Source organism: Halobaculum magnesiiphilum (assembly GCF_019823105.1).
GTDB lineage: Archaea > Halobacteriota > Halobacteria > Halobacteriales > Haloferacaceae > Halobaculum > Halobaculum magnesiiphilum.
The window spans coordinates 1,953,464-2,395,487 of sequence record NZ_CP081958.1; the positions used below are offsets into that span (position 1 = coordinate 1,953,464).

Consider the following 442,024-nt stretch of genomic DNA (forward strand, 5'->3'; position numbering starts at 1 on the left):
CTCGCTACGCTCGCTCCCTCACGCCTCGCCGTCCTCGAACGTAAACGTCCCGTCCCGCTGAACGACCTCGCCGTCCAGCTCGATCACGGAGTCCTCGCTCATGTCGACGATCATGTCCACGTGCTCGGCGGACTCGTTGACCTCGTTGCCCTCGCCGACGGTGTCGGGGTACGCCGACCCGACGGCCATGTGGACGGTGTCGCCCATCTTCTCGTCGAACAGCATGTTGTACGTGAAGCGGTCGATGGCGCGGTTCATCCCGATGCCGAGTTCCCCGAGGTAGCGCGCGTTCTCGTCGGTGTTGAACACGCCCTCCAGCACCTCCTCGTTGCGCTCGGCGGAGAATTCTTCGACGCGGCCGTCCTCGAAGGTGAGCCGCACGCCCTCGATCTCGCGACCCTGGCGGTACAGCGGCAGGTCGAAGTACACCTCGCCCTCGACGCTGTCCTTGACCGGCGCGGTGAACACCTCGCCGCCCGGGAGGTTCGCCTTCCCGTCGTCGTTGAGCGCGGTGTTGCCCGCCACCGACATCGTGAGGTCGGTCTCCTCGCCGGACTTGATCCGGACCTCCTCGGCGTCGTCGATCAACTCGACCATCTGCCGTTGGAACTCCGCCTGCGCCTCCCAGTCGAGACTGACGGCGTCGTACACGAAGTTCTCGTACTCCTCGGTGCTCATGCCCGCGAGCTGGGCGTGCCCGCTCGTCGGGAACTGCGTGAGACACCACGTCTTCGAGAGGCGCTCCCTCTGGACCGGCCGGCGCGCGCGGTTGTACTCGGCGGTCGTCTCGGGGTCCACGTCGGCCTTCTCGGAGACGTTGCCGCCGCTGCGGGCGATGACGAACGCGTCGGCCTCCTCGTAGAGGGCCAGCTCGTGCTCGGGCAGCTCGAAGTCGTCCTCGCGGGCGCGGAGGTACGCGCGGGCGGCGCGCTGGGAGTTGTTCAGGTAGACGGGGTTCGCGCCGATGTCGCCGGCGTACTCGTGGAGGGCGACCGCCAGGTCCTCCGCCTCGGCGGGGAGCTGGATGACGAGATCGTCGCCCGCCTCCAGTTCGATGGAGTGGTCGACGATAGTCTCGGCGTGCTCGCGGATTCGCGGGTCCATGTACGGCGCTTGCCGGCCGCCCGAGTAGGGGTTTCGGTCCCGGCGCGACGCCGACGGCCCGCCCCGGTCGGCTTACCCGTCGCGTCGGACCGACTCACCCGTCGGGTTCGACCCGTTCCAACACGACGCCGTCGGCGAACGCCCCGCGTTCGGCCGCCTTCTCGCGGCGGAGTCGCTCGATCCGGTCGCGGTCGCGACGCCCGACCAGCGCGTCCAGCACCGCCGACAGGTCCGCGAGTTCGGCGTCGACGGACTCCTCGGGGTCCTCGGCCGCCTCGCGTGCTTCGGTCGCCTCCTCGACGAGCTTGTCGAGGAGGTAGCGGTCCAGTTCCGCCCCGTCGACCGTCCGCGTGACGGGCCGCTCGCCGTCCGCGCGGATCACGTCGGGGATGTCGTCGCGGACGAGCTTGTCGTACTCGACCGTGCTCGCGTCGTCGTTCACGGGCACACGAACGGCGAGAACGGGTGAAAGTCGGTTCGGTCGCGGGGCCGGGGTCGCCGGGGAGCCGGAGCGCTACGGCCCGCCGTAGCCCTGCTCGGTCGCCCACTCGCGAAGCTCGGCGTACACGTCCTCGCGGTCGTCGCGGTCGCCCGAGGCCAGCACGCGATACCGCTCGCGCTCGCGGTCCTCGACGACGGCGACCGACTTCGCCTCGGTCGTGATCAGCATCGCCGGCACCACCTCGGTCCCGGAGCGTTGCGCGATCACCTCGTGGTGGGCCTCGACGATCCGGTCGGACTCCGTCAGCCCGCGGACCTGCGCGGCGCCCATCGGGTACGGGAGCGAGTTGATCAGCGACATCGGGGACGAGGGGTCACGCCTCCAGCTTCTGCCGGAGGATCTCCGCGGCCGAGTCGAGCGCGTCGTCGAGCGCGTCCACGTCGGGACCGCCGCCCTGCGCGAAGTCCGGCGGGCCGCCCCCGCCGCCGCCGACGCGGCCGGCGAGCTCGCCGACGACCTCGCCGGCGTTGACGCCGACGCCGTCGGGAACGCCGACGACGAACGTCGCGGCGCCGCCGGCGCCGGAGCCGAGCACGGCGATCCGGCCGTCCTCGACGTGGGCGTTGGCGGTGGCGCGAAGCTCGTCGGTGTCGGCGTCCATCCGCTGGACGACCGCGACGGCGTCGCCGACCTCGACCTCCTCGCCGCCCGCGGCGGCGCGAAGCTCCGCCAGCTCCTCCTTCAGGCGGTCGATCGTCTTGCCGCGCTGCTTCCACTCGGTGAAGAACCGCTCGGCGGTCTCGGGAACCTCCTGCGGGTCGACCGAGAGCACGTCGGCGGCGTCGTACAGCGCGTCCTCGGTGCGGTGGGTCGCGTCGAGGGCGGCCTCGCCGGCGGCGAACACGAGGCGCTCGACGCCGTCCTGCACGGGCTCGGTCTTCAGCAGCTTGATCGCGCCGATGTCGCCCGTCCGGGCGACGTGGGTGCCGCCGCAGGCCTGCACGTCGTCGCCGACGCGGATGAGCCGGATCTGTTCGCCCGGCGGGATCCCGCCCTGATACAGGTCGAAGCCGTGCTCGGACTCCGCCTCGTGGCGGTCGGGCCACTCCTGCTTGACGGGGACGTTCCGGCGCACCAGGTCGTTCGCGACCTCCTCGATCGCCTTCACCTGATCGCGCGTGACGCGGTCGTAGTGGGTCACGTCGAGCCGCGAGGACTGGAGCCCCTTCTGGGCGCCCGCCTGGCGGAGGTGCTCGCCGAGCACCTGCCGGGCGGCGTAGCCGACGATGTGGGTCGCGGTGTGGTGGCGCATCAGCCGGCGGCGACGCTCGCCGTCGACCTGGCCGGTGACGAACTCGCCCTTGCCGGGGTCCTCGTCGGTGCGGTGGAGCACCACGTCGCCGCGGATCTGTACGTCCTCCACCTCGACGGTGGCGTCGTCGGTCGAGAGCGTCCCGCGGTCGGCGGGCTGGCCGCCGCCCTCGGGGTAGAACATCGTCTGGTCCAGCACCACGTCGTAGCCGTCCTCGCGCTCGAACACGTCGAGGACGACGGCCTCGAACTCCGTGCGCTCCTGGTCGTCGTAATAGAGCCGTTCGGTCGCCGGCAGGTCCGCGAGGCGATCGTCGGCGTCGTCCTCGCGGTCGAACGCCTGCGCGGAGTCGTGGCGGGAGGCGACGAGCCCGTAGAAGTCGTCGGGCACCTCGACGGTCGCGCCGCGCTCGGCGGCGATCTCCTCGACCATGTCCGGCTGGATCCCGTGGGAGTCGTACAGCTCGATCAGTTCCTCGACGGGGATCGGCTCGCCGGTGCCGGCGTACTCGTCGGCCAGCGTCTCCACCTTGCGGCCCCCGCGTTCGAGCGTCTCGCGGTACTTCTCGACCTCGGTGCGCACCATGTCGCGGATCGTGCCGCGGTTCTCGTAGCCGAGGCGGTCGGCCTGCATGTCGACCAGCTCGTCGAGCGGCGCGTCGACGCCGACCTCGTCGACGAGGCGCTTCGTCCGGCGCAGGACCATCCGCGCGAGATAGCCCGTCCCGACGTTCGAGGGGACGATCTCGTCGCCGAACATGTACGCGAGCGTCCGGCAGTGGTCGGCGATGGCGTAGATGTTCTCCAGCGGCTCCAGCAGGGCGGTCAGCTCGTCGGTGTCGACGCCGAGCTTGTCGGCGATGTTGTCGCGGGCGGCCTCGATGTCCTCGGCCTCGTCGATGTCGAGGTGGCCCGCCAGCGTGGAGGCGCGGCGAACCAGCTCCTCCTCCTCGTCGCTCAGGTCGATCCCGGCGTTGTCCTTCAGGAACTCGATGGCGTCGGGGTAGATGGCCTCGTAGACGGTCGGGGTGCCCTGGCTCATCCAGGTCCACCGCTCCAGCCCGTACCCGGTGTCCACGATGTACGTGTCCATCTCGGAGTACGTGTTGCCGTCCTTCAGCTCGTACTCGCCCTCGGGGTCCTGCTCCAGCGACATGAAGACGAGCGTCGCCAGCTCGGCGCCCTTGTAGATGACCTCGATGGCGGGGCCGGCGTTGCCGCCGCCGACCCACGGATCTTCGATGTAGGTGATCTCCGACAGGTCCGCCCCCATCTTCTCGAACAGGCCGTCACACAGGCGGACGGTCTCGTCCTTCCAATAGACCTCCCCGGAATAGGCGTATTTGTCGCCGACTTCCTCCTTCGCGTTGAACGCGTGGTGGGCCATCATCTCGAAGGCCATCGTGTGGCGGCCGGTCTTGCCCACGTTGTCGATGTCCTGCATCCGGATGCACGGCTGACTGACGGTGAGGGGATTCGCCGGCGGCGGGGTCTGTCCGGAGGTGACCAGCGGCTGGAAGTCGTAGATGGACGCCTGCGTGAGCAGCACGTCGTCGCGCCAGCGGTTCGCCGCGACCGGGTACGGCTCGATCCGCTCGTGGTCGTGGGCCTCGAAGTACGAGAGGAACGCCTCGCGCATCTCCTCGAGGGTGTACGCCTCGTCGAAGCCGGGATCGCCGATGAACGAGTAGTCCTCGCAGGGCGGCTCGCCGCACAGCTCCCGCTCGTCGTCGCGGGTCCAGAAGTGGTCCCCGCAGGAGGAACACTCCCGTCGGGAGAACCCCTCCTCCTCGAAGTAGTCGAGGCGGTACTCCGCGGTAAGGTCGCTCATTACCAGGTTGTGCCCCGTCGCCGCGCAAAAGGGTTCCGGGCCGCGTTCGCCGTCGGTCCGATCCCCGTTACTGTTAAATGAAGAACCGACAACATCGGGTAACTATGCCGGGATCCGTCGCGGAGTCGTCGATCGCCGTCCTCGTCGTGACGGCGGCCGACGCGACGGTTCCCGACGGGTTCGTCGACGCACTCGCGGACGCCGTCGACGGCGAGGTCGAAATCGTCGAGACGGACGCGCTCGCGGAGCGACTCCGCGGGGGTCGGTGTCCGAAGGCGATCGTGTTCGTCGGCGATCCGTCGCTCTCGGAGGGTGTTCGGGACGCGCTGTCGACGACGGCCGCGGCCGTCGTCGTGTACGCCGAACGCGAACCGGACGCGGAGTCGACCCACGTCGACGGCTACGTCGAACGCGCCGCCGACATCGACCGCCTCCTCACGGAGATCGGCCGCGCACGCGAGGGCGAGACGCGCAGACAGCTGCGTGCGGCGCGGCGACGGATGACGGAGCTGCACGCCGGAACCGCCGACATCGCCGCCGCCGAGCGCGTCGAGGAACTGTTCGAGCGGACCATTTCGGTCGCGAACCGAGTCCTCTCGTTCGATCACTGTGCGATCGCGGTCCACGACGAGGGCGAGATGGACATCGTGGCGCGCTCCGAGAACGCCGACTGGCTCCCCGAGCGCGTCGGCGTCGACGAGTCGATCGGCGGGAGGGCCTACCGCCGGGGCGAGACGGTCCACGTCGATCAGGTTTCCACCGAGCAGACGCACGACCCTGACGCGGCCGGATCGTGCATCTCCGTCCCGTTCGGCGGGGACGCGGTGTTTCAGGCGATCGCCCTGGAGGAGTACGCCTTCGACGACACCGACCGCGAACTGGCCGAACTGCTCGCGGTCCACGTCGGGCAGGCGTACGAGCGCCTGCGGACACAGGCGGACCTGACGCGCCGCGAGCGGGTGATGACGGAGCTGCACGAGGCGGCCCCCCGGATCGTCGACGCGGAAACGGAGGATGAGCTGTACGATCTGACCGTCGAGATCGCACGGCGCGTGCTTCAGTTCGACCACTCGTGCGTGTACGTCGTCGACGACGACGGGTTCCGAATGCGTGCGACGACGGACCCGTCGCTGCCGGCGACGTTCGACCGCGGGTTCGGCGCGCTGGAGCACAGCTACGCCGAGGGCGAGTCGCTCGTCGTCGACGACACCGTCGAACACGAGATCGCGACCTCACGCGACGGGGAGCCCCGATCGGTCATCTCCGTCCCGTTCGCCGACGGCGCGGTCTTTCAGGCGGTCGCCGACGAGACGGGGTCCTTCGACGAGCGGGACCTGGAGTTCGCGGAACTGCTCGTCTCGTATGCGACGGTGACCCACGAGCGGATCCGTTCGGAGGCGGCGCTGCGGGACGCACGGGAGACGACCGAGCGGCTCCACGTCGCCGCGACCGAACTGTCCGCGGCCGAGTCCGAGGACGCCCTGATCCGGCGGGCGATCGAGGCCGCGAGCGACGTCCTCTCGTTCGACAAGTCGACGCTGTCGCTGCGTCGTGGGGACACGCTCGTGCCGGTGGGCGCCGACGGGACCCGGCCGGACGGTGCGCGTCCGATGGACCTCGACGAGGGCGTCGCCGGGAGGACGTATCGATCCGGCGAGTCCGTTCTCATCCACGACGTGGACGACCACGGCGACGCCGAGCCGGTCAGGCGGGAGTACCGATCGGCGATCTCGATCCCCGTCGGCGATCTCGGGGTGTTCCAGGCGGTCGCCACCGAGCCGAGCGCGTTCGACCGCGACGACCTGAGCCACGCGGAACTGCTGATGGCGCACGTCGCCGTCTCGCTCGCTCGGACCCGCACGCAGGCGGACCTGCGCGCCGAGCGCGACCGGCTGTCGGCGCTGTTCGAAAACGTCCCGGACGCGGCGCTGTCGTTCGAGTTGGTCGACGGCGAGCCGATCGTCAAGGCGGTCAACAGCGCCTTCGAGGACACGTTCGGGTTCGGCGAGGAGATCGTCGGCGAACCGATCGACGACCACATCGTCCCCGAGGAAGCCGAGTCCGAGGCCGGAACGTTCAACGAGCGCCTCGCGAACGGCGAGAGCATCCGCGACGAGGTCCGTCGCATGACGGCCGACGGCATGCGCGACTTCCTGCTGTACGTCGTTCCGCTCGAACTCGACGCCGAGAACGTCGGCGGCTACGCCATCTACTCGGACATCTCCGAGCGAAAGGAGCGCGAGCGGGCGCTCCGTCGGCAGAACGAGCGGCTCGACGAGTTCGCGAGCGTCGTCTCACACGACCTCCGTAACCCGCTGTCGGTGGCGGAGGGATACCTCGAACTCGCCCGGGAGACCGGCGACGTGGAGCATCTCGCCACCGTCTCCGACGCCGTCGAGCGCATGCGCGCGCTGGTCGACGACCTGCTTCGGCTCGCGCGCGAAGGACGCGTCGTCGGCGACACGGAGCCGGTCGACGTGGCGGTCGCCGCCCGGGCGGCGTGGGGGAGCGTCGACACCGGCGACGCGACGCTCGAAGTCGAAGACGGGCTCGTCGTGGAGGCCGACGAGGACCGCCTGCGCGAGCTGTTCGAGAACCTGTTCCGCAACAGCATCGAGCACGGCGGGAGCGCGCCGACCGTCCGCGTGGAGGCGACGCCGACCGGCTTCGCGGTCGCCGACGACGGGCCGGGGATCCCGGCGGACCGTCGCGAGGAGGTGTTCGAGGTGGGCGTCTCCACGGTCGAGGACGGCACCGGCTTCGGGCTCGCGATCGTCCGCCGCATCGCCGAGGCGCACGGCTGGTCCGTGACCGCTACTGCCGGCGAGGACGGCGGCGCGCGCTTCGAGTTCGACGAGGTCGAGTGAACGAAGTGAACGAGGCCCCGGACGGCCGCAGGGCGGTCACGGCCACTCCGCCCGCCGCCTCAGTTCAGTACGAGGAATCGATAGTTCAGCATCGCGGCGAAACAGACCCACGCGAGATACGGGACGAGCAGCGCCGCCGCCCGGCGGTCGACGCGGGCGAACGCGGCGATCGTGCCCGCGAGCAGGACCGCGAGCGCGACGACGATCGCCAGCGCCGCCGCGATCTCCTGGAGCGCGAAGAACGTCGGCGTCCACGCGACGTTGAGGCCGAACTGGAGAACGAACGCCCCGAACGCGAGGCTCCGCGCGCACGAGCAGCCACAGCGCCGCGCCCGACAGGGTGAACAGCGCCGTCCAGACGCCGCCGAACAGCCACCCCGGCGGATAGATCTCGGGCTTCGTCAGCGCCGCGAACCACGCGGAGTCGGGGCCGCCCAGGAAGGCCGGGACCGCGCCGACGACGTTGACCGCGAGGACCAGCGCGGCGAGGCCGACGAGCCCGTCGAGTCGGTCGTCGAGCCCCGAGATCGGGCCGGCGCGGTCGATCGCGGACGCGGAGTCGGTCATCCCGAGCCGATACGCGCCCGGACGGGATAAATCGGGTCGCCGGTTCCGGGAGCCGACTCAGGCCTCTGCGACGACCGACTCGATGCTGTCGAGCGCCTCTTCCACGTCGTCGCCGTCGACGTCGAGGTGGGTACACAGCCGGCAGGTGTACTCGCCGAAGGCGCTGAAGGAGACGCCGGCGTCCTTGCAGGCGGTCGACAGCTCCTCGCCGGTCAGGCCGGCGCCCTCGCTGTCGACCATCACGATGTTGGTGTCCGGCTCCGGCGCCGACAGGCCGTCGATCCCGTTCAGTCCCTCGGCGAGGCGGGCGGCGTTGGCGTGGTCCTCGGCGAGCCGGTCCACGTTCTCCAGCGCGAGCAGGCCCGGCGCGGCGATCATCCCGGCCTGCCGCATCGCGCCGCCGAACAGCTTCCGGGTGCGGCGGGCGCGCTGAATGAACTCGGCGTCGCCGGCGAGCACCGACCCGACCGGGGCGCCCAGCCCCTTCGAGAGACAGAACATCACCGAGTCGACGTGCTCGGTCATCGCCGCTGGCTCGGTGTCGAGCGCGACGCAGGCGTTCAGGAAGCGCGCGCCGTCGAGGTGGACCGAAACGCCGAGGTCGTGGGCGGCCGCGGCCGCCTCGTCGACGTGCGCCTTCGGGACGGCGACGCCGCCGCGGGAGTTGTGCGTGTTTTCGAGGCACAGCAGCCCCGTGCCGGGGCGGTGGAGGTCCTCCGCGACGTACCCCTCGCGAACCTGTTCGGGCGTCGGGACGCAGCGGTCGCCGCAGTCGAGGATGCGCGGCTGGACCCCCGAGAGCTGCGGGATGCCGCCAAGCTCCCACTTGTAGACGTGCGCCTGCTCGTCGCACAGCAGCTCCTGCCCGCGGTCGGTGTGCGTGCGGACGGCGATCTGGTTGCCCATCGTCCCGGAGGGGACGTACAGGGCGGCCTCGAAGCCGGCGAGGTCGGCCGCGCGCGCCTCCAACTCGTTGACCGTCGGGTCGTCGGCGTACACGTCGTCGCCGACGGCGGCGTCGCGCGCGGCCTCGCGCATCTCGTCGCCGGGGCGGGTCACCGTGTCCGAACGGAAGTCGATCATACCTGAGGGTCCGCGCGACGGCGGAAATATCGAGCGGTCCGACCGTCGATCCGAGGCGAGGTGAGACTGGACCGTTGGGGTGGCACGACCGCGATTCCCGCGGCGCCGACTGCGATTACCGCAGCGACGACCGCGACTCCCATGGGGACGACCGCGAACGCCCCCGCCGGATCGCGGCCTGCACCTCGCCGCGCTCCTCGCCTCGGTCGCTCCGCTCCCTCGGCTGTGGTGCTCGCGTCGGTTCGGCTCGCGATCCGGCGGGGGCGTTCAGTCCCACCCGAGGCCCGGACGGGCGTCGTCGCGGCCGGGACTACCCGTGTATCGCGGCGGGTAGTCGGGGATCGTCGCGTTCGCGTAAACCGGTCGTCGCGTCCGCGGGAACCCGGTCGTGGTGACGACGGAGGGCGAAGCCACGTCCGAGGGATTCACGGCGCGGCATCGCGAACGTCCACCCAGTGCCGTACGCATCGAACGGGGACGTGGGTCTGTACTACGAGGTCGACGGCGAGGGCGACGACGACCGCGACGTGGACGCCGTCGCGTTCTGCGGCGAGATCGGCTACGGCCCCTGGCAGTGGGGGTGGCAACACGCCGCGATCGCCGGGCCGTACCGCGCCGTGGTGCCGGCGACCCGCGGCACCGGCGACTCGGACGCCCCGCCGGGCCCGTACACGGTCGGCCAACTCGCCGCGGATCTGGACGCCGTGCTCGCGGACGCCGGAGTCCGCGCGGCCCACGTCGTCGGCGTCGGCCTCGGCGGGATGGTCGCGCTGCACGCCGCGTTACACTCGGGGCGCGTGCGCAAGCTCGCGCTCGTCGGGACGCCCGCCTACGGCGACGGGATGAACCCCGATCCCTTGTGGGGCGACCCGGGCGACCCCGCGGCGCTGGAGTCGTCGCTCCGGGCGGCCGTCACCGACGAGTTCCTCGACGCGGTGCCCGACGCGGTCGCCCGGATCGTCGAGTGGCGGGCGGCGGAGGACGCCGGCCGCGACGCGTGGGACGCCGCGCGGGCCGCCGTCCGCGGGTTCGACCTGTCCGACCGGCTGTACGAGGTGTCGAACGAGGCGCTCGTGCTCCACGGGAGCGAGGACGCGGTGTGCCCGCCGACGAAGGGCGAGGAGCTGGCCGAGGGGCTGCCCCGCGGGGAGTTCGTCGAGATCGACGGCGCCGGCCACCTCGCCACCGTGGAGGCGAGCCGCGAGGTGAACGACCGGGTCCTCGGCTTTCTCGACGCGGAGGCGTGAGCAGAGGGGCCGCACGGCTCGGGGGACCCCACCGCGGCGTCGGCGACGCCGGCGGAACTCGGCGGTGGCGCAAACCCTTTGCCCGAGAACGACCCAGAACCGCCAATGACACGTCTCCGGCTCGCGCTGCTCAACGCGGCCCACGACGGCGCGAACACCGCCCGGAACTTCCGGCGGGAGCTCGACGCCGACCTCGCGGAGTTCGACGCGAACGCACGCCAGCTCCCGGACCACTTCGACTTCGACGGCGTGGTCGTCACCGGCTCGCGCTCGTCGGTCTACTGGGACGAGGAGTGGATCCCGCCGCTGATCGAGTGGACCGCCGAGGCCGCCGAGCGCGGCCTACCGATCCTCGGCGTCTGTTACGGGCATCAGGTGCTCGCGGAGGCGCTGGGGGGTCGCGTCGGCGGCATGGACGACTTCGAGATCGGGTACAACGAGATCACCCACCGCGGCGACGACGAGCTGTTCGCGGGCATCGACGAGGAGTTCACCGTCTTCACGACCCACGGCGACGCGGTCGTCGAGCTCCCGCCGGGCGCCGAGCTGCTCGCGGAAAACCAGTTCGGCGTGCACGCGTTCCGCAAGGGGAGCTGCTGGGGCGTGCAGTTCCACCCCGAGTACGACGTCGAGACCGCCGAGACCGTCACCGAGGGGAAGCGCGACCGCATCGGCGACGAGCGGGTCGACGAGGTGCTCGCGGAGATCACCCCCGAGCGGTACGACGCCGCCTGCGAGGCGAAGGCGCTGTTCGACAACTTCGCCGCCCACTGCCGCCGCGTGCGCGACGCGGACTCGAACGCCGAGATCGAGACGTAAGCCCGGTTCGATCGTTCCTCCGGACGCACCTCTCCCGTCGTCGTCCGCCCTGTCGAAACCCCTATGGCCCGCACCGCCGCATCGGCGGACATGGCAGTTGTCGACACGCTGATCGACGCCGTCGCGGCGAACCCCGGGTTGACGATCATCCTCGTGGTGTTGCTCGCGCTGGTGTTCGGCGCGTACCTGTTCATCCGGCGGATCGTCGTCAGCGCCGCCGAGGGCTACGATCAGGGGCGGCGGTGACCGGCGGCTACGGACGCGGTCGCGGCCGACGGCGCGGTCGGGCCGGACCGTGGCTCCGACATCGCGGACGGGACCGACCCCGGACCCAACAAGGACTTATCCGCGGGGCCTGACGCCCGGGTATGGTCGCAGCCGGCACCCTCGCTACGCTTCTGGTCGCCGCGCTCGCGTCGCTGTTCATGGCGTGGGCCATCGGCGCCGGCTCGTCCGGGTCGACGCCGTTCGCCCCCGCCGTCGGCGCCAACGCCATCTCGGTGATGCGCGCCGGCCTGATCGTCGGCGTGCTCGGCTTCCTCGGCGCGGTGCTGCAGGGCGCCAACGTCACGGAGGCCGTCGGGAACGATCTCATCGTCGGCGCCCCGATCACCGCGACGGCCGCCATCGTCGGGCTGATCACCGCCGCCGTGCTCGTCGCGATCGGCGTGTTCGCCGGCTACCCCATCGCCACCGCGTTCACCGTCACCGGCGCGGTCGTCGGCGTCGGCCTCGCGCTCGGGGGCGACCCGGCGTGGGGGAAGTATCGCGAGATCGTGGCGCTGTGGGTCGCGACCCCGTTCGTCGGCGGCTCCATCGCGTACGGTACGGCGCGGCTCCTCCGGGCCGAGCGCGTCCCCGAGCGGGTCGCCGTGCCGACGCTCGCGGGGCTCGTCGCCGCCCTCGTCGCCAACATCGGCTTCACCGTGCTCGGCCCGCCGGGCGTGCAGCGCTCGATGGCGGGCGCCGTCGCCGCCGCGCTGCCCGCCGTCGGGGTCGCGGGCGTCGATCTCGGCTGGGTCGCCGTCACGGTCGCGTTCGCGGTCATCGTCGCGCTCGCGCTGTTTCGCGACATGACGCTCGACGAGGCGCGCGGGCAACGTCGCTTCCTCCTCGTGCTCGGTGGACTCGTCGCCTTCTCCGCCGGCGGATCGCAGGTCGGGCTCGCGATCGGCCCGCTCGTTCCGCTCCTCGGAGGGGAGGGGGCGGACGTGCAGATCCCCCTCATCGCCGTGCTCGTCGGCGGGGGGCTCGGCCTGCTCGCCGGCTCGTGGACGGGCGCCCCGCGGATGATCAAGGCGCTCGCGCAGGACTACTCCTCGCTTGGGCCGCGCCGCTCGATCGCCGCGCTCATCCCCAGCTTCGCCATCGCCCAGACCGCCGTCGCGTTCGGCATCCCCGTCTCGTTCAACGAGATCATCGTGAGCGCGATCATCGGATCGGGGTACGCTGCGGGGGGTGCGGGGGTGAGCACGCGGAAGATGGCCTACACCGTGCTCGCGTGGATCGGGTCGCTGGCGCTGGCGCTCGGGCTGGGGTACGGGGCGTTCGTCGCGGTGGATGCAGTGGTGTGAGTAGTACGACCGAGGCACAGCGGAGCGAACGGCCCCGCCGATTCCGAAGTCGGGCTGCGGTCGCTACTCAGCAGCGGACGGGAGGACATTACAAGCGAGAGTCAGCGGCTCTCAGGCGACGCAGATCGATTCGGTGTGCCACCTCCGGTCAGTTCTCGATTTCCGCTTCGTCGCCCTCCTCGTCGTCGACCGCGTAGTACTCCTCGGTGACGGTGACGCGGGCGCGCATGATCCGCGTGTTGTCGACCTCCTCGATGCGGATCTTCACGCCCTCGTATTCGATCTCCTCGCCCTCCTCGACGAGGCGGCCGGCGCGGTTGAACACGAAGCCGGCGAGCGTCTCGAACTCCTGACCCTCGGGGAGGTCGATCTCTAAGACCTCGTTCACCTCGTCGATGTTGACCTCGCCGCGCACGAGGACGGTGTTGTCGTCGACGAACTCGAAGGGGACCTCCTCGTCGCCCTCGAGGATCTCGCCGACGATCTCCTCGACCATGTCCTCCAGGGTGAGGATCCCCTCGGTGGTGCCGAACTCGTCGATGACGACGACCATCTGCATCCGGGTGTCCTGCATCTCCTCGAGCAGCTCGTCGGCGTTCTTCGACTCGGGGACGTGCAGCGTCGGCTGGACGACGCCCGCGAGGTCGGTCTCGCCCTCGCCGTAGTAGCGCGCGCGGACCAGATCGCGGATGTTCACGACGCCGATGATGTTGTCGAGGTTCCCCTCGTAGACGGGGACGCGCTCGTGGTCGGCCTGCACGCACGTCTCGATGGCCTCGTCGATGGAGGCGTCCTTCGGCACCGCGTTCACGTCGAGCCGGGGGGTCATCACCTCCTTGGCGATCGTCTGGTTGAACCGGAAGATGCGGTCGAGCATCTCCCGCTCCTCCTCCTCGATGACCCCCTCGCGCTCCCCGGTCTGGATCATGTTCTGGATCTCGTCGCGGGTGACGTAGGAGGTCTCGATGGCCGAGCGACCGCCGGTGACCTTGTTGATAACGCGGGTGAGGTAGTCGAAGACGACGATGAGCGGGAAGAGGACGTACTCGGAGAGCTTCAGCGGACGGGCGACCCGAAGCGCCCACGACTCGGTGTTCTCGACGGCGTAGCTCTTGGGCGCCGACTCACCGAACAGGAGCACGAGCGCGGTGATACCGAACGTCGCCGCGATGACGGCCTCCCCCTGGCTCATGTAGATGGCGAACAGCCCCGTCGCGATGGAGGACATCGCGATGTTGACGATGTTGTTCCCGACGAGGATCGTCACCAGCAGCCGGTGCGGGTCGTTCTTCAGCTCCTTGACCGTCTCGGCACCGAGGCGACCGTCCTCGACGAGCTGCTCGACCCGGTGGCCCGCCAGCGAGAACATGGCGATCTCCGAGGAGGAGAAGAACGCGGAGAGCATGATGAGCACGACGATCGCGACGGCCCCGCCGACGGTGATCGTGGTGTCGTTGATCGGCACGACGTTCGCGAGCCCGCCGAACTGCGCGGGTGTACCTACTGGAGCGTGTACCGGCGACAAACCCATGTGATACGGGGATTTGATTGCCCCCCGGATTAAGCGTTGTCCTCGGACGGCCTGGGGCATCGTCCGCTCTCCCCACGCCGCCGTCGCCGGTGCCGTCGCCGCCGCGGCAGCCAACGGACGGCGGGAGGCGGCCGCCGCACGGACGCGCCGAGTTCCGCGGGCGAAGGGATTACCAGATCCGGCGTCGTAGCCCCGGCCATGACAACGTCCGACATCACGCTGTATCGGCTCCAGGCGTGTCCCTACTGCGAGCGCGTCGTTCGCACGCTCAAGCAGTACGGCCTGGAGTACGAGTCGCGGTTCGTCGAGCCGATGCACTCCGACCGGAACGCGGTCGCCCGGCTTACCGGCAAGCGGTCGGTGCCCGCTATCCGGGACCAGAACACCGGCGTGACGATGTCGGAATCGGGCAATATCGTGGAGTACCTCGACAACACCTACGGCGACGGCGCCGCGGGGGGTGCCTGAATGGTCGACTTCGACGTCGTCGAGCTTCCGGAAGCGGACCACGTCGCCGTCGGCGAGGAGGCGCCCGACTTCACCCGGCCGCTCGTCGGCGACGAGTACTGGACGGACACCGCGCTGTCGGCCCTCGACGGGCCGGTCGCGCTCGTGTTCTTCCCGATGGACGGCGCGTTCCCCGCGACGTACGTCTGGAACGAGATCCGCGACCGCGGGTGGGGCCACGGCGACACCGACGACGTGACCGTGGCCGGCGTCTCCATCTCCACCCCGTACGAACACAAGACGTTCATCGACGAACGCGGGATGGACTACGAGCTGTTCTCGGACCCCTCGGCCGAGGTCGGCGAGCGCTACGGCGCCGTCCAGGACCTCGACGGGATGGCGGGGATCCGCGAGCACCGCCCCGCCGTGTTCCTCCTGGACGAGGACCACGTCGTCGAGTACGCGTGGGTCGCCGCCGAGTGGCCCGACTTCCCCGACTACGACGAGGTCGAAACGCACCTCGAACGCCTGTAAGCAGCGCCCATGAACGCCGACGGATCGAACCACGAGCCGGACAACGAACCGACCGACGCGACCGACCCGAGTGACTCGACCGACGCGATCGATTCGACCGACTCGACTGACGCAACCGACTCGAGCGACGTGACCGACGCCGACATCGAGCACGCGGCCGAAGCGATCCGCGCCGGCCAGGCGGTCGTCTACCCGACCGAGACGGTGTACGGCCTCGGCGCCGACGCGACCGACCCGGCCGCCGTCGAGCGCGTGTACGAGCTGAAGGACCGCCCGCGGGACAAGCCGTTGTCGGTCGCGTTCGGGAGCGTCGAGGCGGCGCTGTCGCTGGTGCCCGCGAGCGACCGCGCCGCCCGCTTCGCCCGGGCGTTCCTCCCGGGACCGGTGACCGTCGTCGTCGACCGCGGCGACGCGCTCCCGGGCGAACTCACCGACGGCGAACCCCGCGTCGGGATCCGGGTACCGGATCACGGGACGGCGCGGTCGCTCGCCGACGCCGCCGGGCCGATCACGGCGACGAGCGCGAACCGCTCGGGCGCCGGGAGCGTCCGCCGGGTCGAGGGCCTGGACTCGCGAGTCCGCGACGGCGCCGCCGCGGTCCTCGACGGCGGCGAGACGCCCGGCGGCGAGAGCACCGTCGTCGACCCCGACCGCGGTGTCATCCACCGAGCCGGCCCGCTGGCCGACGAGATCCGCGAGTGGCTGGCGAGCGAGCCCTGAGCGCGAGGCGGAGACGACTTACAGCCCGATCAGGCTCCGCAGGCTCCGCGTTTTCACCCCGCAGTTCGCCCGGTGACGGCACTCCCGACACTTCTCGCTGCCCGACAGCCGCGCCGGCGGGCCGTCCAACTCGCGCACCGACCGGAGCACCCGGCGGTAGGTACCCGATCGTCGGACCGACAGGGAGACCTCACGGACGACGCCGTGGGCGGGGTATTCCACGAGTGCGCGCCGGATCCGTCTCCCCTCCTGCCACGAGAGCGCGTGCATCGCGGCGACCGCCCGGACCGACTGCGGCTCCCACACGCCCCGATCGGGCGGGTCGCCGGGTGAGACGATCACTGGAACGGGCGGATCGCCGCTCGGTTTTCCGCCCTCGTCGCGCGGCGCGTCCGCGCCGGTGGCGCCGAGCACCTTGTGCGCGACGCCGCGGGCGTCCTTCCCGTCCAGGAGTACCCGGGTGTTCGTCGGCGCCGACAGCGCCGTCCAGTCCGACCGCTCGGCCAGTCGGTCGAGCGCCGCGCGGTACTCGCCGGGTGGCCGATCGATCGGCTCGGCGGCGAGTGCAGCGTCGTCCAGTTCGCGCAACTCGGGGTACCGAAAGGCGAGGTCGATCCGGGCGGTCGCCGCCGGCGGGGGATCGCGGTCGTCCTCGCGGCGGTCGTAGTACAGTTGGCGTGGGCAGTACGTCGCCGTCGCGAGGTCCGTGAAGGTCGGTTTCTCCCGGGGCACGTGGGTGGTGGTGCCGGGTTCGTATTTGAACGTTCGCCGCGTCGCGGTCGCGGTGCCGGGCGGACGCGGTGCGGTCGCGGAGGCGGGGGTGGTGCGGTCGCGGAGTCACCAGTGGTTGTACCGCGAGCGAGCCGGCCTTCGGCCGGCGAGCGAGCGGCTCTTTTGTCATGAACGGGTTTTGGCCGCCGGGTTCCCCGCAGCGAGCGGCTCCGCCGCTCGCGAGGAAACCCGGCGGTGAAAAGCGGTTCGTCAGAAGGAAACGTTCGTCTCGATGTCCTCGGCGGCCTCCCGGAGCCCGTCCTCGCGGGCGTCCTCGGTGTGGCCCCCCTTGAGGTCCTGTTCCGCGAGCAGCTCGGCGAACTCGTCGCGGAAGCGGTCGTTCGCCCGCGTCGACCGGGCGTCGGCGGCGACGACCTCGGAGTAGCGGGCGACCGTTTCCTCCTCGGCGTCCAACTCGGCCGCCCGCTCGTCGAGCGGGACGTCGTCGACATACAGCGATCGGAGGCGCGACAGATCGAACGGCGCCTCGCGGTCCGACTCCCGCACGAGATGGAGGTCCATCCGCGCCGTGAACACCGCGTCCGGGGGGACGCCCAGCGCGTCGGCGATCGCGTCGTCGTCGGTCCCGTCGAAGTACAGCCGAACGAGGCGGACGAGGTCCTCGTCGGCGAGGTCCGAGGCGAACTCGTAGCGCTCGCGCATCCGCCCGACGAGTTCCGCGAGGCGCCCCTCCACGTCCGGATCGGACGCCAGCGAGCCGTGCCCCTCCTCTTGTCGTTCCGTTACCGTGTCACCCCCCGTCGTGTCGAGGAAGATGTCGCGGAGTTCCTCGGTTTTCTCGTCCATAGAATGGAAACTAGGCCGGCGCCGGCAAAAAACGTGTTGGGGCCGAGGGAACCGTTCACGGCGTCGACCGAACGCGGCGAACCGCCCGCAGGCGGCGGTGCCGCGGCGATCGTTCACGCACGATGGTGTGAGAAGATTTAATCGGAGGCGGAGACGCGATAGGCACATGCAAGCCGACGTGACGCGCGAGACCTTCTGGACGATCGGTCCCGTCGGGAAGGCCGCGTTCTACTACCTCGCGGCGGTCGCGATCGCGGTGTTCCTCTACGGGACGTACGCGCGGTTCGCGCGCTACGCCGCCGGCGAGGACGACTGGTTCGACCGCCTCGACGACCTGCCGGGGCGGGTGCTGCGGGCGGCGCGGATCGTGGCGTCGAACCGGGGACAGTTCGACCGCGACCTGTACGCGGGCGTGATGCACGCGTTCATCCTCTGGGGCTTTCTCACCCTCCTCATCGGGACGACCATCCTCGGCATCGATCTGGACTTCTGGCGTCCCGTCACCGGCGAGTCGTTCTTCGTCGGCGACTTCTACCTCTCGTACTCGTTCGTCATGGACGCGATGGGGCTGCTGTTCGTCGTCGGGGTGGGGATGGCCATCTACCGGCGCTACACCGAGCGCGAGGGTCGTCTGTGGGGTAAGCACACCTCCCTGGAGGACGACGCGTTCGTCTGGACGCTGCTGGCGCTCGGCGTCGGCGGCTACGTGCTGGAGGCGTTCCGCATCATCGGCTCGGCCGAGTTCGTCGCCTACGAGCAGGTATCGTTCGTCGGCTTCTTCCTCGCCGGCCTGTTCGCGGAGGCGGGCGTCACCGTCGGGATGGCCGAGACGCTGTACCACTGGACGTGGTGGAGCCACGCCCTGCTGGCGTTCGCGTTCATCGCGCTGATCCCGTACGCCAAGCCGTTCCACATGATCTCCTCGTTCGCGAACGTCGTCACCCGTGACGAGAAGGCGGGCGTGCGCCTGCCCGGGGTTCCGGAGGACGCCGGTCCCGACGAGATCGGCTACGGCTCCATCGAGGACTTCTCCTGGCGCCACATCCTCGATCAGGACGCCTGCACCAAGTGCGGCCGCTGTTCCTCGGTGTGTCCGGCCAACGCCTCCGGCCGGAACCTCGACCCCCGCGACGTGATCCTCGACCTCAAGAGCTACCGCGAGTCGCTGGACGCCGGCGAGACCGAGGAGGTCGAGATCGTCGCGGACGGCGGCGACTCGATCATCGCCGCCGAGTCGATGGAGTCGTGCATGTCCTGCATGGCCTGCATGGACGCCTGTCCCGTCGACATCGAGCACGTCTCCGAGTTCACCCAGATGAACCGACGGCTCACCGAGACGGGCCAGATGGACGAGATGGTGCAGGACGCGATGATGAACGTGTTCCAGAACGGCAACACGTTCGGCGACCCCGCCCGCAAGCGCCCCGAGTGGACCGAGGACCTGGACTTCGAGGTACCCGACGCCCGCGAGGAGGACGTGGAGTTCCTCTGGTACGTCGGCGAGTATCCGAGCTACGACGAGCGCAACCGGCGCGTCGCCCGGTCGCTTGCGACGCTGTTCGAGCGCGCGAACGTCTCCTACGGCATCCTCTACGAGGACGAGCAGCACGACGGCAACGACGTGCGCCGCGTCGGCGAGGAGGGACTGTTCGAGATGCTCGTCGAGGATAACGTCGAGGCGTTCGAGTCGGCGACCTTCGAGAAGGTGGTCACGACCGACCCGCACTCGATGAACACCTTCCGCAACGAGTACCCCGAGGTGTCGGAGTTCGACGACCCCGTCTTCCACTACACCGAGGTCGTCGAGAACCTCGTCCGGCAGGGTCGCCTCGGGCTGGACGGCACGGAACTCGACTACACCGCGACGTACCACGACCCGTGTCACCTCGGCCGGATGAACGACGTGTACGAGGCGCCCCGGGACCTCATCCGCGCCACGGGCGTGGACCTCTACGAGATGCCGCGCAACCGCTCTGACTCGTTCTGCTGTGGGGGCGGCGGCGGCGGCCTCTGGATGGACCACGAGGAAGAGTCCAAGCCCAGCGAGGAGCGTCTGCGCGAGGCGCTGGAGGACACCGACGCCGGGGGCGAGGTCGAGAAGTTCGTCGTCGCCTGTCCGATGTGCGGGACGATGTACGAGGACGGCCGCAAGACGGGGAACTTCGAGGACGACATCGAGATCGTCGACATCGCCGAGTTGCTGTGTGAGGCGCTGGCGGCGAAAGAGGGCGTCGCCGTCGAGGCTCCCGCCGACGCGGACGCCGACGGGGACGCGTCGCCGACGACGGCCGACTGACGGAAGAGAGCCCGAACTACTCCACGATCTCCAACTTGCGGAAAAGAATCAAGTTCGTGGAACTCATAGCCGATCCATGCGCGTCGACGCCGCCGACGGACGGATCTATCTCCCGAAATCGCTACGTGAGGAGTTCGGCGACCGGTTCGAGTTGGTCGAGCGCGAGGATCGGTTGCTGTTGATCCCTGTCGCGGACGACCCCCTCGCCGCGCTCCGGGAGGAGTTCCGAGACGTGGAGGGGTCCGCCGACGAACTCGCTGCGGCGGCCGAGGAAGAAGCGATCGAGGAGGCCCGTCGGTGAGGTACGCCGAGACCGACTTCTTGCTCGCGCTGATCAAAGAGGACGACTGGCTGTCGGCGCCCGCCGAGGAGTACTACCGGAAACACGGCGAGGAACTTTGGACGTCGCCACACACGCTGGTGGAGCTGATGCTCGTTGCGTACCGGGAGGAGCGGAACGTCGAACGCGTCGTCGCGAACGCCGCCGCGCTCGTCGACGTCCGCGGGGAGACCGACCCGGTTCTGGCCGCGGCCAACGTCGTCGAGGAGGACGGGTTGACTCCGTTCGACGCACTTCACCTCGTTGCCGCGGACGGCGATCCCATCGTCTCCTCCGACGGGAGCTACGACGACGTAACCGACCGGGTCGCGTTGGAGGACCTCACGGAGTAGGGTAGGGAGGGTGTGTCCGTCATCTCCCTACGACCGCGAGGCGTCCACGTCGATCGCGTCGACCGGACAGATGTCGACACAGAGCATACAGTCGATGCACTGGTCCTCGCGGGTCGGCTCGACCTTCTTTTCGCTTTCGGGGTGGTCGGGCGTGTCGACCCAGTCGAACACGTCGACCGGACAGTTCTCCAGGCACGCCCCGTCGGCGATGCAGATGTCGTAGTCGACGGCGACGTGGGCGCCGTGGATGCCGAGCTTCTCCGGCGGGTCGACGGGCCCCCACACGTCGAGGCCGTTCTCCTCGCCGACGTGCTCGCGGTTCTCGTCGAAGTTCGGATCGATTCCCATTGCCGACGCTTACCGCGACACGTACAAAAACGCCGGCATCCGTGGGATGCGGAAGCGTCGCCGGCGCGGTCGCGGCGGGTTACGGCGGTCGCGGCAGTTACCGGCGGTCGCGGTCGCGACAGGTGAGGCAGGCACGGTCGCCACGGGCGACACGGTTACGGTCGACGTGAACGACCCCTCTGCGTGAACCGCGTCAACGCCGACGATCTCGACTGGGAGGAGACCGACCGCGGCGAGGGGGTGGGGTGGCGCCGCAAGCGACTCGCCGCCGGCGGCGGCGGCGACGACCTCGGGTGCAGCCTCTATGAACTCCCGGCGGGCAAGCGCGCGTGGCCGTTCCACTACCACGCGGGCAACGCCGAGGCGCTGTACGTCCTGTCGGGCGAGGGGACGTTGCGCCACGCGGACGGGACGACCCCGCTCCGATCCGGCGATTACGTCGCGCTCCCGTCCGGCGAGGACGGCGCACACCGGGTGATCAACGACTCCGACGGGGCGCTGCGGTACCTGATGGTCTCGACGATGCGCGACCCGGAGGTGCTCGTGTACCCCGACTCCGACAAGGTGGGCGCGATGGCCGGTGCGGCGCCCGGAGGCGAGGGGGAGCGCGACGTGGACGCGTACTTCCGCCGCGGCGACGCGGTCGACTACTGGGACGGCGAGGAGGGGTAGCGGGACGGGATCGAGTCGCCCGAAACCACATATCGGCCGAGCCCGTAGATCGACGTATGTCCGTCCCCCGCCTCGTGTACGACGACGACTGCGGCTTCTGCACGTTCGTCGTCTCGCACGCGCTGGAGCTGGGCGAGTTCGAGGCCGTCGGCTTCTCCGAGCTGGCCGACGACGAGCTGCGCGCGCGACTGCCCGACGACTACGAGGAGTGCATGCACCTCGTCACCGACGCCGCGGTGTACTCCTGCGGCGAGGCGCTCGAAGCCGTCGCCAAGCGCACCGGCGCCGCGGGCTGGTGGCTCACCGCGGCCGCGAAGGGACTGCCGAAGTACCCGCAGGCCCGCGAGAAACTCTACCGGTGGGCGGCCGACCGCCGGGACCTGTGGGGGAAGCTCGCGCGGCGCGACTCGCCGTCGAACGGCAACGCCTCGTCGTAGTCGCCGTCGCGTCCGGCGTCTCAGGCGTCCGGGATCTCGGGGGCGTCGGTCCGCCGTAGCGCCGCCCGCCCGGGGGCCAGGTCCCGCGGCGGCGCGCCCGGGAGGTACGCCTCCAGCGCCCCGCGGATCACGTCCACCTCCGCGGGATCGAAGCGCTCGCGGCCGTCCTCGATCGCCGCCAACGCGTCGAGCTCCGGGAACCCCTCCGTCGCGTCCCCGGCCTCGACCGCCGTTCGAACCCCGTCGAGGAGCGCGGCGTGGACCACCCACGCCTCCTCACGGGAGAACGCGAGCGTCCGCCATCCGCCCTCGACCGGTTTTGCCATCTCGGTTGGCGCCTCAGAGTCCACCTACTTAGCTATGATCATGGTTCTCACACGGATCGCACGGCGGGTACGGGGCAGATTCCCGTCGACGGCCCCGCGCCGTCGCGACCCCGTCTGTGTCGATCGCCCGACGTGACTGGTAAGCCGGTGACTACCGACGCGTGACGCAGGCAGATCGGTCACGAGAAGGACGGGATCCCGGTCGCTGACCGGGCTGTCGACGCGACTCGCGCCGCTATCGCCTCACGAGAAGGCCGACAGCCCGGTCAGATCCTCCCCGAGGATGAGCGAGTGGATGTCGTGGGTGCCCTCGTAGGTGTACACCGTCTCCAGGTTGCTCATGTGACGCATCGGCGAGTAGTCGGTCGTGATCCCGTTGCCGCCGAGCATCTCGCGGGCGACGCGCGCCTGATCGCGGGCCATCCGGACGTTGTTGCGCTTGGCCATCGACACCTGCTGGGGGCGCAGGTTGCCGCGCTCCTTCAGATCCGCGAGCCGGTACGCGAGCAGCTGCGCGAGGGTGATCTGCGTCGCCATCTCCGCGAGCTTCTCCTGTTGGATCTGGAAGCGGGCGATGGGGCCGCCGAACTGGTCGCGCTCGGTCTGGTACTCGCGGGCCGTCTCGAAGCAGTCGCGGGCGGCGCCGACGGCGCCCCAGGCGATGCCGTACCGGGCCTGCGTGAGACACGACAGCGGCCCCTTCATCCCCGTCACGTCGGGGAGAACGTTCTCCTCGGGGACGCGCACGTCGTCGAGGACGATCCCGCCCGTGACCGACGCGCGCATCGAGAGCTTCTCCTCGATCTTCGGCGTCTCGACGCCCTCGCGGTCGGTCTCGACGAGGAACCCCCGCACGGGCGATCCGTCGTCGTCGGTCAATTTCGCCCACACGACCGCCACGTCCGCGATGGGCGAGTTGGTGATCCACGTCTTCTCGCCGTTGAGGACGAACCCGTCGGCGTCGCGCTCGGCGCGCGTCTCCATCCCCGAGGGGTTCGAGCCGTGCTCGGGCTCCGTCAGGCCGAAACAGCCGACGGCCTCGCCCCGCCCGAGCGCGGGGAGCCACTCCTCCTTCTGGGCGTCGCTGCCGAACGCGTGGATCGGGTACATCACGAGCGCGCCCTGGACGCTCGCCATCGAGCGCAGTCCGGAGTCGCACGCCTCCAGTTCCTGCATCAGCAGGCCGTACGCGCGCTCGGAGACGTTCGGGGAGCCGTACCCCTCCAGGTTCGGCGCGTAGAAGCCGAGATCGCCCATATCGGGGATGAGGTCCGTGGGGAAGGTCCCCGCCTCGTAGTGGTCGGCGATGTCGGGGGCGACCTCCTCGGCGACGAACTCCCGGGCCGTATCGCGGATCAGCTTCTCCTCGGCCGAGAGATCCGCCTCCAGACCGACGTAATCGAGCATACGAGGACTCGGTGACACGTCGACAAAGGGATGTCGGGATCTGCCGGATCCTTCGTGAGGAACGCGGTCGGTCGACCGGGGTCATCGGGTGGGACCGGCGTCGCGAACCCACTCCCGTGCCGCGTCGCACGGAAGGCTTACCAACTCCACCGCGAAAGAGGAACGACGAATGGCCGACATGCCCTCCTCCATCCCGGGGATCGGCGGGCCGTGGTCCCGTGGCGACGACGGGGACCGCGACCCGCGCGTCATCGGCGTCGACGGCGACGACGCAGACGCCGTCCTCGCGGCGCTGTCCTCGGACACCGCGCGCGCGATCCTCTCCGCCCTCCACGACAGCCCCGGCCCCGCCAGCGACGTGGCCGACCGCGTCGACACGTCGCTGCAGAACACGCAGTACCACCTGAAGCGCCTGCGCGAGGCGGGCGTCGTCGAGGTGGTCGACACCGTCTACTCCCAGAAGGGTCGCGAGATGGACGTGTACGCCCCCGCCGACGGGCCGCTCGTGCTCGTCGCCGGCCCCGAGTCCGAGGCCTCGGGGATCCGCGCGACGCTCAGCCGACTGCTCGGCGGGATCGGCGCCGTCGGCCTCGGCGCCGTCGTCGTCGAGACCGCTCTCGGGGGCCCGTTCGCGCCCACCATTGGGTTCGGCTCGGCGGGCGGGGCCGACGGCGGCGCGGCCGGCGACGGCGCCGACGTGAGCGTCGAGTCGACGAACGCGACCGCCACGGAGGCCCCCGCGGACGACGCCGCGACGGCGACGGCGACGCCGACGGAAACCGCCGGCGACGGCGGGATGGGGATCCAGGAGGCGACCGAGACCGCGGCGGAGACGGCGACGCCCGCGCCGACCTCGACGCCCGCGGCGACGCCCACCCCCGACCCGACCGCGACCGAACTGGCCCGCGACACGACGTACGCCGTCGCCGCCGACGCCGGGCCGACGCTGGTCGACCTGCTCGCCGCCTCGCCGGGGTTCCTGTTCCTGTGTGGCGGCCTGCTCGCGCTCGCGGTCGTCGCGCTGGTCGCCCGGCGCCGCGGCGGGGCGTGAGCCGGCGGTGCGGTCGTCAGCCGGCGCGACCCACCGACTCGACCTGACCCGACCCGACCCGATCTGATGTCGCCGATCGCGTCGCCGTCGCGGTGACTAAAAACGGTGTTTGACCATAGAGAAAGTACTTGACACGAGCGCCGTTACGTGTTGGTACCGGTTCCCGGTGGCGCGCCGGCCCTCCGTTCGCGGTTCCCGCATCGGCCCTCCGACCGCCGCGCCCGAGTCACACACCTGCCACCGTCTCCCCGACATCCGCCGACCGGGTGCGCGGACGGCCGGCGACCCGGGAACCCGGTCCCCGTTGACGCGACCCGCGCGTTCGCACACGGCGAGACGATCGGCACACGCGCCGTCAGTCACACGCGTACGTCCCCCACCGAGCGGTCTCACGGCCTCCGTACGGGCACGGAGAACCGCTCGAACACCTCGCCGTCGGGCGTCACGAGTTCCCCCGAGAGCCCGTCGTCGGTCCGCGTCACCTCGGCGTGTGCCGGCCGGTTCCCCCGAGGTTGTGCGTAACTGCCCGGATTGAGCAGCGGCACCGCCCCCGAATCGTCGAACTCGGGGCGGTGGCTGTGGCCGAAGACGACGAGGTCGGCGTCGCGCTCGTGCCCGAACATGACGAGCCCGGTGGCGCCGCTTCTGCTGCGGTGACGCACCGCGATCGCCGCGCCCTCGTAGCCGACGACGCGCTCGCGCGGGAGTCGGTCGCGCAGCGCCGCGTCGTCGTTGTTGCCGGTGACGCCGTACACCGTCGCCGCCTCGCGCTGCAGGTCGTCGAGCACCGGCTCCCGGTAGAAGTCGCCGGCGTGGATCACGGCGTCGGCCTCCCTGACCGCATCGAGGGTCCGTCCGCGGAGGCGGTGGTCGTCCGTCGCGTGGGTGTCGGAGATGACGACGAGCATACCGACGGGAGGGGACGGGCGGTCCTAACGGTTCGGGAGGTCGGCGTCCGCGGCTCCCCGGGGTTGATTACGGTCGGCGGCGACGTGCCGACAATGGCTGGAGGAAGCAGGTCCGTCGTTATCGCCGCGCTGATCGCCAACGGCTCCATCGCGGTCATGAAGTTCTTCGGCTTCCTGCTCACCGGGTCGCCGTCGATGCTCTCGGAGACGTACCACTCCATCTCCGACACCGGGAACCAGGTGTTCCTCCTGATCGGGATCCGCTACTCGAGCAGGGAGGCGAACCGGTCGCACCCGTTCGGCTACGGCAAGGCGCAGTTCTTCTACGCCTTTCTCGTCTCCGTGCTCCTGTTCGGCATCGCCGGCTGGGAGTCGCTAAAACACGGGTACGAGGCGCTGATGCACACCGGACATGGCGGCGAGCGGGCCGACGTGATCCTCGCGGGGATCAACTTCACCGAGCTGGTGCCGGTCGACCCGTTCTGGATCAATGTCGTCGTCCTCCTGGGCGCCATCGTGTTCGAGGTCTACGCGCTCGCGAAGGCGAACGCGGAGCTCCAGCGGCAGATCGAGACGTACGGCTGGTCGGGGGTCCGCGAGGCGTTCTCGAAGACCAGCGACGTGACGACGCTCACCGCCTTCACCGAGGACGCCATCGCGCTTGCGGGCGCCGCCGTCGCGCTCGTCGGCATCACGCTGGCGCGGTACCTCGACATGCCGGTGTTCGACGCGATCGCCTCGCTCGTCATCGGCGGGCTGTTGATGGGCTTCGCCGTCGCGCTCGCCTGGGAGAACAAGCGGCTGATCCTCGGAGAGTCGCTTCCCGCGGACGTGGAGGAGACGCTCCGGTCGGCGATCGCCGACCACGAGGGCGTCGTCCACGTCGACGGCTTCCGGACGGTGTTCGTCGGCCCCGGGGAGGCGCTGGTCACCGCGGACGTGAGCTTCGACGGCGACGCGGCGGCCCGCGGCGTCGACGAGGACATCACCCAGATCGAGGCAACGCTTCGGGATCTCGACGACCGTGTCCGGATCGTCTACATCGAGCCGGAAGTGTGAGTTGCACGGCGGAGGCTTGAGGCGCCCGGAGGAGAGGACGCGGTCCCGGTCGCCTACTCGTTCGCCAGCGCCAGCGACGCCAACAGCGCCTCCAGCTGTACCTGCTCGTTGGCGCCCTCGGTGATCCGGAAGTCGGCGTCGCCGATGCGCTCCATCAGCCGCACCGCCTCGCGATCGGAGAGGTCGAACTCCCAGACCGAGCGGTGGAGCTGGTCGATGATGTCGCCGCCGGCCATCCCCGTCTCGGTGAGCAGCGTGTCGAGCGTCGCCCGCGACTTCGAGAAGTCGCCGGCGAGCGCGTCCTCGACCATCGCCTCGATCTCCTCGGGGCGCGCCGTCGCGGTGATCTCGTAGACGGTCTCCTCGTCGACGACCTCCCCGGTCGTCGCGGCCGCCTGCAGGGAGTTGATAGCGCGGCGCATGTCGCCGTCGGCGGCATACACCAGCGCGTCGAGCCCCTCGTCGGTGATCTCGATGTCCTGGTCGGCGGCGATGTCGCGCACCTGCGCCGCCACCGCCTCGTCCGACAGCGGCGAGAAGCGGAAGACGGCACACCGCGACTGGATCGGGTCGATGATCTTCGAGGAGTAGTTACACGAGAGGATGAAGCGCGTGTTGTCGGAGAACTGCTCCATCGTCCGCCGGAGCGCCGACTGCGCGTCGTCGGTGAGTGAGTCGGCCTCGTCGAGGAAGATGACCCGGTAGTCGTACCCGCCGAACGACGAGCGCGCGAAGTTCTTGATCCGGTCGCGCACCACGTCGATCCCGCGCTGGTCGGAGGCGTTGAGCTCCAGGAAGTTCGTCCGCCAGTCGTCGCCGTAGATCGTCTTGGCGATGGCGACCGCCGAGGTCGTCTTCCCGACGCCGGCCGGGCCCGCAAAGAGGAGGTGCGGCAGGTCGTCCTGCTCGATGTAGCTTTGCAGCCGGGAGACGATCTGCTCGTGTCCGTACACGTCCTCCAGCGTCTCCGGGCGGTACTTCTCGATCCAGACCTCCCGCCCGGGCGCGGGGCCGGCGTCGTCCCCGTCGCCGGCCTCGGTCGCCTCCGCGTCGTCGGCCTCGCTCATGGACGGTGGTCGGCGGCCCGGGGGGATAAACGCCCCGAGATACCGCCCCCGGCACCCTGGACCGGCGCACGCCCGTCCCCCGTCGCCCGCGGTCGGGGGCGCCCGAGGGCACGCGACGACAACGCTGAAAGCCGCGCGGCGGCGACTGCGGACATGGACGTGACCTGCGAGGTCGTCGGCGAGGGGACCGAAACGCTCGCGCTCGACGACGACGCGACCTACGCCGACGTGTGCCGGGCGGTCGGCTACTCCCCTCACGAGGTGACCGTGCTCGTGGACGGAAGCCCGGTCCCGGAGGACGCCCCCGTCGAGGCGAGCGATCTGAAGGTGCTCCGGCTCATCAAGGGCGGATGACCGGCGACGACGCCGACAGCACCGTCGATAGTACCGCCGACGGCTCCGCCGACAACGCCGGCGACAGCGCCGCTGCCGCGTCGATCCGGCCCGCCCGCGGCGACGACGCCGACGCGGTCCGCCGACTCCTCGACGCCGCGATGCTCTCGGTTCCGGACGACCTCGCCGACCGCGTCGCCGCCGGCGACGCGCTGGTCGCCGTCGACGCCGACACCGCAGGCGAGACCGACGACCCTGCCGTGATCGGGGCGCTCGTGCTCGCCGACAGTCACATCGACGCGATCGCGGTACGAAAGCGCCGGCGGGCCGACGGCGTCGGCACCGCCCTCGTCGCGGCGGCCGCCGAGCGAACCGACGGGTCGCTGACGGCGACGTTCCGGCCGGGGGTGCGGCCGTTCTACGAGTCGCTGGGGTTCGAGATCGAGGCGCGCGAGGGGCGCTTGTTCGGAACGTTCGCGGACGCCGAGGACGACGCGGCCGACACCGACGCGTCGGAGTGATCGTCCGCGATCAGACTACGTCCGACAGCGGCGCGGCCGCGAACGGGGTCAACATCTCCTCGGGCGTCAGCCCGCCGTGCCAGCCGACGTAGCCGAGCTTCCCCGGCTCGTCACCCCGCCAGGCGGCCTTCCGTCGGTGGACGAACACGACGTCGCCGCAGCGGCGACGCAGGCGGTCGGAGACCTCCCGGTTTCCGAACAGTCCGCGGTCGAGGGCCTCCTCGCGGGTGAACGCCCGCCCGTCGAACGTCCGATCGAGGTAGTCGATCACCTCCTCGGTCGTCCCCGGCCGGAGGTGGAGGTGGACGTTGCGCGCGCCGCCGACCGGCGGGAGCGGGTCGCCGGCGCCGGCGTCGTCGTCGCCGTCGTCGTCGCCGTCCCAGCTGTCTCCCCCGTCGCCTCGCGCCAGCGGATACTCGGTCGGGGCGCCGGTCTCATAGCGACGCATGCGTTCCGTGAGGAAGTCGTGCTCCCAGAGGTCGACGTTGGTCTCGGGGTCGGTGTCGACGTGGCCGTGGTCGGCGGTGAGCACGAGCAGCGTCGACTCGGCGACCTCCTCGGGAACGCCCGACAGCGCCGTTTCGACGGCCTCCGAGACGGCTGCGAGCGTCTCGCGGTAGCGGTCGGAGTCGGTGCCGGCCTCGTGGGCCGCGCCGTCCACGTCCGAGAGGTACGCGTAGCAGTAGGTGTCCGGATCCGACTCGGAGAGCGCCTCGGTCAATAGCGATCGGAAGCCGTCGAGATCCTCGTAGCCGTGGGAGTCGGCGCCGGCGAGCGCGTGCGCCGAGTACGCGCCCGTCGCGGCCTTCGTGGGCTGGACGGTCACGGAGTCGACGCCCGCGGCCGCCAGGGTCTCGTAGATCGACCCGCCCGCGAAGAGGTCGCCGGCGTCGACGCCGGACGCCTCGTCGGCCGGCTCGCCGGATTTGGTCGTGAACGGGAGCGTCTGGACGACGCGGTCGGCGTCCTGGTGGTACACGTCCCAGCCGATCACGCCGTGCTCGGCGGGCGTGCGGCCGGTGTGGGCGGTCGTGATCGCCGCCGCGGTCTCGGAGGGGTAGACGGACGTGAGCGGCGTCACCCGGGCGGTCTCCGCGAGGTCGGCGAGCCACCCCGGCGCACGGTCAGCGGCGACCTCGCAATGCCACTGCTCGTAGCCGAAGCCGTCGACGAGCACGTGACAGACGCGGTCGTAGTCGGCGTCGTCGCCGGGGGCGGTGCCGGCGAGGCCGGGCACGTCGGCGACGGCGCCGTCCGGGAGCGGGTCGCCGGGGAGGTCGACGCCGAGCACCCCGCCGAGGGTCGCGGGGACGCCGGCGAAGCAGTACCGGCCGTAGTCGGGGAACAGGTAGCCGTCGCGCTCGCGGTCGTCGCGGATGCGGGCGGCGACCTCGTCGTCGAACATACCGGCCGTAGCGACGACCCCGCCGTCAAACCCGGGGATCCGGGGATCGGCCGCGGAACCGAGGAGGGGACGGCTCAATCGGTCGACGGGCCCACCGCCTCAGACCAGCGGCTCGACCAGCTCGTGGCCGTCGGCGAGGATCGCTTTCGTGTTCTTCTCGGAGCCGGATTCGGCGTACACGCGCATCTTCGGCTCGGTGCCCGAGGGGCGCACGAGCAGCCACGAGCCGTCGGCCAGGAGGAGCTTGAACCCGTCCACCGTCACCACGTCCGCGACCGCCTCGCCGGCGACCTCGTCGGGGATGTGGTCGGCGAGGTCGTCGATGACGCGGGCCTTCTCGCTGTCGGGGCAGTCGACGCTCACCTTGTCGGCGACGATGCGGCCGTGCTCGGCCTCCAGTCGGTCGACGCGGTCGTCGTACGACTCCTCGCTCTCGGCGGCGGCCGCGAGCAGCGCCATCAACACGCCGTCCTTCTCGCGGACGTGTCCGCGCACGGAGAAGCCGCCGGACTCCTCGCCGCCGATCAACGCGTCGTGCTCGCCCATCGCCTGTGCGACCCACTTGAAGCCGACCGCGGTCTCGAACACCTCCTCGCCGTGCGCCTCGGCGATCCGGTCGATGAGGAAGGTGGTCGAGACCGTCCGGATCGCGGGCCCGGAGTCGCCCTCCAGGAGGCGGTCGTACGTCGCCGCGAAGAAGAGGTTCTCGTCGAGGTGGCCGCGCTCGGGCGTGACGATCGCCAGCCGGTCGGCGTCGCCGTCGTTGGCGATCCCCAGGTCCGCGTCGCCCTCGACGACGCGCTCGGCGAGCGCCGTCAGGTTCTCGGCCGAGGGCTCCGGCGACCCGCCGCCGAACTCGGGGTCGCGCTCGCACCGGAGGCGCTCGACCTGGGCGCCGGCGGACTCCAGCAGGGCGTCGGTAACGCCGCGGCCGCTGCCGTGCATCGCGTCGTACGCGACCGTCAGCCCCGACAGATCGAGCGCCCCACCGTCGGCGACGAGGTCGTGGGCGTGTTCGGCGTGGGGGGTCCGGAGGTCGACGCGGCGGACCTCGCCCTCGTCGGCGGTGCCGGCGGCGTCGAGGGTCGGCTCGCGGAGGTTCGCCTCGATGCGCTCGGTGACCTCCGGGAGGGCGGGGGCGCCGTCGTCGGGGATGAACTTCACGCCGTTGTACTCGGGCGGGTTGTGCGAGGCCGTGACCATCATCGCGCCCGCGGCGTCGCGCTCGACGATACCGTACGCCACGAGCGGGGTGGGGCAGTCGCGCTCTGGGAGCAGCACGTCGAAGCCGTTGCCAGCGAGCACCGCCGCGAGCGACTCGGCGAAGCCCTCGGAGGTGGGCCGGGCGTCGTAGCCGACGATCACCGGGCGCTCGGAGCCGTCGGGCTCCGACTCGGCGAGGGTGTCGGCGACGGCCTGGCCGACGATCCGGACGCGGCGGTCGGTGAACGTGTCGAGGGTGGCGCGCCACCCGTCGGTTCCGAAGGAGATCCGGTCCATGCCCGAGGCGTCGGCACGCGGCGGCAAAAACCCGGGTGCCCGCGGCCGGACCGGACGAGCGCCGCATCCGGCGCCGGCCGCCGTCAGATCCCGACGGGCTTTTGCGCGCCCCCGGGAACTCTCTGGCATGTCGGAGACGCCGACCGTCGTCGCCGTGAACGGCTCGCGGCGCGACGGAAGCTACGGCCGGGCGACGCTGCGGTACGCCCTCGACGCCGCCGTCGAGGCCGGCGCCGAGCCGGACTTCATCGATCTGGGTGATCCCGAACTCGACGTGCCGCTGTATCACCCGGACATCGACGCCGCCGACGCCGGCGACGTGCCGGACCTGCTCGCGCGCATGCGCCGCGCCGACGGCGTGCTCCTGTGCACGCCGGTGTACCACGACTCGTACTCGTCGGCGTTCCGGAGCTTCCACGACTGGTGCAGCTTCGACGAGTACGAGGACACCGTCGTCGGGCTGTTCGCCGTCGCCGGCGGCGGCTCCTACGGCGGGACGCTCGAACACATGCGCGCGACGATCCGCGGCGTCCACGGCTGGGTCGCCCCGCTTCAGGTCGGGATCCGCAACGCGCGCAATCGCTTCGAGCCGTGGGACGAGGGCGACCGGCCGCCCGAGGGCGCGATCGGCGCGGACGCGCGCTACGAGTTCGTCGACGACGCGTTGCGCGAGCGCACGATGAAACTCGGCCGTCGGATCGCCCACTACGCCGGCCACAAGGACGAGTTCCTTGACGTTCCGGAGTAACTGGTCGGACGGGCGACCCCTCAACCGATCGACCGCTCCTACCCGATCAGCCGCTCCTTCTCCCGTCGCGACCGCTGTTTGATCGCGTACTCCCGGCTCATCGCCGCCGACTTCGAGTCGAACGCCTCGACGTGGACCAACTCGACGGGCGCCCGTCCGCGGGTGTACTTCGCGCCGTCGCCGGCGTCGTGCTCGGCGACGCGGCGGACCACGTCGGTCGTGTAGCCCGTGTATAACGACCCGTCGGCACACTCCAGCACGTACACGTAGTGATCGGCCGCCGGGACGGCGACGCCGTCGACCCGTTCGGGCTCGTCGCCGCCGGCGGCGTCGGTCGAGTCGCTGTCGCTCACGTGGGCGGTGTTCGACGCGCGGACGATAAACTGACGCGGTGCGGCACGGAGCCGCCGGCCCCGAGTCCCGCGGGGGAACGGGGGACGGATGGGTGGTGGCCGTCGCGGCGCGGTGAGGTGGTCGCAGAGCGGTTCAGTCGTCTGCGCGGGTCCGATCCCGTGCCGCTTCGGCGATGCCCGCGTTCGCAGAGCAGGACGGGCACGCGTTCAGGTTCCCGCGTTCGTCGCTGAACACGCGGGCGAAGCGGTCGGATACGTGCGACCCGCAGTGGTCGCAGCGTGGCATGTGGTCGACCGGCATCCACCGCTGCCGGTAACACGCGTAGGGGTGCATGACACATATACTCTTTCACGGCGCACGGGCCGTGCAGCGGCGGAAAACGGCGTCGAACCGGTCGGTCAGTCGTCCCCTTCATCGCGGGAGCCGTCGACGCCGATCGCGATCAGTCCGGCCTGCGTCCCGGCGACGAAGCCGGCGTCGACGTTCACCACCGAGAGGACGGTACACGACTGGAGCAGGCCGAGCAGCGCCGCCTTCCCGTCGCCGCCGACGCCGTACCCAGTCGACGTGGGGAGGCCGATCACGGGCGCGCCGACCAGGCCGGCGACGACGGGCGGCAGGGCGGCCTCCCGCCCCGCGACCGCGACGACGACGTCCGCCCCGCGAAGGGCGTCCAGCTCGTCGAGCACGCGCGTGAGGTTGGCGACGCCCACGTCCTCGATCGTCTCGACGCGCGGGCCGGCCTCGCCGGCGACGACGGCCGCCTCCCGGGCCGCGGGCGCGTCAGCGGTGCCGCCGGAGACGACGACCACGTCGGCGTCGACGGCCGGCGGCTCGTAGTTGTCGGCGTGGACGACGACGGTTCTCGCGCGCGCGTCGCGCTCGACGGTCGCCTCGGGATGCTCCTGGTCCATGTAGGCCCGCACCTGCTCGGCCGTCTCGTCATCGGCGCGCGTGACGAGCGCCCGCCCGGTCGAGTCGACGGCGGCGTCGGCCATCGCCGCCACCTCCGCGGGCGTCTTCCCCTCCGCGAGGATCCCCTCGGGGATCCCGCGGCGATGCTCCCGGGCGGCGTCGAACCGTCCGGCCTCCGTGGTCGCGTAGCCGCGCAACCGCGCCTCCGCCTGTGCGGGCGTCAGGTCGCCGGCGGCGACCGCCTCCAGCGTTTCGCGCATGGACGACCCTCGGGGGCGGACCGACTCGAAGCCTCCGACCGGGAACGGTATATAAACCCGAAGTCGGAAACACCCGTGAACGGCCGCGAGGGGCCCCGCCTCGCGGGATAACTTGGGAAATCTTATAAGGAGGCGTCGGGAAAACCAGATTGCATGGCAGACCTCATCGTCAAGGCAGCCGTCAAGGAGTACCTCGAGGAGAAGAACGTCGCGTCCGATTTCTACGACGCACTCGACGGGGAAGTCGAGGAGCTGCTCGAGGACGCCGCCCGCCGCGCCGAGGAGAACGATCGGAAGACGGTCCAGCCGCGCGACCTGTAAACTCGGCCACCTTCCTCCACTTCTTTCACCGACCGCGTAGCCGCGGCGCCGCCGATCGCCCGTGCTCGACGAGCTGGACGCCGGCGCTGAGGCCTACGGCTCCGTCCGCCGCACGTCGCCGTCGTCGTCGCCGACGAACACCGCGTCGGCCATCCCGACGAACAGGCCGTGCTCGACGACGCCAGCAACGCCCGACAGTTCCCGCGCCAGCGACGCCGGCTCCGAGACGGTGCCGAAGTCGCAATCGAGCACGAGGTTCCCGTTGTCGGTGATCACGGGCCCGTCCTTGCGCTCGGCGTCCCGAAGCGTCGGGTCGCCGCCGGCGTCGCGCACCGCACGCTCGACGCGGGCGAGCGCGTCGGGGAGCACCTCGACGGGGACCGGGTGTTCGAGCCGATCCGCGAGCTTCGAGTCGTCGGCGACGACGAGGAACTCGTCGGCCGCCGACGCGACCACCTTCTCGCGGGCGTGTGCGGCGCCGCCGCCCTTCACGAGCGCGTTCTCGTCGAGGGCGACCTGGTCGGCGCCGTCGATCGCGAGGTCGACGCGGGCCACGTCCGACAGCGACAACAGGGGGATCCCGACCTCCCTCGCGAGCGCCCGCGACTGGTAGGAGGTGGCGACGCCCTCGATGTCGAGCCCCTCGGCGACGCGCTCGCCGAGGTCGCGGATCGCGTGCGCCGCCGTCGAGCCGGTGCCGAGCCCGACCACGTCGCCGTCGGTCGCCTCGGCGGCGGCCGCCTCGCCGGCCGCCCGCTTCGCCGCCTCCGTCCCCGCGGTGTTCTTCATGCTCGGGTGCTCCGTCGGGGGGCGCAAAACGCTTGCCCGTCGAGGCGGCCGAAGGTACTTACGCCAGAGCGACACAGACCCCGCCGTGTCCCTGGCTACCCTCTCTCCCCGTGTCCTCCGTCTCGTCGCCATCGCCCTCGTGGCGTCGGCGCTCGTCGCCGCAGCAGTCCCGGCCGACGGCGCCGCCCGTGCGCCGCCGGAGCCCGCCTGCGGCGTCTGCGTCGACGGCGCGCTCGCCGACGCCGCCGACCGCCACGGCGTCGCCGTCGCGGTCGAACGCGCCACCCTCGACGTGCGCGTGTCCGACGACGGATCGACCCGCTGGACCGCCCGCCTCGACCTGTCCGACGGGGCCGAGGCGCTCCGGAACGACTCGCTGCGGGCCGCGATCGTCGCCGACGCGACGGCCTCGGACGGCGGCGACCGGACGAGTCGGATGGACGGCGACACGCTGGTCGTCGAGCACAGCCGCGGCGACGCCGCCGAGCGCGAGGCCGGCGCGGTCCTGTTCACCGCCTTCGACGCCCGCGACCCCGTGCTGCCGTTCGTCATGGGCGGCGAGGGGACCGTCTATCCCGGCGCGGACGCGCTCGTCGTCCACGCGCCGGAGGGCCACGTCGTCGCCGGCGGCGTCGGCGACGGGACGGTCGAGGGACGGACCGTCGTCTGGCGCGGCGCAGAGGGCGGGGACGACGGGATCGACCGCGACGCGGTGCCGACGTTCCTCCCCGAGGGCGCGGCGGCGCCGGGCGTCCGGGGCGTCCTCGCCAGGCTGCTCGCGGGGTACTGAGGCCGTCCCACCGTGGCGCCCTCGGGAGGTCTTCGGAACCGATCCGACGGCGCCGAACCGGCAGCGCCGGCGACCGGGACGAAGACGGTATTAGCCGCCGCGACCACGGTCTGGGTATGCACGTCGAGTTCGACCGTGACACCTGCGTCGGGATGTACCAGTGCGTGGCCGAGTGGGACGCCTTCGAGAAGGACATGGACGCCGGGAAGGCGACGCTCGTCGGCGGCGAGGAGACCGACGAGGACACCTTCTCGCTGGAGGTGCCCGACGGCGACGAGCTGGACGCGAAGTTCGCCGCCCGCACCTGCCCGGTCGACGCCATCCGCCTGTACGACGACGACGGCGAACAGCTGATCTGAGCGGGCGGGCGCCCGACAGGCGCCCGAGAGGCGTCCGGCGAGCGTCGAACCGGGACCGTCGAGGAGGGTCACAATGAAGCGGTCGTCCGCGCCCGAGCGAGCGGGAACGCGAGAAACGGTTATCACGGATCCTCGTGTTGGGCCGACCGATGCCAGCATCCGAGCGCTGTCACATCACGGAGTGGGCCGCGCTCCTCGACGAGTCCGTCCCAGAGACGGCCTGCGACGAACGCCGGTTCGAGTTCCGGCCGCGCGAGGAGCGCTGAACCGGTCGTTCGAGCCGTGAGGCGTCCGGATTCACTTTCGCCACGGTTCGCGAAGGTTTACCCCGTGTGAGGCGAAAGATCCGACGATGGCCGAGGCCGCCGCGGAGGACGAGTACGTCGAGCACCCGCTGCTCGTTCCGGAGTTCATCGAGAACCGTCGCTACCAGACGGACCTGGCGGTGACCGCCCGTGAGGGACACACGCTCGTGTGCCTCCCGACCGGCCTCGGGAAGACGACCGTCTCGCTGCTTGTGACCGCCCACCGGCTGTACGAGACCGGCGGGAAGGCGCTGTTTCTCGCGCCGACGAAGCCGCTGGTCCAGCAGCACGCCGACTTCTACCGCGAGGCGCTGGACATCGCCGACGAGGAGATCGTCGTGTTCACCGGGGAGGTGCGCCCCGACGACCGCGCCGAGCTGTGGGAGAGCGCGAGCATCGTCATCGCGACGCCGCAGGTCGTCGAGAACGACCTCGTCGGCAACCGGGTCTCGCTGGCGGACGTGACACACCTGACGTTCGACGAGTGCCACCGCGCCAGCGGCGACTACGCGTACGTCTACATCGCCGAGCGTTACCACGCCGACGCCGAAAACCCGCTCGTCACCGGGATGTCGGCCTCGCCGGGGGGCGACCGCGAGGAGATCACGGCCGTCTGTGAGAACCTCGGCATCGACCAGGTGGAGGTGATGACCGAGGACGACGCCGACGTGGGCGAGTACACCCACGACACCGACGTGCAGTGGGAGCGGATCGACCTCCCCGAGCCGATCATCGAGATCCGCGACGCGCTCAACGAGGTGATCACGGACCGGCTGGAGAGCCTGAAGCAACTGGGCGTCACGAACACGACTCAACCGGACGTCTCCCAGAAGGACCTCAACAAGATGCGCGGGGAGCTCCAGCGCATGATGGACGGGGGAGACTCGGACGCCTACACCGGGATGTCCGTGCACGCGGAGGTGATGAAGCTCCGACGCGCCGTCGAGCTCGTCGAGACGCAAAGCGTCGAGGCGCTGCGGCGGTACTTCGAGCGCCAGCGCAACGCGGCCCGCTCGTCGGGCGCCTCGAAGGCGAGCCAGCGGCTCGTCTCCGAGCCCAAGGTGCGCGAGGCGATCCGCAAGGCCGAGAACTTCGACGACCTCCACCCGAAGTTCCGGCGCACCAGAGTTCTGCTCGCGCAGACGCTCGGCATCGGCGGCGGCGAGCGCGTCATCGTGTTCACGGAGTCCCGGGACACCGCCGAGGCGCTGACAGAGTTCCTCTCGGCCTCCTTCGACACCCGACGGTTCGTCGGCCAGGGCGACAAGGAGGGCTCCGACGGCATGACCCAGAAGCAACAGCAGGAGACGCTGGACGCCTTCCGCGCCGGCGAGTTCGAGGTACTCGTCTCCACCAGCGTCGCCGAGGAGGGGCTGGACGTGCCGGAGGTCGATCTGGTGCTGTTCTTCGAGCCGGTGCCGACCGCCATTCGCTCCATCCAGCGCAAGGGGCGGACCGGCCGGCAGGCCGAGGGGGAGGTGGTCGTCCTCCTCGCCAACGACACGCGCGACGAGGCGTTCTTCTGGATCTCGCGGCGGCGCGAGAAGGAGATGGAAAACGAGCTGCGCGAGCTGAAGGGGGTCGCCGACGAGTTGACCGACGAACTCGACGACGGCCAGACGGGACTGACCGAGTTCGACGGCGAGGCCGACGACGAACGCGAGAACAGCGAGGGCGACGACGCGGCAGTCGCCGACGCCTCGGCCGAGTCCCCGCCCGACTCGACGGCGGCGTCGACCGCCGACGGGTCACAGCCCGGGCTGACCGACTTCGACCCCGAGTCGACGGGCGACGACGAGACGACGAAGGACGGCAGCGAAACGGCTGACGACGGCGGTGTGAGTGGCGACACGACCGTCGACGGCGGCGACGGCGACGCTGACGACGAGACCGACGCCGGCAGTGACGCGGACGACGGCGTCGTCGCCACCGCCGGGAGCGACGAGGGAACCGAGATCGTCATCGACCAGCGCGAGCTGGAGTCGACCATCGCGCGCGACCTCTCGACGCGCGAGGGGATCACCACCCGGCTGGAGACGCTGGCGGTCGGCGACTACGTCCTCTCGGACCGCGTCGCCGTCGAGCGCAAGTCGGTCGCGGACTTCCTCGACACGCTCGTGGGCGGCGACCGCTCGATGTTCGAGCAGGTGAAGGACACCGCCCGCGCGTACGCCCGGCCCGTCGTGATCATCGAGGGCGAGGACCTGTACGGCGAGCGCAACGTCCACCCGAACGCGGTCCGCGGGGCGCTGTCGTCGCTGGCGATCGACTTCGACGCGAGCGTCCTCCGCACCGAGGACGAGGCCGACACCGCCGACCTGCTGGAGACGATCGCCCGGCGCGAGCAGGAGACGAACGACCGCGAGGTGTCCGCACACGGCGAGAAGGGGGCGAAGACGCTCGCCGAGCAACAGGAGTACGTCGTCTCGTCGATCGCGGACATCGGTCCAGTCACCTCGCGGGCGCTGCTGGAGCACTTCGGCACCGTCGAGGGGGTGATGACCGCCCGCGAGGAGGACCTGCTGGAGGTCTCGGGCGTCGGGCAGGTGACGGCCGAACGCATTCGCGAGGTCGTCGGAAGCGACTACCCGGAGTAGCCGCGAAACACCCGTTCTCCGCCGTGTACGGTTCGGTTCTCAGCGACGCAGCGCCGAGAGCGCCTCGGCAGCCTCCCGAGCCGCCGCGAGGTGGTCGGCGGCGACACGGGGGTCGGACGCCTCGGCTGCTGCCTCGGCGTGGCGCCGCAGCGTGCTCGCGAGTGCGTCGCGGCCGGCCGCGAGGTCGTCGCCGGCGGCTCCCGCGTTCGCGTCGCCGGCGGGCCGTGTCGATGCCGGGGAGGTATCACGTCCGGCCGCCACGTCGACGCTCGCGTCCACGTGGCCCGTTGTCTCCGGTGTTGCCGTCCCGGCCGCCTCCGCGGCGTCAACCCCGGCCCCGTCCACGTCCGCGGACGCGGACGCGCCCCCCGGTGAGGACGCCGCCGGCTCCGTCGGGCTCGGGGACGGGCTCTCGTTCGGCGTCGCGCCGGGCGCCGCGTCCTCGTTCGCCACAGCGGCGTTCGTCGAGTCCGGATTCGCCGCGTCCGGGTCCACCGCGTCCGGGTCCGCCGCGTCCGCGTTCGCCGGCTCGTCCGGCGCCGCCCCGTTCGAGCCCTCCACGTCGCACTCGGGGCAGAACTCCTGCCCGTTCTGTCGGAAGATCGGCGAGCCGCAGGCGTCGCAGTGGTCGTTCGTCATCGTCGCGCCCTTGAGCAGGAGTTCGCTCATCCGGCGCGTGGACTCGCGCTTCTCCTCGTCGCGGGCGAACTTCTCGCGGAGCTTCTCGCGTTCGGCCTCCTTGTCGAACTCCGGGTCGTCGCCGTCGGGCGCCTCGTCGGACGCGTGTTCGCTCATGCTCGGGGAATGGTCGTCGCGAGCGAAAAAGTCAGCGGCGTCGAGGGGAGCTCACAGCGAGCGAAGCGACGGAAGCGCAGCGCCGAGCACCGCCCCGTACAGCACGTGGGCCGCGAGACTGAGGGTGTCGAGGTTCGGGAGCGGCGGGGTCGCGGGCGAGCCGACCGCCGCGAGCCACGCCGGCATCACGAGGGCCGCGAGGACCGCCCAGAGCGCGACGCCGTAGCCGACCCCGAGCAGCGTCGAGCGTGTCGGGTCGACGACGCCGAGGGCGTTCGCGAGCGCGACGAACCCCACGCCGAGGACCGCGCCGTGGCTCACGTGGACGATCCAGCCGGCGAGCCCGCCGGAGAGTCCGTACAGCGAGGGGATCGCGACCTCCAGCGCCGCCGGCGCGAACAGCGAGAACGCCGCGCCCATCGCGATCCCGGCGAGCGCGCCCGCCGCGACGCCGCCGCGCCAGCCGGTCCCGACCGTCTCGATCTCCGGTTCCGCCGTCGTCGCCGTTCGTGTCTGTGTCGCCATAGCGTCACGTATGGACGCGTGCTCCGGGGATAGCCGTACGTACACGATGCGGCCCCGACAGGTCGGGCACCCTCCCCGGCGACCCGGAGCACCGTCGTCGCCCGGTCCGTCGGCCGACTCGGCCGGCGTCCACGCGACCGCCACGGCACCCGTAACTTCAAAGCTCAAGAGGCGAAAGTACGATCGTGTCGACGACGGACGGTCACCTGCGCTTCTTCCCGTACGACGAGCCGTACCCGAACCAGGAGGAGGCGATGGACCGGATCGCCAACTCGCTGGAGCGCGGGCAGGACGTGCTGTTCGAGGGCGCGCCGGGGACCGGCAAGACGCTCTCGGCGCTGGTGCCCGCGCTGGAGCACGCCCGCGAGCACGACCGCACCGTCGTCATCACGACGAACGTCCACCAGCAGATGCGCCAGTTCGTCGAGGACGCCCGCGCCATCCACGAGACCGAGCGTATCCGCGCGACCGTGTTCAAGGGGAAGTCGTCGATGTGCCACATCGACGTGGACTACCAGGAGTGTCAGACGCTGCGCGACACCACGCGCTCGCTCGTCGAGGACCGGTCCGACAAGGAGCAGCTGGAACAACGGCTCGATGACCTCACCGACGAGATGCGCGAGGGCGCCGACAGTGCGGGCGGCGGCTCCGGCGGCGACCCCGGGAGCGCCGCCGAAGCCAGACAGGCCGTACAGGAGGAGCTGGATCGTCTCGACGAGGAGATCGACGACGAGGCCGCCAACACCTGCGACTACTACCTCCAGAACCTCACCGGCGACACCGGCGAGTTCTTCTCGTGGCTGTTCGACGACGTGCGCACCCCCGACGAGGTGTACGAGTACGCCGGCAGCCGGGGCTTCTGCGGCTACGAGCTGCTGAAGGAGGGGATGGAGGATGTCGAACTCGTCGTCTGCAACTACCACCACCTGCTCGACCCGCAGATACGCGAGCAGTTCTTCCGGTGGCTCGATCGCGACCCGCAGGACGTGATCACCGTCTTCGACGAGGCGCACAACGTCGAGGACGCCGCCCGCGACCACGCCTCGAAGACGCTCACCGAGAACACCCTGGAGTCGGCGCTCAACGAGCTGGAGGAGACCGACGACTCCCGCGCCGAACCCGCCGAGAACGTCCTCCGGGCGTTCACCGAGGCGCTGCGGGACACATACGACGACAAGCTCGGCTTCGGCGCCCGCGAGCAGATCGGCGAGAACTGGGACGACGTGAGCATCGCCAACGACGACCGCCGCGACGACCTGACGCTCGCGTTCCTCGACCGCTACGAGGGACAGGGGATCCGCGCGGAGTGCGACCTCGCGCTCCAGCTCGGCAAGCGCCTCGACGAGGAGTACGAGGAGGCGTACCGCGACGGCGAGACGACGACCCGGCGGGAGTGTCAGACCCTGCAAGCGGCCGCGTTCGTCTCGGCGTGGATGGACGACGGCGGCGAGCTCGGCCAGCACCCGGTCGTCTCCGTCCGGCGCGACGCCGGTACCGACGAGGTGTACGGCCGCGCGGAGCTGTACACCTGCATCCCGCGGGAGGTGACCGCGGAGCTGTTCGACGAGGTGTACGCGAGCGTCCTCATGTCCGCCACCCTCCGCCCGTTCGACGTGACAGAGGACGTGCTCGGGCTGTCGGACCCGGCGACGCTCGCGTACGGGATGGAGTACCCCGAGGAGAACCGCCGAACCTTCTCGGTCGCCACGCCGGCGCTGTTCGCCTCCGAGCGCGACGACCCCGCGACACAGGAGACGATCGCCGCGACGCTGTCGGATGTCGTGCGGTTCACGCCCGGCAACAGCCTCCTGTTTTTCCCGTCCTACGCGGAGGCCGAGCGCTACCACGAACTGCTCTCGGGCGACCCGAACCTGGGTACCCTCCTGCTCGACGGTTCCGAGCCCGACACGGAGCAACTCCGTCGCCGCCTCGTCGACAGCGGTGACGCGACGCTGTTCACGTCGCTGTGGGGCACCCTCGCCGAGGGCGTGAGCTTCGACGGCGACGACGCCCGGACGGTCGCGGTCGTGGGCGTGCCGTACCCGCACCTCTCCGAGCGAATGGAGGCGGTACAGGAGGCCTACGACCGCGCGTTCGCCGAGCGCTCGCGGGACGCCGGCTGGGAGTACGCCGTCGAGATCCCGACCGTCCGCAAGACCCGGCAGGCGCTCGGCCGCGTGATCCGCTCGCCCGAGGACTTCGCCGTTCGCGCGCTGCTGGACAAGCGCTACACCTCCGCGGACATGGGCAAGTACTCCGTGCGGGGCGCGTTCCCCGTGGAGGAGCGCGAGGAGCTGATCGACATCGGCCCCGGGAAACTGAAGTTCGCGATGTTGAACTTCTTCACCGACCACGCGGCCTACGACGGGGAGCCGCCGGAGCCGTAGCGAGGTGAGAGTGCAGTACGGAGGCGACTACTCCAACAGCTCCACGAGCAGTCCCTTCTGCGCGTGCATCCGGTTTTCCGCCTGAACCACGACCGCTTTTCACGGGGTCCTCCTCGCTCGTGGTTCGAGACGGCAAAGCCGTCTCGTCATCACGAAAGGCGCTTCGCGCCTTTAGAACGACTTCGCTTGCTCGTCGAACCCCGCCAAACCCCGTCGATGCTGTCAGAGCGCAACGCGCTCTGACTGCCAACCAGACGCCAAAGGCGTCTGGTGATGACAAAAACGCTCGCTTCGCTCGCGTCGGCTACTCCAGCAGCTCCACGAGCAGCCCCTTCTGCGCGTGCATCCGGTTTTCCGCCTGCTCCCACACGAGCGAGCGGTCCGACTCCAGCACGGCGTCGGTCACCTCCTCGCCGCGGTGGGCGGGCAGACAGTGCATGAACGCGGCGTCCGTGTCGGCGAGCAGGTCCTCGTTGACCTGGTAGCCGTCGAAGGCCGGGAGCTTCTCCTCGCGTTCCGCCTCCTCGCCCATGCTCACCCACACGTCGGTGTAGACGACGTCCGCGTCGGCGACCGCCTCCTCGGGGGAGTCGACGGCGGTCGGCTCGGTCCCGAGATCGGCGCAGCGGTCGTACACGTCGTCGCCGAGGCCGTAGCCGTCGGGCGTCGCGACCGCCAGATCGAGCCCCGCGAGCGCGGCGCCGACGGCGAACGAGCGGCCGACGTTGTTGCCGTCGCCGACCCACGCCGCCGACACCTCCGAGAGGTCGCCGACCTCCTCGCGGATCGTGAGGAGATCCGCGAGCGTCTGGCACGGGTGGGCGTCGTCGGTGAGGCCGTTGATCACCGGAACGCCGGCGTACTCCGCGAGGGTCTCGGCGTTCTCGTGGGCGAACGTCCGCACCATGATCGCGTCGGCGTAGCCGCCGAGCGCGCGGGCGGTGTCCTTCAGCGGCTCGCCGTGGCCCAACTGGATCGCGTCGGGCCCGAGGAACATCGCGTGACCGCCCAGCTGAGTCATCCCCGTCTCGAAGCTCGCGCGCGTCCGGGTCGAGGGCTTCTCGAACAGCATCGCCAGCGTCGTCCGCGGGAGCTGCGTGAGGTCCTTCCCGGCCTTCAGGTCGGAAGCGCGCGCGAGGACCTGCGCCAGTTGGTCGGTCGTCAGGTCGTCGATGTCGAGGAAGTCGCTCGGGAACTCGTCGGTCTCGTCCGGCATCGTCGATGTCGTGTGGGTGCTCATCGTGATCGTGGGTCGTGGGATGTGTCGCGTGTGGTGTGGTGAGTCGGTGGTCGTGTGTAGTGCGCAGAACGGGGCGGGCGACGGTCGGAGCCGCCGGGGCCGCCGTAGATCAGCCGTCGGTTCGGCCTCGCAATCGTCGCGAGGCGTCGGTCAACACGTCGACCGAGCGGTCGAACTCCCGCAGGGGGAGCCGTTCGTCGGGCGCGTGATCCAGCGCGGAGTCGCCGGGGCCGTACGTCGCCATCGGCACGTCCCAGGCGCCGGCGAACAGGTTCACGTCGGCGGTGCCGGTCTTGCGGAGCAGACGCGGGTCGCCCCCCGCCTTCCGGATCCCGCCCCGCAGCGCCGTCGCCACGGGGTCGCGCGGGCTCCCCATCACCGGCGGGATCGGCTCGTTCCAGTGGACCGTCCCGACGTCGAGTTCGGCGTCGGCGCGCTCGCGAACGTCCTCGGGGTCGAGCGACGGCGGCACGCGGAACTGCACGTCCATCGTCGCCTCCATCGAGAGGCCGTCCTCCGAGAGGCCGCCGTCGACGGCGACGGGTTTGGTCGTCACCTGCTCGAAGACGGCGCCGTAGTCGTAGTAGTCGAACGCGCCCTCGACGCGCTGCCACCAGTGGATCGCGTGCTCGACGGCGTTGGGGTCCGGCCGGGAGGTGTGTCCCGACTCGCTGGTCGCGACGTAGGTGCCGGAGATCAGCCCGCGGTAGCCGAGCGTCACGGCGTCCCAGCCGGACGGCTCGCCGTTGATCACGGCCTCCGGCGCGTCGCGGGTCTCGACGAGGTGGCGCGCGCCCCGGGAGTCGGTCTCCTCGCCGGTGACGCCGACGAACGAGACGCCGGTCTCGACGGCCGCGACGGCCATCGCCGCCAGCGGCCCCGTGGCGTCGACGCTGCCGCGGCCCCACAGCACGGGGCCCTCGACGCCCAGTTCCTCGTCGCCGTCGGCGACGTCGACCGGCACCTCGCCGGGCACCGTGTCGACGTGGGAGGTGAGCAGCAGGGAGTCGTCGGCCGGCGCGCGGACGTTGCCCACCTCGTCGACGAACGCCTCGCGGCCGTGCGCCTCGAGGAACTCGACGAGCACCGCCGCCGCGTCGGCCTCCTCGCCGGAGACGGACGGCGTCGACACGAGGTCGTACAGCAACTGGCGACCCTCCGTGTCGAGCGCGTCGTCCGGGTCGACGGGGTTGGGAACGGCCAGCATCTACAGCACCTCCGTCAGCGCGTCGACGACCTCGCGGGCGTGGCCCTCGTTGATCACGAGCGGCGGCAGCAGGCGCACGACCGAGCGACCGGCCGGTAGCGCGAGGATCTGGTGTTCCATGGCGAGGTCGCGGAGGTAGCGGTTCGCCCCCCGCTTCACCTCGACGCCGATCATCAGCCCCTCGCCGCGCACGTCGCGGACGGGGAGGTCGTGTTCCTCGACGGCCTCCGCCAGTTGGGTCGTGAGGTACTCGCCCACTTTCGCCGCGTTGCCGGGCACGTCGTTGGCGACGAGCTCCTCCAGCGTCGCGTTGGCCGCGGCGGCGACGACCGGGTTGCCCGAGAACGTCGACCCGTGGCTGGCGGCGCCGTCGGCGATCCAGTCGGCACACAGCGTCGCGCCCAGCGGGAGGCCGGAGGCGACGCCCTTCGCCGTCGTCAGGATATCGGGCTGGACGCCCGCGCCCTCGCAGGCCCACAGGTCGCCGGTGCGGCCCATCCCGGTCTGGATCTCGTCGAACACGAGCGCCGCGCCCGCGTCCGCCGTCAGATCGCGAGCCGACTGCAGGTACCCGTCGCCGGCGGGGTTGATCCCGCCCTCGCCCTGCACGGGTTCGAGGAAGACGGCTGCGGTCTCGTCGCCGACCGCCTCCGCGAGCGCCTCCTCGTCGCCGTAATCGACGAACTCGACGCCGCCGGCGACGGGCTCGAAGGGGGCGCGGTACTTCTTCTTCCACGTCATCGCCAGCGCGCCCAGCGTGCGGCCGTGGAAGCCGCGCTTCGTGGCGACGACCTTCTCGCGACCCGTCGCCGAGCGCGCGAACTTCATCGCCGCCTCGTTGGCCTCCGTGCCGGAGTTACAGAGCCACACCTTCGAGAGGTCGCCGGGGGCGACCGCGCCGAGGCGTTCGTACAGTTCCGTGCGAGCGCTGTTCGGGTACGACGCCTGCACGTACAGCAACTCGGCCGCCTGTTCTTGCACCGCGTCGACCACGGCCGGCGGGCAGTGCCCGAGCGGGGTGCAGGCGTAGCTCGCGCCGAAATCGAGGTACTCGGTGCCGTCGCTGGCGGTGAGGTGGACGCCCTCTCCGGACTCCAGTTGGATCGGCTTCTCGGAGAAGACGAACCCCTCGCCCGCGTCGCTGGGGTCCTCGAAGGCGCTCATCCGTCCACCTCCGCGTCGGCGGCGTCGCCTCCGGCGTGGGCTTCGCCGCCGTCGATCAGGGCCGAGCGCTCGATACGCGTCCCGGCGCCGTCGAGCGCGGCGACGATGGGGTCGCGGACGTTCGCGTCGGCGACGGTCACCGCCGTCGCGCCGGATTCGAGCGCCTCGGTCGCCGCCATCACCTTCCGGGTCATGAACCCCTCGGCGGCGTCGGTGAGCGCGTCGTACTCGTCGCCCGTGGCGACCGACTCGATGAGCGTGTCGGGGTCGTCCGGGTCGGCGTACACGCCGGCCACGTCCGTGAGGACCACCAGCTCCGCGCCGAGCGCGCCCGCGACGGCCGCGGCCGCGCGGTCGGCGTCGGTGTTCACCGGGGTGCCCTCGCTCTCGGACTCCATGCCGAACATCGGCGGCGACACGACGGGCGTGTAGCCGTCAGCGAGCAGGGTCGACAGGAGACCCTCGTTGACCTGCTTGGGCGTGCCGGAGTGGTCGCCGCGCTTGATCTTCTTCTTGCCGTCCTCGACGACGCGGACGGCCGATTTCCGGGGGCCGGTCAGGAGGCCGCCGTCGACGCCCGAGAGGCCGACGGCGTCGACGCCGGCGTTCTTCATCGCGGTGACGAGGTCGGTGTTCACCTGCCCCGCCATCGCCATCGTGAACGCCTCCATCGTCTCGGCGTCGGTGAAGCGGCCGGTGACACCCGAGGGCGTCTCGACGTACTCCGACTCGATGCCGAGGCGGTCCAGCAGGTCGTCGACGGCGGTCGAGCCGCCGTGGACGACGACCACGTCGCGGCCGTTCGCGACGAGGTGAGCCACGTCGCCGACGGCGCCCGCGGGGTCGACGGCGCGCGCGCCGCCGAGCTTCACGACGACGGGCGGGCCGTCGCCGCCGTCGGGCAGGACCTCGCCGTCCGCGACCGCGGCGGCGCCGGGCCAGCTCACGGCGATCCCACGGGGTGGAGCCCCTGGAAGTCGAGGCCGGCCGTCTCCTCCAGCCCGAGCGCGACGTTGGCGGCGTGGACCGCCTGCCCCGCCGCGCCCTTCATCACGTTGTCGATGGCCGAGAAGGCGACCACGCGGCCGTTCTCGGGGTCGAGCTCGAAGCCGACCTCGGCGTAGTTCGTCCCGGCCACGGCCTTCGGCTCGGGGTAGCGGTACACGCCGCCGCCGCCGGCGACGAGGCGGACGAACGGCTCGTCGTCGTACGCCTCGCGGTAGGCGCCCCACAGGTCGCCCGTGGTGACGCGCTCGCTCGGGAAGGCGTGGCACGTCGCCGCCGCCCCGCGGGTCATGTCGACCGCGTGGACGGTGAACGACAGCGAGAGGCCGAGTTCCTGCTGGATCTCCGCCTCGTGGCGGTGGCCCGTCGGCGCGTACGGGCGCACGACGCCCGAGCGCTCCGGGTGGCTGGAGGCGGCGCCGCCGCCGGCGCCGCCCTCCGAGGAGCCGACCTTCAGGTCCGCGACGACGCGGTCGTCGGGCGTGATTACACCGGAATCGACCAGCGGCTTCAGCGCCAGCATCGTCGCCGTCGCGTTGCAGCCGCCGGAGGCGATGAGGTCCGCGCCCTCCAGCTTCTCGCGGCCCAACTCGGGGAGCGCGTACGTGGCGTCCGCGAGGTGTTCGGGCGCGACGTGGCCGTCGTACCACTCGTCGTAGTCGGCCGCCTCGTTCAGCCGGAAGTCCGCCGAGAGGTCAACCACGGTGCCCGCGGCGTCGCGGAAGGCGTCGATGTGCTCCATCGAGACGCCGTGCGGGGTGGAGGCGAACAGCACGTCCACCGACTCCAGATCCTCCGGCGAGGAGAAGCGCAGGTCGACCCCGCGCAGGTTCGGGTGGGCGTAGCCGAGCGTCTTGTTCTCGTACTCGCGGCTCGTCGCCTGCGCGAGTTCGAAGTCGGGATGGCCCGTCAGCAGGCGACACAGTTCCCCGCCCGCGAAGCCGGAGGCGCCGACGACGGAGGCGGTGAGTTGCTCGGTACCGCCGTCGGCGACGGCGACTCGCGGGTCGCTCCGCTCCCCGCTCGTTGTCGAGGACTCGCTGCGCTCGTCCTCGCTCATGCCGTCGCCACCGCCTCCTCGGCCACTTCCGCCTTCAGTTCGAGCCAGTCGACGACCGCCGCGGGCACGTCGACCGCGCTCGCCTCGTTCAGCGCCTTGAACTCGACGGTGTGGTTCACCTCGTGAACCGTGTACTCGCCGTCCTTCGTCTCCATCAGGTCGACGCCGAGCAGGCCGCCGCCGACCGCGTCGCTCGCGGTCGCAACGAGTTCTTTCGCCTCGTCGTCGAGGTCGAAGGTGGCCGTCTCGCCGCCCTTCGCGGCGTTGGTGAGCCAGTGGTCGGAGGAGCGCGTCATGGCGGCGACGGGTTCTCCGTCGCAGGCCAGCACGCGGATGTCGCGGCCGGGCTTGTCGACGTACTCCTGCACGTAGAACACCTTGTGCTCGTAGTGCCCGAGGGTCGCCTTGTGCTCCAGGATCGCCTCGGCGGCGGTCTCGGAGTCGATCTTCGCCATCAGCCTGCCCCACGAGCCGACGACCGGCTTGACCACGCAGGGGTAGCCGAAGTCCTCGATGGCCTCCATCGCGGCCTCCTTCGTGAACGCGACCTCCGTCGCCGGCGTCGGCACGCCCGCCGCCTCCAGCGCGAGGCTGTTCTTCACCTTGTCCGCACAGACCGCGGCGGTCTCGGGACTGTTGATCACCGGCACGCCGTACGCCGACAGGAACCGCGTCGCGTACAGCGACCGGGAGGTGGCGAGACAGCGGTCGATCACCAGATCGCAGTCGGTCACGTCGGCGCTCGTCGAAGCGAGGCCGAACCGCTGCTTGCGCACGTCGATCTTCGCGACCTCGTGGCCGCGCTCGCGAAGCTCCGACAGGAGGAGCTTCTCGTCCTTTCGGATCCGGGAGTAGAGCAGGCCGATCTTCATCTTACTCCCCCCAGTCCTCTTCGAGCTCCGGGGCTCGATCGAGGACCGGCGGGGAGACGTCGACGACCTCCAGTTCGGCGCCGCACGTTTCACAGTCGACGATCTCTCCGATCTCCAGGTCGTCGTGCAGGGCCACCGTGCCCCCGCACTCGACGCATTCGGCTTCGGTCATGGTGTACTCACCAGTACCTCGCTATCGGACTTTAATCCGTCGATTCTGTCAGCGAAAATTAATGGCGGAGTCGTCGCTACGCGGCGTGAGCGGACGGGTCGGCGCGGATCTCGAATCCGGTGTTCGAAATCTGAGTAGTGTAGGCCCCGAGGGGGGCCGGCGGGGCCACCGCCGCCGGCGGGCGCGGGACGGCGGCCGGGACCGGACGCGGCGACGGTCGCGGTCGGACGCCCCCTCGCGGTCGTCGTCGCGGCCGTCGCGGAAGTCGCGGACGGCGGCCGCCCGATGGGGCCGTCGCTCGCGGTCGAGCGAGCGGTCGGGGACGTCGCAGGCGGGTCATGGTCGTGGTGTCGGTGTGGGTCGCGGTGTCGCGCTCAGGCGTACTCGTCGACGGCCTCGGACAAGTCCGTTTCGGCGGCCGCCAGCGCGTCGCGGCGGACCGCGAGTTCGGCCTCGTGGTCGTCGACCGTCTCGGTCATGCGCGCGAGGGAGTCGGCGACGGCGTCGGGCGCCGGGCCGCCGCGGGAGTCGCGTGCGGCGACGCTCCCGGCGGGGTCGAGCGCGGTCGACAGGTCCTCGCGGCTCACGTACGCGTAGAGGGACTCCCCAAGTACCTCTTGTGCGGCCGTGTCAAGATTTGCGGCGAGGGTCTCCGGATCCGCGTCGTCGGGGGCGGTCGCGGCGGCCTCGGCCACGACCTCGTGGGCCGTGCGGAACGGGATCCCCGCCGACGCCAGCGCGTCGGCGACGCCCGTGGCCGTCGAGAAGCCCGCGCCCGCGTCCGCGGCGCACGCCTCCGGGTCCCAGTCGCCGGTCGCGACCGCGCCGGCGACGACCTCGGTCGCCTCGGTCGCGTCGTCGACGGCGTCCCAGGCGTGGGGCGTCGCGCGCTGGAGGTCGCGGTTGTACGCGCGCGGCAGTCCCTTCAGCGTGGTGAGCAGCCCGGTCAGGTCGCCCGACACGTCGCCCGCGACCGCGCGGGCAAGTTCGAGCGTGTCGGGGTTCACCTTCTGGGGCATGATCGACGAGGTGGACGCGTAGTCGTCCGAGGGCACGAAGTAGCCGTCCTTCGCGTGCTCGATGAGGTCCGCGGCGAGCCCCGACAGCGTCGCCGTCAGGTTCGCGAGCGCGGCGGTCCCCTCGACGAGGAAGTCGCGCGCGGAGGCGGCGTCCGTCGAGTTCTCGACGACGCCGTCGAAGCCGAGCAGGTCGGCCGTGCGCTCGCGGTCGATGTCGAAGGTGGTGCCGCCGAAGGCCGCCCCGCCCAGCGGCGACTCGTTCGTCCGGTCGAACGCCGCGAGCAGCCGGGCGGTGTCGCGCGCGACCGCGCCCGCGTACGACGACAGGAAGTGCCCGACTGTGACGGGCTGGGCGTACTGCCGGTGGGTGAACCCCGGCATGACGGTGTCGGCGTAGTCGGCCGCGGTATCGAGGAGGGCCTCCCGGAGCGCGAGCGTCGCCTCGGCGGCGTCGAGCAGGTCCGCGCGGTAGCGGTAGCGGATGCAGGCGGCGACCTCGTCGTTGCGCGAGCGGGCGGTGTGCATCTTCCCGCCCACGTCGCCGACGCGGTCGACGACGGCCGACTCGATCGCCTCGTGGACATCCTCGCCGTCCGGGAGCGCGCCGTGTCCGGCCGACTCGACGGCGTCGAGCCCCGAGAGGATCTCGGCGGCCTCGTCGTCGGCAACGATCCCCTGCTCGGCGAGCATCACCGTGTGGGCGCGGTCGACGGCGAGGTCGGCGGCGAAGATGCGCTCGTCGGCCGCGAGGCTCGACATGAAGCCGCGGGCCGGGCCGCCCGCGAAGCGGTCGCGGCGGACGACCGTCTCGGTGTCCGCGTCCGTATCATCCACGTCGCCGCCGGCGCCACCGTCGTCGGTCATCTACTCGTCGTCCTCGTTTCCACCGTCGGCCGCCAGCGTCTCGCCGTCCTCGCCGGCCTTCACGTCCTTCAGCACGCGGTTCGCGAGGCGCTCCTGGAAGCCGTGGTACTTGGCGACGCCCGTGGCGTCGGCCTGCTCGATGCCGTCGACGGTCTCGGTGTTGAACGAGGCGGCCGACTCGGAGTAGACGCCGTACTCGGAGTCGCGGGCGACGGGGCGGCACTGCCCGCCCTGCAGCTTGACCGTGACCGTGCCGGTGACCTTCTCCTGACCGGCGTCGAGGTACCCCTCGAGGGAGTTGACGAGCGGGGAGTTCACGAGGCCCTTGTACCCCTGCTGGGCCCACTGCTCGTCGACCTGCCCCTTGAAGTCGCGCTCGCTCTTCGTGAACACGAGCTGTTCGAGCGCCTCGTGGGCGGTGAGGAGGACGGTCGCCGCGGGGTGCTCGTAGTTCTCGCGCACCTTCAGCCCGAGCATGCGGTCCTCCATCATATCGGTGCGGCCGACACCGTACTGGCCCGCGATCTCGTTCAGGTCCTCGATGAGCGCGACCGGGTCCAGCGCCTCGCCGTCGAGGGTGACGGGGTAGCCCATCTCGAAGCCGATCTCGACGAGCTCCTCGCCGTCGACCTCGCCGGGCGTCGTCGTCCAGTCGTAGATGTCCTCCGGCGGGACGTAGGTGGGGTCCTCGAGGTCGTCGCCCTCGACCGAGCGCGACCAGAGGTTCGTGTCGATCGACCACGCGCCCTCGTTGCCGCCCTCGACGGGCAGGTCCTTCTCGTCGGCGTACTCGATCTCCCACTCGCGCGTGAGGCCGAGTTCGCGCACCGGCGCGATGACCTCCTTGTCGGAGGCGCGCCAGACGGTCTCGAAGCGGAGCTGGTCGTTGCCCTTCCCCGTGCAGCCGTGGGCGAGGGCGTCGCAGTCGTGCTCCTCGGCGACCCCCAGGATCGCCTCCGCGATCACGGGGCGCGCGAGCGCCGTCCCGAGCGGGTACCCCTGATACGTCGCGTTCGCGCGCACGGAGTCGAAACACAGCTCCGCGAACTCCGCCTTCGCGTCGACGACGTAGTGCTCCAGGTCGAGCGCCTCGGCGGTCTCCTCGGCCTCGTCGAACTCCTCTGCGGGCTGGCCCACGTCGACGGTGACGCCGACGACCTCGTCGTAGCCGTACTCCTCCTCGAGGAGCGGGACGCACACCGTGGTGTCGAGTCCGCCGCTGAATGCGAGTGCAACGCGTTTTGTCATACTCAACGCTCGAACGTCGACACCCATAAATTCGGCGTTTGCAAGTTATGAAAATTAATCGCGGACTGCACGCTACCCGGAGGAAGGCGAGCGGATCGGGACGAGGGGTGAGGGGTGAGGTGGGGCCTACCGGCCCGGTCGTCGCGGCGCGGAGACTCGGCTCCGGGCCGCGGCACCGCGGACGCGTCGCTCGAAGGAGGCGCGAACGTGAGCGACGGCGTCCGCTGTCATGGTCGATGGTTGTCCCTCGATCGATAAAAACGGTACCGGTCCGGCGAAGGTTGCGACGCGGCCGACGGCGGAGCGACCGTGGGACGGTGCACCGTCCCGCCGTGTTGGCGAAGCGAACCCGTTTTCCCCGGTCGCGCCGGAGTTTCGGGTATGACAACCGGGACGCTGCGGCTCGCAACCCGCGGCTCCGACCTCGCGCACCGACAGGCGGCGGGCGTCCGAGACGAGATCTCGACGCGCCGCCGCGACGTGGAGCTGGTGGAGGTGGAGACCCGCGGCGACCGACTCGACGAGGACCTCATCACCGAACTCGGCCGCACCGGCGCGTTCGTGCGCGCGCTCGACGAGCGCGTGATCGCGGGCGAGGTCGACGCCGCGGTCCACTCGCTGAAGGACATGCCCACCGACATGCCCGACGACCTCGTCGTCGCGGCCGTCGGCGAGCGCGCCCCCGCCGGCGACGCGCTCGTCACCCGCGACGGCGGCGACCTCGCGGACCTCCCGCGCGGCTCGGTCGTCGGCACCTCCTCGCTGCGACGCAAGGCGCAGGTGCTCGCCGAGCGCCCGGACCTGGAGGTCCGTCCCCTCCGCGGCAACGTCGACACGCGGATCCGGAAGCTCATCGCGCCCGAGTTGCAGGCCGAACACGAGCGCCGCGTCGAGGCCGACGCCGACCACAAGGGCGATCCCGAGGCTCGCGAGGACGACCGCGAGTACGAGCGAACAGTCGAGGAGTGGTTCGACGACCTCACCGAGTTCCAGCGCGGCGCGCTCGAACACGAACTCGACCACGAGTACGACGCGATCGTCCTCGCGGAGGCGGGCCTCCGGCGCTCGGACCTGTTCTACCGCGACGAGTACGAGGTCGAGCGCCTCGACCGCGCCGACCACGTCCCCGCCCCCGGCCAGGGCGCCGTCGCAGTCACCGCGAGCGACCCGGACGTGATCGAGACGATCCGGTCGGCGATGGACCACGAGCCGACCCGCGTCGCCACCGGCGTCGAGCGCACCGTGCTCGCCGAGCTGGGCGGCGGCTGTATCGCGCCGATCGGCGTCAACGCGCTCGTGCAGGGCGAACACGTCAGCGCCCGCGTCCGGGTGCTGTCGGCCGACGGCGACACCGAGGTGAAGGCGAACCGCGACCTCCCGCTGCGCTCGTATCGCGAGGCCGCCGCCGACTTCGCCGACTCGCTGCGTGAGCAGGGCGCCGCCGACCTCATCGAGGCCGCGAAGCGCGCTGCCGATACCGATACCGCCAAACGCGCCGAGGAGGGTGACGAGTAGATGAGCGACGAGCGCGACGCGGCCGGCGAACGCGGCGGCGACGGGATCGACCGCGACGGCGGCTTCGTCTCGTTGGTCGGCTCCGGCCCCGGCGATCCCGAACTCCTCACCGTGAAGGCCCGCAGACTCCTGGACGAGGCCGACGTGGTGCTGCACGACAAGCTGCCCGGCCCCGAGATCCTCGGCTCGATCCCCGAGGAGAAACGCGAGGACGTGGGCAAGCGCGCCGGCGGCGAGCGCACCAGCCAGGAGTACACGAACGACCGGCTGGTCGAACTCGCCGAGGCGGGCGAGCACGTCGTGCGCCTGAAGGGCGGCGACCCGTTCGTCTTCGGCCGCGGCGGCGAGGAGGCCGAACACCTCGCCGAGCACGGCGTCCCCTTCGAGGTCGTCCCCGGCGTCACCTCGCCCATCGCCGCCCCGGGCGTCGCCGGCATCCCGGTGACCCACCGCGATCACGCCTCCTCCGTCTCGTTCGTCACGGGCCACGAGGACCCGACGAAGGACGAATCGGCCGTGGACTGGGACGCGCTGGCGGCGACCGGCGGCACCATCGTCGTGCTGATGGGCGTCGGGAAGCTCCCGCTGTATACCGGCGAACTGCTCGACGCCGGGATGGACCCCGGGACGCCCGTCGCGCTCGTCGAGCGCGGCACCTGGCCGGACATGCGCGTCGCCACGGGCACGCTCGCGGACATCGTCGACGTGCGCGACGACGCCGGGATCGAGCCGCCCGCGATCACCGTGATCGGCGAGGTCGCCGGCGCGCGCGATCGGGTGGTCGAGTTCCTGCGCGGCCGCGGCGACGCGGGTGCGGCCGCGACCGCGGGCGTCGACAGTGGCGACGAACGCGCCGGCGGCGCGGACGGAGCCGCCGCCGACACCGGGGGTGAGGACGCATGAGCGACGGAACCGACGGAGACGACGGAGGCGACACCGACAACGGCGCCGACGAGGGCGCCGACCGTCCGCGCGTCGCGGTGTTCCGCCCCGACGACGAACGCACGACCGAGGCGGTCGAGACGCTCGACGCGCTCGGCGTCGACGCGCTCGCGGACCCGATGCTGGCGGTCCGACCGACCGGCGCGGTGCCGGAGGGCCCCGACTGGATCGTGTTCACCTCGAAGACGGGCGTCGAGTTGGTCGACGAGGCGGGGTGGTCGCCCGCCGTCGCCGCCGGCGACGACACCGATCGCGGCGGCGACGCCGGCAGCGACGGCTCGGACGATGATCCCCTGCGCCGTGGAGACGGTCCCGCGATCGCGTGCATCGGCCCGGCGACGGCCGACGCCGCACGCGAGGCCGGGTGGCCGATCGAGCTGATCCCCGAGGAGTACTCCTCGACCGGCATCGTCGCGGCGTTCGACGCCCTCGGCGTCGAGGGCGTCCGCATCGAGGTCGCCCGGTCGGACCACGGGAGCCAGGTGCTGCTCGACGGGCTCCGCGACGCCGGCGCGACCGTCCGCGAGACGGTCCTGTACGAGCTCGTCCGACCGGAGGGCAGCGGCGAGTCCGCGGCGGCGGCGGCCGCCGGCGACCTCGACGGGGCGTGTTTCACCTCCTCGCTCACGGTCGAGCACTTCCTCGACGCCGCCGACGAGCGCGGCGTCCGCGAGGAGGCGCTTGTGGGCCTGGAGGACGCCGTCGTGGGCTGCATCGGCCATCCGACGCGCGAGACTGCCGAGTCACACGGCGTCGCCGTCGACGTGGTGCCCGCGGAGGCGACGTTCGAGGCGCTCGCCGAATCCGTCGCCGCCGAGTTGGACGAGTTCGGGTTGGACGACTGATCGGCGCTCGTCGCCGACCTGATCGGATCGATCCGACGAACCGCCGTTTTTCACACCGATCCGGGGAGCGCGCGCGAGTGATATCGCCCGTGTCCGGGGGATCCTCGCCTCATATCTCTATGAGTTGTCACTATATCCGTCAACTCCGAGTGCAACAATTGCCACACATGCGACGATGTTACATCCTTATATGACCTATATTCACCTGAAGATCAGACGCCCGTGTGAATACGACACTCAAAATCTGTGTTTTTCAACTCCAACCTTTATGTGTATCCGGATCAGGCTGTCTGACGTCGAGATGTACCAGAACGACACGGAATTCACGGCACTGCTGAACAGTTGTGGACCAAATGAGGTGGCACAGTGACGCTCTTGCAGGTCGACCCCGCGGTCCTGGCGGAGGGGGTCAACATGATGTGGGTGCTGGTGGTCACCTTCCTCATCTTCTTCATGCACGCCGGCTTCGCGATGCTGGAGGCCGGGCAGGTACGGTCGAAGAACGTCGCCAACCAGCTGACGAAGAACCTCCTGACGTGGAGCGTCGGCGTCGTCGCGTTCTTCCTCGTCGGCGCCGGGGTCTCCGCGCTCGTCGGCGGGATCACCGCCGGCGGGAGCTACTCCATCGCCGAGGCGTTCGGCGTATTGACGACCAGCAACCCCGCCGACTGGGTCAGCTGGCTCTTCGGCGCCGTCTTCGCGATGACGGCGGCGACCATCGTCTCCGGCGCCGTCGCCGGCCGCATGAAGCTGCGCGCGTACGTCAGCTACACCGTCCTGCTGGCGGCGGTCATCTACCCCGTCGTCACGGGGCTGACGTGGGGCGGCGGCCTGCTCGCCTCGCTCGGCTTCGCTGACTTCGCGGGCGGAATGATCGTCCACGGCATGGGCGGCATCGCCGGCCTGACGGCGGCGTACGTCGTCGGCCCGCGCCTGGGTCGCTACAACGAGGACGGCTCGGTGAACGTCATTCCCGGCCACTCGATGACGTTCGCGGTGCTCGGAACGCTCGTGCTCGCGTTCGGCTGGTACGGGTTCAACGTCGGCACGGCAGCCTCGGTGTTCGCCGTCGAGAACGGCGAACTCACGCTCGGGGCGTTCTCCTACGTGGGTCGCGTCGCGCTGACGACGACGCTCGGCATGGCCGCCGGCGCCATCGGCGCGAGCGCGCTCTCGCTGTTCAAGACCGGAAAGGTCGACACGCTGTACGTCGCGAACGGGCTTCTGGCGGGGCTCGTCGGCGTCACCTCGAACACCAACGCGATCACGTGGGTCGGCGGGATCGTCATCGGCCTGCTCGCGGGCGCCCAGCTGCCCATCGTCTTCGAGTTCGTCGAGAAGCGCCTGAAGATCGACGACGTGTGTGCGGTGTTCCCCGTCCACGGGAGCGCCGGCGTGCTCGGCGCGGTGCTGCTGCCGTTCTTCGCGGTCGACGGCTTCACCGTCGGCGCGCTCGTCTCGCAGGTCGTCGGCGTCGTCGTCATCGCCGCCTGGACCATCGCGGCGACGGCCATCGTCTTCGGCGTCATCAAGGCGCTGGGCGAGATCCGCGTCACCCGCGACCACGAGCTCGAGGGGCTCGACTCCTCCGAGCACGGCGTCGACACGTACCCCGAGTTCGGCCGTCCCGACACGGCCGCCGACGGCGGCTTCGTGGAGGACGAGAGCGGTATCATTCGCGCGGACGGCGGCGAGGCGAACGACGGCGGCATCAAGATGGTGACCGCCTTCATCCGCCCGGACAAGCTCTCGGCGGTCAAGACCGGTCTCGCGGAGATCGGCGCGCCGTCGCTGACGGTGACGAACGTCTCCGGTCGCGGCAGCCAGCCCGCGAAGAAGGGCCAGTGGCGCGGCGAGGAGTACACGGTCGACCTCCACCAGAAGGTGAAGATCGAGTGCGTCGTCGCCGACATCCCGGCCGAGGACGTGGCCGAGGCGATCAGCGAGGCCGCACAGACCGGCGAGAAGGGCGACGGGAAGGTGTTCGTCCTGCCCGTCGAGAACGCCTACCAGATCCGGACGGGCGAGGTGGGCCGCGAGGCGGTGTAAGCGCGGCCGACCCGGTCGGCCACGAGCCGACCGATCCTCTTCGACTCGACTGAACGGTCCGCTGCCGACGCCCGTCGGCAGCCGAACCGCCGGACGCCCGCTTCGCATGCGGCGCGGACGCGGCCGCCGGGGGCACGCGACGGAGGACCCCACTGGTACTGGTGCTCACCTCCTCGCGCCCGCCACCGTGCCACGTTCCGTGTCACCGCCCCCGCGGCCGCCGCAGCTGTCTGCCGGGTGATGCGTCCGGCTACGCCCGCGACGGGCCGCCACCCCGTCGCGGGTCGTCACCCGACTTCTGTCCCGAACACGACGCCGATAGCGGCGGCGACGACCGCGACCCAGTAACTACTTTCGGGGTCACACTCCAAGGGCGGCGTATGAACCACGACCGCTCGCGGGAGCTGTACGACCGCGCGCTCTCGGTGCTCGCCGGCGGGGTGAACTCCTCGGTCCGCGCGACGCGACCGTACCCGTTCGTGATCGAGCGCGGCGACGGCGCCCACGTGATCGACGCCGACGGCAACCGCTACCTCGACTACGTGATGGGGTACGGCCCGCTGCTGTACGGCCACGACGCCCCCGATCAGGTGCAGTCGGCGATCCAGCGCCACGCCAGCCAGGGACCGATGTACGGCGGGCCGACCGAGATCGAGGTCGACCACGCTGAGTTCGTCGCCAGGCACGTCCCCAGCGTCGAGATGCTGCGGTTCGTCAACTCCGGCACGGAGGCGACCGTCTCGGCGGTCCGCCTCGCCCGCGCGTACACCGGCCGTGACAAGATCGTGATCATGCAGGGCGGCTACCACGGCGCCCAGGAGTCCACCCTCGTCGAGGCCGGCGACGACCCCTATCACACGCACCCCTCCTCGCCGGGGATCCCCGAGGAGTTCGCCGAGCACACCATCGCCGTCCCGTTCAACGACGAGGCGGCGATCCGGGAGGTCTTCGAGGAGCGGGGCGACGAGATCGCGGCCGTGCTGACCGAGCCGATCCTCGCGAACTACGGCATCGTGATGCCCGTCGACGGCTACCACGAAGCCCTCCGGGATCTCTGTGACGACCACGGCTCGCTGTTGATCTTCGACGAGGTGATCACCGGCTTCCGCGTCGGCGGCCTCCAGTGTGCACAGGGGAAGTTCGGCGTCACGCCCGACCTCACCACGTTCGGAAAGATCATCGGCGGCGGTTTCCCGGTCGGCGCCATCGGCGGCCCCGCGGAGATAATCGAGCACTTCACGCCCAGCGGGGAGGTGTTCCAGTCGGGCACCTTCTCGGGCCACCCCGTCACGATGGCCGCCGGCCACGAATACCTCCGCTACGCCGCCGAACACGACGTGTACGACCACGTGAACGCTCTCGGGGATCGCCTCCGGTCCGGGATCCAGGACATCTGCGAGGACCAGGCGCCCGAGTACACCGTCGTCGGAACCGACTCGATGTTCAAGACGGTGTTCACCCGCGAGGCGCCCGAGACGTTCGAGGGACACTGCGAGGGCGGGTGTCGCCAGCGCGAGTCGTGTCCCAGATACGAGACCTGTCCGAAGACCGGCGCCGACACCGCGGCGGCGGCGACCGAGCGGTGGGAGCGCGTGTTCTGGCAGGAGATGAAAGAGCGGGGGATCTGGCTCACCGCCAACCAGTTCGAGTCGCAGTTCGTCTCCTACGTCCACACCGACGCGGACATCGAGGAGACGCTGGAGGCGTACAAGGAGGCGCTATAGATAGTTCTATCCGAGGAGCTTCTCGCGGAGCGTGCCGACGAGCCGGGTGACGTACCCACGCTGGGAGCGGCGATCGGGCAGTTCGTCCCACAGCGCGAACGCCGACACCACGTCGGCCTCCTGGCTCGCGACCGCGGCCTCGCGCTCGGGCGCGACAACGCCGAGGTTGATCTCGTAGTGGCCGAAGTAGCCGTACTTCAGGAGCTCCCGCTCGCGGAAGTCGACGACGAACTCCCGGACGTCCTCGGGGATCTCCGGGACGACGAGGACGAACGAGAGGTCGGTCCCGTAGTGCTCCTCGTCGCCCTCGACGCGCTCGTCGGCGAGCGCGTGGCCCAGATCGACGATCCGCTCCAACTCCCCGACGGTCACCGACGACTGCCGGCGCGCGAACAGGTACTCGTCGCTGTGGTGGTCGCCGTACCCCAGCGCCGGGTGGAATAACTGCTTCTGTGACTCGATGCGCATCAGCCCGTAGAGGTCGAAGCGCTCCCCGCGAACGCGGTAGTCGCGTTCGAGGTCGTAGTTGAACATGAGCCGGTCGCTCACGCGGTCGAGGTACTCGTCGTCCCAGACGGGCACGTCCTCGTAGGCGGCGCCGTCGAGGATCCGTCCGTGCTCGTCGGTCCGCGGCTCCTCTCCGTCGACGAGGACGTCGTCGTCGGCCGTCCCCGGGTCGACGCCGCCGCCGGAGCCGTCGGCCTCGACTCGCGTCTCCGGGTCGTCCTCGGCCATGGTTACGCCTCCGGCTCGTACGGGTGAACGTCGTCGACGGCGGGCGCGCCCACCGCCAGCAGCGTCACCGAGTCGTCGGCGCCCTCGGGGTTGTGTGCGCGCTGGGGGCTGTCCGGCTCGACGGCGAACAGCGAGCCCTCGGGCACCTCGTAGGTCGTCTCCGGGGTTTCGACGTGGAGCGTCCCCTCGATCACGTAGAACAGCTCCTCCTGATCGTCGTGGTAGTGGTACGCGAGCGGGACGTCCTCGCCGGGGGCCGCGCGAAACCAGTTGGCGGCCATTCGCTCGAACCCCGCCGCCTCGCTCACGCGACGAAGCTCGCAGGGGCGGTCCGGAACGGCCGTCAGTTCGTCCGGATCGATGACGTGGTAACCCATACCTCGCGGGAGGCTCACGGGGATGAAAAGCCCGTCGTCCGACGGCGACGCCGCCGGAGACCCTCGGGGCCGAGGATTTATGACCGCCGTCCCCCATATTGATATCCAATACCATGGGATTCGGCGATCGCGAAACGTGCGGCCGGTGTTCGATGACGACCGTCGTGGACGCGACCGAGGACGGCGAGGGCGCCGCCGACCGCGACCCGTTCGGCGACGACCGGATCGAACTCGACGACGCGGAGCTTCGGCGGACCTCGCCGACCGCGTGGCTCAGCGGCGTCGTCTCGGCGCTCGACGACATCGGGAACCGTCTCACGTACGGCCGGCGCTGAGCCGACCCGATCGCCCGCGAGCCCGGGGCGGGCGTGCCGCAGGAGGGACCCTTATACCGCTCCGGGGCGTACGCGGCTGCTAATCGCATGGAAGAGAGCATCTCCGGCTTCAAGCTGCGCGGGGAATGGGGGGACGCCGTCGAGCACGGCGAACGCATCACCCGCGCGCTTCAGGACGCCGGTGCTTCCGAGGAGTATCCCGAGGCGTTCGAGGCGTGGGACGAGTGGCGACCGAAAGCCCACGAGCGCCTCGGCGAGGACGTGAACGAGAAGACCGCCGAACAGGCGAGCGTCGCCGAGGGGAAAGGCGAGCAGGAGGGGAAAAGTCCCGAGGACGACCTCCAGACCGCCGGCGAGAAGCTCTCGGAGTCGTACGAGCACGTCGAGAACGGCGACAACGACGGCGCGCTCGACTCGTGGAGGGACTCCATCGACCACGTCGCGCGCGCGGCCGACTCGGCCGGGCGCAAGGCGGTTCGGAAGCTGGAGAACACGGTGTACCAGCGCGTGATGACACAGATCGCGCCGTACTACTTCGACAACGAGCTCGTCTCCGCGAACATCCAGAAGTCCACCCGCGGCGAGGGTGGCCCGGAGTTCGTCTTCGAGGTGAACGTCAACGACGACCGGCTGAAGTCCGCGGTGTCCGAGCGCCTCTCGTCGTACGAGGACGAGGTCGACCGCTGGCACGTCGACACCCCGAAGACCGTCGAGGCGTCCGAGGCAGCCGAGGGCGCGGAGGCGCCCGTCGAGACGGTCGAGGACGGAAACGACGGGGAGTCGAACCCGACGACGAACTGAGGCCGCTCCGTCGGCCGCTCCCTTCGTCGTCGGTCCGATCCGCCGGTGTCGACGCAGCGACGCGCCTACTCCACCGGCTCCTTCAGCTCCACCCGATAGCCGAACGGGTCGCGGACGTACACCGCGCCCGCCTCGCCCGTCGCCCCCAGCGGACTGTCGAGTTCCCGTTCGACCGCCACCCCCGCGTCCGCGAGGGTTTCCGTCACCGACTCGATGTCCTCGTCGACGACGAGCGCGACGTGGTCGTAGTTCGTCGCCCCGGGGGCGTCGAATTCGTCGGTCGGCCACAGGTGGATCACGTGTTCGGGCGCGAGTCGCACGTCGAAGAAGGGCTTCTCGCCGGCCTCGAAGCGATCGACGCCCTCCAGTTCGAAGCCGAGCGCGTCGGCGTAGAAGGCGCGGGCGTCGGCCAGGCCGTCGGCGGGGATCCGGAGGGTGACGTGATCGATGGTGCGGACGTGCACGTCCGGGCGTCGCGGCCGGGAGACAAGAAACATTACGCCGCATCGCGCATCCCTGCCCATGACACCGCTCGAAGTCGACGCCGGCGAGCTCACCGCCGAGGAGATCCTCGACGCGCTCCGGGAGGGCCGGCCGGTCGTCGTCACCGCCGATCTGTTCGGGAGCGAGCAGACGCTCACCCTCCGGCACGACGGCGAGACGTTCTACTGCGACACGCCGACGCGGCTGCACAAACACGACGACGAGGCGGGCATGCTCACCTGTATCGAGAAGATGGGCTACGCGAAACAGGACGACGAGGCCTGAGCCGGACGACAGCCGGCGGCCGGCGGCCGCGGGGGCGACTGCCGGGCGCCGCGGGACCGCGACGGGCTCCGCGGAACCGTCGCGCCGCCGCCGCGACCGCCGGGGTTTATTCGCGACGCGGCCGTCGGATCACTCGACATGAGCGACGCGCCGGACATGGAGGACCTCATCGACACGAACGATCCTAGCTTCGGACACGTGATGGCGTGCGTGTTCGGGATCCAGGAGCACGAGAGCCGGACGTACCTCCGCCTGCTCGACAACCCCGGGAGCACCGTCGAGGAGCTCGCCGGCGTGCTGGAGCGCGACCGCTCGAACGTGAACCGCTCGCTCACGACGCTGCTGGAGAAGGGCCTCGCCGAGCGCGAGCGACGCCTGCTCGACCCCGGCGGCTACGTGTACCAGTACACCGCGACGCCGCTGCCGGAGGCGAAGGAGCTGCTCCACGAGGCGCTCGACGAGTGGGCCGAGACCGTCCACGAGGTCATCGAGACGTTCGACGAACAGCGCGGCGTCGACGACGAGTAGGCGGCCGGGTTCGGCCGAGGCGACGCCACGGAACCGAGGCGGGCGTGTCGCACGCGCGGTCTCGTTGCGCTCACGGGTCGCTGCGTTCCCCGATCGCATCGAGGGCTCACTTCTGTTCGCCCTCGTTTCCCTCACGTAATGGGCGGCTCGGCACGGAGACCTCGCCGCTCACGAGACTGGCGGTCTCGTGAGCGCACAAATCGCTCCGCGATTTGTGAACGCCGTTTGCATCGAGGTCTCGCTTCGGTCGACCTCGCCCCGCTCACGGCTCCCTTCAGTCGCCGTTCGCGTTTTTCGAGGCGTTCGCTCGCGCCGCTCGCTCACGCCTCGCTTACCACGTCTGTACACGCCCCTCCCGCACGTCCTCGGCACACCCATCACAGTCCGGGTGACCGGCCTCGAAACACGCCGGCTCGCCGTCGGCGTTCACCGCGACCCGACGCTTCTCGGCGTACCGGCGACAGACGATCCGCGCGCGGTCCTCGTCGTCGGTCGGGAGGTCGAACTCGTCGGCGTGGTTCTCCCCCCACTCGCGCCCCTCGTGGTAGGCACGCTTGCTGCGCGCGTACTCGCGGCCGGCCTTGCGCGCCTGCTGGCGCAGCACCCGCCGGAGCCTGTCGCCCAGTCCCATGGATCATCCTCCGGCCGCCCAGACTATCAGTCCGTTGCCGGCGAGCGCGCCGATCGTGACCTGAACGACATCGACACGCCGCGCGCGGTCGCGGACCGCCGCGCAGCCGCTCGTCCGACGGTCGCCCGCAGTCGAGCGCTTTCACTTTCACCGCGGCGACGGAATACTAAATAGGATCCCGAACCAACCGTCGTACGCCTCCCACCGAACACATACCCGGAGGCAGGAGAACCATGGCAGACCTGCAAACCCACGCGGAAGAGATACACGAGCAGTTTTCAGACCACTTGGACCTCACTACCGAGGAGATCGAGGAGCGCCTCGCCTCGCTGGTGAACGAGTACAGCGTCCCCGTCGACGAGGCGCGCCGCAGCGTCGTCAACTCCTACCTCGACGAGGCGGGGCTGGAGCGCGACGAGATCGGCTCCGGCGGCGCCGAACAGGCGCTCGTCGGCGACATCGACGAGGACGAGCAGTGGGTCGACCTTCGCGTGACGGTGGCCGACCTGTGGGACCCCAACCACGATTCCATCGCGCAGGTGGGCCTGCTCGGCGACGAGTCGGGCACGATCAAGTTCGTCTCGTTCTCGACGAGCGAACTGGAGGAACTGGAGGAGGGCAAGAGCTACGCCCTCTCGAACGTCGTCACCGACGAGTACCAGGGCAACTACTCGGTGAAGCTCAACCGGACGACGACGATCACCGAACTCGACGAGGAGATCGAGGTCGGCGACGACAGCGACGAGGTCGAGGGCGCCCTCGTCGACATCCAGTCCGGCTCCGGGCTCATCAAGCGCTGTCCCGAGGACGACTGCACGCGCGTGCTCCAGAACGGCCGCTGCAGCGAGCACGGCCAGGTCGACGGCGAGTTCGACCTCCGGATCAAGGCCGTCCTCGACGACGGCGACGCCGTCCAGGAGGTCATCTTCAACGAGGAGGCCACCGCCGAGCTGACCGGCATCGGCCTCGAGGAGGCCAAGGAGATGGCCCAGGACGCCCTCGACACGACCGTCGTGGGCGAGGAGATGGCCGACCGCATCGTCGGGCGATACTACCGCGTTCGCGGCCCCACGCTGGGCCGGTACGTGCTCGCCGACGACTTCGAGGAACTGTCCGGCGCCGACGAGACGGTCGACGCCGAATCGCTGCTGATCCGCGCGAGGTCCCTGTAATGAGCCAGTCCGTTCCCACCCGAGAGGTCGCACGCCGCGTGTTCGCGAGCGAGTACAACGACGCCAGCTACACCTTCAAGGAGTCCGACGACGAGCGGGCGCCGCTGTACCTCCTGCTCCCGACGGGCGAGCGCGCCAACCGCGTGTTCATCGTCGGCACCCTCACCGAGAAGGAGGACGTCGGCGAGGACAGCGAGTACTGGCGCGGGCGCATCGTCGACCCGACGGGGACGTTCTTCACCTACGCCGGGCAGTACCAGCCCGAGGCCGCGAGCGCGCTCCGCGAGCTGGAGCCGCCCGCGTACGTCGCCGTCGTCGGCAAGCCGCGCACCTACGAGACCGACGACGGCAGCGTGAACGTCTCCGTGCGCCCCGAGTCCATCACGACCGTCGACGCCGCCACGCGCGACCGCTGGGTCGCCGAGACCGCGGCGCGCACGCTGGACCGCATCGAGGCGTTCGACGACGAGGGCAACGAGTACGCGCGGATGGCCCGCGAGCAGTACGACCTCCCCGTCGAGGAGTACCGCGACGCCGCCGTCGCCGCGCTGCAGTCGCTCGACGACGCCGACGAGCTCGAAGGCGAAGCCCCCGCGTAAGTCGGCCGTCGACACCGATTTTGCCGTTCAATCGCCCCGCTCGCCGTGCGAACGTCTGACGAACGGTTAAGTGACAGCGCGAGCGAGTACCCGGCAATGGGGAGCAAGAACAAGACGGTCTCGTTCCGCGTCAACGAGGACGCGTTCGAGGCGCTGCGCGAGATCGCCGACGAGCGCGACCTGTCGCTGTCGGCGGTGTTCCGCGACTACGTGGACACCCTCGTCGCCCATGACGGGCAGGTGGAGGTCGTCCCCGAGAACCGCGTCGAGGAGGCAGACGCCGACGGGGAGTCGTTCCCGCCGACGGTGGAGGTGCCCAAGAGCTTCGTGCGCGAACACGAGCGGTTGGAGCTGGAGGCCGAACACCTCCGCGAACAGCTGGACGAGTACAAGGCGTTCGTCACGTACCTGCAGGACAAGTTGGCTGAGGCCGACGACGGCGAGGAGGTGGTGTTCCTGGAGGAACTCGACGGGGACCGCGAACGCGACGACGACGAGCCGTACCAGCTCGGGTGAGTCGCGCCGGCCGCTCTCGGCGGCCCCTCCGCGCGCGAGCGTCGCAGCGGCCACAGTCTGCGCCGGCTACCCGTCCCCGTCCGACACCGTCACCGTGCCGTCGCCGCCGACGGTCACGCGGTAGCCGTTGAAGCGGAACGCCACGGTCAGGTCCGGCGAGCCGTGATCGACGATCCGATCGATCGCCTCGGGGTCGACGACGTCGTAGAGCCGTGCGTCGATATCGGCCGGGTCCGTCCCCTCCGCGGCGGCGATCGACTCGACGACGCGACCGCTCGCCCCCCGATCGCACCGCGACGGCCCGTCGCCGCGCCCGCTCCCCCCGGTGTCGCTGTCGCCCATGGCATCGAGTACGCATTCCTCCGAAATAAAATGCAGCTATAGGCCCAATAAATCAATCAGACGATCGACACGGATGGAAGCCGCTGTCGGGTGGTTCTACCGGGCCAGCGCGTCCCGTGCCTTCCGCGCCCGTTCTCTCGCCTCCTCGTCGCCCTCGACGGCCGCGAGCGACTCCGTCGCCTCCAGCGTGCGCACGGCGTCGTCGAGGAAGGAGAGCACGTCGCCGGGGTAGGCGTACAGCATGTAGTCGTCGCCCATCACGTCGACGATGGCGTCGGGGCCGAGCCCCTGTGCGCGCAGCTCCAGGAGATAGCGGACGAACTTCCGCTCGGGGTGTCCACAGTACGGGGCGTCGTCGCAGCCGCAGTCGAGGAAGTCCTCGGCGAACTCCAGCACCCGGTCGCGGGTCGTCTCGTCGAGTTCGGAGAGCCCCTCTCCCGAGAACACCAGATCCAGCGTCGCCCCGGCGAACGCGCTCTTGGGGATGTTGGCGTCGAGCTGGGAGGCGATCTGCCGGTGGTTCTTCAGGTAGATCTTGTCCGTGATAGCCACTGCTACCCGAACGTAGTCGAGCGGGCGAGAAAAGCGCGACGGTCACTCGCCGCGGGAGCGGTCGCGTTTCCCGCATTCCCCCCTGCTCCGTGTCGCCGCGGGCGTCGGGCGCGGTCCCCCCGTGTACGGCGACCCCGTGCGTGTGCATCGCATGCAGGCGCACCCGCGGAGTCGTAACGTATTTGAGTCATACCCGGCTACCTACGGGTGCGTGTCCGGGTTGGGGTAGTGGACTATCCTTCAGCCTTGTGGAGGCTGAGACGCGGGTTCAATTCTCGCACCTGGACTCCTCTGGCTGCGAACGAACGTGAGCAGCCGATGGTCCGCGAACGGCCGAGGGTCAATTCTCGCACCCGGTCCGGTTTCGACACTCGACAGCGGCCGCGACGTGTCGGATCGGTATTCTTTGGTGAACTCGGCTCGTGGTGCGCGTGATGACCTCCCCCGGTGCGACGGAGCCGCTGCGGGTCCTCCACGCCGAGGACGACGACGCCCTCGCCGACGTCGTCGCGCTCGCGCTCGAACGCGAGGCGTGGGTCGATTCGGTCGTCCGGGTCCCCGACGCGGAGGCGGCGCTGGCGGCGCTCGATCGCGAGCCGTACGACTGTCTGCTCAGCGACCTGGAGATGCCGGGGCTGTCCGGACTGGAGCTGTACGAACGGGTCCGCGAGACGCACCCGTCGCTTCCGTTCGTCCTGTTCACGGGGCGCCCGCGGGCCGTGCGGCGGGGCGACGCGCCGCCGACGTACGAGAAGGGCGGCGCGGACGCGCTCGGGTCGCTTTCGCGCGGGCTGTACCGGCTGTGCGTCGCCCGCGGTGCCGCGCTCGCGGCGCCGACGCCCGGGGATCCCTCCGCGCCCGCCCGCCCGGACGCGATGTTCTATCGGTGCCGGCGGGCCCCGGGATGGCCCGCCGAGGTCGTCGGTCCGGGCGTGACCGTGTTGCTGGGCTACGAGCCCGAGGCCTTCGAGCGGGGGGAGCTGACGTACGCCGAGGACGTGGTTCACCCCGAGGACCGCCAGTGGACCCACGACGCGATGGAGGCGTCGCTGTCGGCAGGCGACCCGTTCGAGTTCACCTACCGCGCTCGCCGGGCCGACGGCGACGTCATCCGGGTGTGGGAGCGCGGCCGGGGCGTTCCCGGCGGCGACGCGGCCGACGGGGACGCGTTCGTCGAGGGGTTCGTGCTGCCGCTCGGCGGCGACGAGTGACCACTCGGCAGACGGCGGACGCGGTCGGCGTCGGTGCGACGGTGTCGGCGGGTCGGTGCCTGTGTCCCGATGCCGCCGTCAGAGCCCCTGTCCTCCGACATCCGGAAGCGGTCCCGTCTCTCGGCCGATGCCGAGCGACTCCCGGCCCCCCCGCTGGATGATGTTGAACGCGGTCATGAGGTCGGTCCGCGAGATGAGCCCCACGAGCTCGCCGTCGGCGTCGACGACCGCGAGGCGGCCGACGCCGCGCTGTTGCATGGTCTCCAGTGCGGTCAGGGCGTCGGCCCCAGGGGTGACGCTGGCGATGTCGGTCTCCATCACGTCCTCGACGGTGTAGGCGTCGCGCTCCACCTCGCGAACACCCTGGGCGTCCTCCAGGGTGACCATCCCGACGAGGTTCGCGTCCTTCAGAACCGGGTAGCCGGTGTGGCGCTCGCGGAACATGCGCTCCATCAGTTCGGCGACGCTCGTCCGGGGCTCGACGGTGTGGAGCTCCTCGCGCGGCGTCATGATGTCGTCGACGGCGACGCCCTCGAAGGCGGCGCGCATCGTCGTCTGCTGGGCCTCGCTGGAGGCGGCGATGTAGATGAAGAAGGCGAGCCCGACGGTGAGCCAGTTGCCGCCGAACAGCCCGACCAGCCCCAGCAGGAACGCGAACACCTTCCCGACCTCTGCGGCGATCTGGGTCGCCCGCGCGTGCGGACGGTTCCGAGCGAGGAGGGCGCGCAGCACGCGACCGCCGTCCATCGGGAAGCCGGGGAGCATGTTGAACGCGGCGAGCACGAGGTTCATCAGCGCGAGGTAGCCGACGACGAACGCGACCGTCGGGGGGAGCGCGACGCCGACGAGCGCGGCGTAGGCGGCGAGTCCCAGCACGACCGACACCACCGGACCCATGATCGAGATGGTGAACTCCTGTTTCCAGTCCTCGGGCATCTCCTCGAACTGGGCGACGCCGCCGAACAGCCACAGCGTGATGGCCTTGATCTCGTAGCCGTAGTGCATCGCGGTCAACGAGTGGCCGAACTCGTGGAGGAGAACGGAGACGAACAGCCCGACGGCGGCGGCGGTGCCGAGCACCCACGGGAGCGCGCCGGCGGTGAGCGCCTCCGCCGGGATGGCGACGCCGAACGTGTCGGCGACGATGCCGGAGAACTCCCCCACCTGACTCCCGATGAGATACGCGAACAGCGGGAGGATCAGGAGGAACGTCCAGTTCAGCTGGATCGGGATACCGGCGACCCGCCCGACACGGATTCCTCGCATGTCTCGGAGTTGTCCCTCATCGCGTATAAACCCGGTCGCCGAGATTTATCTCCTATCGCGCGAAAGCGACGGTCATGGCCGAGACCGACGCGACGACGGACGGGCCGGCGACCGACGGATCGACGACGGAGCCGGTGGTACAGCGGGGCGGCGAGCTCGCGATGAGCGAGGTCGACGCCGGCGGGGGGATGTCGAAGGGCGTGCTCATCGACGACGCCGACGGTGCGCCCCACTTCGCGATGCGACGGTTCGAACTCGCGGCCGGCGCTCACGTCCCGAACCACACCAACGAGGTCGAACACGAGCAGTACGTGCTCGCGGGCGAATACACGGTGGGGCTCGACGGCGAGGAGCACACCGTGAGCGCGGGCGACGCGCTGCTCATCCCCGCGGGCGTGCCACACTGGTACCGCAACGACGGCGACGAGGCGGCGGCGTTCATCTGCGTGGTCCCCCACGGCGACGACACGATACGTGTACTGGACGAGGAGTAGCGTTTCCTGGGTGCCGGCGGCGTCTGCGGTGGCGCGCGCCGCCGCGGCTCCGTCCGCGGCGGACGCGCGCGAGGGATGAGGGAGTCCGTGAGCGAAGCGAACGGACGACCGAATCGGCTGGGGTGGACGTGGTGGCGGTGCGGTGCTGTCGGGTGGGACTGAAAGGGGCTCCCAGTCTCGTGAGCCGAGACACCGCAAGCACCGCAGGCGAGCGGAACGAAGTGACGCGAGCCGAGGAGCGCGGCGTGTGTCGCAGGCCACGAGACTGGGAGGGGCTTTCGCGGTCGTCCAGTTCCTCGCAACAATAACGACGAGAACAGCAACGACCACAACGACGACAGCACCAGCCGAACCGATCCCGATGCAGATCACGTCACACACTCACACACTGAAGCCGAATCCCTGAAATACCGCATCCGCCTACCACGACCCAAGCGATCACCGTGTCCGAGCAACTCCCGCAGGTCGAGACCCTGTTCCTCCATGAACGCAGCGACGACGACGAGTTCACCGTCGTCGTCGAGCGCGACGGCTCCCGGGTCCTCCACGGCGTCCTCGAACTCAAGGAGGCCGACGCCGGCCCGCGGCCGCGTCGCTTCCGCGTCAAGCGCAAGGGCGGCGAGGAGCCGCGCCAGCCCGACCAGTTCGTCGAGCTCGCGCGCAACGCACGACGCATCCGCATCTCCGAGCAGACCGAAGCACGCGCCCGCGACCGGCTCGTCGAGATGCTCGACGCCTACCAGCTCGACGCCAAGCAGGTGCGAACCTGTCGCTACTGCGCCAACGCGGGGCGCTACTCGCCGGTCACCGCCGACACCGCGGTGAAGGCCGACCGCGACTGGATCTGCCCTGACTGCGCGAAGCGCGAGCTCGAACGCGAGCTCTCCTACAAGGGGCAGTTCACCGGCAACGCCCAGGAGCGTCTGGAGGACCTCCTGTTCGAGGTGCAGGATCTGGAACGCATCACGAACCTCCTGCAGGGGAACCTCGACCCCGACCTCACGAAGTTCGACACCATCTCCGCGACGACCGACGAGATCGACCCCGTCACCACCGACTCCCTCTCGTTGCACCCCGCGCTGCAGGAGCGCGTCGAGGGCCGGTTCGACGAGCTGCTGCCGGTGCAGAGCCTCTCGGTCGAGAACGGGCTGTTCGACGGCGACGACCAGCTCGTCGTGAGCGCGACGGCGACGGGGAAGACGCTCATCGGGGAGCTGGCGGGCGTGAACAACGCGCTCAACGGGAAGGGGAAGATGCTGTTTCTCGTCCCGCTGGTCGCGCTCGCCAACCAGAAACACGAGGACTTCGAGGACCGCTACGGCGACGTGCTCGACGTGACGATCCGCGTCGGCGCCTCCCGGATCAACGACGACGGCAACCGTTTCGACCCGAACGCGGACGTGATCGTCGGCACCTACGAGGGGATCGACCACGCGCTCCGGACGGGCAAGGACATGGGCGACATCGGTACGGTCGTCATCGACGAGGTCCACACCCTGAAGGAGGAGGGACGCGGCCACCGCCTCGACGGGATGATCTCCCGGCTCAAGCACTACTCCGAGCACCGCGGCTCCTCGGCGCAGTGGGTGTACCTCTCGGCGACCGTCGGCAACCCCGAGTTCCTCGGAAAGCGCCTCGGCGCGAGGCTCATCGAGTTCGAGGAACGTCCGGTTCCCATCGAGCGCCACGTCACCTTCGCGAGCGAACGCGAGAAGGTCGACATCGAGAAGAAGCTCGTCAAACGCGAGTTCGACACGAAGTCCTCGAAGGGGTACCGCGGCCAGACGATCATCTTCACCAACTCCCGCAGACGCTGTCACGAGATCTCCCGGAAGCTGGAGTACGACTCCGCGCCGTATCACGCCGGGCTCGACTACAAGCGCCGCAAGACCGTCGAGCGCAAGTTCGGCGATCAGGAGCTTGCGGCCGTCGTCACCACCGCCGCGCTCGCGGCCGGCGTCGACTTCCCCGCCTCGCAGGTGATCTTCGACACCCTCGCGATGGGGATCGAGTGGCTCTCCGTCCAGGAGTTCGAGCAGATGCTCGGCCGCGCGGGCCGGCCCGATTACCACGACGAGGGGAAGGTGTACGTGCTCGTCGAACCCGACGCGAGCTACCACTCCTCGATGGAGGGCACGGAGGACGAGACCGCGTTCAAGCTCCTGAAGGGTGAGATGGAGGACGTGACGACGGTGTACGACACCGGCTCCGCCGCCGAGGAGACGCTCGCGAACGTCGTCGTCGCGGGCAAGCGCGCCAAGCGGCTCAACGACCGCATGATCGGCGAGGTGCCGACGACCCACGCGATCGGCAAGCTGCTGGAGTGGGAGTTCATCGACGGCTTCGACCCGACGCCGCTGGGTCGCGCCGTCGCCGAGCACTTCCTCGCGCCCGACGACGCGTTCCGAATCCTCGACGGGATCCGGAAGGACCACCACCCGTACGGGATCATCGCGGACATGGAGCTGGCGGAGGAGGAACTGTAGCGAGCGCGGCCGCGTTCGGACGCGCCGGAGACCGTACCAAGGTTGATTGCCGTCGCGTCCGTCCTCCCAGCATGGACGACACATCCGCTCGCCGACAACTCGTTAGCGAGGTCCGATCCCAGCTCGACGGGTGGACGGACCGCGCCCGCGTCGAGGCGTACGCCGAGCTGTTCGAGGGCGACGACCCGATCCTCTCCGAGGAGGAGCTCCGACTGCTCCACGCGGTCGACTCGCGTCTGGAACTGCACGGCGGCGACGGCGTCTGGGGGACCGACCAGTACGGCATCCACGCGGCCGACGGCGGGCGGTCGACCGACGCGCTCAGCGTCGTCTGCGTGTATCACCCGCAGGTGACGAGCGACTCGGTCCTCCGCGGGCTCGACGACCTCGACGACGAGACCGAAGAACGGATCAACGCGGCGCTGTGGACGTACGCCGAGCGCGTCACGGAGCACATCGAGGACGCGCTCGACGAGTATCTCGACCGGGACTGACCCTCGATCGCGGAGGCGGACACGGGCGCGGCGTCGGACTTCGTCACACGGGACGAGACGCCCCCATCAGACGCCGAGCCACTCGTCGTTTCGAACCTCGTACCCGTTCGCCCGGCAGTACTCGGCCGCTCGTCGCCTGACCGACCGGGAGCCGGGAAGCTCGCCGTTCTCGCGGATCCGTTCGACCATCCAGTCGGCGACGACCGGGATCCCCTCGTTCTCGTCGATCGGGTCGATGTTCACGAGCTCCCGAAACGTTCGTTCGTAGCCGTCGCGCTGTGTGTCGGTGAGCTCGGCGTCCGCAAGCCCCTCAGTGGCCTCGACGATCCGCTTCATCGCCGCGGCGACCGTCGGCCGCTGTATCCGGACTCGGACGGCCGCGGGGGAGTCGAACGTCTCCTCGTCGGTGTCGGGGAGGAGCGCCTCGACGGCGTACGTCCCGGCGTCGGTCGGGACCTCGCGCTCGCCGATCGCGTCGACGACCGCGGCGCCGGTCGCGGGGAACGCCACCGACGCGAGATCCCGTTCGATATCCGCGAGGACGTCCGCGTCGACCGGCGGCTCCGCCTCGTCGTACCGCTCCCGCTCCGTGGCGATGTCGCGCTCCTGCCGGCGCTTCGCGGCGTCGTGTGCCTGCTTGTCGCGTCCGCGTTTGTCGTCTGCCATCCCTCCGTGTTGGCTCTCGTTCCGGATAACCCCGAGTCAGATTGTCGGACCGTGCGAAATTCGTTCGGGGGCGGTACGACGCGGACCGCCGACGCGGACGGTGCCCCTCGCCCCGTCGCCCTGTCGCCCGGTCGCTCCGGTCCCGCACCCTTTTTGCCCGCAGCCGGTGTCGAATCCGTCGTGCTCGCGCCCGAGATCCTGTTCGTCTTCGCGGTGATCCTCGCGGCGCTCGTGCTGTTCGTCACCGAACCCGTGCCGGTCGACATCACCGCGATCGGCATTCTCGTCGCGCTGTTGCTCTCGGGTCCGGCATCGCTCGCGCTCGCGAACGTCGGGCTGCTCGCCGAGCCGTTCGAACTCGTCTCCGTCGAGGAGGGCCTGTCGGGCTTCGCGAACCCGGCGACGCTGACGGTGCTCGCGATGTTCGTCCTCTCGGAGGGGGTGCGGATGACCGGCATCGTCCAGCGGCTCGGCGCGTTCATCGCCCGACTCACCAAAGGCGACGAGACGAAGCAGTTGGGCGCGACGATCGGCGTCGTCGGCCCGATCTCCGGGCTGATCAACAACACCGCCGCCGTCGCGATCCTCCTCCCGATGGTGATCGACCTGGCCGAGCGCGGGAAGACCTCGCCGTCGAAGCTGCTGCTCCCGTTGAGCTACGCGTCGATGTTCGGCGGGACCCTGACGCTCATCGGCACCTCCACGAACATCCTCGCGTCGGACCTGTACGCGACGCTCGCGCCGGCCGACGTGGCACGGCAGTTCCGGATGTTCGAGTTCCTCCCGCTGGGCGCGGTGCTGCTGGTCGTCGGCTCGATCTACCTGCTCACCGTCGGTCGGTGGCTCACGCCCGCCCGGATCGCGCCGCGCGCGGACCTCACCGAGGAGTTCCAGATGGCCGACTACCTCACCGAGGTCGTCGTCCGCGAGGACTCCCCGCTGGTGGGCCAGCGCGTCGAGACGGCGCTCTCGGAGACGGAGTTCGACGTCGACCTCGTCCAGCTCGTCCGCGGCAACCGGACGTTCCTCGAACCGTTCGGGCAAAAGGAGATCCGCGCGGGCGACGTGTTCGCCGTGCGAACCGACCGGGCGACGCTGGTCGACCTGCTCGACGTGGAGGGCCTCGATCTCATCCCCGAGGTGGTCGACGAGGCGGAGCTGGAGGCCGCCGAGGAGGCACAGAACCTCGTCGAGGTCGTCGTCGCGCCCGGGTCGTCGCTGGTGGGCGAGTCGCTCGCCTCCGCCAGCTTCCGGCAACGCTACGACGCGACCGTGCTGGCGCTGCGGCGCGGCGGCGAGCTGGTTCGACAGCGCATGGATCACATTCCCCTGCGCGTCGGCGACACACTCCTCGTGCAGGCGAGCGAGCCCTCGATCGAACGGCTCGACGCCAACCGGAACTTTATCCTCGCGCGCGAGATCGAGACGCACGACTACCGCCGGTCGAGGACGGTCGTCGCCGCCGGGATCGTCGCGCTCGTGATCGGGCTCGCGGCCGCGAACGTGCTGCCGATCGTCGTCTCGGCGCTCGCGGGGGCGCTCGCGATGGTCCTCACGGGCTGTCTGAAGCCCGGCGAGGTGTACGAGGCCGTCGAGTGGGACGTGGTCTTCCTGCTCGCGGGCGTCATCCCGCTGGGGATCGCGATGCAGACCTCCGGGACCGCGGGGCTGCTGGCGGACGCGATCGTCGCGAGCGCGGACGTGCTCCCGCCGCTGGTGCTGTTGGGTTCGTTCTACGTGGTGACGGCGCTGCTCACGAACGTCATCTCGAACAACGCCAGCGTCGTGCTCATGATCCCCGTCGCCCTGCAGGTCGCGGCGACCCTCGGCGCGAACCCGCTCGCGTTCGCCATGGCGGTGACGTTCGCCGCGTCGACGGCGTTCATGACGCCCGTCGGCTACCAGACGAACCTGTTCGTGTACGGTCCCGGCGGGTACCGCTTCACCGACTACGTGCGCGTTGGCGCGCCGTTGCAGGCGCTGTTCGCGGTGGTGACGACGCTGGGGATCCCGGTCGTGTTCGGACTGGGGCTGTGAGTCCGTCTCGGCGACGAAGCGAACGGAACGGTTTAGTTCGGCCGGGGGCGATGGCGAGGTACGGGACCGTGGGGTAGTGGTATCCTCTGGCGTTTGGGACGCTTGGACCCGAGTTCGACTCTCGGCGGTCCCATCCGAGTTCTTCTCGCGGCGAGCGTTCAAACACGATAGCGGACCAACGAGCGTATGCGTTCGCTAGACGAGATGCCGAGCCATCGGAAGGGGAACTACACGGAGTCCGTCGTCATCGCGGAGCTACAGCGACGTGGCATCGCCGTATCGAGACCGATCGGTGACAACGAACGATACGACATCGTGATCGAATCCGCGGAGGGGTTCCGATCCGTACAGATCAAAACCGGTCCGGTGTTGAACGGCTGCGTGTACGTTCGTGGGAAGTCACAGCACACGAACTCCACCGGACACGTGTACAAGAGCTACGGCGGTGAGGTCGATTTGTTCATCGTGTACTGCCACGATCTGGAGACGATGTATCTCGTTCCGGGCGACCGTGTCGGGACCGCGATGCACCTCCGAGTTGAGGAGCCAAAGCAGCGTGACTCGTCGATAAACTGGGCCGAGGAGTACGAGTTCGACGAGCGCTGGCCCGACGACATCGCGAACTGACCGCTCCTGCCGGACCACTTCCACCGAGAGGCGACAGTTCTTACCCGATGAGGTGGCTACCTCTGTGCAATGAGTCAGGTCTCCGAGGGGCAGGACGTCGACGCGTTCCTCAGTTTCTACCGGACCTATTACAGCGACGACATCGCCCGCCTCGCCCAGAACTACCCGAAGGAACAGCGGTCGCTGTACGTCGAGTACGACGACCTGTACACGTTCGACCCCGACCTCGCCGAGCGCTACCTCAACCGCCCGGGAGAGATGCAGGAGATCGCCGAGGAGGCGCTGCGCACGTACGACCTCCCGGTCGACATCTCGTTGGGACAAGCCCACGTCCGCATGCGCGGGCTCCCGCGCGAGAACACGATCGACATCCGCGCCATCCGGGTCAGCAACGACCACATCGGATCGATGGTCGCGGTGCAGGGGATCGTCCGCAAGGCGACGGACGTGCGCCCAAAGATCACCGAGGCGGCCTTCGAGTGCCAGCGCTGCGGGACGATGACGTACATCCCGCAGAACGACTCCGGCTTCCAGGAGCCCCACGAGTGCCAGGGCTGCGAGCGCCAGGGCCCCTTCCGCGTCAACAACAACGAGTCGAAGTTCATCGACTCCCAGCAGCTCCGCGTTCAGGAGTCGCCCGAGGGCCTCCGCGGCGGCGAGACGCCCCAGAGCATCGACGTGAACCTCGAGGACGACGTGTGCGGGCAGGTGACCCCCGGCGACCACGTCACCGTGGTCGGCCGCCTGGAGATGGAGCAGGTGACCTCCGGCCAGGAGAAGACGACCGTCTTCGACCCGTACATGGAGGGGGTCTCGCTCGTCATCGAGGACGAGGAGTTCGAGGACATGGATATCACCGACGAGGACAAACAGGAGATCCTCGAACTCTCGAACCACGACGACATCTACGAGGAGATGGTCGCCTCGGTCGCGCCGTCGATCTACGGCTACGACCAGGAGAAGCTCTCGATGATCCTCCAGCTGTTCTCGGGGGTCACGAAGCACCTTCCGGACGGGTCGCGGATCCGTGGCGACCTGCATATGCTTCTGATAGGAGACCCGGGTACGGGGAAGTGCGTCGACGGGGATACCCGAGTGACGCTCGCGGACGGTCGTGACATTCCGATCCGGGAGCTCGTCGAGTCGAACCTCGACGAACCGAAGCCGGTCGACGACGGTGTGTGGGACGAGGCGGGATTCGAGGTCCCGTCGCTTGGGTCGAACGGGGAGATCGAGTCGCGGCGGGCGACGAAGGTGTGGAAGCGGGAGGCGCCCGACGAGATGCTCCGGATCCTGACGAGCAGCGGTCGGGAGCTGGAGGTGACGCCGTCGCACCCGCTGTTCGTTCGCGCGGGTGAGGGACACCACGCAGTTCGTGCGGACGAACTCTCCGAAGGGGCGACGATCGCTGCCGTATCGGAACCGCGAACCGACGGCGGAACGGCTACTGTCCGCCCGTCGGAGCCTGAATTCCGTCAGACATCGATGACCCGTACGTGGGAACGGATCGTGACCATCGAACACGTTCAACCCGATGACGACTGGGTGTACGACCTCGAAGTAGCGGGGACTCACAGCTACATCTCGAACGGGATCGTCTCGCACAACTCCCAGATGCTGTCGTACGTTCAGAATATCGCTCCGCGGTCGGTCTACACGTCAGGGAAGGGCAGCTCAGCGGCAGGGCTTACTGCCGCAGCTGTTCGCGACGACTTCGGCGACGGCCAGCAGTGGACGCTGGAGGCCGGAGCACTCGTACTCGCCGACAAGGGGATCGCCGCCGTCGACGAGCTGGATAAGATGGATTCGAACGACAGGTCGGCAATGCACGAAGCGCTCGAACAGCAGTCGTATCACCCGGAATCCGAGGTGTTCCTCGCGGATGGCCGACGCGTTCGGATCGGCGAGTTCGTGGACGAGCGAATGGCTGCACGCTCGGACGACGTGGTAGAGGGTGTCGACTGTGAGATCCTCCCGATCGAGGACGCCGGCGTTCACTCCGTCGACTTCGAGACGAACGAGACGACGAAGCTCCCGATCGATCGGGTGAGCAGACACGAGGCGCCCGAGGAGTTCGTTCGTGTGACGTTCTCGAACGGCCGCGACGTGCTCGTGACCCCGGAGCATCCGATGTTCGTCGATGACGGCGGTGTGACCGGAACGATCGAAGCGGAGAACATCGACGAGGGGGCGTTCGTGCCGGCACCCCGGAAACTCCCCAACTCCGCGAGCCCGGTCAGTCTGACGGACGAACCCCACGTCGGGAAAGAACGCGATGTTACCCTCCCGGACGAACTGAGCGGTGACCTCGCCGAGATCCTCGGCTTCCTCACGGCCGAGGGCCACTCGTACGCGGGATCGGCACACGAGATCGGGTTCTCGAACCAGGACGAACGGCTTCTCGCGCGGATGGACGAGTTGATGTCCCGCGTGTTCGGGTTTATGAGTACCGACACGACGAACGCTGCGGGAACAGTAACTCAGCGATGGGTGTCGACCAAGCTCTACCGTTGGTTCGAGGAGAACTTCCCCGAATTCATGCACACCGCTCGCGAGAAACGGGTTCCCGCCCGGGTCCTCGGTGCGTCCGAGGAACAGATCAGACGGTTCCTCGTCGGAGCGTTCGCGGGCGACGGCGGCGTCGAGAGCGAGGCGATGTCCTTTTCTACGGCCTCGGAGGGATTGGCGCGCGACTACGCCGACGCGCTCGCGAAGCTCGGGATCGCCTCCCGGATCCACCACGACACCGCGGAGGACGCCTGGAAGACGTACGTGATGGGTGATTCGACCGACCGATTCGTCGACGCTGTCGTCGACCCGGCAGACGAGCGTCACGAACAGGCGGAGGAGTTCGTCGACCGAAGCGAACGGACTCCGCGTCATCACGACGTACTGCCGACGAGCGCTGCCCGAGAGATCCGGGAACTGCGAACGCTTACCGGACTCGGGAAGACGGGGCGGTTCCGCGAGAACCTGGACGAAGGGTACGGGGTTCGCGTCGAAACCGTCACCGGGGAGGTTGAGACGCTTCACGAACGGATCGGGACCGTCCGCGACGCGATCGACCGTGCGGACGATCTGGGATCGATCCGGTCGGCGGTCGGTTGGTCGGGACGGCAACTCGCGGAACAGCTGAACGGCGTCACAACGAGCCGAATCCACTACGCCGAGAAAGGCGGATACGACTCCGAGACGCGTGAGAACCTGACCGAACGCGCAACGACGGCGGTTCGCGAGGCCATGGACGAGGCAGAACGCCGGACTGAGGCGCTTGCCGACCGATGTGACCTACGGTACTACCGTGTAACCGACGTCGAGACCGTCGCGAACGACGGCGAATACGAAACCGACTGGGTGTACGACATCACCGTCGAGCCGACGAACACGTTCGTCAGTTCGGGGGTAGCGCTCCACAACTCGATCTCGATCTCCAAGGCCGGGATCAACGCGACGCTGAAGTCCCGTTGTTCGCTCCTCGGCGCGGCCAACCCGAAGTACGGCCGCTTCGACCAGTACGAGCCCATCGGCGAGCAGATCGACCTCGAACCGGCGCTCATCTCGCGGTTCGACCTCATCTTCACCGTCACGGACAGCCCCGACCCGGACCACGACGCGAAGCTCGCGGACCACATCCTGACGACGAACTACGCGGGCGAGTTGAACACCCAGCGCACGGAGATGGCGGCCTCGAACTTCACCCAGGAGGAGGTCGACGAGGTGACCCAGGAGGTGGCGCCGGTCATCGACGCCGAGCTCCTGCGCAAGTACATCGCGTACGCCAAGCGCAACTGCTACCCCACGATGACCGACGAGGCGAAGGCGGCGATCCGCGAGTTCTACGTCGACCTCCGGGCGAAGGGGGCCGACGAGGACGCCCCCGTGCCCGTCACCGCCCGGAAGCTGGAGGCGCTCGTCCGGCTCTCGGAGGCCAGTGCGCGGGTCCGCCTGTCGGACACCGTCGAGGAGGAGGACGCGACGCGGGTGATCGAGATCGTCCGCTCGTGTCTCCAGGACATCGGCGTCGACCCCGAGACCGGACAGTTCGACGCCGACGTGGTCGAGACCGGGACCAGCAAGAGCCAGCGCGACCGGATCAAGAACATCAAGGAGCTGATCGGCACCATCGCCGAGGAGTACGAGGACGAGCCCGGCGCGCCCGTCGACACGATCCTGGAGCGGGCCGACGAGGTCGGGATGGACGCCGGCAAGGCCGAGAAGGAACTGGAGAAGCTCCGGACGCGCGGGGAAATTTACGAGCCGCAGTCCGGCTACGTGCGGACGACGTAACCGCCGATGGATAGAATCTCCGCGCTCCGGAACGTCGAGGACGCCATCCGCGCGTTCGAGGACGGCGAGGCCGACCTCGCCGACACCGAGCGTCGCGTCGCCACCGTGCTGCGGACGTACGCCACCGAGTTCGAAGTGGATGACCGCCGGGCGTATCGCGCCGTCGACGGCCCCGGCGAGGGGCGCGTCGTCGTCGCCGGCGACCCCGCGGAGGCCCGCGAGCGGATCGCCTCGCTCGCCGCCGTCGACGACGGGATGGATCCCGAGGACGTGACGGTCGAACCGCTGTAGGGCACGGCGGTCTCGACTTCGATACGCGATTCAGTACGTTTATATTGGAAACCGAACCTGTGAGCGTATGCTACTCGTCGTGACGTACTCGCGCGGGGCGCGGACGACGCTTCGCAACGTCTGTCGCAGCCACGACGACACCGTCGTCCGTCGGTTCGGTCGGGCGGCGCTGTTCGCCGAGACGGAGTTGGGCGCCTTCCTCGCGTGTCGCCTCCGTGCGAAACACGGGACCGACGTGCAAGTCGAGCAGACGGAGCCGTTCAACGAGTTCGCGGCGGTGCGACCGGCGGTCCGGGAAGCGGCCGTCGCCTACGAGGACCGAGACGCGCCGAGCACGCCGTACACGAAGTTCGCCGTCGGCGCCGACCACCCCGATCCGGCGGCGATGCGCGACGCCGAGCTGTGACCCGGCGGTTCGCCGATCGTGTCGCTCCGGCGGAGTCGGGGGAGCTCCGACGCGCCGCGGCCGCGGGAACCGTCGACGGCGCGTGCGCCGCGCTCGAACTCGATCCGGATGACCCGCTGGCGACGCTGACGGATCGGCCGCCGTCGCTGTGGCGCGCGCTCGCCGCCGCCGCCCGCGAGCGCGGTCTTGAGCACCCCGCCGACGACGAGCGTCGTCGGCTCCGAACCGCCCTCGACGAATCGGCCGAGGAGATAGGGGCCGCCGACGGCGACGACGCCGCGGACGCCGCGAGCGACGCGTTGGCCGCCGCACGGCGTCGAGCGGCGGCCGCCGGCACCGACGTGGATCGGCTTCGTGAGCGGGCGGCCACGCTCCGCGGGCGGCTCGCGGAGGCGCGCGAACGGACGACCCACGACGCGAGCGACGATGCGGACACGAGCGCCACCGCGGACGCGGACGCGACGACGGTCGACTCGCTGCGGGCGGAGTTCGAGGCGGCGACGCGGGCGCTGAGCGAGGCCGAGACCGAGCGCGTCGCCGCCGACCAGGCGCTTGCCCGCGCCGCCGAGCGTTCGCGGTCGGTTCGCGACGCCCGCGAGCGACGCCTCCGGTTGCGCGACGCGCTCGCCAACCGCCGGCGGGAGGCGCGACGCGACCTCGCCCGCGAGGTGTATCCGGCCTTCGCGAACGCGGTCGCGGCGTTTCACTCCGAAGTCGATCCAGTCGACGGCAGGGCCGCGGACGCCGAGGTCGGCGACGACCCCGGCGACTTCGACGGCGACGCGGTCGTCGCCCACGCGGCCGCGATCCGCATCGCCGAGCGTTCCGACCCGGTCGTCGTGGGAGTCGACCGCTTCGTCGACGCGACCGCGGCACGCGACTGGCTGTGCACGCCGGTCGTCCTCGTCGGAGCCGAGTGAGAGCCACGACCCACGCCCACGGTGTCCGCGGTGACGCCGGGTCGCGTGCGGACGTTTATCGCCGATACCGGGACCAGCACGCCCATGCCGGTCACGCTCGACTCGACGGTCACGACCGCCGGCGGCGTCGCGCTCGTCGCCGTCCGTGTCCGCAACACGGAGCCGGTCGCCTGCCGCGTTCGCATCGAGAACCGCCTTCACGGCCCGGTGCTCCCGCCGCGGCGACACGGCACGCCCGAACCGGGCTGGTCGGACGACGGATACGACGGGGTCGTCGCCGCCGACTCCGAGCTCGCGCTCGGGTACGCCTGTCGGGTCGCCGTCGACGAACGCGGTCGGTCCGACGAACACCCATCGAGCGACGACGCGCCCGTCGAGCTCGTCGCCGTCGGGGACCCGTCGGCCGCGGAGGCCGACCCGATGGACACCGTTATCGGCGACTTGGGGGACCACAGACCGCCACCAGACGCGGTTTCGGTCGCCGCCGGCGACGAGGCTTCCGCCGCCCCCGCCGCGACCCCTGACCGCCCGAGCGACCCATCCGGAACGGCGGCCACTCCCGACCGATGCGGGGAGTCGAAGTCGCCGCCGGAGGCGACGGCGGCGCCGACGGACGTTCCCCCGGCGGTCGCGCGATATCTCGACACCGTCGAGGGTCGGATCTCGCGGGCGGAAACGTTCGCGGACGGGTCGGTCGCGGACGCGACGGAACTGCTCGAGGCGGACATCGATCCCGACGGTCTGGCCGAACTCGTCGCGCTGGACGCGACCGCGTTGGAGGGGCTCGCCGCCCGCGCCGACTCGCTGGCGACCCGGGCGGTGACCGTCGACGTGCCGACCGACGCGCTGGAGCGCCTCGCGTGATCGTCGCCGTCGCCGGCGGGAAGGGCGGTGTCGGAAAGTCGACGCTGGCGTACAACCTGGCGGGCGCGCTTGACGGGCTCGTCGTCGACGCCGACCTCACGATGGCGGACCTGCCGGGCGGTCGCGAGCGCGGGCCGGATCTCCACGACGTGCTCGCGGACCGGGCGACGCCCGCGGAGGCCGTTCGGCCGGGGGCGGTGGACGTGCTCCCGTGCGGTCGGACGCTCGCGGGGGCGCGACTGGCGGACGTGCGCCGACTCCGGGAGGCGGTCGCCGTCGGCGGCTACGAGTACGTCGTGGTGGACTCGCCGGCCGGCCTGCGGGTCGACGCGGGCGCGCCGTTGGCCGTCGCCGACGCCTGTCTCCTCGTCGCGTCGCCGACGCGGTGGGCGCTGGCGGACGCGATCGCGGCCCGCGAGCTTGCCCGCGAACTCGACTGCGGGCTCGCGGCCGTCGCGCTCAACCGCACCGTCGAGGACCCGCCCACGGAGGCGGTCGGACGCGCGCTCGGGGCGCCCGCCACCGCGGTGCCTGCGGACCCGCGGCTCGCGCGTTCGCTCGCGACCGAGACGCCGGTGGTGGAAACGGACGCCGAGTCGGCGGCCGCGCGGGCGGTCGATGAACTCGCCGCGGCCGTTCGGCGGTGTGCGGTCGCGTAAGGAGAGAATCGGCTCAAGTCGTCTCCGGCGGTTTTATTCCATCTCCGTCACCCGGTCCCCGTCACTCCTCACGTAGCTCGATGTACGACGAGCGGAGCGTAACGGGAGTCACGTCCGCAACGTCGGCCGCGGCCGCCTGCGTGCAGTCGGCGTCCGCGTCGCGCGCGGCGGCGTACAGACACGCCGCGGCGACGCCGCAGGGGTTCCGTCCGTTCGTGAGCCCCTCGTCGCGGGCGACATCGAGGTACTCGCGGGCGGCGCGTTCGACCGCGGCATCGAGCCCGAGTTCCGTGGCGAACCGGGGAAGATACTCGACGGGATCGATGGGTCCGACGGGGAGGCCGAGCTCGCGGTTCATCGCGTCGAAGGCGGCGCGGAGCTCGTCGGCGTCGGCCTTCGCCTCGGCGACGAGCTCGCCGCGGGTGCGCGAGACGCCGGCGACCCGGCAGGCGACGTACACCGCCGCGGCGGCGAACCCCTCCAGCGAGCGTCCGCGAAGCAGGTCGGCGTCCTGGGCCGACTCGAACAGCGAACACGCCTGATCGCGCAGCGACTCGGGAAGCCCGGCCGCCGAAACGATCCGCCGGATCTCGGTGAACCCGTACACCTTGTTTCGGTCTCGCTTCGAGGAGATCCGCGCCCGCGTGTGCTGTCTGCGCATCCGGGCCCACTGCCGGCGCTTGCGCCCCTTCACGCGCGTGTGTCCGATCTCCGTCGAGAGGCCGCGGTCGTGGCGCGAGCGCGTGAGCGGTGCCCCGGTCCGCCTCGGATCGCAGTCGTCGTCCGCGAAGCTGCGCCACTCGGGGCCGCGGTCGATGCGGTCCGCCGAGACGACGAGCCCGCACTCGCTACACACCGCCTCGTCGCCGTCCGCGTGCACTCGACCCTCGCATTCCGGACACGCCGTCGTGCTCGTTGCCATACTCGAACGTCGGTCCCGAACCCATACTTATGTGTGGGGGGATCCGCCGCTCCCGACCCGCTCGAGCGCGCTCGAACGTACCGATAACCGGTACGTTACTCACAACAGTCACGTTATCGTATCGACTCTGACGATCGAATTTATATCGGATGGCGACCGAGCGTGACCATGGCGCTCCCCGACATCGCCGCCGGGATCGAGGTGACCGCACGTCAGGAGACGCGCGGCGTCGCCTCGGTCGACGACACCGGCGGCGACCTCGCCTCCCGGCTCGCCCCCCACGCCGACGCGCTGGCGTGTACGCCCGAGGCGGCCGCGGTGGTGCTCGATCACCACGCCCGCGGCCACAGCGTGGGCGCGAGCGCACGCGAGGCCGGCGTCGCCGCCGTGACGGCCGCGAAGGTCCTCCACCGCTGCGGCGTGCAGGGCGTCTCCCCGCTGGCGCCGACCGCCCGACGCGTGGTTCGCGACTGGCTCGCCGGCGAGATCCCGCGTGCGGACGCGCTCGAACTCAGCGGCGGCGAAGAGGCGGCGTTCGCGCTCGCGAGCTACGTCGAGTCACACGAGCCGGTGCCGGAGCTGGCCGACGTCGCCCGCGGCGCGTTGGCCGACGGCGGGAACGCGAGCGTGGAGAAGCGCGACGCCCTCGGGGAGACGATGAGTTCCGTCTCGGACCTGCGCTGACTCCGTTCAGCGCATCGGTTCGGGACGGAACTCACGGACTGCCGCCGTCGACCTGCGCTGACTCCGTTCAGCGCGTCGGTTCGGGACTGTGTCGACTACGGCGTCGATCTCGCCCGGCGCCGCCCGTTTCTCACTATTCGCTGCGCACGCGGTCGACACCCGCGCCGAGCCGCCCGATCACCCCGCGGTCCTCGAACTCGACCCCCAGTTCCGTCTCGAACAGCGTTTCCGTCGCGGCGACGACGCCGGCGGCGAACGCGTCCGTGCCGAGACACGCCGGCGCGGCGGCGAACTCGCTCGGCCCGCGAGGGATCGTCGCGTCCGCGTCGGCCTCGGCGCTTCCGGACTCGTCGCTTGACCCGGCGGACCCGGGAGCGGCGACGGCGACGCTCGCGGGGTCGCCGTCGGGCGCGTCGATGTCGCGGAGCAGGTCCCGCTGTCGTCGCCGGCCGTCGGCGCCGTGGTCGGTGTCGGGGGCGACGATCGCGACGCGGTCGACGGCGTGGACCGCGGCGATCGCCGGGTTGGCGGCGACCGGCGGAACGTCGACGATCACGTGGTCGGCGCGGGCGACGGCCTCCGCTGCTCGGTCGGCGAGTACCTGCGCGGCGTCGTCGTCGGTCGCGCGGGCGAGGCGCTCGAAGGGCGCGTGTGCCGGCGCGAGTTCGATGCGGCCGTCAACGGCCGCATCGAGGTCGTACAGCCCGTCGGCGAGCGGTCGGTCGGGATCGAGACACAGCGCCGTCACGTCGGGATCGATGCGGCCCGAAACGAACTCGCCGAGCCCCTGCGTCGCGTAGGCGGCGTCGAGAACGACGACCTCGCGGCCGTCACGCGCGAGCGCGGCGGCACACTCGACGGCCGTTCGGGTCGTGCCCGCGCCGCCGACGGCGCCGACGAACGCGAGCGATCGGATGCTGGCCATGCGGCTCCTGTGCCCGCATCCGCTATATAGTTACGTGTCTCTGGTCGCGGAACAAGATCGGGAACGGGACGGCGCTCGGCGACCGCGAGGGGGACGGTGACTACGCTCCGATCGCGTCGGCGATCTCGTCCAACTCGTCGTCGTCCAGGTCCGGCCGCTCGCCGGCGGCGACGTGGATGGGTCCGCCGCCGTCGCCGTCGAAGCGCGGGATGACGTGGACATGCGCGTGGGGGACCTCCTGGCCGGCGTCGGGGCCGTCGTTGACGCCGATCGTGTGGGCGTCGGCGTCGATCGCGTCCTCGATCCTGGGTGCGAGGTCGTGTACGAGGTCGAAGACGGCGCGCGACTCCTCACGAGAGAGGTCGGCGACGCGCCGGTGGTGCGCCTTGGGGATCACGAGGGTGTGGCCGCGGGCCATCGGGTTCGCGTCGAGGAACGCGAGCGCGTCGTCGGTCTCGGCGACCACGCGGGCGGGGATGTCGCCCGCGACGATCGAACAGAAGATGCAGTCGTCGCTCATGGACGATCGGTGTGTCGGCATCACGCTTCAAGATAGGGGCCGCTTGCCCCGACGACCGCGCCCGACACCCGGGAGACGAGAGCGCCGTCGGACACGGCGTTCGTCGACGGACGCCGGCGCACGGGGCAGATCGTGCCCCTACGTCGAGATGAACTCGGCGATGGACTCGGCCACGGCCACGATGTCGGGCCTGTTGGGTTCCAACTCGAACTCGGTCGAGTTGATCTCGACCACCGTCCCGCCGACGACGAGGGACAGACTGTACCGGAACCGGTCCTCGGTCTTCGTCCGAATGATCCCGTACGTCGTGGTGTTCCAGACGCCGTTGTGCCCGACGGCGTCGATCGAACCGAACGGAACCGACCACGAGTACCCCTCCTCGGAGACGATGTCGATACGGGACCCCGAGATCACGCACATCCCGTTTTGCGAGTATCGGTGCGTCACCACGTCCGTCTTGAACGACGTCCGGGTTCCGTCGTGTGCTTCGTACGGGATCCCCGCGCCGGCTCCGCCGACCACGAACTCGACCTCGGAGACGGCGAACAGCTCCTCGACCTCGTCGGTGTCGTAGCGGTCGGAGACGTCGAAGAATCCCTCGGTGTTCCCGTTGAGTCGGTTGACGATGTAGGGGTCGGCGGCGGGCATGAGCGAAGTGCTCTGAAGCCCTAGTTATCTGTTGCTATCCCATTCGTTCGTGATCGAGGGGGCGACCATCGTTGACCTCCCCGACCCGCCCGTTACGGCAGGTGCACCGCGATCCGCTCCCGGTACTCCTCGGCGCTCAGCCCCAAGCGCGAGAGCCACACCTCCCGGTAGCTCGGATGGAGGATCGGCAGACACGTCACGCCGAGCGTCGGGCACTCGATCGGCTCGCACACCGAGTCGAGGAAGCCGTCCAGCTCGATCCCCTCGAACGCGAGCAGCGTCGCCGTCGCGTGTTTCCCCGTCGTGACGACGACTGCCGGGTCGACGATCCCCAACTCGGTTTCGAGGTGGCCGCGGCAGTTCGACAGCTCCGCGTCGGTCGGGTCGCGGTTGTCCTCGGGGTGGCACTTCGCCGCGTTCGTGAAGAAGCAGTCGTCGCCGTAGCCGAGTTCGCGCATGAGCCGACGCACGCGACGGCCGGAGTGGCGGGACGTGTACGCGCAACCGGTGTGGTTGCCGCCCTTCCACGTGTCCGCGTCGGGGTCGCCGGCTCCGGGTGCCTCGCCGACGACGAGAACGCTCGCGTCCCGGGGACCGGTGCCCCACGAGATGCGGGTTCGCGACTCGACCAGCGCCGGACACCGCGAGCAGTCCGGCTCGATCACGAGCCGATCGTCGGGATCCGGGTGCCGGATCGGGTCCTCGGTGTCGGTCACGGTGTCGAGTTCGGGGCCGCGGCGATTGGCGGTTTCGCTCCGACCGCGATCAGGGCTCCCCGAGCACCTGATGGCGCCGATAGAGGTAGGCCGCGCCAGCGGCGATGTTGAGGAACCAGATCGCCGAGAGGATCACCCAGACCGCGACGTTCGGGTCCCATTCGGAGTTCGCGCGGACGTACTGGCTGTCGAAGTACACCGACAGCGGCAGCCCCGCCCACCCGATCAGGACGAGTATCCCGCCGCCGGCGCCCAGATCGCCACCCAGGGCCGACGCGAGCACGAGCAGCACCCAGATGCCGGTTCCCGCGGCGACGCCGTACCACCAGGTGTCGGACACCGAGGTTTCGTACTGCGCGGGGTCGTGGACGCCGCCCCGACCGCCGCCGCTACTGGCGGGGCTGTAGTTGTCGTTTCGGACCCCGCAGTTGGGGCACAGCTCCGACGCCTGCTTGATCGCCGCCCCACAGGAGCGACAGAACACCTCGTCGGCCGCCTTCCGTTTGGTCATGGCTGTGATCCGCGATCGGCGGTCCCGGGGCTTGGATGGATGGCGTGCATCGAAAAATGGCGGGTATCGCTACGTCAGGCGTACTGCTGCTGGAACTCGTCCTCGGACTTCGTGAGGTAGATGATCCCCTCGATGAGCCCGACGAGGAGCGGGATGAACGTCCACGAGAAGACGAGGTAGATGATCCCGCGACCGGTGTTCCCGAGGTAGAAGTGGTGGGCGCCGAGCCCGCCCAGGAAAATGGCGAGGAGGGCGGCGCTCGTCTTGTCCTTCGAGCCCGAGGAGGACCCGCCCGACTGGCGCACGCCACATTCGGTGCAGATCTCCGCTTCCTTCTTGATCACTTCGCCGCAACTGCTGCAGAACTGCTCGTCGGCGCCGGGAGTTGCATTGCTCATCTTCGTGTCAAACCTTTCATCAACTACAATAAGTATACTGGTTGAATATCGATCACGATAGACGAAATATACTGCACGTACCCGATCGCCGGACGGACCCGACTTTCCACCGAGTCAGCGGGCGCTGTCGACCGGTGCGACAGTTGCGGTGAACCGGCCGTCGGGATCCGTATCAGCGTCCGGACAGGACTGCGCTACTCCGTCAGCGGCAGCGCGACGCCGAACACGAACACCGAGAGGAACGCGCCGACGACGGCGAACAGTTCGAGGTCGACCAGCAGCGCGTGCTCCCACGGCGGGAGGGCCGTCCCCGTGACCGCGGCGCCGACCTCGACGGCGACCGCGAGCAGGAACACGGCGACACAGCCGAGCAGCGCGCGCCTGGTGAGCGTCGGGTAATCGAGGTTCCCGTACCTGCCTGACATACGAGCGACTTTCCGATCCGGTCGATTAGCGCTTTCGGTCCGACCGAAAGGGTTTCCCTCGCCGACGGCGGCCCTGGGGGTATGTCGGGACTGTTCGACGCCGCGTGGGTCGCGGCGGAGTATCTCTTCGTACTGCTCGCGTCGGTCGTGCTCACCGGGATCGGGATCCACTTCGAGCGGGCGGCGGCCGCGACGATGGCGACCGCGCCCGAGGTCGCGGCGGTCGACGCCGTGATCGGGGCGCTCGCGCTGTTCTGGGGCGTCTACCTCGTCGGCTACAGGCAGGCGCTCCCCCGGATGCGGCACGTCCTCGCCTCCCGGTGAGCGGGCGGCGACGGCGCGTCTGTCGAGCGGTTACAGCGCGTCGGCCACGAGCGGCGCCACCGACACGTCGCTTTCGGCGCGTTCGAGGGTGTCGCTCGCGATCACCCGCGTCACGCCGGCGGCGGCGAGCTTCGTGCGGGCGTTGCTCGCGAGCATCCCGTGGACGCACGCCGTGTACACGTCGCCGCAGTCGCGGTCGCGAAGGGCGGCGACCGCCTCGCTCATCGTCGACCCGGTCGCGATGATGTCGTCGACGACGACCACGTCGCGGTCGGCCACGTCCGCGTCGCTGGGGCTGACGGTCACCTCGCCGGTGTCGTAGTCGCGAACCTTCTCGAAGAAGTCGGTCTCGCCGCCGCCGTAGGCGTCGCACACGGCGACCGCGAGCCCCTCGGCGGAGGCGTCGGGGCCGAGAAACAGTGGCTCCGAGAGGTCGGCGGGCAGCGGCTCCGCGAGCAGCGGCGCCGCCTCCAGCACCTCGACGGGCACGTCGAAGTAGTCGGCCACGTCGGCCTCGTGGGGCGTCACGAGGAGCACGCGGTCGGTGCCGGTCGAGACGGCGCGGGCGACCGCCCGCGCGGAGACGGGCTCGCCGTGCTCGAACGCCCGGTCCTGGCGGGCGTAGCCCATGTACGGGATGACGGTCGTGACGGTTTCGGCGCCGGCCTCGCGGACCGCGTCCTGGAGCTGGAGCAGCTCGACGAGCGCGTCGTTGGAGTCGGTCGCGGCGACGACGACGGCCTCCTCGCCCGCGAACTCGGGCACGGCGGCGCACTCCTCGCCGTCCGGGAACCAGCGGTACTCCGGCGTGGCGAGCGGGCGGCCGGTGTGCTCGGCGAGGGCGGCCGCGAGCGCCTGCGACGCGGACCCGGGTACGATCATACACGTCGTTCCCGCCGCCGGATACAAACGCGTTCCTACTCGGGCGACGCGTGCGGCGGCATCACAGCCCGCGGCGACCCGATCGAGGACGGGACGGCGGCGCCACTACTCGGCCGTCGTCGTCACTACTCGCCCTGCGGCGCCGCTACTCGCCCGGCACCGCGACCGCCCGCACGTCGGGCAGCCCGAGCGTCCGGCCGCGCCATCCCCCGTCGGCGTACACCCGGGCCTCGCCGCCGTCGGTGACCGCGACGAGGTGTCGGCCCGCGAACGCGGCGTCGACGACGCCCGACTCGTCGTGGCGGACCCACTCGGTCGCGGTCGCGTCGGGGCGCTCGAACACCGCCGCGTCGGTGGCGGCGACCGCGCGTTCGCCGTCCGCGTCGGCGACGACACAGCGGAACGCTCCGCCCTCCGTGAGGGTTCCGGGGTCACCGCCGTCGCCGCCGGCGTCGAGGTCGCGCATCCAGCCGTTGCCGAGGGTGTACAGCGCGTCGCCGGTCACCGCCAGCGGGACCCCGCGGTCGCTCACGTCCCTGGCGTCGTCGAGGCCGGCGTACTCCAGTTCGCCGTCGGTCAGGCGGTGGACGCCGTCGCCGGCGGCGACGAGTCGGCCGTCCAGCCGGCGGGGGTCGTCGACGGCGCCGACGGCGGTCCACGCGCTGTCGTGCTCGTCGTTGTCGCCGTCGGCAGCGTCGCCGCCGAGCAGCGAGACGGTGCCGTCGGGCGCCGCCGCGAGCACGCCGTCGCCGGCGACGCTCACCGCGACCGCGGGGCCGTGTCCCGTCGGCTCGAAGTCGCCGACGAGCACGTCCTCCGCGGTGGCGACGGCGACGGCGTCGCCGCGGGCGGCCACGTCCCGGGCGTCACAGCGGTGTTCGAACCCGAACTCGCCCACGAGGTCGCCCGACAGCGAGACGCCCACGACGCCCATCGAGGAGGCCGCGAGCGCCCGCACCACGTCGTCGCGCTTCGTGAACACGCGCTTCTCGGCGATGGTCGGCATACGCGGGGGTGCGGCGGCCGGGCGAATAAGCCCCGCGGAGCGCTCGTCGAGGGCGTCCCGTCCGCGACGAGGCCGTTCGCGTCGCTCGGGAAGGGAGATAGGGATAAGGCTGTAGAGAAAAGATACCGCTAGCCATGGTAGCAGATGACACTGAACCGAACCGGCGCGACGTACTGAGGCTGTCCGGGGCCGCGGGGCTCGCGGGACTGGCCGGGCTCGCCGGCTGTAGCACGACCGACGACCCGGCGACCGACACCGCGACCGAGGAACCGAACGGCGGCGGTGGCGGCGACGGCGACGACGAGGAGACCACCGCCGACGACGGCGGGGACGGAGACGACGGCGGGGACACCGGGCCGTACACCATCGGCATGGTCGACTCGCTCACCGGATCGCTGTCGGCGTTCGGCCAGCGCAACCAGCGCGGGAAGGACCTCGCGCTCGCCGACGTGAACGAGGTCGGCATCGGCGGACGCGACCTGGAGATCATCGTCGAGGACTCCGAGAGCCAGTCGCAGGCCGGCGTCTCGGCGGCCCAGAAGCTCGTCAACCAGGACGGCGTCCCGTTCGTCATCGGCGCCGTCGGCTCGGGCGTCTCGCTGGCGATCTACGAGTCGGTGATCCAGGGGACCGACGTGGTGCAGTTGAGCCAGAACTCCACCAGCCCGGACCTGACGGACTTCCCCGGACTGCTCCGGATGTCGCCGACGGGGAGCACCCAGTCGACGGCGCTGGCGAACATCATCGGCGAGGACGGCTACGACTCGGTCGCGCTCGCGTGGGTGAACAACGACTACGGGCAGGGGCTCGCCGAGACGTTCCGCGAGGAGTGGGACGGCGAGATCGCCTACGACCAGCCCCACGACCAGGGGCAGTCGTCGTACTCCTCGACGGTGTCCGGGATGGCGAACTCCGGCGCGGATGCGTGGCTGTTCATCACCTACCAGCCGGAGTTCACCTCGATGGCCCAGGAGGCGTACTCCAACGGCTACGAGGCACAGTTCTACGGCGCCGACTCCGTCCAGGGGTCGGACGTGCTCGACAACACGCCCGAGGGGAGCCTCGACGGCATGACGATCGTCGTCCCCTCCGCGGCGGTCGATCAGGACAACTACCAGGCGTTCGCCTCGGAGTTCGAGTCCGAGTACGGCGAGTCGCCGACCTCGTGGTCGGCGTTCGCCTACGACTGCGTGGTCACGGCGGCGCTGTCGATCGCGACCGCCGACGAGTTCACCGGCGCGGCCCTCCAGGAGACCGTCCGCGACGTGACCCGGCCGGAGGGCGAGGAGGTGTTCACGTTCGCGGAGGCGATGGAGGTGCTCGGCGAGGACGGCTCGCCCGACGACATCGACTACCAGGGCGTCTCCGGCCCGATCGACTTCGACGAGAACGGCGATCCGGTCGGGTTCCTGCAGATCCTCACCGTGGAGGACCACGAGTACGTCTCCTCGGGCACGATCGAGGGCTAACCCTCGATGTCGGTTCTCGAATATCTGGCGAACGGGCTCGTGTTCAGCAGCATCATCGTGTTGTCCAGCATCGGGCTCTCGCTGGTGTACTCGATCGCGAACTTCGCCAACTTCGCCCACGGCGACACGATGACCGTCGGCGCCTACACCGCGCTGGTGACGTTCGGCTTCGTGGGCTCGCTCGGGGCGGAGGTGCTCGGGCTGCCGCTGGGCTTCTTCCTCGCGCTGGTCGTCGGCGTCGCGGTCGCCGCGGCGGTCGCGGTGCTCACCCACAAGATCGTCTACGAACCGCTCGATGTCGGCTCGATCGGCCTGCTCATCACGTCTATCGGGGTCGCGTTCGTGTATCGCGCGATCGTCCAGCTCGGGTTCGGCACCGGGTTCCTCGAGTTCCAGATCCCGCTGTTGCGACCGATCGACGCGCTGCTCCCGTTCGGGATCCGCATGACGCTGCACGACGTGGCGATCGTCGCCAGCGCCGTCGTGCTGGTGGCCGGCCTGCACGCCCTGCTCCAGTACACTGACCTCGGCCGGAAGATGCGCGCGACGGCGGACAACCCCTCGCTCGCGCGGGTCTCGGGGATCCGGACCGACCGGATCGAGATCTGGACGTGGGTCATCGGCGCGGGCCTCGCGGGCGCCGGCGGCGTCTTCCTCGGCCTCTACAGCAACATCTCGCCGCGGATGGGGTTCAACATCCTCCTGGTCGTGTTCGCGGCCGTCATCCTCGGCGGGATCGGATCCGTGTACGGGGCGATGGCCGGCGGCTTCCTCATCGGGATGATCAACCAGCTGACGCCGATCCTCCCGCGACTCGGGCAGGAGATCCCGTTCCTTCCCGAGCGCTTCGGCATCCCCATCGGCATCGAGTACGCGAACGCCATCGCGTTCCTGATCATGGTCGCCGTGCTGCTCGTGCGACCGTCCGGCATCGCCGGGGAGGAGGCGGTGTGAACGTCGTCGACGGGGTCCGCGGGTGGTTCGGGGAGCTCACCCGCGCGGAACGGGGCGTGACCGGCTTCGTGGTCGTGCTGGCGGCGCTGCTACTGGTCGGCCTCGTCACTGGCGGGCTGGCGCCGACGTACTTCCTGTACCTCGTCGGCCTCGTCGGGATGTACGTCCTGCTGTCGTTCGGGCTGAACGTGCAGTGGGGCTACACCGGGCTGATCAACTTCTCGGTCGCGGCGTTCTTCGGGATCGGCGCCTACGGGACGGCGCTGCTCACCGCCGGCAACTCGCCGGTCGGGGCCGACGGATGGCGACTCAGCCTCGCCGGCGTGGAGCTGGTGTGGGTCTCGGGAGCGCGGCTCTACGGCCTCCTCCCGCTCACCGTCCTCGGCCTGCTGCTCGCGGTGGCGCTCGCGGCCGCGGTCGCCGTCGCCATCGGCATCCCGACGCTGCGGCTGCGCGCCGACTACCTCGCGATCGCGTCGCTCGGGCTCGCGGAGGTCGTCCGCCTGCTGTTCCTCAACCAGCGCGGCGTGACGAACGGGAGCGCCGGCCTCCGCGGGCTCCCCGGTTTCTTCGACGGCTGGCCGGTGTTGGGCACGCTCCCGCAGACGCTGCCCGGGGTCCGCGTTCACGAGCTGGCGGTCGGGCTCCCGGGGGTGTTCACGACGCGACTCCTCGGGTTCACGCTCGGGGCGCCGTTCTGGCAGGCGCTGTTGAACGTCGCGCTCGTGCTCGCGATGGTCACCGCGGTGTACGCGGTGTTGCGCCGCGTCCACCGTTCGCCGTGGGGGCGCGTGCTCGCGACGATCCGCTCGGACGAGGATCTGGCGGAGGCGCTGGGGAAGGACACCTACGCGTTCAAGATGCAGTCGTTCGTGCTCGGGAGCGTGATCATGGCGCTGGCGGGCGTGTTCTACGCGCACCTGAACCTCTTCGTCAGCCCGGGCGACCTGGCGCCGATCAACACGTTCTACGTGTGGATCGCGGTGATCCTCGGCGGGAGCGGGTCGAACCGCGGGGCGATCTTCGGCGGCTTCGTCGTCATCGCCATCCGCGAGGGGACCCGCTTCCTCGGGGAGGTGCTGCCGGCGTCGTTCCCGGTCGACCTGCCGCTCGTGACGAGCACGTACGCGACGGTCGTGAACAACTTCGCGTCGACGCGGCTGCTCGCGGTCGGCGTGCTCATCATCCTCGTGATGCGGTTCCGCCCGCAGGGCGTGCTTCCGCCGCAGCGAGAGCTCATCTGGCCGTCGTCGGTCGCCGCCTCGGCGGGGCCGGGCGAGACGAACCCCCGCGAGACGATCGAGGAGGACGCCGCCGCGGGCGCACACGGGACGGACGCCGGTCCCGACGGGGAGCCGGACGAGCCCGCGGTCCGAAACGGGGGTGAGACCGATGAGTGAGAGCGAGGGGAGGCCGGCGCTGTACGATGGCCCGAACCTCGACAAGGAGGACGCCGTGTTGCGCGTCGACGGCCTCCACAAGGCGTTCGGCGGCCTCGTCGCCGTCGACGACGCCTCCTTCGCCGTCGAGCGGGGGAGCATTACGGGGCTCATCGGCCCCAACGGCGCCGGGAAGTCGACGATCTTCAACCTCGTGTCGGGCTTCTACGAGCCCGACGCGGGCACCGTCACGGTCAACGGGACCGACGTGACGGGCGCCGAACCCCACGAGGTCGCCGACGAGGGGCTCATCCGGACGTTCCAGACGCCCCGCAAGCTGGAGGGGATGACCGTCCGCGAGGCGATGCTCGTGGGGCCACAGCGCCAGCCCGGCGAGTCGTTCGTGAAGCTGTTCACCAGCCCCGACGAGGTCGAGGCCGCGGAGACGCGCAACATCGAGGACGCCCAGCGGATGCTGGAGCAGTTCGAGATCGACCACCTCGCCACCCAGCCGGCGACCGACCTCTCGGGCGGCCAGCTGAAGCTGGTCGAGCTCGCGCGGGCGATGCTCGCCGAGCCCGAGGTGCTCCTGCTGGACGAGCCGGTCGCGGGGGTCAACCCGACGCTCGCGAACGCGCTCCGCGAGCACATCGCCCGCCTCAACGAGGAGGGCGTCACGCTGTGCATCATCGAACACGACATGGAGTTCATCATGAACCTCGCCGACCCGATCGTCGTCCTGGACCGGGGCAGCGTCCTCGTGGAGGGGACGCCCGAGGAAGTCAGAACCGACCAGCGCGTCGTCGACGCCTACCTCGGAGGGCCGGGCGAATGAGCGACCGAGGGCACCAGTCGGCAGCAGACGCCGGAGACTCCGGGGACGCCGGAGACGCCGCCGCCAACGACGCTGCCGCCAACGACGCCGCCGCCGAGGACGGGGCCCGCGAGGACACCGCCGCCGAGGAGCCCGTCCTCTCGGTGGAGCACGTCGACAGCGGCTACGGCGACGTGCAGGTGCTCGACGACCTCTCGCTGTCGCTGTCGGACGGCGAGATCGCGTGTCTCATCGGCCCGAACGGCGCCGGGAAGTCGACGGTGCTGAAGACGGTGTTCGGGCTGTTGACGCCGTGGTCGGGGCACGTCCGCTACCGCGGCGACGACATCGGCGGGCTGGCCCCCGAGGAGGTCGTCCGCGAGGGGATCGGCTACGTGCCCCAGACCGAGAACGTGTTCGGGAGCCTCACGATCGAGGAGAACCTCCGCATGGGCGGGGTCGCCCGCGACGACGACCTCGGACCGGTGATCGACGAGCTGTACGACCGGTTCCCGATCCTCACCGAGAAGCGCGAGGCGAAGGCTCGGACGCTCTCGGGCGGCCAGCGGCAGGTGCTCGCGTTCGCCCGCGCGCTCGTGATGGAGCCGGACGTCCTGCTCATCGACGAGCCCTCGGCCGGGCTGGCGCCCAACACGGCCGACGAGGTGTTCGACGACGTGCTGGCGGTCAACGACCTCGGAACGGCGATCCTGATGGTCGAGCAGAACGCCCGCAAGGGGCTGTCCATCTCCGACTCGGGGTACGTGCTCGACCAGGGAACCGTCGCGTATGCCGACGAGGCGGACGCGCTGCTCGACAACCCCGAGGTGTCGCGGCTGTACCTCGGCGGGTAGTCGTCGCCACGTCGGCGTCGCCCGCCGTCGGGGGCGCCGCGTCGTCGGATCGCCGCGCCGTTCGGAGACGCGAGGCATCGAAACCCTTAGTGTACGAACCCGCCAAGCCGGGCGCATGAAGAAGCTCATCGTCCACGGCGACCCCGGACTGCGCAAGGACGGGATCATCGACTACGACGGCGAGGAGATGCGCGTCTTCTCCATTCAGCGGCAGGGCGACTACCACGGTCCCGACGAGCCGCAGTTGTGGTGCACCATCGGCAGCGACGACGAGCGCGAGGACTTCGAGCGGCGGACGTACGTCCCCCACTGGCTGGAGGTCGACACGATCGACGCCGAGGCCCTGGATGTCGTGAAGTCCGGCGGCGACCTCAACGTCTGAGCGCCCGACGACTTCGCCCCCGGTTTTCTCGCCGTCAGTTATCCTCGTCCCGCAGCGCCGGCGCCGGCGGGAGCTCCGACTCCGTCACCCGGAACACCATCACCGACGCCGTCGACGCCTCCTCGACGGTCTCGACCCCGTCGATTGAGGCGAAGTCGATCATGCCGCGGCCGTCGTAGCGCTCGCGCTCGGCGGGGCCGACCCAGACGTAGCGCACGTCGTACGCGCGGAAGACCTCGACGGCGGCCGCCCGCGAGGTGTACGCGTCGTCGACCTGCCGAACCCGCGAGAAGTACGCCTCGGGACCGCGATAGCCGACCTCGTGGTGCCAGCCGGCGACGGTCGGCAGGCCGGTGAGGCTCGCAGCGGGGTTCGCGTTCCAGGTGTACATCCCCGGCGAGTGGCCGTAGCGGCTGTCAGCGCCGGGGTACACGCCGGTCGCGGGCGCCGAGAGGATCACGGGTTGGCCCTCGCGGGCGTCCAGCCAGTCGATGGGGCGCTCCTCGCTGGGGTGGAACGCGCCGACGAAGTGGGTGCCGTCGAGCGTCGGCTCGTCGGGATACCCCTCGTTCACGTGCGCCGGGACGGCGAAGGCGGCGTACATCCCCGTCGACACGAGCAAGGCGGCGACGAACACCGCCGCCGCCACGTCGCGCGTGCCGGAACTCGGCCACGGCACCGGGGCGTCCGGGCGCGGCACGGCCTTCAGGAACCCCGCGAGGACGACGCCCGCGGCGGCGGCCCACAGCGGCCACACCTGCGCGTACGTCTTGAACACGGTGTTCATCCGGCCGGGGCCTGCCTGCTCCTTCAGGAAGACGAGTTCCACGATCAGCGCCAGCCCCGCCCCGCCGACGATCAACACCGTCTCGAAGCCCGCGCGGTCGGTCCGCAGCGCGACCCACCCCGCGATCAGCAGGACGCCGAAGAGGCCGAGCGCGGGCAGCCCGACGGCCACGCCGGCGACCGCCAGCGCGACGCCGCCGGCGATCACCGTGACGGGACGCTCCCGGCCGACCGCCCCGAGCAGGCCCGCGAGAAACGTCACGAGGAAGGCGCCGTGAACGACGAGCAGCTCGCCCAGCGACGAGCGCATCTCGACGGGGAGCACCGCGAGTTCGCGCTCGCTGCCGCCGCCGGCGACGGCGACGAGCAGGAACGGGGCGGCGACGGCGACCGCGAGCGCCCCGGCGGCGGCGACGACCGCGGCCGCGACGACGGGGCGGCCGAGTTCCTCGGGGAGACGGCTGTCGCCGGCGCCCTCGCCGAGGCGCGCGTCGAGGGGACGCCGAATCGCCGCGGGCAACAGCGTCCGCGGCGCCGCCGACGCGGTCGCGACCGCCAACCACGTGAGCCCGAACACGCTCGGGAAGCTCCAGGTGTCGAGCACGACCTGAAAGCCGCCCACGAGCGGGACGGCGCCGAACAGCAGGAGTCGCCGGCGACGGGGTTCCGATTCGGGCGTGCGATACAGCGCGAACGCGAGCGCCGCCCCCAGCAGCAGGAACGGCGTCATCGTCATGTGGGCGTGGAGGTCGCCGTTGAGCCACGCGAACAGCGGGAACTCGTTGATCGTGCCGGGGATGACCCGGCTGGCGGTCCAGTAGGAGAAGTCGCGGGCGACGACCTCCCCGGCGTCGAACCCGAGGGATCCGGCGACGGACTCTCGGATGCCGGGCGGGAGCGCCCGGAGGAACACCCAGCCCGCCGTGTGGAGGTTCCCCGCGACGCCGACGAGGAACGCCCCGAGCAGGCCCGCGGTCCGGCGCGACCGGCCGCGGCTCGCGGCGACCGACCCCGCGAGATCGTAGACGGCGGCGACGAGCATCCCGAAGAAGCCCGCGAGCGCGAGGTTGTAGCCGAACCGCGCCGGCGTCGCCGCCAGCGTCGTGAACAGCGCCGCGAGGAGGTGGCCGCCGTAGTAGTACCGGACGGGCTCGCCGGCGAACCACATGTCCTCCGGCGGGAGCGCGCCCGCCCGCAGCAGCGACTTGAGGATGCCGTAATCCAGGAACTTCTCGCCGGCGATCGGGTCGACGGCGGGGTCGAACGCGCGGATCAGCACGACGAACAGGAACGCGACCGCGAACACCGCGGCCGTCTCGGCGACGACGGTTCGGTCGGGCAGCCGGCCGACCGCGTCGTCGTCGAACGCGACGGCTCCGTCGCGGAGCGCGTCGCGGTCGAGCAGCGCGACCGCCGCGAGCGCGAGCAGGACCAGCAGGCCGACGCCGAGCGCGATCGGTCCGAACGCGACGCGGCCGACCCAGAAGGCGACGAGCCCGAGCGTCAGCGCCGAGACGGGGAGGGCGAACCCCGCGCCCCGCGTCGCCGACCGCGGGAACAGCCGGGCCGAAAGCGGGAGGCCGACGGCGCCGAGCGCGAGGAGGACCACGAGCCAGCGGACGACGAGACCGTACTCCATCGGTTTTCACGGGTCGCCGGCGGGGTAAGTTCCTTTCCCTCCGTCGCGGTGCCGTCGCGCGTGTGCCGGGACAATGCGTCGGTTTCACACCGTTTTTATCCCGCGACGGGGAAGCCAGCGGTATGCAGCCGACCGTCGGCGTCGTCGTCCCCGCCTACCACCCGGACCCCGGTCGGCTCCGGACCTACCTCCGCGCGATCCGCGAGACGATCAACCCCGACGAGCTCCGCGTCGAACTCGACCTTCCCGACGCTGCCGGCGGTGCGAGCGGCGACTCCGATGCCGCCGCCGACGCCGCCTCCGATTCGGCAGTGCCCTTCGACCTCCCGGACGACGTGGACTGCCGCGTCGTCCGTCGCCGTCGCGGGAAGGGGGCGGCCGTCACCGCCGGCTTCGAGGCGCTCTCGACGGACGTGTACGCCTTCGCCGACGCCGACGGCGCGACGCCGGCGCCGTCGCTGGCGGACGTGATCGCCACCGTCCGCGGCGGCGACGCGGACCTCGCGGCGGGGTCGCGGCGCCACCCGGACGCCGACGTGCGCTCCCATCAGACGTTCGCCCGGCGGTTCCTCGGCGACGGGTTCGCGTGGATCGCCCGCCGCCTGCTCGACGCGGAGCTGTACGACTACCAGTGCGGCGCGAAGGCGATCACGGCGACGGCGTGGGAGCGCGCCCGCGACCACCTCTACGAACCGGGGTTCGCGTGGGACATCGAGCTCGTCGCCGTCGCGGCGGCGCTTGACTACCGGATCGTGGAGGTGCCGGTCACGTGGGAGGACCAGCCGGGCTCGACCGTCTCGCCCGTGGGCGACACGCTCGACATGGGGCGCGGGCTGTTGGTGGCACGCCACCGCGCGCGTCTCATCCGGAACGACCGGCTCCACCGCCTGATCGATCGCGAGGAGGGCGTCGCGCTGATCGACCGACCCGACGACCGCGGCGCCGTGAGCGACGGGGGCGCCGCGCCGGGGCGACCCGACGACCGCAAGGGCGAGGGCGCCGGCGACTCCGCCGGCGACGACACTGCCGGCGAGGGGACCGAGTCGCGATGAACGAGGAGGGCGCGCTCGCGGCGCTGGCCTCGGGGACCCGGATCGGCCAGTTCGTCTCAGTCGGCGTCGTCGGCTTCGCGTTCGACATCACCACCTCGACGGCGCTGCGCGAACTCGGCGTCTTCCCCGAACTCGCCGCCTTCATCGGGATCGAGGTGGCGGTGGTCGTGATGTTCCTGCTCAACGACCGCGTGACGTTCGCCGACGAGGGACTCGGCGGGCTCGCCCCGACGCTCCGGCGACTGGCGAAGTCGAACGTCGTCCGCGCCGGGGGCATCGCGGTCCAACTGCTCGTGTTCACGGCGCTGTTCCGCGTGGTCGCGCTCCCGCTGTCGGTCGCCGGGATCGACCTCTGGTTCGTGGTCTCCCGGGCCGGCGGCATCGGCGTCGGGATGGTCGTCAACTACGTCGCCGAGAGCGTGTTCACCTGGCGCGTGCTGGAGTGACCGACGGCGCCGCCGCGTCGGGACGCGGCGACGGATCGTGGTGGAAACTCCCACACGGCGGCGGGATGTGAAACACAACCCTTACAAGTGCAGGTCGAATTGTATCCTGTAGCGGGATGGGATAGCCAGGAGATTCCGCCGGGCTCATAACCCGGAGATCGGTAGTTCAAATCTACCTCCCGCTAGTTTTCGTTCGTTGACAACACGAATATGTGTTGAGCAATGAGCCGCTGTATTGGGTCTTTGTCCGTTTCTCTTCGTGGTCACTACCTACCGACTCGGCGTTCACTTTCACTGTGGTTAGAGGGTGTCATAGAAGAGTTCTCACACCGTGATGATCGTACTTCCTGGATTGTCTCCGCGTTCGTAGTTGGTGATAGCGACGACGAGGCGAAGGCACAGGGCAAGAAACACCTGCGCCCGTGCGTGGACGCGGCCTCGGGCGTGCGTTCGCCCGAGGCCGCAGTCCTTCACTGAGTCGTTGGTTCGTTCGACTCCAGTACGGCGGTTGTACGTCTCATCCAACGTGGACTGCTTCAGCTGAACGTCCTCGCTGTGTTGTTCGATCCGGTCTTCGACCCTGTATTCGATGTCTTTTGGGTCGTCGGTGTTTCGTGCGTTGTACGGAGCGACTGGCACGACCCCTGCGGCCAGCAGGTGGTCGTGCCAGTCGAGCGTGTCGTAGGCGCTGTCACCGACCATCCAGATCGGCTTGGCGACGGCGAGCGCGTCACGTGTGACGCGTATCGCCGTCTCCTCTGGTGCTTGCTTACTCTCTGTGAACTCGGCTGCGATCGGGATCTTTTGCCCGGTCGAGACGATCGTGCAACCGTAGCCGTAGTAGTACTCGTCGTCGGTTGGATCGTAGCACTTCGATGCATCTTGATCGGCGGGCATCGTCCTCACGTCAGTTGAATCGATACAGTAGGTCAAATCGAGCAGGCCGCGGCGGGCGGCCTGCTCGACGAGGTGGTCGAACACCTCCTCACCGACGTGTTCGAGGTCGGTGAGAAAGCGATCGACCGTGTCTCTCGACGGCGGTCGATCGAAGCCACAGCTCAGCCAGACGACTGTGTTTCGAAGCTCTCGTTCAACGGGACGAATGCCGTAGATGTCCTTGTAGTAGCAGTGGAGAAAGCCACGCATCATCTCTGGTGGTTCGTGGTCTCGTGTTCGCCCCGTCTTCGCCGGGGCGAACACATCGAATTCTTCGAGAAACTCGAAGGAAAGGTGCTCAAACAACGCTAGCGTCTCGGTCTCCACGACATTGAAGAACGAGTCTACCGAAGGATCATCTTGCAGGGTCGCTGAACTCATTCCACCTCAGCGTTCACCCTGCTCTTTGGTGTGTTACTCGTTCTATGACACCCTCTGTGGTTAGACTAAATACATACACACCGCCGACCTACTGGGTATCGCGGTGATGGAATCACAGGCACTCGTCAAAACGCTGGACTTCCAGCTCGATATCGAGAGCGACAACGAGGGTCTGTTACACGATGCTACTCACGAGTCGCGAACAGCGTACAACGAGACTATTCGACTCGCAAAAGCCGGTATCGATCGGAGAGAGATCCCGGATCGGGTTGCCGATGGTGTCGATCTTGTAAAGAACACTACACAGCGTATCGTCGCAAAAGCGCTCACCGCGATGGATAGCTTCCACGAGCACGACGACATCGGTCTCCCGAGCCACACCAAATCTGGTCCATATCCGCTCCGTGCCAACTACGGCGAGGGATACACTCTCTCAACGACTGGCACAGGAGACGTTGCATTTCGGATCAGCGCGAAACCGTACAAACACGTCATCGGTTTCCTCGACGGTAGCGAGGTGCACCTCGATATACTGAAAACCGCACTCTCAGACGACTGTTGGAGCATCGGGACAGCGGAAGCGATGTTCCACGACGGTACCCCGGAACTACACGTTACCGTCACCAACACGGAACAGCAAGTTCGGGACAAGCAGAGCTCACGAACCGTCGTTGGAGTCGACGTGAACGAAGACAATGTCGCTCTCACGGCTGTCTCGAAAAACGGTGTTGATGACACGGTGATCATCGACTTCCCCGAGATCAAATTCGAGCGTCACCGCTACTTCACCATGCGCAAGCGAATCCAGAAAGCGGGGAAGTGGAGTATGCACGACACATTGACGGGACGTGAGGAACGGTTCGTCCGGGACCGACTCCACAAGATCAGCCGATCTGTCGTCGAGTGGGCCACCCGATTGGAAAATCCGTGCATCGTCTTTGAAGACCTCAAAGAGATGCCCGACCGGATCGATTACGGAGCGCGCATGAATCGTCGCCTGCATCGACTACCGTTCCGTGCGTTGCAGTCCTTCATGTCGTACAAGGCGGCGTTCAAAAATATACCGACAGTCTGGATCGATCCGGCGTACACGAGTCAGCGGTGTGCATTGTGTGGTCACATCGAACGTACGAACCGTAACAGGAAGCGGTTCAAGTGTCGCTCGTGTGGACGACAGGATCACGCCGATCGGAATGCAAGCGTCAATATCGCGTTGAAAGAAGTCAAACAAGGCCAATCTTGGAATGTGCCCGCTCTCAACAGCCTTCCACAGGTTCGGAAGGTGCGACGGCCGGCATCGGGGGCCGTGGACGCCCCGTCCGTGACCCACCCTCTCGCCCGAGGTCATCAGACCGACGGTAGCGTGGGAGTTTCAGACTAATCCACGGGAAGCTTCGGGCGTCAGCCCGGGGCAGTTCACCTCCCGCTATGTTCGACCGACCGCTATCTCGAGTCCCGAGGAACCCAGACGGCTCCGGGATACATCGGTCGATCGCACCGACGGAAACCTGACTGACACGATTTCCGACCAACCGACGTTGTTTTCACACACCTGCCGCAACCCGGTGCCATGACTGGGGGTGACGAGGTCGTCTCGTTCGACGTCGACGCCGCGACGGCTGCGATTCGGAACGCGCTCGGCGACGGCTCCGACCTCCACGTCGTCGCGGCGTTCACACCGGACGCGTACGAGATCGCCTACTGCGACGAGTTCACGCGGTCGTTCTACGCCGACGACGAGGAGATGGCGGGGCACTTCGACCGGATCCACCGCTACGCGGGGATCGACTTCTCGGAGATCGGGCTGTTCGTCGACGAACTGTTCCCCGTCGCCGGCGGCGTCGAGTACGTCGCGACCGGGATGGATCACCTCACGGTCGTCCGCGTGTACACCGACAGCGAGGGCCTGCTGCTCACGCTCGATCCCGACGCCGACGTGACGGCGGCCGTCGAGGCGGTCCGCGACGCGATCGGTCCGGATCTGGGCGCCACGGGCGACGCGCTCTCGTCGTCGGACGGCTGAGGAGGTCGTTCGCCCGCTCCGGGCGACGGATCAGTTCCCGGTGAAGTCGATCCGGCTGTCGCCGCCGTCGCCCCCGTCGACGCCGCTGGGCCCGAGGTGCTCGAGGGCGTACTCCTCGTCATTGAGGTACATACCGCCGTCGGCGACGGTCACGTCCACCGACTCCATCACCGAGCCCTCGCAGGGGCCGAAGTCGCAGACGCCGGTGTCGAGCTGGAACGTGGCACCGTGTTTCCGACACCACACCTCGCCGTTCGTGACGCGGGCGCCGTCGCCCTTGTCGAGGCGCACGTCCGTCCAGTGCTGGCAGTAATTGCGATACGCGACGACCGTCCCGTCCGACAGGCGGGTGCAGAACGCCTCCGCGAGTTCCCCGTCGGCGTCGCGGACGGTGAACAACAACGTCTCGCCCTCGTGCACGTCGCCGGCGTCGGCGACGCGCGCGTCCTCGTCCATGCCCGCCGGGAGGACGGGCGGACTTGTATGCCTCCCTATTCCGGCGCGTGGTCCGCGTCGCCGCCGCCGCTGTCGCCGTCGATGTCGCCGCCGCCGTGGCCGCCGATGTCGGCTCCGTCAACACCGGGGTCGTCCTCCGGGTCGTCCCCGTAACACTCCGCCTCCACGCGTTCGTCGTACAGTCTCGACAGCAGCGTCGTCACCGGTCCTCCGAGGGACGAGGTCACTCGTGCCTCCGAATCTACCGATTCGGAGACGCCGCCGATATCCACGCCGTCGTACGTTCCGACCGGGCGGATCTCGCGGATCGAGGAGGCGATGAACGCCTCGTCGGCGCCGCGAACGTCGTCGGGTGTGTACGCGCCCTCCTCGATCGGGAACCCTTCCTCGCGGGCGATGTCGAGTACCTCCGCGCGGGTGACGCCGGGGAGCACCGGCCCGTCCAGCGAGGGAGTGCGGATCGCGTCGTCGGCGACGAAGAAGAGGTTCGCCGTCGCACATTCGGCGACGCGACCGTCGTCGTCGAGCATGACGGCCTCGTCGGCGCCGGTGACGCGCGTCTCGACGCGGGCGAGGACGTTGTTGAGGTAGTTGTGCGTCTTCGCCTCGCTGGGGATCGCCCGGTCGGACACCCGTCTGGTCTTCACCGTCTGGAGCGTCGCCGGACCGTCCCAGACGGACTCGCCGCCTGCGTCGGGGCTGCCGCCCCGCGGAAGCGGCTTCACCAGGACGACGACCGTGGGATCCGTCCGGTCGGCCGCGGGCGGCGCGAACCCCGCGGCCTCCCCGCGCGTCACCGACAGACGAACGTACGCGTCCGCGAGGTCGTTCGCGCGGAGGGTGTCCCGAACGCGGGCCTCCAGATCCAGCGCCGACAGCCCCATCTCGTCGGCCGGCATCCCCAGCGCGTCGAGGCTGTCGAACAGGCGCTCGACGTGGGCGTCCCACCGCCAGAGCGTCCCGCCGTACGCCCGGACCGTCTCGAAGGCCGCGTCGCCGTACTGGAACCCGCGGTCCGTCACCGACACCGACGCCTCGTTCGCGGGCACGAGGTCGCCGGCGACGTGGTAGACGAGGTCGTCGTGGTCGTCGCGGTCGTTGTCGCCGCCGTTGCCGCCGGCCGCCGCGTCGGCATCGCGGTCGCCCGCGTCCGCGCCGGTCGGCGCCGGTCCGTCGTCGCTCATTCGATCCCACCTCGGTCGCAGATCCCGAGGAAGTTGCGGATCATCGCCTTCCCGTCGGGCGTGAGGATGCTCTCGGGGTGGAACTGCACGCCGACGTGGGGCCGGTCCGCGTGGCGCACGCCCATCACCACCTCGCGCTCGTCGTCCGTCCAGGCGGTCTCGACCAGCTCCGGCGGGATCGCGTCGTGTTCGACGCACAGCGAGTGGTACCTGCCGACCGCGACGCGGTCGGGGAGGTCGCCGAACACGCCGCGGCCGTCGTGGCGCACGTCCGAGGGCTTCCCGTGGACGACCTCGGGGGCGAGCGTGACCGCGGCGCCGTTGGCGGCACACAGCGCCTGGTGGCCCAGACAGACGCCCAGCGTCGGGTACGCGAGCTCACGGAACACCGGGATCGAGACGCCGGCCTCCTCGGGGGTTCCGGGGCCTGGGGAGACGACGATCCCGTCCGGGTCGAGGGCGCGAATGTCGCCGACGCCGACGCGGTCGTTGCGCCGGACGAGCACCTCGTCGGCCAGCTCGCCGACGTACTGGACGAGGTTGTACGCGAACGAGTCGTAGTTGTCGACGACGAGGACGCGGGTCATTCGTCCACCCCCGTGCCCGGTTCGTCCGCGCTGCGCCCTCCCTCGCTCGCCCCGTCACTCTCTCCCTCGACCGTCATGTCCGCATCGAGCGCGTCGTCCACGGACCTGACGAGCGCGCGGGCCTTCGCCAGCGTTTCCTCGTACTCGGCCTCGGGGTCGGAATCGTGGACGATGCCCGCGCCCACCCGGAGGTGATACCGGTCGGCAGTGCGCACGAGCGTCCGGATGACGATGTTGGCGACGAGGCGGCCGTCGAAGCCGGCGGCGAACATCGCCCCCGTGTACGGTCCCCGGCGGGTGCCCTCCAGCGCGTCGATGATCGCCATCGTCTTCGGCTTCGGCGCGCCGGTGATGGTGCCGCCGGGGAACACCGCCGCGAGCGTGTCCGCCAGCGAGCGGTCGGCGCGCTCTGTCCCCTCGACCAGCGAGACGAGGTGCATCACCTCCGAGTAGCGGTCGACCCGGCGGTACTCCGGCACCGAGACGCTGCCGTACTCGCTGACCTTCCCGAGGTCGTTGCGCTCGAGGTCGACCAGCATCGCGTGTTCCGCGCGCTCCTTCTCGTCGCCCGCGAGTTCGGCCTCCAGCGCGTCGTCGGCCTCCGGGTCGTCGCCGCGGGGCCGGGTGCCGGCGATGGGCTCCGTTTCGAGTCGAGCCCCCCCGGCGCCCCCGTCGTCACTGCTGTCTCCGACAGGGTCGTCGTCGGCCGGCTCCCGGCGGAGGAGGAGTTCGGGGCTGGCGCTCACGAGGTCGACGCCGGGGAACTCCACCAATCCGGAGTAGGGGGCTGGGTTGCGCGCCCGCAGCGCCGCGTAGGCGGTGACGGGGTGCACCGCCGCCGGCGCCGCCAGGCGCTGGCTCACGTTCGCCTGGAAGGTGTCGCCCGCGCGGATCGACTCCCTGACCCGGCGGACGCAGTCGGCGTACGCCGCGCGGCCGCAGTCGCTCTCGAAGGTCGCCGACGCCGATGCCCGCGCGGCGTCGTCGCCGTCGGGCGGCCCGGACTCGTCGCCGTCGGGGGCCGCGGCACCGTCGTCGTCGGTGGCGGGCGCGGAGCCGACCTCTGGGTCGCCGTCGCGTATCCGGCCGATCAGGTCGCCGCCGGCGGCGACGCCGGCGTCGTAGGCTGCGTCGGCGTCCGCGTGCTCCGCGAGTCGGGGACAGGACGTGACCCGGAGTGTCGTCTCCCCGTCCCCCCGCGGCTCCTCCCACGACGCGAGGGTCCCGTACACGGCCGCCTGGAGGCGGGGCAGGCCGCGGTCGTCGACCGCGCCGTCCTCGGGGAACGACTCCAACTCGCGGGCGACGTCGTACGAGAGCCAGCCGAAGGCGCCACACGGGTACGGCACCTCGCAGTCGCCGCGGACGAGCCTCCCGGCGTCGAGCAGCCCCGAGAGCGCCGACAGCGTCGGCGACGGGGCGGCGTAGTCGCCGTGGCCCGGGTGGTCGGGGTCGCGGACGACCGCCTCGGGACCGACCGTCAGCGTCTCCGCGGGGTCGACGCCGAAGTGTCCCCAACCGGATTGGCCGCCCGTCGTCTCGTAGAATATCCCGGGCCGGCCGCCGCGTCGCGCGCGGCGGTAGGCGTCGAAGGGGTCCGCGACCGCGACCCGGCACTCGACGGGGATCCGGGCGTCGGCGGGGGCGTCGGCCGCGAGCCGTCGGAACCGCTCGCGGTCCGTGACCGTCTCCATGGGTGACCGTGTCGCGGCAGCGAAAAAGCGGGTTCGGTTCGGCCCGGCACGATCGCCGGGGTTCGCGCGGGTCGCTACGCCTCGAACTCGGCCGCGCGGTCGATCCAGCGCCCGACGCGCTTCTCGGAAACGCTGGTCCGGTCCGCGACCGCCTCGGCGTCGGCGGCCGCCAGGTCCGCCACCGTCTCGATCCCGATCTCTTCGAGGCGTTCAGCGTACGCGGGACCGATCCCCTTGACCTGGTCGACCGGAACGTCGGCGGTATCGGCGGCGGCTCCGTCGTCCTCGTCGCCGGCGTCGGTCGCTTCGTCGTCGGCGTCGGGCTCGATATCGTCCACGTCGGTCGTAACGTCCTCGGATTCGGGGCCGGCGGCCTCGGCGGGCTCGGCCTTCGCGGCCGCCTCGTCCGTGGCCTCCGCCTCGTCGACCAGCGAGTCCGTGGAGGCGGCGGCGTCGGTGTCCGTGGCGACGGGTTCGTCGTCGTCCTCGCCCGTCTCGTCCGCCTCCGCGACGTCGTCGTCATCCTCGTCGACTTCCTCGCCGGCGTCTCCGTCGACTTCCTCGTCGACCGACTCCGTGGCGGGGCTCGCGGCGGCCTCCGCGGGTTCGGCGGCGCCCTCGTCGTCGGCGTCGACGGTCGACCCGGTCGAGGCGGCGGCGTCCGCGTCCTCGTCGACTTCGCTGCCGTCGACGCCCCCAGCGTCGTCGTCCTCGTCGGTCCCTTTGACGGCGTCCTCGCTCGTCGTCTCCGGCTCGTCGCGCTCGCGTTCCACCGTCACCGACGTCTCGGTCGCCCGACCGCCCGACTGATCGCCTCCGATGCCAAGCAGTCGCTTGATCTGCTGAAGGAGTCCCATTTGGCGGACCCACGCCGTCCCTTTTTAAAAATCCAGCGCCGATCGCCGGGAAAACACCGGGCAGGAGCGGTGACGACGCGGTGTCACCGCAGTTCCGCACGCAGCGCCTCGTTCATCACGTCCACCGGCGCCTCCTCGCCGGTCCAGCGCTCGAACGCCTCGACCCCCTGGTACAGCAGCATCCACGCGCCGTCGACCGTCGTCGCGCCGGCGTCGGCCGCCTCCCGCAACAGGCGCGTCTCCAGGGGGGCGTACACCGCATCGAGCACGGCCAGCCCGTCGTGCAAGTACGTGGCGGGAACGGGGGTCACGTCGGACTCCATCCCGACGGTCGTCGCGTTCACCAGCAGGTCCGCGTCCGGAACGCGCTCGGCCAGCGAGTCGAGCCCGCCCGCGGAGACGGCCGTCGGCGTGTCCGGGTCGTCCGCAAGCGCCGAACGAACCTCCGCCGCGAGCGACTCCGCGCGTTCGGCGGTGCGGTTCGCGATGTGGAGCGACGCTGCTCCCTCGGCGAGCGCGAACGCGGCCGCCCGTCCGGCGCCGCCGGCCCCGACGACGACGGCGGCGGCGCCGTCGCGCTCGACGCCGTGGTGGTCGAACGCCCGGCGGACGCCGGCCACGTCGGTGTTGTACCCACGCGGCGGGTCGCTCCGGAAGTCGACCGTGTTCACCGCGCCGACCTCGGCCGCGAGGTCGTCCGGCTCGACCGCCTCCAGCACGTCCCGCTTGAACGGCACCGTCACGTTCAGTCCCGCGACATCGAGCGTCGCCGCCGCGTCGACGGCGGCGGCGCCGTCGTCGGCGTCCGGCTCGAAGGTGACGTAGCGGGCGTCCATCCCGAGCGCGTCGTACGCCGCCTCGTGCATCGGCGGCGACAGCGAGTGCCCGACCGGGTTCCCGATGAGTCCGTACACGTCCATACCGACCCCTCCCGGAGCGGCCGGAAAAGCGTCCCGACGGCGAGGCGACGGGACGACGGGGCAACGCGGGAGCGTCACCGAGCCGTGTCCGGGACTCAGTTGTGATACGCGGGCCCCCTGTGTTCAAGTGAGGAACGTCGAACTGCCAGCACGATGGTGTTACAGCTCGCTGACGTACTCTTGACCGAACACGGTCTCTTTCTGCTCTTGGGGGTGGTGCTGTTGTATCTGGGCGCGGAGGTGCTCGTGAAGGGGGCGGCCGGGCTCGCGCTCGGCGTCGGTCTCCACGCTGCACTCGTCGGGGTGACGGTGGTGGCGTTCGCCACCACGGCGCCGGAGCTGTTCATCGGCGTCATCTCCGGGATCGAGGGGGACGCACAGCTCGGGCTCGGCGCGATCCTCGGGTCGAACATCGCCAACATCGGGCTCGTGCTCGGCGTCTCGGCGCTGATCCGGCCGCTGTCGGTGTCGCGTGAGGTCGTCCGCAAGCACGTCCCGTTCATGGCGCTGGCGGCGGTGCTCGTGGTCCTCTTCGGGCTGGACGGCACGATCGGCCGCGTCGAGGGCGGCGTGTTCCTCCTCGTGCTCGCGGCGTTCACGGTCGTGCTCTACCGCGGGGCGGTCGCCGAGGACGCCGGCGTCGACGAGTCCGGCGCGGTCGCCGACGGCGGGGCCGTCGTCGAGGAGATGCCCGACGTCGACCCCGGCGGGCTCTCGTTCCGCCACGTCGCCTACCTGGTGGTCGGGCTCGCGCTGCTGTTCTTCGGCTCCCGGTGGCTCATCGACAGCGGCCGGTCGATGCTGTACCAGTTCGGGTTCACCCAGCGACTCATCGGGCTGACGGTGCTGGCGTTCGGGACCTCGCTGCCGGAGTTCGCCGCGAGCGTCGTCGCCGCCGTCCGCGGCGAGGCCGACTTCTCGGTCGGCAACGTCGTCGGATCGAACATCTACAACGTCCTCGCCGTGCTGGGGCTGCTCGCGGTCATCGTCCCGGTGTTCGTCTCCTCGGGCGTCTCCTCGTTCGACTTCCCGGCGCTTATCGCCTTCACCGTCGCCGCGGTCGTCGTGATGCTGCGCGGCGGCGAGGTCGGTCGCCTCGACGGCGCCGTCTTGCTCGGCGGGTATCTCGTGTTCTTCTACCTGCTGATACCCTGACGGTGTCGCCTTCGGCGGGGCAGCCGTCGCCGGCGACGCGGGATCGACACCCGCGCCGGCACCTGCACCGACGACGCCGGATCGGTACCCCCGCCGGCGACACGGGATCGGCACCCCGCCGGCGACACGGGATCGGCACCCCGCCGGCGACGATTCCTCTCGTCGCGATCGTCGCGAAACGCAAGAGTAAGGGGTAGCCCCCGGCTCCGTGGCAGTAATGAGTTCACGCCTTCGGAGCCCGCTCATCGCGCTGTTCGGTGGGCTGGCGTTGACCCTCCCGTGGATCGTCTCGTGGGCGACCGGGCGAGCCGCGGCGTTCTCGACGATCGGAACGGTCGCCGTGAGCGGCGTCGCGGTGCTGGGCGCGTCGTTCCTGCTCGCGTGGGGCGCGGAGACCGCCGAGAAGGACGTGCCGCGCGCGTTCGCGATCGCCGTGCTCGCGGTGCTGGCGGTCGCGCCCGAGTACGCCGTCGACGCGCTGTACGCCTGGCAGGCGGGCCAGGGCGACGTGCAGGCGGCGAACCTCGCGGTCGCGAACATGACCGGCGCGAACCGGATCCTCATCGGCATCGGCTGGTCCGGCATCGCGCTGTTCTCCATCTATCAGGCGTACACCCGCGGCGACGATCCCAACGTCGTCACGACCGACCGGGCGTTCGGCGACTACGTCTCGCTCGACCGCGACATCGCCCTCGAGATCGCGTTCCTGTTCGCCGCGACCGTCTACGCGTTCACCGTGCCGCTGGGCGGCGGCATCGGCGGGATCGACACGCTGGTGCTCGTCGGGCTGTACGCCGCGTACATCCTCGTCGTCATCCGCGGCGACGTGGAGGAGATCGAAGACCAGGTCGGCGTCCCCGCGTACCTCCAGTCGAAACCGTTCCCCGTCCGCGCGACCGCCGTCCTCGGGCTGTTCGGCTACTCCGGGCTGCTGATCTTCACCGCCGTCGAGCCGTTCGCCCACGGGCTGGAGGGGCTCGGCCTCCAGTACGGGATCCCCGAGTTCTTCATGATCCAGTGGATCGCGCCGTTGGCCTCCGAGAGCCCGGAGCTCATCGTCACCGCGTACCTCGTCAACAAGGCGCGCGCGACGGCGGCGTTCAACGCGCTCATCTCCTCGAAGTTGAACCAGTGGACGCTGCTCATCGGGACGCTCGCGGTCGTCTACAGCATCTCGCTGGGTCAGTACGGCGTGCTCATGTTCGACGGAAAGCAGGCCGCCGAGATCTGGATCACCGCCGCACAGAGCTTCTTCGCGCTCGCCATCCTGATCAACTTCCGGATCTCGGTGGGCGAGGCGCTGGTGTTGCTCGTGTTGTTCCTCTCGCAGGTGCTGATCGAGTTCTACTTCATCCGGACGATGACCGAGGCGGCGGCGGAGGCCAACTCGATCCTCCTCCTGCAGGCGTACACCGTCCTCTACATCGTGCTCACGGTCGGACTCCTCGCGACCCGCCGCGACGAGATCCGCGACGTCGCGTCGCTCACGGGAACGACCATCCGCGACGCGGTCGGCCGGGACGCCGAACAGCCGGCCGACTAACCGCCGTCGGGAACTGATCACCCACGCTCCAGTTCCCGTCGGAAACCGACGCGTATTCGGCCGCCGGGCCGCTACCCCCGAGCAGTGATCGGCATCGTCGTCTCCCGCGCGGACCGCGCCTCGACTCACATCGCCGAGCGACTGCTCGCGCGCGCCGAGTGGACCGAACGGACGGACCCGGCCCGCGACGACGCCGACGGCGGCGGGACGTACCACACGCTCGACGCCGACGCAGTCGCCGCCGACGCGGTCGGCCGACGCGACGAACACTCTGCCGGCGACGTGCCCACACGGTTCGAACTCCGAAGCTTCGACGACCTCCACATCCGTCTCGACGACCCGACGCCCGCCTTCTCCGAACCTCCGGACTATCTGGTGTTCGTCTCCCGGCACTCCGGCGACACCGGGCCGCTGCTCACGTGCCACTTCACGGGCAACTTCGGGGACGCGGAGTACGGCGGCGAGCCCGGATCGTTCGCGCCCGCCTGCCCGGGCGTCCAGCGCGCGCTCGTCGACGGCTTCGACGAGCACGCCCCCGAGGGGTACGGCGTCGCCATCGAGGGGACCCACCACGGCCCCACCGACCTCGCGACGCCCGCGGTGTTCGCGGAACTCGGCAGCGACGACGAGCAGTGGGACGACCCGGACGGCGCCGACGCCGTCGCCCGGGCGGTGCTGGAGCTGCCGGCCCGCGAGGCGAGCGTCGCCGTCGGCGACCCCGACCGCCCGCGCCACGTCGTCGGCTTCGGGGGCGGCCACTACGCCCCGAAGTTCGAGCGCGTGATCCGCGGGACGACGTGGGGCGTGGGACACATCGCCTCCGACTGGCAGTTGGAGGAGTTGGGTCATCCCGAGGAACACGGCGACGTGCTCGATGCGGCGATCCGCGCCAGCGACGCCGCGTTCGCGCTCGTCGAGGGCGACCGCCCCGTGCTCCGGGGGGCGCTCGCCGACCGGGACGTGCGGGTCGTGAGCGAGACGTGGCTCCGCGCGGTCGACGACCGCCCGCTCGACCTCGTCGCGTCGCTGGAGGCCGACCTCCGCCCGGTCGACGACGGGCTCCGGTTCGGCGACCGCGTCGGCGACATCGAAGCTGAGGGCGCCGACTTCGCCGAACACGCCGACGCTTACCGCGTCGTCGATCTCCCCGCCGACCTGCTCGCGGAGGCGCAGGGGATCGACGCCGACGCGGCCCGCGCCGCCGTCGAGCGCCACGCCGTCGCCTTCGAGACCGAGCAGGCAGGGACGCGCGCGGCCGGCTGGGTCGCGCTCCCCGTCGACCCCGAACCCGGCCACGTTGACCCCGCGGACGCTGTAGACGCCGTTGACGACGCGGACGCCGACGACGGCGCCGCCGATCTCGCCGCCGACCCGTACGACGCGCTCGTCGACGACCTCGCAGCCGTGCTCGCCGAGAAGTACGACGAGGTCACGCGCGAGGACGGCGACGTCGTCGCCCGCGTCGAGTCGTTCGACCCCGGGCGGGCGGCGACGCTCGGGATCCCCGAGGGGCCCAAGTTCGGCGCGCTCTCGGCCGGCGAGCCGGTCGAGGTCGACGGCGAGACGATCCGTCCGGAGACGGTCGCTCGCGAGCGCGAGGAAGTGTTTTCTGTCTGACTGAAGGGTGCCCAGAGACCGGTCGGACGGTGATCGGCCGGTCTTCGGAGGGGCCGATGTCGGCGCAGTCTCCGCCTTCCGGGCGCACGTCGACAGACGGGAGGGCGTCTGACGGAGGCAAGACGCGAGGGGGAAGGATAATAACTCTCCGTCGGCAACGGCTGCCCATACCTATGGACTCCATCGTTGAGGACGCGATCAACGAGGCCGAGGAGGCCGGGGAAGCGGGGGAGAACGGTGCCTCCGCGGACCCGGCGTCCGGCGAGGCCGGCGCCGACGCCGCGGCGGACTCGTCCGGATCGGGGGACGACGCTCCGCGCACGGGGAAGATGACCGACGAGGAGCTTCAGGACGTCCTGAAGGACCTCCAGACGAACATCACCGTCGTCGGCTGCGGCGGCGCCGGCGGCAACACGGTGAACCGGATGGCCGAGGAGGGGATCCACGGCGCGGATCTGGTCGCGGCCAACACCGACGTGCAACACCTCGTCAACATCGAGGCCGACACGAAGATCCTGATGGGCCAGGAGAAGACCCAGGGCCGCGGCGCCGGATCGCTCCCGCAGGTCGGCGAGGAGGCGGCCATCGAGTCGCAGTCGGAGATCGCCGAGTCGCTCGAGGGCTCTGACATGGTGTTCGTCACCGCCGGGCTGGGCGGCGGCACCGGCACCGGCTCGGCGCCCGTCGTCGCGAAGGCCGCCCGCGAGATCGGCGCGCTCACCATCGCCATCGTCACGACGCCGTTCACGGCCGAGGGCGAGGTGCGACGGACGAACGCCGAGGCGGGGCTCGAACGCCTCCGCGACGTGGCCGACACCGTGATCGTCGTCCCCAACGACCGCCTGCTCGACGCCGTCGGGAAGCTCCCCGTCCGGCAGGCGTTCAAGATCTCCGACGAGGTGCTGATGCGCAGCGTCAAGGGCATCACCGAGCTCATCACCAAGCCCGGCCTCGTCAACCTCGACTTCGCCGACGTCCGCACCGTGATGGAGAAAGGCGGCGTCGCGATGATCGGCTTGGGCGAGTCCGACTCCGACACGAAGGCCCAGGAGTCGGTCCAGTCGGCGCTCCGCTCGCCGCTGCTCGACGTGGACATCTCCGGCGCCAACTCGGCGCTGGTGAACGTCACCGGCGGCTCGGACATGTCCATCGAGGAGGCCGAGGGCGTCGTGGAGGAGATCTACGACCGGATCGACCCCGACGCGCGGATCATCTGGGGTACCTCGATCGACGAGGAGCTCGACGGTCAGATGCGCACGATGATCGTCGTTACCGGCGTCGACTCCCCGCAGATCTACGGCCGCAACGAGGCCGCGCAGGTCGCCGCCGGCGACAACCTCGAGGACATCGACTACGTCGAATAATCCGATCGTTCGTCGCCGACGCCGGAGTCCCGCGGCGGCGACTCCCCGCCCTCGGCGCCCTCCGCGATCCGTTTTCCCGCATATCACGCGGCCCGCGCAGCCCGGTCTCCACGGCCCGCGCAGCCCATTCACCGCGGCCCGCGCAGGCACTCAACCACAGCGCGCGCAGCCTATCCTCCCCGGCGCGTGCGTCGCCGTGACGGCCGGTTCGGGGGCAGAGCAACAGATATAGAAGGTGCGGCGAAGTACGCCCGATAACCATGGATGTCAAGTACGACCTGACAAGCTACGTCAGGGTGCTCAAGCTGGCGAGCACGCCCTCCTGGGAGGAGTTCTCCCAGATCTCCAAGATCGCCGGTGCAGGCATCTTCCTCGTCGGGTTCCTCGGATTCGTCATCTTCGCGGTCATGTCGGTCCTCACCGGGGGGATCTGACGGTGCCGATCTACTCGGTGAAGACGACGGCCAGCCAGGAGCGCACCGTCGCGGACATGATCGCGAGCAAGGAGATGGCCGAGATCCACGCCGTCCTCGCGCCCGATCAGCTCACGAGCTACGTGATGGTCGAGGCCGACAACGACGCGATCATCCGGCGCGTGCTGGAGGAGGTGCCCCACGCACGCGGGCTCGTCGAGGGCCCCGGCGGCGAGGCGGGCCAGTCGTCGATGTCGGAGGTCGAGCACTTCCTCTCGCCCACCCCCGACGTGGAGGGGATCGCCGAGGGCGACATCGTCGAGCTCATCGCCGGCCCGTTCAAGGGCGAGAAGGCGCAGGTGCAACGCATCGACGAGGGCAAGGACCAGGTGACCGTCGAGCTGTACGAGGCGACCGTCCCGATCCCCGTGACGGTCCGCGGCGACCAGATCCGGGTGCTGGATAGCGACGAGCGATAGCTCGTCGTACCATGCGAACGGGCCTCCGGCCCGTGAGCAGCCTCCGACGAACGGTAGGACCTCGACTCACGCGACCGATAGTTCAACCCCGCGAACCGCGCCGTCCGACTTCTCCGCGCCGCTCTCAGTCGTCCGAAGCCATATCTTCCGGTTCGACCGCTACGGCTTCCGGGTCGATCTCGATCCCGTGTTCCGGCGCGACGCTCACACCGCGCCGTCGACGCGCTCGACGATCCGGTCCAGGTCCGCGATATCCTCGATGTCGGCTTTGATCCGCTCGCGCTCGCGGACGTCGTCGGAGTCGGCGTCGTACGCGCGGACGAACTCGGCGCGTGTGTGCTCGTCGAAGGCGTGCCGGATGGCGAAGTACCCGTCCGGGACGACGGCGCCACACACCTGACACTCGTGTCGGTCGTGTGCGGTCGTCTGGTGGACGACGGCGTCCTCGACCGCGTCGAACGCCGCGTCGCACCCCTCGAGGCCACAGGCCCACCGGGACATACCAGGATGCAGACGACAGGCTCGCTTAAACGTTCCCGTGGGATCCCGTCCCCGTCCCCGTCCCCGTTCCCGTCTCCGTTCCCGTCCCCGTTCGCGGTGGTCGGCCCCCACGCCCGCGCTCTATCCCAAAGCGGAATCACTAACCTCGGTCCGACGTACCTCCGCGTGTGACCGGAGGACGGACGCGGGTCGACCCCCACGTGAAGGTGCTCGACGAGCGCGTCGTCGAGCGGGCGCGGGAGTCGGGCGTCGACACGCTCGTGTACGCGCCGCACTTCACGCGCCTGCCCGAGATCCGCGAGCGCGCCGAGCGCTTCTCGACGGACGACCTCACCGTGGTGCCGGCGCGGGAGGTGTTCACCGGCGACTGGGGGAACCGCCGTCACCTCCTCGCGATCGGCCTCTCCGATCCGGTCCCCGATTTCATCTCCTTCGAGGCGGCGCTCGCGGAGTTCGAGCGGCAGGGCGCGGCGGTGCTCGTCCCACACCCGGAGTTCATGAACGTGAGCCTCACCCGCGCCGAGGTCGGCGCCTACCGCGACCGGATCGACGGCGTCGAGACGTACAACGCGAAGCTGTTCGGGGGACAAAACGACCGCGGCCGTCGGATCGCCGAGGCGTTCGACCTGCCGACGTTCGGCTCCTCGTACGCGCACGTCCACGGGACGGTCGGCGCCGCCTGGACCGAGTTCGATGGCGACGTTCGCGGGGAGGACGCGCTCGTGTCGGCACTGAAGGACGGCGTCCCCCGCTCGGTGGTCAAACGGAGCGATCCGGCGACGAGACTCCGCCGGCTGGTGGAGTTCGCCCATCTCGGGTACGAGAACTCGTGGGGGAAGCTCGACCGTCTGCTCCTCTCGGGCATGGAGGCGACGCACCCGCGACACATCGCCTACGACGGGCGGTTCGACGACGTTTCCGTGTACTGATCGGCGGTCGCGGCGCGCTCGACCCCGGTCCGGAGTCCGTCGCCGGCGTGCGCCTCACACAGGCAGCCCGGCGAGGGCGGTCGCGACCGCCTCCCGCGGCGTCCCCGTGTTCAGGTCGACGAGGAAGTACTGGACCGCGGCGAGCGCGGCGAGTTCGAGGAGCGTGATGACGACGGTGAGCGTGTCGGCCCACTTGCTGGAGGTGGGGACCCCGACCGGAAGCCCGTACTCGGTACTCGAGAGCGGGTAAAACAGGGCGATGCCGCGCTTGCTCCCGACCACGTCGAGGAGGTAGTGCGTGGCGACGCCGATCCAGACGAACTGGAGGTTCCCGAAGTAGATCGGATACGCGAGGATCACGCCGAGGACGAGGAGGTTGTGGAGCGTCTTGCGGTGCTTGCCGAAGGCGGTGTCCACGTCGGGAAACAGCGCGCCGAGCACGAGCGGGACGAACAGCTCGGCGATGGTGCGGAACGTCTCCAGATCGCCCGACGGCTGCAAGACATAGCCCAAGCCGATCGCGAGGAGGATCGCGTTCAGCACGTGGCCCTTCTTGTTCACGTCTCCCCGTGCCGCCGCGAGCGACCAAACCGTTTCGGCTCCCGGCTCGCTCCGATCGGGTCGCGGTCGCGCGGTACTGGCGGGTTCCCGGCTACTTCGACTCGGTTACCCGCTACTCCGACTCGCGTTCTTCCACGGCCGCCAGCAGGTCCGAAAGCGCCCGTCGCGCGATCCGCGCTTTGATCTCCGTCCGGGTTCCGTCGAACTCGTAGCGCTCGACGGTCGCGCCGCTCTCGCCGGTTCCCCACGCGCCGGCGTACGCGACGCCGACGAAGACCGTCCCGACCGGCTTCTCGTCGCTGCCGCCCTCCGGGCCGGCAATGCCGGTCGTCGAGACGCCCCAGTCGACGCCCGCGGTGTCGCGGACGCCCCGGGCCATCGCGCGGGCGACGGGCTCGGAGACGGCCCCCTCCGCGTCGAGGTGCTCCCGCGGCACCGCCAGCTCCTCCAGCTTCGCGTCGTAGCTGTAGGTAACGACCGAGCGGTCGAAGTAGTCGCTGGAGCCGGGCACGTCCGTCAGCAGCGACCCGATCAGGCCGCCGGTGCACGACTCGGCGGTCGCGACGGTCCCGTCCGCGTCCCGGAGCGCGTCGCCGACGCGCTCCTCGATCCGGGGACCGGGTTCGGGCTCGCGTGTCTCGGATTCACGCATACCGGACGGTCTCTCGGCGGCGGCTTAAGACCGCGGTCGGCGGCTTAAGACCGCGGGAGTGAAGGAGCGACGGCTCGCAGTACCGCCGACAAGCCGTGCACTACGAGCGCCCGCAGTTCTTTCACGTGATGCAGTACGCCGCGTCCGCCGACCGCGACGTGGTGGACATGGTGTCGGGCAACCCCGACTGGGAGCCGCCCGCCGCGCTGCGCGACGGGCTCCGCGAGTACGCGGACGCCGACCCCGACGAGTTCCAGTACCCGCCCAGCGAGGGGCTTCGCGACCTCCGCGAGGAGATCGCCGCCCGCCGGAACGTCGACCCCGACCGGATCGTCGTCACCAACGGCACCGGCGAGGCGAACTACCTCGCGATGGCCGCGGCGCTCGATCGCGACGCCGGCTCGGAAGTCCTCCTGACCGACCCGGTCTACCCGTACTACCCGGGAAAGACCGAGCTGCTCGACGCGGACGCGACGCTCGTCCCCGCGGAACGGGACGGCTCGCTCGACCCCGAGCGGTTCCGCGAGGCCGCAAGCGAGGAGACGAGCCTGATCCTGGTGAACACGCCGAACAACCCCACCGGCGCGGTGTACTCCCGGGAGACGATGCGGGACCTCGCGGACCTCGCCGAGGAGGTGGACGCGACGCTCGTCGCCGACGAGGTGTACGACCACTTCGACTTCACGGGCGCGTTCGAGTCGGCGCTGACGCTCGACAGCGATCGCGTGATCGTGACGACCGGCTACTCGAAGTCGATGGCGATCACCGGCTTCCGCGTCGGCTACGCGGTGTTCCCGAAACACCTCGTCGACGCCGCCAAGACCCGGCACATGCTCGTCAACGTCACGACCTCGCGTCCCCCGCAGGCCGCGGTGCTGCGGGCGCTGCGCGAGACTGACGCCGAGTACTACGCCGACGTTCGCGCGATGCTGCGCGAGCGCGCCGCGACGTTCACCGACGCGCTCGACGCCGCAGGCGCCGAGTACACCTCCCCCGACGGCGCCTTCTACGTCCTCGCGCGCTTCGAGGACGTCCCAGGCACGATGGAGAACGCGAAGCGCCTGATCGACGAGGGCGGCGTCGCGGGGATGCCGGGCGAGACCTTCGGCTCGGCGCGCGACGAGTGGCTCCGGTTCGCCCTGGTGACGCCGCACGTCGAGGAGGCGGCCGCACGGCTCACCGACTACTTCGGCTGACCGCCGTCGACGGACGGCTGTCGCTTCCGTTGCTCGGCCCCGGGCGCTCCGGCGGTACGCGAGGGGCGACGCGGACTGTGGGTCGGCGCCGACGACCCCGAACGTCCGAGACGGGGTGGTGCCGTCATCGTCTTTCAACCGTCGCGCGTTCCGACGGCCGCGTGTTCGGTCGTCCCGAATGTTCGGTCGTTCCACGACCAACGGATAGACAAGTTCCCGTCTCCTCCACCCCGGCAATGAGCGACATCGACGTGGAGCCGGTCGACGAGATCGACGACCCCGAAGATCCGGACGATCCCACGAGCGCAGACGAGGCTGACGCCGGCGCCGGCGGCGACGACGCGGCGCCGTCGCGGATGGGCGCTGAGATCGACGTGCGCGGTGCGGCCGGACTCGATAGCCCGGACGCCCCGGAGTACGTCCTCTACGGCGGAAAGGGAGGCGTCGGCAAGACGACGTGCGCGGCGGCGACCGCCCTCGCAAGCGCCCACGACGGCGTCGCGACGCTCGTCGTCTCGACGGACCCGGCCCACTCGCTGTCGGACACGCTCGACACCGACATCCCCGCCCACCCGTCGCGTATTCGCGAGGACGTGCCGCTGTACGCCGCGGAGATCGACCCCGACGCCGCGATGGAGGAGGGGATGTTCGGCGCGGGGATGGCGACCGGCGGCGAGGGGGACGGCTCCGGGGCTGCGGCCGGCGGCGACGCGCGCGGGACCGCCGGCGAGAGCCCCCTCGGCGGCCTCGGCGGGATGGGCGAGGCGATGGCCGACTCGCCGATGGGCGGAATGTTCGGCGGAACGATGCCCGGCGCCGACGAGGCGGCAGCGATGCGCCAACTGCTCGAACACCTCGACGACCCGCGCTTCGACCGCGTCGTCGTCGACACCGCGCCGACGGGGCACACGCTCCGCCTGCTCCAACTGCCCGAGATGCTCGACTCGATGGTCGGGCGAATGATGAAGCTCAAACAGCAGTTCTCCGGGATGATGGAGGGGATGAAGGGGATGTTCGGAATGGGCGACGGCGCCGCCGGGGAGCCGGACCTCGACGAGCTGAAGGAGCGTATCACCCGCCTGCGCGAGACGTTACAGGACCCCACAAAGACGGACTTTCGCGTCGTGATGGTGCCAGAGGAGATGAGCGTCGTCGAGTCCGAGCGGCTCGTCAAGCGACTGGACGAGTTCTCCATCCCGGTGAACACGCTCGTTGTCAACCGCGTGATGGAGGACCCGCGCGAGGTCGCGTCGTTCGGCGACGCCGTCGACCCCTCGTGGATCGTCACCCCGAACCTGGAGGACTGTGAGTTCTGCCAGCGTCGCTGGGAGGTGCAGCAGAACAGCCTCGCGAAGGCGACCGACCTCTACCGCGGCCGCGACGTGAAGCGCGTCCCCCTGCTGGCCGACGAAGTGCGCGGGGAGGACGCCCTGCGCGTCGTCGCCGCCTGCCTGGCCTGACCGCCTGTCCGGCCTGAGCGGGACGGTTACGCCGGGTCGTCGTCGCCGGCGAGTTCCCGGGCGATCTCCAGCGCCGCGGCGACGTGTTCATCGGCGGTCTCGTCCTCGGTGTCGCCGGCCTCGCGGAGCAGCCTGACGACGTGGCCCGCGCGCTCGCGAACGGTCTCCGGCTCGGCGGGTCGCTCCGCGAGGTCGCGCGCGACGGCCTCGGCCTCCCCGAGGTGGGCGCTCGCGGCCCGCGCGACCGGCCGCTCGGCGGTCGCGGCGAGGTGCTCGTGGAGGGCGTCGAGCCGGTCGTCCGTCTCTCCGTCGTCGGTGTCGCTCACGGGCTCACGACAGCTTCGACGCGAACGACCACAGCGAGTCGGCGATCCGGGTCGGGACGAGCCGGCCGACCTCCGCGACCGTCGCGAGCGGGCCGACGGGGTAGCGAGCGGGCGGCTTCGTCGAGCTCGCGGCGTCGACGACGTCCTCGGCGACGCGCTCGGGCTCGACTGCCCCGAACCCGCCGCCGCCGATGGCGTCGTAGTCCTCGACGAGATCGTAGAAGGACTCGTAGGCGCCCGAGCGGTCGAGGCCGTCGATCTCGGACTCGACGCGCTCCTCGAACCCGGTCTCGACGGGCCCGGGCTCGATCAGCGAGACGGTGATCCCGTACTCGCGGACCTCGTTGCGGAGGGCGTCGCTCATCGCCTCCAGCGCGTGCTTCGAGCCGCAGTAGACGCCGCCGCCGGGGAACGAGACCCGGCCGGCCGCCGAGGAGACGTTCACGATGGCGCCGTCCTCGCGGCGGCGCATCGCGGGCAGCACCTCGCGGATCAGCCGGTGGGGGCCGTACACGTTCACCTCGAACTGGTCGCGGACGGTGTCGGTCGGCACGTCCTCGATCGGTCCGAACTGGCCGTAGCCGGCGTTGTTTACGAGCGCGTCGATGCGCCCCTCCTCGTCGAGGATCCGGTCGACGACGCGCTCGATGTCCTCCCCGTCGGTCACGTCGAGCGTCGCGATCCTGCAGTCGTCGTGGTCGCCGAGCGTCTGGATGTCGGCCGGGTTTCGCGCGGTCGCGTACACCGTCCACTCCTCCTCGAGGAACGCCTCGGCGCTCGCCCGCCCGATGCCGGACGAGCACCCCGTGATGAGCACGGTCCTGGTCATGTCAGCGCCCTCGGGGGCCCCGAAGTTAACTCCCGCCGTCTCGTCGCCGGATCGTATCGGCCGACCGCGTCGCCGGCGACGCACCCCCCGCTCCGCACGGTCACTCGCCGTCGGCGACCTCGCGCTTCGCCTCGTCGGCGTACGCGTCCGCCAGCCTCGTGGGCTCGGGCAGCTTGTAGCCGTCACACAGCGCCGCGACGAGATCGACCGCGGTCCCGGCGCTCACGCGGTGGCCGGGACTCACGTACAGCGGGTTGATCACCGGGGAGGAGTCGTACTGCCGGGACTGGTAGGCGTGGCCGATCGTCGTCCCCGCCGGCGCGTCGACCGAGTCGTCGGCGCGGACCGGCGTCCGCCAGCCCGCGGGCCGGCCGTCGACCGGGTCGTCGGGCGTCCCGCACAGGAGGCTCTTGGCGACGCCGACGGCCGGCGCGTCGAACAGGACGCCGACGTGGGTGGCGATGCCGGCCTGCCGGAAGTGGACGCGGCCGCTCCCGTCGAGGACGTACAGGTCCGGGTCGGACTCCATGGTCGCCAGCGCATCGACGATCGGACCGCCCTCCCGGAACGCCAGCAACCCGGGGATGTAGGGGATCGACAGCTCTGTCACCGCGTACGTGCGTTCGATCACCTCGTCGCCGCGGAGCACGACGACGGCCGAGACGGCGCGGTCGTCGAGGAACGCCTGGTCGACGCCGGCGACGAGGGGCGGGTCACCGGCCGGGTCGCCGTCGCGCTGGTCGCGCTCGGCCGGAGGAGCCTCGGCGTCGCCGTCGGTCGCGTCGCCGCCGAAGTCGTCGAGGTCGACGGTGTCGTCGCGGTCGCCGCAGACATCGACGCTCGCGGGGTCGAACGGGAGGCCGTCGACGAACTCGGCGGCGTCGGCGATGTCGCGCTGGAGCGCCTCCATCGCCTCGCGGTCGAGTTCCGGGTCCGGGAGGAACTCCGGACGGACGGGCTCGGGCATCGGGTCAGAACCGCCGCCGGCCGCCGCCGAGTCCGCCGCCGCCGCTGCCGATCTGGTTCGGGACGCCGTGTCGGCCGTCGGCGACGGTCGCGTAAATGACTCCGAGCACGAGCCCCGAGAGGTGAGCTGCGTGGGCGATGCCGACGATGTCGCCCCCAGCGAGTACACCGAACACCGATAGCCCGGCGTACAGGAGCGTGATCGTCCGGATCTTCAGCGGGATCGGCGGGATGAGCAGCATCACCTTCAGGTTCGGGTTTACGACCGAGAGGAATCCCATGACGGCCATGATCGCGCCCGAGGCGCCGTACACTCCGGCCTCCAGGGGACCGCCAAGGAGAAGTCCGGTGCCGATCTGTGCGAGCCCCGCGACGATCCCGGTGACGAGGAACATGACCGTGAATCGCTTCGATCCGAGGTATCGCTCCACGAGCGGGCCGAAAAAGTACAGCGCGATGGAGTTGCCCGCGATATGGAAGAAACCAAACGGGGAGTGAGCGAACACCGAGGTCACCACCGTCCAGAGATACCCGTCGACCAGATTCTGTCCGCTGAGAACGAACAGGTCGTCGAACAGCACTTCGCCGGCGGTGAACAGTACGGCGAACTCCGCGGCGAACGTGACCCACATCGCCGCGAGGAACACGTACGTCATGTTCCCGCGGAACGCGCCCATGATTCCCCCGGTGCTCGTCTCGCGATCGATCCTGGACTTCACCCGGGACCCGACGCCGCCGGAGTCGCCCTCCTCGACGCCGTCGTCGAAGCCGGAGTCGAAGACGCCGCCGGGATCGTTCCACTCCCCGAGCCCCGCGCAGTCGTGGTTCTCCGGAAGCCGGTGCTCCGAGCAGAAGGTCTGTCCGCAGCGTCTGCACTGGTACGGGAGGTTCTCGTACTCGCCGCACTCCGCGCACTTCGCCATTACCCGCCCTAGCCCCGGGCGGGGTATATGTCTGCCCCCTTCCGTGTCCGAACGCACACACGCGCCGACGACCGACGGGCCGATACCGACGGGTGGCCCGTCGATCTACCGGCGAACGGCCTATCGATCCGGTCCGGTCGGGAGTCGGATCAGGCGTCGTCGCCGGCGCGGTCGTGGTCGTCGTCGGCGGCAGCGACACCGTCCCCGTCGGCGTCGTCCGCGTCGCTGTCGGCGGTCGAACTGTCGTCGTCGCGGGCGGCGTTCGTCGGGACGACGGTCACGTGGTCGATGCCGACGGTGGGCTGTTTCGCGGCCATGTTCGGGTATTCCTTGCCGGTTGTGCCACAAAAGATTACCCATGCTCATAACGTATGCGCTCGGGCGGGGCCATGCTCACGGCTAATCCGGGGGTCGAGCGCGGCGAAAAACGGGGCGGTTCGCCGCCTACGCGAACTGCTCGTCGTAGAGGTCCTGGGCGTGCTCGATCGCGTCCATCGCGGCCTGCTTGTCCTCCCAGCCCAGCGTCTCGACCTCCTTGCCCTCCTCGAGGTTCTTGTAGGTCTCGAAGAACTCGTCGATCTCGTCGAGCTGCTGTTGCGGGATGTCCTCCAGGTCCTCGATGTGGTCGTACCGCGGGTCCTCGCTCGGGACGGCGATGACCTTGTCGTCCTGCTCGCCGTCGTCGTCCATCTTCATGAGCGCGACCGGACGCGCCTCGATGACGCAGCCGGGGAACGTCCGGTCCTCGACGAGCACCAGCACGTCGAAGGGGTCCTCGTCGTCGTAGTACGACTGCGGGATGAAGCCGTAGTCCGAGGGGTAGTGAACGTTCGAGTGGAGGACGCGGTCGAGCATCACGCCGGGGATGTCCTTGTCGTACTCGTACTTGTTCCGCTCTCCCTTCAGACACTCCACGACGGCGTAGATCTCCTCGGGCGCGTTCGGCCCCGTCTCGAGATCTTCCCAGAGGTTCGTCATGCGCCTGGCGGTTCCGCCAACGCGAGCAAAGACCTTTCGGCATGCGGTGAAATCAGCGAACGAAGCGTTGCCGCCGGCGACCGCGGGGACGGACCGTCGCGGTCCGATCGACGGCGATACTCCTCGGGGATGACGTGGGCCCGACCACCCGAATATAGACGGCCGAGGCCTTATCCCTTTCACGCATCTCTTTGGAAAACGAGCAGTCGACAATCCGGGGGGATGGGAGATCGCGAATCGTTCGAATAGTCGTTTCTGAGGGGCTCTACCCGCCGAATCGTTCTTTCTGGTTGGTAACAATTAAATACTCCCGTGACCTCTCACCGGCTGACCATGTCAGAGGCACAATCGAAAACCGAAGTGGTCGACATCGCGCGCGATCTCACCGCGTTCCAGCAGAACATCCTCGTCATCCTCTCGGAGGAGGCGATGTACGGGCTCGCGATCAAGCGAGAGCTCGAGAGCTACTACGACGCCGAGGTCAACCACGGGCGACTCTACCCCAACCTCGACGACCTCGTCGAGCTCGACCTGGTGGAGAAGAGCGAACTCGACAAGCGGACGAACCAGTACGAGCTGACCGAGACCGGCCGCAAGGCCGTGCTCGACCGCCTGGACTGGGTCGTCGGCAAGTATGTCACCGACGAGTCGCGCGCGGGCGACATCCGTGCGCTCGTCGACGACACGCTCGACGCGTAACCGCACAACCGCACAGAACCGCCCGCGGGGCGTCGCCGCCGGACGAGTTCACAGGGGAGTCCGCTCGTCCGCGGCCTCGAAGACGTACCGCACCGACGCCCGCACGGCGTCGCGCTGTTCTTCCGACGGCCACGCGTTGCGTGGGAAGTACTCGTCGAGGAACTCCTGCACCTCGTCGGCGTCGGCCGAGTCCATCGGCCGCGCGTAGTGATTCCCCATGAAGTCGGCGAACGCGCGGGCGTTCGCGGCGTGGGTCTCGTCGTGTTCCTCGGCGACCCGCTCCACGAGCGCCGCGTTGTACTCCTCGATCTCGCTCCAATCGTCCGGGTCGCCCGGCCCCGAGAGCGACACCTCGACGGCGCGGTCGGTGTCCTCGATGCGGTCGATCTGCACCGTTCCGTCCTCCATCCACTCGTCCGGATAGCACACGAGCGTGTCGTCGTCCTCGCGAACGCGGGCGGTGAAGCCGTGCTTGGCGAGCCGGTCGGCCCGGTCCTCGCGGTAGGCCTCGGCTTCCGCCTCGTCGACGACCTCGCGGGCCAGTCGGGTGAGTCGCTCGGCGGCGTCGACGGTCGGCTTCGGGAGTTCCTCGTCCCAGCCGTCGACGCCCGGGTCGGCCTCGTCGGTGTCGGCCTCCCCCTGGTTCTCGTCGGTCGATGCCGCTCGCGTCGCGTCGGTGGTGTCCTCTGTGGGTTCCATCTCAGCCCTCGAACGCCTCGTTCGCCAACTCGTCGGCGCGTTCGTTTATCTCCCTCGGGACGTGCTCGATGCTCCAGCGGTCGAACCGATCCAACAGCTCCAGCGCGCGAACGCGCTTCTCGCGGAGTCCGGGGTCGTTCACGTTCCACTCGCCGCGGATCTGCTTGACGATCAACTGGGAGTCGCCGCGGACGTCCGCCTCGTCGAGCCCGTAGTCGACGGCCGCCTCCAGCGCCCGGATCAGCGCCTCGTACTCGGCCTTGTTGTTGGTCGTGTCCGCGATCCGTTCGCCCCCCTCGGCGACGATGCCGTCGCCGGTGACGATCGCCCAGCCGATCGCCGCCGGCCCGGGATTCCCGCGCGAGGCGCCGTCGAAGTAGACGTGGCCGCGCCCGCCGCCCTCGCGGATCAGCGCCGCGAGGCGCTGCGGGTCGCCCCCTTGGACGACGACCTTGTCGTCGTACGCCACCGCGACGGCGCCGTCGCGCTCGGCGCGCCAGCGTTCGTGGTCGGTGTTGCCCGCGCTCACCTCGACACCCGCGTTCGTCACCCGCTCGCGGGCCGCCTCGGGGTCGCAGTCGATGACCGGCATGTCAGTCGATGGCCGCCGACGCGGAGAAAGCGTTGCCATCGGGACCAACCCTTAACTGTCTCCACGGCGACACCTTGTAAACACGATGACAGGGCCCACCCGGCAGCGTGACGAGCGCGAGCGACGGCAGTGGACCGGGGACGACCGAGGCGACGGATCGGCGACGAAGACGGCGGAAGCGGACGAGGAAACGGAGGAGGACATCGACCCGGAGGAGTTCGATGAGGAGGACCTCGTGCGCACGGCCGACGGCGAGTTGATGCACGAACCCACGGGACTGATCGTCGAGGAGGATCACGTGGACCGCGGGCCGGAGTGGCGGGCGTTCAACCACTCCGAACGCCAGGAGAAGTCGCGGGTTGGCGCGCCCGTGACGGAGACGATGCACGACAAGGGGCTGACGACGACTATCGACTGGAAGGACAAGGACGCCTACGGTCGCTCGTTGAGCTCCGAGAAGCGGTCGCAGATGCACCGCCTGCGTAAGTGGCAGGAGCGCATCCGCACCAAGGACGCCGGCGAGCGCAACCTCCAGTTCGCGCTCTCGGAGATCGACCGCATGGCGAGCGCGCTGGGCGTTCCGCGGTCGGTACGGGAGGTCGCCTCCGTCATCTATCGACGGGCGCTCAAGGAGGACCTCATCCGCGGCCGCTCCATCGAGGGCGTCGCTACGGCGACGCTGTACGCCGCCTGTCGCAAGGAGGGCATCCCCCGTTCCCTGGAGGAGATATCGGAGGTCTCGCGGGTCGAGCGCAAGGAGATCGGCCGGACCTACCGCTACGTCTCCCAGGAGCTCGGGCTGGAGATGAAGCCGGTCGACCCCAAGCAGTACGTTCCCCGCTTCAGTTCCGAACTCGACCTCAGCGAGGAGGTCAAATCGAAGGCCAACGAGATCATCGAGACGACCGCCGAGCAGGGACTGCTCTCGGGGAAGTCGCCGACGGGATTCGCCGCCGCCGCCATCTACGCGGCCTCCCTGCTGTGTAACGAGAAGAAAACCCAGCGCGAGGTCGCCGACGTAGCACAGGTCACCGAAGTCACCATCCGCAACCGCTACCAGGAACAGATCGAGGCGATGGGGATCCACGGATAGGCGAGGACGGACTCGAAAGCGACGTTCTCCCGCGTTCGCCTCCGCGACGCCGCGAACGTTTTTGTCGGATACCGGGACCACGCTCGCCGTGTCCTGACAGTCGTCGCGCGACGGTCAGCGGGTGTGAGGCCGCTCAGGCCTCGGCGCGGACGGCGCGAGCCGTGTGCGCGTGCGGTCAGCCGTCGCGTGTCGCGTCCCTGCCGGCCCCGCGCGGGCCGTCCCGGCGACGCACCGACCGCCTGTCAGCCATCTCCTGAGCGTCGCGACCGCCGACATCGACGAACGCGCGGGGAACGTTCTTGTCCGCGGAGCGGCTACGTCGAACCGACCGTGAAGCTGGACGACTACGTCGAGTTCGAGGCGAACGAGCGGGCCGAGCGCCGACGGCTCGCACAGGAGAAGTCCTACGAGCTGATGGACCACCTCGAGTCGTTCCAGCACCGCTTCGACGAGGCCACCGACGGCGACTCGGTGTTCGGGTCCGTCTCGCCGTCGATCTTCGTCGGCTCCTCGAACTACCCGAACCTCTCGACGGGCCTGCTGTCGCCGGTCGGCCACGAGGACGACGCAGCGACCTACGAGACGAGCGGCGCGTGGTACGAGGAGGACGTCTCCATCTCGGACGTGTTCGAGCGGCGCACCTCGCTGCTCAACTCGAACAAGGGGGTCGACGCGCGCGAGGCCGCGAGCGTCCACGACGCCTGGGACGGCTTCCTCGGCGTCCAGCGCGAGGTCGCCATCGCCGACCGCCCGGTCGACGTGGAGGTGTTCCTCGACGACGGCCCGGCCATCGACTACGACGTGTCGCCCGACGACATCGCGACGCCGACGGGACCGCGCGCCCGCGCCGCCGACGCGGACCTGACGGAGAACCCGCACGTCCCGCGGCCGGTGAAGAAGACGCTGGAGGACGACGACTGGCGCGCGGAGGGGGCGATGAACTACCTCTATCGCCGCGGGTTCGACGTGTACGACATCAACACCGTCCTCTCGGCGGGCGCGCTCGGCCGCGACGACCAGCGACGGCTGGTGCCGACGCGGTGGTCCATCACCGCCGTCGACGACACGATCGGGAAGTACCTCCGGGGGACGATCCGCGACCGCCGGAGCGTCGACACCGTCCAGGTGTGGCGCAACGAGTACCTCGGCAACGCCTTCTGGGTGATCCTCGCGCCCGGCGACTGGGAGTTCGAGTTGGTCGAGATGAAGTCGCCGGGGAGCATCTGGCACCCCGACCCCGAGGGAGACACGTACCTCTCGTCGGCCCACGAGAACCGCGAGGGACGGACGCAGTACGTCGACGAGACGGCGGGCGCGTACTACGCCTCCCGGTTCGGCGTGCTCGAACACCTCTCCGAGCGCGGCCGACAGGCGAAAGTACTCGTCCTCAGACACGTCTCCGACGACTACTGGGGGCCGGTCGGCGTCTGGCAGGTGCGCGAGAGCGTCCGCAACGCCTTCGAGGGCGAACACGGCGAGGCCGAGACGTTCGAGGAGGCCGTCCGCGGCGTGAGCGAGCAGCTGCCGGTGTCGCTCGCGCGGCTCCGGGGGAAGTCGACGATGGTCGCGGGGTTACAGTCGAGCCTCGCGGACTGGACGACGTAGCCCGAGCCCGTCTGCTCGCTCCCGTCGGTCGGGTTTCGGGAGCCGTGCTGTCTCCGTACAGCCCCGCCGTCAGAGTTACTCGATCGGGCACCGACACCCCGGTATGGCCCTCCCGATCGGACAGATCCCCGGCGGTCCGGAACTGCTGATCGTCCTCCTCGTGCTCCTGCTCCTGTTCGGCGGATCTGCGCTGGCGGCGATCGTGATCTTCGGGGGAGTGAAGCTCCTCGGCGGCGACGGTGACGACGACCGGATCGCGTCGCTCGAACGCGAACTGGCGGAGACTCGCACGGAACTACGTGCGCTCCGCGAGGAGACGGGGGCGGCCGAGAGGGAGACCGCCGACGCCGCCGGCGACACCGCGGGCGATGCAGACGACGGCGACGCTGCGGACGACGCCGCCGGCGACACCGCGGGCGATGCCGGTCGTGACACCGCGGGCGGCGCCGACCGCGATACCGCAGGCGACGCCGACGGCGACACCGCGGACACTCCCGTCGACGGCGACGATCCCGACTACGAGGAGTCGAGGTCGGCGTAGGCGGCGTCGACCATCTCGCCGGTCTCCTCGATGATACGGTCCATCTCCTCGGCGTCGGTGTCGAGTCCGAGTAGCCGCGCGATCCGCATGATCGAGACGTGGTACACGGCCTGGACGCCCGGTTCCTCCTCCCAGATCACGACGTTGCAGGCGAACAACCCGCCGATGCGGCCGTCGGTCGCGTCGAGCGCGCGGTCGGCCATCCGCGGGTTACACGCGCCGAGCACGTAGTACGGGTCGCGGCCGGCCTCGACCTTCTCGTTGAGCAGCTCCGACGGCGAGAACTCGACCGGGACGCCGAAGCCGTGGGCGGTGAACGTCTCGCGGACGTGTTCGACCGCGTCCGCGTGATCCATCTCCAGGGTCGCGCGCTTCTCGCCGTAGTCGTCGCCGCGGATCGCTTCGGGATCGATGGGGAGCTGCATGGCTCGCGGTTCGACGGGCGGCGTCGAAAAGCTGGCGCCGATGCACGCCTCGCGCCCGGCCGCCGTGTGCGGGTTCGCTCCGGCTACTCCGCCGTCTTGACGGGGCCGCGGCCGATCACGTCCTCGACGGCGTCGACGAACGTCTGGCGGCGGTCGAAGTAGGTGATCTCGACCTCGCTCAGCACGTCTTCGAGGTCGCGGGGGCCGTCCGGTGTCCGGACGGTGGCGTCGCCCTCCTTGTCGAGCACCTTCGATTTCTCCTGGGGCCACGTGAGCCGGGAGGCGACACGCGCCAGCGGCGCCCCCTCGATCGTCGGACCCTCGCCGAGCTCGACGGCGGGCTCCTCCTCCTCGGGTTCGTCGTCGTCAGCCATGTCCCCGAGTTCGCCCACGGTCCGCCTAATCCTTTCGGAGCGCCGCTACGGGTCGGCTTCCCCGTCGCGGCGGGCGAGCACGGATCCCTCCCTGCCGATCGCGGCGGAACCGGCGGACCGTGGGGACGTGCGTCATGCCGACGTCTGACGTATCGTTTTAAGTGATGATGGTATAACACCGGTGTATGAGCAGCCTCGCCGAGGTGTACGAAGGCCAAGTCGGCGAGTACGCCAGCCTTCGGCGACTGTACCTGGGCGTCGGGTCGTTCTCGCTGGGTGCACTCCTCGTCGTCGCGGGCATCGTCATCGCGGCGACGGATCTGACGACGGCCATGCTCGGCTGGAACCTCGGCCAGGCGCGCGAGACCGCCGGGATCCTCGCCGGGCTCGGCATCCCCGCGACGTTCCTCGGCGTGCTGGCGGTGATGCCGACGAGCCGCCGAACGCAGGCGGCCGCGGTCGTCGGCGCGGGCGTCGCGGTCCTCGGCGTGGCGCTGTTCGCCCACGCGTACCCGTGTCACTGGTCGGGCGCGCGCTGTGCCGGACAGTACGCCGATCTCACCCTCCCGACGACGGGCGTGTACTTCCTCGGGGCGTTCACGACGTTCTGGTGTCTGTTCACCGGCGTCGCGAACTTCAAGGCGCGCAACAGCCCCGGCGGAACGGTGAGCCTGGAGATCACTCGCGAGGGGGAGACGAAGGTGATCGAGGTACCGAAATCGACCGCGGAGGAGATCCGCGGCGCCAAGGGGTCCACCGGAAGCGTCGGGGGCGTCGGCCTGCTGGGCACCACCCCGGACGGGAGCGTTGAGACGCAGACGAACCGCCCCGAGTCCGGCCGGAACCGGGAACGGAAGCCCCAGTCCGCGTCGACCGCCGGCGGTTCCGGCGCCGGACCCGTCGGGGGCGCCGGTCCGGGCGGCGACCCGACCGCGGGCGCGGCGAGCGACGGCGGGGCGTCGTCGTCCGACATCACTCCGCTCGCGGAACGGCAACAGCCCGAGTCGTCGCCGGGGATCGACCGAATCGGTCCGTCGGCCGAGGGCCCCGCAGTCGAGTCGTCGGCGGCGTCGGAGCGAGGAACGGCCCGATCCCAGTCGCCCGGCGACTCCTACTGCGGTTCCTGCGGGCACTTCCAGTACGTCCGTACCGACCAGGGCATGCAGCCCTACTGTGGCCTCCACGACGACCTGATGGAGGACATGGAGGCGTGCGACGACTGGAGCCCGCGCTGAACACCCGCTCGTACCTCGGGCACAGCAGTCGACGTTCGGTACTCTCGCCGGCTCCCCGTCCGTGAGTCACAGCGACGCGAGCGTCTCCGCCACGTCGTCCCAGTGGCTCCCCGTCCAGAAGTGCTGGTCGCAGACGAGACACCGCCAGATCGGTCCCTCGTCGGGCGCGTACTCGGGTCGTTCTTCGTTTTCGTCCTCGTCCACATCGACGCGCTCGACGGGGCCGTTGCACGCGCCACAGCGCGACGGCTGCGCTTCGATCTCCAGCGCAACGCCCGCCTCGTGCAGCTCGCGGAGCTGGTCGGTCGTCTCGCGCTCGGTCAGGAGAACCGCGCCAGGGGTCGACGCCGCGAGGCTCCGGTCGCGGGTGATCAGCCTCCGGCCCTCGGCGGCCGCAAGCGACCGGATCGCGGTGTCGTCCTCGACCCCCCGATCCGGCGCGTAGGCGGCGTCGTAGCCGCACATTCGGAGGTAGCTCGCGAGGTTTCCGAGCATGGCGTCCAACAGGAGGGCGTCGCGGTCGGGCGCGATCGCGCTCGGGTGGGTCGCGTCGCCGTGGGTGTCCTCGCCCCCGTGCCCGCCCATCCCGCCGTCCTCGTTCATCCGTCGAGGAACGCGCGCAGCCCGTCGGCGTCGCGCGCGTTCAACACGTCCGTCGCCTCCGCCCAGCCGCGACGTGCGGTGTGGACACCGTAGCGGACGTTGCCGAACTCTGCCGGGGAGTGGGCGTCCGTGTCGATCGCGACCGTCGCGCCTGCCTCGACGGCCGCCCGGACCGCGTCGCCGTGGAGGTCGAGGCGCGCGGGGTTCGCGTTCACCTCCAGCGCGGTGTCGGCGTCGGCGGCCGCCTCCGCGAGCCGCTCGAAGTCGATCTCCAGCCCGGGGCGCTGGTTGATCAGCCGGCCGGTGGGATGCCCGAGGATGTCGACGTGTGGATGCTTGACGGCGCGGATCAGCCGGTCGGTCGCGTCCCCCTGATCGAGCGCGGCGTGGGGGGAGGCGACGACGATGTCGAGGTCCGCGAGCAGGTCGTCGCTCGTGGTCACGTCGCCGTCGGCGTCGACGTTCGCCTCGACGCCGTGGAACACCTCGATATCGACGTCCTCGCGGACCGCCGCGACCGCCTCGGCCTGTTCGCGCACCTCCTCGTCCGTCAGCCCGGTGTCGCCGAAGACGCCCGGTCCCTCGGCGTGGTCGGTGACGCAGTGGTAGTCGTAGCCGTAGTCGGCCGCCGCCTGCACCATCTCGGCGACCGTGCTCGCGCCGTCGGACCACTCGGTGTGGGTGTGGAGGTCGCCGCGGATCTCCCCCTCCGTGAGGAGGTCCGGGAGGTCGCCCTCGACGGCCGCCTCGATCTCGCCGGTGTCCTCGCGCAACTCCGGCGGGATGACGGGCAGGTCGAGCGCGCCGTACATCTCCGACTCCGCCGCGCCGCCGAGACGTTCGCCGACGCGCTGTCCTGCGTCCGGGTCGTCCACGTCGCTCACATCGTCGGACGCGTCCGCGTCCGACTGGCCGTCCGAGCGTAGCTCGGAGACATCGAAGACGCCGTACTCGTTGAGCTTCAGTCCGCGATCGATCGCGAGGTTCCGGAGGGTGACGTTGTGGGCTTTCGAGCCGGTGAAGTACTGGAGCGCCGACCCGAACTCCTCGGGGACGACGACGCGGAGGTCGACACGGATCCCGTCGACGCTGACGCTCGCCTTCTGCTCGCCCGCCTCGATGACCTCGTCGGCGTCGGGCCAGTCGGTGAACAGGTCGACGACCGCCTCGCCGTCCTCGCTGCCGACGAGCACGTCCACGTCGCCGATGGTGTCCTTCCAGCGTCGGATGGAGCCGGCCACGTCGAGGCGTTCGACGGCCGCCTCGCCGTCTAGGTGGCCCATCACCTCCTCCGCGAGCGGGCGCGCGTCGCCGAGGCGCTGGCGCTGGCCCGCCTCCCTCGCGAACGCGACGTTGTCGAGGATGTTCTGCTCGGTCTTCGCGCCGAAGCCCTTGATCTCCTGGATCTTCCCCGCCTCGGCGGCCGCCTCCAGCTCGTCGAGCGTCGTGATCTCGAGCTCCTCGTACAGCGTGCCGACGGTCTTCGGGCCGACGCCCTCCACCCGCGTCAGGGCGGCCATGTCGACGGGGAGGTCCTCGCGCAGTTCCTCCAGTTCCGCGATCTCGCCGGTCTCCAGGTACTCAACGATCTTCGCGGCGATCGCGTCGCCGACGCGGTCGATCTCGGCGACGGCGTCCTCGCCGCCCTCGCTCGCGAGGTCCTCGATCGCGCGCGGGTGGTCGCGGACGTTGTCGGCGGCGCGGCGATAGGCGTTCGGCTTGTACTCGACGCCCTGCGCCTCCAGCAGGTCCGCGAACTCCTCCAACAGGCCGGCGACCTCGGCGTTGCGCATGCTACGTGCCCATCCGGGTGGATGTGACTTAGAACGACGGGCCGGGATCGGCTTCGATGTCGGCGGTCCCGGTGCGGTCACCCAGCCCCCGCACCGGCGGTTGTCGTCCCAACTGTCGGACCATACACCCCCCGTGATCCCCTCCAGGAGCTCGATCGTTGATGTGGCGAAGTCGTGATATTTGACGGTAGAGGGCGTAGAGGGAGGAATCTACGCTGATATTTTCACCGATCGGGTTAAATCGGCCTTGTCATTGATCCGGATATGGTACTCGACCTGGGTGCACTGGACGCGAAGGAACTGGTACTCGTCGCCGTGGCGATCGCGGGGCTTGTTCCCGTGCTCACGCAGCGTACTGACGGTTCGCGGCTGTTCACCGTCGGCTACGTGTTGCTGTGCTTCGGCGCGGTGGCGACGAACGCCGAACACCTCCTGCTGGGGGAGGTGCTCGGACTGCTCGAACACGTCGTCGGCATCGGGGCCGCGGGCGTCGTGTTCCTCGTCGCCGCGCGCAGTCGCCGTCGGCGGATCGTTGACGGCGAGGAGATCGGTTCGAACGACCTCGATTCGGACGCGGTCGACGGCGGGCAGCCGCCGATCGACGCGGTCGGGGCCGACGGCGGGGAGGCGGCCTGATGGTCGAACTCACCGCGGTGTTCGACCTCGCCGGCTTCCTCGGCTTCCTCGGTGCCGCGCTCTATGCCGCACTCAACTACCGGGACGCCGAGGTGGAGTCGGGGTTCTGGGCGAACTACTTTCTCGCGAGCGTCCTGGGCGGCGCGTGGACGGGCGTGGTGCTCGCGGAACACGCCGGCGTGCAGTGGGCTGTCCTCGACACGCTGAGCGTCTCGCTGCTCACGGCGACGGTGGCGGCGTACGCCGTCGGCACCTCCGGCACGCTGTCGGTCGTCGAGGAGTCGAAGACGTCGATGCTGCTGGCCGAGCGGGAGGCCGAGAGCGCTCGGGAGGCGCGCGCGGAGGCGGAAGCCGCGAGCGAGGAGTCAGAGCGCGCCCGGATGGAGGTGCGCGAGCTCCACGACTCGCTGACCGACCGCGCGGAGGCGTTCGGGTCGTCGATGCGTCGGGCGGCCGAGGGCGATCTGACCGTCCGGCTCGACGACGGGGGCCACGACGACGCGCTCGCGGTCGTGGCCCGGTCGTTCAACGAGATGATCGACGACCTCGAGAAACTCGTCGCCGAGGCCGGCGAGACGGCCGGATCCGTCGCCGTGAGCGCGGAGGACGTCGCCACGGGCGCCGAACAGATCCGGTCGGCCAGCGAGCGCGTCAGCGAGGACGTCGAGTCAGTGTCCGAGTCGACAGTCGACCAGGGCGACCTCCTCCGTGAGGCGGCCGACGAGATGAGCCAACTGTCGGCGACCGTCGAGGAGGTGGCGTCCTCGGCAGACGACGTGGCTATCCTGTCGCGACGGGCGGCCGAACGCGGCGAAGCCGGCAGCGAGTTCGCGAGCGACGCGCTCTCGGAGATGGACGCCGTCGAGGAGCGGACGACCCGCGCGGTGGAGCAGGTGGAGCGCCTCGAGCGCGAAGTGGCCGAGGTGGGAGAGATCGTCGAGACGATCTCGGGGATCGCCGACGAGACGAACCTGCTCGCGCTCAACGCCTCCATCGAGGCCGCCCGCGCCGGCGAGGAGGGCGAGGGGTTCGCGGTCGTCGCCAGCGAGGTGAAGACGCTCGCCGAGGAGGCGTCCGTCGCCGCTGGCGACATCGAGCGGTTGGTGGACGACATTCGCTCGGCGACCGATGACACGGCCGAGAACATGCGCGCCACCGGCGAGCAGGTGCGGAAGGGGCGCGAGACCGTCGATGACGCGCTCCTCGCGCTGGAGGACGTGAGCGACGAGATCGAGTCGGCGGACGACGGCGTCCAGGAGATCAACCGTGCGACCGACTCACAGGCCGCCTCCACCGAGGAGGTCGTGGCGATCGTCGAGGAGGCCGCGGCCGCCGGCGAGCGCAGCGCCGCGACGGTCGACGGCGTCGCCACCGCCGCAGAGGAGGCCGCCACTTCGACCACGCAGATATCAGAGCGTGCCGAGGGACTGTCGGCCCTCTCCGACCGACTCACCGCCCGGCTCGAACAGTTCGAGACGGGGACCGCGGCGGCTCCGGCGGCAGCCGGGACGCCCGCCGACAGTTCCGTTACCGCCGCCGACGGCGGCAGGACTCCGGAGCGGAACGACTGACACACCGCCCGCACGAGGCGACCGCGGGGCCGCGCATCGTCCACGGGATCGACGGCGGGAGTCGCCGGGGATCCGTCGGACGGGTCCCCGCTCGTCGACGCGCGGCGCGGTCGGTCAATACCCGCCGCGCTTGCTCCCGCTGGCGTCCTCACGCCCCAGCGCCTTCTTGAGGAAACTCATCCAGCGCTTCTTGTCCATCGCCTCCTGGCGTCGCGCCTCGCTTTCCACGTCCGCGGGCCGGAGGTTGTCGAGGGCCTCGAGCGCGCGGTCGATGCCGATGATCGACGCCGCCAGCTCCTCGCCCGTCTCGAAGTCGACGCGGTTCTCCTCGATCTCCTCCAGCCGTTCCAGCCGCTCGCGCCGGAGGTTGCGCTTCGCCCGCTCGACGCGCTCGCGTTCGCCCTCGGGGATCGTCTCGCGGCGCTTGATCTCGAAGACGAACGTCCGGAGGTCGAACTCCTCGCCCTGCACCTCGATGCGGTCGGGGATGTCAGCGCCGATGGTCGCGCTCTCCTTGGTCACGCGTTCGAGGAGCTGTTTGCGCTGGTACTCCTGCACGGTCTGTCGTCGGCGGTTGGGCCGCCAGCGTGTTTCGTGTTTCGCTCGGACGACCCGGATCGGGGCGGGTCGGGACGAACGGTACCAGGTCGAGACGGATCGGTGCCGGGTCGGGGCGGATCGCGAGGATCCCCGCCACCCGAATCGTTAATGGTCCTTCCGGCAGTTGTTGCGTCCATGTACGACGACGACGACCTCGCGGAGATACGCGATTCCCGCGAGGAGTGGGAGGAGGAGACCCGTGACCCCGTTCTGGACGCACACGGCGAGCGCAAGGACCGATTCGCGACGGTCTCGAACCTGGAGATCCAGGACCTCTACGGCCCGAACGACGTAGCCGACATCGACTACGAGGAGGACATCGGATTCCCAGGCGAGGAGCCGTACACTCGCGGCCCATACCCGACGATGTACCGCGGCCGGACGTGGACGATGCGCCAGTTCGCGGGCTTCGGCACCGCCGAGGAGACGAACGAGCGCTTCCACTACCTCATCGAGAACGGCCAGACGGGCCTCTCGACGGCGTTCGACATGCCCAGCCTGATGGGGAAGGACTCCGACGACCCGCTCTCTGACGGCGAGGTCGGCAAGGAGGGCGTCGCCGTCGACACCCTGCGCGACATGGAGATCCTCTTCGACGGCATCGACATCGGCGAGGTGTCGACCTCCTTCACGATCAACCCCAGCGCGCCGGTGGTCTTCGCGATGTACGTCGCGCTCGCCGACCGGAAGGGCGTCCCGCGCGAGGAGCTTCGGGGCACCTTCCAGAACGACATGCTCAAGGAGTTCATCGCCCAGAAGGAGTGGGTGATCCCCCCCGAGCCCTCTCTCGACCTCGTCACCGACACCGTCGAGTTCGCGATCGACGAGACGCCCGGGATCTACCCCATCTCTGTCTCGGGGTACCACATCCGCGAGGCCGGGTCGACGGCGGTCCAGGAGCTGGCGTTCACGCTCGCCGACGGCTTCGCGTACGTCGAGGACGCCGCCGAGCGCGGGCTGGATGTCGACGACGTGGCCCCGCAGCTGTCCTTCTTCTTCAACTCGCACAACTCCATCTTCGAGGAAGTGGCGAAGTTCAGGGCGGGACGACGCATCTACAGCCGGATCATGGACGAGTGGTACGACGCCGAGGACGAGGCGTCCAAGCGCCTGAAGTTCCACACGCAGACCGCGGGCCAGTCGCTCACCGCCCAGCAGCCCCTCAACAACATCGTCCGCGTCACCATTCAGGCGCTTGCGGGCGTGCTCGGCGGGACGCAGTCGCTGCACACCAACTCCTTCGACGAGGCGCTGGCGCTGCCCTCCGAGCAGGCCGTCCGCGTCGCCCTCCGGACCCAGCAAATCATCGCCGAGGAGTCGGGTGCGGCCGACTCGGCGGACCCGCTCGCGGGCTCGTTCATGGTCGAGAGCCTCACCGACGAGGTCGAGGAGAAGACGATGGCGTACCTCGAGGAGCTGCGGGAGATGGGCGACGGCTCCGTTCGCGACGGCGTCCTCGAGGGGATCGAGCAGGGGTACTTCCACCGCGAGATCCAGGAGGCCAGCTACGAGTACCAGGAGCGCGTCGACGACGGCGAGGAGGTCGTCGTCGGCGTCAACAAGTACACCGTCGAGGACGACCCCGAGCCCGACCTGCTCCACGTCGACGAGGAGGTCCAGGACCGACAGCTGGAGCGGCTCGCCGAGGTGAAGGCCGAGCGCGACGACGACGCCGTCGAAGAGGCGCTCGCGGCGCTGGATGCGGCCATCGAGAACGACGAGAACGTGATGCCGTACGTCGTCGACGCGGTGAAGACGTACGCGACGATGGGCGAGATCATGGACGTGTTCGAGAAACACCACGGCGCCTACCGCGAGACGATCGGGCTCGCGTCGTAGACGGGGGCCGGCCCGACCGAGCGCGCCACCCCTGGGCGCGTTGACATATGACTGTCACCGGTTTTTCGGCGTCGAAACCGCGCGACGACACGTGGATGTTGACGGAGTGAGGCAGTTTTATCACGGTCGATTCCGACGTATCGCGTGACTATGTCAGACGATGACGTGGAACTGGAGGCCCGGCTCGAGGAGCAGGAGGTGTTCGAGCCGTCCGAGGAGTTCGTCGAGCAGGCGAACGTCTCGGACGCCGCCATCTACGACGAGTTCGAGGAGAACTGGCCGGAGTGTTGGGAGCAGGCCGCGGACCTCCTCGACTGGGAGGAATCGTACGACCAGGTGCTCGACGACTCGAACCCGCCGTTCTACGAGTGGTTCACCGACGGCAGCCTGAACGCCTCGACGAACTGTCTCGACCGGCACCTCGACGAGCGCGGCGACGAGGCCGCCATCGAGTGGGTCGGCGAGCCGGTCGACGAGGACAACGTCACGCTCACGTACAACGACCTCCACGAGAAGGTGAACGAGGCGGCCGCGGCGCTGCGGGACCTGGGCGTCGGCGAGGACGACGTCGTGACGATGTACATGCCGATGATCCCGGAGCTGCCGATCGCCATGCTGGCGTGCGCCCGCATCGGCGCGCCGCACTCGGTCGTGTTCGCGGGCTTCTCGGCGGACGCGCTGGCGACCCGGATGAACGCCGCAGACTCCGAGTACCTCGTCACCTGCGACGGCTACTACCGCCGCGGCGACCCGCTCGACCACCTCGACAAGGCCAACGAGGGCCTGTCCGGCGTCGAGCACGACACCGACACGGTCGTCGTCGACCGGCTCGGTCCCAACGGCGACGACTTCGGCCACGACCTCGCCGCGAACCAGCACGACTGGGGCGAGCTGATGGCCGCCAACGAGGGCGCCGAGGTGGAGCCGGTCGACCGCGACGCCGAGGACATGCTGTTCCTCATGTACACCTCCGGCACCACCGGGCAGCCGAAGGGTGTGAAACACACCACCGGCGGCTACCTCGCGTGGACCGCGTGGACCTCCCAGGCGGTGCTCGACATCAAGCCCGAGGACACGTACTTCTGCTCGGCCGACATCGGCTGGATCACGGGCCACTCGTACATCGTGTACGGGCCGCTCGCGCTCGGGACGACGACGATGATGTACGAGGGGACGCCCGACCATCCCGACCGCGACCGCCTGTGGGAGATCATCGAGGACTACGGGGCGAACCAGCTGTACACCGCGCCCACCGCCATCCGCGCGTTCATGAAGTGGGGTCCCGAGTACCCCGAGCGCCACGACCTCTCCAGCCTCCGGCTGCTTGGGACGGTCGGCGAGCCGATCAACCCACGCGCGTGGAAGTGGTACTACAAGCACATCGGGAACGAGGAGTGCCCCGTCGTCGACACGTGGTGGCAGACCGAGACCGGCGGCATGATGGTGACGACGCTGCCGGGCGTGAAGGACATGAAGCCCGGCTCCGCGGGGCCGCCGCTGCCGGGGCTCGACGTGCAGATCGTCGACACCAACGGCGAGGAGATCGATCCCGGCCGCGCGGGCTATCTCACGGTGAACAAGCCGTGGCCCGGGATGCTCCGCACGCTGTACCGTAACGACGAGCGCTTCATCGAGGAGTACTGGGCCGAGTACTCCGACACCGACTCCTCCGACTCCGAGGACTGGGTGTACTTCCCCGAGGACGGCGCGAAGATCGACGACGACGGCTACATCACCGTGCTCGGGCGCGTCGACGACGTGATCAACGTCTCCGGCCACCGGCTCGGGACGATGGAGATCGAGTCGGCCATCGTCGGCGTCGAGGGCGTCGCCGAGGCGGCCGTCGTCGGCGGCGACCACGAGGTGAAAGGCGAGGCCGTCTACGCGTACGTCATCACCGAGGAGGGGCAGGCCGAGACCGAGGAGTTCCGCGCGGAGATCGTCGAGGCCGTCGAGGACGCGATCGGGCCGATCGCCCGCCCCGAACAGGTGATCTTCACGCCCGAGCTCCCGAAGACCCGTTCCGGCAAGATCATGCGCCGGCTGCTGGAGGATATCGCCAACGAGGACGAGCTCGGCGACACCTCCACGCTGCGCAACCCCGACATCGTCGAGGACATCCGTCAGGTCGTTCAGGGAGACTGAGCGCGTCGGACTCACGGCCGTACCGTCGTACTGCCACACCGGCGACCCGATCCACGATTTTTCCGCTCCTCGCCCGCCAGCCACGCCGCCACGCGCCGCCCGGCTCGGCGGTACCGGCCCTCGTCGCCGTCGAACGCTGCGAACCGACGATGCGACCGTCCGGAGACGTGAACTCCCCCCGTGTCGCCCGTTACCGCCCCCGCAACGATTATCACGAACGTGCCTGAAGTTCCGCTGGCTATGGAAAAACCGCTGTTAGTGACCGACTTCCTCGACCGCGCCCGCCGCAACTACGGGAGCCACGAGGCGGTCCTCGGGGTGGACGGCGACCGCTTCACGTACGACGAGTTGGGCGAGCGCGCCGACGGGTTCGCGGCGGCGCTTCAGGCGCGCGGCATCGAGAAGGGCGACCGCGTCGCGGTCCTGGACCCGAACACGCACTACCACCTGGCGGCCGCCTATGGGAGCTTCCAGGTCGGCGCGGTCCACACGCCACTGAACTACCGGCTCGTCGAGTCGGACTTCGAGTACATCCTGAACGACGCCGGCGTCGACGCGATCTACGCCGACCACGCGTACGCCGACAAGATCGAGGCGATCCGCGACGACATCCCCACCGAGACGTTCATCACGAACGACGCCGACGCCGTCGAGGGCGACTGGGAGGCGTTCGACGAGCTGATCGCCGAGTCGACCGACTACGACCGGCCGGAGATGAGCGAGGACGAGGTGATCACGATCAACTACACCTCCGGGACCACCGGCGACCCGAAGGGCGTCTGCCGGACCCACCGGACGGAGACGGTCCACGCCTACCAGATCGCGATCCACCAGGAGATCCGCGACGACGACACGTACCTGTGGACGCTCCCGATGTTCCACGTGAACGGCTGGGGGCACATCTACGCGGTCACCGGGATGGGCGCCCGGCACGTCTGCACCCGCGGCGTCGACGAGGAGTACGTCTTCGACAAGCTGCGCACCGAGGACGTGTCGTACTTCTGTGCGGCGCCGACGGTGCTGAAGATGCTCGGCGACCACATCGACGAGCACGGCGGCGAGCCCGACGCCGGGCAGGACGTGCGCGTCGCCACCGCGGGCGCCGCCCCGCCCGAGGCGGTCATCCGGACCGTCGAGAACGAGTTCGGGTGGTACCTCAAGCACGTGTACGGCGCGACCGAGACGGGGCCGCTCATCACCTCCAGCGACGCCCGGCGCTACTTCGACGACGACTCCGACGACCGTTTCGCGGTGAAGAAGACCCAGGGGATCGGCTACCTCGGCACGGAGATCCGCGTCGTCGACGAGGACGGCAACGACGTGCCGCAGGATAGCGAGACCATCGGCGAGGTCGTCGTCCGCGGCAACTCGGTGATGGACCGCTACTGGAACAAGCCCGAGGCGACCGAGGAGGCGTTCTCCGAGCGTCTCGAAGGGTACTACCACATGGGCGACCTCGCGGTCGTCGACGACAACGGGATGATCTCGATCCAGGACCGCAAGAAGGACATCATCATCTCCGGCGGGGAGAACATCTCCTCGATCGAGGTCGAGGACACCCTCTTCAGCCACGATCAGGTCGACGACGTGGCGGTCATCCCCTCGCCGCACGACGACTGGGGCGAGACGCCGAAGGCGTTCGTGGTCCCGACCGGCGGCGACCCGAGCGACCCCGGCGTCACCGCCGACGAGCTCATCCAGTACGCCCGCGACAACATGGCCCACTACAAGGCGCCCACGAGGATCGAGTTCGTGAAGCAGCTCCCCAAGACCTCCACGGGGAAGGTCCAGAAGTACGAACTCCGCCAGGAGGAGTGGGAGGAGGAAGAGCGGATGGTCGGGGAGGGATAGTCCGTCCCCGCACGCCTGTCGCCCGCCCGCCGGCAGCCCACCTGCCGCCTGCGGGCCGCTATCCCCCGCCTGCCGCCTGCCGCCTGCCGGCCGCCGCATCGATCCTCGACCGACGACACGCCGTCACCCGTTTTTCGACGCCGACGCTCAGTACCCGAGCGCCGACAGCGTCGCTGTCAGCCGAACGGGTTCGTGAAGCCGTCGTCGCGGCCGTCGCGACCCCCGTGACCGCCCTCGCCGCCGTCGGCGAACGCGTCCGTTCCGTCGTCGCCGTCGCCGAAGCGGAAGCCGCCGGCGTTCGTCGTCACCGTCATCCCGAGCATGTCGGGGCGCTTGCGCAGCGCGGCGGCGACCTCGCGGTAGGCGTCGGCGGCGTCGCTGTGCGGGCGGTAGGAGACGGCCGGCTGGCCGGCGTCCTGTGCCTTCGGGATCGACTCGTCGTGGGGGACGTGCCCGAGGAGTTCGGTGTCGAGGAAGCTCGCGATCCGGTCGGCGGGTGGCGAGCGACCCGTCCCGGACTTCGTGAGCACGACGCCGCCGACGGGGGCGTCGGCGCGCTCGGCGACGGTGATCGTCTTGTCCGCGTCGCGGATGGACGCGACCCGCGGCGTCGACACGAGCACCGAGGCGTCAGCGCCCGACATGGGCACGACCGTCTCGCTGCTGACGCCGGCGGCGGTGTCGACGAGCACGGCGTCGTAGCGGGCCTTCAGCGCGTCCATCGCGGCCGGGAAGCGGTCGAGATCGGAGTCGACGAAGCCGTCGAGGGTGACGCCGCTGGGCACCACGTCGAACCCGCCCGGCGCGGGGTAGGTGGCGTCGGTGACGCCGGCGCCGCCCGCGAGCACGTCGTGGAGGGTCCGGCCGCCGTTGACGCGGATGTCGAGGAAGTCGACGGCGTTCGCCATCGCCAGGTCCGCCTCGACGACCGCGACGGCGCGCCCGTCCTCCGCGAGCGCGGCCGCGAGGTTGAGGCTCGTCGTCGTCTTGCCGACGCCCCCCTTCGCGCCGACGACGGCGAGCACGCGTCCGTCCATGCCCGGGGTTCGTCGTGCTCCCGACTTAACTGCCGCCCCCGAAGTATCGCGCGTGAGACTTCCGGGGCCGGGTCCGGCCCCGTCGCGGTCGGCCGCCGCGCGCGACCGCGGGGCGGGCTTCGGGTTCACCGAGCCGACCTACGGGTCCGCCGAGTCGGTCTAGAGGTACGCCGCGTCCCACCGGCTCGCCTTCCGTTTGTTCCCGCACTCGCTACACTCGACGCGGTCCATGGTGTCGACGTTCACCGCGAAGCCGCCGCAGTTGCCGCAGACGTACCCCTCCCGCTCGGTGCGCTCGCGGTCGGCGTACGTCGCGTAGAAGGGAGCCTTCGACGCGCGCTCGGCCTCGTCGTAGGCGACGTACACCTGATCGCCGTCGTCGGTCACGCGCGCCTCCGTGAGCACCTGCTCGCCGTCGCCGCTGGGGAAGCGCGCGAACACGCGCTCGCGGAACTGCTGGTCCCCGATCTCGACGGTTCGATCGCCGATCTCGGCGAACCCCTCGCGCTCGTAGAACTCGCCGCCCGCCTCGTTGGCCGCGAGCACGCGTCCCTCGAGGCGCTCGGCGCCCAACTCCAGCAGCTCCGTCTCCGCCCGGCGCAGCAGGTCGTCGCCGACCCCCTTCCCGCGGTGATCCGGGTGTACGTGGAGCCAGTCCAGCTCCCCGACCGGCTCGCGGCGCTCGACGAGCTGACTCTGGACGAACCCCACGATATCGCCGTCCTCGACGGCGACGACGAACACCGCGTCCTCGTCGGCGAGCGCGTCGGTGACCGTCTCGGCGTCGTACCACGACTCGACGGCGTCGTCGATGAGGTCCGCCGAGAGCGCGTGGCCGTAGGAGGCCGACAGCGATGCGCGCGCGGTCTCGCTGATGTCGTCAACGTCCTCGGTCGTCGCGTCCCTGAGGTCCATGTGGGTCGGTAGCACGGTCAGTCACTTAATCACGCGGGCACTTACCCCGGCGCCGATCCGGTACGACCCGCTTACCACCCGCCGTGGACGAAGGTCCGGCGCGGCGGTGCGGCTCCCCGTCGTCACCGTCACGAACCGCCGCCTCCCGTGGTACTATCACGCACGATGCGTATCGGTGAGGTATGCCCGAGACGCTCTGTTTCGACATGTACGGGACGCTGTGTGACACGAGCAGCGTGACGAGCACGCTCGCCGACGAACTCGGTGCGCCCGACGCGCTCGTGTCGGAGTTGGACGCCACATGGCGAGCGAAGCAGCTCCAGTACTCCTACCAGTCGGCCCTGATGGAGGAGTACCGGCCGTTCTGGGACGTGACCGCCGACGCGCTCGCGTACGCGCTGAACCAGTGGGGCGTCGAGGCCGACGACCCGACCCGCGAGCGGATCCTCGCCGCCTACGAGCACCTCGACCCGTATCCGGACGCGATCGAGACGCTGACCCGGCTCTCGGAGGCGGGCCACACGGTGACGGTGCTGTCGAACGGCAACCCCGAGATGCTGGAGACGCTCGCCGACAACGCGGGGCTCGCGCCGCACCTCGACGACGTGATCAGCGCCGACGAGGTGTCGACGTTCAAGCCGAACCCCGCGGTGTACGAGAACGCGGCCGACCGCACCGACACGCCGATCGACGGCTGTCGGCTCGTCTCCGGCAACGCCTGGGACGTCGCGGGCGCGGGGAGCGCGGGGATGGCGACCGCGTGGGTGAACCGGGCGAGCGACCCGTTCGAGGAGATCGGCGTCGGCCCCTCCCTCGAGGTGCGTTCCCTCTCGGAGGTCGCGGACGAACTCGCCTGACCGCCACGCTCGGGGAAACCCGTGTCGCCGTCGGGACGAAGTTTATTGCTTGATCGACCGACTGAAACGGCCTACGAGTGATAACCATTATCATGGGGGATCTCGGCTTTCCATATTACCAATATTAACACGATTTAAGGGGATATGGGCGGAACGTTCATTAAGGTTGCTTCCCGCGGTTGGGTCATGGCACGGGATACCACCGCACTCAGCAGACGTGATGTGCTCAAGGCGTCCGGCGCAGCCGGCGCCGCAGGATTGACAGGACTGGCCGGTTGTGCCGGCATCGGCGGCGGCGGCAGCTCGGAGTACCCGGCGCTCGGGAACTATCCGGTCGAGGGCGACGAGGTCGTCTTCGGGTTCAACGTCCCCCAGTCGGGGTCGTACTCCCAGGAGGGCGCCGACGAACTCCGCGGATACAACCTCGCGAAGGAACACTTGAACAACGGCGGCGGCTGGGTCGACGACTGGGACGGCCTCACCGGGGACGGCGTCCTCGGGAAGACCGTCGCGTCCGTGGAAGGTGACACGGCGACCGACCCCGACACGGCGCGCCAGTCAGCGACGCGGATGATCAACCGCGACAACGCGATCATGATCACCGGCGGGTCGTCCTCCGGTGTCGCCATCGCGGTTCAGGAGCTGTGTCAGGAGGAGAAGGTCCAGTTCCAGTGTTGTATCACCCACTCCAACGACACCACCGGGGGCTCGTGTGTCCGCTACTCCTTCCGGGAGATGTTCAACGCGTACATGACCGGGCAGGCGCTCGCGCCCGTCCTGGCCGAGGAGTACGGGGAGGGCCTGAACTTCTACCAGCTGTACGCCGACTACTCGTGGGGGCAGACCCAGCAGGCGTCGATGGAGCAGTTCTTCACCGAGGTCGGCAACTGGAGCCAGATCGAGTCGGTGCCGACGCCGCTCGGTACCTCCGACTACTCGTCGTACCTCTCGGACGTGCCGCGCGACGAGACGGACGTGCTCGTGCTCAACCACTACGGGCTGGACGCGGCGAACTCCCTCCCGCAGGCGATCGAGGCCGGCCTCGATCAGGACATGGAGATCGTCGTCCCGCTGTACAACCGGCTGATGGCCGAGGCCGCCAGCGACTCCATCGGCGGCATCTTCGGCACGGCCGACTGGAACTGGCAGCTGGAGGACGACGCCTCCCAGTCGTTCGTCGAGTTCTACCGCGAGGAGCACAACCGCGCGCCCAGCTACGGGGCCCGCATCGCGTACACGCAGACACTGCAGTACGCCGCGGCCGTCGAGCGGGCCGAGACGTTCTACGCGCCGGAGGTCATCCGCGAGCTGGAGGGCCACGAGTACAGCGGCGCGGGTCTCGGCAACGAGACCATGCGTGGCTGCGACCACCAGGCGCAGCGCGACGTCCTCGTCATGCAGGGCGCCGACCCCTCCGAACAGACGGAGGACCTGCTGCTCAACATCGTCAGCCAGACCCCGCGGGACGACCTGGGGTACGCGTGCGACGCCGGCCCGGCCGCCGAGTGTGAGCTGGGCGACTACGGCGACGAGTGACCGACGGCTAGGTCCTCCAACTCCGTACCGGCACGTTCTTATCGACTCACCTGAACCACGTCAACGAATGTCAACACCGACAACTACTACCAAGCGGACCACACCGCACCTACACGAACGATAATGTTGCTCCTACAGTCCGAGATCGCATCGATACTCCTCAACGGCCTCCAGCAGGGCGCGATCTACGCGCTGTTGGGTATCGGCCTCACTATCATCCTGGGGACGATGGAGTTCCTGAACCTCGCGCACGGGGCGCTCTATCTCGTCGGCGCGTACACGGGACTGATCGTCTTTCAGGAAACCGCCCTCTCGAACGGGCTGTTGTACAGTTCCGGGATAACGACCCTCGGCTTCGAGGGAGGGTTTCTCGCCGCGCTGATCGTCGTCCCGATCGTCGGGTTCGGCATCGGGCTCCTCATGGAGCGGTTCGTCGCCGAGCCGTTCTACGACCGGCCCGAGACGGACCAACTGCTCGTGACGTTCGGCCTCGCGCTGATCGTCGAGGAGACCGTCAAGAACGTCATCGGCGGAAACACGTTCCAGTCGATCGCCCCCTCGACGATCTTCGGCGTCAACGTCTCCCAGCCGATCAGCCTGCCGCTCGTCGGCCTGTTCCCGTCGTGGCGGCTGCTGATCATCGCTATCGCGTTCGTCGTCATCGGTCTGACGTACCTCGCGATCGAGCGGACCGACTTCGGGCTGGTCGTCCAGGCGGGCACCCACGACTCCGAGATGGTCCGGATCTTGGGCATCCCGATCAACCGCTCGTACAGTCTGGTGTTCGCGGTCGGGGCTGCGCTCGCGGCCTTCGCGGGCCTCATCGGCGCGTCGATCCAGACGGTCAGCCCCCAGATCGGCACTGAACGAGCCCTGATACCAGCGTTCCTCACCATCGTCGTCGGCGGCGCCGGCTCCGTTCGCGGGGCCATCGCCGGCGGCTTGGTGCTGGGCGTCATCATCTCGGCGATGACCCAGACGTACAGCCAGTGGGCGCAGATCGTTCTCTACCTGTTCGTCGCGCTCATGCTCATCGTCAAGCCCGAGGGCCTGTTCGGCTCCGCGGAGGTGGGCGAATGAGCGGCGACCGCTCGGGCGACACGAACGAGGCGGTCCCCGACGGCGGCACCGTGACCGAGGAGGCCGCCGGCGGCTCCGGCGGCTCCGCGCTGGCGGGGCTGCGCGAGCGCGACGACTTCGTCGTCATCGCGACGGCGGCGGCGCTGGTCGTGTTCCCGTTCCTGCTGATCGACGTCCTCGGGGTGGTCGGGGAGGTGATCGGCATCTCCATCGGCGGCTACACCGGTCTGCCGTCGTTGGTGCTCATCTACGGCATCATCGTCATCGGCTTCAACCTCCTGCTCGGCTACACCGGCCTACTGTCGTTCGGACACGCCGCCTTCTTCGGCTCTGCGGCGTACTCCGCGGCGCTGTTCAGTCAGGTCGTCCCGAGCCCGATCCTCATGGTGATCGCCGGCACGATCGTCGCGACGCTTCTCGCGTGGCCGATCGGGTTCGTCTCGATCCGCCGGTCGGGCGTGTACTTCGCGGTCCTGACCCTGACGTTCGGGCAGGCGCTGTACTTCTGGGCGCTCGGCCCGGGAGCGTGGCTCACCGGCGGCGACAACGGCTTCTCGGGGATCGAGGCACACGGGCTGTTCGTCGGGGTGATCCCGCTGGACGCCCAGCTGATCCCCGTGTTCGACTCGTACACGGTGATGTACGCGTTCACGTCGGTCGTGATGCTCGCCGCCCTCTGGGTCGGCAACCGGATCATCAACTCGCCGTACGGTCTCATCTTCGAGGCGCTCGGCGAGAACGAGGAGCGTGTCGAGTTCGTCGGGCTCAACGTGTTCCGCTACAAGCTGATGGCGTTCATCATCTCCGCCGTGTTCGCCGGCGTGGGCGGCGCGATGTTCGTCATTCACGAGCAGTACATCCACCCGACGACGGGGCTGTACTGGATCCAGTCGGGCGACTTCGTCATCATGACGGTCCTCGGCGGCACCGGCAGCCTCATCGGGCCGGTGTTCGGCGCGCTCGTGTTCGAGTACGTCGCGAACGTCATCTCCGGCGTCAGTCTGCCGATGATCGGCTCCATCGGCTCGCTGTGGCGGTTCGTGCTCGGTGCGGTGTTCGTGTTCATCGTGTGGGTGTTCCCGCGCGGCATCTACGGCGCGTTCGCGGACCTCGCGGCGATGGTGAACGGCCGGGGCGGCGGCGACGGCGACAAGCCGGCCGCGGCCGACGGGGGTGAGCGCGAATGAGCCTCCTGCACACGGACGGCCTGACGAAGGAGTTCGGCGGGCTGGTCGCCGTCGACGACGTGACCTTCGAGGTCGAGTCCGGCGAGACGCGGGCGGTTATCGGCCCGAACGGGGCCGGCAAGTCGACGCTCATCAACTGCATCACCGGCGCGCTCGAGCCGACCGCCGGCACCGTCGAGTTCGACGGACAGGACATCACGAACCTGGAGCCGCACGAGACTGTGCAGGCGGGGATCTCGAAGTCGTTCCAGACGGCGTCGATCTTCCCGGAGATGACCGTCCGGCAGAACGTCGAGATCGCTGCACTGGCGGCCGAACACGGCTCGTTCCAGGTCAACTTCCTCAAGCGACTCGCCGGGTTCGACGCGGTGCACGACACGGCCGACCGGATGCTCGAGGCGGTCGATCTGCTCGGGGACGCCGACGTGGAGGCGGCGAGCCTCCCGTACGGCGACAAGCGCCGCCTGGAGATCGCGATCGCGTTGGCCTCCGAGCCGGACCTGCTGTTGATGGACGAACCGACCGCCGGCATGTCGCCGGACGAGACGGCCGAAACCGTGGACCTCGTGGAGGAACTCCAGGAGGACCTCGGGCTCACGATACTCATCGTGGAACACGACATGGAGATCATCTTCCGAATCGCCGACCGGATCCTCGTGTTGAACCGCGGGCAGGTCATCGCAGACGGCACGCCCGAGGAGGTCCAACAGAGCGAACAGGTGCAGGAGGCGTACCTCGGGGGGGTGGAGCTGTGAGCTCCGACGCCCCCGACTCCGCCGCGGACACGACCGACGAGGAAGCGGCCGAGGAGGCCGCCGCCGAGAAGGCCGACTCTCACGCCGCGCGGGCGACCGCCGCGGCCGCCGAGGGCGACCACCTCCTCTCGGTCGAGGACGCCGACGCCTACTACGGGCAGAGTCACATCCTCCGCGACCTCTCGATACACGTCGAGGAGGGCGAGGTGTGTGCGCTGCTGGGACGCAACGGCGCGGGCAAGACGACGACGTTGCGGTCGATCGCGGGCGCTCGCCCGCCGGACGTCCGCGACGGCGTGATCCGGTTCAAGGGGTCCGACATCACCGACTACTCGACGGAGGACGTCTCCTCGCTGGGTATCTCGCTGGTGCCGGAGGAACGTCGCGTGTTCCCCAACCTCTCGGTGGAGGAGAACCTCCACCTGTCGGACGTCGCGCGCAACTGGTCGAACACGTTCGGGCGCGAGGTGTCGATGGAGCACGCGGGGATGTCCGACGAGGAGGTGTACGAGGTGTTCCCGCGGCTCGAGGAGCGTCGCTCACAGAAGGCGGGGACGCTCTCGGGCGGCGAACAGCAGATGCTGGCGATCGCCCGGTCGCTGAAGCAGGACACGGACCTGCTGATGCTCGACGAGCCCTACGAGGGGCTCGCCCCGCAGATCATCGAGACGGTCGAGGCGGCGATCGAGCAGATCGCCGACGCCGGGACGACGATCCTGCTCGTCGAGCAGAACGCCGTCGCCGCGATGAACATCGCCGACCGCGCGTACGTGATCGACCAGGGCGAGGTCGTCTTCGCCGGCGACTCCGAGGAGCTCCGGGCCGACGAGCAAACTCGCGAGAAGTACCTGGGTGTCTGAGATGGCGGCCGATCCCACCCCCGGAAACGCGTCCGACCCCCCGGACCCGGAGGCCATGCTCGACCGGCTGATCGAGGTCGGCGCGATCCGCGAGGACGAGGACGGCACGCTCCGGATCTCCGCGGCGCTGGACGACATCATCGACCTGTACGAGCAGAGCTACGGCGACCTCCCCGACCAGGAGTTCACCGAGGCCGTCGCCGACGCGTTCGGCCTCGACTACTCGGAGGCCGTCCGCCGCATCGACGAGGAGGGCGTCACCCGCGAGGAGTTCGTCGCGTACCTCTCGCTTCGCTCGCACTTCGAGGACGAGGACGAGCCGGTGCCGGACCCGCTCGAACGGGCGACGATGGCGTCCATCGTCGTCGACGTGGCGCCGGCGACGCCCGTCCCGCAGGGGATGCGCGAACTCGCGGACGACGAGGTCGAGGCGTTCCTCGACGCCAACGAGCGCGCGGTCGTGTTCGTCTGGCGGCTCCGGTGTGACCCCTGCGAGTCGATGAAGGACGAACTCGCGGAGACGCTCGATCTCCTCCCCGACGACGTGGCGTTCGCCGGCGTCGACGGCGAGGCCACGCCGACCGTTCGCGAGCAGTTCGACGTCGACGTGGCGCCGGCGGTGGTGTGCGTCGCCGACGGCCGGCAGGCGGGGGTCGAGACCGGGTACCAGTCGCCGTCGGCCGTCGCCGAACTGGTGGCCGACGCCTTCGGCGACGACTAACCGGTCGACCGGTTCCCGACGCCTTCACTCGCGTCGCTTTCGCTTACTCTTCTGACGCGCTTTCTCGCGTCGCTTCCGCTCGACTCTCTCACCCGCGTCGACCCACCTCCGGAGCCGTCCCGCCGAACTCGGCCGCTCGGGGGTATGTTTCGTCCCGCGTACTCCGCGTACTCTGTGCCTTACTAAGCAGAACCGGCGTGATATGCCGCTATGTCTCAGATCAGCGATGCGGTCACGTATCCGACCGAACACGACGACTGGGTGAAGACGGTCCTCATCGGCGGGGTCCTCTCGGCGTTCGGGTTCCTGTTGCTCCCCCTGCTCCCGGTGTACGGCTACGTCGTTCGCGTCATCCGGCACTCGCTGGAGGGCGACCCGCGTCCGCCGACGTTCGGCGACTGGGAGGAACTCGTCGTCGACGGCGCGAAGGCGTTCCTCGTCGGGGCGGCCTACATGCTCGTCCCCGCGATCGTGGGTGCGGTGACCGTCGGCGGGTCGATCGTCGCCATCGCGACCGGGACGCGGGGCGGCGCCGCCACGGGCATCGCCGGCCTCGTCGTCGGCGGGCTGCTCACCGCCGTCCTCTCGATCGTCTTCGGCTACGTGGCCGTGGCCGCGGTCGTCGCCTTCGCCGACGAACGGCGCCTCGGCGCGGCGTTCGACCTGGGTATCCTCAAGCCGGTCCTCCTCAGCGGGGCGTACGCGACCGCGTGGGCGTTCTCGCTCGTCGTCTTCCTCGCGGCGAGCGTGCTCGTCGGCGTGTTGAACGGCATCCCCGTCCTCGGGGCGGTCATCGGGGCGTTCGTCTTCTTCTACGCCCAGGTCGTCGCCGCGCGCCTGTGGGCCGACGGGTACGGCGACGCCCGCACGGAGGCCGAGGAAACGAGCCGACCCGAAGTCGGGGGATCGACGGCCTGAGGTCGAGGCCGACGGGTCGTGCCGGTCACTCGGATGCCCGCCCGTCGTGTCGCTCCCGCCCCTCGTTCCGCCCGCGATCGTCGTCCGCGTCGGCCGGTCGGTCGCGGTCGGTCGCGTCGTTCGGGGGGCCGGCGTCCTCACGGGCGGGGCGGTCGCGGCCCGACTCGATCCGTTCGGCGGCGGCGACGCTGCCGGCCGCCAGCGCGATCCCCGCGACCACGTCGGTCGCCCAGTGGATGCCGAGATACATCGTCGAGACGACGATCGACGTCGCGAGCACGAGCGCGACCGGGGTCCACCGCCGCCACGAGCGCTCCCGCCAGGTCACGAGTGCGACCGTCGCCGCCAGCGACGTGTGGAGCGACGGGAAGACGTTGGTGTTCTCGTTCACCTGGCTTGTGAGCAGCTGGGACCGCGGCCAGCTCTCGAACAACAGCGAGTCGACCAGTTCGGGCATGAGGTTCCGGGGGCCGTACGCGACGAACAGGACGTAACAGACCAGGCCGATCCCGTAGTTGAGCCCGTAGGCTATCAGCAGCCTCCGCAGCCCGTCGCCCTCGCCCCGCAGCGCGTACGCGATCGGCGGGAACGTGAGGAGGTACACGTACCCGAACACGTAGACGAACGCGAAGTACGCCGTCAGGGTCGGGGTCGCGTACGACTGGACGGTCGCCACGAACGTGCCCTCCAGCGCGTAGATCGCGCCGGTGACGTTCGCCCCGACCACCCACGACAGCTCGACGCCGATCCGCCGGACGACGCCGTTGAGGGCCAACACCGACAGCAGCACGATCAGCGGACCCCTCGCGTCGAGCACCGTCGACCGGACCGTTCGTGAGGCCCCCACGAGCCGGTCGCGGCCGACGAACACCAGGACCGACGCGAGGTGAAGCCCGCCGACGACCGCGACGACCTCGAGGACGACATCGAGCAGACTCATCGTGGTCAGTCCGTCCGGACGAGGCGCCCGTCGTCGTAGCTGTACCCCGCCGTCTCGAACGCCTCCATCGCGCTCGCGGGATCGACCTCGCCGTCGCTGCCTAAGAACGGCGTCACCGGGTCGACGCCGTCCCACTCGAGCTCCTCGGGCACCCAGTCGGTGCCCGCGAGCGGGGTCACCGACGCCCGCGCGTAACCGTCGAACACGTCGTCGACGAGCGTCGGGCGGTCGATCAGCCGCGCGAGCGTGTGGCGGAACTGCGGGTTGGACAGCGGCGCCCCGAGGGCGTTGTAGCCGACGACGTACGGCGGCGTCCGGCCGTCGACGATCAGGTCGGTGTCGTCCGAGCGTCCGATCTGCGGCACCGTCCCGGCGCCGACGGGCGTGCCGGTCACGTCGGCGTCGCCGTCGGTGACAACGCCGACGGCGCTCACGCCGGATCCGACGACCCGGAGAGCGAACCGGTCGAAGGCGGGCGGGCCGTCGACACCCTCCGGGAGCGTCTCGGGTGCCGCGTCGACGAGGAAGTGGTCGTCGAACCGTTCGAGCGTGAGCGACTCGCGCGGGGTGTTCCCGACGAACCGGAGCGGGCCGCTCCCCACCGGCGGGATGTTGTTCGTCACCAGCGCGTCGGTCACCGATCCGATCTCGATCCCCGCCAACGCGGCCGTGTCGGTCCGCTCGCTCCAGACGTGCTCCGGGAGGACAGGGACCGTGAGCGCGCGCACGGCGATCCCGGGGGTACACTCGACGAACCGGACCTCGACGTGCCGGTCGTCGACCGCGCGAGCCTCCTCGACGAGGCTGATCCGGCCCTGGAACCGCGGCGACGGGACCTCCTCGTCGTCCGGGAGCCCGTCGTCGCCGTCGCCGCCCGATCCGTCTCCGCCGTCGCCGCCCGACCCGTCGCCGCTCGCGTCCTCGTCGCCGTCGGAGCCGAGCGAGGTGTCCGAGAGGAGATCGTAGGTGAACGCCACGTCCTCGGCCGTGATCGGCTCCCCGTCGTGCCACGTCTCGCCCGCACGCAGCCGCACCCGCGCGACCGGCGCCTCCCCGTCGGCGTCGACCTCCCACGACTCGGCGAGCCAGGGCTCGACGGTCCCGTCCTCGGAGACGTAGCCCATGGAGTCGTACAGGAGGCCGGTCAACACGCCGTTGCGCCGGAACTCGACGGCGAGCGGGTTGAGGTTCGACGTGCCGCGTCGGTCGGTCACGGCCACCCGCAGCGTCGACGCCGACCGGTCGCCGTCCGCCGGGGTCGACTCCGTGGCGGTCGTCCGCGGGCCGTCCTCTGATCCGTCCCGGCCCGTCCGTTCGAGCGAGAGATAGCCGTTCGGCGACCGAAGGTCCGCACCCCGCCAGCCGTCGAACCCGTCGGTGCGCGCGGCGCGGATGTCGTCGGGGAACGCGACGACGGTGAACGGCTGGGTTCGCGCGATCGCATGCTGCAGCCGTGCGATCGCCTCCTCGCGCTCGCGGCCGGTCGTCCGGCGCTGTGTCTCCAGGAGCTCGTTGGCGTCGAGGTCGCTGTACCCGAACGGGTTCTGCCAGCCGGGCGTCTCGACGAACCGGGAGTGCAACAGCGAGTAGAGGCTGTCCGGTCGCTCGAACCGCGTCGGCGTCTGCGCGACGAACAGGTCGAACTCCCGGTTCAACAGGACCTGTCTGAACAGCTCCTGTTCGGACACCGGCGTGACCTGTGCGTCGATCCCGGCCGCGCGGTACCACTCGACGACCTGTCGTCCCACGCGGAGGGCGTACGGGTCCTCGTCGGCCGGGGCGGCCTTGATGTCGAGCGTCACCTGGCTCCGCGGCTCCCACCCCGACATCGTGCGGATCCGTCCGACGCAGCCGCTCGCGGCGACGGCCGCGCCGCTCGCGAGTGTCGCGAGCGCACGCCGGCGCGAGGGTCCGGACGACGGACGGGGGTCCATTTCCTGCGTACTTTGGGCACCTGGTTGAATATGCCTTTGGAGTTTCCCGGTTCGAGGAACGGGCGGACGCCCGACCCCTCGGGGGAAGTCGCCCTGCGCCATGGTGGATCTTTTGTGCGGGCGAGGCGGAGCGTGGGACATGCCCCCGGGACCGTCGACGCCGTCACCCCGCCTCCTCCTCGTCGCGGTCGTCCTCGTCGCCTCCGCCACGCTCGCCGTTGGCTACGTCGAGGCCCAGCGCGCGAGCGAGGACGTCACCGGCGACCCGGCCGTCGAGCAGGCGTTGCGCACCGGAGATGACGCCGCGGTCGTCGGGGAACGCGACGACATCACCGTCGTCGCGACCGACTCGAACGCGTTCGTCGCCGACGAGAACGACGGTCCGCGCGCGCGGGCCGAACTGGTCGCGTTCGCCCCCGACGGGAGCATCTACTACAACCAGAACGAGCACACCCGATACTGGGACGTCGACCCCGTCGAGGGAACCGACGCGACCGTCGAGTTCGTGTACGCCGACCACCTCGACGCCGACGAGTGCGGCGGGAGCGTCTGCACGCGCAACGGCGTCGAGCGCGTCAACCTCACCACCGGCGAGTCGACGGACGTGTTCAGCCGGATCACGCCCGGGAAACACTCCACCCGCTGGCACGACGCCGACCGGATCGACGACGAACGCCTGCTCGTGGCCGACATCCACCGCGACCGCGCGTTCGTCGTGAACACGACGACCGGGCTGACCGAGTGGGAGTGGGACGCCCAGTCCGACTTCGATCCCACCGCAAGCGGCGGGCCGTTCCCCGAGGACTGGACTCACATCAACGACGTGGAGTACGTCGAGATCGACGGTCGCGAGACGGTCATGGTGAGCGTCCGCAACCACGACCAGGTCGTGTTCGTCGACATGGAACGGGGCCTGCGAGAGGACTGGACGCTCGGCAGCGACGGCGACCACGACACCCTCTACGAGCAGCACAACCCCGACTATATCCCGCCAGAGGAGGGCGGCCCCGCTCTCCTCGTGGCCGACTCCGAGAACGGCCGCGTGGTCGAGTACCAGCGCGAGGACGGCGAGTGGGAGCGCTCGTGGACCTGGAGCGACGACCGCGTGCAGTGGCCCCGCGACGCCGACCGCCTGCCGAACGGCCACACGCTGATAACCGACTCCAACGGCGACCGCGTCGTCGAGGTCGACGCCGACGGGGAGGTCGTCTGGTCGGCCGACATCGGCTTCCCCTACGAGTCCGAGCGCCTCGGCACCGGCGACGAGAGCGCGGGCGGGGAGTCGGCCGCGTCGCTGGGGCTAGAGTCGCGGACGTTCGACCCCGCGGAGGGCTCCGCACTCGACCGGGTCGCCGCCGCGGCACCGCCGACGATCGTCAACGCCATCGCGTACGTCCGTCCGCGCTGGGTCGGGCTCACAGAGGGCGCGGCGGTCCTCGCGCTGCTCGTGTCGCTTCCCGCGCTCGCGTGGACCGAGTACAGACGCCGCGGCGTCTCCGCGTCGCTGCGGTGGCCCGTCCGGTTCGAGCGAAAATGACGGGGGAACGCGACCTCGACGACGCGCTCGACGCGCTCCCGGTCGACGCCCGCGACCGGCCGTGGCTGGCGCTGTCGCTGGTGCCCGCCTGCGTCGCCGTCGCGGTCTACCTCGCGACGAATCCGTCCCCCGCCTACGGCGCCGGCCTCTACGCCCAGATCGCCGCCGAGATCGCGGCCAACGGCTACCTGCCGCCGGCGACGATCCCCGGCTACACCGCCGATGGCGTCCCGTTCGCGTACCCGCCGCTGCAGTTCTACGCCTACGCGGTCCTGCTGGATCTCGGCGCCGACCCGGTCGCGGTCGCCCGTTTCCTCCCCAGCGTCGCGGTCGTGGCCGTCGCCGTCCCCGTCTACCTGCTCGGGCGCGACATCGCCGGGTCGCGGGCGGGCGGCGCCGCGGCGGCGACGCTCGTCGCCGTGAACCCGCAGATCCTGGAGTGGCACGTCTCCGCCGGCGGCGTCGTCCGCGCGTTCGCGTTCCTGTACGCGATGTCGTCGATCTACGCCGGCTACCGCGCGTACATCACGGGATCGCGACGGGGGCTCGTCGCCGGCGCGGTCCTGTTCGGGCTGACCGCGCTGTCGCACCCGACGTACGCGCTGTTCGTCGTCGCGAGCTACGTCGTCCTGTGGGCGACGCTCGACCGGTCGCCGGCGGGACTGCTCCGCGGGCTGGCCGTCGGGCTCGGCGGCACCGCGGTCGCCTCGCCGTGGCTGGCGTGGGCGGTCGCCACCCACGGCCCCGGCGTGTTCGGCGCCGCCGCGGGCACCCACGGGGGCGTCGGCGGCGGCGCGGCCCTGTTGGCCGGCGAGCTGTCGCCGTTCACGCTGGTGCCCCTCGCGGCGGCCGCGTACCTCCTCGCGCGCGGCGACCGGCTGCTCCCGGCGTGGGTCGTCGTCGCCGAGCTGTTGTTCAAACAGCCGCGCTTCGCCTACACGGTCGGCGCGGTCGCGCTCGCGACCGTCGCCGTCGACCTCGCCGGCCGGGTGCCCGACGAGGGGATCGCGGGCGCGACCGACCGCCTCACACACCTCGATCCGTCGTCCCCGGTGCCGTCCGCGTCCGGCCGGCCGGACGCCCGCGCCGTGCTCGCGGCGCTCGCGATCCTCGTCGCGACGGCGGTCGGCGGTGCCGCCCTCGGCTACGAGATGACGCTCGCGAGCGACCCCTCCACCCCGGAGTTCGTCGACGGCGACGACCGCGAGGCGATGGCGTGGATCGCCGGCGAGACGCCCCCCGACGCGACGTTCGTCGTCGTCGGCGACGCCGCCGAGTGGCTCCCCGCGCTGACGGGCCGGACGCTGCTCGTCGGGCCGTGGGGGGTGGAGTGGCGCGAGCCCGGCGAGTACGAGCGACAGTTCGAGGCGTTCGAGACTTTGTCGGCGTGTCACAGCGCGGAGTGCGTCGAGTCGGCCGCCGCGACCGTCGGCGCCGACCCGGGGTACGTCTACCTCCCGAAGGGGCGATACACCGTCCGCGGGGAGTCGAGGGTCACCTTCGGCACGCTGAACCGCTCGTTCGCGCACGCCGACGGCTGGACGCACGTCTACGAGAACGACGGCGTCGTCGTCTACCGCTCGACGGGGACGACGGAGGAGTGAGGCTCGCGGCGGCTACCCGGCCCCGTCGGCGGTCCGGTCGGCTCCGCCGCTCACACGTAGCCCGAGAGCGGTCCCGCGAGCGCGAGCAGCCACGCGAGCGCGCCCGCCCCGGCGATCCGTCGGTCGCCGCGGGCGATGCCGAGCGCGAACAGCCCGAGCGCACAACACAGCGCGAACCGGTGCAGCGCCAGCCGGACCGGCACCTCCCGGACGCCGACGCCGAGGAGATCGAGGACGACGCCGGTCCCGAGCCCGCCGCCCGCGACCGCCGCCGTCCGTTCGGGCGGGCGGTCGCTCGCGAGCCACACCACGAGCGCCGGCGGCCCGAAGGCGATCACCGGGTACAGCCCGGCGGCGAAGATCCGCGGGTCGGCCGCGGGGACGGCGCTCTCGACGGCCAACCCTAGCGACCGGACGCCGAGCAACACGCCCGCGAGCGCGACCGGGAGGGCGACGTCGGCGGGCGACCAGCGGCCGCCGAGCCAGTCGCGCCTGTGGCCGACGGCGACGGCGCCGACGAGCGCGAGCGGGGCGGCGAACTCGATGGTCGTCGTCCACCCGTCGCTTCCGCCGCCGTGGTAGCCGTGGTACTCGCGGGCGACGCGGTCGACGAACGGCTCGTCGCGGAGGTCGCGCTCGATGAACTGGGCCCCGGGTCGGATCCCGGTCACGGTGTGACGCAGCCGGAACCAGTCCCAGTACTCGGCGTGCGCCTGGATCGCGTTCCAGTCGCTCCCTGGAGCCGGATACACCCGGATATGGATCCGGCGGCCGAGGTACGCGCCGGTCCCGAGTTGGTACTCCGCGCGGACCCACGTCCCCGCGGCGTTCCGGTCGGGCGCGACGTACGTGTACCGCGCGGCGCCGCGCGCCGGTCGCCACGGCGAGGCGCCGATCCCGACGGCGTCGTCGTCCCCTACCGCCCCGGCGTCGTCGCCCCCTACCGCCCCGGCGTCGTCGCCCTCGACCTCGGTCCAGTTCCCGTCCGAGCGGTCGACGAGCGCCGTCCTGAGCTCCTCGGGATCGGCCCGGACGACGACGTTGATCGCGAGCGTCCGGCCCTCGATCGACCGCGTGCGGCTGGTGTACGGCCAGAGGTGGCTCCCGGTCTCCTCGGGAGAATACAGGCGCTCGGGAGCCGGGTTCTCGCCCGTCCCGGGCGTCGACGGGTCGACCGCGACGCTGGCCAACAGCGCGAGCAGGACGACGCCGACGAGCGCGATCAGCCTGATCCGCATCCCACGGCAGTCGCTACCGTGTGCAGGAGTATACGTGTACGGGCCGGCAGCGACCCTCGCCGACCGCGATCGGTCTCGGAGGTCGCCCCGCGACCGTTCGAAAAAGTCGATCCGCGACGGAACCGGGGATCGGCCCTCGGCCGTGCAGCGACGTTACTCGTCGTCGACGACGCCGGTGACCATCACCGGGCGGCCGCCGTTGAGAATGACCGTCTGGGTCACCGAGCCGAACAGCGCCTTCCCCGCCGGCGAGCGCTTGCGGCCGCCGACGACGATGAGGTCCGCGTCCGCCTCCTCGCCGACCTCGATGATCGCGTCGGCGGGGTCGCCGCTGGACTCGGTCACGTCGACCGTGATGCCGGCCTCCTCCAGCAGTTCCTGGGCCTCGCGGACCGACGCGACCTGCGTCGCGGAGGCGCCGCTGGGGTTGTCCTGGAAGACGTGCACGATGGTGACCTCGGTGTCGCTCCCGTCGCCCGGGAGGTTCACGATCTCCTTGGCGGCGGCGCGCGCGTGTTCCTCGTCCTCGTCGACGCCGAGTACTACGTGGTACATACGGCGAACCACTCCCGCACGGGGATTAGTCCTTTCGCCGCCGGCGACGCTGCGCCCCCCGAAACTCGCTGTCGCCCGGGTGCCCCCCGACTCATTCGTCGATCGCGTTCGGGTCGTCGATCCGCCGTGAGACGTACACCACCAGCGCGAGCGGGATCCCCAGCACCGTCGCGATCGTGACCGCGCCGTAGACCCCGAACCCCAGCGGGGTCGCCGGCAGCGGGATCACCGCATACAGCGCGGGCGCGCTCAGGTCGTCGACGAACGTGGCGACGAGCACCCCGGCGGTCCCGCCGACGGCCGTGAGGAGCAGGTACAGCGCGATGACCACGCGTCGGCCGCCGAACCGCCTGTCCCCGCTCCGGTCGCTCCCGTCCGCGTCGGCTCGCGACGCGCTCACTGTAACACGAGGATCAGGCCGGTCGCGAACATGAGCAGGGCGATGCCGCCGAGCACGAGTCCGAGGAGGTCCTTGTCGCTCATACCCCCGCTCGGGGCCGCGCGAACAAAAGCCCGGCCGTCCGCGACGGCACGGCCGCGCGGCTCGTCGTGAACGGAACCGCGAAGAATTCCGAAAACCCCGAAAACCCCAAAAACCGCAGAACTGACGCGTTACTCGGCCGTGTCGTCGTTGCCGTCGATCTCCTGACCGCCGTCCGTCTCGACTTCCTCCCCACCGTCAGTGGCGGCGATCGAGGTCTCGCGCTTGGCCTCGAACCAGTCCCACTCGGCGGTGTTCAGGTTCGTCTCCTCGAGGCGCCACGGGTCGCCCGACTGGACGTGCGGCCCCTCCATCCACGAGACGACGATGTTGTACACCCAGATGATGCCGCCCACGAACAACAGGAACGCCCCGAGCGAGGCGATCTGGTGCAGCGTCGCGAACTGCGGGAGGTACGTCGCGTACCGGCGCGGCATGCCGCCGTAGCCGAGCAGCACCATCGCGAAGAACGTGATGTTGGTGCCGATCATCCACAGCCAGAAGTGCGCCTTCGCGAGGCGGCGCTGGTACCACCGGCCGGTGACGAGCGGGAACCAGTAGTAGATGCCCGCCATCCCGGCGAAGGTGATGGCACCCATCACGATGTAGTGGAAGTGCCCGACGACGTAGTAGGTGTCGTGGAGCACGAGGTCGACGGGGATGGAGGCGAGGAACACGCCGGTGACGCCGCCGATGATGAAGTTGCTCACGAAGCCGATACAGAACAGCATCGGCGTCGTGAGCCGGAGCTTCCCGTTCCACATCGTCGTGATCCAGTTGAACGTCTTCACCGCGGATGGTATCGCGATAGCCAACGAGACTGCCATGAACGAGGCGCGCAGGCGGGGGTCGATGCCGGTCGCGAACATGTGGTGGGCCCACACGCCGAAGGAGAGCACGCCGATCGCGAGCGTGGAGTAGACGACGAACTTGAAGCCGAACAGCTTCCGGCCGGAGAACCGCGGGAGCACGTAGCTGACGATGCCCATCGGCGGAAGCACGAGGATGTAGACTTCGGGGTGGCCGAAGAACCAGAACAGGTGTTGCCAGAGGATGGGGCCGCCGCCGTCGACGGCGAAGAACGTCGTCGCGAAGTTGCGGTCGAGCAGCAGCATGACCAGCGCCGAACCCAGCAGCGGGAACGCGAACAGGATGAGCCCCGACTGGGTGAGGATGGTCCACGAGAAGATGTCGAGGTTGGCCCAGGTGACCTCCTCGGCGCGCTCGGTGAAGATGGTCGCGATGAAGTTGATCGCCCCCATCGTCGCCGAGACGCCGGTGAGGTGCAGGCCGAGCAGCATCAGGTCGACCCCGACGTTCATCTGGTTGCCGTTGCCGACGCCCGCCGACAGCGGCGTGTACATCGTCCAGGCGGTCTGGGCGGGGATGACGTCCGGGATGGGGAAGAAGCCCGCCCAGATGAGCAGCGCGCCCGGCGGCAGCAGCCAGAACGCGATGGCGTTGATGCGCGGGAACGCCATGTCGTCGGCGCCGATGACCAGCGGGATGAGGTAGTTCGAGAACGCCGCGATGATCGGCGTCCCGAACAGGAACAGCATCGTGATCCCGTGGCTGGTGAGCAGGGAGTTGTAGAACGTCGCCGAGCCGAGCACCGCCGTGTCCGGGGTGGTGAGCTCCGCGCGCATCAGCATCACCATCAGCCCGCCGACGACGAACGCGACCGTCGCGTACGCGCCGTACAGTAGCCCGATGTCCTTGTGATCGACCGTCGTGAACCAGCGGATGAGTCCGGCGGGCTTCTCGGCGTGCCCGTGTCCGGTCTCACCGACAGCGCCGCCGCCGGCGCCCAGGGGCGAGTACGACCGCCAGTCCTCGACCCGCGCGAGGAAGGCCGCCACGCCCAGGAGGAACGCCCCCATGAGCACCGTCAGCAGTAGTTGGCCGGTAGTCTCCATGGGCACGCCTCAGCGGCGAATACACAAGAAAGATTCGGGTCGCGCCCGGCCGCGGGCCGTCGGTTCTGGGGTCGTTCGGAGGTCGGAACCGCCGATCCTACTCGTCGCCGTCAGCGTCGCCGTCGGCCTCGTCGTCCGGCTCGGCCTCGCCGGTCGCCTCGGCCTCGATCTCTGCCTCCACCTCGTGTTTGGTCTTGGCGTCCTCCATCGTCGCCTGGCCCTGGAAGAACACCTCCGAGCGCTTCTCGTCGCCCGCGATCGCCTTCCCCGAGACGTACGTCAGGATGGCGAGCGCGACGAACGGGAACGCCAGCAGCCCCATCTGGAGCACGCGGCCGTAGAAATCCAGTCCGCCGAACGGGTCGATGAGGACGAACGCAGCGACGAAAAACAGGATGATGCCCAGCGGGATGACGTTGACCGTCAGATCCAGCAGGGTGTCCCTGTCGAAGATCTCTGCCATGCGCGGAACGTACACCGTCGCGACCTAATACCTTGCCCATTTCGGCGGTCGGGGGTCGCCGGTCGTCGTCGCCCGAGCGTTCACTAGACGCCATTACGACGCGCGAACGGCATCGGGACCCGAACTCGTTCGCCCACGAGCCCGGGCGTGTTCAGATACCGATGTCGGCGTCGCGCGCGAACAGGTCGCCGCCGACTCCGGCGACGAGCATCAACACGCCGGTGCCGATCATCGAGTACGCGCGGATCAGCAGGTCCGAGGCGGTCGCGCCGTCGGCGTACCACAGCGCCAGCCCCCCGGCGACGACGGGCACCGACAGCACGGCGAGTCCCCGCCACGTCGAGGACACGTACTCGTTCTCGCGGAGGATCCCGGCGATCGACCCGCAAAACAGGAACAGCCCACCCACGGCCAGCGGGACCAGCCCGAACAGGATCCCGATCTCGGCGATCGGGAGCCCGAGCGCGACGAACAGCGGCCACGGGCTGACCATCCGGTACTCCTCGCTCACCCCCGGATTCTCGTCCATGCCCCCATCGAGGGGCCTGCTCGTCCAAAGCCTGTCGGTCGCGCTCGGCGGCGACGCGCCCCGCTCAGGGGATCGTGACGCCGTGGCGGGCGAGGAACTCCGACACGGCCTTGATCTCGACGGGACTGCCGATGATCCGGCACTGTTCGCCCGTCGTGAACACCGAGACGGTGAACTCCGACTCGAGCGTCGACCGGATCCCGTCCAGCTCCCGCTTCGGGAGAACGATCTGCGTGCTGTCTCGGAGGCGGGAGGGATCCGGCATGCCGTCCTTGAAACCGCATGAGCCACGCCGAGGTATAGTGGTATCGAAGTCCGAAGCACGGGAGCGACAGGCACGCACGGACGGATACAGTCGACCGGGGCAATGGGATACCGCTGCTCGACGGCCACGCGGACCCCGCGATGCCGTGACTCCGCCGGAACGTCCACGGGAGATGGCCCGTCCCGTCGAAGGGAAGCGTTTAGGCGCGCGGACGGCCCACCGGCTAGTGATGGGACTCGAGGACGAGATCGAGGAACTCCGCGAGGAGATCGCCGAAACCCCGTACAACAAGTCCACGGAGGCCCACATCGGTCGGCTGAAGGCGAAACTCGCCGAGAAGAAGGAGAAGCTGGAGAACCAGTCCTCCGCCGGCGGCGGCCAGGGGTACGCCGTCGAGAAGACCGGCGACGCGACGGTCGCGCTCGTCGGCTTCCCCTCGGTCGGCAAGTCCACGCTGATCAACGCGCTCACCAACGCCGACAGCGAGATCGGCGAGTACGAGTTCACCACGCTGAACGTCAACCCGGGAATGCTGAAGTACCGCGGCGCGAACATCCAGATCCTCGACGTGCCGGGGCTGATCGAGGGCGCCGCCGGCGGCCGCGGCGGCGGCAAGGAGGTGCTGTCGGTCGTGCGGACCGCGGACCTCGTGGTGTTCATGCTCTCGGTGTTCGAGATCGACCAGTACGAGCGCCTCCGTCACGAACTGTACGAGAACAAGGTCCGCCTCGACACCGAGCCGCCGAACATCTCCGTTCGCAAGACCCACAAGGACGGCATCCAGGTGACGATGCGCGACGACGTCTCCCTCGACGAGGAGACGGTGAAGGACGTCCTCCGCGCGCACGGCTTCGTCAACGCCGACGTGACCATCCCGCACGACCTCACGATCGACGAGCTCATCGACGGCGTGATGGACAACCGCGAGTACCTCCCCTCCATCGTCGCCGTGAACAAGGCGGACCTCATCGACGAGGACTACCTCCCCACGGTCAACGAGGACCTCCGCGAGCACGGCATCGATCCCGACGACGCGATCTTCATCTCCGCCGAGGAGGAGAAGGGGCTCGACGTCCTGAAGGAGCGTATCTTCGACGCGCTCGGGCTCATCCGGATCTACATGGACAAGCCGGGCCGCGGCGTCGACTACGACGAGCCGCTCGTGCTCCGCGAGGGCGACACCGTCGGCGACGCCTGCGCGAAGCTCGGCGGCAGCTTCGACGAGCGCTTCAAGTTCGCGCGCGTCTCGGGCCCCTCCGCGAAACACGACGAACAGCAGGTCGGCCAGGGGCACGAACTCGCCGACGAGGACGTGCTCCGGATCGTCGCCAGGAAGTAGCGTGGTCGGCGTGTGGGCGCGCCTCCCGCGGGCGACTCCCCGGCGGGTGCTGGCCGCCGTCCTGCTGTGCGGGCTCGTTCCGTGGTCGGTGCAGCTGTTCTCCGCGAGCACCATCCCGTTCCTCCGGTTCGTCTGGGGCGGGCTCTCGTTCACGCCCGTGATCTACGCGCGAACGCTCCCCGAGTACCTCGCGCTGTCGGGGTCGCCGCTGCTGGTCCCGTGGGTCGTCGCCGCCGCGTGTTGGCTCCTCGCGGTCGCCTCCGCGTCGCTGGCGCTCGTCGACCGCGAGGACCCGCGGGTCACCGCCGGGCTGCTCGTACTCGCGGGCGCGGTGAACGCCTCCGTCGCCCTCCGGTTCGGGATACAGCCGTCGCGGACCGGCTACCCCGTCGGGACGCTCGCGCTGTGGGCGGTCGCGGCGTGGCGCTACCGCGCGTGGACGCGGCAGTAACGTGCCGTCCGCTCAGCTCTCGCCGCGGCTCACGAGATGCTCACTTCGAACGGTGTGACGTGCGTGAGCAGGAAGTCCGTCTCGGCGAGTGCCCGCCGCGCCGGATCGTCGAGGTCGGAGATGTCCGCCTCGACGGGGTCGAGATTCGACGCCCAGTCCCCGAGCAGGTCGTCGACGACGCGAGCGGCCGCCGAGGGGAGCGGGTCGAGGTGCAGGGTCGGCGCGTCGGTCGCGGATCCGTCGGCCGCCGCCTCCTCGGTCGGTGTCACGGTCCCGACGTACCACACCGTCGTCGAGAAGAACGCGGCGTCGGTCTGTTGGCGCTCGCGACCGCGGTACACCGTGCCGTCGTAGCGGACGTAGCCGCCGACGAACTCTGTGCGCGCCCACGTCCCCAGCGGTGTGTGCGGCTCGACGGTCGCCCGGCCGCCCTCGATGGCCTCGACCGCCAGCGACCGGCGCTCGTCCGAGAGGTCGTCCACCGCGACGATGTCGGCGTCCGCCGGCGGGTCCTCCACCGCCGTCGCGCCGAGGAGCCATTCGTACAGGAGCCCGCCGTCGATGTCGAGCGCGTATGCGCCGTCGTCGACCTCGTCGCCGACGAGTCGAACCGTCCGCTCGCCCGGCAAGAACGGCGGCTTTCCGGTCAACACGGTCGCGCCCGTCGCTCGAACCGGCCCGTCGGTCGCGGCGCCGCGTTCGAGGAACTCCGCGAGCGGACGCGGATGGACGCTGACGGGGCTGTCGGTCGGAAGGTCGTCGGCGTTGGCGAGGCGGAGGGTGTCACCGTCGGGGGCGCCGCCCTCCGGGTCGGCGTTCGGGTCCGATTCTGTCGCGTCGGCCGCGTCGGTCGCCGAACCCCCCGGCGAGTCGGTCGGAGCGTCCCCGAGACAGCCCGCGGCGGCGGCCGCACCGAGGGTCGCGAGGAGGGATCTGCGTCGCGTGGAGACCATATCACGGGTTTCTCGGATCCGGTGGAATGTGCTTTGTGGGCACGCCGGGTGCGACCGGCTCACGGCCCCGACGGGTCGTCGTCGCCCGCGACGCGCCGAACGTTCTCGTGGTACCGATCCTGGCGCCACACGTCCCAGATCAGGTCGGTGAGGACGTGGACGTACAGCACCACTGCCGTCGCCAGCGCGGCCGCGGTCGCGGTCACGCCGAGGCCGGCGACCGCGAGCGCGTTGCCGACGGCCCACGCCGCGGCCACGGCGACCGGGGCGAGCACCGCGTGACTGAGGAGCCGGTGTAACGGCCACAGGTCGCCCGGGTCGAACAGCTCCGACTGGTCGAGAAGGGCGGCGCGGGGATCCGTGATGGCTCGGCGCGCGTTCGCCCAGTCGCCGCGGACGAGCCGCGCCATCGCGAAGTGATCGAGGTCGATCGCGACGCCGACGGCGGTGAGCAGCGCCCACGCGCCGGCCGCGGCCGCAGGTGTCGCGCCCAGCGGTAGCCAGAGGACCAGTCCGGCCGCGACGACCGCGGAGATCGCCGCGTGGTGTCGGGAGTACACGGTCGATGGGGACGCATCGGGACCACAAAACAACCGGGTTCCGCCGGTCCGGGTATCCGGGGCCGGCTACGTCTCGCCGTTCGGGAGGGAGGACAGGTCGTAGAGGTAGGCGTCGCTCGCGTCGTCGAACACGGGCGCGCCGACGAGCGCGGCGTCGCCGGCGAGGGCCACGTCGGCCCCGAACTCGGCGTCCGGGTCGACGTCGGCGGCGAGGCGGACGGGGTCGGACCAGTCGTCGCCACGGACGGCGTACGCCCGGCCCCCCTCGACGGCGTCGGGCGCTGCCACGACGGCGGTTCCGTCCGCCGTCGCGACCACGTCCCCGAACCCGCCCTCGGCGTCGCCGCCCGGCGCGGGAAGTCTGGTTTGTTGTGTCCACTCGCGTCCCTCCCGCTCGTAGACGACCGCGCTCCCGTCGCCGTCGCCGGGGGCGCCGACGACGGCCCGATCCCCGTCGAGGGCGACCGACTGACCGACGTGTTCTCCCCCGTCGAACTCCGCGGGCGACAGCGCCGCACGCCGGTTCCACTCGCCGTCCGTGAACTCGTACGCGTAGACCGCCCCGGTCGTCCGGTCGTCATCGGGGTCCGCGTACGGGGCGCCGACGAGGAGAACGTCGCCGTCGACGGCGACGGCGGTCCCGAACAGGTCGGACGCGTCGGTCCCGAGCGACGCCTCGCGACGCCACTCCCCGTCGGCGATCGCGAACACCTCGACGCCGCCGGTCCACGGCACCATCGTGGTGGGCCTGTGCACGTCGCCGACGACGATCCGCGAGCCGTCGAACGCGACCGACCGACCGAACTCGTCGGTGTCGTCGTCGCCGGCGGACCCGAACCGTCGCTGCTGAACCCACTCGCCGTCGTTGCGCTCGAAGAGGTACACCGCCCCGCCGTTCGGGTCCGGCCCCGCGGACGGCCCGCCGATCACCGCCCTCGTGTCGACCATCGCGGCGGAGACGCCGTGGCCGCCGAACCCCTCGTCGTCCGTCCCCGCGGGCGACAGCAACGTCGGTTCCTCCCACCCGTCGGCCGCGTCGAACGCGTAGGCGCCGTGCCCCTCGGCGACGACGATCGCCGCCGCCTCCGAGAGCGCGACGGCGCGGCCGAACCCGTCGACGCCCGCCCCGAGCTCGCGTTCGGAGGCCACGCCGGCGGTCGGCGTCGCTGGCGTGTTCGGCGTCGACGTCGCCGTCGCGCTCCGCGGTTCGGGGGTCCGCGTCGCGGTCAGCGTCGCGGTCGGTGTCGCCGTCGCGGTCGGCGTCGCGTCGGTAGCCGTTGGCTCCGCCGACCGTCCGTCCGTCGGTTCCGCGGGATCGCCGTCGTCGGTCAACCCGGCGCACCCGGCGAGTGCGCCGACGGTCGACACGGCGACAGCTCGGAGGAGGACTCGTCTGGGGACCATCTCGTTCGCGGCTGTCCGTCCACAACTATGACCTTTGGGGGCAGACGATCGCCACACATCCGAAAATCGATCCCGATATTCAGCGCCGAAGCGTTATGGCCGCGGCCCCGGCTTCCTCGGATCGATGGACTCCGACGCGCTCGTGTGTTTCCAACAGACTCGTCGCGGCACCGGCGAGCGATGGTACAAGGTGTACCGCGTCGGCGTCGACTCCCACGACGGCTTCGCCGACCGCATGGGGGAGTACGTCCGCCGGACGCACTTCGACGGCCCGGTCACGGCGCCCCACTGGTTCGACACCGCCGACGGTCCCACGATGAAGTGCCGGCTCGCGGAGCTGGGAGAGAAGCTCGTTCCGTTCTCGACGACCGACGTGTTCGTCGTCACGCACAGGGGGGTCCGCCCGCTGCTCGCCGTGCCGATGGCGATCGAGATCGTGCCGGTGCTCGCCGAGGGGATCCGTACCCGCGAGTACGACGCGAGCGATTGCGACACGGGTGGCGACGCCGACGATAGCACCGCCGCCGGCGACGGGCCGACGCTGGCTCCGGGGCCGGACGCGACGCCGACGCGCGTCGTCGACGCCGACGCGTTCGACCCGCCGCTGTCGGGGAAGGCGGCATCCGGCGGCCGGATCGAGTGGTTCCACCTGTTCGCGCTGCGGGCCGCCTACCGGCTGGCGGTCGGTCCGCGAACCGGCGTCGTGGAGATGGACGGCGACCACCCGACGATGCGCGTCCGCGACGGCGACGGGGTGTTGTGTCTGGATCTGCTCGACACCGGCGCGCTGAAGCGTATCGACCGCGATCTGCTGTTTCTCGACTACGCGCCCGACGAGGACGAGGACCGGTCGCTGGACGAGGCGCTCACGCTCGCGTTGCGCGACACGGCGCGACTGCGGTGGCGGTACGCGAGCCACCTCTGGCACGTACGCCACGGCGAGACGGACCGACGGTTCGCCTCTATCGCGCGCAACAAGACCGAGCCGACCTACGCCGACGAGCGGGCGGCGACCCGCGGGGAGTTCCTCGAGGCGCTGTGTGCGGAGTACGGCTCGTCGCTGACGCCGTTTTCGGGCGGCGTCGCGGGCGCCGCGCTCCGGTGGGAGACGGGCACGCGGGCGGACACCTTCTCGCTGAACGAGGAGCCGTCGTTCACCCACGACTCGGCCGCCGAGGTCATGGGCCGGGTCGACCCGAGCTACGTCCCGGAGAAACGGAAGAAGCGGTTCTGACCGAACGGACGGGGACTCGATTCTCGCCCCGCTTCCGATCCGCGCACCGCTTTCGCTTCCCCGTTCGGTACGCTTTTCGACGGCGCGGCCGGTGTTTCGAACATGGCGTACACGCTCGACCACGTGATGATGCGGATCGAGGACGAGGAGGAGTCGCTCGACTGGTACACCGAGCATCTCGACTACGAGATCAAGGGTGAGATGGAGGGCGGCGACTTCACGAACTACTACCTCGGGCCCGAGGACGTGCACGACGAGGGCGCGCTCCTGGAGCTCACCTACAACCACGGCGACCACACCTACGAGCTGGGCGACGCGTGGGGCCACATCGCCGTCCGCGTCGAGGACGTCGAGGAGGCGTACTACGAGCTGATGGACGAGGGCGTCGAGGACTACCGCCCGCCCGAGGAGAACCCCGGCTACGCGTTCGTCAAGGACCCCGACGGCCACGAGATCGAGATCGTCGAGCGCGACCACGGCGCCCGCTGGTCGATCGACCACACGATGATCCGCGTCGAGGACGCCACCGAGGCGCTCGGCTACTGGACCAGGACGTTCGAATACGAACACACCGGCCGCTGGGAGGCCGACTCCTTCGCGAACTACTTCATGAAGCCCGAGGGGGCGGCCGAGGAGGCGATGGCGATGGAGCTCACGTACAACTACGACGGCCGCGAGTACACGATGGGCGACGCGTGGGGTCACGTGTGCGTGCGCGCGGACGACCTCGAAGACGACTGGGAGACCCTGATGACGCGGGAGTCGGCCGACTACCGCGACCCCGAGTCGTGCGACTACACCTACGCGTTCACGACGGACCCCGACGGCCACGAGATCGAGCTGCTGGAGCGGTAACGAGTTCGACCATCGGTGATTCCGGGAGTACGAACGCGGACGATTCAGCCGCTACGGTTCCGCCGACTCGTCCGTCCCGTTCGACTCCGTTGACCCGTCGGTTCCTTTCGACTTCTCTGCGGGATTCTCGCCCGATCGGACGACCTCCACGTCGTCGCCGAGACGGATATCCCGGTCTCGCACGCCGACCGTGAGCGAGCCGGCGCCGCTATTCGTGGGAGGCGGCGCCGATCGAAACTGACCGCAACGGTCGCCCGTGTCGCCGCCGGCACCGTTTCAGTCCGTTACATGTCTCGTGGCTGCCGGAAACGGACCGGGACCGTCGCTCGGTATTAAGCGTGGATCTATCCTGTCGGTATCCGGGATGGGACTGCTACCGGACCTGGGGAGAGACCGGATCGATCACTACGAGTGCAGGCACTGTGGGTTGAACGTCGACGAGCGGGCCAGCGCGTGCCCGGTCTGCGGTCGCCCGATCGCACACTACGCGATCGAGAGGACATCGTGAGAACGCGATCCACTCGGGACGTTCACGGCCGCTGTCGCGAAAGGCTTCCCTACCGTTCGTTCTCGTGCCACTAAGCACCGTATAACTATCCGCCCGTCGCCTCTCCGCTCCGAGGAATGGAGCGAGCCCCCGCCGAGTCGCATCTTCACGTTCTCAGTAGAGCTACAGGGGCGCTCTCGACGGTATGACCCGGACACGAGTTGTCCCGGTGCTGATCGCCGTGGTGGCGATCGCCGCGCTGGGCGTCACGGCGACCTCCCTGGAGAGCACGCTGACGACGGATCCCGACGAGGAGATCAACCCGGATTGGGATCGCCTGCCGATCGGCGAGGGCGACGCGGCCAGCATCAAACAGGAGATAGCCGACGGCGACGGGGAGCGCGAAGCTGACCGAGCGGCGGCGGACGCAGACGGTGAGGGGGCTGAAGACATGGGAGAGGGGGACGATACGATCGAGGAGTCGAGCGCAGGTGATGGACCGGCGGAGTCGTCGAACGCCGCGGCCGACCAGTCGAACGCCGAACCCGACGACGGCGACGCGGGACTCGATTCGGCGACGGCTCCCGTGGCCGGCGAGGTGTCGCTCCTCGACCGCCTGCTGGCCCTACTCGCGACAGTACTGCGACTCCTCTGGCCACTCGTCGCGCTGCTCGCGGTCGGAGCGATCTGCTATCGCTACCGCGGGAAGCTTCTCGGACTCTTCGGCGGCGGATCGGGGGCGGGGTCGACGAGCGAGTCCGCTTCCGAGGTCGAGGCGTGGCCCGGGGCCACCCCGTCGAACGTCGTCGATCGGGCGTGGGTAACGTTGGTGCAGCGGGTGAACCCCGACCGGCCGGAAACGATCACGACCGCCGAGTGCGCGAGGCTCGCTCGCGAGCGAAACCTGGACACCGGCGCCGTCGAGTCGATCGCGACGGCGTTCGAACGCGTCCACTACGGCGGCGCCTCCGTCGCCGAGGAGGAAGATCGCGCCAGAGAGGGGCTCCGGCGACTCGCCGGGTCGGACGGCGCGGACGGTGAGAACGGATGACCGACCGCGGGGTCGACGACGGGACCGAACGCGCCGACGGGCGTCGGTGGCGAGTCCTCGCCGTACGCCTGATCCGTGGCGTGCTCCTCCTGGCGGGACTCGCGGTGTCGGGTGTCGGCGTCGCCGTCGTGTTCGATCCCGAGGCGGAACGACTGATCCCGGTCGAGGCGGCGATCACGACGCTCGGAAGCGACTACGTGGTCGTCGCGGTCGTCGGGCTGCTGGCAGTCGGACTCTCGGTGCTCGTCGTCGCCGCTCGCGCCGTTCGGGGCGTCGACGAGGCGGATCCACCCCTTGTCGAGGCGGTGCAGTCGGCCACCTACCCCGGCGAGCGACTGGATCGGTCCACCGGGGGGTCCGAGCACCGCCGAGCCGGGGATCCCCCGAGCGACGACCGCCGCGAGCGACTCAGCGAAGCTGCGGTTCGCGCGACGATGCGTGCGGACGGCTGCTCGCGGAGCGTCGCCGAACGACGGGTCGCCGAGGGGAGTTGGACGACCGATCCCGTTGCGGTCCGCTCGCTGTCCGACGCTCGCGACGGCGGTGGATGGGGATGGAGGGGCCGCAACGGGAGTCTGGACGCGCAGGCGGTCCGGCGAACCGTCGACGCGATCGTCCGGTTGACCGACGAGAGGGGCACAGACCGCGAAGACGAGCGTGATTCTGGGGTGAGTGAGTAGCCCCGTGACCGGGCCCTTCGGGACGTTCAGCCGACCGTTCGCCTCTTCCCGTTCCGCTCCGAGCATCGACGCCGAGCGGACGAACGGGGCCGAGGACGGAGCCGGCGAGAACGGACAAGTCGCGAACGGCCGGACCGCGGGTGGGCAAGCCGCGGGCAGGCAGATCTCGGACGGCCGAGCAACGGAGGAGCGGACGCCGACGGTTCGGTCGACCGGTCGGTGGCGTGGCATCGTGGCCGTCGCGCTGCTCGCGGTGGCCGTCGGCGTCCTGGCGAAGCGACCCTCGCTCCTGCTGGTCGGGGCTGTCGGCGTCGCCTTCGCCGCCTACCCGCTCGTCACGGCGCCCCCCGATCCCGACCTCTCGGTGAGCCGTGTCGTCGACCCCGAGTCGCCGGCGGACGGAGACGCCGTCCACGTGCGGACGACGGTTCGCAACGAGGGGGACGGGACGCTGTTCGATCTCCGCGTCGTCGACGGGACGCCGGCGATGCTCTCAGTTTGCGGGGGATCCCCCCGCTGTGCGACGATGCTCCGGCCGGGCGAGGAGGTGACCGTCGAGTACCGGGTGCGCGCCCGGCCGGGTCGCCACCGGTTCCAGCCGACGACGCTGCTGTGTCGCGACGCCGGCGGATCGGTCGAAGTCGAGACCGCAGTCGCCGCCGAGACGACGATCGAGTGTTCGGCCCGGGTCCCCACGGCCCCGTTGCGCGCCCGGAGCCGCCCGCGGAGCGGTCCGCTCGTCACCGACGAGGCGGGCGAGGGGATCGAGTTCCACTCCGTCACGGAGTACGAACGGGGTGACCCCGCGAGACGCATCGACTGGCGGCGGTTCGCGCGGACGGGCGAGCTCACGTCGGTGGCGTTCCGAACCGAGCGGCTCGCGGACGTGGTGATCTGCGTGGACGCACGACCCGAAGCCTACCGCGCGAGCGACTCGTCCGAACCCCACGCGGTCGCACACGCCGTGGACGCCGCCGGACGCCTCGGCGACGTGCTCTTGGACGCGAATCACCGGGTGGGCCTGGCGGCGTTTGGCCGGGCGAGTTGTCTGCTCGCTCCCGGGAACGGCGTCGATCACGCCGACCGGTTCCGTCGATACCTGGCGTCGGATCCGGCGTTCTCACTGACCCCACCGCCGTCGGTCCGCGCGAGGCGAACGCAGCCCGGCACGGACGCCGGCGACCCGCGGGCGACCGACGGCGTCATCCTGGACCGCCAGCTCTCCGAACTTCGCGCACACGTCGGGACGAACACTCAGGTGATCCTGTTGACCCCGCTGTGTGACGACGAGGCCCATCGAATCGCCCAGCGCATCGAGAGCGACGGCCCCGCGGTGACCGTCGTCAGCCCCGATGTCACGACCGGACGAACCCCCGGCGGCCGGCTCGCCCGGCTGGAGCGCGATCACCGCCTGACGACGCTCCGGAACGCCGGCATCCCCGCCGTCGACTGGGACCCGGACGAGCCGCTGGGGGCGGCGCTGGCGACCGTCGAACGGGGGATCCGGTGACGGCCGCCACGTCGCCAGCGGACCGATTCCTCCGGCATCCGACCGTCGTGAGCGGCGTCATCGCCGTCGCCGTCGGCGCCGTCGCGGTGGGATTGATCGCCGAGACGGCGCTCCAGCGGCGGATCCTGCTGGCGGCGCTCGTCGGCGTGGCCTCCTTCGGCCTCGGCGGCCGGCTGTGGCACCGGGGCCGCGGTGTCGCCGGCGTCGGCTTGGCGGCGTGCGGGTGCCTGGTCGTCGTCGCCGCGGCGGGCTACGCCGTCACGGAACCCCCACGGATCACTCAACGGCTCGAACTGCTGCCCGGGATACTGGGGCTGTGGGTGCTCGCCGCGGCGCTCGTGCCGATGCGGTTCCGCCGGAGTCGGCTCCTTGTCGATGTCGGGTCCGGACTGTTGTTCGTCGCGGTGCTCACGAGCGGCGTCGTCCGCGGGGCGTCCACGACGGCGCTCGTGGTCGCGGCGGGGGCGACGATCCTCGCGTGGGACGCCGCCGAGAACGCCGTGTCGCTCGGGGGGCAGATCGGTTCCCACCCTGAGACGGCCACCGTCCGGGCGGAACTCGCACACGTGCTGCTCAGCGGCGGGCTCGCCGTCGCCGCCGTCGTGGCCGTCCTCGGGGTGACCCGTCTCGGCGTCGACAGCCTCCCGCTCGCGGCCCTCGTCGCACTGCTCGTCGCCGCCGTCGCGTTGCTGCTGGCCTCCCACCGGTGACCGTCGTCTCCGGTTTCGCGTCGGTGGATACGGCCCCGTGGACGGGGCGCCGTTCCGGAAGCGAACGACCGTCGTTCGGCCAGGCGGTGGGTCTCGATTCAGCCGTCCAGCTGCGGGACGGGCACGTCCGAGAGGATCTCCGAGACGATGTTCGTCGTCTCGACGCCGTCGACGCGAGCGTCGGGGGTGACGACGAGCCGGTGGGAGAGGACCGGCCGCGCCATCGTCTTGACGTCGTCGGGCGTCGCGTAGTCTCGTCCTTCGAGGGCGGCGTGGGCGCGGATCGTCTCGAAGAACTTCTGGACGCCCCGCGGCGAGACGCCCGTCCGGATGCGTTCGTGTTCCCGGGTCGCGCGGGCGATGTCGACGAGGTACTCGCGGACGGCCTGCTCCACGCGGACCGTCTCGGGCGCCTCCCGCAGTCGGTCGAGCCGTTCCGGGGTGCAGACCCGTTCGACCGACGCCGACTTCGACCGCCGCGACGCCCGGCGGTCGATCAGTTCGAGTTCGCCCGACCGGTCGGGGTACCCCAGGGTGGTCTTGACCATGAACCGGTCCTTCTGGGCGACCGGGAGTTCGAACGTGCCGTCCATCTCGACGGGGTTCTGCGTCGCGATGACGACGAACGGGTCGGGGAGCGCGTACGCGTCGCCGTCGACGGTGACCTGTCCCTCCTCCATCGCCTCCAGCAGCGCCGCCTGCGTCTTCGGCGGGGCGCGGTTGATCTCGTCACCCAGCATGACGTTCGCGAAGACGGGCCCGGGGCGGAACTCGAACTCCCGCGTCGCCTCGTCGAAGACGTTCGAGCCGACGACGTCCGAGGGAAGGAGGTCGGGCGTGAACTGCACGCGCGAGAACGACACGCCGAGCGCGTCCGCGAACGACCGCGCGGTGAGCGTCTTTCCCGTCCCCGGGACGTCCTCGAGCAGGACGTGCCCGTCCGCGAGGATCCCGACGAGGATGGTCCGCAGCGTCGACCGCTCGGTGACGACGGCGCCGGCGATCTGATCGAGGAGTTCCTCACACTGTCGCCGTACGGCCTCCGGTTCCATGGCCTGTGGTGGGCCATCGACGGGATTGTTATCCCCTCGATACGCGAAATAGGGAGACCCGATCCAGAGTGCGACGTGCCGGGGAACGCGGTCGAGTGTTCAGTTCCGGATGATTTATTCGAGACACGTGAGCGGATCTACACATGAACGAGAAGCGTCTCGTCGTCGCGCTGTTCGGGCTCGCGGTCGCGGTCGTCATCGGAGCGCTCGCGTACCGCTTCATCGCGGCGTTCACCGTCTCGGTGTTCCTCTACTACTCGACGAGACGGTATCACCGCTTCCTGGCGCGGTTCCGGCTCCCGCCCCGCGTCCGGGCCGGGATCGTGCTCGCGTCGCTGGCGATCCCGTTGATCCTGCTCATCAGCTACGCGGGGGTCCTGCTGGTCGTCGAGGCGAGACAGTTCGTCGCCGACACCGCGCTGGTGAGCGCGGCGGCCTCGAACATCGCGTGGTTCGCCGCGATCGAGCGCATCCCCGAGTTCACCGTCCAGGGGATCTACGAGGCGTACCGGTCTGGCGATCTGGAGCCGTTCGTCGAGTTCGCGACCGACAACGCCACCTTCCTCACCCAGGTCGTCTCGGAGTTCGTGCTCAACCTGTTCGTCGTCACCATCGTCACCTACTACCTGCTCGTCGACGGCGACCGCATCAGCGACTGGCTGCTCCGGTTCGACGACGACGCGATCGTCCGCGAGTACCTGGAGGCCGTGGACCGCGAGCTGGAGGCGGTGTTGTTCGGCAACCTCCTGAACGTGGTCGCCATCTCGCTCATCGCGATCGCGACGTTCAGCGCGTACAACGCCCTCGTCCCGGTGGGCGTCCGCGTGCCGTACCCGGCGCTTGCTGGCGCGCTCACGGGGATCGCGAGCCTCGTCCCCATCGTCGGCATGAAGATCGTCTACCTCCCGGTGACGGCGGCGATGGCGGTCCCGCCGCTGCTCGACGGGTCGTTCTCGGAGCTGGGGTACGTGTTCGCCTTCCTCGTCGTCGCGGTGGTCGTCGTCGACACGATCCCGGACCTCGTGCTCCGGCCGCTGTTGAGCGGCGACGAGACCCACGTCGGCCTGCTGATGCTCGCGTACACCCTCGGCCCGGTGGTACTCGGCTTCTACGGGCTGTTCTTCGCGCCGATCGTGCTCGTGATCGGGCTGACGTTCGCGAACACCGCCCTCCCGCGGCTGCTCGGCGCCGACGACGCCCAGACGACGCTGACCGATTCCGACGCCGAGGACGGGGGCGACCCCGAGGACGACGACCGCGGGCGCGACGACGATTCGAGCCCGGGTATCGACGGGGACGCCGGCGCGGGTGTCGACGAGGGTGCCGACGCGGGCGTCGACCCCGATCCGACCGGGTGAGTTCCACCGGCCGTCATCGGGGCGGGGGAGCCGGAAGCTGTCGAAGAACAAGACACTTGTCGCGCTCGCGTGCACGTCCGTCCGATGGTCTCCTCCGAACTCACTCGACGACGAACCCTCCTCGGCGCCGCCGGGGCGCTCGCCGCGCTCGCGGGCTGTAGCGGGAGCGGCAGCGCCGGCGACGACGTGACGCCGACCGAGCCGGCACGCGACCCGTTCGACCCCGACTCGGTGCCGGCGCATCGGCGCCTCCGCGGGGCGACCGACGGGCCGCTGGTGTGGATCCCCGACGAGACGCGGACCCGGACGGACGGCGAGCCTCGGCGCCGACTACCGACGTTCGTCACGTCCCGCGAGGAGGTCGACCGGCTGCGGTTCGCCGACGTGGACGGCGTCGAGGCCGCGCGGTCGTTCCTCGCGGAGACGACGTTCGACACGGAAACGATCTACCTCGAAGAGTTCTCCGTCCGTCGCTGCTACGAGCTTCAGCTGTGCGACGTGTCGTGGTCGGAGACCGACATCGACACGCAGTTCGGCCGGGTGCTCCGCGACGCGGACGTGGCGTGCGAGCCAGACGCCCGCGACGCGACGGCGTGGCTCGTCCGGCTCCCCGAGGCGCTCGACCCCGACCGGATCACGAGCTACGGCTCGGGCGTGAGCGGGAGCTCGTGTGGCGAGCGGAGGCGCCGGCCCGAGCGCGGGCAACCGATCACCGCCGACGCGGTCCCGGCGTCGAACGCGACCGCGGAGGGCGACGATGCGTGAGTCGCCCGGGCGGACGCGCCGCGCGGTCCTCGCGGGCGCGGGAGCCGCGGTCACGGCGTCGCTCGCGGGCTGTTCGGGGCTCCCGTTCGGCGAGTCACGGACGACGGTCACGGGCGAGCAGGTCTCCGCGATCCTCGCCGAGGAGCCGCCGTCGATCCCCGACCGACTCCCGGTCGCGTTCGCGGCGTCGTACCTCGACGGGACCGAATCCGACCTGGAGTCGGCGCTTGCGTCGGTTCCGGCGCCGTTCGACGCCGCCGCGGTCCCCAACGGCGCGATGCGCGACCACCTCAACCGGAGCGCGGCGGCCGCACGCGAGGCGCTCGCGGGCGCCGACGAGGAACCGACGCCCACGGAACGCGCCGGGAGCCTCCGGCACGCCCGCCGGGAGATCGGATACGTCGCCGGCGGCTGGGCGGCGATCGACGGCGACCGAACGATCCCCGACGTGCGGGACGACGGGGAAGCGCTTCGCGAGGAGCTGGGCGCGTTCCGGGACCGGTGGGCGCACCTCGGCGCGGACGCGATCGAGGCGGCCGTCGTCAACGACGCGATCGCGGGGCTCGTCCGGTCGTGTATCGGCGACCTGAACCGCGTGCTGACGACCGAGGAGCGCGACACGACGACCGCGCTCGACGTGGCCGAGGCGGACGAGCACCTGGCGTCCGCCCGCGGGGAACTCCGTGACGCGGCTCACCTCCTCGACCGCCTCCGCGGAGGCGACGGGGTACGGGACCGTCGGGACGCGCTCGCAAGCGCGGCCGACGCGCTCGTCGACCACGTGGGCGAGCGCCGCATCGACGCCGGGCTCGACGAGGGGCCCTTCACTGCGGAGGCCGACCGGGAGGCGCCGCCCGCCGAGCGGGCGCTGCGCGACCTTCGGGATGACGTTCGCCGCGGCGATCTCGGGGAGACGCTGGAATCCGGAGCGTTCCCACAGACGATCGTCGGGGCACACGGAACGCTCGCGCAGATCGGCGCCGTCGAGACGCTCCGGTCGCGGGTCGATTCGGGGGAGGCGATCGACCCCGCGTCGGCGGCGGACGTCGACACGATGCGTACCCGTGCCAGGGAGGCGGTCGTGACGGTTCACGAGGAAGGGGAGTACCCGCGGCTCGACCGGCTGCAGACCCACCGGCTCGCGGCCGTGCTGCGGTACGTCGACGAGCGGCTGGCGCGCGTCGACGCCGACGACGAGGTCGCGCTCTCGCGGCTGGACTGGGAGCTGCGCGACCTCGTCCGGGCCGAGGCGGTCGCGCGGTCGGTCGGCGACGCCAGCGTCGCGGTGGCACGGGCGCTCGGCGAGGCCGACTAGCGCGGGAACGTCGCCCCGTCGGTCGGCCGTCGGCGCGAGGTATTACGACTCGCGTTCGGTGTCCTGTGTGACGATCAGGTCGAACGGGGTGTCGGCGGGTTCGTCGTCGGGCGTGAGATATCTGCGGCGAACCCCCTCCCCGTCGAGGGACCGATCTGTGGCGCCTGTCTCGTCCCCGCGACGGTCAGCAGGTGGCGGAGTTCAGGACGGCACGGCTTGTACCGATCCCGGGCCGTAGCCGGTGAATAGTTATTTGCTATCACAACTCAATGGTTGTTTTCGTGTCAGAATCTCCACCGAACGTCCGTCCGCCGACTACCGAAGAGATCCGAGAACTCGCCGAACAGCATCACATGTCGCTGTCGGACGACGAGGTCGCCGACTTCGCGGCGATCATCGAGGGGATGTTGGACGGGTACGAGCGGATCGACGAACTGTCGGCGCCGACGCCGGAGGTGAAGTACCACACCCGCGATCCGGGCTACGAGCCCGACGCCGAGGAAGACCCGCTCAACGCGTTCGTCCGGAAGTGTGAGGTACAGGGCGCGGACGGGGGACCACTCGCCGGCTACGAGGTCGGGCTCAAAGACTCCGTGTCGCTCGCGGGCGTCGAGATGACGCTCGGCTCGAAACTGTTCGAGGGGTACGTGCCGTCCACGGACGCGACGATCGTCACACGACTGCTCGATGCCGGCGCGACGATCACGGGGAAGCTCAACATGGAGGACATGGCGCTGTCCGGGAGCGGCGAGCTCTCGGCGACCGGTCCCGTGCTCAATCCCCGCGATGACGACTACATCGCAGGCGGATCCTCCAGCGGGAGTGCGGCCGCGGTCGCGACGGGGGACGTCGACGTCGCCATCGGCGGCGACCAGGGCGGGTCGATCCGGATCCCTGCTTCGTGGAGCGGGATCGTCGGCCACAAACCCACACACAGCCTCGTTCCCTACACCGGCGTCGCCGGACTCGGTCGCTCGTTCGACCACGTCGGCCCGATGTGCTCGACGGTCGAGGACTGTGCGCTCATGCTCGACGTGCTCGCGGGCGCCGACGGGCTCGATCCGCGACAGGGTGCCGTCCCCACCCAGCACTACAGCGAGGCGCTCGGGGTAACTCCGAGCGAGATCACCGTCGGGGTGCTACAGGAGGGCTTCGGCCACGAGCAGAGCGAACCGGGCGTCGACGAGACGGTCCGTACCGCGCTCGATGCGTTCGAAGCGGCCGGCGCGGAGGTGGTCGACGTCTCGGTGCCGATGCATCTCGACGGCCTGCCGATCTGGAACGCGATCGGCCTCGAAGAGATCACTGCGACGGTCAACGCCGAGTGTGTCGGCCACTACGGGAAGGGCTTCTACGACACGCAGTTCGCGGACGCGTTCGGTCGTGCTCGCCGATCTCAGGCGGACGATTACCTCACGACGATGAAGCTCACGCTGATCGCCGGACAGTACCTGTCAAACGAGTACCGGGGGCACTACCACGCCAAGGGACAGAACCTCGCTCGCAAGCTCACCGACGCCTACGACCAGGCGCTCGAGGACGTCGACGTGCTCGCGATGCCGACGACACCGCAGACTGCTCACGAGGTCGATCGCGACATCTCGCGGGTCGAAGCGATCGACCGAGCGCTCGACATGCTCTCGAACACGGCGCCGTTCGACAACACCGGCCACCCGGCGATCAGTGTGCCCGCAGGGCAGTCGGATGGCCTTCCGGTCGGCGTGATGTTCGTCGGCGACAGCTTCGACGACGCGACCGCGCTGGCGAGTGCGCACGCCTTCGAGCAGCACGTCGAGGTAACGTTGTAGCGGTCGCACTTCGCCACCGGCGCGAGAGACGGCGATCGGCTGATCCGGAGGGCGATCGCGAGGCCGGACGACTTCTACTGATCGAAGAGATCGTCGAGGTTGGCCGCAAGCGAGCAGCAAGGTGAACTCGAAGTATTTCTATTCCGTTGAAAGTGGGTCCTCTCCCACGGCAATCGGATATATTCGTCTTTACCTGGCTACAAAGAATTAACCCTGTCCGATCGATGTACTGGGTACCCCTATCAGATGACGCTCTCGCGTATTCCTCGCAACCGGCACAGGAACTGCGTCGAGATCCGGACGAATCGCGGTGAAACCACGTCGCAGTACGACTTCGATAGCTCATGACAGACCCAACTCTCAGAACCCGTGCATTGCTCTTGGCCGCGGTGGTGGTGTTCAGCGTCTTCGCTGGCACTGCCGCCGCGGGAACTGCAGCCGGGGCTCCCACCGCTTCAGCGGGAACCCTCAGTGACGTACCTCCCGTCCGAGACCCCGGATCGACGGGCGCGTCCGTTCAGGTGAGTACGCACACCGACAGCCCGCATCGGCCCACAACGCTCGTCCAAAGCGACGGCGACAGCGAGGTCAACCTCTCGGAGGGTTCCATCGAGGTTCCACGAGGCGGGATCGCGACGTTCACCGTGCGGCTGAACGACTCCGGTAGCTCCGCGACGGTCGTCATCGGCAACGAGAGCGAGGACGGCTATCAGGCCAACGTCTCGGTCACCGACGCCAACGACGACGGGGAAGTTACCTTCGCGTTCAACACCTACACGGCGGGCAACACCTCGGCCGGTACCGTCGTCCGGTTGGTCGGCGACAGCGAATCCGACCGGATCACGTTCGACAGCACTGAGAGCCAGACCGGGTTGAATTCCCTCCTCGACACCGGCGACTACCTCGTCGCGGTCGGGACGAACGACGACCCCGCCGCCGTTCTCGAAACGCCGGACTTCGTCGGGGCGCTGTTCGTCGCTGAGCGTTCGGACCCGTCACAAACGCTCTGGCGGACGACGCAGGACACGCTCTCGGACGTTCGGGAGGCTAGCGACAACGAGACCCGCTCTGCGGTGACGAGCGTCGGCGACGCCATCGTGAACGAACGACTGACGCGGACCGACACGCTGGCGTTCACACCCAACGATTCGAACAGCGACGTGCTCGTCACCGAGCTCTCCGTGCCAGGGCTGTCCGGAATGCTCGGCACAGTCAGCGGCGGTGAGGTCACGGACGAGTTCACTGCAGCCATCCGGTCGAACAACTCCTCCGATGCCCCGTTTCGTGTCGTCCTTGCGGAGCAGAATCCGGGGCTGAACCGGGAGCCCGTTACGCTCGACCTCGGCGAGACGCTCTCTGCAGGGACGGGGATCGACGACGCGCTCACGGTCGTCTACGCCGGCGGGGACACGTTCTACGTGTTCGTGGACTACGACGCCGTGGCCGCCAGCACGGTCGACGGAACGGATTCCGCCTTCGAGGACGGCGACGAGATCGCCGTCAACGGTACCTTGCAGGACGCGCGCCTGCTCGACATCGATCCGAACGAGACGGATGCCTCGGAGGGTGCATCCCGGTATCCGACCGCTTCGGCGACCTTCACGCTCGAAGCGGCCGACGGTGAGTTCGATGTCAACGAGGACGACCTCGTGACGACGACGGCCGGCGAGAACGCGACGATCACCGGAACGACGAACGTCGCGCCGGGGACGGAGTTGACGGTCGTCATTCGCTCGGGCGAAGAAGTTCAAGCGGCGTTCCTCGAGAGCCAGACAGTCACCGTCGGTAGTGACGGGACGTTCACGGCATCGTTCAATTTGAGCGCGCAAGCTCCCGGAGATACGTTCGAAGCGGAGGTCACGCAGGGACCCTTCACGACGGCGTCCGAGGGGGTGATCGTCGAGGAGAACGCGACGGAGGCATCGTAACAGCAATCAACCTGATTACGTGAGGACCTACTCACAGGCTCTCGTTGACGTGGCGCGATCGAGATGCTGAAACTGCGCACTACTTAGAGAATGTCTCGCACTCGCGTACGTGGATTTGTTCGCTTGGAGGCATCTTCGAGAGGCGAACCGTTCTCGACGGACGTGAGCGATACTTGGCTCGATACGATCCGCCTTCGTCCGGGACGCGCGCGAGCCGAACCCGACCCAAATCCTCCGCGGCGCCGTGGCACCTCCGCCCACGATCCTCCACAAAGTACTTATTCGCGGTTCGGGCGAGAACCCCCGACACGCCCGAATTCTGGTGTGTGAAGCGTTGACGCGCCCCCGGATTTACCACAAGACATTTATAAGGTCCGATGTTGGTAACGACCGTACCCCTACCCATGGTGACAGCAGATAGTATCCCTCGCCGAGTCCGCTTCGCGGGCGTTCTGGAGCAGGCGTGGGCGAACGGTGTTGTCGCCGCTTGCAGTGCGACTACAGCAAACCATGACAGAAACTAACAACAAGATCCGCGCGCTGTTCCTGACAGCGCTGATGGTGTTCAGCGTCTTCGCTGGCACTGTCGCGTTTACAGGGACGGCTGCTGCGGCTAATGCTACACTCTCGGGCGTTGATTCGAGTGTGCAAGCAGGCAACGACATTACGTTCGATGCTTCAGCCGCGAATGCGGACAACATTACGGTATGGATCGATGAAAATGAGGACAATGCCCTGAACTCGTCGGAGGTCAACGACACGTTCACTGGGGCATCCGTAACTGACGGCACCCTGACTGTTCCGTCGGACCTTCCTGAGGGAGACTACGTTCTCGCCGCGGCTGAGAACACTAGCTCCCCCACCACGGCCGACGATACATTCACGTTCACGGTAGACAACTCGGGGCCGTCGGTCAACAGCGTTGTCCACTACGACAATGACACGTCCTCCGGCGAGGACGGCGAGCTTGAGATCGCGTTCAGCGAGAATATCAGCTCGGGCACCATCACGCTCTACGATGAGGATGGTTCCGTCGTTGACACCCCCTACTCCGTCAGCGGCAACATGAACAACGGCCAGTTCCTCGTCGATGTTGCTGGCGATGTCAACCCGCGTGTTGATGTCGTCAACATCGACGTTGAGGACTCCGCCGGTAACGCGATCTCTGACAACTTCAGTGTCACGTTCGCGTCCACGACGATCAAGAACGTCACCAACAACGACGCGACCGCGTTCGAGGGTTCGACCGTCGCTGTCGTCGACAGCACCGGTCTCGACAGCTCCGTTGAAGTCACGGGTCCCAACGACTTCTTCTTCAGCGGAACGACCGGCACCAACAGCCAGGTCTACACCTTCGACACGGGCGACCGTGACCTGGGTGACTACAACGTTACCTTCTCGTCCGGCCCTGACCAGATCCTGACGCTGCGGAACCTCGGTCTGGACGCCTCGGTTGACGAGGAGAACATCACGGTCGAGGAGGCCCTGACGGGCGAGATCAGCGCCAACAACGGCAACCGCGACGTTGACGTTGATGTCCTCGACTCCGACGACGATGTCGTCGCCGAGGACACCGTCACGCTCGACGGCTCCGGTAACGGCGCCTTCGACGCCGGTACGCTCGAAGACACGGGCGATTACACGGTCGAGGTCACGGACGTTGCGACTGGCGTCACCGTGACGGCCGGTAACGTCACCGTCAACGAGGCTGAGGAAGGCGAGGCCGCGCTCAGCGAGGGCACGGTCACTGTCACGCAGGGTGACAACGCCCAGTTCACCGTCGAGTTCTCCGGTGGCGCCACCGAGGGCACGGTCCTCATCGGCGACATCGAAGAGGACGGATACCAGGCCAACGTCACCGTCACTGAGGACAGTGACGACGACCAGGTCACCTTCACGTTCAACACCTACACTGCCGGCGGTGCCGGGACGACCGTGTCCCTTGCTGGCGACAGCGTGGGCACTGACGACGAGGTTACCCTGACCAACGACGGTGACGCAGACTACGAGCAGCTCTCGGATATCCTCGACACTGGCGACTACATCGTCAGTACGAGCACGGGCGACGCGGTCGCGACGGCCGACAGCCCCGACGAGGTCGGTACGCTCATCATCGAGCAGCGTGAGGCGCCGAGCCAGCAGCTCTGGCGCACGAGCGACACCACGCTCGAAGCTGTCGCTGATGCAATCGACGACGAGGACGAGGACGAGGTTGCGGCCATCACCTCGGCCGTCGAGAACGACCAGGTCACGCAGACTGACACGGTCGCCATCGACCCCGACGGCTCGATGGACGACATCTTGGTCCACCAGGTCACTGCGCCCGGTCTCGAGGGTCTCCTCGACGATGTGAGCGCGGACGGCGACTCCACGACGGAGGCGCTGTACCAGGCTACGCAGGAGACCAACGACTACGGCCAGCCCGCGGTTGAGATCCTCTTCGAGGAGACCAACCCCGGCTCGAACGCCGAAGCGACCTCGCTCAACGTGAGCACGCTCACCGCGAGCGAGGCCACCAGCGCACTGACGGTCGTGTACGACGACAGCTCGTCGAACTACTACGTCTTCGTTGACACGGCCGCCCTCGAGGATGCTGGCTTCGAGGACGGTGACAACGTTGAGACCGACATCAACGTCCAGAGCGACCGCCTGCTCGACATCGACGATGATGTCGACGCAGAGGGAGCTGAAGACGAGTACCAGACCGCTGCGGCCAACTTCAGCGTCGAAGAGGCCGACGGTAGCTTCGACGTGAACGAGGACGACGAGGTTGAGGCAGTTGCCGGCAACGCGTCCATCACGGGTACGACGAACGTCGCGCCCGGGACGGAGTTCACGGTGCGTGTCCAGTCGACCGAGGAGACGCAGCCGCGCTTCATCGAGACGCAGACCGTGACCGTCCAGGCGGACGGCACGTTCGAGGCGACCTTCAACCTGAACGACAACGCTGCCGGTGACACCTTCACCGCTAGCGTCCGTCAGGCTGGCTTCTCCGCGTCGGCTGACGGTGTCCTCGTCGAGAGCGTCTCGACGCCGACGGCCACGCCGGACGACGGCACGCCGACGGACACCGCGACACCGGACGACGGTACGCCGACGGCCACCGCGACGCCTGACGAGGGCACGCCGACGGCCACCGCGACGCCTGACGAGGGCACGCCGACGGCGACCCAGACGTCCACGTCGACGCCCGGCTTCGGTGCCGTGCTGGCAGTCATCGCCCTCATCGGCGCTGCGCTGCTGGCGGTCCGCCGCGACAACTAACTAACCACGACTGACCGGGCGTAACCCGGTCACCTTCCGCTTCACGCGGACCCTTTCTTTCGACGCGCTCATGTCGGCCAGCGGCGGCGCCGTCGATCGGACCGACACCGACACAGATGAGCGACCGGCTTCCATGTGCCGCAACATGTATGAGACGGTGACCCGTATCGCTACTCATGGCGACCGACGGCTCCCCGGAAGAAACGACCGTCAGCGATACGGGAATGGTAACCATCCCGGCATCACTTCGGCGACGGCTCGACATCGAGGCGGGGGATAAACTCCGGTGGAACGTCGACGAGGAGGGGCAGCTCTCGATCGAGGTCGTTCGACAACGCTACGGCGCGTTTGAGGACGACGACCGGAAGGCCGACATGGGCGGTGACAGTCTGGAAACGCACGACGCCTCCGGATACGAGGTGGACTCCGCGTTCGCGGAGGACGCCTGATGCCCCACGCAGTCGTCGATTCCAACGTTCTCATCGACTACAAGGACACGAGTGCGGACGACCGCCACGAGCGTGCCGAAGCGATCGTCCTCGGTATCGATCGAGGCGAACTCCCGACTACTCGGGTGACGAACTACGTCCTGTTGGAGTCGCTGAACTGGATTCACGAACGGCGACGACACGATATCGCGGTCGACCTCCGGAACCGACTCTCCGCTTCGGCGGGATTCGAATTGGTTCATTCCGCACAGGCGGATTTCCACCGGGCAGTCGAGTTGTTCGAGACATACGACGGGATCGCGTTCGGTGATGCGACGCTCGTCGCGTACATGGAGCGGGTGGACATCGACTACCTGTATTCGTTCGACGATGACTTCGACGCGATCGAGTGGATCACTCGACTGGACACACCGAACGACCCACGCCAGTAGCTGCGCCTCGGCACCCACGACACACGAGACGACAAGGGCTTTACCCGACAGCGCCGATCCACGAACGAATGGCGAGCATCTACACCGACCTGCTGGGGTGGGTGGTGATCGCGACGTTCCTCGCGGGCGCGGGCGTCGAGTACGTCCGACGCAACCGCGTCGGCGACGACGCGGGCGCGCTGGCGACCCTCCGACGCCGCCTCGACGCCTCCGAGACCCCGCCCGAGCGCACGCTCGCGACCGCGGGGTGGGTGCTGTTCGCCGCCTTCTGGCTCGCGCTGTTCCCGCACTTCGCGTTCACGCAGAAGAGCTACGTCGAGGGGGTGCTCTCGCTGCTCGCGGTCCCCGCGTGTCTGTACGCCGGGTGGCTGCTGTGGAACGGCCGCGACTCGCTGCTGGTGCTCTCGCGGGCGGTAGCCGCGATGGGAGTCGTCTACTTCCCGTTCGAGTCGATCGAGGTGCTCAAGCGGACGCTGATCCTCGTCGTCACCGGACAGACCGGCTGGGCGATGGCGCAGTTCGGCTACGAGCCCGCGCTGGTCGAGGGGCCGATCCTGGGGTATCAGAATGCGTATCGGTTCGTCACGGCCGACGGACACGGCCTCCTGTTCGAGGTCGTCCTCGCGTGCACCGGGCTGGGGAGCATGGCGATCTTCGCGGGGCTCATCGCCGCGGTGCGTGCCCCCCTCGGCCGGAAGCTGCGCGCGCTGGCCGTCTCCATCCCGATCATCTGGCTGCTCAACATCGCCCGGACCACGTTCATCGGGATCACCTTCGGCAACCAGTATCTCCAGCTGTTCGTCGACGAGGTGCTGTTCCTGTTCGGCTCCTCGGACCCGTACATGGTGTCGTTTTTCCTCTCAGACCGGGTGATATCGCAGGTGCTCGCCGTCGTCGCGCTCGTCGGGATCACCTACCTCGTCGTTCGCGAACTCCCCGAACTCGTCACCGTGATCGAGGACGTGCTGTACATGATCACGAAGGAGGAGTACGACCTGCTGGAGTCGCTGGACCTGCCGCGAGAGCCAGTTCGGGCGGATGGCGGTCGAGACGTTGACGATCGGTAGCGCCCGTTCTTCCGGTGGAAACGTTTACCGCGTAGAGCCCTCTACTGGGAGGTATGTCCACGTCTGTAAAGGTCGATGACGAGACGAAATCACGGCTCGAACGCCTCCAAGCGGAAGTTCGCCTGCAGACCGGACGGAACGTGACGCAGCAAGAACTGCTCGCACGACTCGTCGACGGCGCCGTCGAATCCAAGGCGGAGCTCATCGAGTCGTTCCGTCCCGAGCACGTTCCGTTGTCCGACGACGACCGAGCGGCCTTCCACGACGGAATGATCGCTTCGGGTGTGACAACGACCGAGGAGGACATCGACGAGGTACTGTACGAGTGAGCGTGTTCGTCGATACCGGTGTGCTGTACGCCCACCACGACGTGGACGCCGAGCGGCACGACCGCGCGGTCGAGTTGATTGATGCGGTCCTCGATGGCACCTACGGAACGGCGTACACGAGTGACTACGTGCTCGACGAGACTGTAACGTTGACCAGGCGGCGTACCGGATCCACGGAGGCGGCTGTGACCGTCGGCCGTCGTGTTCTCGGTGAGGACCCGTTCCCGGAGGTGTTCGAACTCATCACGCTCGAGAGGGACGCGCTCGCCGACGGGTGGGCGACCTTCAGGGAGTTTTCTGACCACGACCTCAGCTTCACCGACGCCGTCTCGCTCTCGCAGTGTGACTCGCACGGAATCGACTCGATCATGAGCTTCGATTCCGATTTCGACGGATTGATCGACCGAACCCATCTCCCTCCGTAGCCTCGATCGGTTACTCGACCGCCGGCAACACGTCCCGCGGACACCCGGCCAACGCCGCGAGCGCCTCCGCCTCCAGGTGGTGCAACTCCCCCGGGATCACGAGCATGTGCAGCGGGTCGCCGAAGTCGCGCTCGCCGAGCGCCGCCAGCGTGTCGGCGGCGACGACCGGCTCGGGACTGCCCGCCCGTGCGACTGCCACCCCGACGGCGTCCTCGTTCCAGTCGCGTGCCAGCGCCGCGGCGGCGTGGTCGGCGGTCATGTACTCGTCGGGTTCGCCCTCGGCGGGTCCGGCGGGAGACGACCCCGCGACCTTGATGTCGAGATACGCTAGCGTGTGGAGCCCGCGCTCGCGGTTCGCCTCGATCCCGTCGATGACGCTTTGGGGGGTCCCCTCGGCCCCGTGGGCGTATTCGAACGGGAGCGTCACGGCCTTGCCGAAGCGGTAGTTCTGTAGCCCCGTCAGCGAGGAGGCGGCCGACTGGGCGGTGATGCCGTGGATCACCCGGGTGTCGATGCCGCGCTCGGCCGCCCGGACCCGGAGGTCGACGTGCGTCGTCGAGATCATCGTGTCGCCGGCGGTGAGAAACGCCACGTCCCCCTCGGCAGCGGCGTCGAGGATCGGGGTCGGGTCCTGCTCGACGCCGGCGCGGTCGCGGACCTCGATGTCGACGCCGTGGTGATCCGCCAGCGCCTCGACGGTGGTACCCGCGAGGCGACTGGTGTAGAACTCCGCGAACACGCGGTCGGCCGCCCGCAGCGCCTCGCGTCCCTCGACGGTGACCGAGCGCTCGTCCCAGAGGCCGAGGCCGATGAAGGTGAGCATATCGGGAGCACGCCCGCCCGTCGCTTCCCGGTTTCGCTCCGGCGCTTCAGTCACGAGTGGATCCTCGCGCACGGCCGGTCGACGCCGACGGGACGTCGCCGCCGGACTCGGTACCGGTTCGAAATGGACTCCCTACCGGCCCAACGAGCGACGAGCCCGCGGAGTCGACGTCCACACCCCCGCGCGGTCGGCGAGATCGGCGCCCGCCACCTGCGAGGAGTAACCCTGGCTTGCCGACGTCGTCCTCGTACGGCGAGGTGGCTAACAAAGCGGTCGGCGACGTTCGTATAGGGAGTCATGTTCATCGACACTGGCGGTGCGGTCGTCGCCCAGATCGGGGTTCCCGAGTTCCTGCAGACGGCAGTCGCACAGACGCTCGCGTTCGTACCGCGGTTGATCGGCGCGGTCGTTATCCTCCTCATCGGCTGGCTGGTCGGAACCGGCGCCGCGCGGGTGATCCGTGTGCTCGCCGACCGCGTCGAGGTCGATCGTGCGGTGCTGGCGACGCCGTTGGGGACGATCCTCGGCGGAACCGAGTCGGCCGTCTCGAAGGCGTTCGGGACGCTCGGCAAGTGGTTCGTGTACGCGTTGGCCGTGCTTGCGGCCGCGAACGTGCTCGCGATCCCGCTGTTGTCCGAGTGGATCCAGACGGCGGTGTCGTACCTCCCGGCGTTCGTCGGCGGCCTGCTCGTGATCGTCCTCGGGTTCGTCGTCGCGGACTTCATCGGCGACGCGATCACCCGCACCGAGGCGGCGACCGAGAACGAGTACACCTCGTGGTTCGCCACGGGCACCCGGCTGTTCCTGTACTTCACCGCCGTCGTGATCGGGCTGTCGACGATGGGCGTCGACACCAGCATCCTCACGGTGTTCGCCCAGGCGATCGCGTGGGGGCTCGCCGCGGCCATCGCCATCGGCGTCGGCGTCGCCGTCGGCTGGGGCGGCCACACCTACGTGCAGGAGAACATCGGTCGGTGGGCCGGCCAGGTGTCCTCGGCGACGCCCCGGCCCCGGAACAAGCGCCGGGAGGGCGAGGGCGCGCCCGCGACCGACGACGACTGATCGAGCGCGAGCGTCACGACTCGTGGGAACAGTCGACGCGACGAGAAAGCCGGTGGAGGGGATCGTGAGCTACGCCCGGACTCGCTTCGCTCGCCCGGTCTAGTTCAAATCCCTCCACGGGTGGCTTCCGCTGCCCACGTTCGTTCGCAGCAAGGAAGCCGGTGGAGGGATTTGAACCCTCGGCCTATTCCTTACGAAGGAATCGCTCTGCCAGCTGAGCTACACCGGCGCGTGCGATCAGTCGTACTGCCATGACGGGAATAAGGGTTGCGAATGTGCGTCGGCGTGACCCGGACTCGCACGTTTTCCTCAGGAGTGGGTTCGAACGATCCCGAGGTCCCCGACTGTGGCGATAGTTGTAGACTCGATCGGGACGCGTTCATCACATCCCGATCGGGAGACGCCGCCCTTGTCCTACTTGACCTTCGACAGCACGAACGACGGGCTGCTGGAGAACGTCGTCGCCGGACTCTGAATCCACCAGTGCGAGCCGAGAGACAGTCTTTTGTGTGATACCATTGTATCACAGAACATGAGCACCGACACGAACGCCGGTGACGACCGGATGGAGAAGATCAACGTCCGCGTCCCGGAGAGCCTGCTGCAGCGTATCGACGAGGAATGGGAACGCCGCGGGTACTCCAGCAAGTCCGAGGCCATCCGTGACGCGCTGCGCGACTGGGTGAACCCACCGGCGACGCTGTCCGAAGAGACGCTCGCCGACCTGGAGGAGAGTCGCGAACAGGTGGAACGGGGCGAGACGGTGTCGGCAGAGGAGGCCCGCGAGCGGCTGGGGCTGGATGACTGATGTCGAGTACACCGAACAGGCCCTCGACCACTTGGACGGCCTCGACCCGCAGGTCGCCGACCGTGTGATGAACAAAGTGGGCGAGGCGACCGAGTGGACCGAGCACCGCCTGGAGTCGCTTTCCGGATATCCCTACTACAAGCTCCGGGCGGGAGACTACCGGGCTATCATCACCTGGGATCGCGGCGCCGATCTCCTCCGCGTGGAGGCCGTCGGGCACCGGCGAAACATCTATGACCGACACCTCCCGCCGTGAGTGCCTGTTTTCCAGTTCGGGGTGTTTCCCGATCGGGAGACACGCGGCTGCACTTGTCGAGGAACTCCGATAGCAGGCAATCTACCCGGTTTCGACCTCCCTACTTCCTCAGGCTCGCCTGATCCGCACGTCCAGACAGACGTTCAGTTCGTGCGGCGCGTACGACCGTACTTCCCGCTTCGTTACCACTTCAACCTCGTAGCCCGCGGGCTCGGCGACCTCCCGGATCGCGCGCTCGCCCGGCCCGAACGGGTCGTCCTCGTGGGCCATGTCGTACAGGTGGAGCACGCAGTCGTCGCCCGCGAGCCGGACCGCGGTGTCGAGGAACTCGTCGGCGCTGTGCGGGAGGTTCATCACGACCCGGTCGGCCCAGCCGTCGTAGTCTGCGGTCGTCTCGCGAACGTCGCCCTCCAGCGCCGTGACCCGGTCGGCGACGCCGTTGCGCTCGGCGTTCTCGCGCAGGTAGCGGATCGCCGCGGGGTTCACGTCGCACGCGAGCACGTCGGCGCCGCGGGCGGCCATCGGAACCGCGAACGGGCCGACCCCCGCGAACATGTCGACGACGCGCTCGCCGGCCTCGACCTGCTCGACGACGCGGTGGCGTTCGGTGGCGAGGCGCGGCGAGAAGTACACCTCGGCGACGTCGAGGGCGAACTCGTGGCCGTACTCGCGGTGGACCGTCTCGGTGCCCTCGCCGTGGAGGAGGTCCCACTCGCGGACGCGGTACTCGCCGGCGACCTTCGAGGCGCGGTTCACCACCGTCTCGCAGGGCACGTCCGACTCGACGATCGCGTCGGCGATCTCACGTGCGCGCTCGGGGTCGTCCTCGTCGAGGATGACGATGTCGCCGAGGCGCTCGTAGGAGGGCTCGAACCCGAGGACCTCCGCGGGCGGCGTCGGGCCGTCGCGCTCTGTGGTCTCGCGGTCGACGACCTCGTACCCCGCCTCGCGAGCGGCGGCGGCGTCGACGACGGGGACGAAGATCTCGCCGTCCTCGACGGCGATCTCGCGGTCGCCGTCGAGCAGGTCGCGCTCGGCGAGCGCCGCCCTCGTCGCCTCGCCCTCGCGGACGGGGGCGCGGACGCACGGCGTGGTCATACCCGGGCTGGGCCGGCCGCGCGAAAAGGGCTACCGGTCCGGGTCGACCGCCGGGCCCCCGGACGCGTCCCCGACCGCCCCGGCGTCGGGGGACACCGCGTCGCCGAACAGCGTCTCGAGGTCCAACTCGGCGACGAGGCCGGCGGCCGCTTCGTAGGGGTCGCGCGCGTCGTCCGCCCCCGCGGGGCGCGTCAGGCCCGCGTGCGCGAAGACGGCGTCGACGAACGCCTCCCGGACGGGGTCGGCGGAGAACACGTCGTGGAGATACGTCCCGGCCACGTCGCCGACGGCGGCGCTCCCCGGCTCCAGCGGCGTCGCGACGGCGTCCGAGTCGACCGGCTCCGTCCGCCCCATGTGGATCTCGTACCCCGACACCGTCCCGCGGGCGCCCGCGAGCGGACCGGCACCGTCGACCCGGACGGTCGTCTCCCGGACGCGCTTGTCCGTCGAGAAGCGCGTCTCGACCGGGAGCAGCCCGACGCCGTCGACCTCGTCGTCGTCGCCGGTCCCCTCGATCGCGGCGTTCGTGACGCGCTCGCCGAGCATCTGGTAGCCGCCGCAGACGCCGAGGACGGCCCCGTCGAACGCCCGGAGGCGGTCGCCGAAGCCCGCCGCACGCAGCGCCAGCAGGTCGTCGACCGTGTTCTTGGTTCCGGGAAGCACCACCGCGTCGGCGTCCCCGAGGTCGGCCTCGAGGGGGACGTACGCGACCCGGACGCCGGGCGTGCGCGCCAGCGGCTCCAGGTCCGAGAAGTTGGAGACGCGCGGGAACCGCGGTACCGCGACGGTCACCGCGGCCGCGTCGGCGACGCCGTCGTCGTCGCCGACGACCGCCCGCTCGCCGTCGGCGGGCAGCGACACGCTGTCCTCCTCTGGGAGCCCGGGATCGTCGTACGGGAGCACCCCGAGCACCGGGATCCCGGTACGCGATTCGAGCTCGTCGAGCCCGGGCTCGAGGATCGCGGGGTCGCCGCGGAACTTCGTGATCACGGTCCCGACGACGCGCTCGCGGAGGTCCGCGGGCATGAGCTCCAGCGTCCCGTAGAGGCTGGCGAACACGCCGCCACGTTCGATGTCGCCCAACAGGAGGATCGACGCGTCGGCGAACCGGGCGGTCTCGACGTTCGCGAGGTCGCGGTCGTGGAGGTTGATCTCCGCGATGGAGCCGGCGCCCTCGGCGACGATCACGTCGTGGGCGGCCGCGAGTCGCCCGTGGGCCTCGCGGGCGGCCGTCCGTGCCCGATCCCAGTGCTCGTCGTAGTACGTGCCGGCCGCGAAGTGGCCGACCGCCTCGCCGTCGATCACGAGCTGGCTCTCGCCCTCGCCGCGGGGCTTGAGGAGGACGGGGTTCGCGTCCGTCGTCGGCGTGACCCCGGCCGCGCGCGACTGCACGTACTGGGAGACGCCGATCTCGCCCCACTCGCCGCCGGGCGTGCGCGCCGCGCGGGCGTTGTTGCTCATGTTCTGGGCCTTGAACGGCGCGACCGAGACGCCCGCGTCGGCGAGGCGGCGACACAGCCCCGCGACGACCGTGCTCTTACCGACGTGGCTCGCGGTGCCGGCGACGAGGAGCGTGACGGCGTCGCCGCCGGCCCGGCCGCCCGCGGCCACCTCGTCGTCGCCGTCCGCGCTCGCGCGCTCGCTCCCGTCCATCAGTACTCGGTACCCTTGCGGGCGCGGTGGCCGTCGTCGAACGGGTGGTTCACCTTGCGGACGTTGGTGATCAGGTCGGACGCCTCGCGCAGGTACTCGGGCTCCTCGTGGCCGCCCGTGAGCACGAGTTCGAGGGCGTCGGGCTTCGACTCGATCAACGCGAGTAGGTCGTCGGGATCCACCAGCTCGCGGTTGGTGGCGTACACCATCTCGTCGAGCACGAGCATGTGCGCGCCGTCCTCTGGGTCGCCGTCGAGGGGGAGCGGCGCGGTCAGGTCGACCTCGTTCCACCCCTCGACCAGATCTCTCGCGCGCTCGAACCCCGCGGCCGCGCGGGCGGCGTGGTCGTCCTCGTCGGAGCCGTCGGCCATCCCGTGCCAGCCGTAGTGGCCGGAATTCTCGTAGCTGATCCCCGGCAGCGCCGCGATGGCGTTGTACTCGCCGCGGACGTCCTCGACGCTGTCGGCGCCCCCCTTCATGAACTGGAGGAGGTGCACGCGGTAGCCGTGGCCCGCCGCACGGAACGCCATGCCGAGCGCGGCCGTCGTCTTCCCCTTCCCGTCGCCCCACCATGTCTGCACCAGCCCGAACTCTTCGGGCGCGGCGGGCTCGATGTCGCGGGCGGCCGGGGTGACGCCCTTCCCCGGCGTCCGGGCGCGGGGGTTCTCGTCGTCCCGGGCGTCGTTGTCGTCGGTGCGGTTCCCGTCGTCGTCTGCGGCGTTCTGGTCGGTCATGGGTGGCTCGTACGCTGTGGGTCGACAAACAGTTCCGGGTCGGTTCGGCCGGCTCGCCGGCGACTCACGGTCGCGTCACCTCCGTCTCGCGGTCGGTGACGACGCCGTATTTCGCGTCGTCGACGGAGTCGGGCAGCGGCACGTCGCCGGCGGCGTACCGCGAGTCGAGGCTCGCACGGACGGCGTCGCGGACGCACGCCCGCGCGGCACTCCCGACGGGCGTCGCGCTCCCCGAGAACGCCGCGGGCTCGCCGCCACGGGCGCTGCCGGCGACGACCGCGTCGGTCGTCGTCCCCGGGAACCCCGTCGCCGACAGCAGCGTCGCCGCCTTCGCCTCGGCGGCGACGGCGACGAGGTTCGCCAGCGCGCCGTCGTCGAGTCGTCGGGTCGTCGCGACGAGGACGTTCACCGTGCCGCGGCCCGGGCGGTCGGCGGCGTCGACGGGGTTCGACTCGTCCGCTCGCGCCGGGGCGCCGTCGTCTCCGTCGCCGCCCGCGACCGCGGCGGCGTTCATCGGCAGCGCCGCGGGGTTCGACACCCCCGCGGTCGCGACCGCGACGACCGGGCCGGCGCGCGCGACCCGCACGTGGCGCATGTCGACGCCCGTCAGGAGCGCCGGGCCCGCGGACCCGCCCTCCGTGTCCGCGAACCCGGCGTCGTCGAGCCGCCCCGCGACGTACGCGTCGAGGTCGGTTCGCTCCCACCCCTTTGGGACGGAGACGTTGTACGCCGCCGGCGCCTCGGCGAAGCCGCCGCCCCAGCCGGTCGAGAGCCAGCGCGTGTCGGGTCGCCGGAGGCGCAGAACCGCCTCGGACACGGCGGTCTCAAAGCGCACGCAGTACCTCCAGCAGGCGGTCGTTCTCCGCGGGCGTCCGGACCGCCACTCGGACGTGCGAGTCGAGTCCGCGGAACGTCGTCGCGTCGCGGACCGCGATCCCCGCGTCGGCGGCGCCGTCGACGACCGCGTCGACCCCACGATCGACCACGTTGAGCAGGAGGAACGGCGACTCGGAGGGATGCACGTCGTACCCCGCGTCGGAAAGTACCTCGCGCATGCGCTCGCGTTCGCTCGCGACCCGGTCGCGCGTCTCGGCGACGAACCCGCTCTGGCGCATGCAGTGGGCACCGACCGCGAGCGCGGGTGCCCCGAGGTTCCAGGTGCGGCGGGCGTTCGCGAGCGCCTCGCGCCACTCGTCGATCGCGACGGCGAAGCCCGCGCGGATGCCGGGCAGGCCGAACAGCTTCGTCAGCGAGCGGGCGACGATCACGCCCGGTTCGCCCGCCAGCGACGAGCGGCCGGTGAACTCGAGGAAGGCCTCGTCGACCAACAGCGGCGTCCCCGCCGCCCGGCAGTCGGCCGCGAACGCCCGGAGGTCCCCGTCGTCGTAGGCGTTCCCGGTCGGGTTGTTCGGGTTGCAGACGACCGCGAGCGCGTGGCCCGCAGGATCGGTCTCCAGGATCTCCGCCTGCGGGACGAACGCGGGCTCGCCGCCCTGGAGGCGAATCTCGCGGGCGTACTCCCCGAAACTCGGATACGGAACGGCGACCGAGTCGCCAGGATCCACGGCGAGGTCGATCGCCAGCCGGATCGCGGCGAGGCCGCCCGGCGTCGGAATCACTTCCTGGGGGTCACAGCCACCGTACTCGGCGGCCGCGCGGCGGTACGCCGCCGGCGGCTCCGCGGGGTACGTCCGCGCAGCCTCGAAGGCGTCACGGTAGGCCGCCTCCGTCCCCTCGGGGACGTGCGAGTTCGTGTTCGCGCTGAAGTCCAGCACGTCCGGGTCGTCGCTGCTGCCGTGGGGCGTGCGCGGGGTGTCGCGCGCGGTATCAAAGTTCATGGGTGGTCTCCGTGGTCGGCCGCGGACGCCTCGTCGCGGGCGCGCCGCCGCAACAGCGCCTCGGCGACGCGCAGGTCGCGCGGCCGGTTCACGTTCACCGCGAGTCCTTCGTCGGCGACGACGAGGGCGTTCTCGTCGCCGTACTCCCCGTCGTCGACGCCGACGACGTTCAGCCCGGTCGGCGCCACCTCGCGGCCGTCGCGCCTCGTCGTCGTCTCCTCGTCGACGCTGACGCCCAAGTCGCGTTTCGCCTCGACGGGGACGTACACCGACAGCGACGCGTCGCCGGCGGCGTCGATCGCGCGGTCGACGACCCCGGCCGACAGCAACGGGAGGTCCGCGGCGACCGTGAGCACCGGGCGTTCGACCCGCTCCAGCGCGTAGCCGAGGTCGGCGACGTAGCCGTCGCCGGGGGCGTCGACGACCGAAACGCCGGCCGTCGCGGCGTCGTCGCCGTCGTCGCTGTCGTCGTCGCAGTCGCCGTCACCGCCGACGCGGGCGTCGCTCTCGCGGTCGCGGAGGGACGCCGCCGTCTCGGGCGCGTTCGGAGAGACGACCGCGTGGATGCGGTCGACGCGACCCGCCGAGAGCGCCGCGAGCACCCGGTCGATCATGGGTTCGCCGCCGACCTCAACCAGCGGCTTCTCCGTGTCGGCGCCGACCGCCCCGAGGCGGGTGCCCCGGCCGCCGCACATCACGAGAGCGTCCACGCGATCACCCCCACATGGACCCCGACGACGCGGGCGATCTCGCTCGTCGCGCCGAGCACGTCGCCGCTGACGCCGCCGAGGCGGCTCCGCGCCCACCACAGCGCCGCGGCGGTGACGACGCCGGCGGCGGCGAGGACTGCGACCCCCGGCAGGAGCGCGGGCCAGTCGACGAGCGCGACGGGCGCGGCGACGACACCGACCCCGATCAGCGATCGCGGGCCGGACTCGGCGGTCAGCGCGGACCCGAGCCCCTCGTGGGCGGCGTCGCCGAGACACACCGCCGTCGCCGTCGCCGCCTTCGCGGCCACCTCGGCGCCCACCACGAGGCCGACGGCGGCGACGGGGGCGAACCGCACGAGATCGGCCAACAGCAGGGCCGCCGCGGCGAGCCCGAGGACGAGCAGCCCCAGCGCCAGCGCGCCGCCGACGCCGAGGGAGCTGTCCTTCAGCACCTCGCGGCGGCGGTCGGCGTCGCCGTGGACGACCGCGGCGTCGCCCAGGTCCGCGACGCCGTCGAGGTGGGTGATCCCGGTGACTGCGTACAGCCACGCGACGAACGCCACCGCGACCGTCTCCGTCGGGATGGCTGCGCCCCGGGCGGGCGCGACGGCGATCGCCGCCAACGGAAGCGCCAGCAGCGCGCCGATGGGGTAGCCGGCGCCCGGGATCGCCGCCGGCGTCCGGCGGAACGCCTCCCACGAGGCGTCGCTGTGACCGACGGGAACCCGTGAGAGGAAGCCGAGCGCGCCACGAAGGGCCGCGAGCGCGTTCACAGCCACGCCGCCACCCCCGCGAGCAGGAACGCCAGCGCTCCCGCGACGGCGACCGATCTGACGCCGGTGCGCGCCTCGGCCGGCGAGGGAAGCGCCGCCTCGGGGTTCAGCGTGTACGCGTCGCGCTTCTCCAGCCGGACGCCGAGGGCGGCGGCCGCGGTCGCCATCGGCCACCCGGAGTTGGGCGAGGCGGGGACTCGCGCCCACCGTCGGGCGTCGACCAGCGACCGCGGCGACCCGGCTGCGACGGCGAGCAACACGGCCGACACGCGGGCGGGCACCCACATAACCGCGTCGTCGAGGCGCGCGCTCGCGGTCCCGACCGGCCTGTCGGGGTAGCCGAGCATGGAATCGAGCGTGTTCACGCCCTTCACCCACGCCGCGGCGGCGACGCCGACGGGGACCGAGACCTGCGCGCCGAGCGCGAACGCCAGCAGGGGCGCCACGAGGCCGTCGGCGAGGTTCTCGGCGGCGCTCTCGACGGCGGCGCTGCGGATCCCCGCGGCCGACAGCAACGAGGTGTCCCGCCCCACGAGCGCGATCGCAGACTCCCGGGCGGCGTCGGCGTCGCGGTCGGCGGCCTCGGTCACGTCCCGGGCGACCGAGACGAGCATCCTCAGGCTCGTGAGCGAGAACAGCGCGAAGCCGGCCACGACCGCGGTCGCGACGGCGGCGACGCGCTCGTCGCCCGCGAGAGCTCCGCTGCCCGCGACGACGCCCCACGCGGCGGCCGCGAACGCCAACGGGAGGGCGACCGCGGCGGCGACGCCGACGGCCCGGGGCCGGGTCCACTCGCGGTCGACCGCGCCGACGACGCGCCCGAACAGCGCGATCGGATGCACGCGCCCCGGGGGCTCCGAGAACCCCGCGTCGAGGGCCGCGGCCGTCCCGACGGCCGCGAGCGCGGTCAGTCCCATCGCCGTGCGACGACCGACGGCAGTTCCCGAAGCGACACCTCGTCCACGGCGACGAACCGCGCTCCCGCGTCGACGGCCCCACCGTCGGTCGCCGGGCCGTCACCGACGTGGACCAGCCGGTCGACCGAGACGCCGAGCCCGTCGGCGACCGTCTCGAACGCCCGCGCGTCGGGCTTGCGCCGTCCGCAGGCGACGCTGGAGACGACGGCGTCGAACGCGGCCTCGTCGACGGCCGACCGTTCCAGCGTCCGCGCGACGAGCCCGGCAACGCTGCAGTTCGAGAGGACGCCGACGGGGTGCTCCTCGCTCAGCGCGGCGACCGCCTCGGCGGCGCCGGGGCGCGTCTCGACCGGGCGGTCGAACGCCGCGCGGACCGCGACGGCGGCGTCGTCGACGAAGGCGCGCGGCTCGCGCCCGGGATCGCGGCTCGCCAGCGCCGCCGCGACGTGGTGATGGAGCGGGCGCTCGACGCCCGCCTCGTACTCCAGGTGCACCTCGCGATACGCGTCGGCCCAGTCGCCGGGGACGGGGACGCCTCGCTCGCGCAGCTCGGCGGCGACGGCGGCGGCCGGATCGTCGGGTGGCTCCACGTTGACGAGCGTGCCGAACAGGTCGAACGAGACGGCGGCGACGCCGTCGCCGGGTTCCCGGTCCGTCCCGTCGCCGCGTTTCCGGTCCGCTCCGTCGTCGACGGCGCCGCCGGCCCCCATACTCAGATCGCCTCCAGGAACGCGTCGAACGCGCCGCTCTCGGGGTGAACGTGCGCGTAGGTCCCGAGCGTGCGGTGCTCGGTCAGCCCGTCCATCCCGTCGGCGATGCCGTCGCCGCGCACCACCTCGAAGGCGAACCGGGCGTCGTCGGCGACCTCGGCCGAGGAGTAGTGGAACTCGTGGCCGCGCAGCGTCCCGCCCTCGCGGGCGGTGAGCGTGTCGCCGCGGGCGCGAAGCTCGACGTGGTCGAGCGCCTGATATCGGTCGTGCATCCGCACGTCCGCCGGGAGCACGCCCGCCATCTCGTGGGTGTCGCCGTCGGCGGTCGTCAGCGTCTCCGAGAGCGCCATCAGTCCGCCGCACTCGCCGAGGACGGGCAGCCCGTCGGCCGCCCGTTCCGCGAGGTCGTCAAGGGCGTCGCTGTCGGCCAGCGCGGGCGCGTGGAGTTCGGGGTAGCCGCCGGGGAGGTACACCGCGTCGCAGTCGGGGAGGGCGTCGCCGCGCGTCGGCGCGAACGTGACGACCTCGGCGCGCTCACGCAGCCGCTCCAGCGTGGCGGGGTAACGGAACGCGAACGGGGCGTCGTCGGCGACGGCGACGCGCTTCTCGGTCGGGGGTCGGGACTCACGCTCGGACGGCCGCGGCGGCTCGCGCGCCAAGTCCGCCAGCGCCTCGCCGTCGAGGTGGTCGGCGGCCGCATCGAGCGCCTCGCCAGGGAGCGGCGACTCCTCGCCCATGTGGAGCCCGAGGTGGCGGTCCGGGATCTCCAGTTCGGAGTTCGGCGGGATCCGCCCGAGGTAGGCGATCCCCTCGGGAAGCGCCTCGCGGATGCCCCGCTCGTGGCGGCCGCCGTGGGCGCGCTGGGCGATCACGCCCGCAACCTGGATGTCGCGACCGGCGTGGGCGGCGTACTCGCGAAAGCCCAGCGCCGTCGCGGCGACGCTCTCCATCCCCGCGCTCGCGTCGACGACGAGCACGACCGGCAGATCGAGGAGATCGGCGACCATCGCGGTGCTCGACCCGTCGCCGTCGTACAGGCCCATCACGCCCTCGACCACGCACAGGTCGCCCTCGCCGCGATGGTAGTTCCGCCGAAGCCCAGCCTCCCCTTGCATCCAGGCGTCGAGCGTCCGCGAGGGCGTGCCGGCGACGGCCTCGTGGTGGCTCGGGTCGATGAAGTCCGGGCCGGCCTTCGCCGGCTGGACCGCGTAGCCGGCGTCGTCGAGCGCCCGGATCGTCGCGAGCGTCGCGACGGTCTTGCCGACGCCGGAGGCGGTGCCGCCGAGGACGACCCCCCTCATCGCTCGGGCTCCGGCACCTCGGACGCCGCCGTCGCCGCGTCCGACGCTTCCTCGTCCGACGCTTCCTCACCCGGTTCGCGGCCGGCGAGCAGGCGGTCGTACACGTCGACGATCCGGTCGCGGAGGTCGGCCATCGACGCCGCGGTCGACTCGTCGACGAGACTGAGCGCGCCGCCCATCCCGACGCCCTCCTTGGCCTCGCCGGCGACGTACGCGTCCATCGCGGGGTGTTCGACCGCGTCGAATCCGGGGTCCGTGACGGCCAACTCCACGTCGAGCGACCGCGCGAGGTCGGCGATCCCCGCGGAGTCGTCGTCGGCGACGAACGACGTGGTTGCGAGCGTCAGCGGGGCGTCGACGCCGGCGTGGCGCACCAGCGCCGCCGCGGCCGCGAGCTGCGTCCCGCCCGCCAGCGTCACCGCGGTACCGGACTCGACGGCGCCGACGGTCAGGCCGGCGACGGCCGCGAGCACGGGGTCGCCGACGGCCGCGACCGCCCGCAGGGGGTCGCCCGCGGCGTCGCCGGGGGCGAGCCCGCTCTCGTCGAGTCCCTCGGCGACGACCCGCCGCTTCAGGTCGAGGGGGTTCTCCGGCAGCGACGACGACACAGACGGCTCCTCCCCGAGCGCCCGGAGGACGCCGAGGGCGGTCGTCGTCCCGCCGGGGATCGTCTCGCCGATCACGAGGTGGTCGTCCGGGAGCGCGGCCCCGAGTTCGCGCGCTCGTTCGTACGTCTCCTCGGCCCCGGGAACCGCCGTGGGCTCGCGCACGTCGGCGCCGGGCCCGTTCCCCACGTCGATCGCGGGCGACCCGGTCCGGCCCGCGATCCCGGCGTCGACGCAAACCACGTCGAACCCGAGCAGTTCCCGCGCGGCGCGCGTCGCCACCGCGGGGGTCGGACAGCCGCTCGGACTCACGGGGATGACCGGCGCGAGCGTCGGTTCGCCGTGGGTCACGATGTCCAGGTCCGCGCCGGGGGTGTGACGCATCAGCTCCGGGTCGGCGCCGGCGGCGCTGATCCCCGGAACCTCCGCGGTCTCGGTCGTTCCGGCGACGAGGAAGACTCTCACGTGCGCCCCTCCGGTGACGCTGGCGAGACCGATCCGTGCTCGATCGTCGGCGAGTGCTGCATGCCCGTACGAGACACGGCGCCCGGCATAACAATTGTGAGTGCGCTAGGACAAGTTCGCTTGACCGGGTCGCTACGGGTCCTCCTCGCGCAGCGCCGTCACCATCGGCGAGCCGACCGCGGGGTCGTCGTTGACGGCCGCGCGGACGCCGAACGCCTCCGCGAGCGCGTCGTCGGAGAGCACCTCGCGTGGGGTTCCGGATGCCCGGACCTGGCCGCCCGCGAGCAACACGAGCCGGTCGCACACCCGCGCCGCGAGGTTCAGGTCGTGGATCGCCGCGAGCGCGGCCTTGCCGTCGTCGACGGCCTCCCGGACGAGTTCGAGCGTCCGGATCTGGTGGTTGATGTCGAGGCTGGCGGTCGGCTCGTCCAGCAGGAGGCCGGGCGTCTCGGCGGCCAGCGCCCGGGCGAACAGCACGCGCTGGCGCTCGCCGCCCGACAGCGTCGTCACCGACCGGTCGGCGAACTCCGCCACCTCCGCACGCTCCATCGCCCGGCGGACCGCCTCACGGTCGGCCTCGGTGGTCGTGCCGAACCGGGAGACGTAGGCGGTGCGCCCCATCTCGACGACCGACTCGACGGGGAACTCGAACGCCGTGTTCGTCTCCTGCGGGACCGTGGCGACGCGACGGGCGACCTCCCGTTGGGACAGCTCCCGGCGGTCGGTGCCGGCCAACTCGACGGCGCCGCCGTCGATCCCGAGCGTCCCGTTGCACGCGGCGATGAGCGTCGTCTTGCCGGCGCCGTTGGGGCCGACGAGACCGACGAGTTCGCCGCGGTCGACCGAGAGGGAGACCCCGTCGAGCACGCGTTCGCCCCCGCGGGAGACGACGAGGTCGCGGACGGCGATCATCGGGGGCTCGTCGGCCGAAGCCTCGCTCCCCGCGGCGACGGCGTCGCCGTCGCGGCTCGCGTCGCCGTCGCGTGGGTCGTCGCCGGCGTCGTCGCGCTCGCTCACAGGTCGTACACCTCACGGGTGCGAAGCAGGTACAGGAAGAACGGCGCGCCGGCGGCGGCCGTCACGATGCCGACGGGGAGCTCGGCGACGCCCGAGCGCGCGAACGTGTCGGCGGCGACGAGGAAGCTCCCGCCCGCGAGCGCGCTCGTCGGCAGCAGCACCCGGTGGTCCGGCCCGACGACCAGCCGGACGCCGTGGGGGACGATGAGGCCGACGAAGCCGATGACGCCGGAGACGGCGACGGCGGCGCCGGTCAACACCGACGAGACGGCCAGCAGGACGCGCTTGCTCCGCTCGGCGTCGACGCCGAGGGCGACGGCGTCGGTCTCCCCGAGCAGGAGGACGTTCAGGTCGCGGGCGTACGCGAACAACACGAGCGTCAGGAGGGGAACGACCACGGCCGCGGCGGTCACCTCCGCCCAGTTCGCGCCGCTGAGGTGGCCCATCAGCCAGTAGGTCACCTGCCGGATCGACTCCCCCGAGTGGAGGAGGAGGTACGAGACGACGGCCCCGAGGAACGTCTGGACGGCGACGCCCGCGAGCAGCAGCGTCGCCACGGGCGTCCGGCCGTCGCGGCTCGCGATGAGGTAGACGCCGAACCCGGCCGCCAGCGCGCCGCAGAAGGCGGCGATCTGGAGGCCGGCGCCGTCGGCGAGCAGCGGCCGGAGCGGGCCGAGCAGCGCGAGCAGCGACGCGGGGGCGACGATCCACGAGACCGCGCCGACGGCCGCGCCCGAGGAGACGCCGATGATCCCCGGGTCGGCCATCGGGTTGCGGAAGAAGCCCTGCATCACCGTGCCGGCGGACGCGAGGCCGACGCCGACGAACGCCGCCAGCAGGATCCGCGGGAGGCGAACCCGCATCACGATCGCCTCGTGCGTCTCCGAGACCGGGAACGCGAACGGGTGGGCGAACTCGACGCGGAGGGGGAGGCCGGCGGTCAGCGGACCGCCACCTCCGGCGGCGGTCGTGGCCCACTCGACGCCCACCGGCACCGCGACGGCGTTTACGACGACGGCCACGACCGTCCCGGCGGGGACCGACACCGGGCCGATGCCCGCGCTCACCGTCACGACCGCGACGAGGAGCGCGAACAGGAGGGTCGAGTAGCCGGCGGCGCGGCGCAGGACGGGTGTCACGATCTAAAGGCTGCTTTCATTAGGCAAATATTTATTGTCTTGTCCGCTGGCTCCAGACGTGACACGACGGACACGGACGCTGCTGATCGCGACGCTGTTGGTCGTCGCCGCGGCGGTTCCGGCGGTCGGAGCCGCTGCGGCGGGACCGGCCACGGGAACCGCACCGAACGACGCGCCCGGCGCGGCCGGGCACCAGCCGGCCGCCCTCGGCGCCGGCGCCGGCGACGCGCCGATCGCCCAGACGGGGACGACCTGCGAGTTCCCGATCACCGAGACGGACGCGACGGGGACCGACGTGACGCTGGAGGAGCGCCCCGAGCGGATCACGACGCTGAACCCCAGCGCCGCACAGACGATGTGGGAGATCGGCGGGGAGGACCAGGTCGTCGGCGTGAGCCAGTTCGCGCTGTACCTCGACGGCGCCGACTCCCGAACGAACGTCTCGGCCGCCGGCTTCGGCGTGAGCGTCGAGAAGGTCGTCGGCACGAACCCCGACCTCGTGCTCGCGCCGAACGCGAGCTCGACCGAGACGGTGCAGGCGCTGCGCGATGCGGGGCTGACGGTGTTCCACTTCGGGGAATCGACGACGATCGCCGACGTGCGCGAGAAGACGACGCTCACCGGCCGCCTCACCGGCAACTGTGAGGGCGCCGCAGAGGCGAACGCGTGGATGGACGCGAACGTCGAGGCGGCGACCGAGGCGACCGCAGACGCCGAGGACGTGCGCGTGCTGTACCCGCTCGGGGGCGGCTACATCGCCGGCAGCGAGACGTTCATCTCCGCGATGATCGACACCGCCGGCGGGGCGAACGTCGCCGCCGAGCGCGACCTGTCGGGCTACCCGCAGATCAACGACGAGGTCGTCCTCGAACTCGCGCCCGACTACCTCGTCGTCACGGGCTACTCGTCGTACCTCATCGGTCAGGAGCCGTACGCGAGCACGCCGGCCGTCGAGAACAACAACACCGTCTCGGTGGACCGCAACTGGATGAACCAGCCCGCCCCGCGCTCGGTCGTCATGGGCGTGCGGACGCTGACCGAGGGGTTCCACCCCGAGGCGGCCGCCGAGGCCGACTTCCAGTCGCGCGAGGAGGCCGTCGCCGCGATGGAGACCGAGACGGCGACAGCCACCGAGAGTCAGCCGATCACCGACACGGCGACCGAGACGACGGCCGAGGCGCGCACGACCAGCGCCGGGGCGACCGCGACCTCCGGCCCAGGGTTCGGCGTCGCGCTCGCGGTGCTCGCGGTGCTGGGCTCCGCGTTGCTCGCGCGCCGGGAACGGTAACGTAACCGCGCCACGAGTTTTATCTTCCCCTGCCGGGACCGCTTCCCCATGAGCGCGAGCCCCGCCGAGCGCCTCCGCGAGAACGCGACGGGCGTCGTCAGCACGCTCGTCACCGGGATCTGGCTGGCGGCCATGTTCACCGGGCAGGACTGGTGGCTCGCGGCGCTGCTGTTCGGCTACATCGTCCTCGTCCCGTTAACGGCGATCCTGTTCGGCGACGAGGACGACATCGAGGAGTGGTGGGACGAGGAGGTGAAGGGGATAGAGGGGATCGACGAGTCGAACGGAGCGGCGAACGCTCGCCCCGAGGAGCCGCCGGCGGACCCGGACACGCGCGACGCGCTCGACACCCTCCGCGACCGCTACGCCCGCGGGGAGCTCACGGACGAGCAGTTCGAGCGCAAGCTCGATCGCCTGCTGGAGACGGAGTCGCTGGAGGACGTGGAGGACCGGAGGCGACGCGAGCGCGGTGGCGGCGACGGCACCCGGGAGGAACGCGAACGCGGCGGAGAACGCGACGCCGATCGCGACCTCGAACGCGAGCGGTAGTCGGCCGCCCGTCGCACCCCACCCGTCGCCCCCCGCCCGGCGCATCTCGCCCGCCGATAGCACCCTTTTTCCGCGCGGGCGCCGCCCCTCCGGTATGGTCGAGAACGTCCTCTACCCCGCGTACTTCGACGCGGCGCTGACCCGCGCCGAGGGGCGCCGCGTCCCCGAGGACCTCGCGGTGTCGGAGCCGACGGTCGACGAGATCGCGCAGGCCGTCCAGCAGGTCGGCTACGACGCCAAGATCGAACGCGACGTGACGTACAGCCGGGAGTACGAGCCCCGCGGACGCGTGAGCGTCACGGGCACCGACGAGACCGCGAAGAACGACCTCGTGCAGGCGGTGGGCGCCTACCTCGGCGTCATCCGCGGGGACTGACGCGGCGCCGTGGTGGTCCGATGAAGCGCGTCGGCGAGGTGGTCAGAACGGCCCAGGGGCTCGCGGTCGTGCGCGTCCCCGAGGGCGCCGAGCCGGCGCGCGTCGGCAGCGAGGTCGTCGACGAGTCGCTGTCGACGGTCGGGCGCGTCGTCGACGTGTTCGGCCCGGTCGAGCGCCCCTACGTCGCCGTGTCGCCGACGGATCGGTCGCGACTGACGGGGCTGCTCGGCGCGAAGCTGTACGCGCGGTGAGCCTGACAGCGATACGACCTGCCGCCTTTACTGGTCCGCGTCGATCGTTCACTCTAATGTTGTGATCTGACACAACATACTTGGTGTTGGGGTGTATGACATCGAATGTGAATGGCACCCGCGGACGAGGTCGTCGTACTCGAGGACGAGACGTACTACCCGACCAGGGACACGCTCGTCAGGATACGGATCCTGTCGGTGCCGGAGTCCGAGAAGTTCCCGGACGGCGTGAAGTATCGACTTCACCACGGAACGACCGGGGGCGAGACGATCGTTCGATACGACAACGCTCACGGGATTCACGAACGCCACACTGCGGACGGATTGGACGACGGATACGAATTCCCCGGATACGAGGCGGTACTCGATCGCTTCTACCGGGAGGTTCCTGTCGATCCGTAGCGTATCGCCACGACGACACCGTGGGTGCCACACGACGGTGACCACCATGACCCGAACCACGCTCATCGTGACGGTCGGATCGCTTGCCGATGTCGAGGCCCGAAGCCGCGACGCGATGGAGCGCGCGCTCTCCGGGGACGAACCGAGCGCGGACGCGCCGCGTCGGATCACCTTCGAGACCGCCGACGAGCTCGCTCGCGTGTTCAGTCCTCGTGCGATCGAACTCCTCAGAACGATCGCGAGTGAGGAGCCCGGGAGCATGCGCGAGGCCGCACGACTCGTCGGCCGCGACATCAAGGACGTATCGCGCAATCTCGACCGCCTGGCCGAGTACGACGTGATCGAGTTCGTCGAGGAGGGGCGGTCGAAGCGACCGGTCGTTCCGTACGACGACATTCGGATCGACCTCGGACTTCGCGACCACGACGGCAGCACGAGCGAGCCGGCGGGTGCCTGACACGGCCCCCATCCCAGTCCACGCCCCCGCGCCCGTCCCGTCAGGCTTTACCTGCGGCGTCGCAAATCCCGGTTCAACGATGGCACGAGCAGCCGAACGGGCCGAGTTGGTGCCCGTCATCGGGCTGGAGGTCCACGTCCAGCTCGAGACGGACACCAAGATCTTCTGCGGGTGTTCCACCGAGCCCGCCGAGGAGGAGGAGCCCAACACGCGCGTCTGTCCCACCTGCCTCGGGCTCCCCGGAGCCCTCCCGGTGCTCAACGAGGCGGCCGTCGAGGCCGCCGTCAAGGTCGGGAAGGCGCTCGACGCCGACATCCCCGAGGAGACCCGGTTCCACCGAAAGAACTACTACTACCCCGACCTGCCCAAGAACTTCCAGATCACCCAGTACGACGCGCCGCTGTGTGCCGACGGCGAGCTGGAGTTCTCCCACGAGGGCGACCGTCGGACGGTGAACGTCCGCCGCGCCCACCTGGAGGAGGACCCCGGCAGCCTGCGCCACGTCCGCGAGGGCCCCGCCGACCTGGACGTTCGGACCACCTCTGTCGACCGGGCGGACTACTCGCTGGTCGACTACAACCGGGCGGGCACGCCGCTGATGGAGGTCGTCACCGAACCCGACTTCCGCCACCCGAAGGAGGTCCGCGCGTTCCTCGAGAAGCTGGAGGAGGTGCTGGAGTACCTCGGCGTGTTCGACGCCGGCCGCGACGGCAGCCTCCGCATCGACGCGAACCTCTCGATGGTCGAGGCGAGCGAGGTCGACGACGACGGCACCATCGACGAGGACGTCTTGGAGTCGGCCAACCGGACGGAGGTCAAGAACATCTCCAGCCACAAGGGCGCCGAACAGGCGCTCGCGTACGAGCGCAACCGCCAGGAGAACCAACTCAAGCGCGGAAAAGCCGTCGCACAGGAGACGCGCCACTTCAACGAGACCCACGGCAACACCGTCTCGATGCGCTCGAAGGAGGAGGAGAAGGACTACCGCTACTTCGGCGAGGCCGACCTGCCCGCGCTGCAGGTGTCCGACTGGAAGGAGCGCATCGCCATCCCGGAGCTGCCGGACGCCCGCCGCGAACGGTTCCGCGAGGAGTACGGCCTCGACGCGGAGGCCGCCTCGAAGCTCACCTCCCGGAAGGCGGTCGCGGACTTCTACGAGGCGGTCGCCGAGGAGTTCGACCCGGACCTCGCTGCGGCGTGGGTCGCGGACACCCTCCTCGGGGAACTCAACTACCGCGACATGGCCGTCGAGGACGTTACCGACCGCCTCGACGAGTTCACCCGGCTGATCGAACTCGTGGCGACCGGCGAGGTCACCACGAAGAACGCCGAGGAGGTCGTCCTCCGCGCGATGCTCGACGAGGGGCTCGGCCCGGACGAGGTCATCGAGCGCGAGGGCCTCGGCACCGCCGACGACGACGAGGTCGCGACCGCGGTCGAGGAGGCCATCGAAGAGAACCCCGACGCCGTCGACGACTACCACTCGGGCGAGGGCGGCGCGATCAACTTCCTCGTCGGGCAGGTGATGCAGAAGACGGGCGGCTCGGCGGCGCCCGACGACGTGAACACGATGCTGCGCGAGCGGCTGGACGGGTAGGCGTCGCCCCCGCGACGCGGTCGACGCTGCAGGGCGCGTTCTCGCGGTCCTCCCACACGGCCCCACACTCAAGCCGCCGGCCGGCGACGATCGATCCATGTCCGAGCGCACGGTCTTCTCGCTGGAGGAACGGCTCGACCGACCGACCGCCGCGGCGCTGCTACGTGGGCTGGCCGCGGATCTGGCCGCCGGCGACCGGCTCCGACTCGGGGAGGGCGACGACGCCGCGAGCGTCGCGCTCGCCGAGTCGCTCGACGTGGAGGTGGAACTCGAGGTTGACGAGGACGACGGCGAGGCGGAACTCGAACTCGAGCTGGAGTGGACCGGAGGGGACGTACGGACCGGCGCCGACGCCGCCCCGGCGACCGAACCGGCCGCGGAGGCCACCGACGGCGACGCCGAGGCGGGTTCGGCTGCGACTCCCGACGACGCCGGATCGGAATCGGTCGACGGCGCCTCGGAGGTCGACGACATCGTCGCGTCCGAGGACCTGGCCGACCTCCCGTCGGAGGCGGTTCCGGCGCCGGAGGCCCCGACCCCGGTTTCGCTCGCCCGATTCGAGTTGTACCGCGACCGCGCCGACGAGTGGCGCTGGCGGCTCGTCCACCGCAACGGCAACATCGTCGCCACGAGCGGCGAGGGGTACAGCTCCGACCGCGCCGCCCGCCGCGGGATGCAGAGCGTGATGCGGAACGCGCCCGACGCGCTCGTCCTTCGCGAGGAGTAGCCCCCGACTACATCCCTCCGTCGCCGGCGTCGCGAGTCGTCATGACGATCCCGCTGAACAGCATCAACGTCGCGAGCGCGACCATGCCGAGGTCCCAGCCCATTCCGGCAGTCGCGGTCGAGCCCATCCCGCCCGTGGAGCCCATTCCGGCTCCCATGCCGCCGGTCATCCCCGTTCGGCCCGTCATCCCGGTCGCTCCGAGCGCTTGCAACAGCAGCATCACGAGCGAGTAGGCGATCATCAGCGGCCCGCTCGCGCTCCCGATCCGGTCGGCCGCCGGCGTCACCAGTGCCACGCCGTGAACCACGACGACGACACCGATCGCGAGCATCAGCCACCCCGCGATCCCGAGGCCGGTCGTTCCCATCGTTCCGCCGACGGTCGCGGACACCAGCGAGTACACCCCGGAAGTGATCGCGATCGCCGCGCCGTACAGCCGCGTCGTCGATCCGTTCATGCCCGCCGGTTCGGGTGCCACCCGCTTGGATACACCGGCGGCGACGCGACCTCGGATCAGTCGTCGGTCGTGGGGTCGCCCTCGCCGTCGTCGCCGAGCGCCGCGGGCGTCGACTCCGCGTCGCGGTCGGGATCCGTCGCCGCGTCGCGGTCGGTGTCGGTCGTCGCGGTCCCGTCGGGACCCGGCCCCGCCTCGTGCTCGACGACGCCCTCGGTCCACGTCCCGCGGAGGAACCACAGCGCACCGACCGCCAGCGACCCGACCGCGCCGAACGTCCACGCCCACCAGAGGCCGTCGGGGCCGAGGCCCAGGCCCGAAACGGGGCCGATCCCCGGGACGACGACGGTGAACGAGTACGCCAGCACGACCGCCGCGGGGATGCGCAGCCCCCACCGCGAGAGCAGCGACAGCCCCATCGCGGTCCGGGTGTCGCCGGCGCCGCGGAACGCCCCCTGCAACACCATCAGCCCGCCGAAGGCGGCCCACGCGGGCGCCGTGATCCGGAGGAACGAGACGCCCTCCTCGACGACGGCGGCGTCGTTGATGAACACCCGGATCGCCATCGCGGGGAAGAACCAGACGACCGCGCCCGCGAGCGCGAGGACCGCCATCGTGCCGCCGGTGCCGGTCCACGCCACCCTGCTCGCTCGGTCGGGCGTGTCGGCGCCGAGGTTCTGCCCGACGCCCGTCGCCGTCGCCTGTCCGACCGCGCCGGCGACGGTCCAGGAGACGGACATCAGGCGGACGCCGACGCCGTAGGCGGCCGTGGCGGCGGGGCCGAACCGCGCGACCAGCGCGGCCATCGCGACCGCGGCGAACGAGCGCGCCCAGCCGTCGAGCGTGCCGGGATAGCCCACGTCGACCAGTTGGCGGAGCACCGCGGGGTTCGGGCGGAGGTCGCCGACGTGCAGTTGGATGCCCCAGTCGCCCTTCACGAGCACGTAGATCCCGGCGGCGGCGGCGAGCGCGCGGGAGATGAACGTCGCGACGGCGGCCCCGCGGGTCCCCATCGCGGGGATCGGTCCCCACCCGAGGATGAACACGGGGTCGATGACGATGTTGACCCCGGCGGAGGCGGCGACGAGCCACATCGCGGTCTTGGTGTCGCCGGCGCCCTGCAGGGAGGCGCGAAAGGCGAAGAAGAGGAACGTGAGCGGCAGCGTGAGGAAGATCACCTCGATGTACGCCAGCGCCTCCGTGAACACGACGCCCTCGGCGCCGATCCAGTGCAGGAGCGGTCGGCGCGCGAGCAGGCCCGCGGCCGCGAGGACGACCGAGACGCCGATCGCCAGGAGCGTCGTCTGTCCGACGACCTCGTCGGCCTTCCGGTCCTCGGCGGCGCCGACGTGCTGGGAGACCAAGGCGATCGTCGCCGCCGTGAGCCCCATCGCGGTCGAGACGAACATCCACGAGAGGGGGAACATGAGCGACACCGCGGCGACGGCCTCGGGGCTCACGCGGCCGACCCAGAACACGTCCGCGAGGTTGTAGAGGGTCTGGAGGAGGTTCCCGAGGACGAGCGGCCACGCGAGGCTGAACAGCCGCGGGGCCACCGTTCCCTCGGTCATGTCCACGCGCGCGTCGGTGTTCGCCATGGAGGGGTCTACCGTCCGCGCGTTGCGTCGCGGCCTAAGGATTGTGGAGGCGGTCGGCGCGGCCGGGAACGGCCGTCCGCTCGCGGTTCCGGCTCCGACTCGCGCTCACTCGCCTTGGTCGCCGCGATCGGCGGCGACGCCGTCGGGGTCGCGTTCGATCACGGCTCCTGCGGTCCGGCCGCGGGCGACCAACCGACCGCGCAGGCGCGCTGCGACGGTCACGGCGACGTAGCCCGCGATGGCGACGAGCACGATCGTGCCGCCGGCGGCCACGTCGTACCAGTAGGACAGCGAGACGCCCGCCACCGTGGCGACCAGGCCGGCGGCGACGCTCGCGGCGATCGCCCGCCTGAATCCGGTCACGGGCGCGGCCGTCGCGACGGGGATCACGAGCATCGCGGCGACGAGGATCACGCCCATGATCTGCATCGCGGCGACCACGACGACCGCGGTCAACACCGCGAGCAGGCGGTTGTACCGCGTCACGTCGATGCCGGCCGCGCGGGCGCCCACCTCGTCGAAGGTGACGTACACGAGCGGCCGGTACGCCGCCCCGACCGCCAGCCCGACGACGGCGGTCATCGCGAGCAAGATCCCGGCGTTCGCGCGCGAGACGGTCGCGAGCGACCCGAACAGGTAGGCGTTGATCCCGACGGCGATGCCGCCGTCGGCGGCGGTGATGAGGACGCTCCCGACGGCGAAGGAGCCGGTGAGCACGATCGCCAGCGACGTGTCGCGGTAGGCGCCCGCGTAGTCGACGAGCGCCTGCACCACCAGCGCGGCGAGGGCGGAGACGACCAGCGCCGTCAGCAGCGGCGGCACCGTGACCGCGAGGACGGCGTTGGCGAACAGGCCGGCGGCGACGCCGGCGAAGGCGGCGTGCGCGAGCGTGTCGCCGATCATCGCCATCTCCCGGTGGACGAGGAAGCTCCCGACGAGCGGGCCGACCACGGCGACGCAGACGGCCGCAAGGTACGCCCGCTGCATGAACGGCGAGGCGAGCACGTCGACCCCCGTCGCGCCCGCGAGCAGGTCCAGCAACCCGCCCCACAGGTCGTCGAGGACCGCGGAGAGCGCGCGCTCGCCGACCCCCGCGAGGAGCACGACGGCGCCGGGGGCGTCGGTGGCCCCGGTCGGAACGAGCGCGTCGGTCGGAACTGTCGCATCGGTCGCGCCGATCATGAGTGGTCGTGGGTGAGGACGCGCTGTGCGCTCCCGTAGGCGTCCGCGAGCGCGTCCGTATCGGCGAACGCCTCGGGGTCGCCGTGGAAGAACAGTTCCCGGTTCAGGCAGGCGATCTCCGTCGCGCGCTCGGTGACGACCCCGACATCGTGTTCGATGAGCACGACGGTCATCCCCTCGTCGTTCAGGTCGCCCAGGAGGTCGTAGAACGCCTCCCGGGACTCGGCGTCGACGCCGACGGTCGGCTCGTCGAGCGCGAGGAGGTCCGCTTCGGCCGCGAGCACGCGGGCGATGAACGCCCGCTGGCGCTGCCCGCCCGACAGCCGGCCCACGCGCCGGTCGGCGAGATCGGCGATCCCGACCCGGTCCAGCGCCGCCTCGACTGCCCGGCGGTCGTCGTCGTCGAACCGGCGGAACAGCCGTCCGGGATACCGCCCCATCCGGACGACCTCCCGGACGGTGACGGGCATCTCGTCGCTGGCCTCGCCCACGTCCTGCGGGACGTAGCCGACGCGCCGCCCGCCCTCGAGTCGGTGGGCCGGCTCGCCGAACGTCGAGACGGACCCCCTGTTGGGCCGATGGAGCCCGATCATCAGCTCGAGCAGGGTCGTCTTCCCCGACCCGTTGGGGCCGATCAGTCCGAGGAACGCCCCCGAGTCCACGACGAGCGAGACGCCCTCGACGACGGGCCGGTCGCCGTAGGCGAACGTCACATCACGGAGCTCGACGATCGGGGTGGCGTCGGAGTCCGCCGGACTCCCGTCGTCGTCGGTCGGACCGGCCTCGGCGCTCATTCGGTCAACACCCGTTCGAGCGTCGGGAGGTTCACCTCCTCCATCACCTCGACGTACCCCCAGTCCTCGGCGGCCCACTCGTCGGTGAGTCCCGGCATCGCCGTCAGCGGAAGGACCTCCTCGGCGTCGGTCTCCGCGACCAACTGTTCGGCCGCCCGCTGCGATTCCAGGGGGTCAGCACTGACGTACCGCAGCCCGTGTTCGTCGATCACGTCGCCGGCGCGCTCGATGTCGCGCGTCGTGGGCTGATCGTCGGGCGCGAGGCCGGTCAGCGTCCGGAACGACAGCCCGTAGCGCTCGGCGGCGTACGCGAACGAGTCGTGGCCCGCGACGAGCACCGTGTCCCTCGCTGCGTCGGCGACCAGCGATTCGATCCGTTCGTCGAGCGTCTCCAACTCCTCGCGGAACGCCGCGGCGTTGTCCGCGTGGGCGTCGGCAGCGTCGGGGTCGACCGCCGACAGCGCCTCCCGGACCGTCTCGGCGGCATCGCGCACCCGGAGCGGGTCCATCCAGAAGTGGGGGTCCGTTCCCCCGTGGTCGTGGCCGCCCTCCTCGCCGTCGTGGTCTTCCTCGTGGTCGTCGTGACTCTCCTCGGTGTGGTCGTTCTCGTGGTGGCTCTCCGCTGTGTGGCTCTCCTCGTGATCGTCGTGGCCATCCTCGGTGTGGTCGTCGCCGTGATGTTCGCCGGCGGCGATGAGGTCCACGTCGGCGCTGGCGTCGACGGTTTCCACCCCGCTCCCGTCGGCGTCGAGGTCCGCGAGCACGTCGTCGACCCACGGCTGGAACCCCTCCATGCCGTGGACGAGCAGGTCGGCGTCGCGGATCTCCTCGCGAACGCGCGGGCCGGGCTCCCAGCCGTGGCCGTGCTGGCCGACGGGCACGAGCAGGTCCGTCGCGGTCGCGTCGCCTGCGACCCGCGCCGCGATGTCGCCGAAGACGAAGAACGACCCCTGGGCCGTCGGGCCCGAGTCCGACGTTCCACCGCCGGCTCGACCGCCGAGGCATCCCGCGACCGAACCGACTCCGACCGTCCCGGCCGCGGACGCGATCAGGCGGCGTCGAGTGATATCCATCCTGGTTGTTAACTGAACAACCTAGAATAATAACTTTGCCATTGGAGTAGGGGAGAAGTTAACAACACAACCCGGCACAAGGGACCTCCCGGCACGCCGCGCCGCCGCCCGAACACCGAAGCCCTCGCAGTCCTCCGACGTACCCATGACCGACGCTTCCGCGCCCGCGAGCGCCGCCAGCCCGGTGGTCGCCGACCGCCTCGACGACTACCGGGCGTCGCTGTTCGACCTCCTGCGCCTGCGCACCGTCAGCGCGACGGGCGAGGGGATGGACGCGGGCGCCGACGCCGTCCGCGACCTGCTGGCCGACCACGGGTTCGACGCCCGTCGCATCGAAACGGAGCGCTACCCCCTCGTCTACGGCGAGCGCATCGCCAACGACCCCGACGCGCCGACGGTCGTCTTCTACGGCCACTACGACGTACAGCCGGCCGAGCACCCCGAGCAGTGGGAGTCGCCGCCGTTCGAGCCGACGGTGCGCGACGGGAGCGTCTACTGCCGCGGCGCCGGCGACAACAAGGGCCAGTTCGCCGCCCACGCGTTCGCGCTCGACGCGCTCGCCCGCGCCGACGCGGTGCCCGAGGCGACGGTGAAGCTCCTGATCGAGGGCGGCGAGGAGAGCGGGAGTCGGGGATTGAAGGCGTACCTCGATGGGGACGGTACGGTTCGCGATCCCGGCGTCGACGCCGACGCCCCCGCGGCGGCCGCCGTCCGCGACGCCGACCTCGTGTACGTCGCCGACGGCCCGCAGCACCGCTCGGGCCGCCCGACGCTCATCTACGGCAACCGGGGGATCGTCACGTTCCAACTGGACCTCGAAACCGCGAACGCGGACCTCCACTCGGGCAACTTCGGCGGTCCCGTCCCGAACGCCGCGACCGAACTCGCGGAGGTCGTCGCGTCGTTCACGGAGTACGGCGAGGGGACGGACCCCGATCACGGCTACCCAAGTGGCGGCGACCGCGTCGCGGTCGACGGCTTCCACGACGGGATCGCGGTGACGGAGGCCGACCGCGACCTCGTGTCGGCGCTCCCCGACGACGCCGACGCGGTGCGCGAGGACCTCGACCTCACCCACTTCACGACCGACCGCGACTACTACGAGCGCCTGCTGCTGGAGCCGACGATCACGGTCAACGGCCTCGACGCGGGGTATCAGGGCGAGGGAAGCAAGACCGTGATACCCCGCGAGGCGACGGCGAAACTCGACTCGCGACTGGTGCCCGGACAGGACCCCGACACGGTCTTCGAGCGTATCGAGGAGCACGTCGCCGACGTGCATCCGGACGTGGCGGTGCGCAAGGGGACCGGTTTCCCGCCGATGAAGACGCCCGTGGACACCCCCGCGGCGTCGCCCGTGCTGGAGGCGCTGTCGGCCGTGTGGGGGGCCGAGCCGGTGGAGCTGCCGGTGTTGGGCGGGTCGCTGCCGGCGGCGTTCTTCCGCCGCGTCGACGCGCTCGCGGACGTGCCCGTGCTGGTGGTGCCGTACGCGAACCCCGATCAGGGGAACCACTCGCCCAACGAGCATCTGGACCTGGACTGCTTCGAGAACGGGATCCGGACGACCGCGGCGTTCCTGGAGCGGGTCGCCGACGCGGACCTGTAGTCGGCACCCACCAGCTCTCCTGCCGTCGGGCCGTCTCCCTCGCCGGCTGCCGAACGCTTTAGCCGCGAGGCGCACGCCGTGTGCGTATGCCCGACACAGCCGGCGCCTACTACGGCGTCGCCCGATTCCTCGCCGTCGAACACGTCGACTCCCCGGCGTTCACGCCGGCGGGCCGCCTCCTGTTCCTCGCGTACACCTCCGGCACGCCGCAGGTGTGGACCGTCGACGAGCCGGGCGCGTGGCCGACGCGGCTCACCCCCCACGAGGAGCGCGCCTCGGCGCTTTCGGCCTCGCCCGCCGACGAGTCGTTCGTGTACGCGATGGACCGCGGGAGCGACGAGCGCGATCAACTCCTGCACTACGACCTCGCGACGGGCGTCGAGCGCGCGCTCACGGACGACCCCGAGTCGAAGCACGCGTGGGGCGCGTGGGGCCCCGACGGCGACTGCGTCGCCTACACGGCCAACCGCGAGGCGGACGGCCGCTTCGACGTGTACGTACAGGAAGTGGGCGGCGTCGACGGCGACGGCACGGTCACCTCCGCCGGCGACCCCGAGCGCGTGTACGAGGGGCCGGGCGGCTGGCTGAACGTCGCCGCGTTCGGTCCCGAGGGCCGTCGGATCGTGCTCACGAAGGCGCACTCCAGCTCCGACGAGGACCTCACGCTGCTCGATCTGGAGTCGGGGGAGACGACCAACCTCTCCGACGACTCCGAGGCGACGTACTCGCACGTTCACTTCGACGGCGACGGCGGGCTGCTCTGCGTGACGAACCGCGACAGCGACACGGCCTACGTGGCTCGGCTCTCGCTGTCCGACGGGTCGGTGACGCCCGTCGCGGGCCACGACGTGACGGCCGACGCGACCGGCGAGCCCGGAACCGACGAGTGGGACGTGGACGGGCTCGCGTTCGACCGCGACACCGGCCGGATCGCGTACACCGTCAACGAGGGCGGCTACTCGTCGCTTTCCACGGGAACGCTCGCGGGCGACCGCGAGGACCCGCGCTTCGATCCGACCCCGACACCGGACGTGGACGGGATCGCCGCGGACCTCGTCTTCGGCCCGGAGGCCGGGCGCCTCGCGTACACGCACACGTCGCCGACAACGCCGTACGGGGTTCGGACCTGCGGGTTCGCGGACCGCGACGGCGACGGGGTCGACGCGACGGGCACCGCGACCGACTGGACGCCCGTCGGCCGCAACGGCCTCCCCGACTCGGCGTTCCACGCCCCGGAGACGGTCCGCTACGAGACGTTCGACGGGCGAGCGATCCCGGCGTACTGGACGCTCCCGCCGGGCGTCGACGCCGACGACCCCGACGAGCGGGTGCCCGCGATCGTCGACATCCACGGCGGGCCCGAGCACCAGCGCCGGCCGTGGTTCTACCCGACGAAGCAGTACTTCCTGAACCGCGGATACGCGGTGCTGGAGCCGAACGTCCGCGGGTCGTCGGGCTACGGGACGGCGTATTCGCACCTCGACGACGTGGAGAAGCGCATGGACTCGGTTGCCGACATCGCCGCGGGCGTGGAGTGGCTGGCCGAGCAGCCGTCGGTCGACGACGACCGGATCGTCGCCTACGGCCGCTCCTACGGCGGCTTCATGGTCCTCGCGGCGATCACGGAGTACCCGGATCTGTGGGCCGCCGCCGTCGACTTCGTCGGCATCGCCGACTTCACCACCTTCCTCGAGAACACCGGCGAGTGGCGCCGCAGTCACCGCGAGGCCGAGTACGGGAGCCTGGACGACGACTACGAGTTCCTGAAGTCGATCTCGCCGCTGACGAGCATCGAGGAGGTCCGGTGTCCGCTGTTCGTCCAACACGGCGCGAACGACCCGCGGGTACCGGTCGGGGAGGCCGAGCAGGTCGCGGAGGCGGTACGCGAGCAAGGGGTGCCCGTCGAGACGCTGATCTTCGAGGACGAGGGCCACCACACGACGAGCCGGGAGAACCTGATCGCGGAGTTCGAGGCGATCGCGGACTTCCTCGACGAGCACGTCTGAGCGTTTCCGGGGGTCGGCCGGCCGCGGGGTCGGTCACGTTCGGTACGTCGCCGGAGAATGAGACCTCCGGAGTCGGTGTGTCATCCGGTGAATCAGGTTCGGTTGACAGTGTCGCGGTTTCTCGATCGATCGGCTCGGATCGCTCTCGACCGACCTCGACAGCGACGGCCCCTTTCAGTCCCACCCACAGCACCGCACAGTGGCCTCCCCCTCCCCAACCGACTCGCTCGGCTTCGCCTCGCTCGCCCCTCGCGCGCCCTCGCTCGCGCACGAGGCGCGAGCGCCGCACGCCACCGCGACGCCGTATCTACCACCGCACGCTCACCACCCGTTCTCGATGTCCTCGTTCAGCGCCTCCAGGATCCGCTCGGTCGTGTTCGCCACCACCTGCTCCATGAACCCCGGGTCCGAGTTCGTCGGGTCGCCGAGCCCGCCCAACTCGGTCACGTCCGAGAAGTACGTCCACGAGCGCGTCTCCGGGAGGTCGTCGGCCTCCTGTGGTTCCTTCCGGTCGGACTTCACGAGGTCCTCGCGCACCAGTTCGACGAAGCTCGTCTCGTGGTCGCCGGCGTGGCCCCATCCCTCGCCGAAGTGGTCCTCCAACTCGTCGCGCCCGAAGTCCGTCCAGTGGACGAAGTGGGCGCCGATGTCGTGGTCGCGGTTCAGCCGGTCGGTGGCGAGCGCGAGCGCCTCCTTGTTGCCGCCGTGGCAGTTGAGAAAGAGCACGCGCTCGGCGCCGTGGTCCGCGAGCGAGGCGCCGATGTCGATGAGGGCCTGCTTGTAGGTGTCCTGCGAGAGCGTGATCGTCCCGGGGAACGGCATGTGGTGCTCGCTGTACCCGTACGGGAGCGTCGGCGCGCGCAACAAGTCGAGGTCGTGGTCGGACGCGGCGTCGACGAGCTCCGCCGAGAGGTGCCCGGCGCGGAGGCTGTCGGTGGAGAGCGGCAGGTGGACGGAGTGCTGCTCGGTGCTGCCGGTGGGGACGACGACCGCGTCGGCGCCGAGGAAGGCGTCGCCCGCGTCCTCCCAAGTCATCGTCGCCAGATCGTGTTCGGTCTCGGGTTCGGGCATACGTCCGTGCCGGTCGCCCCGGGGCATACCCCTTCGGGAAGCGGCACGCCGGGGCCGCGCCGGCACACGGGGGGTTCGGCGGCCCCCGACGGGCCACGCGGCTTGAAGTCGCGCCGGCCCGACCCCGGACCATGAACGACGAGGGACGCGCCGCGGCGGCCGACCTGATCCGGCGAACGATGCGGCGCGACCGGCTCCCCGGCGTCAGCGTCGCCGTCGTCGACCGCGACGGCGTCCGCTACGCCGAGGGGTTCGGCGCCCGCGACCTGGCGGGGAACCGCCCGGCGACGCCGGAGACGCTGTACGGCGTCGGATCCGTCACCAAGTCGGTGACGGCGCTGGCGATCGCGCAACTGGCCGAGGCGGGGATGCTCGACTTCGACGACCCGGTCTCGGACCACCTCGACGTGGACCTCGGCGACGACCCCGACGACCCGATCCGGCTGCGGCACCTCCTGTCGCACGCCTCCGGGGTCCCGTCGCTGGCGACGAGCGAGGCGCTCATCGGCCGCCGGCTCCGCCGCGACACCGACACCCTCCCGCTGTCGACGGAGGCGGACTTCCGGGCGCACGTCGAGGGCGCCGTCGGCGGCGACGGTCGCGGCGGAGACGGTCGCGGCAGCGACACCGGCGGCGACGACACCGACGGCGCGGGTTCGGTCGGCGGCGGTTCAGTCGGCGGCGACGCGGCCGGCGGCCCGACGACCGCGGGCACCGAACACGTCGGCGCGCCCGGCGAGCGGTTCGCCTACAGCAACGAGGGGTACGTTCTCCTGGGCGACGTGATTGAGGCGTGTACCGGCCGCCCGTACGATCGCTACGTCGCCGAGCACGCCCTCGACCCGCTCGGGCTCGACCGCGCCACCTTCGACGACACGGCGTTCGCGATGGACGACGACCACGCCACCATGTACCTGCGCGAGGACCGGGGGTCCGGTCCCGCCGCCGCCCACGCCCGCGGCGGGCCCGCGGGCGACGCCGGAGGACGGGACGACCTCGTGGCGGCGTCGGTTCCCGTCCGCGAGCTGTCGCGGCCGGCGGGCGGGCTGTTCGCCTCGGTCGAAGGGCTCGGGCGGTACGCCCGGCTGCTGTTGAATGACGGGAGCCTCGACGGCCGGGAGGTCGTCTCGCCCGAGTCGGTCGCGGCGCTCACCGAGGGGCGCGTCGACACGCCCGGCGGCCCGTACGGCTTCGGGTGGCGGACCCGCGAGTCGTGCGGCCGGGAGCTCGTCGGCCACTCCGGGTCCATCGCCGTCTCGACGGCGTACGTCGGATTCAGCCCCGAGGCGGGGATCGGCGTCGCCGTCGCCGCGAACGCCGCGCCGGGCTACCCGCTGGTCCGGCTCGGGGAAGGGGTGTTCGCGTGCGCGCTCGGGGAGGAGCCGTCGGAGGCGGTCCCGTTCTTCGAGCGCCGCCGGCGCTTCGACCGGCTGGCCGGCGAGTACGCCTCGTATCGTGGTGTGAAGCGTGCGATCGTCACCCGCGACGGCGGCGGCCTGCGGCTCGAATTGGCCGGCCCGCTCGGCGGCGAGTCGCTGCCGTTGACCGAAGCCGCCGGCGACGACCCGCACGCGTTCACGACGTCCAACGAGGCGGGCGAGCGGGTGCCCGTGGAGTTCCGCGTCGGCGACGAGGACGGCGGCGGGGACGACAGAGCCGGAGGCGACGCCGGCGCAGCATCGGACGGCGGTCGGGGCGTCGACCTGTTGTACGACCGCTGGCACCTCCACAAGGTCGCGGACGACCCCGAGGCGTCGCTGTAGCCGCGTTTCGTCCCGCGGCGCGATCGGCGGACGACCCGGGACGGACCGTGTGACGGCCACCCGCGAAAGGGTTACAAAGGGATTCGGCATACTCTCCGGCAACTGATGGAACTGATCGTCACCGAGAAGGACAACGCCGCGCGGCGCCTCTCGGAGATCCTCTCGAACGGGGACTTCGACACGGAGCGGCGGGCCGGCGTCAACGTCTACCGCTGGGGCGGCACCCGCTGCATCGGGCTGTCGGGCCACGTCGTCGCGGTGGACTTCCCCCCGGAGTACGACGACTGGCGGGACGTGGAGCCGGTCGAACTCATCGACGCGCCCGTCCGCAAGCGCCCGACCCAGGAGGGGATCGTTCGCGCGCTGCGGCTGCTCTCGCGGGACGCCGACCGCGTCGTCATCGCGACCGACTACGATCGCGAGGGGGAGCTGATCGGCAAGGAGGCCTACGAGCTGATCCGCGAGGTGAACGAGGACGTGCCCGTCGACCGGGTGCGCTTCTCCTCGATCACGGAAAACGAGGTGCGCGGTGCGTTCGAGGACCGCGACGAGATCGACTTCGACCTGGCCGCGGCGGGGGAGGCGCGCCAGATCATCGACCTGATCTGGGGGGCGTCGCTGACGCGGTTCCTCTCGCTGTCGGCCCGCCAACTCGGCAACGACTTCATCTCCGTCGGGCGGGTGCAGGGGCCGACGCTGAAGCTCATCGTCGACCGCGAGCGCGAGATCGAGGCGTTCGACCCCGAGGACTACTGGGAGCTGTTCGCCGACCTCCTGAAGCGCGAGGGCGCGGAATCGGACCCCGACCAGGACGCCTTCGACGCGCAGTACTTCTACGAGGACGACGACGGCACCGAGGCCGAGCGCGTCTGGGACGAGGCGACCGCCGACGCCGTCTACGGCCGCCTGCGGGAGGCCGAAACGGCGACCGTCTCCTCGGTGCGTCGCCGCCGCCGGACCGACGAGCCACCCGCGCCGTTCAACACGACGCAGTTCATCCGCGCGGCCTCCTCGATCGGCTACTCCGCCCAGCGGGCGATGAGCATCGCCGAGGACCTGTACACGGCCGGGTTCATCACCTACCCGCGGACGGACAACACCGTCTACCCCGACGACCTCGACGAGCGCGAGCTGCTGGACGACCTGTCGATGGGCCGCGAGTTCGGCGACGACGCCGAGTCGCTGCTGGAGTTGGACGACATCGAGCCGACCGAGGGCGACGAGGAGACGACCGACCACCCGCCGATCCACCCGACGGGCGAGCTGCCGGCGGCCTCGGAGCTCTCCGACGACGAGTGGGAGGTGTACGAGCTGGTCGTGCGCCGGTTCCTCGCGACCTGCGCCCCCGACGCCGAGTGGGAGCACCTCCGCGTCGTCACCGAGGTCGACGAGGGCGACGACGGCGTGGGTATCGACGAGGGCGCGCTCAGGCTCAAGTCCAACGGCAAGCGCCTCACCGAGGAGGGGTACCACGCGGTGTACCCGTACTTCTCGACCAACGAGAGCTACGTCCCCGACGTGACCGAGGGCGAGGCGCTGGAGATCGTGGAGACGGCGCTGGAGGCCAAGCAGACCCAGCCGCCGCGGCGGTACGGCCAGTCGCGGCTCATCGAGACGATGGAGGACATGGGGATCGGGACGAAGGCGACGCGCCACGACGTGATCCAGAAGCTGTACGACCGGGGATACATCGAGAGCGACCCGCCGCGTCCGACCGGGCTCGCGAAGGCGGTCGTCGAGGCCAGCGAGGAGTTCGCCGACCGGATCGTGAGCGACGAGATGACCGCCCAACTGGAGGCGGACATGCAGGCCATCGCCGCCGGCGACAAGGAGTTCGACGAGGTCGCCGACGAGTCCCGGGAGATGCTCTCGCGGGTGTTCGAGGAGCTCGCGGAGTCGCGCGAGGAGGTCGGCGACCACCTCCAGAAGTCGCTGAAGGCGGACAAACAGCTCGGGCCGTGTCCCGAGTGCGGCGACACGCTACTCGTGCGCAAATCGCGCGCCGGCTCGTATTTCGTCGGCTGCGACGGCTACCCCGAGTGCGAGTACACGCTCCCGCTGCCGTCGACGGGCAAGCCGCTCATCCTCGATGAGGTGTGCGACGACCACGGGCTGAACCACGTGAAGATGCTCGCCGGGCGCAAGACGTTCGTCCACGGCTGCCCGCAGTGTCAGGCCGACGAGGCCGACGAGGAGGAGGACGAGGTCATCGGTCAGTGCCCCGACTGTGGCGAGGAACACGGCGGCGACCTCGCCATCAAACGCCTCCGGTCGGGCTCACGGCTGGTCGGCTGTACCCGGTACCCCGACTGCGACTACTCGCTGCCGCTGCCGCGCCGCGGGGAGATCGAGGTGACCGACGAGACCTGCGAGGAGCACGACCTCCCGCACCTCGTCGTCCACTCGGGCGACGAGCCCTGGGAGCTTGGCTGCCCGATCTGCAACTACCGGGAGTACCAGTCGCGCCAGGCGGGCTCGGAGCTGGAGACGATCGACGGGATCGGCGAGAAGACCGCCGAGAAGCTGAAGGACGCCGGCGTGAACGACGTCTCCTCGCTCAAGGAGATGGAACCGGACGCGCTCGCCGAGCAGGTCGACGGGGTCGGCCCGGACACCGTGCGCGACTGGCAGGCGAAAGCCGATTAACTCCGATATCCGTTCCACGGCCCTCCCCGTCGAAGACGCTATGGGGATCTGCGACGACGTCGGAGCGGTGAACACTGACCGCAACCCCGACGACGCGACGTTCGTCGACGATCTGCCGGCGAACGCCCGCGAGGAACTCGTTCGGTACGTCGCTCGAACGAACCGCGAGCGGAACCGAGCGATCTACGACGCGTTGGCCGACGAGTAGCCGGCGCCCTCGCGACCTCCCCGCAGGCACCCGTTTTCTGCGGTTGGTCGTCGGTCGTTTCGCTTCCCTCGTCTCAACGGGATTACCCGCGCCCGCATCCTGGCTTCACCCCGACCAGTCAGTACCTTTATTTATAACTGAACGAGTGTTCAGCCGTGGCCCTTCAGACAGCCCTCCGGCGGACGCCCTCGACGTTGGCGTCCAACCCCGTCCTGTTCGTGCCAGTGCTCGCGTTGACCCTCGTGCAGGTGCCGCAGTTGCTCCTGCAGTCGAGCGCGCCGCTGATCGCGAGCCTCGTCTCGCTCGCGGCCTCGGCGCTGTACCTCGTCGCGGTGCCGTTCTTCCAGGCTGGGATCATCGGCATGGCCGACGAGGCGCTCGACGGGCGCACGTCGCTGTCGACGTTCGTCGCGAACGGGAAGGAACACTTCGTCTCCGTGTTCGTGGTGTACCTGATCCTGCTGGTGGTGAACGTCGCGCTCGGGATGATCGCGTTCGTCGCCGGCATCGTCGGCGTCGTGAGTCTCCTCGGCTCGATGCCCACGGGCACGCCCGACCCCGGCGGGGTGAACGTCGCGCTGTTGGCCGCCGTCGCCGTCGTGGTGCTCGCGGTGGTGCTCGCGTACCTCGTCGTCGCGTTCCTGATCCAGTTCTACGGGCAGGCGATCGTGATCGACGGCTACGACGCGATCGAGTCGATCACACACAGCGCCGGCGTCGTCCGCCGCAACGTCGTGAGCGTGCTCGGCTACTCCGTCCTCGTCGGCGTGCTCGCGGGCGGCTTCGGGCTGGTTATCGGCCTCGGGTCCGCGCTGGCGGCGCCGCAGTTCGGCGCGGGCGCGCCCGTCGACCCGTTCGTCGTCTCCATGCCGTCGCTGGGGGCGGTCGCGATCTCCGCGGTGACGGTCGTGCTCGGGACGCTGTTCGGCGGCTTCTTCGGGACGCTGTCGGTGGCGTACTACCGGGAGTTGACGGGGTAAGTGCGGCCGACGGTCGTTACTCGCTGATACCGCTGAGTCCCGACAGCGGGGTCGCGCCGGCGACGATGGCGCCGGTCGCGAGGATCGCGGCCGACAGCACGATGAAGTCGCCGCTGGGTGAGTAGCCCGCGAGGCCGGCGCCGACCTGCACGATGAACACCGTGATGAAGAAGCTCAGGATGGCGAACACCAGCAGGACGAGCGATGCGATGACACTACTGACTAAGGCGCCGAAGGAATCCAAGAATCCCACGTTCCGTAACGAGGATTGCGGGACGGTTACCAGTTGGGTATTACTTGCGTCATGCGACCTTCACCGCCGGACGTTCGCCAGCGGCTGGATCGGCCTCTCCGACGACCGGCACGCGCTCGTGAGGGAACACCCCGACCACCTCGGTTACGACGGATTCGAGCCGCTGGCCGACGATCAGTTCCGGGCCCCCTCCGGGCCGGAGTACCGCCCGGCTCGTCTCTACATCCGCGAGCACCGTGGGCTGAACGACGTTTCGACGGCCTGACCGGCCACGTCTCCAACCACATCGCTCGCATCCGCGCCCTTTTTAGCACTCTGCACACCATCCCCACCAACATGAGCGCCCCCTGGGAGGAGTGGGATCACGTCCTGAAGATCGACCCGGACAAGGAACTGTACGGCGACGAGACGTTCGCGGACGCCTGCGAGACCGGCACGGACGCCATCGAGATCGGCGGCACGCTGGACGTGACCTCCGAGAAGGCGACCCGCGTCATCGAGGCGTGCAAGGAACACAACGTCCCGCTGTACCAGGAGCCGTCGAACCCGGCGGTCGTCGTCGACGACGACGCGCTCGACGGCTACCTCATCCCGACCGTCTTCAACGCCGACGACCCGTTCTGGATCACCGGCGCCCACAAGGAGTGGGTGCGCATCGCCGACGACCTCGACTGGGACCGCACCCACACCGAGGCGTACATCGTGCTCAACCCCGACGCCTCCGCCGCCGAGCTCACCGGCGCCGACTGCGACCTCACCCCCGAGGAGGTCGGCGCGTACGCCCGCGTCGCCGAGAAGATGTTCGGCCAGGACATCGTCTACGTCGAGTACTCGGGCACCCTGGGCGACCGCGAGACCGTGAAGGCCGCCCACGACGCGCTCGACGACTCGACCCTCTTCTACGGCGGCGGCATCCACGACTACGACGACGCCCACGCGATGGGGAAAGTGGCCGACACCGTCGTCGTCGGCGACCTGCTCCACGACGAGGGCGCCGACGCCGTCCGCGAGACCGTCGAGGGCGTCACGGACGCCCACGCCGAGCTCGCCGACGCCTGAGTCGCGCCCGCGCTCGCGCCCGCTCCCCGCCTCCCCTCTGCGCTCACGCTCCGGTTCCCTCGTCGCCCCCGACGCTCACGTCTCGCGGTCACCGTCGCCGCCGACCCGCGGGAACCGCAGCGTGACGACGCTCCCGCCGCCCTCCCGGTCGTCGACGGACGTGGCGCCGTCGACGGCGTCGACGATCCAGTGGACCACCCACAGGCCCATGCCGGAACTGGACTCCAGCGCGTCCTCGCCGCCCTCCTCGAGCACGGTCCGCTCGCGCTCGGGGAACCCCGGGCCGTCGTCGGCGACCGACACCTCGACGACTCCGCCGCCCTCGTCGCCAGCGTGCGCGCCACCGGCACTGCCGGGGCCGCCGGCACCGCCGGCAGTTCCGACATCGGCGCGCTCGGCCGCGAGCGTACCGTCGGGGTGGACCCGCACGACGACCTCGACGGTCGGGTCCGTCGCGTCGTTGTGCTCGACGGCGTTCTCGACGACGTTGTGGATCGCCGACTCCAGCAGGTCGTGCCCCGGCACGATCGCCCGCCCGGGATCGGCGTCGGTCCGGAACGACACCGTCGCCTCCGGGTAGTCGCGACCGATCGCGGCGACGACGCGCTCGGCGACGAGCGCGAGGTCGGTCGTCTCCTCGACGTGCTCGTCGCCCAGCACCGCGTCCTCCGCGAGGCGGGCGTGGTCGCTCAGGCGTTCGATCCGCTCTGCGCGCGCCTCGATCCCGTCAAGGTACTCGACGATGTCGGCGCCGCCCTCGCGGCGCGCGCGGTCGAGGTAGCCCGCGATCACCGTGAGGTCGTTGCGCACGTCGTGGCGAAGCACCCGGTTGAGCACCGTGAGCACCTCGACGAGCTGCTCGTAGCGGGCGGTCGCCTCCTCGGCCTCGGCGGTGCGCATCCGGACGCGCACGTCGCCGATGCCGACGGCGGCGCCGAAGACGACGCCCCCGCAGGCCCAGCCGCCGGCGGCGGCCGGCGAGAACGAGTCGAGCGCCCCGACGGCGGCGCTGTACGCCTGCATCACCACCGCGCCCACGACGAGCGGGATCACGCCGACGACGAGCCAGCCGGCCAGGCGGGTGTGGTGCTCGCGCGGCAGGTCGACCCGGGCGACCCACGCGAGCACCGTCCCGTAGGCCCACACCGCACACAGCGGTCCGACGAGCCCCAACACGATCGACCCCGGGCTCCGGCCGGCCGAGGTGAACGCCAGCGCGGCGGTGCCGACGACCAGCGCGCCGGTGAACGCGCCGCTCGCGGCCAGCGCCCCCGAGAACCACGCCGGCCCACCGGTGTCGTCGCCGGCGTCGCCCGCGGCTGCCCCGTCGCCGGCGACGCCGGCACTCCCGCCGTCGGTCGCGACGCTGTTCGCGCCGCTGCGGTTCCCCCCGGGTCGGCCCGCGTCCGTCACTGCGGGTCGATTCGAGTCCGGAGGCATAAGCGTACCTTCCCGGGTATCACCGCGCGGAACCGGGCCGCCTCCCGCTGCCGACCGAACCTCCCGTGGTAAGCCTTCACGAGGCGTGACAACGGGGATCGACCGAGTTTAAAGCCTCGCGCCGGAACCGGGCTGTATGCACGGTCGAACCTACACGGCTGACGCGACCCCGGGCGAGGCGGTCACCGTCGCCGGCTGGGTCCACGAGACCCGCGACCTCGGCGGCATCGCCTTCCTGATCCTCCGCGACAAGACGGGGAAGATCCAGGTCAAGCTCGAGAAGGACGAGATGGACGAGGCGATGGTCGACACCGGCCTCGACGCCCACCGCGAGTCCGTCCTCAAGGTCGAGGGCGACGTGAAGGAGGAGCCCCGCGCGCCCACCGGCGTCGAGGTCGTCCCGACGGACATCGAGGTCGTCGCGCCCGCCGACCCCGAGCTCCCGCTCGACCCCTCCGGCAAGGTCGACGCCGAGCTTCCGACCCGGCTGGACAACCGCACGCTCGACCTCCGCAAGCCCGAGGTGCAGGCGGTCTTCGAGATCCGCGCGGAGCTGCTGGGCGCCGTCCGCGACGCCTTCCGGAGCCACGACGCCACCGAGATCAACACCCCGAAGATCGTCGCCACCGGCACCGAGGGCGGCACGGAGCTGTTCCCCATCTCCTACTTCGGCGAGGAGGCGTTCATGAACCAGAGCCCGCAGCTGTTCAAGCAGCTCATGGCCGGCTCCAACCTCGAACGCGTCTTCGAGATCGGCCCGATCTTCCGCGCCGAGGAGCACAACACGCCCCGCCACCTCAACGAGGCTCACTCCATCGACTTCGAGGGCGCCTTCTGTGACCACACCGAGGCGATGGACGTGGCCGAGGCGGTCACGAAGGCCGGCTACGAGGCCGTCGCCGAAAACTGCGCCGACGAGCTGGAGACGCTCGGCATCGCCGACGAGTTCGCGGTCCCCTCGGGCGAGTTCCCGCGCCTGAGCTACCAGGAGGCACTCGACCGCGTCAACGCGACGGGCGAGCTCGACGAGCACCTCGCGTGGGGCGACGACCTCTCGACGGAGGCCGAGCACGTGCTCGGCGAGGCGGTCGGCGAGCACTACTTCATCACCGACTGGCCCTCGGAGGTCAAGCCGTTCTACATCAAGGACCACGACGACGAGCCCGAGAAGTCGACCGGCTTCGACATGATGCACCCGCGCATGGAACTCGTCTCGGGCGGCCAGCGCGAGCACCGCCACGAGCAGCTCATCGCCGGCTTCGAGCAACAGGGCCTCGACCCCGAGGAGTTCGAGTACTATACGAAGATGTTCAAGTACGGCATGCCGCCCCACGCCGGCTGGGGGATGGGCGCCGAACGCCTCCTCATGACGATGCTCGATCTGGACAACATCCGCGAGGCCGTGCTGTTCCCGCGAGACCGCCAGCGGCTCAGCCCGTAGGCGAAGCCGCTATCGCGGGCGAGTGGGAGCAGGGAACCGCTCGCTGTGACCGTGTTCCCGCGCGACCGCCAGCGTCTCAGCCCGTGATCGATTTCCAGGCCCCGGCGTGACGGGCGGGACGGCTGTCAGCCGCTGACCGCGATCTGACGTTACCGAGGGGTGCCGCCCCCGTCTCGGACGATGGCGGGATCACGCGGACCACGGTCCTCCGACACGACCGGCGCCACTCAATCGGCGGTTTGAGCATTCAGTACCTCAATAGTGCCGCCCCCGCATGGATAACCCGTGATGCGACTACGACCCTCCCGCCGGCGACCTCGTCGCCGGCAGCCCTCCAAGCGTAGCGGTCTCCCAGCAACACCGTCCGACAGGTGGTGTCCGTGACTCGGATCGTTGGCACCAAGGTCCTTGCGGCGGCGCTCGTGTTCGTGCTCGTCGTCTCGGCCGTCCCGTCGACCGTCGGCGCGGTCGCGACGACGGGGGCGCCCACCCACGCGACGGAGCGGACGGACGAGGCCACCGCCACGATCGACACCGACGGGGACGAACTTCGGCTTCAGGCCGGACCGGGACAGGCCGTCTCCGGACGCACGTCGCTCCCCGCGGGAACGGAGGTGAGCGTCCGGCTCCACTCGACCGGCGACACCCAGCCGGCGTTCATCAGATCGGCCGACGCGGTCGTCGCGCCGGACGGCTCGTTCCGTGCGGTGTTCGACCTCTCGTCGGTCGAAGCGGGGGCGAGCGTCGAGGCGTCCGTCGTCCACAACGGAACGGTGCTGGCACGCACGCCCGGGCGGATACTCCAGTGCGAGTCGGCCTGTGCGGCCGTCATCCCGGAGACGCCGAACGCGACGGTGAACAGCCCGTCGCCGGACGGGACGATCGAGGCGGGTCCGGGGCGGACCGTCAACGGGACCGCGAACCTCCCGCCGGGGACCACCCTTACCGTACGGATGGAGGGGACGGGGTCGACCTCGTTCCTCCATCAGGGATCGGCGGTCGTCGACGACACGGGCGCGTTCCGGGCCGGATTCGACCTCACGCGGATCCCGGCGCCGGCAGCCGGACGGATCACCGTCCGACACAACGGCACGGTCATCGCGTCGCGGTCGGTCGAGGTAACGACGTGCGAGGACGACTGCGAGCCGCCGGAGCCGCCCGAGGCGGGTTCGGACTCCTCGACGATGCACCAGCGCAACCAGACGCTGTACGACGACCTCGCTACCGTCACGGTGGACCAGGGGTCGGTCGCCCGGATCGAGTTGACGCTCGAACCTCGCACGTCGACGCTCACGATCGGCGGGCCGAACCTCAGTTACGCGCTCAACCTCTCGGTGATCGACGGGAACGACGACGACCGCGTCGTCGTGCTGTTCGAAACCGCCGCGATCGGTCAGGGTGACGCGGCGGTCTCCGTCGCGGACGAGCGCGACGAGGTCTCGGTCATCGACGAACGGGTGGACGGCAACCGATCGGTACTCGACGAGGGCGTCTATCCGCTCGTCCAGTCCGTCGGGGGGCTCTCGACGGAGCGCGACGACAACGCGACGACGTTCCTCGTCGAACGGGGCCGGCTGGCGGTGACGGACACGCCGATCGACGGGGACGGGAACGGATCGGTGGTCGAATCGCCCGGCATCGAGACCGAGAACGCGAGCGACCGGGACGCAGAACCCGAAACGATCCGGGGGACGATCGGGGAGCCGACCCGGATGACGGTCCGGACCGACGAGGCGAAGGCGATGATCGTCCGCATCGGGCCGTACAACGGCGCGTACACGCTCACTGCCGTCGTCCGCGACGGCGACGGCGACGAGCGTGTCGGCCTCGCGTTCGATACGAGTGTCGCCGCCGGAGTCCGCGACGGCGACCCGCTCGTCGCCACATCGAGCGAGGACTCCGTCGTCGTCACCTACGAGAACGGAACGCTCGCGGCGGACACGTATCGGATCGTCCTCTCGCGTACCGACGGGCTTCCGGAGGACCGCGACTGGGAGACGGCTACCGACGAGACGGGCCGGATCGTCGAGTCGACGAGGTTCGTCGTCGCCGAGGGCGTGCAGAGCCCGACCCAACGCGACGATCGAGCGTCCCCCCGCGGGGGGATTCCGATCGTCCCGATCGGCGCACTCGCGGTGGCCGGGCTCTTCGCGACCGTGGGGATCGGGCTGGTCACCGGGGCGATTAAACGCTGACACGAGGAACCGTGGCAGTGATCGGGACGTGCGACCGCCCAGACGGCGACGTCGACAGGGAGGCTTCCGCACGACACGACAGGGGTGCGAACATGCAGGGACACGGAGCATCGAACGATGTGGCGTGACGGTCGCGACGGTCCCCGGGCGACCCTCGCCGGGATCCGAGGACGGATCCGTGTGGACCGGGAGCGGCTGCGACTGATCGCTGCGACGGTCCTCGCGATGTTGCTCGTCCTCGGGGCCCTCCTCGGATCGATCGCGTGGGGACTCGGCGCTGACCGTCCGGCACCGAGCGAGGCTAGCCGGTCGGAACCGACCGCCGTCGACGAGCTACACGAACGCGGAGTCACGGGGTCGAACGTCACGGTCGGGGTCGTCTCCGCGACGGGAGTCGACCCGTCCGCGGCCGGCGTCGACGACCGGGTCGTCGCGGCCCGCGCGTTCGGGACCGATGGCGTGGTACCCGCCTCGGAGTCGGCCCGTCACGGGACGGCGACGGCCGCGACGGTCGCCGATGTCGCGCCCGACGCCGAGTTCTACCTCGCGTCGTTCGACGCCGCGACGGACTTCACGGCGGCGCTGCGGTGGATGCGGCGGTCGAACGTCGACGTGATCGTCGCCCCCGTCTCGTTGTACGCCCGGACCGACGGTGACGCCGACGTGAACCGGGCCATCGAACGGACGGTCGCCGCCGGTTCGATCGTCGTCGTCCCGGCCGGAAACGTCGGACTGAGCCACTGGCGGGGCGAGTTCGCGCCGAACCGGACGGGAACGCATCGGTTCGCCGGCGGTCCTCGAACCTACCTCCGGGGCGAGGACTCGCGGGTGTCCGTGTGGCTGTCGTGGAACCGATCGGTGGCGCCGACGCGAGCCGAGCAGACGGGCGAGGACGAATCGCCGTCTCCCCCGTTCAGCGTCGAGTTGTATCGCGAAACCGAGCGAGGAAGCAGACTCGTCGGTCGGTCGGTCCCGTATCACCCCTCGGACGGCCGAACGGTGCGGCTGTCCCGTCGCGTCGATCCCACGGGGACGTACTTCGTCACGATACGCGGCCCCCGTGATCCGGATCCGGTCGCGCTTCGGCTACTCTCGCCCACGCACACGCTTCAGTACCGCGACCGCGCCGGCAGTCTCGTGGCTCCGGGCGACGCACAGCGGGCGATCACCGTCGGCGCGTGGGACCCCCGACGGGAACGGGTACATCGATACAGCGGCGCCGGATCGACCGCCGACGGGCGTACCGGTGTCGATGTCGTCGCGCCGTCGCCCCTGGAGGCCCCACCCGTCGCGGCGGAGTTCGACGGAACGTCCGCGGCGTCGGCGTACGTCGCGGGCGTCGCCGCGCTCGTTCGGTCGGCGAACCCGGACCTGGCCCCTCGACAGGTCAACGCGGTGCTCGCGGCGACGGCGGGCGACGTCGGCCCCGCCGGGCGGGATCCCGTCAGCGGATACGGGGTGGTCGCGCCGAACGCCGCCGTCGGCCGCGCCCGCAACCTCTCCACGTGACGCCCCACCGATCAAATCGCCGTTTGAACGATACGTGCGTATTTGGTTCTCGAATCGCAACTATCGAACACAGCAATGGCGAGTCCGATCGAACGTCTTCGCGGACGTACCGCCCGCCCCGCCACGGAGTCGCGCGTCATCGATCTGGCCGGGGAGGAGTCGGAGGACGTCCTCGACGCGCTGGCTACCGGGACCCGCCGGCAGCTGTACCTGTCGCTGTTCGACTCGACGGCGACGACGAGCGAACTCGCCGAACGCGTCGACACGTCGGTACAGAACGTCCACCATCACGTCTCGGTGCTCCGTGATGTCGGCCTCGTCAGGCCGGTCGACACGGTCTACTCGGAGAAGGGGAACGAGATGACGGTGTACGGCCCGGCCTCGGACCCGTTGGTGCTCGTCGGCGGCCATCGACACATGGACTCGGACGACGTCTCCCTCGCCGATCTCGTTGCCGGAGTCGGACTGCTCGCGCTCGCGAGCGTGGTCGTGCAGTGGGCGGCCGAACGGCTGTGGACGCAGGTGTCCACGGTACCCGGCGCGGTCGGCACGGCCAGCTACGCCGATGGCGGGTCCTCGCTCGTTGCCACGATCGCGTGGTTCGTCTTCGAGGTCGTCGAACCCGGGGTGCTGTTTTTCGTTGCGGGGCTCCTCGTCGCCGTTCTCGTCTCGCTCGCGTCCGGCGGGGATCGGACTCGTTGATCCCCTCATCGCCGCCGCGACTCACCTGACCCGCTCGTTCTCGCCGTCGTCGCCGCGCCGCCACCGCGCCACCTCCGCGCCGCAGTCCGCACAGACGGTGACGAGCTGCGCCTCGTCGTCGGGCGCGCGTTCGATCGACACCGGGACCTCGTCGCCACAGGCTGGACAGTCGTCGCGCTTCAGCTGCTCGCCGTACGCCAGTGGCGCGCCAAGCGCGAGCGCCGTCACCCGATCCTCGCCGAAGTTCCACCCGCGCTGGAACTGCCCCGGGGGGATCCGGATCGCCTCCATCGGCCCGACCTCGACCTCGCGGCGCTCGGCCGGCGCGCCGGGTTCGGCCGAGCCGACGGGGTCGTCCGGGTCCTCGGGCTCGGGGCCGACGACCCACGTCGCGGTTCCCGAGAGCACGACGAACACCTCCTCCTGCACCTCGTGGGTGTGGTAGGCGAACGCGAACGAGTCGCCGGGCGCGAGCTCGTAGTAGTTGATCGCGAGGTCCTCACAGCCGAGCGCGTCGGTGAGGTGGCGCATCACCGCCGCCGGCTGCAGCGAGTTGTCGAGGTCGTCGAGGACGACGTGGTCCATACCGGAGGGGACGAGCGTCGCGACAAAAGGTCGCGGGTCCGCGCCGCCGGAGCGACAAAAATCTGCTGGCAACCGTCTTACACGTCTGGCGCGTCACGTCTCTACCTATGGAAGACAGCGACGCCGAACTCCACGAGGCGGTGCTCGCGGAGGCCGGCAACCGCGGGCCGACGATGCGAGTTCGCGACCTGGTCTCGATCGTCGAGCGCTCCCACCGCGACGGCGCCGGCGTGGCGACGGACCTGGTCGAACGGTACGTCGAGGCGGTGGGTGAGGACGGCCCCGTCGAGGCCGATCGCCTGCGTTCGGGCCTCTCGGAGCGTCGCACGAGTGCGGAGTCGTGGGTCGGTCCGGACGCGGTGTACGAGGTGGGCGAGGACCGCGTGAGCGCGTTCCCGAACCTGTGGCACGACAGGCTCGGGCCGGACGCCGATCTGCGGGGGTTCGTCGAGACGATCCGCGCGGACGTGGACGACACGAACGAGGCGTTCGACGTCGGCGGCGCCGGCCGCGGCGTCCCGCGGAGCGTCCTCGTCGAGGCGGCCGCCGTGATCGCCGGCGTCGACCCCGAGGAGACGGCGGCGGCGCTGGACGGCTTCCGGCGCGAGGGCGTCTTCAGGGTCGACGCGGACCAACACCCCCACGCTCGGGTGCAGTTCACCGACAAAGCGCGGCCCGAGTCGCTCTCCCCGGAGTAGTCGGCCGGGCGAGGTCCCGGGCCCGCCCGGAACCGAAACCCATACTCGCGCCCCGGCGCTCGGGCGCGTATGGACGAGGCGACCGCGTTCGCGCCGGGACACGTCACCGCCTTCTTCGCGCCGTACCCCGACCGCGACCCGGTTCGGGCCGGCTCCCGCGGCGCCGGCCTCGCGCTCTCGGACGGCGTCGAGGTGACCGTCCGACCCGCCGACGGGACCGGGGAGGGGTCGGACCCCGCCGGCGACGCCGGCCTCGCGTCGCTCGAACTCGACGGCGTGCCCGCCGGGATGGAGCCGGTGGAGCGGGTGCTCGCGGAGTTGAACGTCGCCGCCGAGGTCGAGGTGTTCAGCGACGTGCCGGTCGGCGCGGGCTTCGGCGTCTCCGGCGCCGCGGCGCTGGCGACCGCCCTCGCGGCGAACGCCGCCTTCGAGCTGGACCGCTCGGAGAACGACCTCGTGCGCGTCGCCCACGCCGCGGAGGCCGCCGCCGGAACCGGCCTCGGCGACGTGGTCGGGCAGTTCCGCGGCGGGCTCCCGGTTCGGCTGGAGCCGGGCGCCCCCGGCTACGGCCGCATGGACGGCGTGCCCGCGCGCCCCCGGGTCGAGTACGTCTCCTTCGGCGAACTCTCCACCGAGCGCGTGCTCGGCGGCGACCTCGACCCCGTCCGCGAGGCGGGCGAGGCGGCGCTGACGCGGCTGATGCGCGCCCCCGACGAGGCGGAGCTGCTCGCGGCCGGCCGGGAGTTCGCTGTCGAGGCCGGCCTGCAGGTTCCGGAGGTCGCGGAGGCGGTCGAGGCCGTCGAGGCGGAGGGCGGCCTCGCGTCGATGGCGATGCTCGGGCGCACGGTGTACGCGCTCGGAACCGGACTCTCCGACGCCGGCTACGACCCCGCGGCGTGTTCGATCCACCCGACGGGCGCGACGCTGCGCCCCGAGGAGTAGCCCCGGCCCGTTCCGAGACGGAGTCCCGGCCTCGCCGCCGAGGGGAAGTCCCCGGTCCGCCCCGAGTAAACGCGCTTTTCGTCCCCCGCCGACGAGTCGGGGGTATGACCGACGACGCCGGCGTCGACGGCGACGCCGAGACGGACGCGGACGACGAGCGCGGCGGCGACCCCGAGGTCCCCGCGGACCCCGAGCACGAGTCGGAGATCCCCGAGGACCACCCACGGTACGAGTCGCTGCTCACCCGCCACCGAATCGAACGCGGCGTGGACATCGGGATCACCTCGAAGCAGGGGCTCATCGCCGAGGGGCGCGGCGAGGCGTTCGACTACCTGCTGGGCGAGGAGACGCTCCCGAGCGCGGACGCCGCCGCCCGCGCGGCCGCCGCACACCTCCTGCTGGCCGAGCACCCCGTGCTCTCGGTGAACGGCAACGTCGCGGCGCTGGTGCCCGGCGAGATCGTCGACCTCGCCGAGGCGAGCGGCGCCGACATCGAGGTGAACCTGTTCAACCGAACCGACGAGCGCATGGCGGCCATCGCCGACCACCTCCGCGAGCACGGCGCGAGCGAGGTGAAGGGCCTCGCCGCCGACGGCCGGATCCCCGGCCTCAGTCACGAGCGCGCGAAGGTCGACGTGGACGGCATCGGCGACGCCGACGTGGTCGTCGTCCCGCTGGAGGACGGCGACCGCGCGGAGGCGCTGGGGGCGATGGGGAAAACCGAGATCGTGATCGACCTGAACCCGATGAGCCGGTCGGCGCAGGTCGCGGCCGTCCCGATCGTCGACAACATCATCCGCGCCGTCCCCAACATCACCCGCCACGCCGCGGAGCTGGCCGACGCGAGCGACGAGGAGCTGCGCGAGATCGTCGAGAACTTCGACCGCGAGGCCGCCCTCGACGAAGCTGAGCGCGCCATCCGCGAGGGCGACCTGGACTGAGCCGACGGCACGACGATTCCCGACACCCGAACGCAGTACGAGCGAGTGTCCGGGAGCGACGACACCCGGACGACCGGCGGATGGGACTGAAAGGGGCCGCGTCGCTCGGCGAACCCCGAACCCGTAAGCACGCGAGGGAGCGAGTGGAGCGAGCGACCGAGCGCGCGCAACGCGGTTCGCGGGAGTCGAGCGACGCGGGGGCTTTCGCGGTCGTCGGAACTCTCACGTCGCGGTCGGCGAACGCCACTCAGAGACCGAAATAGCTACCACGGAGTCGCGACTCCCACATCGATCAATGACCGACATCCGCGGCGTCGCCCTCGGCGCGTTCCGTCGCCCGGACACGGACGAGTACCTCGTCCAGCGGCTTCCCGGCACGCGCGACGGTCATCACTTCCACCGCTTCATCGGGGGCGGGATCGAGCCCGGCGAATCGAGCGACGCGGCCCTCGTTCGCGAGTTCCGCGAGGAACTCGGCGTCGCCGTCGAGGCCGGCCCCGCCGTCTGCACCGTCGAGAACCTGTTCGAGTACGACGGCGTCTCCCACCACGAGTTCGCCGTCGTCCGCGAGGCGCGGTTCGCCGACGCGGCGCTGTACGACCGCGAGCGGTTCCACGGGAGCGACGACGGCGGCATCGAGTACGAGGCGTACTGGCGCTCGCTCGCGGATCTCCGGGCCGCGGACGCTCCGTTCTTCCCCGTCGGCGTCGCGAACGCGCTCGCGAGCGACGAACACGTCCACGTCGTCAGCCCGCACGAGGCCGACGCCGCGGCCGTCGCCGACGGGGTCGCCGGCGCCGACGCCGCCATCGACGCCGATTCCGACGCACACGCTGACGCCGACACCGGCGAGTGATCAGTCGAACCCGGACACCAGCGTCACGAGCCACTGCATCGGGTCGCCCCGTTCGCGCACCTCAACCGACTCCACCCACTTGACCCACTGGAACCCCCGACGCCCGGGCGCGACGAGGCGCGCGGGGGCGCCGTGGCCGTGCGAGAGCGGCCGGTCGCGGACGTGCGTCGCCAGCAGCGCGTCCGCGGCCTCCTCGACCGGGAGCGACCAGCGGTAGCCCGTCACCGAGGTGAACCGGACGTACCGCGCCCCGTCCTCGACGCCCGCGGCGTCGAGCAGGTCGCCGACGCGGACGCCGCCCCACCGCTGGTGCGTGTACCACCCGGAGGTGCAGTCGAGCGTCGCCTCCAGTTCCGCGTCCGGTCCCGCCGGGGCGCCCCCGCCGTCCATGCCGCCCCCGAGGTCGTCGTAGCCGAGGTCCAGCTCCTCCCCGACCAGGCCGCGCACCGAGAGCGTCCACGAATCGGGGTCGACCGGGTCGGGGTCGTCCGCGACCCACGAGGTGACCGGGAAGCCGCCGCCCTCGGTCTCGGTGTCGTAGAGGTCGCCGGTCGGCTTCGAGCCGGTGAACCGTCGGCTCGCGCCGCCGAGCGCGCGATCGGCCGCCTCGCTCGCGCGCCACGCGACGGTGCCGGCGAGCAGGAGCGCGCCGACCTTGAGGGTCGCGCGACGGTCGGGATCCACGTCGCGCGGGGAGTGATAGCGCCCGCGGAGGTGATACAGAACGAGCGGCACCAGCAGGAGGCCGAGGCCGACGTGGAGGTTGAGGGTCGTCCACGCCAGGATCGGTACGTTGCCGCCGAGCACCCAGAAGGCGCCCGTCGCCAGCGCCGCGAGCGTGACGGCGGCCTGGAGGACGGATAGCGGCGTGAAGCGGTCCCACGAGGCCGTCGACGTGACGCGCCGGCGGACCCGCCACAGCTTGAACCCGACGAGCGCCGCGAGCGTCAGGCCGACCGTCGAGTGGAGCCAGAACACCCACGCGCCGCTGGGCGTGCCCCGGGTGAACGAGTACAGCCCCGAGGCGACCTCGAACGCGACGCAGGCGGCGATGGCCCAGTCGACAACGCGGGCCGGCGGCTCGACGCGGCGGAGGGCGCGAGCGACGGCGCCGCGGAGGCGGCTCATAGCCGATCGGAGGGGCCGGATCGACATAGGTTCGTGGCCGCCCGTCGCCCGGGACGGCCCGACCGTCACCCGCAACGCCCGTGGCCGTCGCCCGCGACGGCAACGCCCAAGGGCCGCTCGGCCGTCCCCCCGCGCATGCCAGTCGCACTCGTCACCGGCTCCTCCCGCGGGATCGGCGTCGCCGTCGCGGAGCGGTTCGCCGCCGACGGCTACGACGTGGCTGTCAACTACCACACCTCCGAGGCCGCCGCCGAGGAGACGGCCGAGGCCGTCCGCGAACGCGGGCAGGAGGCCACGGTCGTGGGGGCCGACGTGTCCGATCCGGACGCCGCGGCGCGTCTCGTCGACGCCGCGGTCGACGACCTTGGGGGACTCGACCACGTGGTCAACAACGCCGGGATCGACCAGCACGTCTACACCGAGGACCTGGACCCCGAGGACTTCGACCGCGTGATGGACACGAACGTCAACTCGGTGTTCACCGTCACCAAGGCGGCCCTGCCGCACCTCCGCGACAGCGATGCCGACCCGACGCCGTCTGTGACGAACGTCTCCTCCATCCTCGCGTACACCGGCGCGCCCATCGAGGTGCACTACGCCGGCTCAAAGGGGGCGCTGCTGTCGGTGACGAAGAGCCACGCGCGCGACTTCGCCCCGGACATCCGAGTGAACGCGGTCGCGCCCGGCCATGTCGAGACGGACATGACCAGCGACCGGAGCGCCGAGGAGAAGCGGGAGGAACTGGCGGAGATCCCGATGGGGTACTACGGCCAGCCGGCGGACATCGCCGAGGCGGTCGCGTACCTCCGGGACGCGCGGTTCGTCACCGGCGAGACGCTGAACGTGAACGGCGGCGAGCTGATGCGGTAGACGGCGCCCGAGAAATCGGAGGGAGTTCCCTCCCTCTAGTGTGATCGTACACTAAAATTTTAAATCCGAAACCGACATACCGTTACGCATGGGCGACACCGAGGCCGAGAGCACCGTGTCCGGGAACCAAGCGAACATCCCGGCACGGATCCGGCGGGAACTCGACATCGACGACGGGGACCATCTCCGCTGGGAGGTCCGTGACGACGGGACGCTCCGCGTCGAAGTCGTCCAGCAGCGAGCGGGGACGTTCGCCGACTTCGACGGGTACGGGGGGACGGCGGACACCGACGCCGCAGTCGAGCACGACGGGTGGGGAGTCGAATAGTGCCGCGCGCGCTCGTCGATACGTCCGTCCTGTTCGCGGCGGCCTACCGTCGAGACGCCGCACATGAGAATGGAACCTCCGTTCTCCGGGGGATCGACTCCGGGGACCTCCCGGGGGGAGTCGTATTGGAGTACGTCCTCGCCGAGACGCTCAACGGTCTCACGACCCACGCGGGACATGACGCGGCGGTCGACTTCCTCGATCGGATCGAGGAGAACGCGAACTTCCACATCGAGTCGGTCACGGACGCTGTGCGCGCCTCGGCGAAGTCGGTCTTCCGACGCCATCCGCAGCTCTCGTTCGTCGACGCGGCGATCATCGCACACATGCGCACGGCCGGTCTCGGCTATCTGTACGCCTTCGACGACGATTTCGACGGGATCGACGACGTGCATCGGTTGTGTTCCGATACGAACCCGTATCGCCCGGACTGAGGACTGACCCGGGTTGTTGCTCCGCTACAGCGCCTCCTCGATCCGGTCCAGTCCCTCCTCCAGTCGCTCCATAGAGTTTGCGAAGGAGAGCCGGAGCTGCCCGCGCCCGGCCTCGCCGAAGCCGTCGCCGGGCGCGAGCACGACGCCGGCGTCCTCACAGAGACGCTTCGCCAGCGGGAGGCTCGCCTCGTCGGTGTCGGGGTTCAGGAACGCGTAGAAGGCGCCCTCCGGCTCCGGCGCGGTGACACCGGGCATGTCCGAGAGCCGGTCTGCGACGTAGTCGCGACGCTCGCGGAAGGCGTCGTACATCTCCTCGACGGGCTCCTGCGGGCCGGTGAGCGCGGCGATCGCGGCGTGTTGGGCGACGCTCCCGGTGCAGGCGGTCGTCGACTCCCGGATCTTCGTCGCCTCGTCGACGACCGCCGGGTCGCCTGCGAGCCAGCCGACGCGCCAGCCGGTCATCGCATACGTCTTCGAGCAGGAGCCGACCGTGAGCACGTGCTGGGGGTGCCCGGTCAGGGCGGCGACGCCCGTGGGTTCGCGGTCGTACGTGAGCTTCGCGTACACCTCGTCGGCGATGACGTAGGCGCCGTGGTCGGCGGCCGCGTCGACGACCGCGCGCACCTCGTCGGGGTCGGCGGTCCGGCCGGTGGGGTTCGAGGGTGAGCAGAGGATCACGAGCGAGGTGTCGTCGTTCATCTCAGCGATCAGGGTGTCGGCGTCCAGATCGTAGTCGGGCGCGGGCATCGGCACCTCGACGGGCGTCGCGTCGGCCAGTCTCGCCTGCGTCCAGTAGTTCGGCCACGACGGCGACGGCAGGAGCACCTCGCTGCCGGGTTCGACGGTCGAGAGCACCGCGAGGTGGAGCGCCTCCATCCCACCGGTGGTGACGACGACCTCGTCGGCCGCGTGCCGAACGTCGTACTCGCGCGCGAGGGTGTCGGAGACGGCCTCCCGTAACTTGGGGAGGCCCGCGTTGGAGGTGTAGTGGGTGTGTCCGCCGCGGGCGGCCGCGACCGCGGCGTCGACGACGTGCTCGGGCGTGTCGAAGTCGGGCTCGCCGACCTCGAGGCGGACGAGGTCGCGGCCCTCCCGCTCCAACTCCTGGGCGAGGTCGAACATCACGCGGATCCGCGAGCGGTCGCACGCGCGGACGCGGGCGGTCGGTTCGTGCATGCCCGGTGGTTCTCCTCGGGGGAGTTGAAGTTACGCGTGGCTGCAGTCCGTGCACGAACCGCGGTCGCGCGAAAAAACGAGATCGGCGGCCGGTCGACCCGGCTTACAGCTCGACTGCTTCCTTGTTCCCGAGCGACTCGGGGACCGTGAAGCGGATGCTCGTCGTCGCGCCGGCCATCGTGTTGACCTTGATCGTCACTTCGCTGCCCTCGCCGAGTTCACCGTTGATGACGCTGGTGTCGAACACGAGGTTCAGGCGGTCGTCGGCGTCGTTGAGGACGTTGTTCGAGTCGTCGGAGTCCTTCACCGTCTGGTAGGAGAACTCGTTGCTCTGGAGGCCCCCGGCGAGGCTCTCGTACTCGGCGGAGGTGTTCGCGATCAACTGATCCGTTCCGCTGGGGCCGATCCAGGTGACCGTGGCGTTGTGGATGTCGATCTCGCCGGCGCCGGGCGCCTGCGTCACGGTCACGTTCACGATGTCGACGGCGTCGCCGGCGTCGTTCACGCTCCCGACGGTCGAGACCTCCTGGAGGCGATCGCTGACCTGCTTGCTCGACTGCTGTCCCGTTTCCTGTGACTTGCTCTGGAGGAAGCCGGCGGTGTTGATGAGGACGCCGGCGGCGATCGCCGCCACCAGCACCATCGCGATGAACACGATGAGCGTCCCGATCCCTACCTGCCCGCGCGCTTCCTCGTCCGTGATGAATTCGAACATTGCGTGTGGTTCTCCGCTCCCTGATCGGAGCTATCGAACCCTCCCGCGGACTGGTACTTGAGTTACGCCCTCGAAAACTCAGTAGTGATATCGGGGTGCCCTCCGGCGGTCGAGCCGGCCGCCAGCTTCGCGGGTAGTGGGCCGGCGCATGGCCGTCAGTGACGGTGCGGAGCGGTGCGGATGCGTCGCCCGACGGACCGCTTCGCCGTGCCCGTACCGGGCGGGGGATTTATTGTCGGATGTCATTCGTGTGGCTGTATGCCGAACTGCACTCACTGCGGGACGGACATGGGAACTGTCGAGACGGCGACACACTGTACGGACTGCGGGACGGGGCCGCTGTGCTCCGACTGTTGGGGCGTGTCAGTCGAGCGACCGTCGGGGACGTTCTGCCCGAACTGCTTGGAGTAGTCGCCCGCGGGCGGGCGGAAGTGGACTCACTCCGCGGTCACGTCGGCCGCCAGCTCGGCGGGCGGACCGCCGTCGAGGCGGTCGCGGTCGTGGGACTCGGCGAAGTCGATGTCGGGTCCGGTCGGCACGATCCGCTTGGGATTGAGGCTCTCGTGGGACTTGTAGTAGTGGCGGGTGATGTGGTCGACGTTGACCGTCCGCTCGATTCCCGGCGTCTGATAGATGTCCTTCGTGTACTCCCAGAGGGTGTCGTACTCGTGGATCCCGCGGCGGTTACACCGGAAGTGGGTGTGATAGACGTGGTCGAACCGGATCAGCGTCGCGAACATCGCCACGTCCGCCTCGGTGAGCCGGTCGCCGGCGAGATAGCGCCGGTCGGCGAGCAGGTCGTCGTACTCGTCGAGGGCGGCGAACAGCTCGTCGACGGCCTCGTCGTACGCCGCCTGCGTGCTCGCGAACCCCGCGCGGTAGACGCCGTTGTTGATCCGCGGGTAGATGTCGTCGATCAGGTCGTCCACCGCCTCGCGGGAGCCCTCGGGGTAGAGGTCGACGCCGTTGCCGAGATCGTCGAAGGCGGTGTCGAGCATCCGCATGATCTCCTCGCTCTCGTTGTTGACGACGGTCTCGCGCTGCTTGTCCCAGAGGACGGGGACCGTCACGCGGCCGGTGTACTCGTCGTCCGCCCTCGTGTAGATCTCCCGGAGGTAGTCGGCGCCGTACAGCGGGTCCGGCTGCTCCTCGGAGAACTCCCACCCCTCGTCGTAGCGCTCTGGCTGCGTGAGCGACAGCGAGATGACGTCGTCGAGCCCCTTCAGCGCCCGCGTCATGGCGACGCGGTGGGCCCACGGGCAGGCTCGACAGATATACACGTGATAGCGGTCGGGCTCGGCGGGGAACTCGGGGTTGTCGACGGGGTCGGCGCCCGGCTCCGGCACCGAGCCGTCGATCCAGTCGCGGAAGCTGGTCTCGGTTCGCTCGAACTCGCCGGAGTCGCCCGTGTCGCGGCGGACGCCGGTGCGCCACTCGCCGTCGACGAGCATGTTGGTCGCGTCGCTCATTGGTCGTGATCCAACGTGGGCGCCCACACGCTAAAGCCGTGTGGCGACGGAAGCCGTCGGTTCACGCCCGCGTGCCGGGCCGGCCACGCGAATATATTCCCGCCACAAGGGAATAAATTATGTCGATGCGCGCTGATCGGGCCGGTATGGCTCGGACGTGCCAGAACTGCGGGGCAACGGTGACGGAGCGCTACGCTCGGGTGTTCGCGCCCGACGCGACGGCAGGACCGCGGGTGTGTCCGAACTGCGAGGACCTCGTGCGCGACGGCGCGAGCGTCCGCGAGGCCCGCGCGAACCGCGGGTAGCGGGTTCGGCCGTGGACCGCGTGTGGTGACCGCCTACTCGACGGTCCCCGCGCTCACCCGCGCGAACCCGCCGAGCAGCGTCCGGTACTCCACGTCCGCACACGCCTCCCGGAGCGCGCGGTGGGCCGCGGCGACGCGCTCGTCCTGGACGGTCGCCGGCGACAGCTCCAGCGACTTCGCCGTCCCCGGCGGCGACCCCGCGCGCACGAACAGGTCGAACGCCGGATTCAGCGCTCGCCACCCCGACCGCGTCGTCCGCGCCAGATCCAACAGCGCGATCCGGCCGCCCGGGCCGACGAGGTCGGCCCACTCGCGAACCGCCGCCGCAGGCTCCGGGAGCATCCCCACGACGAACGCGCCACAGCAGGCGTCGACGGCGTCGGGACGAAGCGGCGGGCGGGTCGCGTCGCCGCGGACGAAGTGACCGGCGGCGCCCGTCCCGCTTCCCCCGTCGCGGTCGCCCTCGTCGCGTTCTCGCTCGCGTTCCCGTCCGCGTTCGCGCGCGACGTGGAGCACGCCGGGCGCGAAGTCGACGCCGACGTACGTTCCGTCGGCGCCGAGGCGGTCCTCGACGTACGGCCGGTTCGCGCCGGTGCCGCAGCCGAACTCGACGACAGTCGCGTTCGTGGCGGGATCGAGCGCGTCCGCCAGCGCCCGCCGGAGCGTCGCCACGAAGGGGCCGCGTCTGGCGAGCGCGTCGTACGCGCGGGCGATCCGGGTGTAGAACTCCGGGGCCGACGGGTCCGGGCGGTCACGCGAGGGGACCACGGCTACAGGATGTCGCGAACCCTCCGGGAGACCGTCGGCGCGTCCGGGCCGACGACGTACAACACCGGCTCGACGCCGACGCCGCCGGTCTGGTAGACGGCGAACACGTCGCCGAGGGCGTCCGTTGCGCCGTCGCGGTCGTCGGTCGCGTCGCCGGCGGCGCCCTCGTCGCTGCCGGCGCCCGCCCCGTTGCCGAGACGGCCCGCCACGGCCGCGCGAACGGGGTCGTCCGGGGCGCCGGCGTCGGTCTCGCCGTGATCGTTCGGCTCGAACTCGACGGCCTCGACGCCGAGTTCGGACAGCATCTCCACGAGGTCGGGGTCATAGCGGACGTTCACGGCCGCGCGGGCGTCGACGCCCGCCGCCCGCGCCGACAGCAACACGCCGGCGACGTGTTCGCTGACGCCGAACTCGGGGTCGCTCGGCACGCGGGCGGTCCCCTTCACGTCGAAGATCCGCCCCGGGACGGCCGCCACGTCGTCGATGTCGACGGCGCCGGGCACGCACTCCACGAGGTTCGAGCCGACGTGGGGGATGAGCCCCGCGAACCCGGAGGTCGCGGTGAGCGTCCGGACGCCGCGGCGCAGCGAGGAGAGCGTCCGCTCGCGGTCGCGCAGGCCGCTGTCGGGGTCGTGGACCGCGAAGTCGTACTCCGCGCCCGCCAGCTCCGGCATCGCCGCCTCGTGGAGCTCCGCGAGCAGGTCGCCCGCCTCCAGTCGCCGGATCAGCACCTCGAGCTCCACGAGCGCGCCGACGCGACTCAGGTCCCCCGACGCGAGCCCCTCGGCGACGCGGTCGACGGCCTCGCGGACCCGCTCGTCGTCGGCGACGCGGTCGTTGGTCGCCACGTCGCCGTGGGCGTACTTCGACACCGCCGACTGGCTGATGCCGAGCGCGTCGGCGACCTCCCGCTGGGTCAGGTCGCGCTCGCGCAGCGACTCCGCAAGCAGCGCGCGGACGGTCGGCAGGAACTCGTCGACGACGACCTCCTCGATGAACCTCATCGTCCGGACTCCCCGTCCCCGCCGGACTCGTCGGCGTCCCCGGTCGCGAACTCGGGGTCGTTGCCGATGCGCGACGCCTGCGGGCCGGACTGGTCCTGGTACTTCGAGCCGCGTTCCTCGCCGTAGGGCCGGTCTGCGGGCGTCTTCAGCTCCGTGAACGTGAGCTGCGAGATGCGCATGCCCGGCGAGAGGGCGACGGGCGCGTTGCCCAGGTTCGACAGTTCGAGGGTGATCTGTCCGCGGTATCCCGGGTCGCAGAGTCCGGCGGTCGCGTGGACGACGATCGCCAGCCGGCCCAGCGAGGAGCGCCCCTCGACGTGCGCGACGATGTCGTCGGGGATGGCGACCGTCTCCTTGGTCGTGCCGAGCACGAAGTCGCCCGGGTGGAGGATGAAGTCGTCGCCCTCGGGGACGTGGGTCTCCTCGACGTACTCGTCGACCTCGCGGGCGTCGGTCGGGTGGATGCAGGGGATGTTCGTCCGGCGGAACTCCAGGAACTCCGAGCCGAGCCGGAGGTCGACGCTCGCGGGCTGGACCTGCGTGTCCACGTCGTCGAGCGGATCGATCGCGAGGTCGCCCTCCTCGAGCCGGGCGAGGATGTCGGTGTCCGAGAGTATCATTACCGGAGGCGCGGCCGCCGGCGGCCTAAAGCTTCTCTCATTGCGGGCCGGTTGCCGCCTCAAAACAGCTCGAACACCAGCCCGATCGCGGTGAGGACGCCGACGATCGTCGCGGCGGTCCCGACCGAGTGGTCGCGGGCGTCCGCCAGCCCGTACGTCCGGATCACGCCGGCCCAGACCGCGACGACGACGGCCGCGAGCAGGCCGACCAGTTCGACGCCGCCGATCGCCACCCGGAGGGCGTCGAGCGCACCCTCGGGGTTCTCCGGGAGCGCGACCGTTCGAAGGCGGGAGATCACCAGCACGCCGACGGCGAGCAGGCGGCCCAGGCTCGGTACCATCCCCCAGCCCGCGACCGCGAGCGTGTCGGCGAACGCGCCCTCGCCGTCGGCGAGCGCGCTCGCGGCGTGGAGGACGCCGCCCTGCACGAGCCAGACTACCGGGACGAGTACGACGGTCGCCGGCGGGAGCCACGACAGCTCCTCGGCGACGAGCGCGCCCAGGTTCCGCTCGACCTCCGTCGGCTCCCCGCAGCCGGTCGGCGTGTCGTCGAACATCGAGTCCTCGCAGAACGGCTCGCCGGGGTACGCCGGGTTGTCGACGGTGATCGGCACGTCGAGGGCGGCGGCGAACTCGCCGAGGAAGACGGCCAGCCCGCCGGCGGTGGCGAGGGTGACGACCGCGACCGCGGCGGCCGCGTGGGCGAACGGGGGCGAGCCGTCGTGGGCCTCGTAGTAGCGACTCGGTCGGAGGAGGGGCGTGCGGGGACGCGACATCGTCGGCTCCTCTCGGGCGGGCGACAAATGCGTTCCGTTCGCCCGTCGGGGACTCCGACAGCGCGGTGCTGGGGGCACGGCAGCGCGGTGCGACACCCTTTCGGTCGCGCTCCCCGCACGCGGGGTATGAGCATGAAGCAGGCCATCGTCGTCCGCACCGACCTCGGGATGGGGACGGGGAAGCTGGCCGCGCAGGTCGCCCACGCGTCGCTGTCGGCCTACGAGGACACCGGCAGGAAGGCCCGGAAGGCGTGGAAGGGCGAGGGACAGAAGAAGGTCGTCCTCAAGGCCGCCGGCGAGTCGCAGATCTTCGAGCTGGCCGACCGCGCCGAGCGCGAGGGGCTCCCGCACGCGGTCATCCGCGACGCCGGGCACACGCAGCTCGATCCCGGAACCGTCACCACGCTGGCGGTCGGCCCGGGCGAGGAGTCCATCGTCGACAAGGTGACCGGCGACCTCTCGCTGTACTGATGCGGGAGGCCCACCCCCGCGAGCGCGCCACCGGCGTCGACCACTACGTCAGCGACGCCGACGGGATCGGCGGCCGCCTCCGCGTCGCCCCCGAGGACTTCCGCGTCCGCGAGCGCGAGCGGATGGACCCGGAACCGCTCGACGCCCACGAGGGATCGTATCCGTTCCTCCTCCTGCGGGCGACCCTCCGCCGCTGGGACACCAACGACTTCGCGAGCGCGCTGTCGAACGCGATGGGCGCCAGCCGCGAGCGCGTCTCGTGGGCCGGCACGAAGGACAAACACGCCGTCACCACGCAGCTGTTCACGGTCCGCGACGCCGACCCCGAGGAGATCCCGGACCTCGACGGCGCCGACATCGAGGTGCTCGGGCGGGTCGGGCGCGACCTCACCTTCGGCGACCTCGCGGGCAACGAGTTCGCGATCCGGATCCGCGAGACCGAGGAGGATCCGGCCCCCATCACCCGCGACCTGCGGGCGTTCGCCGCCGGCGACAGCGACAGCGCTGCCGCCGGCGACAGCGACAGCACCGTTGCCGCCGCCGACACGGCGGTCGAGATCGCGGTGCCGAACTACTTCGGCCACCAGCGCTTCGGGAGCCGCCGGCCGATCACCCACGAGGTCGGCCTCGCGGCGATCCGCGGCGACTGGCGCGGCGCGGTGCTCGCCTACTGCGGCAACCCGTACGACACCGAGCCGGAGGACTCCCAGCGCGCCCGCGAGGTCGTCGAGGACCAGGCGGACGCCGACAGCCCGGACTGGAGCGCCGCGCTCGACGCGATGCCGGGGCGCCTGCGCTACGAGCGTTCGATGCTCCACCGGCTCGACGAGGGCGCCGACTGGCGCGAGGCGCTCGAGGCGGTCCCGTCGAACCTCCAGCGGCTGTTCGTCAACGCCGCGCAGTCGTACGTGTTCAACCGGATCCTCTCGGAGCGCCTGCGCCGCGGGCTGCCGTTCGAGCGTCCGGTCGCGGGCGACGTGGTCGCGTTCGTCGAGCGGGACACGCAGTTTCCGAAGCCGGACATGGACCGGCTCCAGCGGGCGACCGAGGGGCGCGTCGACACGCTCGCGCGCCACTGCGAGCGCGGGCGGGCGTTCGTCACCGCGCCGCTGGTGGGCACCGAGACGGCCCTCGCGGACGGCGAGCCCGGCGAGATCGAACGCGAGATCCTCCGCGACCTCGACGTGGGGCCGGGCGACTTCGAGCTGCCGGGGGAGTTCGCCTCCACGGGAACCCGTCGGGCGATCCTGCTCCCGACGGACCTGACGGTCTCCGAGGAGGATGGCGACCCGGTGTTCGAGTTCGCGCTGCCGTCCGGGTCGTACGCGACGGCGGTGCTTCGGGAGTACATGAAGTGCGATCCGGAGCGGCTCTAGAACTGCCGCGGCGGTGTGCGATTCCGAGCAGCTCTCGGGCAGCCGCGGCGGCGAGGACGCCCCGGTTCTCCCCCACCCGGACCTATTTCTCGCGGACCGGCGAACGACGCCCATGACGCGCCACCTCGACGCGGCGGAGGACCGACGATGAACGCGGCGGCGATCGACCACTTCGTGCTCACCGTCTCGGACGTGAGCGCGAGCTGTGACTTCTACGAGTCGCTGGGGGCGGAGGTCGTGACCTTCGGCGACGACCGGAAGGCGGTCCGCTTCGGCGACCAGAAGATCAACCTCCACCCGACCGACGGCGACGTGACGCCCGTGGCGGCCGAGCCGACCGTCGGCGCCGGCGACTTCTGTCTGCTGACGGAGACGCCGATCGAGACCGTCGAGGCCGAACTCCGCGAGCGCGGGATCGAGATCGTCGAGGGGCCGGTCGAGCGAACCGGCGCGGTGGCGCCGATCACGTCGGTGTACGTCCGCGACCCCGACGGCAACCTCGTCGAGATCGCGACGGCCTGACCGGCCGCGCGACGGGGCGAACGAACGGGCTTATCCTCGCGCCGTCCCTTCCGACGGTAATGAACTGCCGGCGGTGTGGCTCGTCCCTTCGCAAGCCGGGGGACTACTGTCTCGCCTGCGACACCGCCAACTGCGAGAGCGTCGTGATCGAGTTCGGGGCCGACCGCGCGACGCTCACGATGCTCGGGTTCGAACCCGAGCACCCGCCCGACGACTTCGACCCCGCGTCGCTGGTGCTCGGGGAGACGACGGTCACGACCGTCCCCGACGACGGCGAGCGCACCGCGAAGGTGCAGCTCAGGAACTTCGCCGGCCGCGTCGCCGACGAGGTACGGCGCAAGCGCCCCGAGACGGTGTACGCCGCCGGCGAGCGCGATCCGTTGCGGGAGGCCCGCGCGCAACTGCACTACGAGTTCTACCGCGTCCCCGACGACGACCCAGTCGGCGCCGTGCTCGCCCGCCGCGGCGAGCCGGCCCTGGAGGTGGTCGACGCGCCGGCGGAGGCGAAGATCGGCGGCTCGCACTCGACGCTCATCGGCGAGCGAACGGGAATGAAGGCGATCCTCGCGGCCGCCGAGCACCCGCACGTGAAGAAGGTGATCCCCGGCCCCATCGACGCCGGCGGCTCCGGGTCGCGCACGGGACTGCGCGCGAAGGTGACCCGCGCCGACGAGCACGGGAACGTCCGGCTGCTCCTGCGTGACGGGTCGAGCGTGCAGGAAAATCGCGTCGTCACGACCGCCGGCGACCGCGAGACGGGCGAGCGGGTGCGCGACGACCTGAACGAGGTGCTCCAGGAGTCGGGGTTCGGGGAGGACGGCGATCGGTAGCGCCCGGCGTCAGACCGTCCCGTGATCGCCGGCGAGCCCGTACTCGTCGGCTTCCGCGCGCGGGTCGGCGCGTTCGTACAGCGCGTGGAGCGTGAACGAGACGTTCCGCTTGCGGCAGCTGTCGCGGTAGGCCGCCAGCGCCTCGCGGTCGGGGAACTGCACGCGGAAGTCCCATCCCGTGTGGTCGCCGCTGGCGGACACCGGGCGGGCGCCGGTGTCGGCGAACACGTGGGAGGCGGTCCGCTGGGTCGTCTCGGGCGCGAGCGTCGCACGGTAGAACCGGAAGTCCGGTCCCTCGCCGAGCACGCGCACGTCCTCGACGGACTCGTCGTTGCCGAGGGCGTCCTCGAAGCGGGTCAGGTCGTCGCCGCGGGCGAAGAACTCGATGCGCGTTGTGTCACCCTCGATCGTCCGCTCGAGGTCGGCCGTCACCTCGGGCGCGGCCGCGAGGGCGTCGCGGAGGACTGGCGTCGACAGCGTGAATTCGGCGATGAGCATTCCGGCGGTCTCCTATCAGAGTACCGACTATCCACGGAGATAAAGCTGTGCCACGGTGTCCCCGACGAGGACTCCCGGGACGGGCCGCCTCGATCGTCTCCGATGACGGGCGGAATTCGCGGGGTTTTTGACGCCCAATGGCGAAGTCGCGTCCATATGGCTGAACAGCAGAAGGCGCGGAAGGTCGGCAGCGCCGGCCGCTTCGGCGCGCGATACGGGCGCGTCGCCCGAAAGCGCGTGTCGGACATCGAGGCAGAGATGGAGAACGCCACCGTCGACGGCGACTCGGTCAAGCGCATCGGCACCGGCGTGTGGGTCAACGAGGAGACCGGCGAGACGTTCACCGGCGGCGCCTACCGGCCGCAGACGCCGGGCGGTCGCTCGGTGCGGCGCAGCATCCGCGCCGCCCTCGAAGACGAGAGCGACGACGAGTAACCCCCCGATCCTCTCACACAGATGAGCTACAAGTGTTCCCGGTGCAAGCGCGACGTCGAGCTCGACGAGTACGGCGGCGTGCGTTGCCCGTACTGCGGACACCGCGTGCTCCTCAAGGAGCGCGCGCCCGACGTGAAGGAAGTCGACGTTTCCTGACCCGGGCGCCGTGCCCGCACCCGACGCGTACGACCACCGCGCGGTCCTTCGCTTTCCGTACCCCGACCAGCGGCGCGCCAGCGTCGTCCACGGGGCGATCGCCGTCGAAGTCGGCGACATCGACGACGAGCGGTCGACGGCCGCCGTCGACCGCGCGGGCGACACTGTCGAGGTAACCGTCCGCGCGCGCGACCTCGTCGCGCTCCGCGCGGGCGTCAACACATGGACCCGGCTCGTCGAGACGGCCGAGACGGTGGCGGCGACGGCGGAGCGGTAAGCGACCTCCCGAGGAGGGTCCCGCTCATTGACGGTGCACCGCCGCTGTTCGGGACGCTCACGGCCGTTCCGTTCGCCGTTCGCGCCGAGGGCTCACTTCGTTCGCCCTCGCATCCAATGACCGGGCTTTTCACCCCGAAGCCCAACTGCCCTGGTATGCAGGGTAATCTGCCGCCGGAAGCACAAGAGAAGATCGAGGAACTGCAGGACCTTCAAGAGCAGGCCCAGCAGCTCGCCGAACAGAAACAGTCCACGCAGACCTCGCTGACGGAGGCGCAGTCCGCGCTGGACGCGATGGAGGACATCGACGAGGACTCGACGATGTACCGCGAGGTCGGCGAGATCCTCGTCGAGACCGACTACGAGACCGCCTACGACGACCTCGAGGAGAAGGTCGACACCCTCGAGATGCGCGCCGAGCGCTTCGACTCCCAGGAGGAGAAGGTCCAGCAGCAGTTCGAGGAGCTTCAGGAGGAGCTCCAGCAGATGCTGCAGGGCGGCGCGGGCGGCGGCCCGGCGGGCATGGGTCCCGGCGGCGCCGGCGGCGCGTAAGCCGTGAGCGACGACCGCCCCGAGCCGACCGACGAGGAGGTCGTCGAGACCGCCTCCGAGGCGGCCGAAGGGGTCGTGCTCGCGCGGTATCGACAGTCCGATCTCCGTGACTTCGACGTTACCGTCTCCTTCGAGGACGGCGTCCTTGACGTGGACGTGTACGTCAATCCGCCGGCCGACGCCGAGGCGGACGCCGACGAGGTGGCCGAGGAGGCCGCCCGCGCGGCCCGCGACGCCGTCGACGAGCTGTTCGGGCTCGCGTAGGCCCCTCGATCCGTTCGTTCGACCGCCGCTCGCTCGTATTGACGTGTATCCGATACGAACGTTTATTCTCGATCGGGTGGTACGCTACCACATGGCAGCCAGACGAAGCGCCGGCACGACCGCACTCGACGTGTACCGCGACCGCCTCCGCGAGGCGCCAACCTGTCCGGAGTGCGGCTACACCGACGACGGCGGGGACTGGCAGACCGCCTACCGCGAGCAACAGCTCGTCTACCGGCACAGCTGTCCGCGCTGTGCGGCGATCGACACGCGCGTGCTCCGGTTCGACGGCGCGAAGTAGTCGGCGCCGACGGCTGGGGGTGGCCGTCGGGATCGGGATCGGAATCGGGTCCGGAATCGGGTCCGACCGTTCGGTCGGCCGTCGAGTCGGCCTTCGATCGGTTCGGGGCCGATTCGCGGCGATAGTAACGCTTACGCGCGGTTCCGTCCAAGGGCGCTCGTGACACCCGCAGGCGACTCGCCGTCACGCGGCGTCCTCCTGATCACGGTCGACTCGCTGCGCGCCGACGCGCTCGGGCCCCACACGCCGACGCTTCGCGAGCTCGCCCGCCGCGGGACGGCCTTCGAGACGGCCGTCGCGGGCGGCAACTGGACCCCCTTCTCGTTCCCGGACGTTCTGGGGGCACGCCCGGTGTTCGCCGACGCGTCGACGCCGGGGCCGGCAACCGACCCGACGCTCGCGGAGTCGCTGTCGGCCGCGGGCGTGCGCACCGCCGGCGTCAACGCGGGGAACGGCTTTCTGACGGAGTACTACGGCTACGACCGCGGCTTCGACGCCTTCGAGTCGTTCCTCGACGGCGCTCGTACCCCGGTCGGGCGCTTCCTCACGACCCATCCGACGGTCAACGGCTGGGTGCAGTACCTCGGCTGGCCCCTCGGCAACGCCGCCGCGAAGCTGCGCGGCCACGAGCGGCGCCACGCGGTCGACACCTCCCACCTCCACGCGCTCGAACGCCGGGCGTTCGACGCCGTCGACGACGCCGCGGCCGACGACGACCGTCCGTTCTTCCTGTGGCTCCACTACATGGACACCCACACGCCGTACGTCCCGGCGCCCCGGCACGTCCGCGCGGTCACCGACGGCGAGGTCGGGTCGTTTCAGGCGCTGCTGGGGCACCTTCGTGCCGGGCTCGGCAAGGAGGTCGACGAGGGGACGCTCCGGACCCTGCGGGCGCTGTACGACGCCGCGGCCCGGCAGGTCGACGAGTCCGTCGAGCGCGTGCTCGAGGAGCTGTCGGCGGCCGGCCTGCGCGACGAGACCACGGTGATCCTCGCGGGCGACCACGGCGAGGAGTTCCTCGACCACGGCCACCTCGCACACTACCCGAAGCTGTACGACGAACTTGTTCGCGTCCCGTTCGTCGTCGACCACCCCGACGCCCCCGCCCGCCGCGAGTCGGCGCCGGTGCCGCTTCGCGACGTCCCCCCGACCGTCTGTGACGCGCTCGGGGTCGAGCCGCCGGCCGCGTTCGCCGGCGAGAGCCTCCTGCCGACGATAACCGACGCCGTCCCGCCCGAACGCGAGCCGGTCACCTCCCTCGCGCTGCGCGGGGAGTCGGTGACGAGCCAGCCCATCCCGCGCCGGCTCGGCGACGGCACGCCGCTGGTCTCGGCCCGAACCCGGGAGTGGACGTACATCCGCGAGCCGGACGGCGAGGTCCGGGTGTTCGACCGCGAGCGCGACCCCGGGGAGCGCGAGCCCGTCGACCGCTCGACGGTCCCGCGCGAGACGATGCGCGACCTCGAACGCGCGGCCGAGGACCGACTGGCGCTCCTCCCCGACGGAAGCGCGGCCGACGGCGACGCGGGCGGCGACGGAAACGAGGTTCCCGAGGCGATCGAACGCCGCCTCGACGCGCTCGGCTACCGCTGAATCGCCGCCCCGGTGCCCTCGGCTCCCGATGACCGGTGACGGGTAGTTTTCACGCCCGTCGACCCGAACGTATTTGTACGAACCCGAGACAGCGTGCGTATGGTCGAGGCGTTCGCGGTGGCGAGCGGGAAGGGTGGCACCGGCAAGACCACCACCACGCTCGCGCTCGGCATGGCGCTCGCACACCGGTACGACGTGACCGTCGTCGACGCCGACACGGGCATGGCGAACCTCCTGTTTCACGCCGGGCTCGCGGACGCGCCCGTCACCCTTCAGGACCTGCTCGCGCCGGACGCGGGCGGTCCCGACGGCGCCGCCGTCGACGTGGCCGACGCGACGTACGAGCGCCACGGGATGCGGGTCGTCCCCTGCGGCACCAGCCTCGCGGCGTTCGAGCGCTCGGATCCCGCTCGACTCCGGGAGGTGGTCGCCGAACTCGCCGCCGACACGGACGTGCTCCTGTTGGACTCGCCGGCGACGCTCGCCTCGAAGTCGGCCGTCCTCCCTATCGTCCTCGCCGACCGCGTCGTCGTCGTCACCCAACCCACCATCCCCGCGCTCTCGGACGCGCTGAAGGTCCAGGAGTACGCCGCCTCCTACGGCACTGGGATCGCGGGCGTCCTGTTCAACAAGGTCCGCGGCGACCTCGGCTCCGTCGGCGACCAGGCCGAGCGCTACTTCGAGGGGCCGACGCTCGGCTCGGTCCCCGACAGCGACGCCGCCCGGGCGGCCCGCGACGCCGGCGAGCCCCTCCTCGCGCACGCGCCCGACAGCGACGCCGCGGCCACGTACCGCGCGGCCGCCGCCGGGATCGACCCCGAGCCGAAGGCCGCTGGCGACGTGGCCGACCGGTTCCGGAGCGCGGTCGTCCCCGAGCGGCCATGACCGGCGAGCCCGGTGCCCCCGCGGCCGCGCCGATACGCGAGCGGCTCCCCCGCGGCGACCTCGTGGGCGCCCGCGTCGCGGCCGACTTCGCAGCCCCGCTGGCGACGGCGCTCGACGACCGACTCACCGGCTACCTCCGGCTCGAACCCGGCGACGCGCTGCTGGGTGTCGGCGGGAGCGAGGCCGTGATCACGCTCGAATCCGGGGTCCCCGTCCTGGCGTACGACGCCGGCAACGCCGGCGACGACGCCGACGGTCCGGCGGCGCTGGCAGCGCTGGCAGGGACGACACCCGTGCGGGTGGAGCGCTACCGGCTCCCCGCCGAGGCGCTGGCGTCGCTGCACGACCCCCAGACCGACGGGAGCGACCCGTTCCGCGTCGCGCCCGGCGCGCCCGCCCGGGAGCTCGCGGGCGACGACGCGCTCGCCGAGCGAACCCGTGAGGCCGCGCCGGCCGAGCGCCGCGACGCGGCGGGCGACCACGACGCATTGGCGGCGTTTCTCGCCGACGAGGAGCGCGTCGAGGCGGTTCGTCGGGAGGCCCGAGCGGAGGCGCGGACCCGGGCGGAGGAGTGGGGGTTGGGCGACCAGCTCGCGGAGTAACCGGAACGCAGAGTAGCCGGATCGCGGAGTACCGAACCGCGGTACGACCGGCCCCCGGAGCACCCGTCCCACGGAGCAACCGACCGAGCTACGGTGGCCGAACCCCTGGATCCGGCAGTGACCCTCCCGTGAGCCTCCTGCGACTGTGTTCCGCTCGCGACGTGGCGGACTTCGCCGAGTGGTACCGCGCGGGCGCCGAGTACACCGACCGCGTCGCCGACGGCATGGGCTTCGACCGCGACGGCGCGGACAGGATCGGGGCCGATCCGGTCGCCGAGCCGGCGGAGACGGTCGCGGCGCTGCGCGAGGGGCGGACGGACCTGTCGCCGGCGGCGTCGCGGGTCGTCGCCGCGACGTACCTCGGCGACGCCGCCTTCGGCCGGCCGTTCCTGGCGTACACGCCGCGGTGGTACCGCCTCGCGCTGGCCGGCCCGGTCGCGCTGGCGGCGCGTCGTCTCCGGCGGGTGGCCGCACCGTTCCGCGAGGGCGTCGACACCGCCGTCGACTTCGACTTCGGCGACGGCGACCGGCGGGCCGACGCCTCGCGGACACGGGCGCGGGAACCGGAGTACACCCCGCCGTCCGGGCTCGCGGTCGGCGCCGACGCGGTCGCGTCGGTGCGCGATTCGGGCGGGTTCGAGGCGTTCGAGCGCTCGTTCGTGCTCGCGGACGCCGTGTTGCACACGGAGTGGTTCGCGCACGTCGCCGACGCCGCCGGGATCGCGGTGCCCGAGGGGCTGATCGAACGCACGGTCCGGGAGTCCGCTGCGTACTACACCGGTCGCCGTGAGAGTCTCTCCCCCGACGTGCGGCGGTTCCAGCGGCTGCTGTTCCTCGACGACGCGTGGGTCAGGGACGTCGACGCGAGCTACCGGCTGAACTCGGCGCTGTTCGGCGTGTGGGAGCGGATCCTTGGGGAGGAGCGGCGGCGACTCGAACGAGCGAGTCGACGCTAACGCCGATCGGAAGGCGGCCGGGAAGCGATTTCGAGGGAGGCGAGAGCGGAACGAGACGGGGGGAGGGCCGAACGGGGTTTGAGGGGTCGCGGTCGAACGCCCCGTCAGCGGGAGCGCGTGTCGCTCGCGTATCCGCGCCCGAGCGCCAGCGAGGCCGCGTGCGCGAGGATCAGGCCCGCGAGGAGGAGCGGTCGCGTCGAGGCGGCGCCCGAGACGAGCGCCGGGAGGTACGCCAGCGGGAGGAGGGCGGCCAGCCAGAAGGCGACCGTCTCGCCCATGCGGACGGCCCCGTCGAACGCCGCGCTCGCGGAGGCGGCCGTTCGGCGGGCGAGCTGTGGTGCCGACACGTCGTCGGCGTCGGGGACGGGAACGGAGGGTGTTCGGTCGGTCGTGGACATAGGTTGGGCGTACCCGGTACGTGGAACCGGGACCACGTATAGTCGCCAGACCGTTGGCGGCGCTTCGCTCGGTTCACGGGCCGTTCACGACCGTTCGCGCCGCGGTCGAGGGGCGAGACGGTCGATTCACGACTGTTTCTTAGACAGTTAGACTATTCACCGGCTTCTCTCAGGGCGTTATAGAGGGACTATCCGGGTCGCCGCCGTCCGGGTTCGAACCGCACGGTTCGTGCGGTCGAAGCGCACGCTTTGCGGCGATGTCCGCCGCGACGCGAGGGCTTTGGGCGGACGGAGTGTTTCGGTTCGTATGAACTTCCCCTCCGCGCGTCGCCCCCGCATCGATCGCGGGACGGCGCTGGTCGGACTCGCCGCGGTCACGCGAGTCACCGCGGGGGCCCTCCTCGGCACGTCGCTGGCGGTCCACGTCGGGCGAACCGGGTCGGCGCTCGAGGTGTCGCTGCTGGCGACAGCGTTCTCGCTCGGCATCATCCTGTTCGCGCCCGTCTGGGGCGCGTTCGCGGACGTGACCGGTCGCCGGAAGCTGATCCTCGTCGCTACCGGCCTCGGCGCGACGCTCGCGCTCACACCGCTGATCGCCGTCGACGCCGTCGCGGCCGCCGCCTCGGCTGTGCTCCCCGTCACTGTCGACCCAGTGTGGATTCAGGTGCTCGTGCGCGGGCTGTACGCGGTCTTCATCGCCGGCTTCGGGCCGCTGATGTTGACGGTCGCCTCCGAGCGCGGCGGTCCCGGCGGTCGCGGGAAGTCGGTCGGCTCCTACAACGCCTTCACCGCCGCGGGGTCGGGCGCCGGCCAGTTCACCTCGGGGCTGCTCCTCGGCGCGCTCGTCCCCGGCGACGTGTACGTCGTCGTCGCGGGCGTCTCGCTGCTGGCGACCGTCACCGTCGCGCTCGTCGACCCCGGCGACGCGGCGCCGGACCCCGACGCCGACTCGCTCCCGCGGGAGATCCGGTCGCGGCTGCTGCCCGGCGCCGGCGAACGCGGCCACCTCTCGACGAACGGGCTCGGGTGGCTCTACCTGGGGCTGTCAGCCCGACAGGCGACCGTCTCGGGCGTCGGCGCGCTCATGCCCGTGTACATCGTGGCGACCTTGGGGCTCCCGGAGGCGTGGATGGGCGCGGTGCTGGCGTTCAACCCCGTTTCACAGACCGCGTTGATGTACTACCTCGGCGGCGTCGTCGACGAGCGGGGGCGCAAGCCGATGATCACGCTCGGGATGGCCGGCTCGGCGGTCTTCGGCCTCGTCGCGGCGGCGGCGGTGTTCGCGCCCGGCGGGCTCGCGGCCGCCGGCGTCGTCGCGCTCGGCTACGTCACGCTCGCGGTCGCGTTCTCGGCGATGTGGACCGGGTCGGTCGCGTTCGTCGGCGACGTGGCGCCCGAGAACCGCGAGTCCGAGCTGATGGGATTGGCCTCGACCGCGCGGTCGGTCGGGGGCGTCGTCGGTCCCCTCGGCGTCGGCGCCGTCGCCACAGTCGCGGGCTACCCGACGGCGTTCGCGGCGGCGTCGGTGCTCGCGTTGGCGGCGGCCGCGGTCGTCTCGCTCCGCGTCGCCGAGAGCCGCCCGGCCGCCACCGGCGCCGGCGCGGGAACCGGCGTTCCCGCGGACGACTGACGGGACCGTCGTGGCGAACGATCGCCGCGCCGCCGACCCACTTTTGCCCTCCGGGGTCGACCGCCCGTCCATGCGAGACATCGACGGCGACGCGGTCGCGATCACGGGCGCGAGTTCGGGCATCGGCGCGGCGACGGCGCGGACGCTCGCGGCGGCGGGCGTCGACCTGGCGCTGGGCGCCAGACGCGAGGACCGGCTGGCCGACCTCGCGGCCGAACTGGAGACCGACCACGGCGTCCGCGTCGAGGCGACCGCCGTCGACGTGACCGAACGCGAGCGGGTGGAGGCGTTCGTCGAGGGCGCCGCGGAGGCACTCGACGGGCTCGACGGCGTGGTCGTCAACGCGGGCGTCGGCCTCGACGGCGACCTCGACTCGATGTCGATCGACGACTACCGGACGATGATGGGCGTCAACGTCGACGGCGCCTTTCACACGGCGCGGGCGGCGCTCCCGCACCTCCGCGAGTCCGACGGGACGCTCGTGTTCGTCGCCAGCTTCGCGGGCGAGTACCCCCGCCCCGGTAACCCGGTGTACGCCGCGAGCAAGTGGTGGGTCCGCGGGTTCGCCCACAGCCTGGAGGGCAGCGTCGGCCCCGACGGCGTCGCCGTCAGCGTCGTCAACCCCACCGAGGTGCGCACCGAGTTCGCCAGCGAACAGGGGGCATCCTTCGAGGACCAGTTCGACTCGGGGGACGTGACGGACCCGGGAGCTATCGCGGACGGGATCCGCTTTTGTCTCTCCCAGGAGGGCACCGACACGGTGAGCGAACTCGACCTGTACCGCCGGGACAAGTTCGCCGGGTGGTAGGCCGGTCGGCGCGGTCGCGCTGCCGCCGCTCACCCCGCCCCGAGACCGCCGCCGGATCTGATAGAAACAACCGTTAACTCCGACCGCGTTATTTGTTCACACGGGTGATCCCCGATGTGCCACTTCGAACCCTACAGAGCCGAAGGCGACTACGAGTTCCCGGAGGAACCGGAGGAGCGCGACGAGGAAGCCGAGTTCGAGGCGGCCGAGGACGTCCGCATCGTCGCCGACGGCGGCGACGAATAGCGTCCCCGGACCCCGGACCCGTCGCGGGCGACCGCGACCGGCTGGCGCGCACCGGCGACGGCGGACGGTTGCTCGCCGCGTTCGCCCACCCGCGATCGATTCTTTTCCACGTTCCGTGAGGTGCCGACCATGGGCACGACCGACGACCCCTACCGGCTGGTCGAGTGTTCCGACTGCGGCGCCCTCGCCGTCGGCGGGGACGAGGTCGGGTGTTGCGGGTCCGCGATGACCCCCGTCGGCCGGCCGGGCGACGACGCGACAGACGCCACGCCGTCGCCGGGTGCTCCCGACCGCGCGGACGACTTCGGGGATCCCCCGGAGCCGGACCTGGACGAACTCCTCCGGGTCGTGTTCGGCATGTCGCCGGCGGAGCTGGACGTGTGCCTGTGTGTCATGGAACACGGAACGCTCACCGTCGCGGAGCTGACCGACCGGGTCGGCTACGACCGCAGCGTCGTCGCGCGCCACCTCAACCACCTCGCGGACCTGGGCGTCGTCGAGAAGCGCCGGCAGATCCTCGACCGCGGCGGCGACGTGTACGTCTACACCCCCGAGTCCCCCGAGACCGTCCGTCGGCGGTTCCGCGAGCTGTTCCTCCGATGGGCCGCCGCCGGCGTCGACCGCATCGACGACCTGAGCCGCCGGAAGGTCGAGGGGATCGCCGAGGCTGGGTCGGCGACAGAGTGGACCGTGTTCAGGGAGTCGTAGCCCCGGCGGAGATCGGAACGGGACGCCCCGACCCGGAGAGGGTGTCCCTCCCCGGCTCGGTCAGGTCAGACCGCGTCCTCGATCGCGACGTAGACGCCGCCGAGGACGAGCCCGTAGACGACGTGCCACAGCAGCGACGGAGGCGCGAAGTTGGGAAGCGGCGGACTCGCCGGCGACCCGACGGCGCTCAGCCACAGCGGCATCACCAGCGCCGCGAGGACCGCCCAGGTGACGACGCCCCAGCCGACGCCGAGGCCGACGACCTTCGCGTCGGAGTCGACCCCGACCGCGCCGGCGATGCCGGCGAAGGCGACCCCGAGTACCGCGCCGTGAGAGACGTGGACGACCATCCCGACGCCCGGGGTCGGCGGCGGCGCGAGCCCGTACAGCGACGGGATCGCGACCGCGATCGTCGGCGGATTCATGGCGATCACCAGCACGCCCATCGCGATCCCGCCGGCGATCCCGGCGAGCGTTCCCGCGCGCCAGTTGCCCGGCGGCGATTCGGTACCGTGTGCGGACTCAGTCTGTGTCGACATGCGCGTCAGCGGTTCGGCGGACCGCCCCAAAACGCCTCGTCGGACGCCGTGTCGCGCGACACGACGGCGGTAGCGTTAAATACGAAAACGTGTGGAACGACAACAGGCCACGTGGTACAACGTTGCGTGGGTCGGTCGTTCCCGTGAGGGCGGCGCGAAGACGAACGATCCGAGGATCGGTAACGCGAGGGTCCGGGCGTCTGGGCGTCCCGGGCCCCGGACCGGCCTCAGAAGGTGGTGATCTCGTAGTCGTCGTCGACGAGGCTCCGGATGCTGGGGTGGCCGTCGTGCTCGTCCAGCGTCACGAGGCCGGCGTCCTGGACCGCGTCCTCGACGCCGAAGGCGCCCGAGCAGTAGTCACAGACGGAGGTGTCGTCGCGAACCGACCGATACAGTTCGTGGTAGTCGCTGGCCTCGTCCTCGAGCTCCGGGACCCACTGTGTCCCCGCGCCGTCGAAGATGAGCTCGAGTTCGTCCTCCTCGTTCTCCGCGAACTCCTTGGCCGCTTCCAGGCCGTTCGCGAGGCGACCGAGGTTCTCGTGACCGTCCGTTCCTGCCAGAATGATGATGGCTGCCTTCGTCATGGCGAATCAGCATACTGCAAGCCGACGGATAACTCGACCGTGGCCGTGCGGTGCCGACGCGCTCGGGCGATGTTTTTATAAAGGCGTTCGCGTCCGTCGGACCGAACGACCGTCGCCGCGGTGTCGGCTGACGATCGCGGCGGCGGAGGCAACCTTATTGTCACACGTTGTCAATGCTCTAGGCATGGGAGTCGAATGTGCGATCTGGCGGGCTTGCACCGGCGAGGAGGCGGTGGCACGCGCGAGCGACGCGTCGCCGCCGCGGTCGTTCCGCAACCGGCCGGTCTGTCGGGCGTGCCTCGACGCGCTCGAGGCGGACCCGACCGTGACCCTGGAGATCGCCGAACGGTTCTCCGCGCGCCCGGCCTGAGCGCTCGCGGCCGTCGCGGGGATCGCGGTCGACTCAGGCGTCCCCGTCGCCGCCGGCGTCCTCATCGGCCGCCTCGAGGAGCATCACCGCACAGCCCATCAGCGCGACGTTCTTCAGGAAGTTGATCTTGTTGCCCTGCCGTTCGCCGCCCTCCTGACGCCAGAAGTCGTGAATGACGGGCGTCGTGCTCGCGAAGAACACGATGAGCGCGCCCGCGGCGAGGCGGGGGAACCGCCACAGGAGGATGCCGACGTTCGCGACGAACAGCATCCCTGTGGCGAACGGGACCGCGACGTCCGGCATCGGGACGCCCTTCTCCTCGGCGATCCCCACGCGCTTGTCGTTGTTCCGGAAGCCGTCGATCGCCATGTACGCGAGGATCCCGCCGTACATGAGCCGTCCGAGCCGTGAGGGTGCGTCGCCGGCCATCGTCAGATCGCCTCGATCCGGCTCACGTTCGTCCCCACGCGCCCGACGGTGTGGTACTCCCCGTCGTCGCCGCGGCGGATGATCCGCCCCTCCACGTCGTCGCGGACGTCGGGCACGTCGAACAGCCCGGAGCCACAGAGCACGTCGCCGTCGTGGACGGTCCACGTCTCGATCACCTCGTGGGGCTCGCCGGGGTACGGCACGCGCTCGAAGTCGCGCCCGAAGTTGGTCGACTCGAACAGCGCCGTCTCGTGCTCGTCGTTCACCCACGCCGGCGGCGCCTCCTCGCCGCCGCAGAAGAACACCGTCCCGTCGTGGACGAACACCCGCCGGATGTACGAGAAGTCGTTGCCGCGGTCGACCCGGTTCCACGAGTCGCCGGCGTCGGTCGTCCGCCACAGCCCGCCCTCGCCGACCGCGTGACCGAGGCCGAGGTTCTCCAGGTCGTGGTCGAGATACCCCGTCGTCGCGAGCCACACGTCCTCGGAGACGGGGAGGACCTGGTGGACGTCGTCGACGATGGTGTCGCGGCGGTCGCGCCACGTCCGCCCGCCGTCGTCGCTCAGGTGGATCCCGCCGGCCTCGACGCCCGCGATGAGGTGGTCGGGACGACCCGGAACGACTTCGAGGGCCCGTAGGCGGGCGTAGTGAGGGTCGATCGGCGACTCCCAGTGACCGCGGGAGGGCAGGTCGCGAAAGCCCTTCAGTTCCGCCCACGTCTCGCCCTCGTCGACCGAGCGGAACACGTACGGGTCGTTGGTGCCCGCGTACCACGCGCCGTCGCGGGTCGCGAGGATCGACCACACCTCGCTTTGCCCGGCGTGCCAGAACCGGTCGCCCAGCGGGACGCCCAGATCGGTCCAGGTGTCGCCGCCGTCGGTCGAGCGGAACGCGCCCTCCGAGGAGGCGACGAACACGCCCTCGGTGTGGTCGAACGTGCGGACCGCGGTGACGACGCCACACTCCAGCACTCGCTCCGGATCGCCTCGCTCGAACGGGACGGCGTCGACGCGGTACAGCCCCTCGTCGGTCCCGATCAACAGTGACATATCGTGTGTCAACGCATCCCAGATAATAAATATTTACCAAGCTGTAAACCGCTAAGTGCCGCCGCGATCACGGTCATTGTAACGACGGTGGCGGCCGCACGCCGGACCGACTTCCCGCCGACCCAACGGGGACGACCGCCCACGACCGCCCACGACCACCCACACACACGACCCACCCATGACCGACACTTACCCCACCGCCCGCCCGACGGACGCGACGTATCTCGACGAGGACCTCGACCTCCCGACGGAACTGCTGAACACGCCGTGGATCGACGGCCACAACCACGCCCACACGCTGTCGTACGAGGACCGCGAGCGGTACGCCCTCTCGGGGTGTGCAGGGATGGTGATGGTCTCGTCGGGCTACCACTGGACCCCGTACAAGCCCGTCCGGGCGTCGGACATCCGCTACCTCTGGGACGACGCGATCAACCGCCGGGCAGCCATCGAGCGCAACCACTTCTTCGAGGCGAAGCTCGGGCTCGGGATCCACACCGGCGTCCGGATCGAGGACCCCGACGCGGTGCTGGAGGCGATGGACGAGTACTGCGAGCTGGACGAGGTCGCTGTCGTCGGCGAGACCGGCGTCACCCCGAGCCAGCACGTCGAGGCGTGGGACCTCGACGAGCAGCGCGCCGTCGTCGAGGCCCAGATGGGGATCGCCGCCGACCACGACCTCCCCGTGATCCTCCACACGCCGAACACGTCGCCGCCGGCGAAGCGGTCCTACCGCCCAGAACTCGCCACCCCGGGCTACGAGAAGAACCCCGGCCTCGGTACCGAGCCGGTGATCGACGGCGACAACCCGGCGCTGGAGGCGGTGAAGATCGACGTGGCGGCGGCCCACGACGCCGGGCTCCCCGAGGAGCGGGTGATCGCCTCCCACGCCGACGAGAACAACACGGCGTACCTGATGGAGGAGACCGACTGCTACCTCAGCTACACCATCGGCCACTCGTGGCTCGTCGGCGTCGACGCCGCGACCGTCGCGAACGCCATCGACGAGTACGGCCCCGAGCGGATCATGATCGACACCGACTGCGCGAACGTCCTCCGAACGGACCCGTACGCGATCAAGCGGGCGATACTCGAGCTGTACCGCTACGGCATCGACGCCGACGACATCCGCACGGTCGTGTGGGAGAACCCGAAGCGGGTGCTCGGGTTCGAGGAGTAGCTGGAACCGGTGGGAGTTCGCCGGTCGGTTCGGGGTGGCGCTGCTGCGGTCGGATCACGGTTCGGGGCGAGGGAGCGTTGCTGTCGTGGGTCCTCGTTACTATCGGGAATTGCGCAGCCGACCGGAAGATACAGCCGAACCACTTATCGCTACATACATTGAATCGATGAAGCATAACGTAAGTTAAAATTATTATTTTAATTAATTCCTGTATATTATAGATATGGAGCTGAAAGTTGAATCAAGTCGATCTCTGTGAGATCATAATTTCCTTCGGCAGCAGTGATGAACCTCCCCGTTCTTTCTATACTATCATACTCTCCCCAGAGATCTTCATTTTGAAGTAACGAAAAAGCGGTATCTGCCGTCACTTCATCCTCAAACGCCCATGCTCCGTATCTACTCTGTTCTTCGAAGTTAACGGATGAAGCTCCGATCTCAGGCTGATAATTCTGATCAATCGGCATATATGTATCGTCCTTCGTCATAGTCAAACTGTCGTGTACGTCCAGAACCTCGATAACCTCTCTCGTCTCCACACCTGGTGTCAATTCATTTTTTGTTTCCTGTTCTAGTACGTCGACGATCACATCATTCGCACGTTCAAGTGGAACGCTGTAGGCCCATCCAACAATGTGCCGGCCATTACCGACAGCATGTGGATATTTATCTGCTTTATGGGTATATAGTGTATAATCCCCAATTTCTCGGTTCGTTCGATACCCTTGGTCTAATAATTGCTGTACAATGTCATTTTCCGAAACAGTATTAGGCAGCTGATCTATCTTCACCGTGGGCGATCCCTTCCCGGGATTTTCTTCGATAAACGTTTCCGGCACGTTAAAATCATAAAATTCAAATTTGTCATACATCGAATCACCGGCGTTAGATTCTGACATAAATGTAGTATCATAATTTTCGTGAAAATCTGAAGGGCTATACGATAGAGCATTAAAAACCTCTCCAGGAGGTAAGAGCATCCATTCTTTGAAAAATTCGACAGTATCAACATGGTCAAACGCAGGAATCTCGTAGGATGGCGTTTCTGTTGTTTCTACGGGAGTAGAGGTATCTGCCTCTGTAGTTGTTGTTTCGGATCCCGACCTATCGAGGGCCCCCAAACAACCTGTCACACCGATAATTCCGGTTGTACCAACCCCGCGAAGCATCTGTCTTCTCGAAAAGGAGGCTGAATTTCGACCATCTGTCATGATAGAGTGAGCACATTCGATATGTAAGTAGGTTGTGGAGTTCGCAGCACTTTCCCATCGCCTGTTTCACCGACGAGAGGTCGAACGAATCCGATCGCAACGGAGCCAACGGACCGGACTACCGTCCCCGCCTACCGATACTCGCAGTCGTTGGTCAGCTCGCCCAGCCCCTCGACGCCGACGGTGACGGTGTCGCCCTCCGCCAGCAACACCGGCGGCTCGCGGTAGACGCCGACGCCCGGCGGCGTCCCGGTGAATATCAGGTCGCCCGGCGTCAGCGTGAACGCCTGACTACAGAAGGACACCAGTTCGTCGATCCCGAAGATGAGCTGGTCGGTCGAGGAGTCCTGCAGGCGCTCGCCGTTCACCTCGGCGTAGATGTCCAAGTCGTGCGGGTCGTCGATCTCGTCGGCCGTCACGAGTTCCGGGCCGACCGGGGCGAACCCGTCGAGGCTCTTCCCGCGGACCCACTGGCCGTCGCCGTGCTGGAGGTCGCGGGCGGACACGTCGTTGCCGACGAGGTAGCCGGCGACGTGGTCCATCGCGTCGTCCTCGTCAACGCGGCGGGCCTCCTCGCCGATCACGACGACGAGTTCCGCCTCGTAGTCGACCTTCTCCGTGTACTCGGGGTCCCAGCCGATCGTGTCGTCGGGCCCGGCGACGGTCGTCGGGAACTTCGAGAACAACACCGGCGTCTCGGGGATCTCGTTGCCGCCCTCCTCGGCGTGGTCGCGGTAGTTCAGCCCGACGCAGACCACCTTCCCGGGGTCGCTCACGGGCGCGTGTCTGTCCACCTCGGCGGCGTCGTACACGCCGGTGCCGGTCGCCTCGGCGTACTCGACGGCCAGCTCGGCCTTCCGGCGCCACTGCCAGTCCGCGAGCAGGTCGACGGTCGCGTCGGGGATCTCGACGCCCGCGGCCGCGCCGGCCTTGGGGAGTCGAACGATCGTGTCTTCTTCGAGCGCGACGCCGGTCCACGCGGCGTCGTCCTCGGATGTACTGTATTGTCCAAGTCGCATCGTGTGTGTCGTGAAAGCGGTAGTTGGGGAGGGTGATATCGTCGCGCGAGGCGGCTCAGAGATCGATCCCGGCGTCGTCGATGAGCCGGTGGCCCGACTCGACGAAGCGATCGAACTCGGAGCGGACGAGGTCGTTCGTCAGCTCGCCGTCCCGCTTGACGGGCTCGCCGTCGACGAGGACGGTGTCGATGTGGGAGGGGTCCGACTGGAAGACGATCGTCTGCACCGCCGAGTGCGACGGCGCGGTCATGAAGTCGCTCGCGTCGAGCACCACGACGTCCGCGCGCTTGCCGGGCGTGAGCGTCCCGATCTCGTCGTCAAGCCCGAGCGCCCGTGCGCCCTCGATGGTCGCCATCTCCAGGGTGTCGCGGGCGGTGAGTCCCAGTTCGGTGACCTCCTCGCCGGTCTCGAGGATCTCCTGGTTACGGAACATCCGCTGGACCTGCATCCCGACCCGCATCTGGGTGCCCATGTCGCCGCTGACGTTCGAGCAGACGTCGACGCCCCAGGCCGGGCGCCCGCCCGCCTCGAGCACCTTCCCGGTGACCGGGATGCCGTGGCCCATCTGCATCTCGACCTCCGGCGTCGCCGAGAAGGAGACGCCCTGCTCGACGGCGTGGTCGATGTCCTCCTGTGAGAAGTGGTTCCCGTGGGCGACGTTCACGTCGGGGCCGAGCAGGTCCTCGTAGGCGCCGAAGCCCTGGTACTCGGGGTTGTACTCCGAGGAGGTCCACTGCGCGGCGCCCATGTGGATGGTCGAGAGCGCGTCCAGCTCCCGCGCCAGCTCCAGGTCGGCGCAGGCGGTCTCGTCGGTACAGAAGTCCGGCCCCCGGAGCCCGATCGCCAGGCTGAGGAGGTCGTCGTCGCGGATCCGCTCGGCGTACAGCTCGCGGATGTTCTCCTCGGGGAGCCCCACGTCGCTGTCGTACCACCACGTCGGCGCGTCGTCGCCCGGCGGCCCGTACGTGTAGACCGCGCGCAGTCCGGCGTCCTGCAGCGCGTCGACGGCGCGCTCGCCGTGTTCGAGCGTGTTGGGGTACGACCAGTCGAGGGCCGTGGTCGTCCCCGTGTAGAGCTTCTCGAAGGCCCCGAAGAGCCCGCCGAGGTACATGTCCTCGGGTCCGTAGAGCCCGGTGATGTTGCCGAGCATGTGCTCGAAGTATTCGCCCATGAGCGACCAGTCCCCCGCGATCCCCCTGACCTGCGTCTGTGCGAGATGAATGTGCGAGTCGACGAGCCCGGGGAAGACGATCTTCCCCGACGCGTCGATCACCTCCGCGTTCGCGTCCGAGAGGTCCTCCCCGACCTCGACGATCTCGCCGTCCTCGATCAGCACGTCGCCGCCGGCGATCTCCCCGATATCGGGGTCCAGCGTGACGACCGTGCCATCCCTAATGATCGTTTGTCCCATGTGCATCGGCAACATGGGTGTACGGGTATGAAAGTATTACCATTTGGTAAACGGCGATCCGCCAGGATCGAGACAAAGTGCTATATGTGGCTCGGCGCAATCTCCCGGCAATGAGCAAGTCGGACGAGGGGTCCGTCCCGGCGGACACCCGCGAGGACATCATGGAGGCGACGTTCCGCGCCCTCAGCGAGCACGGCTACTCCGACCTCCGCATGCGCGACATCGGCGAGGAGATGGAGATGACGCGGCAGGTGATCCACTACCACTACGACGGGAAGCAGGACCTCATGTCGAGTTTCCTCGAGTACATCATCGACCAGTACGAGGGGAGCGTCGAGGTCGACGGCGACGCCCCGCCGCGCGAGGAGTTGGAGGCCCGCGTGCATCAGTGCCTGTTCGGCCCGGGGTTCGAGGAGTTCTCCCACTGGGACCGGATGAAGGTGTACCACGAGCTGTTCACCCACGCCCAGAACGACGAGGACCACCGCGCCATCTTCAACGAACACTACGACCGCATCCGCGGCAGCATCACCGAGGTCGTCGAGGACGGCATCGAGCGGGGGGTCTTCCGCGACACCGACCCCGAGCGGGCGGGCCAGCTGATCACCGACATCATCCACGCCGCCCGCGGCCGCAAGCTCTCGCTGGGCCACGACGACGCCCCCGAACGGGCGTGGCGCTCCATCGACGAGTTCGTCGTCGACTCGCTGCTCGCCGAGGACGCCGACGCCGAGAACTGAGACGCTCGCGACCCGTCCGCGGTCGGGGCCGCTGCGGTCGTCCTCGACCGAACTGAAGGCCCCCGCGCCGCCGGCGACATCGGCCGTCACTCGCCGTCGCTTCCCTGGCTCGCGTCGTCCGCGTCGCCGAAGACGCCCGCCGCCTCCAGCTCGTCGAGCTCCGCCTCGGAGTAGCCCAGCTCCGCGAACACCTCGCGGTTGTGTTCCCCCAGCAGCGGCGGCGCCCGGTCGAAGCCGCTCTCGCCGTTGGCGAACTTCAGCGGGTGCTCGATCACCGGGATCTCCCCCAGCTCGGGGTGTTCGATCTCGGAGACGGCGCCGCGGGCGTCGATCTGCGGGTTGTTCAGCGCCTCCTCGACCTCGTACACCGGACCTGCGGGGACGCCGCCCTCCTCGGCGATGATCTCGATCCACTCGTCGGTCGTCTTCTCCGTGAGCGTCGCCTCGATCTCGGCTTCGAGGGCGTCCTGGTGTTCGACCCGGTCGGCGTTCTGCGCGAATCGGTCGTCTTCCGGGAGGTCCGGGCGGTCGATCACCTCGCATAGCTCGTGCCACAGCTTCTCGTTGAGGATGCAGACGTTGATGTACCCGTCCTTCGTCTCGAACGTCTGGTACGGGGCGAGGACGGGGTCCTTCGTTCCCATGCGTGTGGGTTCCTCGTCGGCGAAGACCATGCCGGCCTGCTTCGTGAGCCACGGCAGCGTCGCCTCCAGCATTCCCAGATCGATGTACTCGCCCTCGCCGGTCCGCTCGCGGCGGTACAGCGACGCCATCGCGCCGAAGCCGGCCCACATCCCCGTGATGAGGTCGGTCATCGGGACGCCGACCTTCACGGGCTGGCGGCCCTCCTCGCCGGTGACGCTCATCAGGCCGCTCATCCCCTGGATGAGCAGGTCGTACCCCGAGCGCTTCGCCCACGGCCCGGTCTGTCCGAACGCGGAGATCGCGAGGTAGATGAGCTGGTCGTTGTACTCCGAGAGCGTGTCGTAGTCGATGTCGAGACGCTCGGCGGTGCCCGGGCGGTAGTTCTGGACGACGATGTCCGCGTGCTCGACCAGCTCGTAGAACGCCTCCTTCGCGCGGTCGTTCTTCAGGTCGAGTTCGAGGCTCTGCTTGCCGTAGTTGACCGTCCAGTAGTACGGCGACTCGCCCTGGATGAACGGCGGCCCCGAGTGACGGATCGCGTCGCCGTACCCCGGCTGTTCGACCTTGATCACCTCCGCCCCGAGGTTGGCGAGCATCGCCGAACTGAACCCGCCGGTCACGAACGTCGAGAGATCGAGGACCTTCACGCCCTCGAGCATCTTCCCCTGCGTCGATGGTGAATCGGTGTCGGTGTCGGACATTGTGGTGTTCCGTGCCGCGGGGTATCCCGCCGCGTCTTCGTCGCCTCCCGTTTTGCTTACCGCTCGGTAAAGGTTTCGGCGACGCCGGCGGGGTCCCTCGCTCTCGCTCACTGGTCCCACGTTCACTGTCCCACGCTACCGCTCCAAGTGCCACGCGGCCCCGAGCGCCTCGACGATCGGGTCGGGGTCGGACACATGGGCGACCGACAGCGACCGGTTCGCGTTCGCGTCGTCGTCGTTCACCTCCTCGGGGTCGGGCACCGTCAGCCCGACGTCGGGTCCGGCGTCGTCGTCGCCGCCGATATCGAGCGTCCGGGTGTCGAACACGCGGTCGACCGGGTCGCGGGCGACGCTCGCGTCGGTGACGGCGGTCCCCTCGATGCGCGCCTGCGGCTCGTCGAGCAGGCGGTCGTACACCACGAGCACGCCGTCGTAGGCGCGGTACTCGACGCTCCCGTAGGCGAGATAGCGCCCGAGCGCCCGGACGCCGACGAACGCCACAAGCGCGAGCGCGGGCCAGACCGCAAGCGACCACGCCCCCAGACCCACGAAGAGGATCACGATCCCCCACACTACGAGCACGGCGCTCGACAGCGAGTACGTCAGCCCCCGGACCGCGGCGTCGACGACGGCGACGCGGCGGGCCGGCCGGACCGTGACGACCGGGTCGCCGTCGGGCACCGCGACCGGCTCCGGATCGATCTCGGTCTCTGCGCTCCCGTAGAACCGGTAGAACCACCCGCGCCGGTCGGGGTCGCGCTCGATCTGCAGCGTCCGGAGATCGAACGCGAGCTTTCCGGCGACGACGAGCCCGAGCACGGCGTCGCCGGCGACGCCAGACCCCGCCAGCCCCCCGGCGACGAACACGAGCCCTCCGACGGCGAACAGGTGCATGAACGGGACCAACAGCACCGACCGCGGGGAGTGATCGCGGAACCCCCCGCCGCGGAAGTAGTCCGCCCACGTCTCGTATCCGCGGCCGGCGACCACGGCCAGCCCGCCGAGCAGCAGTTGCTCGGCCACGGCGTCGGTGATCGTCGGGTCCGGCAGCGCGAACACCGTGAACGCGACGACCGTCTCCAGGGGAGCGAGGAAACACGCGACCACGAGCAGCGTCGGGAGGTTCCGGAGGTACACCGGCGGGATCGGGTCGGGGAGGGTGATCTCCCCGCGCTTCGTCTGGAACGGCCCGAACAGCCGCGAGTCGTCGTCGATCGCGTTGTTCGGGCGCTTCGCGGCGAAGGGGACCTTCGGGACCGCCCACCAGACGCCGGCGATCACGTCGACGACGAACACCCCCAGCAGGACCGTCGTCGACCACCCGAACGCGAGGACGCCGACCGGGGCGACGAGGTTCGACGCGAGCACCGCGAGGGGACCGGACCGAAGCGCGGGCGGGGCGGGGAGGGCCGATCGCACACACGCCCGTCACCGCGGATCGGGAAACGCGCTATGGTTCGCCTCGACGCCGGGAGAAGGCGGAGACTGGCGGACGAGCGGGACGGGACGGGAAGAGCGAGCGGACGGGGGAGAGCGCCCCGGCGACGCTACTCCTTGGGGAGCCGTGCGACGAACTCGCCGGGGCCGCGCTGTTCGACCTCGTAGCCGTCGGCGTCGAAGTCGTCGACCTCGGCGTCGAACTCGTAGAACAGCGGCTGCGGGTCGTGGTCGTTGATCAGCTCCAGCGACTCGCCGGCGTCGAGCTCGGCGAACGCGTCGTGGATGGTCGGATGGCGCTTCGCCGGCGGGATGTCTCGGATGTCGATCGTTTCGGCAGGCATGCGATCGTCCCTGGGGCCGCAAGCGGGGTAGCCCTCGCCCCGAACGTCTTCGGACCCGCCCCGGGATCGGTCACGCGTGCTCGACGGCGACGTGCCACTCGTCCTCGCTCACGTGCGTGGTCCGGTGGGTGAACCCCCGCCGGTCGAGTTCCGCATACAGCGGCTCGGGCTCGAATCCGTTCACGATCACCAGCGTCTCGTCGCGTCCCAGGTCCGCCAGCGCGTCCACGATCGGGTCGAACGGCGGCTCGTCGATCTCACGGACGTCGAGGACGTGGGTGTCATCGTCGGACGCCCCGTGTGCGTCCTCCTCGGTCGGATCGGAGGCGTCTCGCGTGCGTGTCATACCCCCGACTTCGGTCGGGAGAACGGTGGGCGTTCGCCCGATGATGTTCGTATCGAGGCGGCCGGTCACTCGTGTCGTCGCTTCCGACGCTCCAGATACGCGAGTGCGCCGAGGACGTTCACGACCGGCATCGCCGCGGCGTGGACCCAGATCCCGTCGGGCGGGTCGGGGAGCCGGCGCATGTCGAGATATATCAGGAGCGGGATCGCCAACTCGACCGCGAGGAAGGCAAGGAGCGCCAACCTGAGCGGCCGCGACGCGGACGCGAGGAACGAGCCGTCGCCGAACAGGCCGGCGGCCACGAGCACGAACAGCGCCGCGACGCCTGCCAGTTCCGCCAGCGTCCACCCCCACAGCGCCCGTGCCGTCTCGTCGGAGACCATGGAACGACCTGTCGATCCACTCCACGGGGACAAATCCCTGCCGACGGTTCCGGGCGGGTACGCGAGTGGAACCCGGGACGGTCGGGACGGCGTTCTGCCCGGCGTCCGGTTTTCGCTCCCGCGGTCCGAGGATACCGTCTTTACCTCCCGCGACCCGAGGATCCCGTATGGACGACGTGGACGAAGCCGCGCTCGCGGAGCTCGCGTCGGCGCTGGCGGACGCGGAGACGGCGGTCGCGCTGACGGGCGCGGGGATCTCCGCGCCCTCGGGCGTGCCCACCTTCCGCGGCGAGGACGGCGTCTGGGGCGACGAGTTCGACCCCGAAGACTTCCGTATCGGTCGCCTTCGCCGTGATCCCGCGGGGTTCTGGCGGGACCGCGTCGACCTCCACGACCGGCTCTTCCCGGACGGTGTCGAGCCCAACTCGGCGCACGAGGCGCTGGCGTCGCTGGAGGCCGCCGGCCGGCTCGACGCGGTCGTCACGCAGAACACCGACGGGTTCCACGCGGCCGCCGGGTCGGAGACGGTCCTCGAACTCCACGGCAACGCCGCGCGGGTCGCCTGCGTCGACTGCGGGGCGACGCGGCCCGCCGAGCCCGTTCACGAGCGGGTCCGGACGGCGGTCGAGGCCGGCGACGACGAGGCCCTCCCGCCGACGTGCCCGGACTGCGGCGGCCCGCTGAAACCGGACGTGGTGCTGTTCGGCGAGTCGCTCCCCCGCAGCACGTTTCAGCGGGCACGGGCGTTCGCGGCCGACAGCGACGTCTTCCTCGCGATCGGGTCGTCCCTGGAGGTCGAGCCGGCCGCATCGCTCCCGAGGCGGGCCGCCGCGGGCGGGACGCTGGCGATCGTCAACCTCGCGTCGACGCGGGCCGACGGACGGGCGGACATCCGCTTGCGTGCCGACGTGACGGACGTGTTGCCCGCGCTCGCGGCGCGGCTGGACGCCGATTGAGAGCGAGGAGGCGATCGAGTGGGGCGCCAGTGACACGGTCGCCGTTCGGTCACCACGTCCCCAGGACGACCGTCAGTTCCGAAGATCCCTCGGGCTCGGTCACCCGCACGTCGAACCCGACCGCGAGGAGGGTCGCCTCGCCGGCGCGCTCCTGGACGACGACGCCGTCGATCGCCTCACAGTCGCCGAACGCGCGGTTGGGACCTCGCGGGCAGTTCGCACCCGTCCACGTCGACGCCGCGGTCGCGTTTCGCGTCACGTCCACGGCGACCGTCTCCGAGAGCCGGGCGGTCTCGATCCCGCGCACGTCGGTCGCGATCGCCGCGTCGAACGCCGCGACCGTCCGCTCGCGTTCGCTCCACGGGGTGCGGTCGACCGCGGTCGAGGCGTTGGTCGCCGCCCGATCGAGCGCGCGCAGCGCGTCCTCGCCCGGGGTGTCGCGTTCGGCGGTCGCGGCCACGTCGGGGTGAGCGCCCAGCGTGAGATACGCCAGCGCCATCGGCACCAGCGCCGCCGCTGCGACGGCCGCCGCCAGCAGCACCAACTGCGCGCGGTCGCGGTCCCCGTCGCCGCCGTTCATACGTACCACACCCACAGCACCACCTCCCCGCCGGCCGTCGTGATCGACGCGCGACCGGTCGCTACCCCGTTCGGGCGCTCGAAGCCCACCGCGCCGTGGGGCGTCTCCACGCGAAACAGGAGGTTGTCGCCGAGGATGCGACGCACCCGCTCGCGCAACGCCCCCCGCTCGCGCTCGAACGCCGCCGGCGACCGGCTCACCTCGTCGAGTCGCGTGCCGCCGGCGTGTCGTGGCGGCTCCTCCGCGAGCACGGTGCCGGCGTCGTCGGCGTACGCGTCGAGTTGCGCCTCCGCGGTCCCCGGCTCGGGCAGCGCCAGCCCGAACGAGGCCGCGACCGCCAGCAGGAACGCGACGCCGACGGCGGCCTCGAGGATCGGGAGCGAGAGCTGGGCGCGATCCGTCCCATCAGGCATCGACCGTCACCTCCAGCGTCGCCTTGCGGGTGCGCTCCGGGGTCGATATCACCCCGACGGTCCCGGTCGCGTTCGCGTCGAACGAGAGCGTGAGCGTCTCCGCCCGGCTGACCGGAACCGTCTCCGTGCCGCGGAGCCCGCCCGGACGGTGGAGGACGATCCGGCCGTTCGCGCGGACCGTTTCCACGTCCGCCTCGTCGAACGCGAGCCGGACGCGGTCGGTCCGGCGCGGGAGCGTCACTGCCCCCGCGGCGTCGACCTCGCGGGCGCGTTCCTCGGTCGCCGAGACGAGGACGATCCGACGGAAGGAGACGCCGTCGGTCGGATCGCCCCGCCGGACCACCGCCCGACCGTCGACCCGAACGACGAACGCGGCATCCGTCAGCGGCGGCGCGAGCGCGGCCAGTTCCTCGGGAGCGAGCGAATCGAGCGCGCTGGCGTTCAGGACGTTCTCCCGCCGCGTCGCTGGCGAGTCGGCGGCCGTCAAGCGTTCGGCCACCGCGACGGCCGCGCGGCGCTCGCCCGGCTGGCGGTCGGCGCCGGCGAGGGCTCCCTCGGCGAGCCCGAGCGTCACGCCGATCGTCGCCGTGAGGACGATCAACGCCGCGACGAGCGCCGCGAGGTTCGCCTGCCCGCGGCGGTGCGTTCGGTCGCCTCCCGTCCCCTTCTGCCGGGTCATCGACTCACCAACTCGATCGAAAGCCGTCCGTCCCCGCCGGCGACCGTGACCACCGTCTCCGCTCCGCTTCGCCACGCCCCGCTCACGGACGCGACGCGGTCCGGGAGCGCGAGCCGCAGCGATCCGCCGACCGACGGGTTCGGGTGGTCGAGCCGGACGGCCCCGTCGGCGGCGACGATCCGGTACCCCGTGCCGCGGATCGTCGCCGGGATGTCGACGCGGCGTTCGACCCGAACCGACGATGCGCGGGGCGGGACGGCGATTTCGATCTCCGTCGCGGCGCCGGCGAGCGCCCGGTCGGCCACGCGGTCGGCCGCGGCGTCGCGGTAATCCGGAACCGCACCGCCGAACAGCGCCGTCGACAGACCGCCGACGAACAGCACGACGAGCCCGATCTCCAGGGTCTTCGAGACGACCGGCGTCACCGCGCGTTCGCGACGGCCGTCGGACCGGGCGGACGCGTCGATCGGGCGGCGTCCGGTCATCGTCCCGCCTCCGCGTCGAGGCTGTGCACTACGAGGTACAGCTCACGGGAGCCGGGTAACCGCGCGACGACGCTGTCGACGCCGTCGCCGTCGAGGTCGCGAACGGTCGTGACTGCGCCGCGTTCCTCGAAGAACGACCGCCACGGGCGGGGCGTCGCGGTCTCGACGGCGATCCGCCACTCGCCGTCGCCGTAGGCGCTGCGGTCGTGGCGCACGCGCGTCGACAGGGGAACCCGCCCGCCGCCGGCGTACGAGAAGCGCGCGTCGCCGAGGTCGGCGACGCCGACGACCGTCGTTCCGGCCGAAGTCGCAAGCGGCGGGTCGGCGTCCATGACGGCGTTGCCCGGCGGCCCCCGGACGACCGCGCCGCCGACGAACGCGACGCGGTGGCCGTGGCTCGACCAGACGACGCCGCCGGCCTCCACGCGTCGGACCTCGCCGCTCTCGTTCAGGATCCGGACCGTCCGGTTCACGGTGTGCAGGCGGCCGTCGCTGTAGGAGACCGTGCCGCGGTGGTGACCGGTGACCTCGACGGGCGCGAGCGCGGCGTCCAGATCCGCCGACACCCGGCCGGCGTCGACGCCCGCGGTGTTCGACTCCACGACGGTTCCGACGGTCGCCGTGAGGCCGGCCATCGAGACCGCCGTGATGCCGAGCAGCAGCGCGATGCCGATGACGTGTGACTGGGCGCGGCGGTCGTGCTCGGCGTCGCGGCCGTCGCGTCCGTCGGCGCCGACGGACTCGTCGTCGCCGTCGCGGTTGCGAGGGATCACAGCAACCCCGCGACCGCGAAGACGGCGTAACACACGACCACGAGCGAACCGGAGTGGAGGAGCATCGCGTAGCCGCCGCGGCCGGCGGCGCCGGCGAACAGCCCCGAGGCGAACACCGTCGCCTGCGCGACGACGTAGAAGCGGCGGCGGTCGCGCTCGGGGTCGACGGCGGTCGGGTCCAGCGCGCCGCCGCCGGCCGACAGCGACGCGAGATCGGAGAACCCGTCGAGCACGGTGAGGTTCACCGCGACGACGATCCCAACGACCAGCAGCGCGGTCGTCCACCCGACGGCGACGTAGACGAACATGTTGGCCCGGAGCGCACGCTTCTCGTGATAGAGTCGGCCGACTTCGGCCTGAAGCGTCTCGAACACCGCGTCCGCGTCGCTGCCGGCGTCGAGCGCGCCGGAGACGAGCCCGATCGTCTGGGCCGCAAGGGGGGTGCCGACGCGCTCGGTGAAGCGTCGAAGCGCCCCGGTTTGGACGTCCTCTTCCCGGCCGCCGCCGATACCGAGCGCGAACGCCAGGTCCGACACGTCCGGGTTCAGCCGGCCGAGGTCGACGTTCCGAGCGGCGTGGTCGACCGCCGCGGCAAGCGGCTCGCCGAGGGCGACGCGACCGGCGACGGCGTGGACGAAGTCGCTGATCTCCCGGTCTTTCGCGTCGTCTATCCGGCCGCGGCGGAGCGCGATCCCGCCGACGGGGACCGCGTAGGTCGCGTAGCCGAGCAGCGCGGCGTTCACGGGGTCGACGCCGGTCGCGAGGAGGCCGCCGAACGAGACGACTCCCAGCGGCGCGAGCGCGACGGCCGCGCTCGCGGGGTTCGTCGGGACCGACCGCACCAACGCCGGCGGGTCGCGCGGGGGTGCGTAGCTCGCCCGTTGGTCGGTCGGTCGGAGGTCTGAGACGAACGCGGCCGCGGCGGCGCCGAAGACGACGACCGCGCCGGCGGCGCCGTACACTGCGATCGCCCGCGCGGTGGTCGTTCCGAGCGGGGTCGCGATCCCCGCGGAAAGCCCCGGTGTGAGCACGCTCATCACCGTGAGGACGATGACGAGCAGCGCCGGGAGGACGAGAAGCACCACGAACAGCTCCGCGACGAGTTCCATCACGTCGGCGTTGCGCTCGCGCGTCTGCTCGCTGCGATGGCCGAGCATCCGCGACTCCAGCGTGAGATACCCGGTCAGCGCGTCGTCGCCCTGGGCGGCGTGCTCGCGGAACTTCAACAGGAACGGCGCGAGCGCGTCACGCGAGGGCGTGTCGCGGGCGACGCGGCCGATCCCCTCGTTCAGGCTTCCGGTGAGGGAGGCGGTCGTGAGCGCCGCGCGGATCGAGACGGCGGTCTCGCCGTAGGCGTCGTTGTCCCCGACGCGCCGCAGCATCGCCCGCGGGCCGTCGCTCCCCGACGACAGCGCGGTGAGAAACCGCGCTGCCCCCGGGAGCGTCCGCTCGATCCCGTTTCGTCGCGCCCTCGTGCGCCACCGGAGTCGAGCGCCGGCCAGCTTGACCGTCGCGTGCTTGACGGCGGCCCCGGCGAGGCCGGCGACCGCGGCGGCGACGTACGGCGACGGTATCGCTCCGACCCCGATGCGACCCGGAATCGCCGCCGTGACGACTGCCGCGAACGGTGAGGGAGCGGCGGAGACGATCACGAACATCCAGCCGACCGTGAGCACGCACGCGACCCACGAGAGCCCGTACGCCCGCGCGACGTACACGTCGAAGCTCGTCGACATCGCCGCCCCGCGGTACCGCTTCCGGTCGGCCGCGTGACGGCGAGCGTCGGCGTGGCGCGAGAACAGCGTGTACAGCGCCCGATCGAGCATCGAGAGGTCGCCCTCGCCCCCGACACGGAGGCCGGAGGACCGCTCGGGTGCGCCCACTGACGCGCCGTCGGCAGTCGGATCGTTCATCGGCGATTCCCTCTCGTGCGTTCGCTCGCCGGCCCGAACGCCCCGCTCGACCGTTCGGGACCGCGACGACGGCCGCCGTCGGTCGCGGTGTCCTGGGCGCCGGCGGCGGGCGCGTCCTCGTCGTCGCGGGCGGCCGTCTCGCGACGGACGCGCTCGACGGTCGCCGCCTCGTCGGTGCGCAGGTCCGCGAGGAAGTCGAACGTCTCCTCGACGTCGGTCACGCCCTCGCGGACGAGATACCGGACGTAGCGGTGTTTCCGATGGAACTCCCGCTCGACGGCCTCGACGGTCCGGTCGGTCCGGTCGGCGATGCCGTGGAACACCCGATGGTCGAGGCGCCGCGTCGCGTCGCCGAGTTCCGGGTGGTCGTACGCGAACGAGAAGTCGCCGTCCGGGTCGCGGTCGAGGACGCGGTTCCAGCCGACCGCGGCGCCGTCCTTCTCGACGACGCCGTTCGCCCCCGCGCAGTCGTCGAATGCGCCGTCGACGCCGATCTCGATCGCCTCGCTGACGTAGCGATCGCCGTCGGCGTTGTGGGGGAACACGACGAGGTCGATCTCCCCGAGGAGGTACGGCGGAAGGCCCTGCTCGATGACCCGGTTGACGAGCGCGTCCACGTCGTCGGCGTGGGTCGTGCCGAGCACGCCGTGGCCGGTGTTGAGGCTCTCGGCGAACGTCTCGAACGACGCCGGCGTGTTCACCTCGGCGATGACCTCCACATCGGGGTTCAGGTAGTTCGTCTCGGTCATCAGGTCCGCCATCGTGACGCGTTTGAACTCGTTCTCGTGCTCGCGGGTCGTCAGCGAGATACCCGTCTCGTGGGGAAGCAGCACCTCGCGGCTCCCCTCGTCGATGGAGACGGGCCGCGCGTCGAACGGAATGAACGGGGTGTGCGCGTTCAGCAGCGTCGTCTTCCCGACGCCCGTCGCTCCGGAGAACAGAACGACGCCGCGGTGCTCGTACAGCATCCACAGGAGCGTGACCAGCTCCGTCGGGAGCGTCCCCGAGTTCAACAGATCGACCGGCGTGTGGGGATCGCTCGACTGCTTTCGAACCGACAGGTGCGGACCGCCGTCCGAGATGACCGGGAGCGCGACCGCACAGCGGATCGTGTCGGGGACGCCGTCGAGGTCGACGTTCACCTTCGCGCTGGGGTTGGAGGCGTTCAGCTCCGTCCCGTCGAGGGCGGCGAGTTGGGTGACGACGTTGACGAACTCGGTCTCCGAGTCGAAGCTGAGGTTCGTCGGCACGCGGCCGTCGGCGTCCAGCCCGACCCGCGGAACGACCTTCACGCGCTCGCCGACGCGGTTGGCCTCCACGTCCTCCAGGTGCGGATCCCGCAGCGGTACCGTGAGGACGCCCTGGCCGACGTAATCGCGCAGCACGTAGTACACGAGGTCCGCGAGCCGGTCGGGCGCGTATCGCGAGTCGACCGGCGGCACCGCCAGGTCGTACTCGGCGAGGGCCGACCGTACCCGGTAGCCGGTCGCATCGAGCCACGCGCGGGTGTCCCGGGCGGTGAGCCGGCGCGAGAGGAACCGGCGGGCTCGCTCGCGCACGAACGCCGCGCGGTCCTCGACGACCTCCGTCGCGGTCGTCTCCCAGACGCGTTCCTTGCACTCGGCGATCAGCTCCTCGTCGCCGGGGAGCAGCGGCGGCTCGCGGACGGCGTACTTCGTCGCGAAGCGGTCGTCGCCGAGCAGCCGGTCGCGGTACACCGCGACCTCGACGGCGAACCCCTCGAAACCGACCTCGTAGGTCCGGAGGCGCTCGCTGGCGACGCGACCGACGTACAACGCGTTCACGGGCACGTCGGTGACGGCCGGCGCGAAGTCGCTCGTGTGGACGACGACGCGGCCGTCCTCGCCGTTCACGTCGGCGACCTCGACGCGGTCGTCGAGCGCCATCGGCGTCACCCGCCCGAGCAGGCGAAACTCCCGGAGCGTGTGGTAGTCGACGCGCCGGCGCAGCGCGGGCGTCGCCTCGACGAGCCTGTCGAGCGCGCGCTCGTACTTCGGCTCGAAGCCGGCGTCGGCGCGTTCGACGGCGCCCGCGCGGGTGAGCGGCCGGCGGTGCTGGCCCGCGTCGAAGCGGTCGGCGACGGCGGCGACCGCCCGATCGCCGGCGGCGCCGAGGCTCGGCTCGCGCGTCTCGTAGCTGAACTCGCTGCCCGCGGCGCCGCGCCGCTCGCGGACGGTGGCGACGACGCCCGGATACGACTCGTACTGCGCCCGCACGTCCGGCGCATACCACGCGTCGGCAGATCCGGGCGGTTCGGGCGCCGGCACGGTCGGCCGATCGCCCGTCGGATCGGTCATTACGGCTTGTGATTCGATATGGTATTTAGTATTTTACATCGAAAATTAATGGGTGAGTGGAAGGAGATAACACGACTGCGACCCGGATCGCGCCCTGATAACGCTGGCTGCGGCCGGAACACCGAAGTTCCTACCTATCGACCCACCACCCGATGCCCTCCCTGTTGGAGCGACTGCTCGGAGCCGACACGCCCGACGAACAGGTCGACCTCGAATCGCGTCAGGGAACCGCCGACGAGGCGCTTCGCGACGCCGTCGACCGCGCCGGCCACCCGGTCGAGGACTGCGGCGTCACCGCCGTCGCGGTCGTCAACGAGGGACCGGACGGCGAGCCGGTCGTCGTCCCGGTCGCGCGGTTCTCGCTCGGCGAGGGCGTCGAGGAGCCGGACCGCGACCTCGTGTGGGACCTCGTCGGCGAGGCCGCCGCCGCGATGCGCGAGCCGTTCGAGGACGTGTTCGTCCGCCACTACGACGTGCAGTTCACGTTCGACGGGGACGAACTGTTCGAAGCCGAGACGTGTCGGCGAGTGTTGCTCACGACGGATCTCGTCGACCGCTTCGCGACCGACGCGGGGGTTGCGGTCGCGGACCTCCGCGCGGCCGTCGAGGCGGCCGACGACATCGACGACGAGGTCGCCCCGGTTGCGTGGGGCGAACCGGTCGATTACAGCCGGAGCGACGACGCCGCGGTCGTGGTCGGCGGGACGGCCGCCGCGGCGGCCGCGAGCGCGAGCGCAGCCAGCTGTGCGGGTGCCGGCGCGGCGGCGGGCGCCGGTGGCGGCGCCTGCTGACCGTCCCGGCGTCGGCGTCGACGTGCCGGTCGGCGTCGGGAGTCACCCGTCGGCGACCGCGTTCGCGACCTCGTCGGCGACCGTCGCGATCGCCTCGTGGGTTCGATCGACGCCCCGCATCGTCATGAAGCCGTGAACCATGTCCTCGTAGTTCAGGTAGCGCGTGGAGATGCCGTCGCGGACGAGTTGTTCGGCGTACGCCCGGCCGCCGTCGCGAAGGGGGTCGAACCCCGCGGTGACGACGGTCGCGGCGGCGACGCCCGAGAGGTCGCCCGCGTTCGTCGGGTCGGCGTACGGGTTGCGGCGGTGGATGTCGTTCCCGTAGTAGCAGTCGCCGAACCACTCGATGTCGGCCTCGTCGAGGACGATCCCCGCGTGGTCGCGCATCGAGGGCAGGTCCGGGTCGATCCCGACGCCGGGGTACAGGAGCGACTGGTGGGCGATCTCGGGGCCGTCACGCTCTGCGGCCATGAGGGCGACGACGGCCGCGAGGGTCCCGCCGGCGGAGTCGCCCGCGACCGCGACGGTTCCGGTCCCCCGGACCGCGTCCGGGTGCGCGGCGACCCACTCGACGGCGGCGTACGCGTCCTCGACGGCCGCCGGGAAGGGATGCTCCGGGGCGAGGCGGTAGTCGACGGCACAGACGGCACAGCCGCTCTCGGTCGTGAGATGGCGACACAGCCAGTCGTGCGTCCCGAGGCTCCCGAGAACGAACCCGCCGCCGTGGAAGAACACGACGGTCGGGTGCGGGCCCTCGCTGTCCGGGAGGTAGAGGCGGACGTCGAGGTCGCCGGCGGGGCCGGGAATCGACCGATCGACGACAGCGCCGACTTCCGGCGGGTTCCGGTTCTGTACCCACGTGACGGGTCGAGTGACGAGCCGGAGGAGCTTCAGCCCGTACCGACTGTGCGGGAGCGGGATCCGGCTCTGTCGCTCGACGGCCGCCCGGGCCTGCGGATCGATCTCGTCGGCGTGCACTGGGACAGCTTCGCACGGCGGATACTAAATCCTCGGTGGGAACCCGACCGCCAAGCCCCGACACCCCGACCACCTCAACCGGCTCGACCGGCCCGAGCGTCCCGACCGGCTCGATCGGCCTGACCGCCCCACCCCGCTGACCGTCTCGGCCGCCCCGTCCGTCCGGTGGCGACGTCCACGACGCCGGAGGTGCCGGTTCCCCGCCGGGCTAGACATATATTCGTGGAGCCCGTCCGTTGTTTCGACCATGAGACAACGACCCACACCCCGCGGTCGGGACCGCTAATCCGGACAGTGACCGGGAGCGAACGGACGCGGCGACAGTTGCTCGCGGCCCTTGGCGGCGCGGCGACCGTCGGGCTCGCCGGCTGCGGCGGCACGAGCGGCGGACCGAACGCCAGTGGCGACACGGCCGCGGCGCCGACGACCGGGACCACGGCGAATCCCCGAACGGAGACGGAGACGGCGACCCCCGAACCGGCGTACGAGGCGTGTATGGAGCCGGTGGGCTGTCTCTCGTTCGACGAGCCCCCGGAGACGTGGGCCGCCAACGCCGGCATCTACTGCGACATCGGCGTCGCGCTCGGGCTGGCCGACCGGCTCGCGGCGATCGGCTCGCCGCGGCGGTACTACACCGGGTACTACGAGGAGCTGCCGGGCGTCTCGTTCGACAAGAGCCAGTATCCGGTGCTGTCGCGGGGCACGCGGATGCCCAAGGAGTCGTTCTACGCCGCCGACGCGGACCTCCACGTCATCGACCCGGTGTGGATGGTGAACACCTTCGGATGGACGGAGGCCGACATCGAGGAGATCGCGACGAACGTCGGCCCGTTCTTCGGCAACTACATCCGCGAACAGCAGGACGCGTGGCACACGTACCGGTATCCGACGCTGTCGGAGGCGTTCGGCAACGTCGCGGCGCTGTTCGGCCGGCGCGACCGCTACGAGCGGATCGAGCAGGTACGCTCGGAGCTGGCCGAGACGATCCGCTCGCGGCTGCCCGAGGAGCGCACGGAGGTGTTGCTCCTGCGACCCCAAGGGATCCCGCCGAACTCCTTTTTCCCACAGTACATGGACGACTCCGTCTCGGATCTCCAGTGGCAGGTCGTCGAGGTCGAGGACGCCCTGACGGACAGCGGGATCCCCGAGTGGGGCGTCCGTATCGACTACGAGACGATCGCGCGGCTCGACCCCGAAGTGATCGTCATGGAGACCCAGTTCGCGGACGACTTCGTGCTCGACGACGAGTCGTTCCGGGAGTTCACGCTGGGGTTCATGCGCGACCACCCGGTCGCCCGCGACGTGACCGCCGTCGAGAACGGCCGTGTCCATGCCGGCGGCATCAACTACCAGGGCCCGATGGTCTCGCTGTTCCAGACCGAGCACGCCGCGCAGGTGGCCTATCCCGACGAGTTCGGCGACGAGGAGCTGTTCGACCGCGACCGCGTCGCGGGGATCGTCACGGGCGACGGATGAGCCGCGGCCGTCCGCGGACGCGAAGGCGAACGCGCTCGCGTGACGGACGACCCCCGCGACCGCCGGGGTGTCGCGATGGCCGGTGAGACCCGCGGGGAGACGGGGACGGCCGCCGACCGGCGGCTCGCGTGGGTGAACCGGCAGCTCGTCGGCGTCGCCGTCGGCAGCGTCGCCGTCGTCGTCGTCGCGGCGACGCTGCAACTGAGCTTCGGCGCGTATCCGGTTTCCCCGCTGGGCGCGTGGCGGGCGCTGGCTGACCCCGAGGTGCTGCTCAGCGCGGCAGCCTGGCGGGCGTTCCTGCTCGGGGGGAGGGTACCGGACTACGGGACGGCGACGCTCGTCGTGTGGACGATCCGGCTCCCGCGCGTGCTCGTGGCGCTGCTCGTGGGTGCGAACCTCGCCGTCTCGGGGGCCGTCCTCCAGGCGATCACCCGCAACGAGCTCGCGAGCCCGTTCGTCCTCGGCGTCTCCTCGGGTGCCGGCCTCGCGGTGTTGCTCACGGTCGTCGTGTTCACCGGGCTGCTCCCGCTGCTCCCGCTGTTCGCGGCCGTCGGTGGCGGGGTCGCGTTCCTGCTCGTGTACGCCATCGCGTGGCAGGGCGGCACCAACCCGGTGCGGCTGGTGCTCGCGGGCGTCATCGTCTCCAGCGTCTTCGGCTCGGTGCAGACGGGGCTGTTCCTGCTCATCGAGGACATCGGGCTCGTCCAGAGCGTCGTCGCGTGGACGACCGGCTCGCTCGTGGGAACAGACTGGGCACAGGTGCGAATGCTGCTCCCGTGGTCAGTCGCCGCGGTCGGGGCGTCGCTGCTGGGCGCCCGCGAGCTGAACGTCCTGACGCTTGGCGAGGAGACGGCCGCCTCGCTCGGGCTTTCGGTCGAGCGCGTTCGATTCCTTCTCTCGAGCGTCGCGGTGCTGGCGGCGGCAGCGAGCGTCGCCGCCGCGGGGATCGTCGGCTTCGTCGGCCTCGTCGTCCCGCACATCGTCCGCCGGAGCGTCGGCACCGACCACAAGCGCCTACTCGTCGGCTGCGTCTTCGCCGGCCCGGCGCTGCTGCTCGCCGCCGACGCCGGCGCCCGGCTCGCGCTCTCGCCCGCGCAGATCCCCGTCGGCATCGTCACCGGGCTCCTCGGTGGCCCGTACTTCCTGTATCTCATGCGCAAACACGGCGACTTCGGAGGGTTCCAATGACCGACACACGCGACACCGACCGACCCGCCGGCGACGACGTCCTCGCCGCCGAGGACCTCGTGTTGCGCTACCCCGAGTCGGACACTCCGGTGATCGACGGTGCGACCCACGCGTTCCCCGAAGGCCGGGTCACCGCGCTCGTCGGACCGAACGGGAGCGGCAAGAGCACGCTGCTGCGCGGGCTCGCCGGGCGGCTCGCGCCCCGGTCGGGGACCGTGACGCTCCGGGGTCGGCCGCTCGACGACTACGGGGACCGGGAGCGCGCCCGCGAACTCGCTCGGCTTCCACAGGAGCCGACCGCACCCGACGGAATAACCGTCGAGGAGTTAGCCTATCACGGCCGCTATCCCCACCGGGGGTTCCTCGACACGGTCGACGACGCGGACGTTACGGCGGTCGACCGCGCCCTGCGGCTCGTCGGCATCGACCGCCTGCGCGACCGGCCGCTGGCGGACCTCAGCGGCGGCCAGCGCCGGCTCGCGTGGGTCGCGATGGTGCTGGCACAGGACGCCGACGTGCTCCTCCTGGACGAGCCGACGACGTTCCTCGACCTGCGCCACCAACTCGCCGTGATGGACGTGGTGCGGACGCTGCGCGAGGACGACGAGACGACGGTCGTGCTCGTCCTTCACGACATCGAGCAGGCCGCCCGCTACGCGGACGAGATGGTCGTCCTCCGACAGGGGGACGTCCACGCGGCCGGCCCGCCAGCGTCGGTGCTGGAGCCGGATCTGCTCGCGGAGGTGTTCGGCATCGAGGCCGAGGTCGAACCCGGACGCTTCGGCCCGCGGATCACGCCGATCGGGCCGGCCGATTCGGTGACTGGGTCGCGATGACCTGCGCCCCCGGAGACGACGTTCGACGTCAGAACTCGTCGATCACCGGGATCCCCTCGGTCCCGAAGTCGGTCATCGCGGACAGCTTGTCGTTCACGTCGTCCAGCGTCACCGTCTCGCTGACGACGGCGCTGGGATCGAGGTTGTCGCGGGCGACCATCCGGAAGATCTCGTCGTAGCGCGTCGGCGGCAGCCCCAGCGAGCCGACGAACTCGATCTCCTGCATCACCATCGCGTCGGTGGGGAGGCCGACCATCCCCTCCTCCTCGGCGGTGGTGAGGCCGATCTGGACGTGCGTCCCCCGCGTGCCGAGGCTGCGCACCGAGTTGCGGCACGTCTCGGCGATGCCGAGCGCGTCGACGGAGACGTGACAGCCGCCGCCCGCGAGCGCCTGCACCGCCCCCGGCACGTCGTCGGTGTCGCCGGCGTTGACCGTCTCGGCGGCGCCCAGCTCCTCGGCCGTCGAGAGCTTCTGGTCGTCGAGGTCGACGGCGACGACGTTCGCGCCGAGGGCGTCGGCGACGTGGACCGCCGAGAGGCCGACCCCGCCGACGCCGTGGACGGCGACCCAGTCGCCCGCCTCGATGGGCGCCCGGTGGGCCAGCCCGTGGAAGGCCGTCATGAAGCGGCAGCCCAGCCCCGCCATGTCGACGGAGCCCACGCCGTCGGGGAGGTGGACGAGGTTGTGGTCGGCCGCGGGCACGTGGACCAGCTCGGCGAACGCGCCGGGAACCGGCTCGACGAACCCCAGCGGCATCGGGTTCTCGCAGGTGTTCCCGTGGCCGGTCCGGCACTGCATGCACGTGCCGTCGCCGAGGTTGAACGGCACCGCGACGTGGTCGCCCTCGGCGAAGGTCGTCACGTCCTCGCCGACGGCGGCGACGCGCCCCGCCGGCTCGTGGCCGAGGATCTGGCCCGGCTGGGGCTGGATGCCCAGCCAGTCCCAGTCGCCCTGCCAGCCGTGCCAGTCCGACCGACAGATCCCGCACGCCTCGACCTCGACGACCACGCCCTTCGGGTCGGGTTCCGGGTCGTCGACCTCGGTTACGTCGAGCGGTTCCCCGTGCTCCCGTAGGACTGCTGCTCGCATGACGGCTGATCGTTGGTAACAATTGACATAGTTGTTCCTGCCCGATCGGACCGATACTGACCTGGCTGCCGACAGCGACGCGGATCAGTCGACCCCCGCGATCTCGAACCGGGCGCCGCCGTCGTCGCTCTCGGTCACCGTCACGTCCCAGCCGTGGGCGTCGGCGATCTGCGTGACGATCGTGAGTCCGAACCCGGTCCCGTCATCCGCCGTCGAGTAGCCGTGATCGAGGACCCGCTCGCGGTCGGCCGGCGTGATCCCCGGGCCGTCGTCCGCGACGAAGAAGCCCGACCCGTCGGCCAACTCGCCGACCCGGATGGCGACGTCGTCGCCGCCGTGTTCGATCGCGTTGCGAAAGAGGTTCTCGAACAGCTGCTGGAGCCGGGTGCCGTCGGCGGTGATCCGGCGGTCGATCTCCACGGTCAGCGTCGCGTCCGCGGTCGCGACGAACGACCAGCAGTCGCTCGCCGCCTCGCCCACGTCGACGGCCTCCGTCTCGTCGATCGACTCGCCCTCCCGGGCCAACACCAGCAGGTCCTCGATCAGCGTCTCCATCCGGTCGAGGGCGTCCCGACACCGATCGTAGTGGTCGGGGTCTCCGGTCTCCTCCGCGAGATCCAGATACCCCTGGACGACGCTGAGCGGGTTCCGAAGGTCGTGTGAAACGACCTTTGCGAACTCCTCCAACTGGTCGCGCTGCCGTTGAATGCGTTCGGTCGCCTGCTTCTGAAACAGTTCGTAGCTCACCCACTCGGCCATCAACTCCACGAACGTCGACTCCGCGTCGCTGAAGGGGCGCTCGCGCGGCTCGGTATCGGCGAAACAGAACGTCCCGTAGATCTCGTCGTCGACGATCACCTTGGCCCCGATGTACGACTCCAGCCCGAACTGCTGGTAGGCGGAGTCTTCCTCCCAGCCCTCGACTTCGGCGTGTTGGACGGTGAGCGAGTCGTCGTGCGACAGCGTCCGTCGGCAGTACGTCTTGTCGAGTGGACACGACTCCCCCGGCTGTAACAGCGGGTGGTCGCCGACGGCGTTGACGATGACCTGCTCGTCGTCGGAGATCTCCGTGAGGAACCCGGCTTGAACCCCCAGATACGCCCGACCGAGTTCCAGCAGGTCGGACACCTTCGTGTCGAACGACCGCTCGTAGTCGGCGGTGATGCGGTACATCCGCCGGACCGCCCCCAGATCGGAGATGTCCTCTCGGTCGGATAGCTCGGTCATTGTGCGTGGCTACCGTCACGCGATGGATAACTGTTGGCGGTGGTCGCTCCAGTATCGTCGGCTGTGTTCGGATCTCGGGTGACGATCCGCAGATCGTCGACGGAAAGGCGAGCGGTCTCGTGTCTGTCCTCCTCTTCGCGACAGCTACCCGTCGACGGCTCCCCCGGTGGGTGTCCGGACGGGTCCGTCGCCGTGGAGCGCCAACCGCACGGCGACGGCGATGCCGACGAACAGGAACACGTCGCCCAGCGGCGCCAGTAGCGGACCCGAGGGCGCCCAGAGGTCGAGCGGGCGGGCCGAGGCAACGAACGCGGGCACGAGCACCGTCGCGGACTGCACGCCCACGATGACGGCGATCCCCTTGCCGAGATCGCGGGCGGCGACGCGCGGCCCGGCGACGAACAGCACCGCGAGGAGGAACGACGCCTCCGACAGCCACTCGACCGGGAACTGCGACGGCGGGATCCCCACGTTCCGGGCCCACGCCCCCGTGACCGTGACCGAAACCGATCCGCCGGCGCCCGCGCGTGTGGCCGCTCGGAGCAGGTCCCCGAGGCCGTTCGCCGCCACCAGACCGCCGGCACCGACGAGCGCCGCCAGCCCCGCCGCGACGAGGCCCCGCTTGACAGACAGCCCCGGGCCGAGGGATTTCTTCGGGAGGTTGGCGAACAGCGGGTGTCGGTCGGCGCCTTCGGCAGCCGCGGCGAGTCGTTCGTAGCCGCCGTGGTAGGCGAGCCACACGGCGACCGCGATCGCGAGGAGGCTCACGACCGTCGACAGCGGGACGACGAGCACGAGGGGGCCGACCGAGCCCGGGAACCCGGTCGCCAGCGTCGTCCCGACGGTGACCAGAAGGTCGACCCCGTAGACGAGGGCGGCCCCGCCGGCGACGACGCGGGGGGTCGGCCGAGCGACCACGCCGACGACGGCCAGCAGGAACGGGGCGAACGTCACGGTGGCTACGGCCGCCTGGATCAGGAGGGCGCCGAGGATCGCGACGGGGTCGCCGGCGGGGGTTCCGCTCCGCGAGGACAGCCGGAGCCACCCGAACGCGACGAACGCGAACGCGACCAGCGCTGCGGAACCGAGCGCGGCGGGAAGGGCGCTGCGAGCGTCGAGGTCGTCGTGGAGGGACATCGCTCACACGTCAGACAGAACCCGAATAAACCTTCTGTCGACTCGTCCGTGTCGTCGTCGCTGACGCCGCCGTCGACACCGCCGGTGACGCCGCCATCGTCACCACCGCCACCACCGCCACCACCGCCACCATCGCCGCCGCACCCCTTATCAGCCGTGCACGACTATTCCGGCCGATGGCACCGACGACAGGGGACGGACGCGACCACGATCCGGACGCGACGCCAGCGTTCTCCGTCGAGGGACTCTCCAAGCGCTTCGGCTCCGGGGAGGACGCCGTCCGCGCCGTCGACGACGTCTCTTTTTCGGTCGACCGGGGGTCGGTCGTCGGACTGCTCGGCCCCAACGGCGCCGGGAAGACGACGCTGATCAAGTCGGTCCTCGGGACCGTCATTCCCGACGAGGGCACCGTCCGCGTGCTCGGCCGCGACGCCGCCGACGGGCGACGGGCCGCCTACGCTGACGTGGACGCGATGCTGGAGGGTGCCCGGAACGACTACTGGCGTTTGACCGTCCGGGAGAACCTCCGCTACTTCGCGACCATCGGCGGCGTCGCCCCCGACTCGGTCGCCGGCAGGCACGAGCGACTGCTCGACCGGCTCGACCTGGCCGACAGGGCGGACACGCCGGTCCGGGAGCTGTCGCGGGGGATGAAACAGAAGGTGTCGCTGGCGAGCGTGCTCGCGGGCGGGGCGAAGCTGGTGTTCCTCGACGAGCCGACGCTCGGGCTCGACGTGGAGGGGTCGCGGACGCTGCGGCGGGAGATCCGCCGGCTCGCCGAGGAGGAGGACCTCACGGTCGTCGTGAGCAGCCACGACATGCGCGTCATCGAGGACGTCTGCGACCGCGTGGTCGTCATGTCCGAGGGGTCGATCGTCGCCGACGACGCCGTCGAGCGGCTGCTCGGCGCCGTCGACGACTACCGCGTGCGGGTCGCGAGCGACGACCTCTCGCCGGCGACGGTCGCCGACCTGCGCGACCGGTTCGCCGTCGCCGACGCGGACGCGAGCGCGGAGCCGCCCACCCTGGAGGTCAACACCGACGGCGACGCGGTGTACGACCTCTTCGACGCGCTGCGCGCGGCCGACGTGACGCTCGACCGCGTCGACACCGTCGAGCCCAGTCTGGAGGACGTGTTCGTCCGACTGACCGATGCGAAGCCCGACGATTCGAGCGAGGTCGAACCGAACGGCGACCGCCCGCGCGAGCGACGGCGGGCGGGCGTCGCCGGCGACGGCGGAGGTGCGCAGTGACGACCGCCGACGCCGCGGACGGATCCTCGAACGGGCCCTCGAACGAGACATCCGCGGGCGCCGCCGTCGCCAGGGACGGCGCCTCGACCGGCGACGACCCGCGGCCGGCGACGTACCTCGATCTCGCGCGGGCGGTCCTCTACCGGGAGTTCCTGATCTTCGTCCGCTATCCGGCGAACGCGATCGGCGGCATCGTCGTCTCGCTCGTGTTCTTCGGGCTGTTGTTCTTCGGCGGGCGGCTCCTGGCGGGGCAGGCGCTCGCCGACTCGCTCTCGGGGATCGTCGTCGGCTACTTCCTGTGGACGCTCGCGGTCGGCGCGTACTCCTCGGTGTCCAACGACATCGGCAGCGAGGTCCAGTGGGGGACCCTGGAGCGGCACGTCACGACGCCGTTCGGGTTCGCCCCCGTGGCCCTGCTCAAGGGCGTCGCGAAGGTGGTTCGGACGTTCCTCACCTCCGCGGTGATCCTCGCGGTGATGCTCGTCGTGACCGACACGACGCTGGCGCTCGCGCCGGTGACGGTCGTCGTCGTCGCGGGGCTGGCGATCGTCTCCGTGCTCGGGTTGGGGTTCGCCGCCGGCGGGGTGACCGTGTTGTACAAGCGGGTCGGCAACTGGCTGAACCTCCTCCAGTTCGGCTTCGTCGTGCTCGTCTCCGCGCCGGTGCTCGACCAGCCGTGGCTGCGGGCGCTGCCGTTGGCCCACGGGAGCGCGATGCTCCAGCGGGCGATGGTCGACGGCGTCCGCCTGTGGGAGTTCCCGCTCGCGGACCTGGCGCTGCTCGTCGCCGTCGCCGTCGGCTACCTCGCGGCCGGCTACGTCGTCTTCCATTACGCGACCCGGCGGGCGCGGCGGCTCGGCGTGCTCGGCGACTACTGACGGCCGCCCTCGGCGCAACCCCTAACACGGTCGGGCCGATACGGGAGACACTGTGACCTTCGACCCGACAAACCAGGGGATCGACGCCGAGGAGGCCCACGAGCGCGTGACCGACGCGATCGCCGACAACGAGGTGGTGCTGTTCATGAAGGGCGACGCGCGAATGCCACAGTGTGGCTACTCGAAGCGCGCGATCGGACTGATCGGCCAGTACCGCGACGACGTGGCGACGGTGAACACGCTCGAGAACCTCGACGCCTTCCGCGAGGCGTTGGAGGCCGAGAGCGGCTGGGAGACCATCCCGCAGACGTTCGTCGACGGCGAGTTCGTCGGCGGCAGCGACATCCTCGCGGAGCTGGAGGAGCGCGGCGAGCTCGCCGAGACGCTCGACGCCGACGGTGCGGCCGCGGGCGACGCCGACGCGGGCGTCGCCGACACCGCGGCCGACGTGTCCGACGGACCGGACGCGCCGTTCTAACTCGGGTACGTTCTGGACTCGGCGCTCTCTGTTTTCTCGCGAACTCGGCTTGTCCAGCGCGGACCTCCCACGCGCTTCCGTGAACTGCTCGTTTGCTACTCGCGTCGCGGTTCGCCCGCGAGTTCGACGGGCTGTCGAGGCCCGCATCACGTTTCGGCGGTCATTGACCGGTGCACGAAGTAGTACCAAAAATCTGGTTGGTATATTATATTATATGTATTCAAACATACTAATGGCGGTTCGATTCTCACAGCGGTCCGGCCGAGGTCGGAGCCCTGATCGACCGACTGCCGCCGCGAGATTCCGGGCGTGATCGATCGGGGTCACAGCGTATCGGGCGGTCGTGTTCCTCACGAAGTTCTGTAGACGCTGTGGCGCCTCTGGTGTACTGGTCGCTGCTGGCCGGAAATCCGGGAACGCGTTCGTTTCGGTTCGACAGTGGCACGCAGTCAGGATCGCCGGCTCCTGATCGCGGGGGAGGCACGCCACCGTGACCGAGACTGCGTTGCGAGCGGGCTGTGGGTCGGTCGTCTACTACGGTTCCGAACAGCGTTCCGTGAGCGCCTGCGAGAAATCATCATATTCCAATGTATTCTCTAAAATTGATGGTTCTGTCGAACCGAGCCGACTTCGAACGTCGCCGACTCGTCTCGTTTCCGACCTCCTCCACACCACCGGGTCGATCCGATCGATGTCGTGTGACAGTTCGTGGTCTCCAGTGCAGTCACCTACGTCACACAGCTTATAGCTGTTTGGGGAATTGCGTCCGATCCGATCGCGAATGGTCCTGGTGGCCCCCGACCTCGAGGACAGGTACCGCCGTCTCGGGACGTGGCCGGGACGACATCGACGGCTCCTTGCGGGTCGCGTCGCGCGAAGGTCAACTCATATATGCCTCTACTCCGTTGCAGCAACGCGTGCGCAGTAGTGACCTATCCTCTCGGGAGCCAGTTACCCCCGAGGGCGCCGGTTCGAGGGCTGACGGACGTGACCGACTCCGGTCCGTTCGGGAGGAACGACGGCATGACTGAGTCCGATCTGAGCGGCCATCAGAAGGAGCGGAAGATCGTTCGTGTCATGCGAACGTACGATCTGGACCACTTGGAGGTCCAGCTCGTCAACCGGTGGACCGGTACCGGCGAGGAGCAGTTCACGATCCGGGAACTCGCTCGGTGGTTCAACGTGCGGGTGGTCGAGCGTGCGATGGAGGACCACGATGTCAGCTTCGACGGGTTGGTCCCGGACCCGGAGACGGTGTACGACGCGATCGACGCCGACGACCCGGACGAACACCAGGAGCGCGTGCTCGAGGCGCTCAGGGACAGTGGCTTTCCCGTCGACGACCTCGCCGAGGACCTCCCCCACTGGCGGTCCGTCTACGCCTGGCTCACCGAGGACAAGGAGGTCGAGGGCGGGAACACGCGCGAGCCGCTGACTCCCCAGCGCGGGCAAGAACGGATCGACAAGCTCCTCTCTCGCGTCGAACGGGTGAGCGACTCGACGCTCTCCCAGCTCGCTCGGAACCGGGAGGGGGAGGTTCCGGACGCGGAGGTATCCGTTCGACTCCGTGTGAAGTGTTCCGAGTGCGAGCACACGTGCGTTCACCGCGAGTGGATCCAGGCCGGTGGCTGTCCCAACTGTACGGATCCGGCGTGAGACCCGTCGTTCGGACCCGCCGTGCCGATTCGTAACGGTTCGTCCCGCGACCCACGCGGTCGGACGGGTCCGACTCGCCAGCCCGGACGGGAGCGGCGCTACGGTCTCGGGTACTCGACCGTGTTGACCGTTCCCGTGACGGAGTCGAGGTGCCGGGAGTGGGCCGGAAGGAGGGCCGCGACGAGGTAGTCGGTCCGCTCCTCGACGTAGTCCAGGAGTCGGGCGATCCGGGCGGAGTCGATCATCTCCACGGAGTCCAGGACGACCACCGGCGAGATGTCGCCGATGTCGTGGACGAGATAGCCGGTGAGGGCCGTGACCATCCCGACGACCTCGCGCTCGGATTCCGAGAGGGTGTCGACGGTGTCGCGCACCGTCTTCCCCCGGTCCGTCTCCCGGCTGACCCGGAGTCGGAACTCCTCGTCCAGCCGCTCGAGCCGGATCCCGTCGACGTTCTCGTATTCGAGGAGGTCGAGGACCTCGTCGACTCGGTCGTTGAACCTCGCCTCCAGCTCACGCTCCCGGTTCTCGATCTGGTTCTTGACCTCGTCCAGCTCCGTCGTCACCTCGTCGAGGGCTTCCTCGACCTCCGCCTGCGCGTCCACCGTCTCGGCGTTCGTCTCGATCCTGTCGGTGACCGCGTCGAGTTCCTCCCGCTTGTCACCGAGCGCGGACCGGGTTTCCCGCAGGTCGGCTTTGGCGTCGGTCAGCTCCTCGACCTCGTCACCCCCGCGTTCGGCCATCTGCTCTTCGATCTCGGCCAACGCCTCCTTCTTCTCCTCGACGGTGGCCCTCGCTTCCTCGACCTCCTCGCGCTTGGATTCGAGCCGCCGCTGGTCGGTTTCGATCTCCGCCTCCAGCGTCTCCCTCCGTGCGCGCTTCGACTCGTACCTGCTGATCTGGTCGACGACGACGCTGCGTCGGGACTCCAGGCGCTCGATCTCCTCGTCCAGTTCGTCCCGCTTCCCTTCGAGCTGGGTTCTCAGCGAGGAGAGCTGGACCCTGAGCCGCTCCAACTGATCGAGCCCGACCGTGCTCCCGCAGACGCTGCACTGCGTCCGTTCGTCCGTCTCGTCGCCGACCAACGAGGACTCGATGTCGATCCCCTCCCCCGGGGAGGGACCGTTCGCGAGTGGCCCGTCCGGGATCTCGCCGGCGTCGAGACCGAGCGATCCGACGATCGCCTCACCGGCGAGGTCTCCCGAGCGGAGTTCGTCGTGGGCATCGATAACGGCGTCCAGTTTGTCGATGTTCGTCCTGACCCGCGACCGCCTGTTCCGGAGCTCGCGGAGTTCGCCGGCGAGGTCGTCCCGTTCGGCTCGCGTCTCCTCGATGTCGATGTCGGGGACGGCCAGGTCGTCCAGGGACGCCCGGGCGGCGGACAGGCTGTTCTCGATGGATCGGAGCGTTCGCTTGCGACTTCGAAGGGTGCTCTCGGCCTCCGTCAGCTCCTCCTCGAGCTCGGCCACGACGTCGGACTCCTCCCCGGGATCCGAAACCCGCTTCTCGAGCTCCTCGACCCGCTCCGCGAGCCGATCGCGTTCGGCGGTCAGCTCCTCGATCTCGGTCTCCAGTCGGTTCCGGTCCGCCTCCAGTCCGACGAGCGTCCGTTTGGCTTCCTCGATGGTGTCGAGTTCGTCCCGGAGGGCGTCGCGCCGCTCCCTGAGTTCGGCCTCACGCTCGGCGAGCGCGTCACGGTCGACCGGTTGCAACAGGAGATCGTAGAGGTCGCCGCCCCGCTCGACGGTCCGTCGGATCTCGTTGTCCTCCAGGAGGAACGCGAATAGTTCCGCGGACCGAACGCGCTCCGTGTCGCTGAGGACCCCCGATCCGCTCCACACGTCCCGGCTCCCCTCCCTGCTGACGGTCCGCGTGTACGTTTCCCCGTCCATCTCGATCGTGACCTGCCCCTCGGCCGCCCCTCGACGGACCGTTCCCACGGACGAGCCCATCCCGGAGATGAGCGCCCGCAGGAAGGAACTCCTGTTCGTCGCGTTCTCGCCGACCAGCGCGTTCACGCCGTTCGTCAGGTCGACGGTCGTCTCACGGATCCCGCCGACGTCCGTCACCTCGACGGTGATCTGATCCGGAACGACTTGCGTTGACATACGTGTCCGCAACCGAGGGATCGACATACGTGTTTCTCACACGAGCGTATGTCTGTGTTACTACCTCGTTCGTGAACACTCCCGAAACACGGTGGGGGATGGGCGACGGTCACTGGGAGGGCGGCGGATGCAACGGGCCGAGCCGATGGACGGAACGTGTTCGCTGAGATCTCGGGGGCGCTCAACTGAACGTCGGGAAGTCGTCCTCCGTCTCGCCCATGTTCACGTTGACCTCGATAATGTTGGCGGTGTTGACCACCTGTTCGACGATCTCGTCGTGGTACTCGGGGTTCTGCATTCGCTGGACCGGTCCCGAGACGCTCACCGAGCCGAGGACGCGACCGTGTCGGTTGCGGATCGGGGCGCCGATCGCCTGCAATCCCTTGATCTCCTCTTGGTCGTTGAGTGCGTATCCTCGCTCGCGCACGGTCTCCAACTCGTCGAACAGCTCCTCGGGGTCGGTGATCGTCTCGTCGGTCTTCCCCGGGAGCCCGTACTGGTCGACGATCCACTCCACGCGTTCCCGCGGGAGATGGGCGAGTATCGCCTTCCCCGTGGCCGAGAAGTGGAGGTAGTCGGCCCGCTGGAGTTTGTTCACCTGGTAGCTGGTACCCACCGCCTTCTCGCCGCTTACCTTGTAGAGGTTCACGCTCAACCCGTGCTGTTCGGTCGCCAGGTGGGCGAACTCCCCGGTCTCCTCGGCGAGGGTGTCCAGATGCGACTTGCCGATCCGATACAGCGTGTTCTGATTTCGCACGTACTCCCCGACGAGCAGGAACTGCAGCGACAGCCGGTACGTGTCGTCCTCCTTCACGACGAACTTCTCCTCCCGGAGCGTACACAGGTAGTTGTACGCGACGCTCTTGGAGATGTCCAGGTGGTCCGCGAGTTCGGTGACGCCGGCGCCGTCGAGTTCCTTGAGCGCCCGCACGATCCCGAACGCACGCGACACCGTCTCCAGGGTCCGCGGCGACCCGGACGACGTGTCCTTGTTCATGGGTACCGATCAGGTCCGGACCACATAGTCGTTTGTATTTCACAAACCATCGGCCCCGGACGGACAACAGGAGTACCTCGTATCGGATGCTTCGCTCCGTGGATCGCCAGTCCCTCGCCGTTCACTCGGCGTTCGCTCGACGCCCGGCTCGTCCGGTACGCCGTACACACGGACCTCAGTCCCGCTCGCTCGGCTCTCCGAGTCGGTTCGTACAGCGAGAACGCCAGCGATCGCGAGGAACGACGTTCGGGTTACTCGGTGGAGAGGGATGCAACCGCGTGGGCCATGACGCGAGTCACCGTCGCACAGTCCTCCCAGTCGGTCCACTCGCGCGGGTTGTGCGAGACGCCGTCGACGGACGGCGCGAACAGCAGCGCCGCGTCCGTGACGGTGCCGATGTGCATCGTGTCGTGGCCCGCCCCGGAGTGGAGATCCATCGTCTCGACGTTCGCGGCGTCGCCGGCCTCCCGGAGCGTTCGTCTGAGTCGAGGGCTCATCTCGACGGGTCTGCGGTCCCACGCGTGGTCGAAGGTCGTCGTGACCGGCCGTTCTCGTTTCAACCGGGACAGGCTCTCGCGGGCGGCGGCCGTGATCGACTCGATCGAGTCGTAGCTCACGTCACGGACGTCGATCGTCAGGTCGACCGACCCGGGGATGACGTTCGGCGCGTTGGGCGAGACGTCCAGCTTGCCGACGGTCGCGACCGCCGTGTCGCGGACGCCGGGACGCTCGTCCGTCGCCGCCTCGACATCCAGCACGAGTTCGCTGGCCGCCGCCAACGCGTCCGAGCGTTCCTCCATCGACGTCGACCCGGCGTGGTTCGCCTCGCCGACGATCTCGACGTGACACCGAGTGAGCCCGACGATACTCGAGACGATCCCGACGGGAACGCCCGCGTCGACGAGCCGTTCGGACTGCTCGATGTGGATCTCGATCCACGCGTCCCACTCGGTCGCGTCGACGCGCCCGTCGCTCCGAAAGCCGATGTCCGCGAGCGCGTCGCCGAGCGGGACCTCGTTCCCGTCGCGGATCGCGAGCGCCTCCTCGACGGTGAGTTCGCCGACGGCGACCCCCGACCCGATGAGCCCGCCGCCGAATCGCTGCCCCTCCTCCTCGGTGAACGAGACGACCTCGATCGGGCGATCCGGTTCGATACCCTCCTCCTGAAGCGTCCGAATCGCTTCGAGCGCGGCGTACACGCCGAGGGGGCCGTCGAAGATGCCCCCCTCGGGGACCGAATCGAGGTGGCTTCCCATCGCGACCGCGTCGGCGTCGGGGTCGGCGCTCTCCGGGCACCAGCGACCGACGACGTTCCCGACTCCGTCGATCCGGACGGTCAAGCCGGCATCCCGAAGGCGCTCGCACAGGAACTCGCGAGCACGACGGTCGGCCGTCGTTCCCGTGAGCACCGTCCGCCCGTTCCCCTCCTCCGACGGTACCGCCCCGAACTCGGCCGTCGCCTCGAGGTCGCTCCGCAGGCGCTTGCGATTGACTTCCATGAGGTACTCTCTGAGTCTCGGGGCCCGCTATATTACTCTACGGTACCCGTCGGGACGACTGCTCGCGCTTCGGTATCGTCCTCGCGTGCGCCTCGACGACCGGAGCCGCCGACGGTCGGTCGATATCCGCACACGCCAGGCGACGGACAGTCGGTCTTCGATCGCGTCTCCGCAGACACGTCGAACGGCCGATCGGACAGTGACCCAAATACTTATGTAGGGTGAATCGAACGTAGCAGATGTATGCAAGACGGTAGCAAGGGGTCAGATCCCTCGGATAGCCGCAGCACTAGGCGTCGTGCGTTCCTCAGCGCGGTCGGCGCGACGGGCGTGTCCGCGCTCGCCGGCTGCGCCGGAAGCGACTCGGGTTCAACCGACAGCGACAGTGACGGGGGCGGCGATGGTGGGTCCGACGGCGGCGGAGAGAGCACGCCGACGGCCGATCCCGGCGGCGCACAGGTCGGCGGCACGCTCCAGTGGGGCGGAGCCGTCCCCGTGCAGGGGCTCGACCCGCACATCGACACCTCGGCGGCGTCCAAGCGCGTCCTCGAGAACATCTACGAGGAGTTGGTGAAGCTCCAGGACGACTACTCGCTTGAACCGCACCTGGCGAAGTCTCTGGAGCAGACGGAGGACAACACGCTGCTGTCGATGGAACTGCGCGAGGGCGTCACCTTCCACGACGGCTCGGAGATGACCTCCGAGGACGTGCTGGCGACCTACGAGCGCGTCCAGAACGGCGACTTCCTTGCCACGGGCTTCTTCGAGAACGTCGAGGAGCTCCGGGCGCCCGACGACTATACCTTCGAGATCAAGCTGAACCGGCCGTTCGCGCCGTTCATCGCCAAGATGGCGACGGCCGAGCTCGCGATCATGCCGGCCGAGAACGCCGCGAAAGACCAGGTCGAGGAGCCGATCGGGACCGGTCCCTACCGGTTCGAGAGCCGGGAGGTCGAGACCTCGTTCACGATGAGTCGCTACGAGGACTACTGGGGCGCCAGCGACGAGGACGGCCCCTTCATCGACGAGATCGTCAAAAGCGAGATCCCCGACCCCAGCGTCCGCCTGCAGTCGTTCAACGCGGGCGAGTACGACTTCATCAACGGCATCGCGCCGCGGGACGCCGAGAGCGTCCGCAACAACTCCAACGTCCGCTTCGAGACGCAGTTCCCGAAGTCGCTCGTGTACCTCGGGCTGAACTGCGACCGCGAGCCCTTCGACAACAAGGACGCGCGGCTGGCGCTCGATTACGCCATCGACAAGGAGAAAGTCGCCGAGGCGGCCCTCTACGGCACCGGGCAGACGACCGCGTCGCCGGCGGCGCCCGGCAGCCCCTACGTCCACCCGGACCTCGGGCCGCGCGAGCGCGACCTCGACAAGGTCCAGGAGCACCTCGACGCCGCGGGCATGTCCGACGGCTACTCGGCCACGTTCAAGATCCCGCAGTCGTACCCGACGCAGGTGCAGGGCGCGGAGGTGATCGCCGCCGACGCCGCCGAGGCCGGCATCGACCTGGAGATCCAGCAGATCACGTGGAGCACGTGGCTCTCGGACGTCTACTCGAACCGCGACTTCCAGGCGACGACGAGTTCGTACCTCGCGCTGTGGTACCCGGACGTGTCGTTCTACAAGTTCCTCCACCCGAACGGGGCGTTCTTCTTCACCGGCTGGGAGAACGAGGAGTACAACTCCCTGGTCGAGGAGGCCCGCACGATCTACGACGAGGACGAGCGGGCGGACCTCTACCACGACGCGACCGAGATCCTGCAGGAGGAGCGCTCCGGGCACCTGTTGCTGTGGTGGCAGCCGAGCATCTACGCCGCCCAGCCCGAGTACAAGGGGCCGATGGGCGCGCCGGACGGGTCCACACTCCAGTTCCAGGACAACTGGCTCGACCGGTAACCCCTCTCATTCTTCTCATCGATGTACAACTACGTACTGCGCCGGATGGGATTCATGGCGGTGACGCTGTTTTTCGTCACGGTCATCGCGTTCGCCGTGACCAACATCCTGCCGGGAGACGTGGCCCTGCTCATCCTCGGGCCGAACGCGACGGAGGAATCGCTGGAGGCGCTCCGGACACAGATGGGACTCAACCGCCCGCTGTACGTCCGGTACCTCGACTGGGTCGTCGGACTGTTGCAGGGAGACATGGGGCAATCGCTCCGGTTCAGCGAGCCGGTCGCCGCGCTCGTCGCCGAGCGACTGCCGCGCTCGCTACTGTTGGCCGTGTCGGCCACGCTCGTCGCGGTCCTGCTGTCGATCCCGCTGGGCGTGTACGCCGCGGTGAACCAGAACGAGGCACCGGACATCTCGGCGTCGATGTTCGCGTTCGTCGGCATCTCGATGCCCATCTTCCTGTGGGGGCTGGTGTTCATCCTGCTGTTCGCGGTGGTGTTCAACTTCTTCCCGACCGGGGGGTACGTCCCGCCGAGCGAGGACCCGGTCGCGACGCTCTCACACCTCGTGTTGCCGGCCGGCGCGATGGGCTTCGCGCTCACCGCCTACATCATGCGCATGACTCGGTCGTCCATGATCGAGGTGCTCGGCGAGGAGTACATCAACCTCGCCCGGGCGAAGGGGATGAGCCAGCGCGTGATCGTGTTGCGACACGCGCTCAAGAACGCCGTCATCCCGGTGATCACGGTCATCGCGTTCCAGTTCAGCTACGCCTTCGGCGGGGTCGTCGTCCTCGAGGAGGTGTTCTTCTGGCCCGGCATCGGCCGGCTGACGCTGACCGCGATCCAGAGTCGCGACATCCCCCTGATCCAGGGGTGCATCATCGTCGTCGCACTGATATACATGTTCTCGAACTTCGCGGCCGACCTGCTGTACGCCTACTTCGACCCGCGTATCCGCTACGGGGGTGAGGAGTGATGGCGACCGAACAGAGCGACCGAGCGACCGGCCGGTTCGAACTCGACGACGCACAGCGCGAGCGGATCCGCCGGTTCGCCCGGAAGTTCCGAAACAACACGAAGGCGATGCTCGGGCTGACGATCGTCGTGTCGCTCGTGGTCGTCGCGATCTTCGCGCGACCGATCGCCGTCCAGGGGGTCACGATCCAGCCGTTCTCGCTGGCTCCGTACCCGGTCGCGGAGACGAACATCCCCGCCCGCACGCAGCCGCCGTCCCTGGCGCACCCGTTCGGGACCGACGACCTCGGCCGCGACATCTTCAGCCGCGTTGTCGTGGGGAGCCGGATCTCGCTGTACGTCGGCTTCGGCGCCATCTCGGTCGCGCTGGCCGTCGGCGCGGTCCTCGGCGTCATCGCCGGCTATGCCGGCGGACTGACCGACGAACTGGTGATGCGACTGATGGACGCCGCCATGGCGTTCCCGCCCGTGCTGCTCGCGCTCACGCTCCTCGTCGTGCTGGGGCCGGAGCTGAGCAACGTCATCATCGCGCTGGCGTTCGTGTACACGCCGTACATCGCCCGGGTCTCCCGGAGCGCGGCGCTGGCCGAACGCAGCGAGTCGTACGTGGAGGCGGCCGTCGCGAGGGGCGAGAGCAACTCGCGGATCGTCTTCAGCGAGGTGTTCCCCAACTGTACCGCCCCGATGCTGGTGCAGGGGTCGCTGAACGTCTCGTTCGCCATCCTGGCGGAAGCGAGCCTCTCGTTCCTCGGGCTCGGGGCACAGCCGCCCCGACCCTCGTGGGGACTCATGATCAACACGGGTCGCGGCTTCATGGAGACCGCGCCGTGGATGCTGCTGTTCCCGGCGCTGGCGATCGGTATCGCCGTCGTCGGGTTCAACATGCTCGGGGACGGGCTGCGCGACGTGCTCGACCCGAAGGTGGAGGCGATAGAATGAGCGCCGACACGCCGGACGCGACGGCGACCGACGCGACGGCGACTGACACGACGGCGACGGACGCGACGAGGGAACGCGACGCGACGGCCGCCGAGCGCGACGCCGACGCGCCGCTGCTCGACGTCCGCGACCTCCGGACGGTCTTCCGGACCGAGGACGGCGAGGTCGTCGCCACCGACGAGGTGTCGTTCACCCTCGACCACGGCGAGACGATGGGGCTCGTCGGCGAGTCGGGCGCGGGCAAGTCCGTGACCGCCCGCTCGCTCATGCGCCTCATCGACTCCCCCGGCGAGATCACCGGCGGCGAAGTGCTGTTCGACGGCGAGGACCTCCTCTCGTACTCCGAGCCGGAGATGCGCGACGTTCGGGGGAACCGGATCGCGATGATCCCGCAGGACCCGATGTCCTCGCTCAACCCCGTGATGACCGTCGGCGAGCAGATCGCCGAGACCATCCGCCGCCACCAGGGCGCCTCGAAGGACGAGGCGCACCGACGGGCGATCGAGGCGATGGACGACGTGGGGATCCCCGACGCCGCGGAGCGCGTCGACGACTACCCACACGAGTTCTCGGGCGGGATGCGCCAGCGCGTGCTGGTGGCGATCGGCTTCTCCTGTGAGCCCGACCTCATCATCGCCGACGAGCCGACGACGGCGCTCGACGTGACCACGCAGGCGAAGATCCTCGAACTCCTGAACGACATGCAGGAGCGCGAGGGGACGGCGGTGTTGATGATCACGCACAATCTCGGCGTCGTCGCACAGACCTGTGACCACGTCGGCGTGATGTACGCCGGGAACCTCGTCGAGACGGCGCCGCTCGAGGACCTGTTCGACCGCCCCCGCCACCCCTACACCAGGGCGCTCATCGACTCGATCCCGGAGGTCGACGCCTCCTACGACGAGTTACCGACGCTCGACGGGTCGATGCCCGACCTGGCGGACCTGCCCACGGGCTGTAACTTCGCGCCGCGGTGCCCCCACGCCACGGAGGACTGTCGCGCGGGCGGCGACCCGGCGCTCGACCGCGTTTCGGGGTCCTTCTCACAGGCGGCCTGCATTCACGCGGACGACTTGGACCTCTCGGAGAGCGCGGCGCCCGAAACCGAGGGCGGCCGCGACGAGGTCGACCGGAGCGGGGAGCCGCTGTTCGAGGTCAGCGGACTGAAGAAGCACTTCCCCGCCGGCGACGGCGCGTTCGGGAGCCTCTCGCTGACGCGCGGCGAGAGCGGGTTCCCGACGTTCGAGCGACGCTACGTGAAGGCGGTCGACGGGATCGACTTCGACGTCTACCCCGGCGAAACCGTCGGGCTCGTCGGCGAGTCCGGCTGCGGGAAGTCGACGGTCGCGCGCACCGCGCTTCGGCTCCTCGAACCCACGGCCGGCGAGGTGTACTTCGACGGGCAGCCGCTCCACGAGCTCGGCGACACCGAGGTCCGCAGCCTGCGCCGGGAGATGCAGATGATCTTCCAGGACCCCGGGAGCTCGCTGAACCCGCGAAAGACCGTCGGGCGGATCGTCGGCCGGGCGATGGAGAAACACGACATCGCTACCGGCGAGGAGAAGCGCCGCCGCGTCGGCGAACTGCTCGAACGGGTCGGCCTCTCCGCGGAGGCCGCCTCCAAGTACCCCCACGAGTTCTCCGGGGGCCAACAGCAGCGCGTCGCCATCGCGCACGCGCTGGCGGTCGAGCCGAAGCTCATCGTCTGTGACGAGCCGGTGTCGGCGCTCGACGTGAGCGTCCAGGCGCAGATCCTCAACCTCCTGAACGAGATCCAGGAGGAACGCGGGCTCGCGTACCTGTTCATCTCGCACAACATCGGCGTCGTCCGCCACAGCTGCGACCGCGTCGCGGTCATGTACCTCGGCGAGATCGCCGAGTTCGGAACCGTCGATCAGGTGTTCTCGGCGCCGTTCCACCCCTACACCGAGAGCCTCCTGTCGGCGGTCCCCGAGGCGGACCCGCGGCGCAGGCCCGACCGGATCCTGCTCGAGGGGAGCGTCCCCTCCCCGATCGATCCGCCGTCGGGCTGTCCGTTCCAGACGCGATGCCCGAAGAAGATCGGCGACGTCTGCGAGACGGACGTGCCGGACCTGGAGGACATGGGTGACGGACACCGCATCTCGTGTCACCTCTCGGTCGAGGAGATGAGCGAGCGCGACTCGTTCATCGGGACGCCATCGGTCGACGCGCCCGGCGCGGACTCGGACTGACCGTCCGGCCTCCGGACGGCGCTCCTCGTCGGCCTTCCTACGACGCTTCCTTCGGGACCAACGCCGCGCTCGACCGGTAGAGCGCGACGTCGACGAGTCCGAACAGCAGGCCAACGACCAGACCGACGACGGCCCCCGCGGCCGCGCCGATCGCGAGCAGGAAGACCGTCGCGGTGACGTCGACCATTCCGTGGACCACCACGTTCACGGCGGCGATGGCGAGCGCGATGCCCACCACGAACCCCATGCCGACGAGCGCGCCGCCGGCGGTCCCCCGGAGGATGAGCCGGCCGGTCCCTCCGGTCTCGCTGCGTCCGAGACCGCCCTTCGCGAACACCCACCGAGTCGACAGCCAGTTCAGCACCCAGAGGTAGCCGAACCCGGCCAGGCCGGGAACGGTTCCGAATCCCGGAAGGACGTCCGCGAGCGCCCCGGACAGGTGACCGAGGAGCACCAGCGGGAGGGCGAACGCCACGAGGTTGAACGTGGCGACGAGCCAGACCTCGGTGCCGTCGGCGGCGGCGTCCGGCCGGTCGACGTCGGTCGGCTCATCCATGGGCCAGCACCTCGGCGAGCACGACGACGGCCAGGAGCGAGACGGTGGTCGCCAGATAGCTCCCTTCGAGGATCGGTCCGAACTCGGGCTCCCGTCGGAGGTCGGTCCCCGCGGGCGCCCGCAGTACCAGACTCGTCCGGAGGAACGATCCGAGGACCACGCCGAGCACGACGAGCAGCTTCGTCGCCAGCAGCCCGCCCCACCGCGTCCCCGGGCCGGGCGCGCCGAGGGAACCGACGTTCCCGACGCCCGTCGCGAGCAGCAGCCCCAGGAGACCCCAGAAGGCGCACTCGACGTTGAGCAGTCTCGCTCGCGCCGGAGGAACGGCTGTTCGGAACGCGTACCAGGCGACCGCGCTCACGCCGACGAGCGCGACCATCGACAGGAGGTGAACCGTCCTGACAGCGAGGTGGAGGGCAGTGGACATCGGCGACTGATGGTCGCGGGAGTGACAAATAACCGTGGGTTCGGCCGCCCACCCCCGCGCGACTCGCCGTCGTCAGTACTTGATCCCGAACTCCAGTATCTCCTCGGGGTAGTCGCCCTTGAACGTCTCGTCGGTGCCGGCGCGGATCCGCTCGCGCGCCGAGCGCGCCTCGGTCAGCAGGTCGCGGAGATCGGCCACCGGAGTCTCTGAGTAGTCCACCCGGAGGTTGTGGTAGAACTCCGGCTCCGGCGCGGCGACGAGCAACGCCGCGCTCAATTCACCTCGCTCGTCGCCGCCGGCTGCCTCGCCCGCCTCGAGCGCCGAAACGAGTCGCTCGGCCACGTCGCCGTCGGCGGTCTCGTAGGCGGTCGCCGCCTCCTCCAGCACCTCCGGCCCGACGAGCATGTTTCCCGCGACGGTGAACTCGGAACCGACGCGGCTCCCGCACCACGGGACACAGGAGTCCCCGGTGAAGGCGAACTCGCTGTCCTCGCCGACGCCGTGGACCTGTCGGTAGGCGGCGTGTTCGTCCGCGTCGAGAAGCGCCTCTAGCGCCTCGTCCACCCGCTCGCCGTCATCGGCTCGGGCCACGCCGTCGCGGCCGTGTTCGGTTCTCGTGTACGACTGCGTGACGACCGCCGCGTGTTCGCTCACGTACGGACAGGTCGCGCCGACGGCGACCGTACCGGTCGTCACGGCCGCGCCGAACGCGTTCGCCTCCGGGTCACGGACGGCGATCGAAAACGTTCCGGGGTACTCGTGGCTGGTACTCATACTCGACCGTCGGGCGGCGCCCATATACGAATACCCTTCCCCGCCGGACGCCCGTCGGTCACGGACGGTCGTGACTCGCCTCGGGCGACCGAACTATCTGTTTCAAATACTATCTCGAAACATGATACCTTCGTTCCATCGTTAGCTCGGAGATCTGCGCTTGGCCGCACGGGTTCCCCGCCCTACTGTATGCGTTCGACGATGAAACGACCGATCACGGGAGTCGGCCCTTCGGACCATGAACTCGGCGTGTTTTCGACCCGCCCCCGAACTCATCGAGGATCGCGACAGCTCCGATATCCCCGGAACACGGGACGCGTTCCGGCGCGAACGGGACGTTGATCCCCGATTTCGTCCTCTCTGGCGTCGACGGCCTGCGGTCGGTCGAGTCCCTCTCACGGTGTGGAAGCGATCTCCAGTCCGAGCACACGGGAAGTCGAACCGCCGCCGGCAAAAATATAGATAAACAAATACTACTACTAATATACCAATATTCAAATGGTTTGTTATCGCCGTGTGGACGCGACGACCGGGCGGCTCATCGCGCCCACCAGGGATCGCCGACCTCGGTGATCCCCGACGGCGCCCGTGTACTGCAGACTGCGGCTCGCCCCCCGCCGTCGAACTGATTACAGAGATTGATTCTCTCGTGGTTGGCTATTTACGACGCGAGGAATCACCCGCCACATGGCTTCACTGATGACCGATCCGACACGACGGACGACGGGGCGACCGTGAGCGACGACGCGTCGGCCACGGTGTTGCTCGTCGACGACGAGGCGGCGTTGGTCTCGTTGTACGAGGCGTACCTCGGCGACCGGTACGAGGTCGAGACGGCGACCGACGGGGAGGAGGCGTTGTCCGTCGCCGACGACTCGGTGGACGTGGCGCTGCTCGACCGACGGATGCCCGGGATGAACGGCGAGGAGGTGCTCCGGGAGCTGCGCGCGGCGGAGATCGACTGTCGCGTCGCGATGCTCACGGCGGTCGAGCCGACGGTCGACATCGTCGACATGCCGTTCGACGACTACCGCGTCAAGCCGGTCGACGAGTCCGAGCTGATCGGGCTCGTCGACGTGTTGATCGAGCGGGCCTCGTACGACGAGCGCAGCCAGGAGTTCTTCGCGCTCGCGTCGAAGAAGGCGGCCCTGGAGATCGCCGGCGAGACCTCGACGGACGCGTACGCGACGCTGTGTGACGACATCGAGGCGGTCCGGTCGGAACTCGACGACCACCTCGACGCGGTCGGCGCGGAGGCGGCGTTCTCCGACGTCGCGTGAGCCGCGGGGAGAGTTCCACCGATCCGACGAACCTGTCGCGAATCCTTCTCTCGCCCTCCGGTCACGGCTGCGGTGATCCGGTCCGAATGTGTCGAGGACGCGCAACGACAGTCACCACGATCCGGGAACCGTCCACGGCAGCCAACTCGTTCGCTCCCGTCGGTCTTCACATGTACGACCGGATCCTCGTTCCCACGGACGGGAGCACGGCCGTCGAGGGCGCCATCGAGCGGGCCATCGACCTCGCCGAGACGTACGACGCGACGCTGCACGCGCTCGCGGTCGTCGAGCCCGTCTACACCGTCAACGAGGGACTCGGGTCGATCTACGAAACCCTCGAGGCCGGCGCCCGGGAGTCGACCGATGAGGTCGCCGAGCGCGCGGCGGCGGCGGACGTGACGGCGGTCACCGCGTTGCGGACCGGCGTCCCCCACCGCGAGATCCTCGACTACGTCGACGACGAGGAGATCGACCTCGTCGTCATGGGCACCCACGGCCGCACCGGGCTGGACCGATATCTCCTCGGCAGCGTCACCGAGAAGGTCGTCCGCCTCTCGGACGTGCCGGTGCTCACGGTCCGCCACCGCGAGGACGAGGGGTGACGACCCCCGACTCGGGTCCCTCCGGCGATCTCGCCCGAGCAATTATACCGACGTAGCCCCTGGTACGGAAGATGACAGCCCACGACGGAGTACGGGACGCGCTCTCGCGGGGCGCGTCCGGCGGTCGCGCCCGTAGTGCTCTCGCTACACCGCTCGCCACACCGGGGGCGTGGTAGCCCGTGGCGGGACGGACGGTGTACTTCACCGGTCCCCGGGAGGTGACGGTGCGGGAGACGGACGTGCCGGACCCGGGGTCGGGAGAGCTCGTCGTCGAGGCCACGGCGTCGGCGATCAGCCCCGGGACGGAGCTGTTGTTGTACCGCGGCGAGATGAACCCGGAGACGGCCGTCGACGAGACGCTCCCGTCGCTGTCGGGGTCGCTCTCGTACCCGTTCCCGTACGGCTACTCGACCGTCGGGACGGTGACCGGGGTCGGGCCCGGGGTCGACCCGGGGTGGCACGGCGAGACGGTGCTGGCCTTCCACCCGCACGCCAGCGAGTTCGTCGTCGATGTCGACGCGGTGAGCCGCGTTCCAGACGGGATCTCGCCCGAGCGGGCCGTGTTCCTCCCGAACGTCGAGACGGCGGTGACCCTGGCGCTCGACGGCGAGCCGGCGATCGGCGAGCGCGCGGTCGTGTTCGGGCAGGGCGTCATCGGGCTGCTCACCACGGCGCTGTTGTCGTCGTTCCCGCTCTCGGAGCTGGTGACCGTCGAGACGCTCGCGAGCCGACGCGAGCTCTCCGCGGCGATGGGTGCCGACCGGAGCGTCGACCCCGAGGTCGTCGACCCGGAGTCCCTGTTCGCCGGCGGTTCGGGAGGCGACCGGGCGGTCGACGGGTCCCCGGGTCAGGACCCGGACCCGGGGTCCACCCCCGCCCCCGCCTCCGCTCCCGCCTCGGCGTCGCCGTCGACGCCGGCGGGCGACCGCGACGAGTCGCGCTCGCCGGACCGGGCGGACCTGACGTACGAGCTGTCGGGCAACCCCGCGGCGCTCGACGACGCCGTCGACGCGACCGGGTACGACGGCCGCGTCGTCGTCGGGTCGTGGTACGGAACCAAGCCCGCCGAGCTGTCGCTGGACGGCCGGTTCCACCGCAGCCGGATCGACATCCGCGCCAGCCAGGTGAGCACGCTCGCGCCCGAGCGACGCGGCCGGTGGACCGTCGGGCGCCGCCTCGCGACCGCGTGGCGCCGGCTGCGCGACATCGACACCGACCGGCTCGTCACCCACCGGATCCCGGTCGCGGAGGCGCCCGACGCGTACGACCTTCTCGACCGCCGACCCGAGGAGGCGGTGCAGGTGCTCCTGACGTACTGACGCGGGCGCCCCGGTTCGTCGCCGACGTGGACGCCTCGGTCCGCCGTCGACCACGCGACCGGCGACGATCGACGGCCGACAGCCGACCGGCGGCCACGGCTCCGTCGAAATCCCTTAGCCCGGGGGCGCGCTAGCGGACCACATCGTGGACAGACGGACGTTGGTCACCGCGGCGTTGGCCCTCCTGGCGGTGCTCGCGCTTGGCGTCGCCGCCGCGACGCTCGACTCGGCGACGACGACCGCGAGCGACGGCTTCGGGGCGGGCTCCGCAACGGACGAGTCCGGCATCGGCGCCGAGGACGAGGGCGCCGCCGACCTCGGCGGCGACGGGCCGTCCGGGGAGGCGAGCCTCAGTGTGAGCATCTGCGTCGAGTTCCTCACCAGACCGGGCGTACAGATCGCCTTACTCGCGGGCGTCGGGCTGTTCCTCGCGGCGATGTACCGGACGAACCGCTCGTGGCTCCTCAGCGGCATGTTCGTCTCGGCGGCGCTGTTCCCGCTGGGCGTGCTGTACCTGGGGCTGATCTCCTGCGGGTCGGAGCCGACCGATATCGCCGTCGGCGCCGCCCAGTCGGCCGTCGAGAACGCCTCGCTACTCCCCTCCGGCGGCGGGTCCGCGGGCGCGAACGCCGCCGGCGAGGCGCTCTCGGCGCCGACGGCCATCGTCGGGCTGCTGTTGGTCGTCGCGATCCTCGGGAGCGTCCTCCTGCTGTTCGTCTCCACCGGCGACGACGACGACGAACTCGCCGACGAACCCCCGGAGCCGCCGGGCCCCGAGCGCCGGCGCGAGGTCGGCGCCCGCGCGGGCGAGGCGGCCGACCGATTGGAGTCCGACGCCGACCTGGAGAACGAGGTGTACCGCGCGTGGCGCGAGATGACGGGCGCGCTGGCGGTCGAGAACCCCCGGTCGACGACGCCCGCGGAGTTCGCGGCCGCGGCCGTCGACGCCGGGATGGCCCGCGAGGACGTGACCGCGCTCACGGACCTGTTCGAGGCCGTTCGCTACGGCGACGAACCGGCGACCCCCGAGCGCGAGCGCGAGGCCGTCGCCGCGTTGCGCCGGATCGAGGAGGCGTACGCCGACGGCGACCTCCCGGGCGACGACGCCGGCGGCGACACGAGTCCCGACGGCCGACACGGCGGGGGTGGCCGGCGGTGAGAGCCGTCGCCGCCCTCGGCGTCGCCGCGGTCGCGTTCGGCTTCGTGGTCGTCGTCCAGCGCGGGCTCGCGGGGCTGTTCGACCTGACGTACGTGTTCGTCACCGGCGCGGGCGTGCTCGCGCTCGTGCAGGGGATCCGGTACGCGAACGAGGCCCGCACGGTCGAGCACCGCGCCACCGAGACGGGCGATCCCGAGGACCGCTACGAGGTGCCCGTCCCCGGCGACGACGACGACGAACTGATCTCCCGTGGGGGGTTCTCCCGCGCCAGCATCAAGCGCCGCCGGGAGTTCCACCATCACCTCCGTGAGGTCGCCGAGGAGACGCTTCGCGCCCGCGGCGACTACGCGGACGGCGAGGTCGCCGACGCCGTCGACGACGGCACCTGGACGGACGACCCGGTCGCCGCGTGGTTCCTCGGAACGGACATCTCCCCGCCACCGAGAGCGCGCCTGCGGCGGCTGCTCGGCGCGGACGCGGAGTTCCGCTACGGCGTCGTCCACACCGTCGACGCGCTCTCGGCCGCCGGCGCCGAGGGCGGCGCCCTCGATACGCTCTCGGGGGTGGATCGGTGAGCGAACGCGTCTCTCGGGACCGGGGATCGGCCGACGGGTCCACCGGCGCGAACGGCCGCAACGCCGACCCGCTCGGCCGGATCCGCCCGCGCGGCGTCGTACCGACGGGGCGGTGGACGGGGATGGCCGCGCTGGCGCTCCTCCCCGTCGGGCTCGGCGTCCTGCTGCGACATCCGCCGCTCCTGTTGGTCGGCGCCCTTGGCGTCGCCTTCGCCGCGTACGCCCGCGGCGATTCCGCGCCGGACATCGACGTGACGATCGAGCGCGACCTCTCGGATCCGACCCCCGACCCGGGCGAGGAGGTGACCGTCACGCTGCGCGTCCGCAACGAGGGCGACGGCGTGCTCCCGGACCTCCGGCTGGTCGACGGCGTGCCGGCGGCGCTGGCGACGGACGCCCCCGCGCGGCTCGGTACCGCGCTGCGACCCGGGCGGACGGCGACGGTCAGCTACCGCGTGACGGCGATCCGGGGCGTCCACGAGTGGGACCCGGTCCACGTGCTCGCGCGCAATCCCAGCGGCTCGCGCGAGCGCGACGCCCGGCTGGACGCCGGGGGCGCGACGACGCTCCGGTGTACGCCGGAGCTGGAGGCGTCGGCGTCGCTGCCCCTCCGTGGGCTTACGACCGTCTACTCGGGGCGCGTGCCCACGGACGTGGGCGGGTCCGGGATCGAGTTCCACTCCACGCGGGAGTACCGCCACGGCGACCCCGCCAAGCGAGTGAACTGGGCCCGGTACGCCCGCAGCGGCGAGCTCTCGACGCTGGAGTTCCGCGAGGAGCGCGCGGCGACGGTCGTCGTCTGCATCGACGCCCGCGAGGAGGCGTACCTCGCGCCGGACGCGGAGTCGCCCAACGCCGTCGAGCGGAGCGTCGAGGCGGCCTCGCAGGCGGTGCCCGCGCTGCTGGACAGCGGCGACCGCGTCGGCGTCGCCGCGTTCGGCCCCGGCGACTGCCGGCTCGACCCCGGCGTCGGCGACGACCACGCCGCCCGCGCCCGCGAGCTGCTGGCGACCCACCCCGCGCTGGCGCCGACGCCGACCGACGAGCGCTTCCTCCCGACGACGTGGGTGCGTCGCTTCCGACGGTGGCTCCCCGCGGACGCGCAGGTGTTGTTCTGCACGCCCCTGCCCGACGACTACGCCGCGACGGTCGCCCGCCGGCTCGACGCCTACGGCCACGCGGTCACGGTGATCTCCCCGGACTCGACGGCCGACGACACGCCGGGCCACCGCCTCGCCGGCATCGAGCGGGCGAATCGGCTCTCGCGGCTCCGCTCGGCCGGCATCCGCGTGATCGACTGGGGAGAGGAGTCGCTGGCGACCGAGTTGGAGCGCGCGGCCGCGCGGTGGTCGCGATGACGGTCACGCGCAAGCCGCCCCGGCTGGGCGTCGCGCTCGCGGCGCTGGCGTCGGCCCTCGGCGCGGCGGCGCTCGGGCTCACGTCGCCCCCGGCTGGCGGTCTCGGCGCGGCCGGCGTCGCGCTCGTCGCCGTCGGCACGCTCGTCGGATCGCGGCGCGTGCTGGGTGCCGGCGCGGCGGCGCTCGCGACGGGCGTCCTGCTGGCCGGCGGGGTCTCGGGGGCCGGGCCGGGAACGCTGCTCGTCGGCGGCCTCGCGGCGGCGCTGTCATGGGATCTGGGCGAGCACGCGCTCGGGCTCGGGGAACAACTGGGTCGCGAGACGGACGTGACCAGAAACGTCGCGACCCACGCGGCCGGCTCGGTCGCCGTCGGCGCCGTCGCCGCCGCGGTGTCGTTCGGCGTCTACGTCGCCGCCGCGGGCGGACAGCCGGTCGTCGCGCTCGTGTTCCTGCTGGTCGGGGCGATCGCGTTGGTGAGCGCGGTTCGGTGAGAACCGACCGGTCCCCGACTACTCCGCGGGCTCCGTCCCGGTTTCGGCGTCGCGAACGGTCGGCACCTCGACGCGGTCGAGCACGGCTCGGAGCACGTCGGTCTTCGCCACGTCGTCGACCTTCGCGTCCGGCGTGAGCACCAGTCGGTGCGCGAGCACCGGCGTCGCGACGCGCTTCACGTCGTCGGGCGTGACGTACTCGCGGCCCGCGAGCGTCGCCGCCGCCCGAGCCGTCTCGAACAGCCGTTGGGTGCCCCGAGGGGACACCCCGACCTCGACGCGTCGGTCCCCCCGGGTGGCGCGCGTCACGGCGGCCATGTACTCCAGCAGGTCGTCGTGGACGCGGACGGACTCGGGGGCCTCGCGGGCCCCCAGCACCCGCCCTTCGTCGAGCACCGGATCGACGCTCGGGTCCTGTTCGCCGCGGCCGGCGCGGCGGCGCAGGAGCTCGATCTCCCCGTCGAGATCCGGGTAGCCCATCGACGTTTTCACCGTGAACCGGTCGAGTTGCGCCTCCGGCAGCGGGAAGTTCCCCGACTGCTCGACGGGGTTCTGGGTCGCGATGAGGAAGAACGGCTCCGGGAGCTCGTAGGTCGTGCCGTCGACGGTCACCTGCTCTTCCTCCATCGCCTCCAGCAGCGCCGCCTGCGTCTTCGGCGGCGCGCGGTTGATCTCGTCGGCGAGGACGACGTTCGCGAAGATCGGCCCCTCCGAGAACTCGAACTCCGCGGTGCCCTCGTCGTAGACGGTGGTGCCGGTCACGTCCGAGGGGAGGAGATCCGGGGTGAACTGCACGCGCGAGAACGACAGCCCCAGCGCCGTCGCCATCGACCGCGCGGTGAGCGTCTTGCCCGTGCCGGGCACGTCCTCGATGAGCACGTGCCCGCGGGAGAGCAGGCCCAGGAGGATGTCCTCGAAGAAGGCGTCGTCGGCGACGATCGCGGCGCGGAGGGTGTCGAGCACGTCCTCGCAGGCCGCGCTCGCGTCGGGAACGTCCATGTTCGGTTGGGGTGTTCGACCGGCAAGAAGCCTCGGGGTTCGGTGAGGCGTGGCACACGGTCGATCGAACCGAAACGGTTTACAGGCTGACCGCCCGACGTGAAGGTGAGCCGAGGTAGCCTAGCCTGGCCAAGGCGGCAGATTCGAAATCTGCTGTCCATTCGGACTCGGGAGTTCAAATCTCTCCCTCGGCGCTTCTACGAGACGCACCGTGACGAGCGACGAGCAATGCGTGGCCGAGCGGAGTGAGGCCACGACGCGAACGGCGAACGGAGTGAGCCGTGAGCGGAGCGAGTCGCGAGGAACCGCGCCGACGTGAACGGTTTTGCGGAGAGATTTGAGCAGGGAGTGAAGCGAGCGGACGCGAGCGGAACGACCGGGTTCAAATCTCTCCCTCGGCGCTTTTCGCGCGAACAAGACTGCGAGAGTCCTCCGTGGCTCTCGCACCCGTGAGCGCGAAACGACTTCCGGAGGGATTTGAACACGGAAGTCGCAGCGCCGAGCGAACGAAGTGAGCGACCGACCGTCTCGGCGAAGTTCAAACCTCGCTCCTGGTGGAATTCCGACGATACAGGCCGTGAGCGTAGCGACAACGCCGATCCGAGCCGATCCCGTCCGGAAGACGAAACTCACACTATACACTGTTATTCGCGATATAGAATCAATCTCGGTCGCCCTGAGTTGACCGTCGCCCCGGCGCCTGTCGAGTCCAAGCGTTCCGGCGGCACCACTGGGCGGCAGCTCTGCGAGAAAACGGGGGAAGCCGGTCGCGCCGATTCAGGCGTCCTCGACGGCCGCCAGCAACTCCCCGTAGTCGGGTTCGTTCGTGGGGTCGTCGGCGACCCAGTCGTAGGCGACCCGTCCGTCGTCGTCGAGAACGAACACGGCGCGGTTGGCGACGTCGTACAGCCCGAGATCTGGGATGTCCATCGAGAGGTCGTACGCCTCGATGGCGTCACCGGCCATGTCGCTGACGAGGTCGAACTCGAGATCGTACTCGTCGGCGAACGCGCCCTGTGAGAACGCCGAGTCGGCGCTCACGCCGAACAGCGTCGCGTCGGCGGCCGCGAGGTCGGCGTGGTGCTCCCGCAGGGCGACCATCTCGTTGGAGCACGGCGGCGTGAACGCGCCGGGGAAGAACGCGAGCACGACCGGCCCCTCGCCGAGGTGGTCGTCGAGGTCGAACGACTCGTGGTCGCTACCCTTGTACGTCGCGGTGAACGTCGGCGCGGCGTCTCCTTGCGACACCATGACGACGGATCGTATCACCGCGTGGATAGTAAATCCTCCTCGGTTGTGTACCGCACGACGCCGACGGGCGCGTCACTCCCCGCCGTCGGCGTACGCGTCGAGCCTTCCCGGGTCGCCGTCGTCGCCGCCGCGGAGGCGTCGCCGTCGCTTGTCGTAGGCCCCGTCGAGGTCGAGCAGTTGGCGCTGTCGGGAGACGAGGTACCCGTCGACCTCGCTGTTGTCGGCGGGGTGGGCGGCGTGGATCCACACCGGGCGGTCGGCGCCCGTCGAGAGCCCGTCGGCCCACGCCTCCGCGGCGCCGCGGTCGCCGAACTCCCGGCGGGTGCCGTCCCGCAGCACCGCGTGGCCGACCGCCGCGTTCGCCTTGCGCGCGGACGGCTTCACCTCGACCAGGTAGCTCACGCCCCCGCATAGTACGGCATCCGATAAATACGTCCGGAGTTCCGACGGCGTCGCGGCCGCGGTTTCCACATCCCCGGCGGTTCGCCCGACCGCGTCACAGCAAGTGCGAGAAGTTCCACAGCCCGATCAGCCCGAACCACGTCGCGCAGCCGAGATACACCGCCGCGCGGAGCCCGGGCACGTACCAGTCGGGGGTCTCGCCGCCGACGAGGCGGTCGATGAGGACGCCCGACTCGGCGAGGAGGCCGACGATCACCATCGTGATCACGGTGAGCAGCGCCATCCCCCCGACGGGACCGAGCCACGCCATCAGCGCCCGCGAGAGCGGCACCGACTCGCGCACGGAGTCCGAAAGGTGGAGCACCACCACCGTCGAGACGGCGTCCAGGCCCTTCCCGACGAGCAGCGCACCCGCCAGCGTCGCTCGGCGCATGACCGACGCTTGGGCGTGATCTGTCATAACGGTATACGGTATCCGCGTCGGCGACGTGGGGGGCCGGCTATTCGACGACCTCGACGATGTCCCCGGGCTCCACGTCCTCCGCGGCGCCGGCCGGCAGCTCGATGATCGTGTCCGCGGTGCCCCAGCCGAGCCCGACCCACGGCCGGAGGCGCTTCGCCTTCGTCACCTCGCCGTCGACGAGCCAGAGCGCGTCGATGGCGAACGGGACGAACAGCATGTGGAGGCTCCGCGAGTCGGCCTCCTCGAACGGGAACACGAGCGCGTAGTCGTCGGGAACCGACCGACGGAACATCAGCCCGCGCGCCTGCGACCCGAACGAATCGGCCACGTCGACGTCCGTCGCGAGGACGTGCTCGCGCGGCGCCGACGGCGCCTCGTTCTCCGGGTCGATGGCCGCGGACCGGTGGATCACTCGCACGGGGCGTGGTGGACGGGCCGGGGGTATGAACGTATCCGTTCGCGCGATCGCGCTCGCGACGCGCGCAACCTGCACGCCGCTCTCGTCGTGTCGTCGCCCTGTCGTGGATCGTGATCCATCCATATATCTACCGAGATCGAACGAATACATGCGATTTTCCCGAACAGCGATTACACACAAAAACCGTACGACGGCGAGACGAAACGGAACTCTACCGACGCCGAACGACCGCGGGGCTTATTATCGTGTGCATCGTTACCATGATCCATGCGTCCGGACCCATACCACACCGGGACGGTGCGCGTCTTCGAGTGCCGGACGTGCTCGGCGCGCATCGAGGCGGAGCACAGCCCGAGCGCCTGTCCAGAGTGCGGCGGCGACCTGCAGGACATCAGCGTCCCGCGGGAGTGATCCTGCGGGAGTGATCGTTTTTACCCGAGCGCGACGCGAGTTCCCGTATGGAGCGGACGCCAGACGGGACGCCGGTCGGCGTCGACGACCCCTACGAGTTCGCCGGCCGGTGTGACCACCTGACGGGCGACGGTCGCTGTCGCTTCGCGCTCGAACGCGCCGGCGACGACCGCGAGTTCGCGGCCGAGCGGCGCCGCGTCGACTATGCCTGCGTCGCCGCCGACGAGGACGCCGACTGGCGCGACTGCCCGCACTACCGGTCGACGACCGACGCGAAGGCGTGCGCGCGGTGTGGGCTGGAGGAGGTCCGGATCGCCCACGACGACCGCCGCCCACTCGTCGAGGAGCACCACCTCTCGTACGGGGCGGGCGCGGCGGAGGGAGGACGCGCGGATGGACCGGAGCGATCGCCGGACAGCGAGTCGAATCGGAGCCTGTCCCACGAGATCACGGTGGGGTTGTGCCGGTGGTGTCACACGAAGGTGCACAAGTCGTTCGCCCGCGTCGACGACGACGCGAGTCCCGACCCGGAGGCGGTCGCCGAACGCGAGAGCCGCCGCGGCGACGAACTCGGCGAACTGGGCTTCTCGTCCGCCAGCGAACGCTACGGCGACGACCGCCGGGGCGACGAGTGACGCGGACGCGACGACGAGCAGCGCAGGTCGCGACGGCGACGGCTGAGGTACGCATATCCGTGCATCGCTCGGTGAGAAGCGGGCCGCTTTTCACCACGTCCGCGCAATCCACCGTATGAGCGAGCCGCGCATCGTGGTCATCGACAACCACGGACAGTTCACACACCTCGAGGGCCGGGCGCTTCGCGACGTGGGCGTCGACACCGAGATCCTCGACAACGACACCGACCCCGACGACATCGGCGCCGACGGGATCGTCCTCTCGGGCGGCCCGAGCATCGACCGCGTCGGCCGCTGTTCCGACTACCTCGACCTGGGCGTGCCCGTGCTCGGCATCTGTCTGGGCCTGCAGTTCATCGCCGAGGAACTTGACGGCCGCGTCGAGCCCGGCGACTACGGCGGCTACGCCGACGTCGACGTACGGATCCGCGACGACGACGACCCGCTGGTCGGGTCGCTGGCGCCCGAGACGCGCACGTGGGCCAGCCACGCCGACGAGGTCGTCGAGGCGCCCGACGGGTTCGCCGTCACCGCCGACAGCGACGTGTGCGGCGTCGAGGCGATGTCCGACACCGACCGCGACCTGTACGGCGTCCAGTGGCACCCCGAGGTGAGCCACACCGAGCGGGGACAGGAGGTCTTCGAGAACTTCGCCGAGATCTGTCGGTAGTCGCCCTCGGTTTCTCCGATCGGCGGTTCCCTCTTGTGGTTTCGAGCTGGATCGGTTCCGCTCCGAGAAGTCACTGCTGTGAGCCTGTCCGAGCGATTCAGGTCGAACACGTACCCGCCGGCGTCCGGTCCTTCCGTTCGTCCCTCGGTAGCGGGACGCACGACGAGTACGCCTCATTTTTACGTCCCGCACGCGTTCGCCACCGTCAACGCGTATGACTGCGACCCAGAGCAACCTCGCCGGCCTCTCGCGGTTCATCTTCCGCGCGCCGTCGTGGTACACGTCGGTCGCGTTCGCCCTCCTGTTGGCGGCCGTCGCGGGCGTCGGCGCCTTCGAGCGCCCGGAGACGTCCGTCGTCTGGCGCGGCGTGCTGTTCGTCGGTCGCGACGCCTGGGAGGGCGTGTTCTTCATCGGCATCCCGACGGTCGTCGCCGGGCTCGGCACCGCGTGGGTCGACCGGCTCGTCGGCGGGAAGCTCACGCCGAACCGCTCGTCCCTGCTCGCGCTGGTGTGTGAGGTCGTCATCGTCGCCTTCCTCGCGGTGGGGGGGCTCGTGGCGTACCTGACCCCGCTGTCCCAGCGGTTCGTCTTCGACGTGCTCGTCGTCGCGTTGGCGTCGGTGTTCGCCATCCGCCTGCTCGTGATCATGGCGGTCTCGCGGTCGTCGCTCCCGGTCGCGGCGGTGCCCGCGAGCATCCAGACGCTGACCGCCGCGGTCCTGCTGTTCGTCTACAGCGGCACGCTCCGCCTCCTCGAGGTCGGCGGGCCGCTGCTCGACACGTTCCTCATGCCGTACCTCTCGCGGCCCCAGGAGGCGCCGCCGGCGCTGTCGGCGATCAGCCCGGACCACTTCCTCGTGCTCGGGCTCACCTGCGCGCTGTATGCGGGCGCGGTGTGGACCTTCCTCTACGTCGTCGACCGCCCATGGCGCAACACGCTCGGCGTCTCGGTGCTCGACTTCCTCCAGGGGTTCATCGGTCACGTCGCCGAGGGGTCCCGCGAGTTGGAGGACTTCTTCGAGCAGCTGGGCGAGGAGGCGGTCGTCCCCGTGACGGTCCTCTCGCTGCGGACGCCCGACGGCGAGGAGAAGGCCCGCTGGGTGCTCCCGATGATCCACCCCGGGCCGATGGGCGAGATCGGCGGCGGCAACCTCCCCGTCCGCATCGCCGCCGCGACCGACGGCGTCGCGTTCCCGCCGCACGCGACCGCCGGACACGACTTCAACCTCGTCACCGAACGCGAGGTCGACACCGTCGTCGAGGCGGCCGACCGCGCGTACGACCGGCTCACCTACTCCCCGGAGGCGACCGAGAGCGTCCGCGCGACCGCCGGCGAGGCGTCGATCCTGGGGCAGGGGTTCGACGACGACGCCCTGCTCGTGTCGACGTTCGCACCCGGCTTCGCCGACGACGTGGAGTACGCCGTCGGGCTGTCGACGGCCGCCGAGGCGCGCACCGAGGGGCTGGACGACGTGCTGCTCGTCGACGCCCACAACTCCAACAACGGCCTCGACGGCCCGGACCTGGGCCACGTCACCCCCGGGTCGACGCGCTCGTTCGACATGATACAGGCGGCCCGCCGTGTCGGCGAGCGCCTCGCGGTCGCGCCCCGTGGCGACCTCTCGGCGGGCGTCGCCTGGGAGCGCACGGACTGGGTCCCCGAGGAGGGGATCGGCCCGCTCGGCGTCCGCGCGATGGTGACGGAGGTCGACGGCGGCGCCGAGGCCGCCAACGCCGACCCGCAGACGACCGCGTACGTGCTCGTCGACGGCAACAACATGGAGCCCGGACTGCGCGGACACCTCGTCGACGCCGTCGTCGACGCCGTCGACGCCGACGAGGCGGAGGTGATGACGACCGACACGCACATCGTCAACACCGTCGAGGCGGACAACCAGGTCGGCGCGGCCATCGACCGCGACGCGCTCACGGACGTGGTCGTCGACGTGGCCCGGCAGGCGGCCGCCGACGCCGAACCCGTCGAGTCCGGCATGGCGACCGAACACGCGGAGGTGACGGTGTTCGGTAACGACCGCACCGAGTCGCTCGCGAGCCACGCCAACGCCGCCGTCTCGATGGGCGGCGCCCTCGCGGCGGCGGTCATCCTCGCGTCGCTGGCGATCTCGGTGCTGCTGTTCTTCGTGACGGGCGCGTAACCGGAGGGCGCTCGCTCTCGACTATCCCACGCCAGAATCGGCTCGCCCGTCAGTCGCGCAGCGTCTCGACGACCGAGCCGATCTCGTTGGTCTGCTCCTCGACGGCGGCGGCGATTTCGTCGGCCTCGGCGGCGATCTCGTCGGCGTCCCCGGCGGCGTCCTCGACCATCGCGGACACCTCCTCGGCGGAGGCCGCTTGTTCGTCGGTCGCGCGAGCGACCTCGCTGACCCCCGCGGACGCCTCCGAGACGGTGTCGGCGATCTCCCCGAGGTGGTCCATCGCCTCGGCGGTCTGGGACACGCCCTCGTCGATGCGCTCGTTGCTCCCCTCGATCTCGTCGACGACCTCGTTCATCTCGGCTTTGATCTCGTCGACGGTCTCCTCGACGGCCTCGGCCTCCTCCTGTGAGTCCTCGGCGAGGTTCTTCACCTCGTTGGCGACGACGGCGAAGCCGTCGCCCTCGGCGCCGGCGCGGGCGGCCTCGATGTTGGCGTTGAGCGCCAGCAGGTTCGTCTGCTCGGCGATGTCGTCGATCACGTCCACGAACTCGTCGATGTCCTCGATCCGGCTGCCGATCCGCTCGATCCCCTCGGTCATCGACTCGGCCGCGTCGGCGACCGCGCGGATCGCGTTCATCGCCTCCTCGGCGGACTCCTCGCCCCGTTCGGCGGCCGCTTCGGCGTCGTCGGCCGCCGCGGCGACCTGCTCGGCCGAGGAGGCGACCTCCTCGATGGCCGCCGAGAGGTTCGTCATCTCGTCGCTCACGGTCCGCATGTCCTCGGACTGCTCGTCGGCCAGTCCGGCGATCTCCGTCGTCGACACCGCGACCTGCTGGGAGGCGGCCTGCAGCCCGGTGAGCGCGTCGGCTGCGTCCTCGTTCATCTCCTCGGCGTCCGCGTCGATCGCGTCGTCGATGTCGACCTCGATGTCGCCCACGTCGTCTGACTCGGTGGTTGCCATATCCGCGTATCCTCTCAAAAACGGATAATATCCCGCATCAAATTATCACGACACGGAATTATTACAACCAATGATCCCTGACCCGTGGCTACAGGCGCTTCGATCCGGCCCGATCACGGGTCACGATCGGCCGGGAACCAGTCGGCGGCGTCGCGATAGCGCCCGCCGATGTCGGCGACGGCGCCGTCGACCGCCCCGTCGCAGCCGACGTGCGTAAGCTCCGAGACTTTGCCCCCCAGCGCGCCGGCGACGCGCTCGAACGCCCGCCGGTCAGGCTTGCGCCACCCGCAGGCGACGCTCGTCACGACGGCGTTGAAGTCGTTGCGCGCGAGGTCCGACCGCACGAGCACGCGGCCGACCAGCTCGGGCACCGCGCAGTTCGCGAGCAGCCCGACCGGTCCGTCCTCGCGCGCGCGTTCGACCGCGTCGACCGCCCCCGTGCGGGTTCGGACCGCCGGGTCGAAGGCGGCGACGACGGCCCGTCGGGCGGCGTTGCCGGGGGCGTCGACGCCGCGGGACGCGAGCGCCCGGCTCACGTGCGCCGGGAGCGGAACCTCCGCGCCCGCGGGGGCGTCGACGTGGGTCTCGCCGTAGGCGTCGGCCCAGTCGTCGGGGACATCGACGCCGCGGGCTCGCAATTCGTCGCCGACGGCCGCCGCCGGGTCCGACGGGAGGTCGGCCTCGACGAGCGTGTCGAACAGCGCGAACGAGACGGCGGTCACGACCGCCTCTCGACCCCGAGCCGCCAAGAACGCTCCGACGGAGTCCGCCGATTCCACGGCTCCGGTCGGCGGTCCAGATCGCGGCGATCTGCGGATTTCATATCGCGATATACAATACACAGCTGAATCGCGCCCATCGGTGGGGGCGGTCTCCGAGGACTCTCAGAGGCTGCAGGGCCGGTTTGCGCTGTTGGCGCCGCAGGCGACGTACGGGGAGAAAACCGGGTCGAACCGTTCGACCCGCGGACGCGTCACCCGGAACTCGGCATCACCAGATCCGAGACGGACACGTCGGGGCCGTCCGGTTCCGGCAGCGGGAGGTACGATTCCAGTCTCCGGTACTCGTAGGCGAGCGCGGGCACGACCATCAGTCCGACCGTCCCGGCGACGGCGACGTAATCGCCGTACTGGAGGTTCACCGACGCGATGGCGAGCCACGCCGCGGTCCACGCGAGTACTGTGCTGGCTATCACGACTTCGACCACCACGGTCACGGCGCTCGGGAGTCGGTCCCCGAGGGTCGACCGTGCCTCGGCAGTCGATGGCAGTGGCACGTCCGGACGGCGCTGTGTGCGGGCCGACGGAAAAGCGTGGGGCGCGCTTTCGACGCTGAAAGCGCCCCGGAAAAAGGTCGATCCGCGGGGTTACCGGATGACGTTCGACTCCAGGTCCCGCGGGAAGTACGTCAGCCATTCGGTGCCGTTCTCGGTGATGGCGATGGTGTCGGAGTGCCGGTAGCCGTACTCGTCGGTGTAGATCCCGGGTTCGATGGTGTAGATCTGTCCGGGCGCCATCACCTCGTCGCCCTCTTCGACGTACTCGTAGTCGTCCCAGCCGCGGTCGATGTACGGCGGCTCGTGGCCCCCGAGGCCGATGTTGTGGCCGACGTGGTGCTGGGCGGTGTCCTCGATCCCCTGTTCGAGGAAGTAGTCGCGGACGACCTCGTCGACGCCGGCGATCGACTGCCCGGGACCGAGCGCGTCGATGGCGATAGTTTGAGCCTCGAGCATCAGCTCGAAGTAGTGGACCTGCTCGTCGGAGGGCTCCCCGACGAACATTGTGCGTTCCAACTCGGAGTGGTAGCCGTCGACGTTCGCGGACGCGCCCGTGATCAACACGTCCCCCTCCGAGATCCGTTCGTTGGGGGTGTGGCCGTGCGGAAGGGCGGTCTCGCTGCCGGAGATGTAGCCGGCGTGGACGGGTCCGGACCCTCGCGTGCGCACGGCGTATCGATCGCCGAGCGTGTCGAGCATCGCCCGGGAGGCCTCGGTCGTGGCCTTCTGGCTCACCGTCACGGGGTGGGCGCCGACCTCGGTGTAGTCGGCGAGATAGCGGTGGGCGAGGTTCGCCCACTTCGCGGACTCGCGCACCAGATCCACCTCGGCGTCGGTCTTCTCCCAGCGCATGCGGTCGACCCACGACTGGCTCTCGACCTCGACGAACTCCGAGAGAGCGGGGCCCTCGTACCCCATCACGCCGGGCGCGCCGTCGGCGTCGGAGACGACCGATTCGGCGCCCATCCCCTCCAGCATCGCCGCCGCGGTCTCGATCGGCTTCCCCTGCGGGTAGTCGAAGTAGTGGTGGACCGCGTCGATCCGGGGGTTCGGCTCCACGCGCTCGACCTCAAGCCGTGGGACGGTGATCTCCATGCCGTCCCGCGTGACCGCGAGGACGACCGGGCGCTCGGTCTGGATGTGATGGAACCCCGAGAGGTACTCGATGCTCGTCGCGTCGAGGAACGTCGCCGCGTCGGCAGCGGTGTCCGCGAGCCGCCCGCGGACCTCCGCGAGCCGCGCGTCGAACTCCGATTCGGGGAGTTTCGTCGCCATGGCAGCCGAATTCGCCGCTCGCGGGATAAGCGTCCGGGAAGCGGCGCGGGGTGCTGCTGTGTTCGCCGGTCGGCGCCGATACAGCGTATAGTGCGATACGAAATCGGGGTCGTGGTGTTGCGAAGATGGGGGATAATGCACAGGTTCAGCGGAGACTGTTCATCCGCCAGAGGTTTCTCGTGCAGTTCCATTCACGGGTGAAATCTTGGTTTCTCTCAGAACACAAAAAAGAATTTAGTCGTCATTGCGGCCGTGTTAAGTTAGGAATGAGGCGGTCGTTGGTTCGGGTGATCTATGACCGAATTCGACCGCCTCAGCGGAGATATCGAGTGGATCGACTTGGAGTTTGTGGAGCGAGAGCGGACACCCGAGCAGATCATTGAAGTCGGTATTCAACTCCATCTCGCGGGTCTATCACTTTCGAATACCAAACAGTATCTTGAGAGGTTGGGTGTCGAACGGAGTCGTACCGCGATTCATAACTGGGTACAGAAGGCAGATCTACAGCCGGCTGGCGACGGAGCTCCGAATCAGATCGCAGTCGACGAGACAGTGATTCGGATCAACAACGAACGACACTGGCTGTACGCTGCCGTCGATCCCGAAACGAACGAATTCCTCCATGTTAGGCTGTTTCAGACGAGAACCACGCAACTCACCGTGCTGTTCCTTCGTGAACTCCGCGAGAAACAGCAGATCGAGCAAACGACTTTTCTCGTCGATGGAGCGCACTATCTCAAAGCCGCGCTGGAGCGGCTCGGACTCCGATTTCAAATATCTCGCCACGGAAATCGGAATGCTGTCGAACGTGTCTTTCGTGAGGTAAAACGCAGAACCTCTTCGTTTTCAAATACGTTCAGCAACGTGGAGCCACCGACGGCAGAATCGTGGCTCCAAGCCTTCGCCGTCTGGTGGAATCGATGCTAAAGTTAACACGACGCGTCATTGCAGATGGTCTCTCGGAGCTCATCGTCGAGGGCGTGGTAGTTCTGTTTTAATATCTCCATATCTTCCTCACTCTGTTTGATCTTGTAGCGGCAATGGGAATTGGCGCGATACTGAAATTCTCAGATACGCCGACTCCATTACGTAGAATCCCTATTACACTCCATGAGGAGAGACCGAGACAGCGGTTAATTGGAGGTATACTACGGAGCGAAAAGGTCGAACCTCTCTGACTCTTGGTAGAAAGGTCGTGACCGATACAGAGGGTGTATGCAGCACCAACCTGTGGTGTGCTACTCGTTCAGATTTCTCGGGTGTGGGTGACGGTTAAGAAGACACAATCCTTGGTACCAATCGAACACTAACACGCAACAACCCATCTCCTATATAAATCTGAGACAGACCGGGGAACCTAGCTCCGTCACCTCTCCGATTCGGTCGAACGTTCCTGCTTCTGAGTCGAACCCGAACGGCACGATATTGTCGCTGTGCTGATGACAGACGAACACGCGTTCGCCGCCAGGGTGAATCGCAAAGTTGCGAGGCCACTCCCCATCCGTCGATCTGACGGCCGTCCGCGAGACGTTCAGTGGCGATTCCCGCGTCGCGAACAACGCGAAGGAGTTGTGTCCCCTGTTCGTGGCGAGCACATACTCGCCGTCAGGATGGACGTGAACGTCGGCGGCGATGGTCCCACTCGGATCAACGTCGTCCGGGAGCGTCGAATGGGTCTCCGCGATCACAGGGGACCGGGGGTCGGTTAGGTCAAGGATTGCGAGAGTCGCATCAAGTTCGTTCAGAAGGTAGCCGGCGGGTTTGTTCGGGTGGACCGCGAGGTGACGCGGTCCGGCACCCGGCTTGCAGTCGATCGTCGCGTCCCTGAGCGGGCGGAGCCGCTCCGCGCGACGGTCCAGCTCGTAGACGACGACCTGGTCGGTGCCGAGGTCGGGGACGTATAAGAGGGTGTCCGTAACGAACCACGCCGAGTGTGGATGCGGGGCCGCCTGTCGGTCCTCGTTCGGCCCAGACCCCTCGTGTTCCTGTCTGTCCAACGGGCCATCAAGTGCACCGTCAGTAGTCACGGATAGCAGCGTCACGGAGCCACCCGCGTAGTGAGAGACGACGGCGTACTCCCCACACGGGTCAAGCGCGACGTGGCATGGCCTGGCATCCCCAGTCTCCGTCACGTCGAGGCGGTCGAGCGAGCCGTCGTCCTCGTCGACGCGATAGCTGACTGCCGATCCGTTCTCCCGCTCGTTCACGGCGACGAAGAACCGCTCCGTAGGGTGGATGTCCAGGAACGATGGGTCTTCCTCCCACGCAGTATCACACAGTGTGATCGATACATCGTCAACGCGGTACGTCGAAAGCCCATCGCCTCCGTCCCGTGTGTACGAGCCGACGACGGCGAACGCCGATTCGTTCATCGGACGCTAGAGGTTCCGCCAGCTCTGTTCGGGCTCCCAATCGAGTAGCTCCTTCGCCTTCGAAAGGTCTACGATCGCCTCGTGGCCGGGGAGTGGTTCCCGCACGTCGGCCTCAGGGTAGAACGTATCGACGACCTCGGCGGTCATCGCGTCGGCCGTGGTGTCGCCCGCGACTGCCCAGAACACCTCGTGACCGTCGTAGTCCGCCTCGATCGCCTTCCGGGCGATCGACGCCGCATCTGCGATCGTGAGATAGGAGAAATACACCTCTCGACCCGTTGCCGGATGTACGTCGTGGAGTGCGTCGAGTGACCGGTCGGGTTCGACGAAGTACTCGTGCATCTCCGCATCGTTGGTCACCCACGGGTACCGTAGCGAAGAGATGGTGAGGTCGGTCGACGGCCGTCGGCCGAAGCCGTCCGCGGTGACCTCCATCGCGTGTTTGGCGATTCCGTAGGGATCGCCGGGCGTGCGCGGGTGGGCCTCGTCGAGTGGAATGTACCGAACGTCCGCCGGACGCTCTTGATGCTCGCTTCCCATGGCGTTGATGCTGGAAGCCAGACAGACCGACTCTAGCCCGAGCGCGTCGGCCGCCTCAAGGACGTGCGCGGCCGACATGACGTTGCTCTCGTACACCCTGAAATCGGGGTTGCCATAGGGGTTTGGGATAGTTCCCATGTGGATGACGGCGTCCACGTCCGTCTTCGCGAACGCGCCGTACGTCTCGCCAGCGTCGAGTAGGTCCGTCGTTACGTACTTGTCGGAGACCTCCTCGTGCCGTTTCCCGCGCGAGACGTTCACCGTCTCGTAGCCGTGCTCCCCGAGGTGTTCGAGGATTGCCGAGCCGATCTTCCCGTTGCCTCCTGTGACCGCTATCGTGTCGAGTGTCATAGGTTGTGTCAATCGTATTGATGGTGGTTGTTGACGCCGCGCTACTCCAGCAGCCCCTTGATGTACCCGATCGCGAACAGCCGACCCATGTCGGTGTACCCCGCCATCGCGTCGTCGCGGTCCTGTTCGCCGACCATCCGCGGGACGTGATCCGGGCGGATCGGCCCTTCGAAGCCGACCTCCCGGTACGCCTCGATGGCGGCTTTCATGTCGGTCGGCCCCTCGTCGTGCCACGTCTCGACGAAGTTCCGTTCGTCGCCCTCGACGTCGCGGAAGTGGACGAAGTGGATCCGGTCGCCGAACTCGCGGATCGCCTCGATCGTGTCGGCGCCCATCGCGGAGAAGTTCCCCTGACAGAAAGTGACACCGTGGTGCGGGCTGTCGTGGAGATCGAGGATCCGCCGGTAGTCCTCGACGGATTGGACGATTCGCGGGATGCCGCGGACGGGTGACGTTGGTGGGTCGTCGGGGTGTAACGCGAGGTTCACGCCGTACTCCTCGGCGACGGGGACCACCTCGTCAAGGAAGTACTGCAGGTTCTCCCAGAGGTCGTCTTCCGTAATTCCGGCGGCTTCGTGGGCAGGGGCACGCTCCATCCACTCGTGGTCGTAGCCGATGCGCTGGGAGTTGCCGCGCCCCGGCACCGAGTCGGAGGTGCGGATGACGCCGAGCGGGTTCTCGGTCCACACCCAGCAGTACGTGTCAATTCCGAGTCGGCCCATGTTCTCGATAAGGGTTTTGACGGTCTCGATCTCCTCGTCGCGGCCCTCGTTCCCGAGGACGGTCTCCTCCATCGGCGGGCGATCTTCGACGACATCCAGCGAGAGGCCGTGGTCCTCGAATCGAGTCACCGTGCGCTGGAGCGTGTCGTACTCCCACCAGTCGTCGACGCCCCAGAAGCGCACGACGGCAGTGTCGATGCCGAGTTGCTTGGCGATGGTCCACCGCCGATCCGGCTTCGGCGGGAGCATTACGGTCGGGTCCATGTCGTATCGGTCAGTCATTTGTGTTTGTGGTCGTGGAATGTCAGTCGTCGGGCTGTGGGTCGTGCGCGGAGCGCCAGCACTCGTAGAACGCGCTGACAGGGTGGTAGTCGGGCTCAACGCCCGGTGGGTCGGGGGCGATGAGGTCGCCGCCGTCATTGGCCAGGAGGCGCTTCTCGTACCAGAGGCCAGCAGGCCCTCGGTAGCTGTCGGTACACGCGAGGAACCGGTGGTTCAATTCCTGAAGGTGGTCGACCGTGTGGAGGTCACCGTATTCGGCGGCCCGCTCGGCGAGCGCTGCGGACGCACCGATGGCCTCCGCCAGTGCCCAACCGTACTGGTCGGACACGATTGGCCTCCCGTACTTCTCGTGGGTATACACGAAGCCGGTCCCCGTCCAGCCGTTGTCGACGGCAGTCTCGAACAACTCTAGCGCACGGGCGTACCAGCCGCCATCGGGCACGTACTCGTCGTTCTCCCCTGCGTCGGTCCCCTCGTCGTATCGGTCGAGCAGCGCGAGGAACTTCGCCCACTCGACGTGGTGGCCGGGCTGGTACCCCGGCGGCCGGAACTGGTGACGGGGTTCGTCCTCGTTGTACCCGAAGTCGTGGTCCCAGTCGTCGGTGTAGTGTTCCCACAGCAGTCCGTCGGTCTCCCTAGCAAGAGCGATCGTAATTGTATACGCGATGTGCCGGGCACGGTCGAGGTACCTCGTTTCTCCCGTGGCTTCGTAGGCGGCGAGGTAGGCCTCGCAGGCGTGCATGTTCGCGTTCTGGCCGCGGTATTCCTCCTGCTCGGTCCAGTCAGGGGCGCAGTCGCTCCGGACCATCCCGGCACCGTCGCGGAAGCGATCCTCGAGCAGCTCGTGGGTCGCCACGAGATCGTCCTCGGCGCCGTCAATATCGGCTGCTGTCGCACGTGCGAACGCGAGGAGGACGAAGGCATGCCCGTACGCCGATCGAGTCCGGTTGAGTGGCTCGCCATCTTTGCCGACAACGAGGTGGTAGCCATCCCCGTCGTCGGTGCGGTGCGCCTGTCGGAGAAACGCGAGCCCGTGTTCGGCAGCGTCGAGACACCAATCCGGGCCGTCGGCGACCGCACCGATCGCGAAGTTCGCGATCGACCGACACGTTGCCACGAGATGTCGCCGATGGTCGGTGTACGGATCTCCGGAGACCGGATGCAATAGCCGGAAGCCGCGTTCTGCGAGTGCGTCCGGATACTGCACACGGAGCGTCGCGAGTAGCCGGCCACGATTCGCGTTCGAAGGAGAGTTAATCATCTCAAATTATTATAATTGGCTGGGACTCGCGCCTGCGTTCTGTGACATTTCGATTTCCAGATTCCGTGATTCCTTGATCAGTAGGACATGCAATGAAGCCGTAACTCCGGCGAACAGGAGAACGAACGCGACCGTCAGCAAAACGGTCAACGCGAGTAGCGCCGTTGTGAGGAGCGCGGTGGCGAGCGCGGCTGTTGGGTGTGTGCTCACCCAGCGGACCCCCCGCCGTATCGCCGTCACGGGCATTGTTCCGGAGGCCATCTCGTCGAACGTAGGGATCAGCACCAGACCGACGTAGAGGGCGATGTAGCCGCTGACCAGAGCAACTACTTCACCGAACAGTGCCCCCTGTTCGAGTGCTTGCACCCCATACATGGTCGCGATGGCGGTGAAAGCGACGGGGACACCGCTGAACACAGCGCTTGCGACGCCGTTCTGCCGGAGGATCGCAATGATTCGTGACCAATCGATCGTGTTTCGGTCAGACCGGAGATCCTGCACAGCGACGTACACCGCCAACGTCGAAGGTCCGACCGTGATTATCGGGAGCGAGCAAACTACCCAGAGGATGCTCAGGACGGCCAGCCGAAGTCCGTTCCCGTACACGAATCGGGGGAGCTGCGAGAGCGCCCTCGTGAATGCCAGTCGATTAGATTCGTTCGTCATGGATTATCCCGTTCCAGCCTGCATCTGGACGCTGGAAATGAGCTTGTCCTGGAACAGCAGGAAGACGATGAACAGCGGCAGCGAAGCCAGCGCCAGCGAGGTCATGATTACGTTCGGGGCCAGTGCGTTCACCGACCGAAGCGTAACGACACCGATCGGGAGCGTGTACAACTGGTCGTTATTGAGCACGATTAGCGGCCACAGGAACTGGTTCCAGCTCCAGATGAAGACGAACAGACCGAGTGCCGTCAGGATCGGCGTCGACAGCGGCATAATGATCTGGGCGTAGATTCTGAACGGGGAGAACCCGTCGAGGCGGGCTGCCTCCTCCAGTTCCTTCGGGATGTCCCTGAAGAACTGAACGAGTAGGAACACACCCAGTGGACCCGCCGCAAACGGCAGGATGATAGCCCAGTAAGAGTTGACCATCCCCAGGTTGTTGACCACGGTGAACAGGGGAATGATGTTGACGTACCCTGGAATCATGAAGCTCGCCAGAATAACCCCCAGTACGACGCTACGCCCAGGCCACTTGAGCCGCGTGAGCGAGAACGCGATCATCGAGTCGACCACGAGCACTAGGAACGTCGTGATGCTGGCGATCAGGAACGTGTTGAACGCCCACTGGTAGATGATCGGTTCCTGGACGAGGAAGCGTTCCCAATAGGCGAACGTCACGTCCGACGGGATCAAGAAGAACTCGCCACTGGCGACGAGCCCTGCGGGCGTCACCGACAGCTGGAACATCCGCCAGAAGGGGATGAAGAAGGCGATCGCTATCCCGTACATCACGACGTACAGGGCAATCCGTGACAGCCGCTCTCGTCCGATGCGATCGACGAACCGATTTGATGCGCTTGAATTACTCATTGTTCGTCCCCACGATGTAGTAGTTGAGTGCCGAGACCACGACCAGAATCGCCAGCAGCGTGTACCCAACAGCCGAACCGAACCCTAGCTGTCGCGTCTCGAACCCGAGTTGGTAGAGGTAGTAGACGAGCGTCTGCGTCTCCCCGCTCGGTCCGCCCCTCGTCATCACGAAGGGCTGGCCGAACACCTGGAACTGGAAGATCGTCGAGGCGATGACGACGAACAACAGTCCGTTTTTCATGTGCGGGAGTGTAATATCGCGGAACATCCGCCACGGACCTGCACCGTCGAGTCGTGCTGCCTCGTACAGGCGCTCCGGGACGTTCTGTCGGGACGCCAGCAGGATGGCGAAGTAGAATCCTGTCTGCCACCACACGGTCGTGATGACGAGCGAGGGCATCGCCCAGAGATTCGAATTCAGCGGACTCCCCTCGATCAAGGAACCCAAGAGAAAGGTCCCGATACCTCCCTCCGCGAACATCTGTACCCAGATAAGTCCGACAACCGACACTGTCAGCACGTACGGGCTGAAGTAGAGGAACTGGAGGAGACGGTCTCCGACCAGTTCCTTGTTCAATCCGAGTGCGAGCACGAGGCTCAGTCCGACGATCAACGGGACGGTCATCGCAACGAACTCGAGGGTGTTCCAGAGGGCGTTCCAGAAGACTGGGTCGGAGAGCAGACGGGCGTAGTTTCCCACGCCGACGAACGTGGACTCCGACGGCCTGAGGAAGTTCCACTCGAAGAGGCTCATGTACAGCCCTTTCGCCAATGGGTACAACATAAACACCGCAAACAGGGTGAGGTACGGCGACGCGAACAGGAGCCCGATGATGAGCTCTCGCGTCGACCGCTCGGAGATGAACCGATTGAAGAACCCCGACGAAGTGTTGGCCGTGGCCGTGTCTACGTTTTCAGCCATGGAATCACGCGTCGTCTAACGCCGATTGGAGCGAGTTCGCAGCCTGCGTGAGTGCCTCGTCGACACTCATGTTTTGGAGGTACATCTCGTACAGCGGCTTCCAGTACCGGTTGCTGTTGAGATGAATCGGCGTCATCGGCTGGTACTCGATCTGGTTGTTCGTGACCATCTCGTGCATCCGCGAGATACTCTTGAACTCCGTCCAGAGCTTCGTGTTCTTCACTTCGCTCGATGTAGCAACTGACTTCGCGGCGGGGAGGTGCCCTCCGGCAGACGCCCAGAGCGTGTGATTCTGCGTGATGTATTCGGCGAACTCGACGGCGGCCTGCTTCTCGGTTTCATTGTGGCTGTCGTTGACCGGGAAGTACAGCGAGTTGCTCTCGGCCCATGCGACGTCCTCGCCGGAACCGGGGAACATGAAGGGTTTGTGGAACTCGAACGAGAGGTCCTCAGGGACTTCCCCGTTCTCGTTCTCGAAGTTGTTGATCCCCCACGTTCCCTCGACGACCATACCGAGGTCACCGTTGACGAAGTCGTTGATTCGACCCAATCCGCTCCTGAACTCCGTTTTGTCCCAGCCGTGCTCGCCGACGACGGACGACATCAATTGAGCTGCTTCCTTCCCGGGACCTTGGTCGAAGACGACGTCGTAGTTACCCGGTTCTCCCTCGATGATGTTACCGCCTGCCTGGGTGAGTGCGATGATGTACGCACGGAGCGCACTCTGGCCTGCCTGACCATTGAGCATCGAGAACGCTCGCGAGTCCGTTTCTTCCACGATCGTGTTACACGCGTCGGAAAACGACTGCCAGTCCGCGAAGTCGGGGTCGACTCCCGCTTCCTCCATGACGGCGTCGTTCGTGTAGAGTCCCTTCCCGTGGATGTCGAGCGGGAGCGCGTAGGTCTGCCCGTCGACTTGGAGGTTGTCCCACGCCGATTGGAAGTACTTGTTCTTCGCGCCGTTGGAGAGGTAGTCGTCGATGGGGTGACAGATCTGCTGGAGGTGACGACCGTAGGAGCCGTAGTAGCTCGCAACGTGAGGCGCGTTTCCGGAGCTGACAGACGTGAATAGCTTGGTCAGGAACTCCTCGAACGGGACGCTCTGTTTGTTGACGGTGATCCCGTTGTCTAGAGCGTTGAAGTCCTCGACAAGCGAGGTCATCTCTTCGTTCTCCTGCGCCCCGAAGTACATCCAGTAATCGAGCTGAATCGAATCGGAACTACCACCGCTGCTGCCGTCACCGCCACCGCCGGTGAGGCCAGAACAGCCAGCGAGCCCACTGGCCAGAAGCGCGCCGCCAGTACCGAGCGCGGCACGCCGAGTGATCTGTTTGCTGTTCGAATCGTCAGTCGCGTGATTCTGGTTCGTCATTGGTGTGTTCGAGGTTGTATCTGGTTCGTTAGTTGTTGAGCGGTACTGCGGGATTGCTCGGTGTGGTGTACTGTTCGCTCATGATTCGGCTGTAGCCGACGAGCTGCTGGGGTTTCGGACGCGCTCACCGACGAGAAGGTTCTCGCCCGTCTGTCGGTCGAACAGGTGGACGTGGTCCTCGGGAAGAGACAGCCCGACCGTCGTCCCAGGCTCGAAGCGAGTGCTTCCGTCGACTCGGACGGTCCACTCGGTCTCGTGCTTCGAGAGGTAGAGGTAGTTATCACTCCCCTCGTGTTCGAGGACGTCGAGTTCGGCTGTGATCGATTCTGACTCGTCGACCCGAACGTGTTCTGGACGAATTCCGAGAACGAACTCGTCAGTCGTCGCGCGGGCACGACATCTCGAGACGAGGTCTTTCGACGGCTGATAGTCGAAGTCGTCGGCCACGAACCGCCCGTCTTCCAGTTCGACATCGAAGAAGTTCATCGACGGTGATCCGATGAAGTCCGCGACGAACTGGTTCGCTGGTTCAGCATACACGGTTTCGGGTGTGCCGACCTGCTGTATCGTTCCGTCGTCGAGGATCACAATTCGGTCCGACATGGTCATCGCCTCCGTCTGGTCGTGGGTAACATAGACCGACGTCGTCTCAAGGTCGTCCTGAATCCGCTGGAGCTCCGTTCGCATGTGGAGTCGCAGTTTCGCGTCTAGGTTCGACAGCGGTTCGTCGAACAGGAACACCTCTGGCTTCCGGACGATGGCGCGACCGGTGGCGACGCGCTGTTGTTGCCCTCCGGAGAGGCTGTTTGGTTTCTTGTCGAGGAGATCTTCGATGCCCATCATCTCAGCGGTCTCCTCGACACGGGACTGAATCTTCTCGTCCGAGAGATCAGTGGTCAGTCGAAGTCCGTACGACATGTTCTTCCTAACGCTCATGTGGGGATAGAGCGCGTACTCCTGGAACACCATCGCCACACCCCGGTTCTGTGGTGCGACGTTGGTCACGACCTGGTCACCGATGCGCAGTGTCCCGTCAGTGATGTCCTCTAGCCCGGCTATCATCCTGAGTAGCGTCGACTTGCCGGATCCGGAGGGTCCGACGATAGTGAGGAACTCTCCGTCCCGAACGTCGAGGCTAACGCCATCGACTGCCACTATCGTCCCCGAATCACCGCCGTACTCCTTTCGTATGTTATCGATTGTTATGCTTCCCATCAAGAACACAACTAGACGCCACCGACTTCAATCTTTCTCACAACTGTGGTGAATATTGTTTAGTCCTGGTGAGAAGTTATCGATCCCAGAAAGGGTCCATCGAGAATGACTCGACGATGCTACTCGTATGCGGAGCCCATTTCCCAGACGTCGAGCGAGTTGACCATCACATCGTTATAGGTCGAATAGAGGTCGACGCCGAGACTGTCTGACCGAGTGGGATAGATACGGCTCGTGAGGCACTGAGCGTCGTTCGCGAACAGCTCGATAACTGACCGGTCGAGGAACACGCGTAAGGTGAAGGTTCCGTCTTCCGCCAGCCGGATCGGCATCGACTGAGCAGAGTTGTCCACGTTCGAACTCAGACTGGACTGGCTCCTGTCGACCCGGACTTCCCGTTCCGGAATGTCGCAGGTAACGACCGTTCGCTCCTCACCTTCCGGCGACTGTCTAAGTATCAACCCGAACTCCTCTACGTCCGCCGCGTCGAGCGTGAGTGAGAGTTCCAACGCATCACCCGAGACGCCATCGAGGTAGCCTGACTCTCCGGGAACGACCTGTACGTCCTCGAAGTGATGGTGCGTTTCGCGGAGCTCAGCCACACTGTCTGCTACATTGATTTGCTGACGTTGATCCTTGGTCATGGAAATTTCTCGTGGAAGTGACATGTGTCCGGACCACCCAGCCTCCCACTGGCTCTCTGCGTTCCTCTCCTCTCGTACCCAGCCGAACATGATCGTCTTGCCGTCGTCCGTCTTCATCGACTGAGGTGCGTAGAATGCACCGTGGTCGAGCAGGGAGCGGCGGTCCGGTTCGAAGTGTAACTCGTCCTGGTCGTACGCTCCAGTGATAGCGACAACGTTAGTGTAGTCAGAGATGTGGAGGAGGGCACCGTCGTCGAAGCGGAGGAGTTCGGGACACTCCCATATGGGCCCGGTCTCTCGCCAGTCACCAACGAGAAGGGGGTGGCAGTACTCCCAGTCACGGAGGTTCTCCGACCGGAACAGCAGAGCGGTTCCGCCCTCTCGTTCGATTCCGGAGCCGATTATCTGGTACCAAACACCGTCGACTCTGTGGAGCGCGTGATCGCGGAACTCAATGTCCCAGTGAACGGTAGAGAGGAGGTCGAGCGAGTCCGGTGGTGTTTCGATCACTGGATTCGCCGGGTCTTTGCGCCAAGTCGTCAGGTCGTCGTCGGCGGCGGTTGCGAGACATGGGAGTTGCGTCCGCCCGCTCCCGCCCGTGTACATGATACGAGGCGTCCCGTCGTCATCGACGAGCGCGCCGGACCAACATCCGTGTTCGTCGGGACCGCCCGGCGTCGGCGTCAACGCGAGCGGCTTGTCTTCCCAGTGTACCAAGTCGTCACTGACTGCGTGACCCCAGTGTATCGTCCCGTGGAACGGGCCCGATGGGTTGTACTGGTAGAACAAGTGGTAGCTTCCGTTCCAGTGGACGAGTCCGTTCGGGTCGTTGAGCCAGTTCGCCGGTGGTGAGAAGTGATACTTCGGGCGGTGAAGCCGGTCCGGAACCGCGCGGCGCATTGCCTCTAATTCTTCACGACCCTTCGGTCGACCCATCGTCGGTGGAGTCCGCTCGTTCCCGTTCAGATAGGAGCAGATGTTCCGCAGAAGGCGGGTTCGAGTCTCCAGGTGCCTGTCGCTTTCAGTCGTCGACGAAAACCCGTGTCCGACACCAATCACACGACCATTGCCGAATTCCCAGTGGAGGAGGGATTTTTTCGAGGGATATCTGGATGACTCGACCGTCGCAGCCAATACATCTCCCTCCTTCGGTGTCTTATCCTCGTAGTGAACTGAGAGTGTTTCCTCCGACGTGACTGTCCGAACTTCGAAGTCATCGATCCCCTCGAACACAGGATGCGTCTCGTAGAGCTTTCTCACGAGGAAACCACTCGAATCCGGCGTTCGACGTTCGACCCAGTCGGGTTCGTGCGTCTCGACACCGAGCGACGTTGCGGCAGTAACCGCACCATGAGTCAACAATAATCCGCCACCTGATTCGACGAACGAACGAATCTTCTTGCAAGCCGTGTTCGACGCCTCAACGGGAGCCTCGCTGTGCCACCACAGAACGTCGTAATTGTCGATATTCGAGTCAGTTAGGTCCGATAGGGCGACCACGTCCGCTTCGGATGCCAGAGCAGACCACTCGATCGACTCTGGCACTTGCTTGCGCCCTTCTGGGACGATGCACGCAACCCTGTACGTAGGGTGAGTCGCTGACATCGAGGTCTCCTCCTCCTGCTCAATATTCATCACTACAGTGGTTACATTAGTAGGACTTATGGTTGTTGGTCGTATTGGGTCTGCCGAAGCGAGAAACGAGTCTCCGAAATAGGTGGAGATGCAATGTACAACATACACCCGCTAATTCATGTCTGAACCAGACACCGCAAAGTTAGCCGTTCTGAAAGAAACCCTTCGAGAGCACGTCGGGTTGTCGAAGTACGAGGCAGATGTCTATCTGGCGCTCGTCCGCGGTGGGGCCCAGACAATGACCGAGATCTCAAAGGCGAGTGATGTTCCAAAGCAGCGGGTGTACGATACTGTCGATGACCTACGTGACGAGGGATTTGTCGAGATAATCGACGACTATCCACAGAAGGCGTACGCAGTGGACCCGATTGAGGCGTTCTCTGACATCCAAACGCAGCTCAAACAGGCCGAGGAGTACCTTGATGAGATGCATGAGACGGTCGAGAACGTCGAGAGTGGAGTTGCCCTGTTCAAGGACGATCGAACCATCGAGAAGTACGTTAGAGAACTCATCGCGAGCGCGAAGCAGGATATACTAGTCCTCTGCCCTCGTTCCAAACTGGGACGCATCGTCGACCACTTGGACGAGTGTGAGGACCAGCAGGTACGGCTCATCGTGTCTGATCTCGCTCCAGAGTTGGCAGATGTGGAGTTCGACCTCGACGAGAAGGTCCCCGAGGCGGTCGACACGATTCGAGGAACAACGACAACGGAGCATTTCGCTCTCTCGGTCGACCGTGAACGAGGTCTTTACTGGTCGAGCGCGTCGACGGGTCAGTCGACGGACGACGATCGGGGCTTCTATATCACAAATCCGCAACTCGTACTGGTACTCGACCGATTCATCTCCGAATCGGTGTGGCCTCTCTCCCGACCACTCCGCTCTCGAATTCCCACGCTTCCACAGCAGTATCTTCGCATCCGCGACTGCCTCTCTGACCTATCCGATCTCACGAACGCTCGACCGCTCGACAGTATTACAGTCGAATTCGAAGGGTACGACACGAGGACCGGCGAGGAGGTACAGGAAACAGGAACTCTTAGCAGGTTCTATTACGCGGAGTACGACCGTCGTGCGTCGATCACCCTCAACGTCGGAGATCGCGAAGACGAGGCAGAGTCCCCCCTTGTAACGGTCGGCGGAATCGGAAGTCGGACCGAGGATTTCGCCGCGGACACGATCACAGTTCGAGAGACGGTTGAGCGAACGAGTGACTCATTAAATCAAGAGACTCGTGAGCATCTCCGCACCTGTCGAGAGGAACTCCCCGGTCAGTTCGGAACCAAATCAGTCGTGACAGGGTTCGACGCATTCGTCGACCGAATGCGGGACGTCATCGACGAGTGGACGAACGGGTATCACCAGCAAACTGAGTTCGAGAAATTCAAACAGTCTCTCTTTGAGTTCGACGCGAGTGAGCGGACACCTCGTATCGAATGGGCCCAGACGAGCACGGAACCAGGGGGGCATGTCGCTCACTCGGGTCAGACGTTCGCGGGTCTCGGCTACGATGTGACACTCATTGGACCACTTGGAACGCCAATAGCTTCGGAGTTTAGACGCGCGTTCCGTAATCAGACACTCGTCAGTACCGGTCAAACGACGTACACGGACTACTTGCGGTTCAAAGATCAAAAACTGCTCTTCACCGAGCCGAACACGGACCGAATCTCGTGGGACAATCTTCTCGACGAGGTCGGCCTTACGGAGCTCGCGGAGCACATTGATGGGTCCGCGCTTCTCACGTTAGGAACTGCGTTCTCGACGACGAAACTGCCCTCGATCTTTCGGGGCATTCGTGAAGAGTTGTGGCCGACGCTCTCCTCACCGCCCAAGCACGTTCAGGTCACTACCGACGCGATCCACCGGTTCGCACCGTCACTGGTTCGTGAGGGATACTCGGAACTCGACCAGTTGGACGACACGGTACCGGTCACGCTCAACGCCAATCGAAGTCAGACACGACGGTTCCGAGACGTATTCGATGAGTCTCCCGGAACGTACTCAACTTCCACGGTACAGCGAGTTCGTGACCACCTAGGTGTAACAAGATACATTATGCACACGAATCAGGGTGGAATGATGGCGACGGAAGATGGCGTGCTCAGTGCCCAGGCACCGAGAGTTGTCAAGCCACGGCAGGTACGTAATGTCGATGACCACTTCAGCAGCGGAGTCTCGCTTGCACTTGCCGAAGGAATGTCCGATGGTGCCGTCCTTATCATGGGTAATTGTATCAGTCGATACTTTATGCAGCATAAGGAGGCTCCCGGCCGTGAGGAGCTTCGGTCGTTCATTAGTGAGTATCAGACATTTTTCGAGGGGTGACCCGATGACATCGGCTTAGTAGACTCCGAAATATCTGTATCGCCTAAACCGCGCAATCTGAGACGGCCCGTTTAAAATGTGCATTAACACATATTCTTCGATTCTGCTTCTGCGTCTGCTCCCTGATGACATCTTGTCATTTTGTGAAAATAACCGGACAGCGCGATAACTCAGACCACACATACAAGTCCCGACAACTGGCGGGTTCGCATCGTTCACCGAGTACTGAGGCTGAGCTCACTCGCGTCCGGTGCGTGCTGACTTTGCGCTGTTCATGCAGCACGCTCGCATAATTATCTACTGAAACTGGCAGCTTCTCCGACAATCAGTCTGCAGACCCAAGAATCGATTTAGCCGTTTACAGTTTCGGGAGTGTCCCTGAGTAAAGACTCCTCTCTTGCAACGCCTGTCACTCTGGAGGTTTATATACAATGCCGTGTATTTTTGAATAGTGACAGCACGCGCTGGACAGCTCCCGACGGGGTCACGGTGGGAGCACCTCGGGCCACCAGAGCGTCTCGACAGCGCGGGCTACGAATCTACGCCCAGAGACTACGACGTAGACGGCCTCTTCGCTACAAACAATGGCGATCTTGTCGAAGCCCACTCCTTCGATATGACCTACCGGGAGATGGTTGATGGGGCCCTCCAGACCTATCCCCGCGAACAACAACTCCGCTACGACCGCGACGTCTCTCTGGAGGATCTCGTCGCCGAGGTCCCCGCCTGCTACCTCCGCTTCTACGACACCTACGACCACGAACAGGGCCGCCCCAAACCTTGGAGCGCCGTCTTTCGAGCGCACGTCCTCCGGTGCGTCAAGGGATGGAAGAACGCGACGGCGCTCTGGCGCTACCTCAAGCAGAAGCCGTTCCTCTGCACACAGCTCGGTTTCGAGGATATCCCCAACCAGTCTACTCTCTGGCGGGCCTGGGAATACCGTCTTGAAGCCGTCCACGACGCGGTCCGGGATGCTGCCGAAATCATTGTCGACATCGCTCGATACCACGACATCCCAGCGCCCGAGCCCGAGTTCCTTCCCGATCAACCGACAGAGACGGTCACGACTTCGAAGAGCAAGGACACCCTCGCCCGCGAGAAAGCGCGTGAGGTCTGGAAGGGCGCGAAGCCTATCGTTGGTGACTGCTTCAACCTTGACCGCGCTGAGAATGCCTCGATCCCGGAAGGCGCGTTTTGGGAACAACAGGCCTACCTCGGGATGCGGTCGGATATGCACCCCCACGACGGTGCCGGAATCTTCGCCGAGGAATCGACCCGGCGGAAGACGCCATCGGGCGACTCCCATCGGCTACAGACGAAGACGCTCGGCGTCGAGCGCATCCGAACGATGCTCCGAGAAACGGGCCGGACGCTCGTTGCGCAGGCGAAGTCGAAGGACAAGATGGGACGCAAACAGATGGCGGCTATCGACATCACGAAAGGCCACCCGTGGAGCGGCCACGTTGAACGCGATAGCAGCGGCCAGAATCAGGAGCCGTGGATTCTCGGGTACAAGGGTGACGACGGGCCGTTCTTCCAATGGGCGGTCATCAAACTCGTCGGCCACGATGTCCCGTTGATTCTCGATGCCGTCCCGGTTGTTCGTGGGCGGAAGCGGGCGGATATCGTGGACGACCTCCTTGACGGCGCGACCGGCATTGTTCCCGAACTCAACTTGGTGATGATGGACCGTGAGTTCGCACTTGACGGCGTGAAAGACGCTTGTGAGGATCACGATGTCCATTACCTGAACCCCGGCGTCGTGCGGTCCAGTAGCGTTCATGAGCATCAGATCGCCAAGCTCGCCAGCGCGGACAAAGACTTCGACGTGGTCGAGCAAGAACGACTGGACGACAGGCCGACTCGAAAGGCGGTCTACCTCCCGAAACGCGAGTGGGAACGTGAAGAGGAAGACGACGATGGAACGGACGTGACGATTCGCCAGGAACTCATCGAGGACTTCGAGGAGGTCGGCGACGCCACGCCGCTCTCAGATAGCCGCGACGGGGACTCGCCGCTGAGCAATCTCCTCGATGAGGTTGCCGACGAGGAGGAAATCGAGGAACCGGCGCGTGTTGACGCGCCAACAGTGCCCTTCGAGACGAATCTTCCGTGGGTAGACATCGAGCCCGCCGGCGAGCGGGAAATGAAACACCAGGTCGGGCGGCTGATGGCTCGGTATACGCAGCGCTGGGGCATCGAGAACGGCTTCAAGAAGCTGAAAACGTTTCTCGCGGAGACGCAGTCGCCTGACCATCGATTCCGTTACTTTAATTTCGCGTTCGCCTGCGTGCTGTACAACTGCTGGCGACTCGTAGATATCCTCGTACAGCTAGAGATGAATGGCGAGGTCGGGGACAAGCCGGCAATCACAGCGAACTCGTTTCTGACGTTCGCCAAGAAGAGCTACGGTCTCGACCCGCCCGACTAATCCCCTCATTTCCTCTGGGCGTGATCGGTCGTAAGCGGCAGCGCCGTTCCGAACCCCGATTTCTCCGACATTTTGTGATAATATTTAGACAAGTTTCTTAGAGGTCCGATCCCAGCGGGCCTTAGACACTTCTTTCAGTACATAGGAGAGTGAAACCTGTGCATCATAGAGGTATCTTCGCAACATCAGGGGGTCGGTCGCTCAGTCGGAGGTCGCGACCGCGTCCTCCTCGGCCTCGATGCTGCCCACCTCGGGCGCGGAGTCGTCTCCGCGGGCCTCCAGCAGCTTCCCGACGACGACGGTCGCGGCGTAGATGGCGACGGCGACGAGGACGATGACGCCCCCGGCGGTCGCCTCGCCGTAGTAGGAGAGGCCGATGCCGAGCAGGACCGCCAGTTCGGCGAGCACCACGGAGATCAGCAGCGACCCGGTGAAGCTACGCGACACCTGCGAGGCGCCCGCGACGGGAACGACGAGCATCGCGGCGACGAGGATGACGCCCATGATCTGCATCGCGCCGACGACGACCAGCGCGGTGAGCATCACCATCACGCGGTTGTACCAGGCGACTGGGATGCCCGACACCTCGGCGGCCGTCTCGTCGAAGGTGACGTACAGCAGTTGGTTGCGCGTGAGCGCGACCGTGGCGACGATGATCCCGAACAGCACCAGCAGGATCGCGGCGTTCTCCGCGGAGACCGTCGAGAGGTTCCCGAAGAGGTACTGGTTGATGCCGACGGCGAGCCCGCCGGCGTTGAGGCTGATCAGCACCGTCCCGAGCGCGAACCCGGTCGAGAGGACGATCGCCATCGAGACGTCGTTGTACGCGTCGGTCACCTCCGAGATCACCTCGATCAGCAGCGCGGCGATCACCGCGACGACCACGGCGGTGAGGTACGGCGAGACGCCGACGCTGAACACGCCGTTGAGGAACAGGCCGACGGCGACGCCGGCGAAGGCGGTGTGGGCGAGCGCGTCGCCGATGAGCGCCAGCTGGCGGTGGACGAGGAAGGTCCCGATGAGTGGCGCCATCACGCCGATACACAGCCCGACGAGGATCGCGCGGTGCATGAACCCGTACTGGAGCAGCCCGACCCCCGTGGCGTCGCCGAGCGCGCCCAGCAGGAGCGACCACAGGTCGAGGAGGGTGTAGATGGGCGCGAGCACGGGATCGAGCGGGCTCCCCTCGGACTGGAGGATCGGCGCCGCGAGCGCGGAGACGGTGCCGGTCGAGAGTGCGGCGGTCACCGTCATCGGTCACCCCCGCCGTCACCGCCGAGGCCGACGGCGGTACCGAACGCCCGCGCGAGCGCGTCGCTCTCGACGAACTCGTCGGTCGGGCCGTCGAAGTACACCTCGCGGTTCAAACAGACCACGCGCTCGGCGTGGTCGACGACGGCGCCGAGGTCGTGCTCGATGAGGAGCACGGTGATCCCGTCGCCGTTGAGCGCCTCTAGGAGGTCGTAGAACGCCTCGACCGACTCGGCGTCGACCCCGACGGTCGGCTCGTCGAGCACGAGCAGGTCGGCCTCGCTCGCGAGCGCGCGGGCGATGAAGGCGCGCTGGCGCTGCCCCCCGGAGAGCTTCGTGATCCGGCGGTCGGCGAAGTCGCTCATCCCGACGGTCGCGAGCGCCTCGTCGACGATCCGCCAGTCGTCGGCCGACAGCAGGCCGAAGCCGACGTGCGGGAACCGACCCATCTTCACCACCTCGCGGACGGTGATCGGCATCTCCTTGGCCGCGCTGGCGTGCTGGGAGACGTAGCCGACGCGCTCGCCGTCGTCGAAGCGGCGGGCCGGCTCGCCGAACAGGCGCGTCTCGCCCACGTCGGGGCGCAGCAGGCCGAGCATGAGCTTCATCAGCGTCGACTTGCCCGAGCCGTTCGGGCCGACGACGGCGACGTACTCGCCCGCGGCGATGTCGAGGCTCACGTCCTCGACGACCGGCGTCGCCGTGTAGCCGAACGTCACGTCCGACAGGGAGATCACGTCGTCGTCAGTCGGCCGAGCCGCCCCGTTGTCCGCGGGATCGGTGGCGGTCGTGGACTCGGCCGTCGCGTCGGCGCGGCTCATTCGAAGTTCCTCCACTCGTCGTTCCACCCGTCGTAGCCGGCATCCTCGGGCGCCGTGTTGCCGAGGACGACCTCGAAGGTGGGCATGTTGATGTTGTACGCGATCTCCTCGTACCCCCAGTCGTTTTCGACCCAGTCCTCGCGCACGCCCGCGTACGGGGTCACCGGGTAGTACGCCTCCACGTCGGTCTCGGCGATCAGCTGTTTCGCGGGCCGGCGCGTCTCGAAGACCCCGGCGCCGATGTAGCGGATGTCGTTCTCGTCGATAACGCGCTTGGCCTCGATGATGTCCGACGGCTTCACGTCGCCGCTGGCGGCGAGGTTGACGACGAGCGGGCGCATCTGCACCCCGTAGCGGTCGGCGATGTACTGGAAGGCGTTGTGCGCGGCCAGCTGGACCACGTCGCGTTCGGCGGCCTCGAAGATCTTCTCGTAGTCGGCGTCGATCCGGTCCAGTACCTCAGTCTTGTACGTCTCGGCGTTGTCGCGGAGGGCGTCCCCGTGCTCGGGCGCGAGTTCGACGAGCCCCTCGGTGATGTTGTCGACGGCGATCTTCGCGCGCCGCGGGTCGAGCCAGAAGTGCGGGTCCCGCCCACGGCCCTCGCCGACGCCCTCCTCGTCGCGGTCGAGGGTGTCCGCGAGGGGAACGAGCTCGACGCCCTCGCGGACGTTGATCAGCTGCGTGTCCACGTCGTCGTCCTTCAACGTCTGGATGGCGCGGTCGGCCCACGGCTGGAAGTCCTCCCCGACGTGGATGAACGCGTCTGCGTCGATGATGTCGCGCGTGACGCTCGCGTCCGGCTCCCACCCGTGGCCGTGCAGGCCGGTCGGGACGAGGTTCCGTACCGTGATCGGGGTGTCCGCGGCGATCTCCCGGGCGAAATCGTAGAAGCTGAAGAAGGAGGCGACCGCGACCGGGCCGTCGCTCCCGTCGTCGCCACCGGACCCGCCGCTGTCGGCGTCGTCGCTTCCGTCGTTCGTACCGCTCCCCACTGCACTGCCCAGACAGCCGGCGAGCCCCGCCGCGGCGAGGCCGCCCCCGCCCGCGAGGAACCGCCGCCTGGTCGTTCCCGGCGAACCCGCCGGGTCACGTGTGTCGGTCATACTCACCTGTACGAGGGTGAGCGAATGTTATAGTTGTTGCGACCGAAGACAAAGATTAGACTAGTCTAATCCAATGGCGGTCGTGGTGGTGATCGCGACGAGTTGCCCGTATACGGTACCGAGAGCGGCGGCCGGTTCCGAGAGGCGCCCGGGGCCGGGGACCGCCCACGCGGATCGGGAAGGGGTTCATCGGGCCGATACGGGAAGGGGCTCATCGGGCCGGTGCGGGAGGGAAGGCTCTACCGGTCGAACTGGCGTTTGCGCGTCCTACGCGCGGCCGGATCCGTGGGATAGATTGATATGCATCCTGTGAAAACGGGGCGGGTATGAGCAAGATAACCTTCCGCGCCGATGCGGACCTCGTCGACCGCCTCGAGGGCCTCGAGGGGTCGAAAAGCGAGGTCATGCGGGAGGCGCTCCGCGAGTACCTCGACGCCGCAGAGGAGCGGAGCGACGCCGAAACGCGAGAGCCGGTCGGAGGCGACGCCGGGACCGCCGGGTCGCTCGACGACGCGCTCGCGGCCCGCGTCGACGAGCTGGTCACGGCCCGACTCGACGAGGTGTTCGGGGGGCGGCGCCACGACAGTGGGTTCTCCCATGGCGGCGCGCGCCCGTTCGGCGTCCCGGGGGCGGCCGCCGACCGCGTCCCGTCGGTCAACCTCACGGTGAACGTCGACGGCGCCGACACCGCAGTCGAGTCGTCCGCGGACGAGGTCCGGCCCGTGGACAACCCACAGCCCGCGGACGCCGACCGGACCGCGGGCGGGGAGTCGCGCTCGGCGGGTTCGGTCGCCGGCGCGTCGGATACGGGCGAACGAAGCTGCGCGCAGTGTGGCGAGGGGGTGTCCGCCGAGCACGTATACTGCCCGAACTGCGGGGAAAAGGCGACCCGGCGCCTGTTCTGCGAGTGCGGCGACGAGCTCCGCTCCGACTGGGGGTTTTGCCCGGGATGTGGGCGTCGAACCCCGGCGGCCGACGTGCTCGACAGGACGTAAGACACATCGCCGGGTCGACCACGTCGGTCCTTCGGCGTAAGACATCGTGGCCGTATCGGTCATACAACCGCCGACATCTTTATATACAAACGGTATATTGGTAGTGGTGCGTAAGACGACCTGTCTTACAGGGGCGTCGGAGCGGGGAAACTCCGGCCGCCGATGTGAGGGTACGCGTGTGCGTGCCGTCGTCTTACCGGGGGAATGAACCAATGGAGCGTGTGACACTACGAATCCCGAAACAGCAGATCGAGGAGGTCGAACAGATGGTCGAGACGGGGGAGTTCCCGAATCGCAGCGAAGCGATTCGGTCCGCCGTCCGCGACATGCTCAACGAACAGGCCGACACGTCCGGCGAGCGCACGCGCGGCGAGCGCAGTAAGCGCAGCTGGGCCAAGGTGTAACGATGCAGGACATCGTTCAGGACGCGCTCGCGAACGCGGAAGCCGAGCAGCGCGACATGGAGGCGGCGGCCGGCGACGACGACGAGTTCGGGGAGCCCCGGATCGTCATTGTCGGCGCGGGCGGCGCCGGCAACAACACCATCAACCGGCTGTACAACATCGGCGTCGACGGCGCCGAGACGGTGGCGATCAACACCGACAAGCAGCACCTCAAGATGATCGAGGCCGACACGAAGATCCTCGTCGGCAAGTCCCTCACGCAGGGCCTCGGTGCGGGCGGCGACCCCTCGATGGGCGAGCGCGCCACCGAGATGGCCCAGGGCACGATCAAGGAGGTGCTCGGCGACGCGGACCTCGTGTTCGTGACCGCCGGTATGGGCGGCGGGACGGGCACCGGCGCGGCGCCGGTCGTCTCGAAGATCGCCAAAGAGCAGGGCGCCATCGTCGTCGGCATGGTGTCGACGCCGTTCAACGTCGAGCGCGCCCGCACCGTCAAGGCCGAGGAGGGGCTCGAGAACCTCCGCAACGAGGCCGACTCGATCATCGTCCTCGACAACAACCGTCTGCTCGATTACGTCCCGAACCTGCCGATCGGGAAGGCGTTCTCGGTGATGGACCAGATCATCGCCGAGACGGTCAAGGGCATCTCCGAGACCATCACCCAGCCGTCCCTGATCAACCTGGACTACGCGGACATGTCCACGATCATGAATCAGGGCGGCGTCGCGGTGATGCTCGTCGGCGAGACCCAGGACAAGAACAAGACCCAGGAGGTGGTCAACGACGCGATGAACCACCCGCTTTTGGACGTGGACTACCGCGGTGCATCGGGCGGGCTGGTCCACATCACCGGGGGCCCCGACCTCACGCTGAAGGAGGCCGAGGGCATCGCCGACAACATCACCGAGCGCCTGGAGGCGAGCGCGAACGTGATCTGGGGGGCGCGCATCCAGGAGGAGTACAAGGGCAAGGTCCGCGTCATGGCGATCATGACCGGCGTCCAGAGCGCGCAGGTGCTCGGGCCGAGCACGCAGAAGCAGGCCGACAAGTCGCGCGCGTCCATCGAGGGCGGGCCGGCCGACGACGTCGACTTCGACGCGAAGTCGAACGCCCAGAGCGCCCAGAACGGGCAGGAGGCCGCCTGGCAGTCCGACGGCGGCCGCGAGGAGTCCAGCGAGCGAAGCAATGGCCTCGACGTCATCCGCTGACGGCGACGCCGACTGAACTCCGGGTGGGACCGAATGCGGCGGCGACGAGACGAACACAACGGGACGGCGAACGGTCCGGTTCCGAGTGGAGCGCCTCCGTCCGGGCCGGCATCGACGCGTCGCACTTTTCACGCGCTATCCACGGCGACCGAGGAGTCGTATTACAGGACTGAACCGACTCACACGGCCGTTTACGACGCCTCGATCGCGTCGATCAACTCGCACTTGCGACACACGTCGCGGGCGGTCTTCGACCCGCACCGCTCGCACGGCGAGAGGTCGGGGCCGTCGCCGTCGTCGTCGCGGTACTCGTCGGCGAGCACGCCCGACAGCTCCTCGTAGCCCGCCATGATCGAGTGGCGGACGCCCGGGTGTCGCTCCTCCATGTCGAGCAGAAGCTGTTGGATCTCCCCGCGGTAGGCCTCGCTCGCGTGCGGGCACTCTGCCATGTGCGACGGGAGATCACGGAGATGGCAGTAGAGGGCGACCTCCTTCTCGGGCACGTCGCGCAGGGGCTTCGCCCGCGGGACGAAGTGGTCGCTCTCGCGGCGCTCGGGGAACGGGCCGATGGAGGCGTCGAAGTGCTTCGCCATCTGGGCCACGTCGCCCTCGAGGAAGTTCATCAGCGCCGTCTGGGCCTCGTCGTCGAGGTTGTGCCCCGTGAGGAGCTTGTCGGCGCCCAGGTCCTCGGCGTACGTCTCCAGCAGGTCGCGCCGGAACACCCCGCAGTAGGCGCAGGCGGCCATGTTCTCGGGGTCGTCCTCGACCACGTCGTCCATGCGGACGCCCAGCTCGTCCTCGTAGCTCACCACCTCGTGGCGCATGTCGAGGTCCGCGGCGAGCTCCTCGCACGCCTCCAGCGACTCGTCGCGGTACCCCTCGATCCCCTCGTGGATGGAGAGCGCGACCAGCTCGATGCGGGGGTCCTCGGCGAACGTCTCGTCGAGCACCGTCGCGAGCACGACGCTGTCCTTCCCGCCCGAGAGGCCGATCACCCAGCGTTCGGGGTCCTCGGGCGTCGCGTCGTCGGGCAGCAGGTCGTCCTCGCGGACGCGCCGACGGACGCGCCGCTCGACCGACTCCGAAAAGTGCGACTCACAGAGGTGTGCTCCCGAGTAGGCGGCGTGCATCACCGCGTCGGCGCCGCACCTGTCGCAGTCCATTACCGGCGGGTTGTGGCGGCGCGGGCATACCCGTTTCGCACGGACGCCGTTCGTGACTCGCACGCGCGGCCACCCGCTCGTCGCGGACGGACAGGCTCAACACGCGGCCCCGTCGACCCAGTGTATGACGCGACTCGACCGGCTTCGGGCGTGGCTGTTCCGCCTGGGGTTCTCCCACTACCCGTCGTACTGGATGACCGGGGCGACGGTCACGTCGCTCGCGCCGGACTTCTCCTCGGCGGAGGTGAAACTCCCGCTCACGTGGCGTACGCGCAACGGGATGGGGACGCTCTTCGGCGGCAGCATCTACGGCGCGGTCGACCCGGTGTACGTGGTCCTGCTCCAGCGCCGCCTCGGCGACGGCTTCACCGTCTGGGACAAGGCAGCCGAGATCCGATTTCGGAAGCCCGGGCGGTCGACGTTGACAGCGACGGTCGACGTGCCCGACGAGGAAGTCCGCGACATCCGCGAGTCGCTCGCGCCCGGGGAGTCCTGCGATCGCGTGTACGATGTGGAGTTGACCGACGACGAGGGGGTCGTCCACGCCGAGGTCGAGAAGACCGTCTACGTCCGCCGGGACGAGTGACTCCCGGGAGAGGGGAGCGACCGGCCGGCGATAGCGGGTCGTGACGCGTAAGACGCTTGCCCGTCGCCCGCCCAAGGGCCGTCATGGAGCGAGAGGCGGCCCTCGACCGCGTGGAGGCGATCATCGACGCCGTCGACGAGGGGCCGATGCCGGTGCCGGTGCGCGAGGTGTGGGTGTACGGCGACGTGGCGCTCGGCCTCGATCCGATCGACCGGCTGGACGTGTACGTGACGAAGGACCTGCTCATGCGGAGCGACGATGCCGACGCGGCCGCCGAGTTCGAGCGCTCCCACGGCGTGAAAGGTGTCGGGAAGTCGGTTTCCGCGGAGTGGGCGCGCGAACACCCCGAGTACCTGCGCGCCAACGACAACGGCTACGCTGCCCCCGAGAAGTGTCTCGCCGCCCAGTTGCTGCCGGACGACGAGCCCGTCCACCTGGAGGTGTGCAACGCGCCCTTCGACAAGAACGTCAGACAGCGGTTGAAGGGCGCGTTCGACCGCGGCGCGTACGAACAGGTACTCGATCCGCGCGGCGTACAGTTGTACGGCGAGGGGCAGCGGGCGACCGAGACGATGGCGAAGCTGCGCGGCGGCGAGCTCCCGTTCCCGACGCTGTCTGGGGCGCTGGAGATGCTCGGCGTCGACGAGGCGGAGGCCGCCGAGATCGCCGACGCGGTCGCGGCCTACCGCGACCGGCAGGAGGGCGCGACCGTCCGCGGCGACGTGGTGTGAGGAGTTACTGATCCGAGTCGTCCGTATCTGACTCCTTTCTGGCGTTTCCGCCGCTCTTGCTCAGCGACTCCATTTTCAATTGTTTCTCGCCGTCCTCCTCGACGACCGCGTCGGAGTCGTCGAGTGAGCGTTTCTCCTTTTCGTACGTCTCTCCTTCGTCGCTACTCATAGTCCTCGTGTTGTCGCTCCAGAGTCAAATACTCTTCCTGCTCTACGTACTCAATGAGACCGATAAGTCCGAGAACGAGCAAAAATGTGAGAACAAGGTTCGATTGCGTCGAGAGATCAACCACTACTCCCGTGATCCCCGCGGACACGAGGGTCATCGAACAGAGGAAACTCAACAGCGACCGACGAAACCGACGCGAGTTTGCATTGACAACTCGCCGATTGTTTTGAATACTGTTACTGTATCCGTCTAACAGCCGATCTCTGTATTCCTGACCGTCTACTTGATACTTAGACATGAACCGGCCGAGTTCGACTGTGGGGCCGAACTCGAATACACTCCCGAGGTAGGTGATCACGCTGTATCCAAGCGACAGGAGTAACGTCCCGAGCCCGACTGCGAGTACAATCAGTGGAACTGGACCCGAATCAGACACTCGGATACCATCCACCGAGATCAAAACCGAGAAAGCTGTCAGAAATCCACCCAAGAGTATCGGGATTATGCGCATGATCCGGGCCGCTTTCTCATCGATCCCGTTCAGCGTCTCGATTTGTGTTTCGACCATCGACTCATAGCGGTTGAGTACATCTGTCTCCGGATCGAAGTCGTCCCTCTCGCCCATTCCTGGGTGACTACTGGCTCGTCATCCCGTTTCAAATCCCGGAACGATCACACGTTGCCGACGGTCACGTCGAACGGCACCCGCTCGACGCGCTCGTACTCGCGGTCGGCCGCCTGCCCCGCGGCGGTTCGGCCCATCTCGCGCCACTCCCTGCGGAGCGCGTCGTAGCCGTCGTCGTCGAGTTCTCGCCGGAGTTCGGCCTCGTGGTCGGCGATGCCGTCGCCGCTGGCCTTGCGGGCGATGCCGCGGAGGTCCGCCTCGGAGTACGGCGGCTCGACGCGCTTCTCGTGGCGGTAGCGTCGCGCGTCGATGTCGGAGAGGCCGGCGTCGGCGAACAGCTCGCGCACGCGGTCGCCCATCGCCACGTCGGTCTCGACGCCGGCGATGTACGCCGCGCGGACGCGGGCCTCCAGTCCCGCCTCGGCGTCAACGGTCGACTCGACGGCCACGTCGGCGTTGTCGGGCTCGACGGCCGCGACGAGGTCCGCGGAGACGCGGGCGAACTCCCGCACCGCCGCGGCGGGGTCGGGGAGGTTGATCAGCAGCGCCTGACAGACCACGAGGTCGAAGGCGTCCTCGGGGAACGGGAGGCGGGTCGCGTCGCCGGCGCAGTAGGCGATGTCGCGGTCGGTTCGGGTGTCGGGGTCGGCGTCCCCCTCCCCGGCGTCGCGGGCGGCCGCGAGCAGGTCCGTGTCAGCGTCGACGCCGACCACCGTCGCGTCGGGCGCCTCTTCGGCGAGCACGCGCGTGAGCTCGCCGGTGCCGCAGCCCACGTCGAGGACTCGCGAGCGGGTGGGGAGCGCGAGCGGGGCGAGCGCCTCGCGCGACTCCCACATCCCGCGGCGCGTGCGTTCGAGGTAGTCGGCAGTGAAGCGGCGCATCGAGCGGTTGTCGGGTTCGTGGTCGGCTCGGGGTGATAAGATGCCGGATCGAGTGTCGCCTACTCCGTCCGACACCGACGGTCCGCGTCCGAAGAGACGGATGAAAAACTGCGTTTACAGCCGGTACTCCTCGATCCGATTCGATCTAAACGGACTCCTCCAGATCGTACAGGTCGCCGTACTTCGTCGTCACGTAGTCGACGAAGTAGTCGGCGGTGAAGTCCTCGCCGGTGGCCTCGCGCACCAGCTCGTTCGTCTCGTAGCGGGAGCCGTGCTCGTGGATGTTCTCGCGGAGCCACTCCTGGAGCGCCTCGAAGTCGCCGTCGCGGACCGACCCGTAGATGTTCCCGATGTCGTCCTCGGCGGCGTTGAACAGTTGGCTCGCCATCACCGAGCCCAGCGAGTACGTCGGGAAGTAGCCGAAGTTGCCGTGGCTCCAGTGGATGTCCTGGAGACAGCCGTTCGCGTCGGTCTCCGGCCGGATGCCGAGGTACTCCTCGTACTTGTCGTTCCAGACCTCCGGCACGTCCTCGACCGCCAAGTCCCCGGAGATGAGCGCCCTCTCGATCTCGAAGCGGATGACGATGTGGAGGTGGTAGGTGAGCTCGTCGGCCTCGACGCGGATGAGGTTGTCCTCGTACACCTGGTTGGCCGACTCGTACGCCTCCCGGGCGGTCGCGTCGGTGTCGAAGCGGTCCGCGAACTTCGGCGTCACCAGCTCCCAGAACGCCGGCGAGCGGCCGACGTGGTTCTCCCACAGTCGCGACTGGCTCTCGTGAACCGACAGGTCGCGCGACTCGCCCAGCGGCGTGCCGAAGTGCTCCTCGGGCAGCCCGAGGTTGTAGAACGCATGGCCGAACTCGTGGACGGTGGCCATCAGCCCGCCCAGCGGGTCCGTCTCGTCGTACCGCGTCGTGACGCGGCAGTCGTACACGTTGCCGGAGGTGAACGGGTGTGAGGACACGTCGAGGCGCCCGCGGTCCCAGTCGTACCCGAGCGTCGAGAGCACGTCCCGCGAGAGGTCCTCCTGGGCGTCGGCGGGGAACTCCCCGTCGAAGGCGTCGGTGGTCACGCCGGCGTCGCTCTCGCGGATCTCGTCGATCATCGGCACGAGCGTCTCCTTGAGCGTCTCGAGGATCTCCTCGGCGCGCTCCAGCGACAGGCACGGCTCGTAGTCCTCGAACAGCACCTCGTAGGCGTCGCGGTCGGGGTCGATGTGCTCGGCGTACTCGCGCTTCAGCTCCACCAACTTCTCCAGATACGGCGCGAACTGCTCGAAGTCGTCCTCGGCTCGGGCCTGCTCCCACGCGCCGAGCGCCTCCGTGGAGGTCTCGGAGATCTCCTCGACGAGCTCGGTCGGCACCGCGTCGGCGCGCTCGAACTCGCGGCGTGCCTCGCGAAGGAGCGCCCGCTGGTCGTCGTCCAGGTCCATGGACTCGACCTCCTCGAGCAGTTCGGCGGTCCGGTCGTCGGTGAGCAGTTCGTGGCTCAGCGACGACAGCACCGACAGCTGCTTCGAGCGGGCGGGCGTGCCGCCCTCCGGCATCATCACCTGCTGGTCCCACCCGAGGACGCCCGCGGCGCCCTGCACGCCGTTGATCCGTTCGAATCGCTCCACCAGTTCGGCGTACGCGTCGGCCTGCTCGGCCTCGCTCCCGTGTGCGTCGGTAGCCATCGCGCAAACCTTGCCGTCGCCCCGCCTTCAACCAACCGTTACGCGAACGCGCTCGCGCCCTCCGCGACGCCGCGATAGATCCGGTAACAGCGGTCGAGGACCGCCCACGAGACGCTCTCGGTGTCGGTGTGCGCCTCCCCGGACTCGGCGGCGCCGCAGATCACGCAGGCGGTGCCGGCGTCGGCGAGCCAACCGGCGTCGGTCGCGTGCGGCTTCACGACGTGCTCGGGCGCTCCCGACTGGGCGTCGCGGGCGGCAGCGAGCACGGCGTCGGCGAAGGCGTCGTCCGAGCAGGCCATCGGCGGGAGGTCCTGCTCGACGCGCCACTCCACCCCCTCGATCGACCCGGCGCGCTCCAGGGGCGCGCGCTCGCCGGGGACCGTCCGCTCGTCGACGGTCACCTCGCACTCGTCGGGGACGACGTTCCACGCGGTTCCGCCGTCGATCTCGGTGACTGCGACGCTCCCGCGCACACGCTCGCCCATGACGGTCGTCTCGGGGAAGTCCAGTTCGCGGACCACGTCGACGGCGTCGCAGGCGCGGTAGACGGCGTTGTCGCCCTCATCGGGGATGCTCGCGTGCGCGCTCTCGCCCGAGGCGACGAGCGTGCTCGCGCGCCGGCCCTTGTGCGCGACGACCACGTCGGTGACGCCCTCGCCCGAGTAGTTCGTCGAGCCCTCCCCGACGACGGCGAACTCCGGGGCGAAGCCGTCCTCGATGGCCGCGCGGGCGCCGACGCCGCCCAGTTCCTCGCCGACGAAGGAGGCGAAGCACAGCTCCACCCCGTCGGGGTCGGCGTCGCGCACGGCGCACATCGCGGCGGCGACGGCGCCCTTCATGTCGGCGCTGCCGCGGCCGTACAGCCGGCCGTCGCGCTCGTCGATCACGTATCGCTCCTCGCCGTCGTCGCCGACGGTCGTCTGCGACTCCGCCGGCGGCACCACGTCGTGGTGGCCGACGAGCGCGACGGTCGGCGCGTCGGGGTCGCCCGTGCGGGCGAACACGTTCCCGTGGTCGTCGCGCTCGACGGCGGCGTCGGTCTCCGAGCGCAGCCACGACTCGACGGCGTCGCCGGCGGCGGTCGCGTCCTCGTGGCTCGGGATCGACACCAGTTCGCGCGTGAGCGCCCGGAGGCCGTCGGTGTTCGGGGCGGTCGCACCGCCGTCGGGGACGGCGGTCGTGTCGCGGTCGGCATCGGCGTCGCGGTCGCTCATACCCGACCGGGCGGGCGGCGCGAGCATAACTCCGGCGTCCCCCTTCGAACGCGACCCGGTCGGTCGACCGCGTGCAAGCAGTCTTAAACGGCTCGCGGCCGCACGACCGATATGAACGTCGTGCCGGACACGAGCGCGGTCATCGACGGCCGCGTGTCGGAGCGCGTCGCGGACGGGGACTACCAGGGAGCGACCGTCTACGTCCCGGAGGCCGTCGTCGGCGAACTGGAGGCGCAGGCCAACGCCGGCCGCGACACCGGCTGGGACGGCCTCGCGGAGCTCCAGCGCATCGCCGAACTGGCCGATGAGGGCGAGATCACCGCCGAGTTCGTCGGCCGTCGACCGACCGTCGCCGAGCAGGAGGGCGCCGGCGAGGGCGACATCGACGCCCTGATCCGCGAGCTCGCGGTCGAACACGACGCCGTGCTCCTCACCTCCGACTTCGTGCAGGCGGAGGCGGGGAAGGCAACGGGGCTCGACGTGGAGTACGTCGAGGCGGTCCCGCGGGGCGTCACCGAGGACGACGGGCTCGATATCGAGCGCTTCTTCACCGACGACACGATGTCGGTCCACCTCAAGACGGGCACCCACCCGAAGGCGAAGCGCGGCGACATCACCGACCTCCGCTACGTCCGCATCGACGAGGTCGACGGTCCCACCGACGAGGAGCAGATGGCCGCGTGGGCCGACGAGATCGAGGCGACCGCCCGCACGTCGAGGCAGGGATTCATCGAGCTGTCCGAGCCCGGGATGACGATCGTCCAGTACAGCAACTACCGGATCGCGGTCGCTCGCCCGCCGTTCTCGGACGCCATCGAGATCACGGCGGTCCGGCCGATCGCGAAGACGACGCTCGACGACTACGAGTTCGCCGACGAGCTGCGCGACCGCTTCACCGAGCGCCAGCGCGGCGTGCTCATCGCGGGGGCGCCCGGCGCCGGGAAGTCCACGTTCGCGCAGGCGGTCGCGGAGTTCCTCAACGACAACGACTACGCGGTGAAGACGATGGAGAAGCCGCGCGACCTGCAGGTGAGCGACGAGATCACCCAGTACACCGCCCTCGGGGGCGACATGGCCAGCACCGCGGACTCGCTGTTGCTCGTCCGGCCGGACTACACCATCTACGACGAGGTGCGCAAGACCCACGACTTCGAGGTGTTCGCGGACATGCGCCTGGCGGGCGTCGGGATGGTCGGCGTCACCCACGCGACGCGCGCCATCGACGCGCTCCAGCGGCTCGTCGGCCGCGTCGAGCTGGGGATGATCCCGCAGGTCGTCGACACCGTCGTGTTCATCGAGGCCGGCGCCGTCGACACCGTCTACGACGTGACGACGCAGGTCAAGGTGCCCGAGGGGCTCACCGCCGAGGACCTCTCTCGCCCGGTGATCCAGGTCGTCGACTTCGAGACCGGAACCCCGGAGTACGAGATCTACACCTTCAACAACCAGGTCGTCACGGTGCCGCTCGACGGCGCCGACGGCGGGGGCGGCGAGACGGGCGTCGGCCGCATCGCCAAACAGGAGATCGAACGCGAGATCCGGTCGGTCGCCCGCGGTCACGTCGACGTGGAGCTGCAGGGCCAGAACAACGCGGTCGTCTACGTCGAGGAGGACGACATCAGCTACGTGATCGGCAAGGGCGGCGGCCGGATCACCGACATCGAGAACCGCCTCGGCATCGACATCGACGTGCGTACCCACGCCGACCGACCGGGGAGCGCGGGCGACGGCTCCGGGAACGGTGCCGCGGGCGCCGGCGGTCCGGCATCGACGCCGAAGCCCCAGGGCGAGGTCGTCCAGCCGGAGATCACGAGCCGCCACGTCGTGATCCGGATGGACGAGCACGTCGGCGAGACGGTCGAGGTGCGCGCGGACGACGAGTACCTGTTCACGGCGACCGTCGGTCGCGGCGGCGACATCCAGGTGTCCCGGGGGAGCGCCATCGCCGAGGAACTGGAGGACGCCATCGACCGCAAGCGGACGATCACCGTCGTCCCCGCCTGAGCCGGCGGAGCTCCGCGACGTTCGTGAGGGAGTGGCGGACACCGGGGTCGCGTCGATCCGCACGCCGTCGGACCCCGGAGTTTCGCGGGACGGCGCGCGGCGGCGGTCACCGCACGCGCCGTGTGGTCCCGGCCTCCGAGTTCAACGTTCGCAGCCGCTGCTCGGGGGAAGTGGGTCCGAAAAAACGGCGTTCGGGTCGGCGAGTCCGTCGACCCGAGGTTACTCAGCGCAGCAGGCCTCGCGCCCCCCGTCGGCCTCGGCCTTCTGGGGCGCATCGAGCTGATAGAGGTTCTGTCGGGCGTCGGCGAAGTAGACGTCCTCGTCGACGATGCCGATGTTTTCGAGCCGTTCGAGTGCGTAGCGGACGGTCCGCGCCGACAGCATCGACTCCTCGACGATGCCTTTCTGCGTCAGCGGTCCGTTGTACTCCAGTACCTTGAACACGAGCTTCGCGCTGGGAGGGAGATCGTCGAGGGACTCCTCGTCGGTTCCGGTCATCGTTACGAATCGAAACACCGCGTCCTGATAAAGGTTCACCGAACACTGTTCGGTGTCCGCGCTCGGCCGTCGTCCAAGCGAACCCCTTTTGTCGCCGGCTGGCGGACCTACGGCCATGGCTACGGAAACAGCTTCGGGGCTCTCCGACCACCTACGCGGGGTGACCGTCACCACCGTCGCGTGTCTGGCGGGGATCGCCGCGGCGCTCGTCTCCGCCTCCCTCCCGTTCCTCGGGGTCGGTGTCGACGCCGCGACGAACCGGCTCGCCCTTCTGGTGGTCGCGGCCGCGGTCTTCATACAGATACCGCTGTTGAAGCTCCTCGGGGTGGAGGTCGAGGACTTCGGCATCAAGGACAACCTGTACGTCGCGTTCATGACCTTCACGCTGTGGTTCATCTCCTACGGCGTCATCCTCTCGGCGAACCTCCAATAGATGGCCGACGACAGCATCGCGGTCGTCGACCTCGATCGATGCCAGCCCGACAGGTGCAACTACGAGTGTGCGAACTTCTGTCCGCCCAACCGCACCGGCAAGGACTGCATCGTCGAGCGCGGCGACCACTACGCCGAGGACGAGCCGTACGACGGCGGCCCCGACCAGGTGTGGATCTCCGAGGAGATCTGCCTGGGCGAGACGTGCGGGATCTGCGTCGAGAAGTGCCCGTTCGACGCCATCGAGATCATCAACCTCCCGTCGGAGCTGGAGAACGACCCGGTCCACCGCTACGGCGACAACGCGTTCGGGCTGTACGGCCTCCCGGTGCCCGAGCCCGGCAAGGTGACGGGCATCCTCGGGCCCAACGGGATCGGGAAGTCGACGGCAGTGAAGATGCTCTCGGGGGAGCTGATCCCGAACCTCGGCAACCACGCCGAGGAGGCGAACTGGGACGCCGTCCTTGAGCGGTTCAAGGGGACGGAACTCCAGAACTACATCGAGCGCGTCATCGACGGCGAGGTCAGCGTGGCCCGCAAGCCGCAGTACGTCGACCAGATCCCCAAGCAGTTCGACGGCAACACCCGGGAGCTGCTGGAGCGCACCGACGAGCGCGACGCCCTCGACTCGCTGGTCGAGCGCCTCTCGATCGGCCCGGTGATGGACCAGGACATCGACTCCATCTCCGGCGGCGAGCTCCAGCGCGTGGCGCTGGCGGCGACGCTCGCGCGCGACGCGGACTTCTACTTCCTCGACGAGATCACGCCGTACCTCGACATCGGCCAGCGGATGACCGCCGCGCGGCTCATCCGCGAGCTCGCCGACGAGGGCGACCGCTCGATGATGGTCGTCGAGCACGACCTCGCCATCCTCGACCTGTTGGCGGACACGCTCCACGTCACCTACGGTGAACCCGGCGCCTACGGTGTCGTCACGGACCCGAAGTCCACCCGCAACGGCATCAACGAGTACCTGAAGGGGTATCTCGACAACGAGAACATGCGGATCCGGCCGAACACGATCACCTTCGACGAGCACGCGCCCCGGGAGATCACGCGCTCGCAGGTGCTGTTCGAGTACCCCGATATCACGAAGTCCTACGGAGAGGGGGAGTTCTCGCTGGCGGTCGACGGCGGCGCCGTCCACGAGTCGGAGGTGCTGGGCATCGTCGGCCCCAACGGGATCGGGAAGTCGACGATGGCGAAGCTGTTCGCCGGGCAGCTCGACCCCGACGAGGGCGATCTCGACTTCCGGCTCGACATCGCCTACAAGCCGCAGTACATCGAGATCGACCAGCCGATGCGCGTCGACGCGTTCCTCTCGTCGATCGCCGACGACTTCGGCTCCTCCTACTGGGACACCGAGATCGCCCGCCCGCTCCAGCTCAACCCGATCATGGAGCAGAACCTCACCGACCTCTCGGGCGGGGAGCGCCAGCGCGTCGCCATCGCGGCGTGTCTCTCCGAGGACGCCGACCTGTACCTGCTGGACGAGCCGTCGGCGCACCTCGACGTGGAGCAGCGCGTGCAGGCGACGACCGCGATCCGCCGGTACGCCGAGAACCACGACGCGACGGTGATGGTCATCGACCACGACATCTACATGATCGACCTGCTGGCCGACCGTCTGATGGTGTTCGACGGCGAGCCGGCCGTGCACGGCCACGCGACCCAACCCCAGCAGATGCGCTCGGGGATGAACGACTTCCTCGGCGACCTGGACATCACGTTCCGCCGCGACGAGCGGACGGGGCGCCCGCGGATCAACAAGCCCGGTTCGCAGCTCGACCGCGAGCAGAAGCGCGAAGGCGAGTACTACTACTCCGGGTAGATCGTTCGGCCGTTCTCCGTCGATTCGGTCGGCGCGTGTACGCCGCTCTCGATTTCGCTACCGCCACCTCGACAGCGACTGCGACGATCGTGACTGGGGACGGTGACTGCGATGACCGTGAAAGTCCCCGCGGGTCTCTTCCTCCCCACCCGCCTGCGCGCGCTCGCTTCGCTTGCGTCGAGCGCGCCGACAACCGACCACCCGCAGAGTGTGCACACCGTGCGAACGGCCAGATCGCTCGGCGCGTCCATCCCCCGGGTGGGACTGAAAGGGGCTGACCGGCTCGTGAGCCGAGGCGATGCAAGCACTACAGCGAGGTGAGCGAAGCGAGCCGAGCGAAGCGCACAGCGAGCCGCAGGACACGAGCCGGTCAGGGGCTTTCGCGGACAGCGGACCGTCGATACCGACAACAGTGTTCGGGACGACGAGAACGACAGGTACGACCGAAACGACCCGATCTAGTCCCGCTTGTACTCCTTGCGGTACCCCTTGAACTCCGAGCGGTGGGCCTCCTCCTCGGAGAGGATCGTCACCGCGAGGTCCTCGGTGACGGGGTCGTCGGCCGCCTCCGCCGCGTCGATGAGGTCGCGGTACGTCGCGATGGCGTCCTCCTCGGCGTCGATGACGCCCTCGATCACCGACAGCACGTTCGTCGAGTCCTCCGGCGGCTGCAGCGAGTGCTGGTTCGCGGTGAACTCCGCCGACCCCGGCGGTCGCGCGTCGAGCTGCTTCAGTCGGTTGCCGAGCTGCTCGGCGTGGGTGAGCTCCTCCTGGATGTCGGCCTGGAGGCTCTCTTTGATCTCCTCGGCGCGCACGCCGTCGAGGACGATGGCGTTCGTCTGGTAGTTCATCACCGTCTCCATCTCGTCGCCGTACGCCTTGCGTAGCAGGTCGATGACTTCCTCGGACATGACAGCTCGATGTCGTCGCCCCGCGGGCATATACCTGTCCGCCGAAACGGGACCGTCGGAACGGGAGATCGAACGAGGACGCCGGGGTAGAGACGTGGATTCGGGTGGCGGCGGTGAGGTGGAGGGCGGCGGTGAAGAGAAGTGGAGTGCGGAGTCGAGGCGGGGAGACTGGATGGGGTACCGTCGGCGGAGGGACTACAGGTACTCGCGAGCGCAGGTGCCACAGAGGTGCTCCTCCTTCACGTCGACCTCGCGCACCGTCGGGGAGAAGGACATCACGCACTTGCTGTTGTCGCAGTGCTCCAGGCCGAGCGTGTGGCCGATCTCGTGGACGATCTCCTTGCGGACGCGGTCGGCGAACACCTCGCTGGAGGGCTTGGAGGTGACGCCGCCGTCCGAGGAGGTCTGCAGGCGGTAGGTGGAGACGACCGAGCCGTTGCCGTTGAGATACGCGAGCCCGAAGACGTAGTTACGCCGCCGGTAGTACAGGTCCTGCGGGGTGATACCGATGTTCTTCTCGCCGTTGCCGGTACGCGAGACGAGCTCGATGAACTGCTCGGCCCGGTACTGGTTGCGGCTGCGATCGTACGCGCCCTCGGGGATCGACTGCTCGTCGTGAACCGTCACGTCGCAGTCGTACACCGAGCGGAGGCCCGCCGACGCCTCGCGCTTGACCTGCGCGGAGACGTCCCCGATGGGCACGATGTCGACATGCATGCACGTGTTTATGACGGGTGCGAACATAAGTTACCCGACCGTGTCAGACGATCGTCGGGCCGCAGTCCGTCGGAAACTCGCCGGATTCGGACGGCACTGTGAGGTCGGAATCGGTGTGCGCCACGAGGTGGCCGCGGGCCTCGCGGACGACGGCCGCGCGGTGACCGCGACGGACGTGGTCGAGCGCGAGCCACCGGAGGGTGTCGAGTTCGTCCGCGACGATATCGTCGCCGCCGCGGAGCGCGCGGCCGGCGGTTCCGGTGGCGACCGTTCCGACCTGGACGACGCCCTCGGAGACCACTACCGCGTCGATTGCGTGTACGCGCTCAACTGCCCGCCGGAGCTGCACCGCCCGCTCGTCCGCGTCGCCGCCGCGGTCGACGCCGCCTGCTGTTTCACGACGCTCGGCGGCGACCCGCCCGCGGTCGACGCGACGCCGCTGGCGCTGCCCGGCGGCGACACCCTCCACGTCGCCCGCGACCCCGAGGGCGTCCTCCTCGGGTGAGGCACGCGCCGCGGAGTCGGAACGCCGCACCGCCCGGCGGAGGCGACCCACCGCGCTGCCCGTCCCCGGCGTCCCACGCCGCCCGGAGTCGCAACGCCCATACGCGGGCCACCCCCTTCGGTCGGTATGCGAGTCGACACGGTCGTGTTGGACGTGGACGGCGTGCTCGTCGACGTGGCCGATTCCTACCGCCGGGCGGTCGTCGAGAGCGTCGACCGACTGTACGGCGACACCCTCGCCCGCGCGGACCTCCAGGCGTTCAAGGACGCCGGCGGGTTCAACAACGACTGGGAGCTGAGCGACGCCGTCGCGCTGTACGTGCTCGCACGCGAGCGCGGCCTCGACGCCGACGTGGACGCGTTCACCGACGCCGTCGCCGCCAACGGAACCGGGCTCGACGGCGCCCGCGCCGCCGTCCGCGACGCCCTCGGCGACGACACGGCCGACGCGATCGAGGCCGAGTGGGACCCCGAGCGCATCCGGGAGACGTTCCAGGCGTTGTACCTCGGTGCCGAGCTGTACCGCGACATCGAGGGCGACGCGCCGCCGTTCGAGGCGCCGGGGTTCATCCACGACGAACCGGTAATCGTGACCGAGGCGACCGTCGACGCGTTGACAGAGCGCTACCCGGTGTGCGTCCTCACGGGGCGCCCCGCCGCGGAGGCGGATATCGCCCTCGACCGCGTCGGTCTCGACGTGGCCGAGGAGCGCCGCTTCACCATGGACGATTGGGAGGAAGGCAAGCCCCACCCCCGGGCGCTCGTGACGCTCGCCGAGCGCACCGACGCCGACCGGGTGGCGTTCGTCGGCGACACCCTCGACGACGTGCGCACCGCCGTCAACGCCGACGCCGCGGACGACTCGACCGCCTACTACGGGGTCGGCGTCCTGACGGGCGGGCTCACCGGCGAGGAGGGCCGCGCGAAGTACGCCGACGCCGGCGCCAGCGCGGTGATCGAGAGCGTGAACGACCTGCCGGACCTCCTGGAGTGACCGCTCCGTGAGCGAGCGAGGCGGCACGGAGCGGCGGGACGCCAGTGACCAGCGAGGCGACGGCGACCGCCGGGGTGGCGACGACCGCCGGACGCGAGTCCCCCGGCTCGTCCGGTTTCTCACCTTCCTCGCGATGCTCGACCTGCTGGCGCTCGCGCTGGCGACGCGGTTCGTCCCGCCGGACCTGCTGACGCTGGCGATCACGGTCGGCCCGATGCTGGTCGTCTCGCCGGTGCTGGCGTACTGGTTCGTCTACAAGTACGGCGGTGCCGGCGGGCCCTAATCCACTCGGCCGGGAGTATCCGGTCAGCCATCGAGCGACAGCAGACGCGTCCGTCCTCCGGGATCGAACACCGACGGGTCGCCGCCGGCGGCGCGCGCCCGGTCGCGGAGCGCCCGCGCCAGCGACACGGCCTCCGCACGTTCGTCGTCCGACCGAAACGCCAGCCGAACGTCCTCGCTACGACCGTCGACGCGGAGGTGCAGCGAGAAGCCGGTCGGTCGCGCGAACGGCGCGAGCCCCGTCAGCTCGCCGTAGCGGATCCGCACCGTTTCCGGGTCGTGGACCGCCTCCGTTCGGGATACCGCGTGCGGGTCGTACAGCCCCAATGTCTCCGGTAGATCGCCGAAGAGGCCGCTTGCGGCGCCGGCGACCAGTCGGGTGAGGCGACCGTGACGCGTCGGCGCGAGCAGGAGTTCGTCGTCGCCGAGGAACGCCCGTCCCGGGCGGGCGCGCTCCTCGGGGGTCGGGCGGAGGAGGACGTCGACGGCGTCGGGACCGGCCATGAGGGCGGATCCGGGCCCGGTCGTATCAACGCGTCGCCGCGGCCGGAGGGGGTCGCCGCCGGCGCCGGACGCGTCCCCCTCGGTACCGTCAGCCCTGTCCGGTCACGCAACGCTTACTCCCGGGCCGCCCGCAGGTCCGCCCATGCGAATCGCGCTACTCGGCGGCACCGGCGACATCGGCGAGGGGCTCGCCGTGCGCTGGGGCCGCGACACGGACCACGAACTGCTCGTCGGCTCCCGGGACCCCGAGAAGGCCCGCGCGGCCGCCGAGAGCTACGTCGCGGCTGTCGCCGACGCCGGCGGCGACGCGACGGTGAAGGGATTCGACAACGCGATGGCGGCCGACCGCGCCGACGTGGTCGTGCTCGCGGTGCCGCCGTACCACGTCGCCGACACGGTCGAGGCGGTCGAGTCGACCCTCGACGCTGACGACGTGGTCGTCACGCCGGCCGCGGGGATGAAACGCGAGGACGACGGCTTCCACTACCACCCGCCGAGCGCGGGCAGCGTGACCGCGCTCGTCCGGGACGCGGTGCCCGACGAGGTGCCGGTCGTCGGCGCGTTCCACAACCTCGCGGCCGGCCGGCTCGCGGACCTCTCACAGGAGTTGGGGATCGACACGCTGGTCGTCGCGGACGACGACGACGCGGCGGCGACGGTGTCGCGGCTGGCCGAGGAGATCGAGGGGCTGCGCGCGCTCTCGGCGGGCGGGCTCTCGAACGCCGCCGAGGTGGAGTCGCTCACGCCGCTGTTGATCAACGTCGCGACGAACAACGACGACCTGCACGACCTCGGCGTCCGGTTCGACTGACCGTCGCGCGCGGGCCGGCCGGTGCGCGACGGCTGTCCGTCGTCTCGTTACTCGCCGTCCGCGTCGGCGACCTTCACGACCTGCTTGCCGACGTTCTCGCCCTCGAACAGTCCGAGGAACGCCTCCGGCGCGTTCTCCAGTCCCTCCGTGACCGTCTCGCGGTACTGGAGGTCGCCGGCGGCGACGAGTTCGCCGAGGTGTTCGGTCGCCTCGCGGAACCGCGGCGCGAAGTCGCGCACGAGCAACCCCTCGACGCGGGCGCGGGTCTCGATGAGTGTCGAGAGCTTCCGTGGCCCGGTGGGCAGCTCCTCGGCGTTGTAGAGGGCGATCTGCCCGCAGATCGCGACGCGGGCGTCGACGTTCAGCCGTCCCCACACCGCGTCCGTGACGGGGCCGCCGACGTTGTCGTAGTACACGTCGACGCCGTCGGCGACCTCGTCGAGGCGGGCGCCCACGTCCTCCCCCTTGTAGTTGATCGCGGCCGTGAAGCCCAGCTCCTCCGTGAGCCAGTCGCACTTCTCGTCGGAGCCGGCGATCCCGACGACGTCCGCGCCCTGGAGCTCCCCGAGTTGGCCGACGACCGATCCGACCGCGCCGGCGGCGCCGGAGACGACCATCCAGTCGTCGGCCTTCGGCTCGGCGACCTCGCGGGTGCCGAAGTAGGCGGTGCGGCCGGGCATCCCGAGCACGCCGAGGGCGGTGGAGACGGGGAGGCCGCCGGTGTCGACGGGCGTGAGATCCGACCCGTCGACGGTCGCGTACTCGGCCCACGGGAGCTCGCCGACGACGGTGTCGCCGGGCTCGAAGCCGGCGCCGTTGGACTCGACGACCTCGCAGACGGCGCCGCCGCGGAGCGGGTCGCCCACCGCCCACGGCTGGGCGTACGACTCGCCGGCGCGCATCCGGTCGCGCATGTACGGGTCGACCGAGAGGGACAGCACGCGCACGAGCGCCTCGCCCGGCGCCGGCTCGGGGCGGTCGACCTCGCGGAGGTCGAAGGTATCCGCGCTCGGTACGCCCTCGGGTCGCTTCGCGAGGTGGAAGCGCCTGTTGTCGGACATGGACCGTGTGAGGGCCCCGCGTCGCCTAACCCTTCGGGAACGGGCGACGACGCGCCGGCGGTTTCCCGGTCGGGCCGCCTACAGGTGGAACACGTACTCGACGGCGTGGTCGGCGTCGTGGACCCGCAGCGCCGACCCGTCGTCGGCGACTTCCACCGCGTCGACGCCGTCGCGGGCGAACTCGTGGCGGGGCATCGACCCCGAGACGGTGCCCTCCCGGGTCACGACGAACCGCGCGGTCCCGTCGTCGACGGCGATCTCGTCGGCGCTGTCGGTCGCCGTCGCGTCGAGGTCGCGCACGCGGTCGCGAAGCGCGTCCCACTCCCCGATCGGGAACCGATCGAACGCGACCTCCTCGCCGGTGTCCGACGGCCGACCCTCCGCGCTTTGCGCCTCGGACTTGTGCTGTCCGTTCTGGTCGTTCACACCGGCCGGATCGGGCCCGCGGACACGAAAGCTCGGCGGCCGCACGTCGGCGCCCGTCGACGCTCGGCCGCCGTCAATCGACACCCGACGGTCGCCCGTCCGGAGTCGACGGCGACCCGTCGAGGCTCGACGGTTGTCCGGCGGCAGGGCGCTTATGCCCTCACGGAACCGACGCCCGAGTATGACCGGACTCGCGCTCGATTCCACCCAACTCGACCGCTACTCGCGGCACATCATCCTCGACGAGGTCGGTCCCGCGGGCCAGCAGGCGTTGCTGGAGGGCTCGGCGCTCGTCGTCGGCGCCGGCGGGCTCGGCTCACCGGTCGTCCAGTACCTCGCGGCCGCGGGCGTCGGCCGACTCGGGATCGTCGACGACGACGAGGTGGAGCGGTCGAACCTCCAGCGGCAGATCGTCCACGCGGACGCCGACGTGGGCAGGCCGAAGGCCGAGTCGGCCGCCGAGTACGTCCGCCGGCTCAACCCCGACGTGGACGTGGAGCCCCACGAGACGCGCCTCGACGACGGCAACGCCGAGGACCTGATCGGCGACTACGACGTCGTCGTCGACGCATCCGACAACTTCGGCACCCGATACCTCGTCAACGACGTGGCGCGGCTGACCGACACGCCGGTCGCCCACGGCTCGATCTACAAGTTCGAGGGGCAGGCGACCACGCTGGTGCCCGAGGGGCCCTGCTACCGCTGTCTGTTCCCCGAGGCGCCCGAGCCCGGCGAGATCCCCGACTGCGCGACGACGGGCGTGCTCGGCGTGCTTCCCGGCACCGTCGGCTGTATCCAGGCGACCGAGGCCGTGAAGCTCCTGCTGGAGGCGGGCGAGGTGCTGGAGGGTCGGCTCCTGTTTTACGACGCGATGGACATGACCTTCGAAACGGTACCGTACCGCCCGAACCCCGACTGCCCGGTGTGTGGCGACGACGCCATCGACTCCATCGAGGGGATCGACTACGAGCACGGCTGCAGCGTCACGGCCGACTGACCGGCGGCCCGCGCCGGTCGCGGCGGGTCGGTCCGTTTTTGCTCCCCGGTGTCGACGCGGGAGGTATGCATCAGTTCGCCGGAGTCGACCGGGGGCCGAGGAGATGAGCGTCGCCGACCTGCTCAACGGGATGCCGTTCGCCGACCACATGGGTATCGACGTCGTCGAGGCCGCCGACGGCCGCGCCGTCGTCGAGCTCCCGATGCACGAGGACCTCTCGTCGGTGCCGGGGCGGAAGATCGCCCACGGCGGCGTCACCTACGCGCTGGCGGACACGGCCGCGGGGGCGGCGGTCATCTCGCTGCACCACAAGCCGACGCCGACCGTCGACATGCGGATGGACTACCTCGCGCCGGCGACGACCGACCTGCGCGCGGAGGCGACCGTCGTCCGCGACGGCGGCAGCGTCGCCACCGCGGAGGTGCGGATCGAGGACGTGGACGGCACCCACGTCGCCAACGCGCGCGGGACGTTCAAGACCGGGGGCGGCGGCGACGGCGGCGCGTGGGGCGTCACGCCGGGCGACGACTCGCTCGACGGGTAGCGCGTCGGGAGATCGCCGGCGACGCCGCCCGGTCGCGAGCGAGGACGCGCGGCCGTCCCCGCGGGGCCCGGTCGGGGGAGTGTGTGGGTTCTTCCCGAAAGATAACGCTTTTCGGCGGCCCCTCGGAAGTCCGAGGTATGTCCGACGAACTCAAGCGGGGACTGGAGGGCGTCCTCGTCGCCGAGTCCGACCTCAGCTTCATCGACGGTGACGAGGGCAAACTCGTCTACCGCGGGTACGCCATCGAGGATCTCGCCGAGCACGCCTCCTACGAGGAGACGCTGTATCTCCTGTGGAACGGTGAACTCCCGACCGAGTCGGAGCTGTCCGCGTTCGAGGAGGCGATGAGCGCCGAGCGCGGTCTCGACGACGACACGCTTGAGACGGTCACGCGCCTCGCGGAAGCCGACGAGGAGCCGATGGCGGCGATGCGCACCGCCGCCTCGTCGCTGTCGGCCGCGGACCCCGACACCGACGCCGACCCGACCGACCCCGAGGCGAACGTCCGCAAGGCGCGCCGGATCACGGCGAAGCTGCCGACGGCGCTGGCGGCGTTCGCGCGCGTCCGCGACGGCGAGGAGCCGGTCGACCCGCGCGAGGACCTGGACCACGCCGAGAACTTCCTGTACATGCTCAACGGCGAGGTGCCCGACGAGGTCACCGCCGACGTGTTCGACCAGGCGCTCGTGCTCCACGCGGACCACGGCCTCAACGCCTCCACGTTCTCGGCGACGGTCACCGCCTCGACGCTCGCGGATATGCACTCGGCGGTCACCTCCGCCGTCGGCACGCTCTCGGGGAGCCTCCACGGCGGCGCCAACGCCAACGTGATGCGGATGCTCCAGGAGATCGACGAGGCCGACCAGGAGCCCGTCGAGTGGGTGACGCAGGCGCTCGAGGAGGGCCGCCGCGTCGCCGGCTTCGGTCACCGCGTGTACAACGTGAAGGACCCGCGCGCGAAGATCCTCGGCGACCGCTCGGAGGCGTTGGGCGAGGCCGCCGGCGACATGAAGTGGTACGAGATGAGCGTCGCCATCGAGGAGTACATGGCCGAGGAGAAGGGCCTCGCGCCCAACGTCGACTTCTACTCGGCGACGACGTACTACCAGATGGGCATCCCGATCGACATCTACACGCCCATCTTCGCGGTCTCGCGCGTCGGCGGCTGGGCCGCCCACGTGATGGAGCAGTACGAGGACAATCGGCTGATCCGGCCGCGCGCCCGCTACGTCGGCGAGGAGGACGCCGAGTGGGTGCCGATCGAGGACCGGTAACCCGAACGGGACACTATCGACCGCAAGCGGAGCGAGCGGTCGGCCGACGACCGAGCGGCGGGCGGCGGAGCCGCCCAGAGAGAGGGAGGAGTGCTTTTGATCCACGTTTTGCCGAGCGAGTGACCGCAGGGAACGAGCGCAGCGTAAAACGTGGGTGCGTGATCGGCTGATCCGGCCGCGCGCCCGCTACGTCGGCGAGAAGAACGCCGAGTGGGTGCCGATCGAGGACCGGTAGACGGCGACGACACCCCACGATCGATCGATTTTTCGCCGCAATTCCGACCGAGACGCGTGATCGCACGGGTCCGAGAAACGGTTATCCCCTCTGCGGGAGTATCATGTGTATGGACCTGAAGATCAGAACCCCCCGAAGCGACGACTACAGCGAGTACGCCGAGAAGGTTCGAAGCGGGGCGCGGAGCCGAGCCGGCGAGCGCGGCCAGCTCGTCCGCCACGAGGTCGGCGAGCGTATGTTCGACCTCATGACCGAGTACTTCCCCGAGGAGTACCGCGAGCGCCGCCGCGAGGAACTGATCCGAACGTTCGGCGCCGGCATCGCCGTCGGCTTCCTCGGCCGCGAACTCGTCCGGTACGCGCGCCGATAGGCGCCGCATCCGGCCCGAACCCGCTCACCGCTCCCGGCGCGTCGCCGCGTTCCGTTCACCCGTTTTCGCTCCGTCATCCGTCCGAGCCGACGCTCCCGCGCTCGTCGAGCATCGCCGTCGCCCGGCCGACCCAGTCGGTTCGAACGAGCCCCCACGCCGTCACCGCGAGCATGAGGACGTAACAGGCGAACTGACCGGCGTAGGCCGCCTCGATACCCCACCCGAGGAGTTCGTACAACCCCCACGAAACCCCGACGTAGCCGCCGAACATCCCGATCACCCGGGAGGCCAGCGGGACGCGGGTCTCCCCGGCGGCGTCGAGCGACGCCGACGCGACGACGTTGGTGATGCCGAGCACGCCCGACAACCCGAGCACCGTGACGAACGGGGTCGCGGCCGCGGCGACCGCCGGGTCCTCGGCGAGCAGTCGCGCGATCGATCCGGCCGCGAGGGCGACGCCACCCCCGAGCGCGAGGGCAACGCCGCCCCCGAGGACGACCAGCGCGGTCGCCATCCGCGCGACCGGGAGGGTTGCCGGATCGTCCCGGGACCCAGCCGGACCCTCGCTCGTCCCGTCCGTGCTGCCCGCCTCGCTCGTGCCGCCCGCGCCGTCCGTGTCATCCCCAGCTGCCGCGGCGCGCTCGCCGAGGCGCTGGCCGACGACGATGCTCGCGCCGCGGCCGACGCCGCTGCCGACGGGCGCGAGCACCTGGGTGTACACCCGCCACGCGAGCTGGTAGCCGGCGTTCGCCGCCGTCCCGAACTGGAGCACGAGCGTGTTGAACGGGAACACCGCGACGGCCGTGACGACGCCGGCGGCGCTTTGCGGGACGCCGATCCGGACGATCTGACGTGCGATCGTGGGGTCGCGCGGCCGGACGAACCCGACGGGACCGCGCAGGTGGGTATAGCCGACGAGCACGAGCGACCGTGCGGTCATCGCGACGAGCGAGGCGGCGCCGATGCCGACGATGCCCAGGCGCGGCGCCCCGAGCAGCCCGAGCCCGAACACAAGCGAGGCGCCGGCGTTGAACACGGAGGCGGGCACCGACACGTACGTCGGGGTCCGAGTGTCGCCGGTGGCCTCCAGCGTCGCGCTCGACACCGCCGCGAGCGCGCCCAGCGGCATCGGCACGGAGACGAGCGCGAGGTAGCGTGCACCCTCCCGGGCGGACTCTGCGTCGGCGCCGACGAGCCGGAGCACCTCCGTACCCAGGCCGATCCCGACGAGCGCGAACGGGAGCGTTACGAGCGCCGCCAGCAGGGCCGCCTGCGTGAACGCCTCGTCGCGGTTGGCGTCGGCACCCGCGCCGGTGTCCTGACTCGTCAGGGTCGCGGACGCGCCGACGACGCCGCCGCTCGCCCGGAACGGCAGCGAGGCGAAGAGATCCGCGATGCCGAGGCCGACGACCGCCGCCGGCGACAGTGCCGCGGAGATGACGACGTCGGTCGTCCGCATCAGCTGGCCGACGCCGTTGCGGGCGGTCACGGGGGCGCCGAGCCCGACGGCCCGACGCCACGTCGGGTACCAGCCGGCCGGGAGCGCGTCATCGAGCGCGGCGGCGACACGGGAACGGAGGGACACGACGGTCGGGCGCGGGCGCCGGACTTGTAGCTATCGGCGCGTTGGCACGCGGTGACGAGGGGTCACACGCCCTCCCCGTCCTCCACGCTTTCGGCCCCGTCGCCGTCGCCGCTCCCGCGCTCGGCCATCATCTCGGCCGCCCGCGACGCCCACCGGGTGTACCGGAAGCCCCAGAGCACGACCGCGGTCATACAGACGTACTGGAGGCCGACCCCGAGGTACGCCCCCCGGGCGCCGAAGCCGAGCACCTCGCCGACGAGATACGTCGTGCCCAGCAGGAAGCCGAAGGTGCCGACGAGCCGCCCGACCAGCGGGATCCGCGTCTCGCTGGCGCCCTGGAGCGCCCCCGAGAGCACGGTGAAGGCGACGAGGAACGCGGCGGTGGCGCCGTACACCCGCGCGAACGCGACCGCGTGCGGGACCGTCCCGGCGTCGTCGGTGAACACCGAGACGAACGCGGGCGCGAGCGCGACGAGGAGGACGCCGATGACCCCGACGGTCGCCAGCCCGAGTCCGGTCACGGCGTAGCCGTTGTACCGCGCGCCCGCTGCGTCGCCGTCGCCGAGCGCCTGCCCGACGACGACGCTGGCGGCGACGTTGTAGCCGCGCGAGAGCGGCCCGGTCACCTGCTGGTACATCCGGCGGCCGATCTGGAAGCCGGCGTTGACCTCCGTGCCGAACCCGAGCAGCAGGGCGTTGAACGGGAACTCGGCGATCGTCGCGGAGAAGCCCTCCAGCACCCGCGGCGCGGAGACCCGAACGAGCTGTTTGGCGATGACCCCGTCGCGGGGGCGCACGAGGCTCGCCTCGGCCCACGAGGTCGCCATCGCCCCCAGCAGGAGCACGGCGGTGAGCACGTTCGCGCCGGCCGTGGCGATGCCGACGCCGACGATGTCGAGCCGGGGCGCCCCCAGCAGGCCGAGGCCGAGGACGAACGACCCGGCGATGTTGAGCGCGTTCGCGAGCACGTTCACGTACATCGGCGTGCGCGTGTCGCCGGTGCCCTGCAGCGAGCGCGCGCCGATGAGCGCGACGTGGCGGGCCGGCGCCGTGGCGAACACGATGGCGAGGTACGTCCCGCCCAGCGCGGCGGTGTTCGCGTCGGCGCCCAGCAGCGCGATGATCGGCTCGCCGAACAGCAACCCGATGAACACGAACGGGACGCCCGCGAGCAGGCCCATCAGGACGGCCTGCGTCACGGCCTCGTCGCGGTTGGCGTCGGCGGCGGCGCCGGTGTCCTGGCTGGAGAGGGCGATCGCGCCGCCGCCGAGGCCGAGTCCGATGCGCAGCGGGAACCGGGCGTACAGGTCGGCGAGGCCGATGGCGACGACCGCCGCCGGCGAGAACTGGGCGGTGACGATGATGTCGGTCGTCCGCATCGCCGTGCGGAACGTCTGCTCGGCCATGACGGGCCACGCGAGCGAGAGCACGCGCCGCCAGACGCCGAGCAGACGCTCGCGACTCATATCGGCCCGTCGAACGGCCGCGGTTTGGCGGTTCCGGAAGCGGCATGCGCCGGCTGCGCTCGCCCCAACAGCCAAGCCCGCGGGCGGGCTGTGGCCTCCATGGACGTGTTCGTGTACGGAACGTTGACCGAGCCCGACCGGGTGCGCGAGGTGCTCGACTCGTTCGCGTTCGTCGGCGCGGCGAGACTGGAGGGGTTGCGCGTCGTCGAGGGCCGATACCCGGCGCTCGCGCCGCCCGTTGAGGCAGGGAACGCCGGAGACGGGACCGACGGCGACGCCGGTACGAACGGCGGCGACGGCGTCGCCGGCGACGACAGTGTCTGCGGGGACGACATCGGCGTCGACGCGACGGTCGGCGGTCGGCTGCTTCGAACCGACGAGATGGCGGCGCTCGACGCGTACGAGCGGGTCGACGACGGCCTGTACGTGCGGGTGTCCGTTCCGCTGGTCGGTCCCGACGGCGAGCGTCGGGGCGAGGCGGCGGTGTACGTCGGCGACCCCGCGCGGCTCGACGCGCCGGCGTCCTGGCCGGGCTCGGACCCGTTCGAGGAGCGGGTGGCGCGGACGGTCCGCGAACGCGGCGTCACGGTTCGAGTTCAGCCGCAAGGTTGAAACGCGAGACGGGAGGCGGACAAGCGTCTGACGCCGGCGAGAGGAGGCCGCTGTCCGGCGATTTCACTTACACTCCGCGTGACTTACTTTTATATACTCGGGGTACCTGTCTGCTGTTGCACGTCACACGCGTGCATTCCCCCTCTTTCCCCACGTTCGAGCCGCGAGCCGTCGGCTCGCTCGCCCGTCGGCCGGGTCGATCAGCCGTGCTGTGGGGGTCGCCTCCCGATCGGTCGACTGCGGCGACCACAACCGATACACCGGCGACCGGCGAAGCCGGGGTATGCTCAGTTACGACGACGTGCTCGCCGCCCGCGAGCACGTCGAACAGGTCGCCGTACGGACGCCGCTGAACTACTCGTTCGGCTTCGCGGAGATGACCGGGGCGGACGTCCACCTGAAACTGGAGAACACCCAGCGCACCGGCGCGTTCAAGATCCGCGGCGCGATGAACCGGATCGCCGCGCTCACCGACGAGGAGCGCGAGCGGGGCGTCGTCACCGCCAGCGCCGGCAACCACGCGCAGGGCGTCGCGCTCGCGGCGACGCGGGCCGGGGTGGACTCGACCATCGTGATGCCGAAGTACGCGCCCGTCTCGAAGGTCGAGGCGACCAAACGCTACGGCGGCGACGTGGTGCTCCACGGCATCGACTACGACGAGGCGCAGGCACACGCCCACGAGATCGAGCGCGAGGAGGACAAGGTGTACCTCCACGCCTTCGAGGACGAACTTGTGATGGCCGGGCAGGGGACGATCGGCTTGGAGATCGCGGAGCAGTGCCCCGAGGTCGACACGGTGGTCGTCCCCATCGGCGGCGGCGGGCTCATCGCCGGCGTCGCGACGGCGCTGAAGGGCGCGCTCGACGACGTGCGCGTCGTCGGCGTCCAGGCCGCCGGCGCCGACTCCGCCGCGCGGTCGGTGCGCGAGGGCGAGCGGGTCGAACTGGAGGGCGTCGACACCGTCGCCGACGGGATCGCGGTGCGGGAGGTGGGCGAGCACACGTTCCCGTACATCCGCGAGCGCGTCGACGAGGTCGTCACCGTCGACGACGAGGAGATCGCCGAGACGCTCACGCTCCTGCTGGAACGCTCGAAGACGGTCGTCGAGGGCGCGGGCGCGGTGGCGCTGGCGGCGGTGCTTGAGGAGAAGTTCGAGTACGAGGACGGCGAGACGATCGTTCCGGCGCTGTGCGGCGGGAACATCGACATGAACACGCTGATCACGGTGATCCTCCGGGGGCTCGTGCGGATGGGTCGCTACCTGAAGATCTCCCTGGAGCTGAAGGACCGCCCCGGGGAGCTGGAGCGCGTCGCGAGCATCATCGCCCGCGAGGACGCGAACGTGTACGCGCTGAGCCACGACCGCACCTCTCGCGACATCGCCGTCGACGCGGCGGATCTCGAGATCGAGCTGGAGACCCACGGCCACGACCACGCCGCCGAGGTCGTCGCCGCGCTGGAGGAGGCGGGCTACGAGGTCGAGGTCGAAACCTGAGGCGACGCAGTCCTCGCGGAGGTCGCCGGGGCGACGAGTGTGCGCCACACAGCGCCGACCGACTCCCCCGCGATTTATGCGCCGGCCGGTCGGACCCCCGGACATGAAGGAAATCGTCTCCACCGACGAGGCGCCGGCGGCGGTCGGCGCGTACAGCCAGGCGACGACGAACGGCGACCTCCTGTTCACCGCGGGGCAGATCCCGCTCACCCCCGACGGCGAGTTGCGGGACGACGCGCCGATCGCCGAACAGACCGAGCTCGCGCTCGACAACCTCCTCGCGATCGTGGCGGAGGCGGGCGGGGACGCCTCGGACGTGCTGAAGACGACGGTGTTCCTCGCGGACATCGACGACTTCGAGGAGATGAACGAGACGTACGCCGCGTACTTCGAGTCCGAGCCGCCGGCGCGCTCGGCGGTGCAGGCGGGCGCGCTCCCGAAGGGCGTCGGCGTCGAGATCGAGGCGGTCGTCGACGTGTCGTAGGCGGTGTCCCGCGAGAAGTCGGCGCTGCTGTGGGGCGCCATCGGCCTGTTGGTCGTGCTCGTCGGCGGGCAGGCGTTGGTGCTGGTCGGCCCCGGACTGCCGTTCGGCTTCGCCGCGCTGTTCGCGCTCGCGGCGGTCGTGGGCGCGGTCGTCGCCGCGGCGTCGTACGGTCTGGAGCATCGACTGACGCGGAAGGGACAGGCTTAAAACTCGCAGTAGGGTAGGATCAGTGCGAGCCAGGATGGCCGAGTGGTAAGGCGCACGCCTGGAAAGCGTGTTCCCCTATGGGATCCAGGGTTCAAATCCCTGTCCTGGCGTTTCTGACGGAGCCACACGGCGAGCGGAGCGAGCCGTGGCTCCGTGAAACCCGCGTGCAGGGATTTGAACACGGAAGTCGCAGCGCCGAGCGCGACCGAACGAAGTGAGGTCGACGCGAGGCGACCGTCTTCAGGAGTTCAAATCCCTGTCCTGGCGTACTGTTCGGGGCGATACAGCGAACGAACGCAGTGAGTGAGTCGTCGCCCCGTACGTACCTGTTCGACGGGGATTTGAAGTAGACGAGTCGCAGCCCGCGCAGCGAGCGAAGCGAGCGAGCAGGACCGCCTCGGCGTGGTTCAAATCCCTGTCCTGGCTCTTTAGACTTGGTAACCCGCCACGAGAAGGTCCGATACCGCTGTTGGTACTGACACCGTAGTGAAGACCGCGAAAGCCCCCGGTTCGCTCGTGGCCTGCGTCTCGCTGCGCTCCTCGGCCTTCGGCCTGCGGTACTTGCGTCGCCTCGGCTCACGAGCGAACCGGCCCCTTTCAGTCCCACCCGACCGCACCGCAGCCACGACCTCCCCAGCCGATTCGGTCGTCGCGCTCGCTTCGCTCCCGCTCCTCCCTCATCCCTCGCGCGCTTCCGGCGGGCACACAGGCCCGCCGGCACGCGCCGACCGCAGAACATCGGCCTCAGTCGTCCGCCGACGGAGCCGACTCCGGCGCGTCCGCCAACAGCGACTCGGCGTACCCCTCCAGCATGTTCTCCACGTACTTCGCGACCACGTCGACCTCGACGTGCACCGGGTCGCCGACCGCCTTCTCCGAGAGCGTCGTCAGCTCGTAGGACGTCGGGATGATCGCCACGTCGAACTCGTCGCCGCGCTTCTCGGCGACCGTGAGCGAGATGCCGTCGAGCGCCACCGACCCCTTGTCGACGACGTAGCGGCCGAACCCTTCGGGGATCGAGAACGTGAAGCGCCAGTCCTCGCCGACGCGCTCGATGCCGGTGATCTCGGCGGTCGTGTCGACGTGGCCCTGCACGACGTGGCCGTCGAAGCGACCGTCGGCCGCGAGCGCGCGCTCGACGTTGACCGCGTCGCCCTCGCGCAGGTCGTCCAGATACGTCTTCGCGACCGTCTCGGCCGCGAGGAACACGGAGAACCACGAGCGGTCGCCGGCGTCGCCGTCCCCGGTCCCCGCGGCGTCGACCGCGCCGAACTCCTCGACGGTGAGACAGACGCCGCTGACGGCGATCGACTGGCCGTGGTGGAGGTCGTCGAGCCCCTCGGCGGCGACGCGCAGGCGGAGCCCGTCGGGCGTCTCCTCGCGCCCGGCGACCTCGCCGGCGGTCTCCACGATTCCGGTGAACATACCCGATCCGAGTGTCCCGCAAACGGAAAGCGTTCCGATAGCGTGACGCGAGGAGTTAAGTCGGCCCCCGACCCGTCGGCCGGTATGGACGCGATCGCGCGGCTTCGTTCGAGCTTCGTGGCGGGGCTGTTCGTCGTGCTCCCGTTGGCGGTGACGCTGTTCCTGCTCGATCTGGCGGTCGACCGGCTCTCGGGAACGCTCGCGCCGACCGTCCGCGGGACGGGGCTGGCGGCGCTGGTCGGCAACGAGGCGGTGGCGACGGCGCTCGCGGTCGTGCTCATCGCGCTCGGGGTCACCGTCGTCGGGTTCGTCGCCTCCCACGAGGCCGGCCGGCGGCTGTTCGGCGGCTTCGAGCGCGGCGTCCGGCTCCTCCCGGTCGTCCGGGCGGTGTACTTCGGCGTCCGGCAGGTGAGCGAGTCGCTGGCGTCGCCGGGCGACGGCTTCGACCGCGTCGTCGTCGCGGAGTTCCCCCGCGACGGCACGTGGTCGATCGGCTTCGTCACGAACCCCGCCCCCCGCAGCGTTCGCCGGACGGCCGGCGAGGAGCTGATGACCGTCTTCTTCCCGCACAGCCCGAACCCCACCGCCGGCAAGCTGGCGATGATGCACCCCGACGACTACGCGGAGATCGACATGAGCGTCGCCCGCGGCCTCCGGCTGCTCGTCACGACGGGGCTGTCGGTCGAGGACCCCGAGCGACTCCCCGCGGCGGTCGCCTCGGACGCGGCCGAGTGACTCCTCGCGATCTATCGCGACCGGAGCGCGGGCGACAGGGTTTCAACGTCCGCCGGTCTACCGGCGAGCGTGGCGCTCGGCATCCTCGAACAGGTCGGACTCGCGGCGACGCTGATCTTCGCGCTCCCGGTCGCAGTCTACGGCGTTCAGACGATCCTCGACGGCAGCACGCTGTTCGGCGCGGTGGCCGTCCTGATCGCGGTCCTGATGGTCGTGTTGCCCCGTCGGCTCACGAGCCCCGACGACGTGCCGGCGAAGGCGGCCGAGACGGCCGTCGACGCCGTGGTCGACACGCCAGACGGTTCCGACGGGCGCGACGATCGGTAGCTCGACCGGCTACTCGCGACGCCGCGGCACCAGCGAGAACGGGTACTCGCCGAGGAGTTCGTAGCCGTCGTCGGTGACGAAAATCAGGTCCTCCAGTCTGACTCCACCCTCCTCGGGGTCGTACACGCCCGGCTCGATCGTGACCACGTGGCCGGCCGTCAGTTCGTCGTCGCTCCCCAGCGACGGCCCCTCGTGGAGGGAGACGCCGACGCCGTGGCCCGTCGAGTGGATGAACCCGACCTCGTCGGAGTCGACGCGGAAGCCGTGGGCCGCGAGTTCGGCGGCGGCCTCCTCGTGAACGGTCGAGGCGGGGACGCCGGCGGCGACCTCGTCGAGGGCGGCCTCCCGGGCGCGCTCGACGGCGAGGTATGCCCGGCGCTCCCAGCCGCCGTCGGGGTCGACGGCGAAGGTGCGCGTCACGTCGCCGTAGTAGCCGTCGGGCCCCCGGGGCGACACGTCGAGCAGCACCGTCTCGCCCGGGCGGATCACGTCGGTGCCGGTGTAGTGGAGGTCGGCGGCGGTCGCGCCCGCGCCGATAACCGTGTTCCCGGCGTCGCGGACGCCGTGGGCCGCGAGGGTCTCGTTCACCTGTCGGCGGAGGCGCTCGGTCGAGAGCACGCCGCCGTTCCAGCGGACCGCGTCGGCGTCGACGGTCGCCTCGGCGAGGATCTCCTCGCCCCGGGCGATCCCGCGGATCGCCGCGCGCTGGACGCGCCGCAGGCGATCGATCTCGGCGTCGGTCTTCGTCTCGCGGGCGCGGGCGACGGCGTCGGTCGAGGTGACCTCGTAGCCGGCCCGTTCGAGATACACGACGGCGTCGTGAGGGATCCCCTGCGGAACGAGCACGGCCCCGCCGTCGGCGCCGCGGTCGGCGAGCGCGGCGGCCGCGCGGACGCCGGCCGGATCCCCCTGGTCGCCGACGCGGACCTCGTCGCCGGGGAACTCCCGGCGCGCTTGCTTGTCGAACAGCGCCGGCGCGCACAGCGCCGTGTGGACGCCGTTGGGGTACCCGTCCGCCTCCGAGTCGCCGTCGCCGCCGCTCGCGGGCGTCGCCACGAACGCGTAGTCGCGATCCGGGCCCGAAACGCGCGTGAGCCACCGGAGGTCGTCGTCGAAGCGGTCGCCGACGGCGACGAACCCCGCGGCGTCGCGGTCGGCGAGTTCGGTCGCGAGCGGCGCGTAGCTCGTGTCGAGCGCGTCGTCGCCGGCGGCGTCGTCACCGTCGGCATCGCCGTCTCGCTGCGGGGGCATCTACGCCTCGACTTCGGGGTCGGGCGCCTCGACCGTCTCGACGATCTCGTCGACGATCTCCTGGGGGTCGCCCTCGCGGATCTCGTTGTGGAGGACCACCGAGATCGGCAACGTCGGCGCGCCGGTGACGAGGTTCTGCATGAGGACGAGCCGTTCGCGGGCGCGCGACATGCCGACGTAGAAGACCCGGCGCTCGTTGTCCGTGAGCACCGGCACCGGGCTGGTGGACTTGGTGAACTCCTCGCCGTCGCGGCCGGTCACGTCGAGCCCCTGCTGGTCGGCCTGGGCGGCCATCTGCTCGACGACCTTCTCGGTGAGGTCGGTGTTGACGAACACGTGGTCGGCCTCGCGACCCTTCGCGGAGTGGATCGTGCCGAGGCGAACCCGGTCGGGGTCCTCGCCGGCGTACTCGCCCGCGAAGTACGCCTTCACCGACTTCCGCTGGAAGCTGGTGATCTTGCGGGCCATGTCCCCGGCGGACGGTCCGTCGGGCATGAACGGGACGTACTCCTTCACGTCCTCCGGCGACAGCGGGATCTCCGCGAGGTCGTCCTCCTCCGCGGTCTCATCGACCTCGTCGAGGAAGTCGTACAGCTCGTCGCGGTCGTTGCTCCCGAACGCCGAGTCCTGGAGGATGTCCGCGAGGCGCCGGGCCTGCAGCGCCGTCAGCGCCTCGCCCTTGTCGACGGCCTCGACCGCGCGGACGTAGTCGGTGAGCCGGTCGGTCCACATCCGCTGGTCGGTGAGACACGAGAACGGGATGCCCTCGGAGATGAACTCGTCGATGAAGTCGAACATCTGGTAGCGCGCGCGGAACAGGACCATCACCGTCTCGTCGTCCGTGCTCTGGACGGTGTGGCGGACGTTCCTGACGAGATCCAGCATCGACGGGGAGTCGACCGCCTCCACTGCGCCGCCCTCCTTGCGCGGCTTGAGGTCCTTCTCCTGGCGCTTGTCGATGTGGCGGATCTCCGTGTTGACGACGTTGAGGATGTTCGAGGGGAGGCGATAGGAGTTGGGCAGCACCTCGTCCTCGTCGACCTCGGTGTCGAGCAAGAGGGCGGGGTCGGCGCCCTGCCAGGCGTACACGACCTGGTCGTCGTCGCCGGCGATGAGACACGAGTCCATGTGCGGCTTCCACTCCTCGAACACCTCGTACTGCAGCGTGGTGATGTCCTGGAACTCGTCGATCACGAGGTGGTCGACGCTGGGGAGTAGCGAGCGCTGTTTCACCCGTTCGAGCATGTCGGCGAACCCGACCAGCCCGTTGTCGCCCTTGTAGGCGCGCCACGCCCGGATCGCCTCCGGCACGTCCAGGCGGTCGTCGTCGCCGGGCCACGTCGGGGTGTACTTGTTCCCCTCCTGGGCGTTGGGGTCGATCTCCGGCGGGAGCCGGACCTCCTCGACGTCCCACTGGAACGGCACGTCGTACCAGTCGGCCACGTCACGCTTGGTGCGCTGGAGCCACTGCGAGGTGGCGATCACCTTGTTGCCGAGCGTCGTCGACCGCGCGGTGCGGCGGCCGCCGCCTGAGTACTCGTCCTCGTACTCGACGCCGTAGTCGTCGCAGAACGCCTCCTTGTCGTCCTCGCCGACCACGTCGCCCCGGGAGAGGTTCAACAGCTCGTACGCCTTCGCGTGCATCGTCGCGACGTTCCCCTGCAGGTGACGCGGGGTGGTGTCGAGACGTTCGGCGAGGCGCTCGCGCACCTCGGATGCCGCCGCGCGCGTGTACGAGACGACGAGGATGTCACGGATGTCCGCGCCCTCGTCGATGAGCCCCTCGACGCGGTCGAGGAGCGCGGTCGTCTTCCCGCTGCCCGGGCCACCGAACAGGCGGGTCACCGTCGGGTCGCTCATTACCATGCCCTCTCGTCCACGACTCATAAGCGCCGTGGCTCGCGCTCGCGGACGGACGTGTTCGGAACGGAGAAGGTCGTCTCGACGCGCTCGCGCCGCGAGCGGGCGGCGACGAGCGCGCGGGTCGGTCGGTCGGTCGTCAGCCGGTCAGTTCACCGCCTCCGGTCGCCAACCGCACACCGAGCACTCGGCCGCGTCGCCGTCGTGAAGGCCGCCACAGTCGGGACACTGTTTCTTGTTATACGACTCCTCCCATCGGGCCGTCTCCACGTCGTGGCCGCGACTGGTCAGGAACTCGTCGAACAGGTCGCCATCGGGGCTCGGTGCCGACGCCATACATGGTACGCTATACCATGGCGGGTGATATAGCTTGTGGCGACTCTCTCGTTCGTGAAATCGGCAGACGGCGGCGGGAGAGCGTCCCCACCGGCCGCGGAGTGGTCGGATCGCGGTTCGGACGCGGGCCGCGTTCGGTTCGTCCTCGGGGGCCGTCTCTCGGCGATCGTCGGTCAGCGATCGTCGGTCGCGATCGTCGCTCAGAGATCGTACAGCTTGCCGAACTTCTCCTCGACGTAGTCGAGGAAGTACTCGGCCGTCAGCGGCTCGCCGGTGGCGACCTCGACGAGTTCGTCGGTCGGATAGCGGCGGCCGTGGCGGTGGACGTGTTCGGTCATCCACTCCCACAGCGGCCGGAGGTCGCCCTCGCGGATCAGCGCGTCCACGTCGCCCAGGTCCTCGCGCATCGCGTGATCGAGCTGTGCCGCCAGCACCGAGCCGATGGTGTACCCCTGGAACGCGGCGAAGCGGCTGCTCCAGTGGATGTCCTGCAGACAGCCGTCGGCGTCGGTGTCGGGCACGACGCCGAGGTAGTCGTCCATCTTCTCGTTCCAGACGTGGGGGATCTCCTCGACGGAGACGTCGCCCTCGACGAACGCGCGGTCGATCTCACACCGGAGGATGATGTGCAGGTGGTAGGTGAGCTCGTCCGCCTCGACGCGGATGAGGTTGTCCGGGTAGATCTGGTTCACCGCCTGGTACGCCTCCCGCGCGGTGGCGTCGGTGCCGAGGTGGTCGTTCGCCTCCTCGACGAACCCCTCCCAGAACGGCTCGGTGCGCGCGACGTGGTTCTCCCAGAAGCGCGACTGGCTCTCGTGGAGGCCCGACGAGAGCGAGGCCCCCAGCGGCTCGCCGAAGCGGCCGTCCGGCAGGCCGAGCTCGTAGCTCGCGTGCCCGAACTCGTGGACGGTGGCGGTGAACGCGTCCATCGGGTCCTCGGGCTTGAAGCGTGTCGTGATGCGAGCGTCGAACTGGTTGCCGGAGGTGAACGGATGCGCGGACACGTCCAGCCGCCCGCGGTCGTCGGGGTAGTTCAGCAGATCCAGCACGGATTCCGACAGGCCGCGCTGGGTCGCGTCGTCGTAGGGACCCGCCGCGACGAACGGCGACGCGAGGTCGACGTCGGACGCCTCTATCTCCTCGATGAGGGGAACGAGCCCCGCCTTCAGTTCCTCGAAGACCTCCTCCAGCCGCTCCAGCGGGAGGTACGGCTCGCCGTCCTCGTACATGACCTCGTAGGACGGGCGATCGGGGTCGATCGCCTCGGCGCGCTCGACGTGGAGGTCCCGAAGCGTCTCCAGCGTCGGCGCGAAGCGGTCGAAGTCGTCGTCGGCCTTCGCCTCCTTCCACACTTGCTGGCTGGCGGACTGCTGCTCGGTCAGCTCCTCCACCAGTTCCTCGGGGACGCTGCGGTTGCGCTCGTGGCGTCGCCGGATCTCGCGGACGTTCGCCGCGCGCTCGCCGTCGAGGTCGGCGGCCTCGGCCGCAGCGAGCGCGTCGGCGATCCCCTCGCCCGTGAGCTTCTCGTGGGTCGTCGCCGACAGCGCCGCGAGCTGCTTCCCGCGGGCGGCGGTGCCGCCGGTCGGCATCGTCACCTGCTGGTCCCAGTAGAGGACGCCGCTGCCGCTTTCGAGGTGCGAGATGCGCTGGTACCTGTCCATGAGGTCCCGATACGCGTCGGGCGCGTCGTCGGAGACCGTCGAGTCGAGGTCGGCGTTCGGCGGTGCCATGCGAGAGGCTCCGTGTCCCGCGGTATCAAGCTCCGGGTGGCCCGCACGGATGGCCGATAGTCGGGCTGGCGGTCGGGGAGATGGCGGTCGGGAAGATACCGGCCGAGAAGACCCGGTGCCGTCACCGAGGCACCGCGCGGTCCAAGCGGTGCGGGCGCCGATCCGTTACGCGTCCCCGGCGCCGGCGGACCGCCCGAGTCGCCGGTAGCTCCGGACGAACGAGTACGCCAGCCCGATCAGTCCGCCGAGGGCCGGAACGCCGAGGCCGACGCTCACGGAGATCTCCTCGGGCGTGTTGACGTACCCGACCACGTAGGTGATCGTCCCCGGCGTGCCGACGGTGAACGACCCGACGCCGAGCGCGTCGAGGAGGAACAGGCCGCCGAAGCTCAACGCGACCAGAATGCCGACGGACGTGACCGCCGCGCCGACGAGCGCGTCCCACACGACGGCGGTCATCGAGAGCTCTCGCGGGCGGTCCGTCTCCCGACCGAGGATCCGGATCCCGGTCCTGTGGTCCTCGACGTCGACGTGCGACGGGTACCCCAGCAGCGTCATCGACATCCAGAGGTCGCCGACCGCGCCGCCCGCGTTCGCCGCGAGGGGGATGACGAGCCAGCTCCACTCGAAGACGATCAGCAGCGGGACGCCGACCGCCGTTATCCCGATCAGCGGCACGAGCAGGACGACGAGAAACTGGTCTCGGGTGAAGCGGTGGTCGGTCGTCGCGTACGCGTACGGGAGGATGAAGTGCGCGAGGCCGACGCCGTACCGCGGCTCCCCGCCGTAGTATCGGATCGCCAGCCCGTGGAGCCACTCGTGGGGAACGAGGATGACGGTGGCCAACGCGGCGACGGCCAGGACGTTCATCGGCCCCACCCACCAGGCGACATCGGCCGACGCGAACTGGAACGTCACCGCCTCGCCGGTGAACAGCTGATAGAGGGCGCCGAAGGCGGCGACCGCGACGCCGAACCCCATCGTCCCGACGACCGTCCATTGGATCGTGAGGCTTCGGGATAACTGGAGGTCGGCGAGCACGGTCTCGGGATCGCCGGAGGACGCGGTGACCATGCTCGCACCTCTCAGCGGGCTTACTAAACTGCTTGTCCGGTTCGCGCCGGACGGCTACCGCGGCCCCGCGAACGTCGCGGCGCCGTCCTCGACGATGACGCCCCGGCGGACGACGCCGTCGAGGGCCCAGCCGACCGTGTACGCGAGGGCGACGAACACGCCGTAGCCGCCGGCGAGGGAGAGGAACTGGTCCACGGTCGACGCGTCGGCGCCGAACGCGGTCGTCGACAGCAGGGTGAGGAGGACGGTGCCGACGAACACCCCGACGATGTCCCGGCCGTACATCGACAGCGGCGACACCGCGAGGGCGCCGACGGCGACGCAGGCGCCGACGAGCGCGGCGTCAGCGAGCGCCGCCGGGTCGAGCGCGCTCGCGGGCGACCCCCACGAGACGCCGAGGACCAGTTGCACCCCGACGGCGCCGGCGGTCCAGAGTGCGAACTGCGCGATCATGGAGTGGGGACTTCGGGTCATCGGGCCGGGTGAGTTCGCGGTAGCGTCGCCGGGGTGGTACTCGGGGACGCGGGCGCGGTTACTCCCGCAGTTCCTTCACGCGCTGGATGTTCCACGCGAAGGACTTGCCGTCCTCCGTCGGCGTCTCCAGCACGAGCGGCACGTCGCGCAGGTCCTCGTGGTTGACGAACGCGCGCATGCCCTCCTCGCCGATGAGCCCCTCGCCGACGTGGGCGTGCTCGTCCTTGTTCGTCCCGCACTCGTGTTTCGAGTCGTTGAGGTGGACGCACCGGAGGTGCTCCAGCCCGACGACCTCGTCGAGTTCGGCGACAGTCCCCTCGACGCCCTCGGCCGTCGAGAGGTCGTAGCCGGCGGCGAACGCGTGGGCGGTGTCGAGACAGATGTCGAGGTCCTGCTCGGAGCGCTCCAGCACCGCCGCGAGGTGCTCGAAGTCGCCGCCGAGCTTGGTGCCCGAGCCGGCGTCGGACTCGACGAGGACGGTCACGCCGTCCGGGATGTCGAGTTCGTCCAGCGCGCTGGCTGCGTTGTCGAGGCCCTGCTCGACGCCGGCGCCGGTGTGGGCGCCCAGGTGGACGTTCACGTACGGGATGCCCAGCTTGTCGGCGGCGTCGACCTCCTGTTGCATCGAGTCGACCGATTTCTCGCGGAGGTCGTCCTTCGGCGTGCAGAGATTCACGAGGTACGACGAGTGGATGACCCACGGGCCGACGCCGTGCTCGTCGCTGGCGGCGCGGAACCGCTCGGCCTCGTCGTCGTCGATGTTCGGGTCCTGCCACACCTGCGGGGAGTGGGTGAAGATCTGGCCGCAGTTGCCGCCGTCGTCGACCAGCGCGTCGACCGCGTTGTACGTGCCGCCGGCGATGGACTCGTGTGCCCCGACGCGCAGCGTCGGGTCGCTGTCTGCGCTCATACCCTCCGGTCACGAGGCGGGGGGCAAAGCGGCTTCGGAAGCGGCCGCCGAGTCGCGGCGGATCCACGGGGTTCCCGGTTCCCGCTAGTGACCACACGGCCACCGTCCCTTTCCGTCCCAACGGCATAGCCGACGGGTACACACGCCATGCAGGTCGACACGGTCGTCAGTCGCCTCGAACGCGCCTTCGAGCCCGCCCGCGAGCTGTTCGTTCCCCCGCTGTCTGACCCGCGCGTGATGGGCGCGTGGGCCGTCGTCGTCGCGGTCTCGACGGCGGTGCTGCTGTGGGACCTCCGCGAGCGCAACGAGGCGATCCCGTCGCTAATGAAGGGTGTCTGGACGCTGACGGTGCTGTACTCCGGACCGTTCGGGCTGGCGGTGTACTGGTACGCCGGTCGAACTCAGATCCCCCGCGATTCGCTGGCGCGGCGCGGTTTCCGGTCGACCGCTCACTGCTACTCAGGCTGCGGCGCCGGCGAGGTGACGGGTATCCTGCTGGCGCAGGGACTGCTCGGACTGGCGGTCGGCTGGGTCGCGGCGACGACGTTCGGGTTCGCGTACCTGTTCGGCTTCTCGTTGACCGTCGGACCCCTGCTGCAGGAGGGCGTCGGCCTCCGCGAGGCCGTCGCCGACGCGTTCTACAGCGAGACGCCGTCGATCACGGTGATGGAGGTCGTCGCGATCGGCACCGACCTCCTGCTCGCGGCCGACGCGCACGTCGGCGACCTCCTGTTCTGGGGCGCGCTGGCGTTCTCGCTGTCGATCGGCTACCTCGCCGCGTACCCGGTGAACGTCGCGCTCGTCCGCGTCGGCGTCAAGGAGGGGATGGCGAACCCGGCGGAGCTGTGACGGGAGCCGATGTCGTCCGCGACCCCGTCCGTCGCGCTCGATTATCACCCCCGACAGCGGGGACCCCACGCTTATTGACGGGACCGCCGTCCGGACCGCTACATGCCACGGTCGGACCCAAAGGATCGGCCGAGCGACCCGCTCGATGTGGGCGATCCCGCCCCCGAGTTCACCGCGACGCTCGTCACTCCCGAAGGGGAGACGCGCGAGGCGTCGCTCTCGGAGTTGCTCGACAGGCCCGTCCTCCTCAGTTTCTACACCGTCGACTTCAGCCCCGACTGCATCGAGGAGTGGTGCGCCTTCCGCGACTTCGACTGGTTCGCCTCCGGCGAGGAGGTGAACGTCGTCGGCGTCTCGAAGTCCGGCCCGCGCCTGCACCGCCAGTTCATCGACCGACTGGATCTGGGCTTCCCGCTGTACGCCGACACCGACCTCGCGATCTCGGAGGCCTTCGGCGTCGCCTACCGGACGTTCGGGGTGTTCCGCCGCTCGCGCCGCTCGTGTTTCCTCATCGACGAGGACGGCGAGATCCGCTACCGTTGGCTCGGCGAGCACTGGCTCGACCCGACGCGCGACACGCCGCCCGTCGCGGAACTCCACGAGGCGGTGCGGGCGGAACTCGGCGACGAGCCCGAGACGTTCGGGTTTTAGACGTTTTCCGGGACGATCGGTTCGCTTGACGCCGGTCGATGTTCTCGTGACCGCAACCGCGGCGACGCGACCGCACAGCCACCCGTCCGGAAGCCCCCGCGCCCGTCGGCTCCCGCGGCCCGAGCTGTGCTCCTCGCTCCCTGCGGTCGCTGCGGTGCTTGCGGGGCCGAGGTTCGCCGACGGACGCGGCCCCTTCCATTCCCTCCCTGCGGCCGTCCGGCGATCGTCGCGGTCGGACTGCCGAGCGTGTACGCGACGAGCAGTCAGCAGTCGCGACGGGCGGGCGTTCCGGTCACCGGCGTCCCGGCCGCTCGCGCACCCAGTCGTCCGATCGGTACTTCTCGTCGGCGATCTCCTCCGCCCGCGCAAGCTCCGCCTCGGTCCACTTGCCCGCCTCGGCGTCGGTCCACCCCGCCAGCGACTCCTCGAAGGCGGCGACGGCGTCCCCCCGCGTCGCGTCCGCGTAGTCCGTGATCCCCCCGACGCGCTCGGCGAACCGCTCCTCGCTCACGCCGTGGTCTCGGAAGACCGCCAGGTGCTCGCGGGGCTTCGCGTCGAACGTCACCGAGCCGTGCTGGATGACGCTCTCGTCCCGCCTGTACTGCGCGTTACCCGAGAGCTTCCGGCCGGCACCGCCGTCGGCGCACACGTCGTGGGCCGGGTGCAGCGCGCGGAGGTAGCAGGCGGGCTGATAGATCGCCGGGCGCTCCTCGTCGGCGTAGCCGGCGTCGACGCCGAGCGCGCGGAGAGCGTCGAGGACGGGCTCACACAGCAGGTGGTAGGCGTCGAGCAGCTTCCCGGGCAGCTCCTCGGCGGGCGCCGTGATCGAGTAGGAGATGTCGCCGTCGCGGTCGTGGTAGATGCCGCCGCCGCCGGTCTGCCGGCGCGTCACGTCGACTCCCGCGTCGGCGCAGTGATCCCAATCAACCGTCTCGGGATCCTGCGCGTACCCCATCGACAGACAGGAGGGCTCCCAGCGGTACACGCGGACCGTCCGCGGGCCGCCGTCGGCGGCGGTCTCGGCGGCGACCTCGTCGAGCGCCATGTTCAGCGGGCCGGGGCGCGCTTCCTCGCGGATCAGGCGCCACTCGCGGGCGGCGAGGGGGCCGCGGTCGACCCCGGCGGCGTCGCCGTCGGCGTCCGTATCGCTCATACCGACCCTCCGTCGTCGCCGGCCAAAGAGCCCCCGGTCGTCTCGCCGGGCGGCCGCGATTCGCGCGCACACCGAGCAGACGGCCGCGACGCTCGACGGGACAGCCGCCGGGTGGGACTGAAAGGGGCCGCGACGCTCGGGGAAGGCGCGGACCGACAAGCACCGCAGGGGAGCGACCGGACGGGAGCGAGCCGAGGAGCGCAGCGGCCGCACCGACCCGAGCGTCGCGGGGGCTTTCGAACCGTTCCGGTCCGACCTCACACCGACGATCCCGTACACCCCCACCACTCAGGATCGCCACGAACCCCTTTTCACCTCGCGGCGACGACACACGGGCAATGGTCGGAAACGTCGCCGAGACGATGGCCGAACTCGAGCCCGAGGACTTCTATCTCCTCTCGGGCGTCGAGCAGGGCATGCGCTTCTCGGAGTGGGTCAACGTCGAGAAGATCCCGGAGTACGCCGGACTCTCCGAGGAGAACGCCGAGTACCGGATCGACCGCTGTGCCGACCGCGACCTCATCCGGCGCAAGACGATCCAGTACGAGGGGTACCAGCTCACCTTCGAGGGGTACGACGCGCTGGCGCTGCACACGTTCGCGGAGCGCGAGACGGTCACGGGGATGGGGTCGTCGCTGGGCGTCGGGAAGGAAAGCGACGTGTACGAGGTGGAGACGTACCGCCCGATGGCGCTGAAGTTCCACCGCGAGGGGTACACCAACTTCCGCGAGGTGAACAAGGAGCGCGACTACACCAGCGACAACAACCACGTCTCCTGGCAGTACACCGCGCGCAAGGCCGCCGAGCGCGAGTACGGCGCGCTGGAGGACCTCTACCCGCAGGTCTCGGTGCCGCGGCCGATCGACCACAACCGCCACGCGATCGTGATGGAGAAGCTCCCCGGCCCGGAGCTGGCGGACGCGAAGCTCCGATCCGAGCAGGCGGTGGGGGTGCTCGATCTGGTGCTCCGGGAGATGGACCTGGCGTACCGCGCGGGCTACGTCCACGCGGACATCTCCGAGTACAACGTCGCCGTCAGCGACGACGGGATCGTGATCTTCGACTGGCCCCAGTCGGTCGAGACGGACCACGAGAACGCCGACGAACTGCTCGCGCGCGACGTGGACAACATCGTGAGCTACTTCGGGCGGAAGTACCCGAGCGAGACGCCCGACGTCGACGCCGACGCGGTCGCGGACGCGATCGTCGACGGCGAGTTCGAGTCGGTGCGCGCCTTCGCCGGGTCGGAGCCGGAAGCGTAGGCTCGAGGGGGATCGCCTCCGCCGGTCCCAGCGGGACCGCAGTGTGACCGGTCCGCACGGTGACGAGCCGAAACGGAGCCCTTACAAGCGCCTGTCCGGAACTACTGGTAACTCGCTGGCAGGTGGGCCGCCAGTGGGCACCCGGTACGCCGGGACGAAATGTGACCGCTCGGGGTCCCCCGACGCGGTTGAATCGCAAGCGCCCGCGGAGACCACCAATGGCACGAAGCTTCTACTCCCACATCAAGGAAGCCTGGCGGAACCAGGACGAGGGCAAGCTCGCGGAACTGCAGTGGCAGCGCAAGCAGGAGTGGCGCGACGAGGGCGCCATCGTCCGGATCGACCGGCCGACCCGCCTCGACAAGGCGCGCGAACTCGGCTACAAGGCCAAGCAGGGCGTCGTGATGGCGCGCGTCTCCGTCCGCAAGGGCGGCGCGCGCAAGCAGCGCCACAAGGCCGGCCGCCGAACGAAGCGCCAGGGCGTCAACCGCATCGGTCGCCGGAAGTCCATCCAGCGCATCGGCGAGGAGCGCGTCTCGCGGAAGTACCCGAACCTCCGCGTGCTCGCCTCCTACCCGGTGGGCCAGGACGGCTCCCAGAAGTGGACCGAAGTGATCCTCGTCGACCCCGAACACCCCGCGATCGAGAACGACGACGAGCTCAACTGGATCTGCGACGACTCCCAGAAGGGCCGGGCGTTCCGCGGCCTCACGAACGCCGGCAAGCGCAACCGCGGCCTGAGCCAGCGCGGCAAGGGCACCGAGAAGACCCGCCCGTCGGTGTCGCGCGGCGACCGCGGCGGAAAGTAACGCCGGCCGCAACCCAGAGACCGAACTCGAACTTTTCGCCGACGCCACCTACACAGCGGCGGCCACATCGAAGCCGGACCCGAGGAAGTGCTAAGGGCGTCTGTCTCCGAGCACCGCTCGATGCAGCCAGCGGACCGACCGGCCTCGACCGCCGACTGGCGCGCGTTCGTCTCCACGCTCCGTCGGCAGTACCGTGCGGCACGCACGCGGACGACGCTGACGGTCGTCGCGCTCACGTCGACGGTGTTTCTCCTGCAGGTGGTCGCGGCGTGGGCCACGGGAGCACCGTCGGTACGCGCGCTGACGGCGCTGCTGTACCTCGAAGGGGGCGACGCGGTGTTCCTCCTCTCGCCGTTCCTGCACCGGGGCGTCCCCCACTTCCTCACGAACGTGCTCGTCCTGCTCGTGCTCGCACCCCAGGAGCGGCACTTCTCGCCCGGCGGCTACTGGCTCTTTCTGGTCGCGGGGGCGACGCTCGCGCTCGGCGTCGGCTACGCGGTGCTGCTCGCGTACAGCCCGGCGTCGAACGTCGCCGTCTACGGGATCAGCGGGCTCGGCTACGCGCTCGGGGGGTTCGCGCTGACGCGGGGGATCGGCCACCGGGACGACATCTCCGAGCTTGATCTCGTCGCCGCCGTGGTCGGCGTGTCGTCGGTCCTCACGGTTTCGGTCGACCTCCTCGCGAACCTCCCGGGGGCGCCCGCAGCGGTGAACGGCGGGCACCTCTCGGGGCTCGTGTTCGGACTGCTGGTCGGCGCGCTGTGGCGCGGGACGCCCGGCGTGTCGGGAACCACAGACGAGTCGTAGGCTCCCCGCAGCGCTCGGCGTCGCCGACGCGCTCAGTAGTCGCCCAGCGAGGATTGCCCGCCCGACCCCCCGTCCGCCAGTCCCGACAGCTCCGCAGCCGTCCGGATCGTCTCCTCGAACGCGTCGGCCTGGTTCCGGTCGTACAGCGTCGCGGCCGGGTGGAGACACACCAGCAGGCGGACCGCCGCGTCGCCGACGCGGGCGTCGAACACCTCGCCGGCCTCCTTCGTCACGGCGACCGAGCGGCCGAGGAGGTGCTGGGAGGGCACCTTCCCGAGCGTGACGACGAGCTCGGGGTCGACGCGCGCGAGCTCCTCGGCGAGGTAGCCGCGACAGTTGTCCAGCTCCTCGCTGTGGGGGTCGCGGTTGTCCGGCGGGCGGCAGCGCACGCAGTTCGTGATGCGAACGTCGGCGCGCGCGAGCCCGACGTCGCGCAGCGCGTCGTCCAGCACGGTCCCGGAGCGGCCGACGAACGGCTCTCCCTCCTCGTCCTCGTTCGCGCCCGGCGCCTCGCCGACGAACACGAGGTCGGCGTCGGTCGGGCCGGCGCCGTTGACGATCCGCGATCGCGACTCCACGAGCGCCGGACAGCGCTCGCAGTCGGACACGCACAGGTCCGCGTCCAGCGACTGCTCGCTCATACGCGAACGCGACCCGCCGCGGAGGTAAACCTACCCGTCTCGGGCCCCGTCCGACGCCGAGTCCGGCGCGTCACCCGACACGGTCCCCGTCCGGCGGTCGACGTACGACCGTCCGGCGCGCGCCGCGAGCCGGGCGACCCGAAGCGGCTCCGGACGACCCTGCCCGTCCGGGGTGTGTGCGGCGACGACCTGCGCGGCAGCCTCGGTGTCGACGCCGACGGAGCGAAGCCAGAGATCGGGGTCGCAACCGTTCTCCGGGTCGTCCCTGTTCTCCGGGTCGTCCCTGTTCTCCGGGTCGTCCCTGTTCTCCGGGTCGTCCCTGTTCTCCGGGTCGTCCCTGTTCTCCGGGTCGTCCCCGTCATCCGGATCGTCTCCGCGTTCCGCTCCGTCTCCGTCACCCCCGCCGCCCCCGACCTCGTCGCCGTCGAGGCGGATCGGTTCGCGCTCGGGAAGCGACCCGTAGACGGCCAGCCGACGGTCGAGCGCGTCGTCGGCGAAATGCTCGCGCAGGTGCGGCTCCAGCCCCGCGCTGGCCTCGAACGAGACTGCGACGACGGGCCGATCGGCCGCCTCGTGCACCCCGCGGAGGTCGATCAGGTTGAACCACGCGGGGGCGACGCCCGCGATCAGCACGTTGCGGGCGTCCGGCCGGTCTAAACGGTCGAGGCAGTCGACGACGGCGGCGGTCGCGTCGCTGCCGCCCACGGTACACGTCGAAAACGAGAGTCCGTCGACCACGCGGTCCCCGCGGACGACCGCCGCCGCGACCGTCGCGCGCGCCGGCGGGTCGGCGTCCGACCGACCGTCGGCCGAGACGGCGACGCCGATGGCGCGGGTTCCGGAGGTCACGAGCTGGTGCGAGAGTGAGTGCGATGGCGCGATGCGGTGCCGTCCGACGAACGCGGCCCGTCAGTCCTTGATCTGCTCGAGCTTGTCGAGGAGTTCGTCGTTCGAGGCTTCGAACTCGAACTCGACGTCGCCGTCGTGGTCGGCCTCGCCGCCGCCGACGGTGTCCTGGTCGAGATCCGAATCGAGCTGCTGGTTCTCCTGTTCGGATTCGTCGTAGCTTCCGAAGCCCATACCGTGTGTACGTAGCCGGTACCGACAGAAATAATTGTGGGCCGGCGAGGTTCGGTCGACGCGACGCGCGCGACGACCGCCCGACGACCGCGCGACCGCGTCGCTGCCGCGGCAGGTCGGCTTTTACGCGCGGCTCCCCAGTGCCCGGACATGGACGCGGTCAACGTCACGGCCGACGCGGAGGAGTTCACCTGCAACGCGTACTTCGTCGACGGCGCGGCGTCGACGCTCGTCGACGCGGGGACGATGCCCGGCGTCGTCGACGTGGTGGCCGAGCACGCCGACGACCTCGACCGGGTGATCCTCACCCACCAACACCACGACCACGTGGGCGAGTTGGACGCCGTGCTCGACGCGTTCGACGCCGAGCTGTACGCGTACGGCGATCACCCGCGACGCGATCACGCGCTCGCCGACGGCGACGAGGTCTCGATCGGCGACGAGACGGCAGAGGTCGTCTACACACCCGGTCACGCCGCCGACCACGTCTCGCTGGTCGCCGAGACCGCGCTGTTCTCCGGCGACGTGGTCGTGTACAACGACGGCGCCTTCGACGACGGCTCGTTCGGCAGAACCGACATGGCCGGCCAGTCGCGCGAGCGCCTCGTCGAGAGCCTCCGGGAACTGCTCGACCGGCTTCCCGACTCCGTCGAGTCGCTGTACGCGGGCCACGGCGACGCGTTCCACGCCGACCCCGGCGGCGACGCCGTGCGCGACGTGATCGAGCGGGCGCTCGCGCGCGCCGAGCGCCGCGAGCCGAAGTATCCGGAGGAGTAGGGCGCGGTCGACGCCGGCTGCGGGGACCGGAGAGCCGCGTCCGGCGTCGCCGTCGCTGGCGACGCTGCGGGCCGAAACAGAAGGCGGTGTCCGCGGGCGCGACGCCGACCCGCGACGTTACGCGGTCCGCGGCTCCTTGGCCTTGGGGCGGAGGTTCCCGTAGCCGCACTTGCGACAGTTCTCCGCGCGCTGGGGGTTGCGAGCGTTGCACCGCATGCAGATGAGCTTGTTGAGCGTGCGGCGCTCGGCCGCGTCGAATTGAGCCATACGTGTGGGAAGCGGCGCCGTGCGTGTTAACGGTTGCGAGTCGGATCCGGGCCGTCGGTACGACGTGCGGGGGCCTTACGCGCCGGCCTGCGCGAGCGCCTCCTCCAGGTCCTCGCGCTGGGTGACGCCGACGAACCGGTCGACGACGCCGTCGTCGTTCTCGACGATGAGGGTGGGGAGCGAGCGCACCTGGTACTGGTTCGCGATCTCCTGTTCCTCCTCGACGTCGACCTTCTCGAAGTCCACGTCGGGATAGTCCTCCTCGAGCTCGTCGAGGATCGGGTCCTGGGTCTTACAGGGGCCACACCAGTCCGCGTAGAAGTCCTTGAGTCGGACGCTCATACCGACCGCCCGTTGCGACGGGCCGCGCATAAGGATTACTCACTGGTCGCTCCCTCGGGCGGTCGCCCTCCGCCGCCGGCCGCGCTCGACCGCCGGTCGAAAGGCTTAGGCGGGGGACTCGCGATCACCGGTGTATGAGCAGCGGCCAGAACAGCGGCGGCCTGATGTCCAGCGCGGGGCTCGTCCGCTACTTCGACGCGGAGGACCGCAACGCGATCCGGATCGACCCGAAGACCGTCGTGGCCTTCGGGCTCCTCTTCGGGATCCTCGTGTTGATCCTCGGGTTCGCGTTCTGAGGCTCCACGGACGACCCACCCGCAGACGACACACCGCCGATCGGCGCCCTGACCGAACGACACCTTTTCACCCGAAGCCCGTCGATTCTCCCCCATGAAAGCGGGCGTTATCGCCGTCCAGGGCGACGTCTCCGAGCACGCCGACACGGTCCGCCGCGCGGCCGCGAGCCACGGCGTCGACGCGGCGGTCGTCGAGATCCGCGACGCCGGCGTCGTTCCGGAGTGCGACGTGTTGCTGATGCCGGGCGGCGAGTCGACGACGATCTCCCGGCTGCTGCGCGAGGAGGGGATCGACGAGGAGGTCCGCGACCACGTCGCCGCCGACAAGCCCCTGCTCGCGACGTGTGCGGGGCTCATCGTCGCCTCCCGCGACGCCAAGGACGACCGCGTCGCGACGCTGGACGTGCTCGACGTGAGCGTCGACCGCAACGCGTTCGGCCGGCAGGCGGACTCCTTCGAGGCGCCGCTCTCGGTGACCGGGCTCGACGAGCCGTTCCCCGCGGTGTTCATCCGCGCGCCCGTCATCGACGAGGTCGGCGAGGGCGTCGAGGTGCTCGCCGAGTGGGACGGCGACCCGGTCGCCGTCAAGCAGGGCTCGGTGATCGCCACGTCGTTCCACCCCGAGTTGACGCCCGACTCGCGGATCCACGACCTGGCGTTCTTCGGGCAGGAGCACGCCGCGATCCCGGCGGACGACGATGCCGAGGCGGACTCAGGTTCCGGCGCGGACGCCGACGCCGATTCCGGTGCCGACGCCGACGCGGGGGTCGACGCGTGAGCGACGACGCCGCGGCCGGCGATGACATCGAACCCGAGTCGGAGACGGTTCCCGACGAGGAGGTGCTCGACGCGCTGTTCGCGACGATCGAGGACCGCAAGGAGCGCCTCCCCGAGGGCTCCTACACCGCCTCGCTGTTCACCCACGAGAAAGGCGAGAACGCGGTGCTGGAGAAGATCGGCGAGGAGGCGACCGAGACCATCCTCGCGGCCAAGGACGACGACCTCGAGGAGCTGACCGCCGAATCGGCCGACCTCGTCTACCACCTCCTCGTGCTGTTCGCGCGAAAGGACCTCGACGTGGCGGACCTGCGGGCGGAGCTGCGCGACCGCTTTTGAGGCGTGACTCCCGATCGTGGGCGACCGCGATCGTGTGGAAGTTCTGACGAACCCGGTGTCCTTATCGGGGTCGACGGCGCACGGCGGGGTATGCAGGCAGTCACGCTCGGTCCCGCCGGTACGTACTCACACCGCGCCGCGCGGGCCGTCGCCGACGATGTCGCCTTCCGCGAGTCGGTCACCGCCATCGTCGAGGCGGTCGCCGGCGGGGAGTACGACCGCGGGGTCGTCCCCGTCGAGAACAGCATCGAGGGGAGCGTCACCGAGAGCCTCGACGCGCTCACCGAGGCGGACGTGGCGGTCGTCCGCGAGATCGTCACGCCGATCCGCCACGCGCTGCTCGCGCAGGCGGAGACGTTCGAGGTGGTCGCCTCCCACTCGCAGGCGCTCGCGCAGTGTCGCGACTACCTGGAGCGCGAGTATCCGGACGCGCGGCGGGAGGCCGTCGCCTCCACCGCCCGCGGCGTCGAGCGCGCCCGCGAGGACCCGTCGGTCGCCGGCATCGGCCACCCCGCCAACGCGGCGTCCGACGACGGCGGCGTGGACCTGCGGGTGCTGGCCGAGGACATCCAGGACCAGTCGTCGAACGCGACGCGCTTCCTCGTCGTCGCCGGCGACGACGAGCGGACCGAGGCCGGCGGCAAGACCTCGGTGGTCGTCTACCCCGACGCCAACTACCCGGGGCTGCTGCTGGAGCTGCTCGAGGCGTTCGCCGACCGCGACGTGAACCTCTCGCGCATCGAGTCGCGCCCGAGCGGCGAGCGGCTCGGCGACTACCTGTTCCACATCGACTTCGAGGCCGGCCTCTACGAGGAGCGTGCGCAGGCGGCGCTCGGCGATGTCGAGGAGCTCGTCGGCGACGGCTGGGTCCGCGTCCTCGGCTCGTACGACACCGAACACGTGGTGTACTGACCGTCGGCGACCCGGTCGGACAGGACGTGTTCGGTTTGCGAACAGGCGACGCCCCGCGTCCGCGCCCCGACGCCGGCGTCGCGCACCCGCTTCCCGTCGGGGACAGTGCTCACCGCACGGCGGCACTGGTCCCGGCTTCCGGTTTCAACGTTCGCGAGAACGAGTTGATCCGTCGTCGTCTATGGTCGGTCGGCGGGTCGCGCGATCGTCGCCTCGTCGCGGGACGCGAGCGTCCGTCACTCGGCGGCGGCGACCTCGCCGGCGTGGTACGCCTCCGCGTAGTCGACGAAGTTGCTCAGAATCTGCAGCCCGGTCTCGCCGCTCTTCTCGGGGTGGAACTGCGTGCCGATCACGTTTCCGGCCTCGTTGGCGGCGACGGCGGCGAAGCGCCGACCGTACTCGCAGGAGGCGATGGTTCGATCGGTCACGTCCGCGCAGTAGGAGTGAACGAAGTACGCGTAGTCGCCGGCCTCGATCCCGTCCGTGATCGGGTGGTCGCGCTCGGGCGTCAGCTCGTTCCAGCCCATGTGCGGCACCTTCACGGAATCGGGGAGCCGCTCGACGCGCCCCGGAATGAGGCCGAGCCCCTCGACGGTCTCGCCCTCCGGTGCGCCCTCGGTGCTCTCCTCGTACATGAGCTGGAGCCCGACGCAGACGCCGAGGATCGGCGTGTCCTCGGCTTTCTCGACGAGCACGTCGTGGAACGGCTCGGAGTTGTTCACGCACTCCCGGAACGCGCCGACGCCCGGCAACACGAGCGCCTCCGCGTCGCGGATCGCCCCGGGGTCGTCGGAGACGGTCACGTCCGCGCCGGCCCGTTCGAGTCCGCGGCGGAGGCTCCGGAGGTTGCCAACGCCGTAGTCGATGACGGTGACGTTCATACCCGATCTGCGGGGCGGGCGGTGAAAACGGTTGCCCGTCCGGCGGCGTGCGCCGCACGGTCACGTGCTTCGGCTCATCGACCAACCGAAACTCGCAGATGTGTCGAATCCGGCGGCGTGAGCTAGGCTATCACGCGTTCAGCGACGTTTAATATCTCAGCGAGCGTACTACGTGTCGGTGAGATTCAATGAGTAACATCGCTCCCTTCGACGAGATGAACCGGATGTTCGACCGCATGTCCCGCAACGTCGGGCGGATGGACTGGGGTGACCTCGACGCGATGCGACGGTCGGGCATCGACGTCGACATCGCCGAGTACGACGACGAGATCGTCGTGATGGCGGACCTCCCCGGGTTCGACCGCGAGCACATCGACCTGACCGTCCGCGACGACGTGCTCTCGATCGTTGCCGAGCGGGAGTTGACCCGCGACGACGGCGACGACGGCGACACGGGCGCGTACCTCCGCCGCGAGCGCCGCGCCGAGTCGCTGCGCCGCTCGATCACCCTCCCCGCGGAGGTCGTCGAGGACGACGCGAGCGCGACCTACTCGAACGGCGTGCTCACCGTCACCCTGCCCAAGGTCCACATGGACGAGGAGGGCGACGAGGGACACCACATCGAAGTGAACGAGTCGGACTGAGTTCACACCGATACCGACGGGACACCGCTACCGACGGGGAAACGCAGCGCCCGAGCGCCCGCTCGTTCCCGTTCCGGTTTTCCCTCGTTTCCTGCCCTCGCTTCGTCTTCTGCCCTCGTCCTCTGCTTCCTTCCCGTCTACTTCCCTCATCCCGCCTCCCAACCGCCTTCCGTAAGCTGCCGGCACCCCTCTCCGGTCGTCCGATACCGACTTGCCCGTGCCGACCGTCGCTCCGGCCGTGTCCACAGATCGCCGACCCGGAACCGTCCGCGACCGGGCCGTCGCCGGCGCCGCGTACGCGCTCGCGACGGTCCATTTCGGGATTTCGCTCGCCGGGCTCGCCGCGTTCCTCGACGCCCCGGGCTGGACCGGCGGGTTCGCGGGACCGGCCGACGGCGCCCTGATAGCCGCCGCGGTCGCCCTCGCGGGCGCCGTCGGCGCGTGGCGCGGCGGGCTCCCGGCGACGACGACCGAACGCGCCCGGCGGATCGAACTCGCCGGGGGGCTCGTCGTGCTTCCGGGCGCGTGGGTCGCGCTGCTCATTGCGTTCGTCCCTCGGAACGTTCTCGCCGGCGTCCCGTTCGACCTCCTCCCGCTGGCGGCCAACGCGCTGCCGGCGCTGGCGGTGTTGGTCGTCGTGTACGGTTTCGGCCCGTTCGCGGCCGGCGAGGACGCCCGCCGCGACGTGGACCTGGACTGGAACGAACGGAACTGACGCGCGGGACCGCGAGGCGCGGGACCGGCTCCGTGCGAGGTCTCGCCCGCGGCGCCTCCCTACTCCGCGATGTCGATCGCGGGACGACCCGGCTCGGCCTTGTTCGCGACCGCGTCGTCGGCTTCCTCGGCCGACAGCACTCTAACCGGCGCCTCGAACTCGCGCTCGATCAGCCACGCGGCGGCCTCCAGCGCCTCGTGCTCGCGGTCGGGTGCCAGCGCGGGACGCAGCGCCTCGCGCTCGGCCTGCAGGTCCTTCGCGTAGTCGGACGCGGCGGAGCCGTGCCGCTGGATCTCGGGCGTCTGCATCAGTTCGCCGACCAGGTTGTCGGCGTCGCTGTCGATCGCGATCGCCAGCGCCTCGTGTTTCCACTCGGGGGCGACGACCACGTCGACCCGCTCGGGGTCGTCGATCCCCGCCACGTCGACGATGTTGCGGACGTCCTCGCGGGTGTTCTCGACCAGCTGGCGGCGCTTTTCGGCCTCGTCGGTGTCGACCTCGGCGGTCGGCCAGTCGGCGTCGACCAGCATCCCCTCCCCGTCGCCGGTCAGCTCCGCGTACAGCTCCTCGGTCAGGTGCGGCGCGACCGGCGCCAGCAGCTTCAGCGCGACCGTCAATCCCCGATCGAAGGTGGGGGCGTGCACCTCGTCGACGTACGCGCGGTAGCTGCGAAGCGTGCCGACCAACTGCTGGGCCTCCCGCGTCGCCAGGTCGAAGCCCAGATCGTCGAAGTTCTCGGTGGCGACGGCGACCGCGGCGTCGACCTCCGAGCGGACGTACCGCGCGGCCGGATCGGTGTCGTCGTCCCCGCCGGCGCCGCCCGCGTCGACGCCGCCTGCGTCGCTCCCGGCGAACGACCGCACGGTGTCGGCCAGCCGACCCAGGAACCGGTGGGTCGACTTGACGCCCTCCTCGGACCAGTCGAACGCCGTGTCCGGGCGGGCGGCCTGCATCATGAACAGCCGCGCGGTGTCCGCGCCGTACTCGTCGACGATGCGCTGCGGGGAGACGGTGTTGCCCTTCGACTTGGACATCTTCTCGCCCTCCAGCTGCACCATCCCCTGCCCCAGCAGGTTCGTGAACGGCTCCCGGTGCTCCAGCATGTCCATGTCCGCGATGGCCTTCGTGGCGAAGCGCGCGTACAGCAGGTGCATCACCGCGTGCTCCAGCCCGCCGACGTACTGGTCGACGGGCATCCAGTCGTTCGCGCGCTCGGCGTCGAACGGCGCCTCGTCTAGGTCCGGCGAGACGTAGCGCAGGAAGTACCACGAGGAGTCGACGAACGTGTCCATCGTGTCCGTCTCCCGCACCGCGTCGGCGCCGCAGTCGGGACAGGTCGTGTGTTTCCACTCGTGGGCCTCGTCCAGCGGGTTCCCCGTCGTGTTGACGAACTCCGGCAGCTCGACCGGCAGGTCCTCCTCGGGGACCATCACGGGGCCGCAGTCGTCGCAGTGGATCACCGGGATCGGGGTGCCCCAGTAGCGCTGCCGGGAGATCAGCCAGTCGCGCAGGCGGTACTGCGTGTGGAACTCCGCCGAGTCGATGTCCGCCGTCAGCGCCTCGCGCGCCTCGGCGCTGGACAGACCGTCGTACTCGCCGCTGTTGACCAGCACGCCGTCCTCGGTGTAGGCGCCCTCGCTCACGTCCGGCGCCTCCGGCTCGGCGTCGCCGTCGCCGCCCTCCTCCGGCTCGGGTGCGACGACGGGGACGATGTCGACGCCCATGCGCTCGGCGAACGCGTGGTCGCGCTCGTCGTGGCCGGGGACGCCCATCAGCGCGCCCGTGCCCACGTCCGAGAGGACGAAGTCGGCGACGAAGACGGGCACCTCCTCGCCGGTCGCGGGGTTGGTGGCGGTCAGGTCCGTCTCGATCCCGTTGGGCTCGTCGCCGTCGGGGTCGGCCACCTCCTCGATGAAGTGGGCGACCTCGTCGTCCTCGGCGGCCAGCTCCTCCGAGATGGGGTGGTCCGGGGCCAGCGCGAAGAACGTCGCGCCGTAGATGGTGTCCAGTCGGGTGGTGAACGCCTCGACCGGCCCGTGGTTCCCGATGTCGAACTCGACGCGGGAGCCCTCCTGCTTGCCGATCCAGTTGCGCTGCATCTCGCGGACGCTGTCGGGCCACCCCTCCAGGTCGTCGATGGCCGAACGCAGCTCGTCGGCGTACTCGGTGATGCCCAGCGTCCACTGGTCCAGCTCGCGCTGTTCGACCAGCGTGTCACAGCGCCAGCAGCGTTCCTCCTCGCCCTCGACCTGCTCGTCGGCCAGTACCGTCTCACAGGAGGGACACCAGTTGACCTCGGCGGCGCGACGCTCGACCAGCCCCTCCTCGTGGAACTGCTGGAACAGCCACTGGTTCCAGCGGTAGTACTCCGGCTCGCAGGTGGTGATCTCCCGCTCCCAGTCGTAGCCGAAGCCCATCGCCTCCATCTGCCCGCGCATGGTCTCGATGCAGTCCATCGTCCAGTCGCGGGGGTTCGAGTCGCGCTCCTTGGCGGCGTTCTCGGCGGGCAGCCCGAAGGAGTCCCACCCCATCGGGTGGAGCACGTCCTCGCCCTGCATCCGCCGGTAGCGGGCGTACGCGTCCGTGATGGTGTAGTTGCGGACGTGGCCCATGTGGAGCTTCCCCGACGGGTACGGGAACATCCCCAGCACGTACGTCGGGTCCTCGGCGTCGTCCGGCGTCCGGTAGGCGTCGGCCGCCGCCCACGCCTCCTGCCAGCGTCGTTCGACCGCCGCGTGGTCGTAACCCTCCTCGGACATTTCTTACTTCCTCGTTCGGCCGCTTCCGCCCCTATACCTTTCCATCGAACACGGCGGTAGTTGCCACCACGTGACATGCGAACCGACCCCCGGGTCCGGCACCGACGGAGGCTTTTTCTCGGTCGCCTCTCACCCCACCTCATGGCGAGGGGCCCTGTGAGCGGTCGTCGATGGATCCGGGCGGGGGGCGTCGTGTTGTCGTTCACGGCGGTGTTGACCGCCGCGTTCGTCGGGATCCTCGGGCTGCTTCGGGGCAGCGTCACCGACACGGGATCGAGACTCCCGCTGTACACGCTCGTGTTCGCGGTGACGTTCGTCGCCGCGATCTACCTGTTCTCCCGGTACGACGCCGATGCGAGGACAGTGCTGTTCTCCGGGCTGGGGTTCGGGGCGGTGGCGTTCGTGCTGTTCGGCCTCGGCGCCGAGGGCGTCGTCTACGCGGTTCGGTCCCCGGCGGCCGTGTTCGGCTCCCACCTAGTGATCTACTTCCTGTCCGCGGGGATGATCGTGACCGGCGTGGGCTTCTGGCTCGTCACCCACTGGCGCGAACTGATCGGGGATCCGTTCCTCGCGGGCTCGGAGTCGCCGGAGCGATCGAAGTCGTCGGAGTGATCGCGGTCGCCGGAGCGATCGGGTCGCAGCCGCGGCGCCGTGGCGGGGGGAGAGATACGCCGCAAGCGACGGGGTCGTCTCGCTGGCACCGGTCCGACCCGATACCTGAAACTGCCGAAATCACCGTAGAAGAAGCTGATTGAGACCGATCCGCGGACCGAACCCGTGGCTCGTCACAAGACTAATACCGGCTCCCGCCGACCTGCGAGTCGCTACAGAGGACAACTGCACGGAGAACGGAGGTCGTAGGACAACCGATCGTTCTCTTCCGGAGCGGATAAACGTTTCCCCAGTGGGAACGCTGCTTCGGCGGCTCGCGCGGACCGGTGTCACCGCGTTCAACCGATGACGGACGTGCCAACACATGACAGACGTTCAAACACGAACGAGACGGACCCGGACGGACGCGGTCGCCGCCAGCGTCCGCCGCGACCGCCCCGCCACAGCGGCGGCGCCGGGGGTGCCGCCCTGATGGGAGAGATACGGATCAGCGACGACTCCGGCGAGGAGCGGATCGTGACCGGAGCGTTGAACGACAGGATCGAGGTCAGGATCGAGGAGGGACGACCGCGCGTTGTGATCCCGGAGGACGGGCAGTTGACCGCGAGGGACGTGGACGTCGTCGAGGAGGACCTCCGTGGCGACCCCTCGCTGTTCGCGAGCCCCTGGTGGTTCCTCTACGTCCCGACGCTGCTCGGGACCGTTCTCCTCGTCGCCATCGCCGCGGACGTCTTCGCCGGATTGCCGCCGGCGTACGGCCCGCAGGTCGCCGCGAGCGCGGGCGTGTTCTTCGTCCTGACGGCCGGCACGGGGACCTACTTCATGGTGGCCGACGCCCGGACCGTGTCGGGCGAGGGCTCGACGTGGCAGCCGACGGCGCTCCCGTACGTCGCGGGCGGCGGCACCGTGTCGACGGCGGTCCTGCTGGCCGCCGGCGGGGGGCTCTCGCCCGGGTCACTGACGGTCCCGGCGCTGGCGGGCGCCGCGATCGTCGGGATGACGACGGCCTCGGCCGTCTCCGGACCGGTCTACCTGTTCCGTCGATACCGGCACATCGGCCTCGAGTGAGTCCGTCCCGCCGGCGTCGCTCGGCGGGGTTCCGAGGATCGGTGCCGGATCCCGCGATCGCTGGTCGTCTCCGACCGGCGTGCCCCGCCCGGACTCAGACGAGCCAGACGCCCACGACGATCGCCAACACGACGAGCAGCAGGAGGACGACCACCTGGGGGTCGGTCGACACTCGACGGTCGTCGTCGGACCGGAGACCGGCGGCCGTGGCGGTGCCGACGCGGCGCGTCGTCCGCGCCGTCGTCGCCGACAGCCGTCGAAGCGCCGTCCGGAAGCCGCGATAGCCGACTCGAATGAGGTAGGTCACCAGCTGCCCGGCCTCCCAAACGATGTCGTCCCGCTCGCTCGTCGTTCTCGATCCGGAACGGCCGGTGTCGCCCGCGTCAGCGTCCCGGGTGCCGCCAGTCCGGGTGGTCGCCCCCGAGTCGTCCGTCTCGGGTGTGACCGTGTCCGTGCCCGCGTCCGTGTCCGATCCGGGATCGGTTCCCGCCCCGGACCGCTCCGGGTCGGCGTCGCCGCCGATCCCGTCGAGGAGTCCCGGCGGGAGGGGTCGCAACTCCGGCGGGTCGGTCGACTCGAACCCCGGGGTCGCCCCGGCGTCGTACGTCTCCTTGCGGCGGAACCGGACCTCGTGGACCCCGTCGGCCCAGTCGCCGACGACGAACGCCTCGCCGGCGTCGAGCGACTCGATGCGGTTCGCGTACGACGCGTCGAGGTGCTTGCGCACGACCTCCACGTCGTTGTTCCAGGTGAGGCGGTGCCAGACGAGCCAGTTGCACTGGGTGATGAAGTCCTTGTCCACGGCCGCGGGTCGCTGACTCACCGCGAGCATTCCCAGACCGCGCTTGCGACCGCGCTTCGCCACCCGGATGACCGTCTCCGCGAGGTCGTCGGAGCGTCCCGACTGCGGGACGTACTCGTGGGCCTCCTCCAGCACCACCAGGAAGGGCTGTTTCCGCTCGTTTTCCAGGTGAAAGAGGTGCTTCAGGGTCTCCTCCACGAGGGCATCGACGACGTCGGCGTCGAGGTACCCCGAGAGGTCCAGAACGACCGGAACCGACTCGTCCAGCGCGAGCCGGGCGAGCGCTTCCGCGTCCCCCGGGCCGACGCGAACGTCGCAGTCGTCGGTGTCGCCGGCGCGAACGACCTCGTACGACTCCTTGAGGCCGAAGTACTCCCCGTCGGAGTCGACGACCAGACAGCCGAGGTCGCGCTCGAGCAGCTCCTCCAGGATCACGGTGACGGTGTTGCTCTTTCCGGACCCGCTCTTCCCGAACACCGCCCCGCGGCCGGTCAACACCCCGGTGACGGGGAGCTCGAACCCGTCGACTGTGGGCGCGATCGGCGCGTCACGGTCCGGCATGAGCGGAGCAACCGACGACACCGACATAAGCCTTCAGGGGGCACCGCGCCGGTCACCTCCGACGCCCGCGACCCCGTAACAGGTATCCTGTCAGCGAGCCTATGGTCGGACATGAGCACGGACATCGACACCGTGAAGGAGCCCGCGGAGGGAGAGGACCCCGGGCTGGTCACGAAGGTCTACCGGACTGTGACGCCCGGGTACACTTCTCACGAGGACGACGAAATGAACACGATCGGCTGGGCGGTGTTCCTCGGGATGCTGGTGTTGCTGTTCCCGCTGTTGCCGTTTATTCTGGTCGTCTGGGGCGTGACGAAGGTGATCGAGGTGATCACCGGCGACGCGGACACTGGGGAGTAAGCCCCCGCGGAGCGAGACGCCGTCCGTGACTGTCGACGGATCTACTCCGCCAGCCCGAGCAGGTCGAACGCGTAGCCGTTGTCGCGCTCGTTCGCGTGCTCGTAGACGACGTGAGCCGCCGCGACGTCCTGGATCGCGAGGCCCGTCGAGTCGAAGACGGTGATCCCGTCGGCGTCGGTACGGCCGTCCTTCTCCCCCACGACGATCTCGCCGATCTGGCCGTAGATGTCGTCGTCGCCGAGGACGCCCGCCGCGTAGGGGACGTTGATCTCCCCCGAGTGGGTGGTCTGCTCGTAGTCGTCGATGACGAGCTTCGCGTCCAACAGCACCTCGTCGGCGAGTTCGTGTTTCCCCTCGGCGTCGGCGCCCATCGCGTTGATGTGGGTGTGGTCGCCGACGGCCTCGCGCGAAACGATGGGATCCTCGACGGGCGTCACCGTCGAGAGCACGTCGCAGGCGGCGGCCTCCTCGACGGAGCCGGCGCGCACGTCGAAGCGGTCCTCGAACGCGTCCATGAAGCGGGCGACCCGTTCCTCCGAGAGGTCGGAGATGACGACCTCCTCGATGTCGCGGACGGCGGCGATGGCCTCCAGTTGGGTGTACGACTGCGCGCCCGCGCCGACGATGCCCAGCGAGGAGGCGTCAGCGACCGCGAGGTGGTCGGTGGCGACGGCGGCCGCGGCGCCCGTGCGCTTCATCGTCAGCTCCGTGCCGTCGAGGATCGCCAGCGGGAAGGCGTTTTTCGGATCCGAGTAGATCATCGTCCCCATCACCGTCGGGAGGTCGTACTGCTCCTCGTTGTCGGTGTGGACGTTGACCCACTTCACGCCCGCCGCGTCCCACTCGCCGGCATCGAGGTAGGCGGGCATCGACCGGAAGTCGCCGTTGTACGTCGGGAGGTCGATGTAGCTCTTGGGGGGCATCTGGGCGTCCCCGCGCTGGTAGGCGGCGAACGCCTTCTCGATGGCCGGCACGAGTTCCTCCATCGCGGCGTTCTCGTGCACGTCGTCGCTGTTGAGCAGCAGCGTCTTCATGCTCGCAAGAATTGCTCGGGCCGATTAGAAGCCACCGGTACGGCGTCGCGGTCCCAGGGACAGCACGCGCGTCGGGTCAACGACGGGGGGTCGCGACGGGGGTGACGGTGGCTCCGGCGCCGACCCCCGGCGGTGACGTCATCTCTCGCATTAACCCGACTTAATCGGGCTTATCGAGGGGCGAAACACCCGAATTCGGCTTTCCGGTCTGCACCCCTCTTTACCCCGGAGGCCACAGGGACGAGCGCAACATGACCCGAACGAAACTCGCCGCGATCGCGCTCGCGGCCCTGCTCGCAGTGACCGGTGTCGCCGCCGCGGCCCCGGGGAACGCCCCCGCGGACGCGGGCTCGAACGACGGCGCGGTCGGCCAGGCCGGCCCGCCCTCGGAACTGCCCGACCCCGTCCCGGACTTCGTGAGCGACATCCACGACCAGATCCGCTCGTTCATCGACGGTAACGTCGAGAACCTCGGCGAGGCCGTCTCCGGCATCGCCGGCGGCGACGCGGGCGACGGTGCTGACGACGGTACCGACGACGCCGCGGACGCGTAACGTGTGGAAACTGTTCGCTGACCCGCCCGGCCCTCACGCGGCCTGACCTCGTTTTCGCGGGCGCCGATACGGTCACACGACCGTTTGTCCCTCCAGAAGACACTTTCCGGGCTGTGCTGTACGACGGCGTGGTATGCCCTCCAGATCGAGTCCGCTGGCGGCCCTGCTCGTCGTCGTGATCGTCACGGCGGGCTGCCTCGGGGGTCCGGCGCCGGGGACCGACCCGACCGCCGACGGGAGGCCGACGGCCTCGCCGACCCCGACAGCGTCGCCGACGCCGCCCGACAGGACACCGACGTACACGCCTCCCGGGACGGAGTACGCCTCCGAACAGCCGGACGCCAGCCACCAGATCACCGTGGGGAACGAGTGGAACCGGAGCGTGACGGTTCGGGTGACGGTCGTCCGCGAGGCGACGAACAAGACCGTCCACGAGGGGACCTACGATGTCGCCGCGGGCGGGGAGCAGGCCGTCTACGACACCGCCGACGCGAACCCCGACGGGATCGAACGGTTCACCGTCGAGGCGACCGCGCTGAACACGACGGAGTCGGTCACGATCCAGACGTCCAAGTGCTACGGGAACGTGTACGTCGAGATCACTACAGACGGAGAGCTGTATCCCTACTACGCGATCTGTTGATCTCGCCGTCATCGCCGCCGGATCGAGCGACCGCGGCGCCGTCGCTGATCGGGACTGCGGGGCCGTGGCTGGTCGGTCGCGGCGTCGAAAGAAGTCGAGAGTTCGGTCGAGAGCGGTGCGGCGGGTCGGGACGCGTGTGAGTGGGTTAGGCTGTCCCCGGCTTCACATCGCGCCGCCCATGCCGCCCATGCCGCCCATGCCGCCCATGCCGCCGCCGGGCGCGCCGCCCTCTTCGTCGTCGTTGCCGCCGGTGGACAGGTCGCCCGCGGCGATGATGTCGTCGATCTTGAGGACGAGGTTCGCGGCCTCGGTGGCGCTGGAGAGTGCCTGCTCCTTGGCGTGGGCCGTCTCGACGACACCGGCGTCGAAGGTGTCCTCGATCTCGCTGGAGAATACGTTCAGGCCGGCGGTCTCGTCGCCCGCCTCGTGCGCGGCGCGCAGGTCGACCAGCGTGTCGATGGAGTCGAGCCCGGCGTTCTCGGCGAGGACGCGCGGGACGAGCTCCAGCGAGTCGGCGAACGCCTCGACGGCGAGCTGCTCGCGACCCTCGACGGAGTCGGCGAAGTCGCGGAGGCGCGAGGCCAGCTCGACCTCGATGGCGCCGCCGCCTGCGACGATGCGGCCGTCGGAGACGGCCGTGGAGACGACGTCGAGGGCGTCCTGGACGCCGCGCTCCAGCTCGTCGACGACGTGGTCGGTCGAGCCGCGCAGCAGCAGCGTGACGCCGTGGGCGTCCGCGCCGCCCTCGACGTAGAACAGCTCGTCGGCGTCGTCACGCGACACCGAGCCGTGGCCGAGGTCGTCGGCGGTCGCGGAGTCCAGATCCGAGACGATGTTGCCGCCGAGGATGTTCTTGAGGAAGCCCAGGTCGGACTTCTTCACGCGGCGGGCCGCGAGGATTCCCTCCTTCGCGAGGTAGTGCTGGGCGAGGTCGTCGACGCCCTTCTGACAGAAGACGACGTTCGCGCCCGTCTCCTTGATCTGCTGGACCTTCTGTTTGAGCTGGTCCTCCTCCTGGTCGAGGAACTGCTGGAGCTGGTCGGGCGAGTCGATGGACACCTGCGTGTCCACGTCGGCCTCCTCGACCTCGATCGGGTCGTTGAGCAGGAGGACGTTCGCGTCCTCGACTTCCGAGGGCATGTCGTCGTGGAGCGGGTCCTTGTCGACGACCGCACCCTGCAGGAGCTCGGACTCGCCGGCCGAGCGGCCGGTCTGGGTCTCCATCGCGACGTTCTCCAGGTCGACGACGTGGGAGCCGTCGTCGGCCTCGATGGTGACCTGCTCGACCGCGCGGTAGACGAGGTCCGCGAGGACCTCCTTCTCCAGCTCCGCGCCCTTGCCGGTCATGGAGGTCTCGGCGACCTTCGTGATCAGATCCTCGTCGTCGGGGTCGACCGCGGTCGCGATGTCGTCGACCTCGGCGCGAGCCTGCTCGCTGGCGAGGTGGAAGCCCTTGATGATCGCCGTGGGGTGGATCTCCTGTTCGAGGAGGTCCTCGGCGTTCTTGAGGAGTTCGCCCGCGATGGCGACGGCCGTCGTCGTCCCGTCGCCGGCCTCGTCCTCCTGGGTCTCGGCGACCTCGACGATCATCTCGGCCGTCGGGTTGTCGATGTCCATCGTCTGGAGGATGGTGACCCCGTCGTTCGTGATGGTCACGTCGCCCATCGAGTCGACGAGCATCTTGTCCATCCCCTTCGGGCCGAGCGTCGAACGAACGGCCTCGGCTACGGCACGCGCCGCGGAGATGTTGTATTCCTGCGCGTCCTTGTCCTTCACCCGCTGGGAGTCTTCACCCATGATGATCATGGGCTGTCCCTGCATTCGTCGCTGGCTCATGTACGGGAGTCAGTGAGGTTGTGATTCTACATAAAACCTTGGTTTGACTGTGGTTGCGGTTCACCGCGCGCTCGGCTCGACGAATCGGGAGAATCGCACGACTACGGACCTATGGTCCGTGCCAACTGGTGACAATATCCGTGGAACATCCGACCGATCCGTCGGGTCAGGAAGCCTAGTTTATATACTGTCGTCGGCGGCGTCGACGGGTTCCTTCCAGTGGACGCGGACCGTCCCGACGGCGAACGCGTCGTCGGTGTCGGTGTCGCGCGAGACCGCGAGCGTGTTCGTTCCCTCGCGGAGGTCGACGCCGGTCACGGTGTCGGTCCACAGCTGCCACCCCTCGTTCGGTGGGATGTCGAACCCGGACAGCGGCTCCCCGTTCACGAGCACCTCGTGGCCGTACTCCGCGACGTCGAACGCCTGGATCTCGAGGTACGCCTCGCGGGGATCATCGGTCGGCACCTGAAACTCGTGGTCGTCGGTCCGGTCGCCGGCGCCGTCGGCCCAGTCGAGATCCAGCTCCGAGTCCGTCGGCGAGAGCTGTGCGCCGAGATAGACGGTGGCGTACGTCGCGCGTTCGGTCATCGGCCGCAGTTGGCGACCGCGCGGCAAAAAGACGGCTCTTCGCGCAGCCCCGCGGTCACTCCGCTTCCTGCGGCGGCGCGGACAGCAGATCGGATCCGGTGTCCTCCGGGGGATACTCCGGAAGCGCGTCGTCGTCGTCGAGCGTCTCGATCTCTCGCTCGGTGAGGTGTTGCTCCAACTGCTCGAGCTTCTTGCGCCCCTGCCGTTCGCGTCCGCGCTTCGTGTCTGGCATTGACAACCGTGTCAACTACACCCATGGTTATGAATCTTTCCGGGGCGCCCACGGTAGTGTTCAGATAAGCTGATTCCATGCGAAGGCGAACGCTTGAAGCCAATTTTCGGCAGTCTCTGCTTCGGCGTGGCTGAAACAGTTTGAGAACTGGTTGGTTCGGCGTTTTAGTTCTCGAAAGACACGTTCGACGCTGTTCCGAGTACCGTGTTTCTCGTACCTGTACTCGAGGCTGTGGCGGTGGAGAGCTGCTTGCAGCCACGGTGCAGAATCGACGAGAAAGACCGCGTTATCGACGAGATGTTTGTCGCGGAGTTCGGCGAGGAACATCTCGGTGATCGCTTGATTTCTCGTCGGAGAGAGCTTGACGTGCAGCAATCGGTTCGTGTTGGGATCGACAGCAGCGTACAGCCAGAAGTGTTCGTCGTTGAGTTGGATCACGGTCTCGTCAACTGCGACGTGATCCGGGTTCGCACCATCGAGGGGCTGTAGATCGGCCTTCTGCACCCAGTTATGGACGGTCGTCCGACAGCGCTTGACACCCAACCTATCGAGAATCGAAACGGTATCCGAAAGTGATAGTCCAGCCAGATGGAGTCGGATACCGAGCTTCATCGCGGGCTCGGGTGTCGCCTCTCGCTCCAGAAAATCTAACTCGAAGCAGTCGCTACCTCCGTTGAGGCGGGCGATTTCGAGCATGAACCACTCAAATATCGTTCCGCCTCACTCTTCATCCTTATCTGAACACCGCCGCGCCCACACCGACGGGACTTATGACAGCCCGCGCCCGTCGGGGCGTGTGACCGAACGTTCAGGCGATCTCACGAGGCGGGCGCTGTTGGCGGCCGTCGCCGGCGGCGCGACGGCTGGCGGCGCCCTCGGTCCGGTTCGCGGCTACCTCTCGGCGTTCGCGCCGCTGTCGGGCGGGGCGTGGGACGCCGCGAGCGACGATCCACCCTCCCGCGTCCGGAACCCCCACGGCGAGGCGACCCTCCGCTACGACGACGAGGCGGTCCCCCGTATCGAGGCGGACGAGGAGGCAGCGCTGTGTTTCGCCGCCGGCTACGCCCACGGCGCCGACCGGCTGTTCCAGATGGACCTCCAGCGACGCCAGCTGCGCGGGCAGCTCTCGGAGGTCGTCGGCGAGGCGACGCTCGACTCCGACCGCTTTCACGTCCGGATGGACTTCGCGGCCGCCGCCGCGGCCACGTGGGACCTCGTGCGCGACACCGAGGCGGCCCCGCTCGTCGAGGCGTACTGCGAGGGCGTGAACCGCGCCCGCGAGGACCTCCCGGCGCCGGTCGAGTTCGAGCTCCTCGACTACGAGCCGGCGCCATGGACGCCCGCGGACGTGATGCTGGCCGAGAAGCAGATCGCGTGGACGCTCACCGGGAGCTTCCGGACGCTCCGCAAGGAGACGCTCCGGGCGGAGATGGGCGCCGAGGCGGCCGAGGCACTCATGCCCGGCCGGCTGGACCACGACGCGGCGATCCTCGGCCACGCCGACGCGACCGACGACTGGGAGGTCCCCAATGGCGATGCCGCACGGCGTCCTCCGGCCACCAACGACGCCGGCGACGGGAGCAGTCGCGCCGCGGTCGCGACCGACCCCGGACTCGACCGCCGGCTCTCGGCCGTCGAGCCCCCGGAGTGGGCGGGGTCCAACTCGTGGGCGGTGGGCGCCGAGCACACCGAGGGCGGCGCGCCGATCATGGCGAACGACCCGCACCTCTCGCTGATGGTGCCCCCGGTCTGGTACGAGCAGGTGCTCCGCCACCCCGACTATCGGGTCCGCGGGGTCACCTTCCCGGGCGTCCCGTTCGTGATCATCGGCGAGAACGACCGCGGCGCGTGGGGCTTCACCAACGCCGGCTGCGACGTGATCGACTTCTACGAGTACGAGACCCGCAACGACGGCACGGAGTACCGCCACGGCGACCGCTGGCGATCGTTCGACACCGAGACCCGGACGATCGAGGTCGCCGGCGCGCCGGACCGCGAAGTCGAGGTGAAGAAGTCCGTCCACGGCGCGGTGCTGGGCGCGGACGCCGGCGGCGACGAGTTCCGGAGCGAGCTCGGCGTCGCGTGGACCGGCCTCTCGGCGACGAACGCGACCAACGGCATCCTCGGGATCAACCGCTCGCGAGGCGCCGAGGACATCGACGAGGCGTTGCGCGACTTCGGCGAGCCGACGCAGTGTTTCGTCTACGCCGACCGAGAGGGCTCGGTCCGCTACCGGGTCACCGGCCGCGTCCCGATCCGTCGGACCGACGGCGAGATGGTGCCCGGAACGCGCGTGTTCGACGGCTCCGCCCGCGAGGGCGAGTGGGCCGGCTACACGCCGTACGGCGAGTCGTCGTGGGAGGGGTTCATCCCGTACGAGGAGATGCCCCACGACGACGACCCCGACTACGTCGGCACCGCGAACCAGCGCGTCGTCGACGACGCCGATTACCCGTACTACCTCGCCGAGAACTACAGCGAGCCGTTCCGTGGCATCCGGTTGTGGGAGCGGCTCGACGCGCTCGTCGACCGCGGCGACGTGACGCCCGCCGACATGCGCGACCTCCAGCGCGACGTGCGAGACGGTCGGCTCGACCACTACCGAGACGTGTTGCAGGCTGCTCGGACGGAACTCTCGGGCGACGCGCGCTCGGACCTCGATGCCGTCCTCGACTGGGACGGCGAGGCCGCTCGCGACGCCCGGGAGCCGCTGCTGTTCGTCCGCTTCCTCGACGCCTACGAGGGGCGGTTCGTCGCCGACGGGCTCTCGGAACTCGACGACCGTCGCGACCCGTCCGCGTACGCCCCGAACCAGTGGGTGCTCGCGACGCTCGGCGACGGGTGGTTCGAGCCCGACCGCGCGAGCGCGGCGGCCGACGCGTTCGAGACGGCACGCGAACAGGTCGACGCCGGCGGCTGGGAGACCTACGGCGACTACAATCGGACCGCGATCGACCACCCGTTCGACCAGTCGTTCCTCAACTACCCGCGCTACCCGACCGACGGCTCGGCGGCGACGCTGTTCAACTTCCGCGTCGAGTCCGGCGCGGGCAGCAGCTGGCGACAGGTGTGCCCGATGGACGGCACGACCTCGCGGTGCATCCTCCCCGGGGGCAACGACGGGAACGTCTACGCCGACGACTACGACGGCCAGTTGCGTCGCTGGGCGGACGGCGAGTACAAGCCGATGGACCGGGAGATGCGCGGCGACCTCGCGGTCCGGTTCGCCGGAGGTGACGACGAGTGACCGCCGCAGGCGACCGCCCGACGCGCTGGATCGCGACGGCGCTGGCGCTGATCGCCGGCCTCGGCCTGGCGTCGGTCCACTGGCTCGGTCTCGTCGCGGGCGCGGCGCTGGTCGCGCTCCCGCAGCGGACGACGGCCCGGGGCGTCGCCGCCGGCGTCGGCTTCGGCCTTCTCGCGCTCGCGGCGACCGCGGCGTCGCTGTCGCTGGCAGGCGGACTCGACGTGGCGCTCGCGATGACGCGGCCGCTCGGCGTCGCGGTCGGCGTCGCCGTCGTGGGGGGCGTCGTCGGCGGCCTCGCTCGCGGCGTGGTGTAGGGGGCTGACAGGTGGTCCTCGCGTCGCGGCCTCGGCCGTCTCGCTGCGTGTTCGTCGGGGGTGGACCACACACCCGCCTGGGTCCCCGACGACCCGAGTCAGGTCACGCGGCGACTGGTCCCGTTCCGGTAGTTGAACCCTCGTGAGCGACGCGCGGGGCCGGATGACGCGCCCGTTAAGTGGTTCCGACCCCAGGTCGCTCGTAATGAGTGGCAGAGCCGTGCGTCACCGATTTACCCCCCGATCGCGGGGTGACCTGTAGTGCCCAAGGAGTTCATCGAGGTCCGCGGCGCCGAGGAGAACAACCTCAAGGACCTCGACGTGGAGATCCCCCGCGAGCAGTTCAACGTCGTCACCGGTCTCTCGGGGTCGGGGAAGTCGTCGCTCGCGTTCGACACCGTCTACGCCGAGGGACAGCGCCGCTACATCGAGTCGCTGTCGGCGTACGCGCGGAACTTCCTCGGACAGATGGACAAACCGCAGGTCGAGAGCGTCGAGGGGCTCTCGCCGGCCATCTCCATCGACCAGAAGAACGCCGCCAACAACCCCCGATCGACCGTCGGGACGGTCACCGAGCTGCACGATTACCTCCGACTGCTGTACGCCCGCGTCGGCCACCCGCACTGCCCCGAGTGCGGCCGCGAGGTCGGCGAGCAGTCGGCCCAGCAGATGGTCCGCCGCGTGTTCGAACTGCCCGAGGGAACCCGCGCGATGATCGCCGCGCCCGTCGTGCGCGACCAGAAGGGCGCCTTCGAGGACCTGTTCGACGACCTCGTCGCCGACGGCTACTCGCGCGTCGAGGTCGACGGCGAGCAGTACGACCTCTCGCTGGAGCGCCCCGAGCTGGACGAGAACTACGACCATACGATCGACGTGATCGTCGACCGCGTGAAGGTCCGCGAGGCGGACCGATCGCGGATCACCGACTCCGTCGAGACGGCGCTGGAGGAGGCCGACGGCGTCCTGAAGCTGATCCTGCCGGACCCGCCCGAGGGTGACGACCTCGACGTGGACTTCGGCGGCAACGAGTCCCGCTCGACGGGCGACCTCGCCGGCGACGGGGACGACCGCCTCGTCGTCGAGTTCTCCGAGGACCTCGCGTGCACCCACTGCGGCATCGACTTCTCGGAGATCGAGACGCGCTCGTTCTCGTTCAACTCCCCGCACGGCGCCTGTCCCGAGTGTGAGGGCATCGGGTCGACGAAGGAGGTCGACGAGGACCTGGTCGTCACGGACCCGAGCCAGCCGATCAAGCACGTGTTCGAGCCGTGGAGCTACAACCGGTCGTACTACCGCACCCGCCTCGACAACGTCGCCGAGCACTTCGGTGTCGACGTGGAGACGCCGTTCGAGGAGCTGTCGGACTCGGAGCAGCGACAGTTCCTCTACGGCACCGACGAGGTGGTGGAGTTCGAACAGCAGACGCGAAACGGCGTGCGCCGCAAGACCCAGCGGTTCGAGGGCGTCATCCCGAACCTCGAACGGCGTCACGTCGAGACGGACTCCGACCGCACGCGCGAGCACATCGAGGAGTTCATGGCCGTCACCACCTGCCCCGAGTGCGAGGGGACGCGCCTGAAGCCCCAGTCGCGGTCCGTCTACGTCGACGGCACGTCGATCACCGACGTGAACGAGCTGTCGATCGGCGACGCGCTGGAGCACTTCGAGGGGATGGAGGAGACGATGAGCGAGCGCGAGCGGACCATCGCCGAGGAGATCCTCAAGGAGATCCGCGCGCGCCTCGGATTCATGGAGGAGGTCGGCCTGGAGTACCTCACGCTCGACCGCGAGGCGTCGACGTTGTCGGGCGGCGAGAGCCAGCGTATCCGGCTGGCGACGCAGGTCGGCTCCGGACTGGTGGGCGTGCTGTACGTCCTCGACGAGCCGAGTATCGGCCTCCACCAGCGCGACAACGACCGCCTGCTCGACACGCTGGAGGGGCTACGCGACCTCGGGAACACGCTGCTCGTCGTCGAGCACGACGAGGCGACGATGCGCCGGGCCGACAACATCATCGACATCGGGCCCGGGCCGGGCAAGCGCGGCGGCGAGATCGTCGCCCAGGGCGACTTCGACGACATCGTGAACACCGACGAGTCGGTCACGGGCGACTACCTCGCCGGCCGCGAGGTCGTCGAGGTGCCGGGCGGCCGTCGCGACAGCGACGCCGCGCTCACGGTCGAGGGCGCGCGCCAGCACAACCTGAAGGACGTGGACGTGGACATCCCGGTCGGGCAGTTCACCGCCATCACCGGCGTCTCCGGCTCCGGGAAGTCCACGCTCATGCACGACGTGCTGTACAAGGGACTGGCCCGCGAGATGAACGACAACACCGAGGTCGACCCGGGCGAGCACGACCGCATCTCGGGGATGGACAACATCGAGGGAGTCAGGCTCATCGACCAGTCGCCGATCGGCCGGACGCCGCGGTCGAACCCGGCGACGTACACCGACGTGTTCGACTACATCCGCGAGCTGTTCGCCGAGACGAAGCTGGCGAACCAGCGCGGCTACGACAAGGGTCGCTTCTCGTTCAACGTGAAGGGCGGCCGCTGCGAGGAGTGCGGCGGGCAGGGCACCGTCAAGATCGAGATGAACTTCCTGTCGGACGTGCACGTCCCCTGCGAGGAGTGCGGCGGCGACCGCTACAACGACGAGACGCTCGACGTGACGTACAAGGGCAAGACGATCGCCGACGTGCTCGACATGAGCGTCGAGGAGGCGTACGACTTCTTCGAGTCCCACTCGGGGCTCGAACGTCGGCTCGGCCTGCTGAAGGACGTGGGGCTCGACTACATGCAGCTCGGCCAGCCCTCCACGACGCTCTCTGGCGGCGAGGCCCAGCGCGTGAAGCTCGCCGAGGAGCTCGGCAAGAAGGACGCCGGCGACACCCTCTACCTGCTGGACGAGCCGACGACGGGCCTGCACAAGGCCGACGAGCGCAAGCTCATCGACGTGCTCCACCGGCTCACCGACAAGGGGAACACGGTCGTCGTCATCGAGCACGAGCTCGACCTGGTGAAGAACGCCGACCACATCGTCGATCTGGGCCCCGAGGGCGGCGACGGCGGCGGCGAGGTCGTCGCCGAGGGCACCCCCGAGGCGGTCGCCCGGGTCGAGGAATCCCACACGGGTCGGTACCTCCGGGACTACCTCCCGGAGGTCGACATGGAGGGCCCCCGCAGCGACCGTCGGATGCCGGCGCTGGCGGCGGACGCGACCGACGCGGACGGCGAGGAGGGGGCCGACGAGGGCGAGGCTGTCGAGGCACCGGCGACCGACGACTGAGGCGAGGCCGAACGCCGGCGAGGCGGACGCCGTTTCGGACGGTCGTCGGGCGAGGAGGAACGATCAGCCCTCCTCGCCCTCGTCGCCGTCCTCCGGCGTCTCCGGCAACCGAGACGGGTCCGCGTACCCCTCGACCCCTGACGCGCGGAGGTACTCGCGAAGCAGCGTCGGGAACTGTCGCCCGCGGACGTACCGCAGGCCGAACTGGTCGGCCCACGAGATGATGCCGCGGTCCTCGGTGACGACGCCCGCCTCGAGTTCGCGCGCGAGCACGAGGAGGTCGAAGTCCTCGCGGGAGTCGAGCACCCCCTGTCGGAGCGCGCGGCGGTACTTGTCACGGAGGTCCGAGACGACGCGGTCGGCGGCGGACATGTACTCGTGGTCGTCGTCGCCGGCGGGCTCCCCGGCCGTGAGTTGTTCCGGGTCGAGGGCTTCCACCTCCCGAACGGCCTCCTCGGACACGCGCAGTCCCCGGTCCACGCGGTCGTTCATCTCGTCGACGAACTGGTAGACGATATCGGCGGGGATCTGGACGCCGTAGCGGTCGGGGCTCTTGCGGATCACCCACGTGTCCAGCTTCGAGAACACCTCGTCGCTCACGTCCCGGTCACGCAGCATCGTCGCCAGCTCGTCGTGGATGGACGGCGGCACATAGCAGGATGCGTTCAGCTCCAGACGCGCGGTCGCGATCAGGTCGAGCAGTCGCAGCACCGCGTCCTCGACCGACTCGTCCTCACGGCGGATCCCCTCGGTGATGAACAACGACGTGTCGAGGACGAACTGCTGGCGCGGCGGCGTCGCCGGCATACCCGGCGATACCCGGGCGAGCGGCAAAAACCCCGGCGTCGCCCCCGCCGGCGATCGCGCGTCGTCGGAGTCGTCGCCGGCTTTTCGGGCACCGTGTGCGTAGCTCTCACACATGGGGAACGCCGCCGAGACGCTGTCCGACCGGCTGGACCCCGACGTAACCGACCCCGCGGACCTAGGCGAGCACCTCGAACGCCACGAGCGCCTCGGGCGCGAGTGCGCGGCGCTCCCGGACGCGCGCCACGGGCTCGAACGCGGGACGGTCGTCGTGGACGGCGACGCCGTCGTCCGCGGCTACCCGAGCGTCCCCCGCGCGCTCGTCCTCGATCCGACCGTCTCCGAGCACTTCGACGCCGAGCGGGTCGTCGTCGAGGAGAAGCTCAACGGGTTCAACGTTCGGATCGTCGACCTCGGGGACGGCCAGCCGCTGGCGTTCACCCGGAGCGGCTACCTCTGTCCGTACACGACCGATCGCGCGCGGACGTTGCTCGAACTCGGCGAGTTCTTTCGGGACCACCCCCGGGCGATGGTGTGTGCGGAACTGATCGGGCCGGAGACGCCGTACACGACCCACGACTACGACGGCGTCGACTCCCACGCGTTGCGCGTCTTCGACGTTCGCGACCGGGCCACGGGAGAACCGCTCCCGATCGACCGGCGACGCGAGCGGTGTGCGTCCTACGGACTCCCGCAACCGCGCGTGTTCGGAGCGTGGGGGACCGAGTCGGCACCGAGGCACGTCCGACGCGTGATCGAGGACCTCGACGAGCACGGGCGCGAGGGCGTCGTCATGAAGTCGCCGGACGCGACGACGGCGCTGAAGTACACCACCGAGACACACCACCACGCGGAGTTGGCGTACGCGGCGGGAACGCCGTTCGAGCGCGGACGGGACTTCCTCTTCTCGCGGGTGATGCGGGAGGCGTTCCAGGCGTACGAGTTCGACGAGGACGGCGACCGGCTGCGCGAGCGGGCACACGACCTGGGTGAGTCGCTGCTGCTGCCGTTCGTCGAGACGATCCGCGAGGTCGCCGCCGACGGTGGAGTCGGCGACGAACACGTCGCCCGCGGCGACCCCGAGCACGTCGGCGCGCTGCTCGATCACCTCCGGGCGTTCGGCGTCGAACTCGAGGTGATCGCCGACGAGACCGACGGGGACGATCGGGTCGTCAGGTTCCGAAAAGTCGCCGAGTCGACCCGGGACCGGACGCGTCACTACCTCTCGGGCGGCACGTACGACGAATGACCGCGGACCGTTCCGGTCGACGGTACAGATTTCCCGCGAGCGCCCGACGCGTTCGGTATGACCACCGTCCACGCCGCGATGCGCGATCACGTCCGTGTCGTCGACCCGGAAGCCGGAACCGTCGCCGCGGCCCCCGACCTCGACGGCCGCGCGCTCGAATGCGTCGCGGTTCACCCCGCCGCCCCCGACCGCGTGTTCGTCGGCACGTTCGAGTCGGGGCTGTGGCGAAGGACCGACGGGGGCGAGACGTTCGAGCGCGTCGGCGGCGACGCCATCGAACAGGACGCGGTGACGGCCGCGGCCGTCTCCCCGAACGACTCCGACGTGGTCTGGGCCGGGACCGAGCCCTCCCGGGTGTACCGCTCGACCGACGGCGGCGACACGTGGACCCACCGCGACGGCCTCGTCGACCTCCCCTCGAGCGACGGGTGGGCGTTCCCGCCGCGGCCGCACACCCACCACGTCCGCTGGATCGAGCCGGATCCACACGATCCCGGGCACCTCTACGTCGCCGTCGAGGCCGGCGCGCTCGTGACGACGGCCGACGGCGGCGAGACGTGGCGCGACCGCGTTCCGGGCTCGCGGCGAGACACGCACTCGATGGCGACGCATCCGGATGCCCCGGATCGGGCGTGGGGCGCCGCCGGCGACGGCTACGCGGAGACGGCCGACGGGGGCGAGACCTGGTGCCACCCACAGACCGGTCTCGATCGAACCTACTGCTGGAGCGTCGCCGTCGACGCCGGCGACCCCGACCGCGTGCTCGTCTCGGCCGCCCGGGGCGCACACGAGGCCCACTCCGCCGCGAGCGCGGAGACGTACGTCTATCGGCGAGTCGGCGACGCCGACTGGGAACGCCTCGACGGACGCGGCCTGCCGCTCGGCGAGGGCGTCACCCGCCCGGTGCTCGCCGCCGGCGACCCGGGAGCGTTCTACGCGCTGTCGAATCGCGGGCTGTATCGCACGACCGACGCGGGGGATTCGTGGGACGAAGTCGCGGTCGACTGGCCGGATCGGATCGCGGACCTGACCGCCCGCGGGCTGGTGGTCCTCCCGTAAGCAATCGCCCGCTTCCCGTCTCAGCCGAGGGTTGATACGCGATGGCGGGGCCAACCGCCCCGTGACGTAGCCACTGACCGCACGGCGGTCTACGGGTGTGTGGCCACCCGTCGTGCGTGAGACCCGGCCGCCTGTCAGCCATCGAGGACCCACGAGATATATCTCCGTCCGCGTGCACTCCGAAGTATGTACGACTTCGTCGTGGTCGGCGTCGGTCCGGCGGGCGCGCGCTTCGCCCGCCGGGCCGCCGAGGCCCGCTACGACGTGCTCGCCCTCGAGAAGGGGACGGTCGGCGAGCCGTTGGCCTGCTCGGGGCACGTCTCCACCGACATCTGGAACTACGTCCCCGCCGACGCGAAGGAGCGGCTGCTCCAGAACCGCGTGTACGGCGCGGACTTCCACGTCGGCGGGCCCGAGTCGTCGGGCGACCGCTTCTACAAACGCGAGGAGGTGTCGAACGTCATCGACCGCGTCGAACTCGACCGCACGCTCGCGGACGCCGCCCGCGGGGCCGGCGCCGACGTGCGCGAGGGCCATACGGTCACGTCGGTCGAGGAGCGGCCGGGCTACGTCGAGGTGACCGCGAGCGTCGGCGGCGACGAGGAGACGTTCGAGGCGCGGATGGTCGCCGGCGCGGACGGGCCCGTCTCCCGGGTCCGCAAGCAACTCGACCTTCCCGAACCGACGGAGACGCTCCACGGCGTGCTCGCGTTCACCGACGAGGCGGACCACGGCGACTACGTGAGCGTGCACCTCACCGCCCCACGCTTCTTCGCGTGGCGCATTCCCCGCGGCGACGCCGGCGTCGAGTACGGGCTCGCGGCGCCGCCGGGCCACGAGGTCAACGAGCTGTTCGACCGCCTCACCGCGGAGTACGGCGTGGAGACCGACCGCTTCTGCTCGGGGGCCATCCCCATCGGCCCGCCGAAGCGCACCGTCGCGAACCGTGGGTTCCTGCTGGGCGACGCGGCCGCCCAGACGAAGCCGTTCACCGGCGGCGGCATCCTCTACGGGATGCGCGCGGCCGACGTGGCCGCCGACGTGATCGACCCGCAGGACCCGAACACGCTCCCCCGATACGAGGAGGGCTGGCGCGAGGAGTTGAGCCGGGAGATCCGACTGGGTCACTGGATCCGGCGGGCGTACTCACTTCCGGAGCCGGTGCAGCGCGCCGGGCTGTGGGCGCTCTCCGGCGAGATCGGCGTCCACATGGACGAGCCGAGTTCGTTCTTCTCGCGCGAGCACCTGAAGAAGCTGTTCTCGTAGTCGGCGCTGTTCGTGTTGTCATTGACTTCGGTGCCGTCGTACCCGACTCGACCGATCTGACCGCGACGACGACCGCGGAAGCCCCCGCGTCGCTCGCGGTCGAATCCTCGCTGTGCTCCTCGGCTCGCTCCCTTCGGTCGCTCGCCTGCGGTGCTTACATCGGAGTCTCCCGCGAGCGACGCGGCCCCTTCCAGTCCCACCCAGCAGAAAGTCGATCGAGCGTCGAACCTGGACACCCGCCCGTGCAGCTTCGGGGAGTCGAGGATCGTCGCGTCCGGCTTGCCCGTCGTTACGTCTGTTCGGTCGCCTCGGGGTACGTAGGTAGCCGCAGCGAACGCGCCCCCCCCTCGACGAACGGGAGGTCGGCGCGCTCGGCGGCGACCTCGTCGCCGTCGACGCGGACCGCGAGGTCGCCGGCGTCGGCGTCGGCGTCGAAGTCGAGATACGCGAGCGCGATCGGCGCGTCCAGCGACGGCGACTCGACCGCGCGAGTGACCTCGCCGACCGAGGCGTCGCCGTCGAAGACGGCGGCGCCCGATTCCGGGAGGGCTTCGGGGCGAAGTCCGACGAGCCGCTTGCTCGGCCGGCCGCGGTTCTCCACCTTCGAGACGACCTCCTGGCCGACGAAACAGCCCTTCTCGAAGTCGACGGCCGAGCGGACGCCCGCGACGTTCGGCAGGCGACCCCGGAGTTCGGTGTCGAACAGCGGCGTGCCGGCTTCGGCGGTGAGCATGCCCCAGGTGGTGTAGCCGAACGGGGCGGCGTTGAGGCCGCGCGTCAGGAGGGTGTCGAACACGCGTTCGGCCTCGTCGGCGGCACAGACGACCTCGTACCCCTCCTCGCCGGTCGGGTTGTCGCTCGCGATCACCGTGACGCCCACGTCGTTCATCCGCCCGCGGACGAACGTGAGCTCGGGCTCGGGGGAGCCGGCGCCGTTGAGGACCGAGGCGATCTTCTCGGTCGAGGTCGGGCCGTGGACGCCGAAGACCCCGAACTCGTCGCTGGCGTCGCGCAGCTCCACGTCGTCGATGAAGACTTTCCCTTCCCAGTCCTCGACGAGCGGCCCGGCGCGTTCGGGGGGCGTGAACAACAGGAGGCGCTCGCCGGCGTTGTAGACGAACAGCTCGGTCTCGATCGCGCCCTGCGGGTCGAGCAGCAGCGTGTAACAGCCCTCTCCGTCCGCGCTCGGGACGCGGTTGGAGACGGCGTTGTCGACGAACTCGACGCGATCGTCGCCCTCGACGATCACGACACCGTAGCCCATCTCGATGGCGCCCACGCCGTTGCGGACGGCGCGAGCGGCGCTGTCCGGCCGACCGTAGTCCGCGACGACCTCGCGGCCGCCGCGGTCGGTGAAAGTGGCGCCGTGGTCGGCGTGCACGTCGGCGACGAGACTCATACGCGTACGCACACCCGCGGACGCCAAAAGGGGAGCGGAAACGGCGGGGCGGGGTCGACGGCTCGGATGGGAGAGCGCTTACAGCCCGAGCCGACGCCGGATCGCATCGAGGAGTCCGGGATCGCCGTCGACTTGCTCGCCCGGGTCGGGAACGACGCGCTCGTCGGGGTAGATGCGCACGCGCCCGTCGGCCTGCTCGATCTCGATGAGCCCGGCCGACTTCAGCGCCGACAGCGCCTCCTCCACCTCGTCGATCGTCGCGTCGACGCCCGACCGGAGCTCCAGCACCGTCATGCCGTCGTCGGCGCGGCCGACGAGCGCGTCGAGAACCGCCACCTGCGTGTCGTCCCTGTCGCGGAACTCGGGCGGCACCCTCATGGACGAGCGATCGCTCGGGTGCGGCTTACGTGTACCGGCGGTGACGCCCGCAGCCCGGCCTGTCGCCGCCGCCGGGCGCGCGTGCCAGGCGTCCGACGCGAGCGAACGCTTTTATGCGTTTGGGCGATTCGTAGGCACAATGGGACTTAGATGTCTCCTCGGCCACGACTTCTCGGAGCCGAGGACGGAACGTGACCGCGAGGTGCGGGGGGACGAGGTCATCACCACCATCACGGAGGTGAAGGAGTGCCGGCGGTGTGGCGAGACGCGCGTCGTCTCCGAGAACAAGGAGGTGACCTCGGCCGGCCGGGGTCGGGCGGACCCGGGTGCGGCGGGCGCTCACTCCGACCGGTCGACGGCCGACGGGACCGACGGTGTCGACGGCGCGGTCCCGGATGCGACGCCGGACGCGTCGACGCCGAACGCGCCGGCGTCGAACGAGACGATGGCCGACGCGCCGACGCCCGACGAGTCGACGCCCGATGCCACGACGGCCGACGCGACGCCCGACGAGCGGGCGGTCGGCTCGGACGGCCCCCCTGACGGCACGGTCGCGGCCGACGAAGCTAGCGACGGTGAGGCCACCGGCGACGCCGCCACAGGCGACGGAACGGCCGCGCCCGAGGACGGCTTCGACCACCCGACCGCGGAGTCGGCCGACGGCGCCGTCGACGCGGACGTCGAGGAGGACGCCGAGATCATCGACGCCGAGGGCGATGCCGGCGGGCAGCACACCCGGAGCCAGGCCCCGGAATCGGAGACGAGAGAGCGCGGGCACGGCGAGTGGCCGGACGCCGACGCGAACCGCCGCGGCGAGGACCCCGCGGGCGACGACGACCCGGCGCCCGAGGACGACGCCGCGAGCGAGGCCCGAACCGACGTGGTTCCGGACGCGAAGCGGGCCGACGAGGCCGGTGCGGCCGCCGACCCGACCGACGAGGACGCAGAGTTCATCGACAGCGACGGCCCAGGCGACTGGCCCGAACGGGCGGGCGAGGACGAGGGCTACGACGCCGAGCTCGGCGGCGACGACGAGGGGGTCTCCGTCGACGGCAACCTCACGCCGCAGGTCGATCCCGAGGTTACCGAACAGGAGGACGTGGAGTTCATCGAGGCCGACACAGAGGCGGCAACCGACGAGCGATCCGCCGCTCCCGCCGCCGCCGACGACGGGCGGGGCGCCGCCGGCGGCGACGACGTCGCCGGCGGCACCGAGCCCGCGTCGGACGCCGGTGGCACCGAGCGCGGGTCGAACACCGGCGGTTCCGGACCCTCGGCCTCCAACGTCGAACTGCAGACGACCGTCGACAACGTCGACACCGTCTACGTCTGCCCGGACTGCGGGAACAACGAGCCCGTCGGCGCCTCCTCGATGCGCGCCGGCGACATCTGCCCCGAGTGCAAGCGCGGATACATCGAGGAGCGCGAGATCCGGTAGCCGGTCGGCTCGACACGGACCCCGCCGTCCGCGCGTCGGGCGTTCCGAGACGCTCGATATCGGGCGTCGTACGGCCGTGACGGACGGACGCGTCCGATCGCCGTCTGACGAAACGTGTTTACCGGACCCGGGCAAACGGGCGGGCATGAAGGAGTACAAGATGCGCCGCGGCGAGCTCCTCGAGGACCGGATGCCCGACCTGAAGGGCGAGATCGAAGAGCGGTTCGGCACGGTCGCGGGAACCGAGGAGTTCGACGGCCACGAGCTGTACGTCGTCGAGGACCCCGACAACCCCGTGTTCGAGCGCATCGTCGCCGGCGCGGCGTCGTACTCGGGCAAGAAGGACAAGCTCGCGGTCCACTTCGAGGAGCGCCCCGCCGAGGAGGTCATCGCCGAGGGCAACGCCGACGCCGCCGCCGACGCGGTCGACGCGAAGAACTCGTTCCTGCTCGATGCGACCGGCCGCGACGCCAAGTCGCGTCGCGACTCGCTGAAACGCGAGGTCGAGGACGACGCACCCGACTACTGATTCTCCCCGGCCCGCCTCGGGGCCGACCGTCGTCTTCGACGACGGCATCGCCGACATCGACCGTTCCTGTCCGGTCCTCGACCGGTCGCTGTGCCGTGTTTCGCTCGCCGAGTAGTTCCACGCCGGCGCCGCCGCTGAATTCTGTCCTCGGACGATCGACTGAACCTCCTCAACTCCGAAATCGAGCGGCTCGACGTGTCATAATCATTCATTCGACACCGAGTAAAGTTCCGCGATAGGTTTTTTACACCCGGGCTCGTATCGAGCGGTATGAGCATCGAGACGATACTGCTGACGGTGAAGCGAAACGACGGCGACCGACTGGACTACGTGACCCGGGAGGCGATCGAACTGGCCGAACAGACCGGCGCGAACATCGTCGTCGGGCACGCGTTCGAGAGCCAGTCCGACGTGGACGAGGCGCTCACGCGGCTGGAGGGCGTCGACGGCACCCCCAACGACGTGGCCCGTCGCCTCGGAAGCGTCCGCCGCGCGACGAAGGCGATCGAGGCCGCCGGCGTCGAGTTCCGGGTCGAGGGCGTCGTCGGCGACCCCGGGGAGGCCATCGCGGACCTCGCCGAGCGCGTCGGCGCCGACCGCGTGTTCGTCGGCGGCCGCAGCCGCTCGCCGACGGGGAAGGCGGTCTTCGGGTCGACCGCCCAGCAGATCCTCCTGTCTGCGCCGTGTCCCGTGACGTTCGTCCGCGAGGAGTAACGCCAGCCCGTCTCGGGCGCTCCCGTCGGCGATCCACTCGCGGCCGTGTGAGAAAGCGGTATCCGTAAGTGCGGGCGCTCGGACACACGAACGATGGCCTACTACGTAGGCGTGGACCTGGGGGCCACGAACCTCCGCGCCGTCGTCGGCGACGACCGGGCGGACATTCTCGCGCGTGCGGAGACCGCCACTCCGCGGACCTCCGGCATCGCGATCACCGAGGCAGTCCTGCGCGTCGTCCGCGAGGCGTGCGCGGAGGTCGGCCTCGACCCCGGGGACGCGACGGCGGCGGGGATCGCCTCCATCGGTCCGCTCGATCTCGCGGAGGGGATCATCGACGGCCCGGCGAACGTCCCCGGCATCGGACAGGTCCCGCTGGTCGGCCCGTTGCGCGAACTGCTCGACACCGAGCGGGTACACCTCCACAACGACACCATCGCGGGCGTCATCGGCGAGCGCTTCCACAGCGACCGCAATCCCGACGACATGGCGTACGTCACCATCTCCTCGGGGCTGGGCGCCGGCGTCTGCGTCGACGGCCACGTCCTCTCGGGGTGGGACGGCAACGCGGGCGAGGTCGGCCACATGGTCGTCGACCCCGACGGCAGGATGACCTGTGGCTGTGGCCGGGACGGCCACTGGGAGGCGTACTGCTCGGGGAACAACATCCCGAAGTACGCCAGACACCTCGGCCACACGGAGGCCGCGGACGTGCCGACCGACCTCCCGATAGACGACCCCGACTTCTCCGCAGTCGACGTGTTCGAGGCGCACGGCTCCGACCCGTTGGCCGACCACGTCATCGACCGCATCGCCGACTGGAACGTGATCGGCTTCACGAACCTCGCGAACGCGTACGCGCCGCTGGTGGTGCGTGTCGGCGGCGCCGTCGCGCTCAACAACCCCGAGGTCGTGCTCGACCCCGTCCGCGAGCGTCTGGAGGAGACAACCTTTGTCAACGTCCCCGACGTGCGTCTCACCGACATGGGCGACGACGTGGTCGTCAAGGGCGCGCTCGCGTCCGCCATCACCGGCGGCACCGGCGAGCGCACGGCGTAGCTCCCGGGTTCGACGCTTCGTTCGAGCCGACGACGCTTGCCGCTAGCCATATCCGGCTCGGCCCCGACCAGACGGTATGCGACGCCGTCGCGTCCTCCGCGCCGCCGGGGCGGCCCTCGGCACGGGCGCCATCGCCAGTTCGAGCGATCGGTCCCCTCCCGTCGCCGTCGCGGGCGCACACTCGACGCCCGACAGCGACGGCACCGCCGACGGGACCGGCGAGGACTCCGGTGACGCTCCCGAGGGCGGTTCCAAAGACGACGAGTACGGACCGCTCGGCTCCGTCGAGGTCACCGGCACACGCGAGGCCGTCGTCTCCGCCGAGGGGAACGTCGCGTACCTGGCCCTCGGCGACGGCTACGCCACGGTCGATGTCTCGGATCCGTCGGCCCCGACGGTGCTTGCCGAGCGGCGGGACCGCCTCGCCGAGCGCGAGAACGGCCCGCTCCGCGGCCTCAACGACGTTGCGGTCTCGGGCGACCGGCTCGCGGTCGTCGGCCCGGCGAACCCACGCGACGGCGTTCCCTCGGGCGTGCTCGTCGTCGATGTCTCCGACCCGACGAACCCCAGAGAGACCGGGTTCTACGACACCGACTTCCCGATCCACAACGCCGACATCGACGGCCCCCACTGCTATCTCACAGGCAACGGCGCGGCCGACAACGCCCTCGTCGTCGTCGACGTGGCCGCCGGCGAGGAGGTCGCCCGCTGGTCGCTGCTGGAGGCCGACGAGTCGTGGCGCGACGTCTCGCGCGCGCTCCGTCCGATCCACGACGTGACCGTGCGCGACGGCGTCGCCGCCGTCGCCTACTGGGACGCCGGCACGTACCTGCTTGACGTGGCCGACCCGTCGACCCCCACCCTGCTGGGCGCCGTCGACCCCGGCGACCCCGCCGACCTGCGCGACCCGCCGCCGCGCTCGGGGACCGTGCCGCCCGGCAACCACCACGTCGCGGTGCTCGCCCCCGGCGGCGACGTCCTCGCGGTCGGCCGCGAGAGCTGGGCCGTCGAGCACGACGACGACCTGATCGGCGGACCCAGCGGCGTCGACCTGTACGACGTGTCCGACCCGGACGCCCCCGCGCATCTGTCGAGCATCGAACCGCCGCCGTCGCCGGACCCGACGTTCGGCGGCACGTGGACGACCGCTCACAACCTGGACCTGACCGGCGACGCGCTGTACACCTCGTGGTATCAGGGCGGCGTGAAGCGTCACGACGTCTCCGACCCGGCGAACCCGGTCGAGGAGACGTGGTGGGCGGACCCGGACGCGACCCGCTTTTGGGGCGCCGTGCTCGCGGTCCCCGGCGAGTTCTTCGTCGCGCCGTCGATGGGGACCCGCGACGGCGCACCCGCGGGCCTGTGGACGTTCCCGGACCGCGCGGGCGTCGGCGGCGACCGCTCGCGGCTGGACGAGGAGGCCGGCGGAACGGCGCCGGCGGCGACTGGGTCGACGCCGACGGACACCGACGCGGCGTCCGGGACAGGGGAATCGTCGCCGGACACGTCGTCGGACTCCAGCGCGGCCGCTCCCGGCTTCGGCGTCGCGAGCGCGGTCGCGGGGGCGGGCGTCGCCGCGAGCGTCGCCGCCGCGCTCGCCGGAGGGCAGTCGGCCCGTCGCGGCGACGAGGGGGACGAGGGCCCGGGCGACGATGGTGGCGACGGCGGCGCCGACGCGATCGACGACAACCCGAACTAGATCGCCGCCGGGGACGCGATCCGTCCACAACGACCGTGAGGGTGTTTCTTTCGGGCGGTCGCCGGGTCCCGCAACCGCAAGCTTTCAACCCTCCGGCCACCAACTCGAAGTAATGAGCGACCTCGCGGAGCGCGTCGAGACGTGGATGGTCGGACAGATGCCGATCATCCAGATGCACGGCGGGACGAGCGTCGTGCGCGAGGCCGACGCCGAGGAGGGCGTCGTCGTGGTCGAACTCGGCGGCACCTGCTCGGGCTGTGGCATCTCGGACATCACCGCACAGAACATCAAACGGGACCTGATCATGGACTTCGACGAGGTCGAGGAGGTCCACGTGAAGGTGCCCGATACCGGCGAGATGGGCTCCAGCACCGTCGAGGGAGGCCGCGGCGGCGACCTCCAGTACTCGACGGAGTCGTCCGACCACTTCTGAGGCGGCCGCGGCGGTACCGCTTTCATCCCGGCCGCCGCCGGTTCACGCGTGCCGAGCGAACGCGAGCGGATGGTGTCCGGCGAGCCGTACGACCCCGACGACCCCGAGCTGGTCGCCGCCCGCCGGCGCGCGCGAACCCTCACGAGCGAGTACAACGACACCGGACCCGAGGAGCCCGAACGCCGCCGCGACCTCCTCGCGGAGCTGTTCGGCGCGGTCGGCGACGGCGTCGCCGTCGAACCGCCGTTCCGCTGCGATTACGGCGACAACATCGCCGTCGGCGACGAGTTCTTCGCCAACTTCGACTGCGTGATCCTCGACGTGGCGCCGGTCGAGTTCGGCGACCACTGCCAGCTCGGGCCGGGCGTCCACGCCTACACCGCGACACACCCGATGGACGCCGAGGAGCGACGGGGAAGGGAATCCGGCGAGCCGGTGACCGTCGGCGACGATGTCTGGATCGGCGGCAAGGCGGTCATCAATCCCGGCGTCACCGTGGGCGACCGCGCGGTGGTCGGCTCCGGCGCGGTCGTCACCCGGGACGTGCCGCCGGACACGTTCGTCGGCGGCAACCCGGCGCGGGTGATCCGAGAGTTGGAGTGAGCGAGGTCGCAGCCGAACCGACTTACAGCGCCCGTTCCAGCGCCGACGCGACGCTGCGGGCCTTCTCGGCCAGTTCCTCGGTGAGCTCGCCGCGCTCGACCGCATCGTCGAGCTCGTCGTCGTCGACGCGCTCGACGCGGCCGTCGCCGTGTTTGACCACGTCGACGTGGAGGTCGACGTAGCGCACGGCCTCGGGGAACGCCTCGACGGGCGTGCAGACGTTCACGTACGTGCCCTTGCGCTCGCCGTCCTCGTCGCGGTAGACGGTCGGGTACCACCACCGACCCTCGCGGAACGTGGTCGTCGCCACGTCGCCGGCCTCGCGTCGGGCGTCGAGCGCGTCGTAGCTGCCGCCGGCGGTCATCCGCCGCTCGACCGTCACCGAGCCGTCCGAGGGGTCGAGGTCGGTCACCTCGCCGCGCCCGAGAACGATGAGTCGCCCGTCGGGCTTCCCGTGGCCGATGGCGACGCGGTCGCCCACGTGCGGGCCGAACTGGTCGGCGACGACGCCGAACGGGAAGTCCGTGTCGTCATCGGGGTCGCGCGCGAACCCGTCGGCGGCGACGAGCGCCTCCGCGAGGTCGACGCCGGCGGAGGCCGACCGCGAGGCCGCCTTCGTCCGGTGGTGGCCGGGAATCGTCGTCGTCACCTCGCGGCGGAGGTCGTCGAGCGCGAACCGACAGTCCCGGCCGAACCACACCCACGCGCCGGCGGTCGGGGCGGCGAGCGGTCCCGGTTCCCCCTGCGGCTCCTCCAGCGCGTCGTCGAGCGTCCGCGCGTGGTCGCTCGCTCGCGCCAGCGCGTCGCCGAGGGCGTCCATGTCGGCGTCGCGGGCGTCCCGGCCCCACTCGATCCCCCAGCCGTCGGGTACGTCGACCGAGAGCAGGTCGGTCATCCCCGCCAGTTCCCTGGCGGCCGCGTCGTCGGCGCCGTCGACGCGGACGCCCTCGCGGCCGGGGACGAGCGTCGCGAGGCCGGCCATCGCGCGGATCCGCGTGTCGAGGACCGGCCGGTCGTCCTCCCAGTGAGCCGCCGGGTCGAGGACCTGCACGCGGAGGGTGTCGTCCTCGCCGACGTAGCCGTCGGCGTTGTCGAACGGCAGGTACCCCTCGGCGCCCGACTCGCCGAGGTCGACGACGGCCCCGCCCCCGAGCGTCTCGCTCACGACGCCGTCGAACACCGCGCCGAGGGGCGCGGGGTCGTCCCACGCCAGCGCGTCCAGGCCCACGTCGAGCAGGTGCTCGCGCAGCGTCGCCACCGCGTCCGGGTCGCCGGCGACGCCGACGCCCTGGCGGTCCTCGGTCGTCTCCACGCTCGCGTCGTGGTCGGCGGCGGGGAGGTCGACGTCGAAGCGCCGCCGGATCGGGGGACTCGCCTGCACCACGCTGTGCCCGGCCTCCAGCAGCGACCGCGTGAGCGCCGTCGTGTAGATGCCGCGGACGCGAACGCGGTGGCTCGTTGCGTCGTCGCTTCCGTGGTCGTCGCCAGCGCGGTTTTCGTCGTCGCCCCTCCCGCTGGCGCCGCCGGCGCAGTCGCCCCCGCCGCCGCTCATAGCGCCTCTGGGTCGCGGGCGAAGCGAACGCGGTCGTTGACGGTGTCCCCGAGCGTGAGCTCGACGACCTCGTCGTTCAGCACGCGGCCGTCCTCGACGGGGACGCCCCAGCGGTCGAACTTCAGATATCCTCGGAGGTCCGCCGCGTGGGTGTACACGTCCAGGTGGTCCACGTCGTGCTCGCGGAGCCCGCCGTCGCTGTGGGCGGTGCTCATGTCCGAGTGGTACGTCCCGCCGCCCTCGAAGAAGTCGGCGAGGTCGGCGGCCGCCTCGTCGACCGCGTCGGCGACGAGATCGGAGGCGGCGTCGAGGTCGTCGGCGTCGAGCCCGACCTCGCGGAGCGCTGCCTGTTCGCGCGGGTCGAAGTGCATACCGCGGCTTCGGCGGGGCACGTGTCAAACGTACCGGTCCTGCGAAGCGAGGGGACCCGCCACCGATCCAGCAGGCCGGCCGACGCGTCGACCACGGGGGCCGGCCACGGGGCCTGATCCCGCGATCCGACCGGCGGCTCCGGCCTGCAACAAGACACAAGGCGTCGGCGCGTCTCGCCACCCACACACGATGGGTAAGAAGGAGCGAACTGATCCGATCGAGGAGGCGGCGGACTCCTCGACGGATCTGTACGACGTGGCGACCTGGGAGGAGCGAACCTCGCTCGACGGGCTCTCGGTCGCCATCTATCGGCTCCTCTCGGGCTCGGCCCGGTGGGGGACGATCCTCGTCGCGGCGCTGTTGCTGATCGGGATCGGCGGGTTCTCGGCGGTGACGAACCCGGCGATCGGCGCGCTCACGTTGCTGTCGGCGATCCCGGCGCTCGCGCTCGCCGCGTACGTGTACCGCTCGGACGTCACCACGAGCGAACCGCTCGGGCTGCTGGTCGCGACCTTCCTGCTCGGGGTGCTCACCGCGAACTTCGCGGCGATCCTCAACTCCGTCGCCCAGCCGTACTTCCGCCCGATCGGCTTCCTCGGGACGGTGGCGTTCTTCTTCCTGATCGTCGGCCCCGTCGAGGAGACGGTGAAGCTGCTCGCGGTCCGGCTGTACGCCTACAGCCACGACAGCTTCGACTCGGTCCTCGACGGCGCGGTGTACGGCGCGATGGCCGGCCTCGGCTTCGCGTTCATCGAGAACGCGCTGTACATCTCCCGCGGCCTCGAGCAGACCGGACTCGACCTCGGGCTCGGACTGATCGGGATCGGCGGGGGGATCACGTTCACCCGCGCGCTCGCGGGGCCGGGACACGTCATCTACTCGGCGTTCGCGGGCTACTACCTCGGCCTGGCGAAGTTCAACCCCGAGAACCGCGGCCCCATCGTCGTGAAGGGGCTGATCATCGCGGCGCTCATCCACGCGACGTACAACTCCACCGTCGGTATCGGGTCGGGCGTGTTGAACGTGTTCGGCGGGCTGCCGCCGCTGGCCGCCTCGTTCGTCTACATCGCGCTGTTCGACGGCGTGTTCGGGCTGATCCTCGTGCGGAAGATCAACCGGTACCGGGCGGCGTACAACGACGCTCACGAGGCGGACGCCGCTGCCGAGGAGGAACAGCGCTCGGAGCTGACCGAGTTCGACGCCTGACTGTTCGGAGAAGAGGCGCGTCGACCTGGGTCAGTCGCCCAGCTTCTCGCGGCTCACCGTCACGCCGGTGGGCGTGATGACGAGCTGGTCGTCGCCCTTCTGGACGATGTCGCCGTCGACCTCGCCGACGACCTGCCGGAGCTCGTCGATGATGCGTTCGACCGTCTGATCCGTCGTCGAGTGGCGGGTAATGTCCGCGATGACGAAGTCGCCGTCGTAGACGGCGTCCTTGATGTCGATCACGTCGCGCTGGTCGGAGATCTCCGCGATGTGGACCTGCATCCCGGCACCGCCCCGGGCGTTCTCGAAGTCGTCGAGGTCCAGTTCGACGTAGTCCTCGGCGCTGTGGGTCCCCCCGCCCCCGAGGATCTTACTCATGATGCCCATGTACGCCACCAAACTCCCTCCACCCATAAGTCTGTACGTCGGACGCGACGCACACGTCCGTCACACTGCGTCGGTTCGGTCGCCGCGTCGCCCCCGTCAGGGTATTCCGGTCGCCGTCGCGGTGCCTGACCTGTCCCGTCTCGCCCCGCCGCCGCGTTCCGGGAACCCCGCCTTTTTGCTCCGACCCGACCCAGCGACGCACGACATGACCTTCAGCATCTGCGTCCGCGAGGAGTACACCGACGAGCAGGGCGACCGGCAGACTCGCTTCGGCGTCGCCGTCACCACCCGCCTGCCCGGCGTCGGCACCCTCTGTCCGTTCGCCTCGGAAAACGGCGCGGTCGCGACGCAGTCGCTCGTGAACGTGGAGTTGGGCAGCAAGGGCATCGAGTACATCGACGACGGGCTCGCCGTCGAGGACGCGCTCCAGTCGCTGCTCAACGCCGACGACGGCGCCGAGCAACGCCAGCTCCACGGCGTCGACGCCGACGGGACGTTCACGTTCTCGGGCGAGGAGTGCAACGGCTGGTACGGCCACACGAGCGGGGAGAACTACACCGTCGCGGGCAACCTCCTCACGGGCGAGGCGGTGATCGACGCCGTCGCGAGCGCCTACGAGTCGGACGCCTTCGGCGACGCCCCCCTCGCGGAGCGGCTGATCGACGCGCTGGAAGCCGGCCACGCCGAGGGCGGCGACAAGCGCGAGCACCTCCCGGTGCAGTCGGCCGCGCTGAAGGTCGAGACCACCGAGGAGCGCGAGGTCGGCACCTACTACGACGACCTGCGGGTCGACGCCAGCGAGACGCCCGTCGGCGACCTCCGCGAGACGTTCGAGGAGGCCCGACGCGGGCGGGAGATCCTCATGGAGGAGTACGCCGACGAGTTGGAGGAGGAAGACATCGACGCCGGCGAGGACGGCGCCGAGGGGAACGCGAGCGGGGACGACGCCGCTGCCGAATAGGCCCGACGGCGCGCGGGACAGGGGCGCGATCGAGTCGCCGGGGCGACCGTCCGGCCGAACCGTTTTTGTCGGAACGAAATCACGAAATCGCATGGATTGGGCCCTCCTCCGCCGCGGACTGCTCCGGTACAGCCTCGTCGCCGCCGGCGGGACCGTCGCCGTGCTCGTCGGGGTCGCTGGAACCGCCGCGGCGGTCGTGACGTTCGCCGCCGGCCTCACGACGCTGCTGTGGGCGGTCAGCGGCGGCGGCAACGTCCGCACGACGACGGCGGCCTCCAACGCTGACTCGATGGGGGTCGCGGGAACCGTCAGCGACGCAGCCGACAACGCGCCCGAGTCGCTCCCCTCCGACGTGCGCGTGTTCTTCTACGGGATCGGCCTGCTGGTGTGGAGCCCCGTGGCCGTCGCGGTCGCCGTGTTCGTCGTCTGAGGGGGAGCGCGCGCCGGGTCAGACCGAGAACTCGTACAGCTCGTCGCCGACGTGGTGTAGCGACTTCACGACCTTCCCGGAGTCGCCGGCCATCTCGTCGCCGTCGACGAGCGCGCGGCCGACGCCGAGCACCTTCCCGTGGGTCTCCTCGGCGACGGCGACGAGGTCGCCCTCGGCGATGGAGTCGTCGGCCTCGGTGATGCCGGGGCGCATCACGTCGGCGCCGTCGGAGACGAACGACACCGCGCCGGCGTCGACGGTGACGACGCCGCGCTCGGGCGGGTGGTCGTTGGCCCCTCGGACCGTGAGGAACGGCTCGCGGTCGCCGCCGTCCCCCTCGTAGTACAGCACGTCCGGCTCGCCGTCGACGAGCACGAGATCGAACGGGGAGTCGGTGAGCTCGACCAGCTCGAAGGAGTCCCCCCCCAGATCGACGCCGAGGCGGTCGGCGAGCGCGTCGCGGATCTCGGAGACGGCGTCGCTCCGGAGGTGGTGGCGTGACTTGACGTCCATGTGGTCTCCTCCGCGCGTCGGCGGATAAATCGCCCGCTCGGCGCCGCACCGACCCCCGGGCTCCGGCCCTGGTGGACGGCTTTCGGGCGTGGGCGTGTGCGACGTTCCCACGATAAACGCTAAGTCCACCGACGCCGGATCACGAATCATGTGGGGATCCCGGCGGGACCGGGACCGGTCCGCCGTCGTCTGTATCGCCTGTGGCGAGTCCCTCTCGCGCGAGGACGCCCGCGAGTACGACAAGCAGGGAAATCGGTGGGACCGCCGCGACAAGGAGTTCGAGTACCTCTGTAAGGAGTGTTATCGCGACATGTCACACCAGCCGCGCGAGGACCTGGAGGCGCTGTTGGTCGACGTGGAGGCGGACGTCGGCGGCGACTCACAGGAAGCGTACGTCGAGGCATACCAGCGCGAGGTCGTCCGTCGCTACGGCGGGACGGAGGCCGACGCCGAGGACACCGAGGGTCGCAGGGACTAGTCGGCTCACTCCGTTGCTGACGCGGTTCTCGTCGCTCACTTCGTTCATTCCTCGAACCGCCCGTTCGGTGGGCGGCTCGGCCCGGAGACCTCGCCGCCGGTTCTCCGCGGTTCTCGTCACTCACTTCGTTCGTTCCTCGAACCGCGCACGTTCTGTGGGCGGCGCGCACGCAAGCGCGCCGCCGTCCCTCCGTCGGCTCGCTCACTACGTTCGCTCGCCGACGCGCTCCCCGAAACCCTCACGTACCACACTACCGTACCCCGCGCCATGAGTGACGCAACGCCCGAGGAGGAGCCGGCCCAGGGGACCGCCGAGGACCAGGGTCCGGTCACCATCACGCAGGGCCTCGCGGACGCGCTCGCCGACAAACGCGAGTCGCTGTTCGCGGAGTTCGAGATCCGCGACGAGTTCCCGCCCGAGGTACGACGTGAGGCGAAAGACCGCACCGAGGGCGTTCAACAGGAGATTCAGGACGAGGTCGACGAGCGACGGGACCTCCGGGAGCTGACCACGTGGACGACCGACCCCGCCGACGCGCAGGACTTCGACGACGCCATCTCCATCGAGGACGACGGCGACGAGTACCACCTGTGGGTCCACATCGCCGACGTGAGCCACTACGTCCACCCCGACTCCGCGATGTGGGAGGAGGCCGTCGAGCGCGGCAACACCGTCTACCTGCCGGGGTACACCATCCACATGCTCCCGCCGATCCTCGCGGAGACCGTCTGTTCGCTTGTGCCCAACGAGGACCGCCTCGCCCACACCGTCGAGATGCGCCTCGACAAGGAGACGCTCTCGTTCGAGGAGCTGGACATCTACAAGTCGGTCATCAACTCCGACGAGCGCCTCACCTACAAGCAGTGCGAGCGCCGCCTGGAGGACCCCGACGCGCCGCTGCACGAGAAGTGCACCCTCGCGTACGACGTGGCCGACCAGCTCCATGAGCAGCGCAAGGCGGACGGCTCGCTCGTGTTGAACCCGAGCCGCGATCGCGCACACACCATCATCGAGGAGTGCATGCTGAAGGCGAACAAGGCGGTCACCCACGAGCTGATGTGGAACCGCGGGGTCGAGGCGATGTACCGCGTCCACCCGCAGCCGACGCCCGAGCAGTGGAACGAGGCGCTCAAGGAGATCCAGGAGCTCGACGGCGTCTCCATCCCCGGCGACGCGTGGGGCGACGACCCCCGAATGGCCGTCAACGCCGCACTGGAGGAGGCGCCCGACCGGCAGCTCAACAAGATCCAGCGCGCGGTGCTGAAGGTGATGCCCCGCGCGAAGTACATGAACGACCCGTTCGGCGGCCACCACGCGCTCAACTTCGACATCTACGGCCACTTCACCAGCCCCATCCGCCGCCTGTCGGACCTGATCAACCACTGGATCGTCCACGAGAACGACGTGCCCGAGACCCTCGTCGAGCTGTGCGACAGCGCCTCGGACAAACAGAAGGACGCCGAGACGGCAGAACGGCTCTACAAGCAGTTCATGCAGGAGGTCGGGCTCGACCCCTACGCCGTCAACAACCGTGGCGTCGAGGTGATGGACGACCCCGAGGACGCACAGTACGACCGTCCGGACACCGTCCCGGAGTAGTCGCACCGGCGGCCACGCGCCGCTCGACGCACTCTCCTCCGTTCCCGTCCTGAATCCCGTCGATTACTCCGTCACGACGACTAAGTCGGTCGTCGCGCCGCGGCGTTCGAAGTGCACGCGGCACTCGTTGCGTCGGAGGAACGCTTCGACCTCGTGGACGCTCGTCTCCGTCACGTCGATGCGGGCACGACTGCTCGTCTCGATGTCGACGCGTTCCGGGTGGGCGACCGGCGAACTCGTGCTCATACACACTACAGTGTACGGAGGGGACTTGTACGCGAGCCATGCGGAGTGAAAGTGAAACCGGGGTACGGTGCCGAGGTAGCGATTCGGTCGGTGCGCCCGTTCGGGGACGTGACCTGGCGATCGGAGGTCGCGGGAGACCCGTCAGCCTCATGCAGCCGGGACCGTTGGAGGTGCCATGGAGTACGACGCCGTCGTGTTCGACATGGACGGGGTGTTGGTGGAGCGGTCGCCGTCGTGGGTGTTCGACGACGCTGCCGAGCGGACGCTTGCCGAGGCGGGCATCGACGACCCGACCGCCCGGGAGTTCCGGGTCGTCCGGACGCTGGAGGGCGGGCTCGAGACGGCCCGCGAGCTCTTCGAGTCGTCCCACGGGGTCGCCTTCGACGACCTGTGGCGCCGCCGCAACGAACTCGTCACGGAGAACCAGGTGACCGCGATGACGGAGGGCGAGAAGGCACTGTACGACGACGCCCGCGCCCTCCTCGACCTCCCGGCGGCTCGCGGCATCGTGAGCAATAACCAACACGGTGCGGTCGAGCGCGTTCTCGAACAGTTCGATCTGGGCGACCGCTTCGACACCTACTACGGCCTCGGGCCGGGCGTCGAGGACGTCGGCGCCGAGAAGCCGGGGACGCGGTACATGGACCGCGCGCTCGCGGACCTGGCCCCCGACCGGGCGGTGTACGTCGGGGACCGCTCCTCCGACGTTGCCGCCGCGCACAACGTCGGTATCGACGCCGCGTTCGTCCGCCGGGAGTTCAACACCGACGACGAGCTCGACCCGGAACCGGCGTTCGACGTCGACTCGCTGCACGAGCTTCGGGAGACGCTCGTCTCCGGGACGTAGGCGCCGGGAGAAACGGGAGTGGACTCGCTGGGAGCGTTCCACTACGCCTGTCTTGCGGATTCACAACGCACGACTGCTCACAGCGCATTCGTGTAAGTCACTTCGAGGGCGTGAACGGCCGGCGGGAGGCTGAACACCCTGATCTGGAACGCGAGCACGCCAGCGGCGAACCAGGCGATCGAGCCGCCGACCGTCGTGAGCATGTCTGCGTCGACGGACGACGGATTAGTCAGCATAGCGATAGCTACGAGGACGCGGACGACCTCGACGCCGTGATAGACGATCCCCTCGACGACGAGGACTGACCGAAGGCTTTTGCCCGATTTCGGACAACTACCGAGCATGAGCACGAAGCGCGACATCCGTCTCATCGAGACGGACGACGGCGAATTCGCCGCCGTCGACGAGGAATCCGGCGTCACCGGAACCGGGGAGACCCGGGAAGAGGCGCTATCGAACCTCGACGCCTTGGACCTCGAACGAGAAGATAAGTGACGGGCTGCGCGAGTACGATCGCGAGTTCACAACGCCGCTCGATTACCGCGTTCGGCGGCGAATCGGCTACACCTCCGACAACGGGACGATAACCCGCTTCGTCGTGCAGATCGAGTACGACCGCGGCGACGGGTGGGAACCCGTCGTCCGCTTTGACCATGACCCCGAATCGGATTTCGGGCACGACGTGTTAGAAGAGGGCGTCCACATGGACGTGTACCGCGACGGCGAGCAGATCGACGGTGGAGAGGTGTTCCCGCCGATACCGCCGAGCGAGGCGTTGTCGTTCGCCGAAGAACACTTATCCGAACACGGCGAACGGTATATCAAGAGGTACGAGGAATGGCACGGGATACGGAACCGATGACCGACGAGGAACTCGCGGAGTTCAAGGAGTCGATGGAAGAGCAGGGCGAGGAACTGCGGGAGGCGCTCGCCGAGGATCTCGGCGGCGACCCCGAGGACTACCGTGCCGGCGGGAAGCGGATCGCGGGCGGCGGCGACGAGGAGTAGAGACGCTCGGTTTTGTGCTTCGACCACATATTTGACAGCGATAGATACGGAGGCGATACTCACCGTCCCAGTATTGTCGGAGGGCGAGGATAGTACCACGTCTCGGACGAACGGGAGATCCGTGTACTGTACGGGGATG

At 69.8% G+C, this 442,024-nt stretch carries 463 protein-coding genes, 6 tRNA genes and 2 pseudogenes; 253 read left to right on the forward strand and 218 right to left on the reverse strand.

Translation table 11 applies throughout. The features are described 5' to 3' along the window. Window positions 1–18: 18 nt before the first annotated feature. From K6T50_RS09870 to alaS, 4 genes are all read right to left on the reverse strand, one after another. Window positions 19–1,104: an aminopeptidase gene (locus K6T50_RS09870; RefSeq protein ID WP_222606440.1), complete on the reverse strand. Its 1,086-nt coding sequence runs from the start codon at window positions 1,102–1,104 to the stop codon at window positions 19–21. Between the two features lie 94 nt (window positions 1,105–1,198). Next, window positions 1,199–1,546 carry a nucleoside triphosphate pyrophosphohydrolase gene (locus tag K6T50_RS09875; RefSeq protein ID WP_222606441.1) on the reverse strand — a complete coding sequence of 116 codons (348 nt, stop codon included), beginning with the start codon at window positions 1,544–1,546 and terminating at the stop codon, window positions 1,199–1,201. A 72-nt stretch (window positions 1,547–1,618) separates the two neighbouring features. Continuing rightward, window positions 1,619–1,906 carry a DUF7964 domain-containing protein gene (locus K6T50_RS09880; RefSeq protein WP_222606442.1) on the reverse strand — a complete coding sequence of 96 codons (288 nt, stop codon included), beginning with the start codon at window positions 1,904–1,906 and terminating at the stop codon, window positions 1,619–1,621. A gap of 13 nt (window positions 1,907–1,919) precedes the next feature. Further along, a complete protein-coding gene (gene alaS, locus K6T50_RS09885; protein WP_222606443.1) occupies window positions 1,920–4,688 on the reverse strand; it encodes an alanine--tRNA ligase in 2,769 nt (922 codons plus the stop codon). A gap of 104 nt (window positions 4,689–4,792) precedes the next feature. On the opposite strand from alaS, the gene K6T50_RS09890 reads away from it, so the two are divergent. Then, complete coding sequence (locus K6T50_RS09890; protein ID WP_222606444.1) at window positions 4,793–7,555, forward strand: sensor histidine kinase; 2,763 nt, start codon at window positions 4,793–4,795, stop codon at window positions 7,553–7,555. A gap of 59 nt (window positions 7,556–7,614) precedes the next feature. On the opposite strand, the pseudogene K6T50_RS09895 reads toward K6T50_RS09890, so the two are convergent. Both K6T50_RS09895 and K6T50_RS09900 read right to left on the reverse strand, forming a co-directional pair. Continuing rightward, a pseudogene (locus K6T50_RS09895) lies at window positions 7,615–8,122 on the reverse strand (TspO/MBR family protein). Window positions 8,123–8,179: 57 nt separating this feature from the next. Next, complete coding sequence (locus K6T50_RS09900; RefSeq protein ID WP_222606445.1) at window positions 8,180–9,205, reverse strand: threonine aldolase family protein; 1,026 nt, start codon at window positions 9,203–9,205, stop codon at window positions 8,180–8,182. A 455-nt stretch (window positions 9,206–9,660) separates the two neighbouring features. Here K6T50_RS09900 and K6T50_RS09905 point away from each other — a divergent pair, with 455 nt between their 5' ends. The 4 genes from K6T50_RS09905 to K6T50_RS09920 all read left to right on the forward strand — a co-directional run bounded on the left by K6T50_RS09905 (window position 9,661) and on the right by K6T50_RS09920 (window position 12,845). After that, complete coding sequence (locus tag K6T50_RS09905) at window positions 9,661–10,452, forward strand: alpha/beta fold hydrolase (protein WP_222606446.1); 792 nt, start codon at window positions 9,661–9,663, stop codon at window positions 10,450–10,452. 105 nt (window positions 10,453–10,557) lie between these two features. Continuing rightward, complete coding sequence (locus tag K6T50_RS09910; RefSeq protein ID WP_222606447.1) at window positions 10,558–11,271, forward strand: type 1 glutamine amidotransferase; 714 nt, start codon at window positions 10,558–10,560, stop codon at window positions 11,269–11,271. Window positions 11,272–11,361: 90 nt separating this feature from the next. Further along, entirely contained in the window at window positions 11,362–11,517 is a 156-nt protein-coding gene (locus tag K6T50_RS09915) for a DUF7859 family protein (RefSeq protein ID WP_222606448.1), read from the forward strand. 122 nt (window positions 11,518–11,639) lie between these two features. Further along, complete coding sequence (locus K6T50_RS09920) at window positions 11,640–12,845, forward strand: inorganic phosphate transporter (RefSeq protein WP_222606449.1); 1,206 nt, start codon at window positions 11,640–11,642, stop codon at window positions 12,843–12,845. 148 nt (window positions 12,846–12,993) lie between these two features. Here the strand turns inward: K6T50_RS09920 and K6T50_RS09925 are convergent, their stop codons facing one another. Further along, window positions 12,994–14,376, reverse strand: a complete 1,383-nt coding sequence (locus K6T50_RS09925; RefSeq protein ID WP_222606450.1) for a hemolysin family protein — start codon at window positions 14,374–14,376, stop codon at window positions 12,994–12,996. Window positions 14,377–14,574: 198 nt separating this feature from the next. Here K6T50_RS09925 and K6T50_RS09930 point away from each other — a divergent pair, with 198 nt between their 5' ends. The 3 genes from K6T50_RS09930 (at window position 14,575) to K6T50_RS09940 (ending at window position 16,077) form a co-directional block, all read left to right on the forward strand. Beyond that, window positions 14,575–14,844 (forward strand): glutaredoxin family protein, encoded by a 270-nt coding sequence (locus K6T50_RS09930; RefSeq protein ID WP_222606451.1) that lies wholly within the window; start codon window positions 14,575–14,577, stop codon window positions 14,842–14,844. Continuing rightward, window positions 14,845–15,357 carry a redoxin domain-containing protein gene (locus K6T50_RS09935; protein WP_222606452.1) on the forward strand — a complete coding sequence of 171 codons (513 nt, stop codon included), beginning with the start codon at window positions 14,845–14,847 and terminating at the stop codon, window positions 15,355–15,357. A gap of 129 nt (window positions 15,358–15,486) precedes the next feature. Further along, window positions 15,487–16,077: an L-threonylcarbamoyladenylate synthase gene (locus K6T50_RS09940; RefSeq protein WP_225935414.1), complete on the forward strand. Its 591-nt coding sequence runs from the start codon at window positions 15,487–15,489 to the stop codon at window positions 16,075–16,077. A gap of 18 nt (window positions 16,078–16,095) precedes the next feature. Here K6T50_RS09940 and K6T50_RS09945 read toward each other — a convergent pair whose 3' ends face one another. After that, window positions 16,096–16,809, reverse strand: a complete 714-nt coding sequence (locus tag K6T50_RS09945) for a CRISPR-associated protein Cas4 (RefSeq protein WP_222606454.1) — start codon at window positions 16,807–16,809, stop codon at window positions 16,096–16,098. Window positions 16,810–17,058: 249 nt separating this feature from the next. Further along, on the reverse strand, window positions 17,059–17,655 hold the full coding sequence (locus tag K6T50_RS09950; RefSeq protein ID WP_222606455.1) for a conditioned medium-induced protein 4: 597 nt from the start codon (window positions 17,653–17,655) through the stop codon (window positions 17,059–17,061). Between the two features lie 166 nt (window positions 17,656–17,821). Here K6T50_RS09950 and K6T50_RS09955 point away from each other — a divergent pair, with 166 nt between their 5' ends. The 3 genes from K6T50_RS09955 (at window position 17,822) to K6T50_RS09965 (ending at window position 20,623) form a co-directional block, all read left to right on the forward strand. Continuing rightward, complete coding sequence (locus tag K6T50_RS09955) at window positions 17,822–19,951, forward strand: heterodisulfide reductase-related iron-sulfur binding cluster (protein WP_222606456.1); 2,130 nt, start codon at window positions 17,822–17,824, stop codon at window positions 19,949–19,951. A 76-nt stretch (window positions 19,952–20,027) separates the two neighbouring features. After that, a complete protein-coding gene (locus K6T50_RS09960) occupies window positions 20,028–20,252 on the forward strand; it encodes an AbrB/MazE/SpoVT family DNA-binding domain-containing protein (RefSeq protein ID WP_222606457.1) in 225 nt (74 codons plus the stop codon). Beyond that, the gene (locus K6T50_RS09965; protein WP_222606458.1) at window positions 20,249–20,623 is read left to right on the forward strand and encodes a type II toxin-antitoxin system VapC family toxin; all 375 of its coding nucleotides are present in this window, start codon (window positions 20,249–20,251) and stop codon (window positions 20,621–20,623) included. Before K6T50_RS09960 ends, K6T50_RS09965 begins: the two co-directional genes overlap by 4 nt. Window positions 20,624–20,650: 27 nt before the next feature. Here K6T50_RS09965 and K6T50_RS09970 read toward each other — a convergent pair whose 3' ends face one another. Continuing rightward, window positions 20,651–20,971 (reverse strand): 4Fe-4S dicluster domain-containing protein, encoded by a 321-nt coding sequence (locus tag K6T50_RS09970; RefSeq protein ID WP_222606459.1) that lies wholly within the window; start codon window positions 20,969–20,971, stop codon window positions 20,651–20,653. Window positions 20,972–21,154: 183 nt separating this feature from the next. On the opposite strand from K6T50_RS09970, the gene K6T50_RS09975 reads away from it, so the two are divergent. Further along, complete coding sequence (locus K6T50_RS09975; protein WP_222606460.1) at window positions 21,155–21,643, forward strand: cupin domain-containing protein; 489 nt, start codon at window positions 21,155–21,157, stop codon at window positions 21,641–21,643. A 56-nt stretch (window positions 21,644–21,699) separates the two neighbouring features. Next, the gene (locus K6T50_RS09980; protein WP_222606461.1) at window positions 21,700–22,080 is read left to right on the forward strand and encodes a thiol-disulfide oxidoreductase DCC family protein; all 381 of its coding nucleotides are present in this window, start codon (window positions 21,700–21,702) and stop codon (window positions 22,078–22,080) included. A gap of 20 nt (window positions 22,081–22,100) precedes the next feature. Here the strand turns inward: K6T50_RS09980 and K6T50_RS09985 are convergent, their stop codons facing one another. Together K6T50_RS09985 and K6T50_RS09990 are read right to left on the reverse strand one after the other, a co-directional pair. Continuing rightward, on the reverse strand, window positions 22,101–22,406 hold the full coding sequence (locus K6T50_RS09985; RefSeq protein ID WP_222606462.1) for a DUF7853 family protein: 306 nt from the start codon (window positions 22,404–22,406) through the stop codon (window positions 22,101–22,103). A 243-nt stretch (window positions 22,407–22,649) separates the two neighbouring features. Next, on the reverse strand, window positions 22,650–23,813 hold the full coding sequence (locus tag K6T50_RS09990) for an acyl-CoA dehydrogenase family protein (RefSeq protein WP_222606463.1): 1,164 nt from the start codon (window positions 23,811–23,813) through the stop codon (window positions 22,650–22,652). Between the two features lie 169 nt (window positions 23,814–23,982). Here K6T50_RS09990 and K6T50_RS09995 point away from each other — a divergent pair, with 169 nt between their 5' ends. Then, window positions 23,983–24,864 (forward strand): ArsR/SmtB family transcription factor, encoded by an 882-nt coding sequence (locus K6T50_RS09995; protein ID WP_222606464.1) that lies wholly within the window; start codon window positions 23,983–23,985, stop codon window positions 24,862–24,864. 389 nt (window positions 24,865–25,253) lie between these two features. On the opposite strand, the gene K6T50_RS10000 is transcribed toward K6T50_RS09995, so the two are convergent. Continuing rightward, window positions 25,254–25,772: a metallophosphoesterase gene (locus K6T50_RS10000; RefSeq protein ID WP_222606465.1), complete on the reverse strand. Its 519-nt coding sequence runs from the start codon at window positions 25,770–25,772 to the stop codon at window positions 25,254–25,256. A gap of 93 nt (window positions 25,773–25,865) precedes the next feature. On the opposite strand from K6T50_RS10000, the gene K6T50_RS10005 reads away from it, so the two are divergent. Further along, window positions 25,866–26,831, forward strand: a complete 966-nt coding sequence (locus tag K6T50_RS10005) for a cation diffusion facilitator family transporter (protein ID WP_222606466.1) — start codon at window positions 25,866–25,868, stop codon at window positions 26,829–26,831. A 53-nt stretch (window positions 26,832–26,884) separates the two neighbouring features. Here K6T50_RS10005 and K6T50_RS10010 read toward each other — a convergent pair whose 3' ends face one another. Then, window positions 26,885–27,898, reverse strand: coding sequence for a replication factor C small subunit (locus K6T50_RS10010; RefSeq protein ID WP_222606467.1), 1,014 nt, complete (start codon window positions 27,896–27,898; stop codon window positions 26,885–26,887). Window positions 27,899–28,051: 153 nt separating this feature from the next. Between K6T50_RS10010 and samp2 the strand changes: the two genes are divergently transcribed. Both samp2 and K6T50_RS10020 read left to right on the forward strand, forming a co-directional pair. Beyond that, window positions 28,052–28,252 (forward strand): ubiquitin-like small modifier protein SAMP2, encoded by a 201-nt coding sequence (gene samp2, locus K6T50_RS10015; RefSeq protein WP_222606468.1) that lies wholly within the window; start codon window positions 28,052–28,054, stop codon window positions 28,250–28,252. Beyond that, entirely contained in the window at window positions 28,249–28,752 is a 504-nt protein-coding gene (locus tag K6T50_RS10020; RefSeq protein WP_222606469.1) for a GNAT family N-acetyltransferase, read from the forward strand. Before samp2 ends, K6T50_RS10020 begins: the two co-directional genes overlap by 4 nt. Window positions 28,753–28,762: 10 nt before the next feature. Here K6T50_RS10020 and K6T50_RS10025 read toward each other — a convergent pair whose 3' ends face one another. Both K6T50_RS10025 and K6T50_RS10030 read right to left on the reverse strand, forming a co-directional pair. Continuing rightward, the gene (locus tag K6T50_RS10025) at window positions 28,763–30,157 is read right to left on the reverse strand and encodes an alkaline phosphatase family protein (RefSeq protein ID WP_222606470.1); all 1,395 of its coding nucleotides are present in this window, start codon (window positions 30,155–30,157) and stop codon (window positions 28,763–28,765) included. Window positions 30,158–30,256: 99 nt separating this feature from the next. Beyond that, entirely contained in the window at window positions 30,257–31,657 is a 1,401-nt protein-coding gene (locus K6T50_RS10030) for a phosphoglucomutase/phosphomannomutase family protein (protein ID WP_222606471.1), read from the reverse strand. A 127-nt stretch (window positions 31,658–31,784) separates the two neighbouring features. On the opposite strand from K6T50_RS10030, the gene K6T50_RS10035 reads away from it, so the two are divergent. Beyond that, entirely contained in the window at window positions 31,785–32,405 is a 621-nt protein-coding gene (locus tag K6T50_RS10035) for an NADPH-dependent FMN reductase (RefSeq protein ID WP_222606472.1), read from the forward strand. A gap of 38 nt (window positions 32,406–32,443) precedes the next feature. On the opposite strand, the gene K6T50_RS10040 is transcribed toward K6T50_RS10035, so the two are convergent. The 3 genes from K6T50_RS10040 to larB form a co-directional block, all read right to left on the reverse strand. Continuing rightward, window positions 32,444–32,671 carry a GIY-YIG nuclease family protein gene (locus tag K6T50_RS10040; protein ID WP_222608885.1) on the reverse strand — a complete coding sequence of 76 codons (228 nt, stop codon included), beginning with the start codon at window positions 32,669–32,671 and terminating at the stop codon, window positions 32,444–32,446. Between the two features lie 220 nt (window positions 32,672–32,891). Continuing rightward, window positions 32,892–33,044 carry a DUF7563 family protein gene (locus K6T50_RS19290; protein WP_425601380.1) on the reverse strand — a complete coding sequence of 51 codons (153 nt, stop codon included), beginning with the start codon at window positions 33,042–33,044 and terminating at the stop codon, window positions 32,892–32,894. A 113-nt stretch (window positions 33,045–33,157) separates the two neighbouring features. Then, on the reverse strand, window positions 33,158–33,934 hold the full coding sequence (gene larB / locus K6T50_RS10045; protein ID WP_222606473.1) for a nickel pincer cofactor biosynthesis protein LarB: 777 nt from the start codon (window positions 33,932–33,934) through the stop codon (window positions 33,158–33,160). A gap of 153 nt (window positions 33,935–34,087) precedes the next feature. On the opposite strand from larB, the gene K6T50_RS10050 reads away from it, so the two are divergent. Next, the gene (locus K6T50_RS10050; RefSeq protein ID WP_073308856.1) at window positions 34,088–34,255 is read left to right on the forward strand and encodes a DUF1931 domain-containing protein; all 168 of its coding nucleotides are present in this window, start codon (window positions 34,088–34,090) and stop codon (window positions 34,253–34,255) included. Window positions 34,256–34,348: 93 nt separating this feature from the next. Here K6T50_RS10050 and rpiA read toward each other — a convergent pair whose 3' ends face one another. Beyond that, window positions 34,349–35,044 carry a ribose-5-phosphate isomerase RpiA gene (gene rpiA, locus K6T50_RS10055; protein WP_222606474.1) on the reverse strand — a complete coding sequence of 232 codons (696 nt, stop codon included), beginning with the start codon at window positions 35,042–35,044 and terminating at the stop codon, window positions 34,349–34,351. An 85-nt stretch (window positions 35,045–35,129) separates the two neighbouring features. On the opposite strand from rpiA, the gene K6T50_RS10060 reads away from it, so the two are divergent. The 3 genes from K6T50_RS10060 (at window position 35,130) to K6T50_RS10070 (ending at window position 39,095) form a co-directional block, all read left to right on the forward strand. Further along, window positions 35,130–35,834: a hypothetical protein gene (locus K6T50_RS10060; protein ID WP_222606475.1), complete on the forward strand. Its 705-nt coding sequence runs from the start codon at window positions 35,130–35,132 to the stop codon at window positions 35,832–35,834. A 116-nt stretch (window positions 35,835–35,950) separates the two neighbouring features. Further along, entirely contained in the window at window positions 35,951–36,193 is a 243-nt protein-coding gene (locus K6T50_RS10065; protein ID WP_222606476.1) for a ferredoxin, read from the forward strand. A 352-nt stretch (window positions 36,194–36,545) separates the two neighbouring features. Further along, on the forward strand, window positions 36,546–39,095 hold the full coding sequence (locus K6T50_RS10070) for a DEAD/DEAH box helicase (RefSeq protein ID WP_222606477.1): 2,550 nt from the start codon (window positions 36,546–36,548) through the stop codon (window positions 39,093–39,095). Window positions 39,096–39,134: 39 nt separating this feature from the next. Here the strand turns inward: K6T50_RS10070 and K6T50_RS10075 are convergent, their stop codons facing one another. Together K6T50_RS10075 and K6T50_RS10080 are read right to left on the reverse strand one after the other, a co-directional pair. Next, a complete protein-coding gene (locus K6T50_RS10075; RefSeq protein ID WP_222606478.1) occupies window positions 39,135–39,890 on the reverse strand; it encodes an Sjogren's syndrome/scleroderma autoantigen 1 family protein in 756 nt (251 codons plus the stop codon). 51 nt (window positions 39,891–39,941) lie between these two features. After that, a complete protein-coding gene (locus K6T50_RS10080; RefSeq protein WP_222606479.1) occupies window positions 39,942–40,415 on the reverse strand; it encodes a histidine kinase in 474 nt (157 codons plus the stop codon). A 185-nt stretch (window positions 40,416–40,600) separates the two neighbouring features. Between K6T50_RS10080 and K6T50_RS10085 the strand changes: the two genes are divergently transcribed. After that, on the forward strand, window positions 40,601–42,802 hold the full coding sequence (locus K6T50_RS10085; RefSeq protein ID WP_222606480.1) for an ATP-dependent DNA helicase: 2,202 nt from the start codon (window positions 40,601–40,603) through the stop codon (window positions 42,800–42,802). A gap of 304 nt (window positions 42,803–43,106) precedes the next feature. On the opposite strand, the gene argF is transcribed toward K6T50_RS10085, so the two are convergent. The 9 genes from argF to K6T50_RS10130 form a co-directional block, all read right to left on the reverse strand. Then, on the reverse strand, window positions 43,107–44,018 hold the full coding sequence (argF, locus tag K6T50_RS10090) for an ornithine carbamoyltransferase (RefSeq protein ID WP_222606481.1): 912 nt from the start codon (window positions 44,016–44,018) through the stop codon (window positions 43,107–43,109). A 133-nt stretch (window positions 44,019–44,151) separates the two neighbouring features. After that, window positions 44,152–45,249 carry a [LysW]-lysine hydrolase gene (locus K6T50_RS10095; protein ID WP_222606482.1) on the reverse strand — a complete coding sequence of 366 codons (1,098 nt, stop codon included), beginning with the start codon at window positions 45,247–45,249 and terminating at the stop codon, window positions 44,152–44,154. Further along, window positions 45,250–46,413, reverse strand: coding sequence for an aspartate aminotransferase family protein (locus K6T50_RS10100; protein WP_222606483.1), 1,164 nt, complete (start codon window positions 46,411–46,413; stop codon window positions 45,250–45,252). Continuing rightward, the gene (locus K6T50_RS10105) at window positions 46,410–47,360 is read right to left on the reverse strand and encodes an acetylglutamate/acetylaminoadipate kinase (protein WP_425601381.1); all 951 of its coding nucleotides are present in this window, start codon (window positions 47,358–47,360) and stop codon (window positions 46,410–46,412) included. The genes K6T50_RS10100 and K6T50_RS10105 overlap by 4 nt, the downstream gene beginning before the upstream one ends. Next, the gene (gene argC, locus K6T50_RS10110) at window positions 47,357–48,478 is read right to left on the reverse strand and encodes an N-acetyl-gamma-glutamyl-phosphate reductase (protein ID WP_222606484.1); all 1,122 of its coding nucleotides are present in this window, start codon (window positions 48,476–48,478) and stop codon (window positions 47,357–47,359) included. The genes K6T50_RS10105 and argC overlap by 4 nt, the downstream gene beginning before the upstream one ends. After that, window positions 48,475–49,350 (reverse strand): lysine biosynthesis protein LysX, encoded by an 876-nt coding sequence (lysX, locus tag K6T50_RS10115; protein WP_222606485.1) that lies wholly within the window; start codon window positions 49,348–49,350, stop codon window positions 48,475–48,477. Before lysX ends, argC begins: the two co-directional genes overlap by 4 nt. Before the next feature lies 1 nt (window position 49,351). Continuing rightward, complete coding sequence (lysW, locus tag K6T50_RS10120; RefSeq protein ID WP_073308810.1) at window positions 49,352–49,522, reverse strand: lysine biosynthesis protein LysW; 171 nt, start codon at window positions 49,520–49,522, stop codon at window positions 49,352–49,354. Window positions 49,523–49,896: 374 nt separating this feature from the next. Further along, window positions 49,897–51,405, reverse strand: coding sequence for an argininosuccinate lyase (gene argH / locus K6T50_RS10125; protein ID WP_222606486.1), 1,509 nt, complete (start codon window positions 51,403–51,405; stop codon window positions 49,897–49,899). Further along, window positions 51,406–52,653 carry an argininosuccinate synthase gene (locus K6T50_RS10130; RefSeq protein ID WP_222606487.1) on the reverse strand — a complete coding sequence of 416 codons (1,248 nt, stop codon included), beginning with the start codon at window positions 52,651–52,653 and terminating at the stop codon, window positions 51,406–51,408. A gap of 381 nt (window positions 52,654–53,034) precedes the next feature. Between K6T50_RS10130 and hemC the strand changes: the two genes are divergently transcribed. The 5 genes from hemC to hemL all read left to right on the forward strand — a co-directional run bounded on the left by hemC (window position 53,035) and on the right by hemL (window position 59,728). Continuing rightward, entirely contained in the window at window positions 53,035–54,168 is a 1,134-nt protein-coding gene (gene hemC, locus K6T50_RS10135) for a hydroxymethylbilane synthase (RefSeq protein WP_222606488.1), read from the forward strand. Further along, window positions 54,169–55,071: a uroporphyrinogen-III C-methyltransferase gene (gene cobA, locus K6T50_RS10140; RefSeq protein ID WP_222606489.1), complete on the forward strand. Its 903-nt coding sequence runs from the start codon at window positions 54,169–54,171 to the stop codon at window positions 55,069–55,071. Further along, window positions 55,068–55,955 (forward strand): uroporphyrinogen-III synthase, encoded by an 888-nt coding sequence (locus K6T50_RS10145; protein WP_222606490.1) that lies wholly within the window; start codon window positions 55,068–55,070, stop codon window positions 55,953–55,955. The genes cobA and K6T50_RS10145 overlap by 4 nt, the downstream gene beginning before the upstream one ends. A 414-nt stretch (window positions 55,956–56,369) precedes the next feature. Continuing rightward, window positions 56,370–58,004, forward strand: a complete 1,635-nt coding sequence (locus K6T50_RS10150; RefSeq protein WP_225935415.1) for an ammonium transporter — start codon at window positions 56,370–56,372, stop codon at window positions 58,002–58,004. Between the two features lie 380 nt (window positions 58,005–58,384). Continuing rightward, window positions 58,385–59,728 (forward strand): glutamate-1-semialdehyde 2,1-aminomutase, encoded by a 1,344-nt coding sequence (hemL, locus tag K6T50_RS10155; protein WP_222606491.1) that lies wholly within the window; start codon window positions 58,385–58,387, stop codon window positions 59,726–59,728. A 6-nt stretch (window positions 59,729–59,734) separates the two neighbouring features. Here the strand turns inward: hemL and K6T50_RS10160 are convergent, their stop codons facing one another. Beyond that, window positions 59,735–60,463, reverse strand: coding sequence for a DUF8052 family protein (locus K6T50_RS10160; protein WP_222606492.1), 729 nt, complete (start codon window positions 60,461–60,463; stop codon window positions 59,735–59,737). A 2-nt stretch (window positions 60,464–60,465) separates the two neighbouring features. Continuing rightward, complete coding sequence (locus K6T50_RS10165) at window positions 60,466–60,840, reverse strand: cupin domain-containing protein (RefSeq protein ID WP_222606493.1); 375 nt, start codon at window positions 60,838–60,840, stop codon at window positions 60,466–60,468. Between the two features lie 113 nt (window positions 60,841–60,953). On the opposite strand from K6T50_RS10165, the gene K6T50_RS10170 reads away from it, so the two are divergent. Together K6T50_RS10170 and K6T50_RS10175 are read left to right on the forward strand one after the other, a co-directional pair. Then, window positions 60,954–61,175: a DUF8007 family protein gene (locus K6T50_RS10170; protein WP_222608888.1), complete on the forward strand. Its 222-nt coding sequence runs from the start codon at window positions 60,954–60,956 to the stop codon at window positions 61,173–61,175. Window positions 61,176–61,262: 87 nt separating this feature from the next. After that, window positions 61,263–61,976, forward strand: coding sequence for a DUF5828 family protein (locus tag K6T50_RS10175; RefSeq protein WP_222606494.1), 714 nt, complete (start codon window positions 61,263–61,265; stop codon window positions 61,974–61,976). Between the two features lie 65 nt (window positions 61,977–62,041). On the opposite strand, the gene K6T50_RS10180 is transcribed toward K6T50_RS10175, so the two are convergent. Beyond that, window positions 62,042–62,440 carry a VOC family protein gene (locus tag K6T50_RS10180; protein WP_222606495.1) on the reverse strand — a complete coding sequence of 133 codons (399 nt, stop codon included), beginning with the start codon at window positions 62,438–62,440 and terminating at the stop codon, window positions 62,042–62,044. A gap of 58 nt (window positions 62,441–62,498) precedes the next feature. On the opposite strand from K6T50_RS10180, the gene K6T50_RS10185 reads away from it, so the two are divergent. Together K6T50_RS10185 and K6T50_RS10190 are read left to right on the forward strand one after the other, a co-directional pair. Further along, complete coding sequence (locus K6T50_RS10185; protein WP_425601383.1) at window positions 62,499–62,744, forward strand: DUF8001 family protein; 246 nt, start codon at window positions 62,499–62,501, stop codon at window positions 62,742–62,744. Between the two features lie 138 nt (window positions 62,745–62,882). Next, window positions 62,883–63,272 carry a helix-turn-helix domain-containing protein gene (locus tag K6T50_RS10190; RefSeq protein ID WP_222606496.1) on the forward strand — a complete coding sequence of 130 codons (390 nt, stop codon included), beginning with the start codon at window positions 62,883–62,885 and terminating at the stop codon, window positions 63,270–63,272. Between the two features lie 331 nt (window positions 63,273–63,603). On the opposite strand, the gene K6T50_RS10195 is transcribed toward K6T50_RS10190, so the two are convergent. Beyond that, window positions 63,604–63,897: a DUF7091 family protein gene (locus K6T50_RS10195; protein ID WP_222608890.1), complete on the reverse strand. Its 294-nt coding sequence runs from the start codon at window positions 63,895–63,897 to the stop codon at window positions 63,604–63,606. A 239-nt stretch (window positions 63,898–64,136) separates the two neighbouring features. Here K6T50_RS10195 and K6T50_RS10200 point away from each other — a divergent pair, with 239 nt between their 5' ends. The 3 genes from K6T50_RS10200 (at window position 64,137) to K6T50_RS10210 (ending at window position 66,190) form a co-directional block, all read left to right on the forward strand. Further along, window positions 64,137–65,075, forward strand: coding sequence for a replication factor A (locus tag K6T50_RS10200; protein WP_222606497.1), 939 nt, complete (start codon window positions 64,137–64,139; stop codon window positions 65,073–65,075). Beyond that, the gene (locus K6T50_RS10205; protein ID WP_222606498.1) at window positions 65,075–65,674 is read left to right on the forward strand and encodes an RPA family protein; all 600 of its coding nucleotides are present in this window, start codon (window positions 65,075–65,077) and stop codon (window positions 65,672–65,674) included. Before K6T50_RS10200 ends, K6T50_RS10205 begins: the two co-directional genes overlap by 1 nt. A gap of 96 nt (window positions 65,675–65,770) precedes the next feature. Continuing rightward, a complete protein-coding gene (locus K6T50_RS10210; RefSeq protein ID WP_222606499.1) occupies window positions 65,771–66,190 on the forward strand; it encodes a DUF8146 domain-containing protein in 420 nt (139 codons plus the stop codon). 66 nt (window positions 66,191–66,256) lie between these two features. Here K6T50_RS10210 and K6T50_RS10215 read toward each other — a convergent pair whose 3' ends face one another. After that, complete coding sequence (locus tag K6T50_RS10215; RefSeq protein ID WP_222606500.1) at window positions 66,257–66,532, reverse strand: HalOD1 output domain-containing protein; 276 nt, start codon at window positions 66,530–66,532, stop codon at window positions 66,257–66,259. Between the two features lie 96 nt (window positions 66,533–66,628). Further along, on the reverse strand, window positions 66,629–67,084 hold the full coding sequence (locus K6T50_RS10220; RefSeq protein WP_222606501.1) for a DUF5814 domain-containing protein: 456 nt from the start codon (window positions 67,082–67,084) through the stop codon (window positions 66,629–66,631). 214 nt (window positions 67,085–67,298) lie between these two features. On the opposite strand from K6T50_RS10220, the gene K6T50_RS10225 reads away from it, so the two are divergent. Together K6T50_RS10225 and K6T50_RS10230 are read left to right on the forward strand one after the other, a co-directional pair. Beyond that, window positions 67,299–67,371, forward strand: a tRNA-His gene (locus K6T50_RS10225). Window positions 67,372–67,518: 147 nt separating this feature from the next. Then, on the forward strand, window positions 67,519–68,295 hold the full coding sequence (locus K6T50_RS10230; RefSeq protein ID WP_222606502.1) for a response regulator: 777 nt from the start codon (window positions 67,519–67,521) through the stop codon (window positions 68,293–68,295). 78 nt (window positions 68,296–68,373) lie between these two features. On the opposite strand, the gene K6T50_RS10235 is transcribed toward K6T50_RS10230, so the two are convergent. Then, window positions 68,374–69,561 carry a M50 family metallopeptidase gene (locus tag K6T50_RS10235; protein ID WP_222606503.1) on the reverse strand — a complete coding sequence of 396 codons (1,188 nt, stop codon included), beginning with the start codon at window positions 69,559–69,561 and terminating at the stop codon, window positions 68,374–68,376. A 74-nt stretch (window positions 69,562–69,635) separates the two neighbouring features. On the opposite strand from K6T50_RS10235, the gene K6T50_RS10240 reads away from it, so the two are divergent. From K6T50_RS10240 to K6T50_RS10250, 3 genes are all read left to right on the forward strand, one after another. After that, window positions 69,636–70,055, forward strand: coding sequence for a cupin domain-containing protein (locus K6T50_RS10240; protein WP_222606504.1), 420 nt, complete (start codon window positions 69,636–69,638; stop codon window positions 70,053–70,055). A gap of 443 nt (window positions 70,056–70,498) precedes the next feature. Beyond that, window positions 70,499–72,541 carry a DEAD/DEAH box helicase gene (locus K6T50_RS10245; RefSeq protein ID WP_222606505.1) on the forward strand — a complete coding sequence of 681 codons (2,043 nt, stop codon included), beginning with the start codon at window positions 70,499–70,501 and terminating at the stop codon, window positions 72,539–72,541. A 71-nt stretch (window positions 72,542–72,612) separates the two neighbouring features. After that, entirely contained in the window at window positions 72,613–73,035 is a 423-nt protein-coding gene (locus tag K6T50_RS10250) for a DUF7539 family protein (RefSeq protein ID WP_222606506.1), read from the forward strand. Window positions 73,036–73,101: 66 nt separating this feature from the next. Here K6T50_RS10250 and K6T50_RS10255 read toward each other — a convergent pair whose 3' ends face one another. Then, window positions 73,102–73,701 (reverse strand): DUF5789 family protein, encoded by a 600-nt coding sequence (locus K6T50_RS10255; protein WP_222606507.1) that lies wholly within the window; start codon window positions 73,699–73,701, stop codon window positions 73,102–73,104. A gap of 180 nt (window positions 73,702–73,881) precedes the next feature. On the opposite strand from K6T50_RS10255, the gene K6T50_RS10260 reads away from it, so the two are divergent. The 9 genes from K6T50_RS10260 (at window position 73,882) to K6T50_RS10300 (ending at window position 83,792) form a co-directional block, all read left to right on the forward strand. Next, a complete protein-coding gene (locus K6T50_RS10260; protein WP_225935301.1) occupies window positions 73,882–75,738 on the forward strand; it encodes an SLC13 family permease in 1,857 nt (618 codons plus the stop codon). A 62-nt stretch (window positions 75,739–75,800) separates the two neighbouring features. Further along, window positions 75,801–75,871: transfer RNA gene (locus tag K6T50_RS10265), tRNA-Pro, on the forward strand. A gap of 53 nt (window positions 75,872–75,924) precedes the next feature. Further along, the gene (locus tag K6T50_RS10270; protein ID WP_222606508.1) at window positions 75,925–76,365 is read left to right on the forward strand and encodes a group I intron-associated PD-(D/E)XK endonuclease; all 441 of its coding nucleotides are present in this window, start codon (window positions 75,925–75,927) and stop codon (window positions 76,363–76,365) included. A gap of 69 nt (window positions 76,366–76,434) precedes the next feature. After that, window positions 76,435–80,652 (forward strand): LAGLIDADG family homing endonuclease, encoded by a 4,218-nt coding sequence (locus tag K6T50_RS10275; protein WP_222606509.1) that lies wholly within the window; start codon window positions 76,435–76,437, stop codon window positions 80,650–80,652. Window positions 80,653–80,658: 6 nt separating this feature from the next. After that, entirely contained in the window at window positions 80,659–80,943 is a 285-nt protein-coding gene (locus K6T50_RS10280) for a DUF7854 family protein (RefSeq protein WP_222606510.1), read from the forward strand. A 67-nt stretch (window positions 80,944–81,010) separates the two neighbouring features. Continuing rightward, a complete protein-coding gene (locus tag K6T50_RS10285; protein ID WP_222606511.1) occupies window positions 81,011–81,349 on the forward strand; it encodes a DUF7855 family protein in 339 nt (112 codons plus the stop codon). Then, window positions 81,346–82,269, forward strand: coding sequence for a DUF7856 family protein (locus K6T50_RS10290; protein ID WP_222606512.1), 924 nt, complete (start codon window positions 81,346–81,348; stop codon window positions 82,267–82,269). The genes K6T50_RS10285 and K6T50_RS10290 overlap by 4 nt, the downstream gene beginning before the upstream one ends. 84 nt (window positions 82,270–82,353) lie before the next feature. Beyond that, window positions 82,354–83,133 (forward strand): DUF7857 domain-containing protein, encoded by a 780-nt coding sequence (locus K6T50_RS10295; protein WP_222606513.1) that lies wholly within the window; start codon window positions 82,354–82,356, stop codon window positions 83,131–83,133. Beyond that, window positions 83,130–83,792, forward strand: a complete 663-nt coding sequence (locus K6T50_RS10300) for a nucleotide-binding protein (RefSeq protein WP_222606514.1) — start codon at window positions 83,130–83,132, stop codon at window positions 83,790–83,792. Before K6T50_RS10295 ends, K6T50_RS10300 begins: the two co-directional genes overlap by 4 nt. Window positions 83,793–83,853: 61 nt before the next feature. Here the strand turns inward: K6T50_RS10300 and K6T50_RS10305 are convergent, their stop codons facing one another. Next, window positions 83,854–84,714 carry a transcription initiation factor IIB gene (locus tag K6T50_RS10305; protein ID WP_222606515.1) on the reverse strand — a complete coding sequence of 287 codons (861 nt, stop codon included), beginning with the start codon at window positions 84,712–84,714 and terminating at the stop codon, window positions 83,854–83,856. A gap of 168 nt (window positions 84,715–84,882) precedes the next feature. Here K6T50_RS10305 and K6T50_RS10310 point away from each other — a divergent pair, with 168 nt between their 5' ends. Beyond that, the gene (locus K6T50_RS10310) at window positions 84,883–85,398 is read left to right on the forward strand and encodes a DUF7858 family protein (RefSeq protein ID WP_222606516.1); all 516 of its coding nucleotides are present in this window, start codon (window positions 84,883–84,885) and stop codon (window positions 85,396–85,398) included. 133 nt (window positions 85,399–85,531) lie between these two features. Here the strand turns inward: K6T50_RS10310 and K6T50_RS10315 are convergent, their stop codons facing one another. The 7 genes from K6T50_RS10315 to K6T50_RS10345 form a co-directional block, all read right to left on the reverse strand. Continuing rightward, a complete protein-coding gene (locus K6T50_RS10315) occupies window positions 85,532–86,323 on the reverse strand; it encodes a CpaE/TadZ family protein (RefSeq protein WP_222606517.1) in 792 nt (263 codons plus the stop codon). A 100-nt stretch (window positions 86,324–86,423) separates the two neighbouring features. Then, window positions 86,424–86,843, reverse strand: a complete 420-nt coding sequence (locus K6T50_RS10320) for an HIT family protein (protein WP_222606518.1) — start codon at window positions 86,841–86,843, stop codon at window positions 86,424–86,426. Window positions 86,844–86,981: 138 nt separating this feature from the next. After that, window positions 86,982–87,491, reverse strand: coding sequence for a hypothetical protein (locus K6T50_RS10325; RefSeq protein WP_222606519.1), 510 nt, complete (start codon window positions 87,489–87,491; stop codon window positions 86,982–86,984). Between the two features lie 92 nt (window positions 87,492–87,583). Continuing rightward, window positions 87,584–88,207, reverse strand: coding sequence for a uracil-DNA glycosylase (locus K6T50_RS10330; protein WP_222606520.1), 624 nt, complete (start codon window positions 88,205–88,207; stop codon window positions 87,584–87,586). A gap of 49 nt (window positions 88,208–88,256) precedes the next feature. Continuing rightward, window positions 88,257–88,718, reverse strand: a complete 462-nt coding sequence (locus K6T50_RS10335; protein WP_222606521.1) for a zinc ribbon domain-containing protein — start codon at window positions 88,716–88,718, stop codon at window positions 88,257–88,259. A 74-nt stretch (window positions 88,719–88,792) separates the two neighbouring features. Continuing rightward, window positions 88,793–89,116 carry a TM2 domain-containing protein gene (locus K6T50_RS18935; RefSeq protein WP_222921174.1) on the reverse strand — a complete coding sequence of 108 codons (324 nt, stop codon included), beginning with the start codon at window positions 89,114–89,116 and terminating at the stop codon, window positions 88,793–88,795. Between the two features lie 194 nt (window positions 89,117–89,310). Further along, window positions 89,311–89,541: a DUF7860 family protein gene (locus K6T50_RS10345; protein ID WP_222606522.1), complete on the reverse strand. Its 231-nt coding sequence runs from the start codon at window positions 89,539–89,541 to the stop codon at window positions 89,311–89,313. Between the two features lie 81 nt (window positions 89,542–89,622). Between K6T50_RS10345 and K6T50_RS10350 the strand changes: the two genes are divergently transcribed. Next, window positions 89,623–89,865 carry a DUF8151 family protein gene (locus K6T50_RS10350; protein ID WP_222606523.1) on the forward strand — a complete coding sequence of 81 codons (243 nt, stop codon included), beginning with the start codon at window positions 89,623–89,625 and terminating at the stop codon, window positions 89,863–89,865. Window positions 89,866–89,895: 30 nt separating this feature from the next. On the opposite strand, the gene prs is transcribed toward K6T50_RS10350, so the two are convergent. After that, entirely contained in the window at window positions 89,896–90,747 is an 852-nt protein-coding gene (gene prs, locus K6T50_RS10355; protein ID WP_222606524.1) for a ribose-phosphate diphosphokinase, read from the reverse strand. A gap of 145 nt (window positions 90,748–90,892) precedes the next feature. Further along, a complete protein-coding gene (locus tag K6T50_RS10360; RefSeq protein ID WP_222606525.1) occupies window positions 90,893–91,753 on the reverse strand; it encodes an HVO_0234 family beta-propeller protein in 861 nt (286 codons plus the stop codon). A 134-nt stretch (window positions 91,754–91,887) separates the two neighbouring features. On the opposite strand from K6T50_RS10360, the gene K6T50_RS10365 reads away from it, so the two are divergent. From K6T50_RS10365 to K6T50_RS10390, 6 genes are all read left to right on the forward strand, one after another. Next, complete coding sequence (locus K6T50_RS10365) at window positions 91,888–93,222, forward strand: ABC transporter substrate-binding protein (protein ID WP_222606526.1); 1,335 nt, start codon at window positions 91,888–91,890, stop codon at window positions 93,220–93,222. 6 nt (window positions 93,223–93,228) lie between these two features. Beyond that, window positions 93,229–94,176: a branched-chain amino acid ABC transporter permease gene (locus K6T50_RS10370; RefSeq protein WP_222606527.1), complete on the forward strand. Its 948-nt coding sequence runs from the start codon at window positions 93,229–93,231 to the stop codon at window positions 94,174–94,176. Next, window positions 94,173–95,576 (forward strand): branched-chain amino acid ABC transporter permease, encoded by a 1,404-nt coding sequence (locus tag K6T50_RS10375; protein ID WP_222606528.1) that lies wholly within the window; start codon window positions 94,173–94,175, stop codon window positions 95,574–95,576. Before K6T50_RS10370 ends, K6T50_RS10375 begins: the two co-directional genes overlap by 4 nt. Further along, on the forward strand, window positions 95,569–96,390 hold the full coding sequence (locus tag K6T50_RS10380) for an ABC transporter ATP-binding protein (RefSeq protein WP_222606529.1): 822 nt from the start codon (window positions 95,569–95,571) through the stop codon (window positions 96,388–96,390). The genes K6T50_RS10375 and K6T50_RS10380 overlap by 8 nt, the downstream gene beginning before the upstream one ends. Then, complete coding sequence (locus tag K6T50_RS10385) at window positions 96,387–97,223, forward strand: ABC transporter ATP-binding protein (protein ID WP_222606530.1); 837 nt, start codon at window positions 96,387–96,389, stop codon at window positions 97,221–97,223. The genes K6T50_RS10380 and K6T50_RS10385 overlap by 4 nt, the downstream gene beginning before the upstream one ends. Window positions 97,224–97,338: 115 nt before the next feature. Continuing rightward, on the forward strand, window positions 97,339–97,605 hold the full coding sequence (locus tag K6T50_RS10390) for an HAH_0734 family protein (protein ID WP_222606531.1): 267 nt from the start codon (window positions 97,339–97,341) through the stop codon (window positions 97,603–97,605). 34 nt (window positions 97,606–97,639) lie between these two features. On the opposite strand, the gene K6T50_RS10395 is transcribed toward K6T50_RS10390, so the two are convergent. Beyond that, window positions 97,640–100,030, reverse strand: a complete 2,391-nt coding sequence (locus K6T50_RS10395) for a DUF2298 domain-containing protein (protein WP_222606532.1) — start codon at window positions 100,028–100,030, stop codon at window positions 97,640–97,642. A 122-nt stretch (window positions 100,031–100,152) separates the two neighbouring features. Here K6T50_RS10395 and K6T50_RS10400 point away from each other — a divergent pair, with 122 nt between their 5' ends. From K6T50_RS10400 to K6T50_RS10410, 3 genes are all read left to right on the forward strand, one after another. Continuing rightward, window positions 100,153–101,082, forward strand: a complete 930-nt coding sequence (locus K6T50_RS10400) for a glycosyltransferase (RefSeq protein ID WP_222606533.1) — start codon at window positions 100,153–100,155, stop codon at window positions 101,080–101,082. Then, a complete protein-coding gene (locus K6T50_RS10405) occupies window positions 101,079–101,528 on the forward strand; it encodes a GtrA family protein (RefSeq protein WP_222606534.1) in 450 nt (149 codons plus the stop codon). Before K6T50_RS10400 ends, K6T50_RS10405 begins: the two co-directional genes overlap by 4 nt. 110 nt (window positions 101,529–101,638) lie before the next feature. Then, a tRNA-Met gene (locus tag K6T50_RS10410) sits at window positions 101,639–101,713 on the forward strand. Between the two features lie 139 nt (window positions 101,714–101,852). Here K6T50_RS10410 and K6T50_RS10415 read toward each other — a convergent pair. Then, the gene (locus K6T50_RS10415) at window positions 101,853–102,845 is read right to left on the reverse strand and encodes a transposase (RefSeq protein ID WP_222606535.1); all 993 of its coding nucleotides are present in this window, start codon (window positions 102,843–102,845) and stop codon (window positions 101,853–101,855) included. A gap of 103 nt (window positions 102,846–102,948) precedes the next feature. Between K6T50_RS10415 and K6T50_RS10420 the strand changes: the two genes are divergently transcribed. Further along, window positions 102,949–104,226 (forward strand): RNA-guided endonuclease InsQ/TnpB family protein, encoded by a 1,278-nt coding sequence (locus K6T50_RS10420; protein ID WP_222606536.1) that lies wholly within the window; start codon window positions 102,949–102,951, stop codon window positions 104,224–104,226. A 189-nt stretch (window positions 104,227–104,415) separates the two neighbouring features. Then, window positions 104,416–104,868, forward strand: coding sequence for a hypothetical protein (locus tag K6T50_RS10425; protein ID WP_222606537.1), 453 nt, complete (start codon window positions 104,416–104,418; stop codon window positions 104,866–104,868). A gap of 30 nt (window positions 104,869–104,898) precedes the next feature. Here K6T50_RS10425 and K6T50_RS10430 read toward each other — a convergent pair whose 3' ends face one another. The 6 genes from K6T50_RS10430 to K6T50_RS10455 all read right to left on the reverse strand — a co-directional run bounded on the left by K6T50_RS10430 (window position 104,899) and on the right by K6T50_RS10455 (window position 110,566). Continuing rightward, window positions 104,899–105,324 (reverse strand): Rieske (2Fe-2S) protein, encoded by a 426-nt coding sequence (locus K6T50_RS10430; protein ID WP_222606538.1) that lies wholly within the window; start codon window positions 105,322–105,324, stop codon window positions 104,899–104,901. A 35-nt stretch (window positions 105,325–105,359) separates the two neighbouring features. Continuing rightward, the gene (locus tag K6T50_RS10435; protein ID WP_222606539.1) at window positions 105,360–106,508 is read right to left on the reverse strand and encodes an aminotransferase class IV; all 1,149 of its coding nucleotides are present in this window, start codon (window positions 106,506–106,508) and stop codon (window positions 105,360–105,362) included. Next, entirely contained in the window at window positions 106,505–107,095 is a 591-nt protein-coding gene (locus tag K6T50_RS10440) for an anthranilate synthase component II (protein WP_222606540.1), read from the reverse strand. Before K6T50_RS10440 ends, K6T50_RS10435 begins: the two co-directional genes overlap by 4 nt. Continuing rightward, a complete protein-coding gene (locus K6T50_RS10445) occupies window positions 107,092–108,789 on the reverse strand; it encodes an anthranilate synthase component I family protein (RefSeq protein WP_222606541.1) in 1,698 nt (565 codons plus the stop codon). Before K6T50_RS10445 ends, K6T50_RS10440 begins: the two co-directional genes overlap by 4 nt. A 74-nt stretch (window positions 108,790–108,863) precedes the next feature. Beyond that, complete coding sequence (locus tag K6T50_RS19145; protein ID WP_222606542.1) at window positions 108,864–109,646, reverse strand: helix-hairpin-helix domain-containing protein; 783 nt, start codon at window positions 109,644–109,646, stop codon at window positions 108,864–108,866. An 83-nt stretch (window positions 109,647–109,729) separates the two neighbouring features. Continuing rightward, window positions 109,730–110,566, reverse strand: coding sequence for a shikimate dehydrogenase (locus K6T50_RS10455; protein WP_222606543.1), 837 nt, complete (start codon window positions 110,564–110,566; stop codon window positions 109,730–109,732). Between the two features lie 153 nt (window positions 110,567–110,719). Between K6T50_RS10455 and K6T50_RS10460 the strand changes: the two genes are divergently transcribed. The 6 genes from K6T50_RS10460 to K6T50_RS10485 all read left to right on the forward strand — a co-directional run bounded on the left by K6T50_RS10460 (window position 110,720) and on the right by K6T50_RS10485 (window position 117,137). Then, window positions 110,720–111,721, forward strand: coding sequence for a calcium/sodium antiporter (locus tag K6T50_RS10460; RefSeq protein WP_222606544.1), 1,002 nt, complete (start codon window positions 110,720–110,722; stop codon window positions 111,719–111,721). 217 nt (window positions 111,722–111,938) lie between these two features. Then, entirely contained in the window at window positions 111,939–113,264 is a 1,326-nt protein-coding gene (locus tag K6T50_RS10465; protein WP_222606545.1) for a sodium:calcium antiporter, read from the forward strand. An 84-nt stretch (window positions 113,265–113,348) separates the two neighbouring features. After that, window positions 113,349–114,881, forward strand: a complete 1,533-nt coding sequence (locus K6T50_RS10470; protein WP_222606546.1) for a D-aminoacyl-tRNA deacylase — start codon at window positions 113,349–113,351, stop codon at window positions 114,879–114,881. 173 nt (window positions 114,882–115,054) lie between these two features. Continuing rightward, window positions 115,055–116,245 (forward strand): cell division protein FtsZ, encoded by a 1,191-nt coding sequence (ftsZ, locus tag K6T50_RS10475; RefSeq protein WP_222606547.1) that lies wholly within the window; start codon window positions 115,055–115,057, stop codon window positions 116,243–116,245. Between the two features lie 260 nt (window positions 116,246–116,505). Next, window positions 116,506–116,679: a protein translocase SEC61 complex subunit gamma gene (locus K6T50_RS10480; protein ID WP_222606548.1), complete on the forward strand. Its 174-nt coding sequence runs from the start codon at window positions 116,506–116,508 to the stop codon at window positions 116,677–116,679. A 2-nt stretch (window positions 116,680–116,681) separates the two neighbouring features. After that, window positions 116,682–117,137, forward strand: a complete 456-nt coding sequence (locus K6T50_RS10485; RefSeq protein ID WP_222606549.1) for a transcription elongation factor Spt5 — start codon at window positions 116,682–116,684, stop codon at window positions 117,135–117,137. 204 nt (window positions 117,138–117,341) lie between these two features. On the opposite strand, the gene K6T50_RS10490 is transcribed toward K6T50_RS10485, so the two are convergent. Beyond that, window positions 117,342–117,638, reverse strand: a complete 297-nt coding sequence (locus K6T50_RS10490; RefSeq protein ID WP_222606550.1) for a DUF7565 family protein — start codon at window positions 117,636–117,638, stop codon at window positions 117,342–117,344. 167 nt (window positions 117,639–117,805) lie between these two features. Between K6T50_RS10490 and K6T50_RS10495 the strand changes: the two genes are divergently transcribed. Next, entirely contained in the window at window positions 117,806–118,567 is a 762-nt protein-coding gene (locus K6T50_RS10495) for a PHP-associated domain-containing protein (RefSeq protein WP_222606551.1), read from the forward strand. 54 nt (window positions 118,568–118,621) lie between these two features. On the opposite strand, the gene K6T50_RS10500 is transcribed toward K6T50_RS10495, so the two are convergent. Both K6T50_RS10500 and K6T50_RS10505 read right to left on the reverse strand, forming a co-directional pair. Next, window positions 118,622–119,128, reverse strand: a complete 507-nt coding sequence (locus tag K6T50_RS10500; RefSeq protein ID WP_222606552.1) for a metal-dependent hydrolase — start codon at window positions 119,126–119,128, stop codon at window positions 118,622–118,624. A 112-nt stretch (window positions 119,129–119,240) separates the two neighbouring features. Beyond that, window positions 119,241–119,780, reverse strand: coding sequence for a CinA family protein (locus tag K6T50_RS10505; protein ID WP_222606553.1), 540 nt, complete (start codon window positions 119,778–119,780; stop codon window positions 119,241–119,243). Window positions 119,781–119,875: 95 nt separating this feature from the next. On the opposite strand from K6T50_RS10505, the gene K6T50_RS10510 reads away from it, so the two are divergent. Continuing rightward, complete coding sequence (locus tag K6T50_RS10510; RefSeq protein WP_222606554.1) at window positions 119,876–120,976, forward strand: pyridoxal phosphate-dependent aminotransferase; 1,101 nt, start codon at window positions 119,876–119,878, stop codon at window positions 120,974–120,976. Window positions 120,977–121,212: 236 nt separating this feature from the next. Further along, window positions 121,213–122,436 carry an ArsA family ATPase gene (locus K6T50_RS10515; protein ID WP_222606555.1) on the forward strand — a complete coding sequence of 408 codons (1,224 nt, stop codon included), beginning with the start codon at window positions 121,213–121,215 and terminating at the stop codon, window positions 122,434–122,436. Window positions 122,437–122,462: 26 nt separating this feature from the next. On the opposite strand, the gene K6T50_RS10520 is transcribed toward K6T50_RS10515, so the two are convergent. The 6 genes from K6T50_RS10520 to K6T50_RS10545 all read right to left on the reverse strand — a co-directional run bounded on the left by K6T50_RS10520 (window position 122,463) and on the right by K6T50_RS10545 (window position 126,458). After that, window positions 122,463–122,762, reverse strand: coding sequence for a DUF8152 family protein (locus tag K6T50_RS10520; RefSeq protein ID WP_222606556.1), 300 nt, complete (start codon window positions 122,760–122,762; stop codon window positions 122,463–122,465). 4 nt (window positions 122,763–122,766) lie between these two features. Then, entirely contained in the window at window positions 122,767–123,591 is an 825-nt protein-coding gene (locus K6T50_RS10525) for an SDR family oxidoreductase (protein ID WP_222606557.1), read from the reverse strand. 100 nt (window positions 123,592–123,691) lie between these two features. Next, on the reverse strand, window positions 123,692–124,558 hold the full coding sequence (locus K6T50_RS10530) for an endonuclease V (RefSeq protein WP_222606558.1): 867 nt from the start codon (window positions 124,556–124,558) through the stop codon (window positions 123,692–123,694). A 4-nt stretch (window positions 124,559–124,562) separates the two neighbouring features. Further along, window positions 124,563–125,480, reverse strand: coding sequence for a rhomboid family intramembrane serine protease (locus tag K6T50_RS10535; RefSeq protein WP_222606559.1), 918 nt, complete (start codon window positions 125,478–125,480; stop codon window positions 124,563–124,565). Window positions 125,481–125,629: 149 nt separating this feature from the next. Continuing rightward, window positions 125,630–125,797: a hypothetical protein gene (locus K6T50_RS10540; RefSeq protein WP_222606560.1), complete on the reverse strand. Its 168-nt coding sequence runs from the start codon at window positions 125,795–125,797 to the stop codon at window positions 125,630–125,632. A 127-nt stretch (window positions 125,798–125,924) separates the two neighbouring features. Continuing rightward, window positions 125,925–126,458 (reverse strand): inorganic diphosphatase, encoded by a 534-nt coding sequence (locus tag K6T50_RS10545; protein ID WP_222606561.1) that lies wholly within the window; start codon window positions 126,456–126,458, stop codon window positions 125,925–125,927. A 333-nt stretch (window positions 126,459–126,791) separates the two neighbouring features. Between K6T50_RS10545 and K6T50_RS10550 the strand changes: the two genes are divergently transcribed. Further along, the gene (locus K6T50_RS10550) at window positions 126,792–127,157 is read left to right on the forward strand and encodes a PadR family transcriptional regulator (RefSeq protein WP_222606562.1); all 366 of its coding nucleotides are present in this window, start codon (window positions 126,792–126,794) and stop codon (window positions 127,155–127,157) included. A 48-nt stretch (window positions 127,158–127,205) separates the two neighbouring features. Here K6T50_RS10550 and K6T50_RS10555 read toward each other — a convergent pair whose 3' ends face one another. Both K6T50_RS10555 and rnhA read right to left on the reverse strand, forming a co-directional pair. Beyond that, window positions 127,206–127,856 carry a DUF7108 family protein gene (locus K6T50_RS10555; RefSeq protein ID WP_225935302.1) on the reverse strand — a complete coding sequence of 217 codons (651 nt, stop codon included), beginning with the start codon at window positions 127,854–127,856 and terminating at the stop codon, window positions 127,206–127,208. Window position 127,857: 1 nt separating this feature from the next. Then, window positions 127,858–128,448 carry a ribonuclease HI gene (gene rnhA / locus K6T50_RS10560; protein ID WP_222606563.1) on the reverse strand — a complete coding sequence of 197 codons (591 nt, stop codon included), beginning with the start codon at window positions 128,446–128,448 and terminating at the stop codon, window positions 127,858–127,860. A gap of 85 nt (window positions 128,449–128,533) precedes the next feature. Between rnhA and K6T50_RS10565 the strand changes: the two genes are divergently transcribed. The 3 genes from K6T50_RS10565 to K6T50_RS10575 all read left to right on the forward strand — a co-directional run bounded on the left by K6T50_RS10565 (window position 128,534) and on the right by K6T50_RS10575 (window position 131,687). After that, complete coding sequence (locus K6T50_RS10565) at window positions 128,534–129,541, forward strand: transcription initiation factor IIB (protein ID WP_222606564.1); 1,008 nt, start codon at window positions 128,534–128,536, stop codon at window positions 129,539–129,541. Between the two features lie 330 nt (window positions 129,542–129,871). Then, window positions 129,872–131,146, forward strand: coding sequence for a DNA repair protein NreA (gene nreA / locus K6T50_RS10570; protein ID WP_222606565.1), 1,275 nt, complete (start codon window positions 129,872–129,874; stop codon window positions 131,144–131,146). Between the two features lie 103 nt (window positions 131,147–131,249). After that, the gene (locus tag K6T50_RS10575; protein WP_222606566.1) at window positions 131,250–131,687 is read left to right on the forward strand and encodes a hypothetical protein; all 438 of its coding nucleotides are present in this window, start codon (window positions 131,250–131,252) and stop codon (window positions 131,685–131,687) included. On the opposite strand, the gene K6T50_RS10580 is transcribed toward K6T50_RS10575, so the two are convergent. Both K6T50_RS10580 and K6T50_RS10585 read right to left on the reverse strand, forming a co-directional pair. Then, window positions 131,663–132,112: a DUF302 domain-containing protein gene (locus K6T50_RS10580; protein ID WP_222606567.1), complete on the reverse strand. Its 450-nt coding sequence runs from the start codon at window positions 132,110–132,112 to the stop codon at window positions 131,663–131,665. The two genes, K6T50_RS10575 and K6T50_RS10580, sit on opposite strands and share 25 nt — an antisense overlap. Window positions 132,113–132,195: 83 nt before the next feature. Continuing rightward, window positions 132,196–132,486: a DUF5789 family protein gene (locus K6T50_RS10585; RefSeq protein ID WP_222606568.1), complete on the reverse strand. Its 291-nt coding sequence runs from the start codon at window positions 132,484–132,486 to the stop codon at window positions 132,196–132,198. Window positions 132,487–132,671: 185 nt separating this feature from the next. On the opposite strand from K6T50_RS10585, the gene K6T50_RS10590 reads away from it, so the two are divergent. Further along, window positions 132,672–133,721, forward strand: a complete 1,050-nt coding sequence (locus K6T50_RS10590; RefSeq protein WP_222606569.1) for a cell division protein CdpA domain-containing protein — start codon at window positions 132,672–132,674, stop codon at window positions 133,719–133,721. 66 nt (window positions 133,722–133,787) lie between these two features. Here the strand turns inward: K6T50_RS10590 and K6T50_RS10595 are convergent, their stop codons facing one another. Continuing rightward, a complete protein-coding gene (locus K6T50_RS10595) occupies window positions 133,788–134,324 on the reverse strand; it encodes a Mut7-C RNAse domain-containing protein (protein WP_222606570.1) in 537 nt (178 codons plus the stop codon). Continuing rightward, window positions 134,321–136,117 (reverse strand): DNA polymerase/3'-5' exonuclease PolX, encoded by a 1,797-nt coding sequence (locus K6T50_RS10600; RefSeq protein WP_222606571.1) that lies wholly within the window; start codon window positions 136,115–136,117, stop codon window positions 134,321–134,323. Before K6T50_RS10600 ends, K6T50_RS10595 begins: the two co-directional genes overlap by 4 nt. 264 nt (window positions 136,118–136,381) lie before the next feature. Here K6T50_RS10600 and K6T50_RS10605 point away from each other — a divergent pair, with 264 nt between their 5' ends. Further along, the gene (locus tag K6T50_RS10605) at window positions 136,382–136,753 is read left to right on the forward strand and encodes a hypothetical protein (RefSeq protein WP_225935303.1); all 372 of its coding nucleotides are present in this window, start codon (window positions 136,382–136,384) and stop codon (window positions 136,751–136,753) included. Continuing rightward, window positions 136,753–138,324 carry a methyl-accepting chemotaxis protein gene (locus K6T50_RS10610; protein ID WP_222606572.1) on the forward strand — a complete coding sequence of 524 codons (1,572 nt, stop codon included), beginning with the start codon at window positions 136,753–136,755 and terminating at the stop codon, window positions 138,322–138,324. The genes K6T50_RS10605 and K6T50_RS10610 overlap by 1 nt, the downstream gene beginning before the upstream one ends. A gap of 114 nt (window positions 138,325–138,438) precedes the next feature. Here the strand turns inward: K6T50_RS10610 and K6T50_RS10615 are convergent, their stop codons facing one another. Continuing rightward, window positions 138,439–138,882 carry a DUF5788 family protein gene (locus K6T50_RS10615; protein ID WP_222606573.1) on the reverse strand — a complete coding sequence of 148 codons (444 nt, stop codon included), beginning with the start codon at window positions 138,880–138,882 and terminating at the stop codon, window positions 138,439–138,441. 177 nt (window positions 138,883–139,059) lie between these two features. Here K6T50_RS10615 and K6T50_RS10620 point away from each other — a divergent pair, with 177 nt between their 5' ends. The 3 genes from K6T50_RS10620 to K6T50_RS10630 all read left to right on the forward strand — a co-directional run bounded on the left by K6T50_RS10620 (window position 139,060) and on the right by K6T50_RS10630 (window position 144,759). Beyond that, complete coding sequence (locus K6T50_RS10620; RefSeq protein WP_222606574.1) at window positions 139,060–140,763, forward strand: acyl-CoA mutase large subunit family protein; 1,704 nt, start codon at window positions 139,060–139,062, stop codon at window positions 140,761–140,763. A gap of 150 nt (window positions 140,764–140,913) precedes the next feature. After that, window positions 140,914–142,908, forward strand: a complete 1,995-nt coding sequence (gene acs / locus K6T50_RS10625; protein ID WP_222606575.1) for an acetate--CoA ligase — start codon at window positions 140,914–140,916, stop codon at window positions 142,906–142,908. A gap of 240 nt (window positions 142,909–143,148) precedes the next feature. After that, window positions 143,149–144,759 carry a long-chain-fatty-acid--CoA ligase gene (locus K6T50_RS10630; RefSeq protein ID WP_222606576.1) on the forward strand — a complete coding sequence of 537 codons (1,611 nt, stop codon included), beginning with the start codon at window positions 143,149–143,151 and terminating at the stop codon, window positions 144,757–144,759. Between the two features lie 176 nt (window positions 144,760–144,935). Here K6T50_RS10630 and K6T50_RS10635 read toward each other — a convergent pair whose 3' ends face one another. Further along, window positions 144,936–145,796 carry a P-loop NTPase gene (locus K6T50_RS10635; RefSeq protein ID WP_222606577.1) on the reverse strand — a complete coding sequence of 287 codons (861 nt, stop codon included), beginning with the start codon at window positions 145,794–145,796 and terminating at the stop codon, window positions 144,936–144,938. A 159-nt stretch (window positions 145,797–145,955) separates the two neighbouring features. Beyond that, window positions 145,956–146,711: a GNAT family N-acetyltransferase gene (locus K6T50_RS10640; protein ID WP_222606578.1), complete on the reverse strand. Its 756-nt coding sequence runs from the start codon at window positions 146,709–146,711 to the stop codon at window positions 145,956–145,958. Between the two features lie 182 nt (window positions 146,712–146,893). Between K6T50_RS10640 and K6T50_RS10645 the strand changes: the two genes are divergently transcribed. The 8 genes from K6T50_RS10645 to K6T50_RS10680 all read left to right on the forward strand — a co-directional run bounded on the left by K6T50_RS10645 (window position 146,894) and on the right by K6T50_RS10680 (window position 154,625). After that, a complete protein-coding gene (locus tag K6T50_RS10645; RefSeq protein WP_222606579.1) occupies window positions 146,894–147,568 on the forward strand; it encodes a haloacid dehalogenase type II in 675 nt (224 codons plus the stop codon). 186 nt (window positions 147,569–147,754) lie between these two features. Continuing rightward, window positions 147,755–149,104: a substrate-binding protein gene (locus tag K6T50_RS10650; RefSeq protein WP_222606580.1), complete on the forward strand. Its 1,350-nt coding sequence runs from the start codon at window positions 147,755–147,757 to the stop codon at window positions 149,102–149,104. Window positions 149,105–149,230: 126 nt separating this feature from the next. Then, on the forward strand, window positions 149,231–150,184 hold the full coding sequence (locus K6T50_RS10655) for a branched-chain amino acid ABC transporter permease (protein WP_222608893.1): 954 nt from the start codon (window positions 149,231–149,233) through the stop codon (window positions 150,182–150,184). After that, window positions 150,181–151,371 carry a branched-chain amino acid ABC transporter permease gene (locus K6T50_RS10660; RefSeq protein ID WP_222606581.1) on the forward strand — a complete coding sequence of 397 codons (1,191 nt, stop codon included), beginning with the start codon at window positions 150,181–150,183 and terminating at the stop codon, window positions 151,369–151,371. Before K6T50_RS10655 ends, K6T50_RS10660 begins: the two co-directional genes overlap by 4 nt. After that, window positions 151,368–152,126 (forward strand): ABC transporter ATP-binding protein, encoded by a 759-nt coding sequence (locus tag K6T50_RS10665; protein ID WP_222606582.1) that lies wholly within the window; start codon window positions 151,368–151,370, stop codon window positions 152,124–152,126. The genes K6T50_RS10660 and K6T50_RS10665 overlap by 4 nt, the downstream gene beginning before the upstream one ends. A 167-nt stretch (window positions 152,127–152,293) precedes the next feature. Then, the gene (locus K6T50_RS10670) at window positions 152,294–152,986 is read left to right on the forward strand and encodes an ABC transporter ATP-binding protein (RefSeq protein ID WP_225935417.1); all 693 of its coding nucleotides are present in this window, start codon (window positions 152,294–152,296) and stop codon (window positions 152,984–152,986) included. A 1-nt stretch (window position 152,987) separates the two neighbouring features. Further along, on the forward strand, window positions 152,988–153,707 hold the full coding sequence (locus K6T50_RS10675; RefSeq protein ID WP_222606584.1) for a thioredoxin family protein: 720 nt from the start codon (window positions 152,988–152,990) through the stop codon (window positions 153,705–153,707). Window positions 153,708–153,917: 210 nt separating this feature from the next. Further along, complete coding sequence (locus tag K6T50_RS10680) at window positions 153,918–154,625, forward strand: DUF4013 domain-containing protein (protein WP_222606585.1); 708 nt, start codon at window positions 153,918–153,920, stop codon at window positions 154,623–154,625. A 25-nt stretch (window positions 154,626–154,650) separates the two neighbouring features. Here K6T50_RS10680 and K6T50_RS10685 read toward each other — a convergent pair whose 3' ends face one another. Together K6T50_RS10685 and K6T50_RS10690 are read right to left on the reverse strand one after the other, a co-directional pair. After that, entirely contained in the window at window positions 154,651–155,565 is a 915-nt protein-coding gene (locus tag K6T50_RS10685; protein WP_222606586.1) for a phosphatase PAP2 family protein, read from the reverse strand. 5 nt (window positions 155,566–155,570) lie between these two features. Further along, window positions 155,571–157,499, reverse strand: a complete 1,929-nt coding sequence (locus K6T50_RS10690; RefSeq protein WP_222606587.1) for an ABC transporter substrate-binding protein — start codon at window positions 157,497–157,499, stop codon at window positions 155,571–155,573. Window positions 157,500–157,638: 139 nt separating this feature from the next. Here K6T50_RS10690 and K6T50_RS10695 point away from each other — a divergent pair, with 139 nt between their 5' ends. Together K6T50_RS10695 and K6T50_RS10700 are read left to right on the forward strand one after the other, a co-directional pair. Next, on the forward strand, window positions 157,639–159,036 hold the full coding sequence (locus K6T50_RS10695; RefSeq protein WP_222606588.1) for an aryl-sulfate sulfotransferase: 1,398 nt from the start codon (window positions 157,639–157,641) through the stop codon (window positions 159,034–159,036). Next, window positions 159,033–160,640, forward strand: a complete 1,608-nt coding sequence (locus K6T50_RS10700; protein ID WP_222606589.1) for a glycosyltransferase family 39 protein — start codon at window positions 159,033–159,035, stop codon at window positions 160,638–160,640. The genes K6T50_RS10695 and K6T50_RS10700 overlap by 4 nt, the downstream gene beginning before the upstream one ends. A 50-nt stretch (window positions 160,641–160,690) precedes the next feature. Here K6T50_RS10700 and K6T50_RS10705 read toward each other — a convergent pair whose 3' ends face one another. From K6T50_RS10705 to K6T50_RS10735, 7 genes are all read right to left on the reverse strand, one after another. Next, window positions 160,691–161,878: a hypothetical protein gene (locus K6T50_RS10705; RefSeq protein WP_222606590.1), complete on the reverse strand. Its 1,188-nt coding sequence runs from the start codon at window positions 161,876–161,878 to the stop codon at window positions 160,691–160,693. A 153-nt stretch (window positions 161,879–162,031) separates the two neighbouring features. Then, window positions 162,032–162,433: a universal stress protein gene (locus K6T50_RS10710; RefSeq protein ID WP_222606591.1), complete on the reverse strand. Its 402-nt coding sequence runs from the start codon at window positions 162,431–162,433 to the stop codon at window positions 162,032–162,034. Between the two features lie 91 nt (window positions 162,434–162,524). After that, a complete protein-coding gene (locus tag K6T50_RS10715; protein WP_222606592.1) occupies window positions 162,525–162,833 on the reverse strand; it encodes a DUF7520 family protein in 309 nt (102 codons plus the stop codon). 212 nt (window positions 162,834–163,045) lie between these two features. Beyond that, the gene (locus K6T50_RS10720; RefSeq protein ID WP_222608894.1) at window positions 163,046–164,794 is read right to left on the reverse strand and encodes a cbb3-type cytochrome c oxidase subunit I; all 1,749 of its coding nucleotides are present in this window, start codon (window positions 164,792–164,794) and stop codon (window positions 163,046–163,048) included. A gap of 133 nt (window positions 164,795–164,927) precedes the next feature. After that, on the reverse strand, window positions 164,928–165,293 hold the full coding sequence (locus K6T50_RS10725) for a DUF6684 family protein (RefSeq protein ID WP_222606593.1): 366 nt from the start codon (window positions 165,291–165,293) through the stop codon (window positions 164,928–164,930). Between the two features lie 151 nt (window positions 165,294–165,444). Continuing rightward, window positions 165,445–165,822 (reverse strand): DUF7541 family protein, encoded by a 378-nt coding sequence (locus K6T50_RS10730; RefSeq protein ID WP_222606594.1) that lies wholly within the window; start codon window positions 165,820–165,822, stop codon window positions 165,445–165,447. Window positions 165,823–165,886: 64 nt separating this feature from the next. Then, the gene (locus K6T50_RS10735) at window positions 165,887–166,087 is read right to left on the reverse strand and encodes a VNG_1110C family protein (protein ID WP_222606595.1); all 201 of its coding nucleotides are present in this window, start codon (window positions 166,085–166,087) and stop codon (window positions 165,887–165,889) included. 229 nt (window positions 166,088–166,316) lie between these two features. Here K6T50_RS10735 and K6T50_RS10740 point away from each other — a divergent pair, with 229 nt between their 5' ends. Together K6T50_RS10740 and K6T50_RS10745 are read left to right on the forward strand one after the other, a co-directional pair. After that, window positions 166,317–167,426 (forward strand): OBG GTPase family GTP-binding protein, encoded by a 1,110-nt coding sequence (locus K6T50_RS10740; RefSeq protein WP_222606596.1) that lies wholly within the window; start codon window positions 166,317–166,319, stop codon window positions 167,424–167,426. A gap of 1 nt (window position 167,427) precedes the next feature. Further along, window positions 167,428–167,877 carry a TIGR04206 family protein gene (locus K6T50_RS10745; RefSeq protein WP_222606597.1) on the forward strand — a complete coding sequence of 150 codons (450 nt, stop codon included), beginning with the start codon at window positions 167,428–167,430 and terminating at the stop codon, window positions 167,875–167,877. A gap of 29 nt (window positions 167,878–167,906) precedes the next feature. Here K6T50_RS10745 and K6T50_RS10750 read toward each other — a convergent pair whose 3' ends face one another. The 3 genes from K6T50_RS10750 to K6T50_RS10760 all read right to left on the reverse strand — a co-directional run bounded on the left by K6T50_RS10750 (window position 167,907) and on the right by K6T50_RS10760 (window position 170,794). Next, window positions 167,907–168,830 (reverse strand): DUF7979 domain-containing protein, encoded by a 924-nt coding sequence (locus K6T50_RS10750; protein WP_222606598.1) that lies wholly within the window; start codon window positions 168,828–168,830, stop codon window positions 167,907–167,909. A 59-nt stretch (window positions 168,831–168,889) separates the two neighbouring features. Further along, window positions 168,890–169,390: a hypothetical protein gene (locus K6T50_RS10755; protein WP_222606599.1), complete on the reverse strand. Its 501-nt coding sequence runs from the start codon at window positions 169,388–169,390 to the stop codon at window positions 168,890–168,892. Between the two features lie 66 nt (window positions 169,391–169,456). After that, complete coding sequence (locus K6T50_RS10760) at window positions 169,457–170,794, reverse strand: Kelch repeat-containing protein (RefSeq protein ID WP_222606600.1); 1,338 nt, start codon at window positions 170,792–170,794, stop codon at window positions 169,457–169,459. Between the two features lie 124 nt (window positions 170,795–170,918). Between K6T50_RS10760 and K6T50_RS10765 the strand changes: the two genes are divergently transcribed. The 6 genes from K6T50_RS10765 to K6T50_RS10790 all read left to right on the forward strand — a co-directional run bounded on the left by K6T50_RS10765 (window position 170,919) and on the right by K6T50_RS10790 (window position 177,321). Beyond that, the gene (locus tag K6T50_RS10765) at window positions 170,919–172,028 is read left to right on the forward strand and encodes a hypothetical protein (RefSeq protein WP_222606601.1); all 1,110 of its coding nucleotides are present in this window, start codon (window positions 170,919–170,921) and stop codon (window positions 172,026–172,028) included. A gap of 102 nt (window positions 172,029–172,130) precedes the next feature. Next, window positions 172,131–172,883 carry a VOC family protein gene (locus tag K6T50_RS10770; RefSeq protein ID WP_222606602.1) on the forward strand — a complete coding sequence of 251 codons (753 nt, stop codon included), beginning with the start codon at window positions 172,131–172,133 and terminating at the stop codon, window positions 172,881–172,883. A gap of 692 nt (window positions 172,884–173,575) precedes the next feature. Beyond that, window positions 173,576–174,421, forward strand: coding sequence for a DUF4129 domain-containing protein (locus K6T50_RS10775; RefSeq protein ID WP_222606603.1), 846 nt, complete (start codon window positions 173,576–173,578; stop codon window positions 174,419–174,421). Then, window positions 174,418–175,101: a DUF7269 family protein gene (locus K6T50_RS10780; protein ID WP_222606604.1), complete on the forward strand. Its 684-nt coding sequence runs from the start codon at window positions 174,418–174,420 to the stop codon at window positions 175,099–175,101. The genes K6T50_RS10775 and K6T50_RS10780 overlap by 4 nt, the downstream gene beginning before the upstream one ends. 4 nt (window positions 175,102–175,105) lie before the next feature. After that, window positions 175,106–176,611 (forward strand): DUF58 domain-containing protein, encoded by a 1,506-nt coding sequence (locus tag K6T50_RS10785; protein ID WP_225935305.1) that lies wholly within the window; start codon window positions 175,106–175,108, stop codon window positions 176,609–176,611. After that, window positions 176,608–177,321, forward strand: a complete 714-nt coding sequence (locus K6T50_RS10790; protein ID WP_222606605.1) for a DUF7519 family protein — start codon at window positions 176,608–176,610, stop codon at window positions 177,319–177,321. The genes K6T50_RS10785 and K6T50_RS10790 overlap by 4 nt, the downstream gene beginning before the upstream one ends. Window positions 177,322–177,419: 98 nt before the next feature. Here the strand turns inward: K6T50_RS10790 and K6T50_RS10795 are convergent, their stop codons facing one another. Continuing rightward, window positions 177,420–178,373 (reverse strand): AAA family ATPase, encoded by a 954-nt coding sequence (locus tag K6T50_RS10795; protein WP_222606606.1) that lies wholly within the window; start codon window positions 178,371–178,373, stop codon window positions 177,420–177,422. Between the two features lie 143 nt (window positions 178,374–178,516). Here K6T50_RS10795 and K6T50_RS10800 point away from each other — a divergent pair, with 143 nt between their 5' ends. The 11 genes from K6T50_RS10800 to K6T50_RS10850 all read left to right on the forward strand — a co-directional run bounded on the left by K6T50_RS10800 (window position 178,517) and on the right by K6T50_RS10850 (window position 191,512). Beyond that, window positions 178,517–179,731, forward strand: a complete 1,215-nt coding sequence (locus K6T50_RS10800; RefSeq protein ID WP_222606607.1) for an AI-2E family transporter — start codon at window positions 178,517–178,519, stop codon at window positions 179,729–179,731. Window positions 179,732–179,815: 84 nt separating this feature from the next. Then, the gene (locus K6T50_RS10805; protein WP_222606608.1) at window positions 179,816–180,496 is read left to right on the forward strand and encodes a hypothetical protein; all 681 of its coding nucleotides are present in this window, start codon (window positions 179,816–179,818) and stop codon (window positions 180,494–180,496) included. Beyond that, complete coding sequence (locus K6T50_RS10810) at window positions 180,489–181,811, forward strand: hypothetical protein (RefSeq protein ID WP_222606609.1); 1,323 nt, start codon at window positions 180,489–180,491, stop codon at window positions 181,809–181,811. The genes K6T50_RS10805 and K6T50_RS10810 overlap by 8 nt, the downstream gene beginning before the upstream one ends. A gap of 281 nt (window positions 181,812–182,092) precedes the next feature. Continuing rightward, entirely contained in the window at window positions 182,093–183,619 is a 1,527-nt protein-coding gene (locus tag K6T50_RS10815) for an amidase (RefSeq protein ID WP_222606610.1), read from the forward strand. Between the two features lie 521 nt (window positions 183,620–184,140). Next, window positions 184,141–185,547 (forward strand): DUF7827 domain-containing protein, encoded by a 1,407-nt coding sequence (locus K6T50_RS10820; protein ID WP_222606611.1) that lies wholly within the window; start codon window positions 184,141–184,143, stop codon window positions 185,545–185,547. Between the two features lie 510 nt (window positions 185,548–186,057). Further along, complete coding sequence (locus K6T50_RS10825; protein ID WP_222608896.1) at window positions 186,058–188,811, forward strand: BGTF surface domain-containing protein; 2,754 nt, start codon at window positions 186,058–186,060, stop codon at window positions 188,809–188,811. Between the two features lie 176 nt (window positions 188,812–188,987). Continuing rightward, a complete protein-coding gene (locus tag K6T50_RS10830; RefSeq protein ID WP_222606612.1) occupies window positions 188,988–189,260 on the forward strand; it encodes an AbrB/MazE/SpoVT family DNA-binding domain-containing protein in 273 nt (90 codons plus the stop codon). After that, window positions 189,260–189,691: a type II toxin-antitoxin system VapC family toxin gene (locus tag K6T50_RS10835; RefSeq protein ID WP_222606613.1), complete on the forward strand. Its 432-nt coding sequence runs from the start codon at window positions 189,260–189,262 to the stop codon at window positions 189,689–189,691. The genes K6T50_RS10830 and K6T50_RS10835 overlap by 1 nt, the downstream gene beginning before the upstream one ends. A gap of 68 nt (window positions 189,692–189,759) precedes the next feature. Then, complete coding sequence (artA, locus tag K6T50_RS10840; RefSeq protein ID WP_222606614.1) at window positions 189,760–190,758, forward strand: archaeosortase A; 999 nt, start codon at window positions 189,760–189,762, stop codon at window positions 190,756–190,758. Window positions 190,759–190,811: 53 nt separating this feature from the next. Continuing rightward, a complete protein-coding gene (locus tag K6T50_RS10845; protein ID WP_222606615.1) occupies window positions 190,812–191,087 on the forward strand; it encodes a hypothetical protein in 276 nt (91 codons plus the stop codon). Then, window positions 191,084–191,512, forward strand: coding sequence for a type II toxin-antitoxin system VapC family toxin (locus K6T50_RS10850; RefSeq protein ID WP_222606616.1), 429 nt, complete (start codon window positions 191,084–191,086; stop codon window positions 191,510–191,512). The genes K6T50_RS10845 and K6T50_RS10850 overlap by 4 nt, the downstream gene beginning before the upstream one ends. A gap of 10 nt (window positions 191,513–191,522) precedes the next feature. On the opposite strand, the gene dph5 is transcribed toward K6T50_RS10850, so the two are convergent. Then, window positions 191,523–192,335 carry a diphthine synthase gene (gene dph5, locus K6T50_RS10855; protein WP_222606617.1) on the reverse strand — a complete coding sequence of 271 codons (813 nt, stop codon included), beginning with the start codon at window positions 192,333–192,335 and terminating at the stop codon, window positions 191,523–191,525. Window positions 192,336–192,632: 297 nt separating this feature from the next. Here dph5 and K6T50_RS10860 point away from each other — a divergent pair, with 297 nt between their 5' ends. Next, entirely contained in the window at window positions 192,633–193,397 is a 765-nt protein-coding gene (locus K6T50_RS10860) for a mechanosensitive ion channel family protein (RefSeq protein WP_222606618.1), read from the forward strand. A 156-nt stretch (window positions 193,398–193,553) separates the two neighbouring features. Here K6T50_RS10860 and K6T50_RS10865 read toward each other — a convergent pair. Further along, a tRNA-Thr gene (locus tag K6T50_RS10865) sits at window positions 193,554–193,626 on the reverse strand. Between the two features lie 303 nt (window positions 193,627–193,929). On the opposite strand from K6T50_RS10865, the gene K6T50_RS10870 reads away from it, so the two are divergent. Beyond that, window positions 193,930–194,205: a ribbon-helix-helix domain-containing protein gene (locus K6T50_RS10870; RefSeq protein WP_222606619.1), complete on the forward strand. Its 276-nt coding sequence runs from the start codon at window positions 193,930–193,932 to the stop codon at window positions 194,203–194,205. Next, the gene (locus K6T50_RS10875) at window positions 194,198–194,461 is read left to right on the forward strand and encodes a type II toxin-antitoxin system RelE family toxin (RefSeq protein ID WP_222606620.1); all 264 of its coding nucleotides are present in this window, start codon (window positions 194,198–194,200) and stop codon (window positions 194,459–194,461) included. Before K6T50_RS10870 ends, K6T50_RS10875 begins: the two co-directional genes overlap by 8 nt. A gap of 108 nt (window positions 194,462–194,569) precedes the next feature. Here K6T50_RS10875 and K6T50_RS10880 read toward each other — a convergent pair whose 3' ends face one another. From K6T50_RS10880 to btuC, 13 genes are all read right to left on the reverse strand, one after another. Next, entirely contained in the window at window positions 194,570–195,559 is a 990-nt protein-coding gene (locus tag K6T50_RS10880; protein WP_222606621.1) for a class I SAM-dependent methyltransferase, read from the reverse strand. Between the two features lie 30 nt (window positions 195,560–195,589). After that, on the reverse strand, window positions 195,590–197,212 hold the full coding sequence (locus tag K6T50_RS10885) for a cobyric acid synthase (protein WP_222606622.1): 1,623 nt from the start codon (window positions 197,210–197,212) through the stop codon (window positions 195,590–195,592). Then, window positions 197,212–197,946 (reverse strand): cob(I)yrinic acid a,c-diamide adenosyltransferase, encoded by a 735-nt coding sequence (locus tag K6T50_RS10890; RefSeq protein WP_222606623.1) that lies wholly within the window; start codon window positions 197,944–197,946, stop codon window positions 197,212–197,214. The genes K6T50_RS10885 and K6T50_RS10890 overlap by 1 nt, the downstream gene beginning before the upstream one ends. Window positions 197,947–198,010: 64 nt before the next feature. After that, entirely contained in the window at window positions 198,011–198,781 is a 771-nt protein-coding gene (locus tag K6T50_RS10895) for an adenosylcobinamide amidohydrolase (protein WP_222606624.1), read from the reverse strand. Next, the gene (locus tag K6T50_RS10900; RefSeq protein ID WP_222606625.1) at window positions 198,771–199,784 is read right to left on the reverse strand and encodes an aminotransferase class I/II-fold pyridoxal phosphate-dependent enzyme; all 1,014 of its coding nucleotides are present in this window, start codon (window positions 199,782–199,784) and stop codon (window positions 198,771–198,773) included. The genes K6T50_RS10895 and K6T50_RS10900 overlap by 11 nt, the downstream gene beginning before the upstream one ends. After that, on the reverse strand, window positions 199,781–200,479 hold the full coding sequence (locus tag K6T50_RS10905; RefSeq protein WP_222608897.1) for an NTP transferase domain-containing protein: 699 nt from the start codon (window positions 200,477–200,479) through the stop codon (window positions 199,781–199,783). Before K6T50_RS10905 ends, K6T50_RS10900 begins: the two co-directional genes overlap by 4 nt. After that, entirely contained in the window at window positions 200,479–201,273 is a 795-nt protein-coding gene (locus K6T50_RS10910; RefSeq protein WP_225935306.1) for an adenosylcobinamide-GDP ribazoletransferase, read from the reverse strand. The genes K6T50_RS10905 and K6T50_RS10910 overlap by 1 nt, the downstream gene beginning before the upstream one ends. Then, complete coding sequence (locus tag K6T50_RS10915) at window positions 201,264–202,184, reverse strand: CobD/CbiB family cobalamin biosynthesis protein (protein WP_222606626.1); 921 nt, start codon at window positions 202,182–202,184, stop codon at window positions 201,264–201,266. The genes K6T50_RS10910 and K6T50_RS10915 overlap by 10 nt, the downstream gene beginning before the upstream one ends. Further along, window positions 202,175–202,894, reverse strand: coding sequence for an HAD family hydrolase (locus tag K6T50_RS10920; protein WP_222606627.1), 720 nt, complete (start codon window positions 202,892–202,894; stop codon window positions 202,175–202,177). The genes K6T50_RS10915 and K6T50_RS10920 overlap by 10 nt, the downstream gene beginning before the upstream one ends. 2 nt (window positions 202,895–202,896) lie before the next feature. Beyond that, on the reverse strand, window positions 202,897–204,195 hold the full coding sequence (locus K6T50_RS10925) for a cobyrinic acid a,c-diamide synthase (RefSeq protein WP_222606628.1): 1,299 nt from the start codon (window positions 204,193–204,195) through the stop codon (window positions 202,897–202,899). Continuing rightward, on the reverse strand, window positions 204,192–205,265 hold the full coding sequence (gene cobT / locus K6T50_RS10930; RefSeq protein ID WP_222606629.1) for a nicotinate mononucleotide-dependent phosphoribosyltransferase CobT: 1,074 nt from the start codon (window positions 205,263–205,265) through the stop codon (window positions 204,192–204,194). Before cobT ends, K6T50_RS10925 begins: the two co-directional genes overlap by 4 nt. A gap of 132 nt (window positions 205,266–205,397) precedes the next feature. Then, window positions 205,398–206,282, reverse strand: coding sequence for an ABC transporter ATP-binding protein (locus K6T50_RS10935; RefSeq protein WP_225935307.1), 885 nt, complete (start codon window positions 206,280–206,282; stop codon window positions 205,398–205,400). Beyond that, window positions 206,279–207,421 (reverse strand): vitamin B12 ABC transporter permease BtuC, encoded by a 1,143-nt coding sequence (gene btuC / locus K6T50_RS10940; RefSeq protein ID WP_222606630.1) that lies wholly within the window; start codon window positions 207,419–207,421, stop codon window positions 206,279–206,281. Before btuC ends, K6T50_RS10935 begins: the two co-directional genes overlap by 4 nt. 58 nt (window positions 207,422–207,479) lie before the next feature. Here btuC and K6T50_RS10945 point away from each other — a divergent pair, with 58 nt between their 5' ends. The 8 genes from K6T50_RS10945 to K6T50_RS10980 all read left to right on the forward strand — a co-directional run bounded on the left by K6T50_RS10945 (window position 207,480) and on the right by K6T50_RS10980 (window position 213,068). Further along, window positions 207,480–208,709: a PGF-CTERM-anchored ABC transporter substrate-binding protein gene (locus K6T50_RS10945; RefSeq protein ID WP_225935308.1), complete on the forward strand. Its 1,230-nt coding sequence runs from the start codon at window positions 207,480–207,482 to the stop codon at window positions 208,707–208,709. Between the two features lie 48 nt (window positions 208,710–208,757). Further along, window positions 208,758–209,258: an SHOCT domain-containing protein gene (locus K6T50_RS10950; protein ID WP_222606631.1), complete on the forward strand. Its 501-nt coding sequence runs from the start codon at window positions 208,758–208,760 to the stop codon at window positions 209,256–209,258. A 94-nt stretch (window positions 209,259–209,352) separates the two neighbouring features. Continuing rightward, a complete protein-coding gene (gene srp19, locus K6T50_RS10955) occupies window positions 209,353–209,634 on the forward strand; it encodes a signal recognition particle subunit SRP19 (RefSeq protein WP_222606632.1) in 282 nt (93 codons plus the stop codon). A 20-nt stretch (window positions 209,635–209,654) separates the two neighbouring features. Further along, window positions 209,655–209,885, forward strand: coding sequence for an H/ACA ribonucleoprotein complex subunit GAR1 (locus tag K6T50_RS10960; RefSeq protein ID WP_222606633.1), 231 nt, complete (start codon window positions 209,655–209,657; stop codon window positions 209,883–209,885). Window positions 209,886–209,996: 111 nt separating this feature from the next. Next, on the forward strand, window positions 209,997–210,287 hold the full coding sequence (locus K6T50_RS10965; protein WP_222606634.1) for a toxin-antitoxin system TumE family protein: 291 nt from the start codon (window positions 209,997–209,999) through the stop codon (window positions 210,285–210,287). Window positions 210,288–210,333: 46 nt separating this feature from the next. Then, window positions 210,334–210,744: an HVO_A0114 family putative DNA-binding protein gene (locus tag K6T50_RS10970; protein ID WP_222606635.1), complete on the forward strand. Its 411-nt coding sequence runs from the start codon at window positions 210,334–210,336 to the stop codon at window positions 210,742–210,744. A 79-nt stretch (window positions 210,745–210,823) separates the two neighbouring features. Then, the gene (gatB, locus tag K6T50_RS10975; RefSeq protein ID WP_222606636.1) at window positions 210,824–212,341 is read left to right on the forward strand and encodes an Asp-tRNA(Asn)/Glu-tRNA(Gln) amidotransferase subunit GatB; all 1,518 of its coding nucleotides are present in this window, start codon (window positions 210,824–210,826) and stop codon (window positions 212,339–212,341) included. A 97-nt stretch (window positions 212,342–212,438) separates the two neighbouring features. Next, entirely contained in the window at window positions 212,439–213,068 is a 630-nt protein-coding gene (locus K6T50_RS10980) for an HVO_2922 family protein (protein ID WP_222606637.1), read from the forward strand. A gap of 7 nt (window positions 213,069–213,075) precedes the next feature. On the opposite strand, the gene K6T50_RS10985 is transcribed toward K6T50_RS10980, so the two are convergent. From K6T50_RS10985 to K6T50_RS11005, 5 genes are all read right to left on the reverse strand, one after another. After that, window positions 213,076–213,525, reverse strand: a complete 450-nt coding sequence (locus tag K6T50_RS10985) for a hypothetical protein (protein WP_222606638.1) — start codon at window positions 213,523–213,525, stop codon at window positions 213,076–213,078. 56 nt (window positions 213,526–213,581) lie between these two features. Further along, window positions 213,582–215,120, reverse strand: coding sequence for an MATE family efflux transporter (locus K6T50_RS10990; protein ID WP_303650174.1), 1,539 nt, complete (start codon window positions 215,118–215,120; stop codon window positions 213,582–213,584). A gap of 105 nt (window positions 215,121–215,225) precedes the next feature. Next, window positions 215,226–216,302 carry a metal ABC transporter permease gene (locus K6T50_RS10995; RefSeq protein ID WP_222606639.1) on the reverse strand — a complete coding sequence of 359 codons (1,077 nt, stop codon included), beginning with the start codon at window positions 216,300–216,302 and terminating at the stop codon, window positions 215,226–215,228. After that, the gene (locus K6T50_RS11000) at window positions 216,299–217,096 is read right to left on the reverse strand and encodes a metal ABC transporter ATP-binding protein (protein ID WP_222606640.1); all 798 of its coding nucleotides are present in this window, start codon (window positions 217,094–217,096) and stop codon (window positions 216,299–216,301) included. The genes K6T50_RS10995 and K6T50_RS11000 overlap by 4 nt, the downstream gene beginning before the upstream one ends. Further along, window positions 217,093–218,169 carry a metal ABC transporter substrate-binding protein gene (locus K6T50_RS11005; protein ID WP_222606641.1) on the reverse strand — a complete coding sequence of 359 codons (1,077 nt, stop codon included), beginning with the start codon at window positions 218,167–218,169 and terminating at the stop codon, window positions 217,093–217,095. Before K6T50_RS11005 ends, K6T50_RS11000 begins: the two co-directional genes overlap by 4 nt. 145 nt (window positions 218,170–218,314) lie before the next feature. Between K6T50_RS11005 and K6T50_RS11010 the strand changes: the two genes are divergently transcribed. Together K6T50_RS11010 and K6T50_RS11015 are read left to right on the forward strand one after the other, a co-directional pair. Next, window positions 218,315–219,775 carry a M20/M25/M40 family metallo-hydrolase gene (locus tag K6T50_RS11010; RefSeq protein WP_222606642.1) on the forward strand — a complete coding sequence of 487 codons (1,461 nt, stop codon included), beginning with the start codon at window positions 218,315–218,317 and terminating at the stop codon, window positions 219,773–219,775. Between the two features lie 86 nt (window positions 219,776–219,861). Then, entirely contained in the window at window positions 219,862–221,781 is a 1,920-nt protein-coding gene (locus K6T50_RS11015; RefSeq protein ID WP_222606643.1) for a S9 family peptidase, read from the forward strand. 321 nt (window positions 221,782–222,102) lie between these two features. Here K6T50_RS11015 and K6T50_RS11020 read toward each other — a convergent pair whose 3' ends face one another. Continuing rightward, entirely contained in the window at window positions 222,103–222,852 is a 750-nt protein-coding gene (locus K6T50_RS11020) for a creatininase family protein (RefSeq protein WP_225935309.1), read from the reverse strand. 131 nt (window positions 222,853–222,983) lie between these two features. On the opposite strand from K6T50_RS11020, the gene K6T50_RS11025 reads away from it, so the two are divergent. From K6T50_RS11025 to K6T50_RS11040, 4 genes are all read left to right on the forward strand, one after another. Continuing rightward, entirely contained in the window at window positions 222,984–224,615 is a 1,632-nt protein-coding gene (locus tag K6T50_RS11025) for a serine hydrolase domain-containing protein (RefSeq protein ID WP_222606644.1), read from the forward strand. 105 nt (window positions 224,616–224,720) lie between these two features. Next, window positions 224,721–227,261: a DNA topoisomerase I gene (locus tag K6T50_RS11030; RefSeq protein ID WP_222606645.1), complete on the forward strand. Its 2,541-nt coding sequence runs from the start codon at window positions 224,721–224,723 to the stop codon at window positions 227,259–227,261. Between the two features lie 67 nt (window positions 227,262–227,328). Next, entirely contained in the window at window positions 227,329–227,469 is a 141-nt protein-coding gene (locus K6T50_RS11035) for a hypothetical protein (RefSeq protein ID WP_222608946.1), read from the forward strand. A 155-nt stretch (window positions 227,470–227,624) separates the two neighbouring features. Beyond that, complete coding sequence (locus K6T50_RS11040; protein WP_222606646.1) at window positions 227,625–228,449, forward strand: DUF7847 domain-containing protein; 825 nt, start codon at window positions 227,625–227,627, stop codon at window positions 228,447–228,449. A 16-nt stretch (window positions 228,450–228,465) separates the two neighbouring features. On the opposite strand, the gene K6T50_RS11045 is transcribed toward K6T50_RS11040, so the two are convergent. Next, window positions 228,466–228,702, reverse strand: coding sequence for a hypothetical protein (locus tag K6T50_RS11045; protein WP_222606647.1), 237 nt, complete (start codon window positions 228,700–228,702; stop codon window positions 228,466–228,468). Between K6T50_RS11045 and K6T50_RS11050 the strand changes: the two genes are divergently transcribed. Then, window positions 228,614–228,967: a hypothetical protein gene (locus tag K6T50_RS11050; RefSeq protein WP_222608947.1), complete on the forward strand. Its 354-nt coding sequence runs from the start codon at window positions 228,614–228,616 to the stop codon at window positions 228,965–228,967. The two genes, K6T50_RS11045 and K6T50_RS11050, sit on opposite strands and share 89 nt — an antisense overlap. Window positions 228,968–229,038: 71 nt before the next feature. Further along, window positions 229,039–229,761 (forward strand): phosphoglycerol geranylgeranyltransferase, encoded by a 723-nt coding sequence (locus K6T50_RS11055; protein WP_222606648.1) that lies wholly within the window; start codon window positions 229,039–229,041, stop codon window positions 229,759–229,761. A 75-nt stretch (window positions 229,762–229,836) separates the two neighbouring features. On the opposite strand, the gene K6T50_RS11060 is transcribed toward K6T50_RS11055, so the two are convergent. Continuing rightward, a complete protein-coding gene (locus K6T50_RS11060; protein ID WP_222606649.1) occupies window positions 229,837–231,174 on the reverse strand; it encodes a sensor histidine kinase in 1,338 nt (445 codons plus the stop codon). Window positions 231,175–231,337: 163 nt separating this feature from the next. Here K6T50_RS11060 and aspS point away from each other — a divergent pair, with 163 nt between their 5' ends. From aspS to K6T50_RS11080, 4 genes are all read left to right on the forward strand, one after another. Then, on the forward strand, window positions 231,338–232,642 hold the full coding sequence (aspS, locus tag K6T50_RS11065; RefSeq protein WP_222606650.1) for an aspartate--tRNA(Asn) ligase: 1,305 nt from the start codon (window positions 231,338–231,340) through the stop codon (window positions 232,640–232,642). A gap of 380 nt (window positions 232,643–233,022) precedes the next feature. Beyond that, window positions 233,023–234,837 carry a BGTF surface domain-containing protein gene (locus K6T50_RS11070; protein ID WP_222606651.1) on the forward strand — a complete coding sequence of 605 codons (1,815 nt, stop codon included), beginning with the start codon at window positions 233,023–233,025 and terminating at the stop codon, window positions 234,835–234,837. Between the two features lie 180 nt (window positions 234,838–235,017). After that, complete coding sequence (locus K6T50_RS11075; protein ID WP_275673099.1) at window positions 235,018–236,346, forward strand: S8 family serine peptidase; 1,329 nt, start codon at window positions 235,018–235,020, stop codon at window positions 236,344–236,346. Window positions 236,347–236,421: 75 nt separating this feature from the next. Further along, entirely contained in the window at window positions 236,422–237,048 is a 627-nt protein-coding gene (locus tag K6T50_RS11080) for an ArsR/SmtB family transcription factor (protein WP_222606652.1), read from the forward strand. A gap of 21 nt (window positions 237,049–237,069) precedes the next feature. Here K6T50_RS11080 and K6T50_RS11085 read toward each other — a convergent pair whose 3' ends face one another. Next, window positions 237,070–237,633, reverse strand: a complete 564-nt coding sequence (locus K6T50_RS11085; RefSeq protein ID WP_222606653.1) for a cupin domain-containing protein — start codon at window positions 237,631–237,633, stop codon at window positions 237,070–237,072. A 107-nt stretch (window positions 237,634–237,740) separates the two neighbouring features. Between K6T50_RS11085 and K6T50_RS11090 the strand changes: the two genes are divergently transcribed. The 4 genes from K6T50_RS11090 to K6T50_RS11105 all read left to right on the forward strand — a co-directional run bounded on the left by K6T50_RS11090 (window position 237,741) and on the right by K6T50_RS11105 (window position 241,070). Further along, a complete protein-coding gene (locus K6T50_RS11090) occupies window positions 237,741–238,331 on the forward strand; it encodes a hypothetical protein (RefSeq protein WP_222606654.1) in 591 nt (196 codons plus the stop codon). Between the two features lie 69 nt (window positions 238,332–238,400). Beyond that, the gene (locus K6T50_RS11095) at window positions 238,401–239,273 is read left to right on the forward strand and encodes a pantoate kinase (protein ID WP_222606655.1); all 873 of its coding nucleotides are present in this window, start codon (window positions 238,401–238,403) and stop codon (window positions 239,271–239,273) included. 104 nt (window positions 239,274–239,377) lie between these two features. Next, complete coding sequence (locus tag K6T50_RS11100; RefSeq protein WP_222606656.1) at window positions 239,378–240,214, forward strand: 4-phosphopantoate--beta-alanine ligase; 837 nt, start codon at window positions 239,378–239,380, stop codon at window positions 240,212–240,214. Between the two features lie 295 nt (window positions 240,215–240,509). Continuing rightward, complete coding sequence (locus tag K6T50_RS11105; RefSeq protein ID WP_222606657.1) at window positions 240,510–241,070, forward strand: NUDIX domain-containing protein; 561 nt, start codon at window positions 240,510–240,512, stop codon at window positions 241,068–241,070. On the opposite strand, the gene K6T50_RS11110 is transcribed toward K6T50_RS11105, so the two are convergent. Beyond that, window positions 241,071–242,198, reverse strand: a complete 1,128-nt coding sequence (locus tag K6T50_RS11110) for a molybdopterin-dependent oxidoreductase (RefSeq protein ID WP_222606658.1) — start codon at window positions 242,196–242,198, stop codon at window positions 241,071–241,073. It lies immediately after the preceding gene. A 135-nt stretch (window positions 242,199–242,333) separates the two neighbouring features. Here K6T50_RS11110 and K6T50_RS11115 point away from each other — a divergent pair, with 135 nt between their 5' ends. The 3 genes from K6T50_RS11115 (at window position 242,334) to K6T50_RS11125 (ending at window position 243,830) form a co-directional block, all read left to right on the forward strand. Beyond that, window positions 242,334–243,068: a glucose 1-dehydrogenase gene (locus K6T50_RS11115; RefSeq protein WP_222606659.1), complete on the forward strand. Its 735-nt coding sequence runs from the start codon at window positions 242,334–242,336 to the stop codon at window positions 243,066–243,068. Between the two features lie 88 nt (window positions 243,069–243,156). After that, on the forward strand, window positions 243,157–243,396 hold the full coding sequence (locus tag K6T50_RS11120; RefSeq protein ID WP_222606660.1) for an AbrB/MazE/SpoVT family DNA-binding domain-containing protein: 240 nt from the start codon (window positions 243,157–243,159) through the stop codon (window positions 243,394–243,396). Next, window positions 243,396–243,830: a type II toxin-antitoxin system VapC family toxin gene (locus K6T50_RS11125; protein ID WP_222606661.1), complete on the forward strand. Its 435-nt coding sequence runs from the start codon at window positions 243,396–243,398 to the stop codon at window positions 243,828–243,830. The genes K6T50_RS11120 and K6T50_RS11125 overlap by 1 nt, the downstream gene beginning before the upstream one ends. 24 nt (window positions 243,831–243,854) lie before the next feature. Here the strand turns inward: K6T50_RS11125 and K6T50_RS11130 are convergent, their stop codons facing one another. From K6T50_RS11130 to K6T50_RS11140, 3 genes are all read right to left on the reverse strand, one after another. Continuing rightward, window positions 243,855–245,006, reverse strand: a complete 1,152-nt coding sequence (locus K6T50_RS11130; protein ID WP_222606662.1) for a pyridoxal phosphate-dependent aminotransferase — start codon at window positions 245,004–245,006, stop codon at window positions 243,855–243,857. A gap of 103 nt (window positions 245,007–245,109) precedes the next feature. Beyond that, window positions 245,110–245,721, reverse strand: a complete 612-nt coding sequence (locus K6T50_RS11135; RefSeq protein ID WP_222606663.1) for an archaellin/type IV pilin N-terminal domain-containing protein — start codon at window positions 245,719–245,721, stop codon at window positions 245,110–245,112. Between the two features lie 437 nt (window positions 245,722–246,158). Beyond that, a complete protein-coding gene (locus K6T50_RS11140; RefSeq protein ID WP_275673100.1) occupies window positions 246,159–247,190 on the reverse strand; it encodes a glutathione S-transferase family protein in 1,032 nt (343 codons plus the stop codon). A 146-nt stretch (window positions 247,191–247,336) separates the two neighbouring features. On the opposite strand from K6T50_RS11140, the gene K6T50_RS11145 reads away from it, so the two are divergent. Next, complete coding sequence (locus K6T50_RS11145) at window positions 247,337–247,495, forward strand: DUF7563 family protein (protein ID WP_222606664.1); 159 nt, start codon at window positions 247,337–247,339, stop codon at window positions 247,493–247,495. 33 nt (window positions 247,496–247,528) lie between these two features. On the opposite strand, the gene K6T50_RS11150 is transcribed toward K6T50_RS11145, so the two are convergent. The 4 genes from K6T50_RS11150 to K6T50_RS11165 are packed head-to-tail and all read right to left on the reverse strand — an operon-like array spanning window position 247,529 to window position 250,663. Beyond that, window positions 247,529–248,263 carry a class I SAM-dependent methyltransferase gene (locus K6T50_RS11150; protein ID WP_222606665.1) on the reverse strand — a complete coding sequence of 245 codons (735 nt, stop codon included), beginning with the start codon at window positions 248,261–248,263 and terminating at the stop codon, window positions 247,529–247,531. A gap of 2 nt (window positions 248,264–248,265) precedes the next feature. After that, window positions 248,266–249,267 (reverse strand): thiamine-phosphate synthase family protein, encoded by a 1,002-nt coding sequence (locus K6T50_RS11155; protein WP_222606666.1) that lies wholly within the window; start codon window positions 249,265–249,267, stop codon window positions 248,266–248,268. After that, the gene (gene dcd / locus K6T50_RS11160) at window positions 249,264–249,887 is read right to left on the reverse strand and encodes a dCTP deaminase (protein ID WP_222606667.1); all 624 of its coding nucleotides are present in this window, start codon (window positions 249,885–249,887) and stop codon (window positions 249,264–249,266) included. Before dcd ends, K6T50_RS11155 begins: the two co-directional genes overlap by 4 nt. A gap of 59 nt (window positions 249,888–249,946) precedes the next feature. Then, entirely contained in the window at window positions 249,947–250,663 is a 717-nt protein-coding gene (locus tag K6T50_RS11165) for a YIP1 family protein (RefSeq protein WP_222606668.1), read from the reverse strand. A gap of 132 nt (window positions 250,664–250,795) precedes the next feature. On the opposite strand from K6T50_RS11165, the gene pth2 reads away from it, so the two are divergent. The 5 genes from pth2 to K6T50_RS11190 are packed head-to-tail and all read left to right on the forward strand — an operon-like array spanning window position 250,796 to window position 253,862. Then, window positions 250,796–251,134, forward strand: coding sequence for a peptidyl-tRNA hydrolase Pth2 (pth2, locus tag K6T50_RS11170; protein WP_222608905.1), 339 nt, complete (start codon window positions 250,796–250,798; stop codon window positions 251,132–251,134). Further along, window positions 251,134–252,510 (forward strand): tRNA pseudouridine(13) synthase TruD, encoded by a 1,377-nt coding sequence (gene truD / locus K6T50_RS11175; protein ID WP_222606669.1) that lies wholly within the window; start codon window positions 251,134–251,136, stop codon window positions 252,508–252,510. Before pth2 ends, truD begins: the two co-directional genes overlap by 1 nt. Window positions 252,511–252,523: 13 nt before the next feature. Next, window positions 252,524–252,661: a hypothetical protein gene (locus K6T50_RS11180; RefSeq protein ID WP_222606670.1), complete on the forward strand. Its 138-nt coding sequence runs from the start codon at window positions 252,524–252,526 to the stop codon at window positions 252,659–252,661. Beyond that, entirely contained in the window at window positions 252,658–253,032 is a 375-nt protein-coding gene (locus K6T50_RS11185; RefSeq protein ID WP_222606671.1) for a VOC family protein, read from the forward strand. The genes K6T50_RS11180 and K6T50_RS11185 overlap by 4 nt, the downstream gene beginning before the upstream one ends. A 59-nt stretch (window positions 253,033–253,091) precedes the next feature. Continuing rightward, complete coding sequence (locus K6T50_RS11190; RefSeq protein ID WP_222606672.1) at window positions 253,092–253,862, forward strand: DUF2103 domain-containing protein; 771 nt, start codon at window positions 253,092–253,094, stop codon at window positions 253,860–253,862. A gap of 9 nt (window positions 253,863–253,871) precedes the next feature. Here the strand turns inward: K6T50_RS11190 and K6T50_RS11195 are convergent, their stop codons facing one another. Then, window positions 253,872–254,360, reverse strand: a complete 489-nt coding sequence (locus tag K6T50_RS11195; protein WP_222606673.1) for a bacterio-opsin activator domain-containing protein — start codon at window positions 254,358–254,360, stop codon at window positions 253,872–253,874. Between the two features lie 156 nt (window positions 254,361–254,516). Here K6T50_RS11195 and K6T50_RS11200 point away from each other — a divergent pair, with 156 nt between their 5' ends. From K6T50_RS11200 to K6T50_RS11245, 10 genes are all read left to right on the forward strand, one after another. After that, on the forward strand, window positions 254,517–254,795 hold the full coding sequence (locus K6T50_RS11200; protein ID WP_222606674.1) for an eL43 family ribosomal protein: 279 nt from the start codon (window positions 254,517–254,519) through the stop codon (window positions 254,793–254,795). Window positions 254,796–254,816: 21 nt separating this feature from the next. Next, a complete protein-coding gene (locus tag K6T50_RS11205) occupies window positions 254,817–254,951 on the forward strand; it encodes a DNA-directed RNA polymerase subunit P (RefSeq protein WP_222606675.1) in 135 nt (44 codons plus the stop codon). A 10-nt stretch (window positions 254,952–254,961) separates the two neighbouring features. Continuing rightward, on the forward strand, window positions 254,962–255,228 hold the full coding sequence (locus tag K6T50_RS11210) for a KEOPS complex subunit Pcc1 (RefSeq protein WP_222606676.1): 267 nt from the start codon (window positions 254,962–254,964) through the stop codon (window positions 255,226–255,228). Between the two features lie 155 nt (window positions 255,229–255,383). Beyond that, window positions 255,384–255,779, forward strand: a complete 396-nt coding sequence (locus tag K6T50_RS11215; RefSeq protein WP_222606677.1) for a prefoldin subunit beta — start codon at window positions 255,384–255,386, stop codon at window positions 255,777–255,779. A gap of 3 nt (window positions 255,780–255,782) precedes the next feature. Next, entirely contained in the window at window positions 255,783–256,043 is a 261-nt protein-coding gene (locus K6T50_RS11220) for a DUF3194 domain-containing protein (protein WP_222606678.1), read from the forward strand. Between the two features lie 91 nt (window positions 256,044–256,134). Then, a complete protein-coding gene (locus tag K6T50_RS11225; protein WP_222606679.1) occupies window positions 256,135–256,344 on the forward strand; it encodes an HVO_0649 family zinc finger protein in 210 nt (69 codons plus the stop codon). A gap of 159 nt (window positions 256,345–256,503) precedes the next feature. Then, complete coding sequence (locus tag K6T50_RS11230; RefSeq protein WP_222606680.1) at window positions 256,504–257,937, forward strand: sulfatase family protein; 1,434 nt, start codon at window positions 256,504–256,506, stop codon at window positions 257,935–257,937. Between the two features lie 99 nt (window positions 257,938–258,036). Further along, a complete protein-coding gene (locus tag K6T50_RS11235) occupies window positions 258,037–258,822 on the forward strand; it encodes a nucleotide-binding protein (RefSeq protein ID WP_222606681.1) in 786 nt (261 codons plus the stop codon). Further along, complete coding sequence (locus tag K6T50_RS11240) at window positions 258,819–259,424, forward strand: DUF8054 family protein (protein WP_222606682.1); 606 nt, start codon at window positions 258,819–258,821, stop codon at window positions 259,422–259,424. The genes K6T50_RS11235 and K6T50_RS11240 overlap by 4 nt, the downstream gene beginning before the upstream one ends. A gap of 128 nt (window positions 259,425–259,552) precedes the next feature. Further along, complete coding sequence (locus tag K6T50_RS11245) at window positions 259,553–260,380, forward strand: DUF8116 family protein (RefSeq protein WP_222606683.1); 828 nt, start codon at window positions 259,553–259,555, stop codon at window positions 260,378–260,380. A 104-nt stretch (window positions 260,381–260,484) separates the two neighbouring features. Here K6T50_RS11245 and K6T50_RS11250 read toward each other — a convergent pair whose 3' ends face one another. After that, window positions 260,485–260,778, reverse strand: coding sequence for a DUF8028 family protein (locus K6T50_RS11250; RefSeq protein ID WP_222606684.1), 294 nt, complete (start codon window positions 260,776–260,778; stop codon window positions 260,485–260,487). A 307-nt stretch (window positions 260,779–261,085) separates the two neighbouring features. Between K6T50_RS11250 and K6T50_RS11255 the strand changes: the two genes are divergently transcribed. From K6T50_RS11255 to K6T50_RS11265, 4 genes are all read left to right on the forward strand, one after another. Next, entirely contained in the window at window positions 261,086–262,408 is a 1,323-nt protein-coding gene (locus K6T50_RS11255) for an MFS transporter (RefSeq protein ID WP_222606685.1), read from the forward strand. Between the two features lie 70 nt (window positions 262,409–262,478). Beyond that, window positions 262,479–263,216 carry an SDR family oxidoreductase gene (locus tag K6T50_RS11260; protein WP_222606686.1) on the forward strand — a complete coding sequence of 246 codons (738 nt, stop codon included), beginning with the start codon at window positions 262,479–262,481 and terminating at the stop codon, window positions 263,214–263,216. A gap of 114 nt (window positions 263,217–263,330) precedes the next feature. Next, a complete protein-coding gene (locus K6T50_RS19150) occupies window positions 263,331–263,462 on the forward strand; it encodes a hypothetical protein (RefSeq protein WP_275673101.1) in 132 nt (43 codons plus the stop codon). A 129-nt stretch (window positions 263,463–263,591) separates the two neighbouring features. After that, window positions 263,592–264,170, forward strand: a complete 579-nt coding sequence (locus K6T50_RS11265) for a MarR family transcriptional regulator (protein WP_222606687.1) — start codon at window positions 263,592–263,594, stop codon at window positions 264,168–264,170. A gap of 65 nt (window positions 264,171–264,235) precedes the next feature. Here the strand turns inward: K6T50_RS11265 and K6T50_RS11270 are convergent, their stop codons facing one another. Further along, window positions 264,236–264,709, reverse strand: coding sequence for a histidine kinase (locus tag K6T50_RS11270; RefSeq protein WP_222606688.1), 474 nt, complete (start codon window positions 264,707–264,709; stop codon window positions 264,236–264,238). A gap of 227 nt (window positions 264,710–264,936) precedes the next feature. Next, a complete protein-coding gene (locus K6T50_RS11275; protein ID WP_222606689.1) occupies window positions 264,937–265,293 on the reverse strand; it encodes a hypothetical protein in 357 nt (118 codons plus the stop codon). 184 nt (window positions 265,294–265,477) lie between these two features. Between K6T50_RS11275 and K6T50_RS11280 the strand changes: the two genes are divergently transcribed. Then, window positions 265,478–265,663 carry a hypothetical protein gene (locus tag K6T50_RS11280; RefSeq protein ID WP_222606690.1) on the forward strand — a complete coding sequence of 62 codons (186 nt, stop codon included), beginning with the start codon at window positions 265,478–265,480 and terminating at the stop codon, window positions 265,661–265,663. Between the two features lie 33 nt (window positions 265,664–265,696). Here the strand turns inward: K6T50_RS11280 and K6T50_RS11285 are convergent, their stop codons facing one another. Next, window positions 265,697–266,092, reverse strand: coding sequence for a DoxX family protein (locus K6T50_RS11285; RefSeq protein WP_222606691.1), 396 nt, complete (start codon window positions 266,090–266,092; stop codon window positions 265,697–265,699). A 2-nt stretch (window positions 266,093–266,094) separates the two neighbouring features. Then, complete coding sequence (locus tag K6T50_RS11290; protein ID WP_222606692.1) at window positions 266,095–267,141, reverse strand: WD40/YVTN/BNR-like repeat-containing protein; 1,047 nt, start codon at window positions 267,139–267,141, stop codon at window positions 266,095–266,097. A 178-nt stretch (window positions 267,142–267,319) separates the two neighbouring features. Here K6T50_RS11290 and K6T50_RS11295 point away from each other — a divergent pair, with 178 nt between their 5' ends. Further along, window positions 267,320–268,321 carry a TatD family hydrolase gene (locus K6T50_RS11295; RefSeq protein ID WP_222606693.1) on the forward strand — a complete coding sequence of 334 codons (1,002 nt, stop codon included), beginning with the start codon at window positions 267,320–267,322 and terminating at the stop codon, window positions 268,319–268,321. A 215-nt stretch (window positions 268,322–268,536) separates the two neighbouring features. Here K6T50_RS11295 and K6T50_RS11300 read toward each other — a convergent pair whose 3' ends face one another. From K6T50_RS11300 to K6T50_RS11310, 3 genes are all read right to left on the reverse strand, one after another. Continuing rightward, window positions 268,537–269,532 carry a hypothetical protein gene (locus tag K6T50_RS11300; RefSeq protein WP_222606694.1) on the reverse strand — a complete coding sequence of 332 codons (996 nt, stop codon included), beginning with the start codon at window positions 269,530–269,532 and terminating at the stop codon, window positions 268,537–268,539. Between the two features lie 131 nt (window positions 269,533–269,663). Continuing rightward, window positions 269,664–270,551: a fumarylacetoacetate hydrolase family protein gene (locus K6T50_RS11305; protein ID WP_222606695.1), complete on the reverse strand. Its 888-nt coding sequence runs from the start codon at window positions 270,549–270,551 to the stop codon at window positions 269,664–269,666. A 55-nt stretch (window positions 270,552–270,606) separates the two neighbouring features. Then, a complete protein-coding gene (locus tag K6T50_RS11310) occupies window positions 270,607–271,962 on the reverse strand; it encodes an amidohydrolase family protein (RefSeq protein ID WP_222606696.1) in 1,356 nt (451 codons plus the stop codon). A gap of 110 nt (window positions 271,963–272,072) precedes the next feature. On the opposite strand from K6T50_RS11310, the gene K6T50_RS11315 reads away from it, so the two are divergent. Further along, complete coding sequence (locus tag K6T50_RS11315) at window positions 272,073–272,702, forward strand: TetR/AcrR family transcriptional regulator (RefSeq protein ID WP_222606697.1); 630 nt, start codon at window positions 272,073–272,075, stop codon at window positions 272,700–272,702. 86 nt (window positions 272,703–272,788) lie between these two features. Here the strand turns inward: K6T50_RS11315 and K6T50_RS11320 are convergent, their stop codons facing one another. From K6T50_RS11320 to K6T50_RS11340, 5 genes are all read right to left on the reverse strand, one after another. Next, window positions 272,789–274,048 (reverse strand): CaiB/BaiF CoA transferase family protein, encoded by a 1,260-nt coding sequence (locus K6T50_RS11320; protein WP_222606698.1) that lies wholly within the window; start codon window positions 274,046–274,048, stop codon window positions 272,789–272,791. Between the two features lie 135 nt (window positions 274,049–274,183). Further along, window positions 274,184–275,467: a DUF6498-containing protein gene (locus K6T50_RS11325; RefSeq protein WP_222606699.1), complete on the reverse strand. Its 1,284-nt coding sequence runs from the start codon at window positions 275,465–275,467 to the stop codon at window positions 274,184–274,186. Between the two features lie 128 nt (window positions 275,468–275,595). After that, a complete protein-coding gene (locus K6T50_RS11330; protein ID WP_222606700.1) occupies window positions 275,596–275,829 on the reverse strand; it encodes a DUF2249 domain-containing protein in 234 nt (77 codons plus the stop codon). Between the two features lie 70 nt (window positions 275,830–275,899). Beyond that, window positions 275,900–276,175 carry a DUF2249 domain-containing protein gene (locus K6T50_RS11335; RefSeq protein ID WP_222606701.1) on the reverse strand — a complete coding sequence of 92 codons (276 nt, stop codon included), beginning with the start codon at window positions 276,173–276,175 and terminating at the stop codon, window positions 275,900–275,902. Between the two features lie 65 nt (window positions 276,176–276,240). After that, window positions 276,241–276,558 carry a hypothetical protein gene (locus K6T50_RS11340; RefSeq protein ID WP_222606702.1) on the reverse strand — a complete coding sequence of 106 codons (318 nt, stop codon included), beginning with the start codon at window positions 276,556–276,558 and terminating at the stop codon, window positions 276,241–276,243. A 167-nt stretch (window positions 276,559–276,725) separates the two neighbouring features. Here K6T50_RS11340 and K6T50_RS11345 point away from each other — a divergent pair, with 167 nt between their 5' ends. Beyond that, the gene (locus K6T50_RS11345; RefSeq protein ID WP_222606703.1) at window positions 276,726–277,514 is read left to right on the forward strand and encodes an SIR2 family NAD-dependent protein deacylase; all 789 of its coding nucleotides are present in this window, start codon (window positions 276,726–276,728) and stop codon (window positions 277,512–277,514) included. Between the two features lie 49 nt (window positions 277,515–277,563). Here the strand turns inward: K6T50_RS11345 and K6T50_RS11350 are convergent, their stop codons facing one another. The 7 genes from K6T50_RS11350 to K6T50_RS11380 form a co-directional block, all read right to left on the reverse strand. Further along, window positions 277,564–278,094, reverse strand: coding sequence for a DUF7261 family protein (locus K6T50_RS11350; protein ID WP_425601406.1), 531 nt, complete (start codon window positions 278,092–278,094; stop codon window positions 277,564–277,566). After that, a complete protein-coding gene (locus K6T50_RS11355; RefSeq protein ID WP_222606705.1) occupies window positions 278,091–278,507 on the reverse strand; it encodes a DUF7262 family protein in 417 nt (138 codons plus the stop codon). Before K6T50_RS11355 ends, K6T50_RS11350 begins: the two co-directional genes overlap by 4 nt. After that, window positions 278,500–279,186 (reverse strand): DUF7263 family protein, encoded by a 687-nt coding sequence (locus K6T50_RS11360; protein ID WP_222606706.1) that lies wholly within the window; start codon window positions 279,184–279,186, stop codon window positions 278,500–278,502. The genes K6T50_RS11355 and K6T50_RS11360 overlap by 8 nt, the downstream gene beginning before the upstream one ends. Next, entirely contained in the window at window positions 279,183–279,671 is a 489-nt protein-coding gene (locus K6T50_RS11365) for a DUF7266 family protein (protein WP_222606707.1), read from the reverse strand. The genes K6T50_RS11360 and K6T50_RS11365 overlap by 4 nt, the downstream gene beginning before the upstream one ends. Beyond that, entirely contained in the window at window positions 279,668–280,444 is a 777-nt protein-coding gene (locus tag K6T50_RS11370) for a DUF7289 family protein (protein WP_225935311.1), read from the reverse strand. Before K6T50_RS11370 ends, K6T50_RS11365 begins: the two co-directional genes overlap by 4 nt. Beyond that, a complete protein-coding gene (locus K6T50_RS11375; protein WP_225935419.1) occupies window positions 280,441–282,270 on the reverse strand; it encodes a type II secretion system F family protein in 1,830 nt (609 codons plus the stop codon). Before K6T50_RS11375 ends, K6T50_RS11370 begins: the two co-directional genes overlap by 4 nt. An 83-nt stretch (window positions 282,271–282,353) precedes the next feature. Further along, window positions 282,354–284,675: a type II/IV secretion system ATPase subunit gene (locus tag K6T50_RS11380; RefSeq protein ID WP_222606709.1), complete on the reverse strand. Its 2,322-nt coding sequence runs from the start codon at window positions 284,673–284,675 to the stop codon at window positions 282,354–282,356. A gap of 152 nt (window positions 284,676–284,827) precedes the next feature. Between K6T50_RS11380 and K6T50_RS11385 the strand changes: the two genes are divergently transcribed. Next, window positions 284,828–285,466, forward strand: a complete 639-nt coding sequence (locus tag K6T50_RS11385; RefSeq protein WP_222606710.1) for a hypothetical protein — start codon at window positions 284,828–284,830, stop codon at window positions 285,464–285,466. A gap of 42 nt (window positions 285,467–285,508) precedes the next feature. On the opposite strand, the gene K6T50_RS11390 is transcribed toward K6T50_RS11385, so the two are convergent. Then, window positions 285,509–286,444: an alpha/beta hydrolase gene (locus tag K6T50_RS11390; protein WP_222606711.1), complete on the reverse strand. Its 936-nt coding sequence runs from the start codon at window positions 286,442–286,444 to the stop codon at window positions 285,509–285,511. A gap of 294 nt (window positions 286,445–286,738) precedes the next feature. Between K6T50_RS11390 and K6T50_RS11395 the strand changes: the two genes are divergently transcribed. The 3 genes from K6T50_RS11395 (at window position 286,739) to K6T50_RS11405 (ending at window position 289,944) form a co-directional block, all read left to right on the forward strand. Continuing rightward, on the forward strand, window positions 286,739–287,920 hold the full coding sequence (locus K6T50_RS11395) for an ABC transporter substrate-binding protein (protein WP_222606712.1): 1,182 nt from the start codon (window positions 286,739–286,741) through the stop codon (window positions 287,918–287,920). Window positions 287,921–287,995: 75 nt separating this feature from the next. Beyond that, window positions 287,996–289,108: a FecCD family ABC transporter permease gene (locus K6T50_RS11400; protein ID WP_222606713.1), complete on the forward strand. Its 1,113-nt coding sequence runs from the start codon at window positions 287,996–287,998 to the stop codon at window positions 289,106–289,108. Next, on the forward strand, window positions 289,105–289,944 hold the full coding sequence (locus tag K6T50_RS11405; protein WP_222606714.1) for an ABC transporter ATP-binding protein: 840 nt from the start codon (window positions 289,105–289,107) through the stop codon (window positions 289,942–289,944). The genes K6T50_RS11400 and K6T50_RS11405 overlap by 4 nt, the downstream gene beginning before the upstream one ends. A gap of 28 nt (window positions 289,945–289,972) precedes the next feature. Here the strand turns inward: K6T50_RS11405 and K6T50_RS11410 are convergent, their stop codons facing one another. From K6T50_RS11410 to K6T50_RS11420, 3 genes are all read right to left on the reverse strand, one after another. Further along, on the reverse strand, window positions 289,973–291,034 hold the full coding sequence (locus K6T50_RS11410) for a zinc-dependent alcohol dehydrogenase family protein (protein ID WP_222606715.1): 1,062 nt from the start codon (window positions 291,032–291,034) through the stop codon (window positions 289,973–289,975). Window positions 291,035–291,118: 84 nt separating this feature from the next. Further along, window positions 291,119–292,261 carry a GAF domain-containing sensor histidine kinase gene (locus K6T50_RS11415; protein WP_222606716.1) on the reverse strand — a complete coding sequence of 381 codons (1,143 nt, stop codon included), beginning with the start codon at window positions 292,259–292,261 and terminating at the stop codon, window positions 291,119–291,121. Between the two features lie 144 nt (window positions 292,262–292,405). Next, window positions 292,406–293,398 carry a hypothetical protein gene (locus K6T50_RS11420; protein ID WP_222606717.1) on the reverse strand — a complete coding sequence of 331 codons (993 nt, stop codon included), beginning with the start codon at window positions 293,396–293,398 and terminating at the stop codon, window positions 292,406–292,408. 176 nt (window positions 293,399–293,574) lie between these two features. Here K6T50_RS11420 and K6T50_RS11425 point away from each other — a divergent pair, with 176 nt between their 5' ends. The 4 genes and pseudogenes from K6T50_RS11425 (at window position 293,575) to rdfA (ending at window position 297,663) form a co-directional block, all read left to right on the forward strand. Then, a complete protein-coding gene (locus K6T50_RS11425) occupies window positions 293,575–294,651 on the forward strand; it encodes an ABC transporter ATP-binding protein (RefSeq protein WP_222606718.1) in 1,077 nt (358 codons plus the stop codon). Further along, complete coding sequence (locus K6T50_RS11430) at window positions 294,648–295,529, forward strand: ABC transporter permease (RefSeq protein ID WP_222606719.1); 882 nt, start codon at window positions 294,648–294,650, stop codon at window positions 295,527–295,529. The genes K6T50_RS11425 and K6T50_RS11430 overlap by 4 nt, the downstream gene beginning before the upstream one ends. Window positions 295,530–295,581: 52 nt before the next feature. Next, a pseudogene (locus K6T50_RS11435) lies at window positions 295,582–295,920 on the forward strand (glutaredoxin family protein); the annotation flags it as partial. 1,110 nt (window positions 295,921–297,030) lie between these two features. Beyond that, the gene (rdfA, locus tag K6T50_RS11440) at window positions 297,031–297,663 is read left to right on the forward strand and encodes a rod-determining factor RdfA (RefSeq protein ID WP_222606720.1); all 633 of its coding nucleotides are present in this window, start codon (window positions 297,031–297,033) and stop codon (window positions 297,661–297,663) included. A 98-nt stretch (window positions 297,664–297,761) separates the two neighbouring features. Here the strand turns inward: rdfA and K6T50_RS11445 are convergent, their stop codons facing one another. From K6T50_RS11445 to K6T50_RS11455, 3 genes are all read right to left on the reverse strand, one after another. Next, window positions 297,762–299,771, reverse strand: coding sequence for an archaea-specific SMC-related protein (locus K6T50_RS11445; protein ID WP_222606721.1), 2,010 nt, complete (start codon window positions 299,769–299,771; stop codon window positions 297,762–297,764). 181 nt (window positions 299,772–299,952) lie between these two features. Continuing rightward, a complete protein-coding gene (locus K6T50_RS11450) occupies window positions 299,953–300,768 on the reverse strand; it encodes an IclR family transcriptional regulator (RefSeq protein WP_222606722.1) in 816 nt (271 codons plus the stop codon). A 251-nt stretch (window positions 300,769–301,019) separates the two neighbouring features. After that, window positions 301,020–302,267: a Zn-dependent hydrolase gene (locus tag K6T50_RS11455; RefSeq protein WP_222606723.1), complete on the reverse strand. Its 1,248-nt coding sequence runs from the start codon at window positions 302,265–302,267 to the stop codon at window positions 301,020–301,022. Between the two features lie 243 nt (window positions 302,268–302,510). Here K6T50_RS11455 and K6T50_RS11460 point away from each other — a divergent pair, with 243 nt between their 5' ends. The 4 genes from K6T50_RS11460 to K6T50_RS11475 are packed head-to-tail and all read left to right on the forward strand — an operon-like array spanning window position 302,511 to window position 308,295. Next, window positions 302,511–304,169 carry an ABC transporter substrate-binding protein gene (locus K6T50_RS11460; protein ID WP_222606724.1) on the forward strand — a complete coding sequence of 553 codons (1,659 nt, stop codon included), beginning with the start codon at window positions 302,511–302,513 and terminating at the stop codon, window positions 304,167–304,169. Between the two features lie 21 nt (window positions 304,170–304,190). After that, window positions 304,191–305,144: an ABC transporter permease gene (locus K6T50_RS11465; protein WP_222606725.1), complete on the forward strand. Its 954-nt coding sequence runs from the start codon at window positions 304,191–304,193 to the stop codon at window positions 305,142–305,144. Continuing rightward, window positions 305,144–306,082 (forward strand): ABC transporter permease, encoded by a 939-nt coding sequence (locus tag K6T50_RS11470; RefSeq protein WP_222606726.1) that lies wholly within the window; start codon window positions 305,144–305,146, stop codon window positions 306,080–306,082. The genes K6T50_RS11465 and K6T50_RS11470 overlap by 1 nt, the downstream gene beginning before the upstream one ends. Beyond that, complete coding sequence (locus K6T50_RS11475; protein ID WP_222606727.1) at window positions 306,079–308,295, forward strand: dipeptide ABC transporter ATP-binding protein; 2,217 nt, start codon at window positions 306,079–306,081, stop codon at window positions 308,293–308,295. Before K6T50_RS11470 ends, K6T50_RS11475 begins: the two co-directional genes overlap by 4 nt. Window positions 308,296–308,332: 37 nt before the next feature. Here the strand turns inward: K6T50_RS11475 and K6T50_RS11480 are convergent, their stop codons facing one another. From K6T50_RS11480 to K6T50_RS11490, 3 genes are all read right to left on the reverse strand, one after another. Beyond that, a complete protein-coding gene (locus K6T50_RS11480) occupies window positions 308,333–308,851 on the reverse strand; it encodes a DUF7965 family protein (RefSeq protein WP_222606728.1) in 519 nt (172 codons plus the stop codon). Continuing rightward, window positions 308,844–309,278 (reverse strand): hypothetical protein, encoded by a 435-nt coding sequence (locus K6T50_RS11485; protein ID WP_222606729.1) that lies wholly within the window; start codon window positions 309,276–309,278, stop codon window positions 308,844–308,846. The genes K6T50_RS11480 and K6T50_RS11485 overlap by 8 nt, the downstream gene beginning before the upstream one ends. Before the next feature lie 72 nt (window positions 309,279–309,350). Beyond that, a complete protein-coding gene (locus K6T50_RS11490; protein WP_222606730.1) occupies window positions 309,351–310,052 on the reverse strand; it encodes a DUF1028 domain-containing protein in 702 nt (233 codons plus the stop codon). Between the two features lie 734 nt (window positions 310,053–310,786). Here K6T50_RS11490 and K6T50_RS11495 point away from each other — a divergent pair. The 7 genes from K6T50_RS11495 (at window position 310,787) to K6T50_RS11525 (ending at window position 316,836) form a co-directional block, all read left to right on the forward strand. Then, window positions 310,787–311,332, forward strand: coding sequence for a response regulator (locus K6T50_RS11495; RefSeq protein WP_222606731.1), 546 nt, complete (start codon window positions 310,787–310,789; stop codon window positions 311,330–311,332). A gap of 170 nt (window positions 311,333–311,502) precedes the next feature. Then, window positions 311,503–311,934, forward strand: a complete 432-nt coding sequence (locus tag K6T50_RS11500; protein ID WP_222606732.1) for a universal stress protein — start codon at window positions 311,503–311,505, stop codon at window positions 311,932–311,934. 179 nt (window positions 311,935–312,113) lie between these two features. Then, window positions 312,114–313,253, forward strand: a complete 1,140-nt coding sequence (locus tag K6T50_RS11505) for a zinc-dependent alcohol dehydrogenase (RefSeq protein ID WP_222606733.1) — start codon at window positions 312,114–312,116, stop codon at window positions 313,251–313,253. Between the two features lie 145 nt (window positions 313,254–313,398). Next, the gene (locus K6T50_RS11510; RefSeq protein ID WP_222606734.1) at window positions 313,399–314,412 is read left to right on the forward strand and encodes a DUF4129 domain-containing protein; all 1,014 of its coding nucleotides are present in this window, start codon (window positions 313,399–313,401) and stop codon (window positions 314,410–314,412) included. Next, the gene (locus K6T50_RS11515) at window positions 314,409–314,987 is read left to right on the forward strand and encodes a DUF7269 family protein (protein WP_222606735.1); all 579 of its coding nucleotides are present in this window, start codon (window positions 314,409–314,411) and stop codon (window positions 314,985–314,987) included. The genes K6T50_RS11510 and K6T50_RS11515 overlap by 4 nt, the downstream gene beginning before the upstream one ends. Next, window positions 314,984–316,345, forward strand: a complete 1,362-nt coding sequence (locus K6T50_RS11520; RefSeq protein ID WP_425601384.1) for a DUF58 domain-containing protein — start codon at window positions 314,984–314,986, stop codon at window positions 316,343–316,345. The genes K6T50_RS11515 and K6T50_RS11520 overlap by 4 nt, the downstream gene beginning before the upstream one ends. Further along, window positions 316,342–316,836, forward strand: a complete 495-nt coding sequence (locus K6T50_RS11525; protein ID WP_222606736.1) for a DUF7519 family protein — start codon at window positions 316,342–316,344, stop codon at window positions 316,834–316,836. Before K6T50_RS11520 ends, K6T50_RS11525 begins: the two co-directional genes overlap by 4 nt. Window positions 316,837–316,854: 18 nt before the next feature. On the opposite strand, the gene K6T50_RS11530 is transcribed toward K6T50_RS11525, so the two are convergent. Further along, complete coding sequence (locus K6T50_RS11530; RefSeq protein WP_222606737.1) at window positions 316,855–317,835, reverse strand: AAA family ATPase; 981 nt, start codon at window positions 317,833–317,835, stop codon at window positions 316,855–316,857. Window positions 317,836–317,944: 109 nt separating this feature from the next. Between K6T50_RS11530 and K6T50_RS11535 the strand changes: the two genes are divergently transcribed. Next, window positions 317,945–318,029: transfer RNA gene (locus tag K6T50_RS11535), tRNA-Ser, on the forward strand. A 583-nt stretch (window positions 318,030–318,612) separates the two neighbouring features. Here the strand turns inward: K6T50_RS11535 and K6T50_RS11540 are convergent. The 4 genes from K6T50_RS11540 to K6T50_RS11555 form a co-directional block, all read right to left on the reverse strand. After that, complete coding sequence (locus K6T50_RS11540; protein ID WP_222606738.1) at window positions 318,613–319,086, reverse strand: redoxin domain-containing protein; 474 nt, start codon at window positions 319,084–319,086, stop codon at window positions 318,613–318,615. 72 nt (window positions 319,087–319,158) lie between these two features. Next, on the reverse strand, window positions 319,159–319,488 hold the full coding sequence (locus K6T50_RS11545; protein WP_222606739.1) for a DUF8081 domain-containing protein: 330 nt from the start codon (window positions 319,486–319,488) through the stop codon (window positions 319,159–319,161). Between the two features lie 94 nt (window positions 319,489–319,582). Continuing rightward, entirely contained in the window at window positions 319,583–319,921 is a 339-nt protein-coding gene (locus tag K6T50_RS11550) for a hypothetical protein (protein WP_222606740.1), read from the reverse strand. A 67-nt stretch (window positions 319,922–319,988) separates the two neighbouring features. Next, the gene (locus tag K6T50_RS11555) at window positions 319,989–320,369 is read right to left on the reverse strand and encodes a DUF192 domain-containing protein (protein WP_425601385.1); all 381 of its coding nucleotides are present in this window, start codon (window positions 320,367–320,369) and stop codon (window positions 319,989–319,991) included. Between the two features lie 267 nt (window positions 320,370–320,636). On the opposite strand from K6T50_RS11555, the gene K6T50_RS11560 reads away from it, so the two are divergent. From K6T50_RS11560 to K6T50_RS11575, 4 genes are all read left to right on the forward strand, one after another. Beyond that, entirely contained in the window at window positions 320,637–320,780 is a 144-nt protein-coding gene (locus K6T50_RS11560) for a rubrerythrin-like domain-containing protein (protein WP_222606742.1), read from the forward strand. A 47-nt stretch (window positions 320,781–320,827) separates the two neighbouring features. Further along, window positions 320,828–321,415, forward strand: coding sequence for a DUF7097 family protein (locus K6T50_RS11565; protein WP_222606743.1), 588 nt, complete (start codon window positions 320,828–320,830; stop codon window positions 321,413–321,415). A gap of 115 nt (window positions 321,416–321,530) precedes the next feature. Further along, window positions 321,531–322,085, forward strand: coding sequence for a GMP synthase subunit A (locus K6T50_RS11570; RefSeq protein ID WP_222606744.1), 555 nt, complete (start codon window positions 321,531–321,533; stop codon window positions 322,083–322,085). A 214-nt stretch (window positions 322,086–322,299) separates the two neighbouring features. Then, on the forward strand, window positions 322,300–324,240 hold the full coding sequence (locus tag K6T50_RS11575; protein WP_222606745.1) for a DUF2070 family protein: 1,941 nt from the start codon (window positions 322,300–322,302) through the stop codon (window positions 324,238–324,240). 49 nt (window positions 324,241–324,289) lie between these two features. Here K6T50_RS11575 and K6T50_RS11580 read toward each other — a convergent pair whose 3' ends face one another. From K6T50_RS11580 to K6T50_RS11595, 4 genes are all read right to left on the reverse strand, one after another. Continuing rightward, window positions 324,290–325,201: a methyl-accepting chemotaxis protein gene (locus K6T50_RS11580; RefSeq protein ID WP_222606746.1), complete on the reverse strand. Its 912-nt coding sequence runs from the start codon at window positions 325,199–325,201 to the stop codon at window positions 324,290–324,292. Between the two features lie 113 nt (window positions 325,202–325,314). Next, window positions 325,315–325,923 carry an HAD family hydrolase gene (locus K6T50_RS11585; protein WP_222606747.1) on the reverse strand — a complete coding sequence of 203 codons (609 nt, stop codon included), beginning with the start codon at window positions 325,921–325,923 and terminating at the stop codon, window positions 325,315–325,317. Window positions 325,924–326,174: 251 nt separating this feature from the next. Further along, on the reverse strand, window positions 326,175–326,477 hold the full coding sequence (locus K6T50_RS11590) for a hypothetical protein (RefSeq protein ID WP_222606748.1): 303 nt from the start codon (window positions 326,475–326,477) through the stop codon (window positions 326,175–326,177). Between the two features lie 90 nt (window positions 326,478–326,567). Next, window positions 326,568–327,752, reverse strand: a complete 1,185-nt coding sequence (locus K6T50_RS11595; RefSeq protein ID WP_222606749.1) for a M24 family metallopeptidase — start codon at window positions 327,750–327,752, stop codon at window positions 326,568–326,570. 294 nt (window positions 327,753–328,046) lie between these two features. Here K6T50_RS11595 and K6T50_RS11600 point away from each other — a divergent pair, with 294 nt between their 5' ends. Continuing rightward, window positions 328,047–328,679 (forward strand): IS6 family transposase, encoded by a 633-nt coding sequence (locus K6T50_RS11600; protein WP_222606404.1) that lies wholly within the window; start codon window positions 328,047–328,049, stop codon window positions 328,677–328,679. 401 nt (window positions 328,680–329,080) lie between these two features. Here K6T50_RS11600 and K6T50_RS11605 read toward each other — a convergent pair whose 3' ends face one another. The 10 genes from K6T50_RS11605 to K6T50_RS11650 all read right to left on the reverse strand — a co-directional run bounded on the left by K6T50_RS11605 (window position 329,081) and on the right by K6T50_RS11650 (window position 340,604). Next, window positions 329,081–330,124 carry a lactonase family protein gene (locus K6T50_RS11605; RefSeq protein ID WP_222606750.1) on the reverse strand — a complete coding sequence of 348 codons (1,044 nt, stop codon included), beginning with the start codon at window positions 330,122–330,124 and terminating at the stop codon, window positions 329,081–329,083. A 6-nt stretch (window positions 330,125–330,130) separates the two neighbouring features. Further along, window positions 330,131–331,015, reverse strand: coding sequence for an NAD-dependent epimerase/dehydratase family protein (locus K6T50_RS11610; RefSeq protein ID WP_222606751.1), 885 nt, complete (start codon window positions 331,013–331,015; stop codon window positions 330,131–330,133). A gap of 41 nt (window positions 331,016–331,056) precedes the next feature. Next, window positions 331,057–332,001 carry a mannonate dehydratase gene (locus tag K6T50_RS11615; protein ID WP_345778660.1) on the reverse strand — a complete coding sequence of 315 codons (945 nt, stop codon included), beginning with the start codon at window positions 331,999–332,001 and terminating at the stop codon, window positions 331,057–331,059. Window positions 332,002–332,041: 40 nt separating this feature from the next. Further along, complete coding sequence (locus K6T50_RS11620) at window positions 332,042–333,280, reverse strand: AGE family epimerase/isomerase (RefSeq protein WP_222606752.1); 1,239 nt, start codon at window positions 333,278–333,280, stop codon at window positions 332,042–332,044. Between the two features lie 9 nt (window positions 333,281–333,289). After that, a complete protein-coding gene (locus tag K6T50_RS11625; RefSeq protein WP_222606753.1) occupies window positions 333,290–333,946 on the reverse strand; it encodes a YesL family protein in 657 nt (218 codons plus the stop codon). 3 nt (window positions 333,947–333,949) lie between these two features. Continuing rightward, window positions 333,950–334,816 (reverse strand): carbohydrate ABC transporter permease, encoded by an 867-nt coding sequence (locus K6T50_RS11630; RefSeq protein WP_222606754.1) that lies wholly within the window; start codon window positions 334,814–334,816, stop codon window positions 333,950–333,952. Next, window positions 334,809–335,738, reverse strand: coding sequence for a carbohydrate ABC transporter permease (locus tag K6T50_RS11635; protein ID WP_222606755.1), 930 nt, complete (start codon window positions 335,736–335,738; stop codon window positions 334,809–334,811). The genes K6T50_RS11630 and K6T50_RS11635 overlap by 8 nt, the downstream gene beginning before the upstream one ends. Before the next feature lie 4 nt (window positions 335,739–335,742). Then, window positions 335,743–337,110, reverse strand: a complete 1,368-nt coding sequence (locus K6T50_RS11640; protein WP_222606756.1) for an extracellular solute-binding protein — start codon at window positions 337,108–337,110, stop codon at window positions 335,743–335,745. Window positions 337,111–337,188: 78 nt separating this feature from the next. Beyond that, on the reverse strand, window positions 337,189–338,325 hold the full coding sequence (locus K6T50_RS11645) for an ABC transporter ATP-binding protein (protein ID WP_222606757.1): 1,137 nt from the start codon (window positions 338,323–338,325) through the stop codon (window positions 337,189–337,191). 119 nt (window positions 338,326–338,444) lie between these two features. Beyond that, a complete protein-coding gene (locus tag K6T50_RS11650; protein ID WP_222606758.1) occupies window positions 338,445–340,604 on the reverse strand; it encodes a GH32 C-terminal domain-containing protein in 2,160 nt (719 codons plus the stop codon). A gap of 118 nt (window positions 340,605–340,722) precedes the next feature. Here K6T50_RS11650 and K6T50_RS11655 point away from each other — a divergent pair, with 118 nt between their 5' ends. Next, entirely contained in the window at window positions 340,723–342,933 is a 2,211-nt protein-coding gene (locus tag K6T50_RS11655) for a TrmB family transcriptional regulator (protein WP_222606759.1), read from the forward strand. Between the two features lie 616 nt (window positions 342,934–343,549). Continuing rightward, complete coding sequence (locus K6T50_RS11660; RefSeq protein WP_222608910.1) at window positions 343,550–345,364, forward strand: transposase; 1,815 nt, start codon at window positions 343,550–343,552, stop codon at window positions 345,362–345,364. Window positions 345,365–345,565: 201 nt separating this feature from the next. On the opposite strand, the gene K6T50_RS11665 is transcribed toward K6T50_RS11660, so the two are convergent. From K6T50_RS11665 to K6T50_RS11675, 3 genes are read right to left on the reverse strand one after another with little or no spacing between them, the layout of a single operon-like run. Continuing rightward, complete coding sequence (locus K6T50_RS11665) at window positions 345,566–346,618, reverse strand: metal ABC transporter permease (protein WP_222606760.1); 1,053 nt, start codon at window positions 346,616–346,618, stop codon at window positions 345,566–345,568. After that, the gene (locus K6T50_RS11670) at window positions 346,615–347,436 is read right to left on the reverse strand and encodes a metal ABC transporter ATP-binding protein (protein WP_222606761.1); all 822 of its coding nucleotides are present in this window, start codon (window positions 347,434–347,436) and stop codon (window positions 346,615–346,617) included. The genes K6T50_RS11665 and K6T50_RS11670 overlap by 4 nt, the downstream gene beginning before the upstream one ends. Beyond that, complete coding sequence (locus K6T50_RS11675; protein ID WP_222606762.1) at window positions 347,433–348,539, reverse strand: metal ABC transporter substrate-binding protein; 1,107 nt, start codon at window positions 348,537–348,539, stop codon at window positions 347,433–347,435. Before K6T50_RS11675 ends, K6T50_RS11670 begins: the two co-directional genes overlap by 4 nt. Window positions 348,540–348,865: 326 nt before the next feature. Between K6T50_RS11675 and K6T50_RS11680 the strand changes: the two genes are divergently transcribed. The 3 genes from K6T50_RS11680 (at window position 348,866) to ftsZ (K6T50_RS11690) (ending at window position 351,146) form a co-directional block, all read left to right on the forward strand. Next, on the forward strand, window positions 348,866–349,534 hold the full coding sequence (locus K6T50_RS11680) for a CopG family transcriptional regulator (protein WP_222606763.1): 669 nt from the start codon (window positions 348,866–348,868) through the stop codon (window positions 349,532–349,534). Window positions 349,535–349,746: 212 nt separating this feature from the next. Next, entirely contained in the window at window positions 349,747–349,938 is a 192-nt protein-coding gene (locus K6T50_RS11685) for a ribbon-helix-helix domain-containing protein (RefSeq protein WP_073306558.1), read from the forward strand. A gap of 2 nt (window positions 349,939–349,940) precedes the next feature. Then, window positions 349,941–351,146, forward strand: coding sequence for a cell division protein FtsZ (gene ftsZ / locus K6T50_RS11690; protein WP_222606764.1), 1,206 nt, complete (start codon window positions 349,941–349,943; stop codon window positions 351,144–351,146). 191 nt (window positions 351,147–351,337) lie between these two features. On the opposite strand, the gene ncsA is transcribed toward ftsZ (K6T50_RS11690), so the two are convergent. Further along, on the reverse strand, window positions 351,338–352,309 hold the full coding sequence (gene ncsA / locus K6T50_RS11695) for a tRNA 2-thiolation protein NcsA (RefSeq protein WP_222606765.1): 972 nt from the start codon (window positions 352,307–352,309) through the stop codon (window positions 351,338–351,340). 124 nt (window positions 352,310–352,433) lie between these two features. Here ncsA and K6T50_RS11700 point away from each other — a divergent pair, with 124 nt between their 5' ends. Both K6T50_RS11700 and K6T50_RS11705 read left to right on the forward strand, forming a co-directional pair. Then, complete coding sequence (locus K6T50_RS11700) at window positions 352,434–352,895, forward strand: DUF4442 domain-containing protein (protein WP_222606766.1); 462 nt, start codon at window positions 352,434–352,436, stop codon at window positions 352,893–352,895. An 83-nt stretch (window positions 352,896–352,978) separates the two neighbouring features. Continuing rightward, entirely contained in the window at window positions 352,979–353,626 is a 648-nt protein-coding gene (locus K6T50_RS11705) for a DUF7095 family protein (protein ID WP_222606767.1), read from the forward strand. Between the two features lie 4 nt (window positions 353,627–353,630). On the opposite strand, the gene K6T50_RS11710 is transcribed toward K6T50_RS11705, so the two are convergent. From K6T50_RS11710 to K6T50_RS11730, 5 genes are all read right to left on the reverse strand, one after another. Continuing rightward, window positions 353,631–353,795, reverse strand: a complete 165-nt coding sequence (locus K6T50_RS11710) for a hypothetical protein (RefSeq protein ID WP_222606768.1) — start codon at window positions 353,793–353,795, stop codon at window positions 353,631–353,633. After that, window positions 353,788–354,420, reverse strand: a complete 633-nt coding sequence (locus tag K6T50_RS11715) for a hypothetical protein (RefSeq protein ID WP_222606769.1) — start codon at window positions 354,418–354,420, stop codon at window positions 353,788–353,790. Before K6T50_RS11715 ends, K6T50_RS11710 begins: the two co-directional genes overlap by 8 nt. Window positions 354,421–354,467: 47 nt before the next feature. Next, complete coding sequence (locus tag K6T50_RS11720) at window positions 354,468–355,301, reverse strand: class I SAM-dependent methyltransferase (protein ID WP_222606770.1); 834 nt, start codon at window positions 355,299–355,301, stop codon at window positions 354,468–354,470. A 145-nt stretch (window positions 355,302–355,446) separates the two neighbouring features. Further along, a complete protein-coding gene (locus K6T50_RS11725; protein WP_222606771.1) occupies window positions 355,447–356,976 on the reverse strand; it encodes a carboxypeptidase M32 in 1,530 nt (509 codons plus the stop codon). Between the two features lie 38 nt (window positions 356,977–357,014). Continuing rightward, window positions 357,015–358,190, reverse strand: a complete 1,176-nt coding sequence (locus tag K6T50_RS11730) for a M20 family metallopeptidase (RefSeq protein WP_222606772.1) — start codon at window positions 358,188–358,190, stop codon at window positions 357,015–357,017. 111 nt (window positions 358,191–358,301) lie between these two features. Here K6T50_RS11730 and K6T50_RS11735 point away from each other — a divergent pair, with 111 nt between their 5' ends. After that, window positions 358,302–360,194, forward strand: a complete 1,893-nt coding sequence (locus K6T50_RS11735) for a PINc/VapC family ATPase (RefSeq protein WP_222606773.1) — start codon at window positions 358,302–358,304, stop codon at window positions 360,192–360,194. 219 nt (window positions 360,195–360,413) lie between these two features. Here K6T50_RS11735 and K6T50_RS11740 read toward each other — a convergent pair whose 3' ends face one another. Beyond that, entirely contained in the window at window positions 360,414–360,692 is a 279-nt protein-coding gene (locus K6T50_RS11740; protein ID WP_222606774.1) for a MarR family transcriptional regulator, read from the reverse strand. 115 nt (window positions 360,693–360,807) lie between these two features. Between K6T50_RS11740 and K6T50_RS11745 the strand changes: the two genes are divergently transcribed. Both K6T50_RS11745 and K6T50_RS11750 read left to right on the forward strand, forming a co-directional pair. Then, a complete protein-coding gene (locus tag K6T50_RS11745) occupies window positions 360,808–361,125 on the forward strand; it encodes an EMC6-like membrane protein (RefSeq protein ID WP_222606775.1) in 318 nt (105 codons plus the stop codon). Then, on the forward strand, window positions 361,126–362,955 hold the full coding sequence (locus K6T50_RS11750; RefSeq protein ID WP_222606776.1) for a ribosome biogenesis/translation initiation ATPase RLI: 1,830 nt from the start codon (window positions 361,126–361,128) through the stop codon (window positions 362,953–362,955). A gap of 458 nt (window positions 362,956–363,413) precedes the next feature. Here the strand turns inward: K6T50_RS11750 and K6T50_RS11755 are convergent, their stop codons facing one another. Continuing rightward, window positions 363,414–363,866, reverse strand: coding sequence for a ferritin-like domain-containing protein (locus K6T50_RS11755; protein WP_222606777.1), 453 nt, complete (start codon window positions 363,864–363,866; stop codon window positions 363,414–363,416). Window positions 363,867–364,061: 195 nt separating this feature from the next. After that, entirely contained in the window at window positions 364,062–364,583 is a 522-nt protein-coding gene (locus tag K6T50_RS11760; protein ID WP_222606778.1) for an archaemetzincin family Zn-dependent metalloprotease, read from the reverse strand. Between the two features lie 10 nt (window positions 364,584–364,593). Between K6T50_RS11760 and K6T50_RS11765 the strand changes: the two genes are divergently transcribed. The 3 genes from K6T50_RS11765 to K6T50_RS11775 all read left to right on the forward strand — a co-directional run bounded on the left by K6T50_RS11765 (window position 364,594) and on the right by K6T50_RS11775 (window position 366,364). Then, entirely contained in the window at window positions 364,594–365,088 is a 495-nt protein-coding gene (locus tag K6T50_RS11765) for a UPF0146 family protein (protein ID WP_222606779.1), read from the forward strand. Between the two features lie 126 nt (window positions 365,089–365,214). Next, a complete protein-coding gene (locus tag K6T50_RS11770; protein ID WP_222606780.1) occupies window positions 365,215–366,081 on the forward strand; it encodes a TIGR01548 family HAD-type hydrolase in 867 nt (288 codons plus the stop codon). A gap of 7 nt (window positions 366,082–366,088) precedes the next feature. Then, complete coding sequence (locus tag K6T50_RS11775) at window positions 366,089–366,364, forward strand: DUF7534 family protein (RefSeq protein WP_222606781.1); 276 nt, start codon at window positions 366,089–366,091, stop codon at window positions 366,362–366,364. Window positions 366,365–366,387: 23 nt separating this feature from the next. Here the strand turns inward: K6T50_RS11775 and K6T50_RS11780 are convergent, their stop codons facing one another. Then, window positions 366,388–366,867 (reverse strand): hypothetical protein, encoded by a 480-nt coding sequence (locus K6T50_RS11780; protein WP_222606782.1) that lies wholly within the window; start codon window positions 366,865–366,867, stop codon window positions 366,388–366,390. A gap of 142 nt (window positions 366,868–367,009) precedes the next feature. On the opposite strand from K6T50_RS11780, the gene npdG reads away from it, so the two are divergent. Next, window positions 367,010–367,678, forward strand: coding sequence for an NADPH-dependent F420 reductase (npdG, locus tag K6T50_RS11785; RefSeq protein WP_222606783.1), 669 nt, complete (start codon window positions 367,010–367,012; stop codon window positions 367,676–367,678). A gap of 47 nt (window positions 367,679–367,725) precedes the next feature. Here the strand turns inward: npdG and K6T50_RS11790 are convergent, their stop codons facing one another. Both K6T50_RS11790 and K6T50_RS11795 read right to left on the reverse strand, forming a co-directional pair. After that, window positions 367,726–368,739 carry an NADP-dependent oxidoreductase gene (locus tag K6T50_RS11790; RefSeq protein WP_222606784.1) on the reverse strand — a complete coding sequence of 338 codons (1,014 nt, stop codon included), beginning with the start codon at window positions 368,737–368,739 and terminating at the stop codon, window positions 367,726–367,728. A gap of 78 nt (window positions 368,740–368,817) precedes the next feature. Beyond that, window positions 368,818–369,165 carry a hypothetical protein gene (locus K6T50_RS11795; protein ID WP_222606785.1) on the reverse strand — a complete coding sequence of 116 codons (348 nt, stop codon included), beginning with the start codon at window positions 369,163–369,165 and terminating at the stop codon, window positions 368,818–368,820. A gap of 181 nt (window positions 369,166–369,346) precedes the next feature. Between K6T50_RS11795 and ubaA the strand changes: the two genes are divergently transcribed. The 4 genes from ubaA (at window position 369,347) to K6T50_RS11815 (ending at window position 372,585) form a co-directional block, all read left to right on the forward strand. Further along, window positions 369,347–370,162, forward strand: coding sequence for an SAMP-activating enzyme E1 (ubaA, locus tag K6T50_RS11800; protein ID WP_222606786.1), 816 nt, complete (start codon window positions 369,347–369,349; stop codon window positions 370,160–370,162). 103 nt (window positions 370,163–370,265) lie between these two features. Then, window positions 370,266–370,706, forward strand: a complete 441-nt coding sequence (locus K6T50_RS11805) for a PaaI family thioesterase (protein WP_222606787.1) — start codon at window positions 370,266–370,268, stop codon at window positions 370,704–370,706. 137 nt (window positions 370,707–370,843) lie between these two features. Next, on the forward strand, window positions 370,844–371,980 hold the full coding sequence (gene citZ / locus K6T50_RS11810; protein ID WP_222606788.1) for a citrate synthase: 1,137 nt from the start codon (window positions 370,844–370,846) through the stop codon (window positions 371,978–371,980). Window positions 371,981–372,324: 344 nt separating this feature from the next. Continuing rightward, window positions 372,325–372,585 carry a hypothetical protein gene (locus K6T50_RS11815; protein ID WP_222606789.1) on the forward strand — a complete coding sequence of 87 codons (261 nt, stop codon included), beginning with the start codon at window positions 372,325–372,327 and terminating at the stop codon, window positions 372,583–372,585. Between the two features lie 73 nt (window positions 372,586–372,658). Here the strand turns inward: K6T50_RS11815 and K6T50_RS11820 are convergent, their stop codons facing one another. Both K6T50_RS11820 and K6T50_RS11825 read right to left on the reverse strand, forming a co-directional pair. After that, complete coding sequence (locus tag K6T50_RS11820) at window positions 372,659–374,170, reverse strand: MATE family efflux transporter (RefSeq protein ID WP_222606790.1); 1,512 nt, start codon at window positions 374,168–374,170, stop codon at window positions 372,659–372,661. A gap of 62 nt (window positions 374,171–374,232) precedes the next feature. Then, window positions 374,233–375,636 carry an MATE family efflux transporter gene (locus K6T50_RS11825; RefSeq protein ID WP_222606791.1) on the reverse strand — a complete coding sequence of 468 codons (1,404 nt, stop codon included), beginning with the start codon at window positions 375,634–375,636 and terminating at the stop codon, window positions 374,233–374,235. Between the two features lie 99 nt (window positions 375,637–375,735). Here K6T50_RS11825 and K6T50_RS11830 point away from each other — a divergent pair, with 99 nt between their 5' ends. From K6T50_RS11830 to K6T50_RS11850, 5 genes are all read left to right on the forward strand, one after another. Beyond that, window positions 375,736–376,248 carry a gamma-glutamylcyclotransferase family protein gene (locus K6T50_RS11830; RefSeq protein WP_222606792.1) on the forward strand — a complete coding sequence of 171 codons (513 nt, stop codon included), beginning with the start codon at window positions 375,736–375,738 and terminating at the stop codon, window positions 376,246–376,248. Between the two features lie 283 nt (window positions 376,249–376,531). Continuing rightward, window positions 376,532–377,743, forward strand: coding sequence for a threonine ammonia-lyase (gene ilvA / locus K6T50_RS11835; RefSeq protein ID WP_222606793.1), 1,212 nt, complete (start codon window positions 376,532–376,534; stop codon window positions 377,741–377,743). A 103-nt stretch (window positions 377,744–377,846) separates the two neighbouring features. Further along, entirely contained in the window at window positions 377,847–378,227 is a 381-nt protein-coding gene (locus K6T50_RS11840) for a Rid family detoxifying hydrolase (protein ID WP_222606794.1), read from the forward strand. A 3-nt stretch (window positions 378,228–378,230) separates the two neighbouring features. Further along, complete coding sequence (locus tag K6T50_RS11845) at window positions 378,231–378,434, forward strand: DUF7981 family protein (protein ID WP_222606795.1); 204 nt, start codon at window positions 378,231–378,233, stop codon at window positions 378,432–378,434. Between the two features lie 28 nt (window positions 378,435–378,462). Continuing rightward, window positions 378,463–378,544, forward strand: a tRNA-Ser gene (locus K6T50_RS11850). Window positions 378,545–379,178: 634 nt separating this feature from the next. Here the strand turns inward: K6T50_RS11850 and K6T50_RS11855 are convergent. Beyond that, on the reverse strand, window positions 379,179–379,859 hold the full coding sequence (locus K6T50_RS11855; RefSeq protein ID WP_222606796.1) for a riboflavin synthase: 681 nt from the start codon (window positions 379,857–379,859) through the stop codon (window positions 379,179–379,181). Between the two features lie 84 nt (window positions 379,860–379,943). On the opposite strand from K6T50_RS11855, the gene K6T50_RS11860 reads away from it, so the two are divergent. Both K6T50_RS11860 and K6T50_RS11865 read left to right on the forward strand, forming a co-directional pair. Continuing rightward, window positions 379,944–380,594, forward strand: a complete 651-nt coding sequence (locus tag K6T50_RS11860; protein WP_222606797.1) for a DUF502 domain-containing protein — start codon at window positions 379,944–379,946, stop codon at window positions 380,592–380,594. 69 nt (window positions 380,595–380,663) lie between these two features. Then, window positions 380,664–380,921, forward strand: a complete 258-nt coding sequence (locus K6T50_RS11865; RefSeq protein WP_222606798.1) for a DUF7533 family protein — start codon at window positions 380,664–380,666, stop codon at window positions 380,919–380,921. 9 nt (window positions 380,922–380,930) lie between these two features. On the opposite strand, the gene K6T50_RS11870 is transcribed toward K6T50_RS11865, so the two are convergent. From K6T50_RS11870 to K6T50_RS11900, 7 genes are all read right to left on the reverse strand, one after another. Further along, window positions 380,931–382,172 carry a M24 family metallopeptidase gene (locus tag K6T50_RS11870; protein ID WP_222606799.1) on the reverse strand — a complete coding sequence of 414 codons (1,242 nt, stop codon included), beginning with the start codon at window positions 382,170–382,172 and terminating at the stop codon, window positions 380,931–380,933. Beyond that, complete coding sequence (locus K6T50_RS11875) at window positions 382,173–384,038, reverse strand: UvrD-helicase domain-containing protein (RefSeq protein ID WP_222606800.1); 1,866 nt, start codon at window positions 384,036–384,038, stop codon at window positions 382,173–382,175. A gap of 141 nt (window positions 384,039–384,179) precedes the next feature. Further along, window positions 384,180–384,368 (reverse strand): HVO_0416 family zinc finger protein, encoded by a 189-nt coding sequence (locus K6T50_RS11880; RefSeq protein ID WP_222606801.1) that lies wholly within the window; start codon window positions 384,366–384,368, stop codon window positions 384,180–384,182. Window positions 384,369–384,568: 200 nt separating this feature from the next. After that, window positions 384,569–386,098: a carboxypeptidase M32 gene (locus K6T50_RS11885; protein WP_222606802.1), complete on the reverse strand. Its 1,530-nt coding sequence runs from the start codon at window positions 386,096–386,098 to the stop codon at window positions 384,569–384,571. 165 nt (window positions 386,099–386,263) lie between these two features. Further along, a complete protein-coding gene (locus tag K6T50_RS11890; protein WP_222606803.1) occupies window positions 386,264–387,172 on the reverse strand; it encodes a DUF3267 domain-containing protein in 909 nt (302 codons plus the stop codon). A 54-nt stretch (window positions 387,173–387,226) separates the two neighbouring features. Then, entirely contained in the window at window positions 387,227–387,625 is a 399-nt protein-coding gene (locus K6T50_RS11895; RefSeq protein WP_222606804.1) for a hypothetical protein, read from the reverse strand. Between the two features lie 79 nt (window positions 387,626–387,704). Continuing rightward, window positions 387,705–388,556: a deoxyribonuclease IV gene (locus K6T50_RS11900; RefSeq protein WP_222606805.1), complete on the reverse strand. Its 852-nt coding sequence runs from the start codon at window positions 388,554–388,556 to the stop codon at window positions 387,705–387,707. 147 nt (window positions 388,557–388,703) lie between these two features. On the opposite strand from K6T50_RS11900, the gene K6T50_RS11905 reads away from it, so the two are divergent. Both K6T50_RS11905 and K6T50_RS11910 read left to right on the forward strand, forming a co-directional pair. After that, entirely contained in the window at window positions 388,704–389,405 is a 702-nt protein-coding gene (locus K6T50_RS11905; RefSeq protein ID WP_222606806.1) for a DUF4396 domain-containing protein, read from the forward strand. Window positions 389,406–389,507: 102 nt separating this feature from the next. After that, on the forward strand, window positions 389,508–390,056 hold the full coding sequence (locus K6T50_RS11910; protein WP_222606807.1) for a peroxiredoxin family protein: 549 nt from the start codon (window positions 389,508–389,510) through the stop codon (window positions 390,054–390,056). 292 nt (window positions 390,057–390,348) lie between these two features. On the opposite strand, the gene K6T50_RS11915 is transcribed toward K6T50_RS11910, so the two are convergent. Beyond that, window positions 390,349–391,209 (reverse strand): lipoate--protein ligase family protein, encoded by an 861-nt coding sequence (locus K6T50_RS11915; protein WP_222606808.1) that lies wholly within the window; start codon window positions 391,207–391,209, stop codon window positions 390,349–390,351. 338 nt (window positions 391,210–391,547) lie between these two features. On the opposite strand from K6T50_RS11915, the gene K6T50_RS11920 reads away from it, so the two are divergent. From K6T50_RS11920 to K6T50_RS11930, 3 genes are all read left to right on the forward strand, one after another. Beyond that, window positions 391,548–392,471, forward strand: coding sequence for a serine/threonine-protein kinase RIO2 (locus tag K6T50_RS11920; RefSeq protein ID WP_222606809.1), 924 nt, complete (start codon window positions 391,548–391,550; stop codon window positions 392,469–392,471). Window positions 392,472–392,689: 218 nt separating this feature from the next. Next, on the forward strand, window positions 392,690–393,280 hold the full coding sequence (locus K6T50_RS11925) for a 50S ribosomal protein L15e (RefSeq protein WP_222606810.1): 591 nt from the start codon (window positions 392,690–392,692) through the stop codon (window positions 393,278–393,280). Window positions 393,281–393,400: 120 nt separating this feature from the next. After that, window positions 393,401–394,087, forward strand: coding sequence for a rhomboid family intramembrane serine protease (locus K6T50_RS11930; RefSeq protein ID WP_222606811.1), 687 nt, complete (start codon window positions 393,401–393,403; stop codon window positions 394,085–394,087). A gap of 32 nt (window positions 394,088–394,119) precedes the next feature. Here K6T50_RS11930 and K6T50_RS11935 read toward each other — a convergent pair whose 3' ends face one another. Genes K6T50_RS11935 through K6T50_RS11945 form a run of 3 tightly spaced genes read right to left on the reverse strand, consistent with a single transcriptional unit; the run spans window position 394,120 to window position 395,808 of the window. After that, on the reverse strand, window positions 394,120–394,728 hold the full coding sequence (locus tag K6T50_RS11935) for a uracil-DNA glycosylase (RefSeq protein ID WP_222606812.1): 609 nt from the start codon (window positions 394,726–394,728) through the stop codon (window positions 394,120–394,122). Between the two features lie 30 nt (window positions 394,729–394,758). After that, entirely contained in the window at window positions 394,759–395,577 is an 819-nt protein-coding gene (locus tag K6T50_RS11940) for an endonuclease dU (RefSeq protein ID WP_222606813.1), read from the reverse strand. A 60-nt stretch (window positions 395,578–395,637) separates the two neighbouring features. Further along, window positions 395,638–395,808, reverse strand: coding sequence for a DUF5786 family protein (locus tag K6T50_RS11945; RefSeq protein WP_222606814.1), 171 nt, complete (start codon window positions 395,806–395,808; stop codon window positions 395,638–395,640). Window positions 395,809–395,958: 150 nt separating this feature from the next. On the opposite strand from K6T50_RS11945, the gene K6T50_RS11950 reads away from it, so the two are divergent. Then, a complete protein-coding gene (locus K6T50_RS11950; RefSeq protein WP_222606815.1) occupies window positions 395,959–396,585 on the forward strand; it encodes an MBL fold metallo-hydrolase in 627 nt (208 codons plus the stop codon). Between the two features lie 117 nt (window positions 396,586–396,702). Here the strand turns inward: K6T50_RS11950 and K6T50_RS11955 are convergent, their stop codons facing one another. After that, a complete protein-coding gene (locus tag K6T50_RS11955) occupies window positions 396,703–396,852 on the reverse strand; it encodes a 50S ribosomal protein L40e (RefSeq protein ID WP_222606816.1) in 150 nt (49 codons plus the stop codon). Between the two features lie 75 nt (window positions 396,853–396,927). After that, window positions 396,928–397,194: a thioredoxin family protein gene (locus K6T50_RS11960; RefSeq protein WP_222606817.1), complete on the reverse strand. Its 267-nt coding sequence runs from the start codon at window positions 397,192–397,194 to the stop codon at window positions 396,928–396,930. 134 nt (window positions 397,195–397,328) lie between these two features. Between K6T50_RS11960 and K6T50_RS11965 the strand changes: the two genes are divergently transcribed. From K6T50_RS11965 to pheA, 4 genes are all read left to right on the forward strand, one after another. Beyond that, entirely contained in the window at window positions 397,329–397,490 is a 162-nt protein-coding gene (locus K6T50_RS11965) for a preprotein translocase subunit Sec61beta (protein ID WP_073306607.1), read from the forward strand. A gap of 94 nt (window positions 397,491–397,584) precedes the next feature. Further along, the gene (pdxT, locus tag K6T50_RS11970) at window positions 397,585–398,268 is read left to right on the forward strand and encodes a pyridoxal 5'-phosphate synthase glutaminase subunit PdxT (RefSeq protein ID WP_222606818.1); all 684 of its coding nucleotides are present in this window, start codon (window positions 397,585–397,587) and stop codon (window positions 398,266–398,268) included. Further along, entirely contained in the window at window positions 398,265–398,606 is a 342-nt protein-coding gene (gene hisE, locus K6T50_RS11975; protein WP_222606819.1) for a phosphoribosyl-ATP diphosphatase, read from the forward strand. The genes pdxT and hisE overlap by 4 nt, the downstream gene beginning before the upstream one ends. A gap of 90 nt (window positions 398,607–398,696) precedes the next feature. Next, complete coding sequence (gene pheA, locus K6T50_RS11980; RefSeq protein WP_222606820.1) at window positions 398,697–399,518, forward strand: prephenate dehydratase; 822 nt, start codon at window positions 398,697–398,699, stop codon at window positions 399,516–399,518. Window positions 399,519–399,754: 236 nt separating this feature from the next. Here the strand turns inward: pheA and hisH are convergent, their stop codons facing one another. After that, window positions 399,755–400,399, reverse strand: coding sequence for an imidazole glycerol phosphate synthase subunit HisH (gene hisH, locus K6T50_RS11985; RefSeq protein ID WP_222606821.1), 645 nt, complete (start codon window positions 400,397–400,399; stop codon window positions 399,755–399,757). A gap of 188 nt (window positions 400,400–400,587) precedes the next feature. Here hisH and K6T50_RS11990 point away from each other — a divergent pair, with 188 nt between their 5' ends. Beyond that, window positions 400,588–401,043 carry an Hsp20/alpha crystallin family protein gene (locus K6T50_RS11990; RefSeq protein ID WP_222606822.1) on the forward strand — a complete coding sequence of 152 codons (456 nt, stop codon included), beginning with the start codon at window positions 400,588–400,590 and terminating at the stop codon, window positions 401,041–401,043. Window positions 401,044–401,281: 238 nt separating this feature from the next. Next, window positions 401,282–401,758 carry a hypothetical protein gene (locus K6T50_RS11995; protein WP_222606823.1) on the forward strand — a complete coding sequence of 159 codons (477 nt, stop codon included), beginning with the start codon at window positions 401,282–401,284 and terminating at the stop codon, window positions 401,756–401,758. A gap of 59 nt (window positions 401,759–401,817) precedes the next feature. Here K6T50_RS11995 and leuS read toward each other — a convergent pair whose 3' ends face one another. Beyond that, entirely contained in the window at window positions 401,818–404,517 is a 2,700-nt protein-coding gene (gene leuS / locus K6T50_RS12000; protein ID WP_222606824.1) for a leucine--tRNA ligase, read from the reverse strand. A 141-nt stretch (window positions 404,518–404,658) separates the two neighbouring features. Here leuS and K6T50_RS12005 point away from each other — a divergent pair, with 141 nt between their 5' ends. Next, entirely contained in the window at window positions 404,659–405,129 is a 471-nt protein-coding gene (locus K6T50_RS12005; protein WP_222606825.1) for a hypothetical protein, read from the forward strand. 471 nt (window positions 405,130–405,600) lie between these two features. Continuing rightward, complete coding sequence (locus K6T50_RS12010; RefSeq protein ID WP_222606826.1) at window positions 405,601–406,197, forward strand: hypothetical protein; 597 nt, start codon at window positions 405,601–405,603, stop codon at window positions 406,195–406,197. 94 nt (window positions 406,198–406,291) lie between these two features. Here K6T50_RS12010 and K6T50_RS12015 read toward each other — a convergent pair whose 3' ends face one another. Then, complete coding sequence (locus K6T50_RS12015) at window positions 406,292–407,560, reverse strand: ATP-binding protein (protein WP_222606827.1); 1,269 nt, start codon at window positions 407,558–407,560, stop codon at window positions 406,292–406,294. Window positions 407,561–407,671: 111 nt separating this feature from the next. Here K6T50_RS12015 and K6T50_RS12020 point away from each other — a divergent pair, with 111 nt between their 5' ends. Further along, window positions 407,672–407,920: a DUF7535 family protein gene (locus K6T50_RS12020; RefSeq protein WP_225935313.1), complete on the forward strand. Its 249-nt coding sequence runs from the start codon at window positions 407,672–407,674 to the stop codon at window positions 407,918–407,920. A gap of 41 nt (window positions 407,921–407,961) precedes the next feature. Here K6T50_RS12020 and K6T50_RS12025 read toward each other — a convergent pair whose 3' ends face one another. After that, on the reverse strand, window positions 407,962–408,954 hold the full coding sequence (locus tag K6T50_RS12025; protein WP_222606828.1) for an ornithine cyclodeaminase family protein: 993 nt from the start codon (window positions 408,952–408,954) through the stop codon (window positions 407,962–407,964). Between the two features lie 251 nt (window positions 408,955–409,205). Here K6T50_RS12025 and K6T50_RS12030 point away from each other — a divergent pair, with 251 nt between their 5' ends. Together K6T50_RS12030 and K6T50_RS12035 are read left to right on the forward strand one after the other, a co-directional pair. After that, window positions 409,206–409,508 carry a hypothetical protein gene (locus K6T50_RS12030; RefSeq protein WP_222606829.1) on the forward strand — a complete coding sequence of 101 codons (303 nt, stop codon included), beginning with the start codon at window positions 409,206–409,208 and terminating at the stop codon, window positions 409,506–409,508. A 133-nt stretch (window positions 409,509–409,641) separates the two neighbouring features. Beyond that, complete coding sequence (locus K6T50_RS12035) at window positions 409,642–410,151, forward strand: hypothetical protein (protein ID WP_222606830.1); 510 nt, start codon at window positions 409,642–409,644, stop codon at window positions 410,149–410,151. A 162-nt stretch (window positions 410,152–410,313) separates the two neighbouring features. Here K6T50_RS12035 and thsB read toward each other — a convergent pair whose 3' ends face one another. From thsB to K6T50_RS12055, 4 genes are all read right to left on the reverse strand, one after another. Then, on the reverse strand, window positions 410,314–411,957 hold the full coding sequence (gene thsB / locus K6T50_RS12040; protein WP_222608912.1) for a thermosome subunit beta: 1,644 nt from the start codon (window positions 411,955–411,957) through the stop codon (window positions 410,314–410,316). A gap of 210 nt (window positions 411,958–412,167) precedes the next feature. Further along, a complete protein-coding gene (locus tag K6T50_RS12045) occupies window positions 412,168–412,575 on the reverse strand; it encodes a DUF7383 domain-containing protein (protein ID WP_222606831.1) in 408 nt (135 codons plus the stop codon). A gap of 55 nt (window positions 412,576–412,630) precedes the next feature. Then, window positions 412,631–412,807 carry a hypothetical protein gene (locus K6T50_RS12050; RefSeq protein ID WP_222606832.1) on the reverse strand — a complete coding sequence of 59 codons (177 nt, stop codon included), beginning with the start codon at window positions 412,805–412,807 and terminating at the stop codon, window positions 412,631–412,633. A gap of 60 nt (window positions 412,808–412,867) precedes the next feature. Next, the gene (locus tag K6T50_RS12055; RefSeq protein WP_222606833.1) at window positions 412,868–413,503 is read right to left on the reverse strand and encodes an IS6 family transposase; all 636 of its coding nucleotides are present in this window, start codon (window positions 413,501–413,503) and stop codon (window positions 412,868–412,870) included. Between the two features lie 100 nt (window positions 413,504–413,603). On the opposite strand from K6T50_RS12055, the gene K6T50_RS12060 reads away from it, so the two are divergent. The 3 genes from K6T50_RS12060 (at window position 413,604) to uvrA (ending at window position 419,656) form a co-directional block, all read left to right on the forward strand. Continuing rightward, window positions 413,604–416,054: a penicillin acylase family protein gene (locus K6T50_RS12060; protein ID WP_225935314.1), complete on the forward strand. Its 2,451-nt coding sequence runs from the start codon at window positions 413,604–413,606 to the stop codon at window positions 416,052–416,054. Further along, window positions 416,051–416,368, forward strand: coding sequence for a hypothetical protein (locus tag K6T50_RS12065; protein ID WP_222606835.1), 318 nt, complete (start codon window positions 416,051–416,053; stop codon window positions 416,366–416,368). Before K6T50_RS12060 ends, K6T50_RS12065 begins: the two co-directional genes overlap by 4 nt. Before the next feature lie 261 nt (window positions 416,369–416,629). Further along, window positions 416,630–419,656: an excinuclease ABC subunit UvrA gene (uvrA, locus tag K6T50_RS12070; RefSeq protein ID WP_222606836.1), complete on the forward strand. Its 3,027-nt coding sequence runs from the start codon at window positions 416,630–416,632 to the stop codon at window positions 419,654–419,656. A gap of 63 nt (window positions 419,657–419,719) precedes the next feature. Here uvrA and K6T50_RS12075 read toward each other — a convergent pair whose 3' ends face one another. After that, entirely contained in the window at window positions 419,720–420,463 is a 744-nt protein-coding gene (locus K6T50_RS12075; RefSeq protein ID WP_222606837.1) for an RNA ligase partner protein, read from the reverse strand. Between the two features lie 112 nt (window positions 420,464–420,575). Between K6T50_RS12075 and K6T50_RS12080 the strand changes: the two genes are divergently transcribed. From K6T50_RS12080 to K6T50_RS12090, 3 genes are all read left to right on the forward strand, one after another. Beyond that, window positions 420,576–421,709, forward strand: coding sequence for an RNA ligase (locus K6T50_RS12080; RefSeq protein WP_222606838.1), 1,134 nt, complete (start codon window positions 420,576–420,578; stop codon window positions 421,707–421,709). Window positions 421,710–421,766: 57 nt separating this feature from the next. Next, window positions 421,767–422,768 carry a WD40/YVTN/BNR-like repeat-containing protein gene (locus K6T50_RS12085; protein WP_222606839.1) on the forward strand — a complete coding sequence of 334 codons (1,002 nt, stop codon included), beginning with the start codon at window positions 421,767–421,769 and terminating at the stop codon, window positions 422,766–422,768. Between the two features lie 186 nt (window positions 422,769–422,954). Further along, the gene (locus K6T50_RS12090; protein ID WP_222606840.1) at window positions 422,955–424,034 is read left to right on the forward strand and encodes a geranylgeranyl reductase family protein; all 1,080 of its coding nucleotides are present in this window, start codon (window positions 422,955–422,957) and stop codon (window positions 424,032–424,034) included. Window positions 424,035–424,323: 289 nt separating this feature from the next. On the opposite strand, the gene ygfZ is transcribed toward K6T50_RS12090, so the two are convergent. Then, window positions 424,324–425,433, reverse strand: a complete 1,110-nt coding sequence (gene ygfZ / locus K6T50_RS12095) for a CAF17-like 4Fe-4S cluster assembly/insertion protein YgfZ (protein ID WP_222606841.1) — start codon at window positions 425,431–425,433, stop codon at window positions 424,324–424,326. Between the two features lie 78 nt (window positions 425,434–425,511). After that, a complete protein-coding gene (locus K6T50_RS12100) occupies window positions 425,512–425,811 on the reverse strand; it encodes a DUF6432 family protein (protein ID WP_222606842.1) in 300 nt (99 codons plus the stop codon). Window positions 425,812–425,950: 139 nt separating this feature from the next. Between K6T50_RS12100 and K6T50_RS12105 the strand changes: the two genes are divergently transcribed. The 7 genes from K6T50_RS12105 to K6T50_RS12135 all read left to right on the forward strand — a co-directional run bounded on the left by K6T50_RS12105 (window position 425,951) and on the right by K6T50_RS12135 (window position 432,286). After that, window positions 425,951–427,249: a DUF7093 family protein gene (locus tag K6T50_RS12105; protein WP_222606843.1), complete on the forward strand. Its 1,299-nt coding sequence runs from the start codon at window positions 425,951–425,953 to the stop codon at window positions 427,247–427,249. A gap of 145 nt (window positions 427,250–427,394) precedes the next feature. Then, entirely contained in the window at window positions 427,395–427,778 is a 384-nt protein-coding gene (locus K6T50_RS12110; RefSeq protein ID WP_222606844.1) for a DUF5611 family protein, read from the forward strand. 270 nt (window positions 427,779–428,048) lie between these two features. Next, window positions 428,049–428,492, forward strand: coding sequence for a universal stress protein (locus K6T50_RS12115; protein ID WP_222606845.1), 444 nt, complete (start codon window positions 428,049–428,051; stop codon window positions 428,490–428,492). A 93-nt stretch (window positions 428,493–428,585) separates the two neighbouring features. Continuing rightward, on the forward strand, window positions 428,586–429,551 hold the full coding sequence (locus K6T50_RS12120; protein WP_222606846.1) for an ROK family protein: 966 nt from the start codon (window positions 428,586–428,588) through the stop codon (window positions 429,549–429,551). Between the two features lie 76 nt (window positions 429,552–429,627). Further along, complete coding sequence (locus K6T50_RS12125) at window positions 429,628–431,250, forward strand: LVIVD repeat-containing protein (protein ID WP_222606847.1); 1,623 nt, start codon at window positions 429,628–429,630, stop codon at window positions 431,248–431,250. A gap of 112 nt (window positions 431,251–431,362) precedes the next feature. After that, window positions 431,363–431,683, forward strand: a complete 321-nt coding sequence (locus K6T50_RS12130) for a NifU family protein (RefSeq protein ID WP_222606848.1) — start codon at window positions 431,363–431,365, stop codon at window positions 431,681–431,683. A gap of 48 nt (window positions 431,684–431,731) precedes the next feature. Then, entirely contained in the window at window positions 431,732–432,286 is a 555-nt protein-coding gene (locus tag K6T50_RS12135) for a sugar O-acetyltransferase (protein WP_222606849.1), read from the forward strand. Between the two features lie 22 nt (window positions 432,287–432,308). On the opposite strand, the gene K6T50_RS12140 is transcribed toward K6T50_RS12135, so the two are convergent. Together K6T50_RS12140 and K6T50_RS12145 are read right to left on the reverse strand one after the other, a co-directional pair. Then, complete coding sequence (locus K6T50_RS12140) at window positions 432,309–433,838, reverse strand: ribonuclease FAU-1 family protein (protein ID WP_222606850.1); 1,530 nt, start codon at window positions 433,836–433,838, stop codon at window positions 432,309–432,311. Beyond that, window positions 433,835–434,209, reverse strand: coding sequence for a DUF7532 family protein (locus K6T50_RS12145; protein WP_222606851.1), 375 nt, complete (start codon window positions 434,207–434,209; stop codon window positions 433,835–433,837). The genes K6T50_RS12140 and K6T50_RS12145 overlap by 4 nt, the downstream gene beginning before the upstream one ends. Window positions 434,210–434,399: 190 nt before the next feature. Between K6T50_RS12145 and K6T50_RS12150 the strand changes: the two genes are divergently transcribed. Next, entirely contained in the window at window positions 434,400–435,416 is a 1,017-nt protein-coding gene (locus K6T50_RS12150; RefSeq protein WP_222606852.1) for a PrsW family intramembrane metalloprotease, read from the forward strand. Between the two features lie 30 nt (window positions 435,417–435,446). Here the strand turns inward: K6T50_RS12150 and K6T50_RS12155 are convergent, their stop codons facing one another. Next, window positions 435,447–435,803, reverse strand: a complete 357-nt coding sequence (locus K6T50_RS12155) for a cell division protein SepF (RefSeq protein ID WP_222606853.1) — start codon at window positions 435,801–435,803, stop codon at window positions 435,447–435,449. Window positions 435,804–436,008: 205 nt separating this feature from the next. Between K6T50_RS12155 and K6T50_RS12160 the strand changes: the two genes are divergently transcribed. Then, window positions 436,009–436,764, forward strand: a complete 756-nt coding sequence (locus tag K6T50_RS12160; RefSeq protein ID WP_222606854.1) for a DUF1028 domain-containing protein — start codon at window positions 436,009–436,011, stop codon at window positions 436,762–436,764. A 91-nt stretch (window positions 436,765–436,855) separates the two neighbouring features. Continuing rightward, the gene (locus K6T50_RS12165; RefSeq protein ID WP_222606855.1) at window positions 436,856–437,194 is read left to right on the forward strand and encodes a DUF8070 family membrane protein; all 339 of its coding nucleotides are present in this window, start codon (window positions 436,856–436,858) and stop codon (window positions 437,192–437,194) included. 18 nt (window positions 437,195–437,212) lie between these two features. Here K6T50_RS12165 and K6T50_RS12170 read toward each other — a convergent pair whose 3' ends face one another. Then, complete coding sequence (locus K6T50_RS12170; protein WP_222606856.1) at window positions 437,213–437,707, reverse strand: RNA-binding protein; 495 nt, start codon at window positions 437,705–437,707, stop codon at window positions 437,213–437,215. Between the two features lie 148 nt (window positions 437,708–437,855). On the opposite strand from K6T50_RS12170, the gene K6T50_RS12175 reads away from it, so the two are divergent. Both K6T50_RS12175 and K6T50_RS12180 read left to right on the forward strand, forming a co-directional pair. Beyond that, the gene (locus tag K6T50_RS12175; protein WP_222606857.1) at window positions 437,856–438,185 is read left to right on the forward strand and encodes a DUF7562 family protein; all 330 of its coding nucleotides are present in this window, start codon (window positions 437,856–437,858) and stop codon (window positions 438,183–438,185) included. Between the two features lie 267 nt (window positions 438,186–438,452). Next, on the forward strand, window positions 438,453–439,784 hold the full coding sequence (locus tag K6T50_RS12180) for an RNB domain-containing ribonuclease (RefSeq protein ID WP_222606858.1): 1,332 nt from the start codon (window positions 438,453–438,455) through the stop codon (window positions 439,782–439,784). Between the two features lie 63 nt (window positions 439,785–439,847). Here the strand turns inward: K6T50_RS12180 and K6T50_RS12185 are convergent, their stop codons facing one another. Further along, window positions 439,848–440,030: a hypothetical protein gene (locus tag K6T50_RS12185; protein ID WP_222606859.1), complete on the reverse strand. Its 183-nt coding sequence runs from the start codon at window positions 440,028–440,030 to the stop codon at window positions 439,848–439,850. Window positions 440,031–440,205: 175 nt separating this feature from the next. On the opposite strand from K6T50_RS12185, the gene K6T50_RS12190 reads away from it, so the two are divergent. Beyond that, window positions 440,206–440,877 carry an HAD family hydrolase gene (locus tag K6T50_RS12190; protein WP_222606860.1) on the forward strand — a complete coding sequence of 224 codons (672 nt, stop codon included), beginning with the start codon at window positions 440,206–440,208 and terminating at the stop codon, window positions 440,875–440,877. A 77-nt stretch (window positions 440,878–440,954) separates the two neighbouring features. Here the strand turns inward: K6T50_RS12190 and K6T50_RS12195 are convergent, their stop codons facing one another. Further along, window positions 440,955–441,227, reverse strand: a complete 273-nt coding sequence (locus K6T50_RS12195) for a hypothetical protein (RefSeq protein ID WP_222606861.1) — start codon at window positions 441,225–441,227, stop codon at window positions 440,955–440,957. Between K6T50_RS12195 and K6T50_RS12200 the strand changes: the two genes are divergently transcribed. Genes K6T50_RS12200 through K6T50_RS12210 form a run of 3 tightly spaced genes read left to right on the forward strand, consistent with a single transcriptional unit; the run spans window position 441,220 to window position 441,885 of the window. Then, window positions 441,220–441,372, forward strand: a complete 153-nt coding sequence (locus K6T50_RS12200) for a type II toxin-antitoxin system HicB family antitoxin (RefSeq protein WP_222606862.1) — start codon at window positions 441,220–441,222, stop codon at window positions 441,370–441,372. The two genes, K6T50_RS12195 and K6T50_RS12200, sit on opposite strands and share 8 nt — an antisense overlap. Window positions 441,373–441,376: 4 nt before the next feature. Continuing rightward, entirely contained in the window at window positions 441,377–441,739 is a 363-nt protein-coding gene (locus K6T50_RS12205; protein WP_425601407.1) for a DUF7718 family protein, read from the forward strand. Beyond that, window positions 441,736–441,885 carry a hypothetical protein gene (locus K6T50_RS12210; protein WP_222606863.1) on the forward strand — a complete coding sequence of 50 codons (150 nt, stop codon included), beginning with the start codon at window positions 441,736–441,738 and terminating at the stop codon, window positions 441,883–441,885. Before K6T50_RS12205 ends, K6T50_RS12210 begins: the two co-directional genes overlap by 4 nt. Window positions 441,886–442,024: the final 139 nt, after the last annotated feature.

What these genes read in the sequence shown, in the direction of transcription:
- K6T50_RS09870 (WP_222606440.1), bottom strand. Translation starts at nt 1,104, where the DNA reads ATGGACCCGCGAATCCGCGAGCACGCCGAGACTATCGTCGACCACTCC.
- K6T50_RS09880 (WP_222606442.1), bottom strand. Translation starts at nt 1,906, where the DNA reads ATGTCGCTGATCAACTCGCTCCCGTACCCGATGGGCGCCGCGCAGGTC.
- alaS (WP_222606443.1), bottom strand. Translation starts at nt 4,688, where the DNA reads ATGAGCGACCTTACCGCGGAGTACCGCCTCGACTACTTCGAGGAGGAG.
- K6T50_RS09890 (WP_222606444.1), top strand. Translation starts at nt 4,793, where the DNA reads ATGCCGGGATCCGTCGCGGAGTCGTCGATCGCCGTCCTCGTCGTGACG.
- K6T50_RS09900 (WP_222606445.1), bottom strand. Translation starts at nt 9,205, where the DNA reads ATGATCGACTTCCGTTCGGACACGGTGACCCGCCCCGGCGACGAGATG.
- K6T50_RS09910 (WP_222606447.1), top strand. Translation starts at nt 10,558, where the DNA reads ATGACACGTCTCCGGCTCGCGCTGCTCAACGCGGCCCACGACGGCGCG.
- K6T50_RS09915 (WP_222606448.1), top strand. Translation starts at nt 11,362, where the DNA reads ATGGCAGTTGTCGACACGCTGATCGACGCCGTCGCGGCGAACCCCGGG.
- K6T50_RS09920 (WP_222606449.1), top strand. Translation starts at nt 11,640, where the DNA reads ATGGTCGCAGCCGGCACCCTCGCTACGCTTCTGGTCGCCGCGCTCGCG.
- K6T50_RS09925 (WP_222606450.1), bottom strand. Translation starts at nt 14,376, where the DNA reads ATGGGTTTGTCGCCGGTACACGCTCCAGTAGGTACACCCGCGCAGTTC.
- K6T50_RS09930 (WP_222606451.1), top strand. Translation starts at nt 14,575, where the DNA reads ATGACAACGTCCGACATCACGCTGTATCGGCTCCAGGCGTGTCCCTAC.
- K6T50_RS09935 (WP_222606452.1), top strand. Translation starts at nt 14,845, where the DNA reads ATGGTCGACTTCGACGTCGTCGAGCTTCCGGAAGCGGACCACGTCGCC.
- K6T50_RS09950 (WP_222606455.1), bottom strand. Translation starts at nt 17,655, where the DNA reads ATGGACGAGAAAACCGAGGAACTCCGCGACATCTTCCTCGACACGACG.
- K6T50_RS09955 (WP_222606456.1), top strand. Translation starts at nt 17,822, where the DNA reads ATGCAAGCCGACGTGACGCGCGAGACCTTCTGGACGATCGGTCCCGTC.
- K6T50_RS09960 (WP_222606457.1), top strand. Translation starts at nt 20,028, where the DNA reads ATGCGCGTCGACGCCGCCGACGGACGGATCTATCTCCCGAAATCGCTA.
- K6T50_RS09970 (WP_222606459.1), bottom strand. Translation starts at nt 20,971, where the DNA reads ATGGGAATCGATCCGAACTTCGACGAGAACCGCGAGCACGTCGGCGAG.
- K6T50_RS09980 (WP_222606461.1), top strand. Translation starts at nt 21,700, where the DNA reads ATGTCCGTCCCCCGCCTCGTGTACGACGACGACTGCGGCTTCTGCACG.
- K6T50_RS09985 (WP_222606462.1), bottom strand. Translation starts at nt 22,406, where the DNA reads ATGGCAAAACCGGTCGAGGGCGGATGGCGGACGCTCGCGTTCTCCCGT.
- K6T50_RS09990 (WP_222606463.1), bottom strand. Translation starts at nt 23,813, where the DNA reads ATGCTCGATTACGTCGGTCTGGAGGCGGATCTCTCGGCCGAGGAGAAG.
- K6T50_RS09995 (WP_222606464.1), top strand. Translation starts at nt 23,983, where the DNA reads ATGGCCGACATGCCCTCCTCCATCCCGGGGATCGGCGGGCCGTGGTCC.
- K6T50_RS10000 (WP_222606465.1), bottom strand. Translation starts at nt 25,772, where the DNA reads ATGCTCGTCGTCATCTCCGACACCCACGCGACGGACGACCACCGCCTC.
- K6T50_RS10005 (WP_222606466.1), top strand. Translation starts at nt 25,866, where the DNA reads ATGGCTGGAGGAAGCAGGTCCGTCGTTATCGCCGCGCTGATCGCCAAC.
- K6T50_RS10010 (WP_222606467.1), bottom strand. Translation starts at nt 27,898, where the DNA reads ATGAGCGAGGCCGACGACGCGGAGGCGACCGAGGCCGGCGACGGGGAC.
- samp2 (WP_222606468.1), top strand. Translation starts at nt 28,052, where the DNA reads ATGGACGTGACCTGCGAGGTCGTCGGCGAGGGGACCGAAACGCTCGCG.
- K6T50_RS10020 (WP_222606469.1), top strand. Translation starts at nt 28,249, where the DNA reads ATGACCGGCGACGACGCCGACAGCACCGTCGATAGTACCGCCGACGGC.
- K6T50_RS10025 (WP_222606470.1), bottom strand. Translation starts at nt 30,157, where the DNA reads ATGTTCGACGACGAGGTCGCCGCCCGCATCCGCGACGACCGCGAGCGC.
- K6T50_RS10030 (WP_222606471.1), bottom strand. Translation starts at nt 31,657, where the DNA reads ATGGACCGGATCTCCTTCGGAACCGACGGGTGGCGCGCCACCCTCGAC.
- K6T50_RS10035 (WP_222606472.1), top strand. Translation starts at nt 31,785, where the DNA reads ATGTCGGAGACGCCGACCGTCGTCGCCGTGAACGGCTCGCGGCGCGAC.
- K6T50_RS19290 (WP_425601380.1), bottom strand. Translation starts at nt 33,044, where the DNA reads ATGCCACGCTGCGACCACTGCGGGTCGCACGTATCCGACCGCTTCGCC.
- larB (WP_222606473.1), bottom strand. Translation starts at nt 33,934, where the DNA reads ATGCGCGAAACGCTGGAGGCGGTCGCCGCCGGCGACCTGACGCCCGCA.
- K6T50_RS10050 (WP_073308856.1), top strand. Translation starts at nt 34,088, where the DNA reads ATGGCAGACCTCATCGTCAAGGCAGCCGTCAAGGAGTACCTCGAGGAG.
- rpiA (WP_222606474.1), bottom strand. Translation starts at nt 35,044, where the DNA reads ATGAAGAACACCGCGGGGACGGAGGCGGCGAAGCGGGCGGCCGGCGAG.
- K6T50_RS10065 (WP_222606476.1), top strand. Translation starts at nt 35,951, where the DNA reads ATGCACGTCGAGTTCGACCGTGACACCTGCGTCGGGATGTACCAGTGC.
- K6T50_RS10070 (WP_222606477.1), top strand. Translation starts at nt 36,546, where the DNA reads ATGGCCGAGGCCGCCGCGGAGGACGAGTACGTCGAGCACCCGCTGCTC.
- K6T50_RS10075 (WP_222606478.1), bottom strand. Translation starts at nt 39,890, where the DNA reads ATGAGCGAACACGCGTCCGACGAGGCGCCCGACGGCGACGACCCGGAG.
- K6T50_RS10080 (WP_222606479.1), bottom strand. Translation starts at nt 40,415, where the DNA reads ATGGCGACACAGACACGAACGGCGACGACGGCGGAACCGGAGATCGAG.
- argF (WP_222606481.1), bottom strand. Translation starts at nt 44,018, where the DNA reads ATGCCGGACGAGACCGACGAGTTCCCGAGCGACTTCCTCGACATCGAC.
- K6T50_RS10095 (WP_222606482.1), bottom strand. Translation starts at nt 45,249, where the DNA reads ATGCTGGCCGTTCCCAACCCCGTCGACCCGGACGACGCGCTCGACACG.
- K6T50_RS10100 (WP_222606483.1), bottom strand. Translation starts at nt 46,413, where the DNA reads ATGAGCGCCTTCGAGGACCCCAGCGACGCGGGCGAGGGGTTCGTCTTC.
- argC (WP_222606484.1), bottom strand. Translation starts at nt 48,478, where the DNA reads ATGAGCGAGGACGAGCGCAGCGAGTCCTCGACAACGAGCGGGGAGCGG.
- lysX (WP_222606485.1), bottom strand. Translation starts at nt 49,350, where the DNA reads ATGAAGATCGGCCTGCTCTACTCCCGGATCCGAAAGGACGAGAAGCTC.
- lysW (WP_073308810.1), bottom strand. Translation starts at nt 49,522, where the DNA reads ATGACCGAAGCCGAATGCGTCGAGTGCGGGGGCACGGTGGCCCTGCAC.
- argH (WP_222606486.1), bottom strand. Translation starts at nt 51,405, where the DNA reads ATGACCGACGACGGTGGCGCCGGCGGCGACGTGGATGATACGGACGCG.
- K6T50_RS10130 (WP_222606487.1), bottom strand. Translation starts at nt 52,653, where the DNA reads ATGACAAAACGCGTTGCACTCGCATTCAGCGGCGGACTCGACACCACG.
- hemC (WP_222606488.1), top strand. Translation starts at nt 53,035, where the DNA reads ATGACAACCGGGACGCTGCGGCTCGCAACCCGCGGCTCCGACCTCGCG.
- cobA (WP_222606489.1), top strand. Translation starts at nt 54,169, where the DNA reads ATGAGCGACGAGCGCGACGCGGCCGGCGAACGCGGCGGCGACGGGATC.
- K6T50_RS10145 (WP_222606490.1), top strand. Translation starts at nt 55,068, where the DNA reads ATGAGCGACGGAACCGACGGAGACGACGGAGGCGACACCGACAACGGC.
- K6T50_RS10150 (WP_225935415.1), top strand. Translation starts at nt 56,370, where the DNA reads ATGATGTGGGTGCTGGTGGTCACCTTCCTCATCTTCTTCATGCACGCC.
- hemL (WP_222606491.1), top strand. Translation starts at nt 58,385, where the DNA reads ATGAACCACGACCGCTCGCGGGAGCTGTACGACCGCGCGCTCTCGGTG.
- K6T50_RS10160 (WP_222606492.1), bottom strand. Translation starts at nt 60,463, where the DNA reads ATGGCCGAGGACGACCCGGAGACGCGAGTCGAGGCCGACGGCTCCGGC.
- K6T50_RS10165 (WP_222606493.1), bottom strand. Translation starts at nt 60,840, where the DNA reads ATGGGTTACCACGTCATCGATCCGGACGAACTGACGGCCGTTCCGGAC.
- K6T50_RS10170 (WP_222608888.1), top strand. Translation starts at nt 60,954, where the DNA reads ATGGGATTCGGCGATCGCGAAACGTGCGGCCGGTGTTCGATGACGACC.
- K6T50_RS10175 (WP_222606494.1), top strand. Translation starts at nt 61,263, where the DNA reads ATGGAAGAGAGCATCTCCGGCTTCAAGCTGCGCGGGGAATGGGGGGAC.
- K6T50_RS10185 (WP_425601383.1), top strand. Translation starts at nt 62,499, where the DNA reads ATGACACCGCTCGAAGTCGACGCCGGCGAGCTCACCGCCGAGGAGATC.
- K6T50_RS10190 (WP_222606496.1), top strand. Translation starts at nt 62,883, where the DNA reads ATGAGCGACGCGCCGGACATGGAGGACCTCATCGACACGAACGATCCT.
- K6T50_RS10200 (WP_222606497.1), top strand. Translation starts at nt 64,137, where the DNA reads ATGGCAGACCTGCAAACCCACGCGGAAGAGATACACGAGCAGTTTTCA.
- K6T50_RS10205 (WP_222606498.1), top strand. Translation starts at nt 65,075, where the DNA reads ATGAGCCAGTCCGTTCCCACCCGAGAGGTCGCACGCCGCGTGTTCGCG.
- K6T50_RS10210 (WP_222606499.1), top strand. Translation starts at nt 65,771, where the DNA reads ATGGGGAGCAAGAACAAGACGGTCTCGTTCCGCGTCAACGAGGACGCG.
- K6T50_RS10215 (WP_222606500.1), bottom strand. Translation starts at nt 66,532, where the DNA reads ATGGGCGACAGCGACACCGGGGGGAGCGGGCGCGGCGACGGGCCGTCG.
- K6T50_RS10230 (WP_222606502.1), top strand. Translation starts at nt 67,519, where the DNA reads ATGACCTCCCCCGGTGCGACGGAGCCGCTGCGGGTCCTCCACGCCGAG.
- K6T50_RS10235 (WP_222606503.1), bottom strand. Translation starts at nt 69,561, where the DNA reads ATGCGAGGAATCCGTGTCGGGCGGGTCGCCGGTATCCCGATCCAGCTG.
- K6T50_RS10240 (WP_222606504.1), top strand. Translation starts at nt 69,636, where the DNA reads ATGGCCGAGACCGACGCGACGACGGACGGGCCGGCGACCGACGGATCG.
- K6T50_RS10250 (WP_222606506.1), top strand. Translation starts at nt 72,613, where the DNA reads ATGGACGACACATCCGCTCGCCGACAACTCGTTAGCGAGGTCCGATCC.
- K6T50_RS10255 (WP_222606507.1), bottom strand. Translation starts at nt 73,701, where the DNA reads ATGGCAGACGACAAACGCGGACGCGACAAGCAGGCACACGACGCCGCG.
- K6T50_RS10270 (WP_222606508.1), top strand. Translation starts at nt 75,925, where the DNA reads ATGCGTTCGCTAGACGAGATGCCGAGCCATCGGAAGGGGAACTACACG.
- K6T50_RS10275 (WP_222606509.1), top strand. Translation starts at nt 76,435, where the DNA reads ATGAGTCAGGTCTCCGAGGGGCAGGACGTCGACGCGTTCCTCAGTTTC.
- K6T50_RS10280 (WP_222606510.1), top strand. Translation starts at nt 80,659, where the DNA reads ATGGATAGAATCTCCGCGCTCCGGAACGTCGAGGACGCCATCCGCGCG.
- K6T50_RS10285 (WP_222606511.1), top strand. Translation starts at nt 81,011, where the DNA reads ATGCTACTCGTCGTGACGTACTCGCGCGGGGCGCGGACGACGCTTCGC.
- K6T50_RS10295 (WP_222606513.1), top strand. Translation starts at nt 82,354, where the DNA reads ATGCCGGTCACGCTCGACTCGACGGTCACGACCGCCGGCGGCGTCGCG.
- K6T50_RS10305 (WP_222606515.1), bottom strand. Translation starts at nt 84,714, where the DNA reads ATGGCAACGAGCACGACGGCGTGTCCGGAATGCGAGGGTCGAGTGCAC.
- K6T50_RS10310 (WP_222606516.1), top strand. Translation starts at nt 84,883, where the DNA reads ATGGCGCTCCCCGACATCGCCGCCGGGATCGAGGTGACCGCACGTCAG.
- K6T50_RS10315 (WP_222606517.1), bottom strand. Translation starts at nt 86,323, where the DNA reads ATGGCCAGCATCCGATCGCTCGCGTTCGTCGGCGCCGTCGGCGGCGCG.
- K6T50_RS10320 (WP_222606518.1), bottom strand. Translation starts at nt 86,843, where the DNA reads ATGAGCGACGACTGCATCTTCTGTTCGATCGTCGCGGGCGACATCCCC.
- K6T50_RS10325 (WP_222606519.1), bottom strand. Translation starts at nt 87,491, where the DNA reads ATGCCCGCCGCCGACCCCTACATCGTCAACCGACTCAACGGGAACACC.
- K6T50_RS10335 (WP_222606521.1), bottom strand. Translation starts at nt 88,718, where the DNA reads ATGACCAAACGGAAGGCGGCCGACGAGGTGTTCTGTCGCTCCTGTGGG.
- K6T50_RS18935 (WP_222921174.1), bottom strand. Translation starts at nt 89,116, where the DNA reads ATGAGCAATGCAACTCCCGGCGCCGACGAGCAGTTCTGCAGCAGTTGC.
- K6T50_RS10345 (WP_222606522.1), bottom strand. Translation starts at nt 89,541, where the DNA reads ATGTCAGGCAGGTACGGGAACCTCGATTACCCGACGCTCACCAGGCGC.
- K6T50_RS10350 (WP_222606523.1), top strand. Translation starts at nt 89,623, where the DNA reads ATGTCGGGACTGTTCGACGCCGCGTGGGTCGCGGCGGAGTATCTCTTC.
- prs (WP_222606524.1), bottom strand. Translation starts at nt 90,747, where the DNA reads ATGATCGTACCCGGGTCCGCGTCGCAGGCGCTCGCGGCCGCCCTCGCC.
- K6T50_RS10360 (WP_222606525.1), bottom strand. Translation starts at nt 91,753, where the DNA reads ATGCCGACCATCGCCGAGAAGCGCGTGTTCACGAAGCGCGACGACGTG.
- K6T50_RS10365 (WP_222606526.1), top strand. Translation starts at nt 91,888, where the DNA reads ATGGTAGCAGATGACACTGAACCGAACCGGCGCGACGTACTGAGGCTG.
- K6T50_RS10370 (WP_222606527.1), top strand. Translation starts at nt 93,229, where the DNA reads ATGTCGGTTCTCGAATATCTGGCGAACGGGCTCGTGTTCAGCAGCATC.
- K6T50_RS10380 (WP_222606529.1), top strand. Translation starts at nt 95,569, where the DNA reads ATGAGTGAGAGCGAGGGGAGGCCGGCGCTGTACGATGGCCCGAACCTC.
- K6T50_RS10385 (WP_222606530.1), top strand. Translation starts at nt 96,387, where the DNA reads ATGAGCGACCGAGGGCACCAGTCGGCAGCAGACGCCGGAGACTCCGGG.
- K6T50_RS10390 (WP_222606531.1), top strand. Translation starts at nt 97,339, where the DNA reads ATGAAGAAGCTCATCGTCCACGGCGACCCCGGACTGCGCAAGGACGGG.
- K6T50_RS10395 (WP_222606532.1), bottom strand. Translation starts at nt 100,030, where the DNA reads ATGGAGTACGGTCTCGTCGTCCGCTGGCTCGTGGTCCTCCTCGCGCTC.
- K6T50_RS10400 (WP_222606533.1), top strand. Translation starts at nt 100,153, where the DNA reads ATGCAGCCGACCGTCGGCGTCGTCGTCCCCGCCTACCACCCGGACCCC.
- K6T50_RS10405 (WP_222606534.1), top strand. Translation starts at nt 101,079, where the DNA reads ATGAACGAGGAGGGCGCGCTCGCGGCGCTGGCCTCGGGGACCCGGATC.
- K6T50_RS10415 (WP_222606535.1), bottom strand. Translation starts at nt 102,845, where the DNA reads ATGAGTTCAGCGACCCTGCAAGATGATCCTTCGGTAGACTCGTTCTTC.
- K6T50_RS10425 (WP_222606537.1), top strand. Translation starts at nt 104,416, where the DNA reads ATGACTGGGGGTGACGAGGTCGTCTCGTTCGACGTCGACGCCGCGACG.
- K6T50_RS10430 (WP_222606538.1), bottom strand. Translation starts at nt 105,324, where the DNA reads ATGGACGAGGACGCGCGCGTCGCCGACGCCGGCGACGTGCACGAGGGC.
- K6T50_RS10435 (WP_222606539.1), bottom strand. Translation starts at nt 106,508, where the DNA reads ATGAGCGACGACGGACCGGCGCCGACCGGCGCGGACGCGGGCGACCGC.
- K6T50_RS10440 (WP_222606540.1), bottom strand. Translation starts at nt 107,095, where the DNA reads ATGACCCGCGTCCTCGTCGTCGACAACTACGACTCGTTCGCGTACAAC.
- K6T50_RS10445 (WP_222606541.1), bottom strand. Translation starts at nt 108,789, where the DNA reads ATGGAGACGGTCACGGACCGCGAGCGGTTCCGACGGCTCGCGGCCGAC.
- K6T50_RS19145 (WP_222606542.1), bottom strand. Translation starts at nt 109,646, where the DNA reads ATGGGACTCCTTCAGCAGATCAAGCGACTGCTTGGCATCGGAGGCGAT.
- K6T50_RS10455 (WP_222606543.1), bottom strand. Translation starts at nt 110,566, where the DNA reads ATGGACGTGTACGGACTCATCGGGAACCCGGTCGGGCACTCGCTGTCG.
- K6T50_RS10460 (WP_222606544.1), top strand. Translation starts at nt 110,720, where the DNA reads ATGGTGTTACAGCTCGCTGACGTACTCTTGACCGAACACGGTCTCTTT.
- K6T50_RS10465 (WP_222606545.1), top strand. Translation starts at nt 111,939, where the DNA reads ATGAGTTCACGCCTTCGGAGCCCGCTCATCGCGCTGTTCGGTGGGCTG.
- ftsZ (WP_222606547.1), top strand. Translation starts at nt 115,055, where the DNA reads ATGGACTCCATCGTTGAGGACGCGATCAACGAGGCCGAGGAGGCCGGG.
- K6T50_RS10480 (WP_222606548.1), top strand. Translation starts at nt 116,506, where the DNA reads ATGGATGTCAAGTACGACCTGACAAGCTACGTCAGGGTGCTCAAGCTG.
- K6T50_RS10490 (WP_222606550.1), bottom strand. Translation starts at nt 117,638, where the DNA reads ATGTCCCGGTGGGCCTGTGGCCTCGAGGGGTGCGACGCGGCGTTCGAC.
- K6T50_RS10505 (WP_222606553.1), bottom strand. Translation starts at nt 119,780, where the DNA reads ATGCGTGAATCCGAGACACGCGAGCCCGAACCCGGTCCCCGGATCGAG.
- K6T50_RS10515 (WP_222606555.1), top strand. Translation starts at nt 121,213, where the DNA reads ATGAGCGACATCGACGTGGAGCCGGTCGACGAGATCGACGACCCCGAA.
- K6T50_RS10525 (WP_222606557.1), bottom strand. Translation starts at nt 123,591, where the DNA reads ATGACCAGGACCGTGCTCATCACGGGGTGCTCGTCCGGCATCGGGCGG.
- K6T50_RS10530 (WP_222606558.1), bottom strand. Translation starts at nt 124,558, where the DNA reads ATGCCCGAGCCCGTCCGTCCGGAGTTCCTCCCGGACCCGGAACTCGAC.
- K6T50_RS10535 (WP_222606559.1), bottom strand. Translation starts at nt 125,480, where the DNA reads ATGGCGAAGTGCGCGGAGTGCGGCGAGTACGAGAACCTCCCGTACCAG.
- K6T50_RS10540 (WP_222606560.1), bottom strand. Translation starts at nt 125,797, where the DNA reads ATGGCCGCGAAACAGCCCACCGTCGGCATCGACCACGTGACCGTCGTC.
- K6T50_RS10545 (WP_222606561.1), bottom strand. Translation starts at nt 126,458, where the DNA reads ATGACGAACCTCTGGGAAGATCTCGAGACGGGGCCGAACGCGCCCGAG.
- K6T50_RS10550 (WP_222606562.1), top strand. Translation starts at nt 126,792, where the DNA reads ATGTCAGAGGCACAATCGAAAACCGAAGTGGTCGACATCGCGCGCGAT.
- K6T50_RS10555 (WP_225935302.1), bottom strand. Translation starts at nt 127,856, where the DNA reads ATGGAACCCACAGAGGACACCACCGACGCGACGCGAGCGGCATCGACC.
- rnhA (WP_222606563.1), bottom strand. Translation starts at nt 128,448, where the DNA reads ATGCCGGTCATCGACTGCGACCCCGAGGCGGCCCGCGAGCGGGTGACG.
- K6T50_RS10565 (WP_222606564.1), top strand. Translation starts at nt 128,534, where the DNA reads ATGACAGGGCCCACCCGGCAGCGTGACGAGCGCGAGCGACGGCAGTGG.
- K6T50_RS10575 (WP_222606566.1), top strand. Translation starts at nt 131,250, where the DNA reads ATGGCCCTCCCGATCGGACAGATCCCCGGCGGTCCGGAACTGCTGATC.
- K6T50_RS10580 (WP_222606567.1), bottom strand. Translation starts at nt 132,112, where the DNA reads ATGCAGCTCCCCATCGATCCCGAAGCGATCCGCGGCGACGACTACGGC.
- K6T50_RS10585 (WP_222606568.1), bottom strand. Translation starts at nt 132,486, where the DNA reads ATGGCTGACGACGACGAACCCGAGGAGGAGGAGCCCGCCGTCGAGCTC.
- K6T50_RS10590 (WP_222606569.1), top strand. Translation starts at nt 132,672, where the DNA reads ATGAGCAGCCTCGCCGAGGTGTACGAAGGCCAAGTCGGCGAGTACGCC.
- K6T50_RS10595 (WP_222606570.1), bottom strand. Translation starts at nt 134,324, where the DNA reads ATGAACGAGGACGGCGGGATGGGCGGGCACGGGGGCGAGGACACCCAC.
- K6T50_RS10600 (WP_222606571.1), bottom strand. Translation starts at nt 136,117, where the DNA reads ATGCGCAACGCCGAGGTCGCCGGCCTGTTGGAGGAGTTCGCGGACCTG.
- K6T50_RS10605 (WP_225935303.1), top strand. Translation starts at nt 136,382, where the DNA reads ATGGTACTCGACCTGGGTGCACTGGACGCGAAGGAACTGGTACTCGTC.
- K6T50_RS10610 (WP_222606572.1), top strand. Translation starts at nt 136,753, where the DNA reads ATGGTCGAACTCACCGCGGTGTTCGACCTCGCCGGCTTCCTCGGCTTC.
- K6T50_RS10620 (WP_222606574.1), top strand. Translation starts at nt 139,060, where the DNA reads ATGTACGACGACGACGACCTCGCGGAGATACGCGATTCCCGCGAGGAG.
- acs (WP_222606575.1), top strand. Translation starts at nt 140,914, where the DNA reads ATGTCAGACGATGACGTGGAACTGGAGGCCCGGCTCGAGGAGCAGGAG.
- K6T50_RS10630 (WP_222606576.1), top strand. Translation starts at nt 143,149, where the DNA reads ATGGAAAAACCGCTGTTAGTGACCGACTTCCTCGACCGCGCCCGCCGC.
- K6T50_RS10635 (WP_222606577.1), bottom strand. Translation starts at nt 145,796, where the DNA reads ATGGACGGACGCGTGCTCGCCGTCGTCGGCGCGAAGGGGGGCGTCGGC.
- K6T50_RS10640 (WP_222606578.1), bottom strand. Translation starts at nt 146,711, where the DNA reads ATGGACCTCAGGGACGCGACGACCGAGGACGTTGACGACATCAGCGAG.
- K6T50_RS10645 (WP_222606579.1), top strand. Translation starts at nt 146,894, where the DNA reads ATGCCCGAGACGCTCTGTTTCGACATGTACGGGACGCTGTGTGACACG.
- K6T50_RS10650 (WP_222606580.1), top strand. Translation starts at nt 147,755, where the DNA reads ATGGCACGGGATACCACCGCACTCAGCAGACGTGATGTGCTCAAGGCG.
- K6T50_RS10660 (WP_222606581.1), top strand. Translation starts at nt 150,181, where the DNA reads ATGAGCGGCGACCGCTCGGGCGACACGAACGAGGCGGTCCCCGACGGC.
- K6T50_RS10665 (WP_222606582.1), top strand. Translation starts at nt 151,368, where the DNA reads ATGAGCCTCCTGCACACGGACGGCCTGACGAAGGAGTTCGGCGGGCTG.
- K6T50_RS10675 (WP_222606584.1), top strand. Translation starts at nt 152,988, where the DNA reads ATGGCGGCCGATCCCACCCCCGGAAACGCGTCCGACCCCCCGGACCCG.
- K6T50_RS10680 (WP_222606585.1), top strand. Translation starts at nt 153,918, where the DNA reads ATGTCTCAGATCAGCGATGCGGTCACGTATCCGACCGAACACGACGAC.
- K6T50_RS10685 (WP_222606586.1), bottom strand. Translation starts at nt 155,565, where the DNA reads ATGAGTCTGCTCGATGTCGTCCTCGAGGTCGTCGCGGTCGTCGGCGGG.
- K6T50_RS10690 (WP_222606587.1), bottom strand. Translation starts at nt 157,499, where the DNA reads ATGGACCCCCGTCCGTCGTCCGGACCCTCGCGCCGGCGTGCGCTCGCG.
- K6T50_RS10695 (WP_222606588.1), top strand. Translation starts at nt 157,639, where the DNA reads ATGCCCCCGGGACCGTCGACGCCGTCACCCCGCCTCCTCCTCGTCGCG.
- K6T50_RS10700 (WP_222606589.1), top strand. Translation starts at nt 159,033, where the DNA reads ATGACGGGGGAACGCGACCTCGACGACGCGCTCGACGCGCTCCCGGTC.
- K6T50_RS10705 (WP_222606590.1), bottom strand. Translation starts at nt 161,878, where the DNA reads ATGCGGATCAGGCTGATCGCGCTCGTCGGCGTCGTCCTGCTCGCGCTG.
- K6T50_RS10710 (WP_222606591.1), bottom strand. Translation starts at nt 162,433, where the DNA reads ATGTACCACGTAGTACTCGGCGTCGACGAGGACGAGGAACACGCGCGC.
- K6T50_RS10720 (WP_222608894.1), bottom strand. Translation starts at nt 164,794, where the DNA reads ATGGGGGCGTTCCTCCTGGGCGTGGCGGCCTTCCTCGCGCGGGTCGAG.
- K6T50_RS10725 (WP_222606593.1), bottom strand. Translation starts at nt 165,293, where the DNA reads ATGGCAGAGATCTTCGACAGGGACACCCTGCTGGATCTGACGGTCAAC.
- K6T50_RS10730 (WP_222606594.1), bottom strand. Translation starts at nt 165,822, where the DNA reads ATGGACGAGAATCCGGGGGTGAGCGAGGAGTACCGGATGGTCAGCCCG.
- K6T50_RS10735 (WP_222606595.1), bottom strand. Translation starts at nt 166,087, where the DNA reads ATGCCGGATCCCTCCCGCCTCCGAGACAGCACGCAGATCGTTCTCCCG.
- K6T50_RS10740 (WP_222606596.1), top strand. Translation starts at nt 166,317, where the DNA reads ATGGGACTCGAGGACGAGATCGAGGAACTCCGCGAGGAGATCGCCGAA.
- K6T50_RS10750 (WP_222606598.1), bottom strand. Translation starts at nt 168,830, where the DNA reads ATGGTCTCCACGCGACGCAGATCCCTCCTCGCGACCCTCGGTGCGGCC.
- K6T50_RS10760 (WP_222606600.1), bottom strand. Translation starts at nt 170,794, where the DNA reads ATGGTCCCCAGACGAGTCCTCCTCCGAGCTGTCGCCGTGTCGACCGTC.
- K6T50_RS10765 (WP_222606601.1), top strand. Translation starts at nt 170,919, where the DNA reads ATGGACTCCGACGCGCTCGTGTGTTTCCAACAGACTCGTCGCGGCACC.
- K6T50_RS10770 (WP_222606602.1), top strand. Translation starts at nt 172,131, where the DNA reads ATGGCGTACACGCTCGACCACGTGATGATGCGGATCGAGGACGAGGAG.
- K6T50_RS10775 (WP_222606603.1), top strand. Translation starts at nt 173,576, where the DNA reads ATGACCCGGACACGAGTTGTCCCGGTGCTGATCGCCGTGGTGGCGATC.
- K6T50_RS10780 (WP_222606604.1), top strand. Translation starts at nt 174,418, where the DNA reads ATGACCGACCGCGGGGTCGACGACGGGACCGAACGCGCCGACGGGCGT.
- K6T50_RS10795 (WP_222606606.1), bottom strand. Translation starts at nt 178,373, where the DNA reads ATGGAACCGGAGGCCGTACGGCGACAGTGTGAGGAACTCCTCGATCAG.
- K6T50_RS10800 (WP_222606607.1), top strand. Translation starts at nt 178,517, where the DNA reads ATGAACGAGAAGCGTCTCGTCGTCGCGCTGTTCGGGCTCGCGGTCGCG.
- K6T50_RS10805 (WP_222606608.1), top strand. Translation starts at nt 179,816, where the DNA reads ATGGTCTCCTCCGAACTCACTCGACGACGAACCCTCCTCGGCGCCGCC.
- K6T50_RS10810 (WP_222606609.1), top strand. Translation starts at nt 180,489, where the DNA reads ATGCGTGAGTCGCCCGGGCGGACGCGCCGCGCGGTCCTCGCGGGCGCG.
- K6T50_RS10825 (WP_222608896.1), top strand. Translation starts at nt 186,058, where the DNA reads ATGACAGAAACTAACAACAAGATCCGCGCGCTGTTCCTGACAGCGCTG.
- K6T50_RS10830 (WP_222606612.1), top strand. Translation starts at nt 188,988, where the DNA reads ATGGCGACCGACGGCTCCCCGGAAGAAACGACCGTCAGCGATACGGGA.
- K6T50_RS10835 (WP_222606613.1), top strand. Translation starts at nt 189,260, where the DNA reads ATGCCCCACGCAGTCGTCGATTCCAACGTTCTCATCGACTACAAGGAC.
- artA (WP_222606614.1), top strand. Translation starts at nt 189,760, where the DNA reads ATGGCGAGCATCTACACCGACCTGCTGGGGTGGGTGGTGATCGCGACG.
- K6T50_RS10845 (WP_222606615.1), top strand. Translation starts at nt 190,812, where the DNA reads ATGTCCACGTCTGTAAAGGTCGATGACGAGACGAAATCACGGCTCGAA.
- dph5 (WP_222606617.1), bottom strand. Translation starts at nt 192,335, where the DNA reads ATGCTCACCTTCATCGGCCTCGGCCTCTGGGACGAGCGCTCGGTCACC.
- K6T50_RS10860 (WP_222606618.1), top strand. Translation starts at nt 192,633, where the DNA reads ATGTTCATCGACACTGGCGGTGCGGTCGTCGCCCAGATCGGGGTTCCC.
- K6T50_RS10870 (WP_222606619.1), top strand. Translation starts at nt 193,930, where the DNA reads ATGAGCACCGACACGAACGCCGGTGACGACCGGATGGAGAAGATCAAC.
- K6T50_RS10875 (WP_222606620.1), top strand. Translation starts at nt 194,198, where the DNA reads ATGACTGATGTCGAGTACACCGAACAGGCCCTCGACCACTTGGACGGC.
- K6T50_RS10880 (WP_222606621.1), bottom strand. Translation starts at nt 195,559, where the DNA reads ATGACCACGCCGTGCGTCCGCGCCCCCGTCCGCGAGGGCGAGGCGACG.
- K6T50_RS10885 (WP_222606622.1), bottom strand. Translation starts at nt 197,212, where the DNA reads ATGGACGGGAGCGAGCGCGCGAGCGCGGACGGCGACGACGAGGTGGCC.
- K6T50_RS10890 (WP_222606623.1), bottom strand. Translation starts at nt 197,946, where the DNA reads ATGACCGACCAGAACGCCGCAGACGACGACGGGAACCGCACCGACGAC.
- K6T50_RS10900 (WP_222606625.1), bottom strand. Translation starts at nt 199,784, where the DNA reads ATGAACTTTGATACCGCGCGCGACACCCCGCGCACGCCCCACGGCAGC.
- K6T50_RS10905 (WP_222608897.1), bottom strand. Translation starts at nt 200,479, where the DNA reads ATGTGCGGCGGCCGGGGCACCCGCCTCGGGGCGGTCGGCGCCGACACG.
- K6T50_RS10915 (WP_222606626.1), bottom strand. Translation starts at nt 202,184, where the DNA reads ATGGGACTGACCGCGCTCGCGGCCGTCGGGACGGCCGCGGCCCTCGAC.
- K6T50_RS10920 (WP_222606627.1), bottom strand. Translation starts at nt 202,894, where the DNA reads ATGGGGGCCGGCGGCGCCGTCGACGACGGAGCGGACCGGAAACGCGGC.
- K6T50_RS10925 (WP_222606628.1), bottom strand. Translation starts at nt 204,195, where the DNA reads ATGAGGGGGGTCGTCCTCGGCGGCACCGCCTCCGGCGTCGGCAAGACC.
- K6T50_RS10950 (WP_222606631.1), top strand. Translation starts at nt 208,758, where the DNA reads ATGAGCGCGAGCCCCGCCGAGCGCCTCCGCGAGAACGCGACGGGCGTC.
- srp19 (WP_222606632.1), top strand. Translation starts at nt 209,353, where the DNA reads ATGGTCGAGAACGTCCTCTACCCCGCGTACTTCGACGCGGCGCTGACC.
- K6T50_RS10960 (WP_222606633.1), top strand. Translation starts at nt 209,655, where the DNA reads ATGAAGCGCGTCGGCGAGGTGGTCAGAACGGCCCAGGGGCTCGCGGTC.
- K6T50_RS10965 (WP_222606634.1), top strand. Translation starts at nt 209,997, where the DNA reads ATGGCACCCGCGGACGAGGTCGTCGTACTCGAGGACGAGACGTACTAC.
- K6T50_RS10970 (WP_222606635.1), top strand. Translation starts at nt 210,334, where the DNA reads ATGACCCGAACCACGCTCATCGTGACGGTCGGATCGCTTGCCGATGTC.
- gatB (WP_222606636.1), top strand. Translation starts at nt 210,824, where the DNA reads ATGGCACGAGCAGCCGAACGGGCCGAGTTGGTGCCCGTCATCGGGCTG.
- K6T50_RS10980 (WP_222606637.1), top strand. Translation starts at nt 212,439, where the DNA reads ATGTCCGAGCGCACGGTCTTCTCGCTGGAGGAACGGCTCGACCGACCG.
- K6T50_RS10985 (WP_222606638.1), bottom strand. Translation starts at nt 213,525, where the DNA reads ATGAACGGATCGACGACGCGGCTGTACGGCGCGGCGATCGCGATCACT.
- K6T50_RS10990 (WP_303650174.1), bottom strand. Translation starts at nt 215,120, where the DNA reads ATGGCGAACACCGACGCGCGCGTGGACATGACCGAGGGAACGGTGGCC.
- K6T50_RS10995 (WP_222606639.1), bottom strand. Translation starts at nt 216,302, where the DNA reads ATGATCGGCGCGACCGATGCGACAGTTCCGACCGACGCGCTCGTTCCG.
- K6T50_RS11000 (WP_222606640.1), bottom strand. Translation starts at nt 217,096, where the DNA reads ATGAGCGCCGAGGCCGGTCCGACCGACGACGACGGGAGTCCGGCGGAC.
- K6T50_RS11005 (WP_222606641.1), bottom strand. Translation starts at nt 218,169, where the DNA reads ATGGATATCACTCGACGCCGCCTGATCGCGTCCGCGGCCGGGACGGTC.
- K6T50_RS11010 (WP_222606642.1), top strand. Translation starts at nt 218,315, where the DNA reads ATGACCGACGCTTCCGCGCCCGCGAGCGCCGCCAGCCCGGTGGTCGCC.
- K6T50_RS11015 (WP_222606643.1), top strand. Translation starts at nt 219,862, where the DNA reads ATGCCCGACACAGCCGGCGCCTACTACGGCGTCGCCCGATTCCTCGCC.
- K6T50_RS11020 (WP_225935309.1), bottom strand. Translation starts at nt 222,852, where the DNA reads ATGCCCGAACCCGAGACCGAACACGATCTGGCGACGATGACTTGGGAG.
- K6T50_RS11025 (WP_222606644.1), top strand. Translation starts at nt 222,984, where the DNA reads ATGAACGACGAGGGACGCGCCGCGGCGGCCGACCTGATCCGGCGAACG.
- K6T50_RS11030 (WP_222606645.1), top strand. Translation starts at nt 224,721, where the DNA reads ATGGAACTGATCGTCACCGAGAAGGACAACGCCGCGCGGCGCCTCTCG.
- K6T50_RS11050 (WP_222608947.1), top strand. Translation starts at nt 228,614, where the DNA reads ATGAAGAAGCTCAGGATGGCGAACACCAGCAGGACGAGCGATGCGATG.
- K6T50_RS11055 (WP_222606648.1), top strand. Translation starts at nt 229,039, where the DNA reads ATGAGCGCCCCCTGGGAGGAGTGGGATCACGTCCTGAAGATCGACCCG.
- aspS (WP_222606650.1), top strand. Translation starts at nt 231,338, where the DNA reads ATGCACGGTCGAACCTACACGGCTGACGCGACCCCGGGCGAGGCGGTC.
- K6T50_RS11080 (WP_222606652.1), top strand. Translation starts at nt 236,422, where the DNA reads ATGGCGAGTCCGATCGAACGTCTTCGCGGACGTACCGCCCGCCCCGCC.
- K6T50_RS11085 (WP_222606653.1), bottom strand. Translation starts at nt 237,633, where the DNA reads ATGGACCACGTCGTCCTCGACGACCTCGACAACTCGCTGCAGCCGGCG.
- K6T50_RS11090 (WP_222606654.1), top strand. Translation starts at nt 237,741, where the DNA reads ATGGAAGACAGCGACGCCGAACTCCACGAGGCGGTGCTCGCGGAGGCC.
- K6T50_RS11095 (WP_222606655.1), top strand. Translation starts at nt 238,401, where the DNA reads ATGGACGAGGCGACCGCGTTCGCGCCGGGACACGTCACCGCCTTCTTC.
- K6T50_RS11100 (WP_222606656.1), top strand. Translation starts at nt 239,378, where the DNA reads ATGACCGACGACGCCGGCGTCGACGGCGACGCCGAGACGGACGCGGAC.
- K6T50_RS11105 (WP_222606657.1), top strand. Translation starts at nt 240,510, where the DNA reads ATGACCGACATCCGCGGCGTCGCCCTCGGCGCGTTCCGTCGCCCGGAC.
- K6T50_RS11110 (WP_222606658.1), bottom strand. Translation starts at nt 242,198, where the DNA reads ATGAGCCGCCTCCGCGGCGCCGTCGCTCGCGCCCTCCGCCGCGTCGAG.
- K6T50_RS11115 (WP_222606659.1), top strand. Translation starts at nt 242,334, where the DNA reads ATGCCAGTCGCACTCGTCACCGGCTCCTCCCGCGGGATCGGCGTCGCC.
- K6T50_RS11120 (WP_222606660.1), top strand. Translation starts at nt 243,157, where the DNA reads ATGGGCGACACCGAGGCCGAGAGCACCGTGTCCGGGAACCAAGCGAAC.
- K6T50_RS11130 (WP_222606662.1), bottom strand. Translation starts at nt 245,006, where the DNA reads ATGCACGAACCGACCGCCCGCGTCCGCGCGTGCGACCGCTCGCGGATC.
- K6T50_RS11135 (WP_222606663.1), bottom strand. Translation starts at nt 245,721, where the DNA reads ATGTTCGAATTCATCACGGACGAGGAAGCGCGCGGGCAGGTAGGGATC.
- K6T50_RS11140 (WP_275673100.1), bottom strand. Translation starts at nt 247,190, where the DNA reads ATGAGCGACGCGACCAACATGCTCGTCGACGGCGAGTGGCGCACCGGC.
- K6T50_RS11145 (WP_222606664.1), top strand. Translation starts at nt 247,337, where the DNA reads ATGGCTCGGACGTGCCAGAACTGCGGGGCAACGGTGACGGAGCGCTAC.
- K6T50_RS11155 (WP_222606666.1), bottom strand. Translation starts at nt 249,267, where the DNA reads ATGAGGTTCATCGAGGAGGTCGTCGTCGACGAGTTCCTGCCGACCGTC.
- dcd (WP_222606667.1), bottom strand. Translation starts at nt 249,887, where the DNA reads ATGATACTCTCGGACACCGACATCCTCGCCCGGCTCGAGGAGGGCGAC.
- K6T50_RS11165 (WP_222606668.1), bottom strand. Translation starts at nt 250,663, where the DNA reads ATGTCGCGTCCCCGCACGCCCCTCCTCCGACCGAGTCGCTACTACGAG.
- pth2 (WP_222608905.1), top strand. Translation starts at nt 250,796, where the DNA reads ATGAAGCAGGCCATCGTCGTCCGCACCGACCTCGGGATGGGGACGGGG.
- truD (WP_222606669.1), top strand. Translation starts at nt 251,134, where the DNA reads ATGCGGGAGGCCCACCCCCGCGAGCGCGCCACCGGCGTCGACCACTAC.
- K6T50_RS11185 (WP_222606671.1), top strand. Translation starts at nt 252,658, where the DNA reads ATGAACGCGGCGGCGATCGACCACTTCGTGCTCACCGTCTCGGACGTG.
- K6T50_RS11190 (WP_222606672.1), top strand. Translation starts at nt 253,092, where the DNA reads ATGAACTGCCGGCGGTGTGGCTCGTCCCTTCGCAAGCCGGGGGACTAC.
- K6T50_RS11195 (WP_222606673.1), bottom strand. Translation starts at nt 254,360, where the DNA reads ATGCTCATCGCCGAATTCACGCTGTCGACGCCAGTCCTCCGCGACGCC.
- K6T50_RS11200 (WP_222606674.1), top strand. Translation starts at nt 254,517, where the DNA reads ATGGCTGAACAGCAGAAGGCGCGGAAGGTCGGCAGCGCCGGCCGCTTC.
- K6T50_RS11205 (WP_222606675.1), top strand. Translation starts at nt 254,817, where the DNA reads ATGAGCTACAAGTGTTCCCGGTGCAAGCGCGACGTCGAGCTCGACGAG.
- K6T50_RS11215 (WP_222606677.1), top strand. Translation starts at nt 255,384, where the DNA reads ATGCAGGGTAATCTGCCGCCGGAAGCACAAGAGAAGATCGAGGAACTG.
- K6T50_RS11225 (WP_222606679.1), top strand. Translation starts at nt 256,135, where the DNA reads ATGGCAGCCAGACGAAGCGCCGGCACGACCGCACTCGACGTGTACCGC.
- K6T50_RS11235 (WP_222606681.1), top strand. Translation starts at nt 258,037, where the DNA reads ATGGTCGAGGCGTTCGCGGTGGCGAGCGGGAAGGGTGGCACCGGCAAG.
- K6T50_RS11240 (WP_222606682.1), top strand. Translation starts at nt 258,819, where the DNA reads ATGACCGGCGAGCCCGGTGCCCCCGCGGCCGCGCCGATACGCGAGCGG.
- K6T50_RS11250 (WP_222606684.1), bottom strand. Translation starts at nt 260,778, where the DNA reads ATGTCCACGACCGACCGAACACCCTCCGTTCCCGTCCCCGACGCCGAC.
- K6T50_RS11255 (WP_222606685.1), top strand. Translation starts at nt 261,086, where the DNA reads ATGAACTTCCCCTCCGCGCGTCGCCCCCGCATCGATCGCGGGACGGCG.
- K6T50_RS11260 (WP_222606686.1), top strand. Translation starts at nt 262,479, where the DNA reads ATGCGAGACATCGACGGCGACGCGGTCGCGATCACGGGCGCGAGTTCG.
- K6T50_RS19150 (WP_275673101.1), top strand. Translation starts at nt 263,331, where the DNA reads ATGTGCCACTTCGAACCCTACAGAGCCGAAGGCGACTACGAGTTCCCG.
- K6T50_RS11265 (WP_222606687.1), top strand. Translation starts at nt 263,592, where the DNA reads ATGGGCACGACCGACGACCCCTACCGGCTGGTCGAGTGTTCCGACTGC.
- K6T50_RS11270 (WP_222606688.1), bottom strand. Translation starts at nt 264,709, where the DNA reads ATGTCGACACAGACTGAGTCCGCACACGGTACCGAATCGCCGCCGGGC.
- K6T50_RS11275 (WP_222606689.1), bottom strand. Translation starts at nt 265,293, where the DNA reads ATGACGAAGGCAGCCATCATCATTCTGGCAGGAACGGACGGTCACGAG.
- K6T50_RS11280 (WP_222606690.1), top strand. Translation starts at nt 265,478, where the DNA reads ATGGGAGTCGAATGTGCGATCTGGCGGGCTTGCACCGGCGAGGAGGCG.
- K6T50_RS11285 (WP_222606691.1), bottom strand. Translation starts at nt 266,092, where the DNA reads ATGGCCGGCGACGCACCCTCACGGCTCGGACGGCTCATGTACGGCGGG.
- K6T50_RS11290 (WP_222606692.1), bottom strand. Translation starts at nt 267,141, where the DNA reads ATGTCACTGTTGATCGGGACCGACGAGGGGCTGTACCGCGTCGACGCC.
- K6T50_RS11295 (WP_222606693.1), top strand. Translation starts at nt 267,320, where the DNA reads ATGACCGACACTTACCCCACCGCCCGCCCGACGGACGCGACGTATCTC.
- K6T50_RS11300 (WP_222606694.1), bottom strand. Translation starts at nt 269,532, where the DNA reads ATGACAGATGGTCGAAATTCAGCCTCCTTTTCGAGAAGACAGATGCTT.
- K6T50_RS11305 (WP_222606695.1), bottom strand. Translation starts at nt 270,551, where the DNA reads ATGCGACTTGGACAATACAGTACATCCGAGGACGACGCCGCGTGGACC.
- K6T50_RS11310 (WP_222606696.1), bottom strand. Translation starts at nt 271,962, where the DNA reads ATGGGACAAACGATCATTAGGGATGGCACGGTCGTCACGCTGGACCCC.
- K6T50_RS11315 (WP_222606697.1), top strand. Translation starts at nt 272,073, where the DNA reads ATGAGCAAGTCGGACGAGGGGTCCGTCCCGGCGGACACCCGCGAGGAC.
- K6T50_RS11320 (WP_222606698.1), bottom strand. Translation starts at nt 274,048, where the DNA reads ATGTCCGACACCGACACCGATTCACCATCGACGCAGGGGAAGATGCTC.
- K6T50_RS11330 (WP_222606700.1), bottom strand. Translation starts at nt 275,829, where the DNA reads ATGCCTGCCGAAACGATCGACATCCGAGACATCCCGCCGGCGAAGCGC.
- K6T50_RS11335 (WP_222606701.1), bottom strand. Translation starts at nt 276,175, where the DNA reads ATGACACGCACGCGAGACGCCTCCGATCCGACCGAGGAGGACGCACAC.
- K6T50_RS11340 (WP_222606702.1), bottom strand. Translation starts at nt 276,558, where the DNA reads ATGGTCTCCGACGAGACGGCACGGGCGCTGTGGGGGTGGACGCTGGCG.
- K6T50_RS11345 (WP_222606703.1), top strand. Translation starts at nt 276,726, where the DNA reads ATGGACGACGTGGACGAAGCCGCGCTCGCGGAGCTCGCGTCGGCGCTG.
- K6T50_RS11350 (WP_425601406.1), bottom strand. Translation starts at nt 278,094, where the DNA reads ATGAACGGCGGCGACGGGGACCGCGACCGCGCGCAGTTGGTGCTGCTG.
- K6T50_RS11355 (WP_222606705.1), bottom strand. Translation starts at nt 278,507, where the DNA reads ATGCCTGATGGGACGGATCGCGCCCAGCTCTCGCTCCCGATCCTCGAG.
- K6T50_RS11360 (WP_222606706.1), bottom strand. Translation starts at nt 279,186, where the DNA reads ATGACCCGGCAGAAGGGGACGGGAGGCGACCGAACGCACCGCCGCGGG.
- K6T50_RS11365 (WP_222606707.1), bottom strand. Translation starts at nt 279,671, where the DNA reads ATGACCGGACGCCGCCCGATCGACGCGTCCGCCCGGTCCGACGGCCGT.
- K6T50_RS11375 (WP_225935419.1), bottom strand. Translation starts at nt 282,270, where the DNA reads ATGCTCGATCGGGCGCTGTACACGCTGTTCTCGCGCCACGCCGACGCT.
- K6T50_RS11380 (WP_222606709.1), bottom strand. Translation starts at nt 284,675, where the DNA reads ATGACCGATCCGACGGGCGATCGGCCGACCGTGCCGGCGCCCGAACCG.
- K6T50_RS11385 (WP_222606710.1), top strand. Translation starts at nt 284,828, where the DNA reads ATGCCCTCCCTGTTGGAGCGACTGCTCGGAGCCGACACGCCCGACGAA.
- K6T50_RS11400 (WP_222606713.1), top strand. Translation starts at nt 287,996, where the DNA reads ATGGCCGGTGAGACCCGCGGGGAGACGGGGACGGCCGCCGACCGGCGG.
- K6T50_RS11405 (WP_222606714.1), top strand. Translation starts at nt 289,105, where the DNA reads ATGACCGACACACGCGACACCGACCGACCCGCCGGCGACGACGTCCTC.
- K6T50_RS11410 (WP_222606715.1), bottom strand. Translation starts at nt 291,034, where the DNA reads ATGCGAGCAGCAGTCCTACGGGAGCACGGGGAACCGCTCGACGTAACC.
- K6T50_RS11415 (WP_222606716.1), bottom strand. Translation starts at nt 292,261, where the DNA reads ATGACCGAGCTATCCGACCGAGAGGACATCTCCGATCTGGGGGCGGTC.
- K6T50_RS11420 (WP_222606717.1), bottom strand. Translation starts at nt 293,398, where the DNA reads ATGTCCCTCCACGACGACCTCGACGCTCGCAGCGCCCTTCCCGCCGCG.
- K6T50_RS11425 (WP_222606718.1), top strand. Translation starts at nt 293,575, where the DNA reads ATGGCACCGACGACAGGGGACGGACGCGACCACGATCCGGACGCGACG.
- rdfA (WP_222606720.1), top strand. Translation starts at nt 297,031, where the DNA reads ATGACTGAGTCCGATCTGAGCGGCCATCAGAAGGAGCGGAAGATCGTT.
- K6T50_RS11445 (WP_222606721.1), bottom strand. Translation starts at nt 299,771, where the DNA reads ATGTCAACGCAAGTCGTTCCGGATCAGATCACCGTCGAGGTGACGGAC.
- K6T50_RS11450 (WP_222606722.1), bottom strand. Translation starts at nt 300,768, where the DNA reads ATGAACAAGGACACGTCGTCCGGGTCGCCGCGGACCCTGGAGACGGTG.
- K6T50_RS11455 (WP_222606723.1), bottom strand. Translation starts at nt 302,267, where the DNA reads ATGGAAGTCAATCGCAAGCGCCTGCGGAGCGACCTCGAGGCGACGGCC.
- K6T50_RS11460 (WP_222606724.1), top strand. Translation starts at nt 302,511, where the DNA reads ATGCAAGACGGTAGCAAGGGGTCAGATCCCTCGGATAGCCGCAGCACT.
- K6T50_RS11465 (WP_222606725.1), top strand. Translation starts at nt 304,191, where the DNA reads ATGTACAACTACGTACTGCGCCGGATGGGATTCATGGCGGTGACGCTG.
- K6T50_RS11470 (WP_222606726.1), top strand. Translation starts at nt 305,144, where the DNA reads ATGGCGACCGAACAGAGCGACCGAGCGACCGGCCGGTTCGAACTCGAC.
- K6T50_RS11475 (WP_222606727.1), top strand. Translation starts at nt 306,079, where the DNA reads ATGAGCGCCGACACGCCGGACGCGACGGCGACCGACGCGACGGCGACT.
- K6T50_RS11480 (WP_222606728.1), bottom strand. Translation starts at nt 308,851, where the DNA reads ATGGATGAGCCGACCGACGTCGACCGGCCGGACGCCGCCGCCGACGGC.
- K6T50_RS11485 (WP_222606729.1), bottom strand. Translation starts at nt 309,278, where the DNA reads ATGTCCACTGCCCTCCACCTCGCTGTCAGGACGGTTCACCTCCTGTCG.
- K6T50_RS11490 (WP_222606730.1), bottom strand. Translation starts at nt 310,052, where the DNA reads ATGAGTACCAGCCACGAGTACCCCGGAACGTTTTCGATCGCCGTCCGT.
- K6T50_RS11500 (WP_222606732.1), top strand. Translation starts at nt 311,503, where the DNA reads ATGTACGACCGGATCCTCGTTCCCACGGACGGGAGCACGGCCGTCGAG.
- K6T50_RS11525 (WP_222606736.1), top strand. Translation starts at nt 316,342, where the DNA reads ATGACGGTCACGCGCAAGCCGCCCCGGCTGGGCGTCGCGCTCGCGGCG.
- K6T50_RS11530 (WP_222606737.1), bottom strand. Translation starts at nt 317,835, where the DNA reads ATGGACGTTCCCGACGCGAGCGCGGCCTGCGAGGACGTGCTCGACACC.
- K6T50_RS11540 (WP_222606738.1), bottom strand. Translation starts at nt 319,086, where the DNA reads ATGGTGTCGCAAGGAGACGCCGCGCCGACGTTCACCGCGACGTACAAG.
- K6T50_RS11550 (WP_222606740.1), bottom strand. Translation starts at nt 319,921, where the DNA reads ATGCGCCGAGCGACGCTGGCGGGTGCGCTGCTCGTCGGGAAGGGCCTG.
- K6T50_RS11560 (WP_222606742.1), top strand. Translation starts at nt 320,637, where the DNA reads ATGCGTCCGGACCCATACCACACCGGGACGGTGCGCGTCTTCGAGTGC.
- K6T50_RS11565 (WP_222606743.1), top strand. Translation starts at nt 320,828, where the DNA reads ATGGAGCGGACGCCAGACGGGACGCCGGTCGGCGTCGACGACCCCTAC.
- K6T50_RS11570 (WP_222606744.1), top strand. Translation starts at nt 321,531, where the DNA reads ATGAGCGAGCCGCGCATCGTGGTCATCGACAACCACGGACAGTTCACA.
- K6T50_RS11575 (WP_222606745.1), top strand. Translation starts at nt 322,300, where the DNA reads ATGACTGCGACCCAGAGCAACCTCGCCGGCCTCTCGCGGTTCATCTTC.
- K6T50_RS11580 (WP_222606746.1), bottom strand. Translation starts at nt 325,201, where the DNA reads ATGGCAACCACCGAGTCAGACGACGTGGGCGACATCGAGGTCGACATC.
- K6T50_RS11595 (WP_222606749.1), bottom strand. Translation starts at nt 327,752, where the DNA reads ATGGCGACGAAACTCCCCGAATCGGAGTTCGACGCGCGGCTCGCGGAG.
- K6T50_RS11600 (WP_222606404.1), top strand. Translation starts at nt 328,047, where the DNA reads ATGACCGAATTCGACCGCCTCAGCGGAGATATCGAGTGGATCGACTTG.
- K6T50_RS11605 (WP_222606750.1), bottom strand. Translation starts at nt 330,124, where the DNA reads ATGAACGAATCGGCGTTCGCCGTCGTCGGCTCGTACACACGGGACGGA.
- K6T50_RS11610 (WP_222606751.1), bottom strand. Translation starts at nt 331,015, where the DNA reads ATGACACTCGACACGATAGCGGTCACAGGAGGCAACGGGAAGATCGGC.
- K6T50_RS11615 (WP_345778660.1), bottom strand. Translation starts at nt 332,001, where the DNA reads ATGGACCCGACCGTAATGCTCCCGCCGAAGCCGGATCGGCGGTGGACC.
- K6T50_RS11620 (WP_222606752.1), bottom strand. Translation starts at nt 333,280, where the DNA reads ATGATTAACTCTCCTTCGAACGCGAATCGTGGCCGGCTACTCGCGACG.
- K6T50_RS11625 (WP_222606753.1), bottom strand. Translation starts at nt 333,946, where the DNA reads ATGACGAACGAATCTAATCGACTGGCATTCACGAGGGCGCTCTCGCAG.
- K6T50_RS11630 (WP_222606754.1), bottom strand. Translation starts at nt 334,816, where the DNA reads ATGAGTAATTCAAGCGCATCAAATCGGTTCGTCGATCGCATCGGACGA.
- K6T50_RS11635 (WP_222606755.1), bottom strand. Translation starts at nt 335,738, where the DNA reads ATGGCTGAAAACGTAGACACGGCCACGGCCAACACTTCGTCGGGGTTC.
- K6T50_RS11640 (WP_222606756.1), bottom strand. Translation starts at nt 337,110, where the DNA reads ATGACGAACCAGAATCACGCGACTGACGATTCGAACAGCAAACAGATC.
- K6T50_RS11645 (WP_222606757.1), bottom strand. Translation starts at nt 338,325, where the DNA reads ATGGGAAGCATAACAATCGATAACATACGAAAGGAGTACGGCGGTGAT.
- K6T50_RS11650 (WP_222606758.1), bottom strand. Translation starts at nt 340,604, where the DNA reads ATGAATATTGAGCAGGAGGAGGAGACCTCGATGTCAGCGACTCACCCT.
- K6T50_RS11655 (WP_222606759.1), top strand. Translation starts at nt 340,723, where the DNA reads ATGTCTGAACCAGACACCGCAAAGTTAGCCGTTCTGAAAGAAACCCTT.
- K6T50_RS11660 (WP_222608910.1), top strand. Translation starts at nt 343,550, where the DNA reads ATGACCTACCGGGAGATGGTTGATGGGGCCCTCCAGACCTATCCCCGC.
- K6T50_RS11665 (WP_222606760.1), bottom strand. Translation starts at nt 346,618, where the DNA reads ATGACGGTGACCGCCGCACTCTCGACCGGCACCGTCTCCGCGCTCGCG.
- K6T50_RS11670 (WP_222606761.1), bottom strand. Translation starts at nt 347,436, where the DNA reads ATGAGCCGCGCCGACGCGACGGCCGAGTCCACGACCGCCACCGATCCC.
- K6T50_RS11675 (WP_222606762.1), bottom strand. Translation starts at nt 348,539, where the DNA reads ATGACCGACACACGTGACCCGGCGGGTTCGCCGGGAACGACCAGGCGG.
- K6T50_RS11680 (WP_222606763.1), top strand. Translation starts at nt 348,866, where the DNA reads ATGAGCAAGATAACCTTCCGCGCCGATGCGGACCTCGTCGACCGCCTC.
- K6T50_RS11685 (WP_073306558.1), top strand. Translation starts at nt 349,747, where the DNA reads ATGGAGCGTGTGACACTACGAATCCCGAAACAGCAGATCGAGGAGGTC.
- ftsZ (WP_222606764.1), top strand. Translation starts at nt 349,941, where the DNA reads ATGCAGGACATCGTTCAGGACGCGCTCGCGAACGCGGAAGCCGAGCAG.
- ncsA (WP_222606765.1), bottom strand. Translation starts at nt 352,309, where the DNA reads ATGGACTGCGACAGGTGCGGCGCCGACGCGGTGATGCACGCCGCCTAC.
- K6T50_RS11700 (WP_222606766.1), top strand. Translation starts at nt 352,434, where the DNA reads ATGACGCGACTCGACCGGCTTCGGGCGTGGCTGTTCCGCCTGGGGTTC.
- K6T50_RS11705 (WP_222606767.1), top strand. Translation starts at nt 352,979, where the DNA reads ATGGAGCGAGAGGCGGCCCTCGACCGCGTGGAGGCGATCATCGACGCC.
- K6T50_RS11710 (WP_222606768.1), bottom strand. Translation starts at nt 353,795, where the DNA reads ATGAGTAGCGACGAAGGAGAGACGTACGAAAAGGAGAAACGCTCACTC.
- K6T50_RS11715 (WP_222606769.1), bottom strand. Translation starts at nt 354,420, where the DNA reads ATGGGCGAGAGGGACGACTTCGATCCGGAGACAGATGTACTCAACCGC.
- K6T50_RS11720 (WP_222606770.1), bottom strand. Translation starts at nt 355,301, where the DNA reads ATGCGCCGCTTCACTGCCGACTACCTCGAACGCACGCGCCGCGGGATG.
- K6T50_RS11725 (WP_222606771.1), bottom strand. Translation starts at nt 356,976, where the DNA reads ATGGCTACCGACGCACACGGGAGCGAGGCCGAGCAGGCCGACGCGTAC.
- K6T50_RS11730 (WP_222606772.1), bottom strand. Translation starts at nt 358,190, where the DNA reads ATGAGCGACCGCGACGCCGATGCCGACCGCGACACGACCGCCGTCCCC.
- K6T50_RS11735 (WP_222606773.1), top strand. Translation starts at nt 358,302, where the DNA reads ATGAACGTCGTGCCGGACACGAGCGCGGTCATCGACGGCCGCGTGTCG.
- K6T50_RS11740 (WP_222606774.1), bottom strand. Translation starts at nt 360,692, where the DNA reads ATGACCGGAACCGACGAGGAGTCCCTCGACGATCTCCCTCCCAGCGCG.
- K6T50_RS11745 (WP_222606775.1), top strand. Translation starts at nt 360,808, where the DNA reads ATGGCTACGGAAACAGCTTCGGGGCTCTCCGACCACCTACGCGGGGTG.
- K6T50_RS11750 (WP_222606776.1), top strand. Translation starts at nt 361,126, where the DNA reads ATGGCCGACGACAGCATCGCGGTCGTCGACCTCGATCGATGCCAGCCC.
- K6T50_RS11755 (WP_222606777.1), bottom strand. Translation starts at nt 363,866, where the DNA reads ATGTCCGAGGAAGTCATCGACCTGCTACGCAAGGCGTACGGCGACGAG.
- K6T50_RS11760 (WP_222606778.1), bottom strand. Translation starts at nt 364,583, where the DNA reads ATGCATGTCGACATCGTGCCCATCGGGGACGTCTCCGCGCAGGTCAAG.
- K6T50_RS11765 (WP_222606779.1), top strand. Translation starts at nt 364,594, where the DNA reads ATGACGGGTGCGAACATAAGTTACCCGACCGTGTCAGACGATCGTCGG.
- K6T50_RS11770 (WP_222606780.1), top strand. Translation starts at nt 365,215, where the DNA reads ATGCGAGTCGACACGGTCGTGTTGGACGTGGACGGCGTGCTCGTCGAC.
- K6T50_RS11780 (WP_222606782.1), bottom strand. Translation starts at nt 366,867, where the DNA reads ATGGCCGGTCCCGACGCCGTCGACGTCCTCCTCCGCCCGACCCCCGAG.
- npdG (WP_222606783.1), top strand. Translation starts at nt 367,010, where the DNA reads ATGCGAATCGCGCTACTCGGCGGCACCGGCGACATCGGCGAGGGGCTC.
- K6T50_RS11790 (WP_222606784.1), bottom strand. Translation starts at nt 368,739, where the DNA reads ATGTCCGACAACAGGCGCTTCCACCTCGCGAAGCGACCCGAGGGCGTA.
- ubaA (WP_222606786.1), top strand. Translation starts at nt 369,347, where the DNA reads ATGACCGGACTCGCGCTCGATTCCACCCAACTCGACCGCTACTCGCGG.
- K6T50_RS11805 (WP_222606787.1), top strand. Translation starts at nt 370,266, where the DNA reads ATGAGCGTCGCCGACCTGCTCAACGGGATGCCGTTCGCCGACCACATG.
- citZ (WP_222606788.1), top strand. Translation starts at nt 370,844, where the DNA reads ATGTCCGACGAACTCAAGCGGGGACTGGAGGGCGTCCTCGTCGCCGAG.
- K6T50_RS11815 (WP_222606789.1), top strand. Translation starts at nt 372,325, where the DNA reads ATGGACCTGAAGATCAGAACCCCCCGAAGCGACGACTACAGCGAGTAC.
- K6T50_RS11825 (WP_222606791.1), bottom strand. Translation starts at nt 375,636, where the DNA reads ATGAGTCGCGAGCGTCTGCTCGGCGTCTGGCGGCGCGTGCTCTCGCTC.
- K6T50_RS11830 (WP_222606792.1), top strand. Translation starts at nt 375,736, where the DNA reads ATGGACGTGTTCGTGTACGGAACGTTGACCGAGCCCGACCGGGTGCGC.
- ilvA (WP_222606793.1), top strand. Translation starts at nt 376,532, where the DNA reads ATGCTCAGTTACGACGACGTGCTCGCCGCCCGCGAGCACGTCGAACAG.
- K6T50_RS11840 (WP_222606794.1), top strand. Translation starts at nt 377,847, where the DNA reads ATGAAGGAAATCGTCTCCACCGACGAGGCGCCGGCGGCGGTCGGCGCG.
- K6T50_RS11855 (WP_222606796.1), bottom strand. Translation starts at nt 379,859, where the DNA reads ATGTTCACCGGAATCGTGGAGACCGCCGGCGAGGTCGCCGGGCGCGAG.
- K6T50_RS11860 (WP_222606797.1), top strand. Translation starts at nt 379,944, where the DNA reads ATGGACGCGATCGCGCGGCTTCGTTCGAGCTTCGTGGCGGGGCTGTTC.
- K6T50_RS11870 (WP_222606799.1), bottom strand. Translation starts at nt 382,172, where the DNA reads ATGCCCCCGCAGCGAGACGGCGATGCCGACGGTGACGACGCCGCCGGC.
- K6T50_RS11875 (WP_222606800.1), bottom strand. Translation starts at nt 384,038, where the DNA reads ATGGTAATGAGCGACCCGACGGTGACCCGCCTGTTCGGTGGCCCGGGC.
- K6T50_RS11880 (WP_222606801.1), bottom strand. Translation starts at nt 384,368, where the DNA reads ATGGCGTCGGCACCGAGCCCCGATGGCGACCTGTTCGACGAGTTCCTG.
- K6T50_RS11885 (WP_222606802.1), bottom strand. Translation starts at nt 386,098, where the DNA reads ATGGCACCGCCGAACGCCGACCTCGACTCGACGGTCTCCGACGACGCG.
- K6T50_RS11890 (WP_222606803.1), bottom strand. Translation starts at nt 387,172, where the DNA reads ATGGTCACCGCGTCCTCCGGCGATCCCGAGACCGTGCTCGCCGACCTC.
- K6T50_RS11895 (WP_222606804.1), bottom strand. Translation starts at nt 387,625, where the DNA reads ATGATCGCGCAGTTCGCACTCTGGACCGCCGGCGCCGTCGGGGTGCAA.
- K6T50_RS11900 (WP_222606805.1), bottom strand. Translation starts at nt 388,556, where the DNA reads ATGAGCGCAGACAGCGACCCGACGCTGCGCGTCGGGGCACACGAGTCC.
- K6T50_RS11905 (WP_222606806.1), top strand. Translation starts at nt 388,704, where the DNA reads ATGCAGGTCGACACGGTCGTCAGTCGCCTCGAACGCGCCTTCGAGCCC.
- K6T50_RS11910 (WP_222606807.1), top strand. Translation starts at nt 389,508, where the DNA reads ATGCCACGGTCGGACCCAAAGGATCGGCCGAGCGACCCGCTCGATGTG.
- K6T50_RS11915 (WP_222606808.1), bottom strand. Translation starts at nt 391,209, where the DNA reads ATGAGCGATACGGACGCCGACGGCGACGCCGCCGGGGTCGACCGCGGC.
- K6T50_RS11920 (WP_222606809.1), top strand. Translation starts at nt 391,548, where the DNA reads ATGGTCGGAAACGTCGCCGAGACGATGGCCGAACTCGAGCCCGAGGAC.
- K6T50_RS11925 (WP_222606810.1), top strand. Translation starts at nt 392,690, where the DNA reads ATGGCACGAAGCTTCTACTCCCACATCAAGGAAGCCTGGCGGAACCAG.
- K6T50_RS11930 (WP_222606811.1), top strand. Translation starts at nt 393,401, where the DNA reads ATGCAGCCAGCGGACCGACCGGCCTCGACCGCCGACTGGCGCGCGTTC.
- K6T50_RS11935 (WP_222606812.1), bottom strand. Translation starts at nt 394,728, where the DNA reads ATGAGCGAGCAGTCGCTGGACGCGGACCTGTGCGTGTCCGACTGCGAG.
- K6T50_RS11945 (WP_222606814.1), bottom strand. Translation starts at nt 395,808, where the DNA reads ATGGGCTTCGGAAGCTACGACGAATCCGAACAGGAGAACCAGCAGCTC.
- K6T50_RS11950 (WP_222606815.1), top strand. Translation starts at nt 395,959, where the DNA reads ATGGACGCGGTCAACGTCACGGCCGACGCGGAGGAGTTCACCTGCAAC.
- K6T50_RS11955 (WP_222606816.1), bottom strand. Translation starts at nt 396,852, where the DNA reads ATGGCTCAATTCGACGCGGCCGAGCGCCGCACGCTCAACAAGCTCATC.
- K6T50_RS11960 (WP_222606817.1), bottom strand. Translation starts at nt 397,194, where the DNA reads ATGAGCGTCCGACTCAAGGACTTCTACGCGGACTGGTGTGGCCCCTGT.
- K6T50_RS11965 (WP_073306607.1), top strand. Translation starts at nt 397,329, where the DNA reads ATGAGCAGCGGCCAGAACAGCGGCGGCCTGATGTCCAGCGCGGGGCTC.
- pdxT (WP_222606818.1), top strand. Translation starts at nt 397,585, where the DNA reads ATGAAAGCGGGCGTTATCGCCGTCCAGGGCGACGTCTCCGAGCACGCC.
- pheA (WP_222606820.1), top strand. Translation starts at nt 398,697, where the DNA reads ATGCAGGCAGTCACGCTCGGTCCCGCCGGTACGTACTCACACCGCGCC.
- hisH (WP_222606821.1), bottom strand. Translation starts at nt 400,399, where the DNA reads ATGAACGTCACCGTCATCGACTACGGCGTTGGCAACCTCCGGAGCCTC.
- K6T50_RS11990 (WP_222606822.1), top strand. Translation starts at nt 400,588, where the DNA reads ATGAGTAACATCGCTCCCTTCGACGAGATGAACCGGATGTTCGACCGC.
- leuS (WP_222606824.1), bottom strand. Translation starts at nt 404,517, where the DNA reads ATGTCCGAGGAGGGTTACGACCACGCGGCGGTCGAACGACGCTGGCAG.
- K6T50_RS12005 (WP_222606825.1), top strand. Translation starts at nt 404,659, where the DNA reads ATGGCGAGGGGCCCTGTGAGCGGTCGTCGATGGATCCGGGCGGGGGGC.
- K6T50_RS12010 (WP_222606826.1), top strand. Translation starts at nt 405,601, where the DNA reads ATGGGAGAGATACGGATCAGCGACGACTCCGGCGAGGAGCGGATCGTG.
- K6T50_RS12015 (WP_222606827.1), bottom strand. Translation starts at nt 407,560, where the DNA reads ATGCCGGACCGTGACGCGCCGATCGCGCCCACAGTCGACGGGTTCGAG.
- K6T50_RS12020 (WP_225935313.1), top strand. Translation starts at nt 407,672, where the DNA reads ATGAGCACGGACATCGACACCGTGAAGGAGCCCGCGGAGGGAGAGGAC.
- K6T50_RS12025 (WP_222606828.1), bottom strand. Translation starts at nt 408,954, where the DNA reads ATGAAGACGCTGCTGCTCAACAGCGACGACGTGCACGAGAACGCCGCG.
- K6T50_RS12030 (WP_222606829.1), top strand. Translation starts at nt 409,206, where the DNA reads ATGACCCGAACGAAACTCGCCGCGATCGCGCTCGCGGCCCTGCTCGCA.
- K6T50_RS12035 (WP_222606830.1), top strand. Translation starts at nt 409,642, where the DNA reads ATGCCCTCCAGATCGAGTCCGCTGGCGGCCCTGCTCGTCGTCGTGATC.
- thsB (WP_222608912.1), bottom strand. Translation starts at nt 411,957, where the DNA reads ATGATCATCATGGGTGAAGACTCCCAGCGGGTGAAGGACAAGGACGCG.
- K6T50_RS12045 (WP_222606831.1), bottom strand. Translation starts at nt 412,575, where the DNA reads ATGACCGAACGCGCGACGTACGCCACCGTCTATCTCGGCGCACAGCTC.
- K6T50_RS12050 (WP_222606832.1), bottom strand. Translation starts at nt 412,807, where the DNA reads ATGCCAGACACGAAGCGCGGACGCGAACGGCAGGGGCGCAAGAAGCTC.
- K6T50_RS12055 (WP_222606833.1), bottom strand. Translation starts at nt 413,503, where the DNA reads ATGCTCGAAATCGCCCGCCTCAACGGAGGTAGCGACTGCTTCGAGTTA.
- K6T50_RS12075 (WP_222606837.1), bottom strand. Translation starts at nt 420,463, where the DNA reads ATGCCGGCGACGCCGCCGCGCCAGCAGTTCGTCCTCGACACGTCGTTG.
- K6T50_RS12080 (WP_222606838.1), top strand. Translation starts at nt 420,576, where the DNA reads ATGGGGAACGCCGCCGAGACGCTGTCCGACCGGCTGGACCCCGACGTA.
- K6T50_RS12085 (WP_222606839.1), top strand. Translation starts at nt 421,767, where the DNA reads ATGACCACCGTCCACGCCGCGATGCGCGATCACGTCCGTGTCGTCGAC.
- K6T50_RS12090 (WP_222606840.1), top strand. Translation starts at nt 422,955, where the DNA reads ATGTACGACTTCGTCGTGGTCGGCGTCGGTCCGGCGGGCGCGCGCTTC.
- ygfZ (WP_222606841.1), bottom strand. Translation starts at nt 425,433, where the DNA reads ATGAGTCTCGTCGCCGACGTGCACGCCGACCACGGCGCCACTTTCACC.
- K6T50_RS12100 (WP_222606842.1), bottom strand. Translation starts at nt 425,811, where the DNA reads ATGAGGGTGCCGCCCGAGTTCCGCGACAGGGACGACACGCAGGTGGCG.
- K6T50_RS12105 (WP_222606843.1), top strand. Translation starts at nt 425,951, where the DNA reads ATGGGACTTAGATGTCTCCTCGGCCACGACTTCTCGGAGCCGAGGACG.
- K6T50_RS12110 (WP_222606844.1), top strand. Translation starts at nt 427,395, where the DNA reads ATGAAGGAGTACAAGATGCGCCGCGGCGAGCTCCTCGAGGACCGGATG.
- K6T50_RS12115 (WP_222606845.1), top strand. Translation starts at nt 428,049, where the DNA reads ATGAGCATCGAGACGATACTGCTGACGGTGAAGCGAAACGACGGCGAC.
- K6T50_RS12120 (WP_222606846.1), top strand. Translation starts at nt 428,586, where the DNA reads ATGGCCTACTACGTAGGCGTGGACCTGGGGGCCACGAACCTCCGCGCC.
- K6T50_RS12125 (WP_222606847.1), top strand. Translation starts at nt 429,628, where the DNA reads ATGCGACGCCGTCGCGTCCTCCGCGCCGCCGGGGCGGCCCTCGGCACG.
- K6T50_RS12130 (WP_222606848.1), top strand. Translation starts at nt 431,363, where the DNA reads ATGAGCGACCTCGCGGAGCGCGTCGAGACGTGGATGGTCGGACAGATG.
- K6T50_RS12140 (WP_222606850.1), bottom strand. Translation starts at nt 433,838, where the DNA reads ATGAGCGGCGGCGGGGGCGACTGCGCCGGCGGCGCCAGCGGGAGGGGC.
- K6T50_RS12145 (WP_222606851.1), bottom strand. Translation starts at nt 434,209, where the DNA reads ATGCACTTCGACCCGCGCGAACAGGCAGCGCTCCGCGAGGTCGGGCTC.
- K6T50_RS12150 (WP_222606852.1), top strand. Translation starts at nt 434,400, where the DNA reads ATGGGTAAGAAGGAGCGAACTGATCCGATCGAGGAGGCGGCGGACTCC.
- K6T50_RS12155 (WP_222606853.1), bottom strand. Translation starts at nt 435,803, where the DNA reads ATGGGCATCATGAGTAAGATCCTCGGGGGCGGGGGGACCCACAGCGCC.
- K6T50_RS12160 (WP_222606854.1), top strand. Translation starts at nt 436,009, where the DNA reads ATGACCTTCAGCATCTGCGTCCGCGAGGAGTACACCGACGAGCAGGGC.
- K6T50_RS12165 (WP_222606855.1), top strand. Translation starts at nt 436,856, where the DNA reads ATGGATTGGGCCCTCCTCCGCCGCGGACTGCTCCGGTACAGCCTCGTC.
- K6T50_RS12170 (WP_222606856.1), bottom strand. Translation starts at nt 437,707, where the DNA reads ATGGACGTCAAGTCACGCCACCACCTCCGGAGCGACGCCGTCTCCGAG.
- K6T50_RS12175 (WP_222606857.1), top strand. Translation starts at nt 437,856, where the DNA reads ATGTGGGGATCCCGGCGGGACCGGGACCGGTCCGCCGTCGTCTGTATC.
- K6T50_RS12180 (WP_222606858.1), top strand. Translation starts at nt 438,453, where the DNA reads ATGAGTGACGCAACGCCCGAGGAGGAGCCGGCCCAGGGGACCGCCGAG.
- K6T50_RS12185 (WP_222606859.1), bottom strand. Translation starts at nt 440,030, where the DNA reads ATGAGCACGAGTTCGCCGGTCGCCCACCCGGAACGCGTCGACATCGAG.
- K6T50_RS12190 (WP_222606860.1), top strand. Translation starts at nt 440,206, where the DNA reads ATGGAGTACGACGCCGTCGTGTTCGACATGGACGGGGTGTTGGTGGAG.
- K6T50_RS12200 (WP_222606862.1), top strand. Translation starts at nt 441,220, where the DNA reads ATGAGCACGAAGCGCGACATCCGTCTCATCGAGACGGACGACGGCGAA.
- K6T50_RS12210 (WP_222606863.1), top strand. Translation starts at nt 441,736, where the DNA reads ATGACCGACGAGGAACTCGCGGAGTTCAAGGAGTCGATGGAAGAGCAG.